This is a genomic window from Streptomyces sp. NPDC032822, from assembly GCF_055578825.1.
In genome coordinates this window covers 278672-625578 of record NZ_JBVIOL010000004.1, presented here as the reverse complement: position 1 = coordinate 625578, position 346907 = coordinate 278672, and the positions used below count along the sequence as shown (strand labels likewise).

At 70.8% G+C, this 346907-nt stretch carries 307 protein-coding genes, 4 tRNA genes and 2 pseudogenes; 134 read left to right on the top strand and 179 right to left on the bottom strand.

What is annotated here, in order from left to right; translation table 11 throughout:
• Positions 1-57: 57 nt before the first annotated feature.
• The 4 genes from ACZ5VD_RS15320 to ACZ5VD_RS15305 all read right to left on the bottom strand — a co-directional run bounded on the left by ACZ5VD_RS15320 (position 58) and on the right by ACZ5VD_RS15305 (position 4684).
• The gene (locus tag ACZ5VD_RS15320) at positions 58-1098 is read right to left on the bottom strand and encodes a hypothetical protein (RefSeq protein ID WP_468682443.1); all 1041 of its coding nucleotides are present in this window, start codon (positions 1096-1098) and stop codon (positions 58-60) included.
• Positions 1099-1292: 194 nt separating this feature from the next.
• On the bottom strand, positions 1293-1976 hold the full coding sequence (locus tag ACZ5VD_RS15315; RefSeq protein WP_468553683.1) for a SigE family RNA polymerase sigma factor: 684 nt from the start codon (positions 1974-1976) through the stop codon (positions 1293-1295).
• A 360-nt stretch (positions 1977-2336) separates the two neighbouring features.
• Positions 2337-3404: an aspartate-semialdehyde dehydrogenase gene (locus ACZ5VD_RS15310; RefSeq protein ID WP_468553684.1), complete on the bottom strand. Its 1068-nt coding sequence runs from the start codon at positions 3402-3404 to the stop codon at positions 2337-2339.
• On the bottom strand, positions 3404-4684 hold the full coding sequence (locus tag ACZ5VD_RS15305; RefSeq protein WP_468553685.1) for an aspartate kinase: 1281 nt from the start codon (positions 4682-4684) through the stop codon (positions 3404-3406). Before ACZ5VD_RS15305 ends, ACZ5VD_RS15310 begins: the two co-directional genes overlap by 1 nt.
• A gap of 243 nt (positions 4685-4927) precedes the next feature.
• Here ACZ5VD_RS15305 and ACZ5VD_RS15300 point away from each other — a divergent pair, with 243 nt between their 5' ends.
• Positions 4928-5671, top strand: a complete 744-nt coding sequence (locus ACZ5VD_RS15300; RefSeq protein WP_468682442.1) for a response regulator transcription factor — start codon at positions 4928-4930, stop codon at positions 5669-5671.
• Positions 5668-7056 carry a sensor histidine kinase gene (locus tag ACZ5VD_RS15295; RefSeq protein ID WP_468553687.1) on the top strand — a complete coding sequence of 463 codons (1389 nt, stop codon included), beginning with the start codon at positions 5668-5670 and terminating at the stop codon, positions 7054-7056. Before ACZ5VD_RS15300 ends, ACZ5VD_RS15295 begins: the two co-directional genes overlap by 4 nt.
• On the opposite strand, the gene ACZ5VD_RS15290 is transcribed toward ACZ5VD_RS15295, so the two are convergent.
• The 3 genes and pseudogenes from ACZ5VD_RS15290 to ACZ5VD_RS15280 all read right to left on the bottom strand — a co-directional run.
• Positions 7022-7522 carry an SgcJ/EcaC family oxidoreductase gene (locus tag ACZ5VD_RS15290; protein WP_468553688.1) on the bottom strand — a complete coding sequence of 167 codons (501 nt, stop codon included), beginning with the start codon at positions 7520-7522 and terminating at the stop codon, positions 7022-7024. The two genes, ACZ5VD_RS15295 and ACZ5VD_RS15290, sit on opposite strands and share 35 nt — an antisense overlap.
• A gap of 152 nt (positions 7523-7674) precedes the next feature.
• On the bottom strand, positions 7675-7860 hold the full coding sequence (locus ACZ5VD_RS15285) for a hypothetical protein (protein ID WP_468553689.1): 186 nt from the start codon (positions 7858-7860) through the stop codon (positions 7675-7677).
• 167 nt (positions 7861-8027) lie between these two features.
• Positions 8028-8159: pseudogene (locus ACZ5VD_RS15280) on the bottom strand (aminoglycoside phosphotransferase family protein); the annotation flags it as partial.
• A gap of 22 nt (positions 8160-8181) precedes the next feature.
• On the opposite strand from ACZ5VD_RS15280, the gene ACZ5VD_RS15275 reads away from it, so the two are divergent.
• On the top strand, positions 8182-8916 hold the full coding sequence (locus ACZ5VD_RS15275) for a TSUP family transporter (RefSeq protein WP_468553690.1): 735 nt from the start codon (positions 8182-8184) through the stop codon (positions 8914-8916).
• 12 nt (positions 8917-8928) lie between these two features.
• Here the strand turns inward: ACZ5VD_RS15275 and ACZ5VD_RS15270 are convergent, their stop codons facing one another.
• The 4 genes from ACZ5VD_RS15270 to ACZ5VD_RS15255 form a co-directional block, all read right to left on the bottom strand.
• The gene (locus ACZ5VD_RS15270; RefSeq protein ID WP_468553691.1) at positions 8929-9507 is read right to left on the bottom strand and encodes a Uma2 family endonuclease; all 579 of its coding nucleotides are present in this window, start codon (positions 9505-9507) and stop codon (positions 8929-8931) included.
• Between the two features lie 50 nt (positions 9508-9557).
• The gene (locus ACZ5VD_RS15265; protein ID WP_468682441.1) at positions 9558-10604 is read right to left on the bottom strand and encodes a hypothetical protein; all 1047 of its coding nucleotides are present in this window, start codon (positions 10602-10604) and stop codon (positions 9558-9560) included.
• 296 nt (positions 10605-10900) lie between these two features.
• Positions 10901-11143, bottom strand: a complete 243-nt coding sequence (locus ACZ5VD_RS15260) for a DUF397 domain-containing protein (RefSeq protein ID WP_468682440.1) — start codon at positions 11141-11143, stop codon at positions 10901-10903.
• Complete coding sequence (locus tag ACZ5VD_RS15255; RefSeq protein WP_468682439.1) at positions 11136-11954, bottom strand: helix-turn-helix domain-containing protein; 819 nt, start codon at positions 11952-11954, stop codon at positions 11136-11138. The genes ACZ5VD_RS15260 and ACZ5VD_RS15255 overlap by 8 nt, the downstream gene beginning before the upstream one ends.
• A 78-nt stretch (positions 11955-12032) precedes the next feature.
• Between ACZ5VD_RS15255 and ACZ5VD_RS15250 the strand changes: the two genes are divergently transcribed.
• Entirely contained in the window at positions 12033-12437 is a 405-nt protein-coding gene (locus tag ACZ5VD_RS15250) for a hypothetical protein (RefSeq protein WP_468553694.1), read from the top strand.
• 38 nt (positions 12438-12475) lie between these two features.
• Here the strand turns inward: ACZ5VD_RS15250 and ACZ5VD_RS15245 are convergent, their stop codons facing one another.
• Both ACZ5VD_RS15245 and ACZ5VD_RS15240 read right to left on the bottom strand, forming a co-directional pair.
• Entirely contained in the window at positions 12476-13348 is an 873-nt protein-coding gene (locus ACZ5VD_RS15245; RefSeq protein ID WP_468553745.1) for an alpha/beta fold hydrolase, read from the bottom strand.
• An 88-nt stretch (positions 13349-13436) separates the two neighbouring features.
• On the bottom strand, positions 13437-13847 hold the full coding sequence (locus ACZ5VD_RS15240) for an SsgA family sporulation/cell division regulator (RefSeq protein ID WP_468553695.1): 411 nt from the start codon (positions 13845-13847) through the stop codon (positions 13437-13439).
• A gap of 240 nt (positions 13848-14087) precedes the next feature.
• Here ACZ5VD_RS15240 and ACZ5VD_RS15235 point away from each other — a divergent pair, with 240 nt between their 5' ends.
• Positions 14088-15791: a sigma-70 family RNA polymerase sigma factor gene (locus ACZ5VD_RS15235; protein ID WP_468682438.1), complete on the top strand. Its 1704-nt coding sequence runs from the start codon at positions 14088-14090 to the stop codon at positions 15789-15791.
• Positions 15792-15827: 36 nt separating this feature from the next.
• Here ACZ5VD_RS15235 and ACZ5VD_RS15230 read toward each other — a convergent pair whose 3' ends face one another.
• The 3 genes from ACZ5VD_RS15230 to ACZ5VD_RS15220 form a co-directional block, all read right to left on the bottom strand.
• Positions 15828-16508, bottom strand: coding sequence for a DUF5063 domain-containing protein (locus ACZ5VD_RS15230; protein ID WP_468553697.1), 681 nt, complete (start codon positions 16506-16508; stop codon positions 15828-15830).
• Entirely contained in the window at positions 16501-17100 is a 600-nt protein-coding gene (gene recR, locus ACZ5VD_RS15225; RefSeq protein ID WP_356133870.1) for a recombination mediator RecR, read from the bottom strand. The genes ACZ5VD_RS15230 and recR overlap by 8 nt, the downstream gene beginning before the upstream one ends.
• Before the next feature lie 133 nt (positions 17101-17233).
• Positions 17234-17599 (bottom strand): YbaB/EbfC family nucleoid-associated protein, encoded by a 366-nt coding sequence (locus ACZ5VD_RS15220; protein ID WP_468553698.1) that lies wholly within the window; start codon positions 17597-17599, stop codon positions 17234-17236.
• Between the two features lie 258 nt (positions 17600-17857).
• Between ACZ5VD_RS15220 and ACZ5VD_RS15215 the strand changes: the two genes are divergently transcribed.
• Entirely contained in the window at positions 17858-18610 is a 753-nt protein-coding gene (locus ACZ5VD_RS15215; protein ID WP_468682437.1) for an SLATT domain-containing protein, read from the top strand.
• A 28-nt stretch (positions 18611-18638) separates the two neighbouring features.
• Here the strand turns inward: ACZ5VD_RS15215 and ACZ5VD_RS15210 are convergent, their stop codons facing one another.
• Positions 18639-20594 carry a serine/threonine-protein kinase gene (locus ACZ5VD_RS15210; protein WP_468682436.1) on the bottom strand — a complete coding sequence of 652 codons (1956 nt, stop codon included), beginning with the start codon at positions 20592-20594 and terminating at the stop codon, positions 18639-18641.
• Positions 20595-20882: 288 nt separating this feature from the next.
• Here ACZ5VD_RS15210 and ACZ5VD_RS15205 point away from each other — a divergent pair, with 288 nt between their 5' ends.
• From ACZ5VD_RS15205 to ACZ5VD_RS15195, 3 genes are all read left to right on the top strand, one after another.
• Positions 20883-22238 carry an aminotransferase class III-fold pyridoxal phosphate-dependent enzyme gene (locus ACZ5VD_RS15205; protein ID WP_468553701.1) on the top strand — a complete coding sequence of 452 codons (1356 nt, stop codon included), beginning with the start codon at positions 20883-20885 and terminating at the stop codon, positions 22236-22238.
• A gap of 139 nt (positions 22239-22377) precedes the next feature.
• Positions 22378-23079, top strand: a complete 702-nt coding sequence (locus tag ACZ5VD_RS15200; protein ID WP_468682435.1) for a GntR family transcriptional regulator — start codon at positions 22378-22380, stop codon at positions 23077-23079.
• A gap of 192 nt (positions 23080-23271) precedes the next feature.
• On the top strand, positions 23272-23922 hold the full coding sequence (locus tag ACZ5VD_RS15195; RefSeq protein WP_468553703.1) for a hypothetical protein: 651 nt from the start codon (positions 23272-23274) through the stop codon (positions 23920-23922).
• 42 nt (positions 23923-23964) lie between these two features.
• Here the strand turns inward: ACZ5VD_RS15195 and ACZ5VD_RS15190 are convergent, their stop codons facing one another.
• On the bottom strand, positions 23965-24258 hold the full coding sequence (locus ACZ5VD_RS15190; protein ID WP_468553704.1) for a hypothetical protein: 294 nt from the start codon (positions 24256-24258) through the stop codon (positions 23965-23967).
• 112 nt (positions 24259-24370) lie between these two features.
• Between ACZ5VD_RS15190 and ACZ5VD_RS15185 the strand changes: the two genes are divergently transcribed.
• Genes ACZ5VD_RS15185 through ACZ5VD_RS15175 form a run of 3 tightly spaced genes read left to right on the top strand, consistent with a single transcriptional unit; the run spans position 24371 to position 26439 of the window.
• Positions 24371-24781 (top strand): hydrophobin family protein, encoded by a 411-nt coding sequence (locus ACZ5VD_RS15185; protein WP_468553705.1) that lies wholly within the window; start codon positions 24371-24373, stop codon positions 24779-24781.
• A complete protein-coding gene (locus ACZ5VD_RS15180; RefSeq protein ID WP_468553706.1) occupies positions 24778-25599 on the top strand; it encodes a pectate lyase in 822 nt (273 codons plus the stop codon). The genes ACZ5VD_RS15185 and ACZ5VD_RS15180 overlap by 4 nt, the downstream gene beginning before the upstream one ends.
• Positions 25600-25611: 12 nt before the next feature.
• Complete coding sequence (locus ACZ5VD_RS15175) at positions 25612-26439, top strand: GH12 family glycosyl hydrolase domain-containing protein (RefSeq protein WP_468682434.1); 828 nt, start codon at positions 25612-25614, stop codon at positions 26437-26439.
• A 68-nt stretch (positions 26440-26507) separates the two neighbouring features.
• Here the strand turns inward: ACZ5VD_RS15175 and ACZ5VD_RS15170 are convergent, their stop codons facing one another.
• Together ACZ5VD_RS15170 and ACZ5VD_RS15165 are read right to left on the bottom strand one after the other, a co-directional pair.
• Entirely contained in the window at positions 26508-28376 is a 1869-nt protein-coding gene (locus ACZ5VD_RS15170) for a bifunctional metallophosphatase/5'-nucleotidase (RefSeq protein WP_468682433.1), read from the bottom strand.
• Positions 28377-28560: 184 nt separating this feature from the next.
• Entirely contained in the window at positions 28561-29844 is a 1284-nt protein-coding gene (locus tag ACZ5VD_RS15165; protein WP_468553709.1) for an adenylosuccinate synthase, read from the bottom strand.
• A 194-nt stretch (positions 29845-30038) separates the two neighbouring features.
• Here ACZ5VD_RS15165 and ACZ5VD_RS15160 point away from each other — a divergent pair, with 194 nt between their 5' ends.
• A complete protein-coding gene (locus tag ACZ5VD_RS15160) occupies positions 30039-30917 on the top strand; it encodes a diacylglycerol kinase family protein (RefSeq protein WP_468553710.1) in 879 nt (292 codons plus the stop codon).
• Positions 30918-31268: 351 nt separating this feature from the next.
• On the opposite strand, the gene eutC is transcribed toward ACZ5VD_RS15160, so the two are convergent.
• Together eutC and ACZ5VD_RS15150 are read right to left on the bottom strand one after the other, a co-directional pair.
• Entirely contained in the window at positions 31269-32015 is a 747-nt protein-coding gene (eutC, locus tag ACZ5VD_RS15155) for an ethanolamine ammonia-lyase subunit EutC (RefSeq protein WP_468553711.1), read from the bottom strand.
• A 128-nt stretch (positions 32016-32143) separates the two neighbouring features.
• Positions 32144-33532: an ethanolamine ammonia-lyase subunit EutB gene (locus ACZ5VD_RS15150; protein ID WP_468682432.1), complete on the bottom strand. Its 1389-nt coding sequence runs from the start codon at positions 33530-33532 to the stop codon at positions 32144-32146.
• Positions 33533-33682: 150 nt separating this feature from the next.
• On the opposite strand from ACZ5VD_RS15150, the gene ACZ5VD_RS15145 reads away from it, so the two are divergent.
• Positions 33683-35194 (top strand): APC family permease, encoded by a 1512-nt coding sequence (locus ACZ5VD_RS15145; protein WP_468682431.1) that lies wholly within the window; start codon positions 33683-33685, stop codon positions 35192-35194.
• Positions 35195-35307: 113 nt separating this feature from the next.
• Here ACZ5VD_RS15145 and ACZ5VD_RS15140 read toward each other — a convergent pair whose 3' ends face one another.
• Together ACZ5VD_RS15140 and ACZ5VD_RS15135 are read right to left on the bottom strand one after the other, a co-directional pair.
• A complete protein-coding gene (locus ACZ5VD_RS15140) occupies positions 35308-35742 on the bottom strand; it encodes a VOC family protein (protein ID WP_468553714.1) in 435 nt (144 codons plus the stop codon).
• 322 nt (positions 35743-36064) lie between these two features.
• Positions 36065-36583 (bottom strand): GbsR/MarR family transcriptional regulator, encoded by a 519-nt coding sequence (locus ACZ5VD_RS15135; protein ID WP_468553715.1) that lies wholly within the window; start codon positions 36581-36583, stop codon positions 36065-36067.
• 73 nt (positions 36584-36656) lie between these two features.
• Here ACZ5VD_RS15135 and ACZ5VD_RS15130 point away from each other — a divergent pair, with 73 nt between their 5' ends.
• Together ACZ5VD_RS15130 and ACZ5VD_RS15125 are read left to right on the top strand one after the other, a co-directional pair.
• A complete protein-coding gene (locus tag ACZ5VD_RS15130) occupies positions 36657-37562 on the top strand; it encodes an ABC transporter ATP-binding protein (RefSeq protein ID WP_468553716.1) in 906 nt (301 codons plus the stop codon).
• Positions 37559-39160, top strand: a complete 1602-nt coding sequence (locus ACZ5VD_RS15125) for an ABC transporter permease (RefSeq protein WP_468553717.1) — start codon at positions 37559-37561, stop codon at positions 39158-39160. Before ACZ5VD_RS15130 ends, ACZ5VD_RS15125 begins: the two co-directional genes overlap by 4 nt.
• 167 nt (positions 39161-39327) lie before the next feature.
• Here the strand turns inward: ACZ5VD_RS15125 and ACZ5VD_RS15120 are convergent, their stop codons facing one another.
• From ACZ5VD_RS15120 to ACZ5VD_RS15100, 5 genes are all read right to left on the bottom strand, one after another.
• Positions 39328-40545: a cytochrome P450 gene (locus ACZ5VD_RS15120; protein WP_468682430.1), complete on the bottom strand. Its 1218-nt coding sequence runs from the start codon at positions 40543-40545 to the stop codon at positions 39328-39330.
• A 55-nt stretch (positions 40546-40600) separates the two neighbouring features.
• The gene (locus tag ACZ5VD_RS15115; protein WP_468553719.1) at positions 40601-41038 is read right to left on the bottom strand and encodes a VOC family protein; all 438 of its coding nucleotides are present in this window, start codon (positions 41036-41038) and stop codon (positions 40601-40603) included.
• Positions 41039-41051: 13 nt separating this feature from the next.
• Entirely contained in the window at positions 41052-41717 is a 666-nt protein-coding gene (locus ACZ5VD_RS15110) for a response regulator (RefSeq protein ID WP_468682429.1), read from the bottom strand.
• Positions 41714-43087, bottom strand: a complete 1374-nt coding sequence (locus ACZ5VD_RS15105) for a sensor histidine kinase (RefSeq protein WP_468682428.1) — start codon at positions 43085-43087, stop codon at positions 41714-41716. Before ACZ5VD_RS15105 ends, ACZ5VD_RS15110 begins: the two co-directional genes overlap by 4 nt.
• A 339-nt stretch (positions 43088-43426) precedes the next feature.
• Complete coding sequence (locus tag ACZ5VD_RS15100) at positions 43427-44323, bottom strand: alpha/beta hydrolase (RefSeq protein WP_468553722.1); 897 nt, start codon at positions 44321-44323, stop codon at positions 43427-43429.
• A gap of 255 nt (positions 44324-44578) precedes the next feature.
• Here ACZ5VD_RS15100 and ACZ5VD_RS15095 point away from each other — a divergent pair, with 255 nt between their 5' ends.
• On the top strand, positions 44579-45208 hold the full coding sequence (locus tag ACZ5VD_RS15095) for a TetR/AcrR family transcriptional regulator (protein WP_468682427.1): 630 nt from the start codon (positions 44579-44581) through the stop codon (positions 45206-45208).
• A gap of 49 nt (positions 45209-45257) precedes the next feature.
• Here the strand turns inward: ACZ5VD_RS15095 and kynU are convergent, their stop codons facing one another.
• The 11 genes from kynU to ACZ5VD_RS15040 form a co-directional block, all read right to left on the bottom strand.
• A complete protein-coding gene (gene kynU, locus ACZ5VD_RS15090; RefSeq protein ID WP_468682426.1) occupies positions 45258-46451 on the bottom strand; it encodes a kynureninase in 1194 nt (397 codons plus the stop codon).
• Complete coding sequence (locus ACZ5VD_RS15085) at positions 46444-47283, bottom strand: tryptophan 2,3-dioxygenase family protein (protein WP_468553725.1); 840 nt, start codon at positions 47281-47283, stop codon at positions 46444-46446. Before ACZ5VD_RS15085 ends, kynU begins: the two co-directional genes overlap by 8 nt.
• Positions 47284-47447: 164 nt before the next feature.
• Positions 47448-47861 carry a DUF3151 domain-containing protein gene (locus ACZ5VD_RS15080; protein ID WP_468553726.1) on the bottom strand — a complete coding sequence of 138 codons (414 nt, stop codon included), beginning with the start codon at positions 47859-47861 and terminating at the stop codon, positions 47448-47450.
• Positions 47862-47951: 90 nt separating this feature from the next.
• Positions 47952-49418, bottom strand: a complete 1467-nt coding sequence (locus ACZ5VD_RS15075) for an MFS transporter (protein WP_468553727.1) — start codon at positions 49416-49418, stop codon at positions 47952-47954.
• Positions 49419-49484: 66 nt separating this feature from the next.
• A complete protein-coding gene (gene fbaA / locus ACZ5VD_RS15070) occupies positions 49485-50516 on the bottom strand; it encodes a class II fructose-bisphosphate aldolase (RefSeq protein ID WP_468553728.1) in 1032 nt (343 codons plus the stop codon).
• 142 nt (positions 50517-50658) lie between these two features.
• Positions 50659-51207, bottom strand: a complete 549-nt coding sequence (gene pyrE / locus ACZ5VD_RS15065) for an orotate phosphoribosyltransferase (RefSeq protein ID WP_468553729.1) — start codon at positions 51205-51207, stop codon at positions 50659-50661.
• Between the two features lie 10 nt (positions 51208-51217).
• A complete protein-coding gene (locus ACZ5VD_RS15060) occupies positions 51218-52006 on the bottom strand; it encodes an aldose epimerase family protein (RefSeq protein WP_468682425.1) in 789 nt (262 codons plus the stop codon).
• A gap of 57 nt (positions 52007-52063) precedes the next feature.
• A complete protein-coding gene (locus tag ACZ5VD_RS15055) occupies positions 52064-53077 on the bottom strand; it encodes an SRPBCC family protein (protein WP_468682424.1) in 1014 nt (337 codons plus the stop codon).
• Positions 53078-53231: 154 nt separating this feature from the next.
• Entirely contained in the window at positions 53232-54869 is a 1638-nt protein-coding gene (locus ACZ5VD_RS15050; protein WP_468682423.1) for a polyamine aminopropyltransferase, read from the bottom strand.
• A 110-nt stretch (positions 54870-54979) separates the two neighbouring features.
• Complete coding sequence (locus tag ACZ5VD_RS15045; RefSeq protein ID WP_468553733.1) at positions 54980-55537, bottom strand: DUF2617 family protein; 558 nt, start codon at positions 55535-55537, stop codon at positions 54980-54982.
• 419 nt (positions 55538-55956) lie between these two features.
• Positions 55957-56310 (bottom strand): hypothetical protein, encoded by a 354-nt coding sequence (locus ACZ5VD_RS15040; RefSeq protein WP_468553734.1) that lies wholly within the window; start codon positions 56308-56310, stop codon positions 55957-55959.
• Positions 56311-56439: 129 nt separating this feature from the next.
• Between ACZ5VD_RS15040 and ACZ5VD_RS15035 the strand changes: the two genes are divergently transcribed.
• Positions 56440-57630 carry a pyridoxal phosphate-dependent aminotransferase gene (locus ACZ5VD_RS15035; protein WP_468682422.1) on the top strand — a complete coding sequence of 397 codons (1191 nt, stop codon included), beginning with the start codon at positions 56440-56442 and terminating at the stop codon, positions 57628-57630.
• 84 nt (positions 57631-57714) lie between these two features.
• Here ACZ5VD_RS15035 and ACZ5VD_RS15030 read toward each other — a convergent pair whose 3' ends face one another.
• The 4 genes from ACZ5VD_RS15030 to ACZ5VD_RS15015 all read right to left on the bottom strand — a co-directional run bounded on the left by ACZ5VD_RS15030 (position 57715) and on the right by ACZ5VD_RS15015 (position 61677).
• Positions 57715-58578 carry an immunity 49 family protein gene (locus ACZ5VD_RS15030; protein WP_468682421.1) on the bottom strand — a complete coding sequence of 288 codons (864 nt, stop codon included), beginning with the start codon at positions 58576-58578 and terminating at the stop codon, positions 57715-57717.
• Complete coding sequence (locus tag ACZ5VD_RS15025; RefSeq protein ID WP_468682420.1) at positions 58575-59507, bottom strand: immunity 49 family protein; 933 nt, start codon at positions 59505-59507, stop codon at positions 58575-58577. Before ACZ5VD_RS15025 ends, ACZ5VD_RS15030 begins: the two co-directional genes overlap by 4 nt.
• 39 nt (positions 59508-59546) lie before the next feature.
• Positions 59547-60470, bottom strand: a complete 924-nt coding sequence (locus tag ACZ5VD_RS15020; protein ID WP_468682419.1) for a hypothetical protein — start codon at positions 60468-60470, stop codon at positions 59547-59549.
• A 679-nt stretch (positions 60471-61149) separates the two neighbouring features.
• Complete coding sequence (locus ACZ5VD_RS15015; RefSeq protein WP_468553737.1) at positions 61150-61677, bottom strand: YbjN domain-containing protein; 528 nt, start codon at positions 61675-61677, stop codon at positions 61150-61152.
• Positions 61678-61815: 138 nt separating this feature from the next.
• On the opposite strand from ACZ5VD_RS15015, the gene ACZ5VD_RS15010 reads away from it, so the two are divergent.
• Entirely contained in the window at positions 61816-61971 is a 156-nt protein-coding gene (locus ACZ5VD_RS15010; protein ID WP_468553738.1) for a hypothetical protein, read from the top strand.
• Positions 61972-62073: 102 nt separating this feature from the next.
• Here ACZ5VD_RS15010 and clpB read toward each other — a convergent pair whose 3' ends face one another.
• Entirely contained in the window at positions 62074-64686 is a 2613-nt protein-coding gene (clpB, locus tag ACZ5VD_RS15005; RefSeq protein WP_468553739.1) for an ATP-dependent chaperone ClpB, read from the bottom strand.
• A gap of 116 nt (positions 64687-64802) precedes the next feature.
• On the opposite strand from clpB, the gene ACZ5VD_RS15000 reads away from it, so the two are divergent.
• On the top strand, positions 64803-65216 hold the full coding sequence (locus tag ACZ5VD_RS15000) for a pyridoxamine 5'-phosphate oxidase family protein (RefSeq protein WP_468553740.1): 414 nt from the start codon (positions 64803-64805) through the stop codon (positions 65214-65216).
• A 235-nt stretch (positions 65217-65451) separates the two neighbouring features.
• Here the strand turns inward: ACZ5VD_RS15000 and ACZ5VD_RS14995 are convergent, their stop codons facing one another.
• Complete coding sequence (locus ACZ5VD_RS14995; protein WP_468553555.1) at positions 65452-65787, bottom strand: hypothetical protein; 336 nt, start codon at positions 65785-65787, stop codon at positions 65452-65454.
• Positions 65784-65996, bottom strand: a complete 213-nt coding sequence (locus tag ACZ5VD_RS14990) for a hypothetical protein (RefSeq protein WP_468553554.1) — start codon at positions 65994-65996, stop codon at positions 65784-65786. Before ACZ5VD_RS14990 ends, ACZ5VD_RS14995 begins: the two co-directional genes overlap by 4 nt.
• A gap of 154 nt (positions 65997-66150) precedes the next feature.
• Between ACZ5VD_RS14990 and ACZ5VD_RS14985 the strand changes: the two genes are divergently transcribed.
• Both ACZ5VD_RS14985 and ACZ5VD_RS14980 read left to right on the top strand, forming a co-directional pair.
• Complete coding sequence (locus ACZ5VD_RS14985; RefSeq protein ID WP_468553553.1) at positions 66151-67134, top strand: helix-turn-helix transcriptional regulator; 984 nt, start codon at positions 66151-66153, stop codon at positions 67132-67134.
• On the top strand, positions 67135-68199 hold the full coding sequence (locus ACZ5VD_RS14980; RefSeq protein ID WP_468682418.1) for a helix-turn-helix transcriptional regulator: 1065 nt from the start codon (positions 67135-67137) through the stop codon (positions 68197-68199).
• On the opposite strand, the gene ACZ5VD_RS14975 is transcribed toward ACZ5VD_RS14980, so the two are convergent.
• On the bottom strand, positions 68162-69241 hold the full coding sequence (locus ACZ5VD_RS14975; protein WP_468553551.1) for a helix-turn-helix transcriptional regulator: 1080 nt from the start codon (positions 69239-69241) through the stop codon (positions 68162-68164). The two genes, ACZ5VD_RS14980 and ACZ5VD_RS14975, sit on opposite strands and share 38 nt — an antisense overlap.
• A 335-nt stretch (positions 69242-69576) precedes the next feature.
• On the opposite strand from ACZ5VD_RS14975, the gene ACZ5VD_RS14970 reads away from it, so the two are divergent.
• From ACZ5VD_RS14970 to ACZ5VD_RS14960, 3 genes are read left to right on the top strand one after another with little or no spacing between them, the layout of a single operon-like run.
• Entirely contained in the window at positions 69577-71121 is a 1545-nt protein-coding gene (locus tag ACZ5VD_RS14970) for a circularly permuted type 2 ATP-grasp protein (protein ID WP_468553550.1), read from the top strand.
• Complete coding sequence (locus ACZ5VD_RS14965) at positions 71118-72050, top strand: alpha-E domain-containing protein (protein WP_468553549.1); 933 nt, start codon at positions 71118-71120, stop codon at positions 72048-72050. Before ACZ5VD_RS14970 ends, ACZ5VD_RS14965 begins: the two co-directional genes overlap by 4 nt.
• 2 nt (positions 72051-72052) lie before the next feature.
• On the top strand, positions 72053-72925 hold the full coding sequence (locus ACZ5VD_RS14960) for a transglutaminase family protein (RefSeq protein WP_468682417.1): 873 nt from the start codon (positions 72053-72055) through the stop codon (positions 72923-72925).
• A gap of 91 nt (positions 72926-73016) precedes the next feature.
• Here the strand turns inward: ACZ5VD_RS14960 and ACZ5VD_RS14955 are convergent, their stop codons facing one another.
• The 3 genes from ACZ5VD_RS14955 to ACZ5VD_RS14945 all read right to left on the bottom strand — a co-directional run bounded on the left by ACZ5VD_RS14955 (position 73017) and on the right by ACZ5VD_RS14945 (position 75692).
• Complete coding sequence (locus ACZ5VD_RS14955) at positions 73017-74153, bottom strand: methyltransferase (RefSeq protein ID WP_468553547.1); 1137 nt, start codon at positions 74151-74153, stop codon at positions 73017-73019.
• Between the two features lie 371 nt (positions 74154-74524).
• Positions 74525-75079, bottom strand: coding sequence for a hypothetical protein (locus ACZ5VD_RS14950; RefSeq protein WP_468553546.1), 555 nt, complete (start codon positions 75077-75079; stop codon positions 74525-74527).
• 121 nt (positions 75080-75200) lie between these two features.
• Complete coding sequence (locus ACZ5VD_RS14945) at positions 75201-75692, bottom strand: RICIN domain-containing protein (RefSeq protein WP_468553545.1); 492 nt, start codon at positions 75690-75692, stop codon at positions 75201-75203.
• Positions 75693-75878: 186 nt separating this feature from the next.
• On the opposite strand from ACZ5VD_RS14945, the gene ACZ5VD_RS14940 reads away from it, so the two are divergent.
• The 3 genes from ACZ5VD_RS14940 to ACZ5VD_RS14930 are packed head-to-tail and all read left to right on the top strand — an operon-like array spanning position 75879 to position 77087.
• Positions 75879-76223 carry a DUF397 domain-containing protein gene (locus ACZ5VD_RS14940; RefSeq protein WP_468682416.1) on the top strand — a complete coding sequence of 115 codons (345 nt, stop codon included), beginning with the start codon at positions 75879-75881 and terminating at the stop codon, positions 76221-76223.
• A gap of 59 nt (positions 76224-76282) precedes the next feature.
• A complete protein-coding gene (locus ACZ5VD_RS14935) occupies positions 76283-76585 on the top strand; it encodes a hypothetical protein (RefSeq protein WP_468553543.1) in 303 nt (100 codons plus the stop codon).
• Positions 76586-76595: 10 nt separating this feature from the next.
• Positions 76596-77087, top strand: coding sequence for a GNAT family N-acetyltransferase (locus tag ACZ5VD_RS14930; RefSeq protein ID WP_468682415.1), 492 nt, complete (start codon positions 76596-76598; stop codon positions 77085-77087).
• A gap of 103 nt (positions 77088-77190) precedes the next feature.
• On the opposite strand, the gene ACZ5VD_RS14925 is transcribed toward ACZ5VD_RS14930, so the two are convergent.
• Entirely contained in the window at positions 77191-78297 is a 1107-nt protein-coding gene (locus ACZ5VD_RS14925) for a sugar ABC transporter substrate-binding protein (RefSeq protein WP_468553560.1), read from the bottom strand.
• 305 nt (positions 78298-78602) lie between these two features.
• On the opposite strand from ACZ5VD_RS14925, the gene ACZ5VD_RS14920 reads away from it, so the two are divergent.
• The gene (locus ACZ5VD_RS14920; RefSeq protein WP_468682414.1) at positions 78603-80258 is read left to right on the top strand and encodes a fibronectin type III domain-containing protein; all 1656 of its coding nucleotides are present in this window, start codon (positions 78603-78605) and stop codon (positions 80256-80258) included.
• 74 nt (positions 80259-80332) lie between these two features.
• Here ACZ5VD_RS14920 and ACZ5VD_RS14915 read toward each other — a convergent pair whose 3' ends face one another.
• The 5 genes from ACZ5VD_RS14915 to ACZ5VD_RS14895 form a co-directional block, all read right to left on the bottom strand.
• Entirely contained in the window at positions 80333-80785 is a 453-nt protein-coding gene (locus ACZ5VD_RS14915) for a heat shock protein transcriptional repressor HspR (RefSeq protein ID WP_468553540.1), read from the bottom strand.
• A gap of 5 nt (positions 80786-80790) precedes the next feature.
• Positions 80791-81990 carry a molecular chaperone DnaJ gene (gene dnaJ / locus ACZ5VD_RS14910; protein WP_468553539.1) on the bottom strand — a complete coding sequence of 400 codons (1200 nt, stop codon included), beginning with the start codon at positions 81988-81990 and terminating at the stop codon, positions 80791-80793.
• A 33-nt stretch (positions 81991-82023) separates the two neighbouring features.
• A complete protein-coding gene (gene grpE / locus ACZ5VD_RS14905; RefSeq protein ID WP_468682413.1) occupies positions 82024-82686 on the bottom strand; it encodes a nucleotide exchange factor GrpE in 663 nt (220 codons plus the stop codon).
• Complete coding sequence (gene dnaK / locus ACZ5VD_RS14900; protein ID WP_468682412.1) at positions 82683-84527, bottom strand: molecular chaperone DnaK; 1845 nt, start codon at positions 84525-84527, stop codon at positions 82683-82685. The genes grpE and dnaK overlap by 4 nt, the downstream gene beginning before the upstream one ends.
• Before the next feature lie 96 nt (positions 84528-84623).
• Positions 84624-85664 carry an MraY family glycosyltransferase gene (locus ACZ5VD_RS14895; protein ID WP_468682411.1) on the bottom strand — a complete coding sequence of 347 codons (1041 nt, stop codon included), beginning with the start codon at positions 85662-85664 and terminating at the stop codon, positions 84624-84626.
• Positions 85665-85940: 276 nt separating this feature from the next.
• On the opposite strand from ACZ5VD_RS14895, the gene ACZ5VD_RS14890 reads away from it, so the two are divergent.
• From ACZ5VD_RS14890 to ACZ5VD_RS14875, 4 genes are all read left to right on the top strand, one after another.
• Complete coding sequence (locus ACZ5VD_RS14890) at positions 85941-88232, top strand: (Fe-S)-binding protein (RefSeq protein ID WP_468682410.1); 2292 nt, start codon at positions 85941-85943, stop codon at positions 88230-88232.
• A 373-nt stretch (positions 88233-88605) separates the two neighbouring features.
• Entirely contained in the window at positions 88606-90039 is a 1434-nt protein-coding gene (locus ACZ5VD_RS14885) for an FG-GAP-like repeat-containing protein (RefSeq protein ID WP_468553534.1), read from the top strand.
• Complete coding sequence (locus ACZ5VD_RS14880; protein WP_468682409.1) at positions 90036-91463, top strand: FG-GAP-like repeat-containing protein; 1428 nt, start codon at positions 90036-90038, stop codon at positions 91461-91463. The genes ACZ5VD_RS14885 and ACZ5VD_RS14880 overlap by 4 nt, the downstream gene beginning before the upstream one ends.
• Positions 91464-91522: 59 nt before the next feature.
• Positions 91523-92548 carry a Yip1 family protein gene (locus ACZ5VD_RS14875; RefSeq protein WP_468553532.1) on the top strand — a complete coding sequence of 342 codons (1026 nt, stop codon included), beginning with the start codon at positions 91523-91525 and terminating at the stop codon, positions 92546-92548.
• Between the two features lie 104 nt (positions 92549-92652).
• On the opposite strand, the gene ACZ5VD_RS14870 is transcribed toward ACZ5VD_RS14875, so the two are convergent.
• From ACZ5VD_RS14870 to dcd, 3 genes are all read right to left on the bottom strand, one after another.
• Positions 92653-93438: a calcium-binding protein gene (locus ACZ5VD_RS14870; protein WP_468553531.1), complete on the bottom strand. Its 786-nt coding sequence runs from the start codon at positions 93436-93438 to the stop codon at positions 92653-92655.
• Positions 93439-93520: 82 nt separating this feature from the next.
• Positions 93521-94030 (bottom strand): phosphoribosyltransferase, encoded by a 510-nt coding sequence (locus ACZ5VD_RS14865; protein WP_468553530.1) that lies wholly within the window; start codon positions 94028-94030, stop codon positions 93521-93523.
• A complete protein-coding gene (gene dcd, locus ACZ5VD_RS14860; protein WP_468553529.1) occupies positions 94027-94602 on the bottom strand; it encodes a dCTP deaminase in 576 nt (191 codons plus the stop codon). The genes ACZ5VD_RS14865 and dcd overlap by 4 nt, the downstream gene beginning before the upstream one ends.
• Before the next feature lie 521 nt (positions 94603-95123).
• Between dcd and ACZ5VD_RS14855 the strand changes: the two genes are divergently transcribed.
• The 3 genes from ACZ5VD_RS14855 (at position 95124) to secD (ending at position 98431) form a co-directional block, all read left to right on the top strand.
• Positions 95124-95197: transfer RNA gene (locus ACZ5VD_RS14855), tRNA-Gly, on the top strand.
• Between the two features lie 424 nt (positions 95198-95621).
• Positions 95622-96026, top strand: coding sequence for a hypothetical protein (locus ACZ5VD_RS14850; RefSeq protein ID WP_468682408.1), 405 nt, complete (start codon positions 95622-95624; stop codon positions 96024-96026).
• Between the two features lie 62 nt (positions 96027-96088).
• Positions 96089-98431, top strand: coding sequence for a protein translocase subunit SecD (secD, locus tag ACZ5VD_RS14845; protein WP_468682407.1), 2343 nt, complete (start codon positions 96089-96091; stop codon positions 98429-98431).
• An 891-nt stretch (positions 98432-99322) separates the two neighbouring features.
• Here the strand turns inward: secD and ACZ5VD_RS14840 are convergent.
• Positions 99323-101689 carry an N-6 DNA methylase gene (locus tag ACZ5VD_RS14840; RefSeq protein ID WP_468682406.1) on the bottom strand — a complete coding sequence of 789 codons (2367 nt, stop codon included), beginning with the start codon at positions 101687-101689 and terminating at the stop codon, positions 99323-99325.
• A gap of 304 nt (positions 101690-101993) precedes the next feature.
• Here ACZ5VD_RS14840 and ACZ5VD_RS14835 point away from each other — a divergent pair, with 304 nt between their 5' ends.
• The 4 genes and pseudogenes from ACZ5VD_RS14835 to ACZ5VD_RS14820 all read left to right on the top strand — a co-directional run bounded on the left by ACZ5VD_RS14835 (position 101994) and on the right by ACZ5VD_RS14820 (position 105135).
• Complete coding sequence (locus tag ACZ5VD_RS14835) at positions 101994-102341, top strand: transcriptional regulator (RefSeq protein ID WP_468553505.1); 348 nt, start codon at positions 101994-101996, stop codon at positions 102339-102341.
• Positions 102338-103008, top strand: a pseudogene (locus ACZ5VD_RS14830) (nucleotidyl transferase AbiEii/AbiGii toxin family protein). The gene ACZ5VD_RS14835 and the pseudogene ACZ5VD_RS14830 overlap by 4 nt, the downstream one beginning before the upstream one ends.
• Before the next feature lie 413 nt (positions 103009-103421).
• Positions 103422-103850, top strand: coding sequence for a WD40 repeat domain-containing protein (locus tag ACZ5VD_RS14825; RefSeq protein WP_468682500.1), 429 nt, complete (start codon positions 103422-103424; stop codon positions 103848-103850).
• Complete coding sequence (locus tag ACZ5VD_RS14820; protein WP_468682405.1) at positions 103834-105135, top strand: DUF4365 domain-containing protein; 1302 nt, start codon at positions 103834-103836, stop codon at positions 105133-105135. The genes ACZ5VD_RS14825 and ACZ5VD_RS14820 overlap by 17 nt, the downstream gene beginning before the upstream one ends.
• 391 nt (positions 105136-105526) lie before the next feature.
• Here the strand turns inward: ACZ5VD_RS14820 and ACZ5VD_RS14815 are convergent, their stop codons facing one another.
• Both ACZ5VD_RS14815 and ACZ5VD_RS14810 read right to left on the bottom strand, forming a co-directional pair.
• Positions 105527-106366 (bottom strand): FHA domain-containing protein, encoded by an 840-nt coding sequence (locus ACZ5VD_RS14815; RefSeq protein ID WP_468553502.1) that lies wholly within the window; start codon positions 106364-106366, stop codon positions 105527-105529.
• 1 nt (position 106367) lies between these two features.
• Positions 106368-108323: a serine/threonine-protein kinase gene (locus ACZ5VD_RS14810; RefSeq protein ID WP_468682404.1), complete on the bottom strand. Its 1956-nt coding sequence runs from the start codon at positions 108321-108323 to the stop codon at positions 106368-106370.
• Positions 108324-108696: 373 nt separating this feature from the next.
• Here ACZ5VD_RS14810 and ACZ5VD_RS14805 point away from each other — a divergent pair, with 373 nt between their 5' ends.
• Positions 108697-110526, top strand: a complete 1830-nt coding sequence (locus tag ACZ5VD_RS14805; RefSeq protein WP_468682403.1) for a serine/threonine-protein kinase — start codon at positions 108697-108699, stop codon at positions 110524-110526.
• Positions 110527-110588: 62 nt separating this feature from the next.
• Here the strand turns inward: ACZ5VD_RS14805 and ACZ5VD_RS14800 are convergent, their stop codons facing one another.
• The 4 genes from ACZ5VD_RS14800 to ACZ5VD_RS14785 all read right to left on the bottom strand — a co-directional run bounded on the left by ACZ5VD_RS14800 (position 110589) and on the right by ACZ5VD_RS14785 (position 114698).
• Positions 110589-111602, bottom strand: a complete 1014-nt coding sequence (locus ACZ5VD_RS14800; protein WP_468682402.1) for an aldose epimerase family protein — start codon at positions 111600-111602, stop codon at positions 110589-110591.
• Between the two features lie 14 nt (positions 111603-111616).
• Complete coding sequence (locus ACZ5VD_RS14795; protein ID WP_468553498.1) at positions 111617-112399, bottom strand: ATP-binding cassette domain-containing protein; 783 nt, start codon at positions 112397-112399, stop codon at positions 111617-111619.
• Positions 112396-113430 (bottom strand): ABC transporter permease, encoded by a 1035-nt coding sequence (locus ACZ5VD_RS14790; protein ID WP_468553497.1) that lies wholly within the window; start codon positions 113428-113430, stop codon positions 112396-112398. The genes ACZ5VD_RS14795 and ACZ5VD_RS14790 overlap by 4 nt, the downstream gene beginning before the upstream one ends.
• Before the next feature lie 149 nt (positions 113431-113579).
• Positions 113580-114698 (bottom strand): substrate-binding domain-containing protein, encoded by a 1119-nt coding sequence (locus ACZ5VD_RS14785; RefSeq protein ID WP_468553496.1) that lies wholly within the window; start codon positions 114696-114698, stop codon positions 113580-113582.
• Positions 114699-114845: 147 nt separating this feature from the next.
• Here ACZ5VD_RS14785 and ACZ5VD_RS14780 point away from each other — a divergent pair, with 147 nt between their 5' ends.
• From ACZ5VD_RS14780 to ACZ5VD_RS14770, 3 genes are all read left to right on the top strand, one after another.
• Positions 114846-115919, top strand: coding sequence for a LacI family DNA-binding transcriptional regulator (locus ACZ5VD_RS14780; RefSeq protein WP_468553495.1), 1074 nt, complete (start codon positions 114846-114848; stop codon positions 115917-115919).
• A 205-nt stretch (positions 115920-116124) separates the two neighbouring features.
• Positions 116125-116415, top strand: a complete 291-nt coding sequence (locus ACZ5VD_RS14775; RefSeq protein ID WP_468682401.1) for a hypothetical protein — start codon at positions 116125-116127, stop codon at positions 116413-116415.
• A gap of 640 nt (positions 116416-117055) precedes the next feature.
• Positions 117056-117829, top strand: a complete 774-nt coding sequence (locus ACZ5VD_RS14770; protein ID WP_468553493.1) for a polysaccharide deacetylase family protein — start codon at positions 117056-117058, stop codon at positions 117827-117829.
• Between the two features lie 31 nt (positions 117830-117860).
• Here the strand turns inward: ACZ5VD_RS14770 and ACZ5VD_RS14765 are convergent, their stop codons facing one another.
• The 3 genes from ACZ5VD_RS14765 to ACZ5VD_RS14755 all read right to left on the bottom strand — a co-directional run bounded on the left by ACZ5VD_RS14765 (position 117861) and on the right by ACZ5VD_RS14755 (position 121155).
• Positions 117861-118244 carry a hypothetical protein gene (locus ACZ5VD_RS14765; protein WP_468553492.1) on the bottom strand — a complete coding sequence of 128 codons (384 nt, stop codon included), beginning with the start codon at positions 118242-118244 and terminating at the stop codon, positions 117861-117863.
• 99 nt (positions 118245-118343) lie between these two features.
• Positions 118344-119972, bottom strand: a complete 1629-nt coding sequence (locus ACZ5VD_RS14760; protein ID WP_468682400.1) for a peptide-N4-asparagine amidase — start codon at positions 119970-119972, stop codon at positions 118344-118346.
• A 238-nt stretch (positions 119973-120210) separates the two neighbouring features.
• On the bottom strand, positions 120211-121155 hold the full coding sequence (locus tag ACZ5VD_RS14755) for a TauD/TfdA dioxygenase family protein (RefSeq protein WP_468553490.1): 945 nt from the start codon (positions 121153-121155) through the stop codon (positions 120211-120213).
• Between the two features lie 588 nt (positions 121156-121743).
• Here ACZ5VD_RS14755 and ACZ5VD_RS14750 point away from each other — a divergent pair.
• From ACZ5VD_RS14750 to ACZ5VD_RS14740, 3 genes are read left to right on the top strand one after another with little or no spacing between them, the layout of a single operon-like run.
• A complete protein-coding gene (locus ACZ5VD_RS14750; RefSeq protein WP_468682399.1) occupies positions 121744-127359 on the top strand; it encodes a glutamate synthase-related protein in 5616 nt (1871 codons plus the stop codon).
• Between the two features lie 5 nt (positions 127360-127364).
• Positions 127365-129116 (top strand): diflavin oxidoreductase, encoded by a 1752-nt coding sequence (locus ACZ5VD_RS14745; RefSeq protein ID WP_468682499.1) that lies wholly within the window; start codon positions 127365-127367, stop codon positions 129114-129116.
• A gap of 2 nt (positions 129117-129118) precedes the next feature.
• Positions 129119-130024 (top strand): hypothetical protein, encoded by a 906-nt coding sequence (locus ACZ5VD_RS14740; RefSeq protein WP_468553488.1) that lies wholly within the window; start codon positions 129119-129121, stop codon positions 130022-130024.
• 207 nt (positions 130025-130231) lie between these two features.
• Here the strand turns inward: ACZ5VD_RS14740 and ACZ5VD_RS14735 are convergent, their stop codons facing one another.
• From ACZ5VD_RS14735 to ACZ5VD_RS14725, 3 genes are read right to left on the bottom strand one after another with little or no spacing between them, the layout of a single operon-like run.
• The gene (locus tag ACZ5VD_RS14735) at positions 130232-132778 is read right to left on the bottom strand and encodes an ABC transporter permease (RefSeq protein ID WP_468682398.1); all 2547 of its coding nucleotides are present in this window, start codon (positions 132776-132778) and stop codon (positions 130232-130234) included.
• A 5-nt stretch (positions 132779-132783) separates the two neighbouring features.
• Positions 132784-133500 (bottom strand): ABC transporter ATP-binding protein, encoded by a 717-nt coding sequence (locus ACZ5VD_RS14730; RefSeq protein WP_468682397.1) that lies wholly within the window; start codon positions 133498-133500, stop codon positions 132784-132786.
• Positions 133497-133703, bottom strand: a complete 207-nt coding sequence (locus ACZ5VD_RS14725; RefSeq protein ID WP_468682396.1) for a hypothetical protein — start codon at positions 133701-133703, stop codon at positions 133497-133499. Before ACZ5VD_RS14725 ends, ACZ5VD_RS14730 begins: the two co-directional genes overlap by 4 nt.
• Positions 133704-133958: 255 nt before the next feature.
• Here ACZ5VD_RS14725 and ACZ5VD_RS14720 point away from each other — a divergent pair, with 255 nt between their 5' ends.
• From ACZ5VD_RS14720 to ACZ5VD_RS14700, 5 genes are all read left to right on the top strand, one after another.
• Entirely contained in the window at positions 133959-135230 is a 1272-nt protein-coding gene (locus tag ACZ5VD_RS14720; protein ID WP_468553557.1) for a sensor histidine kinase, read from the top strand.
• A 10-nt stretch (positions 135231-135240) separates the two neighbouring features.
• Complete coding sequence (locus ACZ5VD_RS14715) at positions 135241-135900, top strand: response regulator transcription factor (protein WP_468553556.1); 660 nt, start codon at positions 135241-135243, stop codon at positions 135898-135900.
• Between the two features lie 140 nt (positions 135901-136040).
• Positions 136041-137231, top strand: a complete 1191-nt coding sequence (locus ACZ5VD_RS14710) for a serine hydrolase domain-containing protein (protein ID WP_468682395.1) — start codon at positions 136041-136043, stop codon at positions 137229-137231.
• Positions 137232-137456: 225 nt separating this feature from the next.
• Entirely contained in the window at positions 137457-138146 is a 690-nt protein-coding gene (locus ACZ5VD_RS14705) for a glycoside hydrolase family 11 protein (protein WP_468553483.1), read from the top strand.
• The gene (locus ACZ5VD_RS14700) at positions 138143-138814 is read left to right on the top strand and encodes a polysaccharide deacetylase family protein (RefSeq protein WP_468553482.1); all 672 of its coding nucleotides are present in this window, start codon (positions 138143-138145) and stop codon (positions 138812-138814) included. The genes ACZ5VD_RS14705 and ACZ5VD_RS14700 overlap by 4 nt, the downstream gene beginning before the upstream one ends.
• 175 nt (positions 138815-138989) lie before the next feature.
• Here ACZ5VD_RS14700 and ACZ5VD_RS14695 read toward each other — a convergent pair whose 3' ends face one another.
• Entirely contained in the window at positions 138990-139748 is a 759-nt protein-coding gene (locus ACZ5VD_RS14695; protein ID WP_468554798.1) for a DUF4232 domain-containing protein, read from the bottom strand.
• A 213-nt stretch (positions 139749-139961) separates the two neighbouring features.
• On the opposite strand from ACZ5VD_RS14695, the gene ACZ5VD_RS14690 reads away from it, so the two are divergent.
• On the top strand, positions 139962-141218 hold the full coding sequence (locus ACZ5VD_RS14690) for a helix-turn-helix domain-containing protein (protein ID WP_468682394.1): 1257 nt from the start codon (positions 139962-139964) through the stop codon (positions 141216-141218).
• A 91-nt stretch (positions 141219-141309) separates the two neighbouring features.
• Here the strand turns inward: ACZ5VD_RS14690 and ACZ5VD_RS14685 are convergent, their stop codons facing one another.
• The 3 genes from ACZ5VD_RS14685 to ACZ5VD_RS14675 all read right to left on the bottom strand — a co-directional run bounded on the left by ACZ5VD_RS14685 (position 141310) and on the right by ACZ5VD_RS14675 (position 145963).
• Positions 141310-144732 carry a S8 family serine peptidase gene (locus tag ACZ5VD_RS14685; RefSeq protein WP_468682393.1) on the bottom strand — a complete coding sequence of 1141 codons (3423 nt, stop codon included), beginning with the start codon at positions 144730-144732 and terminating at the stop codon, positions 141310-141312.
• Positions 144733-144862: 130 nt separating this feature from the next.
• Entirely contained in the window at positions 144863-145627 is a 765-nt protein-coding gene (locus ACZ5VD_RS14680; protein WP_468554801.1) for a hypothetical protein, read from the bottom strand.
• A 24-nt stretch (positions 145628-145651) separates the two neighbouring features.
• Positions 145652-145963, bottom strand: coding sequence for a hypothetical protein (locus ACZ5VD_RS14675; RefSeq protein WP_468554802.1), 312 nt, complete (start codon positions 145961-145963; stop codon positions 145652-145654).
• Between the two features lie 210 nt (positions 145964-146173).
• On the opposite strand from ACZ5VD_RS14675, the gene ACZ5VD_RS14670 reads away from it, so the two are divergent.
• A complete protein-coding gene (locus ACZ5VD_RS14670; protein WP_468682392.1) occupies positions 146174-147793 on the top strand; it encodes a helix-turn-helix domain-containing protein in 1620 nt (539 codons plus the stop codon).
• Positions 147794-147832: 39 nt separating this feature from the next.
• On the opposite strand, the gene ACZ5VD_RS14665 is transcribed toward ACZ5VD_RS14670, so the two are convergent.
• Positions 147833-149365 (bottom strand): PH domain-containing protein, encoded by a 1533-nt coding sequence (locus tag ACZ5VD_RS14665; protein WP_468682391.1) that lies wholly within the window; start codon positions 149363-149365, stop codon positions 147833-147835.
• Between the two features lie 146 nt (positions 149366-149511).
• On the opposite strand from ACZ5VD_RS14665, the gene ACZ5VD_RS14660 reads away from it, so the two are divergent.
• Positions 149512-149889, top strand: coding sequence for a winged helix-turn-helix transcriptional regulator (locus tag ACZ5VD_RS14660; RefSeq protein WP_468554805.1), 378 nt, complete (start codon positions 149512-149514; stop codon positions 149887-149889).
• A 237-nt stretch (positions 149890-150126) separates the two neighbouring features.
• Positions 150127-150540 (top strand): VOC family protein, encoded by a 414-nt coding sequence (locus ACZ5VD_RS14655; protein ID WP_468554806.1) that lies wholly within the window; start codon positions 150127-150129, stop codon positions 150538-150540.
• Positions 150541-150605: 65 nt separating this feature from the next.
• Here ACZ5VD_RS14655 and ACZ5VD_RS14650 read toward each other — a convergent pair whose 3' ends face one another.
• The gene (locus tag ACZ5VD_RS14650) at positions 150606-152180 is read right to left on the bottom strand and encodes a carbohydrate-binding protein (RefSeq protein ID WP_468682390.1); all 1575 of its coding nucleotides are present in this window, start codon (positions 152178-152180) and stop codon (positions 150606-150608) included.
• Between the two features lie 213 nt (positions 152181-152393).
• Positions 152394-153074 (bottom strand): TetR/AcrR family transcriptional regulator, encoded by a 681-nt coding sequence (locus tag ACZ5VD_RS14645; RefSeq protein ID WP_468682389.1) that lies wholly within the window; start codon positions 153072-153074, stop codon positions 152394-152396.
• A 113-nt stretch (positions 153075-153187) separates the two neighbouring features.
• Between ACZ5VD_RS14645 and ACZ5VD_RS14640 the strand changes: the two genes are divergently transcribed.
• The 5 genes from ACZ5VD_RS14640 (at position 153188) to ACZ5VD_RS14620 (ending at position 158597) form a co-directional block, all read left to right on the top strand.
• Entirely contained in the window at positions 153188-154048 is an 861-nt protein-coding gene (locus ACZ5VD_RS14640; protein ID WP_468554809.1) for a patatin-like phospholipase family protein, read from the top strand.
• Positions 154049-154472: 424 nt separating this feature from the next.
• Positions 154473-155723, top strand: coding sequence for a cytochrome P450 family protein (locus ACZ5VD_RS14635; RefSeq protein WP_468682388.1), 1251 nt, complete (start codon positions 154473-154475; stop codon positions 155721-155723).
• A gap of 321 nt (positions 155724-156044) precedes the next feature.
• Positions 156045-156248, top strand: coding sequence for a cold-shock protein (locus ACZ5VD_RS14630; RefSeq protein ID WP_030600152.1), 204 nt, complete (start codon positions 156045-156047; stop codon positions 156246-156248).
• A gap of 282 nt (positions 156249-156530) precedes the next feature.
• Positions 156531-158135, top strand: coding sequence for a DEAD/DEAH box helicase (locus ACZ5VD_RS14625; RefSeq protein ID WP_468554811.1), 1605 nt, complete (start codon positions 156531-156533; stop codon positions 158133-158135).
• Positions 158136-158279: 144 nt separating this feature from the next.
• Positions 158280-158597 (top strand): SCO5918 family protein, encoded by a 318-nt coding sequence (locus ACZ5VD_RS14620; protein WP_468554812.1) that lies wholly within the window; start codon positions 158280-158282, stop codon positions 158595-158597.
• 75 nt (positions 158598-158672) lie between these two features.
• Here the strand turns inward: ACZ5VD_RS14620 and ACZ5VD_RS14615 are convergent, their stop codons facing one another.
• The gene (locus ACZ5VD_RS14615) at positions 158673-159047 is read right to left on the bottom strand and encodes a hypothetical protein (protein ID WP_468554813.1); all 375 of its coding nucleotides are present in this window, start codon (positions 159045-159047) and stop codon (positions 158673-158675) included.
• A gap of 110 nt (positions 159048-159157) precedes the next feature.
• Between ACZ5VD_RS14615 and ACZ5VD_RS14610 the strand changes: the two genes are divergently transcribed.
• Positions 159158-159490: a MerR family transcriptional regulator gene (locus tag ACZ5VD_RS14610; RefSeq protein ID WP_468554814.1), complete on the top strand. Its 333-nt coding sequence runs from the start codon at positions 159158-159160 to the stop codon at positions 159488-159490.
• 25 nt (positions 159491-159515) lie between these two features.
• Here ACZ5VD_RS14610 and ACZ5VD_RS14605 read toward each other — a convergent pair whose 3' ends face one another.
• From ACZ5VD_RS14605 to ACZ5VD_RS14585, 5 genes are all read right to left on the bottom strand, one after another.
• Positions 159516-160127 (bottom strand): phosphoribosylanthranilate isomerase, encoded by a 612-nt coding sequence (locus ACZ5VD_RS14605; protein WP_468554815.1) that lies wholly within the window; start codon positions 160125-160127, stop codon positions 159516-159518.
• A gap of 80 nt (positions 160128-160207) precedes the next feature.
• Positions 160208-160813 carry a TIGR03086 family metal-binding protein gene (locus ACZ5VD_RS14600; protein ID WP_468554816.1) on the bottom strand — a complete coding sequence of 202 codons (606 nt, stop codon included), beginning with the start codon at positions 160811-160813 and terminating at the stop codon, positions 160208-160210.
• A 123-nt stretch (positions 160814-160936) separates the two neighbouring features.
• Positions 160937-161239 (bottom strand): SCO5918 family protein, encoded by a 303-nt coding sequence (locus tag ACZ5VD_RS14595; RefSeq protein ID WP_468554817.1) that lies wholly within the window; start codon positions 161237-161239, stop codon positions 160937-160939.
• Positions 161240-161344: 105 nt separating this feature from the next.
• Entirely contained in the window at positions 161345-161548 is a 204-nt protein-coding gene (locus tag ACZ5VD_RS14590; RefSeq protein ID WP_010986199.1) for a cold-shock protein, read from the bottom strand.
• A 318-nt stretch (positions 161549-161866) separates the two neighbouring features.
• Positions 161867-162205: a helix-turn-helix domain-containing protein gene (locus tag ACZ5VD_RS14585; protein WP_468554818.1), complete on the bottom strand. Its 339-nt coding sequence runs from the start codon at positions 162203-162205 to the stop codon at positions 161867-161869.
• Between the two features lie 283 nt (positions 162206-162488).
• Between ACZ5VD_RS14585 and ACZ5VD_RS14580 the strand changes: the two genes are divergently transcribed.
• A complete protein-coding gene (locus ACZ5VD_RS14580) occupies positions 162489-162770 on the top strand; it encodes a hypothetical protein (protein ID WP_468682498.1) in 282 nt (93 codons plus the stop codon).
• 162 nt (positions 162771-162932) lie between these two features.
• Positions 162933-164378, top strand: a complete 1446-nt coding sequence (locus tag ACZ5VD_RS14575; protein ID WP_468682387.1) for a DUF2079 domain-containing protein — start codon at positions 162933-162935, stop codon at positions 164376-164378.
• A gap of 21 nt (positions 164379-164399) precedes the next feature.
• On the opposite strand, the gene ACZ5VD_RS14570 is transcribed toward ACZ5VD_RS14575, so the two are convergent.
• The 3 genes from ACZ5VD_RS14570 to ACZ5VD_RS14560 form a co-directional block, all read right to left on the bottom strand.
• Positions 164400-166154 (bottom strand): lysyl oxidase family protein, encoded by a 1755-nt coding sequence (locus ACZ5VD_RS14570; RefSeq protein ID WP_468682386.1) that lies wholly within the window; start codon positions 166152-166154, stop codon positions 164400-164402.
• Between the two features lie 119 nt (positions 166155-166273).
• Complete coding sequence (locus tag ACZ5VD_RS14565; RefSeq protein WP_468682497.1) at positions 166274-166687, bottom strand: ATP-binding protein; 414 nt, start codon at positions 166685-166687, stop codon at positions 166274-166276.
• A gap of 53 nt (positions 166688-166740) precedes the next feature.
• Positions 166741-166977 carry a DUF7848 domain-containing protein gene (locus ACZ5VD_RS14560; protein ID WP_468554823.1) on the bottom strand — a complete coding sequence of 79 codons (237 nt, stop codon included), beginning with the start codon at positions 166975-166977 and terminating at the stop codon, positions 166741-166743.
• A 213-nt stretch (positions 166978-167190) separates the two neighbouring features.
• Here ACZ5VD_RS14560 and ACZ5VD_RS14555 point away from each other — a divergent pair, with 213 nt between their 5' ends.
• From ACZ5VD_RS14555 to ACZ5VD_RS14535, 5 genes are all read left to right on the top strand, one after another.
• A complete protein-coding gene (locus ACZ5VD_RS14555) occupies positions 167191-167937 on the top strand; it encodes an XRE family transcriptional regulator (RefSeq protein WP_468554824.1) in 747 nt (248 codons plus the stop codon).
• Positions 167938-167939: 2 nt separating this feature from the next.
• Entirely contained in the window at positions 167940-168410 is a 471-nt protein-coding gene (locus ACZ5VD_RS14550; RefSeq protein ID WP_468554825.1) for an NUDIX domain-containing protein, read from the top strand.
• Positions 168411-169254: 844 nt separating this feature from the next.
• Positions 169255-169698 carry a hypothetical protein gene (locus ACZ5VD_RS14545; protein WP_468682385.1) on the top strand — a complete coding sequence of 148 codons (444 nt, stop codon included), beginning with the start codon at positions 169255-169257 and terminating at the stop codon, positions 169696-169698.
• A 378-nt stretch (positions 169699-170076) separates the two neighbouring features.
• Positions 170077-170967: an SCO4651 family lipoprotein gene (locus tag ACZ5VD_RS14540; RefSeq protein ID WP_468682384.1), complete on the top strand. Its 891-nt coding sequence runs from the start codon at positions 170077-170079 to the stop codon at positions 170965-170967.
• Positions 170968-171007: 40 nt separating this feature from the next.
• On the top strand, positions 171008-171205 hold the full coding sequence (locus tag ACZ5VD_RS14535; protein ID WP_468682383.1) for a hypothetical protein: 198 nt from the start codon (positions 171008-171010) through the stop codon (positions 171203-171205).
• Between the two features lie 82 nt (positions 171206-171287).
• On the opposite strand, the gene ACZ5VD_RS14530 is transcribed toward ACZ5VD_RS14535, so the two are convergent.
• Both ACZ5VD_RS14530 and ACZ5VD_RS14525 read right to left on the bottom strand, forming a co-directional pair.
• Positions 171288-173465 (bottom strand): TerD family protein, encoded by a 2178-nt coding sequence (locus ACZ5VD_RS14530; protein ID WP_468682496.1) that lies wholly within the window; start codon positions 173463-173465, stop codon positions 171288-171290.
• Positions 173466-173644: 179 nt separating this feature from the next.
• Complete coding sequence (locus ACZ5VD_RS14525; protein ID WP_468682382.1) at positions 173645-174229, bottom strand: hypothetical protein; 585 nt, start codon at positions 174227-174229, stop codon at positions 173645-173647.
• 207 nt (positions 174230-174436) lie between these two features.
• Here ACZ5VD_RS14525 and ACZ5VD_RS14520 point away from each other — a divergent pair, with 207 nt between their 5' ends.
• Together ACZ5VD_RS14520 and ACZ5VD_RS14515 are read left to right on the top strand one after the other, a co-directional pair.
• A complete protein-coding gene (locus tag ACZ5VD_RS14520; protein ID WP_468682381.1) occupies positions 174437-176431 on the top strand; it encodes a YncE family protein in 1995 nt (664 codons plus the stop codon).
• Between the two features lie 78 nt (positions 176432-176509).
• A complete protein-coding gene (locus tag ACZ5VD_RS14515; RefSeq protein ID WP_468554831.1) occupies positions 176510-176881 on the top strand; it encodes a DUF6479 family protein in 372 nt (123 codons plus the stop codon).
• Between the two features lie 356 nt (positions 176882-177237).
• On the opposite strand, the gene ACZ5VD_RS14510 is transcribed toward ACZ5VD_RS14515, so the two are convergent.
• The 3 genes from ACZ5VD_RS14510 to ACZ5VD_RS14500 all read right to left on the bottom strand — a co-directional run bounded on the left by ACZ5VD_RS14510 (position 177238) and on the right by ACZ5VD_RS14500 (position 181260).
• Positions 177238-179625, bottom strand: coding sequence for an ATP-binding protein (locus tag ACZ5VD_RS14510; protein ID WP_468682380.1), 2388 nt, complete (start codon positions 179623-179625; stop codon positions 177238-177240).
• A gap of 181 nt (positions 179626-179806) precedes the next feature.
• Entirely contained in the window at positions 179807-180355 is a 549-nt protein-coding gene (locus ACZ5VD_RS14505; protein WP_468554833.1) for a DUF7144 family membrane protein, read from the bottom strand.
• A gap of 194 nt (positions 180356-180549) precedes the next feature.
• Positions 180550-181260, bottom strand: a complete 711-nt coding sequence (locus tag ACZ5VD_RS14500) for a DUF6445 family protein (RefSeq protein WP_468554837.1) — start codon at positions 181258-181260, stop codon at positions 180550-180552.
• 194 nt (positions 181261-181454) lie between these two features.
• Between ACZ5VD_RS14500 and ACZ5VD_RS14495 the strand changes: the two genes are divergently transcribed.
• On the top strand, positions 181455-182159 hold the full coding sequence (locus ACZ5VD_RS14495; protein ID WP_468554834.1) for a DUF4142 domain-containing protein: 705 nt from the start codon (positions 181455-181457) through the stop codon (positions 182157-182159).
• Positions 182160-182193: 34 nt separating this feature from the next.
• Here ACZ5VD_RS14495 and ACZ5VD_RS14490 read toward each other — a convergent pair whose 3' ends face one another.
• The gene (locus ACZ5VD_RS14490) at positions 182194-183906 is read right to left on the bottom strand and encodes a glycoside hydrolase family 13 protein (RefSeq protein WP_468682379.1); all 1713 of its coding nucleotides are present in this window, start codon (positions 183904-183906) and stop codon (positions 182194-182196) included.
• 289 nt (positions 183907-184195) lie between these two features.
• On the opposite strand from ACZ5VD_RS14490, the gene ACZ5VD_RS14485 reads away from it, so the two are divergent.
• Positions 184196-185125 (top strand): LAETG motif-containing sortase-dependent surface protein, encoded by a 930-nt coding sequence (locus ACZ5VD_RS14485; RefSeq protein WP_468554835.1) that lies wholly within the window; start codon positions 184196-184198, stop codon positions 185123-185125.
• 95 nt (positions 185126-185220) lie between these two features.
• On the opposite strand, the gene ACZ5VD_RS14480 is transcribed toward ACZ5VD_RS14485, so the two are convergent.
• Together ACZ5VD_RS14480 and thrS are read right to left on the bottom strand one after the other, a co-directional pair.
• Positions 185221-186183, bottom strand: a complete 963-nt coding sequence (locus tag ACZ5VD_RS14480) for a nucleoside hydrolase (protein ID WP_468554224.1) — start codon at positions 186181-186183, stop codon at positions 185221-185223.
• A gap of 41 nt (positions 186184-186224) precedes the next feature.
• Complete coding sequence (gene thrS / locus ACZ5VD_RS14475) at positions 186225-187493, bottom strand: threonine--tRNA ligase (protein WP_468682378.1); 1269 nt, start codon at positions 187491-187493, stop codon at positions 186225-186227.
• A gap of 362 nt (positions 187494-187855) precedes the next feature.
• Here thrS and ACZ5VD_RS14470 point away from each other — a divergent pair, with 362 nt between their 5' ends.
• Positions 187856-188644 (top strand): hypothetical protein, encoded by a 789-nt coding sequence (locus ACZ5VD_RS14470; protein WP_468682377.1) that lies wholly within the window; start codon positions 187856-187858, stop codon positions 188642-188644.
• A 242-nt stretch (positions 188645-188886) separates the two neighbouring features.
• Here the strand turns inward: ACZ5VD_RS14470 and ACZ5VD_RS14465 are convergent, their stop codons facing one another.
• The 5 genes from ACZ5VD_RS14465 to ACZ5VD_RS14445 form a co-directional block, all read right to left on the bottom strand.
• Positions 188887-189675 carry a GAF and ANTAR domain-containing protein gene (locus tag ACZ5VD_RS14465; RefSeq protein WP_468682376.1) on the bottom strand — a complete coding sequence of 263 codons (789 nt, stop codon included), beginning with the start codon at positions 189673-189675 and terminating at the stop codon, positions 188887-188889.
• Positions 189676-189713: 38 nt separating this feature from the next.
• Entirely contained in the window at positions 189714-190475 is a 762-nt protein-coding gene (locus ACZ5VD_RS14460) for a GAF and ANTAR domain-containing protein (protein ID WP_468554228.1), read from the bottom strand.
• A 136-nt stretch (positions 190476-190611) separates the two neighbouring features.
• Complete coding sequence (locus ACZ5VD_RS14455) at positions 190612-191427, bottom strand: TIGR03943 family putative permease subunit (protein ID WP_468554229.1); 816 nt, start codon at positions 191425-191427, stop codon at positions 190612-190614.
• Positions 191424-192446 (bottom strand): permease, encoded by a 1023-nt coding sequence (locus tag ACZ5VD_RS14450; RefSeq protein ID WP_468682375.1) that lies wholly within the window; start codon positions 192444-192446, stop codon positions 191424-191426. The genes ACZ5VD_RS14455 and ACZ5VD_RS14450 overlap by 4 nt, the downstream gene beginning before the upstream one ends.
• A gap of 69 nt (positions 192447-192515) precedes the next feature.
• The gene (locus tag ACZ5VD_RS14445) at positions 192516-193865 is read right to left on the bottom strand and encodes a helix-turn-helix domain-containing protein (RefSeq protein ID WP_468554231.1); all 1350 of its coding nucleotides are present in this window, start codon (positions 193863-193865) and stop codon (positions 192516-192518) included.
• Between the two features lie 196 nt (positions 193866-194061).
• Between ACZ5VD_RS14445 and ACZ5VD_RS14440 the strand changes: the two genes are divergently transcribed.
• Entirely contained in the window at positions 194062-194235 is a 174-nt protein-coding gene (locus ACZ5VD_RS14440; protein WP_468682374.1) for a hypothetical protein, read from the top strand.
• A 369-nt stretch (positions 194236-194604) separates the two neighbouring features.
• Here the strand turns inward: ACZ5VD_RS14440 and ACZ5VD_RS14435 are convergent, their stop codons facing one another.
• On the bottom strand, positions 194605-195162 hold the full coding sequence (locus tag ACZ5VD_RS14435; protein ID WP_468554233.1) for a tellurite resistance TerB family protein: 558 nt from the start codon (positions 195160-195162) through the stop codon (positions 194605-194607).
• Between the two features lie 196 nt (positions 195163-195358).
• Here ACZ5VD_RS14435 and ACZ5VD_RS14430 point away from each other — a divergent pair, with 196 nt between their 5' ends.
• On the top strand, positions 195359-195679 hold the full coding sequence (locus ACZ5VD_RS14430; RefSeq protein WP_468554234.1) for a DUF6401 family natural product biosynthesis protein: 321 nt from the start codon (positions 195359-195361) through the stop codon (positions 195677-195679).
• Between the two features lie 16 nt (positions 195680-195695).
• On the opposite strand, the gene ACZ5VD_RS14425 is transcribed toward ACZ5VD_RS14430, so the two are convergent.
• Entirely contained in the window at positions 195696-199454 is a 3759-nt protein-coding gene (locus tag ACZ5VD_RS14425) for an nSTAND1 domain-containing NTPase (protein WP_468682373.1), read from the bottom strand.
• 336 nt (positions 199455-199790) lie between these two features.
• On the opposite strand from ACZ5VD_RS14425, the gene ACZ5VD_RS14420 reads away from it, so the two are divergent.
• Complete coding sequence (locus ACZ5VD_RS14420) at positions 199791-200606, top strand: NPP1 family protein (RefSeq protein ID WP_468554236.1); 816 nt, start codon at positions 199791-199793, stop codon at positions 200604-200606.
• Positions 200607-200775: 169 nt separating this feature from the next.
• Here the strand turns inward: ACZ5VD_RS14420 and ACZ5VD_RS14415 are convergent, their stop codons facing one another.
• The 6 genes from ACZ5VD_RS14415 to ACZ5VD_RS14390 form a co-directional block, all read right to left on the bottom strand.
• The gene (locus ACZ5VD_RS14415; protein WP_468682372.1) at positions 200776-201630 is read right to left on the bottom strand and encodes a mechanosensitive ion channel family protein; all 855 of its coding nucleotides are present in this window, start codon (positions 201628-201630) and stop codon (positions 200776-200778) included.
• Positions 201631-201741: 111 nt separating this feature from the next.
• Positions 201742-203157, bottom strand: a complete 1416-nt coding sequence (locus ACZ5VD_RS14410; RefSeq protein WP_468682371.1) for an extracellular solute-binding protein — start codon at positions 203155-203157, stop codon at positions 201742-201744.
• On the bottom strand, positions 203157-206048 hold the full coding sequence (locus tag ACZ5VD_RS14405; protein WP_468682370.1) for a vWA domain-containing protein: 2892 nt from the start codon (positions 206046-206048) through the stop codon (positions 203157-203159). Before ACZ5VD_RS14405 ends, ACZ5VD_RS14410 begins: the two co-directional genes overlap by 1 nt.
• Positions 206049-206052: 4 nt before the next feature.
• Positions 206053-206415, bottom strand: a complete 363-nt coding sequence (locus tag ACZ5VD_RS14400; protein WP_468554240.1) for a hypothetical protein — start codon at positions 206413-206415, stop codon at positions 206053-206055.
• 58 nt (positions 206416-206473) lie between these two features.
• Positions 206474-207772: a hypothetical protein gene (locus tag ACZ5VD_RS14395; protein WP_468682369.1), complete on the bottom strand. Its 1299-nt coding sequence runs from the start codon at positions 207770-207772 to the stop codon at positions 206474-206476.
• 70 nt (positions 207773-207842) lie between these two features.
• A complete protein-coding gene (locus ACZ5VD_RS14390; protein WP_468682495.1) occupies positions 207843-208964 on the bottom strand; it encodes a PP2C family protein-serine/threonine phosphatase in 1122 nt (373 codons plus the stop codon).
• A gap of 306 nt (positions 208965-209270) precedes the next feature.
• Between ACZ5VD_RS14390 and ACZ5VD_RS14385 the strand changes: the two genes are divergently transcribed.
• The gene (locus ACZ5VD_RS14385; RefSeq protein WP_468682368.1) at positions 209271-209747 is read left to right on the top strand and encodes a hypothetical protein; all 477 of its coding nucleotides are present in this window, start codon (positions 209271-209273) and stop codon (positions 209745-209747) included.
• 102 nt (positions 209748-209849) lie between these two features.
• Here ACZ5VD_RS14385 and ACZ5VD_RS14380 read toward each other — a convergent pair whose 3' ends face one another.
• Both ACZ5VD_RS14380 and ACZ5VD_RS14375 read right to left on the bottom strand, forming a co-directional pair.
• The gene (locus ACZ5VD_RS14380) at positions 209850-210425 is read right to left on the bottom strand and encodes an SH3 domain-containing protein (RefSeq protein WP_468682367.1); all 576 of its coding nucleotides are present in this window, start codon (positions 210423-210425) and stop codon (positions 209850-209852) included.
• 1008 nt (positions 210426-211433) lie between these two features.
• Positions 211434-212816 (bottom strand): aminotransferase-like domain-containing protein, encoded by a 1383-nt coding sequence (locus tag ACZ5VD_RS14375; protein ID WP_468682494.1) that lies wholly within the window; start codon positions 212814-212816, stop codon positions 211434-211436.
• Between the two features lie 76 nt (positions 212817-212892).
• On the opposite strand from ACZ5VD_RS14375, the gene ACZ5VD_RS14370 reads away from it, so the two are divergent.
• Entirely contained in the window at positions 212893-213654 is a 762-nt protein-coding gene (locus tag ACZ5VD_RS14370; RefSeq protein WP_468554244.1) for an alpha/beta fold hydrolase, read from the top strand.
• Positions 213655-213694: 40 nt separating this feature from the next.
• Positions 213695-214630, top strand: coding sequence for an endonuclease/exonuclease/phosphatase family protein (locus tag ACZ5VD_RS14365; RefSeq protein ID WP_468682493.1), 936 nt, complete (start codon positions 213695-213697; stop codon positions 214628-214630).
• Between the two features lie 67 nt (positions 214631-214697).
• Here ACZ5VD_RS14365 and ACZ5VD_RS14360 read toward each other — a convergent pair whose 3' ends face one another.
• Positions 214698-216761, bottom strand: a complete 2064-nt coding sequence (locus ACZ5VD_RS14360) for a PhoX family protein (RefSeq protein ID WP_468682366.1) — start codon at positions 216759-216761, stop codon at positions 214698-214700.
• A 261-nt stretch (positions 216762-217022) separates the two neighbouring features.
• Between ACZ5VD_RS14360 and ACZ5VD_RS14355 the strand changes: the two genes are divergently transcribed.
• The 3 genes from ACZ5VD_RS14355 to ACZ5VD_RS14345 all read left to right on the top strand — a co-directional run bounded on the left by ACZ5VD_RS14355 (position 217023) and on the right by ACZ5VD_RS14345 (position 221339).
• Positions 217023-218831: a VWA domain-containing protein gene (locus tag ACZ5VD_RS14355; RefSeq protein ID WP_468682365.1), complete on the top strand. Its 1809-nt coding sequence runs from the start codon at positions 217023-217025 to the stop codon at positions 218829-218831.
• Positions 218832-218962: 131 nt separating this feature from the next.
• Positions 218963-220696: a methionine--tRNA ligase gene (gene metG / locus ACZ5VD_RS14350; RefSeq protein WP_468682364.1), complete on the top strand. Its 1734-nt coding sequence runs from the start codon at positions 218963-218965 to the stop codon at positions 220694-220696.
• 166 nt (positions 220697-220862) lie between these two features.
• A complete protein-coding gene (locus ACZ5VD_RS14345; RefSeq protein WP_468554248.1) occupies positions 220863-221339 on the top strand; it encodes a hypothetical protein in 477 nt (158 codons plus the stop codon).
• A gap of 156 nt (positions 221340-221495) precedes the next feature.
• Here the strand turns inward: ACZ5VD_RS14345 and ACZ5VD_RS14340 are convergent, their stop codons facing one another.
• Complete coding sequence (locus ACZ5VD_RS14340; protein ID WP_468682363.1) at positions 221496-222845, bottom strand: pectate lyase family protein; 1350 nt, start codon at positions 222843-222845, stop codon at positions 221496-221498.
• A 172-nt stretch (positions 222846-223017) separates the two neighbouring features.
• Entirely contained in the window at positions 223018-223446 is a 429-nt protein-coding gene (locus ACZ5VD_RS14335) for a helix-turn-helix domain-containing protein (protein ID WP_468682362.1), read from the bottom strand.
• Positions 223447-223799: 353 nt separating this feature from the next.
• On the opposite strand from ACZ5VD_RS14335, the gene ACZ5VD_RS14330 reads away from it, so the two are divergent.
• Complete coding sequence (locus ACZ5VD_RS14330; protein WP_468554251.1) at positions 223800-224357, top strand: DUF3291 domain-containing protein; 558 nt, start codon at positions 223800-223802, stop codon at positions 224355-224357.
• A gap of 449 nt (positions 224358-224806) precedes the next feature.
• On the opposite strand, the gene ACZ5VD_RS14325 is transcribed toward ACZ5VD_RS14330, so the two are convergent.
• Both ACZ5VD_RS14325 and ACZ5VD_RS14320 read right to left on the bottom strand, forming a co-directional pair.
• Entirely contained in the window at positions 224807-224989 is a 183-nt protein-coding gene (locus ACZ5VD_RS14325) for a DUF397 domain-containing protein (RefSeq protein ID WP_468682361.1), read from the bottom strand.
• 2 nt (positions 224990-224991) lie between these two features.
• A complete protein-coding gene (locus tag ACZ5VD_RS14320; RefSeq protein WP_468682360.1) occupies positions 224992-225843 on the bottom strand; it encodes a helix-turn-helix domain-containing protein in 852 nt (283 codons plus the stop codon).
• Between the two features lie 242 nt (positions 225844-226085).
• Here ACZ5VD_RS14320 and ACZ5VD_RS14315 point away from each other — a divergent pair, with 242 nt between their 5' ends.
• Positions 226086-226523, top strand: a complete 438-nt coding sequence (locus ACZ5VD_RS14315; protein ID WP_468682359.1) for an ATP-binding protein — start codon at positions 226086-226088, stop codon at positions 226521-226523.
• 80 nt (positions 226524-226603) lie between these two features.
• Here the strand turns inward: ACZ5VD_RS14315 and ACZ5VD_RS14310 are convergent, their stop codons facing one another.
• The 6 genes from ACZ5VD_RS14310 to aspS all read right to left on the bottom strand — a co-directional run bounded on the left by ACZ5VD_RS14310 (position 226604) and on the right by aspS (position 233439).
• On the bottom strand, positions 226604-227035 hold the full coding sequence (locus ACZ5VD_RS14310) for a hypothetical protein (protein ID WP_468682358.1): 432 nt from the start codon (positions 227033-227035) through the stop codon (positions 226604-226606).
• A 402-nt stretch (positions 227036-227437) separates the two neighbouring features.
• Entirely contained in the window at positions 227438-227794 is a 357-nt protein-coding gene (locus ACZ5VD_RS14305) for a DoxX family protein (protein WP_468554256.1), read from the bottom strand.
• A 147-nt stretch (positions 227795-227941) separates the two neighbouring features.
• Positions 227942-229297, bottom strand: coding sequence for an MFS transporter (locus ACZ5VD_RS14300; RefSeq protein ID WP_468682357.1), 1356 nt, complete (start codon positions 229295-229297; stop codon positions 227942-227944).
• Positions 229298-229509: 212 nt separating this feature from the next.
• Complete coding sequence (locus tag ACZ5VD_RS14295; protein WP_468682356.1) at positions 229510-230430, bottom strand: intradiol ring-cleavage dioxygenase; 921 nt, start codon at positions 230428-230430, stop codon at positions 229510-229512.
• Between the two features lie 172 nt (positions 230431-230602).
• Positions 230603-231541 carry an intradiol ring-cleavage dioxygenase gene (locus ACZ5VD_RS14290; protein WP_468682355.1) on the bottom strand — a complete coding sequence of 313 codons (939 nt, stop codon included), beginning with the start codon at positions 231539-231541 and terminating at the stop codon, positions 230603-230605.
• Positions 231542-231675: 134 nt separating this feature from the next.
• Positions 231676-233439, bottom strand: a complete 1764-nt coding sequence (gene aspS / locus ACZ5VD_RS14285) for an aspartate--tRNA ligase (protein WP_468554260.1) — start codon at positions 233437-233439, stop codon at positions 231676-231678.
• 151 nt (positions 233440-233590) lie between these two features.
• Here aspS and ACZ5VD_RS14280 point away from each other — a divergent pair, with 151 nt between their 5' ends.
• A complete protein-coding gene (locus ACZ5VD_RS14280; RefSeq protein WP_468554261.1) occupies positions 233591-235744 on the top strand; it encodes an ATP-binding SpoIIE family protein phosphatase in 2154 nt (717 codons plus the stop codon).
• Positions 235745-235859: 115 nt separating this feature from the next.
• Positions 235860-236786 (top strand): BRO-N domain-containing protein, encoded by a 927-nt coding sequence (locus ACZ5VD_RS14275; RefSeq protein ID WP_468682354.1) that lies wholly within the window; start codon positions 235860-235862, stop codon positions 236784-236786.
• An 84-nt stretch (positions 236787-236870) separates the two neighbouring features.
• Here ACZ5VD_RS14275 and ACZ5VD_RS14270 read toward each other — a convergent pair whose 3' ends face one another.
• Together ACZ5VD_RS14270 and ACZ5VD_RS14265 are read right to left on the bottom strand one after the other, a co-directional pair.
• Positions 236871-237842: a pirin family protein gene (locus ACZ5VD_RS14270; RefSeq protein WP_468554263.1), complete on the bottom strand. Its 972-nt coding sequence runs from the start codon at positions 237840-237842 to the stop codon at positions 236871-236873.
• A 150-nt stretch (positions 237843-237992) separates the two neighbouring features.
• A complete protein-coding gene (locus ACZ5VD_RS14265; protein ID WP_468554264.1) occupies positions 237993-239513 on the bottom strand; it encodes an MFS transporter in 1521 nt (506 codons plus the stop codon).
• Between the two features lie 120 nt (positions 239514-239633).
• On the opposite strand from ACZ5VD_RS14265, the gene ACZ5VD_RS14260 reads away from it, so the two are divergent.
• Entirely contained in the window at positions 239634-240374 is a 741-nt protein-coding gene (locus tag ACZ5VD_RS14260; RefSeq protein WP_468554265.1) for a TetR/AcrR family transcriptional regulator, read from the top strand.
• Between the two features lie 33 nt (positions 240375-240407).
• Here ACZ5VD_RS14260 and ACZ5VD_RS14255 read toward each other — a convergent pair whose 3' ends face one another.
• A complete protein-coding gene (locus ACZ5VD_RS14255; RefSeq protein ID WP_468554266.1) occupies positions 240408-240878 on the bottom strand; it encodes an SseB family protein in 471 nt (156 codons plus the stop codon).
• Positions 240879-241055: 177 nt separating this feature from the next.
• Here ACZ5VD_RS14255 and ACZ5VD_RS14250 point away from each other — a divergent pair, with 177 nt between their 5' ends.
• From ACZ5VD_RS14250 to ACZ5VD_RS14230, 5 genes are all read left to right on the top strand, one after another.
• Positions 241056-241913: an intradiol ring-cleavage dioxygenase gene (locus ACZ5VD_RS14250; RefSeq protein ID WP_468554267.1), complete on the top strand. Its 858-nt coding sequence runs from the start codon at positions 241056-241058 to the stop codon at positions 241911-241913.
• Positions 241914-242067: 154 nt separating this feature from the next.
• On the top strand, positions 242068-243909 hold the full coding sequence (locus ACZ5VD_RS14245; RefSeq protein WP_468554291.1) for an acyl-CoA dehydrogenase: 1842 nt from the start codon (positions 242068-242070) through the stop codon (positions 243907-243909).
• Positions 243910-244006: 97 nt separating this feature from the next.
• Positions 244007-245323, top strand: a complete 1317-nt coding sequence (locus tag ACZ5VD_RS14240; protein ID WP_468554268.1) for a M18 family aminopeptidase — start codon at positions 244007-244009, stop codon at positions 245321-245323.
• A gap of 125 nt (positions 245324-245448) precedes the next feature.
• Positions 245449-245691 (top strand): DUF6458 family protein, encoded by a 243-nt coding sequence (locus ACZ5VD_RS14235; RefSeq protein WP_468554269.1) that lies wholly within the window; start codon positions 245449-245451, stop codon positions 245689-245691.
• Between the two features lie 296 nt (positions 245692-245987).
• Entirely contained in the window at positions 245988-246485 is a 498-nt protein-coding gene (locus tag ACZ5VD_RS14230) for an LURP-one-related/scramblase family protein (protein WP_468682353.1), read from the top strand.
• A gap of 156 nt (positions 246486-246641) precedes the next feature.
• Here the strand turns inward: ACZ5VD_RS14230 and ACZ5VD_RS14225 are convergent, their stop codons facing one another.
• Complete coding sequence (locus ACZ5VD_RS14225; protein WP_468554271.1) at positions 246642-247436, bottom strand: carbon-nitrogen family hydrolase; 795 nt, start codon at positions 247434-247436, stop codon at positions 246642-246644.
• Between the two features lie 182 nt (positions 247437-247618).
• Between ACZ5VD_RS14225 and ACZ5VD_RS14220 the strand changes: the two genes are divergently transcribed.
• Positions 247619-248443 (top strand): maleylpyruvate isomerase family mycothiol-dependent enzyme, encoded by an 825-nt coding sequence (locus tag ACZ5VD_RS14220; RefSeq protein WP_468554272.1) that lies wholly within the window; start codon positions 247619-247621, stop codon positions 248441-248443.
• Between the two features lie 103 nt (positions 248444-248546).
• Here ACZ5VD_RS14220 and ACZ5VD_RS14215 read toward each other — a convergent pair whose 3' ends face one another.
• Positions 248547-249851: an MFS transporter gene (locus ACZ5VD_RS14215; RefSeq protein ID WP_468554273.1), complete on the bottom strand. Its 1305-nt coding sequence runs from the start codon at positions 249849-249851 to the stop codon at positions 248547-248549.
• On the bottom strand, positions 249848-250498 hold the full coding sequence (locus tag ACZ5VD_RS14210) for a GntR family transcriptional regulator (protein ID WP_468554274.1): 651 nt from the start codon (positions 250496-250498) through the stop codon (positions 249848-249850). The genes ACZ5VD_RS14215 and ACZ5VD_RS14210 overlap by 4 nt, the downstream gene beginning before the upstream one ends.
• Before the next feature lie 208 nt (positions 250499-250706).
• Between ACZ5VD_RS14210 and ACZ5VD_RS14205 the strand changes: the two genes are divergently transcribed.
• Positions 250707-251606 carry a D-alanyl-D-alanine carboxypeptidase family protein gene (locus ACZ5VD_RS14205; RefSeq protein WP_468554275.1) on the top strand — a complete coding sequence of 300 codons (900 nt, stop codon included), beginning with the start codon at positions 250707-250709 and terminating at the stop codon, positions 251604-251606.
• A gap of 73 nt (positions 251607-251679) precedes the next feature.
• Positions 251680-252222, top strand: a complete 543-nt coding sequence (locus ACZ5VD_RS14200; protein WP_468682352.1) for a GNAT family N-acetyltransferase — start codon at positions 251680-251682, stop codon at positions 252220-252222.
• 120 nt (positions 252223-252342) lie between these two features.
• Here the strand turns inward: ACZ5VD_RS14200 and ACZ5VD_RS14195 are convergent, their stop codons facing one another.
• From ACZ5VD_RS14195 to pdhA (ACZ5VD_RS14185), 3 genes are read right to left on the bottom strand one after another with little or no spacing between them, the layout of a single operon-like run.
• Positions 252343-253776, bottom strand: coding sequence for a dihydrolipoamide acetyltransferase family protein (locus ACZ5VD_RS14195; protein WP_468682351.1), 1434 nt, complete (start codon positions 253774-253776; stop codon positions 252343-252345).
• A 10-nt stretch (positions 253777-253786) separates the two neighbouring features.
• A complete protein-coding gene (locus tag ACZ5VD_RS14190; RefSeq protein ID WP_468682350.1) occupies positions 253787-254779 on the bottom strand; it encodes an alpha-ketoacid dehydrogenase subunit beta in 993 nt (330 codons plus the stop codon).
• Between the two features lies 1 nt (position 254780).
• Positions 254781-255980 (bottom strand): pyruvate dehydrogenase (acetyl-transferring) E1 component subunit alpha, encoded by a 1200-nt coding sequence (gene pdhA / locus ACZ5VD_RS14185; RefSeq protein WP_468682349.1) that lies wholly within the window; start codon positions 255978-255980, stop codon positions 254781-254783.
• Positions 255981-256325: 345 nt separating this feature from the next.
• Between pdhA (ACZ5VD_RS14185) and ACZ5VD_RS14180 the strand changes: the two genes are divergently transcribed.
• The 3 genes from ACZ5VD_RS14180 to ACZ5VD_RS14170 all read left to right on the top strand — a co-directional run bounded on the left by ACZ5VD_RS14180 (position 256326) and on the right by ACZ5VD_RS14170 (position 258681).
• Entirely contained in the window at positions 256326-256991 is a 666-nt protein-coding gene (locus ACZ5VD_RS14180) for a response regulator (RefSeq protein WP_468682348.1), read from the top strand.
• Between the two features lie 106 nt (positions 256992-257097).
• Complete coding sequence (locus ACZ5VD_RS14175; RefSeq protein WP_468554281.1) at positions 257098-257520, top strand: pyridoxamine 5'-phosphate oxidase family protein; 423 nt, start codon at positions 257098-257100, stop codon at positions 257518-257520.
• Positions 257521-257613: 93 nt separating this feature from the next.
• Positions 257614-258681, top strand: coding sequence for a phosphotransferase (locus ACZ5VD_RS14170; RefSeq protein WP_468682347.1), 1068 nt, complete (start codon positions 257614-257616; stop codon positions 258679-258681).
• Positions 258682-258772: 91 nt separating this feature from the next.
• On the opposite strand, the gene ACZ5VD_RS14165 is transcribed toward ACZ5VD_RS14170, so the two are convergent.
• Entirely contained in the window at positions 258773-260356 is a 1584-nt protein-coding gene (locus tag ACZ5VD_RS14165; protein WP_468682346.1) for a protein kinase domain-containing protein, read from the bottom strand.
• Between the two features lie 334 nt (positions 260357-260690).
• Here ACZ5VD_RS14165 and ACZ5VD_RS14160 point away from each other — a divergent pair, with 334 nt between their 5' ends.
• Positions 260691-262337 carry a protein kinase domain-containing protein gene (locus tag ACZ5VD_RS14160; RefSeq protein WP_468682345.1) on the top strand — a complete coding sequence of 549 codons (1647 nt, stop codon included), beginning with the start codon at positions 260691-260693 and terminating at the stop codon, positions 262335-262337.
• A gap of 113 nt (positions 262338-262450) precedes the next feature.
• On the opposite strand, the gene ACZ5VD_RS14155 is transcribed toward ACZ5VD_RS14160, so the two are convergent.
• The gene (locus tag ACZ5VD_RS14155) at positions 262451-262993 is read right to left on the bottom strand and encodes a bacterial proteasome activator family protein (protein WP_468554285.1); all 543 of its coding nucleotides are present in this window, start codon (positions 262991-262993) and stop codon (positions 262451-262453) included.
• A gap of 126 nt (positions 262994-263119) precedes the next feature.
• On the opposite strand from ACZ5VD_RS14155, the gene ACZ5VD_RS14150 reads away from it, so the two are divergent.
• Positions 263120-263770, top strand: a complete 651-nt coding sequence (locus ACZ5VD_RS14150; RefSeq protein ID WP_468682344.1) for a hypothetical protein — start codon at positions 263120-263122, stop codon at positions 263768-263770.
• Between the two features lie 61 nt (positions 263771-263831).
• Here the strand turns inward: ACZ5VD_RS14150 and ACZ5VD_RS14145 are convergent, their stop codons facing one another.
• The gene (locus ACZ5VD_RS14145) at positions 263832-264812 is read right to left on the bottom strand and encodes an NAD(P)H-quinone oxidoreductase (protein WP_468554287.1); all 981 of its coding nucleotides are present in this window, start codon (positions 264810-264812) and stop codon (positions 263832-263834) included.
• Positions 264813-265061: 249 nt separating this feature from the next.
• Here ACZ5VD_RS14145 and ACZ5VD_RS14140 point away from each other — a divergent pair, with 249 nt between their 5' ends.
• Together ACZ5VD_RS14140 and ACZ5VD_RS14135 are read left to right on the top strand one after the other, a co-directional pair.
• The gene (locus tag ACZ5VD_RS14140) at positions 265062-266090 is read left to right on the top strand and encodes an ATP-binding cassette domain-containing protein (protein WP_468550010.1); all 1029 of its coding nucleotides are present in this window, start codon (positions 265062-265064) and stop codon (positions 266088-266090) included.
• Positions 266087-266935: an ABC transporter permease gene (locus ACZ5VD_RS14135; RefSeq protein WP_468550011.1), complete on the top strand. Its 849-nt coding sequence runs from the start codon at positions 266087-266089 to the stop codon at positions 266933-266935. The genes ACZ5VD_RS14140 and ACZ5VD_RS14135 overlap by 4 nt, the downstream gene beginning before the upstream one ends.
• 77 nt (positions 266936-267012) lie before the next feature.
• Here ACZ5VD_RS14135 and ACZ5VD_RS14130 read toward each other — a convergent pair whose 3' ends face one another.
• From ACZ5VD_RS14130 to pdhA (ACZ5VD_RS14105), 6 genes are all read right to left on the bottom strand, one after another.
• The gene (locus tag ACZ5VD_RS14130) at positions 267013-268110 is read right to left on the bottom strand and encodes a potassium channel family protein (protein ID WP_468550012.1); all 1098 of its coding nucleotides are present in this window, start codon (positions 268108-268110) and stop codon (positions 267013-267015) included.
• The gene (locus ACZ5VD_RS14125; protein ID WP_468550013.1) at positions 268107-269504 is read right to left on the bottom strand and encodes a molybdopterin molybdotransferase MoeA; all 1398 of its coding nucleotides are present in this window, start codon (positions 269502-269504) and stop codon (positions 268107-268109) included. Before ACZ5VD_RS14125 ends, ACZ5VD_RS14130 begins: the two co-directional genes overlap by 4 nt.
• Positions 269501-270451, bottom strand: coding sequence for an NTP transferase domain-containing protein (locus ACZ5VD_RS14120; protein ID WP_468682343.1), 951 nt, complete (start codon positions 270449-270451; stop codon positions 269501-269503). The genes ACZ5VD_RS14125 and ACZ5VD_RS14120 overlap by 4 nt, the downstream gene beginning before the upstream one ends.
• 65 nt (positions 270452-270516) lie before the next feature.
• Entirely contained in the window at positions 270517-271914 is a 1398-nt protein-coding gene (locus tag ACZ5VD_RS14115; protein ID WP_468682342.1) for a dihydrolipoamide acetyltransferase family protein, read from the bottom strand.
• Entirely contained in the window at positions 271914-272918 is a 1005-nt protein-coding gene (locus tag ACZ5VD_RS14110; protein ID WP_468682341.1) for an alpha-ketoacid dehydrogenase subunit beta, read from the bottom strand. The genes ACZ5VD_RS14115 and ACZ5VD_RS14110 overlap by 1 nt, the downstream gene beginning before the upstream one ends.
• The gene (gene pdhA / locus ACZ5VD_RS14105) at positions 272915-274078 is read right to left on the bottom strand and encodes a pyruvate dehydrogenase (acetyl-transferring) E1 component subunit alpha (RefSeq protein ID WP_468682340.1); all 1164 of its coding nucleotides are present in this window, start codon (positions 274076-274078) and stop codon (positions 272915-272917) included. Before pdhA (ACZ5VD_RS14105) ends, ACZ5VD_RS14110 begins: the two co-directional genes overlap by 4 nt.
• Before the next feature lie 188 nt (positions 274079-274266).
• Here pdhA (ACZ5VD_RS14105) and ACZ5VD_RS14100 point away from each other — a divergent pair, with 188 nt between their 5' ends.
• Positions 274267-274752, top strand: coding sequence for an Lrp/AsnC family transcriptional regulator (locus tag ACZ5VD_RS14100; protein ID WP_468550316.1), 486 nt, complete (start codon positions 274267-274269; stop codon positions 274750-274752).
• Between the two features lie 41 nt (positions 274753-274793).
• Here ACZ5VD_RS14100 and ACZ5VD_RS14095 read toward each other — a convergent pair whose 3' ends face one another.
• Both ACZ5VD_RS14095 and ACZ5VD_RS14090 read right to left on the bottom strand, forming a co-directional pair.
• Positions 274794-275384, bottom strand: coding sequence for a TetR/AcrR family transcriptional regulator (locus ACZ5VD_RS14095; RefSeq protein ID WP_468682339.1), 591 nt, complete (start codon positions 275382-275384; stop codon positions 274794-274796).
• Positions 275381-276898 carry a 3-hydroxyacyl-CoA dehydrogenase gene (locus ACZ5VD_RS14090; protein ID WP_468550019.1) on the bottom strand — a complete coding sequence of 506 codons (1518 nt, stop codon included), beginning with the start codon at positions 276896-276898 and terminating at the stop codon, positions 275381-275383. Before ACZ5VD_RS14090 ends, ACZ5VD_RS14095 begins: the two co-directional genes overlap by 4 nt.
• A 212-nt stretch (positions 276899-277110) precedes the next feature.
• On the opposite strand from ACZ5VD_RS14090, the gene paaN reads away from it, so the two are divergent.
• Positions 277111-278817, top strand: coding sequence for a phenylacetic acid degradation protein PaaN (gene paaN, locus ACZ5VD_RS14085; protein ID WP_468682338.1), 1707 nt, complete (start codon positions 277111-277113; stop codon positions 278815-278817).
• Here the strand turns inward: paaN and ACZ5VD_RS14080 are convergent.
• Genes ACZ5VD_RS14080 through ACZ5VD_RS14070 form a run of 3 tightly spaced genes read right to left on the bottom strand, consistent with a single transcriptional unit; the run spans position 278814 to position 281760 of the window.
• The gene (locus tag ACZ5VD_RS14080) at positions 278814-279647 is read right to left on the bottom strand and encodes a TrmH family RNA methyltransferase (protein ID WP_468682337.1); all 834 of its coding nucleotides are present in this window, start codon (positions 279645-279647) and stop codon (positions 278814-278816) included. The genes paaN and ACZ5VD_RS14080 overlap by 4 nt on opposite strands.
• On the bottom strand, positions 279644-280870 hold the full coding sequence (locus ACZ5VD_RS14075; RefSeq protein WP_468682336.1) for an HTTM domain-containing protein: 1227 nt from the start codon (positions 280868-280870) through the stop codon (positions 279644-279646). Before ACZ5VD_RS14075 ends, ACZ5VD_RS14080 begins: the two co-directional genes overlap by 4 nt.
• Positions 280867-281760 (bottom strand): DUF5819 family protein, encoded by an 894-nt coding sequence (locus ACZ5VD_RS14070; protein ID WP_468682335.1) that lies wholly within the window; start codon positions 281758-281760, stop codon positions 280867-280869. The genes ACZ5VD_RS14075 and ACZ5VD_RS14070 overlap by 4 nt, the downstream gene beginning before the upstream one ends.
• A 317-nt stretch (positions 281761-282077) precedes the next feature.
• Between ACZ5VD_RS14070 and paaA the strand changes: the two genes are divergently transcribed.
• The 6 genes from paaA (at position 282078) to ACZ5VD_RS14040 (ending at position 287029) form a co-directional block, all read left to right on the top strand.
• Positions 282078-283097, top strand: a complete 1020-nt coding sequence (paaA, locus tag ACZ5VD_RS14065; protein ID WP_468682334.1) for a 1,2-phenylacetyl-CoA epoxidase subunit PaaA — start codon at positions 282078-282080, stop codon at positions 283095-283097.
• Entirely contained in the window at positions 283094-283381 is a 288-nt protein-coding gene (gene paaB / locus ACZ5VD_RS14060) for a 1,2-phenylacetyl-CoA epoxidase subunit PaaB (RefSeq protein WP_266798034.1), read from the top strand. Before paaA ends, paaB begins: the two co-directional genes overlap by 4 nt.
• Positions 283382-283389: 8 nt before the next feature.
• Entirely contained in the window at positions 283390-284100 is a 711-nt protein-coding gene (gene paaC, locus ACZ5VD_RS14055; RefSeq protein ID WP_468682492.1) for a 1,2-phenylacetyl-CoA epoxidase subunit PaaC, read from the top strand.
• Entirely contained in the window at positions 284094-284699 is a 606-nt protein-coding gene (paaD, locus tag ACZ5VD_RS14050) for a 1,2-phenylacetyl-CoA epoxidase subunit PaaD (RefSeq protein WP_468682333.1), read from the top strand. Before paaC ends, paaD begins: the two co-directional genes overlap by 7 nt.
• Positions 284699-285766, top strand: a complete 1068-nt coding sequence (locus tag ACZ5VD_RS14045; RefSeq protein WP_468550026.1) for a 2Fe-2S iron-sulfur cluster-binding protein — start codon at positions 284699-284701, stop codon at positions 285764-285766. The genes paaD and ACZ5VD_RS14045 overlap by 1 nt, the downstream gene beginning before the upstream one ends.
• A gap of 129 nt (positions 285767-285895) precedes the next feature.
• Positions 285896-287029 (top strand): acyl-CoA dehydrogenase family protein, encoded by a 1134-nt coding sequence (locus ACZ5VD_RS14040; protein WP_468682332.1) that lies wholly within the window; start codon positions 285896-285898, stop codon positions 287027-287029.
• A gap of 52 nt (positions 287030-287081) precedes the next feature.
• Here ACZ5VD_RS14040 and ACZ5VD_RS14035 read toward each other — a convergent pair whose 3' ends face one another.
• The 4 genes from ACZ5VD_RS14035 to ACZ5VD_RS14020 all read right to left on the bottom strand — a co-directional run bounded on the left by ACZ5VD_RS14035 (position 287082) and on the right by ACZ5VD_RS14020 (position 290863).
• Positions 287082-287411 carry a rhodanese-like domain-containing protein gene (locus ACZ5VD_RS14035; RefSeq protein ID WP_468550318.1) on the bottom strand — a complete coding sequence of 110 codons (330 nt, stop codon included), beginning with the start codon at positions 287409-287411 and terminating at the stop codon, positions 287082-287084.
• Between the two features lie 246 nt (positions 287412-287657).
• Entirely contained in the window at positions 287658-288500 is an 843-nt protein-coding gene (locus ACZ5VD_RS14030; RefSeq protein WP_468550028.1) for a J domain-containing protein, read from the bottom strand.
• A 213-nt stretch (positions 288501-288713) separates the two neighbouring features.
• Positions 288714-290198 (bottom strand): DUF2252 domain-containing protein, encoded by a 1485-nt coding sequence (locus ACZ5VD_RS14025; protein ID WP_468682331.1) that lies wholly within the window; start codon positions 290196-290198, stop codon positions 288714-288716.
• A gap of 302 nt (positions 290199-290500) precedes the next feature.
• Entirely contained in the window at positions 290501-290863 is a 363-nt protein-coding gene (locus tag ACZ5VD_RS14020; protein ID WP_468550030.1) for a winged helix-turn-helix transcriptional regulator, read from the bottom strand.
• Positions 290864-290979: 116 nt separating this feature from the next.
• Between ACZ5VD_RS14020 and ACZ5VD_RS14015 the strand changes: the two genes are divergently transcribed.
• The gene (locus ACZ5VD_RS14015) at positions 290980-291633 is read left to right on the top strand and encodes an FMN-dependent NADH-azoreductase (protein WP_468550319.1); all 654 of its coding nucleotides are present in this window, start codon (positions 290980-290982) and stop codon (positions 291631-291633) included.
• 147 nt (positions 291634-291780) lie between these two features.
• Positions 291781-292401 (top strand): TetR/AcrR family transcriptional regulator, encoded by a 621-nt coding sequence (locus tag ACZ5VD_RS14010; protein ID WP_468550031.1) that lies wholly within the window; start codon positions 291781-291783, stop codon positions 292399-292401.
• A 325-nt stretch (positions 292402-292726) separates the two neighbouring features.
• On the opposite strand, the gene ACZ5VD_RS14005 is transcribed toward ACZ5VD_RS14010, so the two are convergent.
• Positions 292727-292809: transfer RNA gene (locus ACZ5VD_RS14005), tRNA-Leu, on the bottom strand.
• Between the two features lie 501 nt (positions 292810-293310).
• Here ACZ5VD_RS14005 and ACZ5VD_RS14000 point away from each other — a divergent pair.
• From ACZ5VD_RS14000 to ACZ5VD_RS13970, 7 genes are all read left to right on the top strand, one after another.
• On the top strand, positions 293311-294189 hold the full coding sequence (locus ACZ5VD_RS14000; RefSeq protein WP_468682330.1) for an FhaA domain-containing protein: 879 nt from the start codon (positions 293311-293313) through the stop codon (positions 294187-294189).
• Between the two features lie 10 nt (positions 294190-294199).
• Positions 294200-294718, top strand: coding sequence for an FHA domain-containing protein FhaB/FipA (locus ACZ5VD_RS13995; protein ID WP_468550033.1), 519 nt, complete (start codon positions 294200-294202; stop codon positions 294716-294718).
• 98 nt (positions 294719-294816) lie between these two features.
• A complete protein-coding gene (locus ACZ5VD_RS13990; protein WP_468682491.1) occupies positions 294817-296376 on the top strand; it encodes a Stp1/IreP family PP2C-type Ser/Thr phosphatase in 1560 nt (519 codons plus the stop codon).
• A gap of 27 nt (positions 296377-296403) precedes the next feature.
• Complete coding sequence (locus tag ACZ5VD_RS13985; RefSeq protein ID WP_468550034.1) at positions 296404-297840, top strand: FtsW/RodA/SpoVE family cell cycle protein; 1437 nt, start codon at positions 296404-296406, stop codon at positions 297838-297840.
• A complete protein-coding gene (locus ACZ5VD_RS13980; RefSeq protein ID WP_468550035.1) occupies positions 297837-299303 on the top strand; it encodes a peptidoglycan D,D-transpeptidase FtsI family protein in 1467 nt (488 codons plus the stop codon). Before ACZ5VD_RS13985 ends, ACZ5VD_RS13980 begins: the two co-directional genes overlap by 4 nt.
• A gap of 170 nt (positions 299304-299473) precedes the next feature.
• On the top strand, positions 299474-301492 hold the full coding sequence (gene pknB / locus ACZ5VD_RS13975) for a Stk1 family PASTA domain-containing Ser/Thr kinase (protein WP_468550036.1): 2019 nt from the start codon (positions 299474-299476) through the stop codon (positions 301490-301492).
• Positions 301493-301744: 252 nt separating this feature from the next.
• A complete protein-coding gene (locus ACZ5VD_RS13970) occupies positions 301745-302794 on the top strand; it encodes a restriction endonuclease (RefSeq protein ID WP_468550037.1) in 1050 nt (349 codons plus the stop codon).
• A 95-nt stretch (positions 302795-302889) separates the two neighbouring features.
• Here the strand turns inward: ACZ5VD_RS13970 and ACZ5VD_RS13965 are convergent, their stop codons facing one another.
• From ACZ5VD_RS13965 to ACZ5VD_RS13940, 6 genes are read right to left on the bottom strand one after another with little or no spacing between them, the layout of a single operon-like run.
• Positions 302890-303639, bottom strand: coding sequence for a class E sortase (locus tag ACZ5VD_RS13965; protein ID WP_468550038.1), 750 nt, complete (start codon positions 303637-303639; stop codon positions 302890-302892).
• A 13-nt stretch (positions 303640-303652) separates the two neighbouring features.
• The gene (locus ACZ5VD_RS13960) at positions 303653-304747 is read right to left on the bottom strand and encodes a class E sortase (protein ID WP_468682329.1); all 1095 of its coding nucleotides are present in this window, start codon (positions 304745-304747) and stop codon (positions 303653-303655) included.
• Positions 304744-305382: an aminodeoxychorismate/anthranilate synthase component II gene (locus ACZ5VD_RS13955; protein ID WP_468682328.1), complete on the bottom strand. Its 639-nt coding sequence runs from the start codon at positions 305380-305382 to the stop codon at positions 304744-304746. Before ACZ5VD_RS13955 ends, ACZ5VD_RS13960 begins: the two co-directional genes overlap by 4 nt.
• A complete protein-coding gene (locus ACZ5VD_RS13950; RefSeq protein ID WP_468550335.1) occupies positions 305379-305576 on the bottom strand; it encodes a hypothetical protein in 198 nt (65 codons plus the stop codon). The genes ACZ5VD_RS13955 and ACZ5VD_RS13950 overlap by 4 nt, the downstream gene beginning before the upstream one ends.
• Before the next feature lie 16 nt (positions 305577-305592).
• Positions 305593-306285, bottom strand: coding sequence for a class E sortase (locus tag ACZ5VD_RS13945; RefSeq protein ID WP_468682327.1), 693 nt, complete (start codon positions 306283-306285; stop codon positions 305593-305595).
• 29 nt (positions 306286-306314) lie between these two features.
• Positions 306315-307094 carry a DUF881 domain-containing protein gene (locus ACZ5VD_RS13940; protein WP_468550042.1) on the bottom strand — a complete coding sequence of 260 codons (780 nt, stop codon included), beginning with the start codon at positions 307092-307094 and terminating at the stop codon, positions 306315-306317.
• A gap of 142 nt (positions 307095-307236) precedes the next feature.
• On the opposite strand from ACZ5VD_RS13940, the gene crgA reads away from it, so the two are divergent.
• Entirely contained in the window at positions 307237-307491 is a 255-nt protein-coding gene (crgA, locus tag ACZ5VD_RS13935; RefSeq protein WP_468550043.1) for a cell division protein CrgA, read from the top strand.
• A 278-nt stretch (positions 307492-307769) separates the two neighbouring features.
• On the opposite strand, the gene ACZ5VD_RS13930 is transcribed toward crgA, so the two are convergent.
• Positions 307770-308657: a rhomboid family intramembrane serine protease gene (locus ACZ5VD_RS13930; protein ID WP_468550044.1), complete on the bottom strand. Its 888-nt coding sequence runs from the start codon at positions 308655-308657 to the stop codon at positions 307770-307772.
• A 122-nt stretch (positions 308658-308779) separates the two neighbouring features.
• The gene (locus ACZ5VD_RS13925; protein WP_468550045.1) at positions 308780-309313 is read right to left on the bottom strand and encodes a peptidylprolyl isomerase; all 534 of its coding nucleotides are present in this window, start codon (positions 309311-309313) and stop codon (positions 308780-308782) included.
• A gap of 326 nt (positions 309314-309639) precedes the next feature.
• Between ACZ5VD_RS13925 and ACZ5VD_RS13920 the strand changes: the two genes are divergently transcribed.
• A complete protein-coding gene (locus ACZ5VD_RS13920) occupies positions 309640-310353 on the top strand; it encodes a DUF5324 family protein (protein WP_468550046.1) in 714 nt (237 codons plus the stop codon).
• Between the two features lie 117 nt (positions 310354-310470).
• Here ACZ5VD_RS13920 and ACZ5VD_RS13915 read toward each other — a convergent pair.
• Positions 310471-310543 (bottom strand) — tRNA-Ala (locus ACZ5VD_RS13915).
• Positions 310544-310726: 183 nt separating this feature from the next.
• On the opposite strand from ACZ5VD_RS13915, the gene ACZ5VD_RS13910 reads away from it, so the two are divergent.
• Together ACZ5VD_RS13910 and ACZ5VD_RS13905 are read left to right on the top strand one after the other, a co-directional pair.
• Positions 310727-311275: a helix-turn-helix domain-containing protein gene (locus tag ACZ5VD_RS13910; RefSeq protein ID WP_468550047.1), complete on the top strand. Its 549-nt coding sequence runs from the start codon at positions 310727-310729 to the stop codon at positions 311273-311275.
• Between the two features lie 209 nt (positions 311276-311484).
• A complete protein-coding gene (locus ACZ5VD_RS13905; protein WP_468682326.1) occupies positions 311485-313323 on the top strand; it encodes a serine/threonine-protein kinase in 1839 nt (612 codons plus the stop codon).
• An 8-nt stretch (positions 313324-313331) separates the two neighbouring features.
• Here the strand turns inward: ACZ5VD_RS13905 and ACZ5VD_RS13900 are convergent, their stop codons facing one another.
• Entirely contained in the window at positions 313332-314627 is a 1296-nt protein-coding gene (locus ACZ5VD_RS13900; protein WP_468682325.1) for a hypothetical protein, read from the bottom strand.
• A gap of 234 nt (positions 314628-314861) precedes the next feature.
• A complete protein-coding gene (locus ACZ5VD_RS13895) occupies positions 314862-314990 on the bottom strand; it encodes a DLW-39 family protein (RefSeq protein ID WP_003999697.1) in 129 nt (42 codons plus the stop codon).
• Between the two features lie 338 nt (positions 314991-315328).
• On the opposite strand from ACZ5VD_RS13895, the gene ACZ5VD_RS13890 reads away from it, so the two are divergent.
• Complete coding sequence (locus ACZ5VD_RS13890) at positions 315329-315703, top strand: DUF6344 domain-containing protein (RefSeq protein WP_468682324.1); 375 nt, start codon at positions 315329-315331, stop codon at positions 315701-315703.
• Here ACZ5VD_RS13890 and ACZ5VD_RS13885 read toward each other — a convergent pair.
• The 10 genes from ACZ5VD_RS13885 to dnaA form a co-directional block, all read right to left on the bottom strand.
• Entirely contained in the window at positions 315594-316544 is a 951-nt protein-coding gene (locus ACZ5VD_RS13885) for a helix-turn-helix domain-containing protein (protein WP_468682323.1), read from the bottom strand. The two genes, ACZ5VD_RS13890 and ACZ5VD_RS13885, sit on opposite strands and share 110 nt — an antisense overlap.
• Before the next feature lie 200 nt (positions 316545-316744).
• Positions 316745-316821 (bottom strand) — tRNA-Ile (locus ACZ5VD_RS13880).
• A 111-nt stretch (positions 316822-316932) separates the two neighbouring features.
• The gene (locus ACZ5VD_RS13875; RefSeq protein WP_468682322.1) at positions 316933-317814 is read right to left on the bottom strand and encodes a DUF3566 domain-containing protein; all 882 of its coding nucleotides are present in this window, start codon (positions 317812-317814) and stop codon (positions 316933-316935) included.
• An 18-nt stretch (positions 317815-317832) separates the two neighbouring features.
• Positions 317833-320427, bottom strand: a complete 2595-nt coding sequence (gyrA, locus tag ACZ5VD_RS13870) for a DNA gyrase subunit A (RefSeq protein WP_468550053.1) — start codon at positions 320425-320427, stop codon at positions 317833-317835.
• Positions 320428-320469: 42 nt separating this feature from the next.
• A complete protein-coding gene (gene gyrB, locus ACZ5VD_RS13865; protein WP_468550054.1) occupies positions 320470-322515 on the bottom strand; it encodes a DNA topoisomerase (ATP-hydrolyzing) subunit B in 2046 nt (681 codons plus the stop codon).
• 433 nt (positions 322516-322948) lie between these two features.
• Entirely contained in the window at positions 322949-323485 is a 537-nt protein-coding gene (locus tag ACZ5VD_RS13860; protein WP_468550055.1) for a DciA family protein, read from the bottom strand.
• On the bottom strand, positions 323482-324603 hold the full coding sequence (recF, locus tag ACZ5VD_RS13855) for a DNA replication/repair protein RecF (protein ID WP_468550056.1): 1122 nt from the start codon (positions 324601-324603) through the stop codon (positions 323482-323484). Before recF ends, ACZ5VD_RS13860 begins: the two co-directional genes overlap by 4 nt.
• Positions 324604-324654: 51 nt before the next feature.
• Positions 324655-325530, bottom strand: coding sequence for a phosphogluconate dehydrogenase (NAD(+)-dependent, decarboxylating) (gene gnd, locus ACZ5VD_RS13850; RefSeq protein WP_468550057.1), 876 nt, complete (start codon positions 325528-325530; stop codon positions 324655-324657).
• A 226-nt stretch (positions 325531-325756) separates the two neighbouring features.
• Positions 325757-326887, bottom strand: a complete 1131-nt coding sequence (gene dnaN / locus ACZ5VD_RS13845) for a DNA polymerase III subunit beta (RefSeq protein WP_468550321.1) — start codon at positions 326885-326887, stop codon at positions 325757-325759.
• Positions 326888-327778: 891 nt separating this feature from the next.
• On the bottom strand, positions 327779-329743 hold the full coding sequence (gene dnaA, locus ACZ5VD_RS13840; protein WP_468550058.1) for a chromosomal replication initiator protein DnaA: 1965 nt from the start codon (positions 329741-329743) through the stop codon (positions 327779-327781).
• Between the two features lie 382 nt (positions 329744-330125).
• Here dnaA and rpmH point away from each other — a divergent pair, with 382 nt between their 5' ends.
• The 9 genes from rpmH to ACZ5VD_RS13795 all read left to right on the top strand — a co-directional run bounded on the left by rpmH (position 330126) and on the right by ACZ5VD_RS13795 (position 337044).
• Positions 330126-330263 (top strand): 50S ribosomal protein L34, encoded by a 138-nt coding sequence (rpmH, locus tag ACZ5VD_RS13835; protein ID WP_003967884.1) that lies wholly within the window; start codon positions 330126-330128, stop codon positions 330261-330263.
• Between the two features lie 21 nt (positions 330264-330284).
• On the top strand, positions 330285-330656 hold the full coding sequence (gene rnpA, locus ACZ5VD_RS13830; RefSeq protein WP_468550059.1) for a ribonuclease P protein component: 372 nt from the start codon (positions 330285-330287) through the stop codon (positions 330654-330656).
• The gene (gene yidD, locus ACZ5VD_RS13825; RefSeq protein WP_468682321.1) at positions 330653-331006 is read left to right on the top strand and encodes a membrane protein insertion efficiency factor YidD; all 354 of its coding nucleotides are present in this window, start codon (positions 330653-330655) and stop codon (positions 331004-331006) included. The genes rnpA and yidD overlap by 4 nt, the downstream gene beginning before the upstream one ends.
• A gap of 3 nt (positions 331007-331009) precedes the next feature.
• A complete protein-coding gene (gene yidC, locus ACZ5VD_RS13820) occupies positions 331010-332260 on the top strand; it encodes a membrane protein insertase YidC (RefSeq protein WP_468550061.1) in 1251 nt (416 codons plus the stop codon).
• Positions 332261-332275: 15 nt separating this feature from the next.
• Positions 332276-332797 (top strand): Jag family protein, encoded by a 522-nt coding sequence (locus ACZ5VD_RS13815; RefSeq protein WP_468682320.1) that lies wholly within the window; start codon positions 332276-332278, stop codon positions 332795-332797.
• A 125-nt stretch (positions 332798-332922) separates the two neighbouring features.
• Complete coding sequence (gene rsmG, locus ACZ5VD_RS13810; protein ID WP_468550063.1) at positions 332923-333642, top strand: 16S rRNA (guanine(527)-N(7))-methyltransferase RsmG; 720 nt, start codon at positions 332923-332925, stop codon at positions 333640-333642.
• A 290-nt stretch (positions 333643-333932) separates the two neighbouring features.
• Positions 333933-335006 (top strand): ParA family protein, encoded by a 1074-nt coding sequence (locus tag ACZ5VD_RS13805; RefSeq protein ID WP_468682490.1) that lies wholly within the window; start codon positions 333933-333935, stop codon positions 335004-335006.
• Positions 335003-336103 (top strand): ParB/RepB/Spo0J family partition protein, encoded by a 1101-nt coding sequence (locus ACZ5VD_RS13800; RefSeq protein ID WP_468550065.1) that lies wholly within the window; start codon positions 335003-335005, stop codon positions 336101-336103. Before ACZ5VD_RS13805 ends, ACZ5VD_RS13800 begins: the two co-directional genes overlap by 4 nt.
• Positions 336104-336426: 323 nt before the next feature.
• Positions 336427-337044: a GNAT family N-acetyltransferase gene (locus tag ACZ5VD_RS13795; RefSeq protein ID WP_468682319.1), complete on the top strand. Its 618-nt coding sequence runs from the start codon at positions 336427-336429 to the stop codon at positions 337042-337044.
• Positions 337045-337115: 71 nt separating this feature from the next.
• On the opposite strand, the gene trxA is transcribed toward ACZ5VD_RS13795, so the two are convergent.
• The 7 genes from trxA to ACZ5VD_RS13760 form a co-directional block, all read right to left on the bottom strand.
• Entirely contained in the window at positions 337116-337448 is a 333-nt protein-coding gene (trxA, locus tag ACZ5VD_RS13790; protein ID WP_007383275.1) for a thioredoxin, read from the bottom strand.
• Between the two features lie 42 nt (positions 337449-337490).
• Complete coding sequence (gene trxB, locus ACZ5VD_RS13785; protein WP_468550067.1) at positions 337491-338459, bottom strand: thioredoxin-disulfide reductase; 969 nt, start codon at positions 338457-338459, stop codon at positions 337491-337493.
• A gap of 168 nt (positions 338460-338627) precedes the next feature.
• The gene (locus ACZ5VD_RS13780; RefSeq protein ID WP_468682318.1) at positions 338628-339566 is read right to left on the bottom strand and encodes an anti-sigma factor family protein; all 939 of its coding nucleotides are present in this window, start codon (positions 339564-339566) and stop codon (positions 338628-338630) included.
• Positions 339563-340288 carry an RNA polymerase sigma factor SigM gene (gene sigM / locus ACZ5VD_RS13775; RefSeq protein WP_468682317.1) on the bottom strand — a complete coding sequence of 242 codons (726 nt, stop codon included), beginning with the start codon at positions 340286-340288 and terminating at the stop codon, positions 339563-339565. The genes ACZ5VD_RS13780 and sigM overlap by 4 nt, the downstream gene beginning before the upstream one ends.
• A gap of 24 nt (positions 340289-340312) precedes the next feature.
• Positions 340313-342004, bottom strand: a complete 1692-nt coding sequence (locus ACZ5VD_RS13770) for a protein kinase family protein (RefSeq protein WP_468682316.1) — start codon at positions 342002-342004, stop codon at positions 340313-340315.
• Positions 342005-342122: 118 nt separating this feature from the next.
• Positions 342123-344390: a murein biosynthesis integral membrane protein MurJ gene (gene murJ, locus ACZ5VD_RS13765; protein ID WP_468550071.1), complete on the bottom strand. Its 2268-nt coding sequence runs from the start codon at positions 344388-344390 to the stop codon at positions 342123-342125.
• A 44-nt stretch (positions 344391-344434) separates the two neighbouring features.
• Positions 344435-346825 carry a DUF6049 family protein gene (locus ACZ5VD_RS13760; protein WP_468682315.1) on the bottom strand — a complete coding sequence of 797 codons (2391 nt, stop codon included), beginning with the start codon at positions 346823-346825 and terminating at the stop codon, positions 344435-344437.
• Between the last annotated feature and the right edge of the window lie 82 nt (positions 346826-346907).

The following is a 346907-nucleotide window of genomic DNA, read 5'->3' as shown; positions in this document are numbered from 1 at the left end:
GGGCAGCGGGCAGCGGGCAGCGGGCAGCGGGCAGCGGGCAGCGGGCAGCGGGCAGGCCTACGCTCCCGCCAGCAGTCCCGTCCAGTACACGGTTCCCGCGCACGCGTTGGACACCGTCGCCGAAACGGAGGCTGCTCCGCCCTCCGCCGTGTTGGTGACGATGACGCTGCCGTCGGCCGTGCCGTCCGCCGCGAGGAGCTGGGAGGACGTGCCGCTGTCGGTGCCGGTGGTGGTGCCGGTGGTCGTGGTGGTGTCGCCGGTGTCCGTGGGGTTGGGCGACGGGTCGCCCGTGCCGCCGCTGGTGCTGTCCCCGGTGGTGGGGCAGGTCGCGGACGGGACCCAGGCGAACTTGACGTCGTAGGCCGCCCCCGGCACCAGCACCAGGGACGCGACCTCCAGGGACGGGTCGGGCAGTCCGGCCGCGGCGTCACCGGCGATGTGCCGGGCCGTGGTGATCTTCGTGATGTCGGCGGCGCCGGACGTGGTCGGGGTGAGGGTGCCCGGGCCCGTGACGGAGCAGCTGATGGCGGAGGTGTTGGTGACGCGGAAGGTGCCGTAGACGATGCCGACGGAGTCCGCGGCGTCGGCGGTCCCGGTGGCCGAACCGAGTTCGGTGGCCGTACAGAGGGGGACGCCTGCCGCGGTGGTCGCGGCGGGGCCGGTGCCGCTGTTCGAACCGGTGCTGCTGCCGGTGCCCTTGCCCTTGTCCTGATCCTTGTGCTCGCCCTTGCCCTTGTCCTCGGCCTTGCCGCCGGAGCCCCCGGAGGTGTTCTCGCCGCCTTCGGGGCCCTTGCCCTGGCCGGCGCCGCCCTGTGCCTGGGAGTAGTGGCCGGCCATGGACGGGTCGGCGTCGGCTCCGGTGGAGTTGGAGACGTGGACGAGGGCCGGGATGGCGGTGCCGATGAAGAGGGCCGCGGCCGCCATACCGACGACGGCCTGCCGCTTGCGGGCCCGGCGTGCGGGTACCGCCTTGCGCAGGTGGTCCAGTGTGCCGTCGCGCGGCTCGATCTCCTGGACCACCTGGCGCAGCAGGCCGCGCAGTGCCAGCTCGTCCGAGTCGAACCCGGTGGGGCTCTGATCGTCGGGGCCGTGGTTCACAGTTCCGTTCCCAGTGTGCGATTGCTTCGGATCCTGGCTGCCCGGGCTCTCTGTTGCCGTCTCGGGCCGCCCGGAGGACCCAGAGGGTCCAGTGGTCCTGGAGGATCCAGAGGATTCATGAGGGACGTGCAGATGACGCAGGCCGTCCTTGTCGCCGCCGGAGCCGCTCGACCCGCGGAAGCCGCTTGAGCCGCTCACGCCGGGGTCTCCATGGCGACACGCAGGGCCGCGATCCCGCGCGAGCCGTACGCCTTGACGGAGCCCAGCGATATCCCGAGCGTCTCGGCGACCTGGGCCTCGGTCATGTCCGCGAAGTAGCGCAGGACCAGGACCTCGCGCTGGCGGCGCTGGAGGTTCTTCATCGCCTTGATCAGCGAGTCGCGCTCCAGCAGGTCGTAGGCCCCCTCCTCGGCGCTCGCCATGTCCGGCATCGGCTTGGAGAGGAGCTTCAGGCCGAGGATGCGGCGGCGCAGGGCCGAGCGGGAGAGGTTGACGACCGTCTGGCGCAGGTAGGCCAGGGTCTTCTCCGGGTCGCGGACGCGTTTGCGCGCGGAGTGGACGCGGATGAAGGCCTCCTGGACGACGTCCTCGCAGGAGGCGGTGTCGTCGAGGAGGAGGGCGGCCAGTCCCAGGAGGGAGCGGTAGTGCGCCCGGTAGGTCTCGGTGAGGTGGTCGACGGTGGTGCCGGCGGCCGCGGTGTCCTCGGCGCAGTCGGTTCCGTCACGCTGGCTTGGGATGCGGGCGGGCCGCGCTGCGGGCATGGGCGCGATCACCGGCATACCACCGGGCGTACCGGCCATACGGGGTCGTAGGGACGGGCGGGGCGGTCGTAGGACCGTGCCGCGCGTCGCCGCTGTGAAGTCGAGAACCTCTGCCACGCCTGTTGGACACACTTCCCCCCGTCATGGTTGTACGCGGCCGACCGTCTTCTGTCAGGCAGCACAACTGACCGTGCGTCAAAGGCGCTCATGCCCTACCCGCTCTTCCCCTGTGTCCTGAATGACCAGAGCGTCCCCACGCCCTGTGAAGCATCCCCGCGCCCCATGAGGGCGTCCGCAAAGACGCTCCCCGCCCTCCGCGCGGTTGCGGAGGACGGGGAGTCAAATCTTCGGACGCCGAGGCGGCCCGGTTCAAGTGGTCCGGACCATCGCCCAGCTCACACTTCTCCTACATATCCTACAAATGAACGCGGTTTCAGCCAGGACTTTTCCGGCGGGGATCGTTCCCAGCCACAGGCGTCACACGAACTCGGCCGCCACCAGCTCCGCGATCTGTGCGGTGTTGAGCGCCGATCCCTTGCGCAGGTTGTCCCCGCACACGAAGAGTTCGAGGGCCGTCGGGTCGTCCAGCGCCCGGCGTACCCGCCCGACCCAGGTCGGGTCGGTGCCCACGACGTCGGCCGGGGTGGGGAACTCCCCCGCCTCCGGATTGTCGAAGAGGACGACCCCGGGCGCAGTGGCGAGGATCTCGCGCGCCTTGCCGACGGTGACCTCGCCCTCGAAGCGGGCGTGGACGGTGAGGGAGTGCGTGGTGACGACGGGGACCCGCACACAGGTCACCGCGACGGGCAGCCGGGGCAGGCCGAGGATCTTGCGGGACTCGTCCCGCACCTTCATCTCCTCGGAGGACCAGCCGTCCTCGCGCGGGGTTCCGGCCCACGGGACGACGTTCAGTGCGACCGGCTCCGGGAACGGTCCGGTGTTGTCCCCGACGGCCCGTCGTACGTCTCCGGGGCTGGTCCCCAGTTCGGTGCCGGCGACCAGGGACAGTTGCTGGCGCAGGGTCGCCACACCGGCGCGGCCGGCGCCGCTCACCGCCTGGTAGGAGGAGACGACCAGCTCGCGCAGCCCGAACTCGGCGTGCAGGGCGCCGAGGGCCACGATCATGGAGAGGGTCGTGCAGTTGGGGTTGGCGATGATGCCCCGCGGCCGGACGCGGGCCGCGTGCGGGTTGACCTCGGGGACGACCAGGGGCACGTCCGGGTCCATCCGGAAGGCGCCCGAGTTGTCCACCACCACCGCGCCCTTGGCGGCGGCGATCGGCGCCCACTGGGCGGCCACCTCGTCGGGGACGTCGAACATGGCGACGTCGACCCCGTCGAGGGCCTCCTCCGACAGGGCGACCACCTCGACCTGCTCACCGCGCACGGCCAGCTTGCGGCCGGCCGTGCGCGGTGAGGCGATCAGACGGATCTCGCCCCAGATGTCCGCGTGCTGGGACAGGATCTGGAGCATGACGGTGCCGACGGCTCCGGTCGCGCCGACGACCGCGAGGGTCGGGCGCGCGGCTGATCGGGGGAGGGCCATCAGCGGCCGGTGCCCCCATAGACGACGGCCTCGTCGCTGTCGGAGTCGAGCCCGAAGGCCGAGTGCACGGCCCGGACGGCCTCGGGGACGTCGTCCTGGCGGGTCACGACCGAGATGCGGATCTCGGAGGTCGAGATCAGCTCGATGTTGACGCCCGCGTCGGACAGCGCCTGGAAGAAGGAGGCGGTGACGCCCGGGTTGGTCTTCATGCCGGCGCCGACGAGGGAGATCTTGCCGATCTGGTCGTCGTAGCGCAGGGAGTCGAAGCCGATCGTGGCCTTCGCCTTCTCCAGGGCGTCGATGGCCTTGCGGCCCTCGGTCTTGGGGAGGGTGAAGGAGATGTCCGTCAGGCCGGTGGAGGCCGCGGACACGTTCTGCACGATCATGTCGATGTTGATCTCGGCGTCCGCGATGGCGCGGAAGATCACCGCGGCCTCGCCCGGCTTGTCCGGGACGCCGACGACCGTGATCTTGGCTTCGGAGACGTCGTGGGCGACTCCGGAGATGATGGCGTGCTCCACCTGCTGGTCCCCTTGCGACTCGGGCTTCTCGTTGCTGACCCAGGTGCCCGGCAGTCCGGAGAAGGACGAGCGGACGTGGATCGGGATGTCGTAACGACGGGCGTACTCCACACAGCGGTGGAGCAGCACCTTGGAGCCGGAGGCGGCCAGCTCCAGCATGTCCTCGGAGGAGATCCAGTCGATCTTCCGGGCCTTCTTCACCACGCGCGGGTCGGCGGTGAACACGCCGTCGACGTCGGTGTAGATCTCGCACACCTCGGCGTCGAGGGCGGCCGCGAGGGCCACGGCCGTGGTGTCGGAACCACCGCGGCCGAGCGTGGTGATGTCCTTCTTGTCCTGGCTGACGCCCTGGAAGCCGGCGACGATGGCGATGTTGCCCTCGTCCAGCGCCGTCCTGATGCGGCCGGGCGTGACGTCGATGATCCGCGCTTTGTTGTGGACCGAGTCGGTGATGACGCCTGCCTGGCTGCCGGTGAAGCTCTGGGCCTCGTGGCCCAGGTTCTTGATCGCCATGGCGAGCAGTGCCATGGAGATCCGCTCTCCGGCGGTCAGCAGCATGTCGAACTCACGCCCGGCAGGCATCGGGGATACCTGCTCGGCGAGATCGATCAACTCGTCCGTCGTGTCGCCCATCGCGGAAACGACCACGACCACCTGGTGGCCGTTCTTCTTCGCTTCCACGATCCGCTTGGCGACGCGCTTGATGCCCTCGGCATCGGCTACGGAGGAGCCTCCGTACTTCTGCACGACAAGGCCCACGTGCGCTCCTCGCTCAGTCAGTCTCTGTCCGCACATACGCATATGTACTGCGGTCGGCTCATTCTATCGAGCGCCCGAAATCCGCCTCTGAGGTGTCGCATGCTGAGATTCCCGGGATTCCGGCGCCCACGTCAGCGCATGCCCACCTGGGAGCCTTCGGAAAAGTGCCGAGTGTCACAAGAGGCGCGGCCGGGATCCACCGGCGGATCTGTGAATTAAGTTTCAAGCATTAAGGTGCGCCTTGTGCACGTACTTCTCGTGGAAGACGATGAGCCGGTCGCCCAGTCCCTGCGCCGCGGCCTGACCCGCTACGGCTTCGAGGTCGACTGGGTCAGCACGGGCGCCGCCGCCCTCGCCCACCCCGAGCCCTACGACGTCGTCCTCCTCGATCTCGGGCTGCCCGACACCGACGGTCTCGACGTCTGCCGGGCGCTGCGGGTGCGCGGCAACGTGCCGATCATCGTGATCAGCGCGCGCAGCGACGAGACCGACCGGGTGGTCGGCCTGGAGCTCGGCGCCGACGACTACGTCTCCAAGCCGTTCGGCGTCCGCGAGGTCATCGCGCGGATACGGGCCGTGATGCGGCGCGCGCAGCCGGCCGCGGAGGCCGCCGCGGCCGGCCCCGACCGCTACGGCACCCGCCTCACCGTCGACCGCAAGGCCGCCCGCGTCCGGCTGGACGGCGAGGAGGTCGCGCTCGCGCCCAAGGAGTACGACCTGCTGGCCTTCCTCACCGAGGAGCCGGGCGCGCTGATGTCGCGCGAGCAGATCATGGAGGCGGTCTGGGACGCGAACTGGTTCGGGCCGACCAAGACGCTGGACGTGCATGTGGCGGCGCTGCGGCGGAAGTTGAAGGGCGCGATCACCATCGAGGCGGTCCGTGGCGTCGGTTTCCGCCTGGAGATCGTCAAGGACGGCGCCGACGATGACGGCGGTGACGGCAGCAGCAGCGGTAACGGCAGCGGCGGCGGTAACGGCACCTCATGAACCGCCAGCTCATCCGCAGCTACATCCTGCTCGTCGCGGTGGCCATCTTCCTGTTCACGGTGCCGGTCGCCTTCACCCTCACCAAGCAACTGCGCGACGACACCTCGGTGTCGGTGCTGCGCGAGGCCAGGACCATGGCGCTACTGCTCGGCAACGGCGAGAGCACCTCGTGCGACGCCCTGGAGCAGCTGGCCGAGGCCTACGACCACGAGACGCCCGGCACGGTCCAGACGACCGCCACCGGCGACTGCGCGCCGAAGCTGCCCCGGCCCGAGCGGGACACGGCCCTGACCCGGGCCCTGGAGGGCGACGAGCCCACGCCGGACTGGGGCGCCGACTTCATCTGGGGCAAGCACCTGGTGATCACCGTCCCGGCGCACGAGCGGGCGGCCGACGGGGATTCCGGGACGGGCCGGGTCGTCGGCGCCGTACGGATCGTGTACTCGACCTCCGACATGACGTCCCGGCTCTGGCAGATCTGGGGCTTCAGGGCGGGGCTGGCCGTGCTGGTGCTGGCCGCGGCGGCCGCGATCGGCGCGATCGCCGCCCGCCGGATCACCGCCCCGCTGCGCGAACTCAACGGTATGGCCAGCAAGTTCAGCGACGGCGATCTGAGCGCGCGGTCGGCGGTGACGGGTCCGACCGAGACCCAGACGCTGGCCCGCACCCTGAACCAGGCGGGCGAACGGCTGGACACGCTGATCGCCTCGCAGCGCATCTTCGTGGCGGACGCCTCCCACCAACTGCGCACCCCGCTCACGGCGTTGCGGCTCTCGCTGGACAACATCGCGGACGGTGTGGACGACGAGTTCGTGCGGGAGGACGTGGAGCAGGCGACCGCCGAGGTGGTCCGGATGAGCCGTCTCGTCAACGGTCTGCTGGTGCTGGCGCGGGCCGAGGCCAAGGTGACGGCCGCGGAGCCGCTGTCGCTGCGGGAGATCGTGGACGAGCGGCTCGCGGTGTGGAGGCCGGCCGCCGACGAGCGAGGAGTCACCGTCGCTCTGGGGGGGAGTGCCGACGGCCGGCTGCTGGTGCTGACCAGCCCCGGTCATCTGGACCAGGTGCTGGACAACGTGCTCTCGAACGCCCTGGAGGTGTCACCGGACGGCGGCACGATCACCGTCCGGATGGAGGCGCGGGCCGACGAGATGGTGCTGTCGGTCCACGACCAGGGTCCGGGTATGTCCGACGCGGAGAAGTCCCGCGCCTTCGACCGCTTCTGGCGCGGCCAGGGGCTGACCGGGCGCTCCGGCTCGGGGCTCGGCCTGGCCGTCGTCAAACAGTTGGTGACCGACGACGGCGGGACCGTGGCTCTGGCGGACGCGCCCGGGGGCGGGCTGACGGTGGTGATCAGTCTTCGGGCATCGCCGAGGAGTGGTGGTTGATGATCAGCCACTTGCCGTCGATCTTCTCGTACACGTAGGTGTAGCGGGCCTCGACGACCCTCTTCTCGCCGCTCTCGGGGTCGGTGAGCGTGAACTCGTAGACGCCGGTGTCGATGGCGTTCTTGCTGTCGAGGACCGTGACGAGCGTCTCGATCTTCTTGCCGACCGGCTTGTTCTCCAGGAAGTGGTCGAAGTAGTCGATGCGCTCGGCCCGGTCCGTGCGGACCTGGTTGGAGACGGTGGGCAGGAGGACCGCGTCCTTCGCGTACAGGTCCGCCACCTTGTCCGGGTCGCCGGTCCGCAGCGCCGCGTTCCAGGTGTCGAACAGCGAGGCGATCTGCTTCTCGCTCGGCTTGGCCGGGGCGTCCTGCCCTGCCATGCCGACTCCCACGGTGACGGTGCCCGCGGCGACGAGGACGGCGGCGGTGACGACGGCGGTGCGCTTGGTTATGGAACGACGGGTCATCGCTGTCTCCTGCGGATCGAGGTGGGTTCTCCCCTCCGCGTTCGCCGCGGTGTGGAGTGACTCCAGACTCTCTTTCCGCTGGTTAGGCCCTGTGCAGGGGAAGTACAGGGCGGAGACAGGACGTTGCCAATTCACGTTCCGTGGCGGTGCGACTACGCGACGGCCTGCCCCCGGCCGCGCAGCAGGCTCACGCCGGCCCCCAGGGACACCACGCCCATGCCCACGGCGGTCGTGACGCCCTGCGCCCCGTCCACGACGAACGGCGCGACCGCGGCGACGGCGAGGTTGAACAGGAACAGGAACCACAGGACGGGCTTGGAGGAGAGCAGCGACTTCATGGCGATGTCCTTGGGGTGAGGGGCCACGGTGGGCCGGTGGCGTGGGCCTTCGACGTAGGCCCTTGGCGTGGGCCCTCGGTGCGGGCCGTCGACCTGGTGACCTCAACCATTCCGTTTCCGGGCCGGTGCGACGAGGGAGCGCTCACCCGGAACGGGGGTGTAGCGGGCTACACCGTCGGCGGGCGCCCCCGGGCCGGCGCGCCCATCAGGGCGGCGACATAGGCGTCCAGGCGCTGCTCCACGACTCGTGTCGTCAGCTCCGTCCGCCCCGCCTCGCGCCAGGGCCGTGCCACCCCCCTTCGCTGCGCGAGGATGCCCGACATGATGACGAACGGGTGGGCGAACGACGTACTCCTGGCGGCGATCGTGCTGCTCGGCTCCTCCGTGCAGTGGCTCACCGGTATGGGGTTCGCGCTGGTCTCCGTACCCGCGCTGATCCTGCTCCTCGGTCCGGCCGAGGGGGTGGTGCTGGCCAACTGCGCCTCCGGGGCCATCTGCGCGGTGGGCCTCCTCGGCGGCTGGCGGCGGGTACGGCCGGCCGCGATGGTCCCGCTGTGCGTGGCAGCGGCGTGCACGGTCCCGGCGGGAACCTGGGTGACCCGCCAACTCCCCGAACCCGTGCTCCTGTTGGCCATGGGCGGCCTGGTGACCGTGGCGGTCCTCCTGGTGATGCGGGGTGCGCGCGTCCCCGCGCTCCGGGGAACCCGGGGCGCGCTGGCCGCCGGAGCGGCCGGCGGATTCATGAACGCGGCGGCCGGTGTCGGCGGCCCTCCGGTCTCGCTCTACGCGGTCAACGCGGGCTGGACCATACGGGAGTTCGTCCCGAACGCGATGTTCTACGGCGTCGTCGTGAACGCCTTCTCCGTGGCGTCCAACGGCGTACCGGAGCTGAGCGGGGCGAGGTGGGCCTCGGTCGTCGCCGCGATGACCGTGGGCGCGCTGATCGGCAGGGCGCTCGCGGGACGGATGCCGGAGGAGCGGGCCCGGCTGCTGGTGCTGGGGCTGGCGCTGGCGGGCGGGGTCACTGCCGTGGGGAAGGGGGTGTGGGGGTTGTGACCGCGGTGCCGCTCAGTCCACGAACTCCTTGAGGGGCTCGGTGTCGAGGGTGATGTTCACGGGCTCGGGGAGCTTGACGGTGGCGCCGAACGGGAGCTTCTCCTCGTGCCGGTACCGGCCGTCCTCGGGCTGGTTGAACACGACGACCGAGCCGTCGTCGCGGTCGATGAGGAGGTAGACGGGGATGCCTGCGGCCGCGTAGCCGTCCGGCTTCTCCAGTCGGTCGCGCTGGTTCGTGTCCGAGTCGTGCGAGGTGACCTCCAGAGCCATGAGCACTCCGTCGGCCTCGGACCACTCGCCATGCCCTTTGAGACTGCCCTTGGGCATCAAGATCCCGTCGGCGCGGGCCCGCCCCCTGCGATAGGCCTCCGTCTTGAGGCCGCGCTCGGGATAGAGCCGGAGGTCGGGGCGCAACTGCATGCACCGCTCCAGAAGCCACATGCAGATCTCAGTGTGGTTACCGTCCGGCACGGCCTTGACCTGGACCTTTCCATTGATGAACTCCAGCCGCACGGTCTCCGGAGCGTGACGTTCCAGTTGCTCGAACTCTTCGGCGGTCATCTGCGGCCGGTCTTCGGTCCTGGGGGTCATGGTGTCGCCTCCTCGACTCCATGGTGCCCTGACCGGCACGTCCTGCACGCTCACAACAGCCCCGCCGCGCGGCGGAGGGCGTCGACGCGGTCCGTGACGTCGATGACCTCGTCGGCACCCGGCAGGCTGCTGCCCCGGCGGCCGACGCGGTCCTCGGCCTCGACGACCTCGTCGGCGCCCGGCAGGCTGCCGCCTCGGCGCGGGCCGGGGAGGAACGTCTCCGGCACGGGCTCGTACAGCGGCCCGTCCTGCTCGCACAACGCGAGGCACTCGCCGCACAGCCCGTTCACGATCTCCACCGTGCGCTCATCGGCGTCGCACAGACCGCAGGCCATGATCACGCGGGTCACACGCGCCCGTCGGGCGGCCTTCTGCCGGATCTTCGCCTTCTTCGGGGGCATCTTGTTCTCCAGTCGGGTACGGGCGAATCCGCCCGGGTTGGCGACCTCGGACGGCAGTCCGCTGGTCAGGGCCTTGGTGATCTCGTGGGGCGTCGCGCCACGGGACAGCCAGTCCGCGACGAGGGGTTCGAGGGACCGGCAGTCACGGTCGGACAAGGGCATACGGGGGTCGGTGACGCTGAGTTCGGCGAGCGTCTCGTAGGCCGCGCTGGGCTGCTCGGCATCCGGTTCGACTGGCGGAGCCACCTCGTCGCCAGCGTCCGGAGCTTCTTCCTCGATTACGTCGGCCCGCGCCAGGCCCGGGTAGTGGTGCTCGGTCACGTCCTTGCCGTGGCGCTCCCGCGCGAACTCCGCCCACCACTCCGGTGACCTGCGGGTACGCGACCAGTACGTGCGCGTCACCCACCGCATCGAGTTGTCCTCGACGGTGATGTGTTCCTTGACCCAACGCAGGTGCCCGGCGAGGGTGATGCGGCCCATCGTGGTGCGCACGGCCTGCTGGCCGTAGCGCGGGTGCTCCGCCGCGATCGCCTTGTAGCCCATGGCGTGGCCCTCTTCGAGGTGGTCCACGAAGACGGCGATCTCACGGTCGCGGGGGCTCAGGTGTGCGAAGTCCGGGTCAGCTTGCGGGTCTTCGTCACCCGCGGAGCGCCTTCCGTAGCCCGTTTTGGCCAGGGGGTGCGCGGGGGACGGCAAGGCGGGGCTAGGCTGGCGGCAAGCCACGGTCGGGCTCCTCGGTTGGCTAGGTATCGAGGTTGCTCGATACGTAGGTCCAGGCCCCGGAGCCGGTGTTGGCGCACCGACCGGGGCCGAACTATTTGCTTGTTTGCCGTGAACCTAGAGCGACTTCACGTTCCGAAGCAAGCCGATCACAGGACGTCACCCATTCGAGGTATGCCGTCCCAACTCACCTACGAACTTGGTTGGTTGGGTTGGATTTCAACCAAACCAAGAAACCAGAAACCCCATGGGAAGAGCTCGAAGCCCGAGGCTCAAGCTCCGGGCTGAACTGCGGAAACGAACGCCTTCCAGGCGGGGGCGGCGAGGTGGAGTTCGGGGCCGGTGGGGACCTTGGAGTCGCGGATGTGGATGCGGGTGGAGAACGCGACTTCGACGCAGTCGCCACCCTCGTCATCGCTGTAGCTCGACTTGAACCACTCCAGCGCGACTTCGACGCAGTTGCCGCCCTCGGAGTCGCTGTAGCTCGACTTGAACCACTCCAGCTGGTCACTCATGGCGATCTACCATCCGCTCGATGAAACGGGCCGACTCAGCGGGGCTGAGTGCCTGCGTGCGGATCATGCTAAGCCGCTCCGACGCACGGCTGACAACCCCTGGATCGGCCGTAAGTTCACTGGCGAACGGCCCTTCCGCGAAGGCGAACCGCTCATGGTCGCGAGTCTCCAGCAGCACCATGGGTCCCATGAGCGCGGCAGGGATGGCCCGTTCGAACGGGAGCACCTGCACCACGACATTGCGAAGACCCGATACCGACAGCAGGTGTTGCAATTGCTCGACGTCCACTTGCGGGCTGCGCAGGACGGCCTCGTAGAGAACAAAGCTCAGCCCCACCGGGGGTTTCCGCTCAGTGAGGATGGCCTGCCGCTCCATACGCGCGGCGATCCGCTCCTCCACCGTCGCCTCGTCCAAAGGCGGGACGTGATTGTCGATGAGAGCACGGGCGTAGCCCTTCGTCTGCAACAGCCCGGGGATGTACGTGACCTCGTACGACCAGAAGCTGATTGCCTCCCTTTCCCGCTCCATGAAGTCCTGTGCCCGCGCCGGAAACTTCTCCCTTTGGAGGTACTCCTTGGCCGCGCTCAGCATCCCGTCCGCCCGGCACAACTCGTCCGCCACGTCCAGCGCACGCGGCGTCGGCATGCGCACGCCCTGCTCCATGGACTTGATGGTGTCCGGCGAGTAATTGGAGGCGGCGGCGAGTTCCTCGCGGCTGACGTTCGCCTTCATACGCCAGCGTTTCAGCTGGTTGCCGCCGTACCGCCAGGTCGCCGGCGGCTGGGAGTTGGGGTCGTACTGGCCTGACACTGCACGCACCTCCGACCGATACACCCCGGCGTGTATCACCTCAGTCACTACCGAGCGTAGCGTCGTGGACGTCACCGTGTGACCATGACGAACGCAATTCACCGCTCCGACTGGATCCCCGCCTCCGGGCACCAACTCCGCGTGGCCGGCGTGCATTTCGACGCCGTGCGGATCGAGGGCGTGCGAGGGGAACTGGTCGTGGAGCGGCTCATCGAGGCGACGGACGGGGACGCGGGGCCGGTGGTGTGCGAGGCGTCCGGGTTCCGGTGGATGTACTTCCTGCTGGCGCCCGGGGAGGTACGGAAGCACGGCTGGCCGCTGGGCGTGCAGCGGTTCGGCGGCCGGGGCGACCGGACCCTCACCTATATCGGGATCCCGGCGCTGGACGGCAACACCTGGCCGCTGCGCTGGTACAGCGAGCCGACGCCGACGGCACCGTACGTCGATCCGGGGCTGCTGCTCACGGCGACGGCGAGCGGCTGACAACCGGCAGCCCGTGCGCGAGCGACCGCGACCGCGCGTCAGTGGTTGGCGGTGTGGTCCAGGATCGCGGTGGCGAGTGGCGCGTGCACCTCGCGTGGGAGTGCGTGCCCCATGCCGGGGATCTCGACGAGGCGTGCGCCGTGGATCGCCTGGGCGAGGTGGTGGGGGTGCGGTGGCGGGAACACCGGTTCGGCGGGAGCGGAGATGACGAGGGTGGGCACCGCGGTCCGGGCGAGCTGCTCGGTGCGGTCCAGGCCGGAGGCGTCGGCACGGGCGTGCGCGGTGCTGGCGGCATGGTGCCCGGTGTGCTCGACGATCTTCCGCTCCAGGGCACGGGCGTACGCGGCGTCGAAGGGGAGCTGATCGCCGCCCAGCAACCGCCAGTGCTCGACCCGCCGTTCCCGCTCCGCTTCCTGTCCGAGGTCGGCCACGGGACGGGACCACATCTCCAGCAGGCGGGGGGCGATACCCGGGAGTTCCCCGGGCGGGATCCGGGTTCCGTCGGGCCGGAGGTACGGGACGGTGCTGAGCGCGCACGTGCCGATCAGGGTCGCGCTGAGCAACCGGTCGGGATGGTCGGCGATGAGGAGCTGCGTGAGCATGCCGCCCAGTGACATCCCCACGATGTGGGCGTGTTCGACGTCGAGGGCGTCGAGCACCGCGAGGGCGTCGTCCGCGAGGGCGCTGATGGGATAGGGCCGCTGGTCGAACGCCCAGGTGGAGCGTCCGGTGTCGCGGTGGTCGTAGCGGATCACCCGATGGCGGGCGGTGAGCATGTCCACCAGTTCGTCCGGCCAGCCCAGGCCGGCTGCCTGTGCGCCCATGATCAGCAGCAGCGGAGGCGCGTCGGCGGCACCACGGTCTTCCGCCCAGAGGCGTACGCCGGGCGCGGCGTCGATGAAGCGTTCCACGATGCCCTGCATGCAGAGGCCCTCCCTCTAGAGGAAAGAAGCGAGACGGTACGTATCGTATCGCACTCGACGCATTCCACCGGAGCCGTCAGACCCCGCCGAACAGAGTTGTGAGGCCCTCGTCGAGTTCGACCGTCACGTTCTCGGCGGCGGGCTCGACCACGGTGTAGGAGCGGTGCAGGAAGCGGCGCAGGACGGCCGGGTCGAACCAGAGCATCGCCACGCCCTCCGGTGCGTGGAGTTCCACGACCGTGCGGTGCGGACCACAGGGCCAGATGTGCACGATGCCCATCCCGGCGCGTATGCCGAGGCCCTCCTCCAGGAGGGTGCGGGCGAAGGTCCACGTCACCTCCTCGCCGCTGAGGGAGACATGGGACGGGAAGTCGATGTGCACGGCCAGCGGATCGCCCGAGGTGTAGCGAAGGGTGACGGGGATCGGGAACTCGCGGTCGGCGGTGATCAGGCGGGCGTGGACGGGGTGTTCCAGGGTGATGTCCATGGCCGGACTCCGATTCGGGTGAGGTGGGGGCCTGTTGGCGCGGCCACCGGGACGGCTGCCTGGGCGGCAGTTGTGGCGATCTCCTCCTAGAGCGCGCGGCGGGCCCGCTGATTACGCCGTAACCAGGGGCAGTTGATGTGATCCACCTCACCTTTCGCCACGGGCGGAACTTTAGTTGAATATTTTGTCATCTAGGCATACAAACCTGTCCCCGCCCCATCCGCAGGCATCTGGAGCGTCATGAACGACGGCCTCGCCACCGCCGCCTACGCGCGGATCTACGAGGAGCACCAGCCCCGGCTGGTCGCCTACGCGCGCTCGCTGACCAGGAACGCCTGGGCCGCCGAGGACCTCGTCGCCGAGGCGCACTTTCGCGTGTGGCGACGGCTGTCGGCCGGGCACGAGATCGACAACGTGCCCGCGTACCTCATGACGACGGTCAAGCACCTCGCCGCCGGGAACTCCGGCAGCGCCGGGCGCGAGACCCCACTCGATCCGCAGGACCCACAGACCGCCGAGCAGCCCCGGGTCGGCGCCCAACGGGACGACCCGGCCGAGCAGGTGTCCTCCGTGGACCTACTGGTGCGTGTGCTGGGGCAGTTGCCCGAGCGCTGGGTGAAGGCGCTCTGGCTGGCGGAGGCGGAGGGGCAGCCACTGGCGGCGGTCGGCTCGCAGATCGGGTCCAACCAGGGTGCGACGGCGGTCCTGTTGCACCGCGCCCGCGAGGGAATGCGTCAGGCCTTCCTCCAGGTGCAGACCGGCGCCCCCGACGACCCGGCCTGCCAGGTCCACTGGGCCCGCATGCCCGCGTACGTGCGCGGCAGCGCGACGTCCCGGCAGTCCGAGCGGCTGCTCGGCCATGTCGACGCCTGCGACGACTGCCGCGCGCGGCTCGCCGTCCTCGTCCGCACCAACACCCGTCTGCCCGCGCTCGTCGGTCCGGCACTGCTCGTCTTCGTGCTGGGCGGCGCGGGCAAGTTCCTGCTGCCGCTCGCCACCACGTCCGCGAGTGCCGCGGGCGGACAGGGCGGCGGGACGAGCATGCTGCACGGCGTACGCCATGCCGTGACCGGCGCCGCGAAGGTGCCGGTCGCGGCCGGGGCGACCGCGGCGGGCGTCGCCGCGGTGCTCCTCCTCACGCTGGGCCCGTTCGACGCCTCTCCGGTGCCGTCGGAGCGGACGCCGGTGGCGGAGGCCCCGGTGGCACGGTTCCCGGTGGCACGGCCACCGCAGGGGCTCGTCGCGGAGACGGTGGAGGGCGGCGATACGCCCAAGTCGCCCCCGTCCGAGTCGTCCACGTCCATCTCCGCGTCGACGTCCACCACGTCCGGCGTCCGCGGTGTCGACGTCGACGCGGGGCGCTCGACCGTGGTCGTCGTACAGGCACCGGATGAGCCCGCGGAGGCGCCGGAGGCCGAGGCGCCGGCAGAGGACGCCCCGCAGCCGGAGGGCCCGGAGACGGACGCCCCGGAGACGGAGTACCCGCCGGCCAGGGCCCCGGAAGAGGAGCCCCCGGTCGTCGAGGACCCCGAACCGCCGGTCGCGGAAACCCCGCCGGCCGAACCCCCGGCCACGGAGACCCCGCAGCCGCCGTACACCCCGGACACTCCGACCGCACCGGCCGCCCCCGCCACTCCGTCGCCCGCCACCCCGCCCGCGCCGGATCCGGCGCCCGTCACCCCGCCCGCGCCGGATCCGGCGCCCGTCGCCCCAACCCCCGTGACTCCCACGCCTGTTGAGGTGCCCCCTACTCCCCCGTCGACGGACGAGCCGACCACACCCACAGCACCGACCGCACCGGCTGAACCGACCGCACCAGTTGAACCGACGGAGCCGACCGCACCCACCGCACCGGTCGCGCCGGGTGAACCGGCGGAGCCGACCGTGCCGGTCGTGGACGCGCCGCAGCCGACGCCCTCGGATCCGGGCATCGGCTGCGCGTAGCGAACTGAACTGAGCTGAACTGAGGGGAGTGGCGGGCTACTTGGCCTGGGACTCGGCCTTGGCCGGGTGCAGGCCCAAGGGGCCCGCGATCTCCTCCGCCATGACGCGTCCCGCCTCGAACTCCAGCGTCTCGTCGCCGATGGCCGCCTGGTCCGTGTCCAGGCCGTCCAGCTCCTCCAGGGGCTGGTTCAGGCGGACATGGGCCACGACCGACTGGAGCGCGCGCAGCGTCGCCGACGCCGTGGAGCCCCAGTTGGAGAAGTAGGAGAACTGCCACCACCACAGCGCCTCGGAGGTACGGCCGGCGCGGTAGTGGGCCATGCCGTGACGGAGGTCGGCGATGACATCGGTGAGGTCGTCGGAGATCCGGGCCGGGACGGGCGCCTTGCGGGGCTCGTACGGGTCGAAGACCTCGGAGTAGACGTCGATGGGTTCGAGCAGACGGGCGAGGTTCTCGCGCAGGTCGTCGACGTCGGCCTCCGGGCCGAGGTCCGGCTCGTAGCGCTCGTCGGGGACGATGTCCTCGTGGGCGCCCAGTCGGCCGCCGGCCAGGAGCAGTTGGGAGACCTCCAGGAGCAGGAAGGGCACGGCCGAGTCCGGCTCGTCGCCCTTCGCCACCTCCGGTACGGCCACCAGGAAACTCTCGACCTGGTCGGCGATCTGGACCGCGAAGTCGTCGGGGTCCTGGGCGGTCGCGTGCAGTGTGGCGTCAGACATCTAGGAGTCGTCTCCCCTCGAAGGCGCGGCCGAGGGTCACCTCGTCCGCGTATTCCAGGTCGCCACCCACCGGGAGGCCGCTGGCCAGGCGGGTGACCTTGAGGCCCATGGGCTTGATCATGCGGGCGAGGTACGTGGCCGTCGCCTCGCCTTCGAGATTCGGGTCGGTGGCCAGGATCAGTTCCGTGACCGTGCCGTCGGCGAGACGGGCCAGGAGTTCCCTGATACGGAGGTCGTCGGGGCCGACGCCCTCGATCGGGCTGATCGCACCACCGAGCACGTGGTACTTGCCCCGGAACTCGCGGGTGCGTTCCACCGCGACGACGTCCTTGGGCTCCTCGACCACGCAGATCACCGAGAGGTCGCGGCGGGGGTCGCGGCAGATGTTGCACAGCTCCTCCTGCGCCACGTTGCCGCAGGTCGCACAGAAGCGGACCTTCGCCTTGACCTCCATCAGGCACTGCGCGAGACGCCGTACGTCCGTCGGCTCCGCCTGGAGGATGTGGAAGGCGATCCGCTGCGCGCTCTTGGGACCGACGCCGGGGAGCCGCCCCAGTTCGTCGATGAGGTCCTGGACCACGCCTTCGTACAACGGACTGCCCGTCCTTCCCTGCTTGCCGAGGGGCCTTCTGTACGTACCGTAGTTGGCCGGTGCCCGTCTTAGTAAGGCAGGCCCGGCACCGGTTTGGTGCAACCGGGAGTAACCAGCGGCGGCGACCGGACCGCTAGAACGGCAGACCGGGGATGCCGCTGCCGCCGCCACCCAGACCCTGGGCCAGCGGGCCGAGTTTCTGCTGCTGGAGGGTCTGCGCGTTCTCGTTGGCCGCCTGGACGGCCGCCACGACGAGGTCGGCGAGGGTCTCGACCGTCTCTTCGACGGATGCGCCGTCCGTGGCCACGGCCTTCGGGTCGATCTTCAGCGCGCGGAGCTCGCCGGCGCCGGTGACCGTGGCCCGCACCAGGCCGCCGCCCGCCTGGCCGTCGACCTCGGTCCGGGCGAGTTCCTCCTGCGCGTTCGCCAGGTCCTGCTGCATCTTCTGAGCCTGCTGCAGCAGCTGCTGCATGTTGGGCTGGCCACCACCGGGGATCACGATCGGCTCTCCTTGGTCGGTACGGGTTTTCCCGTTCAGCACGAGCCTACGTGGTCCTCCCGGGCATCGCCCCAGCACTCTTTCGAGTGAGTCGACCGCAGTCCTATACCTGATCAAGGGCCTCTTCCGGGCGGAAAAGCAGCCAATGCTCCGTCTTCGCCACCCATTGGGCGGTAGGAAGGACGCGACGCATCAGCATCCGCATGTGCATCAGGCGTCACGCAACGTGATCGGTCGGGACCAGGTAGGGAGTGCCGGGTGGGTCAGCCGGAGATGCAGCCCGAGGGGCCGCCCCAGGACGAGCGGGGCGAGGGCGCGGCGGCCGGGCTGCGGCCGGGCGATCTGACGGGGCGGGCGTTTCCGCTCGGGGACTGGGGCGAGCCCGCGCCGCGGCTGGACGAGCTGTACCGGTGGGTGGAGCACGGGGCGCTGGAGACGGCGGCCTGGTATCTCGCGGACCGGGTCTGGAAGCGGCGGGGGGCGCGGGTGCTGCGGGTGGGGGCGGCGGGCGGGGTGGTGGCGGGGGCCGCGCTGCCGTTGCTGGACATGACGGGTGTGGTGGGCGGGGTCGCGCCCTGGGGGTATCTCGCGCTGCTGCTGGGGGTCGCGTGCGTGGCCGGGGACCGGTACTTCGGGGTCACCTCCGGCTGGATAAGGGACGTGGCGACGGCTCAGGCCGTGCAGCGGCGGCTTCAGGCACTTCAGTTCGACTGGGCCTCCGAGGGCGTCCGGGAGGTGCTCGGGCCCACCGACGGGACGGCGGGGGAGGCGGCCGAGCGGTGCCTGGGGGTGCTGCGGCGCTTCTCCGAGGACGTGACGGAGCTGGTGCGGGCGGAGACGGCCGACTGGATGGTCGAGTTCCGGACGGGGGCGGCGCCGATGGGGATCCAGTCGGCGGTGGCGGTGGGGCAGCGAGTGGATCCGGGGGCTTCGCAGGGGCGGTTTCCGCTGCCGCCGGGGGCGGGGGCTCGGCCGAACATGCCCCGGCAACGGCCGCCCGAGCCCAGGTGACCACCGGGGGCGGAAGATCGGTTGGGGGTTACTGCCGGATGTAGGTCAGCTTCTCGTCCGTGCCGGTGTTCGTGCGTTGGAGCGTGCCGTTCGGGAGCAGGGCGATCTCCGTGGGTGCGCCCGGTGAGCAGGAGGAGCGTGGCTCGCCGCTCGTGACGGTGGACGGGCCGATCCGCAACGGGCCCTCCCCGTCGGGCACTTCGGCCAGGTCCGCCTGGAACACGCAGTGGTAGGTGCCGTTCGCGGTGGGACCGTCGGCGACCAGGGACAGCACGGCGTCGCCCGTCTCGCCCTGCTGGAGGGTCAGTTCACGGCTGTGCACCCCGTCGGCGCTGTCGATCGTCGTGCTCCAGGTGCCCAGGTAGTCGGCCGGGATCGCCCCGTCCGTCGCGGGTGTGGCACCGGTCGACCGGGAGGGGGCCGCTGACGACGGCCGGTCGGGCGTGGCCGGGCCGGGGGTCGTGAGCGCGGTCGCCGAGGGGCCGGGGTTCCCGCCGCCCGCCTCCTTGTCGCCCTTGTCGCTCATCAAGGCGTACACCGAGCCGCCGGCGCCGAGCGCGACGACCAGGGCGACGAGGACGAGCAGGACCGTGGAGCGGGAGCCTGTCCGCGGGGCCTGGGGTGCGGGGGCGTAGGGCTGGGCGAGGCCGATGGGCGGGCCGTAGGGCGGGGTCTGGCCGAGGCCGCCGTACTGGGGATGGGAGTGGGGGTGGGGGTAGGCGTACGGGGGTTGTTGCGGAGGGCCGCCGTATGCCGGGGCCTGCGGGTGTTGTTGTGGGTAGCCGTACGCGGGGTGGGGCGGGGCCGGCGGGGGTGTCCGACCGGTCTGACCGAACTGGCCTCCCTGGACTCCCTGACCGCTCTGGCCTCCCTGGCCTGCGACGGCGGTCGGCAGGTGGTCCAGCCGGGGGCCGCTGCCGGGCTGTCCCGGGGCGGGCGGGCCGGGGTTCGGGGGCGGGGACGCGGGCGGGGCCGGTCCGTCGGCGACCGCGGCGTGTTCGGGGGACGCCTCGGGGGACGTCCCCGCGTCCTGCCCGCCCAGCGTGCCCTCGTCCCCTGTCCCGTCCGGGTCCTCCGCGTCCAGCAACTTCACCGCGTGCCGCCCCAGTTGGGCCACCAGGGCGCTCGGGAGCCACGGGTCCAGCGCCCGTCCCCCGGACACCGTGTCCTCCGCGCCCGTGCGCTCCAGGACGCTGTCCAGCGTCGGCCGCGCCCCCGGCTCCTTCTTCAGGCAGTCGTGGACGAGGTCGGCGATGGCCTCGGGGACGCCCTCCAGGTCGGGTTCCTCCTGGGCGATGCGGAACATCAGGGCGTGGACACCGCTGTTGGCGGTGCCGAAGGGGAGCCTGCCGGTCGCCGCGTACGCCAGTACCGAGCCGAGGCAGAAGACGTCGCAGGCCGCGGTGATCCGGTCGCCGCGCACCTGCTCCGGCGCCATGAAGCCGGGCGAGCCGACGAGCGCGCCGGTCCGGGTGAGGCCGCCGTCCGTCACCGTCTCCAGGGCCCGCGCGATACCGAAGTCGATGACCCGCGGGCCGTCGATCGTCACCAGCACGTTGGACGGCTTGAGGTCGCGGTGGATGATCCCGGCGGCGTGGACGTCCTTGAGGGCGTGCGCGAGGCCGGCCGCGAGGATGCGGACCGAGCGTTCGGGCAGCGCCCCGTGGTCGTGGCCGACGACCTGCTGGAGGCTCGGCCCGGCGACATAGCCGGTGGCCACCCACGGCACGGCGGCCTCGGTGTCGGCGTCCAGGACGGGTGCCGTCCAGTACCCGCCGACCTGCCGCGCGGCCCGCACCTCCTGCCGGAACCGCGCGCGGAACTCGTCCTGCGCGGCCAGTTCCTCCCGGACGAGCTTGACGGCGACCGTCCGCCCCCGGTCGGATCTGGCCAGATAGACCTGCCCCATCCCGCCGGCGCCGAGCCGCGCCAACAGCCGGTACGCACCGATCCGTTGTGGATCTCCGGGCACCATGTTCTCCATCGCCCGCCGCCCTCCCCCGCCCCGCACGTGAGCAACACAGCGAGGATAGTGCGGCTCCACCCGGCGGTGAGCTGGGCGTTGTCTACGGTTCCGTAACAGGCGGACCCGTGCGATCCGTGCGATCCGTGCGATCCGTCCGATCCACAAAGGGCGGGCCCCGTCGATCGAACGCCTCTTCGAACCCATTTTCGGACAGCCCCGCCGTTCGACAGTCTGTCGCGGAAAGCCCCCGTCCACAGACAGGACGCCGATACCGCTTCCGCATCGCGGACATTTACGCTCGGGCGTATGACTCCTCAGCCAAACCCCGAGGTCGGCGCCGCCGTGAAGGCCGCGGACCGTGCGCATGTGTTCCACTCCTGGTCCGCGCAGGAGCTCATCGACCCGCTCGCCGTCGCCGGCGCCGAGGGGTCGTACTTCTGGGACTACGACGGCAACCGGTACCTCGACTTCACCAGCGGGCTCGTCTACACGAACATCGGCTACCAGCACCCGAAGGTCGTCGCCGCGATCCAGGAGCAGGCCGCGACGCTCACCACCTTCGCGCCCGCGTTCGCCGTCGAGGCCCGGTCCGAGGCGGCACGGCTGATCGCCGAGCGGACGCCCGGAGACCTGGACAAGATCTTCTTCACCAACGGCGGCGCCGACGCGGTGGAGCACGCGGTACGGATGGCGCGGCTGCACACGGGGCGGCCGAAGGTGCTGTCGGCGTACCGCTCGTACCACGGCGGTACCCAGCAGGCGATCAACCTCACCGGTGACCCGCGCCGCTGGGCCTCCGACGGTGCGGCGGCCGGGGTCGTGCACTTCTGGGCGCCCTTCCTCTACCGCTCCCGCTTCTACGCGGAGACCGAGGAGCAGGAGTGCGCGCGGGCGCTCGAACACCTGGAGACGACGATCGCCTTCGAGGGTCCCGGGACGATCGCCGCGATCATCCTGGAGACGATCCCGGGGACGGCCGGGATCATGATCCCGCCGCCGGGGTACCTCGCCGGCGTCCGGGAGATCTGCGACAAGTACGGGATCGTCTTCGTCCTGGACGAGGTCATGGCCGGATTCGGGCGGACCGGCGAGTGGTTCGCGGCCGATCTGTCCGGCGTCGTGCCGGACCTGATGACCTTCGCGAAGGGCGTGAACTCGGGGTACGTGCCGCTCGGCGGTGTGGCGATCTCCGGCGCCGTCGCGGAGACCTTCGGGAAGCGGCCCTACCCGGGCGGGCTGACGTACTCGGGGCACCCGCTGGCGTGTGCGGCGGCCGTCGCGACGATCAACGTCATGGCCGAGGAAGGCATCGTCGAGAACGCGGCCCGGCTCGGGGCTGACGTCGTCGGGCCCGCGCTGGCGGAGCTGGCGGGGCGGCACCCGTCGGTGGGCGAGGTGCGCGGCGTCGGCATGTTCTGGGCGCTCGACCTGGTCCGGAACCGGGAGACGCGCGAGCCGCTGGTGCCGTACAACGCGGCCGGTGAGGCGAACGCCCCGATGGCGAAGTTCGGCGCCGCCCTCAAGGCCGGCGGGGTGTGGCCGTTCATCAACATGAACCGGACCCATGTGGTGCCGCCCCTGAACGTGAGCGAGGCGGAGCTGAAGGAGGGGCTGGCGGCGCTGGACTCGGCGCTGTCGGTGGCGGACGGGTTCACCGAGTAGCCGTGCGGGGCGGGGGCGGCCGGGCGTGAGTCCGGCCACAACAAGGCAGAAGCTCCCGCGAACTCGAACGCGTAAGGTGGCGTGCTCGTAGACATGTACGTGTACGCCACCCGACCGCGACGAGGGAGACGCCCCGACCATGCCCGGCAGTAGCGGCAACGGCGCCGTCACCCGCAGCACCCTGCGGCAGCAGATCGCCGACGCGCTCCGTGACGAGGTGCTGGCCGGGCGGCTGCAGCCGGGGCAGGAGTTCACGGTGAAGGAGATCGCCGAGCAGTACGGCGTCTCCGCGACACCGGTGCGCGAGGCACTGGTCGATCTCTCCGCGCAGGGACTCCTCGAAGCCGACCAGCACCGGGGCTTCCGGGTCCACGAGTACTCGTACACCGACTTCCGGGGCATCATCGAGGCGCGCAGCCTCGTCATCGACGGGATGTTCCAGGTCCTCGACAGCGGCCACCAGGGCTACGACGACCTCGACGATCCCCGTACGGCCGCCGCCGTGGCGGGCGTACGCCGTCGCGGCGAGGAGGCGCAGCGTGCCGCCGCCGCCGGGGACCTCACCGTCCTGATCGGCTACGACCTGCGCTTCTGGCGCGAGTTGAGCAACCTGTTCGGCAACCGCTACCTCGCCGACTTCCTGCACCGGCTGCGCGTGCAGTCCTGGGTGTGCACGGTCCAGCACCTGCGCCGGCTGTCCGACCTGCGCGGCAGCCTGTGGTCCGGGCACACCGCGCTGGTGGACGCCCTCTCCGAGCACGACACCGACGCCGCCCGCTCGATGGTCGCCGCGTACAACAAGGACGCCCTCACACTGATCGAACGACTCGCCTCCGGGTGAGCCGGGCGGGCACGGGTGAGCGGGTGAACCCGCGGGCACGGGTGAGCGGGTGAACCCGCGGGCACGGGTGAGCCGGGCGGGCACGGGTATGGGACGTGCACGACCGCAGCGCACCGGGCGCCGCACCGACTACCCTGCCCTGACCACGCTGTGACATCGACTCTGCGCGTCGAGTATCCGAGGAGCTGACTGTTGGCCTGTGACCTGTGGCTGGTGCCGCTCGTAGACGTGTTGTGCCATACGCCGGACAATCCGTTCGCCGAGGAACTCGCGCAGTACAACAAGGTGCTCGCCGAGGCCGCGCTGCCGCCCGTGCCGGTGTACCAGTACATGCCGGGGCTGTCCGGCGAGGTCGCCCCGGTCGCCGGGTTCGACTACGACGCGCTGCACTTCCTGCGCCGTGCCTACCTGCTCCAGGTGTGCGGCCTGCCCGTGACGCCGGTGGACGAACTGGGCGGCGACTACGAGCAGTTGCTGGAGATGTTCGAGACCACGGCCCAGCAGTCCCACCTCGTGTGGCACTACGACCACGCGGGCGCTTACGTCCCCGTGGACTTCCCGCACCCGCTGTCCAACGACGAACTCCTCGCGGGCGGCGGCCCGTTGGGCTCCTCCCAGACACTGCTGCGGGAACTGGAGTACGTCGCCCCGTCGCTCGGCATCGACCCGGCCAACCCCCCGTCGCCTCCCGAGGCGCCGCTCGCGCCCACGGAGCTGGAGGAGCCGGCCGTGCCGGCACCGTACGACCCCAGCCCCTTCGCCCGGGAGCGCCATGTGTGGCTCGGGCTGCACGCGGCGGCCACGCGGAGTCTGGCGCAGGGATCGATGATCATCTTCAGCTGAGGAGTTCCTCGGCCCGGTCGGCCGCCTCGGTCGACGGCCCGGTCAGCGCCCCAGCTGGGAGAGCCCCTTCTCCACGTCGTCGAGGTTCATCACCGGGGTGTAGGAGATCTTGGCACCCAGGTTGAGGAAGAACGGTTCGCTGATCATCGGCATCTGGGAGCTGTCCCGCATGTCGAAGACGAAGTAGGCGGTGCGTTCGCCGTTCTCCGCGGTGAAGTAGGCCGCTTCGGGCTTGATCTGTTCCACCGACTCCTGGATCAGTTTCCCCAGGGTGCCGCTCCGGATGGCCTCGTTCGCCTTCTCCGTGTCCATGGACGCCTTGAGCAGTACGCGCATCGCGATCACCTTTCCTTCACCGTCCAGCGTATGCCTGATATGCACCCTTGGCGCGGACACGTTCGGACCGCCCGAAATGCGGAGATTATGTAGAGACTCCCACGATGCGATCATGAACATCCGCACTCGCACATGCGTGCCACTGACCGCACTCGCGGCCGCGGCACTGGTGCCCTTGCTGCCGGCGACGGCACAGGCGGCCCCCACCGCGCCCGCCCTCGTCAGGCTCCCGGCGGGCTACTGCTGCCAGGACCTCGCCCCGGCCGGCGACGCCGACGTCCAGCCCGTCCTCGACCACGCCGGGCTGAGTGTGCCGGCGGACGTCGCCGTGGCCATCGGCTGCCACCCGCACAACTTCACCCCCGAAGAGCACACCGACGAGTGCCACGACACCCCGGTGGAGTGCGTGGCCGACTCCGAGGCCGGCCGCTGGGGTCTGATCGGGCTGGGCTGCGTCCCGGCGGGCTCCTCGCCGGAGTCCCAGCACCACCGGGTACGCCCCGAGGCGGTGACGGCCCGGTGATCCGCTTCCGTCGACTCCTCGGCGCCGGTGTCGCGCTGGCCGCCGTCCTCGGCACCACCGCCCTGACCACGGCGGAACCGGCCACCGCCGTATCCCCGACGCTCCGGTCGGAGGCCGCGCGTCCGGCCGCCGACTGGCCCGCCGCCAAGCGCACCGAGAAGGTCGGGAAGACCAAACCGGTCAGCGGCAACCGGAACTTCGACTTCACCCGCTTCGTCGGCACCGGCGCCCTCGGCGGCGGCGGCCAGGTCGAGGGCCAGGACCCGATCCTCGAACTCGCCGACGGCGCCACCGTGTCGAACGTGATCATCGGCGCACCGGCCGCCGACGGCATCCACTGCCGGGGCACCTGCACGCTCAAGAACGTGTGGTGGGAGGACGTCGGCGAGGACGCGGCCACCTTCAAGGGCACCCGCGGCTCGCAGACCATGACGATCGACGGCGGCGGCGCGCGCAAGGCCGCCGACAAGGTGTTCCAGCACAACGGGCCCGGCACGTTCGTCATCCGCAACTTCAAGGTCGCCGACTTCGGCAAGCTGTACCGCTCCTGCGGTGTCTGCAAGACGCAGTACCAGCGCCACGTCGTGGTGGACAACGTCACCATCACGGCCCCGGGCCTCGACGTCGTCGGCATCAACGCCACGCCGTACGGGGACACCGCGCGGCTGACCCGGATCACGATCGTGGGCGACGGCAACCGCAGGATCGTGGTCTGCCAGAAGTTCCGCGGGACGACGGTCGGCGAGCCCACCAAGACCGGCTCCGGCCCGGACGGCAGGAACTGCGTCTACCGGACGTCGGACGTCACCTACAAGTAAGGGAGAGACACCGTGAACACCCTCGCGCACCGCCGCCGCGGACCGCTGCTGGCCGCCCTCACGGCGGTACCGCTGCTGCTGGCCTCCCAGACGGCGACGGCGGCCCCCACCGTCCAGGCCGCCGACACCTGTACGGCCTTCAACACCATCAGCATCCCGCCGTACTACCTCAACAACAACGTCTGGGGCGCCAAGAACGCCTCCGGCAAGCAGTGCACCTGGCTGAACTCCTACCGGGGCGGCAAGGCCAACTGGGAGACGTCCTTCGACTGGACCGGCGACCGGACCAGCGTCAAGGCGTACGGCAGTGTCGTCCTGGGCTGGCACTGGGGCTGGAAGGAGAAGAACACCAAGCTTCCGGTCCGGCTCAACAGCGGCCGCAAGGTGACCGGTTCGTGGAGCTTCAACATCACCCAGCAACGACCCACGGTGATGAACGTCGCCTACGACGTCTGGTTCCACCAGAAGGCCAACCCGGACTGGAAGGACCAGCCCCACGACGAGATGATGGTCTGGCTCAACCGCCAGAACGGCGCGGGCCCGCTGGGCACCAAGCGGGAGACGGTCAACGTCGGCGGCACGTCCTGGGACCTCTACGTCGGCAAGATCATCAACAAGGACGGCAGCGGCAAGGTCACCAGCAGCTGGAACGTCTACTCGTTCGTCCGCACCGCCAACACCAACAGCGCGACGACCGACCTGACGGGCCTGGCCAACACCCTCGTCCAGAAACGCCTGTTGGCCAACACCTCGTACCTGACGAGCGTCGAGGCGGGCACCGAGGTCTTCACCGGCAAGGGCAAGCTGAGCAGCAGCGCGTACTCGGTGAACGTGGGCTGAGCGGCGACTGACGCACGGAGGGCGCCCCACGGCCGGGGGCGCCCTCATCACCTCTCGGCGGACCGGCTCTAGAAGACCGCCGTCCCGTCCTGCGTCAGCTTCCAGTTCGTGGCGGCGAAGCCGGCCGGGTCGAGCGCTCCCTTGGCGGTCACGTAGTCGATCATCAGCTGGCGGATCTCGTTCGTGGAGCTGTACGCGATGTCGGCGGCGGCGATGTGCGGATAGCCGGAACCGCCGTTCGCCCGGTAGTTGTTGACGGCGACGACGAAGACCTGGTCGTCGGCGACGGCCGTGCCGCCGTAGGCGAGGTTCCTGATCCGCGAGCCCTCCGGCTGCGCGATGTCGATGTCGTACGAGACGCCCGAGGCGGTGTCGTACATGTAGTCCCAGAAGCTGTTGGCGTTGGTGAGGGTGGCGGTGTCGACCTTCGTGCCCGTCGGCACCTTGGCGTAGTACTTCGCCGCGTACTCCAGGTAGTCCTTGAGCTGGGCGCCCGTGAGCTTCTTGCCGTAGAGGGTGTTGTCGTAGATGTAGAGCCCGGCGATGTCGCGGATGGTGACGTCGCCCGCGGGGATGTCGGCGGTGCGGCTGAAGGGGGCGGCGACCGAGATCAGCGGGAGCGCCGCGTCCGCCGTGGACAGGCCCGCCTTGACGGTCTGGGTCTGCACCTCGTGGATGAAGTCCATGATGGGGACGTCCTTCCAGCAGGCCTCCGCCCCCGAGAGGTCCTCGGTGCAGGTGCCCACCGGTGTGTTGACGTACTGCACCACCAACTCGTGGTCCGCCCTCAGGAGTTCGGTGATCTCCGGGTCCTCGTCGACGCCCTTGGGGTCGAGGGTCCGCGCGGTGGTCCCGGTGACCTTCCACTGTCCGTGGACGAGTTCGAGGTCGAAGTCGAAGACGGTGAGCCGCATGCCCCAGCAGTACGGCTCGGAGAGGACGACGTCCTTGCCGGTCTCCTTGTTGGTGACGGTGTACGACGACACCTCGACGTGCGTGTGCCCGACCAGGATCGCGTCGATGCCGGGGACCTGCTCGGCGACGAGGTTCGACGCGTTCTCCACGTACGGGAGTTCGTCGCCGTACGACGAGGAGCCGTCGAGACCGGAGTGGTCGGTCAGGAAGACGACGTCACAGCCCAGCGCGCGCAGCCGGGGCACGTACTTCTTCGCCTGCTCGACCAGCCCCGGGAAGACCATCTTCCCGCCGACGTTGTCCTTGTCCCACAGGGCGATGCCCGGGTTGGTGAGGCCGAGGATGCCGACCTTGATGTCCGGCCCGCCGGGGACATGGATCCGCTTCACGGTGTACGGGTGGAAGGCGGGCCGCAGGGTCTTGGCGTCCAGCGCGTTCGCCCCGAGCAGCGGGAAGCGGCACTGGCTCTCGAACGTGCGCAGCACCTCGATGCCGTAGTTGAACTCGTGGTTGCCGAGGGCGGCGGCGTCGTAGCGCATGTGGTTCATGGCGACGGCCATGGGATGCCGGGGCGCCTTCGCGCGATGCTTCCCACTCTTCCCGTTGTTTCCGCTTGCCCCTTGCGTCCCGTTCGTCCCGTCCGTGCCGGTGATCGGGTCCACGCGTGCGTAGTAGTACGCCAGTGACGTCCCCTGGATGATGTCGCCGGCGTCGACGAGCAGCACACGGTCCTCGCCCTTGGCCTCGCGCTGCTGCTTGACGAGCGTGGCGACGCGGGCGATGCCGACCGAGTTGCCCTTGCTGTCCGTGTAGGCGGCATCGGTGTAGTAGTCCCAGTCGAAGACATGGCTGTGCAGGTCGGTGGTGCCGAGGATGGAGAAGGACCAGGTGCGGGGAGGCTTCCCGGGGTGCCGGCCGGCGGCCTGCGCGGGAGCGCCCGCCGCCCCGACGGCGGCCACGGCCGCGCCGGTGACGGCCGTTTTCTGCACGAACTCGCGGCGGTTCATGGGAGGGACGGGCATACGAGGCTCCTGGAACGGGAGAGGGAGGAGTGCGGGGTGTGGAGGAGACGGTCGGAACTACCCGCGTAGATAGTTGCGTCCCTCCAGTTCCAGGGGGAACCAGGAGCAGGCCATGGGCCGGTCAAGGATGTCCATGACCGGCCCATGAGTGAGGTACCGACAGCGGTGACGGCACCCGCGGTGACTACAGGAACGAGTTGATCTGGATCGTCTCGTCCCGGCCCGGGCCCACGCCGATCGCGGAGATCGGGGCGCCGGACATCTCCTCCAGTGCCTTCACGTACGCCTGGGCGTTCTTCGGGAGGTCGGAGAAGGACTTCGCCTTGGTGATGTCCTCGGACCAGCCCGGAAGGCTCTCGTAGATCGGCTTCGCGTGGTGGAAGTCGCTCTGCGAGTACGGGAGTTCCTCGACGCGCTTGCCGTCGATCTCGTACGCCACACAGACCGGGATCTGCTCCCAGCCGGTGAGGACGTCGAGCTTGGTGAGGAAGAAGTCCGTCAGGCCGTTGACCCGGGTCGCGTACCGGGCGATCACCGCGTCGAACCAGCCGCAGCGGCGGTCACGGCCGGTGGTGACGCCCCGCTCGCCGCCGATACGGCGCAGCGCCTCGCCGTCCTCGTCGAAGAGCTCCGTCGGGAACGGGCCCGAACCGACGCGGGTGGTGTACGCCTTCAGGATGCCGATGACCCGGCTGATCTTCGTCGGGCCGACACCGGCGCCCGTGCAGGCGCCGCCCGCGGTCGGGTTCGAGGACGTGACGAAGGGATACGTGCCGTGGTCGATGTCCAGGAGGGTGCCCTGGCCGCCCTCGAAGAGGACCACCTTGTCGTTCTCCAGCGCCTGGTTGAGGAGGAGAACGGTGTCGGCGACGTAGGGCCGGAGCTTCTCGGCGTGACCGAGCAGTTCCTCGACCACCTGGTCGACGGCGATGGCACGCCGGTTGTAGAGCTTGGTGAGGATCTGGTTCTTGACGTCGAGCGCCGCCTCCACCTTCTGGGTGAGGATCGACTCGTCGTACAGGTCCTGGACCCGGATGCCCACGCGGTTGATCTTGTCGGCGTAGGTCGGGCCGATACCGCGACCGGTGGTGCCGATCTTCAGCTTCCCGAGGAAGCGTTCCGTCACCTTGTCCACCGTCACGTTGTAAGGCGTGATGATGTGCGCGTTTCCGCTGATGAGGAGCTTGGACGTGTCGACGCCACGCTCGTTCAGTCCGTTCAGCTCGGAGAACAGGACCGACGGGTCGACGACGACTCCGTTACCGATGACCGGAGTACACCCCGGCGAGAGGATTCCGGAAGGGAGGAGGTGGAGGGCGTACTTCTGATCGCCCACGACTACCGTGTGGCCGGCGTTGTTGCCGCCCTGGTAGCGCACCACATAGTCCACCGAGCCACCGAGCAGGTCGGTCGCCTTTCCCTTGCCTTCGTCACCCCACTGAGCACCGAGCAGCACAAGTGCGGGCACGCGCGTACACCCCTTCCGGGCGGGGCATGTCCAAGGTCAGGGGCGTACGTGTCAGAGCTTTCGGCTCATGCCTCGTACACCGGCGACCTTCGTTGGCCGCAACCCGTCGGACCGGATGCCCCGGAATAGACGAAGCCCCTGGCGCAATAGCGCAAGGGGCTCTTGCACAAAGATGCTACCCGAGGAAGCGAGGCATGACCGAGGTGGCGACTTCCGACCAGCTGCTGGTGGTCATCGACCCGGTCGCCCGACGGACGGACGGCGAGTCCGTCCGGATCGCGAAAGACGTGCTCAGCGCGGGTGCGACCACGAAAGTGTGCCTCCCGGACGGGCCCGAGGAATTCGCCCGGGCGCTCCAGAGAAGGGGGTCCCGGCGGCCCGTCGTGATCGGCGACGACCGGGCTCTGGTGCGGGCGGTGTCCCTGCTGCACCGGCGGCGCGAGCTGGCGGGATGCGGGCTGTCCGTCGTGCCGGTGGGCGGTGTCCTGGCGTTGGCGCGTTCCCTGGGGGTGCCCACGGGTGCGGTGGCGGCGGCGCGGGCCGTCCTGGACGGGGCCGAGCGACGGATGGACCTGTTGGTCGACGAGAGCGACGGGGTGGTGCTGGGCGCTCTGCGGATTCCGCCGACCCGGGAATCCTCCGCGGAGGAGGATCCGCCGGGGGCGGCGCTGTCCGGGGCGGCGTTCGGGGCGGTGTTCGGGTCCGGCCGGCCCTGGATGCGGTCCCTCGTACGGACCCTGGTGACGGCCCGGCCCGCGCGCTCGCCCGCGCCCACGTCCGCCCCCGGGCCCGCCCGCCTCCGGGTCGAGGTCGACGGGGTCACCCTGGTCGACCTCGACCAGCCCCTGGAGGCCCTCTTCGTCACCCCCGGGCCCTCGGGGCTCGCCGAGGTCGAGATCCGCCCGCTGTCGGTGGGCGCGGAGGCGACGCCGCTGCTGGCGACGGGGCGCCGGGTCACCGTCTCCGGGGCGGACTTCCACTATCGGGCGGACGCGGTGCTGTCGGGGCCGGTACGGAAGCGGACGTGGACGGTATGGGAGGGCGCATGGGGCTTGACCCTCCCGACCCACTGACCCCCACCGGCTCACCCTCCCCGGTCGACTCACCCCCTGGGGGGGGGCTCACCCCCCGCCTGGTCACCCCCTTGAGGGCTCGCCCTCCGTCGCCTCACCCCCTGGGGGCTCCGCCCCCAGACCCCCGACCTATGCCCACCCACCACCCGACTCGGTCAGTCGAACAGTCCCGCCCCCCTCAGCGCGTCCGGCGTTTGAGCCCGACCTATGCCCACCCACCACCCGACTCGGTCAGTCGAACGGTCCCGCCCCCCTCAGCCCGTCCGGCGTTCGAGGACGAGGCCCTTTCGGGGCCGAAGCGGGGGTCCGGGGGCGGCAGCCCCCTGGGACGAGGCGAGAGAGGTCGGGGTGTCAGCTCGGCAAGGACTGTGACTCGTCCTTGAGGGCGACCCCCGTGCGGCCCAGCTCCCGCGCCCGCCCCATCAGCGCGACCAGTTTCCCGGCCGCCGCGGTATGGGTGAGGCCCAGGGGCGGGCGGATGTTGGAGAGACAGTTGCGGTCGGCGTCGGTGGTGGTGCCGGGCCGCGGCCGGTAGGTGAGGTACGCGCCGAGGGAGTCCGCCGCGGACATGCCGGGCCGCTCCCCGACGAGGACGACGACCGTCACCGCGCCCATCGCCGACGCGATGTCGTCACCGAGGGCCACCCGGGCCTGTTCGGCGAGGACGACGGGCGCCACCCGCCAGTCGGGCGGCAGCAGGGACACCGTCGCCCGCACCACCCCCGCCGCATGCTCGTGCACCGCCCGGCTGGACAGCCCGTCGGCGACGACGAACACCACGTCCCACTCCCCCTGCGGCAGGTGCGCCCGGTCGGTGGGGTGCAGCCGGCGGCCCAGGTCGGGACGCTGGAGGTAGGTCAGCCGGTCGGGGGCGGCACTGCGGACCCGTACGGTCGGCATCCCCGTCAGCGCGGCGGCGACGGTGTCCGGGTCGAACGGCGAGTGCACCGCGTCCCGGGCCGCCGCGTGCGCGGCCTGGAGCTCCAGCCGGTGCCGGGTCGGCAGGCCGGACCCGGCGCGGCCGAGCCCGATCCGGGCCTGGGTGTGCCGACGCAGGGCCGCCCAGAGGGCCAGGTCATCCGCGTGTACGGGGTTCACGGGGTTCAGAGGATTCGCTGAGTTCACGGGGTCCTGGGAGTTCACGGGGTTCGCTGAGTTCACGGAGCCCACGGGGCCCACGAGGTTCACAGGGTCCACGGGGTCCACCGGGTCCACAGGGAGTCGGCTCATGCGGCGAGCCCCCGTCCGATCGCCGTCAGCGGATGCGCCGCGACCTCGCGGATCCCGCCCCGCTCGTCCAGCAGCCCGATGGACTCCAGCCAGGCCTCGAACTCCGGCGCCGGGCGCAGCCCGAGCACCTCCCGCAGGTACAGCGCGTCGTGGTAGGAGGCCGACTGGTAGTTGAGCATGATGTCGTCGCCGCCCGGCGTGCAGATCACGAAGGAGGCGCCGGCGACGCCGAGCATGGTCAGCATGGTCGCGATGTCGTCGTCATCGGCGTCCGCGTGGTTGGTGTAGCAGATGTCGAGGCCCATCGGCAGGCCGAGCAGCTTGCCGCAGAAGTGGTCCTCCAGGGCGGCACGCAGGATCTGCCGGCCGTCGTAGAGGTACTCGGGCCCGATGAAGCCGACCACCGTGTTGACCAGCAACGGCCGATAGCGCCGGGCGACCGCGTAGGCCCGCGCCTCCACCGTCTGCTGGTCCACCCCGTGGTGCGCGTCCGCCGACAGCGCGCTGCCCTGGCCGGTCTCGAAGTACATGACGTTCCGGCCGACCGTGCCCCGGTCCAGTGCGAGGGCCGCCTCGTACGCCTCGTCGAGGAGGCCGAGGGTGACTCCGAAGGAGGCGTTCGCGGCCTGGGTGCCCGCGATGGACTGGAAGACGAGGTCGACGGGGGCACCGCGTTCCATGAGGTCGATGCTCGTCGTGACATGGCTCAGGACACACGACTGGGTCGGGATGCCGTACCGGGTGATCACTCCGTCGAGCAGTTCCAGCAGGTCCCGTACGGCTTTCGGGCTGTCGGTCGCCGGGTTGATGCCGATGACGGCGTCGCCCGACCCGAGCAGCAGGCCGTCCAGCAGGGCCGCGGCCACCCCGGCCGGGTCGTCGGTGGGGTGGTTGGGCTGCAGTCTCGTCGCCAGCCGGCCCGGCAGGCCGATCGTCGACCGGAACGCCGTCACCACCCGCACCTTCCGGGCCACGGCCACCAGGTCCGCGTTGCCCATCAGCTTGGACACGGCCGCCGCCATCTCGGGTGTCAGCCCGGGGGCGACCGCGGCCAGCGCCGCCCCGTCCGCCGCCTCCGACAGCAGCCACTCCCGCAGTTCCCCGACCGTCATCCCGGCGACCGGCGCGAAGGCCACCGGGTCGTGGGTGTCGAGGATCAGCCGGGTCACGTCGTCGGTCTCGTAGGGGATCACCGATTCGGTGAGGAAGGTCGCCAGGGGCACCTCGGCCAGCGCCCAGCGGGCGGCGACCCGTTCCCGGGCGGACGAGGCGGCGAGCCCGGCCAGCCGGTCGCCGGAGCGCTCGGGGCTCGCGGCGGCGAGCAGGCGCGCGAGCGAGTCGAAGCGGTGGCGCTCGCCGCTGAGGGTGGACGTGTAGGCGCTCATGGCGGCGACCGTACGAGCCACGTGTTGCCGCCAGATTTCTAAAGGTCTGGTTGACAAACATTTAACGTCCCGGTGTCATCGACCGACTCATTCGGACTACAGAGTTCCGGTCCAGTGCAGCACCGGACCAGCAGGAGAGGGGCCAGCCCGATGGCAGTGGACGAGGGGATCGCCCCAGCGGCGCAGACAAGCGGGGGCGACACCGTCCACCGGCTGAAGCCCAACGCCGTGGGCCTGCTCGGGGTGGTCTTCATGGCCGTGGCGACCGCCGCCCCGATCACCGCGATGACCGGCAACGTGCCCTTCATGGTGTCGTCGGGCAACGGCATCGGCGCCCCGGCGAGCTACCTCGTCGCAATGGTCGTCCTGGCAATCTTTTCCGTCGGCTTCACGTCGATGGCGAAGCACATCACGTCCACCGGATCGTTCTACGGCTTCATCTCGTACGGCCTCGGCCGCACCGTCGGCCTCGCGTCGGGGCTGTTGGCCACCTTCGCGTACGTCGTCTTCGAGCCGGCCCTCATCGGCATCTTCTCGGTGTTCGCGACGACAACTCTCGAAGACCAGACGGGACTTCACGTCCCGTGGTGGGGCTTCGCGGTCCTGATGCTCGCCGTCAACGCGATGGGCACCTGGTTCGGCGTCTCGGTCGCGGAGAAGCTGCTCGTCGTCCTCCTCGCCACCGAGGTGACGGTCCTCGCCGCGATGGCGATCTCGGTCGCCCTGCACGGCGGCGGCCCGAACGGCTTCACCTTCGGCCCGGTCAACCCGGTCAACGCCTTCCAGGGCACCAGCGCCGGCCTCGGCCTCTTCTTCGCCTTCTGGTCGTGGGTCGGCTTCGAGTCGACGGCGATGTACGGCGAGGAGTCCCGCGACCCGAAGAAGATCATCCCCAAGGCGACGATGGTCTCGGTCCTCGGCGTCGGCGTCTTCTACGTCTTCGTCTCCTGGATGGCCATCATCGGCAACGGCGAGAAGCAGGCGGTGGCCGCGGCCTCCTCCGCCAACCCGCTCGCCCTGTTCTTCAACCCCACCGAGCAGTACGTCGGCCACTGGGCGGTCGTCGTCATGCAGTGGCTGATGATCACCGGCTCGCTCGCCTGCGGCATGGCCTTCCACAACTGCGCCGCCCGCTACATGTACGCGCTGGGCCGCGAGGGCGTGATCCCCGCCCTCAAGAACACCATCGGCCGCACCCACGCACGGAACGGCTCCCCGCACATCGCCGGCCTCGTCCAGACCATCGTCAGCGCCGTCCTGATCGCCGCGTTCTGGGTCGCGGGCAAGGACCCGTACGCCGGTCTCTACGTCCTTCTCGCCATCCTCGGCACCATGGCGATCCTCGTCGTGCAGGCGGTGTGTTCGTTCGCGGTGCTGGCGTACTTCCGCAAGAACCACCCCGAGAGCCGCCACTGGTTCAAGACGTTCACCGCCCCGCTGGTGGGCGGGGTGGCCATGCTCGCGGTGGTCGTGCTCCTGGTGTCCCACATGGGCGCGGCGGCCGGCACGGAGTCCGGCTCACTGGTTCTGAAGGCGACCCCCTGGCTGGTCGTGCTGGTCGCGGCGACGGGCATCGGGTACGCGCAGCTCCTCAAGCGCCGGAATCCGTCCCGGTACGCACTGATCGGCCGGACGGTGCTGGAGGAGACGAAGGAGCGCTGACACCGTCCGCCCACCAGGTTGCCCGCACGCCGATCGGGCCGGGCCGGGGCGGGGCGGTTCGCGCTGTCGCGGACAGCTTCCCGCCTCGCCGTCCCGGCGTCCCGGCGGAACGCTCAGTCGAGACAGAACTCGTTGCCCTCGATGTCCTGCATGGAGATGCAGGACTCGTTGTCCTCGTCCGCGGGCAGTACCTGCACGCACACCGCGCCGAGCGCGACCAGTCGTGCGCACTCGGCCTCAAGCGTGGCCAGCCGCTCCTCACCCACGAGCCCGGTGCCTACCCGCACGTCGAGGTGCACCCGGTTCTTGGCGACCTTCCCTTCGGGAACGCGCTGGAAGTACAGTCGCGGGCCCACACCCGAGGGATCACGGCAGACGAACCACGCGCCCTGCTCCTCGGGAGGCAGGGAGCGCTTGAAGTCGTCCCACGTGGCGAACGGCTCCGGCGGCGGCGGTACTTCGTACCCCAACACCTCGCACCAAAAGCGGGCGACGCGCTCGGGATCCGCGCAGTCGAAGGTGACCTGGACCTTCTTGATCGACGACATCGGCGCACCCTAGCAGGGGGGTTCCGTTGCTCAGTTCCCCGTGGCGGGTGCTCAGTTCCCCGTGGCAGGTGCCCACTTCCCCGTGGCAGGTGCCCAGTTCCCCGTGCCGAGGACGCGGAACGCGTGGCCCTCGGGGTCGGCCAGGCACCGTCCACGGCACATCGCCCCGGCCCCAGCCGAGCGCCTCCGCCCGGAACCGGCCGACCGCCGTGGCATCAAGAACCTCGATGTTCACCTGAACAGGTCGCAGCGCCCCGCCGGCGATCCCACGCACCGCTCCGGAACGGCCTCGGCACCGCGGGCGGAGCTTCCTCGCTGTCGGTCAGCCGTCGCCGAAGGTGTTCTCGCGGTGCACCCGCCAGCGCTCCATCATGGCCGCGACCTCGCCGTCGATGAACTCGAAGAAGGCGAGCGTCTCGGCCATCCGGCGGCCCGCGGCGGTCTCCGCGCCGAGACTGGCGACACCCTCCCGCAGCGCGCCCTCCCAGCGCTTGAGGACGGCCTCGCGGTTGGCGAGGGCCTCGTACCACTGGTCGCCGTGCACCCGGTAGCGCTCCCGGCGCGAGCCGGGCTCCCGCTCGCGCGACACCATGTGCGTCTGGGCCAGGTAGCGCACCGCGCCCGAGACCGCCGCGGGGCTGATCCTCAGTTGCTCGCCGAGTTCGGCGGAGGTCAGCACGCCGTCGTCGGAGGCGAGCAGCGCGGCGAAGACCCGGGCGGCCATCCGCTGCATGCCCGCCTCGACGAGCTGTGCCGCGAAGGACTCGACGAACCTCGACACGGCCTCCGTGTCCCGTCGGTCATCCCGCCCGCCCCGCCCGGCTCCGGCTGATTCCGTCATGCGCTCATCCTAACCGGGGTTCATACACTTCCTTAACTTCACAAATTTCTGAAAGAAGCGTACGTTCGGCAGCATGACGAAGGCACACTCCGCTGTCGGAGTATCCGGACTGCACAAGTCGTTCGGACGGACACACGCCCTGGACGGCCTCGACCTGGACGTCGAGCGCGGCGAGGTACACGGCTTCCTCGGCCCCAACGGCGCCGGGAAGTCCACCACCATCCGTGTCCTGCTCGGCCTGCTGCACGCCGACTCGGGCGCCGCGCGGGTGCTGGGCCGGGACCCCTGGGCGGACGCGGTGGAACTGCACCGCCGGATCGCGTACGTCCCCGGCGACGTGACCCTGTGGCGCAACCTCTCCGGCGGCGAGGTCATCGACCTGTACGGCAGGCTCCGCGGCGGCCTGGACGCGGCTCGCCGCGCCGAGCTGATCGAACGGTTCGAACTCGACCCGACGAAGAAGGGCCGGACGTACTCGAAGGGCAACCGGCAGAAGGTCGCCCTGGTCGCCGCGTTCGCCTCGGACGTCGACCTGCTGATCCTGGACGAGCCGACCTCCGGACTCGACCCCCTGATGGAGGCGGTCTTCCGGCGCTGTGTGGAGGAGGAGCGGGACCGGGGCAGGACCGTCCTGTTGTCGTCCCACATCCTCAGCGAGGTCGAGGAACTCTGCGACCGGGTGAGCATCATCCGCCAGGGCCGCACCGTCGAGACCGGCTCCCTCACCGACCTGCGCCATCTCACCCGGACCAGCGTCACCGCCGAACTCGCGGGCGCCCCCAACGGGTTGGCGCACCTGCCCGGCGTCCACGACCTCGACGTCCGCGGGCGCCGCGTCCGCTTCCAGGTCGACACCGACAAACTGGACGCCGTACTGCGCTCGCTCGGCGAGACCGGCGTCCGGTCGCTGACGTCGACACCGCCCACCCTGGAGGAGCTGTTCCTGCGGCACTACCAGGACGAGGTGGCACCCCGATGACCACGTCGACGCCGACGCTCACCCTCGCCGCACGGCAACTCACCGGCACCGGCGTGCTGTTGCGCTTCGCCCTGCGCCGCGACCGCGCGACGGTCCCGATCTGGATCGGGGTGAACGCGCTGATGGTCCTCTCCATGCCGAACACCCTGAAGGGCCTGTACGGCACCCCCTCCGAACGCGCCGACCTGATGACGCAGATGTCGACCAACTCCTCGCTGCGCGCGATGGTCGGCCCGGTCTTCGACGACTCCCTCGGCGCGCTGACCGCGTGGCGCGTCGGCGTGTACGCGGGCGCGCTCGCCGCCGTCATGGCCCTGCTCATCGTCGTACGGCACACCCGTGACGAGGAGGAGAGCGGGCGCCAGGAACTGGTGGCGTCGGGGGCGGTGGGCCGTAGGGCGTCCCTGACGGCGGCGCTGCTGACGGCGGCGGTCGCCAACGCCGTACTGGCCCTGCTGCTGGCGGCCGGACTCGCCGGACAGGGCGTGGCGGGCGCGCTGTCCTTCGGGCTCGGGATCGCCGGTGTCGGCATGGTCTTCGCCACCATGGCGGCGATCGTCGCCCAGCTCACCGAGAGCGCGCGGCTGGCCCGCGGCCTGACCGCGGGAGTCCTCGGCGCGGCCTTCGTGCTGCGCGCGGCCGGCGACTCGGCGACGGACGACGGTTCGTCGGTCCTGACCTGGCTGTCGCCGATCGGCTGGCTGGAGAACCTGCGGCCCTTCGCGGCCGAACGCTGGTGGGTACTCCTCCTGTTCACCGCGGCGGTGGCGGCGCAGGCCGCCGTCGCCTACACGCTCGCCGGCCGCCGTGACGTCGGCATGAGCTTCCTGCCGACCCGCCCGGGACCGGCCACCGGCCGCCTGGGTTCGTCCGCCTCCCTCGCCTGGCGGCTGCAACGCGGCAGCGTCCTCGGCTGGGGCATCGGCTTCTTCCTCGCCGGGGTCGTCTACGGCGGCCTGACCGACGGCGCCGCCGACCTCGTCGGTGACAACGCCGACGCCCGCGAGATCATCGAGCGGATGGGCGGCCGGTCCGGGATCACGGACGCGTTCCTCTCCGCGATGATCGGCATGCTCGGGCTGGTCGCCGCGCTGTACATCGTCGCCTCGGTGCTGCGCCTGCACGGCGAGGAGACCTCGGGACGGGCCGAACCGGTCCTGGCCAACGCGGTCGGCCGGCTCCGCTGGGCCGCCGGGCACCTGGTGATCGCCTTCGGCGGATCCGCCCTGATCATGCTGCTCGCCGGACTCGGCTTCGCCGCGGGCCACGGCGAGCGGATCGGGCCGATCCTGGGCGCGTGCCTGGTGCAGGTCGCCGCGGTCTGGGTGATCGGTGGGCTGGCGGTGCTGCTCTACGGCGTCGTCCCGCGGGCCGCTGTCGCGGCGTGGGGAGTGGCCGGGGCGGTCCTGTTGATCGGCTGGGTCGGCCCCGCGCTGGACGCACCGCAGGCGGTCCTGGACCTGTCCCCCTTCGGCCACCTGCCGAAGCTGCCGGGCGAAGGCATGGAGTGGGGACCGGTCCTGGCCCTTCTCCTGCTGGCGGTCGCCCTGGTGGGCGCGGGCCTGGCGGGCCTCCGCCGACGAGACCTCAGCACCTGACCCCCTTCCCTTCCCGACCCTGGGGGCTGCCGCCCCCAGACCCCCGCTTCGGCCCTGAAGGGGCCTCGTCCTCAAACGCCGGACGGGCTGATTTCAGCCCCTCCGGCGTTTGAGGAGCGGGGGTCCAGGGGGCAGAGCCCCCTGGAGGACGTGCGGCACTCTCTCGGTCACACCTCGACGGTCAGTCCCTCCAACCCCCGGATCACGAAGTTCGGCTTGCGTCGTGGCTCCGTCGCCAGACTCAGCGTGGGGGCCAGCTCCAGCAACGCGCTCATGGAGGCCGCCAGTTCGATCCGGGCCAAGGGCGCGCCGATGCAGTAGTGGATCCCCGCGCTGAAGGAGATGTGCGGGTTGTCCTTACGGGTCAGGTCGAGACGGCCGGGGTCGCTGAAGACCTCGGGATCGTGGTTGGCGGAACCGAAGAGCATCGCGATCTCCGCACCCCTCGGGATCGTCGTACCGTCGACCTCGATGTCGTCCAGCACCCAGCGCTCGAAGAGCTGCAGCGGGGTGTCGTACCGCATCAGCTCCTCCACCGCGGACGGCACCAGCGAACGGTCCGCGCGCAGCGCCGCCAGCTGGTCCGGGTTGCGGAACAGCGCGGCCCAGCCGTTGACCGTGGCGTTCACCGTGGCCTCGTGGCCCGCGTTCAGCAGCAGCACGCAGGTCGAGATCATCTCCTGCTCGGTCAGCCGGTCGCCCTCGTCGTGCGCCGCGATCAGCCCGGAGATCAGGTCGTCGCCCGGGGTCCCGCGCCGCTCGGCGATCAGCTCCCGCAGATAGTCCGAGAACTCCACCGACGCCCGCACCGCCCTGGCCGCCACGTCCTGCGGCGGGCTCAGCTCGTACATTCCGCAGATGTCCGCCGACCAGGGCCGCAGCGGCGCCCGGTCCGCCTCCGGAATGCCCAGCATCTCGGCGATGACGGCCACCGGGAGGGGTTCGGCGACATCCGTCAGCAGATCGCCGCCGCCCTTCTCCACCAGCGCCGACACCAGCTCGGCCGCCAGTCCGTGCACATACGGCTTCAGCCGCTCCACCGTGCGCGGCGTGAACGCCTTCGACACCAGGCGCCGGATCCGGGTGTGGTCCGGCGGCTCCAGATCGAGCATCCCGTGGTCGTTCAGCACATGGAACGGCTCGTGCTCCGCCGGCGGCGCCGGCCGCCCGAAGTCCTCGTGGGTGAACCGGTGCTGGTACGTCCGCCCCAGCCGCCGCTCCCGCAGCAGCGCCGACACATCCGCGTGCCGCGGCACCAGCCACTGGTCGGTCGGCTCGTAGTAGTGCACCCGGCCCCGCGCACGCAGCTCGGCGTACGCGGGGTAGGGGTCCGCGACGAACGCCGGGTCCCAGGGATCGAACGCGAGATCGGAAACAGCTGCCATACACCGACGCTAGCCCGCCGTCCCCCGGCTGACCAGGGGTGTCCCACCGGCCGGCTCAGGAGGCGCCGAAGTCGGGGATGGTCACCGAGCCGTCCTCCGCCAGGGGGAAGCCGGGGTTGTGGGCGACTTCCCAGGCGTGCCCGTCCGGGTCGGTGAAGGCGCTGGAGTAGAAGCCGACGGCGTTGACGGCCGCGGGCTTGGTGATGGTTCCGCCGGCCTTCGCCACGGCCGCCAGGAGGGCGTCGACCTCCGCCTCGGAGCGGACGTTGTGCGCGAGGGCGATCCCGCCGAAGCCGGCCGGGGGGCCGGGCGGCTCCAGACCGCAGTCCACCGCCAGCTCGGCCCGGCCCCACAGGACCAGCCCCAGACCGCCCGCCTGGAAGAAGACGGTCTCCTCGATCTCCTGGCCCCGCCAGCCCAGGGCCTCGTAGAAGGCCTTGGAGCGGGCGAGATCGGAGACTCCCAGCGTGATCAACGTGATGCGCTGTTCCATGGCCTCACGGTACTCAGCCGGGCGTGACCAGGTGCGCCTCGTAGGCGAACACCGCCGCCTGGGTACGGTCCCGCAGCCCCAGTTTCACCAGGATCCGGCTGACATGGGTCTTGATCGTCGACTCGGCCACCACCAGCCGCCCCGCGATCTCCGCGTTGGACAGTCCCTGGGCGATCAGGACCAGCACCTCCGTCTCCCGGTCGGTGAGGTCGCCGTAGGCCGCCTGCGCGGCGGGCATGAGGCGCGGCGTCTGGGACAGTTTGGAGAACTCGTTGATCAGACGCTTGGTGACCGTGGGGGCGAGCAGGGCCTCGCCGGAGGCCACCACCCTGACGCCGTCGGCGAGTTGGCGGGCCGAGGCGTCCTTCAGGAGGAAGCCGGAGGCTCCCGCGCGCAGCGCCTGGTACACGTACTCGTCGAGGTCGAACGTGGTGAGGACCAGGACCTTCGCCGTGCCGTCCGCGGCGACGATCTCCCTGGTCGCCTCGATGCCGTTCAGCTCCGGCATCCGGATGTCCATCAGGACCACGTCCGGGGCGAGTTCCCGCACCCGGTCGACCGCCTCCCGTCCGTTGACGGCCTCGCCGACCACCTCGATGTCCGGCATCGCGTTCAGCAGGACCGAGAAGCCCTCGCGCACCATCATCTGGTCGTCCGCGATCAGTACCCGGATGGTCATGCGTCACCCTCGCTCACCGCGGACACCGGCAGGAACACCGCCACCTCGTATCCTCCCTCGGCGCTCGCGCCCGCCGTCATCTCGCCGTTCAGCATGGAGACGCGCTCCCGCATCCCGGTGATGACGTGCCCGGCGCCGGGCGAGGGCTTGATCAGGGCCGGGGCGGGCGGTGGGTCGTTGACTATGCGCAGGCCCAGTCCGCCCAGGACGTACCCGATCTCGACCCGGGCGCCGGCGCCCGGCGCGTGCCGCAGGGTGTTGCTGAGCGCCTCCTGCACGATCCGGTACGCCGACAGTTCGATGCCCTGCGGCAGTTCGCGCACCGCTCCGGTCACCGCCTTGTCGACGTCGAGCCCCGTGTTCCGCACGTTGGCGAGCAGGGCGTCCAGGTCGGCGAGGGTCGGCTGCGGGGCGTCCGGGGCCTCGTAGTCCTCGGCGCGGACGACGCCGAGGACCCGGCGCAGTTCGGTGAGGGCCGCGACCGCGTTCTCCCGGATGGTGGCGAAGGCCCGCTCCAGCTCCGGCGGCGGGTTCTCCACCCGGTAGGGGGCGGCCTCCGCCTGGATCGCGACGACCGACATGTGGTGCGCGACCACGTCGTGCAGCTCGCGGGCGATGGTCGTGCGCTCCTCCAGGAGGGTGCGCCTGGACCGCTCGTGGGCGGTCACCGTCTGCTGGGCGGTCACCTCCTGCCGGGCGTCCCGGCGAATGTGCCAGACGGTGACGGCGAGCAGGACCAGCGCGGAGATGACCAGCAGGGGGGCGGTGTTCGACGACCAGTGGACCGACCCGAAGAGAGACTCCGCGCACATGCCGTACAGCGCGGTCAGGGCCCACATCCAGGCCGCCGTGCGCGGCCTGGTGCGCAGCGCCACGACCGTCAGCACGGTCAGGTGGCAGACGAAGCTGCCGGGCCGCCACGGCCAGTCGTCCCATCCGTTGCCGTACAGCGCGGCGACCGGGACGGCCGCCATGGAGAACCAGAAGGCGCCGACGGGCCGCAGCAGCACCAGCAGGACCGGGCACAGGGCCAGCACGACCTGGAACAGCGAGCCGAAGTCGTCGGCCCCGTCGGCGGAGGAGGCGGAGGAGGCGATGGTCGCCGCCATCAGTCCGGCGAACACCACCCAGGCGTGCGGTGTCCAGACCGCGTACTCCCTGATGCGCGCGGGCAGCCGCCTGGTCAGCGGGCCGTCGACGCGCATCCGGGGCAGCGGGCGGTAGGCGAAGGCGTCGTGGAACAGGTCCTGCCGCAGCCCTCGCAGGGCGTCCACGGCCAGGCGGAACTCCGGGCTGCGCGCCTTGTACGCGGCAAACGAGTCGTGCGGCGGCGTCGGCTGCATCGGTTGGGTCTGGGTCGTCTCGGTCACATACAGAACGGTAGGCGGAGGGCCGGGCAGCGGTCGTCACCAGTGAGAGGGGTCCTTCGGCCTCCCCCTCAGGTACTACGGGGTGGGCGGCCGGAGGCGAGGAGGGGCGGGACGAGGGCGTGGGGGTGGGCGCCCAGGCTGCTCCGGGCCCGGTCGGAGTTCCGGGCCCGGTCGGAGTTCCGGACCTCGTCCGGGCCGGAGCCGGTCCGGGCCGGAGCCGGTCCGGGCCGGAGCCGGTCCGGGCCGGAGTCGTCGCAAGAGTGCGGACGCCGTGCCTCGGGTGGGGTCTCGTCCTCGCCGCTCACGTCGTCGACGCCCGCGTGTCGCGGGCGGCCTCCGTCACCACGCCAGCTGGGCGATCTCCTCCGTCACCACCGCGCACGCGTCCGCCGTCGGGTCGATCAGCGGGAAGTGGCCGACGTCCTCCAGGAGCGTCAGGCCCACCACCTCGCCGGCCTTGGCCGCGGCGTCCGCGTAGGACTCGGCGACCTCCTGCGGGACGTCCAGATCGGCGCGGCCCTGGACGAGGGTCGTCGCGATCCCCGTGGGCAGCAGCAGGGCGGGGTCCGCGTAGGGCTGTCGTTCGACGAACCCGACCTCCCCGCCCAGGAGTTGGCGTACCGCACCGCCGCACACGTCGAGTTTCTCCGCCACGTCGAAGTCCGCGATCGGAGCGAGCGCGACGACCCCGCGCAGCGGCGCCGGGCGGTCCGTGCGCCAGGGCGCGTCGGCCGGGAGCAGGTGGCGGGCCGAGACCCACAGGGCGAGATGGCCGCCCGCCGAGTGGCCGGTGACCACCATGCGGCGCGGGTCGCCCTGCGGAAGGTGCGCGCGGACCAGCGCGGGCAGCGCGTCCAGGGCGGCGGCGACATCGTCGAAGGTGTCCGGCCAGCGCCCCGCGACCGCCCCGGACCCGCCGGCGTCCTCGCTCCCCCGCCGGTACTCCACGCTCGCCACCGCGAACCCCCGCCGGGCCAGGTGGCCGGCGAACGGCGAGATGTGACGGCGGTCGTACGGTGCCCGCCACGCTCCTCCGTGCAACACGACGACGAGCGGGGCGAGCGCGCCGGCCCCGGCGTCGCCGGCCGGTACGGGGAGCCCGTGCGGGGCGTAGAAGTCGATCACCTGGTCGGGGTGGTCGCCGTAGGCCGCGACGGCGTCGGGCTCGACCGCCGGGTGCGAGAAGGCCGACTCCTCTTCTGCGGCGGCACGGGCAGCTGCGGCTTCGTCCGGCATGCTCCAACCTCTCAGCTACGTAACAGACTTGGCGGACCGGGAAAGCAATCCCGTGGGGAGGATTCGGCCGTTGGCCGGGACGCTACCAGGCCGATGACGTGCGCGGACACGCGGATGTCACGCTCGGTGAGGGCTAAACGGTTCTGCTGTTTCGTTACGCTGACGCGGAGGCCGCCCATACCTGCCCGTACGTGTCATCGCGGCCCTCGGGTGCACCCTCGGGTGGAGGCCTCGGGTGGAACAAGGGAGGCCGACATGTCCGCCGAGCCCGGCACCGTGCGCCCCGGCGGGCGTACCGCACGCGTGCGTACGGCCGTACTCCGGGCGGCCGGGGACCTGTTGGCCGAGCGGGGTCTCGACCGGCTCGATCTCGCGGAGGTGGCCCGGCGCGCGGAGGTCGGCAGGACGACCGTGTACCGGCGGTGGGGCTCGGTGACCGGACTGGTCGCCGACCTGCTCGCCGACCTGGCCGAGCAGCCCCCGCCGCGCGCCCGCACGGGTTCCGTACGGGGTGACCTGCGCGCCCACGCGTCGCTGGTCCGGCGGACCCTCGCCGATGCCCGGCAGGGCGCCCTGCTCCGCGCGGTCCTCTGCACGGCGGCGGGCGACGGGCGGACGGCCCTGGCGCTGCGCCACTTGGACGAGGTACGGGTGGCGGAGTGGGCGCCGTGCGTGACGGAGGGCGTCACCCGGGGCGAGTTGCCCGCCGGCACGGATCCGGGGGCGGTCCTGCGGGCGGTCGCGGCACCCCTCCACTACGCCTTCCTCACCACCGGGGCCGCCCCGCACCCCGAGGACGCGGAGCGGGCGGCGGACGCGGCGGTCGCGGCGGCCCGGGCCGGGGTGTACGCCGCCCCGCCGCCGGCCCCCGCCACCCCGTCGTGACCCCGCGACGACCGCTCCGAACCGCTCGAAACCGGCCCGCCCCGGGCGCCTACTTCAGCACCTCTCCCAACACCCGTGCCGCCCGCTCCACATCGGCGAACCCGACGTACAACGGCGTGAAGCCGAAACGCAGGACGTCCGGGCGTCGGAAGTCCCCGACGACCCCTCGCTCGATCAGCCGCTTCATGACCTCCCCGGCGTCGGCGCACCGCAGGGCCACCTGGCTGCCGCGCTCCTCGTGGGCCACCGGAGTCAGCGACTCCACGCGGCCCGCGGGGACGTACGCCGCGACGCAGTCGAGGAAGAAGTCCGTCAGGGCGAGGGACTTGGCGCGGACGGCGTCGACCGGGACGCCGTCCCAGACCTCCAGGGCCGCCTCCAGGGCGAGCATGGAGAGGATGTCGGGTGTACCGACGCGGCCCCGAGGGGCGCCCCGGGCCGGTTCGTAGTCGGGGCGCATGCCGAAGGGTTCGGCGTGCGAGGTCCAGCCGGGCAGCGGGGAGTCGAAGCGGTCCTGGAGTCCGGCGCGGACGTACAGGTAGGCCGGTGAACCCGGGCCGCCGTTCAGGTACTTGTAGGTGCAGCCGACGGCCAGGTCGACCCCGTGCTCGTCGAGTCCGACCGGCAGGGCGCCCGCGCTGTGGCACAGGTCCCAGACGGCGACCGCGCCCGCCGCGTGCACGGCGGCGGTGAGCGAGGGCAGGTCGTGCAGGCGGCCGGTGCGGTAGTCGACGTGGTTGAGGAGCACCGCGGCCGTACGTTCGCCGAGCACCCCCGGTACCCGGTCCGGAACCACCGGACGCAGGGTGCAGCCCGTCATCCGGGCCGCCGACTCGGCGAGGTAGCCGTCCGTGGGGAAGGTCGTCGCGTCGACGACGATCTCGTCCCGCCCGGGGTCGGTGATCCGGGCCAGCCGCACCGCCCCCACAACCGCCTTGAAAACATTGACACTTGTCGAGTCGCCGACCACGATCTGCCCGGCCGCCGCACCCACCAGCGGAGCGATCAGGTCGCCGATCCGCTCGGGCGCGGTCCACCAGCCGCTCTCGTCCCAGGACCGGATGCGCAGCTCGCCCCACTGTCGCCGTACGACGTCCTCGACGCGTCCGGGGACGGCGGCCGGCAGCGCGCCGAGCGAGTTCCCGTCGAGGTAGACGACCTCGTCGAGGACGAACCGCGAGCGCACTCCCGCCAGTTCGTCACCGGCATCCAACTCCCGTGCCTTGAAGGTGAGTTCAGACATGGGACCGGGCCGTCCACAGCTCGGGGAAGACGTTCTTCTGCGCGCGTTTCTCCAGCCAGGCCACCCCGGCAGAGCCGCCGGTGCCGGTCTTGGCGCCCATCGCGCGCCGGGTGGCGACCAGATGGTCGTTGCGCCAGCGCCACACCAGTTCGGCGACATCGGTCAACGCCTCGCCGAGGCGGGCGAGTTCGTCGCTCTCCTCGCCCGAGTAGAGCGCGGTCCACACCGCCTCCACCTCGGGAGAGGGCTCGTAGCGGCGGGAGACGTCCCGCTCCACGACGGCGTCCGGGATCGCGTGCCCGCGCCGCGCGAGCAGCCGCAGCACCTCGTCGTACAGGCTGGGCTCGTGCAGCGCCTTCTCCAGTTCCGCGTGGACGCGGGGCGCGCCCCGGTGCGGGACCAGCATGGACGCGGACTTGTCGCCGAGCAGGAACTCCATGCGGCGGTACATCGCGGACTGGAAGCCGGAGCCCTCGCCGAGGGCGGAGCGGTACGCGTTGAACTGGGCCGGGGTGAGCTGTCCGAGCGGCTTCCAGGAGGCGGTCAGCGCCTCCAGCTCCCGTACGGAACGCTTCAGCGCGGCGACGGCGGTCGGCACGTCACCGGAGCGCAGGGCGCGGGCCGCGGTCTCCCACTCGTGGACGATGACGGTGAACCACAGCTCCATCACCTGGGTCGTGACCAGGAAGACCATCTCTCCGGGATCGTCGGAGAGGGTGTGCTGGAGGTGGGTGAGCACGTCCGCCTGTACGTAGTCCTCGTACGGGGTCGTGCCGTGGAAGTCGAGATGCGGGGTCTCGGGCTCCTGCGTTTCCTGAGCCTCGTGGGACATCGCTGTCTCCTGTTGTGTACTCCGGGTAGCGGTCCGCCCCTGCCGTTCTCGACAGGGGGCCCCGGTCCCCGTCGGGCATCCTCTTCGATGCTCCCCCGAAAAGGCAAGGCCCGCCTGATCACCCCAGGCGGGCCCGACAGGAGAACGACGACTCGGCCCGGGAGCTAGCCCAGGGTCTGGGCCGCCGTCGGCGAGGAGTCCTTCAGGAACTGCGAGCAGCGCTCGTACTCCTCCTGCTCGCCGATCGCCTGGGCGGCGCGGGCGAGGCCGTGCAGGGCGCGCAGGAAGCCGCGGTTCGGCTCGTGCTCCCAGGGGACCGGGCCGTGGCCCTTCCAGCCGCTGCGGCGCAGCGAGTCCAGGCCGCGGTGGTAGCCCGTGCGGGCGTAGGCGTACGACTCCACGACGCTGCCCCGCTCGAAGGCCTCGTCGGCCAGCTGGGCCCAGGCCAGGGAGGAGGTCGGGTACTTCGCGGCGACGTCCGCGGGCGGGGTGTCGTTCGCGAGCAGCTCCCTGGGCTCCGGGTCGTCGGGGAGATGGGTCGGGGGCGGTCCCCCGAGGAGGTTTTCGTGAATGGACATGGGTCAAGTCTCCTCCATCCGGAGCGGGACGGCGGGCCGTCGTACCGAGGCGGCGGCCCCGCCCGTCCCCACGACGGCCCCCGCCCACCGCTAGGACAGGCGTCTGTGCGCCCGCTCCCCCTCCAGCGGCGGCGCCAGCACCGACCCGTGCGTCAGGCACTCCGGCTTCCGGCAGCCCGGTGGCGGCGTCCGTACCGTCGCGAAGGCGACGACCGCCCCCACCACCAGCACGCCCGCGCACACCGCCATGGCCCGCCCGAACGCGGCGTCGAAGGCCCCCGGCGACCGGTACGCCTCCTCGCCCATCCCGGCGATCAGGGGCAGCGCGGCGACCGCGACGAGGCCGGCCGCGCGGGCCGCCGCGTTGTTGATCCCGCTGGCCAGCCCGGCCCGCGCGGTGCCCACGGAGCCGAGGACGGTCGCCGTCAGCGGGGCGACCAGGGCGACCATGCCCAGGCCGAGGACCAGCAGCGCGGGCAGCACGTCGACGGCGTAGGACGCCCCCGGCCCGACCCGCAGCATCATGAGCATCCCGGCGGCGGCGAGCAGCGGCCCCACGGTGAGCGGGATGCGCGGGCCGATCCGTTCGCCCAGCTCACCGGAGCGCGCGGACAGCAGCAGCATCAGGACGGTGATCGGCAGGAGGGACGTACCGGCGGCCAGCGCGGAGTAGCCGACGACCACCTGGAGCTGGAGCGCGGCGAGGAAGAAGAAACCGCCGAAGGCCGCGTACACGCACAGCGTGACCAGGTTGACCGCGGTGAACTGGCGGGACGCGAAGATGTCCGGCGGCATCATCGGATCCTCCCGGCGCCGCTCGACCAGCACGAAGGCCACGGCGGCGGCCACCCCGAGCACGGCGGTGAGCACGACCGCCAGGGAGCCCGCCCGCGCCTCGATCAGCGCGTAGGTGACGAAGGCGAGCGCCAGCGCCCCGAGGACGGCCCCGAGCACGTCGAAGCTCGTGTGCTTGCGGCCGTCCCCGGACTCCGGAACATGCCGTACGGCGATCGGCGCGCACAGCAGCGCCAGCGGCACGTTGAGCAGGAACACCCAGCGCCAGCCGGGTCCGTCCACCAGCCAGCCGCCCACGAACGGTCCGACCGCCGCCCCGATCCCGCCGAACCCGGACCACAGGCCGACGGCCCGGCCCCGGTCGTCGGGGTGGAAGGAGGCCTGGATGAGAGCGAGGGAGCCCGGGGTGAGGAGCGCGCCCCCGACGCCCTGGAGAGCCCGGGCGGCGATCAGGGAGCCGCCGTTCGGGGCGATCCCGCACAGCAGCGAGGCGGCGGCGAACCAGACGACGCCGATCACGAAGACCTTGCGGCGGCCGTAGCGGTCGCCCAGCGATCCGCCCAGCAGGATCAGTCCGGCCAGCGTCAGCGTGTACGCGTTGACGGTCCACTGGAGGGCGGCGAGGTCGGCGTCCAGGTCGCGGCCGATGCGCGGCAGGGCGACGTTGACGACGGTCGAGTCCAGCATCGCCATGCTGGAGCCGAGGACGGTGGTGAGCAGGATCCAACGGCCCTGCGGGGAGGCCAACCGGACATCGGACATGCCCCAGATATACAGCGAGCCCGGTGCTGTGGCACCGGGCTCGCTGAAACGGCCTGCGAGGACCGGCTACTTGATCTTCGTGCCGCTGGAACGCAGGTTGGAGCAGGCCTCGACGACGCGCGCGGCCATGCCGGCCTCGGCGAGCTTGCCCCAGGTGCGCGGGTCGTAGAGCTTCTTGGAGCCGACCTCGCCGTCGACCTTCAGGACGCCGTCGTAGTTGCGGAACGCGTGGTCGACGACCGGGCGCGTGAACGCGTACTGGGTGTCGGTGTCGATGTTCATCTTGACGACGCCGTTCTCCAGCGCGGTCGCGATCTCCTCCGCGGAGGAGCCGGAGCCGCCGTGGAAGACGAAGTCGAACGGCTGGGAGCCGGCCGGCTTGCCGTACTTGGCGGCGATGCCCTCGTTCAGGTCCTTCAGCAGGTCGGGACGGAGGACCACGTTGCCCGGCTTGTACACGCCGTGGACGTTGCCGAAGGACGCGGCCAGCAGGTAGCGGCCCTTCTCGCCCAGGCCCAGCGCCTCGACCGTACGCACGGCGTCGTCGACCGTCGTGTACAGCGAGTCGTTGATCTCGTGCGAGACGCCGTCCTCCTCGCCGCCGGTCGGGGTGATCTCCACCTCAAGGATGATCTTGGCGGCGCGGGCGATCTCCAGCAGCTCCTGCGCGATGGACAGGTTGTCGGCGAGGGTCTCGGCCGAGCCGTCCCACATGTGCGACTGGAACAGCGGGTTCCGCCCGGCCTTGACGCGCTCCTCGGAGACGGCCAGCAGCGGGCGTACGTACCCGTCCAGCTTGTCCTTCGGGCAGTGGTCCGTGTGCAGGGCGACGGTGATGTCGTACTTCGCGGCGACGATGTGCGCGAACTCGGCCAGGGCGACCGCGCCGGTCACCATGTCCTTGTTGTGCTGACCGCCCAGGAACTCGGCGCCACCCGTCGAGATCTGGACGATGCCGTCGCTCTCCGCCTCCGCGAAACCGCGCAGGGCCGCGTGCAGGGTCTGCGACGAGGTCACGTTGATGGCCGGGTAGGCGAACCTGCCTGCCTTCGCCCGGTCGAGCATCTCGTTGTAGACCTCGGGGGTTGCGATGGGCATCTGTCCGCTCCTTGGTATGTGCGGGATGTGCGGGTGGCGTTCTGCGTCCTACGGCCCTGACCTAGACCTTGGGGATGACGTCGTCGTCGGCCCCATCCTTCCAGACCTGGCCGAATGGTCCATGCTGCGGTCGCGGCCGCGGTCAGTCGAGACCCAGCTCGTCCTTGGAGTACGCGAAGCGGTACGGCACCGAGGCGCCCTGTTCGATCTTCTCGGCGGCACCGGTGGCCCGGTCGACGATCGTGGCGACGGCGACGACCTCCGCGCCGGCCGCGCGCACGGCCTCCACGGCGGTGAGCGGGGAACCCCCGGTGGTGGAGGTGTCCTCGACGACCAGCACCCGGCGGCCGGCGATCTCCGGCCCCTCCACCTGCCTCTGCAGCCCGTGCGCCTTGGCGGCCTTGCGGACGACGAAGGCGTCCAGCTTCCGCCCCCGGGCGGCGGCCGCGTGCAGCATCGACGCGGCCACCGGGTCGGCGCCCATGGTCAGCCCGCCGACCGCGTCGAACTCCAGGTCGGCGGTCAGGTCGAGGAGGACCTGACCCACCAGCGGGGCGGCCTCGCCGTCGAGGGTGATGCGCCGCAGGTCGACGTAGTAGTCGGCCTCCAGACCCGACGACAGGGTCACCTTGCCGTGCACCACGGCCTTGTCCTTGATCTGCTGCAGCAGCGCGCCGCGAACGTCAGTCATGCCTGTCAGCTTAGAGGCGGCGCCAGGCCCAGCCGGTCGTGGCTTCGAGCGGCTCCAGCGGCGTGACCAGGCGAGGCAGCGTGTTCAGACCGTCGGGCGGCCCGGTCTGCGGCTCCACGCACACCGCGGCCTCCTGCTCGTCGTACACGACGACCCACTGCTCGGGGCTGGTCACCCGCAGCTCCAGCTGGCCGGGCCAGGTGAGCGTGACGTCGACGCCGTCGGGCACACCGAAGCAGTCGTCCCAGGGCCCGGGCCGCGGGTCGATCCGGTTGCCGGTGGGCAGATGGTCCGCGCCGCTCTCCTCCTGCCAGGCCGGCGCGAAGTCCAGCCGCACGTCCTCCTGCCCGAGGTTCCGGTTGAACCACGGGTGCCAGCCGATCTGTGCCGGGAAGGACGAGTCGTACGTCTCCACCGACATGGTCAGCGTCAGGCCGTCCTCGGTGAGGGCGACGGCCTGGGTGACACGGCCCGGGTAGGGCCACGGCTCGACCAGGTCGTACGTGATGACCGCCTCGTTCTCCGTGACGCGGGCCCGGCGCCAGGCGCCGTCGCGCACGGTGCCGTGGATGGCGTGCGGCGGGGAGTTGAGCGGCAGTTGGTGGACGGCGGCCCCGTCCCGGAACCGGCCGTCCCTGGTCCGGCCGCACCAGGGCACCATCGGGAAACAGCCGAACCGGTCGCCCTGGCGCAGGAGTTCGACCCCACCGACGCGGAGCCCTCCCACCCGGCCGCCGTTGCCCGGCTGCACGGTCACTTCCGCGTCGCCCGCGGTCAGCGTGATGTCTTCGCTACTCACGGGACGACCCTACTGGGACCGGCCCAGAGGGTGTACGGGGGCGCGGGCCGGGTCGCCTCAGCGACGCTTGCGCAGCGCCCGCCCCGCCACGATCACCGACGCCACGACGAGGGCAGCCGCGGGCGCCGCCCAGCGCAGGGCCTGGTGGGACGCGACGGTCTGCGGTGCGGGAACCGGCGCGTACCGGCCGCGGGGCGGCGCGTGGTCGACCTCCTCCGCACTGCGCCCGATCATCGTCCGCCGCGCATGCGCCGCCTCGGCGGGCGGACCGGCGGGGGCGGTGTGGTCCTGGGACGGGTGAGGGGCTCGGGGTGGTTCGGGGGCCCGAGGTGGTTCGGGGGCCCGAGGTGGTTCGGGTGCCCGGGGTGGTTCGGGGGCCTGAGGAGGCTCGGGGGCCCGGGGTGGTTGCGGGGCCTGAGGTGGTTGCGGGGCCTGGGGTGGTTCGGGAGTCCGAGGTGGTTCCGGGGTCTGAGGCGGCTCGGGGGCCCGGGGTGGTTCCGGAGCTCGGGGCGGTTCCGGGGTTTGAGGCAGTTCCGGGGCCCGGGGTGGCTCGGGTGCCTTGTCTGCCGTGGGCTCCGGCGCCGCTTCCAGAGCCTCCGCCGCCTCCCCCGCTTCCGGGGCCTGCGCCGCTTCCGGTTCCTCCGGTGCGTCCTCCGGCGCCGCCAGGCCCTCCGCGAACCGGCTCAGCAGCCGCGTCACCGCCGCGGTCACCGCGTCCCGCGGGAGTTCCGTGACGCGGCCGTTCGCCGTCGCCGTACCGTCGAAGGTGACCGTGGAGCCGCCGTCCGTGTCCCGGAGGCGGAGGGTGAGGGCCACCTTGACCGTGCCGGTGCCGCGGGCCTCGACCGCGTCGCCCTCGACGGCGTACGAGCCGTCGGCCTGCCCCGCGATACGGGCCGCTCCGCGGTAGGTGACGGAGTGGCTGCCGACGCGCACCTTCAGGCGACCGGCGACCGGCTCGGCACCGGCGTCCTGGTGGAGCCCGGGGACCGCCCGGGCGACCCGTGCGGGGTCGGCCAGCGCCTCCCGGAGCCGATCGGCCGGAACCGGAACGAACACCTCATGCTCCATGTCAGCCGACACTACCCAGTGAGTGCCGCGGTGCACCTCCGTTGCCCGAAAGTGACCGCGCGTCGCCCCCCGACGCCTCCGCCCGTTCACCCCGGCCCGCTCCCGGCCCCCGTCCGGGGGCCCTCCCTGCCCTCGCCCGCCCCCTCAGTACCGCTCAGTACCGCGGATGGACCAGCGTCGAAGCCGGCAGCCCCCGGATCCGGGTCATGGCCGCCTCCCTCGCGTCCGCCGTCAGGGACGCCTGGTTCAGGGTGCGGGGGTGGGGGCCTGCGGGGTCCAGGCGCAGCGCCGGCCGCCGCCCCGGTGCCGCGAGCACGAAGCCCCAGTCGTGCGGGGCCCGCGACGCGCCGGCCGAGCGGTCGGGGCCCGCGGCGAAGCCGGAGTCCCGGCCGCCCACGCGGTAGGGGACGGTGTGCAGGCCGGCGGCGCGCACGGTCGCGTCCACCGTCCAGAAGACGTGCGGCCGGGAGGTGACCGGACCGGCGTGCACGGCGAGGCGGCCGTCGGTCGTGAGGGCGCGGCGGGCCAGGCCGTAGAACTCCTGCGCGTACAGCTTGGTGCTCGCGGTGATGCCCGGGTCGGGGAGGTCGGCGATGACCACGTCGTACGTGGCGGGTGGCGCCCCGCGCAGCCAGTCGAAGGAGTCCTCGGTCGTGACATGGACGCGCGGGTCGCCGTAGACATGGCCGTTGAGCCGGGAGAGGGCCGGGTCGTGGCGGGCCAGTTGGACGACCTCGCCGTCGAGTTCGACGACGTCGACCCGGTGGACGCCCTCGTGCCGGAGCACCTCGCGGGCGGCGAGTCCGTCTCCGCCGCCGAGGATCAGCACGCGCGCGTGCGGGCCGTTCATCGCGGGGTGGACCAGGGCCTCGTGGTAGCGGTACTCGTCGCGTCCGCTGACCCGGAGGCGGCCGTCGAGGAAAAGGCCGAGGGAGCGGCCGTCGGGGCCGCCGGTGAGGACGATCTCCTGGTCGTCGCTCTGCACGGCGACCCGGACGTCCTGGCCGTAGACCGCCTGGCGCGCGGCCCGTTCGAAGTCGTCGACGAGGACGGCGGCCGTGGCGAGGACGGCGAACACGGCCAGGTTGCCGAGCAGCAGGAGCCAGCGGGCGCGGCGGCTCAGGTCGCGGCGGAACAGACCGAGGACGAGGGCACCGCCGGCGAGCAGATTGACCGTGCCGGTCAGCAGGGCGCCGGTCAACTGGCCGAGCAGGGGCAGCAGCAGGAAGGGGAAGGCCAGGCCGCCGACCAGGGCGCCGACGTAGTCCGCGGCGAACAGGTCGGCGACCGCGCCGCCCGCGTCCTGGCGCCGGATGCGCTGGATCAGCTCCATGAGGAGGGGGACCTCGGCGCCGATCAACAGGCCGATGGCCAGGGAGAAGGCGACCAGGAGGCAGCGCGGGCCGCTCGCCCACAGGCCACCCCAGTCGCCGGTCCAGGCGAAGACCGCGTACAGGGTCATCGCGCTGCAGCCGCCGACCAGGGCGAGGGCCGCCTCGACCGCGCCGAAGGCGGCAGCCGCACGCCAGCGCAGCCGTTTGGCGGCGAGGGAGCCGATGCCCATCGCGAAGACCATGACGGACAGCACGACGGAGGCCTGGGTGACCGAGTCGCCGATCAGATACGTGGCGAGGGCGACGAGTTCGAGTTCGTACACCAGTCCGCAGGATGCGCACACGAAGACGCAGGTCAGGACCAGGAACCTGCCCGTGCCGGGGCGAACGGGCAGCCGCGCGGAGCCTGCCCAGGACGGCGAGGTGCCGGGCGGGGCGGGCGCGTGCGGTTCGATCACGCTGCGACGTTACGTCACGGCCGCGGCACGCTTCGTCACCCACACGTGTGGAATCAGTCGGTCAGTTGAGCGTGCCGGGTTTGGATCCGGTTGGGATCCGGTTCGGATCCTCACACTCCGGACGGGCTCAAATCGGCCTGGCGCGTCCCGAGTCGGTCCGCCGGGACGCGCACCCCCACCCGGGTCCGCGTCGCCACCAGCTGGCCGTCCTGCGGATAGGCGTGCCAGGTCCGCCAGTGCACCTGTCCCTCGTGCCGTTGGGCCAGCATCGCCGTGAACGCGTGCGGGCTGCCGGGGAAGACGCCCGCGAGGCCGTTCGGATGGTCGGCGACCAGGGCCAGCAACTCCTGGGCGCGGCCCGCGAAGGAGCCGGGCGTCAGGATCTCGACCCGGGCTGCGAACTCGTACTCCCAGTCACCCACCCGCTTGGCCACCCCGAGCGGGAGCGGGGTGCTGCTTCCCGGAATGCACGCCACCGTCTCCGAACAACTGCCCCGAGCCTCTTCCAGGAGTACCTGGTGGGACGCCCCGAGAAGTCTCAACTGAAGCTTTGCGCCCGTCAGTTCGAGGTCGAGCGTGGCCAGCGCGGGCAGCGGCTCGCGCCCCAGGGCCCAGGCGAGGTCGGCCGCGCGCGTGTCGGTGTAGGAGGTGTTCAGGGTCGTGAGCATGGATCGGCTCCGCTGGCACGCAAAGAAAGGGAGGTGTGGGTCCGGCGCACCCCGGTCGGCACCGGGGTGTTCGGCCCGGTCGGCGCAGTCGGAGTGTCGGGTCGGGTGTCCGCGGGTTGTCTGACGACAGGGCCCGGGGGCCGCGTTGGTGTTTTAGAGGGAATCATGAACTGTGGCGCCGCCACAGCGTTTTTACCCAACTTCGTGGGGTTTCCATCCCTCAGAGGGCTCCACAGCTCAACTGTTCAACCACGGCGTGCGCCGAGGCGGGCAGGGCGTGCGCGGGGGTGTTGTGATACCCGGCCGGCGCGGGACAGGGAAGCGGGGGCGTGCGGTCCGACCCAGGATCGGACTCCACGCCCCCGCTTCTCCCCCGTACCGGATGCGGTTCCCCCTTCCGGGAGCTCAGCTGCCCCGTGTCAGCTGCCTCCGCCGCCGCATCCGCCCCCGCCTCCTCCCCCGCAGGACGACGACCCGCCGCAGGACGAGCTGCCGCCTCCGCAGGAGTGGCCGCCGTGCGAGCCGCCGTGTGAACCACCGTGCGAGCCGCCGCTGTCGGACGAGCCGCTGTCGCCGAAGCCGAGGCCGCCCGCCGCCCACCAGCTGTTGTCGCTGCCGCTGCTGCTGTGGTGGCTGCCGCCGCCCCGCAACTGGCGGGTCCCCATGCCGCGTCCGGCGGCCCGTGCCCGCAGCCGTCGGCCGATCAGAGTGATCACGACGGCCGGCGCGACCAGTACGAAGCAGCAGATGCCCAGGATGATGCCGAGAACCATGGCGCCACCCTCCTTCCGATTCCCCCGAAGCGGCCCCCCGTGGGCGCCTCGATTGGTGCGTGCCGTGGAGATGCCCCTCCGTCTCACGGGCCAAAGCAGAGTTGAGGAACTCCAGAGCTTGGGCGCAGGATGACCGGCATGACCTCCAGCGCACGCCCCCTCCTCAACCGCCGGCTCGCCGAGTTCGGGACGACGATCTTCGCCGAGATGTCCGCCCTGGCCCTGCGGACCGGGTCGATCAACCTCGGTCAGGGTTTCCCCGACACGGACGGGCCCGAGGAGGTCAGGGAGGCGGCCGTACGGGCGCTGCGCGACGGTCGCGGCAACCAGTACCCGCCGGGTCCGGGCGTCCCGGAGCTGCGGACGGCGATCGCCGCGCACCAGGAACGCCGGTACGGCCTGTCGTACGACCCGGACGCGGAGGTGCTGGTGACGGCCGGCGCCACGGAGGCCATCGCCGCCACCCTGCTCGCCCTGGTGGAGCCCGGTGACGAGGTCGTGGCCCTGGAGCCGTACTACGACTCGTACGCGGCCTGCATCGCGCTGGCGGGCGGCACACGCGTGCCGGTCACGCTCCGCCCCGACGCGGGCCGCTTCCGCCTCGACCTGGACGAGCTGCGGGCCGCCGTCACCGACCGCACCCGGCTGCTGCTGATCAACACCCCGCACAACCCGACCGGCACGGTGCTCACCCGCGAGGAGCTGACCGCGATCGCCGAGCTGGCGGTCGAGCGGGACCTGCTCGTCGTCACCGACGAGGTGTACGAGCACCTGGTCTTCGACGAGGCCGAGCACATCCCGCTGGCGACCTTCCCGGGGATGCGCGGGCGCACGGTGTCGATCGGCTCGGCCGGCAAGACGTTCTCGTTCACCGGCTGGAAGGTCGGCTGGGTGACGGCGGCCCCGGAGCTGGTCACGGCCGTCCGCTCGGCGAAGCAGTTCCTGACGTACGTGGCGTCCGGCCCGTTCCAGTACGCGGTCGCCGAGGCACTCGCCCTCCCGGACACCTACTTCGACGCCTTCCGCGCGGACATGCTGGCCAAGAGGGACCTGCTGGCGACGGGCCTCACGGAGGCGGGCTTCGAGGTCTTCAAGCCCGCCGGCACCTACTTCGTCACCACCGACATCCGCCCCCTCGGCGAGAAGGACGGCTTCGCCTTCTGCCGCGCCCTGCCCGAACGGGCCGGCGTGGTCGCCATCCCGAACGCCGTCTTCTACGACCACCGCGAGGAGGGCGCCCCCTTCGTCCGCTTCGCGTTCTGCAAGCAGACCTCGGTACTGGAGGCAGCGGTGACCCGCCTGAAGACACTCAGGGTCTGACACCACGGGGCGGGGCGGAACGGGGCCGGCGGCTTCTGGCGCGACGGTTCCCCCGCCGGACCCCTCACCGCCTCATCCCCACACTCAGGTCGGGAACTCCCCGAGCCAGCTGTGCTGGAGCAGGTGCTTGGGAAGGTACTCGGACTCGACATCGATGGGCAGTTCCCCGTCGTAGGCGAGGCACGCGATGGCCAGCGGCCCCAGCGCGATGCTGCCGTCGATGTCCGTCGTCCGCTCCTCGTTCAGCGTCCAGTACGCCCGGTGCAGCTTCAACGCCTCGGCCAGAGCCGGGCTGAAGCCCTCCACGTCCCTGCGCACGAAGTGGTAGAAGAGGTTGATCGGCGGATAGAGCTGCCCCTGAAGCATGTCCCGCGGAGCGATCCGCGCCACGGAGGGGTCGGACGCCTCGAACGTCGCGGTCAGCTTCTCCACCAGGCCCGGCCGCCGCAGCCAGTACGTCTGCAGGGTGTCGACCCAGTGGTAGATGTACTCGTCGTACTGCCCCTCCGGCGAACGCAACCGCTCCAACGGGATCTCGCAGAGCTGCGTCATCCGCTCCTGTTCACGGCAAATAACCGCCAACCAGAACGCCGTCAGCCACTTACCGGCATCGGCGGTCGAAAGCGGCCCGGCAGCCGGAAGAGTCCTCAGCTTCCGGTTGATCCGGCACTCGACGGCCCCTTCACTCACCCCCGTCACGGCGAACAGCGCCGACCCGAGTTGCAGGGCATTGACCGCTGCCTCCCACGTCTCCACGGCCGCCGCACGCGGGTCGACGACACAGCGGGCACGCAGTGCCATGACAGAGGTGCCGAACACGAAGTCGATCATGCCGGTGGACTCTTCGAGATGGTCGATCCGCTTGACCACTCGCTCGCTGAGCCGCTCCGCGGACCGCTCGGCGTCAGGTCCTGTCGGCAGGCCATGCCTGGGAATGACTACGGTCACGGAAGAGTCCCCTTGCTGGTGTCTAACCGGCTCATCCACTCGAATATCGAGCCCCGGGCAGGTGAAGGCGGCTGCGCTTCTCGGGTGTCGAATTCACCGAGCCAGCTGCGCTTGAGCAGATACTCGGACTCGACCTCGATAGGCATGCCCACGTCGTACGCGAGACAGGCAATGGCCAGTGGGCCCACGGCCACGGCTCCATCGGTGGTCAGCCGGCGGTCCTCGTCCTTGGTCCAGTATTCCCTGTGGAGTTGCAACGCCCGCACAAGCGCGGCGTTGAACTGCTCCGCGTCTCGCTTGAGGAACTGCAGGAACAGGTTGAGCGGCGGGTAGAGAACCTTCAGCATCAACTCGCGATCGGCAACCTGAAGTTGCTCGGGGTCAGTGCCTTGGAAAGCTGCGGTGAACTTCTCGCCGAGTTCAGGGCGCTCCAGCCAATACCTCTGGAGCGCGTCGCCCCAGTCGTAGATGTACTCGTCGTACACCGCGCCGGAGTCTCGCAACAGACCGACCGGCACATGCGAAAGCTGTGTCATTCGGTTCTGGTCACGGCAGATGACTGCCAACCAGAACGCCGTGACCCAGTTGCCCGCGTCAGTGAAGTGCTGGGCGCCGACAGCCGGAATCGCCCGCATCTTGTGCGCGATGCGACACTCGACAGGGCCCTCTTCCGTACCTGCCGCCGCAAAGAGAGCCGAGCCGACCTGCATCGCGGCGACCCATGCCTCCCAGGTCTCGGACTTGTTGGCGGTCGGGTCGTGGATACTGTGCAGCTTGGCCGTACTCACGGCCCCCAGGAACGTCAGACCGAACATCTCGGGTGACTCCGACAGGTCCTCGATCGAGTCGAGCGTGCCTTCGTCACTCATCTCCAGGATGCGCACCGGGTCTCCAGCGGGAAACTCTTGCCGCGACACGTATGTAGACATCAATGGCTCCTGGACTGGACCGCGCCCTCGGTCATGGGCTCAGCCGGCTGCGCGGAGTGGGTCCCCGGATCGACAGTCCCGGCAACGGCCGGGTTCCGCCGAGCGGAACCCCCGGTCGCATCCATCACAGTTCCGCAGGGGCGCAATCGCCGAACGTACGGCGGGCCCCGCGCCTCGGGCCGGTGCGGACAGAGGTGCCTCCTTGAGCCGGTAGGCGAGGATACCGGCCGGGCGGATCAGGAGACCTGCCGGGAGTCCTGCGGTGAGGTGGTCGGTGACCTGCGTGGGCAGGAGGCCTGTCGCGAGCCATCGGGAGACGGCCGGTGCGAGCCCTGCGGCTTCCCGCGTGGACAGGACGAGTCGGGGGTCCACCCGGCGCAGGGCGGCGAGTACGGCGATGGCCCGCGGGTCGGCCTCGGCGAGCGGGATCGGCATCGACGCCTCCGCCTCGGCCTGGACCGGCGGGCCCACCGTTTCCTTCGCGGGCGTGGGCGGGGACAGGGACGGGGGCGCGACCGCAGCGGTGGCGGTCTGCCTTCGGGGCCTGCGCGGCTTCGGCGGCTCGCGAGACCCGTCCGGATCCGGATCGAGGTCCGGACCGGGGTCGGGATCCGGGTCCGGACCGGGGACGGGATCCAGGTCCGGACCGGGGACGGGATCCAGGTCCGGGTCGCCGCCGGGGACGTCGTAGAAGTACGTCCGGGTGCGGACCTGCCCGGTGGGCGTTCGTTCGCGGCGGCGCTCCAGGTAACCGGCCGCTTCCAGCTCCCTGAGCGCCCGCGAGATCAGGATCTCGCCCTCGGTGAAGTGCTCGCACAGGGCGGTGATGGTCACGGGAGTGCCGGTGGGCAGGGAGAGGATGTAGACGGCCACACCGACCGTGACCGCGCTGCCGCGTCGCTGGGCGAGGGCGTTGGAGAGCACCGTGAAGTCGGCCGTGAGGCGGGTGCGGATGTGGATCACGCCGGAGGTCGGTGCTCCGGTCGTCGGCGCGCAGGCGCGCGTTAGACTGCGGCTCAGCCATTGGGAAGGTGCTTCTTCCTGGTTGGTCAGGCCCTCGTTCGGGATTGCAGTCCCGGCCGGGGGCCGTATCTGTTTGCGGTTGTTTCGGCGAACGTAACCGCCCGCATCCCGCGCCTGCAAGCCGGTCACTCGGACGGGTGACGCGGGCTTCGCGGCCGGGGAGGGTGGGTGGGTGGGTAGTTCTTTCCCCCGGTTCTTTGGGGAGGTCAGTGGCCCGCCGGACCCTCGCGGACAAGGGCCCGGTGCCCCCGCGACACGGACGGCGGCCGAGGCCCGGCCGCCTCGGGAACGGTGGCCGTCCGGTCTTCAACTCGCCTGCGAAAGCGGCCAGGAGACGGCTTCGAAGCACGGCGCCTGACCGTCTTCTTCGAGTCGAAGCCCCGTTTTCCCCTCCCCGTTTCCCGTTTCTCGCTCCCCGCCTCCCGCGTTCCCGCTCGCGCGGGCGCCCGTACGGACGGACGAGAGCCCGGCCAGGGCACGCGACCGTGGTGGTCGGTGCCCTGGCCGGGCTCTCGTTCGGCTACGGCGCGTATCTGGTCGTACAGCTCAAGGACGCCGCCGCAGGGCGTCAGGCCCTCAGGCCTTGGTCCCGCGGGGACTGCTGCGCGGAGCCAGGGGACTACTCGTCCTCTTCGGGCTTCTCCGCGTCGTTGACGTCCTCTTCGAGGCCGAGCTGTTCGACGAGCCACTTGTCGAACTCGATGGCCGCACGCACCCAGCTCACCGTGGAGGAGACGAAGTGCTCCAGGGCGACGCCGGTGCCGATCAGCATCTGCGCCTCACCGATCAGACGGACGGTGCCGTCGTCATGGGTGTGCGTGTAGACCTTGGGCCACAGGGTGCGCCGGTTCCAGTCGTCGATGGACTCCAGGAGCAGCGGCTTCTCGTCGATCTTGTGGGGCCGGTCGTAGAACGTCCGCACCGAGAAGACCTGCTGGTCGCCCTCGCCACGGAACATGAAGTACGTACGGAACTGCTCCCACGGCGCCGCGAGGTCACCCTCGTCGTCGACGACATACTTCAGCTCCATCTGGTCGAGGAGCTGCTTCACGAGGTCCTGATCCGGGACGACGGGGCCAGCCGCTCCTTGGGGCTGCGGCTCTGGCTGGCCCCCGAAGTTCGGAATCGAGGACGGGTCGATGGTCACCGTGAATTTCCCTTCGTACGGATTCCGCCATCCTCTCCCATGCGGGGAGGGGCGTGGCAACCCCGACGGGAACTGTCAGCCCTGAGCTGACAGGATCTGTCCGGTAGAGGACCACCGGGTCCGTGGAGGGTGGGGTTCATGACAGGGACAGAGGACGGGACGACGGGGTACGAGGTGGGGGCCGCGCCCCGGGGACGGACCAGGTGGGGGGTGGTCTCCCTCATCCTGGGGCTGCCCGCGCTGGCCGTGGCCGGTTTCCTCGTCCTGGTCGTGATCTGGGTGCTGGCGAACTGAGCGCCGTGGGGCACGGCCGGTGTTCCGCCGTGCCCCACGCCACCGCCGGCGTCCCATCGTCATCGTCGGCGGTGTCCCATCGTCACCGCCCGTGCCGTCCGCTCAGAGTGTCTTGCCGGTCGCCGGGCCCACGATCAGGCCCTCGCCGAACACGTCCACCCGGACCGTGTCGCCGTCCTTGACCTCGCCGGAGAGGATCTCCTTGGCGAGGTGGTCGCCGATGGCGGTCTGGACGAGGCGGCGCAGCGGCCGGGCGCCGTAGGCCGGGTCGTTGCCCTCGTCGGCGAGCCAGGTCAGGGCCGCGTCGCTGACCTCCAGGGTGAGGCGGCGTTCGGCGAGGCGCCTCGCGAGGCGGTCGATCTGGAGCCGGGCGATCCGGCCGAGTTCGTCCCTCGACAGGGCCGAGAAGACCACCAGGTCGTCGAGCCGGTTGAGGAACTCCGGCTTGAAGGAGGCCCGGACCACGTCCAGCACCTGCTGCTTCTTCTCCGCCTCGCTGCTGGTCCGGTCCACCGGGCTGTGCCCACTCAAGAACTGGCTGCCCAGGTTGGACGTCAGCACCAGGATCGTGTTGCGGAAGTCCACCGTGCGGCCCTGACCGTCCGTCAGGCGGCCGTCGTCCAGCACCTGGAGCAGGATGTCGAAGACCTCCGGGTGCGCCTTCTCCACCTCGTCGAGCAGGACGACGCTGTACGGCCGCCTGCGTACCGCCTCGGTGAGCTGGCCGCCCTCCTCGTAGCCGATGTAGCCGGGGGGCGCGCCGAGGAGCCGGGCGACGCTGTGCTTCTCGCCGTACTCGCTCATGTCGATGCGGATCATCGCCCGCTCGTCGTCGAAGAGGAAGTCGGCGAGGGCCTTGGCGAGTTCGGTCTTGCCGACGCCGGTGGGGCCCAGGAAGAGGAAGGAGCCGGTGGGGCGGTCGGGGTCCGCGATACCGGCCCGGGTGCGCCGTACGGCGTCCGAGACGGCCTGCACGGCCTCCGTCTGGCCGATCAGCCTGCGCCCCAACTCCTCCTCCATGCGCAGGAGTTTCTGGGTCTCGCCCTCCAGAAGGCGGCCGGCGGGGATGCCGGTCCAGGCCGCGACGGTGTCGGCGATGTCGTCGGCGCCGACCTCCTCCTTGACCATGGTGTCCTTGGACGCCTCTTCCTCGGCCTGCGAGGCGGCCTCCAAGTCCCTTTCCAGGGTGGGGATCTCGCCGTAGAGCAGCTTGGAGGCGGTGTCGAAGTCGCCGTCGCGCTGGGCCCGTTCGGCCTGGCCGCGCAGTTCGTCGAGCTTCTCCTTCAGCTCACCGACCCGGTTGAGGGACTGCTTCTCCTTCTCCCAGCGGGCGGTCAGGCCCCTGAGCTCCTCCTCCTTGTCGGCGAGATCGCGGCGCAGCCGCTCCAGCCGCTCGCGCGAGGCCGGGTCGGTCTCCTTGCCGATCGCCAGCTCCTCCATCTTCAACCGGTCGACGCCGCGCTGGAGTTCGTCGATCTCGACGGGCGAGGAGTCGATCTCCATACGGAGCCGGGAGGCGGCCTCGTCGACCAGGTCGATGGCCTTGTCGGGGAGGAAGCGGGAGGTGATGTACCGGTCGGAGAGGGTGGCGGCGGCGACCAGCGCGCTGTCCGCGATGACGACCTTGTGGTGGGCCTCGTACCGTCCCTTGAGGCCGCGCAGGATCGCGATGGTGTCCTCGACGCTGGGCTCGGCGACCAGCACCTGCTGGAACCTGCGCTCCAGCGCCGGGTCCTTCTCGATCCGCTCGCGGTACTCGTCGAGCGTGGTGGCGCCGACCATGCGCAGCTCACCGCGGGCGAGCATGGGCTTGAGCATGTTCCCGGCGTCCATGGCGGAGTCGCCGCCGGCGCCGGCGCCCACGACGGTGTGCAGTTCGTCGATGAAGGTGATGATCTGCCCGTCGGAGTTCTTGATCTCCGCGAGGACGGTCTTCATCCGCTCCTCGAACTCGCCGCGGTACTTCGCCCCGGCGACCATGGCGCCGAGGTCGAGCGCGACCAGCCGCTTGTCCTTGAGGGACTCGGGCACGTCGCCCTTCACGATCCGCTGGGCGAGCCCCTCGACCACGGCGGTCTTGCCGACGCCGGGCTCGCCGATGAGCACGGGGTTGTTCTTGGTCCGGCGGCTGAGCACCTGCACGACCCGCCGGATCTCCTGGTCCCGTCCGATGACGGGGTCGAGCTTGCCCTCCCGCGCGGCGGCGGTGAAGTCGGTCCCGAACTTCTCCAGGGCCTTGTACTGGCCCTCGGGATCGGCTGTGGTCACGCGTCGTCCTCCCCTTGCCTTCTGGAAGGCCTCCGCCAGCTTCTTCGCCGTGGCCCCCTGACCGGAGAGTACGTCGGCGGCGGCACCGCCCTTCGCCGCGATGCCGATCAGCAGGTGCTCGGTGGAGAGGAACTCGTCCCCGAGCTCCTTGGCGCGCTCACCGGCGTCCGCGATCACCGCGAGCAGCTCACGGTTGGGCTGCGGGGGCGCCACGGTCGACCCGGTGACGCTGGGCAGGGCGGCGAGCGCCTTGTCCGCGCCGGCCCGCACGGCGGCCTGGTCGGCCTCGACGGCGGCCAGCAGATCGACGATGTTCTCGTTGTCCTCGCCCTGGAGCAGCGCCAGCAGCAGGTGGGCGGGGGTGAGGTCGGCATGCCCCTCGGTCACGGCCCTGCTCGCGGCCGCGTTGATGGCGTCCCGGCTCCGGTTGGTCAGCTCGGCGTCCACGTTCGCTGTCTCCTCCTGGCGTCCTACTGGGTCCTGACTCGGGCAACGTACACAAACTTGAGTCTATTCCACTCAAGGTGGTGGAGGGGAAGTCCACGGGGACTAGGTTCCGGACCATGGCCGCACATTCCCGTGACCCGGGTGCCCCCGACGCGTCGTACCTCGCCTTCTGGTCCGAACGACACCACTGCACCCTGACGACCCCGCGCCCGGACGGCAGTCCGCACGTCGTGCCCGTCGCCGTGACATACGACCCGCAGAGCCGTCTGGCTCGGGTGATCGCGGACCGGGCGAGCAAGAAGGTCCGCAACATCCTGGCGGCCGGCCCGGCGGGCGCCCCGGTCGCGGTCTGCCAGGTCGACGGCGGGCGCTGGGCCACGCTGGAGGGCCGGGCGCATGTCCGCGCGGAGCCGGAGCGGGTCGCGGAGGCGGAGCGGCGCTTCGAGGAGCGCTACGGGCGGGCGCCCCGCCCGAACCCGACCCGCGTGGCGATCGAGATCGAGCTGACGCGGGCGATGGGGCGGGGCTGAGGGGGCGGCGGCCGTCCCGACGGGAGAAAGAGACGGGGCGGTCGGTCTTTACGACCCGCCGGAAGCCGACCCGTACGCAAGATCGATTGCTTTTGGCCACACCCGGCCCGTCCGCGAATCCGCCCGATAGCCGGATATTTCGCGCAAAACTGCAGCGGCGTCACCGTGTTCAGGTCACGGTGACGCCGCTGCGGGGGGAAGTACCTGAGCGATCTGTTACGACGGGGGAATCGCGTCAGGCACTGCGGGGGGTGGCTGAGATGGTCCTCATCGGCGGAGCCTCCGGCTCCACCAGTCGATGGTCCCGCTGGTCCAGGTTCACAAAGATCATTCCGTACCGAATGGCACACCGCACGGGCTGGGGGGCCCCTCGCGGTCGCCGCAGACACCGGTAGGCCCGTACGTCCTCGTCCTCGTCCCGCGTCACGACGACCGGCTCTCCGAAGACGGTCACCATCAGCGAGTCACCGGCGTGGGGGATCGCGGTGACAAGGTCGATGAAGTGCCAGCCGGAGCGATAGGCGGTCGCCATCTCGCGGCGGAAGGACCGGTCGTCGGGTGGGGTGGTCATGCGTCCGCGCCCGCCGGGGTGGACCAGCCGACGTCCTGCGAACCGTCTCCGGCGACGACTGCCCAGCCGACATCACCCTCGGCGGTGACGGCCCAGCCGACGTCCGGAGTGGCTGCACTCACCTGGTCGGCCGGGGTCGACCAACCCACGTCGTCGAGAGGACCGGCCGCACCGACGGCCAGCGCGCCGACGAAGGCAATGGCAAGCACCGAGCGAAGCATTCTCTTTATCATGGTCGGCTTCGTCCTCACTTGATGGCTTCCTCTCCCCCGTGAAACAAGACGATGGCTCATTCAGGCACGTAGATGCCACACAAGGGATGCATCATGTTCCTGCACGTTCAGGACCCTGGGGGGTGGAGATTTGCCATCGAAGAGCACAAAAGGGGCACATCCGCACGGCATTGCCGACCTATGTGCCGAAGGTGCGCGTATTTACGCGATCGCCCTCGTCGCCGGACGCGTGTCCCGCGACGAGGTCGAGCCCGCCCCCTGTCTGCTTGAGTACGCGCTGCTCCACCCCGACCCGGACGACGCCCAGTGGCTCCGACCGGTTCCGCCGTCCGTCGTGCTGGCCCAGCAGCTCCAGCCACTGGAACGGGAGATCCAGGACCGCCGCCGGCTCACCCTGGACCTCGCCGACACCTTCCAGCCCTTCCTGGACATAGGTGCCCAGAAACCGGCGACCACGCACGCGATCACCGTGCTGGAAGGCATCGACCGGATCCACTCGGCACTCGACGTGGCGATCGCCGAGGCCCGCACCGAGGTCCTCACCGTGCAGCCCGGAGGCAGCCGCCCCGAGCACATCCTCAGCCAGGCCCTCAAGCGGAGCCAGCCGCTCATCGAGCGCGGCATCTCCGTACGCACCCTGTACCAGCACACGGTCCGGCACAGCCAGAGCACCTACGCGTACATGGACAAGATGGCCGGCGCCAAGGTCGAGATCCGCACGCTCGAGGAACTCATCGAGCGGCTCATCATCTGCGACACGAACGTGGCCTTCATCGACGCCCAGGACGACCGGACCGTCGCCCTGGAACTGCGCCATCCCGGTCTCGTGAAGTACCTCATCAAGGTCTTCGAGCAGCTCTGGCACCGGGCGACACCGCTCATGGACGAGATTCCCTACGAGTCCACGCCCGAGGGCATCACCGGCGTCCAGCGGTCCATCGCCAAGCTCCTCATCGAGGGCCACGTCGACGAGGCCATCGCCCGGCGGCTCGGGATGAACGTCCGCACCTGCCGCGCCCACATCGCCAAACTGGCCGCGGCCCTGGGCAGCGGAAGCCGGGCCCAGCTCGGCTTCCTCATCGCCCAGTCGGGGATCCTGGACAAGGGCCACTGAATGCCGGCCTCCTCACCGGGCGGCGGCCCGGACAGCGACGTGGACAGCGACCCGGGCGCGGCCCCCGGCGCCGACGCGGTGGGCGTGCCGCCGCACCCGGAGCACGCCGTGGAGGACCTGTGCGCGGCGGGAGCAGCGCTGTACGAGCGGGCCCTGCGCACCGGCCATGTGAGCGTCGCCGACGCCGCGGCGGCGCCCTGTCTGGTCGACTCGGGCCTGCTGCATCCCGCCGTCGCGGACCTGGACCGGCTGGAGCCCGTCGCCCCGGCGGTCGCCCTGCACCGGATGCTGCGGACCGCCGAGGACCGCATCGCGGACGAGCGGCGGCGCGAGCAGCGGCTGGCCGACCTGTTCGAACCGCTGATGCGGATCGACGGTCGCCGTACGGGGGCCGAGAACTCCCCGACGGTCACCGTCCTCAGCGGTCTGGACCGGATCGGCCAGGCCATCCACCGGGCCATGGCCGCCACCTCGGGCGAACTCCTCGCCATCCAGCCGCACACCAGCCACACCCGGTCCGCCCACGACGTCCAGGCGCAGGCGCTGACCCGCGACCAGGCGCTGCTCGACCGCGGCGGCCGGATCCGGACGCTCTACCAGCACACCGTCCGCCACGCCCCCTCGGTCATCGCCCGCTACGAGCAACTTCAGGGCGACGTGGAGGCCCGCACGCTCGACGAGGTCACCGAGCGGCTGATCGTCATCGACCGGACCGTCGCCTTCGTGCCGGCGAGCAAGGACCGCAAGCTGGCCCTGGAGGTCCGCCACCCGGCACTGGTGGACTTCTTCGCCACCACCTTCGACCGCCTGTGGCGGCTGGCCACGCCGATGTACCCGCAGGCCGTCCGGCAGCCCACCCTGAACGGCATCACGCCCCGCCAGCGGGCCATCGCGGCCCTTCTCGTGGAGGGGCACACCGACGCCGTCATCGCCGACCGGCTCGGCATGAACATCCGCACCGCCCGCGTCCACATCGCGAAACTCGCCGCCACCCTCGGCAGCGAGAGCAGGGCTCAGCTCGGGTTCCTCATCGGACGGTCCGGGATCCTTGATCAGGAAGGGTGAGGGGCTCGGGCCCCAGGTCGGCGGCGGTGCCCAGGTCGGCGGTGGTCCCCACGTCGGCGGGGCGGGCCGCGCCGTCGAGGCCGACCTGCGCGATCCGGACGCCGAGTTGCGTACGGCTGGCCGCGCCCAGCGTCTCCGACAGCCGCGCGATGTGCGCCCGGCAGGTGCGGACGCTGATCCCCAGCCGTTCCGCGATCACCGCGTCCTGGTGGCCCTCCGCGAGCAGCGCCGCGATGGACTGCTCCCGGTGCGAGATGCCCTCGATGCCGGTGTCGGGAAGCGGGGCGGTCAGGGGGATCGCGAGCCGCCACAGCCGCTCGAAGACCGTCACCAGGTACTCCACGAGGGCCGGGTGCCGTAGCTCCAACGCCAGGGTGCGGTCCGCGTTGGCGGGGATGAAGGCGACGGTCCGGTCGAAGAGGATCAGGCGGTCGATCACCTCGTCGAGCGTGCGTGCCTGGACCGTGCCGCCCATCAGCTCCAGGTAGTTGAGCAACCCCTGCCCGTGCCGTGCCACGTGTGTGTACAGATCGCGCATGCGAACGCCCCGGCCGCGCAGCGCCAACGCCCGGTGCAGGCCCTCCGTCAGCTCGTGCTCGGGGCGGATGCCGCCGGGCTGGACGGTCAGGACCTCCGTGGTGCACGCCTCCGTCGCCTCGTCCATCGCGGCCTGGATGCGGGAGAGTCCGTCGAGGACGCGGATCGCGCTGCCCTCCGCGGCGGCGGCCTGCGGCTGCGGGCCGAGGCCCGCGTACCACTCGAAGGCCGCGACCGCCGAGCCCATCCGCCGCCGGCTGTCGCTGACCTCGTCGTACAGCCCGCGCAGCAGCCGCGTCATGACCTCCTGGGGGGCCGTCGGCACCAGCCAGTCCATGTCGTCGGGATCCGGGTGGAGCAGGGCCAGTTCGAGCAGACAGGGAACCGTCTCGGCGTCCTCGCGCGGCACCCGGCCGCGCCGCACGGCCCGGGAATACACGCGATCCCCGGCCTCGCACAGTCGGTCAGCACCGTGCGGGTGCCCATCCGTCCCGTGCCCGGCCATCGCCCATCCCACCCCCGGTTCCAGCGTCTTCCGCAGCGCAACTATGCGCGGACCCGACCCGCTCCGCAACACGGCTCCCCCTCTCCCGGCGGGGAGAAAACACCGCTATGCCCCACTAGCTCCACGCCTCCGGCGGTCCGGTCGCAACAAACTGACGGGGGTGTCCCGTACCCGCCGGACGCCCGGCGGAACCCGCGCCACCGGTCCGGCCACCCGCCGTCCGGACCGGCGTGGCCGCACCCCTCACCGCCTGGGCCGACCCGCCCCGGTTCCGCGAGAACTGCCGGAAATCACGCAGTGATCAGCTCGTTACGAACCGCACTTACCGTCGGGCCATGGCGGACATATTTGACGCATACGCGCTGGCCGACGCGTGGGACGAGATGTTCGAGCGGCCGGGTGAGGTCAGGACCGCCTACGAGCCGGTACTGGCCGCACTGCAACCGATCGAGCCGAGCGAACTGCGCTTCCGGGCCGACCAGATGGCCAGGGCGTTCACGGACCGGGGCGTGACCTACGCCTTCGCGGGCGAGGAACGGCCGTGGCCGCTGGACCTCGTGCCGCGGATCCTGGACGCCCTGGAGTGGGATCTCATCCAGCGCGGGGTGAGCCAGCGGGTCAGGGCCCTTGAGGCCTATCTCGCCGACGCCTACGGGCCCGCCCGCGCCTTCGAGGACGGGGTCGTGCCCTGGCGGCTGCTCCTCAACTCGCCGCACTTCCACCGCGCGGCCCACGGCGTGGAGCCGCCGGGCGGGGTCCGCATCCATGTCGCCGGCATCGACCTCGTCCGGGACGAGGCCGGGGACTTCCGGGTCCTCGAGGACAACGTGCGGGTGCCGAGCGGGGTGTCGTACGTCATCGAGAACCGCCGGGCGATGACCCGGATCTTCCCGTCCCTCTTCGCCGAACAGCACGTGGTGCCCGTGGACGGCTACTGCCACCGGCTGCTCGCCGCCCTGCGCGCCGCCGCGCCGAGCGGCGTCCAGGACCCGCGGGTGGTCGTCCTGACGCCGGGGCCGAGCAACGCCGCCTACTTCGAACACGCGCTGCTCGCCCGGCTGATGGGCGTGCAACTGGTCGAGGGGCACGACCTGGTGGTGCGCGGCAACCGGGTGTGGATGCGCACGACCCGCGGCGAGGTACCCGTCCATGTCGTATACCGGCGCCTGGACGACGACTTCCTCGACCCGCTCCACTTCCGCCCCGACTCGGTGATCGGCTGCCCCGGCATCATGGGCGCCGCCCTCGCGGGCAACGTCACGCTCGCCAACGCGGTCGGCAACGGCATCGCGGACGACAAACTGCTCTACACATACGTCCCCGACCTGATCCGCTACTACCTCTCCGAGGAACCGGTGCTCCCCAACGTGGAGTCGTTCCGCCCGGACGAACCCGGTCAACTGGACGCGGTCCTCGACCAGATGGACCAGTTGGTGATCAAGCCGGTGGACGGGGCCGGCGGCCAGGGCATCGTCATCGGCCCGAAGGCGGACGCCGAGACCCTGGAGAGGACACGGAAGGCCGTCATGGCCGACCCCCGCGGCTTCATCGCCCAGCGGCCCGTCGCCCTGTCGACCTCCCCCACCCTCGCGGGCGAACGCATGGCACCCCGCCACATAGACCTGCGCCCCTTCGCCGTCAACGACGGCAACGACGTGTGGGTCCTGCCCGGCGGCCTCACCCGGGTCGCCCTCCAGGAGGGCAACCTGATCGTCAACTCCAGCCAGGGCGGCGGCTCCAAGGACACCTGGGTGCTCGCCGAGGGCCCCACCGAACAGCCCGCGCCGGTGGGCGGCGGCCCCCTGCCGGACGTCGCCCCGCGCCAGCTCGGACCCGACGGCACCCCCACCGTCGTACAGGAAGGGGCGCAGCAGCAGTGAACGACGTGATCCTCTCCCGGATAGCCGAATCCCTGACCTGGACCGGGCGTTATGTCGAGCGGGCGGACGCCACCGGCCGCATCCTCGACGCCTATCTGCACCGCATGCTGGAGGACCCCTGGCGCGACGAGGACGTGGCCTGCCGGTCGCTGTACGCGATCCTCGGCATGGACGCCGGCGGTGAACGCGTCGACATGCAACAGGTGTTGGACCAGCTGGCCTTCGACGCCCGCTCGACGGGCTCCATCGAGGGCGCGCTCGGAGCGGCCCGGCTGAACGCGCGCAGTGCCCGCGAGGCGGTGTCCTCCGAGATGTGGGAGTGCCTCAACTCGACCTGGCACGCACTCGCCGACCAACGCGTGGCGGCCCGCCGCACGGGACCGTACGGCTACCTCGAACTGGTGCGCCGCCGGGCCGCGTTGTTCTTCGGCCTGGCCGACTCCACCATGAGCCGGGACGACAGCTGGCGTTTCGTGGTCCTCGGCCGCAGCCTGGAACGGGTGGACATGACCGTACGGCTGCTGTCCGTGCGGGTGCTCGACGCGGTGCACGCGCCCGACTGGCCCACCCTGCTGAGCGCGAGCGGCGCCGACGAGGCGTTCGCCCGCGTCTACGGCGGCTTCGGCGACACCCCGCGCGTCGCCGAGTTCCTCCTCCTGGACCGGAACTTCCCGCGCTCCGCGCTGCACGCGCTGACCACGGCGGAGGAGTGCCTGACGGCACTGGGCCGCCCGCGTCAGGACCCGGCGCGACGCCCGATCGGGCGGATGCGCACCCGTCTCGAATACCTGGACACGCACGCCCTGGAAGAGCAACTCCCGCTCCTTCTCCGTGACTTGCAGACCGCCTGCATGGCCTCGGCGGAGGGCGTCGCCGAGCGGTTCTTCCCGTACCAGGGGCCCGTCGAGTGGGCCCAGGAAGGAGCGTGACCATGAACACCCACGCACCCACCCACGCACCCGCCACGCGCCGGCTCCGTATCCGCCACATCACCCGCGTCGCGTACGCGCAGGCGGCCGTCTCCTCGCACAACGAGGTCCGCATGACCCCGCTGACCCTCCCCGGCCAGACCACCCTGGACGCCAGGGTCACCGTCACGCCCGCCACCCCCACCTGGTCGTACTGGGACTACTGGGGCACCCAGGTCACCGGCTTCGACCTGATGGACCCGCACGCCGACCTCACCATCACGGCGTCGAGCCTGGTCGAGACCCACCCGCCGGCCGGCCTCCCCGCGGCACCCACCTGGGCGCAGGTGGCCGAACAGACCGCCACGTCACGCCTGTTGGAGTTCGCCGACCCCACCACCCGTACGACGGTCCCGGCCACGCTGCTGGACAGGGCGAGGGAGGCGGCGGCGGGCCTCGGCCCCCACGAGACCGCGGTCGCCGTCTCCTCGCTGGTCGCCGACCGGGTCTCCTACCTCCCCGGCACCACGGGCGTGAACACCTCCGCGGCCGAGGCCTGGGAACAGGGCGCCGGCGTCTGCCAGGACATCGCCCACGTCACCATCGCCCTGCTGCGCGGCCTCGGCCTCCCCACCCGCTACGTCTCCGGCTACCTCCACCCCGAACGGGACGCGGAGCTGCACCGCCCGGTCCCCGGCCAGAGCCACGCCTGGGTCGAGTACTGGGCCGGCGACTGGTGCGGCTACGACCCCACCAACCGCACCCCGGCCGACGAGTCCCACGTCGTGGTCGGCCGTGGCCGCGACTACGACGACGTCACCCCGCACAAGGGCATCTACCGGGGGGTGCCCGGTGGGCCGCCGGAGGTGACGGTGGAGTTCACGCGGGTGGCGTGAGACACGGCCCGCGGCAGCCGCCGCCGGTGCCCGGGGTGGAGCCGCGTGACACGGCTCCACCCCGGGAGGCGGGACGCCGTCCGGTCGTACCTCACCGCCGGACGGCCAGACGCCACAGGGACGTGGTCTCGGCGCCGCGTGCGGCGTGGAGCGGGTCGGTGGTGTCCTGGGAGCGTGGGTGCCGGGGCTTGGTGTCGATCCGGTCCACGACCTGGAGGTGCGCGGCCCCGATGGCGGCGAGCAGTTGAGGGCGGGTCCTGAGGCCGAGATGCTCCGCCAGGTCCGACAGGACGAGCCATCCCTCGCCGCCCGGCCGAAGGCGGGAGGACAGCCCGGCGAGGAAGTCGCGGAGCATGCCGCCGTCCGTGTCGTAGACGCCCCGCTCGATGAGACTGGTCGAACGGGCGGGCAGCCAGGGCGGGTTGCACACGATCAGGTCGGCACGGCCTTCGGGGAACAGGCAGGGGCCCGACACCTCGACACGGTCGGACAGCGCGAGCCGATGGACGTTCTCCTCGGCACAGGCCAGGGCGCGCGGGCTGATGTCCGTGGCCACCACACGGTCGACTCCCCGGCGGGCCAGGACCGCGGCGAGGACACCGGTTCCCGTGCCCAGGTCGAAGGCCGTACCGGTGGCCGGGCTGTCCCGGATCGCGGCCGGCAGCGGCGCGTGGGCGACCAGGTCTACGTACTCGCCCCTGACCGGGGCGAACACCCCGTAGTGGGGATGGACGCGGGCGCCGAGCGCCGGCACGTCGACCCCTCTCAAGCGCCACTGGTGGGCGCCGACGACTCCCAGGAGTTCCCTGAGGGAGACGGCGGTCGGCTCCTGCGCCGGGCCGTAGGCCTCCACACACGCCTGCCGGACATCGGGCGCCCGGCGCGACGCAAGGGTGTAGTGCTCGTCCAGCAGCACCAGGACCTTGGAGAGGACGAGGGCGCGATGGCCGCTGACGCGTCGGTGCAGGGCGAAGAGATCGCCCGGGGAGCCGTGCGTCCCGGGCCGCTTACGGTCGATACGGCGGCCCAACGCCCCCAGGAGTTGCCGGGCGTTGTGGAAGTCGCCCTGCCAGAGCAGGGCCGTTCCCTCGCATGCCTGGCGGTAGGCGTCGTCGGCCTTCGTCCGGTCGTCGGCGACGACGGTGCGGCGCGGCAGGGGGATGTCGTTCTCGGAATGCCAGCGGGCGGAACGCTGGTGGGGACCTTCTGTCCAGTGGATCGCGGACACCGCGAACTCCTCGTGATCGAACGTGCGGGGGCACGAAGAGCACTTCGGCGAGGAGCAGACGGAACCGACGCCGGTCCGACGGACAGGCGTGTGCGGTGAGCCAGGGGACCGTTACCGCCCTCGCGTCGAAGCGCGAGAGCGGGCGTCCCAGACAACCATGCCAAGCGTCACGGTCAGGCCTTTCGGTGCACGTTCGAGAGGTGATGCGGATCCGCACGTCCGACTGTACGGGCTTGCGCGCGCCGACCGGACTCGGCGACAGGGCTCGGCGGTGGAGCTCGGCGGCGGCGGAGCGCGGCACCCTCTTGGGACGGAGGGCCACACCGCCGTGCTGTCGTGTTGGGGAACGGTGTCGGCGTCGTGTCGTCCGCTCAGCTGTCCGCGCCGTTCGCGGCCGGCATGAGCGCGGCCAGTTCGGTGTCGTCCGGACGGTGGGCCGCCTCGGCCGCCTCGCGCAGAACGGCACGGTCGACCTCGTCCACGTCGGCGCTGAGCCGGATCACCACGCCGTCGCGGGGGATCGCGTATTCGTGGTGGCCGCCCGCCCTGCGGTACCAGGCGTCGCCGTCGCGCTCACAGGTGACCCGCTCGGTCGCCCCCTCGACCAGCGGCTGCCCGGGGCAGTTCTCCGCCGTCAGCGTGCGGCGATCCACGAAGAGACCGAAACGGGCGGCGCCCTTCTCGGACCGATACGCGGCGGCGAACTCGTCGTCCCCGTACACGCCGACCGACTCCTGCCACACGGTGAAGCCGGAGACCTCGGTGACATGGACGAGTTCCGGTGCTACGCCCCAGGCCTGGGCGGCGGCGTCGAGATCGGCACTGCCGGCGGCCCCTGCCGTCCCGTCCCCCTTGTCCGCGCCGCATCCCGCGAGCAGCGCGGGCAACAGGAGGAGGGAGAGCAGGGCACGCGCGTTTCGTGTCATGCGCACATCCTGACGCACGGCCGAGCGACGCCCGCGCGTCGGCTTCGGCCCGCCCGAGGCGCCCCGGCGCGACGGAGCGGGACCATGACCGCCGTCATCGCCCCCTCTCAGGGGCCGGGGGTCACCAGTACCACCGCTGATCGGGGCTGTCGGAGCAGGTCCACTGGATGGCCTCGGTGCCGTTGGCCGTACTGGAGTTGGGGATCGCCAGACATTTGTCGCTGTTCACGTTCCGCAGCCGGTTCCAGCTGTCGTAGATCCATGTCTGATCGCTGTCGTTGTAGTCGCAGGTCCACTGGATGGCCTGGGTTCCGTTGGCCGTGCTGGAGTTGGGTATCGCCAGGCACTTCGACCCGGGCCAACTCGCGATGACGAACCGGTCGTTGTTCCCGCCCGCCACTCTCTCCATCAGCCACTGCTGTCCGTCGCTGGACTGACCGCAGGTCCACTGGATCAGGCCGACGCCGTTGGTGCTGCTCCCGTGCGGAACGGCCAGGCACTTGCCGGTTCCGACGTTCTCGAACGGGCCGTAGATGCCCACCGCGTTGGCCGGCGTGGAGAAGGCCAGGGCGCACACGGCCGAGGCGACTACTGCGGAGAGTCGCGTGATCATTTTTATGGACATGCGGGTGAGACCCCTCTGCGTTGCGTGGGTGTTCCTGTCGGGCGGCTGCCTCGATCAACGTACGAGCGATCGTCGAGGCTGTCGTTAGCAGTGCGTCCACACCGGGACGTGAGGACGCGCCCGATCCCGTCGGCACAGGGCCCGGAGCGGGCGGGGGTGAGGCGGACGCGCTGCATGGCGGTGCCCCTGGTGTGCGGGTGGACGTTGGCGACGAGCCTCGCCGAGAACGCCGTCCATCCCGTCGACGTATCGCCGACCCCCGAAGCGCACTCGGTGAAGGACCCGTTGTCCCTCGTCCAGCACTTGCGCTACGCGCTCCAGGAGGCCCGGATGTCCGAACTGCACTGGCAGAAGTCGTCGTTCAGCGGAGCCCCCGACCAGATCTGCCTCTACGTCGCCACCGCCCCCGGCACAGCGATCCGCCTCCGCGAGAGCGACACCCCGGACGTCATCCTCCCCACCGCCCCCGCCGGACTCGCCGCCCTCCTCCACCTCAGGGGCGACTCCCACTCCAGATGACGGGGTGCTCATTGCGTCTGCCAACGCGAGTGGCGATGCGTCGACAAGAGTTCGCCGGGTTGCTGGACGAGTTCCGGGACACGCCGGCGCTGATCCCACCGGGTGAAGGCCCGGACCCGAACGGTGAACGAGGCCCGCTGACAGCCGACTTGACCGGCATCAGGTTCATCCTGGCCTTCTCCGACGGGCAGGCGCCGGCCCACTACGCCTGGGCGCGCGGTGAGTACACCCGCGAAGGGACTCCGCGTCTCACCGACCTCCCCGCACGTCCGGCCGAGTGGGAAATCCCTCTCTCGTTCACGAAAGTCACGGAATCCAGAGACGGCGAAGAGGGCTCGCTCACCTGGCTCGATGCTGAGTAACCTGGCGATCATGCCGAACCCGACCTCGAACCCGAAACCGGCCCCGGACCAGGCCCCCGACTGGCACATCCGCCCGGCGTCGCCGTCCGACGTCGAGGTCATCGTCGAGCTGCGGGCCCTCGTGATGCGGCCGGATCTGACGCGGCTCGGGCGCTACGACCCGCGGCGCGTGCGGCAGCGGCTGCGGGACGGGTTCGAGCCCGCGCACACATGGGTGATCGAGGTCGGCGGTGAGTTCGCGGGCTGCGTGGCGCTGCGGCCCGCCGAGGACGCGCTCTGGCTGGAGCACTTCTATCTCGCCCCGCACTTCCAGGGCACCGGCATCGGGTCCGGCGTCCTGCGCGAGCTGCTGGAGCGGAGCGACCGCGACGGCGCCCTGGTCCGGCTGAACGTGTTGCGGGGCAGCGCGGCCCGCCGGCTCTACGAGCGGTTCGGGTTCACCCTGGAGTCCCAGGACCCGGTGGACGTGTTCATGGTGCGCAAACCGGTCCACAGGGCCTGAACACACCGGGCCGCCCGTAGGAACTCCCGGGGGAGTTTCTTCGCTTCCTTCGCTGACGCGAAGGCGGCATCGTGATCAGGGACACATCGCGTGCGACAGCGCCCTACTTCAGACCGGCCGCCGCGCACGCCGACTTGAAGTCGCTGGTGCAGATGTCGGACACCTTGTAGATGCCGTCCGCCACGACCGTCGACTTGATGTTGCTCTTCGTCAGGGCCACCACCGGCACCAGCTGGGCCGGGATGTCCTTGTCGCTGGGGCTGTCCACCTTGTCGGAGGCGAGGGCGTCGAACTGGATGTCCTTGCCCTGGATCCTCGCCACGGCCATCTCCGCGGCGGCCTCGGCCTCCTGCGGGTACGGCTTGTAGACGCTCATGTACTGCTCGCCCGAGACGATCCGCTGCACGGCGGAGAGTTCGGCGTCCTGGCCGGTGATCGGCGGCAGGTTGGTGATGCCCGCGGCCTTCAGGGCCTTGATGATGCCGCCGGCCATGGCGTCGTTCGCGGAGTACACCGCGCTCACGTTGCCCTTGCCGATCGTGTTCAGCGCGCTCGCCATGTCGGACTCGGCGATCTCCGGGCTCCAGCCGTCGACGTCGTACGACTCGGCGATCGTGACCTTGCCCTCCAGCTCGGAGCGCGCGCCCGCCTTGAACTGACCGGCGTTGGGGTCGGTGGGCGAGCCGTTCATCATGACGATCTTGTCGGAGGTGTCGGCGTCCTCGCCCAGCGCGTCGATGATCGAACGGCCCTGCACCTCGCCGACCAGCTCGTTGTCGAAGGAGACGTACGCGTCGATCGGGCCCTCGGCGAGCCGGTCGTAGGCGATCACGGGGATGCCCGCGTCCTTCGCCTTCTGCACGGTGTCCGCGATGGTGTGCGAGTCGACGGCGTCCAGCAGGATGACGTCGACCTGGTCGTCGATCATCCTCTCCATCTGGCTGATCTGCTTCTTCGCGTTGGCCCCGCCGTTGGCGTACACGGTCCTGCCCTGGTCGTTGGTCAGGGAGGCGACCTTCGCCTTGATGATCGGGTAGTCGAACTCCTCGTAGCGCGTGTTCGTCTTCTCCGGCATCAGCACGCCGACGGTGATGTCGTTCCCCTTGGTCGGGCTCGCCTGGCTGCTGCCCCCCGTCACCCCGAGCGCGCCGCAACCGGCCAACGAGAGGGTCATCGTGGACGCGGCCACGGATATGGCGATACGGCGCATTGCGGAGCTCACTTCTGTGCCTTGCGGACGCGGGCGCAGCATTGCGACCCAGGTGACTGAAAAGCCAACGCGCACGCGCCCCCCAGCGTCAAGCGAAACTACTTAACGAGATGACAACATCACCCTCCGCTTTGCATGTGAAGACGGAGCGACACCCTCTCCAAACGCCCTTTACGGACTCTTCATTCCTTGTGAACCGATGTGAAGCCAGGGGAGGACGAAGGGCCGTACAACCAACTCCCCTCCTCGTGAGTCGTGATCACGGCGGCTGCCTCTGCCGCTCCGATCCCGAACCAGAGGACCGAATGAACCCAGCCAGACGCACGACCACGGTGGCCTCGGCCGCCGTCGTGCTCGCCACCGCGGGCGGCCTGCTCACCGCCACCGCGCCCGCGTCCGCCGCCACGACCTGCGCCTCGCCGGTCTACAAGCGGCAGTTCTTCGCGAACACGACGTTCTCCGGTACGCCGAAGAAGACCGACTGCGACAGCGCGATCGACCAGAACTGGGGCTCCAAGGCCCCGGCTTCCGGTCTCCCCGCCGACAACTTCGGCGTCCGCTGGACCGTGACACGCGACTTCGGCTCCGGCGGGCCGTTCGCGCTGCCGGTCGCAGCGCAGGACGGCATCCGCGTCTACCTCGACGGCACCCGCAAGGTCGACATCTGGAAGAACGTGTCGTCGACGGTGAAGAAGACCGTCAACGTCACCGTCCCCTCCGGCAAGCACACCCTGCGCGTCGACTACGTCAACTGGACCGGGTCCGCCAAGGTCGAGTTCGGCTACACACCCCGCACCTCCGCCACCGTCGACAAGGTCAAGCCCCTGACCCCGACGGGCACTTCGGTGTCGTACGACGAGGCCACCGGCAAGGCGAAGGTCACCTGGGCGAAGAACAAGGAGATGGACCTCGCCGGTTACCGCGTCTACCGGCGGCTGAAGGGTGCCTCGTTCCCCGCCAAGCCGCTCGCGACGACCACCTCGGCGTCGTACACCGACACCACCGTCCCGGCCACCGGCGACACGTACTACTACGAGGTCCGCGCCCACGACAAGGCCGGCAACGAGTCGACGGGCACCGCCGACAAGCCGGTCACCACCGCCGACCGGACGGCGCCGCAGGCGGTCACCGGGCTGACGGTGCGGGGCAGCACCGCGGGCAACGTCCTGACCTGGAAGGCCTCTTCGTCGAAGGACGTCGTCCAGTACCTGTTGGAGCCCACGCGCAACGGGGAACCCCTGACCGGCGAGTACCTGGACGTCGCCACGGACTACACGGACGCCTACGCCGAGGTCGGCGCGCCCTACTCCTACGTCATCGTCGCCCTGGACGCCGCCGGGAACCGCTCCTCCGCCTCGGCGGCGGCGGTGGCCACGCGTCCGGCGGTCTCCGCGGTGGCCGCCCCGACGGGGCTGACGGGCACGCCCGCCGACGCCTCCACGGACCTCGCCTGGACCGCGGCGGACAACGCGACGGGCTACCACGTCTACCGGCGTACGTGGCACGAAGGCGGCTGGACGCTTCTCGGCAGCACCACCACGGCGACGTACGCGGACACCACGGCCCCGCGCCGCAAGGCGTACTACTACGTCGCCGCCGTGGACGGCCGCGGCGCCGAGTCGGCGCCCTCGGCGCAGCTCGTCGTCGAGCGGACCACCGCGGCCACCGCCACCGGTCCGGCCGCACCGCTGCTGACGCTGGTCTCGACCGGCGTTCCCGCGCGGTCCGCCATCAAGGTCACGGCAGCGCCCGGCGCGGGTGACGAGGAGCGGGTCCTGCGGGGCTACTCGTGGGAGATCAGCGGCGCCTGCGGCGACAGCGGCACCCAGCTGTCGACGACGGGCTCCATCAGCTGGACTCCGCCGTACAACGGCCCCTGCACGACCACCGTGTACGCCGTGGACGCCTACGGGCGGCAGGGCGAACAGAGCGCCACGCTGGAGTTCTTCGTCGGACGCTGATCCGCGGAGCCGACGACGAAGGGGCCCGGAGGTTCGCACCTCCGGGCCCCTTCACCTACGACTCGCCGCGCGGGTCAGTCCGACGTCTGGCGGCCCTTCGGGCGCCACACCACCAGCGCGCTGGTCTGGTGGACCTCCTGGTACGGGACCAGGTCGCGGCGGTACGACGCGTGTACCGCCGCCTCGCGCTGCTGCATCGTGGCCGCCGCGCCGTCCAGCGCGGCCTGCATCTCCGCCATCCGGGACTGCAGGGCGGCGACCTGGTTCTCCAGCTCGATGATCCGCTTGATGCCGGCCAGGTTGATGCCCTCGTCCTGAGACAACTGCTGGACGGTGCGCAGCAGTTCGATGTCACGGGCCGAGTAGCGGCGGCCCCGGCCGGCGGTGCGGTCCGGGGAGACCAGGCCGAGACGGTCGTACTGGCGCAGAGTCTGCGGGTGCAGACCGGAGAGTTGGGCCGCCACCGAGATGACGTAGACCGGGGTCTCCTCGGTCAGCTCATACGGGTTGCGTCGACGACCGTCCATCCCACTCATGCTCCCTTCGCGGCCTGGAACAGCTCCGCCCGCGGGTCTTCACCCGCGGTTGCCTCGCGATACGCCTCCAGCGCTTCACGAGCATTCCCCGTCAGATCCTTCGGAACACTCACCTCCACGGTGACCAGCAGGTCGCCGCGGGTGCCGTCCTTACGGACCGCGCCCTTGCCGCGGGCCCGCATGGTGCGGCCGTTGGGCGTGCCCTCGGGCAGCTTGAGCGTGACCGGCGGACCGCCCAGGGTGGGGACCCTGACCTCGCCGCCGAGCGCCGCCTCCGCGAAGGTGACCGGGACGGTCACCGTGAGGTTGTCGTCCTTGCGGCCGAAGACCGGGTGGACGTCGACATGCACGGTGACGTACAGATCGCCGCCCGGGCCGCCGCGCTCGCCCGGCGCCCCCTTGCCGCGCAGCCGGATCCGCTGGCCGTCGGTGACGCCGGCCGGGATGCGGACCTGCATGGTGCGGGACGACTTGGCCCGGCCGCTGCCCTTGCAGTCGAGGCAGGGGTGCTCGGCGATGAGGCCGCGGCCCTTGCAGTCGGGGCAGGGGTCGGTGAGGGAGAAGCCCCCGCCGCTGCCCCGGGCGACCTGCCCGGTGCCGACACAGGTCGGGCACACGCGCGGTGTGCCGTTCTTGTCGCCGGTGCCCGAACAGGCCTTGCACGGCGACTGGCTCGACATCCTGAGCGGGACCGTCGCGCCCTCGATCGCCTCGGTGAAGCTGAGGGTGACCTCGGACTCGATGTCCTGGCCGCGCCGGGGCTGGGTCCGGGTGCCGGTGCCCGCGCCGCCGCGGTTGAACAGGCCCCCGAAGACGTCACCGAGTCCGCCGCCGAAGCCGCCGGCCCCGCCGGCGCCTCCTCCTGAGCCGCCGCCCTGGGGGCCGCCTCCGAAGAGGTCGCCCAGGTCGAAGTTGAAGGAGCCGCCGCCCGCGCCCGGCCCCGGGCGATAGCCGCCGTTGCCGAAGAGCGCGCGGGCCTCGTCGTACTCCTTGCGCTTCTTGGGGTCACCGAGGATGTCGTTCGCCTCGGAGATCTCCTTGAAGCGTTCCTCGGCCTTGGCATTGCCCTTGTTGGCGTCCGGGTGGAACTCGCGGGCGAGCTTGCGGTACGCCTTCTTGATCTCGGCCTCGGTGGCGTCCTTGGGGACGCCGAGGACCTTGTAGAAGTCCTTCTCGATGAAGTCCTTGGTGCTCATCCTCGACGTCCCTCCTTCCGCTCAGTGGTGACGTCAGCCCTCCTCAGGGCCACTGTCCTTGTCCTCGCCGGCCGCCGGGTCCTCATCGGCACCCTCGGCCTTGCCCGCCGTCGCACCCGGCTGCGGCTCGGCGACGGCCACCCGCGCGGGGCGGATGGTGCGCTCGCCGAAGCGATACCCGGGCTGCAGAATCGCCACGCACGTCGTCTCGGTGACGTCCGGCGCGTACGAGTGCATCAGGGCCTCGTGGATCGTCGGGTCGAAGGGCTCGCCCTCCTTGCCGAACTGCTGGAGGCCCATCTTCGCCGCGACGGTCTCCAGCGACTCCGCGACGGACTTGAATCCGCCGAGGAGTTCGCCGTGGTCCCGGGCGCGGCCGATGTCGTCGAGGACGGGCAGGAGTTCGGTGAGGAGGCTCGCGATGGCGATCTCCTTGACCGTGACCCGGTCCCGCTCGACCCGGCGGCGGTAGTTCTGGTACTCGGCCTGGAGCCGCTGGAGGTCCGCGGTGCGCTCACCGAGCGCGGTGCGTACCTGGTCCAGCTGGGCCGTCAGGCCGGCCAACTGTGCTGATGCGTCCCCGGCCGGGGCCGCCCCCTCCCCGGAGGGGGAGGCGGCCTGCGGCTCGGCGTCGTCGGGGGTGGCGCCGGAAGGGACGTCGGGCTTCTCGTCGAAGCCCGGGGTCTCCTCCGTCACGCGGCACCGTCCTTGCGCTCGTCGTCGACGATCTCGGCGTCCACGACGTCGTCGTCGGCCTTCGCCTCGGACGCGCCCTCACCGGCACCGGCGGACGCCTGGCCCGCCTGGGCGTCGGCGTACATGGCCTGGCCGAGCTTCTGCGAGACGGCCGCGACCTTCTCCGTGGAGGTACGGATCTCGGTGGTGTCCTCGCCCTTGAGCGCGGCCTTCAGCTCCTCGACCGCGGCCTCGACCTCGGTCTTGATCTCGCCGGGGACCTTGTCCTCGTTGTCCTTGAGGAACTTCTCCGTCTGGTAGACGAGCTGCTCGCCCTGGTTGCGGGTCTCGGCGGCCTCGCGGCGGGTGTGGTCCTCCTCCGCGTACTTCTCGGCCTCCTGGCGCATCCGGTCGACCTCGTCCTTCGGCAGCGAGGAGCCGCCGGTGACGGTCATCTTCTGCTCCTTGCCCGTGCCGAGGTCCCTCGCGGTCACGTGCATGATGCCGTTGGCGTCGATGTCGAAGGCGACCTCGATCTGCGGGACACCGCGCGGGGCCGGCGGCAGACCGGTCAGCTCGAACATCCCGAGCTTCTTGTTGTACGCCGCGATCTCGCGCTCGCCCTGGTAGACCTGGATCTGCACGGAGGGCTGGTTGTCCTCGGCCGTCGTGAAGATCTCGGACCGCTTGGTCGGGATCGTGGTGTTGCGCTCGATGAGCTTCGTCATGATCCCTCCCTTGGTCTCGATACCGAGGGACAGCGGGGTGACGTCGAGCAGCAGGACGTCCTTGACCTCGCCCTTGAGGACACCGGCCTGGAGCGCGGCGCCGATGGCGACGACCTCGTCCGGGTTCACGCCCTTGTTGGCGTCCTGGCCGCCGGTGAGCTCCTTGACGAGCTCGGCGACGGCGGGCATCCGGGTGGAACCACCGACGAGAACGACGTGGTCGATCTCGGAGAGGTTGATGCCGGCGTCCTTGATGACGTTGTGGAACGGCGTCTTGCAGCGCTCCAGCAGGTCGGCCGTCAGCTGCTGGAACTGAGCTCGGGTGAGCTTCTCGTCCAGGTGCAGCGGGCCCTCGGCGGACGCCGTGATGTAGGGCAGGTTGATCGAGGTCTCGGTGGACGAGGACAGCTCGATCTTGGCCTTCTCGGCGGCCTCGCGGAGGCGCTGGAGGGCCATCTTGTCCTTGCCGAGGTCCACGCCGTGGCCGGCCGAGAACTGCTTGACCAGGTAGTCGACGACGCGCTGGTCCCAGTCGTCACCACCGAGGTGGTTGTCGCCGTTGGTGGCCTTCACCTCGACGACGCCGTCGCCGATCTCCAGGAGGGACACGTCGAAGGTGCCGCCACCGAGGTCGAAGACGAGGATCGTCTGGTCGTCCTTGTCGAGGCCGTACGCCAGGGCGGCGGCGGTCGGCTCGTTGACGATCCGCAGGACGTTCAGGCCCGCGATCTCGCCGGCCTCCTTCGTCGCCTGACGCTCGGAGTCGTTGAAGTACGCCGGGACGGTGATGACCGCGTCGGTCACCTTCTCGCCCAGGTAGGCCTCGGCGTCGCGCTTCAGCTTCTGCAGGATGAACGCCGACATCTGCTGCGGGTTGAACGGCTTGCCGTCCAGCTCGATCTTCCAGTCGGTGCCCATGTGACGCTTCACGGACCGGATGGTCCGGTCCACGTTCGTGACCGCCTGGCGCTTGGCCACCTCGCCGACGAGCACCTCGCCGTTCTTGGCGAAGGCGACGACGGACGGCGTGGTCCTGGCGCCCTCTGCGTTGGTGATGACGGTGGGCTCGCCGCCTTCAAGAACGCTGACGACGGAGTTAGTCGTGCCCAGGTCGATGCCGACCGCACGTGCCATGGTTGATTCCTCCAGCAATGACTTGAGTGGAACGGACTCAAGTGTGCACGACGTCCGCGACTCATGCAACAGAGGTGAGTCGCAGGGGCTCAACTCTTATCCGTTCCTTACACGCAACCCTCCTCTGACCTGCGGAGATCCCAGACCTCCAGGCTGCCCGACGGGCCGCCTCGGGGCGTACACCCGGACCCTCAGCAGGGCCAGGACGAAGATCAGGGCGCCCGTCGCCACCCAGAACACCCCGGACTCCGCGACCCATCCCAGATGCGCGAGCACCGCGACGAGTACCCCGCCGAAGGTGACCGCACCGAGCAGTACCGTCGCCCCCCGAGGGGTCAGCCCGAGCCGTCGCAGCCGGTGCGCGAGATGGTCGGGGCCGCCGCGCAACAGGGGCCTTCCGGCCAGCCGCCGGGAGAGCAGCACGAGGACGACGTCCACCCCCGTGAGGGCGGTCAGCGCGAACAGCACCCCCGCGTCGGCCACCGGCTCGTGCCCGGTCCGGGTGACCACGGCCGCCGCCGCGAGCACGAACCCGGTGAACAGCGAGCCGCACGCGCCGAGCCCCACGCGCGCGGGATGCCAGTTGTGCATCAGGAACCCGGTGAGCGCGGCGGCCAGCACGCTCAGCAGCGCGGCCAGCCCGTCCATCACCTCGGCCGCCGCCAGCGCCCCCACCCCGAAGGCGGTGAGCACCCCGACGGTGCCCGCCAGCGCGTCCGCATGGTCGAGCGCCCGGAAACCGACGGCGACGAAGACGATCCAACAGGCCGCCAGCAGGCCGCCCGGCACCCCGGTCTGCGCGTACGGCACCACACAGAGGGCGGCGACGGCCGTACCGCCCACCAGGAACCGCGCCTTGACGCGGCGCACGTCGGCGACGAGCCCGAGGGCGGCGACGGCGGCCCCGGCGACGAGGAGGGCCCGGACGTCGTCGCCGAGCGGCGCGACCCCGGTCCACTCCCCGGCCACGGCGACCAGGCAGGTGACGAGCACGACGGCCAGGCCGCCGAGCAGCGGCAGCGGACGCTGTCGGCGTCGGTCGAGGACGCCGAGACGCAGGGCGGGGACCCGGAGCAGGGCGGTGAGGACGGCGGCGAGGAGCAGGGCGATGGTGGCGGCGGCGATCCCGTAGAGCACGGGTCCAAGCTAAGCCGAATGTCATGATTTGGTACGAATGGCGGGACCGGACCGGCGCGCCGCGTGACGTCGGTCGCGGGCCGATTACCGACCGGTTACTGAGGTCAGCCTCAGTAGCACAGATCACCGCACGGCTGACTACAGTGCGGCACAGAATTGCGGGTACTCTCAGAGAATCGCATAAGTTACCGCTTAGTAATAGGCTTGGTCATCACGAGGACGCCCTTCGCGGACCGCCTCGACCAACCCCCCCTCGCAGGCCCGAGGAGCCCCGAAATGCAACTCGCCGCGATCATCGTGTCGCTGGTCCTGACCGTGGTCGGCGTCGCGCTGCTCGCACGCGCCATCGGCCAGTTCGTCCGGTACTTCAAACTCGGCCAGCCCGTGCCCGCCGGCAGCCGGACCGACAACCCCTACGCGCGCAGTGTGACGCTCGCGAAGGAGTTCCTCGGCCACACCCGGATGAACCGGTGGGGCATCGTGGGCGTCGCCCACTGGTTCGTGGCCGTCGGCTTCCTGACGCTGCCGCCGACCCTCGCCCAGGCCTTCGGCCAGCTCTTCCAGGCCGACTGGGTGCTGCCGTACATCGGTGAGTTCCTGCCGTTCGAGCTCTACATCGAGTTCATCGGCGTGATGACGATCCTGGGCATCGCCGTGCTCATGGTGATCCGGCTGCTGAGCCTGCCCTCGCGGGCCGGCCGCAAGTCCCGCTTCGCGGGCTCCAAGTCCGGACAGGCGTACTTCGTCGAGTACGTCATCCTCACCATCGGTCTCGCCATCTACGTGCTGCGCGGCCTGGAGGGCGCGATCCACCACGTGGAGCACTACGAGGCCGGATACTTCGCCTCGTACCCGCTGGTCCTGGCCTTCAAGGGACTGTCGGTCGGCACACTGCAGAACCTCGTCTACTTCACCGCGATGATCAAGATCAGCGTCTCGTTCATCTGGATGATCACGGTCTCGCTGAACACCAACATGGGTGTCGCCTGGCACCGCTTCCTCGCCTTCCCCAACATCTGGTTCAAGCGCGAGGCGACCGGCGGGACGGCCCTGGGCGGCCTCCAGCCGATGACGTCGGGCGGCAAGCCGATCGACTTCACCGACCCGGGCGACGACGACGTCTTCGGCGTCTCCCAGGTCGAGCAGTTCTCCTGGAAGGGCCTCCTGGACTTCTCCACCTGCACCGAGTGCGGGCGTTGCCAGTCCCAGTGCCCCGCCTGGAACACCGGCAAGCCGCTCTCCCCCAAGCTGCTGATCATGTCGCTGCGGGACCACGCCCACGCCAAGGCGCCCTATCTGCTCGCGGGCGGCGGCAAGGACGCCGAGGGCAACGAGAAGGCGTCCGAGGAGCAGTTGAAGGACGTCCCCGCCGCCGCTCTGGCGGAGGCCGAACGCCCGCTGATCGGCACGTTCGAAGAGGGCGGTGTCATCGACCCGGACGTCCTGTGGTCCTGCACCACCTGCGGCGCCTGCGTCGAGCAGTGCCCGGTCGACATCGAGCACGTCGACCACATCGTCGACATGCGCCGCTACCAGGTGATGATCGAGAGCGCGTTCCCGTCCGAGGCGGGCACCATGCTCAAGAACCTGGAGAAGAAGGGCAACCCCTGGGGGCTCGCCAAGAAGCAGCGCCTGGAGTGGCTCAAGGAAGTCGACTTCGAGGTGCCGGTCGTCGGCAAGGACATCGAGGACCTGTCCGAGGTCGAGTACCTGTACTGGGTCGGCTGCGCCGGCGCCCTGGAGGACCGCGCCAAGAAGACCACCAAGGCCTTCGCGGAACTCCTCCACATGGCGGGCGTCAAGTTCGCGATCATGGGCGGCGACGAGAAGTGCACCGGTGACTCCGCCCGCCGCCTCGGCAACGAGCCCCTCTTCCAGGAGCTCGGCATGGAGAACGTCTCCGCGCTGAACATGGCGTTCGGCGAGGAGATGGACGACGAGGGCAACGTCACCGAGGAGTCGAAGAAGCCCAGGTCCGCGAAGAAGATCGTCGCGACCTGCCCGCACTGCCTCAACACCCTCGGCAACGAGTACCCGCAGCTCGGCGGCGACTACGAGGTCATCCACCACACCCAGCTGCTCCAGCACCTGGTGGACGAGGGCAAGCTGGTCCCGGTCACACCGGTCGAGGGCCTCATCACCTACCACGACCCCTGCTACCTGGGCCGCCACAACAAGATCTACACCCCGCCGCGCGAGATCATCGCGAACGTCCCGGGCCTGCGGAACGAGGAGATGCACCGCCACAAGGAGCGCGGCTTCTGCTGCGGCGCCGGTGGTGCGCGGATGTGGATGGAGGAGCGGATCGGCAAGCGCGTCAACAACGAGCGTGTCGACGAGGCGCTGAGCCTCAACCCGGACATCATCTCCACCGCCTGCCCGTTCTGCCTCGTCATGCTGACCGACTCGGTCAACGGCAAGAAGAACGACGGCAAGGCCAAGGAGTCCGTCCAGGTCGTCGACGTCGCCCAGCTCCTCCTGGAGTCCGTCCGGACGCCGGTGGACGACGAGCCCCCGGCCGGCGAGACCGACGCGGAGAGCGAGTCGGAGCCGCAGCCGGTGAAGTAGCCGTCACGGCCGTCGCGTCACGGCTGTTCGACGCCCCCGGGTCCCTCAAGGGCCCGGGGGCGTCGTCGTACCCCGGCCGTCGAATGTTTTACCGAATTCACGTACAACCCTTACGCCCCGTCCCAGGTCTCCTGTTGGCCGAACCCCTCCGCGCGGCGCGCGCAGGGGTCGGCACCCCATCGACTGCGGATGTCCGCCAGGCATCCCCCGCATGCAGCAGGAGAACCCGCGTGCACCAGCACCTCAGGCCCGCTCTCGCGACGGCCGGCGACGCCGCGCTGACGGGCGGCCTGCTCACCTTCGCCGACTGAGCCGTATCCCTTCTGCTGCCGGGCCCGCCGCGCGGGCCCGGCATCCCTTCTGGAGTCCCGCCTTGCGCAAGCGCATCCTCCTGCTGGCCACCACCCTCACCACCGGCCTGCTCACCGCCCTGCCCGTCACCGCGGCCGACGCCGCGCCCTCCGGTCTGGCCGGGGACTTCAACGGCGACGGCTACCGGGACCTCGCGATCGGCGCGTTCAGCGCCGACGTCGGCTCGGTGCCGAACGCCGGTGCCGTGGTCGTCATGTACGGCTCGTCCTCCGGCGTCTCGACCGCCAGGAAGGCCGTCATCACCCAGAACTCCACCGGTGTCCCGGGCACCGCCGAGGAGGGCGACCGCTTCGGCAGCAGCCTCGCCGCCGGCGACCTGAACGCCGACGGCTACGCCGACCTGATCGTCGGCTCCCGGTACGAGAGCATCGGCGACCGCGACGGCGTCGGCACCGCCACCGTCGTCTGGGGCTCCAAGTCCGGCCTGTCCGGCGGCTCGGCGCTGCCGCAGCCGTCGTACCTCACCGAGTGGGGCGGTTTCTCCGCCGGTGTCGCGACCGGCGACTTCGACGGCGACGGCAAGACGGACGTGACCGTCACCGGCCAGAGCAACACCCTGCTCTACAAGGGCCCCTTCGCCCGCACCGGCGCCCCCGCGAGCTGGAACGCGGTCTACGAACTGGGCTCGGCGTACGAGGTGATCGCGGGCAACCTGAACGGCGACAAGGCCACCGAGCGCCTGTACCCGTACGCCACCGACGGCGACCAGGGCGGTCACATCAGCTACCTCCGCCACGACCCCGGGAACGCGGACCACCCCGAGTCGGACTACCTCGAAACCGAGCTGCCGAAGGCCGACGGCGCCCTGGGCGCGACCGGCGACATCAACGGTGACGGCTACGGCGACCTCGTCCTCGGCGACTACGAGGACCCGCGCAGCGGCAAGCCGGGCGGCCACAAGGGCGGCCAGATCGCCGTCTGGTACGGCAGCGCGACCGGCCCCGACCCGGCGCAGAAGCCGACCGTCATCCACCAGGACACGGCGGGTGTGCCCGGCGCGGGCGAGGCATCCGACCTGTTCGGCGCGGCGGTGAGCGTCGGCGACGTCAACGGCGACAAGTACGCCGACGTCGCGGTCGGCGCCCCCTACGAGGACAACGGCACGGCCAGGGACTCGGGTTCCGTGACGATCCTGTTCGGCTCGGCCACCGGGCTGAAGGGCTCGGGCGCCAAGTCGTACACGCAGAACACCGCCGGGGTCCCCGGCAGCAACGAGAAGGACGACGCGTTCGGCCACTCGGTCCGCCTGGTCGACCTCGACAAGAACGGCAAGGCCGACCTGGTCGTCGGCGCCGGCTACGAGAACGGCTACGGCGCGGTCACCGTCCTGCGCGGCAGCGCCTCCGGCCTCACCGCCTCGGGCGCGAAGTTCTTCTCGGCCCGTGACGTCGCCCTCAAGGGCAACGCCGACTTCGGATGGGTGATCTCCCAGTGACGTACCGCCGACTGGCCGTCCTGCTCGCGGCCTCCCTCACCCCGCTCACCCTCGCGGCACCGGCGGCCCACGCGGCCGGCGCAGCCGCCCCGTACGACTTCAACGGCGACGGCTACGCGGACCTCGCGATCGGCGCCCCGGCCGCCACGGTCGCCGGCAAGGCGAAGGCCGGCGCGGTGTCCGTGGTGTACGGCAGCGCGAGCGGCCCGAAGACCTCGACGTACAAGCTGATCACCCAGAACACGGCGAACATCCCCGGCACCGCGGCGGCCGGTGACGCCTTCGGCACGGCCCTCGCCTCCGCGGACCTCGACAAGGACGGGTACGCGGACCTCCTGATCGGTACCCCCGGCGAGGACGACAGCGACACCAACGACGGTGACGTGACCGTCGTCTGGGGCTCCAAGTCCGGCCTGTCCGCGGCCCGTTCACTGCCCGACTTCTTCAGCAGCGACTACGACCGCTACGGCCAGGCCCTGACCGCGGGCGACTTCGACCGCGACGGCGACCTCGACGTCGCGGTCGGCTCCACCGGCCCGACCAACCTCTCCTTCGTCTCCGGGCCGATCGCCAGGTCCAGTGGCCACAACGGCGGTTCGGGCACGGGCTTCGACTGGGCCGACTCGTACGGCATCGAGAGCCTCTCCTCCGGAGACGTCACCGGCGACGGCTGGGACCGCCTCGTGGTCCAGGGCCGGGCCGAGGGCACCGACGACGCGGTGACCGCCCTCGCGGACGGCAGCATCGGCAACCTCACCGACTGGCTGCAGGACCTGCCCGCCGGCTACGCGTCCGCCATCGGCGACATCGACGGGGACGGCCACGACGACATCGCGGTCGGCAACCACCGCGAGACGTCCGCCGACCCGTCGGGCGCGAAGGGCGGCAAGGTCACGGTCGTCTACGGCGGCTTCGACGGCGTCGACCGCGGCCGCGCCCCGCTGGTCGTCACCCAGGACACGGCCGGTGTCCCCGGCGCGGCCGAGACCGGCGACCGCTTCGGCGCCTCCGTCTCGCTGGGCGACGTCAACGGCGACGGCTACGCCGACCTCGCGGTCGGCGCCTCGCACGAGACGGCGGGCAGCGCGACGGCCACCGGCACGGTCACCGTCCTGTACGGCTCGGCCTCCGGCCTGAAGGCCACCGGCGCCAAGAGCTTCACCCAGGACACCTCGGGCGTGCCCGGCGCGGCCGAGAAGAACGACCACTTCGGCGGCCGGGTCCTGTTCACCGGGGGCACTCGTCTCAAGGGCGCGGGCCTCACCGTCTCGGCGCCGGGCGAGAACGCCGGCGACGGCGGGATCTGGTTCCTGCGCAGGTCGGCGACCGGCCCCACGACCACCGGGGCGAAGAGCTTCGGCCCCGCGGCCACGGGCGTCGCGACGGCGGGCAGCCCCGGATACGGATCGGTCCTCGGCGGCTGACCCCCTGCCGGGGGAACCCCGGGGAAGCCCCTAGAGAGCCCTTAGGCGGCCCTTAGGGGATGTCACAGCTCGGCCGCAAAGGCGGGCCCGGAACGCCGGGCCCGCCACCTCACTCTCCGGGACCAGGTACGTTCGAAGACGTGGCTGGATTCAGGATCGGACGCGGCCGGGACAACGGCGCTCCTCACACGCGACCGCAACAACCTCCGTACGGGCAGCAGCAGGCGCCCCAGGGACAGTCGTACGGCACGCCGCCTCAGGGCGGCCCGTCGTACGGCACTCCCCCAGGGCCGTCGTACGGCTACCCCGCTGCGCCGCCCCACCCGGGGCAGCAGCAGTACGGGGGCGGCACCCACGCCGGCGGTGGCTACGACGAGCCGGAGTACTTCGGCGACGGCGGCCAGGGCGGCTACGCGCCGCAGGGCGGCCCGGACCCGTACGCCGCCAACAACCCGGGGCACACCCAGGCGTTCTCGGTGAACGAGGACCCCTACCACCAGGGCGGCACCTACCGCGCCGGCTCGGCCCCCGCGGCCCCGGTCGGCCCCCGCCTGCCCTGGAAGGAACTCCTGAGAGGCATCGTCCTCGCCCCCAAGCAGACCTTCCTCCAGATGCGGGACTACACCATGTGGGGCCCCGCCCTCATCGTGTCCTTCATCTACGGCCTGCTCGCGGTGTTCGGCTTCGACGGCGCCCGCGAGGACGCGATAAACGCCACCCTGTCGAACGCGGTCCCGATCGTGCTGATCACCGCGGTGGCGATGGTGCTGGCCTCCTTCGTCCTGGGCGTGGTCACCCACACCCTGGCCCGCCAGCTCGGCGGCGACGGCGCCTGGCAGCCCACGGTCGGCCTCTCCATGCTGATCATGTCCCTCACGGACGCGCCCCGCCTCATCGTCGCCATGTTCTTCGGCGGCGACGCCTCCTTCGTCCAGCTCCTCGGCTGGGCCACCTGGATCGCGGCGGGCGCCCTGCTGACCCTCATGGTCAACCGCTCCCACGACCTGCCCTGGCCGAAGGCCCTCGGCGCGTCCGCGATCCAGCTGATCGCCCTGCTGTCGATCGTGAAGCTGGGCACGTTCTAGCCGTTCCCGGCGGCATGGTCCGCCAGTACGCATACGAAGAGGGGCTCCCGGCACACACGCCGGGAGCCCCTCTTTCCCTGTCCCCGCCTGTCGGAGTCGGTCGGCTATCGGACGTCGACGAAGTCGCCGGCCGCGCTGACCGCCGGGGTCGTCGCCGTGCCCGCGAAGCTGTAGCGGAAGTAGCCGTCGGTGGAGGCCTTGACGGTCGTCTTGAGGCCGCCCGTCGAGCTCGACTTGATCGTCTTCACCGTGGTGTAGGTGCTGCTGCCCTTCTTACGGAACTGCAGCTTCACCGGCTGGGTCGCGTACCCGGCGTACTTGTTGGTCTCCCAGTTGGCCCGGGAGAGCTTGCCGGTGACCGTGATGGTCTTGCCCTTCACCACCGGCTCCGGCGCGGCGTCGACCGTCAGCTTCGAGGCACGCTGCACCTTGAACGTGGTGGCCGCGTCCCGGTGGATGTAGTCGAGGTCGTTGGCGGAGACCAGCGTGGCGAGGCCCCAGGTGGCCGCCGCGCTGTTGTTGACGAAGCCGGTCGACGCCTGCGGGTCGAACGTCAGCGTGCCCGAGCAGGTCGACGTGGTCGCGCTCACCTCGACGCACGTGATGTCGCCGTCGTCGTACCAGATCTGCGCGTAGTTGGGCGTCGGACCGTCGCCGCTGATGTACGTGGTCTCGGCGATGCCCGAATCGTCCGACGCGGTCACGGAGACCTTGGCGGACACCACGTTGGTGGTACCGACCACGACCGGCTTGCCGCCGTTGACGACGACCTTGTCGATCGTGATGTCCCCCGAACCGCCGTCGACCGCCTGGGCGGTGGTGGCGCCGACGGCGGTGGCCACCAGCGCGATGCTGGTGCCGAGCAGGCCAAGGCGCGCAGTTGTGCGCATGAAACGTCCCCCCACGAAGTGTTCGATCGATCAGGGGGAGCGTACGGCGTTGGCCAACGCTTCACCACGCAGTTGTTTCAGCTCAGAGAGCTTCCCTGTTCGCCTTGGCCGCTTCCCCCGACCTGTGTACCGGCGGCAGCACACTCCACGGGAAGTTGATCCAGTCGTCGGTCCGCTTCCACACGTACTCGCACTTCACCAGCGACTGCGACTTCTCGTAGATGACGGCGCTGCGCACCTCGGCGACGGTGTCGACGCAGAAGTCGCGCACCAGCTTGAGCGTCTTGCCGGTGTCGGCGACGTCGTCGGTGATGAGGATCTTCTTGGAGGAGAAGTCGATGGCGTTGGGGACGGGCGCGAGCATGACGGGCATGTCGAGGGTGGTTCCGACACCCGTGTAGAACTCCACGTTCACGAGGTGGATGTTCTTGCAGTCGAGGGCGTAGGCGAGCCCGCCGGCGACGAACACACCCCCGCGGGCGATGCTGAGCACGATGTCGGGCTCGTACCCGTCGTCGACGACGGCCTGCGCGAGCTCCCGCACGGCCGTGCCGAACACCTCGTAGGTGAGGTTCTCCCGAATGTCGCTCATACCTGGGTCCGGTGGAAGTTGAGGAAGGACCGGGAGGCGGTCGGCCCGCGCTGTCCCTGGTAGCGGGACCCGTACCGCTCGCTCCCGTAGGGGAACTCGGCGGAGGAGCTGAGCTGGAACAGGCACAGCTGGCCGATCTTCATGCCGGGCCAGAGCTTGATCGGGAGGGTGGCGAGGTTGGACAGCTCCAGGGTCACGTGCCCGGAGAAGCCCGGGTCGATGAACCCGGCGGTGGAGTGCGTGACGAGCCCGAGCCGGCCGAGGGAACTCTTCCCCTCAAGCCGCGAGGCGAGATCGTCGGGCAACGTGATGACCTCGTAGGTCGAGGCGAGGACGAACTCCCCGGGGTGGAGGATGAACGGCTCGTCCCCCTCCGGCTCCACGAGTCGCGTCAGATCCGCCTGCTCGACGGAGGGATCGATGTGGGGGTACCGGTGGTTCTCGAACACCCGGAAATACCGATCGAGCCGTACGTCCACGCTGGACGGTTGCACCATGGATTCGTCGTAGGGATCGATCCGCACGCGCCCGGCGTCGATCTCGGCCCGAATGTCCTTGTCTGAGAGAAGCACGCCCCGAGGATACGCAAGACGCGCGGGCCGACCACCATCGGCCGACCACGCGCGCCCGCACTGCCCGCGTACGGTTCCTGACTACCGCTGCTGCTTCTCCAAGGCCACGTGTACCGGCACCACGCTGCGAAGCCGGGCACACCGCGGACACCGGACGAGTCGTCCGGGACCGAGTCGCTCGGCCTGCTGCATCGGGAACGAAGCGGTACTGAACACGTGCCCATCGGCACAACGGACGACGGTGTGGTCCATCAAGTCCCAGAGTCCCTTCCCCAAGAGGCGCGTCGAGCTGCTGCCCGCCCGACGAAAAGCCACATTACGGGATCAAAGAGACGACCCTCCAGGCGGCACTCCGACCCACCCGGCCCCTCTCCCACCTCTCCACCGTACGCCCCAACTCCGGCCCTCCGCAGCCGCGTCACACCCCCCGAAAACGACGGGCCCCACGGCTTCAGCACCGGGGACCCGACATGAGGTAAAGTGACCACGCGTTCCGACACCGGTCCCGACCGGCGCGTCTCGCGGGTGTAGTTTAGTGGTAGAACATCAGCTTCCCAAGCTGAGAGTGCGAGTTCGATTCTCGTCACCCGCTCCATGCGAACCCCCAGGTCAGAGACCCGGGGGTTCTTTGTTGCCCAGACCGGTGGGCCAGGTGCGCACCACAACCACACCATTGGCTCTCGGGAGCCTCCTCGTCGTGGTGCGCGGTCGTTCCTGCGGCGCTTCGCATGCTCGGTGTGCACCAAGTCGTCACAGCCTGCCAAGACCTCGTCCTGCCGTTCTCGTCGGAGTGCGGATAGATCAGCGCGGCGGTCGCGGAGGACCTTCCCGCGCGGGACCCGTCCCGGGAGCAATGGCTCGATACGCATCCCGTCGGCAGCAACGTCCCTGCGGTGAGTCGGGAACCTCCGGACGCCCTACGGCGTTCGTGTCACTGACGGCCGGAGGAGCCGAGCCGTCGGCTCACAGTGCTCAACTGCTTGTTCCGTACGACGACTTGACCGGGGGGGGCAAGAGGCGTGCAGCAGCACCGCGCACACCCGACGCGCCCGGCCGCCGTCGTGCTCTCCGCGCTGCTCGCGGTCCTGGCCTTCCTTCTGCCGGTGTCGGCCCATTCGATGCCGGCGTTCCGTCCGTCCTCGACGGGCACGGCCGCGGCGGCGATCGCGCAGGCGTCCGCGACCGCCGACGCGCAGCGACCCGTCACCGTGGCGCACTCCGTGCTCGGCCACGCCGACGCCGTGCCGTACCCGTTCCACCCCTTCCTGGGACCTGGCGCCGGGGACACTGCCCCGCACCGTGCTGTCGGCGGCCCCGGCGTGGCCGTGGTGGCCCCGGCCGCAGGGGCGAGCCGGGGTGCCCACGCGTATCGTCCGCGCGGCCCGCCGTCCCGATGGAGCACCGAAGTCCGTATCGACGCCTGACCGTTCGCCTCCGCGCCCGGGGCAGACGTCGACTCCGTCTGCCTGCCCATCGTGGAGAACTCATGTCTCGCGCGCCCATGTGGCGGGCGATCGTCGCCCTAGGTGTGATCGCCGCCTCGCTCTTCTTCGCTCTCACCCAGTCCGCCCGCCTCGGCCTCGACCTGCGCGGCGGCACCCAGATCGTCCTGGAGACCAAGGACTCACCCCTGGTCAAGGCCAATGCCGAATCGACCCAGCGGGCCCTGGAGGTGCTCCGCCAGCGGGTCGACGCGCTCGGGATGTCCGAGCCGAGCCTGTACCGGTCCGGACAGCAGCGGATCTTCGTCGAGCTTCCCGGCGTACAGGATCCGCGTGAGGCCGCCGAAGTCATCGGCCGCACCGCGCAGTTGACCGTCCACCCGGTGCAGGGCGCGACGGACAAGCAGGACGAAAGCAAGGGGAAGCCGGCCAAGGACGGCTCGCGCACCCTGGCCGACCCCGACCAGAAGGGGGCGTTCCTCAAGCTCGGGCCCACCGCTCTCACCGGCGAGGGCGTCAAGGACGCCGAGGCGGTGCTCGACCAGCAGACGGGGTCGGGCTGGACGGTCAACCTCGCCTTCCGCGGGCAGGCGGGCAAGGACTGGGCGCGGGTCACCGGGGCGGCGGCCTGTGCCCCGCAGGGCGCCCCCGAGCGGCGCGTCGCCATCGTCCTGGACGGCAAGGTCCTCTCGGCGCCCGGCGTCAACGCGGATGTGGCGTGCCAGGTCGGCATCTCCGGCGGCTCCACGCAGATCACCGGCGGCTTCGACCGGGAAGAGGCCCGCGATCTGGCCGCGCTCGTCAAGGGCGGTGCGCTGCCGGTGCCCGTGGAGGTCGTGGAGCAGCGCACCGTCGGCCCCACGCTCGGGGCCGACGCCATCACCGCCAGCGCCCAGGCCGCGATCATCGGGCTCGCGCTGACGGGGCTGTTCATCATCGTCGTCTACCGGCTCCTCGGCGCGCTGGCCACCCTCGCGCTCGCGCTGTACGGGCTGATCTCCTACGCCGTACTGGTCGCTCTGGGCGCGACCCTGACCCTGCCCGGGCTCGCCGGTTTCGTCCTGGCGATCGGCATGGCGGTGGACGCGAACGTGCTGGTCTTCGAGCGTGCCCGCGAGGAGTATCTGGGAGCCCGCGCCCTGAAGTCGGCCTCGGCGCGCCTGGACAAGCCGCTGAGCATCGGCTTCAGCAAGGCATGGAGCGCGGTCGTCGACTCGAACGTGACCACACTGCTCGCGGCCGGGCTGCTCTTCTTCTTCGCCACCGGACCCGTCAAGGGCTTCGGCGTCACGCTCTCCATCGGTGTCCTCGTCTCGATGATCTCGGCCCTGGTGATCACCCGGGTCCTCGCCGATTTCGCGATCCGGCGCCGCTTCGTGCGGGGCCGGCCCGGCCTGACCGGGATCACCTCCACCGGTCGGGTGCGTGCCTGGCTCGCGCGCCGCAATCCCCGCCTGGTGCACCGTCGGCGCCGCTGGCTCGGCGTCAGCGCGCTGCTGATCGTGGGTGCCGTCGCCGGAATCGGCCTGCGCGGCCTGGAGTTCGGGGTGGAGTTCACCGGCGGGCGCCTGGTGGAGTACAGCACCAGCAGGCCCGTGGACGTGGACGCGGCACGTACGGCGGTCGCGGACGCCGGGTTCCCGCGCGCGGTGGTGCAGGAGTCGGGGGACGGGGGCATCTCGGTACGCACCGGTGAGCTGAGCAACGACCAGCAGCACACGATCAGAACGGCGCTGGCGAAGGACGGCGGCGAGGTCACCGTCGAGCGGGACGAGCTGATCGGCCCGAGCCTCGGCGACGAGCTGCGCCGGCACGCGCTCATCGCGCTCGGCATCGCCGTCGCGACCCAGCTGATCTACCTCAGCGTGCGGTTCCGGTGGACGTTCGCCGCCGCGGCGGTGTCGGCCATGGTGCATGACGTGCTGCTTGTGGTGGGCCTGTTCGCCTGGCTCGGCAAGCCCGTCGACAGCGTCTTCCTGGCGGCCCTGCTCACGGTCATCGGGTACTCCGTCAACGACACCGTCGTCGTCTTCGACCGGGTGCGCGAGGCGCGCCGCCGCGATCCGGCGGCGGACCTGGAAACCACCGCGAACAAGGCCGTCATCCAGACGCTGCCGCGCACGGTGAACACCGGCATGGGCGCGCTGTTCATCCTGGCAGCCCTGGCCGTCCTCGGCGGTGACTCGCTCGCGGACTTCTCCGTGGCGCTGATCGCCGGCGTGGTGATCGGTATGGCGTCGACGGTGTTCACCGCCGTGCCGATCGCCGTGCAGCTTGAGGGCAGCCACCCGGCGCCGCCGGTGCGCCCCAGGCGCAGCGAGAACAGCGGGGCACGCGGTCCGCTGGAGCGAGGCGGGCGGGCACGGGATTCAGGCGCTGTGGTGTGAGGGGGCGCGGCGCGGAGGCTCGTGGGGAAGACGCGGACAGCCGGGCGCATCCCCCTGTTCGGCTGTGCGACGTGCGGCGTGCTCCTCGTTCGACGCCCGTACCCCCCGTCCATGGCGACAGACCCACGTTTCCTACAGGTGGCTCGGCGACTGTTTCCGGAGGCTGATCAGCCGGAGGGGGTCGCCTGGATGAAGAACGGAGGACGGAGAACGGAGGGCCGGCACGGTGGTGGGCGTTTTCCTCGCCCACCAGGGTGCCGGCAGACTCCTCGGGGACCGGCTGCGCGCAGGCCGCGTAGCCCGTCGCATCCCCGGCGCCGCTCCGGGGGCACGAGGTCGCCTGCCGCGAGCGGTGGCAGCACCTCAGCCTCCCTGCCTCGACAGGACATGTATGTCCGCAACGCCGCGGCAGACGCCGACCTCCGAACGGGACGGGCCCGGCATGAATCGCTCCGTGCCGAGGCCCGGCCGCGCGGCTTTCGACGGCGTGCCCATAGCGTGCCCGTAAGACCGGTCAACCACAGTCGACCACAGTCGACCACAGTGCGATCCTGCACCTCCGGGCACGACGCCCGGCTGCATATACCCAGGTCAGGAGCCCCGCAGTGGGATGTTCCGAAAGGCATCTCAGCTCGTTCAGAGGTGGCCGGCTACAGACAGGACAAGCACGCAGAGGCCCATCGACGTGGCAAAAGCAGTGCCGCCGTAAAGGACTGCCTCAGCGAATGCGGCTCCGGTACTGGTCTTCAGGATCCCGGCGACAAGAGCCACCACGAGGGAGAACAGCGCTGCCACGAGTAGCCACAGGTACCTCGTTCCGGATCGTGGCTCGGACGGCGGAGCATTCACAGAAGTCTTCCTTCACGGACGGACTGCAAGGAGAGGAGGGCGTCATTCGGGGACCAGGACGCCGGTCAGCAGATGCGCGGCGAGTGTGCTGCGGTGGTGAGTCGCGGCCTGGATGAGTTCGCGGTGCGCGGTGATCTGCGCGTCCAAGGCATCCAGCGCGGCACTGATGCGCCGCTGGTGGGCAAGTGGCGGCAGCGGTACGGGCAGAAGTGCCAGCGTGGCGGTGCTGAGGGAAGGAACGGCGGTGCCGCGGGCGTACTCCTTGAGCCAGTGCGCTGTCTCCGGCAGAGACAAGTAGGCGAGCAGGTAGCCAGGGAGGACAAGTGGCTCCCCGGCCGTCTCCAGGGCACGCAGTCGCAGCAGGTTGGTGCTGAACAGCCAGCCGTCCTGCGCCTTCTCGACCAAGGCAGGGGGCATCTGGGCACCGGAACGCACGCACAGGATGTCTCCGGGGCTGAGACGGAACCTTGCCAGTGCGCGGGCGACATCCACGCCTACTTTCTCCATGTCACGATCGTCGATACGACCCTCACGCAGGTGCTTGGGCATCACGACACGGAGATCGCCTGCTGCGGAGCGAACCTCGGCCGGCAGACGTGTGTAGGACGGACCAGCCATGATGTCGACCAGTTCTCCCAGCGGAACCCGACGCCAGTCATGTGGTAGCCCGTCGTACGAGAGCACGGTGGCTGACGGCAAGGGGCCGTACGAGAGCGCATCGGCCGCACCGTCCACGGCTTTCGTTCGACGCCTCGCCGCGGCGAGCACCCGCTCCGTGGCGGCTGCCTCGGTAGCCGCATCAGCCGGTGACGCCGTGGACATCCATCTGTCCGCATAGTCGGCGGGACTGAGCGAGTAACCGGCAGCCCGCACCGCCTCCAGCGGAGCAGCGACCGCAAGATGGCCCGCGCTCTGCCGACCGAGGCGGAAGCCGGTCCCTCGTCGCCATGCCTGAACGGTTTTCGCGACAGCTCCGACGTGTTCGTCGGAGAGGACTCGGGGCCCGCGAGTCGCCTTGTCACCCAGGTCCCGGGCGTCCACGAACAGGATCTCCTCGCGCACCGCCGCGGAACTCCGCAAGAACCACAAGCAGACGGACACCTGCGCCCCGGAAAAGAGCTGAGGCGGCAACGCGACGATGCAGTCGACGGCGCCATCCTCCACCAGCCTGCTCCGGATCTCCCGCTCCCGGAGGTCTGTGGAGGTGCCCGCGCTGACCGGCATCACCACACCTGCACGGCCCTCGTCCTTGAGTGACACCAGGACGTGCTGGAGCCAGGCGAAGGCAGGACTACCGGGGGGAGGCGGTCCGTACGGCCAGTCGATGCCCTCACGCGGCTTCGGCACGGCCCCGTGAGCGTTGAAAGGCGGATTGGTCAGAATGAGGTCGGCCCGGTGACCCTTCGGCCAGGCACGTTCGTTCCATGGGGCCGCGGTGCCGGCCTCCAGTTCGACCGGGATACCGTGCAGCGCAAGGTTCATTCCGGCGAGCCGAAGTGTGCCGCGCTGCGGGCTCTCACCCCGCAGAGTCAAAGGCACGACACCACCGAAGCGTTCAGCGACTCCGTCAAGCATCTCGCCTGCGCGCGCATACGGATCGTAGACGCGTCGCGCGGAGTCCCCGTCCCCTATCGCGGCGTCCCGCATCAGCCGCACCACGGCACGTGGGGTGAAGAACTCTCCGCTGGGAAGCGCGGCTCGGGAGCCGAATTGATCCACCAGTTGTCGGAACTCGTCGATCCCCAAGCCGTCGGTCAGGCGGATCACCTCGACGACATCGCCGTACTCCCGAGGTTCCAGCCTGACGATGGCCGTCCGCATGCCCGGCGGCACACCGCGCAGGCGAAGTGCCTCGTCGGCTGCCTCCCCGATCTCGTGCAACAACGCCGCCGTGGCAGCCCTGGATCGGGACCGCACCATACGCGGGAGCGATACCGAGCGCGGGCTTCCGCTCACCTGAAGAAAGACCAGGGAGAGGAGCAAGGCAAGGTAGTCCGTCATCGATGCGCCACCGCGCACAGCGTCTGCCATCGGTCCCAGCAGTTGCGCAAGTTGCCGCGCGCGCTCTTCTTCGCCGCTCAACGGACCGCTGCCTGCTGCCTCACCACTCGGCGCGGCGGCTCCCTGGCGGGCGTCGTCCGACGCGACGAGGTTCCGCCGCATACGGTCGGCATAGGTGAACCCGGTCGGTTCGTCGGACGCACGCGCACGTGACGGGATCTGACGGGAATCGAGCCAGCGGAGGACAGCCCGTAGACTGAATAGTTCCGTTTCTCCCGTCCTGACCGGCTCCGGATAATCCTCGTACCGACGTTGCCAGTTGGTGACCGCCGGCCGCATCACCCCGGCCAGCTCCGCGAGTTCGGCCCTCGACAGCAGGCGATCGTCGCTGAGACCCGTACCGTCCATGAAACCCCCGTACACCGTCCTGGTTGCTCTCGATGAGGGAACGGTAGAGAGGTGACAGCGGGAGCGTCAATCAGCGCACCGGCGGTGCGCACAGAGACGGGCAGGCTGGGTTTACGGGCCGCGCTTCGGATTTTCAGGGACCACCGAAGCGTTGAGCAGCAGTTTTTCCCTACCGCCACTCTCTTTGGTTACCCAGTTACCAGGAGGTGGAGAACATTTCTTGTTAACGGGGTACCTGAGAAGGGTATGCGCCCGTCTGCGGATCAAGGAGCCCCATCGCAGGCTCTTCCTGGATAATCGACGTATGGCAACACAGCCCGGTCTCTCTGATCTTCGCCGTGCCAAGTTCGCTCGGCGTGCGCCTGCCGCGCTCTCCGAGCTCGTCGGCCCTCAGCACGGCACAGTGACCTTGCCGCTGCATCTGGCATGGTCGGGGCTGACCACGTTCGATCTCGATCAGCCGCGGCTGCGGATGAGCTACTACCGGATCGTTCTGGCCGAGGGACTGCAGGACGATCTGGTCCGGTTCCTCAATCGCGACCTCCTTGTCAGCCTATGGCCCACACTGCGCACACTGGTCAGCCGTGATGTCCGGGAGGTGTGGGAGAGCTCCTTCGACGAGCTGGCTCACGAAGCCCAGGCCGTTGCGTGAACCTCACGGATCTGCACCGTCGTCTGCTTGCGGATGTCCTCGACGTGGGTGGCGTCTACCCTCTGGCGCTGACGGCGGCTATGCCGTCCAAGCACATGGGTTGGTGAACCGGCTCAGTCAGGATCTCGATGTCGCCACCGAGAACCCGGAGCGCATGGAGGATATCGCCACTGCCGTACGCACCGGCCTGGAAGAGCGTGGATGGCGCGTGAGAGCTCTGGAGACGGATCCGCTGTCGGCGCGGCTCATCGTCACCGATCCCGTCAGCCGTGAGGAGTGCGAGGTCGACGTCCTCAAAGAGACACTTTGGCGGCCCCCTGTGCACACCGAGCACGGGCTGGTGCTGTCCCTCGAAGATGTCGTCGGCACCAAGGTTCGCGCGCTGGCCGACCGCGGACTGGCCAGAGATCTGGTCGACGTACAGGCCGCGGCCGACCGCTGGAGCCACATCGAGTTGGAAGAGCTCGGACGGCGCCACGCCCGCGACTCCTTCGACCTCTGCGAGCTTCAGGCACGGTTGGTCGGGGCCGACTGGATCGACGACACGGAATTTGCCGCCTACGGGCTCGCCGAGCCAGCGATCACCGAGCTGCGTCGGTGGGCACAATCCTGGGCCGACGATATCGGTGAACGCATCCAGGAGCTGGAGCCTCCGCACGAAGACTGAAGACCGCAAAGGCGCCGCCGGCGATGAGGACGCGCTTCGTCGTCGGCTGCTCACGGCCCGGTCGCACCCCGGCGATGCTGGTGATCCTGTGTGGCGGGTGACGTCTGGCGGTCGCCAGCGGCGACGGGACTGTCTGCATCTGGGATCCGGCTACGGCCGTACGACCGGAAGCCGATAGATACTCGTCCAGGCCGAGGTATGGGCGTCCCCTGCGCGTGCTGGGCAAACGTGGCGAGTACCGGACCGGTGAAGGCAAGATCCTTGCCTTCACCGCCTGCGACGGAAGCCCCCGACTGGCCACCAGCCGCGGGGACGGCACGATCCAGATCTGGGATCCGCTCGCGGGACACAGCCTCCTCACCATCGGTGACAGCTGGCGCGGCACCGCGGGGAGGCACCACGGTTCCCCGCCGATGATGGCTGTCCACGGTGTCCAGCGTGAGCCCCTGCTCGCCCTCGGACTGGTGGACGGCACGGTGCCGATACGGGACACCGCCACCGGTGATGCCGTCACGACCCTGAGAGGACACTCCCAAGGGGTGACCGCCCTGGCGGAATTCACGATGCCGAGCGGACGACGACTACTTGTCACCGGCGGAAGGGACGGGACGGTGCGGCTCTGGGACGTGAACGACGGATTCCTCCCCTGCCTCGTGGTCCCTTTGGGCATCGTGGTCCACGCCGTGGCACCCATCGGGCCCGTTCACGTAGCACTCCGGCCGCCGTTCACCGAGGCTGGATGTCAGAGGTGTGCGGCAGGGTATCGAAGGACGGCGCCGTCCCGGATCTGCCGGAGGCCGTCGAGGAACCTCCGGGGAGGACGGTATGCCGAAGATCTCTAAAGGGCGGCGCGTGGGGCAGGCTGCCGTGAACGCGCTGCGCTCCCTGTTCGAAGAGCACGACCACATCGTTCAAGAGATCTCCGGACAGAACGACTTCGGCGAGGACCTCTACGTCACCTTCACCCACGACGGGCATCTCACGAGCGACACGATCAAGGTTCAGGTCAAGGGTGGGAACAGCCGACGCCGAGGCAATGGCTACGCGGTCCGTATCGACCAGCACCATGACACCTGGGCGAACGGGAACATCCCCGTCTACTGCGTGGTGTACGACCCTGACACCAGACAACTGCACTGGGCGAACGGAACCCAACAGCTCCGCCGGTCCGGTCCGCTGAATCCGCCTCGCTTCATCGGCGTCAGCCCCAACGCGGTGTTGAACGACACCACCATGGAGTCCTTCGTCGCCCAAGCCCGCCGCTACGTCGGACGTTATCGAGATCGGCAGGCCGTCCTCACCCACCTCGGCGAGATGTCTGGCGTCGAATTCGACCCGGTGGACCACGTTCTGCACTTCGTCAACGGCTATGACGAGGACCTCGTCTTCTGGAAGTGTCCGGGGGACCGTGTGGCGACGCTGCTACTCAGCACCCAGGACTGGGAACCAGCTCTCGTCACCCTGGAGTCCCTGATGCGCGGCCGGATCGACGTACCCGAGGAGATAAGAGGCGGTGAGCCTCCGGACCCCGGCCTGTGGACCGCCGAGGACCTGGAGCTGAGCCCGTCCGAGATCATGTGGGCGGCCTCGTGCTTCATGTCCACCCGAGAGGCCGACGAGGGACCGGAGGAAGCCTCCGTCGACCCCGTCGAATGCGAGGGAGACCCGGACTGCGCGGACGAGGAGCCCGTGGAGCACGGCTTGATCGAGGCCGACCTGCTCCACGACCACCTCCTCGCCCGCATCCTCGACCGGATCGAGGCCGAGCCCGACCTGATGCGGCGCTCGATCCTGGCCATGCGCGAAGACGGCGAACTCGGACCGGAGATCGTCACCGAGCTCGGCCCTCTCGAAACCGAACCACGGGTCGTCCGCCAGGTGAACAAGCTGAGCCGGGCGACGGTGTCGGCGGTGGACGACATGGAGCCGGAGGCCTTCCAACTGGCCATCCTTTACCTCATCCGCCGCGTCTACATCGGCGGCCCCTCGCTCCCCCTCGACGAGCAGGTCCGCATCGTCTGGCGCATACCTGAGCCCACAGCATCCGGGAAGGCGGCCGAGAACGACCGGGACTGGCGGCAAGGGGAAACGCCCGCCCCACGGTCTGACCGCCTCCCTGCTCCGTAGGTCTGCGTGCGCACCGGGCCGGTCGGACGATGCGAGCCGCGCGACCGGGAAAGACCTGTTCCCGGGCCGTTCCGGGACCCCTCCCGACGCTGCGGCTGTAGGTATTGCCCGACGGACTCGTGAAGGGGGAAGTGGATGGTGCGAGCGCGCTCGGGGGCGTTCCCGGCCGGCGTGGCCGGTGGACGGCCAGGATCGCCGGGACGGCAGTTGCCGTGTGGCTCCTCGTCGTACCGGGGTCCCGGGCGTGGGGCTTCATGGACCCGGAGAATCCGTACGGGCCGGAGTACGCCGTGTTGGCCGTCTTGGCGGTGGTCCTGACCGGCACCGGCGTGGCCCTGCTCTACGGCCGTCGCGGCACCGCGTGTTTCCGTCGGGGGCCATGGTGACGGCGTCAGGCGGCGTCGATCAGGGCCAGGTCCATCGGTACGAGCGTGGTCGACGCCAGCAGGGCCCGGATCAGGTGGTCGTTGAGCGCGTTGCCCACCGGCTCGCCGAGCTCCTCGCGGGTCAGCCAGGGCACCCCGTCGCGGGACAGCCGGGTGCGCACGCCGTTGACCAGGTGCTCGACGCGCTTGTCCGTCCAGCCCGCGTGCGGCTGCGAGTCGGCGAGTTCGGCGGCGGTCTGCCGCCAGGTCAGCGGCTGCGGCCGGGGTTCGTGCAGCAGGTAGCGCCGGCCGAGGACGACGAGGGCGAGCTTCTCCGGTTCGGTGAGCACCCACACCCGGGGCGGGCGGGTGACGTCCCCGTGCCGCGGCGGCGGCCGGTCGCCCCCGGGGCCGGTGACGAAGACCTCCAGCAGGTGCTCGCGCCCCCGGGAACCGCCGACGAACAACGGGGTGTAGCCGGTGTCGAGCGGCAGTGACTCCTCGTCCCGGAACAGCAGCCGGGCCCCCGCGCAACGGATCGGCAGCCGACCGGAGTTGCTCACCCACCAGCGGCCGTCCCGGTGCGTGAGCGTGCCCTGGTGGCGACTGACCTGGGGGTCGTCCTCACCGAGGCAGACATGCACCTCGGGGCGGTTGCGGCCGAACAGGACCTCGCGGCCCTCCCCCGGCCCCAACGTCATCCCGCCGGTCAGCGCGAGCGCGAAGACCGTGCCGGGCAGCGGTGCGGACGCACCCCGGGCAAGGCTTCCATGGGTGGCGGGCAGGGGTCGGCCACCCGGAGCACCGGCGGGAGCGGGCAGGGCCCGCTCCTCCGGCCGGCTCCGTGCCGTTCCCGGTTCGGTCATGTCACCGCTCCTGCGATCGCTTCGCGAGGTTCCGTACGACGTCGGCTGCGAACTCCCGGGCAGCGTCGCACAGTTGCCCGGTCGGCTGGGGGGCGTACACGGTCAGCTGGAACAGTTCGGTCGTGCGGTCGCCGACCAGGTTGGTGTAGGTGCGGTGCGGGGTTCTTACGGTGCAGCTGTCGTCCTCGGCCTCGTCGGCGACGGAGTAGCTCTTGGTGCCGGCGACGTCCACCGGTGTGCCGTCGTCGGAGTCCAGCGAGTTGTCCTGGCTGAACTGGATCTCCACCTCGCGGGTGCCGTCGTCGCTCGACCAGTCGCAGGTCCAGGCACCGAAGCCGCGGTCCCGGTTGTCCGCCTCGACGCCGGGAAGCCGCCTCAGGTCGGTGGCGTCGAGCAGTGCGCAGGTGTCCAGCCGGGCCAGGGAGTTCGCGGCCGGCGACGACGAACGCCGGGGCACCGGGCCGTCGGCCAGCACGCCGACCACGTGGTCGGTGGCGGCGTCGGCCATCCGGCACGGGTCGGGTGCCACGTCGTCGAACTGCTTCCCGATCACGCGGACCTGCTTGCCGTCGGTGGTCAGGACGGCCCGCTCGCAGTCCCTCCCGTCCCGTTTGAGGGTCACGACCGTGAGGCCGCCGGTGAGGCGGGTGGACAGGATGTCGTCGAAGTCGTCCCGGTCCGCGTCGAGGTTGACCTGGACGTCCGCGTTGTCGTCGCCGCTGTTGTTGCGCACCAGGACGTCGCAGCGGTCGAACTCCCCGTAGTCCGGGTCGAGTACGGTGCCGCCGAAGCGGCCCAGCGAGGCCGCGTCGAGCAGCCCGCAGGGGTCCGCCGTACGTTCGTCGCCGATGGCACCGGCCGGCGCCGCGGCCGAGGGCTTCGCGTCGCTCGCGCCGGTACGGCCGCCCTGGTCTCCCGCGTCCTTCGAGGCCCACGGGCCGAAGAGGACCAGCCCGGCCGTGATCGCGCCCGCCGCGGCCGGCACCGCCACCGTGACCGCCAACCGGCGCCCGCGTACGGGCCGTGGCGTCCGCGCCATGAACGGCGTGGAGTCCTGTGCGCGGCGTACGAGTCGCCGCAGCCGGAGTGTGGGGGAGGTGACGTCCCGCATCCGGCTGTCGTGCAACTGCTCCGCTATGTGCGGGGGCGGTGGTGTGGCGCGTGTCAGCAGCTTCCGCGCCCTGGCGGCGTCGGGCCGACGCCGGGGCTCCACCTCCAGCAGGGCGGTGAGCGGCTCCTGGAGCGGGCCGGTCCGGTGCGCGGGCTCGATGTGTCCCTCGACGGCCCGGGCCAGGTAGGCCATGAGGTGTTCGGCCTCTCCGTACGGCGACCGGCCCTCGACCGCCATGAACAGGGAGGCGCCCAGGGAGAACACGTCGGACTTCTCGCCCGCGGGCAGCCCCTTGGCCAACTCCGGGGCCAGATAGCGGGGTTTGCCGCGCACGCTGGCCGTCGTGCTGTGGGTGACGTCGCTCCACAGGGCCCGCGAGATCCCGAAGTCGGTGAGTCTCGCGACGCCTTCGTCGGTGACGAGGATGTTCTCCGGTGTCACATCGCCGTGCACCACGCCCTCGTGGTGGGACTTCGCCAACGCGTCCGCGATCTGGCAGCCGATCGACCCGGCCTCCTCGGGCGTGAGCGGACCGCTCTCCGTCAGGATCTGGGCGAGGCTGCGCGAGGGGACGTATTCCATGACGATCCAGCAGGTGGTGCCCTCGTCGACGAGGTCGAAGACGCCCACGATGTTCGGGTGGTGCAGCCGCCCGGCGTTGCGCGCCTCGCCCATGAGCCGCCGCGCGGCCCGATCGTCGTCCAGGCGTGCGCACTTGACCGCGACCCGGCGTTCGAGCCGCTCGTCCCAGGCCAGCCAGACGACGCCCATCCCGCCTCGGCCGATGGGCTCCCGCAAGAGGTACCGGCCGGCGATCCTGTCCCCGGCCTCCGGCGTCACCAGCACCGCCCCACCCCTCGCCCCACCGCCGATGGTCCTGCCAGACGACGGAGTGTACTCAGCCCGCACCTGGCGGTGATCTCTTTCACCGGACGTCGCGCGGACCCGCCCAGAACCCCCACAGCGGCGGGGGCGCCTCGCCTCCTGGTATCGCCGGGCGCCGGGACCCCTCCCGGGAACGGAGCCGCACCATGCGGGCTCCGGACCTGTTCTTCCGTCCGCTGGTCCTCCGGTGAGCGGCGCGGACCATGACGTCGGTGGGGTCCACGGGTCGGGAGGGGTCCCGGGCGGGGCGGGCGAGCATAGGGGCGGCGACCGCCGGGAGGGCCCGGCGGCCGGTCGGGAGGCGCGGCCGAGGAAACCGGAGAAGGGGATGGCGGTGGCACGGGAGGAACGGGTCGTCGCCGGGCGGTACCGGCTGCGGGAGCGGCTGGGTTCCGGCGGTGGCGGACACGTGTGGCTGGCCGAGGACGAGAACCTCCGGGTCCGGGTCGCGGTCAAGGAGGTCACCGTTCCGTACGCGCCGGACGGACCCGGCGACGACCCGGTCCGCCGCGGGCGCAGGGAGGCGCTGAAGGCGGCGCAGCTGCGCGAGCATCCCAACGTGATCACGGTGTACGACGTGGTGGAGGACGACGGCCGCCCGTGGATCGTGATGGAGTACCTGCCCGGCACCCGCGATCTGCGGGCCGCGGTGGAGGACCGCGGGCCGCTGCCGAGCGAGGAGGTGGCCAGGATCGGGGCGGCCACCCTCGACGCGCTGTCCGCCGGGCACCGGCTCGGCATCATCCACCGGGACGTGAAACCCTCCAACGTCCTGCTGGCACCGGACCCTTCCGGCGCCGCCGACCGGCGGGTCCTGCTCACGGACTACGGCATCTCGCTGTGGCCCCGGGAGACCCGGGTCACCCGGAGCGGCATGGTGGTGGGCACCCCGGGCTACCTGGCACCGGAGCGGCTGTCCGGCGGCGAGGCGACGGAAGCGACCGACCTGTTCTCGATCGGTGTCGCCCTCTACTTCGCCGTCGAGGGCGCCTCCCCCTTCGAGCGGGACACGCTCGACGCCTCCCTCATGGCGGCGCTGACCACGCAGCCCGCCGTACCGCGGCGGGCGAGCGACCCGCTGGTCCGCGTGATCATGGGGCTGCTCGCCAAGGATCCGGCGGAGCGGATGCGGGTGGAGCGGGCCCGTGAGCTGCTCGCGGAGGCCGCGGGAACCGGGACCCTTCCCACGCCGGTCCCCGCGCTCGCCGGAACCGCCCCGGAGAGGGCCGCCTCCGCCGCCGGGACCGGCTCCGGGAGCACCTCGGGCACCGCCCGTCGGGTGCCCGGCCGGCGAACGCCCGTCCTGCTGACGCTCGTCGGCCTGCTGGTGGGAGCCGGCGGATTCGCGCTGGGCGCCGCCACGTACCCGGCGGACAGGGCCGGGGGGACGGGTCGGGAGGCCGGCCCGAAGGTGGCCGCGAGCCCTTCCCCGACCGTGACCCGCGACGCGTACCCGTACGGCCGGCGGGTGGGACTGCGCGAGGAGCTCATGCCGGGACAGTGCGTCGACGCCGACTGGAAGGGCGGGGAGTTCAAGGGGCTGCCCGGGGTGAAGCCCGTCGACTGCCACGACGACGATCCCGAGGGCCAGGTCATCACGACCGTCGCAGCCGACGGTGCCGCGCGGGCGGCCGGCACCCGGGCCGTCCGGGACGAGTGCGCCCGGCGCACCGCGGAGTTGCGGGCGACCATGGCCGACCCGGTGCTGTACGTCCTCACGCCCGGGACCGGGCAGAGCGAACCGCCGCCCTCGGCCTGCCTGCTCTTCCTGAGGGACGCCACCGCGGGCGGACCGCTCGGCGACTTCCGCAAGTTCGGCGACACCGTGTACGTCACGCAGCTGGGCCCGGGTGACTGCATCGACTCCGCGAAGGACAAGGACGGCACGTACACCAACACCCTGGTGAACTGCGACGCACCGCACGACGAGCAGATGGTGGGCTGGACCCGGGCCTCGGGCGACGGCTCGGCGGAGAGTGTCGACACGAACGGCCTCTGTGAGGAGAAGTACGGCGTCGACCGGGCCCGTGGCCAGGGGCACGAGATGTGGGGCTGGTACTCCTCGGGCGAGGAGTGGGACGCCGGGTTCCGGTGGGTGCTGTGCAGCGTGGGCCGGGAGGACGGGAGGAAACTCCCCGGAGGCACGCTGAAGTCGGCGTACTGACCGCCGTTCGGGGAGGACCCGGGTCCCCCGGCGTACTCCACCGGCCGCCCGGAGGCCGCGGTTCAGCGCGTTGCGGGCAGGTAGGTGACGCCGAAGCGGAACTCCCGCTGCCGGCCGGGCTCCAGGGACAGGGCTGTGGCGTGTTCGGGACGGTTGTAGGCGTCGGTGGGTACCTCGACGGGTTCCAGGGCGATGGCGGCACGCCGGTCGCGGGCCAGGGTGTCGCCGGTGAAGACGTGCAGGTACCCGCCGTACTGCCACACCCGTAGTTCGTCTCCGGTCGCGGGGTCACCCAGCACCGTCTCGGCCCGGCCGCCGGGTCCGGGCTCCAGGTCCGCGAAACAGGCGTCGATGACGGCGTCACCGAGCCGCCTGGACGTACGGAAGTCCAGGCCGGGGTGGTGGTCCAGGGGCAGCAGGGCCTCCTTTCCGGGCAGCGGGATGAGGGAGGCGTCGGTGCGGATCAGGGTGTGGGCGGGGATCCGCAGGACGAGGTCGTCGACGGGGCGGGAGAGCGTGAAGTAGGGGTGCCAGCCCGACGCGTAGGGGGCGGTGGTCCCGCCCACGTTCGTCGCCCGGATCTCGACGCCGAGTTCACGGCGGCCGATCGTGTACTCCACGTCGAGGTCGAGCGCGAACGGGTAGCCGGGGTACCGGCCCGGTCTGATGGCCGTGGTGCGCAGCAGCAGCCGCGCGGAGTCGGCCGTCGTGGTGGCCCCGACGATCCGGAACGGCGCTTCGCGCGCGAAGCCGTGGTAGATCGTGCGGTCCCCGAGCCGGCCGGGCAGCAGGTCGTGGTCGCGGCCGTCGTGACGGTAACGGCCGTCGGCGACGCGGTTGGGGAACGGGGCGAGCAGGCCCGCCCGGACGCCGTCCTGCGCCAGCAGTTCCGCCTCGTCGCGGTAGCCGTCGGTCAGTTCCGTGAGCCGTCCGGCCGCTCCGCGTCCGACCTGCCAGCTCAACAGGGTCGCCCCGCGCAGGGCGAGGACGGCCCGCGCGAGGCCGTCCGGCGCGGAGACGGTCACCGTGGGTTCGCCGCCGAGGCGGCCCTCGTCGATCCGGAACGCGTCGGCCATCCGGCGCCTGCCTCTCAGCCGGCTTCCGGGACGAGTTTCTTCGCCCCCGTCATGATGGCCACCGCGTCCTCCATGGAGTGCGACCGCGGGGTGATGACCCCGGCGCAGCCGCCGAGGCGCTGGATGTGGATGCGGTCGGCGACATCGAAGACGTTGGGCATGTTGTGGCTGATCAGGATGACGCCGAGGCCCTGGTCGCGCAGGTCGCGGACGAGTTTGAGCACCTGGCCGGTCTCGCGGACGCCGAGGGCGGCGGTGGGTTCGTCGAGGATGACGACCCGGCCGCCGAAGGCGCCCGCCCGGGCTACGGCCACCGACTGCCGCTGGCCGCCGGAGAGCGTCTCCACGGCCTGGTTGATGTTCTGCAGGGTGCTGATGCCCAGCCGCTTGATGTGGTCGGACGCCTGACGCTTCATCTCGCCGGTGTCGAGCATGCGGAACACCGAGCCGAGCACACCCTTGCGGCGGATCTCGCGGGCGAGGAACAGGTTGCTGGCGATGTCCAGCGCGGGGGCCACGGCGAGGGTCTGGTAGACCGTCTCGATGCCGGCCTCGCGGGCGTCCTGCGGCCGCTTGAAGTTCACCTCCGAGCCGTCGACGAGGATGCTCCCCCGGTCCGGGACGAGCGCTCCGGACAGGCACTTGATCAGGGTGGACTTGCCGGCGCCGTTGTCACCGATGACGGCGAGGACCTCGCCGGGGTGGAGGGTGAGGCCGACGTCGTCCAGGCCGACGACCCGGCCGAAGACCTTGACCAGTCCCTTGGCCTCGAGAACGGGGGCGGTGGTGGTCGTCACGACTTCACACTCCGGATCCACTGGTCGACGGAGACAGCCGCGATCACCAGGACGCCGACTGTCAGGACTTGGTAGTTGGGGTCGATGCCGGCCAGTGCCAGACCGTTGACGAAGACCTGCACGATGAGCGCGCCGATCAGCGAGCCGACCACCACACCGCGTCCGCCGAACAGGCTGGTGCCGCCGATGACGACCGCGGTGATGGACTGCAGGTTGGCGTTGAGACCGCTGTTGGGGTCACCGCCGCCGACCCGGCCGACCAGGATCCAGGCGCCCACCGCGATGGCGAACCCGCCGACCACGTAGGCGCTCAGCAGCACCCGGTTGACGGAGATGCCGGCCAGGCGGGAGGCCTCGATGTCGTCGCCGACGGCGTACAGGTGCCGGCCCCAGGCGGTGTAGCGCAGCGCGTAGCCGATCACCGCGTACAGGGCGATCATGAGCAGGACGCCGTTGGTCAGGTTCAACTGCCCGATGGAGACGGTCTCGCCGCTCCACATGAGGATGTTGCCCGGCTGCAGGGCGATGGTCTGGCCCTTGGCGTAGATGAGCGTGATCGCGGTGAAGATGCTGAGGGTGCCGAGCGTGACGATGAACGGTGGCAGCTTGATCCTGGTCACCAGCAGCCCGTTGACGACCTGTGCGGCGACGGCGACGGCCGCTCCCGCGAGCAGGGCCAGGATGCCCGGCAGGCCGTTGTCCGCGACGAGCTTCGACATCAGCAACGAGGCGAGCACCATGACCGCGCCGATGGACAGGTCGATGCCGGCCGTGAGGATGATGACGGTCTGGCCGACGGCCAGCGAGCCGATGACGGCCGTCTGCTGCGCGACCAGCGACAGGTTCTGCAACGCGTAGAAGCGGTCGTTGACCAGGGAGAACACGATGACGGCGAGCACCAGCACGATCGCCGGGCTGAGTGCCGGCTGACGGTGCAGCACCGCGTGGATGCGCTGGGCCGGTGTGGCGGGCCGGTTGAGGAAATCCTCCGCCGGTGCCGGTGTTGCCTGACTGTCCACGTGGGTGGTCACAGGACGTCCTTCCGGTTCTTTCCCTCGTGCCCTCGTGCGGGCCTTCGGTGCGACTCATGACGGCTGACGACGGCTGACGCGACGGCTCATGGGCTCGTGCGGTGCGGGGTGCCGCCGGTGCGTACCGGCGGCACCCCCGGCCGGCCGGGTCAGCTGCCCCAGCAGGCGGAAGCGGCCTCCGCCGGGGACTGGACCGTCAGACCCTCGATGGGCTTGGCGGCGACCAGCGCGGTGCCGGTGTCGTAGAACGACTTGCCCTCGGTCACGCTGGGCTTGCTGCCGCCGCGGGCCAGCTTCGCGATGGAACTGACGCCGAGCGACGCCATCTTGCCCGGGTACTGCACGGCGTCGGCGGCGAACTTGCCGCTGGTGACGTTCTTCAGACCCGAGCAACTGCCGTCGATCGCGTAGATCGCGACGCCCTTGTCCTTGCCCGCCGCCTTCAGCGCGTTGTACGCGCCCTCGCCCGCCGGCTCGTTGATGGCGTAGACCACGTTGATGTCCGGGTTGGCCGACAGGCAGTTCTCCATCGCGGTGCGTCCGCCGTCGATGGCACCCTGGGTCGGCTGGTGGCAGGCGATCGTGTAGGTACCGCCCTTGCCGCCGGTGTACTTCCCCGACTTGGCCTCCTTGCCGTTCTCGGTCTTGCTGCCCGGGTCGATGCCCATGCCCTCCAGGAAGCCGTGGTCGCGGTCGATGTCCACCGAGACGACCTGGTTGTTGAACAGGTCGAGCATGGCGATGACCGCGGGCTTGCCGTTCAGGGCCGCCGCCGCGTACTGGCCGTCGAGCCTGCCCGCCTGCTCGTTGTCGGTGGCGTAGGTGATGTCCGCGACGCTCGCCGGGTTCAGTGCGGTGTCCAGGGCGATCACGAAGAGGCCGGCCTGCTTGGCACGGTTCAGCGCGGCGTTCACCGCGTCACCGTTGGTGGTGATCAGGATGCCCTTGTCGCCGCGCGAGACGGCGTTGTCGATGGCGGTGATCTGGGTCTGGGTGTCGCCGTCCGAGGATCCCGCCGCCACGGTCAGGCTCACCTTGTCCTTGGCGGCCTGGGCCTTGGCGTCCTTCTGCATGCTCACGAAGTACGGGTTGCTCAGTGTCTTCAGGATCAGTGACACACCCACCTTCCCGTCGCCGGACGATGAGGAGTCCCCGTCGGAGGAACCGCAGGCCGTGAGGGTGGCGCCGAGGCACACGGTGATGCCGATCGCTGCCGCCCGCGTATACCGACCGCGAAGGCCCGACGCCTGGCTGGTGGAGAGATTCATCGCTTGATCCCTTTCGGAGCCGTCCGTGGTCGACGCTGAGACAACGTTGACTCGACGGGATACTGGGCCGTATGGACGAGCGCGTCAAGACACTGGTAGACATGCATGGGCAACGACTAGGTAACGCCAGATCGGCAGGAGACAACGATGACTCTGGGCGAGCCGCCGTCCCGGTCCCCCCGTAGCCGCCCCACCATGCGCGAGGTGGCGGCACTGGCCGGCGTCGCCATCAAGACCGTCTCGCGCGTGGTCAACGAGGTCCCCACCGTCGATCCGGCCATCGCCGCCCGGGTGCGGGACGCGGCCGACAAACTGGGCTACCGGCCCAACCTGACCGCCAGCAGCCTGCGCCGTGGGGACGGCCGGACGGCCACGATCGGGATGCTCGTCGAGGACTCGGCGAACCCCTTCTCGGCGGCCCTGACCCGCACCGTCGAGAACGTGGCACGCGAGCGCGGAGTGCTCGTGCTGGTCGCCAGCCTCGACGAGGACCCGGCCCGGGAGCGGGAGTTGGCCCGGGCTCTCATCGACCGGCGGGTCGACGGCCTGGTGATCGTGCCGGCCGGCCGTGACCACAGCTATCTGATCAGCGAGCAGCGGTCGGGCACCTGCATGGTCTTCGTCGACCGCGAGCCCAGCCTGCTCGACGCGGACACCGTCGTCTCCGACAACCGGCAGGGCGCCCTCACCGCCGTCAACCACCTGCTGAAGGCCGGCCACCGCCGCGTCGCCTACCTCGGCGACCGGGCGACCATCCCCACCGCCGCCCAGCGCTTCGACGGCTACCGGCACGCCCTGGAGGTCGCGCACATCGAGTACGACGACGAGATCGTCCGGCACACCGGTGCCAGCGAGGAATCCGCCATCGCCGCGACCGAGCGGCTCCTGGCGCTGCCGAACCCGCCGACCGCGCTGTTCACCAGCCAGAACCTCGTCACCATCGGGGCCGTACGGGCGCTGCGCGCACTCGGCCTGCAGGACGCCGTCGCCCACCTGGGCTTCGACGACTTCCCCCTGGCGGACATCCTCAGCCCGGGGATCTCCGTCATCGCGCAGGACGTCGAGCAGTTGGGCAGGACGGCCGCCGAGATGCTCTTCCGCCGCCTGGACGGCGACCGGTCACCTCCGCGCACCGTCACCGTCGCGACCCGGCTGATCGAACGGGGCTCCGGCGAGATCACCACGGAAGGACCCGGCCGGCAGCCGCTCCTCCTTCGCTGACCATGGGCCCCTGCCCGCCCCCGAATCGGCGGCGTGGCCCCCGCGTGCGCCCTCGGGACGGGTACCGCTGCCGGCGAACCCTCACGGCACCGTCACCCGGCGAAAGGGGTTACCGCCCAAGGGTGGCCGTCAGGCAGGATGAGGGCCTTCCTTCAACTGTCCGGCCACCGGACCGTTGCTGTCCGGCATGTCCTGGGGGGCTTGTGTGATCACCGCGGTTTCGGACGCCTACGACCCGGCCCAGCAGCTCTGGACGAGCCTGCTCACGCTGGTCTTCGGCATCGCGCTCATCGGCGTCGGACGGACACTTCGGCGGACCGGACAGCTGCCCGCGTATCTCGACCTCGGGCAGAAGACCCTGGGCTCGCCGATGGCCGAAGCCGGCAGGAGCGTCGGCGTCGTCCGGTTCGGCACGGCCCTGGTGGCCATGGGCGGCTTCTTCCTCTTCGGCACCGCGTGCCTCGTACTCGGCGCACTGGGCGTCATCGGTCCCTAGGAAGCCCGGTCTCCGGAGCCGCGGGACGTATCGAAGACGCCCGTCGGCGGTTGAGGGGGGCTCGCATCGAGCGAAGCGGGCCCTCTTCCCTGGGTCGCCCGAAGCCGCTCAACGGTGGCCACGGATGACCGACGACAACCACCACCAGGCGCACGGACAACCGCCCTTGACCAGCAAGAAACCCAGCTCGCCGAGATCCTCGGCACCACCCAGGGCATGAAGAAGACCGGGCCCGCGGGTGGCTTTCGATGCCGGCCGCCGCAGGTGAGCCCCTGCCGAAACTCGCACCCCCGTCGCGGCCCGGCTCTCCCCTGACCGCGGCGGGTCCGCGTGCGGGCCATGCCGGCCGGCGCGCCCACCTGCATGCCGTCCCGCGTGCGCACATCGGGGTTGCCTGCCCTCGCGCCCCTCGCCGGTCTCACCGACGTGAGTCGCGCCCGGCCCGGTCGAGGGGCGCGAGGTCGGGTCCTGCGGCCCAACTCAGCCCGCTGCTCGCCCGGTTGTCCGGTTGTCCGGGAACCACTCCGGGATTGTCCTTGATCGGTAACGGACGCATCCCCCGGCCGCCGATCACCGTCCTGACAGATGGTCGCGAGGTGACCGGGGAATCGGCGAGGAACTGCGGGAAAGCGGGGCGGACATGGCGCGGCACAGTGGCGGACGTGGCTGGTACGGCAAGGTGCTCGGCGCGGCGCTCGGGGTGTCGTTGCTCGCCACCGGTGCCTCGGTGTGGACCGCGCAGGCCGGTGCGGTGGACGGGTCGTCTCCGAAGGCGACCGCGTCGGCGTCCCCGGGCAGTGACGTCAAGCGGGTCGCGGTGACCATCGCGCACGCCTCGGACAAGGGGGCGCGTGGCGTCAACATCACCATCGACGACGGCCCCGACCCCGTGTGGACCCCCCAAGTGCTCGACGTGCTGCGGGAGTACGGGGTGAAGGCCACGTTCTGCATGGTGGGGACGCAGGCGCAGGCCCACCCGGACCTCGTGAAGAAGGTGGTCGCGGCCGGGCACCGGCTGTGCGACCACTCGGTGTCGCACGACACCACCATGGACAAGCAGTCCCAGGCCTACCAGTCGCAGCAGATCCTCGACGCCGAACGCATGATCACCGAGGCGTCCGGGGGCGTACGGCCGATGTACTACCGGGCGCCCGGCGGGGCCTTCACCCCCTACAGCCGCGAGCTCGCCGCCTCCCGCGGCATGCGCCCGCTGGGCTGGAACGTGGACACCAAGGACTTCGAGCGGCCGGGCACGGACGCCATCGTCGCCACCGTGGAGCGGGAGCTGCCGGGCGGGCCGACACTCCTCTTCCACGACGCGGGCGGCGACCGCTCCCAGACCGTCGAGGCCCTGCGCCGGATCCTCCCCCGCCTCAAGGAGCAGGGCCACTCCTTCGGCTTCCCGGTGCGCTGAGACGCCGGGCGGGACTACCTCCCGGCCCGCGTCAGGGTTGTGCGGCGCCGGTGCCGGTCGCGGACCTGTGGAGCAGTTGGGCCAGCAGCAGGGCGCCCCCGGCCGCCGCCCCCACCGCGCCAGCGGCCAGGAAACCGTGGGACGAACGCCAGGACAGCACCGACCAGCGCGACTGCGCGGAGAACACGGATCCCGTGCTCAGCCACGACCCGGTCGAGATCAGCGACAGGGAGGAGCCGATCGAGCCGATCGACAGGGCGCTTCCGATGGAGCCGACCGACAGGGCCGAGCCGACGGACCCCACGGACAGCACGGATCCCACTGAACCGATCGAGAGCACGGAGTCCTGGGACCACAGCGACAGCACCGAGCCGGAGGCAGGACGACGGACCGACCGTGCGGGCAGTTTTGTCATGGGGCCATCCTGCCCGCCGGTGGGGAGCCCCGGGAGTCTTCGGGTCCGTTCCCGGCAGCGGGTGCCGGTACTCCGTGGGCGAGAGATCGTGCCGACCGGTCAGCAGCGTCGTACGTCCTTCGTCAGGACGCCCTGTCGCGTGGCGAGTGTGCGGTCGTAGCACGCCCCGGCTCCTCGGAGCCGGTAACGCTCGCTGGTCGTCGCCACGGCGTGACGGTCCTCGCGGGCCACACCCAGGGTGAAGGTCGCGTCGCCGGCGTATGTGTCGTCGCGGAGGACGCCGTCCGTGCGGGCGTGGTCGTCGAGGGACATGACCACGCGGAGCCGGTTGTCGGTGTCGATCGTCGAGCGGCCGTCGAGGGTGTAGGTGCGGTCGGTGCGGGAGGTGTGGCCGTTGGCGGTGACCTTCTGGGTGTCGGTCCAGCGGCCGGTCTGGTTGTCGGTGGTCTCGTCCGGGGTCCAGTGGTGGGTGATCGCCGTGGTCAGGGAGCGGTCGACCGTCGTGGTGACCCGGCCGTGGGAGGTGTCGAGGTAGCCGGAGACCTTCAGGCTGTGCGCGCCCTCCGTCACCAGGCTGCGCGAGGTGCCGTCCTGGTACGTGTTCGTCACCTTCGGCGTCGACGTCCTGTACGAGGTCACCGCGCCCGTCACCACCGGCTTGTGGGCGTCCTGCCACACCAGGATGTTCGTCGGCGCGCTCCACCCGGTCTGTCCGCCCGGCACCCCGAGCACCGACACGTCGACCTGGTGCGCCCTGCCGTCGTTCAGCTCGGCGGCGAAGGGCGTCAGGTCGAACTCCAGCGGCCGAACGTCGAAGGCGGTGGGCGACGGGAGCACCGACCACAGGTACGGCGACCAGCCACCGGTCCACACGTTCGGGTAGGGCGAGGCGATCCCGGCCACCTTGCCGTCGACACTGACCTCGACCTCGCGGTAGGGGCCGTCGTCCCCGCCCTGGCAGGAGTACGACGCCGACGGGGTGACCGCCGAGTACCAGAACTCCTCGCAGCCACCGCCCGATCCGGTCGCGTACACCTCGGCGAGGATCCGCTCGGAGTTGCGGGGGGTGGTGAGGGAGGCGCCGGTGGTCACGCTGTTCGCGTCGCTGAGGGGGATGACCTGGTCGGGGGCCGCTGTGGACGACGAAGCCGACGGGGCGCGGCCCCGCTCGGGGGCGTAGAAGGTGAGGGTGACCTTGACGTCCAGGACGCCGGTGTACGTGTCGTTGACAACGTTGCCGATGAGCATGTCCACGGGCTGCGAGCCGCTCAGCGTCTTCTCGTACCGCGTCACGTCCTTCTGCACGGACCAGTCGATGCCGTCCTGCGAGGGCTCGGGGGTGGACGTGCGGAAGACCTGGACCCCGCCGATGTCGAGGTACCCGAGCCGGTCGTACTGCCGGCCGGCCACACTGCCGTCCATCCGCAGCACCACCTTGGACCAGCGGCCCGGGGTCCCGCAGCCGGTCGGCGGGGTGTAGGTGCCGGTGTAAGGGGTGAAGTCCCTGAACTTCGCCTCGGCGACCGTGACCGAGCAGGACCTGGTGTGCGGCGTGGCGATGGCCGGGGCGGCGGTGAGCGGGTCGTGGTAGTCGGTGCCGAACTCGGCCGGCACCGATACGGCCCCGGCGGACGGGGCCGCGCCCAGGGTCAGGCCGAGCGAGGCGGCCGCGGCGGCGAGGGCGAGAGCCGTCCGGCGCAGTCGCCCGCGGGTCGTCAGATGTTCCATGCAGCGCAGTGAACCCACCCGTGCCGTGCCGTCACCAGAGATGCCGGGGAGGATTGAAGAGGTCTTGACCAATTGCCGGGCGAATGCGGAGCACGTTCACTTCGAATTCGGCTTGCGCACTCACCACATTCAGGGATGCCCCGCATCTGGCCTTCGTCTCTTACCTGTTTCTTGCGTGGAGGAACCGGTCTCGACCGAGGAGCGAGGACCGAGGGCCGAGGAGCGAGGTGAACTGCTGTCAGAAGGGGCGGTCGCCGGTGATGGCGACGCGTTCGGCGACGCGGCGGTGGGGGGCGTAGTCGTTCACGGCGTAGTGCTGGGTGGCGCGGTTGTCCCAGAAGGCGATGTCGCCGGGTTGCCAGCGGTAGCGCACCTGGTACTCCGGGACGTGGGCCTGCTGGAAGAGGAAGCGGAGCAGTCGGTCGCTGTCCTCGCGTTCCAGGCCCGTGATCCGGGTGGTGAAGGACGTGTTGACGAACAGCAGGCGCCGGCCCGTCTCCGGGTGCGTGCGGACCACCGGGTGCTCCACGGGCGGAAAGTCGTCCTGGAAGGGGGCGAGCCGCTCGGGGCCGTAGAAGCGGGCGAAGCCGGGGATGAAGTCGTGGACGGCGGTGGCACCGTCGACGCGGTCCTTCACCTCCTGGGGGAGGTTGTCGTATGCGGCGGCCATGTCCGCCCACAGGGTGTCCCCGCCGAACGGCGGCACCTCGCGCAGCTGGAGTACGGCGCCGAGCGCGGGCCGCTCGCGGAAGGTGACGTCGGCGTGCCAGACGTTCTCGAAGGTGGGGGTGGCCCCGGCGCCCTTGTCGAAGCGCACCACGTCCTCGGCGGCGCCGCGGGCGAGCAGCGGGTTGGTCTCCAACTCGCCCCAGTTGAGGGCGAATGCGCGCTGCTGCTCGGACGTGAGGTGCTGGGCGCGGAAGAAGAGCACCTTCCACTCCAGCAGGGCCCGGTTCAACTCCTCGCGCAGCGCGGGGTCGAGCGGGCGCGAGAGGTCCGCGCCCCGCACCTCGGCACCGATCGTGCGGCCCAGCGGCACGATTTCGACCCGTTCGTACGGCTGCTCCCGCCATCCCTCGGGCAGTCGGCGCAGCGTGCGGGGGCCCTCGTGGAGCCCGCCCTCCGGGACGCGTGCTGCGCGCAGCACCGGCGGCGGTCCGGCGTTGGTGACGGTGACCGTCATGGGTCTCTCCTCATTCGCCGTTCGCCCTTCGCCGCGAACAGAGGGAGTTCGGGGAGGCGACGCGGTGGGCTGCGTGGGTGCCGTGGGGTGCGGGCGGTGGAGTGGCGGCGGTGCCGTGGGGTGCGAACCGACCCGCTTCGACTCACCGGGGTGAGGGGCACTGCCTGGGCCGCGGCGCGCGGCTAGCGACCGGAGCGCTCACAGCCGGTCCGGTCCGGGACACACGAGATCGCCGTCGCGGTGTCGAACCAGTGGCCGGTCATGGCCCCGATTGTGCGAGTCCCCGTTTTGTCCTGTCAACGGGATGCCGCCCTGTGAGACGCCGCCCTCCGTGGCCGGCACCACCGCCGACGCCCCGCTCCACGCATCCGCACCCGCCGTCGGGGACGGCGGCACCGCCGGCGCGGACCCACACTTGCGGTGGAACTTAGGTAAGCCTTACCGTGTCCAGTCGCACCACTCAGGGCTCCGGACGTCACACCGGTCCGCCCGCGGCGAGCGCTTCACCGACGCAGCCTGGCCGTCCTCCCCCAATGCCCTGAGCGTCTGGGAGGCACCCCCAGCCGGAACCGCGCAGAGGACCCGCACGTGAATCGCTCCACCTTCGGCCTGTACGACCCTGCCCGCGAGCACAGCGCCTGCGGCGTCGGCTTCATCACCCGCCTCGACGGGACGCCGGGCCACGACGTGCTCCGCAAGGGCGACGAGGCGCTCCGTGCCATCCCGCACCGTGGCGGCACCTCCGCCGAGGGCGTCGGCGACGGCGCGGGCGTGAGCGTCGACCTGTCGGTGGAGTTCTTCGGCGCGCTCACCGGCGAGGAGCTGCGCGCCGGGCACTTCGGCGTCGCGAACTGCTTCGTGCCGACCGACGCCGGCGCCGACTCCGATGCCCATACCGACTCCGGCCGGCGCGAGGCCGCCGTGGATCTCGTCGGCCGGAGCATCGCCGCGCAGGGCTTCGAGGTGCTGCTCGTGCGGGACGTCCCCGTGGACCACGGCGTCGCCCGGCCCGCGGCCGAGCAGTACCAACTGCCCATCGTGCAGTGGGTGTTCCGGGCCCCGGAGGGGTGGGAGCGGCACGAGGTCGACTCGGCCGCCCACCGCGCCCTGCTCGCCGTCGAAGCCGTCGCCTACGCAGACGACAGGTACGCCGGGCTGTACCCGCTCTCGCTGAGCGCGCGGACGCAGGTGCTCAAGGGACGGCTCAACTCCGGTGAGATCGTGGGGTACTTCCGCGATCTGTGCGATCCGCGGCACTCCGTGCGGTCGCTGTACTTCCACACCCGGTTCTCCACTAACACCGAGCCGCACCCCACCATGGCCCAGCCGTTCCGCCTCATGGCGCACAACGGCGAACTGAACACCGACCGCAAGAACCGGCTCTCCGACGAGGCCCTCGCGCGCTCCCGCACCCGGAGCATCGTGCGTCCGCCGGGGCAGTCCGACTCCAGCCGGCTCGACCAGACCCTGCAGAGCCGGGTGTTCGACGACGGCCTCGACATCGTCGAGGCGGTCGTGTCGCTGATGCCGCCCGCCTGGGAGAACGACCGCACCCTGCCCGTCGCCGTCCGCGACATGCTGGAGTACTTCTCCCTCTACGAGGAGAAGAACGACGGTCCGGCGGCGGTGATCTTCAGCGACGGGGACGTCATCGGTGCCCGCCTCGACCGGCTCGGCCTGCGCCCGCTGCGTACCGTCGAGACCGCCGAGTACCTCATGGTGGCGTCCGAGGCCGGACAGGTCGCCTTCCCCGACGACGAGGTCGTGCACCGGGGCCGTATCGAGGCCGGCGGCATGCTCGTCGTGGACCACCGCACCGGACGCCGTATGCGCACCCGCGAGGTGCTCGACTCCCTCGCCGCGCGCCGCCCGTACAGCGAACTGCTGGGCGCGGCCCGGGTGAACCTCGACGACCTGCCCGCCCCCGACTACTACCGCGGCACGACGACGCTCGGATACGACGGCGACCTCTCGCTCGCCGGCCGGTACGTGGCGTACGCGCTGAACCAGGAGAGCTTCCGGTTCATGCTCGACCCGATGCTCACCCACGGGTCGGAGCGGATCTCGGCCATGGGGTACGGCAACGCCATCAACGCCCTCAGCGACACCGAGGGCGGCATGGCGAAGTACTTCTCGCAGCGCTTCGCCCAGGTGACGAACCCGCCGCTCGACAGCATCCGCGAGGCCGACGGCATGAGCATGCGGGTCGCCCTCGGCCCGAAGCCCGACGGCACCGGGAACACCGGCCCCCGGCAGCTCGTGGTGTCCTCGCCCGTGCTCGGGCACCTCGACATGGTCCGGCTGCGCGACCAGCGGATCGTGCCGCTGGAACGGTTCGCCATGCTCTACGAGCCGGTCGTCGGTGACGGCACCGCGAACGCCGACGCCCTGCGTACCGCGCTCGGGCAACTCTGCGACGACGTCGAGCGGTTCGCCACCGAGCGGGGCGGCATCGCGCTCCTCACCGACCGGGCGATCTCCTCGACCCACGCGCCGCTGCCGGTGATCCTCGCCGTCGCGGCGGTGAACCAGCGTCTCATCGAGACCGGGCTGCGGCTGCGTGTCTCGATCGTCGCGGAGAGCGGTCAGCTGCCCTCGTCGCACCATGTGGCGACCGCGCTCGGCTTCGGTGCCTCGGCGGTCTACAGCCTCAGCGCACGGCTGCGCGCCGAGGAACGGCACCCGAGCGCGCCCGCGCCCGCCGGTGAGATCACCGAGACCGACCGGGCGCTGGCCAAGTTCCGCAAGGCGGCCGAGAAGTCCCTCGCGAAGACCATGGGCCGCGTCGGACTGTGCACCGCCGAGAGCTACATCGGCGGCGCGTTCTTCGAACCGAACTACCTCGACACCCGCGACGACGTGTTCGCGCGGGCCTTCCCGCACATGGACGCCCCGGTCGGCGGCGTCGGGTTCGCCCGTATCGCGCAGGCCTCGACGGACTGGCACGAGCGGGCCCGTACGGTGGCGACCGAGCAACAGGTCCCGCTGCTCGGCCTGTTCAAGGAGCGGTCGGACGGCGCCGGGCACTCCTTCGGCGTCACGGCCGTACGCGGCTTCGGCGACATGGCCGAGGAGCGGCCGGAGTTCGGCCGACAGGGCGAGCGGGGCGGACCGGTCGGAGGGGACGTGCAGGGCGGGCCAGGCGGGCAGGGTGGCTCGGACGGGCTGCGGCTGCTCACGCTCGGCCAGCTCGACGACGCGTTCGGCATCACCGACGCCGCCTACCGCGACACCGGGTACGACGCGCTCAGCGACGCCGAGATCGACGCGTTCCGGATCACGCCCGGCTACCGCGCCTTCCTGCGGACCACCCACGAGGAACGGTCGCGGCGCCCCTCCGCGCTGCGTGACGTCCTCGCGCTGCCCGCGGACGTCACCGGGCTGCGCACCCCGCAGGACTTCGCCCGAGAGCTGGGCCGCTTCTCGACGAGCGGCAACGCGAGTGTCACCGTCCGCGGCGTCCTCGCCTGCGTCACGGACCGGTCGACCGTCCGGCTGCGCCTCACCTCCCCCGGACCCGACGCCGCCGGGCGGCACGCGGCCCTCGCCGACGGCCTCGCCCTCGCACACCCCGGCGAGGTCGAGACGCTCGGCGTGGATACCGAAAGCGTCGAAGTCGCCGCCACCGGCACCGCCGCCCGTCTCCTCGCGCTCCTCGACAGCGCCCCCGACAGCGTGCCGCTGGACGACGTGCAGCCCGCGCACGAGATCACCCGCTCGCTCGCCTCCGGCGCGATGAGCCACGGCGCGCTGGTGGCGACCGCGCACGAGGCCGTCGCGCACGGCACGAACATGGTCGGCGCGATGTCGAACAGCGGTGAGGGCGGCGAGCACCACACCCGGTACGGCACCATCCGCGGCTCCCGGATCAAGCAGTTCGCGTCGGGCCGGTTCGGTATCTGGGCGGGCTATCTCGCCGACCCGATGCTCCAGGAGCTGGAGATCAAGATCGGGCAGGGCGCGAAGCCGGGCGAGGGCGGCCAGTTGCCCGCGCCGAAGGTCACCGTGGACATCGCGGCGGCCCGCGGCGGCACCCCGGGCATCGAGCTCATCTCCCCTCCCCCGCACCACGACACGTACTCCATCGAGGACTTGGCCCAGCTCATCCACGACTGCAAGGCCGCGCGGGTACGGGTGGTCGTGAAGCTGGTGTCCTCGGAGGGCATCGGCACCATCGCGGTCGGTGTCGCCAAGGCCGGCGCGGACGTCATCAACGTCGCCGGGAACACCGGCGGTACGGGCGCGGCGGCCGTCACCAGCCTCAAGTACGCCGGGCGTTCGGCGGAGATCGGTGTCGCCGAGGTGCACCAGGCGCTCGTCGCGAACGGGCTCCGCCAGAAGGTCGTCCTGCGCTGTTCCGGCGCGCACCAGACCGGTGGCGACGTCGTCACCTCGGCGTTGCTCGGGGGCGACAGCTTCGAGTTCGGGACGACCGCGCTGATGATGCTCGGCTGTGTCATGGCGAAGAACTGCAACGTGAAGTGTCCCGCCGGGCTCACCACCAACTCCGAGGCGTTCGAGGGCGATCCGCGCGCGCTGGCGCAGTACCTGCTCAACATCGCGCACGACGTCCGGCAGATCCTCGCCCGCCTCGGTCTGCGCTCCCTGCGCGAGGCGCGGGGCCGCACGGACCTGCTGCAACTCCTCGACCACCCGGCGAGCGTGGGACGCCTCGACGTCCGCCGCCTGCTCGCGCGGGTGCCCGAGAAGGTGGTGGCGGACCCGGAGTACCTGGAGAAGGACTTCACCACCGACGACGCCCTCGTCGAGCGCGTCGAGGAAGCGCTCCTCGACCGCCGCGAGCCGTCCCTGCTGGTCGAGGGCATCCACCTCGGCAACAGCGACAAGTCGGTGGGCGGGCAGCTCTCCGTCGACGTCGAGTGGCTGCTCAACCACGGCGATCACCGACTCCTCGCCCACGCCCCCGCGGTCACCACCGACGACCGCGGCCGTCGGCGCCTCGTCGACGACGCCGTCCGCATCCGCACCACCGGCTCCGCCGGACAGTCGTACGGCGTCTTCTGCAACGACGGCATCACCCTCGAACACACCGGCACCGCCAACGACGGCGTGGGCAAGAGCCAGAGCGGCGGGCGGATCATCGTGCGCGCGCCCGGCGGCGGCAGCGCCGAACCCGGTGGCAACGTGCTCGTCGGGAACTTCGCGCTGTTCGGGGCGACCGGCGGCCGGACGTTCGTGCAGGGGGAGGCCGGTGACCGGTTCGCGGTGCGCAACTCCGGTGCGACCGCGGTCGTCGAGGGCCTCGGCGACTTCGGCTGCGAGTACATGACCGGCGGCACCGTCCTCAACCTCGGCGGCTTCGGCAAGGGCCTCGGCAACGGCATGAGCGGCGGGTTCCTCTACCAGTACGACCCGACCGGCGAGACGGCCGGGCGGGTGAGCGCCGACTCGCTGCTCGTGTTCCCGGTGACCGACACCGCGCACGGCTCCTTCCACGAGGCGGCCGTACGCCTGCTCCTCGCATGGCATGTGGAGGCCACCGGTTCACCGCTCGCGGCCCGGCTGCTGGAGGACTGGGAGAACGAGCGGCGGCACGTGTACTGCGGGATGCCGCGCGCCCTGCTGCTGTACCAGGACTCCACGGAGATCCTCGCCGCGGCGACCCGGGCCGAGCTGCTGGACGAGCTGGCGGCCTCGATCGCGACGGACAAGCTGCGCGCCTTCAAGGTCGACTACCGCGACCGCCGTACCGTGCTCGGCGGCCGTGCCCCGGCACTCGGCGACCAGGGCGGCGACGACATGTTCTCGCTGCTGTCGTCGTACACGGTGCTCGGCGTCGCGCAGGACCTCGCGCTCAAGCGGGTGCCCGGGGCGAGCGGCCCGGACGACCCGCGGATCGCCGAGGCCGTCCGCAACCTCGTGCTCACCGAGGACTTCTTCGTCAAGCAGCGCGTCGTGAAGTACCTGCGCGGCACGCTGGAGCGGTTCGACGACGACGAGTTGGCCACGCTCATCGCGATCAAGCGGCTCGACGACTACAAGCGCGCGCTGAGGCAGCGCAACAACCTCAGCGTGGACGCCCCCGGCACCTACGGCTGGATCGTCCACCAGACGACGAAGAACGCCGGCCGCGTGCGTGCCGCCCGGTTCGACGAACTGCTCGCGACGGCGGCGCTCGCCGACCTCGCCGACAGCGCCGCCCGCCGCATCCCGCAGGCCCCGACCGAGACGGTGACCGCGTGACCCTCATGCCCCCGACCGGGTCCCTCATCCCGGCCGACGCGCCGTTCTCCGCCGAGCAGGAGGCCTGGCTCGCCGGGTTCATCGCCGGTATCGCGGCCGCCGGACGCCGGGACACCGCGCCGGGGGACACGCCCGCGGCGACGATCGACGTCCTGTTCGGCACCCAGACCGGGAACGCCGAGTTCCTCGCCGCCGAACTCGTCGCCGGGGCCCGCGCCCGCGGCCTCGGCTCCACCGCCACCGCGCTGGACGACGTCACGCCCGAGCGGCTCGCCGCGATGTCCCATGTGCTCGTCGTCACCTCGACGTACGGCGAGGGCGAACTCCCGGACAACGCCGGGCTGTTCTGGGAGGCGCTCCAGTCCGACACGGCCCCGCGCCTCGAAGGTCTGCGGTACGCGGTCCTCGGGCTCGGCGACCGCGGCTACGACGACTTCTGCCAGGCGGCGAAGCTCATCGACACGCGGCTGGAACAGCTCGGGGCGGGCCGGCTGCACGAACGCGTCGACTGCGACATCGACTTCGAGGAGCCGGCGGCGGGGTGGACGGCGACGGTCCTGGAACGGCTCGTGGCCGAGACGGGCACGAGCGCGGATGCGAGCGCGGGCGCGGGTGTTGGGACTGGGGCTGGGGCCGGCGCGGGGGCTGGTACGGCCTCCCCGGCCCGCTCCCCCTGGAACAAGCGCACCCCCTACCCCTCCCGGCTCGCGGTGAACAGGCTGTTGTCCTCCCCGCGCAGCGCGAAGGAGATCCGCCACTACGAGTTCGACCTCGGCGACAGCGGCATCACCTACCGGGCCGGGGACGCGCTGGCCGTCGTACCGCTGAACGACGACTCCCTGGTCGGCGCGCTCCTGGAGCACCTGGGTGCGGGCGGCGACGAGGAGGCCGCCGAGCTGCTGCGCACCGGGCGCGAGATCCGTACCCCGTCGAAGGAGTTGGTGGCCGACCTCGTCGAACGGGCGCCGGCCGGCGAACTCGCGTCGGTCGTCGCGCACGGCGACCGGTCCGACCTCGACTCCTGGCTCTGGGGCCGGGACGTGCTGGACCTGCTCCGGGACGCCGGTTCCGCCGCCCCGGACCTGGCCGAACTCCTGCCGCTGCTCAGGCCGTTGCAGGCCCGCCAGTACTCGATCTCGTCGAGCCCGCTCGCCCACCCGGACCGCGTCCACCTCACCGTCGCGTCCGTCCGGTACGGCAGGTACGAGGGGGTCGCGTCGACCTACCTCGCGGACCGGGTGGGCGGCGAGGGCGCGACCGTGGGCATCTACCCCCAGCCCAACGCCTCCTTCGGCGTCCCGGCCGACGACGACGCCCCGATGGTCATGATCGGCCCCGGCACGGGCATCGCGCCGTTCCGCGGTTTCCTGCACGAGCGGGCCGCGCGGGGTGCGGCCGGGCGCAACTGGCTGTTCTTCGGCGACCGGCACCGCGAGACGGACTTCGTCTACGAGGACGAGCTGATCCTGCTGCGGGAGCGGGGCGTGCTCACCGAACTGGACCTGGCGTTCTCGCGCGACCAGGCCGAGAAGGTCTACGTGCAGACGCGGATGCGCGAGCGGTCGCGGGAGCTGTACGGCTGGCTGGAGGACGGGGCCCACGTCTACGTCTGCGGCGACGCCTCGCGCATGGCGAAGGATGTCGAGGCGGCACTGCTGGGCGTCGTCGCCGAGCAGCGCGGACGCGGGGACGACGACGCCGCGGAGTACCTGGCGGAGCTGCGCCGGGCGAAGCGCTACGTACGGGACGTGTACTGAGCATGACGGACCACCACGGCGCCCACCCGCACTGCGCGTTCGCGACGTGCTGCGGCCGGCGGGACAGCGGCGTGCGGCTGATCGACGCGCGGATGCCGGAACTCGCGCGCTGCCTGACGCTCTTCCAGTACGTCCAGGCCGTCACCGGAGGGCCGGTCGCCCGCATCGACCAGGCCGGGAGCTATACGGTCCCGAGCCTGCGCGGCGACGCGTTCGCCGTCCACCCGGGCTCGATCACGCTGCGCCTCGACGGCGACGGTGTCGCCTCGGCCGTCCTCGCGCGGGACGAGGGCGCCGTAGCCGTGCGGCTGCTCGACGCGGACGGCCGGACCGTGCACCAGGGGCGGCTGCTCTCCGAGGGGGACCGGCTGCTGGCGGGACTCGCGCCCACGGTGCACGCCGGGGCGCGGACCGCCGGTCCGTCCACGCCCCCCGCTGTACCGGCCTGGGAGAACGGCGACCAGCTCGCCCAGCTCGACGCGGTCCTCGTGGACGGCGGGGCGGCCCGGCGCGCGGCGTTCCACCGCTACCGCGGCGCGCACCGGCCGATCCCGGCCGACGTCGTGGCGTCGGTGTTCGACCACGTCTGCGCCGTCGGACTGCCCATCGGCGTCGCGGTGTTCGGCCCGGCCGCCCTGCAGGCGTGCGTCGGCCCCGTGCACGTCACCGACCGGACCGTCGGCGGGCGGGTGTTCGCGGCCCTCGCGGACAGCTCGGTCGAGATCGACCTCGCGGGCGTGCACGCCTGCCACCTGGTCCGCTCCACCGCCGCCCACGGCCCGACCTCGGCCATCGAACTCGACGACGAGGACGGGCGCTGCGTCGCGGTCATCACCCAGTTCGGGATCGTGGGGCAGGACGTGCACACGGCGTGGGAACACCTCGCGGCGTCGCTGCCGGATGCCTAGGCCTGTCGTGGGGCGTCGGTGAGACATGTCGGGCCCTTTCGGCGTGGTGGCGTCGTCGTCGGCCACGGCGGTGCGTCGGGTGTTCGTGTGGGTCGACCCGTCGCATGCCGGATGCGGCAGGACGGTTCACCGGCCTCCGCCCCCGGATGCACAGGCGGGATGAACTGCCACTGCCTGTTCCGGAGTTGGACGGTCGCACGAGGTGCCTCACTGTCCCCGGACCGCGTCGGCGGGGGCCGTCCGCAGGGCCCGTCGTGTGGGGAGTTCGATGGTGAGGAAGGCCGTGGCCGTGACCGTGAGGGCCAGGGCCGGCAGGAGCCAGGCCGGGCCCGCGGGCCAGGGGCGGCCCAGGAAGCCCTGGCCCAGAAGGGCGAGGGGGACGGCGGAGAGGAGGAGGGCCGTGACGAGGGCGGTGGCTGCGGTGACGGCGGCCTCGCGGCGCATCATGGCGCGGATCTGCCGGGGTGTGGTGCCGTTGAGGCGCAGGGCGCCCATCTCCACGCCGCGCTGGGCGGTGGCGGCGACGAGCTTGTTGGCGATGCTGAGCAGCAGGTAGACGAGCAGGACCACGATGACCGCCAGGTTGATCCACACCTCGGGCGGGGCGTCGTCCAGGGTGTCGACGGTGGGGTCCGTGTCCTGGACGCTCAGGCCGGGGCGGGACGCGGCCAGGTCCGTGAGGCCGCGCAGGGCCGTGTCCGTGCCGTCGGTGCGGACCAGGAGGGACTGGTCGAGGGTGGTCGTGGTGTGGCCGGCCGCGAGGTCCCGGGAGAGGGCGACCTCGCCGAAGCCGAGGCCTCGGGCGTACACGGCGACGACCTTGGCGATGACCGGTGTGCCGTCGCCGAGGACCAGGTTCACCCTGCTGCCCGGTTCGGCTCCGCGGGAGCGGGCGACTTCGCTGCTGACGGCGACGGTGGCGCCGGTGAGAGCGGTGAGGCTGCCGTCGCGTACGTCGAGGTCGAGGACGTCTGCCGCGTCCGGGGTGAGGATCATCGCGGAGCCGGACTCGGTCGTCGGCTCGCCGAACTGGTCGTAGGTCCACACGACGGTGGTGGTGCCGACGGGCGCCGCCGCCCGGACACCGGGACTCTCGCGTACGGCGGTGAGGGTGCCGTCCGGCAGGCCGCCCAGCCCCGGGGCGCTCAGGCGCTGTTGGGCGAGGGTGCCGGTGCGGGTGTCGGACGTGGTGGCGGCCAGCACCGTGGTCTGGGCGAAGGTGTAGGTCAGGACGAACATGACGGCCATCGCCAGGGTGCTGACGATCCCGGCGTTGCGCAGGGCGTAGGCACGGACGTTGGACATCGCCAGCCAGGTCGGGGCGGAGGAGCGGGAGCCGGTGAGCCGGGACGCGGTGGCTCCGACGCGCCGGACGAGGGCCGGGCCGGACAGGGCCAGGCCGATCGCGCCGACGATGCCCGCCATGGAGGTGCCGGTGGCGCCGATGATCGTGCGGGAGAAGAGCGGCAGGGTCGACATGGCCGTCGCGGCGACGATGAGGAGGAGTCCGGCGCGGGTTCGGGCCCTCGACGGGTCGCGGGGTTCGCTGCGGGACTCCGCGACCGCCTCGGTGGCCGGCATGCGGGAGGTGCGCCAGGCCGCGCCCCGGGCCGACAGCTGGACGGTCAGGAAGGTGAGGAGGATCGTCGCCGCGGCCGGCAACGGACTGTAGGTGAGGGGGAGTTCGGGCGGGATCACGGCCCGGTCCGCCAGCAGCCCGCGGAACTGTTCGGCCAGCAGATAGCCGAGGCCCACGCCGGGCACGAGCGCCACGGCCGCGATGACGGCGGCCTGGGCGGTGGCAAGTCGGCGGATCTGCCGGGGAGTCGCCCCGACGGCCCGCATCAGCGCCAGGTCGCGGCGCTGCCCGCCGATCGACACGGCCAGCGCGCCGGCCATCACGAACCCGGTGATCAGCAGGATGATCCCGGAGAGCGAACCGGCGAGCAGGATCAGCAGGGAGCGGGAGGCGCCCGCGCCGGGGGAGACCAGGTCGCCGCGGTCCGCGCCGGTGACCGTCAGCAGCCCGGTGCCCCGCAGTGTCGTCCGGACCTCGGCGGCGACCCGGTCCGTCGCGCCGGGTGCGGTGCGCAGGCCGATCAGGTCGACGGTTCCGGCGCGCGGCCCGCTGTCGCCGCTCGCGCGACCCGACAGTGCTGCGGCGGTCCGGTCCGCGAAGAGGATCCCGGCGCCCGGGGCGTCGACCACCGCGGAGACCCGGTAGCCGGTGGCGGGGCGGCCGACGGCGACGACCTCGACGGTGTCGCCCACCCGGACGCCCGCCGCGGCGGCGGTGGCGCCGTCCACGGCGATCTCGCCGGACCCGGTGGGCGCCTCGCCGTCGATCCGCCGTGGTGCCGACAGGACGGTGGAGGACCAGCCGTGGCCCGCCGACGCGGGATCCGCGCTCGGCACGACCGTGCCGCGGGCGTCGACCAGGGCGGCGGCGAAGCCGATGTCGCCGACCGTGGCCTCGACCCCGGACAGGCCGGACAGTTCGGCGACGAGGCGGGCGGGGACCGTACGGCGTTCGGGGAGCGCGAGCGGCAGACCGTCGCCCGGGTGGATCTCCTGGTCGGCGGCGACGACGACGTCCGCGCCGGCCAGCCGGCCGAGCGGGAGGTGGGAGCGCAGGCCGGACTCGGCCAGTACCCCGGTGCCGGTCATCAGGGCGGCACCGCCGAGGACCGCGCACGCCACGGCGATCAGCGCGGCGATCCGGTATCCGGCCATGTGTATCGCGAGACGGAACATGCCGCTCACACCTCTCCCAGGGCGACCAGCCGGCGGGCCAGTTCGGGGGCCTTCGGCGCGAGGAGGGACTCGACGACCCGGCCGTCGGCCATCACCAGGACCTCGTGGGCGCGGGCCGCGGCGGCCGGGTCGTGGGTGACCATCACCACCGTCTGACGCAGCTCGTCGACCAGGTCCCGCAGCAGGTCGAGGACCTCGTGGGCGCTGCGCAGATCCAGCGCGCCGGTCGGCTCGTCGGCGAACACGACGGCCGGTTTGGCCACCAACGCCCGGACGACGGCGGCCCGTTGCTGCTGGCCGCCGGAGAGCTCGGCCGGCCGGTGGGCGAGCCGGTCGTCGAGCCCGACCCGGTGCACCAGCGTCCGCATCCAGTCCCGGTCGGGGGTACGTCCCGCCAGCCGCAGCGGCAGCGTGATGTTGTCCTCGACGCTGAGCGAGGGGATCAGGTTGTACGCCTGGAACACGAACCCGACGCGTTCCTGGCGCAGTTCGGTCCGCCGGGTCTCGTTCAGCCCGCCGATCTCCCGGCCGTCGATGCGGATGCTCCCCGACGTCGGGGAGTCCAGCCCGGCGGCGCAGTGCATCAGCGTGCTCTTGCCGGACCCGGAGGGCCCCATCACGGCGAGGAACGTGCCGCGCTCCACGGTGAGGGACACCCCGTCGAGGGCGCGTACCCCGCCCGCGTACTCCTTGGTGACGTCCGCGAGGGCGATGGCGTTCATCGACGGCCCCGCAGAGCGCGCACGACGAGGGCGCCGCCGCAGAGCACGGTGACGGCACCGCAGGCCAGGTGCACCACGGTGTTCGCCCCGCCGTAGGAGGCCGCCATGTTGGTGACCGCGCTGAGCACGATCACGATCCAGAGAAGGGTGCGGGCCACGTCCCCCCGGGTGAGGCGGTCGGGCTCGACAGGCAGGTTCGTCATGGGGTCATCTCCCGTGTTCCGGTGCGGTGTTCGCGCTGTTCGCGCTGGCCGCGGTGTCGTCACCGACGCTATGGATCAGCACCCCTGTCGGCCGATCCCGCAGCCCGCCCGGCCCAGGTACAGCAGGCTGTACTTCCCGGCCCGGGAGCCATCCGCGAACCGCCGGTCGGCATAGGGTCGTTGGCGACTGAGGGAGGGTGGATGGCAACCCACCAGGACAGGGCGACCCGCCAGGACAGGGCGGCCGACCAGGGCATGGCGTCCCACCGGAACACCGCCGCCGGCGACGGGCGCGCGCGTCCCAAGGACATCGCCCGGAGCGCCCTGGGCGCCGCCGGCGCCGCGCTCGGACAGCTGACGTCCGGGCTCGGCACGGCCCTGCTCGCCCTGTTGGTGCTGCTCTGGACGGCCGTCACCGCCGTGACCTTCATCGGGGTGGGGCTGCTGATGGCGCCCGCCGTGCTGCGCGCGCTGCACGCCGTCGCCGGACGGGAGCGCCGGCGGCTCGCCCGCTGGGGCCCGGAGGTGATCGCCCCGGAGCCCCCGCCGACCCGGCTGCGGGCCGCCCTGGTCGACCCGACCACCCGGCGGGAACTGCGCTGGCTGGTCCGGCACGCGACCCTCGGATTGCTTCTCGGGGTGCTCGGTGTCCTGCTGCCGCTCTCCGCCGTGCGGGACAGCGCCTTTCCGCTGTACTGGTCGTTCATGCCCGCGAACACCACCGCCACGTCCCTGGGGATCGGCTCCGCGCGGTCCTGGCCCGACGCCCTCGCCGTGTGCCTGCTGGGCCTGAGCTGGATCATCATCATCGTCGGGCTCGGCCCCGGCATGGCCCGGCTGCAGGCGCGGCCCGGCCGGCACCTTCTCGCCGCCGGACCCGACGTCGATCTCTCGCTGCGCGTCGCGGAGCTGACGGCCACCCGGGCCGCCGCCCTCGACGCGCACGCCACCGAACTGCGCCGTATCGAGCGCTCGTTGCACGACGGCACGCAGAACCGCATCGTCAGCGTCACCGTGCTGCTCGGCGCGGCCCGCCGCATGGTGGCCCGCGACCCCGCCGGTGCCGACGAGCTCCTGGAGCGCGCCCAGTCCGCCGCCGAACAGGCCCTGGCGGAGCTGCGTACGGTCTCCCGGAGCATCCTGCCGCCGGTGCTCGACGACCGTGGGCTGGCCGGTGCGCTCTCGGGGCTGGCGGCGGAGTGCGGAGTGCCCTGCCGGATCGACGTCGACGTGCCCGCGCGCTGCGCCGCCTCCGTCGAGGCGACCGCCTACTTCGTGGTGGCCGAGGCGCTGACCAACATCGCCAAGCACAGCGGTGCCCGCAACGCCACGGTGACGGCCCGCGGTCGGGGCGGCCGGCTGCGGCTGCGCGTCGAGGACGACGGCCGGGGCGGCGCCGACGAGGACGGCGGTTCCGGACTCACCGGGATGCGCCGCCGCGTCGCGGCGCTCGACGGTAGCCTCACTCTCGCCAGCCCGCCCGGCGGCCCGACAACCCTTGAAGTGGACCTGCCCTGTGGATCGTGACGCCCGTGCCCTGCGGATCGTGATAGCCGAGGACGACCCGCTGCTGCGCGAGGGGCTCGCCCTGCTGCTGCGGGCCGAGGGCCTCGACGTGGTGGCCACCGCCGGTACCCCGGACGGGATCCTCGCCGCCATCGACGAACACCGGCCGGACGTCGCCATCCTCGACGTACGGATGCCGCCGACCCACACCGACGAGGGGATCGTCGCGGCCGTCGAGGCCCGGCGCCGACGGCCCGACCTGGCCGTCCTCGTACTGTCCGCGTACGTCGAGCAGAGCTTCGCCACCGAGCTGCTCGGCGGCGGTGTCACCGGCCTCGGCTATCTGCTCAAGGAACGCGTCGGGCGCGTGGAGGAGTTCCTCGACGCCCTGCACCGGGTGGCGGGCGGCGGCACCGCCATCGACCCCGAGGTCGTCGCCCAGCTGTTCACCCGCTCCCGCCAGGACCCCCGCCTGGAACGGCTCAGCCCCCGCGAACGCGACGTACTGGCCCTGATGGCCGAGGGGTTGGGCAACACGGCCGTCGCGGAACGGCTCGTCGTCACCGAGGGCGCCGTCCACAAACACATCCGCAGCATCTTCGCCAAGCTCGACCTGTCCCCCGCCGACCAGGTGGACCGCCGGGTCGCCGCGGTCCTGCGGTACCTGGAGGACGTCCGCCGGCTGGCGTGAGACGACGGTGGAGGTACAGCAGGCTGTACGACGGACCGGGCAGCTGGCGTGATCGTGGGTCCCGCGTCCTCTCCCTAGGTTGGTGATCGCACCGCTCGGCACCGGGCGGACGACACCAACGTGCAAGGGGACAGCAGCTCATGACGAAGCGTCACCTCACCACCACGGCCCTGGTCGCCACGCTGACCGCCCTCGGCCTCGGCCTCACGACCCCGGCCGTCGGCGCCCCGGACACCGGCCGCGGCACGACCACGGTCGGCCCTCAGGGCCGGCTCCAGGAGAGCGTGGACGCCATCCGGAGGACCGGCACCGTCGGTGTCGTCGCCCGGTCGACGGGCCCGGGCGGCAAGCGGTCGGCCACCGCAGGGGTGGCCGACACCACCACCGGCGAGGCGGTCCGCGCCGACCACCGGTTCCGGATCGCCAGCACCACCAAGACGTTCGTCGCCACGGTGCTGCTGCAACTGGTCGGCGAGGGCCGTGTGTCGCTGGACGACTCCGTGGAGCGCTGGCTGCCGGGCGTGGTGGCCGGCAACGGCAACGACGGAAACGCCATCACCGTACGGGAGTTGCTGAACCACACCAGCGGACTGTTCAACTACACCGGCGACTTCCCCGTGATCGCCAGCAAGGAGGGCTACCAGGCCGGGCGTTACACGACCTGGAGCGACGAGCAGCTGGTGGGCATCGCGATGCGGCACGCCCCGGACTTCGCGCCCGGCGCCAAGTGGGCGTACTCGAACACCAACTACGTCCTCGCCGGGATGATCATCGAGAAGGCCACGGGCCGGAGCTGGCAGCAGGAGGTGACCCGGCGCATCGTCCGGCCGCTGGGCCTGCGCGACACCACGGCCCCCGACGCCGATCCCCGCATCGCGGGCCCGCACCTGCGCGGCTACTCGGCCTTCGGCGAGTCCGCCCCGGCGATCGACGTCACCGAGTTCAACCCGACCGCGGCGGGCGCGGCCGGCGCCATGATCAGCACGACCGGTGACCTGAGCCGTTTCTTCTCGGCGCTGCTGGGCGGCCGGCTGCTGCACCGGGCCCAACTGGCCGAGATGAAGCAGACGGTACGGGCCGCCGACCTCGATCCGGTGTGGCCCGGCGCCCGTTACGGCCTCGGCCTGATGGAGATCCCGCTGACCTGTGGCGGGGTGTACTACAGCCACGCCGGTGACCTGGTCGGCTACACCACCCGGGACGGCGTCAGCGCGGACGGCCGCCGTGTCGTCGTCCTGGAGGCGACCGGCGACGGCGCTCCCGACCTCTCCACCGAGATGGCGCAGAACAACCTGATCGACAAGGAACTCTGCGCGCCCGGCAGGAAGTAGCCCCTCGGAACGTTCGAAAGATTCGATCGAAACATTCGGAGCAATGGGACTGGGGCATTTGATCGACCTCTCGACCGCTATCAAATGTCGACCCAATAAAGCCAGATGGGAGGCCCTAAACCCCTTCCGAATGTTTCGAAGAGCACACCGAAACTATTGACAGCTGACGTGTCCCGGCCAACACTGTCGCCGTTGACAGCCCTCACGAGACAGAGGAGGAGACAGATGAACCACGCACCCGCACCCGCACCCGCACCCCGGCTCAGGCTGCTCGTCAACGGCCTCTGCACCACCCTGTTGGTCGCCCTGGCCGCGCTCATGCTGCCCGGCACGGCACACGCCGACACCGTCGTCACCTCGAACCGGACCGGCACCGACAACGGCCACTACTACTCGTTCTGGACCGACGCCCCGGGCACGGTCTCCATGACCCTGGCCGCCGGCGGCAAATACAGCACCACCTGGCGGAACACCGGCAACTTCGTCGCCGGAAAGGGCTGGAGCACCGGCTCGCGCCGGAGCGTGACCTACTCGGGCAGCTTCAACCCCTCCGGCAACGCCTACCTGACGCTCTACGGCTGGTCGCAGAACCCGCTCGTCGAGTACTACGTCGTCGACAACTGGGGCACCTACCGGCCCACGGGCACGTACAAGGGCACGGTCACCAGCGACGGCGGCACCTACGACATCTACCAGACCACCCGGTACAACGCCCCCTCCATCGAGGGTATTAGGACGTTCAACCAGTACTGGAGCGTCCGGCAGTCGAAGCGGACCGGCGGCACCATCACCACCGGCAACCACTTCGACGCCTGGGCCAGGGCGGGGATGCCGCTGGGCTCCTTCAACTACATGATCCTCGCGACCGAGGGGTACCAGAGCAGCGGCAACTCCGCCATCACGGTGTCCTCATGACGAGTCTCGCGGCACGCTCCCTGTGCGTGGCGGCCGTCGTCGCGAGCACCCTCACCGCCGGCACGGCCGACGCCGCCCCGGCGCGGGCCGCCGCCTGCAACGGATACGTCGGGCTCACCTTCGACGACGGCCCGTCCGGCAACACGACGGCCCTGCTCAACTCCCTCACCCGCAACGGGCTGCGGGCCACGATGTTCAACCAGGGCCAGTACGCCGCCGCCAACCCGTCCCTGGTCCGCGCCCAGGTGAACGCCGGCATGTGGGTCGGCAACCACAGCTACACCCACCCGCATCTGACCCAGCTCGGCCAGACGCAGATCGACTCGGAGCTCTCCCGGACCCAGCAGGCCGTGGCCAACGCGGGCGGCGGCACTCCGGTGCTGTTCCGGCCGCCGTACGGCGAGACCAACGCGACGGTGAAGGCCGTCGCGGCCAAGTACGGGCTGACCCAGATCATCTGGGACGTCGACTCGCAGGACTGGAACGGCGCCAGTAGCGACGCCATCGTGCAGGCGGCCGGCCGGCTCACCAACGGGCAGGTCATCCTCATGCACGACTGGTCCGCCAACACGCTCGCCGCGGTACCGCGCATCGCACAGGGCCTGGCCGCCCGCGGTCTGTGCGCCGGCCGCATCTCCCCCCAGACCGGCCGCGCGGTGGCCGCCTGACCCCGTTCCCCACCCCCACCCCCGTCCCCCACCCCCGTCGACCACCGCACGAGAACGCACCCATGGCGTGGGGGGGCAGTACCTTCCCGGCCCCCCCCCTCCACAAAAACCACCAAAAGGCCCTGCTCTCTGCCCCCCCCCCCCCCCCCCCCCCCCCCCCACCACCTGCTGCCCGTCACCACTCCAGGGCGTCGGCCATGGTCGACTGCCAGTACGAGACGCCGATCGAGTCGTCGACGTGAACGCCCTTCGCGGGGAGCGCCGGGCGGGCCGCGCTCGTGGCACTCCTGTCGAAGTAGACCTCAAGGGACTTGGCGGTGTAGCCGCCTGAGCCACTGCCGTCCGCGGCCGAGAGCAGGACGCTGGCGTAGCCCGACTCACCGGGGGCCAGCGTGACCACGGCCTGCGGCTTGGAGTCCTCGAAGGCCGGCGGGACGGACTGGGCCTCGCCGAACCGGACGGCCGGGTAGGAGACCAGGTCGCAGTTCTTCGAGCCGGTGTTGGTGACGGTGAGGAGCAGGTGGTTCAGCGGACGGGAGACCACCGTGGCGGTCGTCCTGGTGGCGGTGGTCGAGCACTTGGAGAGGACGGCGGAGTCTGAACCGGCCCCGGACCCGGAGCCGTTCGCCCCCGCCGATCCCTTCGAGCCGGAGGACCCCGTCGAACCGGTCGATCCCGAGGCCCCAGAGGAGCCCTTCGAGGCCGAGCCCGCCGGCACCGTCTGCCCCGCCCCCTTCGACGTACCGCCGGTCGCTCCGGTCACACCCGTCGAAGGCGACGCGACCGCCGCGGGCGACGACGTGGACTCCGACGAAGCACCCTCGTCGCGGGTGCCCTCTCCGTTGTCGCACGCCGTCAGCGTCAGCGTGACGGCCGTGAGCGCGGCCGCGGCGAGGAGGCGGCCACGGAGGGTGCGGTGGATACGAGCGGACATGTGATCTCCCTGGTGCGGTACGGCAGTTGGTGCGGGCCGCTCGACCGGGTGCCGGGAGCGGCGTGCTTGGATGGCCTGAGCTTGTCCGCCGATCCGTCCCGGCCGCCACCACCGCCGGACGATACGGAACGCTGGAACGCTGGAACGGCTCTGACCTGGGGGAACGGCCTCCCCTTGGAACGCGGTCCCGGGACACGGGGAGAGGGAGGAACAGTGGCGGGGGACGAGTTCTCGGAGCTGCTCGGCCGGCTGAAGGAGCGGTCCGGGCTCAGCTACGGGGTGCTCGGGAAGCGGCTGCACACCAGTACGTCCACGCTTCACCGGTACATCAACGGGGACGCCGTACCGACGGACTACGCGCCCGTGGAGCGGTTCGCCCGGGTGTGCAGGGCGACGCCCGAGGAACTGGTGGAGCTGCACCGGCGATGGATCCTCGCGGACGCCCGGCGAGGGCGGAAAGCCGACCAGACCGCAGCCCCTGCCACCACCACAACCACAGTCCCTGCTCCTGCTCCCGCGCCTGCCCCTCTCCCCGACCCTGAGGAACGGCAGGCGCCGCGCCGGAGTCGGCGCACCGTCGTCCTCGCCGCCTCCGCCGTGGTCGCCGCTCTCGTGTCGGCGGCGCTGGTGGTGCATCTCGTGTCCGACGACGGCCGGGCCGACCAGGGCGGGAAGCAGCCCGTGGGGGCCGCCTCCAGGTCCGTCGCCACCAGCCCCGGCGCCTCCGGGTCGCCCGACGCGAAGGCCACCGGCGGCAGCCCCACTGCCTCGGCCTCGGCCTCCGCCTCCGCCACTCCCTCCGCGTCGCGGAGCGGTGCGGCCGGAGCGGTGCAGGGCGGCGGTGCCGAGGACGGGGCCACGGCGCCCGGCATCGCCGTCGACGCGTACAAGTGGGAAGACCCGTGCAGCCAGCACTACCTGGTCGACCAGGAGCCCGAGCAGGTGCCTCCGCCGCCGGTCGAGCAGGACGCGCGCGGGTGGGTCACCGCGCTCGGCGCGGTCGCCGCCGGGCAGCAGATGCTCGCACTGACCGTTCAGGGCACCGGGAAGGCGACCGTCGTCCTGGAGGAACTGCATGTGCGGGTGGTGGAGAAGAGCGCCCCGCTCGCCTGGAACGACTTCGAGATGGGCGTCGGGTGCGGTGGCGGCGTGGAGACGACGGCGTTCGGCGTGGACCTCGATGCCGGGCGGCCCGCGATCTCGCCGCGGACCGGGCAGCGGGACTTCCCGTACAAGGTGAGCGAGTCCGACCCCGAGGTCTTCTACGTCTTCGCCGACGCACGGGCGCACAACGTGAGTTGGTATCTGGAGCTGGACTGGACCAGCGGCGGCCGGCACGGCACCGAACGGATCGACGACCGGGGCAGGCCGTTCCGGACCAGCGCGAACGTGGGGCGGCCCGCGTACAACCACCCGCTCGGCACCTCCGAGTGGGCGCGGAACGAGTACGAGCCCGAGATTCCCGGCTGAGCCGAGGCCGTACGTGCGGCAGAGGCCTCGCCCGGGACGGCGTGGATGCCGCCTCGGGCGAGGCCGGGCAGAAGCCGTCGGACCTACGGGGTCACCGCGTGGTGCGGTAGGCGCGTTCGATCGTCTGGACCAGCGTGTTGCCGGCCCGGTCGGTCAGCTTGACGCGCAGGGAGACGGAGCCCGGCTCGGCCGGGTGCTTCAGCGACAGGTGCGTACCGCCGACGGCCTTGGTGGACCGCCAGGTGGTTCCCTCGTCGTACGACACCTCGAAGGCGAGCTTCGCGGGCCGCTGTCCGGCCGCCGCGCCCCCGATGGTGAAGGGCACCTCGAACCGCTTGCCCGCCTTCGCCGTGCTGGACAGGCTCAGTTCGGGCGAGAAGCGGACCACCGACAGCGGGAGGGTGGTCGGGTCGTCCTCGGGGGTGGTGGCCGAGCGGAAGGTCCACTCGCCCTTGACGCGGGTGCTGACCGGGTACACGGCGGCGTCCCGGGTGCTGTCCAGGGTCAGCTTGTACGTGCTGTCCTGGGCGGGGACCTTGTACTCGGTGACGCCGTCGCTCACCGGGATGCCGTACTCGTCGGCGATCTCCTTGCCGTCCGCGGTGAGGGAGCTCGTCACCACGGTCTGGTCGCCGCTGTTCCAGTGCCCGGCGCCGTCGCCGAACAGCGGCAGATAGGCCCGGACGACGTTGCCGTAGCGCACCACACCGGGGAATCCGTGTTCCGGTCCGTCGTCGTCGGCGCCGTTCAGGACGGGTCCGAAGACGCCGACGTTGAACTGCTCGTGGTAGGTCCGGCCGGCCTTCCAGGTCTGCGGCATCCGCATCAGGAAGTTCTCCGCGACCTTTTCGTCGCCCTCGCCGCGGGTCTGCCACATCCGGAAGGACCACTTGACGCCGTTGTCGAGAACGTAGTCGGTGGTGCGCAGCGGCAGGGCCCCGCGCAGGTCGCTGTAGCCGAAGACCAGGCTCCCGTCGGCCGTGTGCGGGCTGACCTCGACCTGGGCGTTCCTGCCGGCGACGGGTACGCCCGCCCGGACGTCGACCTTGGCGAGCCGCTTCTGCTCGACCGCGGCGGCGAAGCCGCCCATCTCGTCCCCGCGGTCCCAGCCCAGGTGGTAGGTGACCGGCCGGCCGTCGGCGTCCTTGCGGGTCCAGTCACCGGCGAACAGCGCGGACACGTCGTCCTCGGACTGTGCGGTGCCGAGCCGCCCGAACCGGGTGCCCTCGAAGGTCGGCAGGATGTACTGGAGGTCGCCGGGGCGCTGCCCCTCGCCCCGCGCGTAGCCGAACGCGGCGACGGCCTCGGTGTTCTCGGCCGCCGTGTCCGGCACGGTGATCTCCACCGGCCGCGCCTGCCGGGCGTCCACGGTGACGGTGGTGTCCCTGTCCAGCCGCAGCTTCGGCTGCACCAGCACGGCGTGCCGGGCGGACGTGTAGTCCGGGTGGATCACCCCGCTGAGGGAGTAGGCGCCCTTGGGGACCCGTACCGTCAGCTCGCCGTCCCGCTCGTCGGCGTAGGTGGCGTAGAAGTCGCTGTCGGAGCCCATGACGTCGGTGACGGCGTCACCGGTCGGCTCGCCGTCCTCGTCGAGGTGCTTCAGCGTCAGGTCGTACGACTCGACCTCGCGCTCCAGTCCTACGGCGGTGCGCACCTGGACCCTGCCGTCGGCCGAGGCGGCTTCCACCGCGCCGCCGAAGGAGCCGTCCGTGCCGCCCGCACCGCCGTCGGCGGTGACGTCGGCGCTCGCCTCGCCGCCCGCGGGGACGGTGAGCCGCCGCGGCGACACCGCGAACATGCCTTCGGCGGCGGGCTTGCCGTCCACCGCGAACGCGTCGACGGACAGGTCCAGGGTGACCGGCTCCGTACCGAGGTTGCGGTAGGTCACCTGCTTGGTCACCGGAGTGTCGTCGGTGTGCGGCCACCGCTGGACGCCGAAGTCGAGCGGCTGCTGCTCGGTGACGACGCTCTGCTCCAGCGCCCGCACCAGATCGGTCCGGCCGGTGCCCTGCTGGAAGGAGCTGTACGCGCCCGGCTTCGCGGAGCCGGTGAGGACCGCCTTGAGGCGCTCGCCGCTCCAGTCGGGGTGCTGCTGGGCGAGGAGGGCGGCGGCACCCGCGACGTGCGGGGACGCCATGGAGGTGCCGTCGATGGTGAGGTAGCCGGGTATGTCGGAGGGGTACGCCTCCTCCAGGACGCTGCCGGCGGCCGCGGCGGCCGTGATGGCGACGCCGGGCGCGGTCAGGTCGGGCTTGACCCCGCCGTCGCCGACCCGCGGGCCGCGGCTGGAGAAGTCGGCGAGCTGGTCGTCCTTGTCGACCGCGCCGACGGTGAGCGCGGCGTCGGCGCTGCCGGGTGAGCCGACGGTCCCCTCGCCGAACTCGCCCTCGTTGCCGGCCGCGATGACGAAGAGCGCGTCCGACGCGGCGGAGAGCCGGTTGACCGTCTCCTCCATCGGGTCGATACCGGGCAGGTCCGTGCCGCCGAGGCTGAGGTTGACGACGTCGGCGCCCTGCGCCACCGCCCACTCCATGCCCGCGATGATGCCGGAGTCCGAGCCGAAGCCGTTGTCGTCCAGGACCTTGCCGTTGAGGAGCTTCGCGCCCGGGGCGACGCCCTTGTACGTGCCTCCGTCCCCCGCGGGAGACGCGGCTCCCGTACCGGCAGTGATGGACGCCACGTGGGTGCCGTGGCCGAACTTGTCGCCGGGGCCGGAGGAGCCGGAGAAGTCCTTCTCCTCGATCACCTGACTCGCCAGGTCGGCGTGGGAGGTGTCGATCCCGGTGTCGAGTACGGCGACCTTGGTGCCGGTGCCGTCGAACCCGGCGGCCCAGGCGGTCGGCGCGCCGATCTGCGGCACGCTCTTGTCGAGGCTCGCCTTGCGTCTGCCGTCCAGCCACACCTTCTCGACGGCGGTGGATCCGGTGAGCCGTACCGCTCCGTCACCCTTGTCGGTCACGGCGTTCCAGAACGCGGCGCCACGCTCCTTCACGGGGCGTATCGCCTTGCCGTTGACGACGGGCAGCGCACGGCCCAGCCGCGCCCCGGCCCCGGTGAACGGGCTCATCGAGGGTGCTTTCTTCCCCCGGAAGGTGACGATCAGCGGGAGATCGGAGCGGCCGGCGTCGTCATAGCCGTCCGCCAGCAGCTGGGTGACGTCGAACAGCCTGCTGTCCAACCTGCCCTGGGACAGGAGCAGTTTGGCGTCACCGGGCACCACCTGGGTGTGTCCGTCGACCACCCGGACGGAGAACGGCATCCGCTCCCGGCCCTTGGCCCGCACCACCCCGGTGACCTGGCCGGCACCGTCGACCAGGACCCGGTCCCCGGTGACCAGGGTCACCGTCCTGGCCGCCTTGGCCGCCTTGCCGGCACCCGCTGTCCCCGCCGCCCCGGCCGTACCGGCGCCGCTCACGCCCTGGGCCGTCCCGCCCGGGAGACCGGCCAGCAGCAGGGCCGTCGAGGCCACCCCCGCCGCCAGCACCGCACGCCTCGGCCTTGCACGTAACTCCACCTGAACTCCTGCCACTTCGGGAAACTCACGAACGGTCGCCCTAGAGACGGAGCGCGGTGCCGTCGGGTTGTCGAAACAGGGAGTTTGTTTCTGACGTGGCGTCAGGAACAGGCGAAAGGCGGCGGGCCCGTCACCTGCCGTAGGGGTCGAGGCGGGTCAGCCGTACCGTCTGGTCGGCGGTCAGGTAGTGCCGTACATGTTCCGCCCGGGACGTGTCGAGGGCCCAGCCCACGACCCTGTCGTACGAGGGGTGGGACTGGGGTGCCGTCCGGCCGTCCTCCAGCCAGGCGAGACAGGAGCCGACCAGGCTGCGGTAGTTGGTGCGGCTCGCGTTGTCCGACTCCAGGTCCGTGCCGTATCCGGGGCCCCGGTCGCCGGCCAGGTTCACCCAGGGTTCGAGAACCCGCAGGGCGAGGTCCGGGTCGCCGCTGCGCAGCGCGCCCAGCACGAACACCATCCGGTGCGAGCCCTCGGTGAAATGCCGGTCCTTGACCATCGTCGCCCGCAACTGCCCGTCGGCGTCGTCGAGGACGGTGAGAGCGGCGTGCCGGTCGCCGCCCATCAGGTGGTCCTCGAACGTCCAGGACAGCAGGTAGAAGTGGACGGGCAGCGCGAGGTAGGTGTCGCCCTCGCGCTCCGCCCGGCGCCGGAGGGCGTCGAGTTCGGCCCGCCGCTCACCGTGCTGCCACGGCCACGCGTGGCGCGGGGAGGTGTCGCTGCCGCACTCCCGGCAGTGCCGTGGCACGGTCGGCCGGGGAGCCGCGAAGTACTCGGCCTCCCCGCAGTCCGGTTCGGGGCACTGCCAGCCGATCGCGAGAGCGCCGGCGGGTGCCTGGTAGCCGTCCTTGGTGGGTGGGAGGTGTGCCGGGCCGAAGAGCCTGCGCAGTAGTTCCATGAGGTGCCCCCGTGTCCTGTTCTCTCAACCGGCCTGGGCGGCTCGCGCGGCCCGTTCGCGTGCGGCGCGTTCGGCCGGGCTCAGCCGGGAGATCCGCCCCGAACGGCTGCCGTCCCGCACTCCCCACGGTGACGCGGGCTGCCCGCTCAGCAGCCAGACGGCGAGGGTGACCTCCCAGAAGACGGCCTTGCCGATGCTGACGGCGGTCCACTCCGGGCTGATCAGCATCAGCCTGGGCGGCACCCCCTGCCAGAACGAGCCGCCCGCCCGCGCGTTGAACGTCCACAGCGCGCACGCCACCCCCAGCACATGCGCCAACCCCACCGTCGTTCCCATGAATCCACCCCTCCCGGCTCTCCCGGTCGCCGTCCCGAGCGGGCCGGCCCTCTCTTGGTACCGCCCGGGGCACAGGCCGTTCAGGTGTGTTGCACAGCTCGTCGGCCGCTGCAACGCGCGTGGGCCGGCGCCGGGACATCGGGTATGCCGACGGGCAGGGAATCGACCGAGTTGCCACGGTGTCGACCGTCTCCTGTCAAACTGTCCGCCATGAGCGCGCACTTAGCCGAGGGCTCGGGGACCAGGCTGGGACGGCGGGCCCGCGTGGCCTGGTTGCTGCGCGTCAACAGGCTGCTCGGCGAGGACGTCGCCCTCCGGTCGCTGCCCGCGTTCGCGGCGGTGTTCCGCGGCGGGGCGTACGGCCGGGAGGTGAGCGTCAGCACCGTCTCGCGCTGGGAGACCGGCCGAACACCCGTACCCTGGCCCGTCGTTCGCCGCTACGAGGAGCTGCTCGGCCTTCCCCACAACCTGCTCACCGCCACCGCACGCACGGTGTGGCGCTATCTGGCACCCGGCCCGGTCCGGGACACCTCTCCGGTCGCCCCGGCCGTGCGGCCCCTGGAGGACCTCCTGGACCAGGCGGTCTCCGGCGAGGTGATGGCCGGGGACGACTGGGACCAGCTGACCGACGGACTGTCCACCCGGCCCGACGTGGTGCTCATGCCGACCGGCACCTGGTACCGGATCGCCGAACGCCTCGTCGAGGAGATGGTGATCGCCGACGACCTCCCGTGGATGCTCCGCTTCGAATCCCTCAACCGGCTGCTGAACCATCCGCGCGGCGGCCGTACCGTCGTCGCCGTCTGCGCCGAACTCGCCTCCGGGCGGGCCCGGTTGACGGCCACCGAGATCATCTGCGCGCTGGACAACTGCGGTCACCCCGACGCCGCCGACCGGGTGCTGGGCGAACTCGCCTCCCCCAGCGGGCCCTTGGCCCACCGCGGCGCGGTGATGGCGTGCTTCCGCAAGGTCGGCTACCGGCACTTCGACCCCGCGCAGCTGGAGACCCTCGTCCGCGCGGTGCGGGACTCCTCGGGTGCCGGACCCCTCGGTGACCAGGTCGATCCGCTGCGACGGCACCTGTCCGCGGCACACCCCGAACACGCCCGCGTTCTGCTGGGCCGCGACCCGCACGGGACGGCGGCGGGGCCGGCCGGGCGGGCCGTCGGCTCGCGTCTCCCGGCCGCCGCGGCACGGTCGGCGGCGGCGATCCGCCGGGTGACCGCACCGGTCAGGGCCGTCGAGCCGCACCGGGTCTGCGACACCACCGTCCCGACCATCCTGGTCACCGAGGCGCTCACCAGTGCCGTCTTCGACGTCCGGTTGTACGCCGCGTTCCTGCTCGCGGCCACGCCCTACCGGGCGGAGCTGGCGGACGCGGTCGCGGCGGAACTGGCCCTGCCCATGACCGTCCGGCACGAGGAACTGGCGGTTCCGCTGCTGGACGCGCTGCGCGTCCTGGGCGACCACCGCCACCGGGACCTGTTGCAGTCGCTGGCGACGACACCGGGCGTCCCGCGCGGCACCGCGTACGCCGCCGTGCGCGGCCTGGGCCATGTGGCGGCCGGCCACCCCACCGGCCACCCCGCCGACTCCACCCACGACTTCCTGCGCGACGCCGTCGCCCACCACCACGGCCTGTGGCTGCGGGGCCGGAACCCGGTGAGCGCGGCCACCCTGGAGAGCCTGGTCTACGCCCTCGGCATGGCGTCCCGCGACGACCTGCTGGCCGAGATCCGGGCCGGAACGGACTTCCTCCCGGCAGCGCGCACCGCCGCCGCCCGCTGGCTGGAGATCCCCGGCCACTGCCGTACCAGCTCCCTCCTCTGACCGGGCCCGACCGCGCCCGGAGCCTCCTGGACGTCTCGGTCAGCCGTCACCGGCACCGTCCAGTGCACGGAGGATGCGGGTGAGGTCGGCCGGGGCGGCGGCGAGGCGGATCGGGGTGCCCGCGTAGTCGAGTTCGGCCATGTGCCAGCTTCCGGGGACGGTCTCGCCGTCGCTGCCCCGGACCCGGCGCACGGTCGTCACGGTGAGCCGCTCCACCGGGATCCGCTTCGCCGCGAACCGGCCCGGGCCGCCGTGCGGTGTCACCTCGGGCGGGCCGTCGCCGAGGACGACGTGGGTGCCGAAGCCGAGCGGGTTGAAGTCGGTGTGCTCCAGGAAGCGGGCGGCGAGGAACACCTCCCCCTCCTCGGCCGCGACGGCCGCCGGGACCCCGTCGGCCGCCTCCCCGGGCGCCCGCACCCGGGTGGTACGCCAGGCCCAGAGGAGGAGGAGGACCGTGACCGACGTACCCGCCGCCGCCCAGGTGAGCGCCACGGGCGAGCGGAGCAGGGTCGTGGGGTGCAAGTAGCAGAGCGGCAGCAGCCACAGGGCCGTACCGACCAGCGCGCCCACGAAGGGGGCCGCCGAGGGCAGGACCTCGTCGTCCGGCAGCCGGCGCCCACGCCGCCGCAGCAGCACCTGGGCGCCGGGAAAGCCCGCGGCGAGCACGAGCGCCGCGGCGAGGGCGGCCGGCTCCCCGGCGGCGGTCATGTGCGTGCGCCACACGTAGTGCGTCCCCTCGATCTCCACCACCCCGCCCCGCCAGAAGGTCAGTCGGACCCGGTCTCCGGGTTCGAACCCCTCGGCGGTCTCGCGGGAGACCGCGAGCCGCTCCATCGGCCGCCCGTCGGCGAAGTACAGCCAGCTGGTCTTCTTGGGCCGCTTCGCCACGGTCCACTCGACCACGGCCCGCTCGGCGGTCAGGCACTCCTCGCGCTCCGCGACGGGTGTCACGGCGCTGCACGGGGCGGCCGACCTCCACGCCCGCTCGTCCGACGCGGCGTCCGGCACGCACCACGCCGCCGTGCCCGCGCCGGCGAGCAGCAGCGCGCACAGACTCAGCGACCCGGCCCAGCCGCGCCCGGCGGTGCGGTGCGTGACGACGGGGACATGGCTCGACTCCGGGGATCCGTAGCGGCGGTGGAGCGTGCGCAGCGCGCCCAGTGTCGCGTCGAAGTCCGGGTCGTCGGAGGTCCAGCTCTGCGGCAGGGGCAGCAGCCGTACCCGTCCGTCACGCAGCAGCACACTGACCCGGCGGGTGTCCTGGACCCGGCTGTTGTGCGCGTACTTCAGACGTACGCGCAGGTCCGCGATGTCGGCCCACGGCAGCGTCCGGCGGCGCAGCGGCGTCCAGGAGCGCAGGCCGGACGCGTCGGCGTCGAGGCGGGCGGTGACCTTGTGGAGCGCCGCGAAGCCCGCCAGCGCGAACAGCACGCCGACGCCCAGCCACCCGTCCGGGCCCCGGTACGCCGTACGCACCAGGGCCGCTCCCGCCCCGGCCGCCCCGAGCCCGACGAAGAACCACAGGGCCCGCGCCCCACGGGGACGGCAGTTCACTTCCCGTACCTCGGTCATGCGCCGAACCCTGCCATCGGCCGCGCCGCACGCGCTTGTACGAGGTGCGGCAGCGTTCCGGCAGCCGACACTGCCGACCTCGTACCCCCACCCCGGCCCAAGACGGTCACCCTCGGCGACCACGTCCTTTGACGTACGGTACTGACATGGCTGTGAACACCCCCCTGTGCCCCCAGCGTCTGACCATGGAGCACGTCACCAGCCGTTGGGGCGTCCTCGTGCTGATCCAGCTCCTGGAGCACCCGCACCGCTTCGCCGAGCTGCGCCGCGCGATCGGTGCCATGGCATCCGTCGGCCAGGTGAGCGAGAAGATGCTCGCGCAGACCCTGCAGAGTCTGGAGCGGGACGGCCTAGTGAACCGGGACGTCAGGCCGGTGATCCCGCCCCACGTCGACTACTCCCTCACCGACCTGGGCCGCGAGGCGGCCGAGCAGGTCAACGCGCTGGCGGTGTGGACCAACGACCGTCTGGAGCAGGTGGAGAAGGCCCGCCAGGAGTACGACTCGGCCAAGCAGCGCGCCTGATCCGGACGCCCCGCGGGCCGAGCGCCTGATCCGGGCCGGTACCTGGCTCGTCGGCGCGGTCGTCCTGGCCGCCTTCGGCCCTCTGACCCGCTCGGCACGCCTCACCGGGACGAAGCCGCGGCCGACGACAGAGGTCCCGGCCTAGCGCGACGACTCGGCATGCCGTTGTCAGTGCCCGGGACTAGTCTCCCCACAACCGACCGTTCACCTGATCAGCAGGACCTCAGGGAGGTTCTCATGACCTCGCGACTCAACCCGTATCTCAGCTTCGACGGCGACGCCCGCCCCGCGCTGGAGTTCTACCAGGAGGTCTTCGGCGGCACTCTGGCGCTGAACACCTTCGGCGACTTCGGCCAGGCGGGCACACCGGAGGCCGACAAGATCATGCACGGCATGCTGGAGACACCGAGCGGCTTCGCGCTGATGGGCGCCGACACCCCGCCCGGCATGGAACACCACCCCGGCACCAACTTCTCGGTGAGCCTGAGCGGCGACGACGACGCCGAGCTGCGCGGCTACTGGGAGAAGCTGTCCGAGGGCGGCGCGGTGGCCGTGCCCCTGGAGAAGCAGATGTGGGGCGATGTGTTCGGCATGTGCACGGACCGGTTCGGCATCCCCTGGATGGTCAATATCGGCCGGCCGCAGGACTGACACCGTCCCCGGACCCTCTGAACCCCCAGGCCGCTGACCTGGGGGTTCATTGGCCGGCGTACGGGTCAGCCGCCGCCGAAGGTCACCACCAGGCGCCCGTCCGTGGCGAAGGACCAGTGCAGGGCGCCGGAGTACGCGGAGCACCGGGAACCGTTCGTGCCGGACCAGAACTGGTTGGAGCTGTTGGAGTCACCGATGATCCGGTCGTTCGTACCGCTGCCGCCGCGGCACGAGGTGTTGTCGCGGAACACCGAGGTGCCGCCGTCGAAGTTGAAGTTGCGTTCGGTGTTGTCGATGCTCACGTTGCCCGACACCGCCATCGTGCCGGGATTGCTGTTCCACGTGAAACCGTGCTTGCCGTTGTCGTAGGCGATGCTGCGCCGCACGACGTGGTTCACCGCGATGCCGTCGCCGCCGAGCTTGTAGCCGTTGCGGTCCCCGTTCCCGGCCTGCGACCCGTCGCTGAGCGTGCCGTTCTCGTAGGAGAGGGAGTCCTCGACGGTCACCGGGCCGATGGCTCCCGTGTCCGGCTTGGTGTAGAGGTCCCAGCCGTCGTCGATGTTGTTGTGGGCCACGGCGTACCGGAACACGTTCCCGGTGCCGGTGGTCAGCTTCGCGGCGAACCCGTCCGCGTCCTCCCCGTCGGAGTCGGCGTTGTCGTGCGACTCGGCGCTCAGAACGAGGTTGTTCGACGGCCACTCGCTGCTGGGGGAGCTGGAGGAGATACGGCCGAGCTGCAGCCCCGTGTCCCGGTTGAACCGCGTCACGGTCCGCTCGACGACGTTGTTGCTGCCGCCGACATAGATCCCGTTGTCACCGGCACGCTCGACGACGAGACCGTAGATCCGCCAGTACGAGGCGTTCAGCTGGAGCCCACGGTTCGACGAACTCTCGCTCTGCGCAGAGAAGTTGAGGACCGGGGTCTCGCCGGGGTAGGCCGAGAGCGTCGTCCGGGCGGCGGAGGTCCCGTTGTTGCCGACGGGGATGGTGACGGTCGACGCGTGGGCGTACGTGCCGCCCCGCAGGTAGATCGTCCCGCCGGCGGTGATACGGCTGATCGCCGAGGTGAGGGTGGTGGGGGCGGAGATCGTGCCGGCCGCGCCGGCCGTGCCGGTCGGCGAGACGTACAGCGCGGAACTCGACGGCGGGTTGGTGGTGCCGTCGGGCACGTTCGCGTCGAGATAGTCGATGTTGGGCAGTCCGGTGGCGGAGGTCGGGCTGATCCGGATCACATTGCTGCCCGAACTCACCGGCACGGTCAGGGTCTTGGTCGTCCACCCCGTCCAGGTGCCGGTGCTCTCGAAGGACGCGGTCGCGGCCGTGGAGCCGTTCACCGTGACGGTCGCGGCCCGTGCGGCGGCGACACCGTTGGCGAAACGGACGGACAGGGTCGCCGTGCCCGATGCGGGTGCGGTCACGGTGAACTGGGCGTAGGCGCCGGTCGCGTTGGTGCCGTTGCAGAATCCGCTGCCGGAGAATCCGGTCCAGTCGGAGTCGATGGTGCCGGTGCAGACGGCCGGGTAACTCTCGGCCTCGTAACGGGTGGTGGCGGCCTGTGCCGTGGTGCCGGACAGCGCGACGAGCATGCCTGCCATCAGGCCGACGCACGCCATGACGGGTCTCAGTTGCGTAGTTTGCATCGTTGATCTCCATCTCCAGGACGGTTGGATCATCTGCAGAACCGGGCCGGAAAGCGCTTTCCATCCGGAAGCTTGGAGGCATGTCCTGGGCGCGTCAAGAGACTGGTACTTGATTTCTGTTCACATAGATGTACGCCGGAGGGCGGATCCGGCGGATATTTCAGCGCCCCACCCGCACGTCGTTCCAGGTGATGAACCTGCCCCGAGAGACGCTCAGCTCGCCGAGGGCTTGCGATGCGGCCCCAGTCCCCGCAGGACGTCACCGAGTTGGGCGGGAGTGAGGGCGGGCGCCGGCAGCGGCACGGGCGGCGGTGCGGCCCGGAGGCCGGAGAGGAACAGGGCGAGGGGGCGGCGCCAGGCGTCCGGGGTGGCCGCACCGGTCAGGGCGGGCACCGCACGGCCCAGCGCGGCGAGCCCGAACAGGACGTCCTCGACGGTGACATCGGCACGGACCGTGCCCTCGTCCCGGCCGCGGCGCAGCAGGAGTTCCACCGTCTCGTGGTTGTGTGCGTGCACGGCCTCCAGCGAGCCGACGCCCTCCAGGCGGGTGGTCATGAGGTCGTTGGTGCCACGGTCGGCGGCCAGGACGGCGAAGACGGCCTCCAGATAGCCGGTCAGCCCCGCCCACGCGTCCGGCGCCGACCGGGCCCGCTCACCCGCGGTCATGGTGCCCGTCAGCAGGTCGCGGAAGACGGCGTCGATGAGGGCGGCACGGGCGGGGAAGTGCCGGTAGAGCGTGGCGTTGCCGACGCCGGCCCGGCGGGCGATGACGTCCAGCGGCGCTTCGAGCCCCTGCTCGGCGAACACCTCGTGGGCCGCCGCCACCAGGAGATCCCAGCTGCGCCGCGCGTCACGCCGCCGCGGAGGCGTCGCCCGGTCCGCGCCTTCGGCCATCGACACCCTCCTCGAAGAAAACGGGGAGCACTCCCCGCAAGGGATGTTACCGTCGATCCCAAAACCGGGGACCACTCCCCACTTTCCATGGCATCGGCTCGGGAGGACATCACATGGGCGGCGGCACGGCACTCGTACTCGGCGGTGGCGGCCCGGTCGGCGGCGCCTGGATGACCGGCGTGCTCGCCGGTCTCGCGGACGCCGGTGTCGACCTCGGTCGGGCGGATGTCGTCATCGGCACCTCGGCCGGCGCGATCTTCGGCTCCCGCCTCGCGTGCGGGGAGCCACCGCGTGAGCTGTACGAACGTCAGCTCAGCGGCGCCGACCGGCTGGACATGAAGGTCACCACGGGCCAGACCCTCCGCTTCCTGTGGGCGGCCCTCGGATCCCGCGACCCCGACCGCTCCGTACGCCGCCTGGGCCGCGCCGCCCTGGCCGCGCGCCCCACCCCCGGAACCGACCTGCCGACAGCCCTGCGGCCCCTCCTGCGCGGGGCGACCCGATGGCCCGCACGCACCCTGCGGATCGCCTCGGTCGACGCCCACACCGGCCTGGTGGAGACCTTCGACGCGACCTCGGCACTCACGCTCGTCGAGGCCGTCGCCGCGAGTTGCGCGGTGCCCCTGGTCTGGCCGCCCACCACCACCGCCGACGGCCGCCGCTGGATGGACGGCGGCAGCCGCTCCACCGCCAACCTCCACCTCGCCCGCGGCTACGAGCGGGTCCTGGCCGTCGCCCCGATCCCGAACGCGGTCGGCCCCCACCCCGACGCCCACCAGGAAGCCGCCCGGCTCACCGCCGACGGCACCACCGTCACCCTCCTCACCCCCGACGCCCCCTCCCGCCGAGCCATGGGCCGTGACCTGACCTCCCCCACCCACCGCACCCCCGCCGCCCGCGCCGGCCACACCCAGGCCACGGCGGTCGCGGACACGGTGGCCGAGGCATGGCACCACTCCGGAAGCGCGCGGTAGCCGGTAGCCCCCTCTCCCCGCAGCCACCCCTCCCTCCCCTGAGCAGCCCCTGCCCACAGCCACCCCGCCCAGCCGGACCGGACCGGACCGTTGACTCAACGCCCCGCCGGTGACCCACCAACCCGCCACCCCTCTGACCCGGTGACCCTCTGGCCCTCCGACCCGCTGCCCCTCCGACCCGCTGCGCCACCGACCCGCCGACCCACCGCCCCGCTGTCCCTTTGGCCCACCGACCCGGTGACCCACCGGCCGCCGCCCCTCTGACCCGGTGACCCTCTGGCCCTCCGACCCGCCGCGCCACCGACCCGCCGCCCCGCTGTCCCTTTGGCCCACCGACCCGCCGCCCCTCCGACCCCCTGTCCCTTTGGCCCGCTGCCCCACCGACCGGGTGACCCCACAAACCCCTCCCCCGAAAGGCGTCCCCATGCCCACCGCCCCCACCCTCGAAGACCTGGCCCCCGACGGCCACGACCTCGCACGCGACCCCTACGCCGTCCTCGCGGCCCTGCGGGACAAGGGCGCCGTGCATCGGGTCTCCGTACCGGGGAGCGGTGAGTGCTGGCTCGTGGTGAGCCGCGACGCGGCGCGTACCGCGCTGACCGATCCGCGGCTGCGCAACGACATCCGGCACTCCTCGTCCTGGGAGACCGACGGGGGCCACGCCCTGGGCCGCAACATGCTGCAGAGCGATCCCCCGCAGCACACCCGGCTGCGCCGCCTGGTGGCGGGCCACTTCACGCCCGCCCGGGTCTCCGCGCTGCGCCCGCGGATCGAGGCCACCGCCGGTGAGCTGCTCGACGCGTTGCCGCAGCGGGGTACCGCGGACCTGGTGAGCCGGTACGCGCTGCCGTTGCCCGTCACGGTGATCTGCGACCTCCTCGGCGTCCCCACCGCGGACCGCTCCGCCTTCCACACCTGGTCGAACGAGCTGGTCATGCCCACCTCGGAGCAAGCGGCGGCCTCGGCCGCAGCCGCGCTGACCAACCGTCTCACCGAGCTGATCACCCCCGGGACCGCCACCACCGAAGGCACCCTCGCGGCCACCGTCAACGCCGTCGCCGAAGGCGCCACCCACGGCACCCTCCTCGGCGACCTGGCCGCACCCCCGGAGCCGGACACCCCCGCCCTCACCCCCGACGAGGCCCTGGGCATGGCCTTCCTCATCCTCGTCGCCGGCCACGAGACGACGGTCAACCTGATCTCCGCGACCCTGCACAGCCTGCTCGCCCACCCCGGCCAACTCGCCCTGCTCCGCGCCGACCCCGGGCTGACCCACCGCGCGGTGGAGGAGTCGCTGCGCCTCAACTCCCCCGTCCACGCCAGCGCGTTCCGCTTCGCGGCCGAGCCCCTCGACCTCGCGGGCACCCGCATAGCCGCCGGCGACACGGTCCAGGTCTCCCTCGCCGCGGCCTCCCGCGACCCGCTGCACTTCGCGGAGCCCGACCGCTTCGACGTCACCCGGGACACGCGAGGCAACCTGGGGTTCGGCCACGGCCTCCACCACTGCCTCGGAGCGCCCCTGGCCCGCCTGGAAGCCGAGGCCGCCGTACGCCTGCTCCTGGAGCGGCACCCCTCCCTCGCCTTCGCGACGGACCCCTCGACGCTCACCTGGCGGGCCGGCACCCTGCTGCGGGGCCTGGCGGAACTGCCCCTGGACCTGGGCCGACGGGCCTGACGGGACCGGTGTGCCCAATGTGGGCTTCGTCACCGTGGAAAGGGCCCCTCACCCCCCGACAACCGCCCGGCAGCCGCCCGTCCGGCGACAACAGAGCAATATCTGTGACCGTGAAGTGAGAAATCGGCGCGACGCGCGATGAGTATTCCCGAGACGGCTGGCGGAACGGAATTGTCGGTCGTGCATGCCCGATCGCACCATGCTACTGTCGATCTCAGTTGCAGTTGTGGTAGCCAGAAGGTTTTTCCGACGGGCTGATCATCACGGCGACCGGAGTCCGCACACGGCGAGCTCCGAACACCGTCCCGAAGGAGATATGACATGGCTACTGGCACCGTGAAGTGGTTCAACGCGGAAAAGGGCTTCGGCTTCATCGAGCAGGACGGCGGCGGCCCCGACGTCTTCGCCCACTACTCGAACATCGCCACCCAGGGCTTCCGCGAGCTTCAGGAGGGTCAGAAGGTGTCCTTCGACATCGCTCAGGGCCAGAAGGGCCCGACGGCCGAGAACATCGTCCCCGCCTGACACTGAATCAGACGCTTGCTTCGCAGCTGGGGCCCGCACCTTGGGGTGCGGGCCCCAGCTCGCTGCGTTCAGGGCGCCGCTCACGAAAAGCACGCCCAATACCGGAGATCCCATTTTCGATATTCGTTTGATCCACCGTATCCGCCGCATCCCAGATTCGATGTCCGGCAATCTCGGTTTGAATTTCGTTTTGAATTCGTTTCGGCCCGTTCTTGCAATTCTCTGCGCTGCTGTGCTGCTGCGGGAATTCCTTGGTACGTGCCGCATCAAGGAAGGTTCCGTATGAACCGCGCCCACACGCGCACTCGCACGAACGACCGCTTCTCCCGCACCCGTAGCGGAGGCGCCGCGCCCAAGCAGCGCAGCAGCTCCGGCCGAAGCGGCCGACCGATGGCGGCTCAGGGCGAGTTCGCCCTGCCGAAGAGCATCACCCCCGCCCTGCCCGCCGTCGAGGCGTTCGACGAACTCGACATGCCGGCCCAGCTGTTGGCGGCGCTCGGCCACGAGGGCGTGACCGTTCCGTTCCCGATCCAGGCCGCGACGCTGCCCAACTCGCTCGCCGGCCGTGACGTCCTCGGCCGTGGCCGCACCGGCTCGGGCAAGACCCTCGCCTTCGGCCTCGCCCTGCTGGCCCGTACGGCGGGCCGCACCGCCGAGGCCCGGCAGCCGCTCGCGCTGGTCCTCGTACCGACCCGCGAGCTCGCCCAGCAGGTCACCGACGCGCTCACCCCGTACGCCAGGGCCGTGAAGCTGCGGCTGGCCACCGTCGTCGGCGGAATGTCGATCGGCAGGCAGGCCGGTGCGCTGCGCGCCGGTGCCGAGGTCGTCGTCGCCACGCCGGGACGGCTCAAGGACCTCATCGACCGCGGCGACTGCCGGCTGGACGATGTCGCCATCACGGTCCTCGACGAGGCCGACCAGATGACCGACATGGGCTTCATGCCCCAGGTCACCGCCCTGCTCAACCAGGTACGCAACGACGGCCAGCGGCTGCTCTTCTCGGCCACCCTGGACCGCAACGTGGACCTGCTGGTCCGCCGCTACCTCAGCGACCCGGTCGTGCACTCCGTCGACCCGTCCCAGGGCGCGGTCACCACGATGGAGCACCACGTGCTCCACGTGCACGGCACGGACAAGCAGCAGACCACCACCGAGATCGCGGCCCGCGAAGGCCGCGTGATCATGTTCCTGGACACCAAGCACGCGGTGGACAAGCTGACCAAGCACCTGCTGAACAGCGGCGTCCGCGCCGCCGGTCTGCACGGCGGCAAGTCCCAGCCGCAGCGCACCCGGACGCTGGCCCAGTTCAAGGACGGCCACGTCTCGGTCCTGGTGGCGACGAACGTCGCGGCCCGCGGCATCCACGTCGACAACCTCGACCTGGTCGTCAACGTGGACCCGCCGACCGACCCCAAGGACTACCTGCACCGCGGCGGCCGTACGGCCCGCGCCGGTGAGTCCGGCAGTGTCGTCACCCTGGTGACCCCCGACCAGCGCCGGGACATGACCCGGCTGATGGCCTCGGCCGGCATCACCGCGACGGTCACCCAAGTACGGTCGGGCGAGGAGGAGTTGACCCGTATCACGGGCGCTCAGATTCCGTCCGGCGTCCCGGTCGTCATCACCGCACCGGTGGTGGAGCGTCCCCGTCGCAGCGCGTCCTCCTCGACCCGGGGCCGTCGTGGCCGCGGTGGTCAGGCGGGCCAGGGCGGTCAGGGTGGCCAGGGCCGCAGCGGCCAGGGCGGCCAGGGCCGTGGTGGTCAGAGCGGCCAGGGCGGTCAGGGCGGTCAGAGCCGTGGCGGTCAGGGCGGCGGCCAGAGCCGGGCGTCGAGCGAGGCAGGCCGCCGTACCGCGCGCCGCAGGTCCTCCTACGACTCGGCGGCATAACCCCTTCGTGGTCCAGTGAGCACACTCGGCTCACCCGTCGCCGGATCCGGTCCGTACGTCAGTACACGGGCCGGGTCCGGCGGCGGGGCGTCCTCGTTTCGGCGACACCCGGTCCGCCGGTTCTCCTTCTCCCTGTGAGGCATCATGCGCTGTGTCATCGCCCGCTACCCCTTCGACTTCACCAAGCAGGGGGTACTGGACTCGATGAAGGGCATCAAGCCCGAGCTGGTCACGGGTGAGTCCGTGACCATCGGCCGTCGCCGCTACCCGGTCAAGCAGGTGGGTGAGGTCATCACCCGCCAGGACCGCCGCGACTTCACCGCCGGTGAGGTCACCCGCGCGATGGCCCGCCTCGGCTTCACCTGCCACGACGTCCCCCAGGCCGTCGAGCCCGTCCAGGTGCTCAGCCCGCTCGAAACCGCCTCGGCGCTGCTCGGCATCCCCGAGCACCAGGAGGCGTGAGGACGGGCACGATCCGTTCCGGAACAGCAGTGAGGGTCCTGCCGACACACGTCGGCAGGACCCTCACTGCTGTGTTCAGTGGTCGGAGTAGCTGAAGTCGCCCACGGTCCAGGCGCTGACGTCCCTGATCGCCACCCGGTACATCCCTCCCGTCTCGGGGATCCCCACGGTGCCCTGCAGGATGCGGGCGAGATGGAAGTGCAGATGAGTCGGCGGCTCACCGGGTTCGGGGCGGTGCTCGGCCCGGCCTGCGGTGAAGACGTCGGAGAACGGTCCGAGCTGGTCGGAGTCCTTGAGGACCTCCGACACCCGTTTGCGCCACACGGCCTCGGGAGCCAGTCGGCCGGTGATGACGGCACCCGCGACGACCACGGTCAGCGACATCTGGTTGCTCTGCTCGGACTCCACCATGGTCGAGATGGCGAGGAGGAGTTCGTCGGTGTTCGGCATGAGAGCCGATCCTATGCGGTGGCCGGGACCGGCGGATGGTGTTGAATTTCCTGTGGGGCCCGGTGCCGCAGGAAGCGAGGGCCCTTCGACACGTGGCTCAACGAGGTGACATGACAGCAGACCGTCCACTCAGCGATCGTCTGGACGACGACGACTACCCGGCGTACACGATGGGCCGGGCCGCCGAGCTGCTCGGCACCACGCCGGGCTTCCTCCGGGCCGTCGGCGAGGCCCGGCTGATCACTCCGCTGCGTTCGGAGGGCGGGCATCGCCGCTACTCCCGTTACCAGCTGCGGATCGCGTCCCGCGCCCGCGAGCTCGTCGACCAGGGCACACCGATCGAGGCCGCGTGCCGGATCGTCATCCTGGAGGACCAGCTCGAAGAGGCCCAGCGCATCAACGCCGAGTACCGCCGGGCCGCGAAGGGGTCCCCCACCGGCTGAGAGAGAGCGTCGACCGGACCCCCGGTCAGGCCCCCGCGCGGGCGGCCTTCACGAACGCGGTGATCAGAGCCGGGTCCTTGACGCCCCGGCTCTGCTCCACCCCGCTGGACACGTCGACCCCCCACGGCTGCGCGGCCTCGACGGCGTCCCGCACGTTGTCCGGGCTGAGGCCCCCGGCGAGCAGCCACTTCTCGCCGGATCCGGCGAGCGGCCGGCTGGTCCAGTCCCAGGCGACACCGGACCCGGGCACGGGGGCGTCGAGGAGGAGCATGTCCTCGCCCAGGTCTCCGAAGCGCGGCACGCTGTCACCGAACGCGGCGGCCCGGATCAGCGTCCAGCCGCCGGTCGCCAGCCCGTCGTAGTACGCGCGGTCCTCCGGCCCGTGCAGTTGTACGGCGCGGATTCCCGCGTCGGCGGCCACGGACCGTACGTCGTCCAGGGGCTCCCCGCGGAAGACGCCGACCGTCAGCACGCTCTCCGGCACCCGCCGGGACAGCCGCGCGGCCGTGGCCGCGTCGATCCGGCGGGGGCTCTGCGAGAACACGAACCCGATGGCGTCGGCCCCCGCCTCGATCGCCGTGTCGACGTCCCTCTCGGTCTTCAGACCGCAGATCTTGACGAACAGGGAGTTGCTCACGCTGGTGCTCCATGGGACGTACGACGGGATGCGGGTGGAGCGACCACGTTACCGGCGTCGTCCGGGCCGGCGGCCCGCGGTCAGGACCCGCGCCTCCAGCCGGGGTCGCGGCCGGCGAGGCCGAGGGCGCGGTCGAACAGCGGGGCGGTGGTGGGTACGGCGATCTCCGGACCGAAGACGCCGTACCGCCTGGCCGTCTCGGCCTTGGCGGTGACGTCCTCGAAGAGGACCGCCGCGAGGTCGTCGGCCACGTCGAGTTTCTGCCCGGTGGCGACGGCGAGGTCCCAGCCGTGCAGCAGCCACTCGCCGAGCACGATCCCGCCGACGAATCGGGCCGGCATCCGGCCGCCCCCGGTCAGGCTCGTCTCACCGGACCAGGCCTGTGGGGTGCTCCAGACGGCGGCGGCGTGTGCAGAACGGGCGGCGTACGCGTCGGCCCAGTCCGGCAGCGCCGTGAAGTCGTGGTCGTCGGCCACCTGCTCGGGCCCGTCCGGCGGCGACTGCTTGAGTCCCGCGGCGAGTCCCCGTACGGCGGTCCAGAGAATCAGGTGGTTCACCAGGGCGCGGACCGGGTGGTCCGGGCAGGGCGTGGGCCCGTCGAAGTCGTCGGGCCGGATTCCTCGTACGACGTCCACGGCGGCCTGCGAGGCCCGGGTCATCACCGCTGCTGGTTCCCTTTGTCCCATACCGACACGGTAGGGAGGGGCGGGAGACGAGTCTTGAAGAAACGCGACCTGGATGTCGTCGCAGGTCGGGGCAGTTCGGACCAGGTTCGGATCACATGGCGATCACATGCGGATCAGACCGGGTCAGCCCATCAGCTCGTCCGTGCCGCCGAACGACGCGGGTGCCGGGCGGGAGGAGGCCGGGGGCTCGGGAGGCATGGCGTGGCAGGTGAAGCCGAGACGGACCAGCGCACGGGTCACCTCGTCGGCGGTGAAGTCGCGGCGGTCCTGACGGGTGATGATCTCGCCGACCTGCTTGACCGGGAACGTCTTGCGACCGATGACCACGCAGGCCCCTGTGACGGGCTCCGGGCGGACGCCCTCCATCTTGTTCTCGACCTCGGGCTTGGTGAGGTCGAAGGGGTAACGGGCGATCACGCAGCGCATGGTGCCTCACCAGGGTCGGCCGGACAGGGCGGGTAACGCAGGGAAACGACGCGGGAAAACAAACAGGGCCCGCACCCAAGGTGCGGGCCCAGTCTGAGCGCTAGATCAGGCGGGAACGATGTTCTCGGCCTGCGGGCCCTTCTGGCCCTGCGTGACGTCGAACGTCACCTTCTGGCCTTCCTGAAGCTCACGGAAGCCCTGGGTGGCGATGTTCGAGTAGTGAGCGAAGACGTCGGCGCCGCCGCCGTCCTGCTCGATGAAGCCGAAACCCTTTTCAGCGTTGAACCACTTCACGGTACCGGTGGCCATGTCATATCTCCTGAGGCAGTGCTGGGGACCCGCACCTCGCGAATCTCCTCATCGCCGTGATGATCACCTGCCCGGAAAACCGGCAGCAAAATGGCAACCACAACTGCAACTGATGTTGAGCGTAGCACGGAAAGAATTCGACTTCGAGGGCCTCGCGACATCGGCATGGAGGGCCTCATCGAGTCCCTCGCGGCAAGAGGAAAACCGCGCGCGAGGCGGCCGGGAATCCCTTTCCCGGGTCCGCTCGAATTTCTTCACCGGCCGTGTCAGGTTTCTTCGTCAACCGCGTCGAATTTCTCCGTCGGCCGCGTCAGATATTCACACGCCGTGCCGCGGACCGTGGCCGTCACGCAGGGCCTCGTTGTCGCGCAGAGCCTGCTCCAGCTGGTCCTCCAGGCCGATGATGCGGATGGCTGCCTCGATCGGCGTCCCCTGGCCGACCAGTTCCCGGGCCCGGGCGGCCAGCCGCAGCTGGTGCCGGGTGTAGCGGCGGTGGCCGCCGTCGGACCGCTTGGGACTGACCAGGTTCGCCTCGCCGAGGGCTCGGAGGAACCCGGGCGTGACACCGATCAGCTCGGCGGCCCGGCCCATGGTGTAGGCCGGGTAGTGGTCGTCGTCGAGCCGGTCGGCGGCCTGCGACTGGTCTTCCGAGGGCATGTACGCCTTCCCGCGGGCCGTCGGAGCGCGGCCCGCCGCATGGGGCAGGTTCCCCGTACGAGAACTCTAGTCGCCCGGACGGAATCCCTCCTGCGGCGAGGACAGATGTGCGATACCGGTTCGACCGCGGCGGTGCCCCCGGCCGCCGGGACGGCACCCGGGCGGAGCGGGCCTCTCCCCCTCTCCGGAGTACCGTGTCCGGCACCGGGGGCATGCGGCAGCACGCGGCAGACCTGCGGCGGAACAACGGAACAGCGGCGGAACAGAGGAGACGGTGACCGTCATGCACTCGATGCCCGACCACCCGCCCGAGGGGGAGGACCTCGCCGAGGTCCGCATCATCGCGGCGGACCCGGATGTCGCCCAGCGGGTCGCGCTGCTGCTGCGCGAGGCGTTCCACTGCGACGAACCGCGCAGCTACCCCACGGGCCCGGACGGACACGGCACCCTGCTCCACCTGACGGTCGACACCGCCCACCCCGCCGACGCACCGCCCGCCCCCTCGACCTGGCTGGCGAGCAGTCGTTCCCAGGAGCAGCGCGCCCACACGGACGAGCCCGGCTGACCTGATCCCGCCGACCGATCCGTCCACCGGGCCGCCGACCTGCCCGCTCACCTGCACGCCGACCCGCTCCGTCCGCCTCACGTGATCAGAAATGTGCGGGTCGGGTGCTCTCGCGCACCCCCGCGTGGCCTCCGTTCCGACAGATTCGCAAGAATTTCCGCCATGCACGCCATCGGGGAGCCCCAGGACACCCGGACGCCGCAGGCCTCCATACCGTCGCCGGTCACGCACTCCCAGCGTGACCGGCGCCCCCGTCCACCCGGCGGCCACCGCGACCCGTACGTCCTCGCGGCCGTCCTCTTCGCCGCGTACGCCACGCTGTCCGTGGCCCGCTTCCGGCATCTGGCGACGCGCTCCTGGGACCTCGGCATCTTCGAGCAGGCGATCCGTGCGTACGCCCACCTCCGGGCGCCGGTCGTCGATCTGAAGGGTCCCGGCTTCAACATCCTGGGCGACCACTTCAGCCCGGTCACCGCCCTGCTCGCCCCCCTGTACCGGGTCTTCCCCTCCCCCGTCACCCTCCTCGTCGCCCAGGCCGCGCTGTTCGCGCTGTCCGCCGTACCGGTGACCCGGGCCGCGGCGGCCCTCCTCGGGCGCCGCCGCGGACTCGCGCTCGGCATCGCGTACGGCCTGTCCTGGGGCATGCAGCGGGCCGTCGACTTCGACTTCCACGAGGTGTGCTTCGCCGTACCGCTGATCGCGTTCAGCCTGGAGGCGCTGCTGGCCGACCGCCGGCGGCGGGCGCTGCTGTGGGCGCTGCCGCTGGTACTGGTCAAGGAGGACCTGGGACTGACGGTCGCGGCGATCGCCCTGGTCGTGGCCCTGCGCGCCCGCCGCACGGCACCGCGCGCGGCGCTGTGGGCGCTGGCGGTGGCCGCTGTGGGGGTGGCCGCCACGGTGATCACGCTGACGGTCGTCATCCCCTCCTTCAACACGGCCGGCGGCTACGACTACTGGACCAAGGTCGACAGCGGCTTCGCCCTCTTCGACGGCCCGCTCGCCAAGCTCCGTACGCTCGCCTGGCTGCTGATCCCCACCAGCGGCCTGCTGGCCCTGCGCTCCCCGCTGATCGTGGTGGCCCTGCCCACGCTCGGCTGGCGTTTCGCCTCCGCCGAACCCGACTACTGGGGCACCGCGTGGCACTACAACGCGGTCCTGATGCCGGTCGTCGTCCTCGCCCTCGCCGACGCGCTCGGCGGCGCCCGCTACAGCTCGCGCCCCTGGCTGCGCTCGTACGCCAACCAGCTCCCCGCCGCGGTGGCCGCCGCCGCGCTCGCGCTCACCACCACGCTCCCCCTGTCGGTGCTGACCGAGGCCGAGGTCTACCGCACGCCCGCCCGCGTCACCGCCGCCGAACGTCTCCTGTCGCGTATCCCCGACGGCGCCACCGTCGAGGTCAACATCGGTCCCTCCAGCCGCCTCACCTCCCGCTGCCGCGTCTTCTGGACCGGCAACACGAAGGGCGTCACACCCCAGTACATCGCGCTGTCCAACAACGACCGCTCGATCGACGACATCGAGGAGCACGTCCGCGGGCTCCATCCGCGCGCCTCGTACACGATCATCGGCGCCACGCACGGATACGTCGCCCTCCGTCGGCGTACCTGACGGAGGACGACGTCTGAGTGGTTACGGCGCGTCGACCAGGTCGTGCGGCGGCACGACGACCGTGCGGGCCCCCGGGTCACCGCCCAGGATCACCTTGCGCAGCGCGACGTTGTTGTCGGTGTTCGTCTCCTGGAGCCGGTTCTCCGGGTTGGCGATCACCTGGATGTAGTACGTGCCGTTCGGCAGGTCGGTGACGTCGAAGGACTGGCCGGGACGGTACTGCGTGTACGTGTCGCCGGACCCGACGTCGAGAACCTCCCGCACGGAGATCGAGTTCTGCTGCCCACAGGCTGTGGACAAGTCGGTGTTGTACGGCTTCCAGTTGGCGTTCTTCACCGTGTAGTCGATGGCGTCGGTGTTGGCCAGGCAGAACGCCTCCTTGCCGCTGCGCACCTCCTTCGTCTGGTCCTCGCTGAGCAGCCGGTAGCTGGCGAAGTCGGTGAAGTGCCAGTGCTCGTGGCCGATCCGCGGGTCCCACTCCATGGTGCCGGTCGGCGTGTACCCGACCTGCTTGCCGTTCGCGTCGTAGAAGTACTGGTACGCGTCCATCAGGTCCTTGCCCGGACTGCGGAACCCGTCCACGACCAGCGGGGCGGGACCCGCGTTCCACACGTTCGCGCTGAAGGCGAGGTAGTCCTTCCCCGGTGCATCCCCGTCCTCGCCGTCGGTGACGGCGATGTCCCAGGCCGGCAGCGAACGCAGGTCCGGCTTGGGCACGTTGGCGGCGACCCCGGCCCGACCGGCGGGCCGCTTGGCGTTGGGCGTCAGCGCGGGCGCGATCCGCGAACCGTCGGTGTGACCGGCCCCGTCACCCAGGTGATGGGCGGCACCGCGGTCTTCGAGGGCGTGCGAGAGGGCGGGCGGTGTGGGTTCGTCGGCGCCACGGGGCCCGTAGTGATGGGAGGCATCGGAAGCGTCAGAGGCACCGGGGACACCGGAGGCGTGGGAATCGGAGGGAGCCGCCCCGTGAGCCCCGTGGGCGCCATGGCCCCCGTGCCCGGAAGCGGCTGTCCTGAGCCCCGCGGCCCCGTCCCCGCCGGTCTCCTCCCGGACGATCACCTTGATGGTGGGCCGGTCGTCGGGAATGTCGAAGAGATCGCGGTACTGCTGCGCCACCGACACCTTGGCCGTGTACTCACCGGCGGGCAGGTCCACCGGCTTGTCGTAGTCGACAGTGGTGGAGTTGGACGCCCAGCCCTTCTCGACTCCCCACACCGAGCCCAGCGTCCACGGGTTGGTGGAGCAGCTCTCCGGATAGTGCGAGGTCGCCGGGGCGTCCGGACGGAGCCGCCCGGAGGCGTTGTTCGGACAGTAGGTCCCCTTGCTCGTCGACACCTCCTTGCCGTCCGCGTCGGTGATCGACACGTCGAGGAACCCCGGCAGCCCGGAGAAGTCCTTCACCAGCCCGGCGGGCAGGGTCCTCGTCTTGCTCTTCGTGCCGTCCCGCAGAATCTGCTGGGCCACGACCGGGTCCTTGTACGACTTCCGGGTGACCTTGAACTCGAACGGCGCGTTGTCGACGGTGACATAGGTGCCGAGGTCGAGATAGACCCCGTCGTTCCCCTCCCACCGGTCCAGCGTCACGGAGTTCGACGCCGCCACCAACTTCAACACCGGCTTCCCGGCGACCACTTCAGCAGCCGCTCCGGCACTGGGGGCAGCCCCGGCCCCGGTGACGACAATCGCGAGCACGGCTCCCGTGGCAAGCGCGGAACGCTGTAAATGAGTCCGGTTACGGCTACTGCCGCGAGGTTCTTCCATAGAACTGACGGTCATCGGTCCTTCTCTCCCAGGAGTCTCGATCGGGGCTGTGAACTACCTGTGAGAGTTGCGGGGTGGGGACGAGGTTGCTTGTTGAGAACGAAATGAACTCGAACGGGGTGGAGTGACGTGAATTAGGGGGTGGGGTGGCTGAGTTGGGGGTCGTGGTCGTCAAGGCTCGACAATCCAGGGACCGGCACCCTCAGCTCCGCCCAGACCACCTTGCCCCACCGCTTCCTGTCGTACCCCCACCTCCAGCTCAAGGCCTCGACCATGAGCAGGCCACGCCCACCCTCGGAGTCCTCGTCGGGACTACCCGGCTCCGGAACATCTCGGCAGCGGTCGGCGACACCGATCCGCACCACACCCACGCTGTGCCGCCGTACCAGCACCCTCACCACACGGCAGCGCGTGTGCGCGATGGCGTTGTTGACCAGCTCGGCGACGATCTGCACTCCGGTCGCGGACAACTCCCCCATGCCCCAGATGTCCAAGGCGACAGACACAAGCCGGCGGGCCCGGCGAGCGGACTCCGGCTCACACGGCATCGTCTCGGTGTAACCGGGAGCGCCGGTAGCGACAGGCCTGGCTGAGGCCATGGTCATGGGCGCCTCCACGCCTTCCACGGCCGAGTGATGATCTCGCGGTAGGTGTGGTGCGACGGATGCCGGCCGCAGTGCCGTAACACCCATCCCTGCGGTTCGGCGAAGTCCTCGCTCGGCGGTGACGTCTCGCCGTCCACGGCACACTGCATGGCGTACGTCGTCGGCTCGGCGTCGGGTTCACGGTCGGGTTCGAGTGTCCAGGTCTCGAACCGCAGGACAGCCCGAGTGTTCACCAGGCACCCACCCTGACAACGCGGGCGAATCTCTTCGGCATGTGACGCTCCTCAGCGGGGTGGACCGGGCCCTCGGCCTCGAAGTGCCGCAGGGTTGCTGGTGATCCTCATCCCGGTCAGCCGGACGTGGGAACCTCCCATAAACCCCACTCCGGGACGTCCCGCATCAGGTAGAACGTCCCTGGTGCCGTCCCGGGAAACAGGGAGAGACTCATGCCGAACGAGAGACTACGTGCCGTCATGGCAGCCGGAGGTTGGACGTACGCCGCCCTCGCGAAGGCGGTCGAGGTCGACCCCAAGTCGGTTGAGCGATGGGTGAATCTCGGGCGCACGCCACGACGCGCCACTGCCCTGGAGGCAGCAAAAGCCCTGGGAGAAGACGTGCACGCACTCTGGCCGACGCTGCGGCAGGTCCGCCCCGCCCGCGCGATCAGTCCGGAACTGGTCGCGCTCTACGAGCAGCGGGCCGACATCCCCGTCTCCGCTTTCGTCGACCTGGTGACACAGGCACGTGAGCAGATCGACTTGCTGGTGTACGCGGCCGTCTTCCTGCACGAGGCGTATCCGCGACTCAACGACCTACTGCGCGAGCGGGCCGACGAAGGCTGCCGCGTCCGCGTCGCGGTCGGCGACGCCGAAGGAGCGAACGTCCAAGCACGGGGCCAGGAGGAGCAGTTCGGTCATGGCATCGAGTCCCGTTGCCGACTTGCCCTCATGCACTACAGCGCCCTGATCGGAACACCCAACATCGAAGTACGCACACACGACACCACGCTCTACAACTCCCTGTACCGGGCAGACGATCAACAACTGGTCAACGCCCACGTCTGGGGCGTGAACGCGTACGCGGCTCCGGTGTGGCATCTTCGCCGAAACGGAGAGGGAGGCATGTTCGACACCTACGCCGAAAGCTTCAACGCGGTATGGGCGACAGCCACGCCGGTACAGCGGGAAGGGTGACCATGGCACGGACCGAGTACTACGACGACCCGAACGCCCCCGAGCCCAACAGCATGGTCGTGGCGGCTTCGGCCGTAGTCACCGACGATCAGGGTCGCATCCTCCTCCAACGCCGAAGCGACAACGACCTCTGGGCCCTCCCCGGCGGCGGAATGGACCTCACGGACTCACTCCCCGGCACAGCCGTCCGCGAAGTCAAGGAAGAGACCGGCCTGGACGTGGAAATCACGGGCCTCGTCGGCACGTACACCGACCCGAAGCACATCATCGCCTACACGAACGGCGAGGTACGGCGCCAGTTCAACGTCTGCTTCACCGCCCGAGTCATCGACGGCCGGCTTGAGATCTCCGACGAGTCCACGGAACTCCGCTTCATTTCCCCCGCCGCACTGGACGACCTGCCTATGCACCACACTCAGCGCCTCAGGCTCCGTCACTTCCTGGAAAACCGCGAACGTCCCTATCTCGGCTGAGCATGACGAACTGTCACTCTTCTGGCCTTTTTCCTGCGCACGCCGTTCAGGACACGCACAACCAAGCCGAGGAAAGCGGTGTCAAGAATCAAGCGAGGCCACTGCGGCAAGCATCAACCGAGCTAAGACAGCCCCAGCAGTCCCCCTCCAGAAACCACTACGGTTGCCGTCCACTGTCTGGCGGTTCTGGAGGCCTTAACGGAGGGGATGGCGGGTATGGCGGGAACGAAGGAACCGGTGGGCGGGGCGTGCGCAGAGCCACGATGACTGCAGCAACACCACCACAGACTCCACCGGTCGCAGAAACAGCGCCAGACACAACCGTGATCATCTCTGCTGCGCTGATCGAATCAGAGGAACTTCGATCAGCGTGACCGGCAGCCTCGCTGCTTTCGTCATCAGTTGCCGTTGACTCAAAGCTAGGCCTATCTGTTGGGAGAGAACTGGGCTCCGCCGTAGGAGGAGTTGTCGCAGGTGCTGGCGGGTCAGTTGTGCTCGATCCAGGTAGATTGTGACTCGGTCCAGGCGTGCTTTGAGCTGTCGTCGATGGTGATTGCCGCCCTGAGTTACTTGATCGAGGTATGAGTGCCACCCAGCTCAGCAAGATGACTCCGATTGCGAAAGCTGCTACTGAGATACGCGTCAAGCTTCGAAGTCGCTTGGTTCGCTCTGATAGTTCGCCCATGTGCCCCCCTCGGCGTCCTGATCTCATGCTCCTCTTTCTGGCCGTGGAATGGGGGCTTCAGCATGAGGGATCCATGCAAGCCGCACCTCTGTACCGAACGCCGTCTCGTGGGCCCCGCGAGGGCGGTCCCCTACTGAGTAGCTGACTCATTAGTGTCTCGTGGTCCTGTTCGTGGAACCTGAGGCTTGTGTGATCGTTGAGTCTGGTATAGATCTCCCCTCTGAACAGATGGCAGAACGAAGAGAGTTGGCCGGGCCGCGGGATGTTCCGGCCGATGACGCATACTCCGCCTACGGCAGCATGCTGATCAATCTTCGCAGCTGCTTGATACACCTCTGGTTCTGCGAGAACGAACCACCGCTGTCTGAGGACCCGGAGGCCGTGCGGAACCGCGGATATGTTCTGCGCTCCAGCGCGCAAGAGGCACTGTTGAAGGTCCATGTGCTCACGGACGACGAGACGCTGAGCCATGCTGCGGATTCCGTACTCGATGAGGTCAACGCTCTTGCCAGGGCGGCAAGCAAAGTCCAGCTCGAAAAGGGCAGAGCAAGGACCCACGTCGAAATCAGACGACTCATCAGGTCAGCTAAGCAAGATCTCTGACTCAGCGCCGGAGCGCCCGTTGGTACGGCCGCCTGCTGATGCCTCACGCGGACGGACCGCACCACAAGCGCACCAGATCGAGCGGGGAGTAGCGGGGAACCGCGGCGAAAGCAGCCGAATCCGGCGAGGACGCGTCTCGGCCGTTTTGCTCAGGCCAGGTCCACAACCAGCCTCAAATGCCCCCAGCTTCCCAAGCTAAGAGTCCGAGGCCTCAGAAGCTCGCCTTGGCAGGTGGGTCGGTCCGTCACGCATGGCCACCAGAACCCAGCGGATCACGGGACACACGCCGGGATACGCTCACGGCCTTGGCTTGGGTCAGCCACCTTGGTTCCGGGGGGAATTTTGACGATTTCATCGCGTGGTTGCGTTCCGCTCAGAGTGACGAGCGCGACCTTCGCCGCTGTGCTGCTCGCTGGGGGAACGGTTGCCTGCGGAGGGGGCTCGGCGAGTGACTCTCCGGATCAAGGCTCGCCCAGGGTGACGCCCGCTACGGCCGTGGCGAAGGCGGCGGCGAACTCCGAGCGCATCACGTCGCTCCGCTACCGGGTCACCGGGACCGTACCGGACAAGGGGCGGCTGAAGGCCGAGGCATCCATGAACACGGAACCTCTGACCATGAGTATGAAGATGAACGCGACCGGCCAGGGGAGAGACGGCCAGCTGGAGATCCGGTTCGTCGACGAAGTGATGTACGTAAGCGGGAGTGCGATCGACTTCGAGAAGCTGGACGGCAAGAGCTGGTTCAGCGCCGCCCCGGCTGTATGGGGACGCGGCGCGGTGGAGAACCAGTCCTACGGCATACTGCCGCGTCAGATCGAAGGCAACCCCACCGTGCAGTCCATGATCCTGACCGCCTCCAAGGACGTGCGGAGCATCGGGACGGAGACGATCGACGGCACCCGGACCACTCACTACAGAGGAACGGTCACCAGTAGCGGCATACACGCCGCCCGTGACGCTGCCGCGAGCAAGGCGGCTCGGGAGCGCCAGATCGACAGCCTTGATCAGTTCACAGCGCTGCGCATCGAGGGCACGCTCACCGTGGATCTTTGGATCGGCGACAACGACCACACCAGGCAGTTCCGCATGCGGGGCGATACGTACGCCACACAGAGCGGCGAGGGCAAGCCGCTTGAGTTCGTCGACGGCGAACCCCTCGACTTGACCTTCACCTTCCTCGACATCAATCTGCCGGCGACCGTTAAGGCACCACCGTCCAAAGACACCACTGACCTCGCCGCACAGGTGGAGGAGACACCGGCAGGATGAGCAACACCCGGGAAGACTTCGCCTGTCCCGGCTCCAGGTCGTGGAGGTCGGGAAGGACGAGGCCCGTCAGGCACGCCGGCTCCTGGCCGACGCCAAACTGCACGGTCACAAGTACGCGATCGATGCCGTGCTCGCCGTCATCGCGCGACAGCAGAAGGGGCAGGTCACCGTCTTCGCCTCGGACGTCGACGACCTGGAGAAGCTGGTACCGGACACGATCGTCGTCAAGAAGGTGTGACCCGACCCGCTCCGGCATCAGTTCCGGTCTCATTCACCCCGTTCGGCGCTGTCCGACAGGCGCTCAACGCCACTGCCCCGCCTCAGCCGACCGCCGCCCCCTCTCCCGCCGTCGCCCTCCGTGGAGTCGGGCGGTCCAGTTCTGAGACCACTGTCGTGTAGAAGCGGTGGACGGCGTCGTCGACGCTGCGGATGAAGCCTGTTTCGGCGTTGCCGCGGCCGTTGCCCATGCTTTTGAAGAGGGAGAGGCGGAAGCCGGTGATGTCCGTGCCGTTTTTGGGGAGGAGGTCGGCGGGCTCGGGGCGGAGGCGTTCGAGGGTGCCTCGGGGGCCACCCGTGTCGCCGTCGACCAGGGTCTCGATGTGGAGGTCGGCGGGTGCTTGGCCGAGGCGGCGGATGAGGCGTTTGGACCAGGTCAGGGGCAGGCCCTGGTCGGGTGCCGGGATCTCTACGGACGTGCGGAGTTTGCCGGTGCGGAGGTCGGCGTTGAGGGCGAGGACGCCGGGCGATCCCTCGATGCGCAGTTCCGACTGCAGCCTGCCCTCCAGGCAGAGTTGGTCGGCCATGGCCGCCCGGCGCGCGGCCGGATCCGCGCCCCGCCTGGCGCGCCGTACGGGGAGGACCTTCTGTCCGAGTTCGCCGCCGAGCCGTAGGCAGACCTGGCGGATGAGCCGTTCCCAGCTCTCGACGACTTCCAGGGACCGGTGATCGCCCTGGCAGAGGGTCTCGTCGTCGATGCCCTTGCGGACCGGGACCCAGGCGGCACCCATGTTCTGGAAGCCGTGGCAGCCGGAGTTCTCGTGCTGGAGGTAGTCGAGGAGTTCCCGCAGCAGCCAGGCGTGAGCACTGTTGCCGACGCCCTCGTGCCGGATCAACATCTGTGCCTGGTGGGCCACTTCGGCCCAGGACAGATGCCAGAGGGCCACCTTGTGCTTGCGTCGGCCGTCGATCTTGACGTCGACCAGGGGGCTGCCTTCCAACGCCACGTCGTTCGACAGCGTGATCACGGCCTCGTAGCCCCGGCGGGCGGCGATGTCCATGTACGCCTGCACCTGGTCCGGCTTGAGGGCGTTGCCATTGGTCTTCGTCTCGACCAGTGCCGTCCACAGCTTGCCGGCCCGCTCGACCCGGATCACGCCGTCCGGGCGTCGCGGGGTGTCCCCGTGCGGCAGCGAGACCTCGGCGAACGTCTCCATGCGGCCGGCCGGCGCGCCGAAAGCCGCCATCAGCCTTCTGCCGAACTCCGGCACCTGTGCCATCACCGACAGCAGCACCGACGTCGCACGGGTCTCGCGGTCACGGTCGCTCTTGAGCACCGAGACGGGGAAGAGCCGCGCTTCCCGCCAGGACTCGTTCTCCGCGAGGGACTTCTTCACCACCTTGGGGAGAGTGACCTTCTTCTTGGCGGTACGAGGACGGGCCGGGCGGGCGGAGGACGGCTTCGTCGACTCCGCCTCGTCGTCAGAACGCCGCGGAGAGGGTACGGCGGCCAGCGTCGTCGCCTGCACTTCCTGCTCGACGGGAGTGACAGGAGTGACAGGAGTGACAGGAGTGACAGGAGTGATGGAGGTGGTGGAAGTGGTGGAGGGAGTAGGGGTGGTGAGGGTAGGGGGAGTAATGGGTTCAACAAAGGTGACGGAGGTCGTCGTTCGCGGGTCGTTCTCGGACGGTGACGGTGCGTCCAGCACGGCCTGTTCCGCCTCGTTCGCCGCCTCGTCCGCCGCGTCGTCCTCGATGTCGACGCCGAAGTCGGTCGCCAGCCCGGCCAGACCGTTGCCGTAGCCCTGTCCCACGGCCCGGAACTTCCACTGTCCCTCGCGCAGATACAGCTCACCGAAGATGAACGCGCTCACCGCGCCGGCGTCCTCGATGGCGAAGCGGAGCAGGTCCTCGCCGGAGCCGTCGGCCAACGTCACCTGGAGGTCTTCGAGTTCGCCGAAGCGCGCTTCCTCGTAGCGGCTCGCGGCCACCACGACTCTTTCGACATCGGCGGGAACGGCCGTCAGATCGAAGACGATCCGGTCCTCACTGCCCTCGCCGGTCGGCTTCTTGCCCAGGAGCTGCACGCTGCCGTCGGCCGCCACCGGGTTGTTGTAGAAGTAGAAGTCGGCGTCACTGCGCACTTTTCCGTGTGCCCCGAGCAGAAGGACGGAGACGTCCGCGTCGCCCTCACCGGTCGAGCTGGCCCACTCCAGGCTCACGATCACCGAATCGACGTTGTCGCTCAGCGCCGCCAGGCCCACGTTGGCGCCCTTCACCATCTCGTGCACAAAGCCCCCCAAACAACTCGCCACCGGCGTAACGGCGTTCCCCCAGCCGTCCGCCGCTCCCCTGTGTGTGACGTGACGCACACTCCACGTAGGGTGCGACTCTAGTGCCCGTTGAGTACGGACTGCGGTGATCTGACGGAATCTGTCCTCCGTCCTCGCACGCCGCTCGCTCAGCCCACGTCGAACGTCACCACCACCCGAGTCGGCTCGCGGAACCCGTCCGTGCCGAGCGGGGACCGTTCCGCCAGGACGTTCACCGCCTGGGCCGCGCCCCTCGCGAGGTAGCTCCAGGCCGGGCCGCGGAGGGGTGGGCCGCAGAGGCCGTCGGGGAGTCCGGTCTCGTCCTCGGCGAGGGCGTAGGCGTCGCCGTAGCGCTCGTCGAGGAGGGGGGCGTCCGGCGGGACGAGGCCGGTGCGGTGGAGGTAGTCGGGGAGTTGGCGGGTGCGGAAGGAGACCCGGGCGGTGCCGTCGGTGGTGACGTAGTGGATCTCGGAGGCGTCGGCGGGGAGGGTCGCGCCGCCGGCCGAGATCACGTTCGGCAGGCTCGTCTCGCTGCCCTCGCAGGCGCGGGTGTCTCCGAAGGGGTGGAACAACTCGTCCTGGAACAGCCAGACGAGGGCTCCGGTGATGAGGGAGACAAGGGATACGACCGCTACGGCGGCCCGCGCGCGGGTCAGGCGTCTTCGCGGGCGGAGGGCCGGCGTTCCGGTGGCCGTGTCGGTGTCGGTGTCGGTGTCGGTGTCGGTGTCGCTCACTCGCTCAACATAGGCCGCACCGGGCACCCGACCATCCGTCACACGGGAAACTCTCTCCTCAACTGTCACAGGCATGTCATACGCTGCACCTGGCAGCCGCGCCCCGTGCGTCACCGCGTCCTCATCTGCGCGGTCGTGTCCGGGTGTTGCGCGGCGCTCTCGTCTCCCCGGTTCCGTACCGGGTTTCTTCGTGGGGGTAGCGACACAGTGGGCAACAGCTCTGTGGGCAACAAGTCCGCGCGTACGCGCGGCAGATCGGCCTCGCGCGCGACCGCTTCGGCGACCGCGCTCGCGGTTCTCCTCGGTTCGGCGGCGTTGAGTGTTCTCGGCACCGCTCCGGCTTCGGCGGCGGCCACCGCGACCGTCACCACACCCGGCGGGATCGTCGCCGACGGGACTCACCAGCGGGTCTTTCTCGGGGACAGCGCGAGCGGAACGGTTCTCGCCACCGACTACACGGGGGGACTCGTCGAGACCGTGAGTGGTGTCGGTGGGGTGTCCGGGCTGGCCATGGGGGACGGGGACACCGTCCTGTACGCCGCCGCGCCCGCCTCGCACGAGATCGTGGCGTTCGACCCGGTCAGCCTCGACGTCAAGGCGCGGTACGACCTCGGGGCGGGGGTCACTCCGCGCGAGGTCGCCTTCGCCGGCGGGCGGCTCTGGTTCTCGTACCGGATCACCGGGGAGGACGGCGCCTTCCACGGCAACCTCGGCTCCATCGACCCGGCGCGCGGGGAGGCCGCCGTACAGCTGGAGCAGGTGCCGGAGGCGGTCGCGCCGTACTACAACTCGGCGTTGCTCGACACGGACGCCTCGGCGCCCGGGCTGCTCGCCTACACGGACAGCGGTGACTCGCCGGGGGCGGTCAACGTGCTCGACGTCTCCGGTGAGAGCCCGCGGGTCGTCGCGGAGAGCAGCGGCCGGCGCTACTACGGGGACATCGACCTCGTGCCCGGCACCAGCGAGGTGCTGTCCAACGGCACGCGGCGACTGTCGTACGCGAGTGGGGACTTCACGGACGCCGGGTCCCTCGCGGAGACCGGCTGGGCCGGTGACGTCTCGCCGGGCGGGCTGGTCGCGCAGGTCTACGACCGGCACGTTTCGGTCTACAAGCCCGGCGCCCGGACCCCGGTACGGCGTTTCGACGCCGGGGACGCGAGCATGGGGCCGGTGACCTGGGCGCCGGACTCCTCCCGGGTGTTCGCGCTGACGGGGACGTACAACAACACCTATGTCCTCAAGGCGTTCACCGGGCCCGCGCTCAACGTGCCGACCCTGACGGTGAGCGCGCCGGCCAGTGCGCCCCGGGCGAAGAAGCTCACCGTCAGCGGGAAGCTGTCGGCGACCGTGGCGCTGCCGGCCGGTGCGCAGCTCCAGGTCACGCGGACCGACGTGGAGAGCACGGGCGGCAAGGCGCTGCCCGCCGTCACGGTCAAGGCGAACGGGTCGTACTCCTTCACGGACACCCCGCCGGCCGGCGGCACGGTCACGTACAAGGTCTCCTACGCGGGCGACGCCGAGCACACCTCGGCCAAGGCCTCCGCGAAGGTCACCGTGTCGCGGGCCTCGACCGCGCTGACGCTCAACAAGAACGGCAAGCTCTACGACTACGGCACCGACGTGTCGTTCACCGCGCACCTCGGCACCACCTACAAGAACCGCACGGTGGAGATCTGGGCCGACCCCTTCGGCTCCGACAAGCCCAAGAAGCTGATCAAGACCGGCAAGGTCAACTCCAGCGGGAACCTCTCCGCGACCGTGGACATGACCCGGGACACGACCGTCACCGCGGTGTTCGCGGGGGACGCCCGTTACGCGCCGAAGTCGGCCAAGTCCACGGCGTACGCGCGCGTGAAGATCTCCACGGCCGTCTCCAAGCACTACAAGAAGGCCAAGATCGGCTCGACGTCCTACTACTGGTTCCACAAGAACACCGACCCGCTGCTCACCACCACGATGAGCTACTACCAGGGCCGTAATCAGCGCTTCGACTTCCAGGTGTACTACCAGGGCTCGTGGCACTCCTCCGACTCGGAGTACTTCGCGCTCGGCACCAACGGGAAGTCGGCCATCACGCTGGGCGCGCCGGGCGAGTCCGGGATCCGGGCGCGGATGCGCTCCACGTACGTGAACGGTTCCTCCGGCGACAACGTCAATTCCACGACGTACGGCGCGTGGAAGTACCTGTACTTCTCCAACTAGCCGGGCACAGCAGCAGTGACGCTCGGCGCCCGGTACGGCACCGGGCGTCATGGCTGCCCAAGTGGGACAATTGGACGTATGAGTACCGCCATGTTCGTCCTGGCGGCCACGTCGGGTGACGTACTCCATGTGACCGCCGCGTTCGTCGGTGGCCTGTTCATCGCCGGAGCGCTGGTGTGGGCCGTGCGGTTCGGGATGCAGGTCCGGGACCGGGAACTGCCGCGGCCCCGCCCCGAGGAGCAGCCGCGCCTTCCGGCGACCGGTGCGGTCCACGAGATCCGGGAGATCCGGGAGCCGGACGAGATGCCGGTCGCCTCGGACCGACGGGAACGGCTCATGCCGTACCAGATCCACCGAGCCGGGACCCGGCGCGGAAAGGACCAGAAGCGCAAGCGCCGGCTGCCCGGTTCCAGCGGCTCCTTCGGCGGCGGCGGCATCGGGCGCACCTGAGCGGCCACCCGACCGGCCCCACAACCCGGCACCCGGCAGGGCACCCGGCAGGGCACCAGCGGTGGCTGCCCCGCCGACCGGGGCAGCCACCGCTGGTGCCACCGGGGCGGAGTGGTGGCGGGCGCCTTGCCATGACAGCCGTGGGGATGACCAACACTGCCGGCGCCCACCGCGTCCGTTCCCCGGTGGCTCCACCAGAGTGACGTGCCGGGGAGGCCGTGCGCATCGGGGTTCCGGGAAGATCGGTACACCTACACCGGCGGTACGCCCCTACCTAGAACATGCCTGCGTACGGCCTTGCGTACGGGTCCGGCCGACAGCCCTCAGCACGACCCTCACCCTCGCCACCGGCTCTCCTACGGCCCCGCCACCGCCGGGATCTCCGTCCGGGACGTGATCCGGAGCTTGGCGAGGATGTGTTCCACGTGGGCGTCCACAGTGCGCTTGGAGATCACCAGGCGTGCGGCGATCTCACGGTTGGACAGGCCCTGGACGACCAGGGCGGCCACCTCGCGTTCGCGGCGGGTGAGGGCGTTCGCCGCGGCCCGCGGCTCCGGGAACCGACTGCCGGACGCGTGCACCCGGGCCGGCGGCTCGTCCGCGTCCGACCGCACCGCCGCCAGGACCTCCCGGCCCGACATCCGCGCCCCCGCCTCCCGCCACCGCTCGAAGGCCTCCGCGCCCAGCGCCGTCCGTACCGCCTTCTGCACGACCTCCTGCTCCTCCAGGAGCCGGGGCAGCATCGCCACCGGGTCACCGCTGAGCCGGCGGGCGTTCTCCGCGTAACCCAGCAGCCAGCAGGCCCGGACGTGCCGGTCGGCGCGGGCCGCGTGCCAGGCGAGGCCCAGACAGGCGAGCGCGGCGACCAGCACCTCGCCGACCTCGCTCGCCGCCTCCAGGCCCCGGCGGAACAGGATCCCGCTCCGCTCGTACGCGCCGGTGAGGGAGAGGATCACGCCCTGGACGGTGAGCGTGGAACCGTACAGCTGGCGCTCGCCGGTGCCCTCCAGATGGACGAGGCCCTTCTCGCACAGCCCGAGCGCGCCGTCGGTGTCGCCCAGCACGGCCCGCAGCAGGGCGCCCTCGTAGTGCAGGACGGCGATGCCGAGGCCGTCGCCGGAGTCGACGATCCGCAGGCGGGCCCGCTCCAGGTCCGCCAGGCCCTCCTCCACGGCCCCGCACAGCGCGTTCAGCGCGCCGATGTACGCGTCGGCGAAGAGCTCCACCCGGCTCTCCCCGCAGGCCCGCGCCACGTCCCGGGCCTGCGGCAGCCGCTCCAGCGCGGTCTCCAGGTCCGCCGTCCACACCCCGAACACGGCGGTGAAGAGGAGGGCCCAGGCCCTCTCGGGGCAGTCCTCCCGGACCCGGGCGAGGCCCTTGTCGATCCAGTAGCGCCCCTCGGACAGCGTCCCGGCGGCCCGCCAGTAGAAGCCGAGCCGGGTGGCCATGGCCAGCGCCTCCACCTCGCGGCCCCCGGCGCCGAGCCCGTACTCCAGGGCCGCCCGCACATCCGCGATCTCGTCCCGCACCGCCCGGTGCAGCCGGACCTGCGCCGACGTCAGGAACTCGTCCCAGAACCGGGTGGCGAGGCCCTCGTAGTACGCGAAGTGCCGCTGCCGTACGGCCCTGGCGGCGGCACTTTCGGTGGCTCCAGCAGTTCCAGCGGCTTCAGCAGTTCCAGCGGCTTCGGCGTCCTCGGTGTCTTCGGCCGTGGCCCGCTCGGTGTCTCCCGTGGCCAGCCACTCGGCGCCGTATTCGCGGATGGTGTCGAGGAGGCGGTAGCGGGCGCCGTTCTCGCCGATGCGCTGGACGACCGACTTGTCCACCAGGCCGATCAGCGCCTCCACGACCTGTCCGCCCACGAGTTCGCCGCCCGCGCCCACCCGCTCGGCCGCCGACAGCTCGAAGGAGCCCGCGAAGACGGACAGCCGCGCCCACAGCAACCGTTCCTGGGGCGTGCAGAGTTCGTACGACCAGTCGATCGCCGTACGCAGCGTCTGGTGGCGGGTGAGCGCGGTGCGCCGGCCGCCGGTGAGGACCTCGAAGCGGCGGTCGAGGCGGGCGGCGAGTTCGGCGAGGGGGATCGCCCGCAGCCGGACGGCGGCCAGTTCGAGGGCGAGAGGGATGCCGTCGAGCCGTTCGACGAGAGCGCGGGTGCGGTCACGGTCGGCGTCGGTGACGGGGAAACCGCCGGTCACGGCGGCGGCCCGCTGCGCGAAGAGGTCCACGGCGTCGTCCACCGGCAGCGGGGCGATCGGCACACAGTGCTCGCCCGGCACGTCCAGGGGCTGCCGGCTGGTGGCGAGGACGCTGAGTCCCGCGGCCTCGCGCAGCAGGATGTCGCAGAGCATCGCGCACGCGTCGACGAGGTGTTCGCAGGTGTCCAGCAGCAGTAACAGGCGCCGCTCCCGGAGGTGTTCGACGACCGCGTCCAGCGGGGTCATGCCGGACTGCTCGGGGAGTTCGAGCACGCCCGCGAGCGTCGCCGGGATCAGTTCCGGGTCGTGCAGGGCCGACAGCTCGACCAGCCGGACCCCGTCCTCGAACCGCCCGGCGAGTTCCGCGGCCGACCGCAGCGCGGTACGGCTCTTGCCGACACCGCCCGGGCCGACCAGGGTGACGAGCCTTGACCGCTCCAACGCCTCCCGCACCAGGGCGAGTTCGCCACTGCGCCCCACGAAGCTGGTGAGCTCCACGGGGATCTGTCCGCCCCGTCGTTGCCCGAAGCCGAAGCCGAATCCCATGGCACCCCCGTCGCCGCCCTGCCCACACGCACCCACACCCGCCCGCACAGCGTAACCATGCGACTTCCCAGCGTGAACGACGTGCGGGCCGGGCGCCAGGAGTTCGGGGGAACTCACGCGGCGGGCGGATGCGGATCGGCGAACGGTCCGGGGTGCGGATCCGGCGTGCGGATCCGGGGTGTCAGGGCCTCGCCGACGCCTTGCCGTGCTCCGCCGCCGTGGGCGGCCGGTACACCGCCAGCGCCCAGATCACGAAGAAGTCGATCGCGATCATGATGATCGACCAGACCGGCGAGTACGGCAGGAACAGGAACTGGGCGACCATGCTCAGCGACGCCAGGAAGATACCGGTCATCCGGGCCCAGGCGGCGCCCCTGAGGATGCCCGCGCCGGTGCCGGCGGCGACCACGCCGAGGCACAGGAGGATGACGCCCCAGCCGGTGAGGTTGATCTTGTAGACGTAGTCGCCGAGGTTGGCCCACACGTCGTCCTTGGCGAGCGCCGAGATGCCCTGGAAGATCGCCAGGATGCCGTTCATCAGCATCAGGACACCGGCGAAGACCACACCGCCGGTGGCCCAGCCGGTCTCGGCGGGGGTCGGACCGTAGCCGTATCCGGCCCGGCCGGGCGCCCGGTGGGTGTCGTCCCGGACCGGCGGCGGCTCCTGCCGCCCGCCCGCGGGCGGCCCTGCGCCGGTCGGCGGTTGCGTCGCGTGCGGCTGCTGGGTCATGGCCTGACCCCGTTTCTTCCGGGGCGGACGGTGTCGTACGCCGTCCACCGGTGTCGTGTGCTTCGACCATCGGGCGGGGTGGGGGGCGCCGCCACGGGACTGGGCCATTCGGGTGACACCGGGGGTGCGGAGGGGCAGGCTGCCGGGGGTGCGGAGGGGCATGGCCGAGGGGTCGGGCCAGGGGGCAGGTGGGCTCACGCCATCCAGAAGAAGACCGCCGTCATCCGCTTCTCCGCCAGCGTGTGGCCGTGGTAACCGGTCGCGCTGTGCACGAGGTTGGCGTTGTAGAGGAGCAGCCTGTTGTAGCGGTGGGGCACGGCGACGTCCTCCTCGAAGGCGTCCGGGGCGACGAACCGGGTGCCGAGGGCGTCGACGAGGTTGTTGTGCGGGGCCTGGACGACGTTGCCGCCGAGCCGGCCGCCGGGCAGGGACTGCCGGTAGAAGCTGGTCCCGCAGCCCTTGGGGACACCGGGGTTGAGGTAGAGCACGGCCGCGTACCGGCACAGCGAGCGCGAGTCGGTGTGCGGGCGGGGGGTGCTCTCGCCCTCGCCGACGACCTGGACGCAGTTGTGGTTGAGGGTGCCGCCGCCGGGTGTGCGCTGCACCCACAGTTCCCTCGCGCCGGTCGCCTGCCGCACCAGCCGCTCCACGCGGGCCAGTTCGGCCGGTTCCAGGCCGGGCATCGCGCGCAGCCCGGGCCAGGCCTCGGGCCGGTGCGGATAGCCCTCGGTCCAGTCGTCCTTGGCGAGACAGCGCTCCCGGACCGCGTCGGCGGTCGGCAGGACGTCGTCCAGGACCCAGTAGTCACGGCCCTTGGTGGGTTTGCGGTAGGGGAGCACCGGGAGAGGCGTGCCAGGGGTGCGGGGCGTGCTCGGTGGCCCCGCCGGGCGCCGCTGCGCTGACATGGACATGCAGGTCAAGCTAGTGCCGGGGGCTCTCTGCTCTCGCCCGCGAACGGGTCAAGCTTGCGTCAACGGGAACCTCCGGATGCGCGACGGAATGAACATCGACGACGCCCCGTCCGTACTCCTGTGCGTTCAACCCGCCCGCGCGGGCAACCGACCGGACAGGAGGCGCCGTGCCCGTATCACGGAACGCGATGGGAACGCTGTTTGTGGGCGGAGCCCTCACGCTCACACTGGGTGCGCTCGCCTACCCATCGATGCTAGGACTCGACACCGTCTCCAACGCCCAGGACCGGGTCATCTCCCAGACGCAGTGGGGTCCGCTGACCGAGCAGGACCGGGACTTCGTGGTGAAGGTGCGGGCCGCCGGGCTGTGGGAGTACCCCCTGGGCGTGATCGGCCTGAAGAAGGGCACGTCCAAGGAGGTCAAGACCGCCTCCGAGCACCTCATCGACGGACACGGGGCGCTGGACGCCAGTTGCCGCAAGATCGCCCCGCTGCTGAACATCACCCTGCCGAACGTGGCGAGCCCGCAGCAGGTCGCGTTCGTGAACCAGATCGACTCCTCCCCGACCGGCAACGCGTTCGACTCGAACTTCGCCAACATCCTGCGGATCACGCACGGTTCGATCTTCAACACGATCGCGAAGATCCGTTCCACCACCAAGAACTCGCTGGTCCGGCAGCTGGCCGACCAGGCCAACAACACGGTCCTGGACCACATCACGGTCATGGAGAAGACCGGCCTGGTCAACTTCGACCAGGCCCTCTTCCAGCAGACCACCCCGCCGAAGCTGCCCCAGGACGACCTCACCCCGCCGCCGCCGCAGCCGGGCGAGCCGATGGTCGTCCTCACCCCGCCGGCGACGGCGACCGCGACCCCGACCATCACACCCTGAGCCGCCGGCCAACCCGCTCCCAGGGCCTAGCGGGCTAGCGGGCTAGCCAGACCGTGGTGTCCGGTTCGATCACACCGTCGTCCAGGGGCGTGCTGCTCAGCAGCACCTCCCCGGGCGGCAGCGGTACGGCCGTCCCCGACAGGTTGGCCACACACCGCCAGCCGTCGTGCCGGGCGAAGTCCAGCACGCCGGCCGGGCCGTCGGCCGCCCAGGTCAGCGACTCCCCCTCCAGCAGTTTGCGGCGCAGCCTGAGGGCCGTGCGGTAGAGCTCCAGGGTCGAGCCCTCGACCCCGTCCTGCGCCGAGACGGCGTACGCCGCGAAGCTCTCCGGCTGCGGCAGCCAGGCACCGGCCGCGCCGAAGCCGTACGACTGCCCCGTACTCGTCCACGGCAGCGGCACCCGGCATCCGTCGCGGCCCTTGCGGACGTGTCCCGTCTGTTCCCAGATCGGGTCCTGGAGGACCTCGAAGGGCAGGTCGGCGACCTCGGGCAGGCCGAGTTCCTCACCCTGGTAGAGGTACGAGGAGCCGGGCAGCGCCAGCATCAGCAGGGTGGCGGCGCGGGCCCGTCGCAGGCCCTCGGCGGTGTCGACCGCGGGTGCGTGGCCGCCGGAGAGGAGCCAGGCGTTGTCGTCGGTGCCGGGCGGGAGCAGCAGCCGGGAGGCGTGCCGGACGACGTCGTGGTTGGAGAGCACCCAGGTGGCGGAGGCGCCGGCCGCCGCCGCGGTGGCGAGGGAGTCGGTGATGACCCGGCGCAGCTCGTCGGCGTCCCAGCCGGCCTGGAGATACTCGAAGTTGAAGGCCTGGCCGAGTTCGTCGGGGCGGGCGTAGCGCACCCGGCGGTCGCCCGGCACCCAGGCCTCGGCGACGGCCATCCGGGGCGGGCGGTAGGAGTCGAGGATCGTGCGCCAGTCGCGGTAGATCTCGTGGACCTCGTCGCGGTCGAAGAAGGGGTGCGTGCCGGGCGGCAGGCCGGACAGCGCGTCATCGCTGCTGAGTTCGGGGGCGCCGAGGTCGCGCAGCGGTTCGGCGAGGTCCTTGGCGAGGGCGTGGGCGACGTCGACGCGGAAGCCGTCGACCCCGCGGTCGGACCAGAAGCGCAGGGTGGTGCGGAAGTCGGCGCGGATCTCCTCGTTCGACCAGTTCAGGTCGGGCTGCTGGGGGGCGAACAGGTGCAGGTACCACTGTCCGTCCGGCACCCGCTTCCAGGCGCTGCCGCCGAAGACGGACTGCCAGTCGGTGGGCGGGTGTTCGCCGTGCGGGCCGCGTCCGTCGCGGAAGACATAGCGGTCGCGGGCCGCCGAACCGGGCCCGGCGGCGAGCGCCTCCTGGAACCACACGTGCTGGTGGGAGGTGTGGTTGGGGACCAGGTCGACGATCACCTTGAGGCCGAGGCGGTGGGCCTCGGCGGCGAGCGCGTCGAAGTCGTCGAGGGTACCGAGGCGGGGGTCGACGTCACGGTGGTCGGCGACGTCGTAGCCGCCGTCGGCGAGTTCGGAGGGATAGAAGGGGCTCAGCCACAGGGCGTCGACGCCCAGCGCGGCCAGGTGGTTCAGGCGCGCGGTGATGCCTCGCAGGTCGCCGAGGCCGTCCCCGTCGGCGTCGGCGAAGCTGCGGGGGTAGACCTGGTGAACGACGGCCTGCCGCCACCAGTTGGGGTCCCTGGAGGAGAGGTCGGGGGACGGGGAGGAGGTGTCCGGGGAGGCGTCCGGGAAGGGCGAGGCGGTGTCGGGATTCGGGTCGGTCACGCGGCGGGCTCCCTCATGGCGATCGTGGCATCGGACAACGGCCACCAACTGTCTGTCCACATTGCCCGGAAAGCGAACCGAACGCTGTCCGGAGCACTTCATTCCTGGTGTGACGGAATTGTGATGAACTCTTGAAGTACACCTCCATCTCCGCAGGTTGACAGCGTTCCGGGGGCGCTCCACGATGTGTGAACACTGCGGCGCATGTGACCAATGAGCCCAGTGTTCCTCAGAGCTCTCCGGGCTCTCGGAGCACCACACGACCCCTCACACCTTCCGAAGGAACCGCATGTCCATAGCTAGACGTGTCACCGCGCGCCGCCTGCTGGGGACGGGCGCCGCGGCACTCGTCCTCTGTGCCGTCTCCGCCCCCAACTCCTGGGCGCACGGCACACCTGGTGGCGACGGCTGGAACTCGGGCGGCAGCTACAAGCCCGGCACCGGCGCGGGCACGGAGACCGGTACCGACCGCTGCCAGTTCTCGCTGGACGGCTCGAACTTCTACGACTCCGTCAAGGTCGACGACCAGAACCTCAAGCCCACGGACGACGGCAAGGTCCACATCAAGGTCCGCACCGCGGGCGACGCGTCGACCTGCACCGCCTCCCTGGCCTCCTACCTCGCCCACGGCGCCACCTTCGGCACCTCCGGCGAGCAGGTCTTCATCGACTTCGACACGGTGACCGTCAAGCCGGGCCAGAGCGACTCCCTCGACATCGCGGTGCCGGACGCCGGCTGCTTCGCGCAGATCGACCTCTACCGCGGCGCGGTCAAGTTCGACGGCGAACTCGACGCCAAGGACGGCTTCGAGCACGGCGAGCTGCCCAAGGGCCCGGACCGCCCTGTCATCAAGGACAAGCTGATCGCGGCCTGGAACGGCGGCACGAAGGACTGCACGACGGCTCCCTCCGAGCCGCCGGCCACTTCGACGCCGCCCCCGTCCAAGCCGGCCGAGGAGACCACTCCCCCGGCCACGGAGCCCGCCACCGAGGCCCCGAGCCCGAGCCCCTCCACCTCGACGTCGACCGAGGCGCCGACCCCGTCCGCCTCCGAGTCCACCACCGCCCCGGCGACCACGCCGAAGGGTGGCGGCGGCGACCTCGCGGAGACCGGCGGCTCCAGCGCCACCGGCCCGATCGCGATCGGCGCCGCGGTACTCCTCGCGGGCGGCGCGGGCCTCGTGGTCATGACCCGTCGCAAGAAGACCGCCCGCTCGTAGGCACGCGGTTCCCCGGCTGAGCGGCGGGTGGGCAGAGGCGGCGGCCTCTGCCCACCCGCCCGCGTCCGCCTGCCCGTCCATCCGTCCGTCCGCGTCTAGACGCCTTCCACCGTCGTCAGCCACAGCTTCACGTAGCGGTCCACGTCCACGCCCAGCGCGACGTCGACCAGACGCTGTTCGCGGCCACCCTCGTGGATCTCGGACTCGCCGGGGCGTCGGCGGCGGTCGGTGATCGTCTGACCCCGGGTGGGGCCCGGGGCGAGACTCACCTCGACGGGGAGGCGTTCGGTGGTGATGCCCTGCGGGTCGACGACCGCGCAGACCGCGCCCGCGTCACCGAGACCCCCCGTGGGGGTGGGGTCGCCGGAGGTGGCCGGGTCGCGGTGGGCGAGGAGTTCGCCCGCCAGACGCAGCGCGGGTTCGGGGCTCGCGCGCAGCCGCCGCACGTCCGCGGCCGGGACGACGACCTGCTCGAACACGTCCAGGCCGTACATGGTGATCGGCACCCCGGCGGTGAGCAGGATCGCCGCCGCCTCCGGGTCGTGCCACACGTTGAACTCCGCGACCGGCGTGGCGTTCCCGGTCGCCACCGCGCCGCCCATGAACACGATCCGCTCGATGTTGCCCACCACCTCGGGGTGGGTCCGCAGCAGCAGCGCGATGTTCGTCAGGGGCGCGGTGGGGACGAGGGTGACCGGGTGCGGCGAGGCGAGGATCTCGCGGCGCAGCAGGGTCACCGCGTCCACGTCGACCGGCCGGCGGGTCGGCGCGGGCAGCCCCAGGTCGCCCATCCCGTCCCGCCCGTGCACGTGCTGTGCCGTGCGCACCGGCTCGATCAGCGGCCGGGCGGCACCCCGGGCGACCGGGATGTCCCCGGCGCCGGCCTGCTCCAGCACGGTCAGGGTGTTGCGGACCACCCCGTCCACGTCGGTGTTCCCGGCGACACAGGTCACCGCCCGCACGTCGAGGGCGGGGTGCCGTACGGCGAACAGCAGGGCGAGGGCGTCGTCGACACCCGTGTCGCAGTCGATGATCACCGGGATGGGCCGACCGGTCACGGCGGGGTTCCTCCGTCCGACAGAGTCTGTTACGGGTGACCTTACGCAGCCGCCCACAGTTCGGTCCCGCGATCACCGGCCCGGGCGGCGATCCGGTGCAGCAGCTCCGCGACCGGCACGGCCCCCGGACGGCTCCCGTCCCGCAGCCGTACGGCCACCAGGTCGCCCTCGGCCTCCCGCTCCCCGATCACCGCCTGGTACGGCACGCGCCGCGCGGCCCGGATCCTGGCTCCCAGGGTGCCGTCGCCCAGGCCGTGGAGTTCGGCCCGCACGCCCCGCGCGCGTGCCTGCCGTACGACCTCGTGGGCGCGTTCCTCCTGGGCGTCCGACACCGGCAGCACCACCAGTTGCACGGGCGCGAGCCACACCGGGAACGCGCCGCCGTGCTGCTCGATCAGGTGCGCGACCACCCGTTCCACACTGCCGATGACACTGCGGTGCACCATGACCGGCCGGTGCCGGGCCCCGTCGGCGCCGATGTAGTGCAGGTCGAAGCGTTCGGGCTGGTGGAAGTCGATCTGGACGGTGGAGAGGGTGGACTCGCGGCCGGCCGGATCGGCGATCTGGACGTCGATCTTGGGGCCGTAGAAGGCGGCCTCGCCCGCCACGGACTCGTACGCGAACCCGTCCAGGGCCTCCCTGAGCAGCGCGGTCGCCCGCCGCCACAGCTCCTGGTCGGCGACGTACTTGCCGCCCTCGCCCGGGAGGGAGAGACGGTAGCGGGCGGCGCGGATGCCGAGATCGGCGTAGGCGCGGCGGATCAGTTCCAGGGCGCCCCGGGCCTCCGCCACGGCCTGCTCCGGGGTGCAGAAGATATGGGCGTCGTTGAGCTGGATGGCCCGGACCCGGGTCAGGCCACCGAGCACCCCGGACGGCTCGGAACGGTACATGCCACCCAACTCGGCCATACGCAGGGGCAGTTCGCGGTAGCTGTGGGAGCGGGAGCGGTAGATGAGGGCGTGGTGGGGGCACAGGCTCGGCCGCAGCACGACCTCCTCCGAGCCCAGTTCCATCGGCGGGAACATGTCCTCGCTGTAGTGGGACCAGTGCCCCGAGATCTCGTACAGCTCCCGTTTGCCGAGGACCGGCGAGTACACGTGCCGGTAGCCGGCCGCGCGTTCGGCCTCCCGGACGTACTCCTCCAGGGTGTGCCGCACGATCGCCCCGTCGGGGAGCCAGTAGGGCAGGCCCGCGCCCATCAGCGGGTCAGTGTCGAACAGGCCGAGTTCACGGCCGAGTCGGCGGTGGTCGGGAAGGGCGGGTGCGGCCGGTGCGTCGGGTGCGTCGGGTGCGTCGGGCAGGGCGGTCATGGCGGGTTCTCCTCACGGTGAACCCGAGACGAGCGCCCGCACGACGAAGCCCCGGGGCACTCGCCCCGGGGCTTCGACTGGGTCAGCTGTCAGCGCGCCGGGACACTCTCCGGCGTCGTCGTGAGGGACACGGGTACTGCGTGGGCGCGCTGCATGCGGGGACCGTAGCAAGGGGGACGCGCGCGGTGCCACGCGTTTTCCGCTCACCCGGACGGCCCGGCTCGCTGGTGGACCGTCGGCGGCGGTGGTGCCGTAAGAGGGCGTACCCGATCCCGGCAGCCCGCAGCGCGGTACGCAGCCGCGCGGTCCGCCGCCCGCAGCCCGCCCGGCCCCTTCGCCCTCAGGCCTCAGGAGAGACCTCGATGACCCGACCCACGGCCCGTGTCCTCACCGCCTCCGCGCTGTCGGCCGGCGCCCTCCTGACCGCGACCGCCTGCTCCGCCCTCACCACCCCGCCCACCGCCGAGCGCCCCGCCCTCACCGCCACCAGCACGCCGCCCGCCCCGCCCGCCAAGAGCCCCTCCCCGGTCGCCGCCCCCGGTCTCACCGAGGCACAGGCGCAGGCCGCGCTGCTCACGGACGCCGACCTCGGGGAGCCGTGGGCGCCGACGCAGGGCGCCGCGACCTGGCACGACGTGGTGCTCAAGGCGACCACCAAGATCCCGGACTGCCAACAGCTGCTCGACACCCTCTACGCCGAGCAGCTGTTCGGCGCGGACGCCCGGCCGCGCGCGGTGGTCACGCTCGACGACGACTGGAACGAGACCCAGTTGCGCCAGCAGGTGCTCGCCCGGCCCGCGGCGGACGTGGACCGCACCCTGGCCTGGCTGAAGACGCTGCCGAAGAAGTGCGCGCGGTTCGCCGCGACGACCACCGGGGGCGAGGTGCACGGCGTCGAGGTCACCGAGGCCGCGCTGCCGGAGGCCGGGGACGCCCGGCAGGGCCTGCGGGTCGTGGTCTCCGGCGAGACGGCCGACGGCGAGCCCGCCGCGTTCACCCTGGACGTCGCCGTCGTCCGGGTCGGCGACGACGCGATCGGCCTCACCCACGGCGGCTTCGGCGAGGTGGCCCCCGAGGTCGCCCAGGCAGTCGTCCAACTGGGCGCCCAACGCCTGACAGAGGTCCGCACCAAGGGCCGGGTACAGGTCTGACCCGGCGCGCGGGACTGGGCCGGGACTGGGCCGGGGCGGTACTGGGCCGGCTGCGGGCTTGGCCCGAGTGCAGGTCTGGCCCCTTTGCGGATCTGGGGCCGGTTCAGGTCTGGCACGGGTGCGGGCCTGGGCCACGTGCGGGCCTGATCCGGGTGCGGGCCCGGGCTACGTGCGGGCGCCTGACCCGGGTGCGGGACTGGGTCGGCTCACCCCTCGTCCCGGCTCAGACCCCGTCCCCGGGTTCAGTCCCCGTCCCGGTCGAACCTCGTCCGGTGGCCGACGACGTCGCGGGCCAGCTCCAGGGCCGTGCAGCTCTCCGCGAAGGCGTGGGCTCGTAGCCGGGAGAGGGCCTCGTCGGAGCCGACGCGGAGCTGGGCCATGATCATGCCGACGGCCTGGTAGACCTCGTCCTGGTCGCCGGCCAGCCCGCTCAGCCAGGACTCCGTACCCAGGCCCCCGTTCTCCTCCTCCCGGGGCAGCGCCACCAAGGCCACCGTCATCACGCTCGCCACCAGCAGCGCGATGCTCAGCTCGCGGGGCGTGAGCGCGCCGGGGGCCTCACGGTAGAGGTCGAGGGTGCCCACGCACACGGTGTCGTTGCCCAGCGGGATCGAGTACATCGCCCGCACCCCGTCGGCGGTGGCCTGCTGGGCGAGGACCGGCCAGCGGCGGACGTCCTGCCCGGCCGTGAGGTCGCAGGCGAGGACGGGGGCGCCGGTCCGGGCGGCGCACTGGCAGGGCCCGTCGCCGAGGGTGGCCTGGATCTCCGCCATCCGGGCGGCCCGCACACTGCTCGCGCCGAGCCGTACGGGCATGCCCTCGGTGTGCAGCGCCACGCTCACTCCGGCCACCGGCAACAGCTCGACGGCCACCTCGCACAGCCGTCCCGGGATCTCCCCGGGCTCGGCGTCCCGCACCTCCTCCGCGATCACCTCGACGGCCCGCATCCGCTCCCGGCGGAACGCGCGGTCGGCGTCGTAGCGGCCGGGTTCATCACCCCGGGCGCCCTCCCGGTCGTCCCTGGGCCACACGGCCACCGCCTCCTTCCTCGATCCAGGGCGTCGCCCGATTACCCCTCGGCCGAGGGGCGAAACCCGGCCCTCTGGTCGCCGCCCAGCGGCGAGTCGCGGGGCCACAGCGGGCGGACCTCGGGCGGCTGCCCGCCGACCTTGGTGACGAGTTCGGCGGCGATTTCGCGCAGCTTCACGTTCCGGTTCTGCGAGGCCCGGGTGAGGATTTTGAAGGCCTGCTCGGCACTGCACGACTCCTTGGACATGACGATGCCGAGGGCCTGGTCGATGACCGTGCGCGAGGAGATCGCGGTCTGCAGGTCCAGGCTGAACCGCTGCTGCCCCGCGAACTTCAGCGCGACACCGAGCGCGCCCGACGCGTACCCCGCGAAGACGGCGGCCTGCTCCCGGGCGGACGGGGTGAAGCCGTACCGCTCGGTGGAGTACATGTTGAGGACGCCGGCGACCTGTTGCCCGGGCGGGACCAGGGGCAGGGCGAGCATGCTGCGCACGCCGTTCTCGCGAGCCAGGTCCGGGAAGGCGCCGAAGCGGTCCTCCTCGTCGATGTCGTCGATGTGGTGGGGCGTGCCCGTCCGCAGGGTCTCCAGGCAGGGGCCCTCGCCCACGTCGTACTGCCGCTGGTCGAACCGGTCCACCAGCTCGTCGCTGGCGGCGGCCGTGTAGGGGTGGGCGGGGTCCGCGTCCCGGAGGGTGACGGAGCAGTGCACGGGGGCCGGGAGGGCGGTCGCGGCGAGCGCGACGAGTTCCCGCAGGAACTGCTCCAGTCCGTCGGCCTCCAGCAGCAGCGTCTGCAACCGCATCAGGAGCTGTTCTCCATGTCCGGGACCGGAAGATGGATCCGTCACGACGGACCTCCCTGCAGGGGGAAAGGTGCTGGACCCGCCGGGTACCCGGTCCCGACGGACCGACGCGGCGAACACCCGGACGAACCCGCGGCTATCTCTGCTCGTACGGATCCGTGGGCTGCTTCACCCGCCGCACCGACGTGACGTCGAGGACAGCGGGCCAGGCCGCGTCCGTGCCGAGTCCGCCCTTCGGGTGCCAGGTGCCGGTCACGGTGACCCAGGTGTCGACCGGCGGCGCGTCGTCCCCGCGGACCTCGACCTTGCCGGTCGTGGCGTCGGCGGCGCAGCAGGTGACGAAGAGCCGGGTGACGTACCAGGTCCCGTCGTCGCCGCGGGTCACGAAGCCGGTCATCCGGACTCCACGGCCCTTCAGGGAGCGCCCGCTGTCGTAGATCGCCCGCGAGCTGAACTGGGCGATCGTCAGCTCGACGGGGTTCCCGGCGGGCAGCGCCGGGAAGGCCCCGACACCCTGCGCGGCCCGCTGCGCGGCCTCCCGTCCGGCGCTGTACGAGCCGAGGGCGGGGGGCGGGAAGAGCAGCAGCGCGAGGGCGGGAAGGGTGAGAAGCCAGGCGACACGGGGGCCGTGCGCGTGGTCGTGGTCATCGTCGTGGCCATGGCCGTCGCGCCCGCCGCCGCCATGAGTCTCATCGCGCTCGTGCTCATGCTCGTACGCCTGCTCGTCTTTGTGCTCGTACGCGTGCTCGTGCTCGTCCTCGGCGGGCGCGGATCGTCGTACGGCCGCCATCGCCGCCCCCAGCAGCACCAGCAGTACCCCGGAGGCGACCAGGTAGGGGCGCAGCGCCGCCTGTACGTAGCGCAGGTACAGCTCGCTGAACAGGGAGATCCGCAGGACCGCCGCGCCGGTGAGGACGAGGAGGAGGGGTGGGCCGTACCGGCGGGCCGTCACAGCAGCCACCATCCGACCAGCGAGCTGCTCGCCAGGGCGACCACCCAGGTCGCGGACGAGAAGCGGACGGCGAAGGCGCGGCCGAAGGTGCCCGTCTGGAGGGCGATCAGCTTCAGGTCGACCATCGGTCCGACGACCATGAAGGCCAGCCGGGCGGTGGGCGAGAAGCCGCTGAGGGAGGCGGCGACGAAGGCGTCGGCCTCACTGCACACGCACAGCACGACGGCCAGCACCGCCAGCAGCAGGACCGACAGCCAGGCCGAGCCGGTGAAGAGGTCGAGGACGGATCGCGGGACGACGATGTTGAAGGTGGCCGCGGCCCCCGCGCCGAGCACGAGGAAGCCGCCGGCGTGCAGGAAGTCGTGCTGGAGCCCGGCGCCGAAGGCCCGCAGGCCGCCCTGCCCGCTCCGGCCGCTCCGGCTTCCGGGAGTGCGCCGGCGGGGTATGCGCAGCCACTCCTCCCGCCCGAACCGGGCCCACAGCCAGCCCATCACCACCGCCGTGCCCAGTGAGGCGACCAGCCGGCCGAGCACCATCTCCGGCTGCCGGGGGAAGGCGATCGAGGTGGCCACCAGGACCACCGGGTTGATCGCGGGCGCGGAGAGCAGGAAGGCGAGGGCGGCGGCCGGGGCCACGCCCCGGCTCATCAGGCTCCCGGCCACCGGCACGGACGCGCACTCGCAGCCCGGCAGGACGACCCCCGCGGCCCCGGCGACCGGCACGGCGAGGGCCTGGTTGCGCGGGAGGAGCCGTTGGAACACCCGCTCCGGCACGAAGGCGCCGATCGCCGCCGAGACGACCGTGCCGAGCAGCAGGAACGGCACGCCCTGGACCGCGACCGCCGTGAAGACGGTCCACCAGGCGGCGACGGGCGGGGTGTACAGGTCGAGGGCGAGCACCGGGCCGAGCACGGCCAGGACCGTGGCGAGGGCGAGCAGCGCCGCCCCGCCGAGGACGGCGTAGACGAGCGCGCGCACGACGAGGCGCAGGCCGTCGCCCACCGTCCGTTGGTTCTGCACGGTTCCTCGCCCTGCCGTCGGTCGTCCCGCGCAGGTTAACCAGAGCGGCTGTGCGCCGCCCCGGTTTCGTCACAGAGGAGGCTGTGCGGGCGCGGGCCCGAGGGTGGTGGTGCCGGGGGCCGTACGGTGTCCCAGCCCTGTCCGGTAGGCGTCCAGGGCCGCCTCCACCCGCCCGGTGCGGCGCAGCAGGTCGCCGAGGAGCCGGCACAGGTCGGCCAGGTCACCGACGGCGCCCGCCCGCTCCAGCAGGCTCAGGGAGCGGACGTAGTGCTCCTCGGCGGCCTCGGTGTCGTGGTCGTCCTCGGCGATGATGCCGAGGAGGCGGTGGGCGGCGGCGGAGTGCAGGGCGCCGCGTTCGGCGGTGAAGTCGCTGAGGACGTCGTGCAGCAGGGCGGCGGCCTCCTCGGACCGGCCGCGCCGGTGCAGCACGTCGGCCAGTTCGACGGCGACCTGGCTGGAGTAGAGGGCGGCCCGCTTGGCCGAGAGCATGGCGAGGGCCTCCCGCAACTCGGCCTCGGCGCGCTCCAGTTCGCCGTTCTGCGCGCAGACGTAGCCGCGCATCCAGTGGCAGTTGGCGAGTTCGGTGCGGATCTGCAGCTGCCGGTACAGCTCGGCGGCCTTGGCGAGGGAGGCGTCGGCCTCGGCGATGCGGCCCTCGGCGAGCAGGGTGCGGGCGACCGAGCGGTGCATCCGGGCGATCAGGGCCGGGTCGCCGGCCTGGGGGGCGAGGGCGAGGGCCAGCTCGGCGGCCTGGGCGGCGCGGGCGTGGGCGCCCATGTCCATGTAGGGGCCGATGATGCTGGCGTAGAGCAGGAGCAGGGCGTCGGGGTCGTGCAGGCCGCCGCGGTTGAGTTCGTCGAGGGTGGACTCCAACAGGTAGACGGCGTACCGGAGTTCGCCGCCCAGGTAGTGGGAGACGGCCCGGCCGCGGAGTGCCGGGACACGGGCCGGCAGGGGGGCGCCCGCGGTGGCGAGGCTCTCCTCGGCCCGCTCGAAGTACAGCCGGGCGGCGGCCAGGTCACCGGTGTCGATACCGCACTCGCCGAGTCCGAGCAGGGCGTCGGCCCGCTCGCTCACCAGGCCGTGGTTCTCCGCCTCGGCGAGCACCGCCGCGAATCCCTCGGTCGCCGCGTCGGTGGCGCCGGTGGCCAACGTGCGCTGCGCGCCGGTCAGTCGCAGGCGCAGCTCGGTGACCAGCCGGGCCGGGCGGCCGGTCGCCAGTTCGTCGAAGCCGACGCCGAGCCGCTCGGCGAGGTGCCGGAGCGCGTCGTCGGAGGGGCGGACGCGGCCGGCCTCCAGGGTGGAGATGTAGGCGGGGGTGTAGGCCGGTTCGGCCACCTGCTTCTGGGTCAGGCCGAGATCGACGCGCAGTTGCTGCACCCTGCGCCCGATCGTCACCGGGTCGTCGCGGTCCGGCATCGCCCAACTCCCCTGGTGCCTCTTGCCGTTCGAGTCCGTCAGCCCCTAGGTTAAACGGCATATTAAGCATGCTTAACAGATCACTGCTTCTGTTTGGTTTCGTTGTTGTTCGTGTGCTTCCCGTTGGACGTGTGGTTTCCGTTGCGCTTGTCGCTCGTGTCGTTCTCGTTGTTCTTGTCGCCGCTGCGAGGTTGTCGTGCTTGATCGCACCAGCTCCACCGAGCGTTACGCCAGGGGCATCGTCGCCGCCGTGGTCGCCGTCGCCGCGCTGGTCCTCGCGGCCAACGCCGGTCCGGCAAAGGCCACGGAGTCCCGGCCGGCGCAGCACGCCACCCACCACACGGACTCCGCGGCCCCCGCCCGGCGCTGAGAGCGGTCCGGCGGACTACAGGTCGCCCAGGGGCTCGTCACCCGCGAGGCGGTCCCCGGCGACCGCCGCAGCCTGCACATCACGCTCACCGAGGCGGGGCGGGACCGGGTCGACGAGGTGGTGGAGGGCCATGTCGCCAACCAGCGCGCGCTGCTGTCGGGCCTGTCCCCCGAGGACCGCGAGCAGTTCAACGCGTTGCTGCGGACGTTGCTCGTGTCACTGGGGGACAAGCGCTAGCCGGACCGGGCGGGGGCGCCGGCCGGGCCGGACGGTCCCCGCGGTGCGGCGTCACGCCGGCGCCGCGGGGACCGGACCTCGGAGCCCGATCCTTTCGGACAGGGCCCGGGTCGGGGCCGGATCAGGGCCGGATCAGAGCTGGAACTCCGCGGGCGACAGCCCCAGCGTCCCGCAGGCCTCCCGGAGGATGGCCTGCTCGGCCTGGGAGAAGTGACCGTCGGCACCGGCGATGACGATGCCGGTCTGGACGACGGCCCGCGCCTCGGTCGGCTTCTTGGCGGCCTTGGCGATCTCCTGCAGCGCCTCGGCCTTGCCCTGCGTGTAGTTCCGGGTCAGCAGGTCCACATGCTTGTGGAAGCGCGTGCGCAGCTGCTCCGGCGGGAAGTTCTGCAGCACGTCGTTGCTGAGGATCAGGGACTCGACGCGCTGCATCTCGGACGCGTCCACCTGCCCGTCCGCCGCCGCGACCAGGGCGCACATCGCCATGCTCGCGTCCCGGTACGCGCCGCTCTTCAACTCGGTCTTGAGCGAGCCGAGCTGCGTCTTCAGCACACCGACCAGCTGGGCACGCGAACCGCCCCCGGACCCCGTGCCGCTGCGGCCGGGGGTCTGGCCGGCGGTCTGGCCACGCCCGCTCTGGGACTGCTGCAGCGTCTTGGCCTGGTTCTTGAGCTGGTCCCACAGTGCCATCGCGGTCACCTCGGTATTCGTTTCGTCATCGGTCCCGAACCCGCTCATGCGCGCTCATCCGGTCAACGGCCCCCTCCCCGCAAAGGTTCCACACAGCCACCGCCCGTCACCGCCCACCCACCACGCGCTTCCGGTGTGACGGAAACCATCCCAAACACCCCTCCACCTCTACAGAAACCCCCTCTACGGTGGAGAGATGTCCCCTTTGGCCAGCATCAGCAGCGCGTTCGCGCCCCGCTTCGCGGAGTTCGCGTTCGAGCCCGCCTTCACGGCCGCCGTGGACCAGCACGTGGCGGAGATCAGGCAGCGGCTCGCGGCCACCGCCCCGGGACTCGTCCCGCACCCGCCGCACCGCGAGGACCTCACCGACTACGCCCTCGGCTTCCTCGACGCGCTCACCGAGACCGACTGGCGCGAACCCGTCGGCCACGACTTCGCGGTCTGCCGCCTCACCGCCATCACCTGGCTGGTCCACCGGCACGACCTGCTGGCGGACGTCGCCCAGGACACGCCCTGACACCCGTCGGCCCGGGTCAACTCCCGTCCTGGCCGCACACCTTCCGGTAGGGCGTCCCCGGCACATACGTCCGCCACTCCCTCTTCGTCAGGTTCCGGCCCCCCGCCCGTGCGCAGACCCTGGCCAGCGCCCGCCCCGTGTCCACCGCGTACCGCCGGAGCGGGGCATGGGCGCTGCCCGCGTAGAGCGTGCCGCTGTCGGCGCTGAAGGCGAGCGTCCCGACGCTCTCGCCGGGGGAGGGGAGCGGGCCGCCGAGGGGCTGTTGGGTCGCCGTGTCCCAGAGCTGGAGCGTGCCCGCGTCGCCGCCGACGGCGAGGGTGTGGCCGTCGGGGCTGAGGGCGAGGGCGCTGACGGCCTCCGGGTCGGCGGTGTCACCGAGCTGGGCGGGGAAGACGTTGCGCAGGATGCCCGCGCGGTGGCGCAGCCCGCCGTCCCACAGGGCGACCCGGCCGGTCCGGTCGCCCGCGGCGAAGGTGCGGCCGTCGGGACCGAAGGCGAGCGCGCTGGTGTCCTCGCCCTGGACGAGGTCCTGGGCGAAACCGGCCCCGGAGGTCAGCCGGACGACACGGTCGGCGCCGACGAGGAGCCCGCCGTCGGGGTGCAGGGCCAGGTAGGCGCCGATCCGGCCGGGCGCGGTGACGGACCTCGTCCTGCGGTGCCGTGCGATGTCCCAGACCTCGTTGCTCAGCTCGCCGATGGCCGGTGTGCGGTCGGCGTACAGGGTGCGGCCGTCCGGGGCCAGCGCGAGGGAGACCACCGCCGTGCCGGACGCGGACGCCGACAGGTCGAGCGCGGTACGGGCCCGGTCGTGGCGTACGTCCCAGACCGTGAAGCGCTGGGGGGAGGACTGCCGGCCGGGCGCGGAGACGCCGTAGACGAAGTCGCCGCCGTCGGGGCCGAACGCCATCAGGGGCAGCGTGTCCTTCGGCACGACCGGCCGCCCGGGGTCCCGGGAGACGGGGAGCGGCGGGGACGGGAGGGTACGCGGCGGCCGGCCGTCGCGGATGTCGCGGAGCTCGAAGCGGTAGCGGGTGCCGGTGAGTTCGGCGGTGGCGAGGGTGCGGCCGTCGGGGCTGAGCAGGACGCCGGCGAGGGGCCGTTCGCGCCACGGGGGCGTCACGGTGCCCGTGAGGTCCAGGGTGTGGACGGTGCTCCCTTCGAGATAGCGCAGCAGGGGGCGGTGGGGGTCCCAGGCGAGGGAGTCGTAGACGTGCTGGTTGCTGAGGGGGTGCCGGAAGACCGGGGTGCCGGGGTCCGACAGCCGCCAGACGCGTATCTCGTCGGTCCCGGCGGTGGCCAGGAAGCGGCCGTCCCTGCTGACGGAGGCGTAGCGCACGCCCCGGTCCCCGATGTCGGCGACCTGCCGCCGGGAGCGGAGGTCCCAGACGCGTACGCCGGTGTCGGAGACGACGGCGAACCGGTCGTCGTCGCCGTGGCCGAACACCACCGTCGCCCCCTCGGCGCAGACACCGTGGGCCCGCTCCCAGGCGCCGGGCAGCGTGCGGTCGCGGACCGTGTCCCAGACCCGCGGTGCGCCGCCGGTGGGGCAGACGACGACCAGCCGGTCGTCGTCGCCCGGTCGGACGGCCGCCGGTTCGGCGCCCCGCGTCCCGAACAACAGCCGGTCGTCCGCGACCGAGCGCAGCTGCACCTCGCTCCCGTCGCCGCGGCTCAGCAGGTAGCTGCGGCCGCTCGGGCCGACGTCGAGCTCGTAGGAGTCCGGTCTCGCCGGGCCCTTGGTCCAGCGGTCGGTGACGGTGTCCCACAGCCGTACGCCGTGCTCGCCGGCGACCACGAGGAACCGGCCGTGCGGTCCGGAACCGAGGACCAGTCCCTTCGGCAGCCTGCCTCCGCCGGTGCGGCGGTGGCCGGCCACGTCCAGGGTCTGCCAGTCGCGGTCGGTGACGCCGAGCAGGACGCGGCCGGAGTCGACGAGGAAGTGCTGCCGGCTGTATCCCGGGACGGGGTCGGTGAAGGCGTCCGACTCCGGCTGGGCGAGGGAGCCGAGCAGGGCGCGGCGGGTCTCCGGCAGCGGGGCGATGCGCCAGGCGGCGGCGCCGAGGAGCAGGGCGGTCCGGGGGTCGGTGCTGCGCAGGCCGTCGGCGACGGCGGCGAGCCGGCGGGCGGTGCTCTGGGTGCGCTGCCGCTGGTTGTCCTGGTGCTGCTGGAACGCGGCCAGCGCCGCCACCAGACACGCCACGAGCACCGCCGACAGCGCGCCGGCCAGCGTCCGGGACCGGCGCCTGGACCGGGCCGCGGTCCGGCGTTCCGCCTCGCGGACGGCGAACGCGGCCGTGAGGAAGGACTGTTCGGCGGCGGTCAGCGCGAGGTCGGTGGTGTGGCCGGGGAAGATCTCCCCGGCCCGGTCCAGGCGGCTGCCCCGGTACAGGGTGCCGGGGTCGCGGTCGTGCTCCAGCCAGGCGCCGGCCGCCTCGGCCAGCCGGCGGTGGTGGCGCAGCCGTTCCCGGTCCTCCTCGATCCAGCCGTGCAGCCGGGGCCAGCAGGTGATGAGCGCCTCGTGGGCGAGGTGGACGCCCTCCTCGTCGGCGGTGAGCAGCCGGGCCGCCGCCAGCCGTTCCACCACGTGCGGCACCTCGGGGTCCGCGTACGTGTCCCGTTCCGCGCGGGTCAGGGGGCGCCCGGTGTCGGGGGTGCCCTGGCCCGGCTCGATCATCCGCAGCAGCAGCCGGCGGGCGGTGCGCGCCTGGTCCGGGGAGAGCTGCCGGTACGCCTCCTCGGCGCTGACCGCGATGGCGCCCCGCACCCCGCCGACCGCCTCGTACCCGGCCAGGGTGAGCATCCGGCCCTTGCGCCGCCGCCAGGTCTCCAGGAGCGCGTGCGAGAGCATCGGCAGCGCGCCGGGCCGGTCCAGGACCTCCTCGACGATCCGCGCGGTCAGCTCCCGCTCCACCAGCAGCCCGGCCGCCTGCGCCGGGCGCACCACGGTCTCCCGGAGCTCGTCGGCGGTCATCGGGCCGACCGGCAGCGCGGAGCCGCGCAACGCGTCCGCCAGTTCCCGGTGGTCGGCGCAGCGGGCGTAGAAGTCCGCCCGTACGGCGATCAGCACCCTCAGCCGCGATCCCGGGTTCCGGGCGGCCAGCAGCAGGTCGAGGAACCGGGTCCGCTCGGCCGTGTCACGGCAGCGGGTGAAGACCTCCTCGAACTGGTCGACGACCACCCAGCTCTCCGGTTCCCCCACGGCCGGGGCGAGGAGATGCCCGTAGGTGGCGGCGGGGCTCGCGCCCGGGGTGAGCACCCGCAGCACCGCCGGGATCCCCAGCTCCGCGATCTTCTCCCGCAGCCCGGGGATCAGCCCGGCCCGCAGCAGCGAGGACTTGCCGCTGCCGGACGCGCCGAACAGCACGGCGAACCGGTGCTCGCACACCAGCTCCCGCACCTCCTCGACCAGGTGGTCCCGGCCGAAGAAGAGCGCGCGGTCGTCCGGTTCGAAGCGGGCCAGGCCCCGGTACGGCTGCCGGTCGTCCCCCTCGGCCGCGGCGGGCACCCCCGCGGCCTCCGCGTCGGCGTCCTTCCACCGGGGTTCCCAGTCCGCGGGGTCGGCCCCGCAGGCGCGGGCGTAGCCCTGGACCAGCGCGAGTGAGGGCAGCCGCTCGCCGGCAGCGGCCTGCGACAGCGTTGTCGCGGCGAAGCCGGCCGTCCTGGCCATCGTGCGGTACGAGGGACTGCCCGCCGCCTTGCGCAGCTCGCGGAGTTCGTGCGCGAGGCGCTGCACGGGGCCCGCCTCGGGGTCCAGCGGTCGTTCGGGACGTCCCACGGATCGGCCTACTTCCGAACAGCAGATGAAAACAGTGTTCAGGGAGGCTCAAGTTACGTTTCTCCACGTTCTGTCGTAAACCAACACGGGATGTGACGTTGGTGACGATGACGGAACGGAACGCCGATCAACGTGTCCGGTTCGCCCGTTCCCGACGGTCCTGGCAGAGGGGCACCCGCGGCTCCTGGCTCGTGCGGGTGCGGAATTGATCCGGTCGGCGAAAGGGGCTGCCGATCAACTCCGCGCCCGTCAGCCTCTGAGTGATCCCCCGGTCACCCGGCCGCAGCCACGGCCGGACCGGGACCCGACACACAGCGGAAGTGGAGAGCACCCCCCATGTCCCAGGCAGTCACCAGCCAGTCCCCCACGATCAGGAACAGCAGGACCTCCCGCCTCGCCCGGCTCGCACTCGTCGCACTGAGCGCCGGCGCGCTGACCGTCGGCGTCTCGACGAGCGCGTCCGCCGCCATCCTGACGCCGCTGCCGTGGAACGCGAGCACCTTCCAGGACAAGTACATGCCGTTGTTCGACTACGACTCGGACAGCTGCTTCCCCGCGGCGGCCGTCGACGCGAGCGGAAAGCTCAACGGCGGCCTCAACAACAGCGGGTCGATCACCGGCGGCTGCCGGACCGACCACCTCGGCAAGGCCAACACCTACTCGCAGGGCTGGTGCAAGAACGGCTGGTGCGCCTACGTCTACGCGCTGTACTTCGAGAAGGACCAGACGCTGAACGGCGCCGACGCCTTCGGCCACCGCCACGACTGGGAGTCCGTCGTCGTCTTCCAGAAGCAGGGCGACGAGCGGCCCGGCTTCCTGTCCGCCTCCCGGCACGGCGGCTACAGCACCCACCCGATCAACGAGGTGCCGATGGACGGCAACCGCGTCAAGATCGTCTACCACAAGGACGGCGCGAGCACCCACGCCATGCGCTTCGCCAAGTGGGGCGAGACGCCGGAGGCCTGGGGGAACGGGGGCTGGGACCGCCCGGCCCTGGTCACCATGGAGAACATGGACAAGACCCCGCGCGACCAGCTGTGGAACTCCAAGTGGGGCGACGCCAACTTCCCGCTGACCGGCAACCTCCAGAGCAACATCAACAAGGCCCGGAACGCCGACAACAGGGCGGCGGCGGCCATCCCCGCGTTCTGACGCCCCACGGGTCCTGACGTACGACGACGGGCCCCGGCACCCGCCGGGTCCTGACGTACGACGGCCCTACGCCCCCGGTCGCCGGGCGCATGCCGCGGCCGCCGACGCACCCTCTCCCCCTGTGCGTCGGCGGCCGCTTCCCGTTCCCGGCGTCACATCGCCGGGACGGTCACATGTCCGTCGACCGCGGCGGCATCCCGGGATCCATACCCCGACCCGGGTCCATGCCCCGGCCCGGGTCCATGCCCCGACCGGTCTCCATGTCCGTCCGCTCCCGCGCCGGCTGGCCCCGCATCGCGTCCTCGCGGCCCGCCTGGTAGGCCGACATGCTGCCCTTGGCGCGCATGCCCTCCGCCTCCGCGGTGGTGAGCATCCGCTCCCAGCGCTGCCGCATCGGCACGATCATGCCGCCGCCGACACCGACGACCAGGATGCCGGCGACCGTGACGAGCGCCGCGTACAGCAGCGGCCGGGTGACGTCCTGGGCGATACCGGCCTGGCCGAGGGCGGCGATGACACCGAGGGCGAGGATGCAGGCCCACATCACGGTGGCGACCGTACGGCCGTAGGACATCGACGACAGGGCTCCGGAGACGATGTTCCGGACCGCGTTGGCGATGGCCATGGCGACCACGACCAGGACGACGGCGACGATGCCGCGCGGCAGCCAGGCGACGATGCCGTTGATCATCGTGCTGACCGGGTTGGCGCCGAAGACGCCGAGCGCGAGCTGCAGGGTGATCAGCATCAGCGCGTAGAAGACGATCTTGCAGATGATGCCGGTCATGTCGTACTTGGAGTCCCGGAGCAGCCGTTCCGTGCCCGCCCGCTCCGACAGGCGCTCGGAACCGACCTTGCGCAGCACCGTGCCCAGGACCTTGGCGATCATCTTCGAGATGAACCAGCCGATGGCCAGGATGATCAGGAAGCCGATGAGCTGCGGGACGAACTGGGCGACCTTCGACCAGGCGTCGTTCAGCCCCTGGGTGAAATCTATCGAGAGGGTGGAGACGGACGTGGCCATGCGTGGCACTTCCTTCGTCGGGTGGTTCCCCCTCCCTCGTGGATAGCAGCGGTACGGGCTCCGCGCCCCGGTGGACACCCCCGTACGGGTGACGGCCCGCCCGGCGTTCCGCTAGCCGGGCAGCGCCTTGCGCAGCGCCTCGTCCAGGGTCCGGGCCAGCTCGGCGTCGGTCGGCGGGCGGTCGGCGAACAGGGCGCCCAGCCGGGCGGCGAAGGTCTGCGTGAACGCGCCGTACAGCGGGGTGCGCGGGCGCTGGACCGCGGCGCGGAGCGCCGGGAGGAGGATGCCGCCGGCGTACGCGGGACGGCCGTCCCGGTCACGGGGCATCCGGTCGGCGCTCTCGCCGGAAGGGGAGGGCGAGGGGGAGGCCGAGGGGGCCTGGGCGGTCAGGGGGCACTTCACCGCGGAGCCGACGTACGCCGAGGTCCGCGTCGCCGCGAAGCCCGCGTCCAGCAGACAGCGCTCGCTCTCCCTGCCGGTGAGGAAGCCGATCAGCTCGGCCGCCTTGTCCGAGCGCTGGGAGGCCGCGGCCACCGCGAGGTTCTGGCCGCCGAGCACCGCGCGGCCGGGCAGCGGGGCGACGCCGAGCTGCCGGTCGGTGAAGGTCTGGTGCAGCGTGCGGTAGGCGTAGGGCCAGTGGCGCAGGAAGGTGGTGCGCCCGGCGGCGAAGTCGGCGAGGGAGGCGGCCTCGTCGGAGCGGACGGCGTTCTGGAGGGTGTACGGCGGATCGGTGCGCTGCCGGAGTTCGGCGATGCCCTCCGTCAACTGCCCGACGGTGGCGGCGTAGTGGCCGTCGGCGTCGGTGATGGCGAGGTCCCCGGTCGCGGACGCGAACGCCTCCACGGCGTTGACCGTGCGCCCCTCGTACGGGGCGAGCTGGGTCGTCCAGCCCTGCTCGTAGCCCTTGGGGGGATCGTCCTCCAGGGTGCGGATGATCTCCTGGAGCCGGGCCCGGTCGATGCCCCCGCTCAGGTCGGTCTGCGTGATGCCCGCCTCGCGCAGGTGGTCGCGCCGGTAGTAGAGGAGCCCGACGTCGCTGTTGAACGGCACCGCGTACACCTTGCCGTCCCAACGGGCCGTGTCGGCGACCGACTTGATCACGTCACCGTCCAACGCCCTGTCGGGCAGCCTGCGGACCAGGCCGGCGGCGGCGAACTCCGGTACCCAGGTGACGTCGAGGTTGACCACGTCGTAGGCGGCGCTGCCGGACTGGAGGGCGCCCAGGAGCTGGCTGCGCTGTTCGTCGGCGCTGCCCGGGAGTTCGACCAGACGGGCCCGGTAACCGGTGCGGTCCTTCTCCTGCCGCCGGTTCCAGTCGTCGATGAGCTGCTGCCGGATGCCGTTCTTGCCGGTGACGTCCCGCCCGCTGGCGACGACGATGTCACCGGGCCGGTCGGCACCGGTCGCCGCGGACCTCCCGGCATCCCCACCACCGCTGCACGCCACCGGCAGGGACAGCAGGAACACCACCAGCAGCGCCACGAGACGCCGGGCGGTGCCGGAGCGGTCCGTGCGGGGCCCGGGCATCAGCCCTCCTCCCCCGTTCCGGCGCGGGCGACCTCGTCGGCCAGGCCCGTGCCGAGGTCGTCGTCGGCGTCCAGGCAACGGCCGCCGCTCGCGGCGGAGATACGGGCCGCGGGTCTGCCCTCGTCGCAGCCGCCGCCCTCCAGGGACACCATGGCCACCGGCACGTCCGCCGACCGCGCCCGGGTCAGCACCTCGACGAGGCGCACGCCGGTCAGCCGGTCGTCGTCCTCGCCGTCGGTGATCTGGACGAGGAGCCGGGGGCGTTCGTCCGGGCCGCGGGCGGCGAGGTCGTCGAGCGCGGCGATCAGGGCCGCGTGCGGGTCGGCCTCGGCGTCCCGCACCCGGGCCGCGTCGACGGCGCGTTCGGCCTCCTTGCGGGTGTGGCGGCCGAAGGGGAGCAGGGTCTCGTAGGAGCGCTCGGCCTCGTCGCCGGAGCCGCCCGCCGTGTCGGAGGTGCCGGACACCCCCCACACCCCGTACTCGTCCTCGCCGCCCAGCCCGCCCAGGGACTGTCTGAGCAGTCCGGGGCCGCCGCTGGGCCCCTCCCACAGGGAGGCCATCGAACCGGAGCTGTCCAGCAGGAACAGGACCCGGCCGGGGCCGTGGGCGGCGCGGTACTCGGTGAGCGCCGTCTCCACCGCGTCGCGTCCTGCGCTCTCCACGAGCGGCGACGGTGCCCACAACATCCCGGCGGGGAGCCGTCCTTCGGCGTCCAGCAGGGGGTGCTCGCCGCTCGCCGAACGGAAGCCGTCCCGGGCGAACGCGGCCTGCCCCTCCTCGCCGGCCAGCCACGCGCGGAAGTTCTCCGCCGCCTCGTCCCGTGCCGTCTCGTCCCGGTCGGCGTCCTGCCAGCGGATCCGCACGAACGTGGGCTCCAAGCCCGGTACGTCACCGGGATAGTGGGCGATCCTGGGCGTCCGGGTGGCCCGGTCGCAGCCGACACCGCTGCGCAGCAGGAACTCGGGGACGAGGGCGGCGGTGCGGTTGTCCACGGCGTCGTCGTCGGGCAGCGTGCACAGCAGGTCGGCGGCGGTGGGGGAGGGCGGTCCCGGCTGGGCGACCCGCTGTTCCGCACCGCCCGGGTCGGCTCCGGCACCGTAGAGACCGATCGTGGCGAGCAGCGCCGAGGCCGCGAACTCCGGGTCGGGGCGCCGCACTTCGGCCGCCGCGTCCCGCGCACCCAGGGCGGTGATCATCCGGGTCAGCGAGGGGTTCACCCGGTCGTTCAGGCCGGCGGCGAGGCGCTGCGGGACGGCGAGCACGACCGGGGAGTACGCCAGTGGCTCGTCGTCGGGTTCCAGCCGGGCCACGGCGTCCGTGTCCTGGGCGTCCGCGACCCTGGCGGCGTCGGCGGCGGTGGCGGGGATCCACACGTCCGGCTGCGGGCCGACGTCCCGCTGCGGGTTGGTGTCCTCGTCCCGGGGCTCCTGCCAGGCGTCCGACTGCCCGGTGAGCGCGGTGACCGCGTCGGTGGAACCCGCGCTGTACACGGTGATGCCGCTGCGCCGGCAGCCGTCGTCGGTGGTGTTCCCGCCGGACGTCAGATAGGCCTCCGCGGCGGCGCTCACCGTCGGTTCGAGGTCGGGGTCGGTCAGGACCCGCAGTTCGAGCGGCGGCGCGCAGGCCGGGTGGTCGTCGGTGAGGGTGACGATGCCGTAGGAGCCGAGGCCGAACGCGGCGAGGGCGAGCAGGAGGACGAGGGTGACCCGGGTGGCGGACCGGGAGCCGGAACGGCCGGCGGGACGGCCGGTGAGAGGGGCGCCCGGGCGGCCGGCGGGAGGGGCGGTGGCCCCGCCCGACCCCGGGCGGCGGCTGCCGCGAACCACGGCGGCCACCACACCGCGCAGAGGCGCGAGGAGGGCGAGGACAGCGGCCACGGCACCGCGGACGGGAGCGGAGCGCACCCCCCGTTCCCCGCCGGACCGCCCGGACCGCCCGGACCGCCCGGTCTTCCCGATCCGCCCGGACACCCCCGGCCGTACCCCGGAGGACCCCGGCTTCCGTACCCCCGGAGACCACCCGGCCCGCCCGGATGACCCGGACGACCCGGACGACCCGGACGACTCCCTCCCGGCTTCGGAGGGCCGTGCTCCGGAGGTCCCCGCCCCGGAAGGCCACGGCCCCGCCCCCATCGGCCGCCGCCCCGGCGCGGCCGACCGTGCGGACAGCAGCACGTCCTCGCCCGGCTCGGCCCTGCTCTGCGGCTCCCACGGCTCCCCGCGCACCGTCCGGTACCCCGCCGCCGCCAGCCGGTCGCGCAGCCGGTCCGCGAGATCGAGAAGGCCCAGTTCCTCCTCCTCGTGCAGCATCCGCGCCAACTCCTCGGTGAACGGCGTCGGTTCGGTGCCGTCCCCCGCGTCGATACGGTGGTTGGCCTGCACGCTCATCAGCAGCAGCACGCGCCGCTTGTCACGGAAGGTCTCCCAGATCCAGGCGGCGTTGCCGGCGAAGCAGCAGTCGAGGACGACGACGATCCGTTCGGCCGGGCCGGCGGCCAGCACGGTCAGGGCGGTGGTGAACATCTCCGCGCCGGGGAAGACGGCGTGCCCGCCGGCGACCACACTCGCGTTGCGCATCTGGAGGAACAGCTCGTCGCCCGCGCTGGGGATGGCACCGTGCCCCGAGAAGTACAGGAACAGCAGGCCCTCCGCCTCCTCGGCGGTCCGGCGCAGGGCATGGTCGAAGTCGTCCCGGGACGGCGAGCGGGCCACGGTGATCTCGTCCTCGCCGAAGACCCGGCCCCGCCGCAGGGCGTCCCGGAGCCGGTTCAGGTTGTGCTTGACGGCGGGGAGGTCGCCGGGCACGCCGTGCGGCGGCTCCGTCAGGTCGTACTCGGAGACCCCCACCAGCAGCGCCCGGTTCACCCGTCCACGCGGGTCGAAGCGGGTCACCGGCCTACCTGTCGTCGAGGTCCACGGGATCGACACGGCCCTCGGGCGGATCGCCGTCCTCGACCTCTCGGCGATTGGCCCGCCAGGCCTCCACGGCCTGCTTGACCTGGTTCAGCAGCTCCTTGAACCCGGTGGCCGCACCCGCACCGATCAACGCGACGACGATGTCCATGCCGACGCCCATCGGGGCGCCCGGCTCGTCCGTACGGGGCTGCTCATGGATCTGCAGCCCGCCGGCCCGCACCAATTCGTCGAGCGGTTTCTCCCGCTCCAGCCACTTGCGCAGCGCTCCGACGTCACTCTCGCTCGCGGTCCCGTCCAGCCGAACGCGTATGCCTTGGTTGGCCACTCCGTCCCCCTCAGCCATAACTCACCATCATGGCAGTGCGGTGAGGGTCAGGCGAGGGGTTCGCACCATCACATGTTCACGAACCGAGAGTCTGCAACTGCCGCAGCTGAAGCCGGATGTTCTCCAGCGCGCCCTCCCGGCGGCCGGGCACCCGCTCGCGCAACTCCGCCAGCGGGGGCCCGAGTTCACGGGCGGCCTCGGTGTCCTGGATCTGGCTCCACTGGTGGTGCGCCCGGTCCACGGCCGCCTCCACCGCGGGCGCGTCCAGCGCCTGCCCAGCGCTCAGCCGCGCCGACGCCACCGCCAGCCAGGTCCGACAACTGCGCACCGCGTCCCCCGCGAACATCGCCAGGTCCGCCCGCACCTCCGCCCAGTGCAACGCCTGCTCCGAGGCCCGCCCCTGAGACCGCACAGCGGCCTGCTCGTGCTCCGCCGCCAACGCATCGGCATCATCGTGCCGCCCGTCCTGAACGGCGGCGGTGATGGCGGCATGCGGATCATCACTGATTCCCTGCCGCGGAACGACAACACGGGCCACCTCACTTCGCCGCCCCCGCGACCCCACCTCATCCATTCCGTCCGACACCGACTGCGGACGCCGATCCGCCCCACTCACCCCGTCCGACACCGGCTGCTGTGGACGTCGGCCCACCCCACTCAGCCCGTCCGGCGTTTGAGGACGAGGCCCCTTCAGGGCCGAAGCGGGGGTCTGGGGGCGGCAGCCCCCAGGGACGGTCACCCCCACGCCGGGCGCCCGCAACACCAGGTCCCCGTACCCGTCGCTGCCCAGCCGAGCCAACGCCTGCTCATGCAACTGCGCCACCGGCGGACGCCACCCGCTCCGCAGAATCGTCGCGACCGCCTTCATATACGTCGGCACGGCCACCGCCCGCCGCGCGGACGGCGGCGGCGCGATACGGCCGTACACCGCACCGGCCTGGCCGGAGTCGAGAGGGTTCGCCCGCAGCCACGCCCAGGTCTCGGCGTCGGCATGCAGGTCGAGCAGCAGGGTCGTGGTGCCCGGTGTGCGCAGGCGCAGTTCCTCGCGGATCCAGTGCCAGGGGAAGCCGGTGTAGCGAACGGTGGCCGTGGTGGTGCGGGCCAGCGCGAGGTGGGGCAGGTGCTGGCGGCGGTCCAGCAGCAGTTGGCCGGTGAGGAAGACGGTGAGCGGCCCGGGTGCGGTCGCCGCGGCACGCAGCCGGGTGAGAACGGCCTGGGGTTCCAGCGGGTCGGCGAGTTCGACGACGTTGGCGGTCTCGGTGCCGGACAGCACGGCGGGCGGCACGGCGGCGAGCACGGGAAGCACGGACGCAGCGTCCACCAGACAGCCCTTGCCCACCGGCGACGCGGCCAGCAGCAGCACGGTTCCCGGCATCGGTCCCTCCCTGTCCCCCGTCGATCACGTAACTGCAGCACGGTAACCGCTGCGGCTGCAAAGGTGGGCCTCAGGACGGCGAAGCGGCCTGCTCCGGCGGCCCGCCGACGGCCCTGCGGACCGCGAACACCGTGGTGTCGTCGGCGAGTCGGCCACCGCAGTGCCGCAGGGTGCCGTCCCGGACGAGAGCGACGAGGCGGTAGGGGTCGGCGATGCCCGGGTCGGCGGCGAGAGCCCGGGCGACCTCGTCGGCGAGCGGATAGAACGCGCCGGTGGCGTCGCGGGCCTCGGTGACGCCGTCGGTGGTGAGCAGCAGGGTGGTGCCGGGGGCGAGGGGCACCCGGTGGACGGGGGGCAGTCCGGTGGCGAGTTCGGTGAGGCCGAGGGGGAGGCCGTCGCCGGGCGGCAGGGGCCGTACGCCGTCGGGGCCGACCGCCAGCGGGGGTTCGTGGCCGAAGACGACGGCCTGCACCACGTCCGGGTCGTCCGCGGGGAAGCCCAGCAGGACGGCGGTGGCGAACCGGTCGCCGTCCTCGCGGCCGAGGGCGGTGATGTGCAGGCCGTGCCGGTGCATGCGGATCTCCAGGCGTTCGGCGACCGTGGCGAGGTCCGGCTCGTGGTAGCCGGCCTCGCGGAACGTGCCGAGCAGCGCGGCGGCGGCCTCGACCGCGGCGAGCCCCTTGCCCTGGACGTCGCCGATGAGGACGCGGGTGCCGTGCAGGCCGGGCTGGATGTCGAAGAAGTCGCCGCCGACGCGGGCCTCGCTGTCGGCGGCGAGGTAGACGGCGGCGTGGTCGAGGCCGCCCCAGGCCGGTGGCAGCGGGCGCAGCAGGGTGCGGCGGGTGGTGTCGGCGACGTCCAGCATGTGCAGCAGCTGGCGTTCGCCGCGTTCGCGGACCACGCAGGCCAGGACGGCGAGGAAGCCGCCGGCGGCGACCAGGATGAAGTCGGGCAGGCCGCTGCGGAACTGGTTCGGCCAGGCGCTGTCCGCGAGGGTGTAGGTGACGAGCGCGAGGACGGCGAAGACGGCCGTGCCGCGCACCCCGCAGATCGCGGCGGCGATCCCCGGGACCAGCACGATCCAGGAGATGATCCGGAACTCGCCCCTGGTGTTGAAGTCGACCAGCGCGATCCCGACGAGCAGCAGCAGCGGTGGCAGCCAGGCGACGCTGTGTCCGCGGACGCGCAGCATCCGGTGCCGGCGCGACACGTCCCCCTGCCGGTGCACGGGCGACGCCGGTGGGCCCCGCCGGGCCGGTCCGCCGCCGCGGCCGGCGCGTCTGTCGCCCAGAGCCCTCATGCGGCTCAGCGAAGCACGCCGCCGGAGCCCCCGCATCCGCGTCCGCCCCAGTTACCCAGCCCCTGCCCCCGCCCCTACCTCTGCCCCCGCCCCTTCCCACCCCTGGGAACCGATCCCACGGAACCCGTCCGCCGACTTGCCAGGGCCCGTCCCCCGGTGTGCTCTGGAAGGCGGGGGCGAGGAGAGAGGAGTGCGCTCATGGCTCAAGCGGCACCCACGCCCGGCGGCATGCGCGGCACGCACCGCCGTCCGGTCCGGCCCGGCACGGCCCGGCCGGTCCGCACACCCGACCTGTTCAGCGAGCGGGTCCACACGGTGGCGCGGTACGCGGTTCCCGTCGTGCTCGGGCTCGTCTACGGCTACTGGGCGGCGGCCAACCGGCGCGAGGGCGGGCCCATCACCGGCTGGAACCTCCTGTTCGGCTGTGTCACGGCGCTCGCGTTCATCGTGCTGTGTCTGGCCGTGGCGACGTTCGCGCCGCTGCTGAAGCGGGAGTTGCACTCGCTGACGAAGTCCGGCTTCGCGGGCGCCGCGATCGGCTTCCTCTACAGCCAGACCGGCGAGAGCGTCCTGAGGTCCTCGGCGATCGGACTGGCGGTCGCGGCGGGCGTGTTCGGGGTGTTCTTCTACCGCTACTACACGCGGGAGGACGCGGAGGGAAACCGCGTCCGCTGAGATCGGCCACCGAGGTTACGGGCATCGGCCACCGAGGTTGCGGGCACGGCGTGGGGGCCCCGGCTTGTCGCCGGGGCCCCCACGTCTCCCTCATCCCTCCACTCACCAGTCGGCGGGGAGCCAGTCCCAGCCGCCCGACGAGGATCCGGCCGCGCTCCAGCTCCACGAGCCCGAGGCGCTCCAGGAGCCGGAACCGGAAGCCGACCAGGAACCCGAACCCGAGGTGGCCCAGGACTCGTTCCAGCCGGGGTCGTTCCAGTCGGCGTTGTTCCAGGTGTCGTTCTTCCATTCCGGGCACGGGTCCGAACAGGTCGGTACCCGACGCCCGTCGGTGTCCACGAAGTCGGCGCTGACCCAGCCCTGGGCGCCGACGAACCAGTACCAGTACGGGTTGCCGTTGACGCTCTGGCCGCGGACCTTGCACTCGACACGGTCCTGGCTGCCCGGCGAGAGCCGGTCGACGACCGCCGAGTGCGTGGTGGGCGCCGCTCTCACGTTGAGCGCGGTGCCGGAGACGATGGTGCCCCAGATCGGACCGCCGGATCCGCCGCCGCCATGTCCGTCGGCGTAGGTCGGCGGGGTCGCGGCTGCTGCCGTGGATCCCGCTGCCGCGACGGCGAAGGTGCCGCCGGTGAGCAGGATCGCGGCCATGGTCCGCAGGGCCGGAGTGGTGCGCATGAATCGGCCTCCTTCTCCCCAGAACCATGAGACACCCGTTCGGGTGAACCCTCCACCGGAGAACGACCGGCCCGGTCGCCCCAAGGCATCCGGGGCACCAGGGCATCCGGGGCCTACGACGGCCCGGTTCCCGTTCGGCTGGCGCGGTGCGCCCATATGCAGGCGTGCCGCTCGCGCACCCGGTGCCGCGCGCCTTGCCTGGAGGGGTGTCCTCCCGTCTGCGCAACGCCCTGTCGGCCACGCTCCTCGCCGTGGCCTGTCTGCTCGTGCCGTTCGGCGCGCTGGCGGCCTGGGTGACGTACGGGATCGCCGACACCGGCCGGTACGTCACCGCCATGGCGCCGCTCGCCGCCGACCCGGACGTGCGCGAGGTGATCGCGGACACCGTCGGCACCGGCATCGTCCACGAGGTCGACGTGGGCGGGCGGATGCGCCCCTTCGTGCGGGACGCGGTGCGCTCGTTCACCCGCACCGAGGCGTTCCGCACGGCGTGGGACGCGGGCAACCGGGCCGTCCACGACGCCGTGTTGACCGCGCTGCGGGACGGCGAGGAGGGCGCGGTGACGGTGGACCTCGCGCCGGTCGCCGCCGAGGTCAGGGACCGACTCGTGGCGGACCACGTGCCGTTGGCGCACCGCGTCCCGGTCCGGCACACGGAGGTTTCGGTGCTCCCGGCCGAGGATCTGACCCGGCTCCGGAAGGGGTTCCACGTGCTCGACGTCGCCGGTTTCTGGCTGCCCGTCACGGCGGCCGTCCTCGCGGTCGCCGGGGTCGCCGTCTCCGCCTGCCGCCGCCGCGCGGTCACCGCGACCGCCCTGGGCACGGCCCTGGGCGGCGCCCTGCTCGGCCTCGCGGTCGCCGTCGGCCGCCGCCTCACCCTCGCCGACCTGCCCGATCCGGCCCACCACCCGGCCGCCGGAGCGATCTACGACGCCCTCACCGCCACCCTGCGCACGGTCTCCTGGCTGCTGGTCGCGGTCGGTCTGACGGTGGCGCTGACCTGCTGGCTCAGCGGCCGGTACGGTCCTCTGGCCCGCCCGCCGGCGCACCGGCTGGTCCACCGGCTGCGACCTCGGCGAGGGTCCGCAGCGCCCTCCGCAGATCCGGCACAGCGGCCGACGCGAGCCCGAGCCTGACCGCGTCCGGGGTGCGGCTCGGGTCGACGGCGAAGGCCGACCCGGGCGTCACGGCGATCCCGTGCGCGGCGGCGGCGGCCGTGAAGGTGTCGGCCCGCCACGGCGCGGGCAGCTCCCACCAGGCGTGGTAGGCGCGGGAGTCGGACCGTACGGCGAAGCCGCGCAGTTCCTCGGCGAGGATCCGCTGCCGGTGCCCGGCGTCCACCCGTTTCGCCTCCACCAGCCGCGCGAGCGTCCCGTCGCCGATCCACCGCACCGCCGCGTCCAGCGCGAACCGGCCCGCACTCCACCCGCCGGAGCGGATCGCGTCGGCCACCGCCTCGCCCCGCCCCGGCGGCACGACGGCGAAGCCGACGGTGAGTCCGGGCGCGACCCGTTTCGACAGCCCGTCGACGACATGGGTGAGGTGGGGTGCGTGGACGGCGAAGGGGTCGCCGTCGGCGAGGAAGGACCAGATCCGGTCCTCGACGACCGGAACGCCCAGGTCGGCGACGACGGCGGCGAGTCGACGCCTGCGCTGCTCGCTCGTCGTCACGGACGTCGGGTTGTGCAGCGTCGGCTGCACGTACAGGGCGGAGAGGGGAGCGGCGCGGTGGGCGGCGGCCACGGACTCCGGCAGCGGCCCGTCCTCGTCCGCCGCCAGGGCCACCAGCACCAGGCCGAGCCGGGCGGCGATCTCCTTGACCAGGGGATACGTCAGCGGCTCGACCCCGAGACGGCCGCCGGGCCGGACCAGGGAGGCGAGGGTGGCGGCGATGGCCTGGCGGGCGTTGCCGGTGAAGAGCAGCCGCTCGGGGCCGGGGCGCCAGTTCCGGGTGGCGAGGAGACCGGCCGCGGCGTCCCGGGAGGCGGGGGTGCCGTCGGCGGCGGCGGGGCGCAGGGCCTCGGTGAGGACGTCGGGCCGGAGCAGGGGCGCGAGGCCCGGGGCGAGCAGCTCGGACTGGCCCGGCGCGGAAGGGTAGTTGAGCTCCAGGTTGACGAGGGTGGCCGGGGATCCCGTCGTGGCCGTGGCGGGTTCGGTGAGCGCCCGGCCCGCCGGTGCGGCCGGGGCCGCCCGTACGAAGGTCCCGCGCCCGACCTCCCCGACGACCAGTCCCCGCCGGACGAGTTCGCCGTACACCCGCCCCGCCGTCGACCCGGCGATCCCGCGGCGGCGGGCGAACACCCGTTGCGGGGGCAGCCGTTGGCCGGGCCGGAGGCGGCCGGTGGTGATGTCGTCGGCCAGGCGGTCGGCGAGGCGCCGGTAGTCGTCCACGGGGTCCCCCATCAGATTGCACCGAGGGCAAAGATCTTATTGCACCGAGACGGAGGGGCGATCTAGGGTCGTCCACATGCCCTCCTCCGTCCCTCTTGTCCTGGTCCACGGCCATCCCTTCGACCACACGATGTGGTCCCCGCAGCTCGCGGAGTTCTCCCCCGCCCGCCACGTCGTCGCCCCCGACCTGCGCGGCTACGGCGTCTCGCCGGCCGGGTCCCCGCCCGCCCCCGCAGTCACGGCGTTCGAGGACTTCGCCCGGGACATCGAGGCGCTCCTCGACGACCTGAAGGTGGAGACCTTCGTCCTCGCGGGCCTCTCCATGGGCGGCCAGATCGCGATGGACTGCTACCGGCACTTCCCGGAGCGCGTCCGGGGCCTGGTCCTCGCGGACACCTTCCCGGCCCAGGAGACCCCGGAGGGCGTACGGGCCCGCAACGCCATGGCGGACCGCCTCCTCAAGGAGGGCATGCGGGGGTACGCCGACGAGGTGCTGGACAGGATGGTCGCGCCGTACGCCGATCCGGCCGTCAGGGCGCACGTCCACCGCATGATGACGTCCGCACCCCCCGCGGGTGCCGCCGCCGCCCTGCGGGCCCGCGCCGGGCGCCCCGACTACCGCGGCCTGCTGTCCCGCGTCACCGTCCCCGCCCTGGTCGTGGTGGGCGCCGACGACACCTACACCCCGGTCTCCGACGCCCGGGACATGCACGCGGCCCTCCCCGACTCCACCCTGCGGGTCATCGAGCGGGCGGCCCATCTGCCCAACCTGGAGCGGCCCGAGGAGTTCAACGGGGCGCTCGGGGAGTTCCTGGCGCGGGTGGACGCCGCCTCGTAGGGTCGGGACGGTGACCGACCGCCCCGGCCGACGACTCGGCATGTGCTGCGCGGCGGTGCTGTTCGCCGGGGTGAGTGCCGTCGTCGGCTGCCGCCTCGCCGACACCGACGGGATCACCCCCGTACCGCAGCTCCTCGCCTTCCTGCCGTGGCTGCTCGCGCCCGCCGTGCTGGGACTGGCGCTCGCCCTGCTCACCCGCTGGTGGACCGGCGTGGTGTGGGCGGTGGCGGTACTGGGCCTGCTGGCCTGGTTCATGGAGCCGTACGGCAGGACGGGCGCCCCCGGCGGACCGGCCGTCGCCTCGCTTCGGGTGCTGACCTCGAACGTCGAGTTCGGCGGGGCCACCGACGCCCTGATCTCCACCGTCCGCCGGGAACGGCCGGACCTCGTCTTCGTCCAGGAGTGCGAGTACGGCTGCGACGCGGCACTGAAGGAGTCCCTCGGCACCGCCTACCCGTACCGGCAGGCCGTCGAGGGCGGCGGTTCGGCGGGCTCCGTCCTCCTCAGCCGCCTCCCGCTCCGGGCCACCCCGGACATCCCCGGCACGATGGGCATGCCCGGGGCCGTCGCCGACGTACGAGGGCGGGACGTACGGCTCCAGCTCGCCCATCCGATGCCCCCGCTGCCCGGCCAGGTCGGCGTCTGGCGGCGCGAACTGGGCCTCCTGCGCGAGTTCGCCGCCGCCCACGCCGCCACCCCGACCGTCCTGGCCGGCGACTTCAACGCCTCCCAGGACCACGCGGCCTTCCGCCGCATCCTCGACACCGGTCTGCGCGACGCGGCCCGCCTCGCCGGATCCGACCGCACCCCCACCTGGCCCGCCCGCACCGCCGGCACCACACCCGCGCTGGGCGCCCAGATCGACCACGTCCTGGTCTCCGCCGACATCGCCGCCCACGACGCCCGCTTCCTCGACCTCACCGACACCGACCACCGCGCGCTGCTCGTCGAGATCACCCTCCACCGGGGCGGATGAGCGGGGCGATCACGTCACCGAGGTGAGACGACCGCCCGCTCCCCGGTTCCCGGGGCCGCTCGGTTCCTCAGACGCCGATGTCGTCGCCGTCGGCACGCCACACGGCGACCACCGCCGGGCGGACGATCTTCCCCGGACCGTCGGGCCAGGTGCTGGCCGGCTTCTCCACCGTCGCCCCGGCGATCTCGCCCGGGTGCTGCACCGAGACGAGCACCCGCCGGTCCTGGACGACCGGGCCGCAGGTCTCGGCACCGATCGGCATGGTCAGGAACTGCTTGAGCTCACCGCGCCGCTCACCCTTGGTAGCGACGCCGAACAGGCCGTCGTGGTAGCCGAGTTGGGCACCGTCGGTGGAGATCCACAGGTTGCCGTGCGGATCGAAGGCCACGTTGTCCGGGCAGGAGATCGGGCTGACGTCGTCCTTGGGGAACCCGGCGAAGTAGGTGGCGGGGTCCTCCGGGTCACCGGCGACGAGGAACAGCGTCCAGACGAACCTCGTGCTCTCGGGCCGGTTCCACCGCTCGGTCAGCTCCAGGATGTGCCCGTGCTTGTTGGCGTTTCGCGGATTGGCCTCGTCGGCCGGGGCGTTGCCGCCGATCCCGCGGTTGGTGTTGTTGGTGAGGGCGACGTACACCTTGCCGGAGTGCGGGTTCGGCTCGATGTCCTCGGGCCGGTCCATCTTGGTCGCGCCGACCTTGTCACCGGCCAGCCGGGTGAAGACGAAGACCTCGTCGGCGCTCATCCCCTCCACGTGCGAGACGGCCCCGCGGGCGGTCGCGGTGGCCAGCGGGATCCACTCGCCGCCGCCGTCGAACTCGCCGTCGGCGGGCAGCTTCCCGGTGCCGTCGATCTCGATGGCGGGGGAGTCGCCGGTGAGCCGGGCGACGTAGAGCGTGCCCTCGTCGAGCAGCGACAGATTGTGCTCGCGCACGGACCTCGACGTCCCGTGCCTCATCCGCTTGCTGCCGACGAACTTGTAGAAGTAGTCGAACCGCTCGTCGTCCCCTGAGTAGACGACCGGCCGCCCGTCCTGGGTGAGCCGCACGGTCGCGCCCTCGTGCTTGAAGCGGCCCAGCGCGGTGTGCTTGCGGGGCGTGGAGTGCGGGTCGTACGGGTCGAGTTCGACGACGTACCCGAAGCGGTGCACCTCGTTCGGCTCCTGCGCCACGTCGAACCGCTTGTCGAAACGCTCCCACTTGCGCTCACTGGCCGTCGCGGCGATGCCGTACCGCTTGTCGGTGGTCCGGGTCGCGTGGGCGAAGTACTGGTTGAAGTTCTCCTCGCCGTGCAGGGTGGTGCCCCACGGGGTGGTGCCGCCCGAGCAGTTGTTGAGGGTGCCGAGGACCTTGGTGCCGGTCGGGTCGGCGGAGGTCTTCAGCAGGTCGGACCCGGCGGCGGGCCCGGTGAGCCGGAACTCGGTGGTGGCGGTGACCCGCCGGTTGAGGGGATGCCGGGACACGGCGGACAGCTTCCCGCTCCTGCGGTCCCCCTCCACCACCACGGCGGACAGCCCGTGCGCGGCCCACGCGATCTCGACCTGCTCACGCGTCGGGTTCGCGGCGTCGTACCCGCGGAACATGAGCACCTCGTCGGTGTACTCGTGGTTCGCGACGAGGACCTGCCGGTGGCGCTCGCCCGGGAGGGGCAGCAGCGAGAGGAAGTCGTTGTTGTACCCGAACTGACCGGCCTGGGCGGCGGCGGTCTGCCGCTCCGGGTCGAAGGCGGGCGCCCCGCGCAGGATGGGCTCGCCCCAGCGGACCACGATGTTCTGCCGGTACCCGTCCGGGATGGTCACCGCATCGGCGTTGTTGGGCTCGATGGCGCCGAACCGGAGCCCACGCGCACCCTTCGAACCGCCGGGTTCGTGCCGTTCCGCGACGTCTCCGACAGCGGCGGCCGGCGTCACCGTGGCCGCCCCCGCGGCCCCGGCCACGGTGACGACGGCCGCGGCCCGCATGACCGAGCGGCGGCTGAGCGCACCGGCGATGACATCACCGACGTACTCGTTGGCGGAGGTGTTGGGCGCCGGATGAAAACAGGCGTCACCACACCGAAACCGACAGGTGAGCGCGGAACGCCCACCCGGATGCGACACGTTCGAGGTCCCGATCAACGGCAACTGCCTACGCATTTTTTACGCTCCCCTTGCTTCTCCTTGAATCCGGCGTGACGGACGCTAGGCGCACGCTTGTGCGGGAGCGGGGCGTGGCAGTGAACGGCGAATGAACCCCAGGTGTCCGTCCACGAGTCGACGAAGGCCTGATGTGCCTCTTGACGTCCTCGGGGTCGCGTGGGCCGCCCCTGCCCAAGATCACCTTCTGGGGCCGCTAACCTTACGTGTCCGTCCTGGCCAGGGATTGACGGGCATCAACTCATGCGAAGGGTTGCGCACATGGGCATTCTCACTCTCCTGCGGAACGCGTTCGGCCGGTCACGCAAGGAGTCCACCACGACTCCTTCGCAGGAAACCGAGGTTGCCACCGAGGAGGCCGCACCCAAGGTGCCGGCCCCGGCAACAGAACCGACCCCGCCGACGACTACGACCGCCACACCGCCGACGGCGACGACAACGGTCCCGGACCCCCGCCCCGCCGAGACCACGCTCTCCACCAAGGACGAGCACGACCTGGTCTCAGCCGCCTTCGACAAGGTGACGGCAACCGTACCGAAACAGGCCGAACCGACAACCTCGACGGCCCAGACGGCCCAGACGACGACGGAACCGACCCCGGAGCCGGAGCCGGTCGCGGAGACCACCCCGGAGCCGGTCACCGAGGTCACGCCGGAGCCGGCCACGGAGAAGGCAGCACCCGAGCCGGTCGCGGAGGTCACGCCCGAACCGGAGCCGACGCCCGAGCCGGTCACGCAGGACGCGGCCCCGGAAGCGGTCGCGCAGGAAGCGACTCCGGAAGCGGTCGCGGAGGAGTCGGCGCCGGAACCGGCCGCTGAGGTCCCGTCCGAGCCGGTGACCGCCGAAGAGGCCGAGCCGACCGCGGAGGCAGTGGCGCCGGAACCGGTCGCGGAGCCGGTCGTGGAACCGGTGGTGAAGGAAGCGACGCCGGAACCGGTCGCGCAGCCGGTCGTGGAGGAACCGAAGGCGGACGTCACGCCGGAGCCGACGCCCGAACCGGAAGCGGAACCCGTGGCGGAGACCACCCCGGCCCCCGAGCCGACCGTCGAGCCGCAGCCCGAGCCCGAGCCCGTCGTGGAACCGGCGCCGGAACCGGTCGCAGCGGCCACCCCCGAGCCCGAGTCCGCGCCGGAAGCGGAACCGACCGCGGAGGTCACCCCCGAGCCCGAGCCGGACCCGGAGCCCGTCGCGGAGGTCGCCCCCGAGCCGGAACCGGTCGTAGAGCCGGTCGCAGACCCGATTGCCGAGCCTGCCGTCGAGACGGTTGCCAAGCCCGCCGTCGAGGCAGTCGGAGTACCGGCCGCGGAGACCACCACCCCCGAGCCTCCGGCCGCCGACGGCGAGGACGCCCCGCAGGGGCCACCCGCGGCCGACGACGAGACCGGCACGGGTGGTGTGGGTGGGAACACGACGGCCGACGGCGAAGCCGGGGCCGCCGTACCCGCGACCCTCCGCACCGCCTACGACGCCGCCGACACCACCCTCAAGTCCAACGGCCTCACCGGCACCACCGCCAAGGTCTACCTCGTCCTCGACCGCTCCTCGAGCATGCGCTCGTACTACAAGGACGGCTCCGCCCAGGCCCTCGGCGAACAGACCCTCGCCCTGGCGGCCCACCTGGACCCCGAGGCCAAGGTCCACGTCGTCTTCTTCTCCACCGAACTGGACGGCACCGGCGAGCTCACCCTCACCGACCACGACAACAAGATCGACGAGCTGAACGCCGGTCTCGGCCGCATGGGCCGTACCAGCTACCACGCCGCCGTCGAGGCGGTCGTGACCCATCACGCCGAGGAAGCCGCCCCCGGCACCCCCGCCCTGGTCGTCTTCCAGACGGACGGCGCCCCGGACGCGAAGACCCCCGCCACCCAGTCCCTCACCGACGCCGCGAAGAACCACCCCACGGTGTTCTTCTCCTTCGTCGCCTTCGGCGAGCACGACAACAAGGCCTTCGACTACCTCCGCAGGCTGAAGACGGCCAACACGTCCTTCTTCCACGCGGGCCCGGCCCCCCGCGAGCTCACGGACACCGAGCTGTACGAGGGCGTACTGGCCACCTGGCGCCCGTAGCCGGCCGGCTCCACCCCATCGCCGCACCCCACGCCGTCCGTCTCCCACCCCGTAAAACGGGAGGCGGACGGCGTACCCGTGTCGGCTACGATTTCAAGGTTCCGTACATAGCAACCTGGGAGCAGCCCCCGATGGCTCGACACCTCATCACCAGCGCCCTTCCGTACATCAACGGGATCAAGCACCTGGGCAACATGGTGGGGTCCATGCTCCCGGCGGACGTGTACGCCCGCTACCTCCGCCAGCGCGGCCACGACGTCCTGTACATCTGCGCGACGGACGAGCACGGCACTCCGGCGGAGCTCGCCGCGAAGGAGCAGGGGATCCCCGTAGCGGACTTCTGCGCGCAGGCGCACGACGCGCAGAAGGCGGTCTACGACGGCTTCGCGCTGGCCTTCGACTACTTCGGCCGGAGTTCCTCCGCCCAGAACGTGGAGATCACGCAGCACTTCGCCCGCCGCCTCAACGAGAACGGCTTCATCGAAGAGCGGGCGATCCGCCAGGTCTACTCGCCCACCGACGGCCGCTTCCTCCCGGACCGCTATGTGGAGGGCACCTGCCCGCACTGCGGCTACGACAAGGCCCGCGGCGACCAGTGCGAGAACTGCACCCGGGTCCTCGACCCCACGGACCTCATCGACCCGCGCTCCGCGATCTCCGGCTCCACGGACCTGGAGGTCCGCGAGACGAAGCACCTCTTCCTCCTCCAGTCGAAGCTCCAGCACGAGGTCGAGGAGTGGGTGGCGCGGACCTCCGAAAAGGCTCCCGAGTGGCCGCAGCTCGCCTCCTCCATCGCCCGCAAGTGGCTGAACGAGGGCCTGCACGACCGCGCGATCACCCGCGACCTGGACTGGGGCGTCCCGGTCCCGTCCGACACCTGGCCCGAACTGGCGGCGGACGGCAAGGTCTTCTACGTCTGGTTCGACGCCCCGATCGAGTACATCGCGGCGACGAAGGAGTGGTCGGATCTCGACCCGGAGAACCGGGACTGGAAGTCGTGGTGGTACGAGGCGGACACCGGCGAGAACCCCGTCCGCTACACGGAGTTCATGGCGAAGGACAACGTCCCCTTCCACACCGTGATGTTCCCGGCCACCGAACTCGGTGTCCGTGAGCCGTGGAAGATGGTCGACTACGTCAAGGCGTTCAACTGGCTGACGTACTACGGCGGAAAGTTCTCCACGTCCCAGAAGCGCGGCGTCTTCACCGACCAGGCCCTGGCCATCCTCCCGGCGGACTACTGGCGCTACTTCCTCATCGCCAACGCCCCGGAGTCGGACGACTCGTCCTTCACCTGGGAGCACTTCACGGCGACGGTGAACAAGGACCTCGCGGACACCCTCGGCAACTTCGTCAACCGTGTCCTGTCCTTCTCCAGGAAGCGCTTCGGCGAGGAGGTCCCGGCGGGCGGCGAGCCGGGCGAGGCGGAGGCGAAGCTGGGCACGCAGATCGCCGAGCTCCTCGCGGAGTACGAGTCGCAGATGGAGGCGCTGCAGTTCCGCAAGGCGGCCGCCGCCCTCCGCGCGCTCTGGTCCGCGGGCAACTCCTACCTGGAGGAGAAGGCTCCCTGGCTGGAGATCAAGACCAACCAGGAGGGCGCGGCGCTCACCCTCCGGACGGCGATGAACCTCATCCACCTCTACTCGGTGGTCTCGGAGCCGTTCATCCCGGCGTCGTCGGCCGCCATGCGCCAGGCGTTCGCCCTCCAGGACGACACGGCGACCTGGGTCTCCGAGGCCGAGGCGAAGTCCCTCACCGCCGTCCCCGTCGGCACCCCGTTCACGGTCCCGCCGGTCCTGTTCGCCAAGCTGACGGACGAGGACCTGGCGGCGTACAAGGAGCGCTTCGGCGGCGAGCCGGCGTAACCGCGCAGCGTACGGAGGGGCCCGGGAAGCAGGCGCGTCCCGGGCCCCTCCGTGGTTCCCGCCCCACTCCCCGCCCCCGCCTCCCCTCCTTCTTGCCCGACTCCTTGTCCCACTCCTTGCCGAACCCGCTGCCGACATGTCCTCGCCAACCCGTATGGTTTCCGCCATGGCAGTTCCCGAGGTCATTCCGATCGCCTATGTGCCTAAGCACCACACCGAGACCATCGGCCGGTACGCGGACGGACAGTTCCTGGCGTCGATCACGTACGCCTTCCCGGAAGGGTTCCGTCTCGACGACGGCTGGGAAGAGCAGAAGCGCCTCTACGTCGTGCTCCACACCTTCGACACCGACGGCCGCTACCGCGACTCGGAGATCTGGTGTGCGGGCAGCTGGGCCGAACAGCGGCGCGCCCCGGAGGGCGAGGACTCGGTGCTCAGCCGTGCCCGCGTCCACCTGGCGAAACTCCTGCGCAGCCTCCCCCGCCGCTCCTACACGGACATCGCAGTCCGGCCCTTCCGGCTCACCGTGGACGGCGTGCTGTTCGGCCTGGTGACACGTGAGGAAGACGGCGAGACCTGGGCCGAGCTGTACCCGGACCGCCTGGCCTTCGGCGAACCGTGGAACGGCCGGTACGACACCTGAGCGCTCGGCTCCCCGACGCACAGGCACCACCCCTCACCCGTACGTCCCGTGCCACCGGTCCCGAAGGAAGAGATCGCTTCCCGGACTGGTCGTATCGGAGCAGCGGGCCCGGAGAGAGATCCACTGGCCCCTTCCCCAGGCCCCTCATCTCCACGTTCAGCCGGCGGCCAGCACACCCGCGCCCGTCGTCGCGGCCAGCGTCGACGGCAGGTTCTTCGCCGAGGACTCCAGGCCCGCGGTCAGCGTCGGCGTCCAGTTCACCGTCGTCTTCAGATCCTTGGAGGACGCGGCGTTGTAGGCGGCGACCAGGTCGGTCGTGGTGCCGTTGACGAGGTTGCCGCTGCCCGCGACCGAGCCGGTGCCGTCGCCGCTGAGGAGCTTGGCGGGCTTGGCGCCGGACGGGAGCCGCCAGTAGTTGTTCGCCGCGACGACCTGGGCCTTGGCGCGGGAGTTGATGCTGTACTGCGGCGCGTAGCCGTTGAGGGTCGTGACGTCGTAGTGGTTGTTGTAGACGTGGATCTGGCCGATGCGGGCCAGCGGGGCACGCTGGACGATGCCCTTCCACACGTTGTGATGGATGGAGACCCGCAGCTTGCCGGTGCTGTCGGTGTCGCTGCTGCCGATCAGCATGGTCTTGTCGTGGTTGGTGAACCGGTTGTGCGAGACCGTCACCAGGTCGGAGCCCTTGGTGATGTCGAGGGCGCCGTCGTGGATCTGGTACTCGCGGCCGAAGTGGTCCGGGTTGGCGCTGTCGAGGTGGGGCGCGTCGGTGAACGTGTTGTGGTCGGCCCAGACGTGGGTCGCGCCGCGCAGGGTCACCGAGTCGTAGTTGGAGTTCCAGTTGCCGTCGTCGCCGTCGGTCGGGTCCCACTGCGGGAAGCAGTCCTCGGTGGCGGCGAAGGTCAGGTTGCGGACGATGACGTTGTCCACGTTCTGGATCTGGAGCATCCCGCCGGTGATCCCGGCCTGGGTGCCGGGGACGCCGACGAGCGTCGTGTTGGCGGGCACCTTGAGGACGATGTTCTTCGCCTGCTTGCTCTGGGCGGCGGCGCGGGCCTTCTCCTGGGTGCCGGACGGCAGCTGGGAACGGCCGTAGGTCGCGGGGTCGTACGCCTTCAGGTACGCGGCGAGCGAATAGCCGGTGCCCGAGGCGTAGTTCGCGCAGGTCAGCTTCTTGCCGGCGTCGTCGGTGTTGGCGTCGATGGTGCCCTTGACCTTGATGATCCGCGGCGTGGTGTCGGAGACCGAGCCGAGCGCCTTCACGAGCTGGGCGCGGGTCGAGACGGTGAAGGTGTGCGCGGAGTCGGCCTTCGTGCCGCCGGTCGTACCGGTGCCGGAGGACGCCCAGCCGTCCTTCGCGGCGAGCGTCCGGTGGTACAGGTCGACGGCATCGGCGTTCGCGCTCATCACGAAGACACCGGCTCCGGCCCCGGCGGCCAGGACGGCGACGGAGGCGAGAAGGGTGCGCCGTGCGCGAAGGGACCTGCGGTGGGAAGGGGTTGCCACGGAGGAGTCCTTACGTGGTGGTGTGGTGCACGTGCTGGTCGTGAAGCCCGCGTGAACGGATCTTCTGACTCCTCAGTGGCCGCCGGGGTCCCAACGGTTGCCGTGGGAACGGGAATTGATCCCGAGGCCCACTCAGTCCCTCGACTCCTCAGCCCCTCGACTCCTCCACTCCTCAGCCCCGTCCGCCCGGCCCGCCCCGAATTCCCCGCCCTCCTCGGTCGTGGTCCCGCGGTCGGCGACGCACGGTCGACGTCGACAGGAACGGGGCGATGCCCCGCCGGGCGGCCTCGCGGGCCCGTTCCGGGCACGACCGGCGTGAGAGCGTTACCTCACTCTCGGCAGGCAGCCGCCAGGCCGGCGCCTTGACCTCGGCGGCCTGCGGCGGTGTGAACGAGGCGGGACGGCCGCAGCGTTGACGGTCTTCGAGCCCGGGCAGGCCCGCCTGGGCGAACCGGCCACGCCAGCGGCGCACGGTGTCCAAGCACAGCCCCGACTCCTGGGCGATGCACGCGTCGGAGCGTCCACGCGCGGCGTGCGGCACGACCTGCGCACGCACCCGCAGCCGGTGCTCGGAGCCGTAGGCCATCTTCTTCAACCGCACGCGTTCGGCGGCACTCGGGGCGGTCGGACAGGAGGCGCGGACGGGCAGGGCGGGCGAACCGATCGGCCGAAGTGGATCACTGGTACCCCGCGTCCTGCCCCACCCGTCACCGCCCCAGCCCCCGCGATGACCGGTACAAGAGGCCACTTGGACAGGGAAAACGCAACTTCGACATGGCCCGCAGAGGCAGCTACCTTCACCTGGTCTTCGGCGATCGCCCACGGTCGCGCAGGAGTTCCTTCAGGCTGAGCCGCCCGCGACGGGACGAGTTGGTCATGCCCCACGAACCCTCGCCCCCATGCGTCAGCCACCGATCCCGGTCCACACCAGGCAGCCCCACCAGGGAGAGACGCATGCCCCATCTTGCGCTGTACACATTCGGCGTCCTGAAGTCACCTCTCGCTGACCCCACACCTCTCACACGCGAGTTCTACGACAGTGGCGAGGCCATCTACCGGAGGATCAGCCAGCACCCCGGGTACCTCGCTCATGCTGAAGCGGCAGAAGGTGACCCGGGCATGCTCTTCGAGGCGGACTGGGGTGCATGGGGAGAGTTCGCCGTACCGAACTGGTACGACAAGGGCCGTACGGTGGAAACCACCGCCCTGGCCGCGACCCTCTCACTCTGGACCGATCTGCGGCCCGCCTTCGACGCCATCTACACCGGCCTGCACCGCGAGGCGCTGAACAGGCGTTACGACTGGTTCGAGAGGAAAGAACACCCGAATTACGTGTTCTGGTGGGTCTGCGACGGCGTGACACCCACCTGGCAGGACGGGGCTTCCAGCCTGGAACGCCTCCACGACCACGGCTCCGCGCCGCACGCCTTCACCTTCCACCACTCGTTCGCCCCGGACGGAACTCCGACCAGGATCAAAGGCATCGGGCCGAGGAGCGACCAGGCTCGCTGACAAGGAAGCCCGGACGACTGGGTTCGCTGTCGAGCGCCTCGATTGAACGACGGCGAACAGACGCGTCTGCGCTACGGCGGATCCGCCGGCACCTGGGGCTGCGCCCTCTACGTCGAGACCGGTCCCGGGACTAAGCACTAAGGTCGGCCATCTGGCCCGGGCCCAGCGCCCATCTCCCTGTTCCGGAGGTTTGGATGATTCTTGCCGCCCCCGTCTTGTGCGTCTTCGCCTGGATGGCCTGGTCGGTCATCCGGATGAGCCACTTGCCCCTCTGGCGTCAGTGGCTGCCCGCCGCACTGCTTACGGCTGCCATCTCTTCATGGTTTCTCCTCGCGCCTTCCGGTGTCTCCGTCTTGTGGGCGTACCTGCCCGTCTGCCTCGCACTGGCGTCGTGGGCCGTGAGCTTGCGAGAACGCCGCGTGGCAGGCAGGCAGGAGCGCGCCGAGGAATCAGGGTGACCGGTCAGCGCACAGGTGCGCCAGCAGCGCGGCCAGACTGTCGCGGGTGACGGGGAGTATTCGGGCGGGGTCGTCACTTTCACGCAGGAGCAACGAGGCTTCGGCGTGGGCGAGTTCCACGCACTCGTTTCCGTCGCCCGGGCCCGAGAACGAGGACTTCTGCCACTGGGTCATGACTACAGTTCCTTCACCACACGATGGATGAACTCCCGGGACTTGACGGGGTCCAGCGCTACGGACTCCACCTTACGGAAGAGTGTTCGCATAGCCAGGAGTTGAGCGGCTGCATCCAGGAACACCGAGCCGTACGGTGCGTCCCGCTGAACCGTGTCCAAGGCAGCCACGCGTCCACCCGCGTACATCATCATCGAACTGGCCCCAGCGAATCCGTCGACGTCGAACGGGATCACACGCACCTGCACATTCGGCCTCTCCGACTCACGCAGCAGCTCTTCGAGTTGGGCCCGGGCCACTCGTCGATCAGCGACGCGCGTGCGCAGCACGGATTCGTGCACGACCGCCTCGAAGGGAACCCTCCTTTCGTGCGAGAGCACCGACCTGCGGCGCACCCGATGCGCCAGTCGTGGTTCCAGCTCACTGTCCGGGAGTTCGGGCACTCGGTACGCGAGCACCGCGCGGGCGTACTCCTCCGTCTGGAGCAGTCCCGGAACGTGCGCCGTTCCGATCACCCACATGAACTGCGCGTGGTGCTCCAATTCCGCCAGGTCCTGGAAGACCGGCGGCAGCGCGTCCCGGTACTCCTCCCACCATCCGCGCGTATGGTCATTCGCCATCTCCACAAGTGCGTCGACAAGCTCCGTGTCGGCACAGGCGTACTGCACTGCGAGGCGCCGCACCCGTTCCTCACTGACTCCGGCATTGCCCGCCTCGATCTGGCTCATCTGCGCCGGGCTCGTGCCCAGCAGCGCAGCCGCCTGCCTGGACGTCAGCCCCGCCGACTCCCGCAATTTGCGCAGCTCAATGCCTAGACGCACCTGCCGAGCAGTCGGCTGAATCCTTGCGGGCATTCGACCCTCAACTCCCCAACGGCGCTGTTCTCACCCGGGGTTGAACACCCCCGATCGGGTGCCAGATTACGCGAACGACTTGCCCCGGCAAAACATTTACCCCTACCGTCGGTGATGCGCCGCACACCCTGCGAAACCGGGGCCCCGGAAGCGCACCGCTCCGCCCTGCCACGACGGACGCGGCAATGCCACCGCCCGCAAAGCGCCGACCCAATCCCCCTCCCGCCGAACGGAGTTCGCCCATGCCCGACCTCGATCCCGAACCCACCCCCCTCCCCGCCCCCTGGGAATACACCCTCTACGTCCCCCAAGACCCCCGCTCCATCCCCATCTGCCGCCGCACCCTCCGCCTCATCCTCACCATGCACGGCCTCATCACCCTCGTGGACGTCGCCGAACTCCTCGCGACGGAGCTGGTCGGCAACGCCGTACGCCACACGAAGGGCCCCGCCGCCCTCCGCGTCCAGTGGTCGGCGGGCGTCCTGCGGATCGGTGCGTGGGACGCGGACCCGGAACCACCCGGCGAGTTGACGGGCCTCACCGGCGCGGACGCCGACGCCGAAGACGGCCGCGGCCTCGCCCTGGTCCGCGCCTGCGCCGACGTCTGGGGCTGGCAGCCACTGTCGAGACACGGCAGCCGGGGCAAGTACGTGTGGTGTGAGCTGGGCGAGACGGCGTGAACGTCCCCGGCCGGGGAGCTTTCGCGACCGACCGCGCAACGGAACAGAGGCGTCGGCGCCCGAGGTTCGGGATGGGTCACTCACCCCGACCGGGCAAGACCCCGCACGTCACACCGCCGTCGCCCCGGCGCCGGCTCCGCCTCCGGCGACGGCTGGTCGCCGTCCAGCCCCAGGGCGGTCCGCGCCTCTCGGACGTGCTGGATGCCTTCCGCGGCGGTGCGCTTGACCTGCGCGTACTCCGCACCGGTGTGGGCGGTGACGAGCTGGGCGCGGGCGGTGCGGAGGCGTTCGGTGGCGTCCGTCAGGGACTGGACCGCGTGCCGGTCGGCGCCGGCCAGGGTCCGCACGTCGAGCACGGACAGACTGCCGCCGAGCCGGACCACCCACCGGTTGGCCTCGACCTCCTCGTCCAGGTGGGACAGGGCCTCCGACCGCTGCGCGCGGCGCTGCGCGACGACCGCGCCCACCGCACCGGCGATCAGCAGCAGCGAGAACAGAGCGGCGAGTGCCATGGTGTCCACCTCCGGCGACTCAGGGACGTACGCGAGTCGTACGGCTGTCGGGTACCCCATGAGACCGCCCGGTGCTGTGCGTCCCCCGCGAGAATTCGGTGCGGCGCCCATGAGGTTTCCGAGGGAGAGGCCCACGACTCCTTCGCAGCGCACCGGCCGCACCGCCGTATCGCCGTATCGCCGTATCGCCGTATCGCGGTCACGGTCTCCTCGGTCGTGCCGACCACGGCGGACGGCACCGTTCTCACGACCTCGGCCGGCGCGCCTCCGCGACGAGGGCGTGATCGAACTCCGCCGTGGGCGCGGCGCGCGAACCCGGCCTGAACGACGAGGAGATCCTCGGGCTCGTACGGAGGGGCATGGCCCCGCGGGAGCCGTGAACCGATGCGGCCCCGTCACAGGTCACCAGGGGCCGTGCTCGGCCAGGCCCAGGATCAGGGCGGCCACGGCGGTGGCGAGGAACACGATCCCGCCGACGATGTTGCGGGAGCCCACCCGCAGGTGGGCGAAGATCGCGCCGATGAAGTACAGCGTCAGGCCGGAGGCGGCGAGGGTTCCCAGGAGCGGCACGGCGAACCCGGCCAACAGCCCTACGGTGCCCGCCGCCAGCAGCATGCCCAGCACCGGTACCCACGTCCGGGGCAGTCCCTTCATGTCCGCCTGGGTCTTGGGGTATTCGTGGCCGATCAGATAGGTGACGGCGGCCGCACCGTTGAAGACCGCGCCGAGGACGGTGACCGTGACGTAGGCGACGAACACGCCTTCTCCGCTTCTGTGGGGACTGGTACCACGGGCACACCGTCGTGGTGTGCCCGTCCCCTGGACGACGGATCCGGCGACTCGATCCGTGACATCGGCCGACGGTTCTCCGGGACCGCCCTCTTCGGCACCGTCCTCTTCGGCGTCTCAGGACACGACCGGCCGCCCGGTGGCCGGCTCCGGAACGGCCCCCCGCGAAGTGCCCGACATCCCCCGGGTGTTCCTGATGAAGACCACCCCGATCACCGCGAGCAGCGACGCGGCCGACAGGGTGTACAGGCCTCCGTTGGTGCTGCCGGTGGTGTCCTTGAGGTAGCCGAACAGCGTGGGGGAGACGAACCCGCCCAGGTTTCCGATGGAGTTGACCACGGCCAGTCCCGGCGCGGCGACCTTGAGGTCGAGGCCGGACTGGGCCATCGGCCAGTACAGGGTGGCCGCGCACTTCCCGCCGACCGCGGCGAGCGTGAGGGCGGCCAGACCGAACCAGGGGGAGCCCAGGGTGGCGAGGAAGGTGCCGACGGCCGAGAGGACCAGGGCGATGGCCAGGTAGGGGCGGCGGTCCGCGGCCTTGTCGGTGAAGTGGCTCACGGTGTACATCGCGATCACGGCACAGATCCACGGGACGGCCGTGAGCAGACCGACCTGGAACGGCGAGAGGCCGCCGATGTCGTCCACCAGGCTGGGCAGCCAGAAGGTGATCGCGTACCCGGTGAGCGCCATGGCGAAGAAGACGCCGGTCAGCACCGCGACCTGGGGGTGGAAGATGAGCTTGAGGCGGGACACCTTGGGAGCCCGGCTGCGGGCCTCCTTGTCGCGGGCGACCGCCGTGGCCAGCGCCTCCTTCTCGTCCACGGTGAGCCAGCGGGCGTCCTCGATGCGGGAGACGAGGAAGAATCCGGCGATGAACCCGACGACGATCGAGAAGGCGCCCTCCAGCGCGAACATCCAGCGCCAGCCGGCGAATCCGCCCGCCCCGTGCAGTTCGAGCAGCGCCCCGGTGATGGGCCCGGTCACGATGTACGCCGTGGCCGAACCGCCGAGGAAGATCGCGCTCGCCCGGCCCCGGCTGGAGTCCGGCAGCCACTGGGTGAAGTAGAGCAGCACACCGGGGAAGAAGCCGGCCTCCGCGACGCCGAGCAGGAAACGCAGGACGTAGAACATCGTGACGTTGTGGATGAAGCACATCGCCACGATCACCAGACCCCAGGTGATCATGATGCGGGTGAGCCAGACCCGGGCGCCGAACCGCTCCAGGAGCATGTTGCTCGGTACCTCGAACAGCGCGTACCCGATGAAGAACAGGCCGGCGCCGAGACCGTACGCGGTGGCGCTGACCCCCACATCGGCGCGCAGCTCGTCCTGGACGAAGCCGACGTTCGTCCGGTCCATCTGGTTGACCAGCAGCATCAGGACCAGGATCGGCAGCATGCGGCGCAGGAACTTGCTGACGGCTCGGCGCTCGGCGTCGGGTGGCGTCACGCCTGGTGTCACGGCCTCTGACATCGTTGTCTCCTTGTGGTGCACATACGTGAACTGCAATCACGTACGCGGGCACTGGGGGACGTTACGGAGGCCGATCTTCCGGGTCAATGGGTTGGACGAATGTTCATGTATGCGAACGACTGGATTGGTGCGAACCGATGCCAACCCCACGCATGGGTCCACGAACGAGCACATGGACCAGCACACGAACACCCCATTGACCCGGACGGCGATCAGGTGCCGTCGTTCGTCACGTCGGGCGCGACGCCCATGGTGAGGGTGCCGAGAACGCCCTTGGCGATGTTCTTCTTGTCGTACTTCAGCTTGAGGAGACCGCCCTGCGTACCGCTCTGGTCGTAGATGGTGTCCTCGGTGAGCGTGGTGCGCTCGGTGGTGCTGGTGGAGTACGGCTCGACCGTGGCGGAGAGGAGCACGGACTCCTCGTCGAAGAAGAACTGGCCGGTGTGGCAGGCGTGCCCGCCCTCATAACCGGCGTCGGTCCACTCGCCGTCCACATGCACCTTGGTGTGGATGTGGACGCAGCGGCCCCGGTACCAGCCCGGGAAGACCGTCCTGAACGTGACCTGGCCCTGCTTGTCCGTCTTCCAGGTGCCGCGCAGATAGCGCTCGTCGTCGGTGGGCTCCTGGTGGACCCCACCGGTACCGCCGGACGGCGCGCCCGACGGCGGCTCGCCCGTCGGCGTGCCCGAGGGAGCGCCGGTCGGAGCCGTGCCACCCCCGCCCGTCGACGAGCTCTCGTAGCCGGAGTAGATGCCGAGCGCGTCGCAGTGCCAGATGTCGACGGCCGCGTTCCGGATCGGCTCGCAGGTCTCGGAGTCGATCACCTTGAGGGTGAGGGTGAGCGGGATGCCCTCCTTGTCCTCGGTGATGTCCCGGCGGAGCTTGTCCGCGTCGATGTAATAGGGGCCCTCGGTGGTCTCCGAGGTGAGTTTGTAGCAGACCTCCGCACCGGTGGCGGTGCTGCTCGCGGAGGCATGGGGCGCCTTTCCGCTCTTCTCACCCGCGAAGGCGCCGGCGACGACCGTGCCGCCGACCCCCACCGCTGCCGCCGCGCCCGCTCCGGCCACGACCACCTTGCGCCGCGTCAGGTCCCTCTTGTGCTTCGGCCCTTCGGCCTTCTGGTTTCCCGTCATGAACAGGGAAGTTAGGTAAGAAGGCTGTCAGGGACGTGGGCGGGGACTGTGGTTTCCCCCGGTATTCCCGACCGCAGACAAAGGGACGGGAAATCGACCTCGATTTCACGCCCCTTTGCCACCACTTTTCCGCAATGGAATTCAGGGAAGGCTTCCCTTATCCGTCTTTTCCTCAGCCGTTGTTCGTCGCCTCCGGATCCACTCCCACGGTGATCGAGCCGCGGACCCCCCTCGCGAGGTGCCTCCTGTCGTACCGCAGCCTGAGCAGACCGCCCCGGGGGCCGCTGCCGTCGTAGATGGTGTCCTCGTCGAGCGTGGTGCGCTCGGCCTCGTTGGACGCGTACGGCTCCAGCTCCGCCGAGGCGAGCACGGACTCCTCGTCGAAGAAGAACTGGCCGGTGTGGCAGGCGTGCCCGCCCTCGTAACCGGCGTCGGTCCACTCGCCGTCGACGTGCACCTTGGTGTGGATGTGGACGCAGCGGCCCCGGTACCAGCCCGGGAAGACCGTCCTGAACGTGACCTGGCCGTGCCGGTCCGTCTTCCAGGTGCCGCGCAGATAGCGCTCGTCGTCCGTCGGCTCCTGGTGTCCGCCGCCCGGGGGCGGGCCGGTGGGAACGCCGGTGGGGGTACCGGTCGGCGCGTCCGTGGGTGCCCCGGTCGGGGCCGGCCCGCCCCCGCCCCCGTTGCCCATGTCCTCGTAGCCGGAGTACACGCCCGCCGCGTCGCAGTGCCAGATGTCGACGGCCGCGTTCCGGATCGGTCTGCACGTCTCGGAGTCGATCACCTTGATGTCGAGGCGCATCGGGATCCCCTCCCGGTCCTCGGTGACGTCCCGGCGGAGCTTGTCCGCGTCGATGTAGTACGGGCCCTCGGTGGTCTCCGTGGTCAGCTTGTAGCACTCCTCGGCCGCGGGCGCGGTACCCCCTTCCTCCTTCTCACCGGGGAGGGAACTCGCGGCGAACGCGGTGCCGCCCAGACCCGCCACGACGACCGCGCCGGCGCCCACCACGACGACCTTGCGGCGCGTCACATCCCGTGCGTCCGTCACATCCGCCGCGTCCGCGGTCTCTTGAGGCCGACGTGGCTGCTGAGGCTGTTGATTCGCTGTCATGCGCCGGGAATTTAGGTAAGAACCCTGTCAGCGAGCTGAGAAAACAGCCCCTTTTCCCCGCCCACACGAAAGGGACCTGAAATCGACGGACGATTTCAGGTCCCTTTGCAGAAGAGCTCTGTGAAAGGCTTGCCTTACTTCGGCTGCGGCTTGCGCACCGACAGGTGCAGCTCCCTCAGCCGGACCTCCTCCAGCTCCGTCGGCGCGCCCATCATCAGGTCCTGGGCGTTGCCGTTGAGCGGGAAGGCGATCGTCTCGCGGATGTTGGGCTCGTCGGCCAGCAGCATCACGATGCGGTCGACGCCCGGGGCGATCCCGCCGTGCGGCGGGGCGCCGAAGCGGAACGCGCGCAGCATGCCGGCGAACTTCTCCTCGACGGTCTCCCGGTCGTAGCCCGCGATCTCGAAGGCCTTGAGCATGATCTCCGGCTCGTGGTTCCGGATCGCGCCGGAGGACAGCTCGACGCCGTTGCAGACGATGTCGTACTGCCAGCCCAGGATGTCCAGCGGGTCCTGGGTCTCCAGGGCCTCCAGACCGCCCTGCGGCATGGAGAACGGGTTGTGCGAGAAGTCGATCGCGCCCGACTCCTCGTCCTTCTCGTACATCGGGAAGTCGACGATCCAGCAGAACCGGAACACGTTCTCCTCGAAGTGACCGGCCCGCTTGGCGGCCTCGACCCGCACCGCGCCCATGATCTTCGAGACCTCGTCGAACTCGCCCGCGCCGAAGAACACCGCGTGGCCGGGGGCCAGGGAGAGCCGCTTGGTCAGCTCGGCGACGTTCTCCTCGGTGAGGAACTTCGCGATCGGGCCGGTCAGCGAACCGTCCTCCGCGACACGCACCCAGGCCAGACCCTTGGCGCCCAGCGTCACGGCGAAGTCGCCGAGCTGGTCGAAGAACTTCCGGGACTGCCCGGACACGTCCGGCACCGGCAGGGCCCGCACGTGCTTGCCGGCGAAGGCCTTGAACTCGGAGCCCTCGAAGACGTCGGTGATGTCCGCCAGCTCCAGCTGGGCCCGCAGGTCCGGCTTGTCGGAGCCGTACTTCAGCATCGACTCCCGGAACGGGATCCGCGGGAACGGCGAGGTGACGTGCCGGCCGTTGCCGAACTCCTCGAACAGCTCCGTCATGAGCTTCTCGATCGGCTGGAAGACGTCCTCCTGCTCGACGAAGCTCATCTCCACGTCGAGCTGGTAGAACTCGCCCGGCGAACGGTCCGCGCGGGCGTCCTCGTCGCGGAAACAGGGCGCGATCTGGAAGTACCGGTCGAAGCCGGAGATCATCAGCAGCTGCTTGAACTGCTGCGGGGCCTGCGGAAGGGCGTAGAACCTGCCCGGGTTCAGACGGGAGGGCACGACGAAGTCGCGGGCACCCTCGGGGGAGGTGGCCGACAGGATCGGCGTCGCCATCTCGTTGAAGCCCAGCGTCGTCATCTTGTGGCGGATCGCCGAGATGACCGACGTACGCAGCAGGATGTTGCGGTGCATGCGCTCACGGCGCAGGTCCAGGAAGCGGTACTCCAGGCGCCGCTCCTCGTTGACGCCGTCCTCGGCGTTGATCGTGAAGGGCAGCGGGGCAGCCGCGCCGAGCAGCTCGACCTCGCCGACCTCGACCTCGATCTCACCGGTGGGCAGGTCCGGGTTGACGTTCTCGGTTCCACGGGAGACGACCTTGCCGTCCACCCGGACCGTCGACTCCTTGGAGACCTTGTCCAGGGCCTCGTACGCCGGGGTGCCGGGGCGGGCGACCAACTGCGTGATGCCGTAGTGGTCGCGCAGGTCGATGAAGAGGATGCCGCCCAGGTCGCGCCGATTGTGCAGCCAGCCGCTCAGCCGGACGTCGGAGCCGACGTCAGAGGCGCGGAGCTCGCCGCAGGTGTGGGACCTGTACCGATGCATCGTCGTTCATCCAGCCTTCGCTGATCGGGAATCTCCGGGGCCCGGTGCCCGGACCTCCCAAGGGTACCGGGCACCCATGGACCACCTCCCCACCATTGATCCCCGGCCTCATGGGTGGCACGGTCCGATAGGAATTTCCTAAAGTAGGGCAATGCGCACTGGTGAGCCCCTGCCCGCCGTGGGGCAGGTCCTCGCCTCCCTCGCGACCGGCCTGTGGCGATGGGACAACACGGCGGGGCTGGTCACGCTGGACGCGGAGGCCGCCCGCCTGGTCGGGCTGCCCACCGGGCCGGCCACACTCACCGAAGCCGGGATCCGCGCCCGCTTCCACCCCGTCGACTGGAACGAGATCGACGGCATCATCCAGCTCGCCGTCGCCGAGGACACCCTCGCCGAGGCCCGGATGCGGATCATGGACGAGCACGGCCAGGTGATCCGTACCGTCCGCAGCCGCTCCAAGCCCATCATCGACCCCGTCACCGGGCACTACGGCCTGGTCGGCACCCTCCAGGAGATCGCCGAGCCCCCACCGGGCGCCGCCGCCGTCACCCCGGTCACCGGCGACTGGCGCCGCTCACGGGAGGCCTTCCTGCTGGACGCGGGCCGCGCCCTGGCCGAGGCCCGCTCCACCGCCGAGGTCCTGCGGGTCGCCGCCGGCCTGTCCATGCCCGGCTTCTCCCCGGACGGCCTGGCCGTCTTCGGCGTCGAGGGCGACCGGCTGACGATCATCGGCCACCACGGGCACGAGCCGGGCGACGAGGGCCCCTTCACCCACATGTCCCTGGGCACCGACTACCCGGCCGCCGAAGTGGTCCGCACCGGCCGCGCCGTCTACCTCTCCACACCCGAGGACTACAAGGAGCGCTACCCGGTCACCTGGCCGCTCGCCCAGCGCTTCGGCCGCCACTCCTGGTCCTTCCTGCCCCTGACCTTCGCCGGCCGCACGATGGGCGCCTGGATGGCGGCCTTCGCCTACCCGGTGGCCTTCACCCCGGACGAACGGTCGGTCCTGACGACGGTGGCGCGCATGCTCGCCCAGGCCCTCTCCCGGGCCGGGGTGGAGGAGTCGGAGCGCGAGCTCACGGACGGCCTCCAGCGCTCGATGCTGCCCACGCTCGGCCCCCAGATACCGGGCATGAGCATCGCCGCCCGCTACGTCCCCACCGGCGGCGGCCTCCAGGTCGGCGGCGACTGGTACGACATGATCCCGCTGCCCGGCGGCACCTCCCGCACGGAATCCGGGGGCGGCCGATTCGCCCTGGTCATCGGCGACGTCCAGGGCCACGACGTGCGGGCGGCGGGCCTGATGGGCCAGCTCCGCATCGCCCTGCGGGCGTACGCCTCGGAGGGCCACCGCCCGGACGCGGTCCTCTCCCGCGCGTCCCGCTTCCTGCACGGCATGACGTACGGCGACCCGGACGCCACCGACCTCCGCTTCGCGACCTGCCTCTACGTGGAGGTCGACCCCGCCACCGGCGTCCTCGACATCGCCCGCGCCGGCCACCCCGACCCCGCCATCCGCATGGCCGACGGCACGGTCCTGACCCGCCCCACGGCCGGCGGCCTCCCCCTCGGCATCGACCCCGACGCCGACTACCCCACGACCCGGATCACCCTCGAAGCCGGCGAGACCCTGCTGCTGTGCACCGACGGCCTCATCGAGACCGGCGGCCACGACATCGAGACCGGCTGGAAACGCGTCCGGTCCGTCCTGGAGGAGCACCAGGGCGACCTGGAGTCCCTCGCCGACGCCCTGGTCCAGGCCGTGCACGGCCCCTCCTCCCACTACACGACCGGCCCCCTCGCCGACCGCCGCGAGGACGACATAGCCGTCCTGCTGCTGTGCCGACAGGGCGAGGGCCCCGCCTTCGGCGAACCGGTCGCCGTGGGCCCCCGGGTCCGCCGCACCATGCTCTCGGTGGCCCAGGCGGAACCGGAACGGGTCGCGGTCGCCCGCCAGCAGCTCCGCGAACTCCTCCACGACTGGCCCTCCCAGGACCAGGTGGACTCGGCGGTCCTGCTCCTCTCCGAGACCCTCACCAACGTCCTGGTCCACACCGACGCGGACGCGCTCCTGCTCGCCGAGGTCCGGGGCGAACCCGGCACCCGCCGGATGCGCGTCGAGGTCACGGACACCAGCGACGACCTCCCCCACATGCGCAGACCGGGCGAACTGGCCTCATCCGGCCGAGGCCTGATCCTGATCGAACTCCTCGCCGACGTCTGGGGGGTCGACCCGAGAGGCGAGGGCAAGACGATCTGGTACGAGCTCTATGAGGCGGGGGACGGGGCGGGGACCGTGTAGCGCGGACACCTGTGTGCAGAATCGATAGTTCTGTCAACCTTTCGAATGAACAGCCTTAATGCGAACGTGAGTTGCCCTTTCGCCTGCCTACGTTTCCGGGCGGAGGTGATGCTCGATGGACGAGCAGAACAAACAGGGGCAGGACGCGATCGACATCAACGACTTCGTGTTCGCGGCGACAGGGGCGCGGGTACGGAGGCTGACCATGCCGGACGGGACGCACTGGTTTCCCGCGGCGGACGTACTCAACGAGCTGGGGTACAGGAACCCCCGGAAAACTCTGGCGGACCATGTCCCCACAGAGCACCGAGAGACTCTCGAGACCGTAACTGGAGGGCACGGTCTCAGCATTCCCGCAGGTCGGGAGTGGCGCCGAGACATGAACCTCGTGGACCTCCAGGGCCTGATCCGGTTGGTCAACGGCTGCACCAAACCATCCGCCCAGCCCTTCAAGGCCTGGGCCTCCGAAGTCATCGCCACCATCCAGCGCGACGGCTCCTACGCCCTGGAACCGTCTCCCGCACAGACCCCCGCCACCGGCACCGCCGCCTACGCCATGCCCCAACAGGTCGCCGACGCGATCGTGCGGCTCGAGATGAGGAACATCCAGGCCGACGAGATGATGGCGGCCTTCCAACGGGAGCAGACCGTTCTCCTGGAACAGCTCAGCCGCAGCCATGGCGAGATCGCCCGCAGCCAGAACGCGATCGTCCGCAGCCAGAGCACGATCGCCGACGCCCTTCAGGACATCGCCCAGTCGCTCAGGTTCCGCCACCCGGAACCGAAGTTGACGCCCCGGCAGCTCCTGGCCACCTGGAAGGCGAAGAACCTCGTCGTCACCGAGGACGTCCACGCGGTGGCGGCCTGTCTGGCGCCCGCGCTGGTCCGGGGCGAGGCCAGTTACCGCATGGAGGAGATCGCCACCCGTACGGGGCTCACCCTGGCACGCGTCCACGACTGCCTGCGCCTGCTGCTCAAGCGCGGCTGCATGCGGCAGACGGGCTGCGCCACAGACGGAGCGCCCCTGTACGTGCTGCCGTAGCAACACCCCGACAAGACGGGCCCGAAGTCGCAAAACGAAGTTGCGGCTTCGGGCCCAGTCGTACCGTACTGAACTTTCGAAGGCCTACAGACCGCCCTCGGACATTCCGTGCACCGCAGGAACCGTCCCGAGCCGTCCCTTCTGGAAATCGTCGAACGCCTGCTGGAGTTCCTCACGGGTGTTCATGACGAACGGGCCGTAGTGGGCCATCGGCTCACGGATGGGCTGTCCGCCCAGGAGGACGACCTCCAGGTCCGGGGTGTTCGCGTCCTGCCGCTCGTCCGCGCGGACGGTCAGCGAGGAGCCCGCGCCGAAGACCGCCGTCTGCCCCAGGTGCACGGGACGCCGCTCCGCGCCCACGGACCCCCGGCCCGCCAGCACGTACGCCAGCCCGTTGAAGTCCTCCCGCCACGGCAGGGTGATCTCCGCGCCCGGCGCCAGCGTCGCGTGGACCATCGTGATCGGCGTGTGCGTGGCGCCCGGACCCTCGTGGCCGTCCAGCTCACCGGCGATCACCCGGAGCAGCGCGCCCCCGTCCGGAGTCGACAGCAGCTGCACCTGACCACCACGGATGTCCTGGTAGCGCGGCGGCATCATCTTGTCCTTCGCCGGGAGGTTCACCCACAGCTGGAGGCCGTGGAAGAGCCCGCCGGACATGACCAGCGACTCCGGCGGCGCCTCGATGTGCAGGAGGCCCGAACCGGCCGTCATCCACTGGGTGTCGCCGTTGGTGATGGTGCCGCCACCGCCCTGCGAGTCCTGGTGGTCGAAGATCCCGTCGATGATGTACGTGACGGTCTCGAAGCCGCGGTGCGGATGCCAGGGCGTGCCCTTGGGTTCACCCGGCGCGTACTCCACCTCGCCCATCTGATCCATCATGATGAACGGATCCAGGTGGCGGTAGTTGATCCCCGCGAACGCCCGGCGCACCGGGAAGCCCTCTCCCTCGAAACCGCTCGGCGCGGTCGTGACGGTGAGCACGGGACGGGCCACGGCGTCGGTGGGTGCGGCGACGCGGGGCAGCGTCAGCGGGTTCTCGACGGTCACTGCAGGCATGTCGGTACCTCCTTGTGCTCCGAGTTTAGTTGAGCGTTGAACTTTCTGCCACTCCTAACGGAGAGGAACGGGAGGGCATTCCCGCCCGGCGGCCAACGCCGAGGCCGGTGCCCTTCCCAGGGCACCGGCCTCTCGGACCACTCAATCAGTTCAGGCGACCAGGTCGGCCTCCTTCGCCGAATCCGGTGCCTGATCCGCCTCGATGTCGACGGCCTTCTCGTCCCGCATCACCAGCGTCGCCAGCACCGCCGCCGCCAGCACACCGATCGCGCTGACCGTGAAGGTCGTCGACATCGAGGCGGTGAAGGCCTCCCGGGCCGCCCGCACCAGGCCGCTGTCGCCGTTCGCCGCCGTCAGCGCCTCCGCGATCGAGTTCCTGGCGCCCTCCGGGGCGTCCGCCGGCAGCTCCGCCCGGAAGCCGCTGGAGAGCAGCGAGCCGAGGATCGCGATGCCGAGGGCCGTGCCGGCCTGCTGGACGGTGTCGTTCAGGGCCGAGCCGACGCCCGCCTTGTCCGCGGGGATCGTGCTCATCAGGGCGGCCACCGCGGCCGGCATGGCGAGACCCGCGCCGAGGCCGAGCAGGCCGAGGGCCACCGCCGGGACCGTGAAGCCGGAGTCGGCGTCCACCGTGGCCATCAGGGCGAAGCAGACCACCATGAGCAGCATGCCGCCGAGGATCACGAGCCGGTTGCCGATGGAGGCGGCGAGCTTGACGCCGGCCCCGTTGCCGATCAGTGCGGCGACCGCCAGGGGCAGGAAGGCGAGGCCCGCCTCGATGGCCGAGTAGCCGAGCACGAACTGCAGGTACTGGGTGAGGACGAGCAGCAGGCCGCCGTTGCCGATCTGGACCAGGGCGAGGGACAGCGAACCGCCGCTGAAGTTGCGGTGCTTGAAGAGGACCAGCGGGACCATGGGGGACTTGGTGGTGTTCTCCCAGAGCACGAAGCCAGCCAGGGACAGCAGGGCCACGACCAGTGTGACGGTGGAGCGCCCGCCGAGCGCCCCGTGCTGCGGAAGTTCGATGATCCACCAGACGAGGGCCGTCATGCCGGTCGCGGAGAGCACCGCGCCGAGCGGGTCGGCCTTCTGCCAGGGCGCCTTCGACTCGGGCATGAGGGCGACGCCGGCGATCAGGGCGAGCACGACGACGGGCACGTTGATGAAGAAGATGGCCTGCCAGGAGAAGTGTTCGATCAGTACGCCGCCCAGGACCGGGCTGCCGACCAGGCCCAGCATCGACACCGAGCCCCAGGCCGCCATCGCCTTGCCGCGTTCCTCCTCGTCGAAGACGGTGATGAGGATCGACAGGGTCGACGGCATGATCAGCGCCCCGCCGACGCCCATCGCGACGCGTACGGCGATGACCTCGCCGGGACTGTGGCAGAAGGACGCGGCGAGCGAGGCGGCCCCGAAGAGCAGCAGGCCGATCAGCATCACCTTCCGGCGTCCGAAGCGGTCGCCGAGGCTGCCGGAGGTCAGGAGCAGTCCGGCGAAGACCAGGATGTAGGAGTCGAGGATCCACTGCGTGTCCTGGGCGCTCGCCCCGAGGTCCTCGGTCATCGCCGGCACCGCGACGGTCAGCGCCATGTTGTCGACCACCAGGACCAGCGTGCTCAGGCAGAGCACGACGAGGATCCACCAGCGACGTGGATTGCGGGCTTCGGTTTCCATCGGACTCCCCTTTGCGAACACTGTTCCTTCGATGCGCACACTGTACGCACGCCGGAACAGTGTGCGCAAGACCAGGACTCTGTACGCTGGATGCGAACGACGTACGCAGCGAGGAGTGACATGGCAGCCAAGGCCAAGGCGACACCGCAGAACCCCGTCCCGTCCGTGTGGGCCCGCCCTCAGCCCAAGGCCGATCAGCCCGCCCTCAGCCGGACCGCCATCGTCCGCGAGGCCGTGACGATGCTGGACGCGGACGGCATCGAGGCCCTGAGCATGCGCAAGCTCGGCGCCCGTCTGAACGCCGGCGCGACCTCCCTGTACCGGCACGTGGCCACCAAGGACGAGCTGATGGAGCTCGCCGTCGACGAGGTGGCCGCCGAGATCCTCGTACCGCCCGCGGACGGCCCGGACTGGCGGACCGCCGTCACCGAGGCCGCGGGATCGTTCCGCACGACGGCGCTACGGCACCCCTGGCTGTCCTCGGTCCTCGGGCAGGCCGGACTCGCCTACCTGGGGCCGAACCTGATGTCCTTCTCCGAGCGGCTGGCCGCGCTGTTCACGGCCGCCGGCTTCACCGAGCCGTCGGGCGCGATCGACACCGTGGTCTCGTACGTCGTCGGGATGAGCACCACCGAGGCGGCCTGGCTCACCACGGTCGCCCGCTCCGGCGAGAGCGAGGCGGACTTCATCGCCCGGCTGCTGCCCGCCGCCCAGCGGGCCGCGGCCGGCCACACCCATCTCGAAGTCGGCTACGCCGACGCGACCGCCGCCGCGAAGGACCCGGTGGCCCTGCGGAACCAGAAGTTCGCCTACGGCCTGGAGGTCGTCCTCGACGGCCTGGCCCTGCGGCTTCCCCGGTGAGCGGCCCGGCGCCGCACCTGCCCCGGTGAGGGGTCAGCCGTACATCCGGCGCATCGCGAACTCGACCATCTGCTCCACGGCCTTCGCGTCGAAGACCATGCGGTGCTCGCCCTCCATGTCGAGGACGAAGCCGTAGCCGGTCGGGAGCAGGTCGATGACCTCGGCGCCGGTGATGACGAAGTACTTGGACTCCTTGCCCGCGTACCGGCGCAGCTCCTTGAGCGAGGTGAACATGGGGATCACCGGCTGCTGGGTGTTGTGCAGGGCGAGGAAGCCCGGGTTGTCGCCGCGCGGGCAGTAGACCTTCGAGGTCGCGAAGATCTGCTGGAAGTCCTCCGCGGACATCTGCCCGGTGGTGAACGCCCGCACCGCGTCGGCGACCGAGGGCGGGGACGGCTCCGGGTAGAGCGGTGGCTGCTGGCCGTACCCGCCGGCGCCGGACATGGGCTGCTGCGGCGGGGCGTACCCCTGCTGTGCGCCGACGTTCTGGTCGTAGCCGTACATGTGCGCAAGCGTACCGAGAGGATCGGGGCGCGCGGGGCGGTACCGGGGCGCGGACTTCCGCGGGGACGCCGCAGACTTGTCCCTGGGTTCCCACAGCGGGTGCCCATGGCGTCCGCCACATCGAAGCGCGCACCACGGAACGGCGAAGTGCGGGCCATCACGGCAAGGGGCACGGTCATGCAGCGACACCACGACGACGACCAGCAGGGCCACGAGCACGAACACGAGCACGACAGAGGGCTCTCCTACGACCTTCCCGTCCTCGCCCGCCGCCGGATGATCCGGCTGCTCGCCGGGGCGAGCCTGGTGCCCCTGGTGGGCTGCACCGCCGACGAGGGGACCACCGGGGCGTCGGACTCGTCGTCCTCGTCCTCGGCGGCCTCCTCCAGCAGCTCCTCCGCCGGGTGCGCGACCATCCCCGAGGAGACCGCGGGGCCCTATCCGGGCGACGGGTCGAACGGGGTGAACGTGCTGAAGGAGAGCGGTGTCGTGCGCAGCGACATCACCTCCGGTTTCGGCGACTCCGCGGGCGGCACCGCCGAGGGTGTGCCCCTGGCCATCACGCTCACGGTGGTGGACGCGGCCTCGGGCTGCGGCACCCCGAAGGCGGGGGCGGCCGTCTACCTGTGGCAATGCGACCGGGACGGCAACTACTCCCTGTACTCCGAGGGCGTCACCGACGAGAACTACCTGCGCGGTGTCCAGGAGACCGACGACAAGGGCCAGGTCACCTTCAAGAGCATCTTCCCCGGCTGCTATCCGGGCCGCTGGCCGCACATCCACTTCGAGGTCTACGGCAGCCTGGAGGACGCCACCGCGGCCACGTCCATCACCAGCACGTCCCAGCTCGCCTTCGCGAAGGAGGTCTGCGACACGGTGTACGCGACGGACGGCTACAGCCGCAGCGTGGGCAATCTCGGCCGGCTCTCGCTGGAGACGGACAGCATCTTCAGCGACGGCCACGACCAGCAGCTGGCGACGACGACGGGCAGCGTCGGGAAGGGATACACCGCCACGCTGACCGTTCCGGTGTGAACCGGCCGGGGGCCTGTCCGGTGGGTCCTGTCACAGATGGCCGGTTCGGGGTTGCTTCTTATTACCGGCGGGTAGCATCATCGTAGCTACTTATTGGTATCTGAACTAGATGCGAGGAGCACGTGCCTCGCCGATCCTCTACGGAGCCGTCGCCATGGGGCACTACAAGTCGAATCTCCGCGACATCGAGTTCAACCTCTTCGAGGTCCTCGGGCGCGACAAGCTGTACGGGACCGGTCCCTTCGGGGAGATGGACACCGAGACGGCCAAGAGCATCCTGGAGGAGCTGACCCGCCTCTCGGAGAACGAGCTGGCGGAGTCCTTCTCGGATGCCGACCGCAACCCGCCGGTCTTCGACCCCGAGACGAACACCGCGCCCGTCCCGGCGTCGTTCAAGAAGAGCTACAAAGCCTTCATGGACTCGGAGTACTGGCGCCTCGGCCTGCCCGAGGAGATCGGCGGCACCACCGCTCCCCCGTCCCTGATCTGGGCGTACGCGGAGCTGATCCTGGGCGCGAACCCGGCCGTGTGGATGTACTCCTCCGGCCCGGCGTTCGCCGGGATCCTCTTCGACGAGGGCAACGACGTACAGAAGAAGATCGCGCAGCTCGCCGTGGAGCGGACCTGGGGTTCGACCATGGTGCTCACCGAGCCCGACGCGGGCTCCGACGTGGGCGCCGGGCGCACCAAGGCGGTCCCGCAGGAGGACGGCTCCTGGCACATCGAGGGCGTGAAGCGCTTCATCACGTCCGGTGAGCACGACATGGAGGAGAACATCCTCCACTACGTCCTCGCCCGCCCCGAGGGCCACGGCCCCGGCACCAAGGGCCTGTCCCTCTTCCTCGTACCGAAGTACCTCTTCGACGTCGAGACCGGCGAGCTGGGCGAGCGCAACGGCGCCTACGCCACCAACGTCGAGCACAAGATGGGCCTCAAGGCCTCCAACACCTGCGAGATGACCTTCGGCGACCGGCACCCCGCCAAGGGCTGGCTGATCGGCGACAAGCACGACGGCATCCGCCAGATGTTCCGCATCATCGAGTTCGCCCGCATGATGGTCGGCACGAAGGCGATCTCCACGCTGTCGACGGGCTACCTGAACGCGCTGGAGTACGCCAAGGAGCGCGTCCAGGGCCCCGACCTCGCCAACTTCATGGACAAGGCCGCGCCCAAGGTCACCATCACGCACCACCCGGACGTCCGCCGCTCGCTGATCACGCAGAAGGCGTACGCGGAGGGCATGCGCGCCCTGGTCCTCTACACGGCGTCGGTGCAGGACGCCATCGCGGTCAAGGAGGCGGACGGCGAGGACACCTCGACCGAGCACGCGCTCAACGACCTGCTCCTGCCGATCGTCAAGGGCTACGGCTCCGAGAAGGGCTACGAGCAGCTCGCCCAGTCCCTGCAGACCTTCGGCGGCTCCGGTTTCCTCCAGGAGTACCCGATCGAGCAGTACATCCGCGACGCCAAGATCGACACCCTGTACGAGGGCACGACCGCGATCCAGGGCCAGGACTTCTTCTTCCGGAAGATCGTCCGCAACCAGGGCGCGGCCCTCAACTCCCTCGCCGAGGACATCAAGAAGTTCCTGGCGCTCGGCACCGGCGGCGAGGACCTGGCGGGTGCCCGCGAGCACCTCGCGAAGGCGGCCGTCGAGCTGGAGGCGATCGTCGGTCTGATGCTGACCGACCTCGCGGCCACCGAGCAGGACGTCAAGAACATCTACAAGGTGGGCCTGAACACCACCCGCCTGCTGATGGCCTCCGGTGACGTGGTCGTGGGCTACCTGCTCCTCAAGGGTGCCGCCATCGCCGCCGAGAAGCTGGAGACGGCCTCCACCAAGGCCGTGTCCGCCAAGGACGTGGCGTTCTACACCGGCAAGATCGCGGCGGCGAAGTTCTTCGCGGCCAACGTCCTGCCGGGCGTCACCCTGGCCCGCAAGGTCGCCGAGGGCGTCGAACTCGACCTGATGGAGCTGGACGAGGCCGCGTTCTAGGACACATCAGACCAGCCGCCAGGACCTCCACAGCGTCCTTACGAGAGCCCGCTCCCATCGCCGGGGGCGGGCTCTCGTACGTCGTTAAGGTGAACCCATGAGCGCACCCTCCCGCTTCGACCGCGGCCACACCGACGACCTGATGTCCTTCCTCGCGGCGAGCCCCTCGCCGTACCACGCGGTGGCCAATGCCGCCGAGCGGCTGGAGAAGGCCGGATTCCGGCAGGTCGCCGAGACGGACGCCTGGGACGCGGAGACGTCGGCGGCCTCCGCCGCGGGCACCGGTGGCCGGTACGTGCTGCGCGGCGGGGCGATCGTGGCCTGGTACGTGCCCGAGGGCGCCGCACCCCACACCCCTTTCCGGATCGTCGGCGCGCACACCGACTCGCCCAACCTGCGGGTCAAGCCGCGTCCGGACGCGGGCGCGCACGGGTGGCGGCAGGTGTCCGTGGAGATCTACGGCGGTCCGCTGCTCAACTCGTGGCTCGACCGCGATCTGGGCCTGGCCGGCCGGCTGACCCTGCGGGACGGTTCGACCCGGCTGGTCAACATCGACCGGCCGCTGCTGCGGGTGCCCCAACTCGCCATCCACCTGGACCGTTCGGTGTCGGCGGAGGGTCTCAAGCTCGACAAGCAGCGGCATCTGCAGCCCATCTGGGGCATGGGCAACGACGTACGCGACGGTGACCTCATCGCCTTCCTGGAGGAGGAGAGCGGCATCGACGCCGGCGAGGTCACCGGCTGGGACCTGATGACGCACTCCGTGGAGCGCCCGGCCTACCTGGGCCGGGACAACGAACTGGTCGCCGGACCGCGCATGGACAACCTGTTCTCCGTGCACGCCGGAGTGGCCGCGCTCGCCGCGCTCGCCGGGCGGGACCTGCCGTACATCCCGGTGCTCGCCGCCTTCGACCACGAGGAGAACGGCTCGCAGTCGGACACCGGTGCGGACGGGCCGCTGCTCGGCAGCGTGCTGGAGCGCTCGGTGTTCGCGCGCGGAGGCACGTACGAGGACCGGGCGAGAGCCTTCGCGGGGACGGTCTGCCTGTCCTCCGACACGGGCCACGCGGTCCACCCCAACTACGCGGAACGGCACGACCCGACGCACCACCCGCGCGTCAACGGCGGCCCGATCCTGAAGGTCAACGTCAACAACCGCTACGCCACCGACGGTTCGGGGCGCGCGGTCTTCGCCGCCGCCTGCGAGAAGGCGGGCGTGCCCTTCCAGTCCTTCGTCTCCAACAACTCCATGCCCTGCGGCACGACGATCGGCCCGATCACCGCGGCCCGCCACGGCATCATGACCATCGACATCGGTGTGGCCATCCTGTCGATGCACAGCGCCCGCGAGTTGTGCGGCGCCGACGACCCGCACCTGCTGGCGAACGCGCTGGTGGCGTTCCTGGAGGGATAGCGGGGAGGCCCTCCCGAGGAGACGGCTTCCGTCTCGAACGGGTCTGCCCTGCATGGGGGTTGACGGCCGGGGTACCCGTGGTTCCGGGCCGGATCGACCGGACCCGGACAGGGAGGCAACACACCATGGGCCTCGGCGGATGCATCATCCTCATCGGCGTGGGAGCCATTCTCACGTTCGCGACCGACTGGGACATGCAGGGTGTCAACCTCGACCTGGTCGGGGTCATCCTGATGATCGTCGGACTGATCGGCGTGGCGACCTTCAGCAGCATCGCCCGGCGCCGGCGGGTCCTGCCCCCGACGACGACCGTCGTCGAGGAACGGCACCACACACGCGACGGATACAGCGACGGCTACGGCGCCTGATCGCTCTCGTCCCTCCCTACCGGGATCGGCGGCGGCAGACCGTCGACGCCGATCCCGGTGAGACGGACGAACCCGCCCCGGTGCTGCCGGTGGACCGGGCGGGCGGGGTGTTGATCGGCACCCGCGGCGGGGCCGCCGTGTGACGCGGTGTCGTCGCACGAGGCGGCCAACGCCCAGCTGTGCGTTCGAGGGTGCGGGGGAGTTCGGTTCCCGCGCCCTCGCCCTTGTGCCGGCCGACTCCGCCTGTCGGCCTATCGGCGGCGTTTCGGGCCCGCCGCCGGGGAAGCGGTGACGGTATGAGATTCCTCGTACGCGACCGGCTCCTCGGCTTCGGTGACGACTACTGGATCGAGGACGACCGCGGCAACAAGGTGTACCTCGTCGACGGCAAGGCGATGCGGCTGCGGGACACCTTCGAGCTGAAGGACACGCGTGGGCGCGTCCTCATCGACATCCACAAGAAGATGCTCGCCCTGCGCGACACCATGGTGATCGAGCGGGACGGCGAACCGCTCGCCCGCATCAAGCGCAAGCGGCTGTCCCTGCTGCGCAACCACTACCGGGTCGCCCTGGCGGACGGCAGCACCGAACTGGACGTCAGCGGCAAGATCCTGGACCGGGAGTTCGCCGTCGAGTACGACGGCGAACTGCTCGCCGTCATCTCCCGGCGCCGGCTGCACGTCCGGGAGACGTACGGCGTGGACGTCGTCCGGGAGGACGTGGATCCGGCACTGCTGATCGCGGTGGCGGTGTGCGTGATCCACCTGGCGGAGAAGGACCGCGGGGACGACTGAGCACGGCTGAGGGTGCGGCGGCGCGGGGTCGGGCCGGGGGTCAGCGGCGCGAGGTCGGCGAGGTTCCGGGACGGCCGACGTTCCGGAACGACGAGACCCGGACCACCGAGACTTGGACGGCCGGGGTTCGGCGGCGCGGAATCGGCGGCGCGACGTTCAGCGGCGCGGGGTCGGCAGGCCGAGCACCCGGTCCTTGAGGGCCGGGAACTGCTCCCGTGTCGTCGCGATCTTCCCGGGGTCGAAGTCGACCGTGAGGATCTCCTCGCCGGCCCCGGCCTCCGCCAGCACCTCGCCCCACGGATCGACCACGATCGAGTGACCGGCCTGCGGAACTCCGGCGTGTGTCCCGGCCGTTCCACAAGCGAGCACGAACGCCTGGTTCTCGACCGCCCGCGCCTGAGCCAGCAGCGTCCAGTGCGCCCGGCGGCGCTCCGGCCAGCCCGCCGGGACCACCAGGGTCTCGGCGCCGGCGTCGACGAGGCCGCGGAAGAGTTCGGGGAAACGGAGGTCGTAGCAGGTGGCCACACCGACGGTCGTGTCCGGCAGCCGCACCGTCACCAGTTCCCGGCCCGCGCCCATCAGTACGGCCTCGCCCTTGTCGAAGCCGAAGCGGTGGATCTTGCGGTAGGAGGCGGCGAGTTCGCCGGAGGGGGAGAAGACGAGGGAGGTGTTGTAGAGCGTCCCGTCGGGGGCCCGCTCCGGAATCGAACCCGCGTGCAGCCACACACCCGTGTCACTGGCCGCCTTGGCCATCGCCTCGTACGTCGGCCCTTCCAGCGGCTCGGACTCGCGCCCGAACTCCTCGAAGGCGAACGCCCCGGTGGTCCACAACTCGGGGAGTACGACGAGGTCGGCGCCCGCCTGGTCCCGCACCAGCGAGGCCGTGCGCAGCCTGCGGGAGTCCGCCGATTCGTCCTCGTCCACGGCGATCTGGATCAAAGAGGCGCGCACACTACCACCGTCCTGGCATTCGAGCCGTTCACACGGGCCTACGATCGTCACACGAAAGCACTGCCGGGGTGCCTCACAGCAGCGTAACTTAGCGTTCCAAGACACCCGCCGACAGCCACCTCCCGCTGGCAACGCCGCCGCCACCATCACTCAAGTACCGACCGCCGAGGGGTCCCGTTTCCGTGAGTCTGCATCCCACTCTCCAGCCCTACGCCGACGCCTGGACCCACTCCATCGAAGCGATATCCGAGCTGGTGCTGCCCCTTGCGGAGGGCGAGTGGAACCGACGCACCCCCTGTCCCGGCTGGTCGGTCCGTGACGTCGTCTCCCATGTCATCGGCCTGGACTGCGAGATGCTCGGCGATCCGCGCCCGATCCACACACTGCCGCGCGACCTGTTCCACGTCACCAACGCACACCAGCGGTACATGGAGATGCAGGTCGACGTCCGCCGTCACCACACGGCGCCGGAGATGACCTCCGAGCTGGAGTACGTGATCATCCGCCGCAACCGGCAGCTGCGCAACGAGTCGCGTGACCCGGGCACGAAGGTGCGCGGCCACGTCAGCACCGAGATCACCCTCGAAGAGTCCATGCGGGGCCACGCGTTCAACGTGTGGGTGCACGAGCAGGATCTGCGCGCCGCCCTCGGCCGTCCCGGCAACCTCGACTCCCCCGGCGCGCACGTCGCCCGTGACGTGCTCCTCGCCGCCCTGCCGCGGATGGTCGCCGAGGACGCGGGCGCGCCCCGCAGCTCCGCGATCGTCTTCGACGTGCACGGCCCCATCGAGTTCCTGCGCACCATCCGCGTCGACATCCAGGGCCGCGGCACCCTCGAAACGGCCCCCGCGCTCGGCCCCGCCGCCACCCTCACCCTCGACTGGGAGACCTACGTCCGCCTCGCCTGCGGCCGGGTGACGCCGGAGGCGGTCGCCGACCGGGTGAAGGTGGAGGGCGACCCGCGCCTGACGGAGGCGATACTGCGGGGCCTCGCGGTGACGCCGTAACAGCGCCCTTCGTCCCACCGCACCGGGTCCGGGGCGCGTGGGCACAGGTCCGGGGGTCCGGGGGCGGAGCCCCCGGGCACGCCCGCACCGGCACGGCGAACCGTCACGCCGGAACGTGCACCGTCTCCACCCGGCTCGCCACCAACCGCTCCCGCTCCCTGCGCGCCGCCCGCTTCCGCAGCCGCAGGATCTGGCTCACGCCCACCGCCTGGAGCACGAACACCGTGGAGAACGCGACCCGGTAGTCGTCCCCGGTGGCGTCCAGCAGCACGCCGACGGCGAACAGGGTGGTCATCGAGGCGACGAAGCCGCCCATGTTCGTGATCCCGGAAGCCGTGCCCTGTCGCTCCGGCGGATTCGCCGGCCGTGCGAAGTCGAAGCCGAGCATGGACGCCGGCCCGCACGCCCCGAGCACCGTGCACAGCACGACCAGCAGCCACATCGGGGCGTGCGCGCCCGGATACGCCAGCGTGAGCGCCCAGACCAGCGCCGTCGCCGCGACGGTCCCCAGCGCGAGCGGCAGCCGCGCCGCGTGATGCCGGGCGACGACCTGGCCGTAGACGAGTCCGACGACCATGTTGGACAGCACGACGAGGGTGAGCAGTTCGCCCGCCGTGGCCCGTGACAGGCCCTGGGCCTCGACCAGGAACGGCATGCCCCACAGCAGCAGGAACACCATCGCCGGGAACTGGGTGGTGAAGTGCACCCACAGTCCGAGCCGGGTCCCCGGCTCCCGCCAGGACGCGGCGATCTGCCGCCGTACGTACGCCGCCCCCTGGTGCGGGAACGGCTCCGGCTCGTGCCCCTCGGGGTGGTCCTTCAGGAACAGCAGGAGCAGCACGAGGACGACGACACCGGCGAGCGCGCTGCCCGCGAAGGCCGCCGTCCAGCCGATGCCGTGCAGCAGCCGGGCCAGGACGAGGGTGGAGACCAGGTTGCCCGCCATGCCGGCCAGCCCCGCGAACTGCGCGACCATCGGGCCGCGCCGGGCCGGGAACCAGCGGCTGCCGAGCCGCAGCACGCTGATGAAGGTCATCGCGTCGCCGCAGCCGAGCAGTGCGCGCGAGGCGAGGGCCATGCCGTACGACGAGGAGAAGGCGAAGCCGAGCTGTCCGGCCGTGAAGAGGACGACGCCGAGGGCCAGCACCTTCTTCGTGCCGAGCCGGTCCACCAGCAGGCCGACGGGTATCTGCATGCCCGCGTAGACGAGGAGTTGGAGGATCGAGAACGTCGAGAGGGCGGAGGCGCCCACATGGAAGCGGTCGGCGGCGTCGAGGCCGGCGACACCGAGGGACGTGCGGAAGATGACGGCGACGAAGTAGACGGAGACGCCGATGCCCCAGACGGCCATGGCGCGCCGTCCGCCCGGTGGGTCCCCCGGAAGGGCGGTGGAGGTGGCGGAACTCATCGGACTTCTCCCCGGGCCAGATGCGAGAACCAGCCGACGTGCCGGTGGACCACGGCGACGGCCGCCTCCGCGTCCCCGGAGCGCAACGCGTCGAGGATCTCCTCGTGTTCGGTGAGGGTCTTGGCGATGCGGTCGGGGTGGGAGTGCAGGATGGCGACGCCCATGCGCAGTTGGCGGTCGCGGAGCTGGTCGTAGAGCCGGGAGAGGATGTCGTTGCCCCCGCTGCGGACGATCTCGGCGTGGAAACAGCGGTCGGTGACGGCGGCGCCGGCGAGATCCCCGGCGGCGGCCTGCTCCTTCTGCCGGTCGAGCAGTTCCTCCAGCCGCCCGACGAGCCCGGCGGGGGCCGGTACGGCCTTGCGTGCCGCGTGCTCCTCGACCAGCAGCCGGGTCTCGACCACGTCCTTGATCTCCTGGGCGGAGACGGGCAGGACGAGGGCTCCCTTTTTCGGGTAAAGCTTGATGAGCCCTTCCGCCTCCAGCCGCAGCAGCGCTTCTCGCACGGGCGTGCGGGAGACTCCCACGGCTTCGGCGAGTTCGCCCTCGGTGAGGAGGACGCCGCCTTCGTAGCGGCGGTCCAGGACACCTTGTTTGACGTGGGCGTACACGCGGTCGGCGGCGGGGGGCTGCTTCACGGCCAGGCTCATGCCGACAGCTTAGATACAACACGTACGCATGTGGGATCCCGTCCACGATGCGGACCTCGGGAAACCCCCGCATCGAATACGTCCAGACTCGGCCCAGCCGACGCACAACCTTCCGTGCTATTCACGTGTCACATGTGTGCGGCCTTACTCTTTTCCCTTCCAACTCGGCCGCACTCCAGGGGCATTCGACGTATTCGGGGTATTTGACTTGATTACCGCCACCAAGGGCTTCCGTGTCCGCAGAGCCGCAGCCGTCGTCGTCACGACCGGCGCAGTGCTCGCCACCGGAGCCCTCACCGCGGCACCGGCACAGGCCGTCGCGACGCCCAGCATCACGGCGAAGAGCGGGTTCGTGATGAACAGCGCCAGTGGCGCGACCCTCTTCAAGAAGTCCGAGAACACCCACCGGCTCACCGCCTCCACCACGAAGATCATGACGGCGAAGGTCGTGCTCGCGCAGTCGAACCTGAACCTGAACACCAAGGTCACGATCAAGAAGGCCTACAGCGACTACATCGTCGCCTCGGGCGCCTCGTCGGCCCGCCTGATCGTCGGTGACAAGGTCACCGTCCGTCAGCTGCTCTACGGGATGATGCTGCCGTCCGGCTGCGACGCCGCGATGGCCCTCGCCGACAAGTTCGGTTCAGGCTCGACGGTCTCGGCCCGCACCAAGAACTTCATCGGCAAGATGAACACCACGGCCAAGAACCTCGGCATGACGAACACCCACTTCGACTCGTTCGACGGCATAAGCAAGGGCAAGAACTACTCGTCGGCGAAGGACCTGACGCTGCTCGCCCGCAGCGCGATGAAGAGCTCCACCTTCAAGACCGTCGTGAAGGCCAAGACGTACCAGGCCAAGACGATCACGAAGACCGGCTCCACCCGCACGATGGGCAAGTGGACCAACACCAACACCCTGCTCGGCTGGAACGGCACGCTCGGCATCAAGACCGGCTCCGGCACCGAGGCCAAGTACTGCCTCGTCTTCGCGGCCACGAAGAACGGCGAGTCGGTCGTCGGCGCGGTCCTCACGGCCGCCAACGCGACCAACCGCACCGCGGACGTGAAGAAGCTCATCAACTACGGCTACGCCAAGATCAGCTGACGTTTTCCCAGCAGTCGGCACAGTCCGGGCAAAGGGCCCCTCACCTCGGTGAGGGGCCCTTCACCGTGGGCCCATGACGACTCCTCCCCTCGCCCTGCGCCCCGCGCACCCGGACGACCTGGACGCCCTCACCGACCTGCACACCGAGGCCCGCACCGCCTACTACCGCGCGGGCGGCCACTCGGACGCGGAACTCACCTCCGCCAAGGCCTGGTCCGGTCGCCGTGCGGCCTGGCAGCGGGCCCTCCGCGACGACACCCGCCGCGTGCTCTGCGCCCTGCGCGGCGAGGAGTTGACGGGCATCGTGGCGATGGGCCCGCCGCACGACCCCGACCTGGACGCCACGACCGCGGGGCAGCTCTACCAGATCCATGTCCGCCCCGGCTGCTGGAACCAGGGCGTCGGCGGCCGGCTCCACGCCTCCTACGTGCGCTTCCTGCGCGAGCGCGGACTGCGCACGGGGGTACTGGAGGCCTGGGAACGCAACAGCCGGGCCCACGCCTTCTACACCCGGCTCGGGTGGCACCCGGACGGCCACCGCAGACCCGGCCCCGGCAACGCGGACTACGTACGGCTACGCCTCGACATGAGCCGGTACCCGAACGGACCCGCATGAGCCGGCCCGGGAACGGCGTCGGGGCCCGACCGGGACCGGGAACGGCGTCGGGGCCCGACCGGGACCGGGAACGGTGTTGGGGCCGCGCATCCCGTCGGGGGTGCGCGGCCCCGCCTCCCCTTACACCCAGGTGATCAGCCGCTTCGGCTGTTCCAGGACCGCCGCCACGTCCGCGAGGACCTTGGAGCCCAACTCCCCGTCCACCAGGCGGTGGTCGAAGGACAGGGCCAGGGTGGTGACCTGACGGGGCTTCACCTTGCCCTTGTGGACCCAGGGCTGGGGCTTGATCGAACCGACCGCGAGGATCGCGGACTCACCCGGGTTGAGGATCGGCGTACCGGTGTCGACGCCGAAGACGCCGACGTTGGTGATGGTGACCGTGCCGCCCTGCATGGCGGCGGGGGACGTCCTGCCCTCCCTCGCCGTCGACACCAGTTCACCCAGCGACTCCGCCAGCTGCGGCAGGGTCTTGGCGTGGGCGTCCTTGATGTTCGGGACGATCAGGCCGCGCGGGGTGGCCGCCGCGATGCCCAGGTTGACGTAGTGCTTGAGCACGATCTCCTGGTTGGCCTCGTCCCAGGACGCGTTGATGTCCGGGTGACGCCTGATCGCGACCAGCAGGGCCCTGGCGACCAGCAGCAGCGGGTTGACCCGCAGGCCCTGCATCCCGTGCTCCTCGGGGGCCCGCTTGATCTCCTCGACCAGCTTCATCGTGCGGGTCACGTCGACCGTCACGAACTCCGTGACATGCGGGGCGGTGAAGGCCGAGCCGATCATCGCCGCGGCCGTGGCCTTGCGGACGCCCTTGACCGGGACGCGGGTCTCGCGCGCGGTGTCGTACGTGGCCGCCGCGGCAGGGGCGGGCGCGGGTGCCGCGACCGGTGCCGTCGGCTCGGGCGCCGCGGGGGGTGCCACCGCCGCGTGCACGTCCTCGCGGGTGATGACGCCGTCCGGGCCGGAGGGGACCACCGTCGCCAGATCGACGCCCAGGTCCTTCGCCAGCTTGCGCACCGGCGGCTTGGCGAGGGGGCGCTCCTTCACGGGAGCCACGGGAGCCGCCACGGGGGCGGCGGAACCGTGTCCGTTCATCTCGGCCTGGATAGCCGTGGGCGCCTCCTGGGCCGGGATCTCCGGGCCCTTGCGGGGGCGGCGCTTGGTGGAGGAGGCCGCCACGCCGTACCCCACCAGGACCGGCTGCCGGCCCGAGCCCACCGACTTCGGCTCCTCGGCCTTCGGCTCCTCGGCCACGGGCGCCTCGGCCGCTGGTGCGGCCTCCGCGGGAGCCGCGCCCCCGCCCGAGACGTCCACCGCGATGATCGACGTGCCCACGTCCACCGTGGTGCCCTCGCCGAAGTGCAGCTCGCGGACGATGCCGTCGTACGGGATCGGCAGTTCCACCGCCGCCTTCGCCGTCTCGACCTCGCACACCACCTGGCCGTCGGTGACCACGTCACCGGGCTGGACGTACCACTTGAGGATCTCGGCCTCGGTGAGGCCCTCGCCCACGTCCGGCATCTTGAACTCGCGTACGGACGCTTCCGTCATCGTCGTCACGACCCTCTCCTCAGTACGCCAGGGCACGGTCGACGGCGTCGAGCACCCGGTCCAGGCCCGGCAGGTACTCGTCCTCCAGACGGGCCGGCGGATACGGGGCGTGGTAGCCGCCGACCCTCAGCACCGGCGCTTCCAGGTGGTAGAAGCAGCGCTCGGTGATCCGGGCGGCGATCTCCGCGCCGGAGCCGAAGAACACCGGTGCCTCATGGACCACCACCAGGCGGCCGGTCTTCTCCACCGAGGCCTGGATCGCGTCGAAGTCCAGCGGGGACACCGACCGCAGGTCCAGGATCTCCAGGGACCGGCCCTCCTCGGCCGCCGCGTCGGCGACCTCCTTGCAGAGCTTCACCATCGGGCCGTAGGCGACGAGGGTGAGGTCGGTGCCCTCGCGGACGACCCGCGCCTTGTGCAGCGGGCCGGGGATCGCCTCGGTGTTGACCTCGCCCTTGTCCCAGTAGCGGCGCTTCGGCTCGAAGAAGATCACCGGGTCGTCGCTCTGGATCGCCTGCTGCATCATCCAGTAGGCGTCCGACGGGTTCGACGGGGAGACCACCTTCAGGCCGGCCACGTGCGCGAACAGCGCCTCGGGGGACTCCGAGTGGTGCTCCACCGCGCCGATGCCACCGCCGTACGGGATCCGGACGACGACCGGCATCTTGACCTTGCCCAGCGACCGCGCGTGCATCTTCGCGAGCTGCGTGACGATCTGGTCGTACGCCGGGAAGACGAAACCGTCGAACTGGATCTCCACCACCGGGCGGTAGCCGCGCAGGGCGAGGCCGATCGCGGTGCCCACGATGCCGGACTCGGCGAGCGGGGTGTCGATGACCCGGCTCTCGCCGAAGTCCTTCTGCAGGCCGTCCGTCACCCGGAAGACACCGCCGAGCTTGCCGACGTCCTCGCCCATGACGAGGACCTTGGGGTCCGTGTCCAGCGCCGTGCGCAGCGATTCGTTGATCGCCTTCGCCAGCGCCATGTTCTTGACCGTCACCGTCTCCGCCATCTCAGTTTTCCCCCTCGGCGTCGGCGAACGACGCCTGATAGGCGGCGAACTGCGCCCGCTCCTCGTCCACCAGCGCATGCCCGTCCGCGTACGCGTGCTCGAAGATGGCGAACCGGTCCGGGTCCGGCATGGCACGGACCGCTTCGCGCACTCGCCTGCCCAACGCCTCGCTCTCGGCCTCCAGTTCCGCGAAAAATCCCTCGTCCGCGTGGTTTGAGGTCTCCAGGAACCGGCGAAGGCGCAGGATCGGGTCCTTCGCCTCCCAGGCCTCGCGCTCCTCGTCGGCCCGGTACTTCGTCGGGTCGTCGGAGGTGGTGTGGGCGCCCATGCGGTACGTGTACGCCTCGACGAGCGTGGGGCCCTCGCCGTTGCGGGCGCGCTCCAGGGCCCACCTGGTGACGGCCAGGCTGGCCAGGACGTCGTTGCCGTCGACGCGGACGCCGGGGAAGCCGTAGCCCTGCGCGCGCTGGTAGAGCGGTACGCGGGTCTGCCTCTCGGTGGGCTCGGAGATCGCCCACTGGTTGTTCTGGCAGAAGAACACCACCGGGGCGTTGTAGACCGCGGAGAAGGTGAAGGACTCCGCGACGTCGCCCTGGCTGGAGGCGCCGTCGCCGAAGTAGGCGATGACCGCCGAGTCCGCGCCGTCCTTGGCCACGCCCATCGCGTAGCCGGTGGCGTGCAGCGTCTGCGAGCCGATGACGATCGTGTAGAGGTGGAAGTTGTTGCTGTTCGGGTCCCAGCCGCCGTTGTTGACGCCGCGGAACATGCCGAGCAGGTTGGTCGGGTCCACCCCGCGGCACCAGGCGACGCCGTGCTCGCGGTAGGTGGGGAAGACGTAGTCGTCGTCGCGCAGGGCGCGGCCGGAGCCGATCTGGGCGGCCTCCTGGCCCAGCAGCGACGCCCACAGGCCCAGCTCGCCCTGGCGCTGCAGGGAGGTGGCCTCGGCGTCGAAGCGTCGGGTGAGCACCATGTCGCGGTACAGGCCGCGGAGCTCGTCGGGGGTGATGTCCGCGACGTACTTGTCGTACGCGGCGTTCTTCGCGTTCTTGACGCGCTTGCCCTCGGGCGTCAGCAACTGGACGAGTTCGGGCTCGGTGCTTGGCGACTTCTTTGCGGTCGGGCGCTTGCCGGCCGTGCTTTTCGCACCGGTCGTACCTGCGCTGCGTCGCGGCTTGCGCGCGGCAGTGCTCTCCACGGTCACGTGTGCTCCTCCGTCGGTCCGGCTACCCGGGTTCGCCGGGTGCCAGTGCGGCTCACCTGCGGCCCTCCGGACGCACGGGGTGGGTGCGGCTCGTTCGGGAACAGGCGTGACAGGTGCCCCGGCGAGCGCCCTGCATCAGGCACGTTACCCAGTGCTCCACATTTCTGTGAAACCCCTTCTGACCTGCGATTTTGCTTGGATTTCCAAGTAAAGTCGCAAAAACGGGCGCTGTCCCTGGTCACAGCCTTGCAGGGGGCCGGAACAACGGCACGTTATCCCGGTGACCCAGGTCACGGGAAGAGCCTCCCCGGGGCGGGTCGTGAACGCCTGTGTGACACTGACCGCGTGCGCGAAGACGGAAAAATCAGAGTATTTCTTCTCGACGACCACGAGGTGGTCCGGCGCGGTGTGCATGAGCTGCTGTCGGGCGAGGGAGACATCGAAGTGGTCGGCGAGGCGGGCACGGCCGCCGACGCACTGGTACGGATTCCGGCCACCGCGCCCGACGTCGCGGTCCTCGACGTACGCCTCCCGGACGGCAGCGGTGTCGAGGTGTGCCGGGAGATCCGCTCGCGGGACGAGGAGATCTCGTGCCTGATGCTGACCTCGTTCGCCGACGACGAGGCCCTCTTCGACGCGATCATGGCGGGCGCCTCCGGATACGTCCTCAAGGCCATTCGCGGGAACGAACTCCTGAGCGCCGTCCGGGACGTCGCCGCCGGCCGGTCCCTGCTGGACCCGGTGGCCACCGCGCGCGTGCTGGAGCGGCTGCGCGAGGGCGGCAAGGCCGCCTCCGACGACAGACTCGCGCACCTCACCGACCAGGAACGCAGGATTCTCGACCTGATCGGCGAGGGAATGACCAACCGCGCGATCGGCGAACGCCTGCACCTCGCCGAGAAGACCATCAAGAACTATGTGTCGAGTCTGCTGTCCAAGCTGGGGATGGAACGGCGGTCCCAGGCGGCCGCCTATGTGGCCCGGCTCCAGGTGGAACAACAGCGCCGCTGAGTGATCGCCGAGGGACCGGCGGGTGGCCGCCGAGGGACTTAGGTCCCCTCCTCGAAGGGGCGGGCGCCTCTTATGCGGGTCCCCGCGCGCGGGGACATTGGATGGCATGTCCTCCGAGGAACAGCGCGCCGTCGAGCTGCTCGCCCGTACCGGCTACGGCCGGGTCGCCACCAGCGTGCGGGCCCTGCCCTTCCTCGCCTTCGCCCGGCACATCGTCGTGGACGGCCGGGTGCTGCTGCGGATGCCCGGCAACCAGGGGGACCACCGGGCGTGCGCCGGCAGCGTGGTCGCCTACGGCTCCGACAACCTCGGCGTCGCCCGGCCCGGGGAGCGGCTCTGGTCGGTGCAGGTGGTCGGCGCGTGCGAGGCGTACGAGCCGACCGCCGCGGAGATCGACCGCTTCGGGCCCACTCCGTACCGCGTCGACGGCGAGCCGGACGAGCCCGTCTACCTGTGCATCGAACCGCGATTCGGGACCGTCCAGGCGACCGCCGAAGCCCTGGAAAGCCACTTCCGGCACATCCCGTGACCGAATGCGACTGTCTGTGACAACGCCCAGCTCAGGGGCCTGCATCGTGCCCTAGCATCGGGCAGCGTGCCGCGCTCTTGTGTACCACCCCTCATGCCCCACGCGCCCCCGCTGGGCGCCGTCCTCCGCCAGTACACCGCCGGGTCCGCCCTCACCTGCGAGCCCGTCGACCAGGGGCTGCTCAACCGCGGCTACCGGCTCTGTACGACCCGGGGCCGCTACTTCCTCAAGCACCACTTCGACCCCGAGACGGCCGACCCCGCCGCCATCGCCCGCCAGCACCGGGCCACCCAGCGCCTGGCCGACCTGGGCGTCCCCGTCGCGCCCCCGCTGACCGGCCGCGACGGGCGCACGGTCGCGGTCGTCGGGGGGCACGCCTACGCCCTGCACCCCTGGGTCGACGGCCGGCACCGCCACGGCGGCCAGCTCACCACCGCCCAGTGCGGACGGCTCGGGGCGCTCCTGGGGGTGGTGCACGCGAGCCTGGAGCGCGTGATGCGCACGCACGCGCGGGCGCGTACCGAGCGGGCGGACGTCACTGAGGCCGCCGACCCCCGCGACGCCTCCGAACCCCCTCACGGCCCGGACCCCGCCGCGAGCCCCGACCCCGCCGACACCTTCGTCCTCATCGACGACCTGCTCGCCCACGTACGCCGCCACCGCCCCGCCGACTCCTTCGACGCCCTGGCCCGGCACCGCCTCCTGGAACGGCGTGCCCTCCTGGAGCAGCACGCCGGCCGGCGTCCGCCGCGCGGCGCCTCGGTGGGCTGGGTGCACGGGGACTTCCACCCCTTCAACCTGCTCTACCAGGGGGACAGTCCGGCCGCGATCGTCGACTGGGACCGGCTCGGGGTGAAGCCCCGCGCCGAGGAGGCCGTACGGGCCGCCGCGATCTTCTTCGTACGGCCCGCGGGGACCCTCGACCTGCCGAAGGTGCGGGCGTACGCGCGCGCTTACCGGCGTACGGCCGGTGCCACGCCCTCCGAACTCGCCGCGGCCGTGCACCGCGTGTGGTGGGAGCGCCTCAACGACTTCTGGATGCTGCGCTGGCACTACGAACGCGGTGACACCCGGGCCGATCCGCAGTTCCCGGCGGCCTCGGCACTCGCGGTGTGGTGGACCCGCGAGTACGACGAGGTGTGCGCCGCGTTCGCCGACTGAGCGGCTCCCGGGGAGGGCGTCCACGACCACACGCGCGCGCGAAGCCCGTTTCCGGACCGCACGCGCGCGTGGAGGGTGATGTGGTGGGCGGTCAGTTGCCCCCGCCGTCGTTGCCGCTCGTGACGCCGCCGTCGATGGTGCCGCCGCTCGTGTCCGTCGGGTCGTCCGTCGGGTCCGGCGGGTCCTCGGTCGTCGGGTCGGTCGTCGGCTCCGCGGTCGTGGGGTCGGCCGTCGGGTCGTCGGTCGGATCCTGGGGGGCCGTGTTCGACGGGGTGTACGAGGGCGTGTACGAGGGCGTGTAGCCCGTACCGGAACTCGTGCCCGTGTCGTCGTCCGTCGAGGTGTCCGTGGGCTGCTCGCTGGTGTCGTCGCTCGGCGTCTCGCTGGCCGTCGCGTCGTCGGTGGTCTGCGAGGTGGTCGGCGACTTCGAGGTGCCCGTGCCGCCGCCGTTGCCGCCACCGCCGTTGAGGGCGAGCGCGACGCCCGCCGCGATGGCGACCACCGCGAGCACGGCGAGGATCCACAGCTTGCCGCGCCCGCCGCCCCGGTTGCCGTGGCCCTCGAAGCCGCCCTCGTCCCCGCCGCCGTAGCGGTTGGGCAGGATCGGCTGCGGGATCTGCGCGGTGCCGGAGGAGTCGGCGCCGGGATGCGGCAGCACGGACGTGCCGGCCATGCCCGCCGCCGGGGTGTGCCGCCCGTCGTGGTGGTCGACGGGGCCGGTGTTCCAGGTGCCGGTGTGGCTGCCCTGCTCGTACAGCATCTGGAGGCCGTACTGGATCAGGCCGCGCATCTCCTCGGCCGTCTGGAAACGGTCGTCCGGCTCCTTGGCGAGCGAGCGCATGACCAGGCCGTCGAGCTCCGGCGGGACGGCTTCGGACACCTGCGACGGAGGCGTCGGGATGTCCTGGACGTGCTGGTACACCACCGACAGCGGGGTCTCACCGGTGAACGGGGGCCGCAGCGCGAGGAGTTCGTAGAGGAGACAGCCCGTCGCGTACAGGTCGGAGCGGTGGTCGACGGCCTTGCCGAGGGCCTGCTCCGGGGAGAGGTACTGCGGGGTGCCCATGACCATGCCGGTCTGCGTCATCGTCGTGGACGCGCCGTGCAGGGCGCGGGCGATGCCGAAGTCCATCACCTTCACCGCGCCGTTGTGCGTGATGATGACGTTGGCCGGCTTGATGTCACGGTGCACGATGCCGTGCTGGTGCGAGTAGGCGAGCGCCTCCAGGACACCGGAGACGATGATCAGCGCCTGCTCGGGCCCGGGTGCCTCGGCGTTCAGGAGCAGGTCGCGAATGGTGCGGCCCTCGACGATCTCCATCACGATGTACGGCACGGACTGGCCGCCCACGAAGTCCTCGCCGGAGTCGTACACGGCGACGATCGAGTGGTGGTTGAGGCCGGCGACCGACTGGGCCTCGCGCGTGAAGCGGGCCTTGGAGGTGGGGTCCTCGGCGAGGTCGGCGCGCAGCAGCTTGACCGCCACGGTGCGTCCGAGGCGGACGTCCTCGGCTGCGAACACCTCGGCCATGCCGCCCCGGCCGAGTCTGCCGGTCAGCCGATAACGGCCGTCCCCGACCAGTCCGCCGTTTCCCCACATTTCCGGCGCATCTGACATCCCGCCGCCAGTCGCCTCGGGGTCGGACGGGCCCTGAGCGCGCTGCTGCTGTGCCATCAGTCCTCGCCGTCGTTTCTGCCCGCGGTGCGCGCGGTGTTGTTACGGTCTCCGTCGGCCACGCTACAGCCTCCGCGCAAGCCGCCGATCCGGGAAGACCCCGGGAACCGGCCCGAGGGAGACCGGCCATGAAACCCGCAGTACGTGCCGGTGTGCAAATTGTGTGTACCGGGCGTACGCCTGCTGTAACTCTTGCGCGACCTTTCTTTCGCGTACGGTCACGGAACGGGCACCGCGCTTGACGTGTCAGTGCCCTCCGGCAGACTTGGCCGGGAATAGCACTTTGGATCAACGGCACACTTGGGCGCCGAAGGCCTACGGGGGACGCAGAGACATGAGCCAGGACGGCGCACAGGGCCGGTACGCGGGGCGGGCGCTCGCCGGCGGCCGTTATCAGCTGCGCGACTTGCTCGGCGAAGGCGGCATGGCCTCGGTGCACCTCGCGTACGACACGGTGCTCGACCGCCAGGTCGCGATCAAGACCCTGCACACCGAGCTGGGCCGGGAACAGGCCTTCCGCGAGCGTTTCCGCCGCGAGGCCCAGGCCGTGGCCAAGCTCACCCACACCAACATCGTCTCCGTCTTCGACACCGGCGAGGACGAGCTGGACGGTTCGACGATGCCGTACATCGTCATGGAGTACGTCGAGGGCCACCCCCTCGGTTCCGTACTGAACACGGACGTACGGCAGTTCGGCGCGATGCCCGCCGACAAGGCGCTGAAGATCACCGCGGACGTGCTCGCGGCGCTGGAGATCAGCCACGAGATGGGCCTGGTCCACCGGGACATCAAGCCGGGCAACGTGATGATGACCAAGCGCGGCGTCGTCAAGGTGATGGACTTCGGCATCGCCCGCGCCATGCAGTCCGGTGTCACCTCGATGACGCAGACCGGCATGGTCGTCGGCACCCCGCAGTACCTGTCGCCGGAACAGGCGCTGGGCCGGGGCGTGGACGCCCGCTCCGACCTCTACTCGGTCGGCATCATGCTGTTCCAACTGGTCACCGGGCGGATCCCGTTCGACGCGGACTCACCGCTGGCCATCGCCTACGCGCATGTGCAGGAGGAGCCGGTCGCTCCTTCGTCGATCAACCGCGCGCTGCCGCCGGCCGTGGACGCGCTGGTCGCCCGCGCGCTGAAGAAGAACCCGAACGAGCGTTTCCCGAGCGCCGAGGCCATGCGCGACGAGTGCCTGCGGGTCGCCGCGTCCTTCCAGGCCGCCGCGCCGAGCATCGTGCCGGGCGCGCCGACGCAGAGCGGTGCGGGCGTCGGCTCCGCGGTGTTCCCCCCGATCGACCAGACGACCCCTCTGGGCGGCAACGTCCAGACGCCGTACCAGCCGACCCCGCCGCCGCACGCGTACGGCACCCCGCAGCCGTCGGCGCACTCCCCGGCGTACGGCTATCCGCAGCAGGGCGGCTACCAGACGCCCGGCCCGGCCGGGTACGCGCCGCAACAGCACTCGTCGACCCCGCCGCCCTACAACCTCTCGCCCCAGACCACCCAGACCTCCTCCGGTGGCGGCGGCAAGAACAACCGGTCGGTGATCATCGGTTCGATCGTGGTGTCGGTGATCGCGGTCGGCGGGCTGATCACGGCACTGCTGATGAACAGCGGCAGCGGAGACGACGACCCGAGCGCCAAGGAGAGCGCCGGGGCGTCGGTGTCCGCGTCGGCCAAGGCGGAGGGCTACCGCGGGCCGGACACCACGAAGACGGTCGAGAAGACCGAGTGCACCGAGCCCGAGGAGTCGTACAACGACCCCGAGCAGGTGCGGATGCCGGACTTCGCCTTCAAGAACTGGGACTCGGTCCTGGAGTGCCTCAAGGCGGCCGGGTGGAAGTACGACAAGACCTCGGTCGACGAGAACACCTACGGCGACGGCACGATCATGAAGCAGTACCCCTCCTCGGGCACGGACTTCGACCCGAAGAACCCGCCGGAGATGCAGTTCGAGATCTCCACGGGCAACCCGTCCTGACTCCGGCGGGACAACCGCACGTGGACCATCCGCGGATCGCGCGAAAGGGCCCGGCAGCCGAGGCTGCCGGGCCCTTGTCGTTCGTGGACGGGTTGCACGGCCCGCGAGCCGGCCTACAGGTACGGGCCGCCCGAGCGCCCGATCGTACGAGGGTCGTCCTCGTCCTCGTGGCCGCCGGCCCCCGGCGGCAGTGCGCGGCGCATCTGCTCCAGCTGGGCCCGCGCCGCCATCTGCTGGGCGAACAGGGTCGTCTGGATCCCGTGGAAGAGGCCCTCCAGCCAGCCGACCAACTGGGCCTGCGCGATCCGCAGTTCCGCGTCGCTGGGGATCCCGTCGTCGGTGAAGGGCAGCGAGAGCCGCTCCAGCTCGTCGACGAGATCGGGGGCGAGACCGTCCTCCAGCTCCTTCACCGAGCTGGCGTGGATCTCCTTGAGCCGGACCCGGCTCGCCTCGTCCAGGGGAGCCGCGCGCACTTCCTCCAGCAGCTGCTTGATCATGCTCCCGATACGCATGACCTTGGCGGGCTGCTCCACCATCTCTGTCACCGGGACCTCGCGGGAGTCCTCGTCACCACCGCCACCGAGAGCCATCCCGTCCTGGCCCACGACCAGGATCTGGGGGTTCTCCGGCGGCCTTTCGTTCCTCGGCATCTCCATGCCGCCATTCTCTCGCACACGGACACCTCATCGGCTTGGTGCCCCCGGTAAAGGCTGATCCACCGTTCATGACCCTACGGATCCATTCGGAATGCCGCTTGCGTCCATGAATGACAGGCTTGTGCCGTGATTCCATGGCTGCGATCGCTGCGCGTGACAGGGGTGCTGATCGTGGTGGGGTCGGGGGCGGTCGTGCTGCCGTACGGCACGGGGCGGGCGTACGGGGGTGAGTCGCCGTACACGGTTGACGCGCCGTACGTGGCCGGGCCGTCGCCGACGGTCGACGCGACAACCGCCTCGACCCCCTCCGCCTCCGCCTCCCCTTCCTCCTCTGCCAGGGGCGCCGATCCCGCGGTCGGCCCCGCAGCCGGTCCCGGTCGTGCCTCCGCCTCGCCACCCGTGTCCCCCTCCGCCACCCGGCCCACCCGGGCCGGCAGTCGGCCGGGTGAGGGGCGGGATCGGCCCGGGCGGCGGGAGGCGGCGGGGCGGGCCGAGCCGGTGGACACGGAGGCGGCGGAACCCGAAGCGGTACCGGAAGTCGTGCCGGAAGCAGTACCGGAGGACGACGGTGGCGTCGTACCGCCGTCGCCGCGGCAGACGGGTGAGGGGTCGGCCTCGCCGCTGCCCCGGCCACCCGCCCGGCAGGCCGTCCCGCACGCGGAGCGCCCCGCCGAGCCCCGACTGCGGATCCTGCCCCTGGGGGGCGGGCTGATCCTGGTCGGGCTCGGCCTGGGACTCGCCTTCGTCGCGCTGCGGGCGCGACGGGGCCTCTCCTGAGCCCTTCGGCGCGAGGGAAACCTGCGGCGGGACGGCTGCCTACGGCGTACGTGACGGACCTCTACGACGTGACGAGCAGGACCTTTCCGACGTGGCCGCTCTCCTCCACGACCCGGTGGGCGGCGGCCGCGTCGCTCATCGGGATCTCGCGGTCGACGATCGGGCGGACGTGACCGGCCTCGACCAGCGGCCACACATGCTCGCGTACGGCCGCCACGATCGCCGCCTTCTCGCCGAGCGGGCGGGCGCGCAGCGAGGTCGCGCTGATCGCGGCACGCTTGGTGAGGAGGGTGGCGATGTTCAGCTCGGCCTTGATGCCGCCCTGCATGCCGATGATCGCGAGGCGGCCGTTGACGGCGAGGGCCTTGACGTTGCGATCCAGGTACTTGGCGCCCATGTTGTCGAGGATGACGTCGGCGCCGGCCCCGTCGGTGGCCTCCTTGAGCTCGGCGACGAAGTCCTGCTCGCGGTAGTCGACCAGGATGTCGGCGCCCAGCTCGGCGCAGCGCTCCAGCTTCTCCCTGGTGCCCGCCGTGACGGCGATCCGCGCGCCGACGGCCTTGGCGAGCTGGATCGCCATGGTGCCGATACCGCTGGAGCCCCCGTGCACGAGCAGGGTCTCACCGGGACGGAGGTGGGAGATCATGAAGACGTTCGACCAGACGGTCGCGGTCACCTCGGGCAGCGCGGCGGCCTGCCTGACGTCCAGCCCCTTGGGCACGGGCAGCAGCTGGCCGGCCGGGACGACGACCTTCTCGGCGTAGCCGCCGCCGGCGAGCAGCGCGCACACCTCGTCGCCGACGTTCCAGCCGGAGACGCCGGGGCCGAGCCCGGCGATCCGTCCGGAGCACTCCAGGCCGGGGTACCGGGAGGCGCCGGGCGGCGGGTCGTAGAAGCCCTGCCGTTGCAGGATGTCGGCGCGGTTGACGGCACTGGCCACCACCTCGACCAGCACCTCGCCCTCGCCGGGCACGGGATCCGGGACCTCGTCCCACACCAGCGCCTCGGGCCCACCAGGTTCGGGAATCGTGATCGCATACATGAAAACGACGCTACCCCCAGGCCCCGGGTCGGACCCTTGTCGGTCCCCGGACGCGCCCCTTGTCGGTCCTTGGGCCCCGTTCCTGTCGGTCCCTGGTCCCGGTTCCCGTCGGTCCCCGGGTCCGCCCTGAGTCGGGTGCCTGTCGGTCCTTGGGCCGATCTCCCGACAAATCCCTGTGCGCGACCGATGAGTTTGCGCGATCGTAAAGGTCTCCCCATGCGTAACCCAAGTACGCGGAAGGAACCCACCATGAGCCAGCACACGTCCGGCCTGGCCATCGAGACCGCAGGCCTGGTGAAGACGTTCGGCGAGACACGGGCCGTCGACGGAGTCGACCTCGCGGTGCCGGCCGGCACGGTCTACGGCGTCCTCGGTCCGAACGGCGCCGGAAAGACGACCACGGTGAAAATGCTCGCCACCCTGCTCCGGCCGGACAGCGGTGAGGCCCATGTCTTCGGACACGACGTCGTACGGGACGCCGACGAGGTCCGCAGCCGGGTCAGCCTGACCGGCCAGTACGCGTCGGTGGACGAGGACCTCACCGGCGCGGAGAACCTGGTCCTGCTGGGCCGGCTCCTCGGTCACCAGAAGAAGGCGGCCCGGGACCGCGCCGCCCAGCTGCTGGACGCCTTCGGTCTCGGCGAAGCGGCCGGGAAGCAGGTCAAGCACTACTCCGGCGGCATGCGGCGGCGTATCGACATCGCCGCCTCCATCCTCAACACCCCCGAACTGCTCTTCCTGGACGAGCCGACGACCGGCCTGGACCCGCGCAGCCGCAACCAGGTGTGGGACATCGTGCGCGCGGTCGTCGCCCAGGGCACCACCGTGCTGCTGACCACGCAGTATCTGGACGAGGCCGACCAGCTGGCGTCCCGGATCGCCGTCATCGACCAGGGCAGGGTGATCGCCGAGGGCACCAAGGGCGAGCTGAAGGCGTCCGTGGGCGCCGGCTCCGTCCATCTGCGGCTACGAGATCCCGCGCAACGGCCACAGGCGGAGGAGGTGCTCCGGCTGGCCCTGAACGTGGACGTGCAGCTGGAGCCCGACCCGGTGGCGCTGACCGCCCGGGTCGGGAGCGGGGCGGCGAACGGGCAGGGGGCGGCCGAGCAGGCGGCCCGCGCACTCGCCGAACTGGCCCGTACCGGAGTCGTCGTCGACAACTTCTCCCTGGGGCAGCCCAGCCTGGACGAGGTCTTCCTCGCCCTCACCGGACATGACACCCGCGACGCGAAGAACTCGCAGGGCTCCGACGACGCGAAGGACGAGGTGGCGGCATGAGCACCGTGACGCAGACCGAGACCAAGGACCTCGCCCCCGTCAGCGCCGAGTCCCTCGCCGCGCTGCTCATCGCCGGTGAGCGCCCGCCGCGGCCCAGCGCCCTGTCCGCCTCGCTGACGTTCGGCTGGCGGGCCATCCTCAAGATCAAGCACGTGCCGGAGCAGCTCTTCGACGTCACGGCGTTCCCGATCATGATGGTGCTGATGTACACGTACCTGTTCGGGGGCGCCCTGGCCGGGTCCCCGAAGGAGTACATCCAGTTCCTGCTGCCGGGCATCCTGGTGATGTCGGTCGTGATGATCACGATGTACACCGGCGTCTCGGTCAACACCGACATCGAGAAGGGCGTCTTCGACCGTTTCCGTACGCTGCCGATCTGGCGGCCGTCGGTGATGGTCGGCTATCTGCTGGGCGACGCCCTGCGCTACACGATCGCGTCCGTCGTGATGCTCACGGTCGGCGTGATCCTCGGCTACCGACCGGACGGCGGGGTGGGCGGCGTGCTCGCCGGGATCGCGCTGCTGGTGGTGTTCTCGTTCGCGTTCTCGTGGATCTGGACGATGTTCGGGCTGATGCTGCGCTCCGAGAAGTCGGTGATGGGCGTCAGCATGATGGTGATCTTCCCGCTCACCTTCCTGTCGAACGTCTTCGTCGACCCGAAGACCATGCCGGGCTGGCTGCAGGCGTTCGTGAACAACAGCCCGGTGACCCATGTGGCGTCGGCGGTGCGCGGCCTGATGGCGGGCGACTGGCCGGCCGACGAGGTCGCCTGGTCGCTGGGCTGGGCGGGCCTGTTCATCGCGGTCTTCGGGCCGATCACGATGCGGCTGTACAACCGCAAGTAGCCGGTGGACCACACCGCGAGCAGCCGGCCGCCCCGCCCCTCCGGGGGCGGCCGGTCCCAGGAGTCGTTCCCGGGCGGTCAGTCCTGGAGCAGCGGGCGGACGTCGGGCGCGATCTGCGAACCCGGCGTCGCCCGCACGATCGTGATCAGCCGGTCCGTCAGCTGCAGCGTGCCGATGGCCACGTCGTCGTAACCGAGCACCCGGTGCCCGCGGATGACGCTCACCACCAGGTCGTCGGTCTGCCGCGCGGTCTTGCCCACCTCGGCCTTTATGACCGGCCGCTCCACGATGTCGAGCCCGCTGCCCTGCTGGATGAGGTCCTCCATCACCATGCCGGCCGCGGGGCTGAGCACGGACAGGCCGAGCAGCCGTCCGGCGGCACTGGCGCTGGTGATCACCGCGTCGGCGCCGGACTGCTTCAGCAGCGGGGCGTTCTCCTCCTCCCGCACCGCGGCCACGATCTTCGCGCCCTTGTTGAGCTGCCGGGCGGTCAGGGTCACCAGGACGGCCGTGTCGTCGCGCTGCGTGGCGATGATGATCTTCCGGGCCTTGTGCACCTCGGCCCGCTTGAGCACATCGCTGCGCGTCGCGTCCCCGATGACCCCGGCATAACCGTCCGCGGTCGCCGCCTCGATCACCTTGGAGTTCGGGTCGACCACGACGACCTGCTCCTTCTTCAGTCCCGTCGCACAGACGGTCTGGATCGCCGAGCGCCCCTTCGTGCCGAAACCGATGACAACGGTGTGGTCGCGCAAGGTGGACCTCCAGCGGTTGAGTCGCCACTCGTCCCGCGTGCGTTCGGTGAGAACCTCCAGCGTGGTGCCGACCAGGATGATCAGGAACATCACCCGCAGAGGTGTGATGACGAAGATGTTGGTGAGCCGGGCGGCGTCACTGACCGGGGTGACATCGCCGTAGCCGGTGGTGGAGAGGGTGACGGTCGCGTAGTACCACGCGTCCAGGAAGTCCACCGAGCCGTCGGAGCTGTCGTTGTACCCGTCGTGGTCGGCATAGACGATCAGGGCGGTCGCCACCAGGACCAACAGGGCCATCGACAGCCGCTTGGCCACCTGCCGGAACGGATGCTCCACGACCTTGCGTGGAAGTTCCACCCGATGTGTCACGAGATGTTCGTCGGCCTCGCGGGCAATCGCGTCACGACCCGGAAGTTTCACGTGAAACACACCCCGATTCCGGCTGTGGCCCAGGGCAGGTCCAGCAGCTCCGACTCCTGACCGGCCCGCGACCCGCCCGGCGGTACGACAGCCAGGGCGTCGGCCCCCGCGATGCCCCGCAGCATCGCCGGGCCGTTGTAGTGCAGCGGCACGGCATGGTCACCGCGCAGGACCACGGGGACGAGCCGGGTGTCGTGCGGATGCCCGTGCGCCTCGTCCCGCAGCGGCAGCGTGTACGGCTCCGGCGCGGGGCGGGCCGCGAGGATGCGCAGCATCGGCTCGGCGAGCGTGAGCAGTCCGGAGACGGCGGCGAGGGGGTTGCCGGGCAGGCCCACGAGGTGCTGGTGCTCCTTGATCCGGGCCAGCAGCATGGGGTGCCCGGGCCGCACCTTGACGCCGTCGACCAGGAGTTCGGCGCCGATCCGCCGGAGGGTGGGGTGGACATGGTCGACGGGGCCGGAGGCGGTGCCTCCGGTGGTGACGACCAGGTCGGCGTCGGAGCCGGTGATCGCCTGGTGCAGCGCCTCGGCGTCGTCACCGAGACGGCGTACGGCGATCACCTCGGCGCCGAGCGCCCGTAGCCAGGGCGGGAGCATCGGGCCCAGCGCGTCCCGGATCAGCCCGTCGTGCGGCTTGCCCTCGGTGAGCAACTCGTCGCCCAGGACGAGGACTTCGACGCGGGGACGGGGTACGGCGGTGAGGGTGTCGTAGCCGGCGGCCGCGGCGAGGCCGAGCACCGCCGGGGTGACCAGGGTTCCGGCCGCCAGGAGCTGGTCGCCGCCGCGGCACTCCTGGCCGCGCGGCCGGATGTCCTGGCCGTGCGCCCTCTCGCGGGTCGCGTGCAGATGACCCTTGTCGTCGGTGCGGCCGTGCTCGCTGCGCAGGACCGCGGTGGTGTCGAGGGGGATGCGGGCGCCGGTGGCGATCCGGACGGCCTCGCCGTCGGTGAGCCGCTCCGGCTCCGCGTGTCCGGCGAGCACGCCCTCGTCCCGCACGGCCCAGGGGCCGGGGCCGGCGACCGCCCAGCCGTCCATCGCGGAGGTGTCGAAGGAGGGCAGATCGGTGAGGGCGGTGAGAGGGGCGGCCAGGGTGAGACCCAGGGCGTCGTCGAGGGTGACGGAGACCGGGGCGCGGTGGGCGGCCCTGCCGGCGGAGCGGGCGGCCCGGGCGGCGTCGGCGCGGGCCTCGGGCCAGGGGGTGGCCCGGTGCCGGGGCGCCGCCGGGCGGGGCGGGGTCTCGTGGTCGCCGGTCCGCGGGGCGGGGGAGGGCACGTGCTCACCGGCGGAGCGACCGCTGCCTTCGTTCACGAGGGCGAGCACCTCCTCGACGTCGAGGTCCTCCGCGCCCTGGGCGCCCCTGGCGTCCTCGCCGGGGCGGGCCGCGCGGGCGGTCATCCGGCGTCCGGTCGGGTGTCGGTCGGGGCGCCGGGTGCCGTGTCCGGCTCGGGCCCGGCGTCGGGGGTGTCCTCGTCCGCCCAGCGCAGGGCGAGGTCGACGGCCTTGCGGGACGCCTCGGCCACGGCTTCGGGGCCTCCCCCGGCCTGGGCGGCGGCGTAGCCGACGAGGAAGGTGGTCAGCGGTGCCGCGGGCCTGGCCACGCCGTGGGCGGCGTCGCGGGCGAGGTCGAGGAGCACACCGGTGTCGACGTCGAGGTCGATGCCCAGCTCGTCCTTGACTGCGGAAATCCATTCATCCAACACGTGGCCATGCTCCCTGATGCGTGCCCTGGCAGTGGCGATGTCGTCCCAGGTGTCGCAGTCGAAGGACGCGACGGGGTCGGGGACGCGGGTGAGATCGAGACCGGCGGTGAGCCGGCGCAGAGGCAGCCCGGTGGTGGTGCCGTGCCCGTCGGCGAGGGCGGCCAGCTCCCGGCGCAGCGCGGACGCGCGGTACACGGCCACGAGGGGCTGGTCGCGGCCGTCGGCGTCGGTGAGCAGCACGCCGTCGACGGCGGCGGCACCGGTGGCACCGTCCGCATCGGTCGCCGGCAGGGCGGCCAGCAGGCGCCGTACCGTCGGCTCGCCGAGGAACGGCAGGTCGGCGGAGAGGACGACGACCCGTTCGGCCTTGGTGTGCCGCAGCCCGGCGTCGAGCGCGGCCACCGGACCGCCACCGGGCGGATCCTCGCGCGCCCAGGTCACCGGTCGTGCGGTCGGCCGGGGATCGGCGACGACGACGGTGACGCGCGCGTCGGCGCAGGCGGCCAGCACCCGGTCGAGCAACGCCCGGCCACCCACCCGTACACCGGGTTTGTCCGCACCGCCGAGCCGCCGGGCGGCACCGCCCGCGAGGACGACGACGTCGTACCCGGCGATGGCGGGGAGCGGCTCGTTGGCGGTCATCCCCCGAGTATGCGTGCCGTGGCGATCACAGGGAACGCGGACGGCACCGTGCAATCACAGCGAGATCAGAGTGTGCGCAGCAGCACCGCCGGCTGTTCCACGCAGTCCGCCACGTACCTCAGGAAACCGCCCGCCGTGCCCCCGTCGCACACCCGGTGGTCGAAGGTGAGCGAGAGCTGGACGACCTGGCGCACCGCCAGCTCGCCCTCGTGCACCCAGGGCTTGGGGACGATGCGGCCGACGCCCAGCATGGCCGCCTCGGGGTGGTTGATGATCGGCGTGGAGCCGTCGACGCCGAACACGCCGTAGTTGTTCAACGTGAAGGTGCCGCCGGTGAGTTCGCGCGGCGTGAGGGTGCCCGCCCGGGCGGCCTCGGTCAGCCGGGCGAACTCCGCGGCCAACGACTCCGCGCTGCGCGTGTGCGCGTCCCGGACGACGGGCACGACGAGCCCGCGCTCGGTCTGCGCGGCGAACCCGAGGTGCACGGCGTCCAGCCGGACGATCTCCCTGGCCTCCATGTCCACGGTGGAGTTGAGCTCCGGCCGGCGGGCCAGGGCCGTGGTGCAGATGCGGGCCAGCAGGGCGAGGAGGGAGATCTTCGGTCCGCCGGCGGCGTTCATCGCGGCTCGCGCCCGCATCAGTTCCGTGGCGTCGGCGTCCACCCAGCAGGTGGCGTCCGGGATCTCGCGACGACTGCGGGACAGCTTGTCGGCCGCGGCGCCCCGGATGCCCTTGAGGGGGATGCGGGTGACTCCGGCGGTGGGGACGAAGGCAGTCGGTGCGGAGGTGGTGGGCGCGGAGGTGGTCGGTGCGGGGGTGTACGCCTCGGCGGCAGGCGCCGGCGTCGGGCCCTGCGCGGCGGCGGCCCGCAGCGCGTACTCGACGTCGGCCCGCAGGATCAGTCCGTCGGGTCCCGAGCCGGTCAGCTCCCGCAGATCCAGGCCGTTCTCGCGGGCGAGGCGGCGTACGAGGGGTGAGATCACCGGAACGGGGCCGTCCGCCACCGCCGGGGCGCCGACCTGCTCGTCCGCCGCCACGGGGGCACCGGCCTGCCCGTTCACCGCGCCCGCGCCCCCGGCCCCGACGGCGGCGACCGGTGTCGGCTGTCCCGGACGGACCCTCCTCCTGCGGGCGGGCGCCTCCGAAGTGCCGTATCCCACCAGCACGTTGCCCGAGCCCTCGCTCCGCTCACCGGAGGCCGGCGCGCCCACCGCGACGGTGATCAGCGGTGCGCCGACGGGCAGTTCGGTGCCCTCCTCGCCGTAGCGGGCGGTCACGACACCGCCGTAGGGGCAGGGCACCTCGACCATCGCCTTGGCGGTCTCGACCTCGACGACCGGCTGGTCGACGGCGACGAGGTCGCCGACCTCGACCAGCCAGCGGACGATGCCCGCTTCGGTGAGCCCCTCCCCGAGGTCGGGGAGCCTGAACTCCAAGCTGTGCATGTCAGAAGCGTGTGCCATCAGCCCTCGGCCTCCCACTGCAGACGCCCCACGGCGTCCAGGATCCGGTCCACGCCGGGCAGGTGGTGACGCTCCAGCATCGGCGGCGGATAGGGGAGGTCGAACCCCGCGACCCGCAGCACCGGCGCCTCCAGGTGGTGGAAGCACCGCTCCGTGACCCGGGCCGCGATCTCCCCGCCCGGGCCGCCGAACCCACCCGACTCGTGCACGACGACCGCTCGCCCGGTCCGCCGTACCGAGGCGCAGACCGTCTCGTCGTCGAACGGCACCAGGGAGCGCAGGTCGACGACTTCGAGGTCCCAGCCCTCGTCCCGGGCCGCCTCGGCGGCTTCCAGACAGACGGGCACGGACGGCCCGTACGTGATGAGGGTGGCGCTCCGGCCCGAGCGCCGCACCACCGCGCGGCCTATCGGTTCAACGCTCTGCGGATCGTCCGGGTTCCAGGCGTCCTTGGACCAGTACAGGCGCTTGGGTTCGAGGAAGACGACCGGGTCGTCGGAGGCGATGGCGGCGCGCAGCAGCCCGTAGGCGTCGGCGACCGTGGCGGGCGCGACGACATGAAGCCCCGGGGTCGCCATGTAGTACGCCTCGGAGGAGTCACTGTGGTGTTCGACGCCGCCGATGCCGCCGCCGTAGGGGACACGGATGGTGAGCGGGAGCGGCAGCGCGCCGCGGGTGCGGTTGCGCATCCGGGAGACATGGCTGATCAGTTGCTCGAACGCCGGGTAGGCGAAGGCGTCGAACTGCATCTCCACGACCGGGCGCAGCCCGTACATCGCCATGCCGACGGCCGTGCCGAGGATGCCGGCCTCGGCGAGCGGGGTGTCCGTGCAGCGGTCCTCGCCGAACTCCTCGGCGAGCCCGTCGGTGACCCGGAAGACACCGCCGAGGGCGCCGACGTCCTCACCCATGACGTGCACGGCCGGGTCGGCGGCCAAGGCGTCGCGCATCGCGCGCGTGAGCGCCTGCGCCATGGTGGCCGGTTTGAGGGCGACGGTGGTCATCGGTGCGCCCCTTCCCGGCCCGGGTGCTCCGCCCGCCCCGCTTGTTCCGCCGCCAGTTCGGCCCGCAACTGGGCCTGCTGTTCAAGCAGTTGCGGGGTGGGCTCGGCGTACACATGGGCGAACAGGTCCATGGGGTCGAGCTGCGGGTCCTGGTTCATGCGCTCGCGCAGGTCGGCGGCCATGGTCTCGGCGGCGTCGCGCGCGGCCCGGACACCCTGCTCGTCGAGGAGGCCGCGTTCGGTCAGCTCGTGCTCCAGGAGGGCGATCGGGTCGTGTCCGCGCCAGGTCTCGACCTCCGCGTCGGCGCGGTAGCGGGTCGCGTCGTCGGCGTTGGTGTGGGCCTCGACGCGGTAGGTGATGGCCTCGACCAGCGTGGGACCACCGCCCCCGCGCGCGTGCGCCACGGCGTCGGCGAGGACCTCGTGCACGGCGGCGGCGTCGTTGCCGTCGACCAGGCGGCCGGGCATGCCGTAGCCGACGGCCTTGTGGGCCAGCGACGGGGCCGCGGTCTGCTTGGCGAGCGGGACGGAGATCGCGAAGCCGTTGTTCTGGACCAGGAAGACGACCGGGGCCTGCCAGACGGCGGCGAAGTTCAGCGCCTCGTGGAAGTCGCCCTCGCTGGTGCCGCCGTCGCCGACCATGGCCAGCGCGACCACGTCGTCGCCCTTGAGGCGGGCGGCGTGCGCGAGACCGACGGCGTGCGGGAGCTGGGTGGCGAGCGGGGTGCACAGGGGGGCGACGCGGTGCTCGCGCGGGTCGTAGCCGGTGTGCCAGTCGCCGCGCAGCAGGGTGAGGGCCTGGACGGGGTCCACGCCACGGGCGACCACGGCGAGGGTGTCCCGGTAGCTCGGGAACAGCCAGTCGCGGTCCTCCAGGACGAGTGCGGCGGCGACCTCGCAGGCCTCCTGACCGGTGCTGGAGGGGTAGACGGCGAGTCTGCCCTGCTTGGTCAGCGCGGTGGCCTGCGCGTTGTACCGACGGCCCCGCACCAGTTCGGCGTACAGGCGGCGCAGCAGGGCCGGGTCGGCCTCGGCGGCGGCCGGCGTGCCGAGGACGCGGTACGGCTCCGTGTCGGGCAGCAGCGGCGCGGGGTCCGTGCGGGGCTGCCAGGCGGGCGGCGGCGATGGCCGGTACGCACCCCGCTGCTCCATGACCGTCATGACGGACCTCCTCGTGGGAGCGGCTTCGGACGCATCACGGGTGTGATGCGCCTCACCTACCGATTGTTCGGTCGTCGGCGCATTTTGGCTACCGACCCCCTCAGGCTGTGGACAAACGGTTCTCCACAGCCTGAAATGAACGCAGTACGTCCATGGCAGGGAGGCGGGGGGACATGGCACCTGAACAAATGGCCGAGAGCCCGGAAGGCGGCGGCCCTCCTCCGCCGGCTCGCCCGCTCGACGCCATCGACCTGGACATCCTGCAGATGCTCCAGGCGGACGGCCGCGCGTCGATAAGGTCGGTCGCCGAACGGGTCCATGTCTCGCGCGCCAACGCCTACGCACGCATCAACCGCCTCATCGAGGACGGCGTCATCCGTGGTTTCGGGGCCCGCGTCAACCACGAGCGCGCGGGTCAGGGCACGTCCGCGTACATCACCCTGAAGATCGTCCAGAACTCCTGGCGCACGGTGCGCGAGCAGCTCAGACAGCTGCCCGGCGCCTCGCACATCGCCCTGGTGGGCGGCGACTTCGACGTCCTGCTCCTGGTGCACACGCCCGACAACCGGGCCCTGCGCGAGGTGGTGCTCACCCGGCTCCAGGCGATCCCGGAGGTGCTCAGCACCCGCACGCTGCTGGTCTTCGAGGAGGAGGACCTGGAGCCGCAGGGCTAGAGCGCCTCCCTCCCGCGGAGATCCGCCAGAAGGGCCCCGGGTCAGCGCTCGCTGCGAAGCCCCGAGAACACCAGCCGCGCGACGGCGTCGGCGACCTCGCGCTCGTTCATGCCGCGCCCGTCCGGCCGGTACCACTCCACGATGGAGTTGATCATCCCGAAGACGAGCCGGGTCGCGAGCCGCACCTCCACGTCGGCCCGGACGTCCCCGTCGGCGGCGGACGCCTTCAGCAGTTCGGCGACCCGGTGGTCGAAGTCCCGGCGCCGCTCCAGGGCCCACCGCTCGGTTCCGGTGTTGCCGCGCACCCGCAGCAGCAGCGTCACGTACGGCAGCTCGGCGATGAGCACCTCGACCATCCGCCGTACGACGTACTCCAGGCGCTCGGCGGGACGCCCCCCGCGCGCGTGCTCCTCGTCGAGGATCCCGAAGAGGCCGTCCAGCGCCCGGCTCACGGCGCGGCGCAGCAACTCCTCCTTGCCGGAGACATGGTGGTAGATCGACGACTTGGAGATACCGGCCGCCTTGGAGAGGTGCTCCATGGAGGTGCCGTCGTAGCCGCGCTCGTTGAAGACCTGGACGGCGACGGAGAGCAGCGTCTCCGGGGTGTACGTGTCGCGCTTGGCGGTGGTCATGACGTGCTGCCCTCCCGCTTGTCGGTGGCGTACGCGTGGCGGTACAGCGCGAGGGACGGCGCGTAGCGCCCCGAGGGGTCGCGCATGTGCAGGTCGTCGAGGAGGGAGTAGGCCCAGTTGCGGCCGAGCCTGCGGCTCCACTCGAAGGGGCCCAGGGGGTAGTTGACCCCGAGCCGCATCGCGGTGTCGATGTCCTCCTGGGTGGCGACGCCCTTGGCGACGGCGTCGTGAGCGAGATCGACGATCCTGGCGACCGTGCGGGCGACGATCATGCCGGGGACGTCACCGATGACGCTGACCTGCTTGCCAAGCGCCTGGAAGAGGCCGGTGGCCTCGGCGAGGGTCTGCTGGGCGGTGTCCTGGGAGGCGGACAGGGCGACACGGGTGGCCTTGCGGTAGTCGAGCGCGAGGTCGAAGTAGACGACGTCCCGGAACTCGACGGAGGTCTGTCCGTCGGCGAGGGCGAGCTGCCCGCCGCTCGGCAGCACCAGGCGGGTGCCGTGGTCCTCGTCGTCCTCGCGGACCGGGATGCCCGCCTCGCGGATCAGGGCGAGCAGTTCGGAGGCGGGGCCCAGGTCGCCCTCGGCGACGACGTACGCGGGCTGCTGGGCCGGTTCCGCGGTGTGCGGCTCGGGGCGGTCGGCGTCCTCGGAGTGGTCGTACCAGCCGTGTCCGCTCTTGCGGCCGAGCCGGCCCGACTCGACCAGGCGGCGCTGGGCGAGCGACGGCGCGAAGCGCACGTCCTGGAAGAAGGCCTGCCACACGGAGTGCGTGACCGACTCGTTGACGTCCTGGCCGATGAGGTCGGTGAGTTCGAAGGCGCCCATCTTGAAACCGCCGCACTCGCGCAGGACCGCGTCGATGGTGGCGGGTTCGGCGCCCTGGGCCTCGTGGACCGCGAAGGCCTCGGCGTAGAAGGGCCGGGCGATGCGGTTGACGATGAAGCCCGGGGTGTCGGCGCAGGCGACCGGGGTCTTGCCCCAGGCGCGGGCCATCTCGTACGCGCGCGTGGCCGACGACACGTCGGTGGCGAACCCGGAGACGACCTCGACGAGGGGGAGCAGCGGCGCGGGGTTGAAGAAGTGCAGACCCACGAAGCGGCCGGGGTTGCGCAGGGCGCCGCCGATGGCCGTGACCGACAGGGACGAGGTGTTGGTGGCGAGCAGACAGTCCTCGCCGACCGTGTCCTCCAGCGCGCGGAACAGCTCCTGCTTGACGTCCAGCCGCTCCACGACGGCCTCGACGACCAGCGCGCAGTCCGCGAGGTCGGCGAGGTGGTCCGCGGGCAGCAGTCGGGCGCGTGCCGCGTCCCGGTCGGCGCCGCCGAGCCGGTCCTTCTCGACGAGCCGGTCGAGGCGGGCGCCGATCGCGTCGGCCGCCTCCCTGGCCTGCCCGGGAGCGGCGTCGTACAGCCGTACGCGATGGCCGGCGACCAGCGCGACCTGGGCGATGCCCTGGCCCATGGTGCCGGTGCCGACGACGGCCACGGGGCTGCTGAGGTCGAGTGCTGTCATGTGCGCGATCCTCCCGCACGGGGTTTTCCACAGATGCGGCGGACCCCCTTGTCCCGACCGATCGTTCGGTTACTCTAACCCTGTCTGCCCTCCCGCCGCCCACCACCACCCTGAACGAGGCGCCTCGCGCCCGCCTCCCCCTGTTTCCACCCCTGTTTCCGCCCAGGTCATGAGCTCGACGAAGAGTTCTTGAGACGAGGAGTTGGTCCCGCATGGCCGCCGAACTCACCGCGCACGATCTGATCGCCCGGCACCGGCCCACCCTGGACCAGGCGCTGGAGGCGATCCGCACACGCGCGTACTGGTCCCCGCACCCCGAGCACCCCAAGGCCTACGGCGAGGGCGGCAGCCTGGACGCGGCGGCGGGCAGGGCCGCCTTCGACGCGGTCCTGGGCACCCGCATGGACCTCGGCCAGCCGGGCACGGACGACTGGGTGGGCGGCGAGGTCTCGCCGTACGGCCTCGACCTGGGCGTGAGCTACCCGCACGCGGACGTGGACGCGCTGCTGCCCGCCATGAAGGCCGGGCAGAGGGCCTGGCGGGACGCGGGCGCGGAGACGCGCGCGGTGCTCTGCCTGGAGATCCTCAAGCGGATCAGCGACCGGACCCACGAGTTCGCGCACGCGGTCATGCACACCTCCGGCCAGGCCTTCATGATGGCGTTCCAGGCGGGCGGCCCGCACGCGCAGGACCGCGGCCTGGAGGCGGTGGCGTACGCGTACGCGGAGCAGGTCCGCACCCCCGACACCGCGGAGTGGACCAAGCCCCAGGGCAAGCGCGACCCGCTGTCCCTCACCAAGCGGTTCACCCCGGTCCCGCGCGGCATCGCGCTGGTCGTCGGCTGCAACACCTTCCCGACGTGGAACGGCTATCCCGGCCTGTTCGCCTCCCTGGCCACCGGCAACGCGGTCCTGGTGAAGCCCCACCCGCGCGCGGTGCTGCCGCTCGCGCTCACCGTCCAGGTGGCGCGCCAGGTGCTCGCCGAGGCGGGCTTCGACCCGAACCTGGTGGCACTGGCGGCCGAGCGGCCCGGCGAGGGCATCGCCAAGACCCTGGCCACCCGCCCCGAGATCAGGATCATCGACTACACAGGCTCGACGGCGTTCGGCGACTGGCTGGAGGCCAACGCCCGCCAGGCGCAGGTCTACACGGAGAAGGCCGGCGTCAACACGGTGGTGGTGCACTCCACGGACGACTACAAGGGGATGCTGTCCAACCTGGCCTTCTCGCTGTCCCTGTACAGCGGCCAGATGTGCACCACCCCGCAGAACCTGCTCGTCCCGCGCGAGGGCATCCGCACCGAGGAGGGCACCCGCACCTTCGACGAGGTGGTCGCCGACCTCGCCCGCTCGGTCGAGGGCCTGCTCGGCGACGACGCCCGCGCGAACGGCCTGCTCGGCGCGCTCGTCAACCCGGAGGTGAAGGCCCGCCTGGAGGCCGCGGCCGGCCTCGGTGAAGTCGCCCTCGCCTCACGGGAGGTGAGCAACCCGGAGTTCCCGCAGGCGGTCGTCCGCACGCCCGTCATCGTGAAGCTGGACGGAGCGCGGAAGTACTGGGAGGGGGCCGACGACGAGGCCGCCTTCATGAACGAGTGCTTCGGACCCGTCTCCTTCGCCGTCGCGGTCGACTCGGCGGCCGACGCGGTGGAGCTGCTGCGGCGCACGATCCGCGAGAAGGGCGCGATGACGGTCGGCGCGTACACCATCGACGAGGAGGTCGAACAGGCCGTCCAGGAGGCCTGCCTGGAGGAGTCCGCCCAGCTGTCCCTGAACCTCACGGGCGGGGTGTACGTCAACCAGACGGCCGCCTTCTCCGACTTCCACGGCTCGGGCGGCAACCCGGCGGCCAACGCGGCGCTCACCGACGGGGCGTTCGTGGCGGGCCGCTTCCGGGTGGTCGAGGTACGCCGGGAGGCCTAGGAACCGGCCCGCCCCACCTGCCCTGTTCCTGCCCTGTCCTGGACTCCGCGGTCCGCGAAGGCTGTCGCGCCCCCGGTGGCACTCCAGTGGTACAGCGTCATGGCCACACTGGTCGCGAGGTTGTAGCTGGAGACCTGGGGGCGCATCGGCAGCGCCACCAGGTGGTCCGCCCGCGCGCGCAGTTCGGCCGACAGCCCGCTGCGTTCCGAGCCGAAGGCGAGGACGGCGTCGTCCGGGAGCTCGGTGCCGCGGATGTCCTCGCCCTCGGGATCGAGGGCGTACACCGGCCCGGACGGCAGCTCCGCCACCGTCAACCGCTCCACCGCGGTCGCGAAGTGCAGCCCGGCCCCGCCGCGCACCACCGTGGGGTGCCAGGGGTCGAGCGTGCCCGTGGTGACCACCCCGGTCGCCCCGAAACCGGCGGCCAGCCTGATCACGGCCCCCGCGTTGCCCAGGTTGCGGGGGTTGTCGAGGACGACGACGGGCGTGCTGCGCGGGGTGTGCGCCAGCCGCTCCCGTTGGGCCGCGCGGGACGGCCGTACGGCCAGGGCGGCGACCTCGGTGGGGTGCGGGCGCGGCACCAGACTCCGGTACGCCGACTCCGGCACCTGGGTCAGGAGCGCGCCCAGGGTGTCCCGTACGTCCGGGGCCAGTTCCTCGGCGAGGGCGAGCACGGCGGCCCGGTCTACCGTCACGGCCACCGGGACCTCGGCGCCGAAACGCACCGCGTGCTTGAGGGCGTGGAAGCCGTCGAGCAGCACGGAGATGCCGGCGAGCCGGTGCCAGAGGGCGAGGGGGTCGGGCGGGCCGAGAGGGTCGGGGGCGCTCATGTCCTGAAGCCTACGGGCGCGTCCTCGGCGTCCTCCGGGTCGCGCGGCTGCGGCAGCCTCGTGCCGCCGCGGCCCGCGGGCAGCCGCCGTACCAGCCCTCCACGCGCGCGTGCCGCCCAGCCGCCGAGCCGGCGCAGGAACGACGTCGGCAGGAAGACCGCGTCGGCGGCGATCATCGCCAGTGAGAAGAACGGCAGTCCGAGGAGCACGGCGATGGCCGCGTGCTCGATCATCATGACCGTCAGCAGGACGTTCTTGGCCCGCCGGTTGAACAGGGTGAAGGGGAAGGCGACCTGCGCGACGACGGTGCCGTACGTCACCAGCATCACCATCGTGCCGCTGGCCGCCAGCACGTCGGCGAGCGCGGGCCAGGGGGAGAAGTAGTCGAGGTGCAGGGGGTAGTAGACGGCGGTGCCGTCCTGCCAGCGGGAGCCCTGGATCTTGTACCAGCCGGCCGTGGCGTAGATCAGACAGGCCTCGGCCATGATCACGAGCAGGGCACCGTTGTGCACGATGTTGCCGAGGACGTCGAGCAGGATCCGGGGCTCACCGGTCTTCGCCCGCTGTCCTATGAGCCACCACAGGGCCTGCGCGAGCCAGACGGTCCACAGCAGCACCGGCACGAACGCCTCGCCGTCGAACAGCCGGCCCGACAGGGTCACCGCGGCCAGCGCCAGGCCGAGCCCGCCCCACAGGGCCGGGCCGACCCGGTCCAGGACGTGCTCCCCGCGCGCGCGGGCCTCGCGTCCGAGCCGGGCCCGCCGCGCGTCCAGGGACCACACCTGGCCGCAGCGCGTGAAGACCAGGTAGAGGCACATCAGATGCAGGACGTTGTCGCCGCCGTCCCCCATGAAGATGCTGCGGTTCTGCAGCGAGAGCACGCCGACCATGAAGAGCACGGACATCGTGCGCGTGCGCCAGCCCAGCAGCAGCAGGACGCTCGCCAGGGCGGCCAGGACGTAGACGGCCTCGAACCAGAGGCGGCCCTCGGACCACATCAGGGCCGTGAACGCCCCGTTGGTCGAGAGCAACTGCTGGGCGAGGTCCCAGCTCCAGGGGCCGTCCGGACCGTACATCTCCTCGCGGTGGGGGAATTCGCGCAGCAGGAACAGCAGCCAGGTAGCACTGAAGCCGATGCGGATCACGGCGGTCTGGTACGGGCCGAGGGCGGACTCGGTGACACGGGCGATGGCGGCGGAGACACAGAGCGCGAAACGGTTCACTTCACGTCCCCCTCGGTGCGGGCCGCCGCGGAGTCCGCCGCCGTGCCGTCCGCCGGAATCGACCACCAGGGCAGGACCCGGTACACCGGCTGGGCCGACACCTTCTCGCCGCTCCACCCGGGCGGGGGGACGTTGGTGGTGCGGGAGCGGATCTGGACGAGATCGATCGCGTCGCCCCTCCCTGCCGCGTCGTCCCGCTCCAGACGCAGCAGCACGATCCGGCGCAGATACGTCTCGGACAGGGAGCCGCGCAGGCCCACCGGGCGGTTGTCGCTGTCGTGGGTGGCGACGAAGAAGTCCCAGGCCCGGCGGAGCTCGTTCTGCTGGGTGTGGCTCGGCAGCAGATTGCCGTCGATGGCCCGGCCGTCCTCGGCGGACAGGTCGTACCAGCCGGTCGTCCGCGTCCCCCCGTCCGCGGTGTCGAGCTGCGCCCGGACCTGGACGGCGATGTTCTGCTGCAGGGGGTTCGGCGCGAACAGCTTCCAGTTCTGCTCGAACTCCGGGTAGATCCAGTCGTCGATCGCCCTGCCGTGCTGCTTGGTCATGGTGTTCGACGGCGCGACGTGCAGGAACACCATGCCGACGTGCACACAGACCACGACGGCCACGACCGCCAGGACCACGGCGACCGTGATCTGGTAGCGGAGGGAGAGCGCGGCCACGCCGGCGCGGGCGCCGCGGGGCGGCTCCGGGGGCACGGCGACGGGCGCCGGCTCCTCTGCCGGGGGCGGGGCGGACCCGGACCCGTCCGGCCCGGGCAGCGACCCTTCCAGGGCGGTCAGGGACGTGGACCCGTCCGGCCCGGGCAGGGGCATCTGTGGGTGGGCGGGCGCGGCGCCCGGCCCGGCCGGCCCGTGCGGGCCGTTCGAGCCTCCGTCGTGCACGTCCATTCCGCCCCGTTTCCGATTCCCGGTCCGTCTTCCGGCCGCTCCGGCGCCTGCCGCGGGACGGCCGTAACGCCCGCCACCGCTCCGGCCACCGCTCTCGCGACGCTCGCACGGAACGGTACTCAGACCCGAGCGCCCGGCACAGCCCCCACCGGACCCCCGGCGAAGCCACCCGGGTTGTCCACAGGCTGCGCCCGGGGACGCCCGCAGGTTATCCACAGCGGTTGACACCTTACGACGCCCGACCCACCATGGAATCGCACGAACCGAACGATCGGTCGGGAGCAGACTCCGGCAGAGCCCAGGTCGAGGGGGACCTCATGGCGACAGCAGCCGCGCACCAGACGGCGCACACCCAGGCGTTCGACGCCCCGGGCGGACAGGCCGCCCCCGGCGACACCGCCGCGTTCGAGAGGGCCTTCGACGCCGCGGTGGCCGCCGACGAGCGGGTCGAGCCGCGCGACTGGATGCCCGACGCCTACCGCGCCACCCTCGTCCGGCAGATCGCGCAGCACGCCCATTCCGAGATCATCGGCATGCAGCCGGAGGCGAACTGGATCACCCGGGCGCCCTCGTTGCGCCGCAAGGCCATCCTGATGGCCAAGGTCCAGGACGAGGCGGGGCACGGGCTGTATCTGTACAGCGCGGCCGAGACCCTCGGCACGAGCCGCGAGGAGTTGCTCGACAAGCTCCACACCGGCCGCCAGAAGTACTCCTCGATCTTCAACTACCCCACGCTGACCTGGGCGGACGTGGGAGCGATCGGCTGGCTGGTGGACGGCGCCGCGATCACCAACCAGGTGCCCCTGTGCCGTTGCTCGTACGGCCCGTACGCGCGCGCGATGGTCCGCGTCTGCAAGGAGGAGTCCTTCCACCAGCGCCAGGGGTACGAGCTGCTGCTCGCCCTCAGCCGCGGCACCCCCGCGCAGCACGCGATGGCACAGGACGCGGTGGACCGCTGGTGGTGGCCGTCCCTGATGATGTTCGGCCCGCCCGACGACGAGTCCGCGCACTCCGCGCAGTCGATGGCGTGGAAGATCAAGCGGCATTCGAACGACGAGTTGCGCCAGCGCTTCGTGGACATCTGTGTCCCCCAGGCCGAGTCCCTGGACCTCACCCTCCCCGACCCGGACCTGCGGTGGAACGAGGAGCGGGGCCAGCACGACTTCGGCCCGATCGACTGGACGGAGTTCCAGGACGTCCTCAAGGGCAACGGCCCGTGCAACGAACAGCGGATCACCCAGCGCAGGCAGGCCCATGAAGAGGGCGCCTGGGTCCGCGAGGCGGCCGCCGCCTACGCGGACAAGCGCGGTGCCGAAAGGGGAGTGGAGCAGGCATGACGAACACCGACTGGCCCTTGTGGGAGGTCTTCGTGCGCTCCCGCCGCGGCCTCTCCCACACCCACGCCGGCAGCCTGCACGCACCGGACGCGGAGTTCGCCCTGCGCAACGCGCGTGATCTGTACACCCGACGCGGCGAGGGCGTCTCGATCTGGGTCGTCCCCTCCTCCTCGATCACCGCGTCCTCGCCCGACGAGAAGGACCCGTTCTTCGAACCGGCCGCCGACAAGCCGTACCGGCACCCGACGTTCTACGAGATCCCGGAGGGGGTGAAGCACCTGTGACCACGGACATGACCCTGCACTCCGCCGCCCTGGCCCTCGGCGACGACGCACTGGTGCTCTCGCACCGCCTCGGCGAGTGGGCCGGCCACGCCCCCGTCCTCGAAGAGGAGGTCGCCCTCGGCAACATCGCCCTGGACCTGCTCGGCCAGGCCCGGGTGCTGCTGTCACTGACCGGCGACGAGGACGAGCTGGCGTATCTGCGCGAGGAACGCGCCTTCACCAACCTCCAGCTGGTGGAACAGCCCAACGGCGACTTCGCCCACACCATCGCCCGCCAGCTGTACTTCTCCACCTACCAGCACCTGCTCTACGCCGAACTGGCGGCGGGCGACGGGCCGTTCGCCCCGCTCGCCGCGAAGGCCGTCAAGGAGGTCGCCTACCACCGCGACCACGCCGAGCAGTGGACCCTGCGGCTCGGCGACGGCACGGACCTCAGCCAGGGGCGGATGCAGCGGGCGTGCGAGAGGCTGTGGCGGTTCACCGGCGAGATGTTCCGGCCCGTGGAGGGGCTGGACGCCGACTGGCAGGCCATGGAGTCGGCCTGGGCCTCGTCCGTCGGGGAGATCCTGCGCCGGGCCACCCTCACCGTCCCCGAAGGCCCGCGGTCCGGCGCGTGGGCGGCCGGAGCCGGCCGTGAGGGCCTGCACACCGAGTCCTTCGGGCGGATGCTCGCCGAGATGCAGCACCTGCACCGCAGTCACCCGGGGGCGTCATGGTGACGACCACCGCACTGGAGGCGGAACTACTGGAGGTGGCCGGTGCGGTGCTCGACCCCGAACTGCCCGTGCTCACCCTCCGCGAACTGGGCGTCCTGCGCGCGGTGCACGTCCACGACCCCGACTCGGTCGAGGTCGAACTGACCCCGACGTACACCGGCTGCCCGGCCGTCGAGGCGATGTCCCTGGACATAGAGCGGGTGCTGCACGAACACGGCGTACGAGAGGTCACCGTGCGCACGGTGCTCGCGCCCGCCTGGTCGACCGACGACATCACGGACGAAGGGCGCCGCAAGCTACGGGAGTTCGGCATCGCCCCACCGCGCACCAGCCGGACGGCCGGACCGGTCGCCCTGGAGCTGAGCCCGACCCGAGCGCGCGCCGCAACCACGGAAGCCACGGAAGCCACGAAGGTCACAGAACCCACGAAGGCCTCGCAAGCCGCACAGAACACCGGCGCGACCGCACCCGACCCCGTCCGCTGCCCCCAGTGCGGGTCCGCCGACACCGAGTTGCTCAGCCGTTTCTCCTCCACCGCGTGCAAGGCGCTGCGGCGCTGTCTGTCGTGCCGTGAACCCTTCGACCACTTCAAGGAGTTGTGATGGCCCGCTTCCACGCGCTCCCCGTGGCCGCGGTCGACCGGCTCACCGACGACTCCGTGGCCCTGACCTTCACCGTGCCCGCGGAACTGCGCGCGGACTACCGGCACGCCCCCGGCCAGCATCTCGCCCTGCGACGCACGGTGGACGGCGCGGAGATCCGGCGCACGTACTCGATCTGCTCCCCGGCACCGGCCCCGGACGGCGAGGGACCCTCCACCCTGCGCGTCGGAGTACGGCTGGTCGACGGCGGCTCCTTCTCCACGTACGCGCTGAAGGAGATCGCCGTCGGGGACGAGCTGGAGGTGATGGTCCCGGCGGGGCGCTTCACCCTCCGCCCGGCGCCCGGTCTGTACGCCGCGATCGTGGGCGGCAGCGGCATCACCCCGGTGCTGTCGATCGCGTCGACACTGCTGGCGCGCGAGCCGGAGGCCCGGTTCTGTCTGATCCGCAGCGACCGTACGTCGGCCTCGACGATGTTCCTGGAGGAGGTCGCCGACCTCAAGGACCGCCACCCCGAGCGACTGCACCTGGTGACGGTGCTGTCCCGGGAGGAACAGCAGGCCGGGCTGCCGTCCGGGCGGCTCGACCGGGAGCGGCTCGTCGGACTGCTTCCGGCGCTGCTGCCCGTGGAGGCCGTGGCGGGATGGTTCCTGTGCGGGCCGTTCGGGCTGGTGCAGGGAGCCGAGCGGGCCCTTCGGGAGCTCGGCGTCTCCCGCGCCCGTATCCACGAGGAGATCTTCCATGTGGACGTCACAGCCCCCGTGGCGGCCGAGACCGCGACCACTCCCGCGCACAGCACGGTGACCGCCCGGCTCGACGGACGTGGGGGCAGCTGGCCGGTCCGGCCGGGCGAGTCGCTCCTGGAGGCGGTGCTGCGCAACCGGGCCGACGCGCCCTACGCCTGCAAGGGCGGGGTGTGCGGGACGTGCCGGGCCTTCCTGGTCTCCGGCGAGGTGCGCATGGACCGCAACTTCGCGCTGGAGCCGGAGGAGACGGAGGCCGGGTATGTGCTGGCGTGCCAGTCCCATCCGGTGACGGAGAAGGTGGAGCTGGACTTCGATCGCTGAACCGGGCTTCAGTCCTTGGGGGGTGGCCGACCGTTCCCTTCTTCTAGAACCTGTTCTATCTTGACGGACCGTCAGATCAGGTCGTCCGCCCGGCCGCTGGGCCGGTGTGCGCGTGGGAGGGCAGGGATCGTGGACTTCACCTTCACCGAGGAGCAGCAAGCGGCGGCCGAGGCGGCGCGGGGGGTGTTCGCCGGGGTCGCCCCGGACGCGGTGCCCAGTCCCTCGCTCACCCCGGGTGCGGTCGCGGACGACTTCGACCGTGCCCTGTGGTCCAGGCTCGCCGACGCGGACCTGCTGAGCCTGCTGCTGGAGCCGGAGTTCGGTGGGGCCGGCCTGGACGCGGTCGCCCTGTGCCTGGTGCTGCGGGAGGCGGCGAAGGTGCTGGCGCGGGTGCCACTGCTGGAGAGCTGCGCCGCGCTGGCCGCCGTACAGGCTTTCGGCGGTGAGGAGTTGAAGGCCTCGCTGGTCGAGCGGGCGGGGCGCGGGGAGGTCGTCCTGACCGTCGCCGCGAACGGTCGTACCGGGCACGACCCGGCCGAACTCGCCGTGACCGCGCGCCAGGAGGGGGAGGCGTGGGTGCTGGACGGCGTGCAGGCGGCGGTGCCGTGGGCGTACGGCACCGACTTCGTCCTCGTCCCCGCGCACACGGCCGCCGACCGGACTCTGCTCGCCCTGGTCCCCCGCGTCCACGAGGGAGTCGGGCTCGCCGAGCAGATCTCCACGACCGGCGAGCGGCTCGGCGAACTGCGCCTGGACGCCGTGCGGATCGCGGCCCGGGACGTCATCGACGCCGACGGGGCGTGGGAGTGGCTGCGGGAGCTGCTGGCCACCGGGACGTGTGCGCTGGCGCTCGGGCTGGGGGAGCGGGTGCTGCGGATGACCAGTGAGTACACCGGCAAGCGGGAGCAGTTCGGGTTCCCGGTCGCCACCTTCCAGGCGGTCGCCGTCCAGGCCGCCGACCGCTACATCGACCTGCGGGCCATGGAGGTCACCCTGTGGCAGGCCGCGTGGCGGATCGCCTCGGGGGCACCGGGGGCGCTGCCCGCCTCCGGTGACGTGGCCGTCGCCAAGATCTGGGCGTCGGAGGGCGTCCGCAGGGTCGTACAGACCGCACAGCATCTGCACGGCGGGTTCGGCGCCGACGTCGAATACCCGCTGCACCGGTACCACGCCTGGGCCAAGTACCTGGAACTGTCCCTCGGCCCGGCGTCGGCACACGAGGAGACCCTGGGCGACCTCCTGGCGGCCCATCCACTGGTCTGAACCGACCGACCCGAGCCGATCGGCCTGAACCGACTGGGGGACGAATCCCCGACTAGAGGACGAATCCCTGCTGTCCCGCGTCGGTCACGACGGGGCGGCCCGTGGCGGCCCAGACCTGCATGCCACCGTCCACGTTCACGGCGTCGATGCCCTGCTGGACGAGGTACGTCGCGACCTGGGCCGAACGGCCGCCGGAGCGGCAGATCACGTTGACCCGGCCGTCCTGCGGCGCGGCCTCGGTCAACTCGCCGTACCGGGCGACGAACTCGCTGATGGGGATGTGCAGCGCTCCCTCGGCATGACCCGCCTGCCACTCGTCGTCCTCGCGGACGTCCAGCAGGAAGTCGCCGTCCTTGAGGTCCGTGACCTCGACCGTGGGCACACCAGCTCCGAAATGCATGTCTCCGACGCTACCCGACGCCGACCGGGACACGGACGGGGACCGGGACGACCGGCACGGGAACCGGCTCGGCCGACAGCCACACCCCGGATCACCACACCTCCGGACCCCCAGATCACCGGAGCCACCAGACCTCCGAATCACCGGAGTACCGAAGTACCGGAGTCAGCAAGACGTCCGGACCGTCGGAGTCACCTACCCTCCGCAGCCGTCAGACCGCCTTGCCTGCTATCCGAGCAGCTCCGCCAACTCGGCCTCACGTGCGGAGACGTCGGCCAAGAGCTTCTCGGCGACCTCGTCCAGGAGGTGGTCCGGGTCGTCCGGAGCCATCCGGAGCATCGAGCCGATCGCGCTCTCCTCCAGCTCCCGGGCGACCACGGTGAGCAGTTCCTTGCGCTGGGAGAGCCATTCGAGGCGGGCGTACAGCTCCTCGCTGGGGGTCGGCCCCTGCTCCGGGAGCTTCGGCCCGGCGGCCCACTCCTCGGCGAGCTCCACCAGCAACGCCTCGTCACCACGGGCGTAGGCGGCGTTGACCCGGGTGATGAACTCCTCGCGCCGCTTGCGCTCCGACTCGTCCTGGGCGAGGTCCGGGTGGGCCTTGCGGGCCAGTTCGCGGTAGCGCTTGCGGACCTCCTCGCTGGGCCGCACCCGCTGCGGGGGCCGTACCGGCTGATCGGTCAGCATCGCCTCGGCCTCCGGGAACAGGCCCTCGCTGTCCATCCAGCCGTGGAAGAGCTCCTCGACACCGGGCATCGGCATGACCCGGGCCCGCGCCTCGTCGGCCTTCCGCAGGTCCTCGGGGTCGCCGGTGCGGGCGGCCCGGGCCTCGGCGATCTGGGCGTCCAGCTCGTCGAGGCGGGTGTACATCGGGCCGAGCTTCTGATGGTGCAGCCGCGAGAAGTTCTCGACCTCGATACGGAAGGTGTCGACCGCGATCTCGTACTCGATCAACGCCTGTTCGGCGGCCCGTACGGCCCGTTCCAGCCGCTCCTCGGGCCGGGGCACATCGGCGTCCGGCGTCGGCCGGTCCTCACCGGCGACACCACCCTGCTCAGCTTCCGGTGTCGTCACCCGACCAGCGTAGGCCACGGTGCCGGTCCCGTTGTCTCAGGCCGGACGACCACGCCTCGACGCGGTCCTCCCACCGGACGGAAGAACCCTCACCGCCGCACCGACACCACCGCCACACCCGCCCGACCTCCGCGCCCGACCACTGCGCCCGGCCTCCGCGACGGTCCGCCCCAGCCACCACGACCATCACGCCTGACCGTCACACCCTGACCGTCACACCCCGACCTCCGCCGCGATCCGCCCCGACCGCACCGCCGCCACCAGTTCGGCGTGGTCAGCCTCCGTGCGGTCGGCGTAGGCGACGGCGAACGCGGTGATCGCCTCGTCCAGTTCCTCGCCCTTGCCGCAGTACCCGGCGATCAGGCGCGGGTCGGCGCTGTGGGCGTGGGCGCGGGCGAGGAGCGCGCCGGTCATCCGGCCGTAGTCGTCGAGCTGGTCTGCGGCGAGGGCTGCGGGGTCGACGCTGCCCTTGCGGTTGCGGAACTGCCGTACCTGGAAGGGCAGTCCGTCGACCGAGGTCCAGCCCAGAAGGCTGTCGCTGACCACCTGCATGCGCTTCTGCCCCATGACCACTCGCCGGCCCTCGTGCTCGGCCGCCGGCGCCTCGAACCCGGCGCTCACCAGATGCGGCACCAGGGCCGAGGAGCGGGCCTCCTTGACCTGGAGGACGAGCGATTCACCACGGTGGTCGAGGAGCAGCACGACGTACGACCGGGTGCCGACACTGCCCGTGCCGACCACGCGGAAGGCGACGTCGTGCACCGAGTGGCGGGCCAGCAGGGGGAGGCGGTCCTCGGAGAGCGAGGTCAGGTACTGCTCCAGGGACGCGGCCACGGCGGTGGCCTCGGCGTCCGGGACGCGGCGCAGCACCGGCGAGGCGTCGACGAAGCGGCGACCGCCGTCCTCGGTCGGCTCCGTGGACCTCGCGGCGAAGCGCCCGCTGGTGTTGGCCCGCGCCTTCTCGGAGACCCGCTCCAGGGTGCCGAGCAGGTCGTGGGCGTCGGTGTGGGAGACCAGTTTCTCGTCCGCGATGGCGTTCCACGCGTCCAGCACCGGCAGCTTTGCCAGCAGGCGCATGGTGCGGCGGTAGGCGCCCGTCGCGTCGTGCGCCGCCTTGCGGCAGGTGTGCTCGTCGGCGCCCGCCTCACGGGCGGCGAGCACCAGGGAGGCGGCGAGTCGCTTGAGGTCCCACTCCCAAGGGCCGTTCACCGTCTCGTCGAAGTCGTTCAGGTCCATGACCAGGCCACCACGCGCGTCGCCGTACAGACCGAAGTTGGCGGCGTGGGCGTCGCCGCAGATCTGGGCGCGGATCCTCGTCATCGGAGTGCGGGCCAGGTCGTACGCCATGAGGCCGGCCGAACCGCGCAGGAAGGCGAAGGGGGTGGCCGCCATCCTGCCGACCCTGATCGGCGTGAGCCCGGCGATACGGCCGCGGCTCGACTCCTCGACCGCGCTCACCGCGCCCGGCCGGCCGCCGTCCAGGTCGAGGACGGCGTGCGCACCGCGCGGGACGCTCTGCCGCAGCGCCTTGCCCTCCTCCTTGGGCGTGCCCTGGGCGGGCCATCCGGCGAAGCCGCGGACCTCGGGAAGTCGATGGGCGCCCCCGGCACTCTCCGCGGCCGTCCGAGCGGGAACAGGATCAGCCTCCTGAACGGGAACAGCGTCCCCGACAACCGACTCCGTACCGACCTCGGTCACAGCGACCGCCTCCCCCGCACCCGACACGCACGAACATCAACTCGTGCCGACCGTACAGCCGGTGGCCGAAACGCGTCAGACCCTGTGGACAACTCCACAACTGTGGACAACGCGGCAACCACTCGACACCTCACCGACACCCGGTCGGCACGCCCCGGCCCGTCAACGCACCGGCACGGGACGGCATCTCACCATCGGCCGGCATCCCCGCACCCGTCGGCATCGCCGCATCCACCGTGCCGTGTCCCCCACCACCCGCCGACACCCCGACACCCGTCAGGGCCCCGACAACCGTCGACGCCTCAGCACCCCTCCTGACGCTCCGCCTCCGGCAGATGCTCCGTCGCCCACTCCCCGAGCAGCCGCAGCGCGGGTTCCAGCGCGGCGCCCGCCTCGGTCAGCCGGTACGAGACCCGCAGCGGAGGTCCCTCGTCGACCTCGCGCACGACCAGGCGCGCGGCCCCGAGTTCGGTGAGGCGGTCGGAGAGCATGCGTTCGCTGATGCCGGGGACGGCCCGGCGCAGGTCGACGAAGTAGGCGGGGCCGTTGATGAGGACCGACACGATCGGTCCGGTCCAGCGCTTTCCGAGCAGCTGGAAGACACGCGTGATGCCTCCGTCGACCCGCTTGCACGCCGCCGGGTCGTGGCTCTGCTCGACCGTCATGCCCTCAGGGTACTGCCCACCCCCAAAGGGATGAAGAAAAGTAAGTGACTATGCTATCTATAGTCGAGTACGAATTGGCAGACCGCCACTCCTTCCGCCACACCCTGGAGAACCCCATGGCCACGCTCCTGCACATCGACTCCTCCGTCTTCCCGGCCGACGCCTCCACGTCCCGCGCCGTGACGGACGCCTTCCGCAAGGCGTGGGAGGAACAGCACCCCGAGGGCACGGTGATCTACCGCGACCTCGCCGCCGACCCCGTCCCCCACATCACGGCCGACGCCCACACCGCCGGCTTCTCCGACCCGGCCGCGCACACCCCGGAGCAGACGGCCGCCTTCTCCGCGCGCGTGCGGCTGATCGAGGAGCTGGAGCAGGCGGACGCGGTGCTGATCGGCGCCCCGATGTACAACTTCTCGATCCCCTCGACCCTGAAGGCCTGGCTCGACAACGTGCTCCTCGTGGGCCGCACTGCCATGACCGAGGACTCGAAGGTCAAGGGCACCCCGGTCACCGTGGTCGCGAGCCGCGGCGGCTCGTACGCGCCGGGCACCCCGCGCGAGGGCTACGAGTACGTCCAGACCTACCTGAAGGCGGTCCTCGCCGACACTCTCGCCCTGGACCTCCACTTCATCGTCCCGGAGCTCACCATGGCCCCCCAGAACCCGGCGATGACCGAGCTGATCCCGCTGTTCGAGGCCTCCCGCGAGCGCGCCCTCGACGACGCGGCCACCAAGGCCAAGGAAGTGGCCGAGCGCGTCGCGGCGTAGGCCCGCCGCCCGGGTGGGGGCACTTCGCCGCCCCATCCGGGCCACCCGGATCGGGCCGGGCAGCCACCCGCTCCCTCCGTCACGCCTCCCCGTCACGCCTCGTCGTCCATGTGCGAGTCTTCGGCCTGGCGACACAAGGAGCGGGCGATGACGGAGAGCGCGAAGGCGGCACCCCGCCGGCGGCACGCGCAGGCGAATCGGCGACGCATTCTGGACGCGGCGCGCGAGACTCTGAGCGGGGACCCGGAGACGACCATCGACGACATAGCCCGCGCCGCGGGGGTCGCCCGCCGCACTCTGTACGGCCATTTCGCCAGCCGGGAAGACCTTGTCAGAGCCCTGGCCGACGACGCCGTGGAATCGCTCCAGCGGGCGTTCGTCGCGGAACGCGACCCCGCCGAGCCCTCCGACCTGGCCCTGGCCCGCTACATCACGGCCGTCTGGGGCATCGGCGACCGCTTCCGCATGCTGATCGCGCTCGGCCGCCGCGACCTGGACGGTGACATCCGCGGCGCGCTGACCCCCGCACGGGAGCTGTCCGGCGAACTGCTCGCGCAGGGCCAGCGGGACGGGGTCTTCGCCGACCACCTGCCCGCGCCGGTCCTGGCCCACGTGCTGGAGTCGGTCGTGGTCTCGATGCTGGAGTCGGTGAACGACGAGACCTGGGAGGGCTCCGCCCCCGCAGCCGCCACGGCGGTCCTGCTGACCGTCGGAAGGACCCGCTCCGAGGCCGAGACAGCCCTGCGACACCTGCGCACGCAAGCCTGAACCCGAACCCGGTCCGGCAGACGGCAGACGGCAGACGGCAGACGGCAGACGGCAGACCGTACGTCCGGAGGCTGCCCGCCACCCGCCGCCGCCCACCTCCGACCGCCCGGCCGCCCGGCCCCGCCGATCGGCCTCCCCTCGGCCCGCCGACCGCGCTCCCGGCCGCCCCCCTCCTCGCACCGGAGGGACAACTCCCGGCTTCGGAACGGGCAGGGCCCCGACCGTGAGATACCTCACCGCCGGGGCCCTTTTTCCGCTCCACGAGAAACGGGCCCTCACCGTGACTTCCGTCACCGGTGAAGACCCGTTCATCGGTTCTTCGCTGTGCGCGAGGGGGGAGTTGAACCCCCACGCCCTTGCGGGCACTGGAACCTGAATCCAGCGCGTCTGCCATTCCGCCACTCGCGCATTTGGTGTGTCTTCGGGCTGTTCCCCCTAGGGGGCTGGCGCCTTCCGACAAGCAGAACATTAGCACGCTGGAAGGGGTGGGTTCACATCACTTACGGCCGGGCAGCCGCTCACCAGCACACTCCGCGTCCATGCGCCACCCCACCCCCGGATCCCCCCGGCTACGTCTCGACGGGGACCGGTTCACGTATCAACCTCGTACCGGTCCCGGCCGTCTCCGCAGGAGCCGGTCCGGGTGCGCAGTCCAGTGCGGGACACTGGTCTGCGGCCGCCTCTACGATCCTTGCCAGGACGATGTCCGAGAAGAGTTCGAAGGGGAGCTCCGGAGGGAACTTCGGAGGCGTCGACACCCGTCGACCGGGCCGACAGGGGGAACCAGCCGATTCACCGGCGCGTGGATACGATCAGTAAGCAGTACCAGCACGACCGGGCAGGACAGTGCCCGCCCAGCGGGATGCTCGGCGGGATGCAGGACGGCAGCAACTACGGAGGAGGTGCCCCATGGGAGTCCTGAAGAAGTTCGAGCAGCGCCTCGAAGGTCTGGTCAACGGCACCTTTGCCAAAGTGTTCAAGTCCGAGGTCCAGCCCGTGGAGATCGCGGGAGCGCTCCAGCGCGAGTGCGACAACAACGCGACCATCTGGAACCGCGACCGGACGGTCGTACCCAACGACTTCATCGTGGAGCTGAGCACGCCGGACTTCGAGCGGCTCAGCCCCTACTCCGGGCAGCTCGGCGACGAACTCGCGGGCATGGTGCGCGACTACGCCAAGCAGCAGCGCTACACCTTCATGGGCCCCATCAAGGTCCACCTGGAGAAGGCGGACGACCTCGACACCGGCCTGTACCGGGTGCGCAGCCGTACGCTCGCCTCCTCCACCAACCAGCAGGCCTCCGGGCCGGGCCCGGCCGCTCCGGCCGGACGACCGGCCGCCGGTGCCCCGGGAGCCCCCGGTGGCTACGGCTACCCGCCGGCCGCCGCACCCTCGGGCGCACCGCCGATGCCCGCCGCACCGCCCCCCGGCGGCCGCGGCGGTGGTTTCGGCACCCCGCAGCCCGCGGGCGGACAGCGGTCCCCGGCCGCACCCACGGCCGGCGGTCGAATGCGCCACTGGATCGAGATCAACGGCACCCGCCATCAGATCTCCCGCGCGACGCTCGTGCTGGGCCGCAGCACCGAGGCCGACGTGCGGATCGACGACCCCGGCGTCTCCCGCCGGCACTGCGAGATCCGGACCGGAACGCCCTCGACCGTCCAGGACCTCGGCTCCACCAACGGCATCGTGGTGGACGGGCAGCACACCACCCGCGCTACGCTCCGCGACGGCTCGCGGATCGTCGTGGGCAGTTCCACCATCATTTACCGGCAAGCCGAAGGGTGAAGCGGGGGCAATGTCAGAGCTGACCCTCACGGTCATGCGGCTGGGTTTCCTGGCCGTACTGTGGCTGTTCGTGATCGTGGCCGTGCAGGTCATCCGCAGCGACCTGTTCGGTACGCGTGTCACCCAGCGCGGTTCGCGCCGGGAGAGCGGGCGGCAGCAGCAGGCCGCCGCCCGTCAGGCCGCGCCACCGCAGCAGCGCCAGCAGGCCGCCGGAGGCGGCCGCCAGCGTCGTAACGCCCCCACCAAACTGGTGGTGACCGAGGGCACCCTCACCGGCACCACGGTCGCGCTCCAGGGGCAGACCATCACGCTGGGCCGGGCGCACGACAGCACCATCGTGCTGGACGACGACTACGCCTCCAGCCGCCATGCCAGGATCTATCCGGACCGCGACGGCCAGTGGATCGTCGAGGACCTGGGTTCCACCAACGGCACGTATCTCGATCGATCGCGGCTGACGACTCCCACGCCGATTGCGCCGGGCGCGCCCCTCCGCATCGGCAAGACCGTCATCGAGCTGCGGAAGTAGTGCCACGTCATGAATGAGCGCGAGCGGAGCGAGCACGCAGCGGCGCCCGGCACCCCGGGCCCCGGCGCGCTCCCGACCGGAGGGTGGGCACCGTGCGGATGTATCCGGAGCCGACGGGCGAGGTGCGCATGAGTCTGTCACTGCGCTTCGCCGCCGGATCGCACAAGGGCATGATCCGGGAGGGCAACGAGGACTCCGGGTACGCCGGTCCGCGGCTGCTCGCCATCGCCGACGGCATGGGTGGCGCGGCGGCCGGTGAGGTCGCCTCCTCCGAGGCCATCTCCACCATCGTCGCGCTCGACGACGACGTGCCCGGCTCCGACATCCTCACCTCGCTCGGCACGGCCGTACAGCGTGCCAACGACCAACTGCGCGCGATGGTCGAGGAGGACCCGCAGCTGGAGGGCATGGGCACCACGCTCACCGCCCTGCTGTGGACCGGCCAGCGCCTGGGCCTCGTGCATGTCGGCGACTCGCGCGCCTACCTGCTCCGCGACGGCGTCCTCACCCAGATCACGCAGGACCACACCTGGGTGCAGCGGCTCGTCGACGAGGGCCGGATCACCGAGGAAGAGGCCACCACCCACCCGCAGCGCTCCCTGCTGATGCGCGCGCTGGGCAGTGGCGAGCACGTCGAGCCCGACCTCTCCATCCGGGAGGTCCGCGCCGGCGACCGCTACCTGATCTGCTCCGACGGCCTGTCCGGCGTCGTCTCCCACCAGACGCTGGAAGACACCCTCGCCAGCTACCAGGGCCCCCAGGAGACCGTGCAGGAGCTGATCCAGCTCGCGCTGCGCGGCGGCGGCCCCGACAACATCACGGTCATCGTCGCCGACGTCCTCGACCTCGACACCGGGGACACCCTCGCCGGGCAGCTGTCCGACACCCCCGTCGTGGTCGGCGCGGTCGCCGAGAACCAGCTCCAGCTGCACGACAACAACATCATGCAGACCCCCGCCGGCCGCGCCTCCGGGCTCGGCCGCCAGGTGCCGGGACAGCAGGGCGGCGGCGAGTTCGGCCCGCCCGGCTCCGGCGACACCACGGGCTACATCTCCGCGACCGGCTTCGGCGACTACGACGACGAGGACTTCGTCAAGCCCCGCAAGGGCCGCCGGTGGCTCAAGAGATCCTTCTACATCGCGCTCACGCTGGCCGTCGTCGGCGGCGGCCTCTACGGCGGCTGGCGCTGGACGCAGACGCAGTACTACGTCGGCGCCAACGGCGAACACGTGGCTCTGTACCAGGGCATCAGCCAGGACCTCGCCTGGGTCTCGCTGTCCAAGGTGCACAAGGACCACCCCGAGATCGAACTCAAGTACCTGCCGACGTACATGCAGAAGCAGGTCAAGGCGACGATCACCGAGGGCGGCCTCAAGGACGCCCAGACGAAGATCGACGCCCTCGCGGTCCAGGCCTCCGCGTGCGAGAAGGAAGTCGCGCGCGAGAAGGCCGAGGCCGAGAACAACGCCAAGACCGGTGAGGGCGAGGCAGGCGGCACCACGGGAACCACACCCGCCTCTCTCTCGTCCAAGGCCACACCGACCCCGAACCCATCGGCGTCGACGGCCACCCCGTCCCCGACTGCGCCCACGCCCACCCCCGGCCCCAGCCTCTCCGACCAGGAGCAGAAGGTCGTCTCGCAGTGCGACAAGCAGTAGCCGAGCCGTGAGAGGCCCTGTCACACGATGAGCAGCACTCCCAACTCACCGACGCACCACACGTCCACCATCGGCGCCATCGGCACCCCGAGCCGACGCAACACCGAGCTCGCGCTCCTGGTGTTCGCCGTGGTGATCCCCGTGTTCGCCTACGCCAACGTGGGCCTGGCGATCGACGACCAGGTACCGGCCGGACTGCTCAGCTACGGTCTGGGCCTCGGCCTCCTCGCCGGCATCGGCCATCTCGTCGTCCGCAAGTTCGCGCCGTACGCCGACCCGTTGATGCTGCCGCTCGCCACACTGCTCAACGGACTCGGGCTGGTCGTCATCTGGCGCCTTGACCAGTCCAAGCTGCTCCAGTCGATCAACCAGGCGGGCAACGCGGCCTCCCGCCAGCTGCTGTACACGGCCATGGGCATCGCGCTCTTCATCGTCGTGCTGATCTTCCTCAAGGACCACCGCGTCCTGCAGCGCTACACGTACATCTCCATGGTCGGCGCGATCATCCTGCTGCTGCTGCCGCTCGTCCCGGGCCTGGGCACCTCGATCTACGGCGCCAAGATCTGGATCTCGGTCGCCGGATTCTCCATCCAGCCCGGTGAGTTCGCGAAGATCGTCCTGGCGATCTTCTTCGCCGGCTACCTGATGGTGAAGCGTGACGCGCTCGCCCTGGCCAGCCGCCGCTTCATGGGCCTGTACCTGCCGCGAGGCCGCGACCTCGGCCCGATCCTGGTCGTCTGGTTCATCTCGATCCTGATCCTGGTCTTCGAGACCGACCTGGGCACCTCGCTGCTGTTCTTCGGAATGTTCGTCATCATGCTGTACGTCGCCACCGAGCGGACCAGCTGGATCGTCTTCGGTCTGCTGATGTCCGGCGCCGGCGCGGTCGGCGTGGCCAGCTTCGAACCGCACGTCCAGCAGCGCGTCCAAGCCTGGCTCGACCCGATGAAGGAGTACTCGCTCTCCCGGGCCGGTTCCGCCGGCCACTCCGAGCAGGCCATGCAGGCCCTGTGGGCCTTCGGCTCCGGCGGCACCCTCGGCACCGGCCTCGGCCAGGGCCACTCCGACCTCATCCGGTTCGCCGCCAACTCCGACTTCATCCTCGCCACCTTCGGCGAGGAACTGGGCCTCGCCGGCATCATGGCGATCCTCGTGCTCTACGCGCTGATCGTCGAGCGCGGTGTGCGCACCGCCCTCGCCGCCCGCGACCCCTTCGGCAAGCTCCTCGCCGTCGGTCTGTCCGGCGCCTTCGCGCTCCAGGTCTTCGTGGTCGCCGGCGGTGTGATGGGCCTGATCCCGCTGACCGGTATGACGATGCCGTTCCTGGCCTCCGGTGGTTCCGCCGTCATCGCCAACTGGGCCCTCATCGGCATCCTGTTGAGAATCAGCGACACCGCGCGCCGCCCGGCGCCCGCCCCCGCTCCCAACCCCGACGCCGAGATGACCCAGGTGGTCCGCCCGTGAACAAGCCCCTGCGCCGGATCGCGCTCTTCTGCGGACTCCTCGTCCTCACCCTGCTCATCCGCGACAACTGGCTCCAGTACGTCAAGGCCGACGAGCTGCGGACCGACACCGCCAACCGACGCGTCGCCATCGAGCGGTACGCCACCCCGCGCGGCGACATCATCGTGGACGGCAAGGAGATCACCGGCTCCAAGAAGGTCTCCAGCGGTGACTTCGAGTACGTCCGCACGTACAAGGACGGCGCCATGTGGGCGCCCGTCACCGGCTACGCCTCGCAGGCCTACGGCACCAGCCAGGTCGAGAACCTTGAGGACGGCATCCTCACCGGCACCGACGACCAGCTCTTCTTCCGCAACACCCTGGACATGATCACGGGCAAGAAGAAGCAGGGCGGCAACGTCGTCACCACCCTCAACTCCGCCGCCCAGAAGGCCGCCTACGACGGTCTGAAGGGGCGCGGCAAGGGCGCCGTCGCCGCCATCGACCCGTCCACCGGCGCGATCCTGGCCCTGGCCTCCTACCCGTCGTACGACCCCTCGACGATCGCGGGCTCCAACGACGGGGACGCCTGGAACAAGCTCCTCAAGAAGAACAACCCCAACGACCCGATGCTCAACCGGGCGCTGCGCGAGACGTACCCGCCGGGCTCCACCTTCAAGGTGGTCACCGCGGCCGCCGCGCTGGAGGACGGGCTGTACACGGACGCGGACTCGCCCACCAAGACGCCGCTTCCGTGGACCATGCCCGGCACCACGACCGAGCTGCCCAACGAGGGCAACATCCCCTGCAAGAACGCCACCCTGCGGGTCGCCCTCCGGTATTCGTGCAACACCGTCTTCGGCAAGATCGGCTCCGACCTCGGCAACGACAAGATGCTCGCCGAGGCCAAGAAGTTCGGCTTCGGCGCCGAGCAGTTCACGCCGGTCCGCTCGAACGCGTCGGTCTTCTCCGACGACATGAACCAGTCGCAGACCGCGCTCTCCTCCATCGGCCAGTTCAACACCGCCGCGACCCCGCTGCAGATGGCCATGGTCGCCTCCGCGGTCGCCAACGACGGCACCCTGATGAAGCCGTACATGGTCGACAAGCTCCAGACGTCGAGCCTCGACACCATCGAGCAGACCGACCCGGAGAAGCTGAGCCAGCCGCTGTCCTCGGACAACGCCCAGATCCTGCAGTCGATGATGGAGACGGTCGTCAAGGACGGTACCGGCACGAACGCGCAGATCGACGGCGTCACCGTGGGCGGCAAGACCGGTACCGCCCAGCACGGCGTCGACAACAGCGAGAAGCCGTACGCCTGGTTCCTCTCGTACGCCAAGCTCGCCGACGGCAGCTCGCCGGTCGCCGTAGCCGTGGTCGTCGAGGACGACAGTGCCGTCCGTGACGACATCTCCGGCGGTGGCCTCGCGGCGCCCATCGCGAAGAGCGTGATGGAGGCGGTCATCAACAGCAAGAAGTGACCCCGATCACGTCCCCCTCACATCGGTGCACGTTGCGATACCGGTCCTGTATCGGGTGACGGGCTTGGCCAGGTCACACCAAGCCATCCGGGTACGGTAGGCCCGGACGGCAGCCACCGACCGCACGAGCCGTGCCGGTCGGGACCGACGGAGAGGGCTGGTAGGAAGCTATGGAAGAGCCGCGTCGCCTCGGCGGCCGGTACGAGCTGGGCCACGTGCTCGGCCGTGGTGGCATGGCGGAGGTACACCTCGCCCATGACACCCGGCTCGGCCGCACCGTGGCGGTGAAGACGCTGCGTGTGGATCTCGCGCGCGATCCGTCCTTCCAGGCCCGGTTCCGCCGGGAGGCCCAGTCGGCCGCCTCGCTCAACCATCCCGCGATCGTCGCGGTCTACGACACGGGCGAGGACTACATCGACGGGGTCTCGATCCCGTACATCGTCATGGAGTACGTCGACGGCTCCACCCTCCGTGAGCTCCTCCACAGCGGTCGCAGACTGCTGCCGGAGCGCACGCTGGAGATGACCATCGGCATCCTCCAGGCCCTGGAGTACTCGCACCGGGCCGGCATCGTCCACCGTGACATCAAGCCGGCGAACATCATGCTGACGCGCAACGGCCAGGTCAAAGTCATGGACTTCGGCATCGCCCGCGCCATGGGCGACTCCGGCATGACGATGACCCAGACCTCCGCGGTCATCGGCACCGCCCAGTACCTCTCCCCGGAGCAGGCCAAGGGCGAACAGGTCGACGCGCGCTCCGACCTCTACTCCACGGGCTGTCTGCTCTACGAACTCCTGACGGTCCGGCCGCCCTTCGTGGGCGACTCCCCGGTGGCGGTCGCGTACCAGCACGTACGGGAGGAGCCGCAGGCTCCGTCCGTCTTCGACCCCGAGCTCACGCCCGAGATGGACGCGATCGTCCTGAAGGCACTGGTCAAGGACCCGAACTACCGCTACCAGTCCGCCGACGAGATGCGCCTGGACATCGAGGCCTGCCTCGACGGCCAGCCGGTCGCGGCCACCTCGGCCATGGGCTCGGTCGGCTACGGCGGCTACCCCGACGACCAGCCGACGACGGCCCTGCGCGCCGACGCGGGCGCCACGACCATGCTGCCGCCGATGAACCCGGACGACGGCGGCTACGGCTACGACGACCGCCCCGACCGGCGCCGCCAGAAGAAGTCGAACACCTCGACGATCCTGCTGGTCGTGGCCGGTGCCCTGGTGCTCATCGGCGCGATCCTCATCGGCATGTGGATCTTCGACGGCGACGGGGTGAGCAACGACACGGTCGACGTGCCCAACATCGTCGGCCAGACCGAGGCCGTCGCGAAGTCGCAGTTGACCAACACCGGCCTCAAGGTGGGCACGGTCACCCAGAAGGCCTGCGAAGAGCAGCCCAAGGGCAAGATCTGCGACCAGGACCCCGTCGCCAAGACCTCGGTCAACAAGGACTCCACGGTCAACCTGGTCGTCTCGACCGGCGCCCCGAAGGTCACCGTCCCCAGCGTGATCGGGCTGGACGTCGACGAGGCGAAGGACAAGCTCGAAGGCGACGACTACAAGTTCGAGGTCAAGACCGAGACCCGGGAGTCCTCGGACGAACCGGACTCCGTCCTGGACCAGGACCCGGTCAAGGGCAAGGAAGTGGAGAAGGGCTCCACGATCACCCTCACCATCGCCAAGGCCGAGGAGAAGGCCACCGTCCCGGACGTCCTCGGCAAGTCCTGCGACGAGGCCAAGGCCCAGATGACGGCCAACAACCTGGTCGGCAACTGCACCGAGGTCGAGACCCAGGACCAGAACCAGGTGGGCAAGGTCATCTCGACCACGCCCAACGCCGGTCAGCAGGCGGACAAGAACTCCACGGTCCAGATCAGCGTCGGCAAGCAGGCGGAGAACCAGAAGGTCACGGTGCCGACCCTGACCCAGCTGTCCCTCAAGGACGCCAAGCAGGCCATCCAGAACGCGGGGCTGACCGTGGGCTCCATCCAGGGTTCCCAGGACGACAACGCCGTGGTCCTGACCCAGGACCCGCAGGCCAACTCCCAGGTCGATCGGGGAACAGCGGTCAACCTGGTCGCCATCCAGAACGGCAACGGCAACGGTAACGGCGGCAACGGCGACAACGACAACGGAGGCTTCTTCGGCGGCGTCTCCGGAACGGCGGCCCGCACCGAGGACTGACCTCGCCTCACCGTCAGGGCCCCGGCACTCGCATCAGAGTGCCGGGGCCCTGCCGCGTCCACGGCCGACGCACCCACGCCACACACCACTGCCGGCTCGCATCACCTCGCCGAACACGTCACCCGCTTCGCCGCATAAACGTACGTACGTCGATCGTGTCTTCATATGTGGCGGCTCGTTGACCACATGGGGTGGGGTGTCTCAGAGCGCTGCCCTGGCCACGCGGTCACACCGCCGACAGAAGGGCAGAACATGATCGCCGAAGCAGCACTGCTGGAATCGAAGACCCTGCGCGACAGCGTCCTGGAACGCACGGACGTACTCGACAGGGTCAAGGCACTGTCCTTGCTGCCGGACGGGATGCATGTGACCACGGCGATGGTGGCGGCGTACTTCGAGGTCACCGCCGACGTCATCCGGCAGCTCGCCAAGCGCCACCGAGCAGAACTGGAAGCCAACGGCATGACGGTGCTGCGGGGCGCTGACCTGCGAAAGTTCGAGAGTGACACCATGTCACTCTCGCTCGGCAGTCATCCACAAGCCCGCCGCAGTCTCACCATCCACTCCCGTCGAGCCATCCTCAACATCGCCATGCTCCTCCGCGACAGTGAAGTCGCCCGTCAGGTACGCACCTACCTGCTCGACATGGAGTACCTGGCGCGCACTCAGCCCGTGGAAAACCCTGGCCCGGCAACCGAGGTCTCCCTCGACGCCCGCATCGACCAGCGCATCACCCACATCCTCGGCAGGACCGTAGTCCCGATGTTCAACGCCCTGATCGAAACGTCGGGAGAACACCGCAGAGAACTGATCGCCCTGCGGGCGGGAGTCCAGCGCATCGAACGACGGCTCCACCAGCACCACTCACGGCTGCAGAGGCTCGAAGGGACCCGAGACGACCGGCCCGCCATCGGAGTCATGGCATCCATGGACGCCATGAACGGCCGCACGTTCGAGCACCACATCGCCAAACTGCTGCTCCGGGACGGCTGTACGAACGTCGTCGTACAGGGCGGTCACGGAGACCGGGGCGTCGACGTCATCGGGCTCACGGCCGACGGGCGACGCCTCGTCGTCCAGTGCAAGAGGTACGCGCCCTACCTCAACATCACCAGCCCCGACGTCCAGAAGTTCATCGGGTCGGCCAAGGTTCTGTACCGCGCGGAAGTGGCCCTGTACGTGGCCACGTGCCCCTTCACCCCAGAAGCCCTGAGCATCGCCGCCGAGGCCGGAATCACCGCGGTACACCGTGGAGTGCTGGAGGAATGGAGCACCGGGGAACCACTGAAGATCCTGGAGTGACACGGCGTGACACACAGAGGCCCGAAGCCGCAAGAGAAAGTTGCGGCTTCGGGCCTCCACCATGCCAGGCGACAGACCCTCTCAAAAGAGGTCTGTCAGTTCAGTTCCTTCGGCGGCGTCCGCTCGCTGTTCACGTCGTCCACCCGCACCAGCTCACCCCACACCACGTACCGGTACCGGCTCGTGAACACCGGCGTGCACGTCGTCAGGGTGATGTAGTGGCCGGCCTTCTTCTTGCCGGACTCCTTGGGGACCGACGAGAGGACCTCGACGTTGTACTTCGAGGTCTCGGCGAGGACGGCGTAGACCTTGTAGACGTACCACTTGTCCTTCGTCTCGAAGACGATCGGGTCGCCCGACTTGAGCTTGTCGATGTTGTGGAACTTCGCTCCGTGACCGTCACGGTGGGCGGCGAGGGCGAAGTTGCCCTTCTTGCCGCTGGTCGGGAGCGTGGCCTTGACGGGGTCGGTGTAGTAGCCGGCGACACCGTCGTTCAGCTCCTTCGCCTCCGTGCCCTTCTCGACCAGGACCTCGCCGTTCCGCATCGCGGGCACATGGAGGAAGCCGATGCCGTCCCCCGTGTTCAGCGCGCCGGGACCGGTGTTCTCCTGGGCCCAGTGGTCACGGACCTTGTCGCCCTGCTGGTCGGCCTTGCGGTCGGCGAGGACGTTCGTCCACCACAGCGAGTAGACGACGAACAGGCCGAGGACCAGGCCCGCCGTGATGAGGAGTTCGCCGAAGACACTGACCGCCACGGCGATCGGCCCCGGTCCGCGGCGACGCGGTGCGGGCGCGGATCCGGTGGCGTCGGTCTGCTCTGCCGTGCCGTCGGTGGTCGCTGCCACTTGTCATCTGCCCTTACTCGACGAGCGCATCCGGCTTGCCCTTGCTGCGCGACCGTTCCTCGACCATCTTGCCCCAGACGATCATCCGGTACTTGCTGGTGAACTCCGGGGTGCATGTGGTCAGCGTGATGTAGCGCCCGGTCTTCGTGAACCCCGACCCCGGCGGCACGGGCTCCAGCACACTCGTGTTGCTCGGCGACGTCACGGGCAGGATCGACGCCATCTTGTAGACGAAGTACTTGTCCTGCGTCTCCACGACGATCGCGTCGCCCGGCTTCAACTTGTTGATGTACCGGAACGGCTCGCCGTGGGTGTTGCGATGCCCCGCCAGGCCGAAGTTGCCGCTCTTCGCGTCGGGCATCGCCGTCTTCAGCGCACCCTCGGCGTAGTGGCCGACCATGCCCCGGTCCAGCACCTTCTTGTTGCTGACGCCCTCCGCGATCGGCACCACCACGTCCAGCTTCGGGATGTGCAGCAGGGCGAAGCCCTGGCCCGGCGAGAACGTCCCCGGGTTGCCCTTGCCGCTCGCCCAGCCGTCCTGGAGGCTGCTCGCCTCCCTGTCCGCCTGCGCGTGCGCCCGGACGTTCGTCCACCACAACTGGTAGGTCACGAACAGCAGCATCAGCACGCCGGTGGTGATGAACACCTCACCGACGGCCCGGCTGGCGACGACCGCCGCCCCGGGCTTGCGCGCCCGCTCCTGCCGTCGCGCCTCCATCCGGGAGAGCGGCCGACCCGTGTCGGAGGAGTCCGCCGATGCCTCCGCCGACGTCTCCGCCGTCTCCGGAGCGCCCCCATGACGCCCGTGACGGCCCTTGGCGGCCTTTCTACGGGCCGCACGGCCACCCGTGGTGGTTCCCGTGGCTGACGAGGCAGAGGGGCCCCCAGGGGCGGATATGGACTCGCCGCCCATCGGACGGGGCGGCGGCGGGGGTATCCGCAGCGCCACCGTCTCGTCGTCGATCGGCAGCTCGTACGGAACCTCACGACCGGCGGACTGTTCGTACGGCACCCCGCGGCCGGCGGGCTGTTCGTACGGCACCGAGTCGTACGACTCGTACGGCGCCCCGCCGTACGAGTCCTTGCGCTCGGGGCGCAGGGCGGTCACGCCGAGGCCCTGCCCACCACCGGGGCGAGCCCCGCCGACCTCGCCACCGCGCCCTGGTACCCGCACTCCACCAGCCAGTTGGCCAGCATCCGGTGCCCGTGTTCCGTCAGCACCGACTCGGGGTGGAACTGCACGCCCTCGACGGGCAGCTCCCGGTGCCGCAGCCCCATGACGATGCCGTCACGGGTACGGGCGGTGACCTCCAGCTCGGCCGGCACCGTGGCCGGCTCCGCGGCCAGCGAGTGGTACCGGGTGGCCGTGAAGGGGCTGGGCAGGCCCGCGAAGACGCCCCGGCCCCCGTGCTCGACCAGCGAGGTCTTGCCGTGCAGCAGCTCGGGCGCGCGGTCCACCACCCCGCCGTACGCCACCTGCATCGACTGCATGCCCAGGCACACCCCGAAGACGGGCACGCCCGTCGCGGCACAGTGGCGCACCATCTCGATGCAGACCCCGGCCTCCTCGGGCGTCCCCGGACCCGGCGACAGGAGCACGCCGTCGAAGCCGTCCTGGGCGTGCGCCGTCGACACCTCGTCGTTGCGCAGCACCTCGCACTCGGCGCCCAGCTGGTACAGGTACTGGACCAGGTTGAAGACGAAGCTGTCGTAGTTGTCGACGACGAGAATCCGTGCGCTCACTGGTTGTCCACCGTCACATCGTTGAAGGGCAGCAGCGGTTCGGCCCACGGAAAGACGTACTGGAACAGGACGTAGACCACAGCAACGACCAGCACGAGTGAGACAGCCGCCCTCACCCACGCGTTCCCCGGCAGATGCCGCCAGATCCAGCCGTACATGCCGTCCCTTCCGTCGTACCACGGCACCGGTCTCACGCCGTACCGCACCAGACTAACGGCGCAGCGCCGTTGGTTTCCCAGCCTCCACAGGCTGTGTGGAGTCCAGGTGCGCCCAGACGATCAGCCGGTGGCTGTGCCCCCACTCCGGATCGCACGTGGTCAGCGTGAGGTAGCGGCCCGGACGCGTATACCCCGACTTACGTGGCACAGGGTCGATCACCTCGACGTCCGAGGGCACTGTTTTGTAGGGGCCTTTGTCGATCCGATACGTGAACCAGGTCGTCCCGTCCGTCAGCACCACCGCATCGCCCCGGCGCAGCTTCGGAAAGTCCTTGAAGGGATCCCCGTACGTGCGCCGATGACCGGCCACCGCGAAGTTCCCCCGCTGCCCGAGCGGCGCGGACCGCGCGTAGTGGCCGAGGCCCTTCTTCAGCGTGTCGGTGGCGGTGTTCTCCAGCACCGGCTTGTTCCACGTGAAACCAAGCCGCGGGATGTACATGATCGCGAAGGGCTTCCCCGCCCGGTACGCCGCCGGCTCGGGCGGACTCTCCGGGGCGCCCGGACTCGCGCTCGTCGTGGGCCGTACCGGCTCCTGCGACCACTGGTTCTGCAACCGGTCGATCTGGTCGTCCATCACATGGTCGGCCTTCACACCGGTCCAGAACAGCACATAGACGACGAACAGCATGATCAGGGCGCCGGCGGTGATGCACAGCTCGCTGACGGTCCTGACGACTACGCGCACCGGCAGCTCCCCAGGGGCCTACCCGGGACTCACTCCACGGGCTTCGCGTACTGCAGATCCACTGTGCCCGAGTAGCCGGGCAGAGTCACCGCCCCGTCCTCCTCGACTTTCCAGCCGAGCCCGTAGACGTTGACGTACACCATGTAGTTCTGGATCGCCGGACTCGCCGCGAGCGCCTTCTGCAACGCGTCCGGCTCACCGATCGCCGTGATCTTGTACGGCGGTGAGTAGACGCGGCCCTGAAGGATCAGGGTGTTGCCGACGCAGCGCACGGCACTGGTCGAGATCAGCCGCTGGTCCATGACCTTGATCCCCTTGGCACCGCCCTGCCACAGGGCGTTCACCACCGCCTGGAGGTCCTGCTGGTGGATGACCAGGTAGTCGGGCTGCGGCTCGGGATAGCCGGGGAGCTTGGCCGTCGCGCCCGGCGGGGCGTCGTTGAGGGTGACGGAGACCGCCTCGCCGGAGAGCTTCTGCGTGCCCGCGTTCTTCTCCAGAGCCGCGAGCTTGTCGTCCTCGGCCTGAGTGCTGCCGTCGTCGCGCTCGGCGAGCGACTCGATGTCGCGACGCAGGACACCGTTGGACTCGTCCAGCTGGCCGTTCTTGTGGCTGCGCTCGTGGATGAGGTCCGACAGCTTCAGCAGGGACGCGTCCGTCCGGATGTTGGTGCCCTTGGCTGTGTCGAAACTGGTGAAGAAGATGAGTCCCGCGAGGGCGAAGACGCCCGCCGTGAGGATCCGCACGGGCCGGAAACGCCGCCGGCCGGCAGGGCTGGATCCCGTCCCGGGGAAGTCGGCAGAATTGCTCAACGTACCCTTATCTCCTTCGGCGCCGCGGAAGCACTACGCTAACGGACGCCCGGGGGAGCACTAAGTGTCCCCTTGTACGCTGCCCCGGAGCCCGCCCCAGTTCCCTGCGCGGCCACGCAGCGCATCGACAGGAGAGACCCTCGTGCCGAAGTCACGTATCCGCAAGAAGGCCGACTACACGCCGCCCCCGGCGAAGCAGGCGACCGCCATCAAACTGACCAGCCGCTCCTGGGTCGCACCCGTGATGCTGGCCATGTTCCTCATCGGCCTGGCTTGGATCGTCGTCTTCTATGTGACGGACGGTTCCCTGCCGATCGACTCCCTGAACAACTGGAACATCGTGGTGGGCTTCGGCTTCATCGCCGCCGGATTCGGTGTCTCCACCCAGTGGAAGTAGCTCCACGGAAGTAGCTCTGCCCAGGGGTATCCGCTGAGTTATCCACAGCCTGGCGGAAATTTCCACAGCCCGCTGGGGAAAAGACGACGATCTGTGGATAACCCATCGGGTGTTGACGCTGGTACGACTGACACACCGGCAACCGAAAACCTGTTCGCCCCCTGCCTGACCTGCGGAAACACAGGTCAGCGACAGGGGGCACACCTGTTCCCGCACGGTATGCACAGGAGTGGCCACGCGCTGTGGACAACACCCGCTCAGCTGGGAGAACGCGGGGGTCAGGTGAGCTGCGCGGTCCTCAGCAGCGTCATGACCACGATCACGGCCAGGACCAGTGCGCTGGTGCCGTACTGCACCAGTGCGCGCCGCTCGCGCGGGGCGTGGACCATGGCGTAGCCCGTGACGACACCGGCGACGAGACCGCCGATGTGGGCCTGCCAGGAGATGTTGAAGCCCGGGTTGAAGGTGAAGATGAGGTTGATCACCAGCAGGGCGATGATCGGGCGCAGGTCGTAGTTCAGGCGACGCATCAGGACCGCGGTGGCGCCGAAGAGACCGAAGATCGCGCCGGAGGCACCGAGGGTGGCGGTGCTCGGGGAGGTGAGCAGGTAGGCGAGGGCGCTGCCTGCGAGGCCCGACACCATGTAGACCGTGAGGTAGCGGGCTCGGCCGAGGGCCGCTTCGAGCGGGCCGCCGAGCCACCAGAGGCTGAGCATGTTGAAGGCGATGTGCCAGATCTCCTGATGCGTGAACATCGAGGTGACCAGTCGGTAGTACTCGCCGCCGGCGACGCCCTGGGTGGGCGCGAACGGGGCGGGCGGCCAGGCGCCGAGCAGGACCAGGTCGTTCAGCAGGGAGGGCCGGGCCCGCACCGCGATGAACACCGCGAGGTTGATCCCGACGAGGATCTTGGTGAGCAGCCGGGGGTCGGCCGCGATGGTGCCGCCGGCGATGGTCCGGGGCTGGGCGGCGGTGGGGCTGTGACCGGTGCCGGAGCCGCCGCGGACGCAGTCGGGGCACTGGAAGCCGACGGAGGCGCTGACCATGCACTCCGGGCAGATCGGCTTGTCGCAGCGGACGCAGCGGATACCGGTCTCGCGGTCCGGGTGCCGGTAACAGCCGGGCAGGCTCTGGGCATCCTGCGAACTGCTCGCCGCCTGGTCCATGACAGTCCCCTAAGTCGTTGTACGCACACGCACCCGCCCCGTCCATCCTTACGGATGAACGGGGCGATTGGTTCCCTTCGCGCAGGCCGGAGAGGCTGTCGGCCGCGCGGATCGCGGAGAGGTCAGCTCTCGCGGGTCTCGATCACGACCGACTCGATGACGACGTCCTTGACGGGACGGTCGTTGGGCCGGGTGGTCGGGACGGCCGCGATGACGTCCACGACCTTCTGGCTGGCCGGTTCGGTGACCTCGCCGAAGATGGTGTGCTTGCGGTTCAGCCACGCCGTCGGGGAGACGGTGACGAAGAACTGCGAGCCGTTGGTGCCCGGGCCGGCGTTGGCCATGGCCAGCAGGTAGGGCTTGTTGAAGCCGAGGTCCGGGTGGAACTCGTCCTCGAACTCGTAACCCGGGCCACCGATGCCGGTGCCCAGCGGGTCGCCGCCCTGGATCATGAAACCGCTGATGACGCGGTGGAAGACCGTGCCGTCGTAGAGCTTCTTGGTGGACTTCTCGCCGGTGGCGGGGTGCGTCCACTCGCGCTCGCCCTGGGCGAGCTCGACGAAGTTACGGACCGTCTTGGGAGCGTGGTTCGGCAGGAGCCGGACTTCGATGTCCCCGTGGTTCGTCTTCAGGGTGGCGTAAAGCTGCTCGGCCACGATCTGCCTTCCGTTGTCCTTCTGTGCCCTTCCGATCCTTGCACGGTTCGTGCCGTGCGTCGCCCGGCACCCGTCCGTGCGCCGGGTGTTCGGGCGTTTCCCTCGCAGAAATCCGGCCTAGTGGTTCCAGGGCAGGGGCACAGCGCAGCGATCCGTGGCATTGTCGACGACAAGCTCCTGTTGCCCCGTATTCATCATTCATCCGCTATTGCACGTGATCGGTGACCCGGATGCCCGCCCTCACATGCTCCGGGGCTCCCCGAGAGGCATGATCCGTAAAAGGGTGGAAAGTCGAAATACCGTACGCCACCGAGGAGGAGGAACCCGTGACCCGCATCGACAGCGTGCGCTCCGCGACCGGCTCGGCGAAGGACAGCGTGCTGCACGCCGCGGAAGTGGTGGCGCCCTACGCCGACACCGCCAAGGACAGGACCGCGCACTATGCGCACGAGGCACGCGTACGGCTCGCGCCGAAGGTGTCGCAGGCCGCCGAACAGGCTCGCGTCCAGTACGACGCCCATCTCGCGCCGCGTCTGGAACTGGCCCGCTCACAGGCTCTCGCCCATGTCCCGCCGAAGGTCGACCACGCCGCCCACCAGGCGGCGGTCCGTACCCGCAAGGCCGCCAAGCAGGCCGCCGACTACTCCCGGCCGAGGATCGAGCAGGCGGTGGCCGCGACGGGCCCCGTCCGTGACGAGGCCACCGCTCGCAGCACCGCCGCTCTGGCGGCACTGCGGGGTCAGGTCTCGCCCAAGGAGATCCGGAAGCTGGTCCGCAAGCACGAGCGGCGGGCCCGGGCCGGTCGGCTCGCCAAGGCACTGGCGGTGGCGGGTCTCGTCGCGGGTGGCGCTTTCGCCGCCTGGAAGTGGTGGGACAAGCAGGCCAACCCGGACTGGCTGGTCGAGCCGCCGGCCGCGACCGAAGTACCGGAGCCGAGCCATCTGGCGTCGGTCGACGGCAGCGACCAGGCCGTGCTCGACCCGGAGGTGCAGGCCAAGCAGGCCGAGGAGGAAGCGGCACACCGCGACGACCGCGGCTGAGCAAGGCTTCTACAGCCCGGCGGCGCACGGTTTCACGTGAAACACGGCCCACCGGGGCCCGGTGCGCAAGAACGCCCTCTGAACTGCGTTTCCGCAGTTCAGAGGGCGTTTTTTATGTGGAGCCTAGGGGAGTCGAACCCCTGACATCTGCCATGCAAAGACAGCGCTCTACCAACTGAGCTAAGGCCCCGGAGGATGGTCGACTGCCCGGAGGGACCACATCCCGGGAGGCGACGGAGACCAGAGTACCGGGTCACCCCCGGTATCTCGCAAAAAGATGGGGGGTCCCCGTGGAAGACCACTCTCCGTAAGATGCTCGGCGTGGTTCGCGACAGCGAACCACCGTTTTTGGGGAAAGCGATGGGGAGACGCAATGGACGCCGCACAGCAGGAAGCCACCGCAAGAGCGCGGGAACTGCAGCGGAACTGGTATGGGGAGCCGCTGGGGGCGCTCTTCCGTAAGCTCATCGACGATCTTGGTCTCAACCAGGCTCGTCTCGCGGGGGTTCTCGGACTGTCCGCACCGATGTTGTCGCAGCTGATGAGCGGTCAGCGGGCGAAGATCGGCAATCCCGCCGTGGTCCAGCGGGTGCAACTGCTCCAGGATCTGGCGGGGCAGGTCGCGGACGGCAGCGTCAGCGCGGCCGAGGCGACCGACCGGATGGACGAGATCAAGAAGTCGCAGGGGGGTTCGGTGCTCAGCAACACCACACACACGACCAGCAGTTCGGGGGCGCCCACGGTCAAGCGGGTGGTCCGCGAGATCCAGTCGCTGCTGCGCTCGGTGGCGGCCGCGGGAGACATCATCGAGGCTGCCGACACCCTCGCCCCGACCCACCCGGAACTGGCAGAGTTCCTCCGGGTGTACGGCGCCGGCCGTACCTCCGACGCGGTCACGCACTACCAGTCCCACCAGAGCTGACACCGCGGCCCGGCACCGAAGGGGGTTCGGCAGCCGGGCCGACGGCCGAGGAGGACGCGAGGGGGTCGCGTTCTCGCCGGGGGGACACGCGGGGGTGTGTCCCACACCGTCGAGGGCGTGAGAGGGGTCGTATCACTCATCACGGGGGAAGCAGGGAGAGCACGGGGGTAACCCGCAAGGGCCCGAAGGGGGAGGAGCGACGCACTGCCATGGGTGAGGTCTTCGCCGGCCGGTACGAACTGGCCGACCCGATCGGACGCGGAGGAGTGGGCGCCGTCTGGCGCGCCTGGGACCACCGCCGTCGCCGGTACGTCGCCGCCAAGGTCCTGCAACAGAGCGACGCACACGCCCTGTTGCGCTTCGTCCGGGAACAGGCGCTGCGGATCGACCACCCCCATGTGCTCGCGCCCGCCAGCTGGGCCGCCGACGACGACAAAGTCCTGTTCACCATGGAACTGGTCGCCGGTGGATCGCTCGTCCACCTGATCGGCGACTACGGTCCGCTGCCGCCCGCCTTCGTCTGCACCCTGCTCGACCAGCTCCTATCCGGGCTCACCGCGGTGCACGCGGAAGGCGTCGTCCACCGTGACATCAAGCCCGCCAACGTGCTTCTGGAAGCCACCGGCACGGGCCGTCCGCGGCTACGCCTGTCCGACTTCGGCATAGCGATGCGGCTGGGCGAAGCGCGCCTGACGGAGACCAACCTCGTGGTGGGAACGCCGGGTTACCTCGCACCCGAGCAGATGATGGGCGCGGAACCGGACTTCCCCGCGGACCTGTTCGCCGTAGGTCTCACCGCCCTGTATCTGCTGGAGGGCGCCAAGCCGGACGCCAAGGCCCTCATCCAGTACTTCACGGCGCACGGCACGCCCAGCGCTCCCCAGGGCATTCCCGATCCGTTGTGGCAGGTCGTGGCGTCTCTGCTCCAGCCCGACCCGCACGCCCGCTTCCGTACGGCCACGGGCGCGCGCAAGGCCCTCGCTTCGGCCGCCGAGCTCCTCCCCGAGCCCGGCCCCGACGACGAGATCATCGAGATCTTCGACCAACTCGGGCCCCTCCCACCGGGGTTCGCCCCCACGGGCCCTCTCAAGCGGGCCCCTGGTGTGGACACGGGCGCGAGCACCGTACGCCGACCGGCGGAGGAGGCTCCCCGGTCGTCCGGAGGGGTCTATTCGGAGGGCGAGAGGGCCGGGAACGGACCCGGGGTCGGGACCGGCGGGATCGGGGTCGGGGCGGTGGATGGGGCTGCCGGGTCAGGGACAGCCGCTCCCAGCCCGGGACACGAGGCTGCCCGTCCGGCGCAGGAGGCTCCCGGGCAGCGGGAGAGGGCCGCCGGGTCGGCGGGCGGGGGCATACCGTCCATGCCGGGGGAGGGCCCTCCGTTCGTTCGGCCGGGAACCGACGTGCCGTCCGTGCCAGGAACGGGGGCACACTTCCCGTCCGGAAAGGGCACACCTTCCCAGCCGAGTGCCGCCGGCGTTCCCTCCCGTCCAGAGGAAGGGCACACACCCGCCCCTCCGGACAAAGCATCTTGGATGGGCACGGGGGGTCACATATCTCCGGCCCCGGCTCCCGCCGCAGGGGCCGAAGGCGCCGCATCTCCCACTCCCCCTCACGCGCCGCCCGTCAACCCCTCGAAGCCGCCCTCCATGTCGGACACCGGCAGCTTCCACCTGCCGCCCCCTCAGCCGACCGTCACCTCGTCCCCCCAGGACCAGCCCGCCACCCCGCACCCTCCTCACGCGCAACCACAGCCGCAAGCACAGCCACAGCCACACCGAGTTCCCCCGCCTCCGCACGTCTCCCCCCACCACTCCCCGCAGGCCGCCACAACGGCCCTGTACCAGCGCGCTCATGAACCCTCTACTGCTTCATACACCGCGCAGGCCCCGCAGGTTCCACCTCCGGCGCAGTCATCCACGCAACCGCGCCACCGGGCCGCCCGTTCCGCACGCAGGGCCGGGCCGCCCGCCAAGGTGGCGATTCCGCTCCTGCTGCTCGCGCTGGCCTGTTACGCGGTGGGTTTCTGGGCCCTGACCCGAATCTGAGGCCCTGCCTAGGCCCGCGCCCGCCCCCGCCTGCGCCCCAGCCCCGTCCACACCCCGAGCACCACCAGCACCGCGGTTCCCCCGCCGATACCTCCCACGGCGACGACCTTCATCACCTCGTCCCCACCCTCTGCGGCCACCTCCCCGTTCTCCTGCGCCGCCGCCGTATCCCGCTCCTGGGCCGTGACCTGGAAGACGTCCCGCGGCTCGGACCGTCCCGTGTACGAGGGACCGGCCTCGGCGGTGTGCTCGATGCCGACACGGAAGGTCAGGTCGAAGGGTCCGTCACCGAAGTCGTCGGCCATCTGTTCCGCGAGATGCACGACGAGGTAGTACCTGCCGGCGAACCGCATGCCGCTCACGTGGTCGGAGACGGCGAAGCGGTTGGCGTACGCGATCGGCGGCAGCGGTCTGAGCACCGCCGACTTCTGGCTGCCGTCGTACCCGACCCCGTCGGCGTCGACCTGGCCGCGTACGGGGTTGTAGAGGGACAGGGTCAGCGCGCTGGGCACGAAGCCGGCATCGCTGTTCACGCTGCCCAGTTCGGCGGTGGCGTGCAGTTGCTGCCCCCAGTCCACGGGCACCTCGTAGAAGAGCGTCTGCCCGGGCCGCAGGTCGTCGCGCCAGACGCCCTGCCCCACGGACGTCGCCGCGGCGAAGCCGGCACCGCCCTCTCGGCCCACGGCCTCGCCGCCGGGGGGCGCGGGCGAGGCGGAGTCCCAGACCTCGGGCGCGCTGGTCGCTCCGGCCCGCGCGAGGCGGGGTTCCGACACGGGGGCGATTTCCAGGCCCCACTCCTGCGTGAAGGGCGGTGCGGTCTCCGTCCCCCGCCGCACCCGCTCGACGAGCACGTAGTACGTGCCGGCCTCCTTGCACAGGGATCCGCCGCGCAGGGCGTTGCGCTCCCCCAGCGCCGTGAGGGGGCGGGCGCTGCGGCCGGCGCCGATGCTGACGGTGTCGAGGGAACAGGTGTGGCTGTCGGCGTCCTGGACCGTCACCTTGACGCCGTCACCCGCGGAGACCGTCGTCCCGGGGGGAGGGACGGCCGTGACGGAGACGTACACGTTCGACGTGGCGTCGAGTTCGAGGCGGTAGTACAGCTCACCGGCGGCGGGGAGGGAGCTGCGGTACGTGGTGCCGGGTGCGAGGGGTTCGGCGTCGGCGGTGCTCGTCGCACCCGAGACCGACCGGGCGTCGTCGTCGAAGGCGTACGCCCCGGGCGCCCCGGCCGCCGACGCGGGCGAGCCGCCCAGGACGGCCGTCAGCACCGCCGTGAGCGCTGCACACCCGGCAGCCGCCCGCACGACGGCTCCACGGCCCCACCGCGTCTCCGCCCGCCACCACGCCGTACGCCGCCCCATCACGCGCCCCCCCTCGTCGTACCCCGGACCGGGCCGGACCGGGACCGTGGCCCATCCTGCCCCGCCGTGCCGCACGCCATCCGCTCAATCCGTACGAGCGTCCGAAACCCCCGCCCCGGCAACACAAAACCCCGACCGCGAGGCGGCCGGGGTCTGCTCAGAATCGGATCTCGGTACTCAAGAACCCGTGGGCACGGAGTCAGTCGCCTCCGTCCACAGGTCCTGCTCGGCGCGATCCGCCTGGATCTGGCGGTACACGAGGAGCCCGCCGATGGCGGCCAGTGCGACCAGGAGAAGCTTCTTCACCGCGCGACCTCGTCTTTCCTTGACGTAGGGGACCTCTGGCGCCCGACTATACACACCGACCGAGACCGATCGGTGACCTGAGTCGGACCCTCAACTGCCGTGCGGAACACCGCATTAGATGTGGAACGAGCGGATCCGATCGGAGGGTGATCACACCTCGACGGGCAGTCACTTTGCCCTTCCTTATCCGCTCTTCACAGCTTTTGAGGCTCCTTGCCCCCATCTGGGTGGTGTTCATCAGAAGAACGACAATCCATGGGCGTCGGTCCCTCACTTCGAGCGCCGCATACACATCATGAGGAAAGTACGCAAATCCACCCACCCGAAAGTGAGGAACGATGACCGGTAACCGGGTCATGAATCTGTGGACCGCCCTCGTCACCGCCCTGCTCGCCCTCTGCACGACGCTCGGACTCATCACGACCACCGCAGCCGCCGCGGTACCGCAGGCGCAGCCGGCCCGCAACAGCGGCGCCCTGTCGCTGACGATGCCGGCGGCATCGCCCTGGTCCGAGTCCTTGGCCAAGGCACTGCCACCCACGATGAAGCAGCGCATCCGCGCCGAGGCCCACGGCTCGTCACCGTCCTGCCGCCACGACGGCCTCACGGACACCTCCGCCACGCCGGACTCCCCGCTCTCGGCCGACCCCGCGTCGAGCACCGACAGTTCCACCGCTCCGGCCGACTCCGGCTGCGCCACGAACACGCGATGACGGCCCCTGCCACCCCGCACCGACAGCCCGCCACCAGGCACGTCGACACCAGGCGGCCCGGTACCAGGCAGCGCAGTACCAAGCAGGTCGCCGCTCGCCAGGTCGGTACCAGGCAGCCCACCACCAGGCACGTCGACACCGGACAGTCCGCCACTCGGCAGGCCGGAACCCGGCAGGCATCTCTCCAGCGGTCTTCCGCGGACTCCACCAGCTCAAGCGGCGTCAACTCACCGGACGGTTCCACGCACGTACGGCGGCAGCACCGCGACAGCGCAGCACCACCGCCCTCCGAAGCACCGAAGCACCGAAGCACCGAAGCACCGAACCGATCGCACTCCCACCAGCGCTCCACGTGAGGCCCCAGGACATTCCCGGAGGTTCGGGAGACGGCCCGCCGGTCTGGAGTCAGGTAGTGCGGCTGAGCTGGAGCATGGCCTCGGCGTTCGCCACCAGGGCGCGTTGGTCCTAGGTCGGGCAACTGACGGTAGATCCTCAGAAGTTGGGCTTCCCGCTCGTCCTCACTGGGACCGGGCACCGGTCGCCCCACAGACGCGAAGAACTCACGCGGCGTGGTCCTCACGCCCCACCGACGGAACACCTCGGCCATTGCCCGCAGCCGCTCGGGGTCGATACGGGAGGTTCCACGAGTCCGGTTCATCCAGGCATTGAGCGTCGGATACGAGATCCCCGCTTCCTCGGCCAGATCCTTCTGCGTCTTGCCCGGAGCCTCGGCAATCAGGCGTTCCAGCAGAACAGGCAGATCCCCACCCTCAGGGGCGAAGACTTCGTGGGAGTCGAGCCCGCCGGACAGGGGAGGATTCTTGGTCACGTCCGCGAGCATCGACCAACCCGACCACAGGTGCAAGCAGGTCCCGCGCACGCACTTCCTGAAGCACAACGGACTCACCCGTCTTGCCGCTTGCTGAATCTACATCTACATGCAGATCGAATATGAACGACAATCGGCAACCGACACCGGCAGCCGATGTCGGCCGTAGACGCCAAAAACCCCCAACCATGACTGGTTGAGGGTCTTCGTGCTGGTGGGGCTAACAGGATTTGAACCTGTGGCCTCATCCTTATCAGGGATGCGCTCTAACCAACTGAGCTATAGCCCCGCCGCGCTCTGCGGAGTGTGTCCCGCGCGCTGACTCCTGAAGATTAGCGCACGACGCGGGCAGTCCCAAAATCGGTATCCGGAGAGCGCCGGGAGGGGTGTGACGGCCCGCTCACTCGTCCTCGGCCAGCGTCAGCTCGACGCCACCGACGAAGCCCGCGGACAGGTTGTAGATGAACGCGCCGAGCGTCGCGAGGGCCGTCGCGAGGACGACGTCGATGACCGCGATGATCGTCGTGAACGTCAGGACGTTCGGGAGGGACAGGAACGACTGGAGGTCGAAGCCGTTCGACTCGTTCGAGCCGGTGGCCTCCGAGATCGTGCCGCCGACCGTCGAGAAGACGCCCATCGCGTCCATGACCATCCACAGCACGGCGGACGCGACGATCGTGCAGAGGCCCAGCGCGATGGAGAGCAGGAAGCTGACCTTCATCACGGACCAGGGATCGGCCTTGGCGACCCGCAGGCGGGCCTTGCGGGTGCGGGGCGTGGTGCGCGCGCCGGTGCGCGGCCGGCGTACGACACCCGGCGGGGCGGGCTGCGCGGGGTAGGCCTGCGGCGGGTGGTAGGGCCCGGCCTGCTGCTGCGACTGCCGCTCACCGGGCAGCGGGGAGGTCGCCTCGGGCGGCGTCGGCTTGGCCTGCGGCTGAGGCTGGGCGCCCGGAGCGGCCGTGGCCTGGGCCGCGCCGGCGGCGGACCGCTGGGCCTGCGGACCTCGGGTGTCCGTCACAGTTCCCCCCTGGGATCCATGCGTGTCGGGCGAGGACGAGTCGGTCGCGGGGGACTTGATCGCCTGCAGATTGGTCGTGTGCGGGTCTGTCGTGCCCGCGCCCGTCGTGTGCGAATCTGTCGCGTTCGAGTCTGTGGCCTTCGGATCCGCGGCCTTCGACTCTGTCGCGTTCGTGGCGGAGCCACGGCCGCCGCCGTCCGTTCCCTTACCGGCAGACGTACCGGTCGAGGTACCGACCGAACCGGCGCCCGTGGCTCCACTCACGATGACTCACTCCTCGTGCTACTCGGCCGAGGGTGCCTCACCCTCGTCCGTGCCGGTGGTCGCGGTACCTTCGGCGGTCTCGTCGACGGCATCGTCGCCGTCGACCTCCTCCGCCTCGCGTCCCGCCTCGGCGTTACGTGCGATGCCGACCACGGCATCGCGCTTGCCCAGGTTGATCAGTTGGACGCCCATGGTGTCACGGCCCGTCTCCCTGACTCCGTTGACTCGCGTACGAATCACACCGCCCGACAGTGTGATGGCGAGGATCTCGTCGGTCCCCTCGACCACCAGCGCACCGACGAGCGATCCACGATCCTCGACGATCTTGGCGGCCTTGATGCCGAGGCCGCCGCGACCCTGGACGCGGTACTCGTCGACGGCGGTCCGCTTCGCGTACCCACCGTCTGTAGCAGTGAACACGAACGTACCGGGTCGAACAACATTCATCGAGAGCAGTTGGTCGCCCTCGCGGAAGCTCATGCCCTTGACGCCCGAGGTGGCGCGGCCCATGGGACGCAGTGCGTCATCCGTGGCGGTGAACCTGATCGACTGTGCCTTCTTGCTGATCAGGAGCAGATCGTCCTCGGACGAAACGAGTTCGGCTCCGATCAGTTCGTCGTCCGAACCGTCCTCCGTCTCACGGAGGTTGATCGCGATGACACCGCCGGAACGCGGCGAATCGTAATCCTTCAGAGGCGTCTTCTTCACCAGGCCGCCCTTGGTGGCGAGCACCAGGTACGGCGTCACCTCGTAGGTGCGGATCGCAAGGATCTGGGCGATCGCCTCGTCCGGCTGGAAGGCCAGCAGGTTGGCGACGTGCTGTCCACGCGCGTCCCGCCCGGCGTCGGGCAGCTCGTACGCCTTCGCCCGGTAGACCCGGCCCTTGTTGGTGAAGAACAGCAGCCAGTGGTGCGTGGTGGAGACGAAGAAGTGGTCGACAATGTCGTCTTCCTTGAGCTTCGCCCCGCGTACGCCCTTGCCGCCCCGCTTCTGGGCGCGGTAGTCGTCGGCCTTGGTGCGCTTGATGTACCCGCCGCGCGTGACCGTGACGACGATGTCGTCCTCGGCGATCAGGTCCTCCATGGACATGTCGCCGTCGTAGGGCACCAGCATGGTCTTGCGGTCGTCGCCGTACTTCTCGACGATCGCGGCGAGTTCCGCGCTGACGATGCCGCGCTGCCGGACCGGCGAGGCGAGGATCTCGTTGTACTCGGTGATCTTCGCCTGGAGTTCGTCGTGCTCCTGGATGATCTTCTGGCGCTCCAGGGCGGCCAGTCGCCGCAGCTGCATCTCAAGGATGGCGTTCGCCTGGATCTCGTCGATCTCCAGGAGCTCCATCAGGCCCGTGCGAGCGATGTCGACGGTGTCGCTGCGCCGGATCAGCGCGATGACCTCGTCGATGGCGTCCAGGGCCTTCAGCAGGCCGCGCAGGATGTGCGCCCGCTCCTCGGCCTTGCGCAGCCGGAACTTCGTGCGCCGGACGATGACCTCGATCTGGTGCGTCACCCAGTGGCGGATGAACGCGTCGAGCGACAGCGTGCGCGGGACCCCGTCGACCAGCGCCAGCATGTTGGCGCCGAAGTTCGACTGCAGGTCGGTGTGCTTGTAGAGGTTGTTCAGTACGACCTTGGCGACCGCGTCCCTCTTGAGCACGATGACCAGACGCTGACCCGTGCGGGAGCTGGTCTCGTCCCGGACGTCCGCGATGCCGCCGATCTTGCCGTCCTTCACCAGGTCGGCGATCTTCTGCGCGAGGTTGTCGGGGTTGGTCTGGTAGGGCAGTTCCGTGACCACCAGGCACTGGCGGTTCTGGATCTCCTCGACCTCGACGACCGCGCGCATGGTGATCGAGCCGCGGCCCGTGCGGTAGGCCTCCTCGATGCCCTTGCGGCCCACCACCAGGGCGCCGGTCGGGAAGTCGGGGCCCTTGATGCGGGCGACCAGCGCGTCCAGGAGCTCCTCGTGCGAGGCCTCCGGGTTCTCCAGGTACCACTGGGCGCCGGACGCGACCTCGCGCAGGTTGTGCGGCGGGATGTTGGTGGCCATGCCGACCGCGATACCGGCCGAACCGTTGATCAGCAGGTTCGGGAAGCGGGCCGGCAGGACGGTCGGCTCCTGGGAGCGGCCGTCGTAGTTGTCCGTGAAGTCGACGGTCTCCTCGTCGATGTCACGGACCATCTCCATGGACAGCGGCATCATCTTGCACTCGGTGTACCGCATGGCGGCGGCCGGGTCGTTGCCGGGAGAACCGAAGTTGCCGTTGGAGTCCACCAGCGGCATCCGCATCGACCACGGCTGCGCGAGGCGGACCAGCGCGTCGTAGATCGAGGAGTCGCCGTGCGGGTGGTAGTTGCCCATGACGTCGCCGACGACACGGGCGCACTTGTAGAAGCCCTTCTCGGGCCGGTAGCCGCCGTCGTACATGGCGTACAGCACGCGGCGGTGGACGGGCTTGAGACCGTCCCGGACGTCGGGCAGCGCACGCGAGACGATGACGGACATCGCGTAGTCGAGGTACGAGCGCTGCATCTCCGTCTCAAGCCCGACGGGCTCGACACGCTGGATGACCTCGCCGCCCTCTTCAGGCGTCAGTGGAGTGTTCTCGTCGGCCATTGCTGGTGAAGATCCTTCCTGGTGCGGTCAGCTGAGACCGACTCAGATGTCGAGGAAGCGGACGTCCTTGGCATTGCGCTGGATGAACTGGCGGCGCGCCTCGACGTCCTCGCCCATGAGGACCGAGAACAGGTCGTCGGCCTGGGCCGCGTCGTCGAGGGTGACCTGGCCGAGGACGCGGTGCTCCTGGTCCATGGTCGTGATGCGCAGTTCCTCGGCGTTCATCTCGCCGAGACCCTTGAAGCGCTGGATCGAGTCCTCGCGGATGCGCTTGCCGCGCTGGCGGCCCATCTCGATCAGCGCGTCGCGCTCGCGGTCGGAGTACGCGTACTCGATGTCCTCCCGGCCCCACTTGATCTTGTAGAGCGGGGGACGGGACAGGAACACGTGCCCGGCCTCGACCAGCGGCCGCATGAAGCGGAACAGGAAGGTCAGCAGCAGGGTGTTGATGTGCTGGCCGTCGACGTCGGCGTCCGCCATCAGGATGATCTTGTGATAGCGGAGCTTCTCGATGTCGAAGTCCTCGTGGACCCCGGTACCGAAGGCCGAGATCAGCGCCTGGATCTCCTGGTTCTGCAGGATCTTGTCGATCCTGGACTTCTCCACGTTCAGGATCTTGCCGCGGATCGGGAGGATCGCCTGGTACTCCGGGTTGCGGCCCGACTTGGCCGAACCGCCGGCGGAGTCACCCTCGACAATGAAGATCTCGCACTTGACGGGGTCGTTCGACTGGCAGTCGGAGAGCTTGCCCGGCAGGGACGCCGTCTCCAGGAGCCCCTTGCGACGCGTCAGGTCACGCGCCTTACGGGCCGCCACGCGCGCGGTGGCCGCCTGGATGCCCTTGCGGACGATGTCCGCCGCCTCGACCGGGTTGCGGTCCAGCCAGTCGTTCAGGTGCTCGTAGACGACCTTCTGGACGAAGGTCTTCACCTCGGTGTTGCCCAGCTTGGTCTTGGTCTGGCCCTCGAACTGCGGCTCGCTCAGCTTCACCGAGATGATCGCCGTCAGACCCTCGCGGACGTCGTCACCGGTGAGGTTGTCGTCCTTCTCACGCAGCTGCTTCTTCTCGCGCGCGTACTTGTTGATCAGGTTGGTCAACGCCGCACGGAAGCCCTCTTCGTGCGTACCGCCCTCATGCGTGTGGATGATGTTCGCGAAGGAGTAGACGCCCTCGGTATAACCGCTGTTCCACTGCATCGCGAGTTCGAGGGACAGGCTCTTGTCCTTGTCCTCGGCCTCAAGGTCGATCACGGTCGGGTGCACCACCTCCCCCTTGCGGGAGTTGAGGTGGTTCACGAAATCGACGATGCCGCCCTCGTAGTGGTACGAGACGCTCTTGACCTCGTGCTTCTCGTCCTCGCCGGCCTCGTCCGCCCCGGCCGTGGCCTTCGCCGACTCGCGCTCGTCGGCGAGGTTGATCCGCAGACCCTTGTTGAGGAACGCCATCTCCTGGAAGCGCCGGGAGAGCGTCTCGAAGGAGTACTCGGTGGTCTCGAAGATGTCCGGGTCGGCCCAGAAGGTGACCGTGGTGCCGTGTTCGTCCGTGGCCTCGTGCTGGGCGAGCGGGGCGGTGGGGACGCCCAGCTTGTAGTCCTGCGTCCAGCGGTGGCCGTCGGTCTTGATCTCGACGGAGACCTTGGTCGACAGGGCGTTCACGACGGAGACACCCACGCCGTGCAGACCGCCGGATACCGCGTACCCGCCACCGCCGAACTTGCCGCCCGCGTGCAGGACCGTCAGCACGACCTCGACGGCCGGCTTGCCCTCGGAAGCGACGATGCCGACCGGGATGCCACGGCCGTTGTCGACGACCCGCACACCGCCGTCGGCGAGGATCGTGACGTCGATGGTGTCCGCGTGGCCGGCCAGCGCCTCGTCGACGGAGTTGTCGACGACCTCTTGCACAAGGTGGTGAAGTCCACGCTCACCTGTCGAGCCGATGTACATACCGGGTCGCTTGCGGACCGCGTCCAGACCCTCGAGGACGGTGATGGCGCTGGCGTCGTATGCCGTGGCTGAGGCCTCGGCGCTTCCGGCCGGAGCCTCGGTGGACGGGATGTTCTCGTTGGGGTTGCCGGAATCGGCCACGAAGCGCCCTTTCTGGCACAGCACGAGCCGGGCTCGTCGGCGGGTTGCCGGAGCGGCTGCGGCATGTTGCGTTGGTGAGCCTTGATCAGCGTTGCTCAGCTTGTCCCGGACGGTCCCCACGTTTGGGGCGGGATTAGCTTCCAGTCTACCGGTAGCGCCGACAGTGATGGGGGTTTGCCGGTACCTGAGTCCTCATGTGCCGCCCTCAACCGGTCTCTTCCGGGTCCCCATATGGGGAGCGGGGCTCAAAGAGGCTCACAGCGGCACTCAGCGCTTCGGGCTGTCAACCCATGGCTACTTGGGAGTCAGGTCGGGATTCGCCACCGCGTGCTGCGACGCGCAGAGATCACCCGGGACCTGCGAATGTGACGTCGCTCACCTCGTGAGACGGCTGCGCTTCAAGGGCCGCGGCGGCCGTCTCCGGGTGCGTCCGTCACCCGTAGGTGTCGCCGGGTCCCGTGCTTCCGGGGGCGCGCAGCGGGCCGTAGCGGCGGACGGGACCGTTGGGTCCCTGCACCTTGATCAACTGCACCGCGCCGTGTCCCAGATCCTCGTTCAGGCGTGCGACCAGCTGCGGAGCGAGCAGACGCAGATTCGTCGCCCACGCCGTGGAGTCGCAGCGCACCACCAGGACCCGCTCGTCCTCGTCGTACTTCTCCGGTTCGCAGTGCTTGGCCACGTCCTCGCCGACGATCTCCGGCCAGCGGCCCATCACCCCGCCCACCGCGGCCGGCGCCTCCCAGCCGCGATCCGTGATCAGCCGGTTGATCGCCGAGCCCAGCGCCATGGGGTCGCGCCGGTCGGCGTGCGCGCCGGAGCGCAGACCGCCGCGACGCGCCTGCTTCTTCTGCTGTACCGCGTCCCCACGCGCGCGTGCCTGCTCCTTCGCGGCCCTGAGCGCCACGCGCGCGAGGTCGACACCGGAGGGCTCGGGCTTCTTCTCGGGAGCCGGTCCGTCCTCGGTGCTCATGCCCGCTCCACCGTCCCGTCCGCCACGGAGTACCGCGTACCCGCCAGGACATGCGGTACGTCGTCGTCCACCGCGGCCGTCACCAGGACCTGCTCGCCCGGCGCGACCAGCTCGGCCAGCCGCTCCCGGCGACGCGTGTCCAACTCGGCGAAGACGTCGTCCAGGACGAGCACCGGTTCGTTGCCCTCGGCCCTGAGCAGGTCGTACGAGGCCAGGCGCAGCGCCAGCGCGTACGACCACGACTCGCCGTGCGAGGCATAGCCCTTCGCGGGCAACTGGCCGAGCTTGAGCAGCAGTTCGTCCCGGTGCGGCCCCACCAGGGTCACCCCGCGCTCGATCTCCTGCTTGCGGGCCTCGGCCAGCGCGGCCATCAGCTGCTCCTGGAGGCCCTCGCGCGCGTGCGCCTCGCCCGGAGCGGACGGCTTGTACTCCAGGGCCACCGGACCACCCCCGGGGGCCAGTTGCTCGTACGCCTTGTCGGCCAGCGGCTGGAGCGCCGCGATCAGGTCGAGGCGCTGGGCGAGCAACTCGGCGCCCACAGCCGCGAGGTGCTGGTCCCAGACATCGAGGGTCGACAGGTCCATGGACCGGCCACCGTGGCGGCGGGCGAGGGCGGCCGACTTCAGCAGCGTGTTGCGCTGCTTGAGCACCCGCTCGTAGTCGGAACGCACGCCGGCCATCCGCGGCGAGCGGGCCGTGATCAGCTCGTCCAGGAAGCGGCGCCGCTCCCCGGGATCCCCCTTGACCAGCGCCAGATCCTCGGGCGCGAACAGCACGGTCCGTACGATCCCCAGCACGTCCCTCGGCCTGACCTGCGAGGACCTGTTGATGCGGGCGCGGTTGGCCCGGCCGGGGTTCAGCTCCAGCTCCACCAACTGCTGCCGCTCACCCTGTCTGACCTGCGCCCGGATCACCGCACGGTCGGCGCCCACGCGGACCAGGGGAGCGTCCGAGGAAACGCGGTGGCTGCCGAGACTGGCGAGATAGCCGACCGCCTCGACCAGGTTCGTCTTGCCCTGCCCGTTCGGGCCGACGAAGGCGGTGACGCCCGGGTCGAGCGGAACCTCGACCCGGGCGTACGAACGGAAGTCGGCCAGTGACAGATGCGTGACGTGCATGGTCGTGCGCCGACCTCCCCCAGCTTGTGGACTGCCTAGCAGCCCTGTGGATTACTTCTTCTCGACCGCGTGGCCACCGAACTGGTTGCGCAGCGCGGCGACCATCTTCATCTGCGGCGAGTCCTCCTGGCGCGACGCGAACCGCGCGAAGAGCGAGGCCGTGATCGCGGGCAGCGGCACGGCGTTGTCGATGGCGGCCTCCACGGTCCAGCGGCCCTCGCCGGAGTCCTGGGCGAAGCCCTTCAGGCGGTCCAGGTGCTCGTCCTCGTCCAGCGCGTTCACCGCGAGGTCGAGGAGCCAGGAACGGATGACCGTGCCCTCCTGCCAGGAGCGGAAGACCTCCCTGACGTCGGTCACGGAGTCGACCTTCTCCAGGAGCTCCCAGCCCTCGGCATAGGCCTGCATCATCGCGTACTCGATGCCGTTGTGGACCATCTTCGCGAAGTGGCCCGCGCCGACCTTGCCCGCGTGCACCGCGCCCGAGTCGCCCTCGGGCTTGAGGGCGTCGAAGACCGGCTGCACCTTGGCGACGTTCTCCGCGTCACCGCCGTACATCAGCGCATAGCCGTTCTCCAGGCCCCAGACGCCGCCGGAGACGCCGCAGTCGACGAAACCGATGCCCTTGGCGGCCAGCTCCTCGGCGTGCTTCTCGTCGTCGGTCCAGCGGGAGTTGCCGCCGTCCACGACGACGTCGCCGGGCTCCAGCAGCTCCGCGAGCTCGTCGACCGTCGACTGGGTCGCGGCGCCGGCCGGGACCATCACCCAGACCACGCGCGGGCCCTTGAGCTTGCCCACAAGCTCGGCGAGGCTGTGGACGTCGGCGAGTTCCGGGTTGCGGTCGTATCCGATGACGGTGTGGCCTGCACGGCGGATCCGCTCGCGCATGTTGCCGCCCATCTTGCCGAGGCCGACGAGACCGAGCTCCATCAGTGTTCCTTAGGTTTGCGACGTGGCGTTACGGCACTTCCGTACCTGCGTCCGAGCCTAAACCCGGACGCTCGCGCACACCTGTGGGCATACCCGCTCAAACGTACGCCCCGACCTGCGAGTACTCCGACGGGCGTGATCAGCCACTCAGCCGCGCCGACAGACCGCGATCTGGTGTGGGGGCCCCACACCAGGCCTCCCGCCGGGCCGACCCGTCTCGGATCGATCAGCCGCTCAGTCGCACCGGCATGATCAGGTACTTGTAGGCCTCGTCCGCCTCCGCGTCCAGGGCCGGCTTGCCGCTGAGCAGCGCCGGCTTGGTGGACGTCGTGAAGGACAGCTGGGCCACCGGGGAGTCGATGGCGCTGAGGCCGTCCAGCAGGAAGGTCGGGTTGAAGGCGATCGAGACGTCGTCGCCCTCCAGCTGGGCGTCGACCCGCTCCACAGCCTGTGCGTCGTCGCTGGAGCCGGCCTCCAGGATCAGCACGCCCTGCTCGAAGGAGAGCCGCACCGGGGTGTTCCGCTCGGCCACCAGGGCCACACGCTTGACGGCCTCCACGAAGGGGGCGGTCTCGATGACGGCGATCGAGTTGAACTCCGTCGGGAACAGCGAGCGGTACTTCGGGAGGTCGCCCTCCAGCAGCCGGGTGGTCGTACGCCGTCCCGCGCCCTCGAAGCCGATCAGGCCCTCGCCGGAGCCTCCGCCGGACAGCGCCAGGATGACGCTGTCGCCGCTTGTGAGGGCCTTGGCGGTGTCCAGGAGCGTCTTGGCGGGCACCAGGGCCACCGCGGACGCCTCGGGGTTCTCCGGCTTCCACAGGAACTCGCGGACCGCGAAGCGGTAGCGGTCGGTGGACGCCAGCGTCACCGTGTCGCCCTCGATCTCGATGCGGACACCGGTGAGGACGGGCAGCGTGTCGTCACGGCCCGCGGCGATGGCGACCTGTGCGGCGGCGGCGGCGAAGACCTCGCCGGGGACCGTGCCCGTGGCGTTCGGCATCTGCGGCAGGGCCGGGTACTCCTCCACAGGCAGGGTGTGGAGCGTGAACCGGGAGGAGCCGCAGACCACCGTGGCCCGTACACCGTCTGTGGAGATCTCCACCGGACGGTTGGGGAGCGCACGGCAGATGTCGGCGAGCAGTCGGCCCGAGACGAGGACGGTGCCCTCCTCGTCGATCTCCGCGTCCACCGAGACCCGGGCGGAGACCTCGTAGTCGAAGCTGGACAGGCTCAGCTGGCCTTCCTCGGCCTTCAGGAGAAGGCCGGCGAGGACAGGCGCCGGAGGCCGGGCCGGGAGACTGCGTGCCGCCCAGGCCACTGCCTCCGCGAGTACGTCGCGTTCCACCCGGATCTTCACTGTTGCCGCCTCCTGCTGTTGCCGGCGCTTCTCGCCCTGCCTGGCTTCGTCGTCTGTCGCGGTGTCGTCGAACCCTGTGAGGGGCAGGACACCGGGGACCAGTCTGACGCACCGCACTGACAGTCGGTGCCCCTCGGGGTCAAGTCGTGACGAGGGGCAGTCGGGAGCCGGACAGCGAGTTGTGCACAGGACCCCCTTCTAAACGGATTCCCAGCTCTCTCTAGTTGGGAGTAGTAGTAGGGCCTGTGGAAACCGTGGATAACCCTGTTTTCCCAGCTCAGAGGGGAAATTTTGTCCACCGACCCTGTGGGCGACGGCGGTGGACAACCGGGCACTTCTGTGGAGAACGGAAAGTTCTGCACACTCCGTGCACAGGCTTGGCCTACTTCTCCCCAGCGCCGTCCCCAGCTTTACCCACGTTTCCCACAGCCCAACCCGGCACCTTCGTGTGACGCCTTTCACTCGACCCGGTGATCTGGCGCGTCGCGTTGCCGAACAGTGGACAGCGGTGTGGAGAAGCTGGAGATCGCTGGGGACAACCGGCCTCAACCTGTGGGCCGCCGGTGGACAACTCGGTGCACAGCCTGTGGATCATTTCTTCGTCCACAGCCTGTGGAGATCTTTTGTCCACCAATCCACAGCCACCTGACCTGCCCTGATGGTCCCTCAGCCCGAGCGCCTGTGGACACGATCTGGACAACTTCCCAGTCCCCAGGATGTGGACGCAAGAAAGTCGCCGAATCTGTGGAGGGAGGCCGTAACGCGGCAGGTATTCGAACAGTGGATGTCCGGCACGCGGCCCGGGAACGACCGAGGGCGCCCTCGGGAACTCGTCCCGGGGCGCCCTCGCAGGCGTACGTCCGCCCTCTGTGAGCCGTTTCCGCGGCCCTGTCAGCCGTTCTTGATGCGGTTCGTCAGCTCGGTGACCTGGTTGTAGATCGAGCGTCGTTCGGCCATCAGATTGCGGATCTTGCGGTCCGCGTGCATGACGGTCGTGTGGTCCCGGCCGCCGAACAGCGCGCCGATCTTCGGCAGGGAGAGGTCCGTCAGCTCCCGGCACAGGTACATGGCGATCTGGCGGGCCGTCACCAGCGCGCGTCCGCGCGAGGTGCCGCAGAGGTCCTCGACCGTGAGTCCGAAGTAGTCGGCGGTCGCGCTCATGATGGCCGTGGAGGTGATCTCGGGGGCCGAGTCGTCGCCACCGGGGATGAGGTCCTTGAGGACGATCTCCGTGAGGCCCAGGTCCACGGGCTGCCGGTTGAGCGAGGCGAACGCCGTCACCCGGATCAGCGCGCCCTCCAGCTCGCGGATGTTCCGCGAGATGCGGGACGCGATGAACTCCAGTACCTCCGGCGGGGCGTTGAGCTGCTCCTGCACCGCCTTCTTACGAAGGATGGCGATACGGGTCTCCAGCTCGGGCGGCTGGACGTCGGTGATCAGTCCCCACTCGAAACGGTTCCGCAGCCGGTCCTCCAGCGTCACCAGCTGCTTGGGCGGCCGGTCGCTGGACAGCACGATCTGCTTGTTCGCGTTGTGGAGCGTGTTGAACGTGTGGAAGAACTCCTCCTGCGTCGACTCCTTGTCCGCCAGGAACTGGATGTCGTCGACGAGCAGGATGTCCATCTCGCGGTAGCGCTTGCGGAAGCTGTCGCCCTTGCCGTCGCGGATGGAGTTGATGAACTCGTTGGTGAACTCCTCCGAGCTCACGTAGCGCACCCGCGTGCCCGGATAGAGGCTGCGCGCGTAGTGCCCGATCGCGTGCAGCAGGTGCGTCTTGCCGAGGCCCGACTCCCCGTAGATGAAGAGGGGGTTGTACGCCTTCGCCGGTGCCTCGGCGACGGCCACCGCGGCCGCGTGGGCGAAGCGGTTGGAGGCGCCGATGACGAACGTGTCGAAGAGGTACTTCGGGTTCAGCCGGGCCGTGGGCTCCCCGGGACCGGCCGCCGGCGCGGGCTGCGCGGCCAGCGGGCCGGGGGCGCCGCCGGTGGGCATACGGGAGCCGACGGGACCGCCGCGGTGTACGCGCCCGGACCCGGAGGACGACTCGTTCATCTCGCGCCGCGCGTCGCGCTGGTCCTCGTCGGCGCGGTGGCGACCGTAGTCCGCCCGCTGGTTGTCGTACGGCGGGCGCTCCATCGACTGCGGACGGTAGTCCTGCGGATACGCGTCCTTGGGCGGTGAACCGTACGCGTCCTGGGAGGGCGGTCCGTAGCCGTCCTGCTGCGGAGGGCCGTAGGAGTCCTGTGGCGGTCCGTAACCGTCCTGCTGCGGTGAGGCGTACGGGTCGCGCTCGGGGAAGCCGAGGCGCTGCTGCTGCCAGCCGTAGTCGTCCTGCTGCGGGCGCGGCCAGGCGCCGGGCTCGGGGCGCTGGTACTCGGAGGGGTACGCGGGCCGGGCGGTCGGCAGCTGGTCCGGGCGGGGGGCGTGGTCGCCCTGGGGGCCGGGGTGCTGTTCGGGGCGGCCCGGCCGGTCGTCGGCGCGGTGGCGGCCGTAGCCCTCGTACTGGCCGGAGGGGAGCTCCGGCTCCTCGTAGCGGGACTGGGGCCGGGTGGGCGGGCCGGGCGGGGCCGGGGGTTCGCCGGCGGAGTCGTCGACGGTGATCGCGATCCGGATCGGACGGCCGCACTCGCGGCTCAGGGTCTCGCTGACCACCGGGGCGAGCCGGCCTTCGAGCACGCCCTTCGCGAATTCGTTCGGTACGGCGAGCAGTGCGGTGTCCGCCACGAGGGCGAGCGGCTGGCAGCGCCGGATCCAGTGCTCGTCCTTGACCTCGACACCCTGCCCTCGCCCCTCACCGAGAAGTTGCTCCAGTACTCGTGGCCACACTGCGGCAAGATCGGCAGGTACATCAGCCACAGGGCACGCTCTCTCACGGGTCCCACGAACGTGTGGTTCGGGACGGGTCGGGATTCAGATGGGGTGGAGCCGAAAATCAGGGGGGCAAGGGAACGAACCGGAGTCCGGCCACGGTAGTCAGGGCGACGGGTGCGGTTCAAGTTGTTGTCCCCAGGCTGTGGACAGTGTCTCCCGGTGACCGCTGGTTTGACCGGATGGCGTAGCCGCGCGTACCGTAACCAGGTCGAGTTGTCGATGGCTGCTGCCGCCTGCCTCCGATGGGCACAGGTCACTTGGGTGATTGGTCAGCGGTGCACTCGGGCGTAACGCGAGCTACTCGTGGGCGCACGGTGACAGCCAGGACGGCACCCCGAAAACCCCGATTTATTTCTGGAGCCCCCGAGTGAGCAAGCGCACCTTCCAGCCGAACAACCGTCGTCGCGCCAAGACCCACGGCTTCCGCCTGCGGATGCGCACCCGTGCCGGTCGCGCGATTCTCGCGAACCGCCGTGGCAAGGGTCGCAGCAGCCTGTCCGCCTGATCCTGATCAGGTCATGACGTCGTGCTGCCTACCGAGCATCGGCTGAGGCGGCGCGAGGACTTCGCGACCGCAGTACGACGGGGACGTCGGGCAGGACGCCCGACTCTCGTCGTCCATCTTCGTAGCGGTTCCAGGGACCCGCACGCGCCTGGGGAGAGCGCTCCCCCGACGCGTGCGGGTTTCGTCGTGAGCAAAGCCGTGGGTGGTGCCGTGGTGCGCAACAAGGTGAAGCGCAGGCTTCGCCACCTGATGCGCGATCGAGTTGCCGCGTTGCCCCCCGGTAGCCTGGTAGTCGTACGAGCGTTGCCCGGAGCGGGTGACGCCGATCATGCACAACTGGCCCAAGACCTGGATGCCGCTCTGGAGCGGCTGCTGGGAGGGGGCGCGCGATGAAGTACCCGCTGCTGGCGCTGATCAAGCTGTACCAGTGGACCGTCAGCCCGCTGCTCGGGCCGGTGTGCAAGTACTACCCGTCGTGCTCCCACTACGGGTACCAGTCCATCGACCGGCATGGTGCGATCAAGGGCACGGCACTCACGGCCTGGCGCATCCTGCGGTGCAATCCGTGGTCGCTGGGCGGTGTGGACCATGTTCCGCCGCGCAAGCGTCCGCGGTGGCACGAAATGCTGCGTGGCGCCTGGCGCACACGCAAGGGCGGGTCCTCCTCCGCCGAACTGGCCGCCGAGGGGCAGGCTCTTACGAGCCCGGCCGCAGAGACCCCGTCCCATGCCCAAGGAGCATGATTAGTGGACACGATTGCCGGCTTCTTCAGCTTCATCACGACACCCGTTTCCTGGGTCATCGTCCAGTTCCACACGGTGTACGGCGCCATTTTCGGCCCTGATACCGGGTGGGCCTGGGGCTTGTCCATCGTGTCCCTGGTGATCCTGATCCGCATCTGCCTGATCCCGCTCTTCGTGAAGCAGATCAAGGCGACCCGGGCCATGCAGACACTGCAGCCCGAGATGAAGAAGATCCAGGAGCGCTACAAGAACGACAAGCAGCGCCAGTCCGAAGAGATGATGAAGCTGTACAAGGAGACGGGCACCAACCCGCTCTCCTCGTGCCTTCCCATCCTGGCGCAGTCCCCGTTCTTCTTCGCGCTGTACCACGTGCTCAACAGCATCGCGAACAACGACACCATCGGTGTCATCAACCAGAACCTGCTGCAGAGCGCGCAGAAGGCACACATCTTCGGCGCTCCGCTGGCCGCGAAGTTCACGGACAGTTCCTCGGACGTCGCCGCGCTCGACGCCTCGCTGACCACCGTCCGCATCGTCACCGCGGTCATGATCGTCATGATGTCGGCGTCGCAGTTCTACACGCAGCGCCAGCTGATGACGAAGAACGTCGACACCACCGTGAAGACGCCGTTCATGCAGCAGCAGAAGATGCTGATGTACGTCTTCCCGGTCATGTTCGCCGTCTTCGGCATCAACTTCCCCGTCGGTGTCCTCGTCTACTGGCTGACCACCAACGTGTGGACCATGGGCCAGCAGATGTACGTCATCCACAACAACCCGACTCCGGGTTCCAAGGCCCAGGCCTCGTACCTGGAGCGTCTCAACAAGAGCGTCACGCACCATGGCAAGACGCGTCGGCGCGGCGAGAAGGCCATCGTCAAGGCCATCGTCGCCAAGGGACGTGACCGCAACGAGTTCGAGCGCAAGTTCATCAACGGCCTGAGCAAGGCGGGCCTCGTGGCCCAGACCGACGGCACCGTGGTGAAGGGCGAGGCGCAGGCCGTAACCCAGACCGAGGACGGCACGCAGACGAGCGCCGCCGCTCCCAAGCGCCAGCAGCCCAAGCGGCAGAGCAAGTCCCAGCGCCAGTCCGGCACCGCGAAGGCGGCCGGCGAGGGCCCGTCGCTGATCAAGTCCGACGAGCCCGAGGACGCCAAGCCAGCCGCCGCCAAGAAGCCCGAGGGCACCCGCAGCAAGGCCCAGTCCGGACAGCGCAAGGGTCCGCAGCGACCCAAGTCCCCGTCCAAGAAGTAAGAAGGAGTCCATCCCGTGACGGAAGGCACCACCACCTCCGCCGCTGCCGAGGGCGCAGACACCGACACCCTCACCCGCTTGGAGCAGGAGGGTGAGATCGCGGCGGACTACCTCGAAGGTCTGCTCGACATCGCCGACATCGACGGCGACATCGACATGGACGTCGAAGCCGACCGCGCCGCTGTGTCGATCATCAGCGACGCGGGCGGTCGCGACCTGCAGAAGCTGGTCGGTCGCGACGGCGAGGTGCTGGAAGCGCTGCAGGAGCTCACGCGTCTGGCCGTGCACCGGGAGACCGGGGACCGCAGCCGCTTGATGCTGGACATCGGGGGCTACCGCGCCAACAAGCGCGCCGAGCTGTCCGAGCTCGGGGCCAAGGCCGCGGCCGAGGTCAAGAGCACCGGCGAGTCCGTGAAGCTGAAGCCGATGACGCCGTTCGAGCGCAAGGTCGTCCACGACGCGATCAAGGTCGCCGGCCTGCGCAGCGAGTCCGAGGGCGAGGAGCCAGAGCGCTTCGTCGTCGTGCTTCCTGCCTGATCGGTCCGTACGTTCCTCCGGCCCCGTCTGTTGCGCAGACGGGGCCGAACTTTGTCAGCCTGATAGTTCTGGTGGTTCTGGCGCCGGCGCCGGTGCGCCCACGCCGTACGGAAGGACGGTCCCCCGTGACGGAGGCAGCGGAGCAGCTTCCCCCCGCGCCTGAGCAGGCTCGTGAGGTGTTCGGTGATCGCTACGCGGACGCGGTCCGCTACGCGGAGCTGCTCGCCGAGGCGGGTGTGCAGCGTGGTCTGATCGGACCGCGTGAGGTGCCCCGCCTGTGGCAGCGGCACCTGCTGAACTGCGCGGTGCTCTCGGAGGTCGTTCCCGAGGGTGTGACGGTGTGCGATGTCGGCTCGGGTGCGGGTCTGCCCGGCATTCCCCTGGCGCTGGTGCGCGAGGACCTGAAGATCACGCTGCTGGAGCCCCTGCTGCGGCGGACGACCTTCCTGACCGAGGTCGTGGAGCTGCTGGGCCTGGACCATGTGACGGTCGTCCGTGGACGGGCCGAGGAGGTCATGGGCACACTCACCCCCGTGCATGTGGTGACGGCACGGGCTGTGGCTCCCCTGGACCGGCTGGCGACCTGGGGCGTGCCCCTGTTGCGTCCGTACGGAGAGATGCTCGCGCTCAAGGGCGACACCGCCGAGGAGGAGCTCAAGAGCGCGTCGACGGCACTGAGCAAGCTCGGCGCTGTGGAGACCTCCATCCTGCACGTCGGTGAGGGGGTGGTGGATCCGCTGTCCACGGTCGTGCGGGTCGAGGTCGGTGAGAGTCCGGGCGGTGTGCGCTTCGCGGCGAAACGGGCCAAGGCGGCCAGGACGGGGCGGACTCGCAGGCGTCGTTGACTGGTGTGCGGGTCGGCGTCGCTGATCCGTCCTGACGACGAGACGTACTCCACACAAGCAGCCAAACCTACGCATGCGGAGTGTCGGCGACGAATCGGCCCCCGCTGCTGTGCATCGTGTTTCACGTGAAACGTCGCTCACTGCTGCACGGCATCATCAGCCGGGGCCGCGCCGCGGCCGAACCCCGCGACCGAAAGCCTCTCGGGTCACTCGATGAGGTCCCCGAGTTGTCCACAGAGGTGGATTTCTCCACAGAACAACAGGCCTCACTGGTTCACCACCCCGAAGGCATGGGAGGCTCTGTTCATTGCGAGCCTGAAGTCGAGGAGAGTGAATCCTTGCGGTCCGACGCCAACATCGCGGGACCGATGACCGATCCGGTCCCCGGTCCCCGTACCGAGTCGATGGGGGACGATGTTTCACGTGAAACACCGCCTCCGATGGACGACACTCCGATCGGTCGTGCTGCCCAACTGGCCGTAGAAGCTCTGGGGCGTGCCGGCGAGGGTCTGCCGCGTCCTGAGCAGACCCGGGTCATGGTGGTCGCCAACCAGAAGGGCGGGGTGGGCAAGACGACGACGACCGTCAATCTTGCGGCTTCCCTGGCCCTGCACGGCGGCCGCGTCCTGGTGATCGACCTTGACCCACAGGGCAACGCATCCACGGCGCTGGGGATAGACCACCATGCAGAGGTCCCTTCCATCTACGACGTGCTGGTCGACAGCAGGCCTCTGGCCGAAGTCGTCCAGCCGGTTCCCGACGTGGAGGGTCTCTTCTGCGCTCCGGCCACGATCGATCTCGCCGGTGCCGAGATCGAGCTGGTGTCCCTGGTGGCACGGGAGAGCCGACTGCAGCGGGCGATCCAGGCGTACGAGCAGCCGTTGGACTACATCCTCATCGACTGCCCGCCCTCGCTCGGCCTGCTGACGGTCAACGCCCTGGTTGCCGGCCAGGAGGTCCTCATCCCGATCCAGTGCGAGTACTACGCGCTGGAGGGACTGGGCCAGCTGCTGCGCAACGTCGATCTGGTGCGGGGTCACCTCAACCCCACCCTGCATGTATCGACGATCCTGCTCACCATGTACGACGGCCGGACGCGTCTCGCGTCCCAGGTCGCGGACGAGGTGCGCACCCACTTCGGTGAAGAGGTGCTGCGGACGAGCATTCCCCGCTCGGTCCGTATCTCCGAGGCACCGAGCTACGGACAGACAGTGCTGACCTACGATCCAGGATCGAGCGGCGCCCTGTCCTATCTTGAGGCGGCACGAGAAATCGCGCTGAAGGGTGTCGGCGTCTCCTACGACGCGACACACGCGCACATCGGCGCACAGAGCGACCCGAGCATGGTGGAGGGCATCCAGTGAGCGAGCGACGGAGGGGTCTGGGTCGTGGTCTCGGCGCACTGATCCCTGCTGCCCCGACGGAGAAGTCGGTGGCCGCAGCCGCGATGGGAGGCAATGCCTCGACGTCCCCGGCGGCGGTGCCGGTGCTGACCGCCGACCGTGGAGTGGCCGCGGCGAAGGTGACCGCGCTGCCGCCTGTTTCACATGAAACCGACGAGCAGGTGCTGAACGGTGTGGCGGAGGTGCCTGCACCTCCCCTCGGTGCCTACTTCGCGGAACTGCCTCTCGACTCCATCAAGCCGAACCCGCGGCAGCCGCGTGAGGTCTTCGACGAGGACGCTCTTCAGGAGCTCGTCACCTCCATCAAGGAGGTAGGGCTCCTCCAGCCCGTCGTCGTACGCGAGCTCGGTCCCTCGGGCTACGAGCTCATCATGGGCGAGCGGCGTTGGCGGGCCTGCCGGGAGGCGGGGCTGGAGGCGATCCCGGCGATCGTCCGGGCCACGGACGACGAGAAGCTTCTCCTGGACGCCCTCCTGGAGAACCTGCACCGCGCCCAGCTGAACCCGTTGGAGGAGGCGGCCGCCTACGACCAGCTGCTGAAGGACTTCAACTGCACGCACGATCAGTTGGCGGACCGTATCGGGCGTTCCCGTCCTCAGGTCTCCAACACCTTGCGTCTGCTGAAGCTCTCACCGGCGGTCCAGCGGCGGGTGGCCGCGGGAGTTCTCTCGGCCGGTCACGCCAGGGCGCTGCTCTCCGTCGACGACTCGGAGGAGCAGGACCGCCTGGCTCACCGGATCGTGGCCGAGGGGCTCTCGGTACGGGCCGTCGAGGAGATCGTGACGCTGATGGGGTCTCGGCCCCAGACGGCTCAGCGCTCCAAGGGGCCGCGGGCCGGTGCCCTGGTCTCGCCTGCCCTCAGCGATCTCGCGACCCGTCTCTCGGACCGGTTCGAGACGCGGGTGAAGGTCGACCTGGGCCAGAAGAAGGGCAAGATCACCGTCGAGTTCGCCTCGATGGAGGACCTTGAGCGGATCCTCAGCAGCCTCGCCCCCGGAGAGGGGCCGGTTCTGCAGAAGAGCCTTCTGGACGACGACTCCGAGGAGTCGGAGGACTGATCGTTCGGCGGCGGGGTGGTCTCGCTCGGCTGTAGGAGCGGGCTGTGTCCGGTGTGTATCGGACACAGCCCGCTCTTTGCTTTCAGGCGGTATCGGTCGAATCGCATCGTGGATACGATGCGCTCGGGGAGGGTGTACATCCACCCGGCAGCACCTGTGAGGGGAGTGACAGGGGCCATGCGAACGGTGAGCCGTAGCGGATTGGTGAGCGCGGGCCTGGGGCTGGGCGCGGTCGGCGGCTTCGTCGGCAGCCTCCTCAGGGAACGAAGCGCTCTGACGGCCGCCCGCGATGTGGCGGGCGAGGGAAGCGAGGAACAGCCTTCATGGGGCGCCGGCTCGTACCGCTCACGCTGGACAACCTTCAGGACCTTCCCAACCGCTGTCGCACGTGCGTCTTCTGGGAGCTGGACCCAGTCAGCGGCGAAGCCGCGGTAAAAGCGGGAACTCCTGCCCTGGAGAAAGAGTCCTGGATCTCCGCCGTCCTGCTGGACTGGGGGTCCTGCGGCAGGGTCGTGTATGTCGACGACGTACCGGTGGGCTTCGTGCTCTACGCCCCTCCGGCCTATGTGCCCCGCGCGACAGCTTTTCCCACGAGCCCTGTCTCGCCCGATGCCGTGCAGCTGATGACCTCGTTCATCATGCCGGGCTATCAGGGGCAGGGGCTGGGCCGGGTGATGGTCCAGACGGTTGCCAAGGATCTGCTCCGACGGGGCTTCAAGGCGATCGAGGCATTCGGGGACTCCCGCTGGAAAGAGCCCGCCTGTCTGCTGCCCGCCGACCATCTCCTCGCCGTGGGCTTCAAGACGGTCCGTCCTCACCCGACGTACCCGCGGCTGAGGCTGGAGCTGCGGACCACGCTCTCCTGGAAGGAAGACGTGGAGATGGCGCTGGACCGCCTCCTGGGCGCCGTGCAGAAGGAGCCGGCGCTGAGGCCGCTCTGAAACACGGAGGGGCCGACCCCTGCGGGCCGGCCCCTCCGTGTTTCACGTGAAACCGTGTTTCACGTGAAACGTCACTCTGCGATGAAGTCCTCAAGGTCACGGACGATCGCGGCCTTCGGCTTGGCACCGACGATGGTCTTGGCGACCTCGCCGCCCTGGTACACGTTCAGGGTCGGGATGGACATGACGCCGTACTTGGCGGCCGTGCCCGGGTTCTCGTCGATGTTCAGTTTGACGATCTCGATCTTGTCGCCGTACTCGGCGGCGATCGCCTCAAGGGACGGCGCGATCTGGCGGCACGGACCGCACCAGGCAGCCCAGAAGTCCACCAGGACGGGCTTGTCGCTCTTGAGGACGTCCTGCTCGAAGGAATCGTCGGTCACGTTCTTGAGGGTGCCGGCCACGGCGGGCTCCTTAACTGGTTGGTGCGGTGGGGCGAATGGGGGTCAGACGGAGGTCTTCTCGGGCTCGGCCTTCTCTTCGTCCGCGAGGGCGGCGAGGAAGCGCTCGGCGTCGAGGGCGGCGGAACAGCCGGTGCCGGCCGCTGTGATCGCCTGGCGGTAGGTGTGGTCGACCACGTCACCGGCGCCGAAGACACCGGTCAGGTTCGTCCGCGTGGAGGGTGCCTCGACCTTCAGGTAACCCTCTTCGTCCAGTTCCAGCTGTCCCTTGAAGAGCTCGGTGCGCGGGTCGTGGCCGATCGCGATGAACAGGCCGGTGACCGGGAGGTCCGAGAACTCACCGGTCTTGAGGTTGCGCAGCTTCAGGCCCGCGAGCTTCTGCTCACCCTGTACCTCGGCGATCTCGCTGTCCCAGACGAACTTGATCTTCGGGTCGGCGAAGGCGCGCTCCTGCATCGCCTTGGAGGCGCGCAGGGTGTCGCGGCGGTGGACGATCGTCACGGACTTGGCGAAGCGCGAGAGGAAGGTGGCCTCCTCCATGGCGGTGTCACCGCCGCCGATCACGGCGATGTCCTGGTCCTTGAAGAAGAAGCCGTCACACGTGGCGCACCAGGAGACACCGCGGCCGGAGAGGGCGTCCTCGTTCGGCAGGCCGAGCTTGCGGTGCTGCGAGCCGGTCGTGACGATGACGGCCTTCGCCCGGTGGACGGCGCCGGCGGTGTCGGTGACGGTCTTGATCTCACCGGACAGGTCGACGGAGACGACATCGTCCGGGATGAGCTCGGCGCCGAAGCGCTCGGCCTGGGCACGCATGTTGTCCATGAGTTCCGGGCCCATGATGCCGTCCTGGAAGCCGGGGAAGTTCTCCACCTCGGTGGTGTTCATCAGCGCACCACCCGCGGTCACAGCGCCCTCGAACACCAGCGGCTTCAGCGACGCGCGCGCGGTGTAGAGCGCCGCCGTGTAGCCGGCGGGCCCGGAGCCGATGATGATCACGTTTCGGACGTCGCTCACGGCTTGGTTCCTCGTCTCTGGACTGCGTCGTAGGACCGGGGGAGCCCCTTTCAGAACTCTCACCCCACCCAACGGATCCTAAGGGGCGTACATTCCCGCTGTGGCCGGGCACACGGGGATGCGCCACCGCACGGGATGCCGCGCAGGACAAAGACGAAGCGTCCGCACTCAGGAGTCGCCGTAGGACCGCTTCAGCAGAACCTCGGCCGTGGCGGTCGACGACTGCCCCAGGCAGGTCGCATCCATGAGGTAGGCGGTGACGCTACGGCCGTCCGGAGTATCGAGCAGCACGACAAGGAGAGTGTCCGTTCCCTTGTAGATGCCCTTCTCGGTCGCGAGCGCCGTGTCGCTCCGGCCGATGCCCTTCCGGATGCAGTCGGGGACCACAGGGGCCTTGAAGACCTTGGGTGCGTTGCTGCCCGGGACGGACTCCGCCCCGACGCTGTCCGGCGAGCGTGAACCGCTTCCGGAACTCTGACTCTGGGAGAGGAGTTCAGAGACCTGCTTCTCCAGCTTGTCCGCGGCGAAGGTGTCCGCAGAGGTCGAGCGGGCCTCAGGGGCGGACTTCTTGCCGTCGTCGAGCGAGGACAGCAGCACGGATCCGAAGCCCAGCGCGGCAGCCGTGAACACAGCGCCGAGGACGACAGCCCGGCGGCGGCCACCCCTCCTGGGTTCCTTGCGGCCCGGACCGGTGGTAGAGACGCGCGCGTGGCCCGCCGGGCGATCCGTGGTGGCCGATGTTTCACGTGAAACAAGCACGCTGTCGTCCGAGCCGGACGTGGAGTCGTCCGACGCGTCGGACGGGGACTGGGCACCGACGGGTGCCGGCACATCCACGGCATCGGGTGCGGTGGCTTGCAGCAGGGCCTCGGCGGCGAGCGCGGCGTCGATCCGGCAGGCGACTTCGGCGGGCATGCGCGGGGGACCGGGAAGGGTTCCGAGGAGCCCGCGGATCTCCTCCAAAGACGCGTGGACGTCCGCGCAGAGTTCGCACTCGTCCAGATGCTGTCGTACGTCCGCGGTCCGGGACGGCGGGAGCAGGCCTTCGGTGAGGTCGGAGATCTCCGCGACGTCCGGGTGCCCGGCTGTCTCAGTCGTGGATGTCACGCTCGCCCACCTCCGCCCTTCACTGCGGCTGAATCGCTTGGTCCCGTGTCCGGCGGACCCGCTTGACGCGGTCCCGCTGCGGGTGGGACGGATGTCCCCTGCGTCCGGTTCCGCCCCGCGCCCGCTTCTCTGGCGATACCGGTGTTTTCCGGCCGCAGATGCTTGAGCAGGGGCAGGAGTCTGGCTCTGCCTCGGGCACAGCGGCTCTTCACCGTTCCGGTCGGCACGTCGAGTACGCGGGCGGCCTCGGCGACCGGGTAGCCCTGCATGTCGACCAGGACGAGCGCGGCTCGCTGGTCGGGCGGGAGGGTGCCGAGTGCTTCCAGGAGCTGACGGTGCAGGTCATTGCGCTCGGCCGGAGCCGAGGCCGACTCGTGCGGCTCCAGCAGTTGTTCCAGCCGCTCGGTGTCGTCGACCGGTGACGTCTTGCGGGAGGCCGCCTTGCGGGCACGGTCCAGGCAGGCGTTCACCGTGATCCGGTGCAGCCAGGTCGTGACCGCCGACTGGCCCCGGAAGGTGTGGGCGGCCCGGTAGGCGGAGACCAGTGCGTCCTGGACGGCGTCAGCGGCCTCCTCGCGGTCCCCCAGCGTCCGCAGGGCCACCGCCCAGAGACGGTCCCGGTGCCGGCGCACGAGTTCACCGAAGGCGTCGGCATCGCCCTCGACATGACGGGCCAGGAGGTCCTGATCGCTCGTGTCGCCGTATCCGGTGCCGTCTGCCATCGGGCCCCCTCCCCCTCGTCGTCCTTAGCTGGTCACCTTGATGTCCGCCACCCGGCCGCGCCACTCACCGTCGATCTGCGGCAGCTTGGTCAGCCAGACCAGAAGGTAGCGGGACTTGAGGGTCTTGTCGGGGGTGAGGGTCACACTCGTCCCGGATCCCTCGGTCACCTTGCTGTACGCGTCGAAGGACGTGGGTTCCGACGTCGCGTCACTGGAAGCGGCGCGGAGTTCGACGGATGTGTTTCCTACGAAGGAGACGGTCACCTTCCCGACGTCCTGGACCTTGCCGAGATCGAGGATGACACCGACACCGGACTTCAGGCGGCCGAAGTCGGAACTCAGGTAGTAATCCGTCTGCCAGTACGAGGTGGTCGAGTTGTCGTAGACCTTGTCTATGTCGCGGGGCTTCTCCGAGCCGTCGGCGCCGAACGGGTCGAAGTCGCGAGCGCCGCTGATCGCGATCGGCGTGCTGACCGGCTTCGCGGGGCTCTTGTCGTCCCCGTCCGTCGTCTGCGTCTGGTTCGTCTCTTCGGACTTGCCGCCCCGGTCCATGAGCGCGTCCGCCAACTGCCAACTGCCTAGCCCCAGCGCGGCGATGAGGAGGGCCGAGACGGCCCACTTGAGCGCCCTGCCGGTACGGCTCTGGAGCGGGGCCGGCGGAGTCCGCATCGGCTGGGTGAGACCCGGACGGGGCGCCTGGCGGCCGTACGTGCCCTGCTGGTACGTCGTGCGCTGGTAGTCCGGTGGAGCGGTGAACGCCGGCTCGGGCGGGCGGATGCGGGGCATCTCGCCGATCGCCTTCACCAGCTCCTCCGGCGTGGTGCACGGGGACTCGTGACGGGACGCGGTGGCACCGTCGTTGGCGAGCGCCCGCATGGCCAGCTCGGACAGTCCGCGATGGACGCCGGCACGCACCTGGTCGGGGGCGATGAGACCGATGTCCTTGGGGAGACCGGACAGCCCGTAGGCGTTGTCCTCGTACGGCCAGCGCTGGGTGAGCGCCGCGTACAGCAGGGCTCCGATCGCCTCCGTGTCGGTGCGCTGCGGGCTCTCGGAACTGATGCCGCGCAGGGCGGCGTTCACGGCGAGCCCGCGTACGCGCCACTGGCCGGTCGACGTGCGCAGCACGGCGTTGGGGTTCAGGCGCAGATGGGCGAGGCCCTCGCGATGGGCGGCGGCCATGGCCGAGGAGATCTGGCTGACCAACTGGTAGGCGTCGTACACCTCCAGCGGGCCGGAGGCGAGCAGCGCGGTCAGTTCGGTGGCGTCTGGCAGCCACTCGTGAACGACGTAGACGAGGTCGTTCTCCTCGACGGCGTCCAGGACTTGGACGAAGCGGGGGTCGCCCAGCAGTGCGGAAGACCGGGCCGCGGCCAGCACCGAACGGGCGCGCGCGTGGTCCGCGGGCAGGAGATGGACTCCGACGGCGCGGCGCAGTTTCTCGTCCACGGCACGCCAACTGCTGAATCCGTCCAGACGGGTGACGCACTCCTCCAGGCGGTAGCGTCTGGCGAGCTTGTGTCCGCTGTGCAACTCCGGTGGTGACGCCTTCCCGGGACTCTCGGTCCCGCCACTCCCCTGTGCCTCGACGTCTTCCGTGTCCCGCTCCCGGTTCTGGGCCACCCCGTCGGCCGTGGACTGGTCCGCCTTGGCGGTCAGCGGCTCGTCACCGCTGTTGTCTGCCACGTCGACGGCAGCCGTGCTCCGTTCCGCCACCGTCGTCCCTGCCTCCCCATCCATTGCGCGTCATGCGACGCCGAAACCAATTGTGCCCACAGTCCGCCGCTATGCACGACACGCGATGGCGGACGATGGTTGTGCGCGTACCCCCGACTCAGCGCCCCAGGCGCCCACGAACCATGCCGACCAGTGAGTTCAGCTCCTCGATGCGCATCTTGCGGGCCGCGACGAAGAAGACTCCGAGCAGGACCGCTCCGCCGGCGATCAGCGCGGCGAAGGAACCGAGGACGCCCTGGCCGAGCGAGTGGGCGATGCCGTAGCAGGCGGCGCCGCTGAGCAGGGCCGCCGGTACCGAGGCGATGCAGAGCCGGGCGTACGTCCGCAGGACGCGCCCGCCGTCGAGGTCCCCACCGAGCCGCTTGCTCAGCCGGCGCCAGGCGACACCGACACCGATCGAGTAGGCCAGTCCGTAGGCGGCCGCCATGCCGACCACGGCCCAGCGGGGCGGCAGCAGGATGTAGCAGAGGGCCGAGGCGGCCGCGTTGACGGCTGCCACGATGACCGTGTTGTAGAAGGGCGTCCGGGTGTCCTCGTACGCGTAGAAGGCGCGCAGGACGACGTACTGCACCGAGTAGGGGATCAGGCCGAGGCCGAAGGCCATCAGCATGTACCCCATGTTGGTGGCCGCGCCGGTGCCCGAGGAGCCGAAGATCAGCGTGCACATCGGGATGCCGAGTGCGAGGAAGCCGAAGGCCAGGGGCACGATCGCGACCGCCGTCGTGCGCAGACCCTGCGAGATGTCGTCGCGCACCGCGCCGGCGTCGTCCTCCGCGGCCGAGCGCGAGATGCGCGGCAGCAGGGCCGCCATCAGGGAGACGGTGATGATGGCCTGGGGCAGGCCCCAGATGAGCTGGGCGTTGGCGTAGGCGCTGAAGCCGGTGCCGGGGATCTTGGTGTCGGCGACCGCCGCGGTGGCCAGCTGGGTGACGACGAGCGCGCCCGCCTGGTTGGCGAGGACGAACAGGATGGTCCACTTCGCGAGCATCGCGGCCTTGCCCAGGCCGTGGCCCTTCCAGTCGAAGCGCAGCCGCAGCCGGAACCCGGTCTCGCGGAGATACGGGATCATCGCGAGGGCCTGCACCACCAGCCCGAGCAGGATGCCGATGCCGAGCAGCCGCTGGCCCTCCGGCGGGATGTTCGTGACGCTCATGCCGGAGTGCTCGGAGGTTCCGTACACCCACAGGAACATGCCGAGTGTCACGATGATGACGATGTTGTTCAGGACCGGGGTCCACATCATCGCGCCGAACCGGCCGCGGGCGTTGAGGATCTGCCCCATCACCACATGGACGCCCATGAAGAAGATGGACGGCAGGAAGTAGCGGGTGAAGGTGACGGCGACGTCATTGGCCGCCGGGTCGCTCGCGACGGGGTTCGACAGCGCGCGCACCAGGAGCGGCGCCGCGAACATCGTGATCGCGGTCAGCGCGGCGAGCGCCACCATCACGAGTGTCAGCAGGCGATTCGCGAACGCCTCGCCGCCGTCGTCGTCGTCCTTCATGGCACGGACGAGCTGGGGGACGAAGACGGAGTTCAGTCCGCCGCCCACGGTGAGGATGTAGATCATGGTCGGCAGCTGGTACGCCACCTGGAAGGAGTCGCCCAGGAAAGCGGTGCCCAGGGCCGAGACGATCAGCGCGGAGCGGACGAAGCCGGTCAGGCGGGAGACCATCGTGCCCGCGGCCATGAGGGCGCTCGACTTGAGCAGTCCCGCGGCCTTCCCGCTCTTCTTCGCGGGGGGTGCCGCAGCGGTGGCGGGCGTGGTGCCGAGGTTCATGGTCTGGTCGGCCGCGGGCGAGGAGACCGCCGGGGCCTGGTACTGAGGTGTCGGGGCCGGTCCGCCGGGGGCCGCAGCCGGGCCCGGCACCGACGGTGTCCCCGACGGGGGGAGCCCGCCGCCCTGCTGCTGGTCCCGGAAGAGGTGTGCGAAGGCGTCCGGCTCGTGACGCTCCTCGCCGGCCCGGGTCACCAGGTCGTCGACACCCACGAACTGGGTGGTGCGCGGATCGTCGCCGTACGGCAGGTACTGGGTCGGCCCCTCCGGCTCCGGTGCCGGGGGCTGTGCCCACACACGCGGGTCGGGGGCATACGGCGACTGCGGAGGCTGGGCGTACAGCGGCTGCTGCGGCTGGAAGGCTCCCGGGGGCGGCGGAGGGTGCGCCGCCCGGTCGTAGAGCGCCTCGGCGACCGGGTCCTGGGCATAGAGATCCTGTGCCCGGTAGGGGTCCTGGTCGTAGGCGTCCTGGAGGTACATGTCCGCGGGGGGTTGCGGCGGCACCTGGCCCTGCTCGGGCGGCGGGCCCTCGGGGTCGCCCGAGTCGCCCGCGGCCCGGCCGCGGTCACCGTCGTACGGCGCGTTCATGGCTACCCCACCTCATCGTCCCCGGCCCACCGGCCACGACATCCTCAACGGTCCACTCTCTCACCCGTGCCGGACGGGTCTGCGCTTTCCGCTGGGGTGTCCGGTGCCGGGTCACTCGGCTGCTCGGGCTCGGCCGCCCGGGCGCCGGCTCCGGACTCCTCCTTGAGACGGTCCTCGGGACCCTCGGGGTTCTCCGGCCCGTCCACGCTCTCGTCCGCTGCGTCGGGGCCCTCCTCGGCCTCACGGGCGGCCGCGCGCTTGCGCTGCGTGTACATCCGGAAGCCGGCGAGTACGAGCAGGAGGACACCGCCGCCGATGACCAGCATCACCGTGGCCGTGAACTCCGTGACCTTCACGTCGAAGGTGACGGGGTCGCCGTACGCCTGTCCGTCCTCCGTGTACAGCTGGGCGATCACCGTGGCCCGGCCGTTGGCGTTGGCGGTCGTGGTGAACTTCACCGTCTCGCTGTGGCCGCCGGAGACCTCGACCTGCTGCTCGGAGTAGGACTGGCCGCCGATCTCCAGGCGCTTCGGGCTCAGTGAGGTGAGCCGCAGCACCAGGTGGTCCACGCCCTGCACCAGGTTGTTCTGCACGGTCACCGGGATCGTGGCACTGCGTCCGGAGAGCTTGGTCTCGGACTTGTCGATCAGCTGGACCTGGTCGGTCAGCCTTTCGAGGTACGCCTCCACGTCGTTGCGGAAGACGTTCGCCTCCGTGGCACGACCGCGCCAGGACGTGGACATCTCACGGTTCATGGCCCGCCCGAAGGGGGTCACGACCCGGGACTGGAGGGCGAGGATCACCTTGAAGTTGTCGAACTTCTCCCGTGTGCCGGCGATCTGCTCGAAGGCCGACCGCGGCAGCTCCTGCTTCCGCAGCGAGGAGGGGTACTTGGAGGTCGAGGGCACCCGGGTGGTGGCCGCCGGGTCCGGCTTGGCGGCGGCGGCCGCCGTGAGTTCCTGGGATTCGGACCAGTTCCCGCCCTGCAGGGCCGTCACCGCCTCGGCCATCGTCTGGGCCTGGCGGGCCGACGGCATCCGCTGCGGGGCGACGACGACGCTGCGCTGCTTGTCCGTCTGGAGGTTGAGAGCGAGGCTCTGCGCGAGGAACTGCTGGACGGCGAGCGTGGAGGCGGAGGCCTTCGTCAGATCGCCCTGGAAGGCCGTGGACAGCCGCGCGTCCGCGACGACCGCCGTGGTGCCCCCACCGATGGGCCGCGCCGCCGAGGGGGTGTACGACAGACCGTTCGCCTCCTGGAGGCTGTCGCTGCGCGCGATCACCTTGTCGGCGCCGGCGGAGGTGGCGACCTTCACGATCGACGGGTCCACGGCCCCCTCGACGGGCCAGGCGAAGTCGGTGGTCGGTTTCACGTGGAGGATCGTCTCCACCGTGTCCGAGACGACGTCCGTGGCCTCGTTCAGATGACTCAGGGAGCCGGTGACGCTCGTGCCGTTGTGGGCGAGGGAGGCGAGGTCCGGGTCGGCGAAGGGCAGGGCGACGATGTCCTTGTCCGCCACCGCGTCCTGCAGTTCGAGGAGCCACTTCTTGGCGACGTCCTGAGTCTGCTGGGTGCCCGCCCTGGTGGTTTCACCCGACTTCACCCGGTAGGAGCGCGTCATCGCGTCGACGGACGCGATGAGGTCGGGGTCGATCACCCAGGTGACGTCGAGGTCCTTGCCCAGTGTCAGGAGCTGGTCCAGACGGCCGCCCGGGGAGACCTCCTTGGCGAGGTCGTCGTTGAGGAAGACCGGCGTCTGCTGCTCGTTGGATCCTGTCTCCGCCGTCATGTGGACGGTGGAGATGAGGGGCCACAGGTACGTCGTCCTCGTCTTCGTGTCGGCCTCGCCGGACTGCCACGGCAGGACGGTGCTCCGAGCGCCGAGCACCTGCTCCCACGGCTGTGCGGCCGTCTGGCCGGAGAGCGAGACGGCGAACGGGTAGACGCCGCTGCCGCCGAGGTCCAGCTCGTCGACCGGTACCGAGAGGGAGAAGTGCTCGGCGACCCCGGGGATGAGCTTGGGGAACTTCTCGACGTACTTGCCGCCGACCTCCGGGGCGGTGGCGGCCTGGGTGTCGCCGCTGTTCCTGGCGGCGCTGTCGATGGCCGAGCGAGTGGTCAGCTCGGTACCCACCCTGAGGCCCACGTGGGCGTCGGTGACGTTCTGCTTGCCGTTGTTGGTCACCGTGCCGGACACGGTCAGCGTGTCGCCGTCCGTGGGGGCGCTGGGGGTGAGTGTGTCGAGCGCCACGGACACCGTGCCCGAGTCCGCGGCTGCCTGAGGAGAGGCCTGTACGGCGGCGTGCGCGGACGTGGCGGCCGGAAGCTGGCACAGTCCGGCCAGGAGAGGCGCCCCGGCGAGCAGCGCTCCGGTACGCCGCAGCAAGCGGCGGGCAGGTGAGGGACTCGTCCCCTGGAAGTCTGCCGCCTCGGCCACGCGCTCGCCCGTCCCTAGTCGTCGTCAGTGGTCGTCGGAATGTGCGTCCACGCATGGTAACGATGCGCGCTGAGGGGAAGTG

Excerpts from the sequence above, each read along its gene's own strand:
- ACZ5VD_RS15310 (WP_468553684.1), bottom strand. The coding sequence starts at position 3,404 with ATGGCCCTCCCCCGATCAGCCGCGCGCCCGACCCTCGCGGTCGTCGGC.
- ACZ5VD_RS15295 (WP_468553687.1), top strand. The coding sequence starts at position 5,668 with ATGAACCGCCAGCTCATCCGCAGCTACATCCTGCTCGTCGCGGTGGCC.
- ACZ5VD_RS15290 (WP_468553688.1), bottom strand. The coding sequence starts at position 7,522 with ATGACCCGTCGTTCCATAACCAAGCGCACCGCCGTCGTCACCGCCGCC.
- ACZ5VD_RS15285 (WP_468553689.1), bottom strand. The coding sequence starts at position 7,860 with ATGAAGTCGCTGCTCTCCTCCAAGCCCGTCCTGTGGTTCCTGTTCCTG.
- ACZ5VD_RS15275 (WP_468553690.1), top strand. The coding sequence starts at position 8,182 with ATGATGACGAACGGGTGGGCGAACGACGTACTCCTGGCGGCGATCGTG.
- ACZ5VD_RS15270 (WP_468553691.1), bottom strand. The coding sequence starts at position 9,507 with ATGACCCCCAGGACCGAAGACCGGCCGCAGATGACCGCCGAAGAGTTC.
- ACZ5VD_RS15260 (WP_468682440.1), bottom strand. The coding sequence starts at position 11,143 with ATGAGTGACCAGCTGGAGTGGTTCAAGTCGAGCTACAGCGACTCCGAG.
- ACZ5VD_RS15240 (WP_468553695.1), bottom strand. The coding sequence starts at position 13,847 with ATGGACATCACCCTGGAACACCCCGTCCACGCCCGCCTGATCACCGCC.
- ACZ5VD_RS15235 (WP_468682438.1), top strand. The coding sequence starts at position 14,088 with ATGAACGACGGCCTCGCCACCGCCGCCTACGCGCGGATCTACGAGGAG.
- ACZ5VD_RS15230 (WP_468553697.1), bottom strand. The coding sequence starts at position 16,508 with ATGTCTGACGCCACACTGCACGCGACCGCCCAGGACCCCGACGACTTC.
- ACZ5VD_RS15210 (WP_468682436.1), bottom strand. The coding sequence starts at position 20,594 with ATGGAGAACATGGTGCCCGGAGATCCACAACGGATCGGTGCGTACCGG.
- ACZ5VD_RS15205 (WP_468553701.1), top strand. The coding sequence starts at position 20,883 with ATGACTCCTCAGCCAAACCCCGAGGTCGGCGCCGCCGTGAAGGCCGCG.
- ACZ5VD_RS15200 (WP_468682435.1), top strand. The coding sequence starts at position 22,378 with ATGCCCGGCAGTAGCGGCAACGGCGCCGTCACCCGCAGCACCCTGCGG.
- ACZ5VD_RS15190 (WP_468553704.1), bottom strand. The coding sequence starts at position 24,258 with ATGCGCGTACTGCTCAAGGCGTCCATGGACACGGAGAAGGCGAACGAG.
- ACZ5VD_RS15185 (WP_468553705.1), top strand. The coding sequence starts at position 24,371 with ATGAACATCCGCACTCGCACATGCGTGCCACTGACCGCACTCGCGGCC.
- ACZ5VD_RS15170 (WP_468682433.1), bottom strand. The coding sequence starts at position 28,376 with ATGCCCGTCCCTCCCATGAACCGCCGCGAGTTCGTGCAGAAAACGGCC.
- ACZ5VD_RS15160 (WP_468553710.1), top strand. The coding sequence starts at position 30,039 with ATGACCGAGGTGGCGACTTCCGACCAGCTGCTGGTGGTCATCGACCCG.
- ACZ5VD_RS15150 (WP_468682432.1), bottom strand. The coding sequence starts at position 33,532 with ATGAGCGCCTACACGTCCACCCTCAGCGGCGAGCGCCACCGCTTCGAC.
- ACZ5VD_RS15145 (WP_468682431.1), top strand. The coding sequence starts at position 33,683 with ATGGCAGTGGACGAGGGGATCGCCCCAGCGGCGCAGACAAGCGGGGGC.
- ACZ5VD_RS15140 (WP_468553714.1), bottom strand. The coding sequence starts at position 35,742 with ATGTCGTCGATCAAGAAGGTCCAGGTCACCTTCGACTGCGCGGATCCC.
- ACZ5VD_RS15135 (WP_468553715.1), bottom strand. The coding sequence starts at position 36,583 with ATGACGGAATCAGCCGGAGCCGGGCGGGGCGGGCGGGATGACCGACGG.
- ACZ5VD_RS15130 (WP_468553716.1), top strand. The coding sequence starts at position 36,657 with ATGACGAAGGCACACTCCGCTGTCGGAGTATCCGGACTGCACAAGTCG.
- ACZ5VD_RS15125 (WP_468553717.1), top strand. The coding sequence starts at position 37,559 with ATGACCACGTCGACGCCGACGCTCACCCTCGCCGCACGGCAACTCACC.
- ACZ5VD_RS15120 (WP_468682430.1), bottom strand. The coding sequence starts at position 40,545 with ATGGCAGCTGTTTCCGATCTCGCGTTCGATCCCTGGGACCCGGCGTTC.
- ACZ5VD_RS15115 (WP_468553719.1), bottom strand. The coding sequence starts at position 41,038 with ATGGAACAGCGCATCACGTTGATCACGCTGGGAGTCTCCGATCTCGCC.
- ACZ5VD_RS15110 (WP_468682429.1), bottom strand. The coding sequence starts at position 41,717 with ATGACCATCCGGGTACTGATCGCGGACGACCAGATGATGGTGCGCGAG.
- ACZ5VD_RS15100 (WP_468553722.1), bottom strand. The coding sequence starts at position 44,323 with ATGCCGGACGAAGCCGCAGCTGCCCGTGCCGCCGCAGAAGAGGAGTCG.
- ACZ5VD_RS15095 (WP_468682427.1), top strand. The coding sequence starts at position 44,579 with ATGTCCGCCGAGCCCGGCACCGTGCGCCCCGGCGGGCGTACCGCACGC.
- kynU (WP_468682426.1), bottom strand. The coding sequence starts at position 46,451 with ATGTCTGAACTCACCTTCAAGGCACGGGAGTTGGATGCCGGTGACGAA.
- ACZ5VD_RS15085 (WP_468553725.1), bottom strand. The coding sequence starts at position 47,283 with ATGTCCCACGAGGCTCAGGAAACGCAGGAGCCCGAGACCCCGCATCTC.
- ACZ5VD_RS15080 (WP_468553726.1), bottom strand. The coding sequence starts at position 47,861 with ATGTCCATTCACGAAAACCTCCTCGGGGGACCGCCCCCGACCCATCTC.
- ACZ5VD_RS15075 (WP_468553727.1), bottom strand. The coding sequence starts at position 49,418 with ATGTCCGATGTCCGGTTGGCCTCCCCGCAGGGCCGTTGGATCCTGCTC.
- fbaA (WP_468553728.1), bottom strand. The coding sequence starts at position 50,516 with ATGCCCATCGCAACCCCCGAGGTCTACAACGAGATGCTCGACCGGGCG.
- pyrE (WP_468553729.1), bottom strand. The coding sequence starts at position 51,207 with ATGACTGACGTTCGCGGCGCGCTGCTGCAGCAGATCAAGGACAAGGCC.
- ACZ5VD_RS15055 (WP_468682424.1), bottom strand. The coding sequence starts at position 53,077 with ATGGAGCATGAGGTGTTCGTTCCGGTTCCGGCCGATCGGCTCCGGGAG.
- ACZ5VD_RS15045 (WP_468553733.1), bottom strand. The coding sequence starts at position 55,537 with ATGCTCACGACCCTGAACACCTCCTACACCGACACGCGCGCGGCCGAC.
- ACZ5VD_RS15040 (WP_468553734.1), bottom strand. The coding sequence starts at position 56,310 with ATGGTTCTCGGCATCATCCTGGGCATCTGCTGCTTCGTACTGGTCGCG.
- ACZ5VD_RS15035 (WP_468682422.1), top strand. The coding sequence starts at position 56,440 with ATGACCGGCATGACCTCCAGCGCACGCCCCCTCCTCAACCGCCGGCTC.
- ACZ5VD_RS15025 (WP_468682420.1), bottom strand. The coding sequence starts at position 59,507 with ATGTCTACATACGTGTCGCGGCAAGAGTTTCCCGCTGGAGACCCGGTG.
- ACZ5VD_RS15010 (WP_468553738.1), top strand. The coding sequence starts at position 61,816 with ATGACAGGGACAGAGGACGGGACGACGGGGTACGAGGTGGGGGCCGCG.
- ACZ5VD_RS15000 (WP_468553740.1), top strand. The coding sequence starts at position 64,803 with ATGGCCGCACATTCCCGTGACCCGGGTGCCCCCGACGCGTCGTACCTC.
- ACZ5VD_RS14995 (WP_468553555.1), bottom strand. The coding sequence starts at position 65,787 with ATGACCACCCCACCCGACGACCGGTCCTTCCGCCGCGAGATGGCGACC.
- ACZ5VD_RS14980 (WP_468682418.1), top strand. The coding sequence starts at position 67,135 with ATGCCGGCCTCCTCACCGGGCGGCGGCCCGGACAGCGACGTGGACAGC.
- ACZ5VD_RS14975 (WP_468553551.1), bottom strand. The coding sequence starts at position 69,241 with ATGGCCGGGCACGGGACGGATGGGCACCCGCACGGTGCTGACCGACTG.
- ACZ5VD_RS14970 (WP_468553550.1), top strand. The coding sequence starts at position 69,577 with ATGGCGGACATATTTGACGCATACGCGCTGGCCGACGCGTGGGACGAG.
- ACZ5VD_RS14960 (WP_468682417.1), top strand. The coding sequence starts at position 72,053 with ATGAACACCCACGCACCCACCCACGCACCCGCCACGCGCCGGCTCCGT.
- ACZ5VD_RS14950 (WP_468553546.1), bottom strand. The coding sequence starts at position 75,079 with ATGACACGAAACGCGCGTGCCCTGCTCTCCCTCCTCCTGTTGCCCGCG.
- ACZ5VD_RS14945 (WP_468553545.1), bottom strand. The coding sequence starts at position 75,692 with ATGATCACGCGACTCTCCGCAGTAGTCGCCTCGGCCGTGTGCGCCCTG.
- ACZ5VD_RS14940 (WP_468682416.1), top strand. The coding sequence starts at position 75,879 with ATGGCGGTGCCCCTGGTGTGCGGGTGGACGTTGGCGACGAGCCTCGCC.
- ACZ5VD_RS14930 (WP_468682415.1), top strand. The coding sequence starts at position 76,596 with ATGCCGAACCCGACCTCGAACCCGAAACCGGCCCCGGACCAGGCCCCC.
- ACZ5VD_RS14925 (WP_468553560.1), bottom strand. The coding sequence starts at position 78,297 with ATGCGCCGTATCGCCATATCCGTGGCCGCGTCCACGATGACCCTCTCG.
- ACZ5VD_RS14920 (WP_468682414.1), top strand. The coding sequence starts at position 78,603 with ATGAACCCAGCCAGACGCACGACCACGGTGGCCTCGGCCGCCGTCGTG.
- ACZ5VD_RS14915 (WP_468553540.1), bottom strand. The coding sequence starts at position 80,785 with ATGGACGGTCGTCGACGCAACCCGTATGAGCTGACCGAGGAGACCCCG.
- dnaJ (WP_468553539.1), bottom strand. The coding sequence starts at position 81,990 with ATGAGCACCAAGGACTTCATCGAGAAGGACTTCTACAAGGTCCTCGGC.
- dnaK (WP_468682412.1), bottom strand. The coding sequence starts at position 84,527 with ATGGCACGTGCGGTCGGCATCGACCTGGGCACGACTAACTCCGTCGTC.
- ACZ5VD_RS14890 (WP_468682410.1), top strand. The coding sequence starts at position 85,941 with ATGCAACTCGCCGCGATCATCGTGTCGCTGGTCCTGACCGTGGTCGGC.
- ACZ5VD_RS14875 (WP_468553532.1), top strand. The coding sequence starts at position 91,523 with ATGTCACAGCTCGGCCGCAAAGGCGGGCCCGGAACGCCGGGCCCGCCA.
- ACZ5VD_RS14870 (WP_468553531.1), bottom strand. The coding sequence starts at position 93,438 with ATGCGCACAACTGCGCGCCTTGGCCTGCTCGGCACCAGCATCGCGCTG.
- ACZ5VD_RS14865 (WP_468553530.1), bottom strand. The coding sequence starts at position 94,030 with ATGAGCGACATTCGGGAGAACCTCACCTACGAGGTGTTCGGCACGGCC.
- secD (WP_468682407.1), top strand. The coding sequence starts at position 96,089 with ATGTCTCGCGCGCCCATGTGGCGGGCGATCGTCGCCCTAGGTGTGATC.
- ACZ5VD_RS14840 (WP_468682406.1), bottom strand. The coding sequence starts at position 101,689 with ATGGACGGTACGGGTCTCAGCGACGATCGCCTGCTGTCGAGGGCCGAA.
- ACZ5VD_RS14835 (WP_468553505.1), top strand. The coding sequence starts at position 101,994 with ATGGCAACACAGCCCGGTCTCTCTGATCTTCGCCGTGCCAAGTTCGCT.
- ACZ5VD_RS14825 (WP_468682500.1), top strand. The coding sequence starts at position 103,422 with ATGATGGCTGTCCACGGTGTCCAGCGTGAGCCCCTGCTCGCCCTCGGA.
- ACZ5VD_RS14820 (WP_468682405.1), top strand. The coding sequence starts at position 103,834 with ATGCCGAAGATCTCTAAAGGGCGGCGCGTGGGGCAGGCTGCCGTGAAC.
- ACZ5VD_RS14815 (WP_468553502.1), bottom strand. The coding sequence starts at position 106,366 with ATGACCGAACCGGGAACGGCACGGAGCCGGCCGGAGGAGCGGGCCCTG.
- ACZ5VD_RS14800 (WP_468682402.1), bottom strand. The coding sequence starts at position 111,602 with ATGGCCGACGCGTTCCGGATCGACGAGGGCCGCCTCGGCGGCGAACCC.
- ACZ5VD_RS14785 (WP_468553496.1), bottom strand. The coding sequence starts at position 114,698 with ATGAATCTCTCCACCAGCCAGGCGTCGGGCCTTCGCGGTCGGTATACG.
- ACZ5VD_RS14780 (WP_468553495.1), top strand. The coding sequence starts at position 114,846 with ATGACTCTGGGCGAGCCGCCGTCCCGGTCCCCCCGTAGCCGCCCCACC.
- ACZ5VD_RS14770 (WP_468553493.1), top strand. The coding sequence starts at position 117,056 with ATGGCGCGGCACAGTGGCGGACGTGGCTGGTACGGCAAGGTGCTCGGC.
- ACZ5VD_RS14765 (WP_468553492.1), bottom strand. The coding sequence starts at position 118,244 with ATGACAAAACTGCCCGCACGGTCGGTCCGTCGTCCTGCCTCCGGCTCG.
- ACZ5VD_RS14760 (WP_468682400.1), bottom strand. The coding sequence starts at position 119,972 with ATGGAACATCTGACGACCCGCGGGCGACTGCGCCGGACGGCTCTCGCC.
- ACZ5VD_RS14755 (WP_468553490.1), bottom strand. The coding sequence starts at position 121,155 with ATGACGGTCACCGTCACCAACGCCGGACCGCCGCCGGTGCTGCGCGCA.
- ACZ5VD_RS14745 (WP_468682499.1), top strand. The coding sequence starts at position 127,365 with ATGCCCCCGACCGGGTCCCTCATCCCGGCCGACGCGCCGTTCTCCGCC.
- ACZ5VD_RS14740 (WP_468553488.1), top strand. The coding sequence starts at position 129,119 with ATGACGGACCACCACGGCGCCCACCCGCACTGCGCGTTCGCGACGTGC.
- ACZ5VD_RS14735 (WP_468682398.1), bottom strand. The coding sequence starts at position 132,778 with ATGTTCCGTCTCGCGATACACATGGCCGGATACCGGATCGCCGCGCTG.
- ACZ5VD_RS14730 (WP_468682397.1), bottom strand. The coding sequence starts at position 133,500 with ATGAACGCCATCGCCCTCGCGGACGTCACCAAGGAGTACGCGGGCGGG.
- ACZ5VD_RS14725 (WP_468682396.1), bottom strand. The coding sequence starts at position 133,703 with ATGACGAACCTGCCTGTCGAGCCCGACCGCCTCACCCGGGGGGACGTG.
- ACZ5VD_RS14720 (WP_468553557.1), top strand. The coding sequence starts at position 133,959 with ATGGCGTCCCACCGGAACACCGCCGCCGGCGACGGGCGCGCGCGTCCC.
- ACZ5VD_RS14710 (WP_468682395.1), top strand. The coding sequence starts at position 136,041 with ATGACGAAGCGTCACCTCACCACCACGGCCCTGGTCGCCACGCTGACC.
- ACZ5VD_RS14705 (WP_468553483.1), top strand. The coding sequence starts at position 137,457 with ATGAACCACGCACCCGCACCCGCACCCGCACCCCGGCTCAGGCTGCTC.
- ACZ5VD_RS14700 (WP_468553482.1), top strand. The coding sequence starts at position 138,143 with ATGACGAGTCTCGCGGCACGCTCCCTGTGCGTGGCGGCCGTCGTCGCG.
- ACZ5VD_RS14695 (WP_468554798.1), bottom strand. The coding sequence starts at position 139,748 with ATGTCCGCTCGTATCCACCGCACCCTCCGTGGCCGCCTCCTCGCCGCG.
- ACZ5VD_RS14680 (WP_468554801.1), bottom strand. The coding sequence starts at position 145,627 with ATGGAACTACTGCGCAGGCTCTTCGGCCCGGCACACCTCCCACCCACC.
- ACZ5VD_RS14675 (WP_468554802.1), bottom strand. The coding sequence starts at position 145,963 with ATGGGAACGACGGTGGGGTTGGCGCATGTGCTGGGGGTGGCGTGCGCG.
- ACZ5VD_RS14670 (WP_468682392.1), top strand. The coding sequence starts at position 146,174 with ATGAGCGCGCACTTAGCCGAGGGCTCGGGGACCAGGCTGGGACGGCGG.
- ACZ5VD_RS14665 (WP_468682391.1), bottom strand. The coding sequence starts at position 149,365 with ATGACCGAGGTACGGGAAGTGAACTGCCGTCCCCGTGGGGCGCGGGCC.
- ACZ5VD_RS14660 (WP_468554805.1), top strand. The coding sequence starts at position 149,512 with ATGGCTGTGAACACCCCCCTGTGCCCCCAGCGTCTGACCATGGAGCAC.
- ACZ5VD_RS14655 (WP_468554806.1), top strand. The coding sequence starts at position 150,127 with ATGACCTCGCGACTCAACCCGTATCTCAGCTTCGACGGCGACGCCCGC.
- ACZ5VD_RS14650 (WP_468682390.1), bottom strand. The coding sequence starts at position 152,180 with ATGCAAACTACGCAACTGAGACCCGTCATGGCGTGCGTCGGCCTGATG.
- ACZ5VD_RS14645 (WP_468682389.1), bottom strand. The coding sequence starts at position 153,074 with ATGGCCGAAGGCGCGGACCGGGCGACGCCTCCGCGGCGGCGTGACGCG.
- ACZ5VD_RS14640 (WP_468554809.1), top strand. The coding sequence starts at position 153,188 with ATGGGCGGCGGCACGGCACTCGTACTCGGCGGTGGCGGCCCGGTCGGC.
- ACZ5VD_RS14635 (WP_468682388.1), top strand. The coding sequence starts at position 154,473 with ATGCCCACCGCCCCCACCCTCGAAGACCTGGCCCCCGACGGCCACGAC.
- ACZ5VD_RS14630 (WP_030600152.1), top strand. The coding sequence starts at position 156,045 with ATGGCTACTGGCACCGTGAAGTGGTTCAACGCGGAAAAGGGCTTCGGC.
- ACZ5VD_RS14625 (WP_468554811.1), top strand. The coding sequence starts at position 156,531 with ATGAACCGCGCCCACACGCGCACTCGCACGAACGACCGCTTCTCCCGC.
- ACZ5VD_RS14620 (WP_468554812.1), top strand. The coding sequence starts at position 158,280 with ATGCGCTGTGTCATCGCCCGCTACCCCTTCGACTTCACCAAGCAGGGG.
- ACZ5VD_RS14615 (WP_468554813.1), bottom strand. The coding sequence starts at position 159,047 with ATGCCGAACACCGACGAACTCCTCCTCGCCATCTCGACCATGGTGGAG.
- ACZ5VD_RS14610 (WP_468554814.1), top strand. The coding sequence starts at position 159,158 with ATGACAGCAGACCGTCCACTCAGCGATCGTCTGGACGACGACGACTAC.
- ACZ5VD_RS14600 (WP_468554816.1), bottom strand. The coding sequence starts at position 160,813 with ATGGGACAAAGGGAACCAGCAGCGGTGATGACCCGGGCCTCGCAGGCC.
- ACZ5VD_RS14595 (WP_468554817.1), bottom strand. The coding sequence starts at position 161,239 with ATGCGCTGCGTGATCGCCCGTTACCCCTTCGACCTCACCAAGCCCGAG.
- ACZ5VD_RS14590 (WP_010986199.1), bottom strand. The coding sequence starts at position 161,548 with ATGGCCACCGGTACCGTGAAGTGGTTCAACGCTGAAAAGGGTTTCGGC.
- ACZ5VD_RS14585 (WP_468554818.1), bottom strand. The coding sequence starts at position 162,205 with ATGCCCTCGGAAGACCAGTCGCAGGCCGCCGACCGGCTCGACGACGAC.
- ACZ5VD_RS14580 (WP_468682498.1), top strand. The coding sequence starts at position 162,489 with ATGCACTCGATGCCCGACCACCCGCCCGAGGGGGAGGACCTCGCCGAG.
- ACZ5VD_RS14575 (WP_468682387.1), top strand. The coding sequence starts at position 162,933 with ATGCACGCCATCGGGGAGCCCCAGGACACCCGGACGCCGCAGGCCTCC.
- ACZ5VD_RS14570 (WP_468682386.1), bottom strand. The coding sequence starts at position 166,154 with ATGACCGTCAGTTCTATGGAAGAACCTCGCGGCAGTAGCCGTAACCGG.
- ACZ5VD_RS14565 (WP_468682497.1), bottom strand. The coding sequence starts at position 166,687 with ATGCCGTGTGAGCCGGAGTCCGCTCGCCGGGCCCGCCGGCTTGTGTCT.
- ACZ5VD_RS14555 (WP_468554824.1), top strand. The coding sequence starts at position 167,191 with ATGCCGAACGAGAGACTACGTGCCGTCATGGCAGCCGGAGGTTGGACG.
- ACZ5VD_RS14550 (WP_468554825.1), top strand. The coding sequence starts at position 167,940 with ATGGCACGGACCGAGTACTACGACGACCCGAACGCCCCCGAGCCCAAC.
- ACZ5VD_RS14530 (WP_468682496.1), bottom strand. The coding sequence starts at position 173,465 with ATGGTGAAGGGCGCCAACGTGGGCCTGGCGGCGCTGAGCGACAACGTC.
- ACZ5VD_RS14515 (WP_468554831.1), top strand. The coding sequence starts at position 176,510 with ATGAGTACCGCCATGTTCGTCCTGGCGGCCACGTCGGGTGACGTACTC.
- ACZ5VD_RS14510 (WP_468682380.1), bottom strand. The coding sequence starts at position 179,625 with ATGGGATTCGGCTTCGGCTTCGGGCAACGACGGGGCGGACAGATCCCC.
- ACZ5VD_RS14505 (WP_468554833.1), bottom strand. The coding sequence starts at position 180,355 with ATGACCCAGCAGCCGCACGCGACGCAACCGCCGACCGGCGCAGGGCCG.
- ACZ5VD_RS14500 (WP_468554837.1), bottom strand. The coding sequence starts at position 181,260 with ATGTCAGCGCAGCGGCGCCCGGCGGGGCCACCGAGCACGCCCCGCACC.
- ACZ5VD_RS14495 (WP_468554834.1), top strand. The coding sequence starts at position 181,455 with ATGGGAACGCTGTTTGTGGGCGGAGCCCTCACGCTCACACTGGGTGCG.
- ACZ5VD_RS14485 (WP_468554835.1), top strand. The coding sequence starts at position 184,196 with ATGTCCATAGCTAGACGTGTCACCGCGCGCCGCCTGCTGGGGACGGGC.
- thrS (WP_468682378.1), bottom strand. The coding sequence starts at position 187,493 with ATGACCGCCCTGCCCGACGCACCCGACGCACCCGACGCACCGGCCGCA.
- ACZ5VD_RS14470 (WP_468682377.1), top strand. The coding sequence starts at position 187,856 with ATGACCCGACCCACGGCCCGTGTCCTCACCGCCTCCGCGCTGTCGGCC.
- ACZ5VD_RS14460 (WP_468554228.1), bottom strand. The coding sequence starts at position 190,475 with ATGCGGTTGCAGACGCTGCTGCTGGAGGCCGACGGACTGGAGCAGTTC.
- ACZ5VD_RS14445 (WP_468554231.1), bottom strand. The coding sequence starts at position 193,865 with ATGCCGGACCGCGACGACCCGGTGACGATCGGGCGCAGGGTGCAGCAA.
- ACZ5VD_RS14435 (WP_468554233.1), bottom strand. The coding sequence starts at position 195,162 with ATGGCACTGTGGGACCAGCTCAAGAACCAGGCCAAGACGCTGCAGCAG.
- ACZ5VD_RS14430 (WP_468554234.1), top strand. The coding sequence starts at position 195,359 with ATGTCCCCTTTGGCCAGCATCAGCAGCGCGTTCGCGCCCCGCTTCGCG.
- ACZ5VD_RS14420 (WP_468554236.1), top strand. The coding sequence starts at position 199,791 with ATGTCCCAGGCAGTCACCAGCCAGTCCCCCACGATCAGGAACAGCAGG.
- ACZ5VD_RS14415 (WP_468682372.1), bottom strand. The coding sequence starts at position 201,630 with ATGGCCACGTCCGTCTCCACCCTCTCGATAGATTTCACCCAGGGGCTG.
- ACZ5VD_RS14410 (WP_468682371.1), bottom strand. The coding sequence starts at position 203,157 with ATGCCCGGGCCCCGCACGGACCGCTCCGGCACCGCCCGGCGTCTCGTG.
- ACZ5VD_RS14400 (WP_468554240.1), bottom strand. The coding sequence starts at position 206,415 with ATGGCTGAGGGGGACGGAGTGGCCAACCAAGGCATACGCGTTCGGCTG.
- ACZ5VD_RS14395 (WP_468682369.1), bottom strand. The coding sequence starts at position 207,772 with ATGCCGGGAACCGTGCTGCTGCTGGCCGCGTCGCCGGTGGGCAAGGGC.
- ACZ5VD_RS14390 (WP_468682495.1), bottom strand. The coding sequence starts at position 208,964 with ATGCTGCGCGTCCGCGGACACAGCGTCGCCTGGCTGCCACCGCTGCTG.
- ACZ5VD_RS14385 (WP_468682368.1), top strand. The coding sequence starts at position 209,271 with ATGGCTCAAGCGGCACCCACGCCCGGCGGCATGCGCGGCACGCACCGC.
- ACZ5VD_RS14380 (WP_468682367.1), bottom strand. The coding sequence starts at position 210,425 with ATGCGCACCACTCCGGCCCTGCGGACCATGGCCGCGATCCTGCTCACC.
- ACZ5VD_RS14370 (WP_468554244.1), top strand. The coding sequence starts at position 212,893 with ATGCCCTCCTCCGTCCCTCTTGTCCTGGTCCACGGCCATCCCTTCGAC.
- ACZ5VD_RS14365 (WP_468682493.1), top strand. The coding sequence starts at position 213,695 with ATGTGCTGCGCGGCGGTGCTGTTCGCCGGGGTGAGTGCCGTCGTCGGC.
- ACZ5VD_RS14360 (WP_468682366.1), bottom strand. The coding sequence starts at position 216,761 with ATGCGTAGGCAGTTGCCGTTGATCGGGACCTCGAACGTGTCGCATCCG.
- ACZ5VD_RS14355 (WP_468682365.1), top strand. The coding sequence starts at position 217,023 with ATGGGCATTCTCACTCTCCTGCGGAACGCGTTCGGCCGGTCACGCAAG.
- metG (WP_468682364.1), top strand. The coding sequence starts at position 218,963 with ATGGCTCGACACCTCATCACCAGCGCCCTTCCGTACATCAACGGGATC.
- ACZ5VD_RS14345 (WP_468554248.1), top strand. The coding sequence starts at position 220,863 with ATGGCAGTTCCCGAGGTCATTCCGATCGCCTATGTGCCTAAGCACCAC.
- ACZ5VD_RS14330 (WP_468554251.1), top strand. The coding sequence starts at position 223,800 with ATGCCCCATCTTGCGCTGTACACATTCGGCGTCCTGAAGTCACCTCTC.
- ACZ5VD_RS14325 (WP_468682361.1), bottom strand. The coding sequence starts at position 224,989 with ATGACCCAGTGGCAGAAGTCCTCGTTCTCGGGCCCGGGCGACGGAAAC.
- ACZ5VD_RS14320 (WP_468682360.1), bottom strand. The coding sequence starts at position 225,843 with ATGCCCGCAAGGATTCAGCCGACTGCTCGGCAGGTGCGTCTAGGCATT.
- ACZ5VD_RS14315 (WP_468682359.1), top strand. The coding sequence starts at position 226,086 with ATGCCCGACCTCGATCCCGAACCCACCCCCCTCCCCGCCCCCTGGGAA.
- ACZ5VD_RS14310 (WP_468682358.1), bottom strand. The coding sequence starts at position 227,035 with ATGGCACTCGCCGCTCTGTTCTCGCTGCTGCTGATCGCCGGTGCGGTG.
- ACZ5VD_RS14300 (WP_468682357.1), bottom strand. The coding sequence starts at position 229,297 with ATGTCAGAGGCCGTGACACCAGGCGTGACGCCACCCGACGCCGAGCGC.
- ACZ5VD_RS14295 (WP_468682356.1), bottom strand. The coding sequence starts at position 230,430 with ATGACGGGAAACCAGAAGGCCGAAGGGCCGAAGCACAAGAGGGACCTG.
- ACZ5VD_RS14290 (WP_468682355.1), bottom strand. The coding sequence starts at position 231,541 with ATGACAGCGAATCAACAGCCTCAGCAGCCACGTCGGCCTCAAGAGACC.
- aspS (WP_468554260.1), bottom strand. The coding sequence starts at position 233,439 with ATGCATCGGTACAGGTCCCACACCTGCGGCGAGCTCCGCGCCTCTGAC.
- ACZ5VD_RS14280 (WP_468554261.1), top strand. The coding sequence starts at position 233,591 with ATGCGCACTGGTGAGCCCCTGCCCGCCGTGGGGCAGGTCCTCGCCTCC.
- ACZ5VD_RS14275 (WP_468682354.1), top strand. The coding sequence starts at position 235,860 with ATGGACGAGCAGAACAAACAGGGGCAGGACGCGATCGACATCAACGAC.
- ACZ5VD_RS14270 (WP_468554263.1), bottom strand. The coding sequence starts at position 237,842 with ATGCCTGCAGTGACCGTCGAGAACCCGCTGACGCTGCCCCGCGTCGCC.
- ACZ5VD_RS14265 (WP_468554264.1), bottom strand. The coding sequence starts at position 239,513 with ATGGAAACCGAAGCCCGCAATCCACGTCGCTGGTGGATCCTCGTCGTG.
- ACZ5VD_RS14260 (WP_468554265.1), top strand. The coding sequence starts at position 239,634 with ATGGCAGCCAAGGCCAAGGCGACACCGCAGAACCCCGTCCCGTCCGTG.
- ACZ5VD_RS14255 (WP_468554266.1), bottom strand. The coding sequence starts at position 240,878 with ATGTACGGCTACGACCAGAACGTCGGCGCACAGCAGGGGTACGCCCCG.
- ACZ5VD_RS14250 (WP_468554267.1), top strand. The coding sequence starts at position 241,056 with ATGCAGCGACACCACGACGACGACCAGCAGGGCCACGAGCACGAACAC.
- ACZ5VD_RS14245 (WP_468554291.1), top strand. The coding sequence starts at position 242,068 with ATGGGGCACTACAAGTCGAATCTCCGCGACATCGAGTTCAACCTCTTC.
- ACZ5VD_RS14240 (WP_468554268.1), top strand. The coding sequence starts at position 244,007 with ATGAGCGCACCCTCCCGCTTCGACCGCGGCCACACCGACGACCTGATG.
- ACZ5VD_RS14235 (WP_468554269.1), top strand. The coding sequence starts at position 245,449 with ATGGGCCTCGGCGGATGCATCATCCTCATCGGCGTGGGAGCCATTCTC.
- ACZ5VD_RS14230 (WP_468682353.1), top strand. The coding sequence starts at position 245,988 with ATGAGATTCCTCGTACGCGACCGGCTCCTCGGCTTCGGTGACGACTAC.
- ACZ5VD_RS14215 (WP_468554273.1), bottom strand. The coding sequence starts at position 249,851 with ATGAGTTCCGCCACCTCCACCGCCCTTCCGGGGGACCCACCGGGCGGA.
- ACZ5VD_RS14210 (WP_468554274.1), bottom strand. The coding sequence starts at position 250,498 with ATGAGCCTGGCCGTGAAGCAGCCCCCCGCCGCCGACCGCGTGTACGCC.
- ACZ5VD_RS14200 (WP_468682352.1), top strand. The coding sequence starts at position 251,680 with ATGACGACTCCTCCCCTCGCCCTGCGCCCCGCGCACCCGGACGACCTG.
- ACZ5VD_RS14190 (WP_468682350.1), bottom strand. The coding sequence starts at position 254,779 with ATGGCGGAGACGGTGACGGTCAAGAACATGGCGCTGGCGAAGGCGATC.
- ACZ5VD_RS14175 (WP_468554281.1), top strand. The coding sequence starts at position 257,098 with ATGTCCTCCGAGGAACAGCGCGCCGTCGAGCTGCTCGCCCGTACCGGC.
- ACZ5VD_RS14170 (WP_468682347.1), top strand. The coding sequence starts at position 257,614 with ATGCCCCACGCGCCCCCGCTGGGCGCCGTCCTCCGCCAGTACACCGCC.
- ACZ5VD_RS14165 (WP_468682346.1), bottom strand. The coding sequence starts at position 260,356 with ATGGCACAGCAGCAGCGCGCTCAGGGCCCGTCCGACCCCGAGGCGACT.
- ACZ5VD_RS14160 (WP_468682345.1), top strand. The coding sequence starts at position 260,691 with ATGAGCCAGGACGGCGCACAGGGCCGGTACGCGGGGCGGGCGCTCGCC.
- ACZ5VD_RS14155 (WP_468554285.1), bottom strand. The coding sequence starts at position 262,993 with ATGGAGATGCCGAGGAACGAAAGGCCGCCGGAGAACCCCCAGATCCTG.
- ACZ5VD_RS14145 (WP_468554287.1), bottom strand. The coding sequence starts at position 264,812 with ATGTATGCGATCACGATTCCCGAACCTGGTGGGCCCGAGGCGCTGGTG.
- ACZ5VD_RS14140 (WP_468550010.1), top strand. The coding sequence starts at position 265,062 with ATGAGCCAGCACACGTCCGGCCTGGCCATCGAGACCGCAGGCCTGGTG.
- ACZ5VD_RS14135 (WP_468550011.1), top strand. The coding sequence starts at position 266,087 with ATGAGCACCGTGACGCAGACCGAGACCAAGGACCTCGCCCCCGTCAGC.
- ACZ5VD_RS14125 (WP_468550013.1), bottom strand. The coding sequence starts at position 269,504 with ATGACCGCCCGCGCGGCCCGCCCCGGCGAGGACGCCAGGGGCGCCCAG.
- ACZ5VD_RS14120 (WP_468682343.1), bottom strand. The coding sequence starts at position 270,451 with ATGACCGCCAACGAGCCGCTCCCCGCCATCGCCGGGTACGACGTCGTC.
- ACZ5VD_RS14115 (WP_468682342.1), bottom strand. The coding sequence starts at position 271,914 with ATGGCACACGCTTCTGACATGCACAGCTTGGAGTTCAGGCTCCCCGAC.
- ACZ5VD_RS14110 (WP_468682341.1), bottom strand. The coding sequence starts at position 272,918 with ATGACCACCGTCGCCCTCAAACCGGCCACCATGGCGCAGGCGCTCACG.
- pdhA (WP_468682340.1), bottom strand. The coding sequence starts at position 274,078 with ATGACGGTCATGGAGCAGCGGGGTGCGTACCGGCCATCGCCGCCGCCC.
- ACZ5VD_RS14100 (WP_468550316.1), top strand. The coding sequence starts at position 274,267 with ATGGCCGAGAGCCCGGAAGGCGGCGGCCCTCCTCCGCCGGCTCGCCCG.
- ACZ5VD_RS14095 (WP_468682339.1), bottom strand. The coding sequence starts at position 275,384 with ATGACCACCGCCAAGCGCGACACGTACACCCCGGAGACGCTGCTCTCC.
- ACZ5VD_RS14090 (WP_468550019.1), bottom strand. The coding sequence starts at position 276,898 with ATGACAGCACTCGACCTCAGCAGCCCCGTGGCCGTCGTCGGCACCGGC.
- paaN (WP_468682338.1), top strand. The coding sequence starts at position 277,111 with ATGGCCGCCGAACTCACCGCGCACGATCTGATCGCCCGGCACCGGCCC.
- ACZ5VD_RS14080 (WP_468682337.1), bottom strand. The coding sequence starts at position 279,647 with ATGAGCGCCCCCGACCCTCTCGGCCCGCCCGACCCCCTCGCCCTCTGG.
- ACZ5VD_RS14070 (WP_468682335.1), bottom strand. The coding sequence starts at position 281,760 with ATGGACGTGCACGACGGAGGCTCGAACGGCCCGCACGGGCCGGCCGGG.
- paaA (WP_468682334.1), top strand. The coding sequence starts at position 282,078 with ATGGCGACAGCAGCCGCGCACCAGACGGCGCACACCCAGGCGTTCGAC.
- paaB (WP_266798034.1), top strand. The coding sequence starts at position 283,094 with ATGACGAACACCGACTGGCCCTTGTGGGAGGTCTTCGTGCGCTCCCGC.
- paaC (WP_468682492.1), top strand. The coding sequence starts at position 283,390 with ATGACCCTGCACTCCGCCGCCCTGGCCCTCGGCGACGACGCACTGGTG.
- paaD (WP_468682333.1), top strand. The coding sequence starts at position 284,094 with ATGGTGACGACCACCGCACTGGAGGCGGAACTACTGGAGGTGGCCGGT.
- ACZ5VD_RS14045 (WP_468550026.1), top strand. The coding sequence starts at position 284,699 with ATGGCCCGCTTCCACGCGCTCCCCGTGGCCGCGGTCGACCGGCTCACC.
- ACZ5VD_RS14020 (WP_468550030.1), bottom strand. The coding sequence starts at position 290,863 with ATGACGGTCGAGCAGAGCCACGACCCGGCGGCGTGCAAGCGGGTCGAC.
- ACZ5VD_RS14015 (WP_468550319.1), top strand. The coding sequence starts at position 290,980 with ATGGCCACGCTCCTGCACATCGACTCCTCCGTCTTCCCGGCCGACGCC.
- ACZ5VD_RS14010 (WP_468550031.1), top strand. The coding sequence starts at position 291,781 with ATGACGGAGAGCGCGAAGGCGGCACCCCGCCGGCGGCACGCGCAGGCG.
- ACZ5VD_RS14000 (WP_468682330.1), top strand. The coding sequence starts at position 293,311 with ATGGGAGTCCTGAAGAAGTTCGAGCAGCGCCTCGAAGGTCTGGTCAAC.
- ACZ5VD_RS13995 (WP_468550033.1), top strand. The coding sequence starts at position 294,200 with ATGTCAGAGCTGACCCTCACGGTCATGCGGCTGGGTTTCCTGGCCGTA.
- ACZ5VD_RS13990 (WP_468682491.1), top strand. The coding sequence starts at position 294,817 with ATGTATCCGGAGCCGACGGGCGAGGTGCGCATGAGTCTGTCACTGCGC.
- ACZ5VD_RS13985 (WP_468550034.1), top strand. The coding sequence starts at position 296,404 with ATGAGCAGCACTCCCAACTCACCGACGCACCACACGTCCACCATCGGC.
- pknB (WP_468550036.1), top strand. The coding sequence starts at position 299,474 with ATGGAAGAGCCGCGTCGCCTCGGCGGCCGGTACGAGCTGGGCCACGTG.
- ACZ5VD_RS13970 (WP_468550037.1), top strand. The coding sequence starts at position 301,745 with ATGATCGCCGAAGCAGCACTGCTGGAATCGAAGACCCTGCGCGACAGC.
- ACZ5VD_RS13930 (WP_468550044.1), bottom strand. The coding sequence starts at position 308,657 with ATGGACCAGGCGGCGAGCAGTTCGCAGGATGCCCAGAGCCTGCCCGGC.
- ACZ5VD_RS13910 (WP_468550047.1), top strand. The coding sequence starts at position 310,727 with ATGGACGCCGCACAGCAGGAAGCCACCGCAAGAGCGCGGGAACTGCAG.
- ACZ5VD_RS13905 (WP_468682326.1), top strand. The coding sequence starts at position 311,485 with ATGGGTGAGGTCTTCGCCGGCCGGTACGAACTGGCCGACCCGATCGGA.
- ACZ5VD_RS13890 (WP_468682324.1), top strand. The coding sequence starts at position 315,329 with ATGACCGGTAACCGGGTCATGAATCTGTGGACCGCCCTCGTCACCGCC.
- ACZ5VD_RS13885 (WP_468682323.1), bottom strand. The coding sequence starts at position 316,544 with ATGCTCGCGGACGTGACCAAGAATCCTCCCCTGTCCGGCGGGCTCGAC.
- gyrA (WP_468550053.1), bottom strand. The coding sequence starts at position 320,427 with ATGGCCGACGAGAACACTCCACTGACGCCTGAAGAGGGCGGCGAGGTC.
- ACZ5VD_RS13860 (WP_468550055.1), bottom strand. The coding sequence starts at position 323,485 with ATGAGCACCGAGGACGGACCGGCTCCCGAGAAGAAGCCCGAGCCCTCC.
- recF (WP_468550056.1), bottom strand. The coding sequence starts at position 324,603 with ATGCACGTCACGCATCTGTCACTGGCCGACTTCCGTTCGTACGCCCGG.
- gnd (WP_468550057.1), bottom strand. The coding sequence starts at position 325,530 with ATGGAGCTCGGTCTCGTCGGCCTCGGCAAGATGGGCGGCAACATGCGC.
- yidD (WP_468682321.1), top strand. The coding sequence starts at position 330,653 with ATGAAGTACCCGCTGCTGGCGCTGATCAAGCTGTACCAGTGGACCGTC.
- ACZ5VD_RS13805 (WP_468682490.1), top strand. The coding sequence starts at position 333,933 with ATGGGAGGCTCTGTTCATTGCGAGCCTGAAGTCGAGGAGAGTGAATCC.
- ACZ5VD_RS13795 (WP_468682319.1), top strand. The coding sequence starts at position 336,427 with ATGGGGCGCCGGCTCGTACCGCTCACGCTGGACAACCTTCAGGACCTT.
- sigM (WP_468682317.1), bottom strand. The coding sequence starts at position 340,288 with ATGGCAGACGGCACCGGATACGGCGACACGAGCGATCAGGACCTCCTG.
- murJ (WP_468550071.1), bottom strand. The coding sequence starts at position 344,390 with ATGAACGCGCCGTACGACGGTGACCGCGGCCGGGCCGCGGGCGACTCG.